Annotated in this window: 414 protein-coding genes, 3 tRNA genes, 1 other RNA gene, 4 pseudogenes and 1 riboswitch (2 of these 423 cut by a window edge); of the genes and pseudogenes, 189 read left to right on the top strand and 233 right to left on the bottom strand. The window is 71.4% G+C overall.

Features of this window, described 5'->3' with window-relative positions; all coding sequences use genetic code 11:
* Together ACNYC2_RS07930 and ACNYC2_RS07925 are read right to left on the bottom strand one after the other, a co-directional pair.
* Positions 1-496, bottom strand: partial view of a YdcF family protein gene (locus ACNYC2_RS07930; protein ID WP_419706502.1) — the 5' portion only. It extends 302 nt beyond the left edge of the window; only the first 496 of its 798 coding nucleotides appear in the window; the start codon lies at positions 494-496; its stop codon lies beyond the left edge, outside the window.
* A 34-nt stretch (positions 497-530) separates the two neighbouring features.
* A complete protein-coding gene (locus tag ACNYC2_RS07925; protein ID WP_419706501.1) occupies positions 531-2,258 on the bottom strand; it encodes a carbohydrate-binding protein in 1,728 nt (575 codons plus the stop codon).
* Between the two features lie 182 nt (positions 2,259-2,440).
* Here ACNYC2_RS07925 and ACNYC2_RS07920 point away from each other — a divergent pair, with 182 nt between their 5' ends.
* Positions 2,441-3,520: a class I SAM-dependent methyltransferase gene (locus tag ACNYC2_RS07920; protein WP_419706500.1), complete on the top strand. Its 1,080-nt coding sequence runs from the start codon at positions 2,441-2,443 to the stop codon at positions 3,518-3,520.
* Positions 3,521-3,638: 118 nt separating this feature from the next.
* On the opposite strand, the gene ACNYC2_RS07915 is transcribed toward ACNYC2_RS07920, so the two are convergent.
* Positions 3,639-4,106: a MarR family winged helix-turn-helix transcriptional regulator gene (locus ACNYC2_RS07915; protein ID WP_419706499.1), complete on the bottom strand. Its 468-nt coding sequence runs from the start codon at positions 4,104-4,106 to the stop codon at positions 3,639-3,641.
* A gap of 54 nt (positions 4,107-4,160) precedes the next feature.
* The gene (locus ACNYC2_RS07910) at positions 4,161-5,108 is read right to left on the bottom strand and encodes an NmrA/HSCARG family protein (RefSeq protein WP_419706498.1); all 948 of its coding nucleotides are present in this window, start codon (positions 5,106-5,108) and stop codon (positions 4,161-4,163) included.
* A gap of 209 nt (positions 5,109-5,317) precedes the next feature.
* Here ACNYC2_RS07910 and ACNYC2_RS07905 point away from each other — a divergent pair, with 209 nt between their 5' ends.
* The 3 genes from ACNYC2_RS07905 (at position 5,318) to ACNYC2_RS07895 (ending at position 7,928) form a co-directional block, all read left to right on the top strand.
* Positions 5,318-5,980: an ANTAR domain-containing protein gene (locus ACNYC2_RS07905; protein WP_419706497.1), complete on the top strand. Its 663-nt coding sequence runs from the start codon at positions 5,318-5,320 to the stop codon at positions 5,978-5,980.
* A 207-nt stretch (positions 5,981-6,187) separates the two neighbouring features.
* Complete coding sequence (locus ACNYC2_RS07900; RefSeq protein ID WP_419706496.1) at positions 6,188-7,213, top strand: SGNH/GDSL hydrolase family protein; 1,026 nt, start codon at positions 6,188-6,190, stop codon at positions 7,211-7,213.
* 70 nt (positions 7,214-7,283) lie between these two features.
* Positions 7,284-7,928 (top strand): hypothetical protein, encoded by a 645-nt coding sequence (locus ACNYC2_RS07895; RefSeq protein WP_419706495.1) that lies wholly within the window; start codon positions 7,284-7,286, stop codon positions 7,926-7,928.
* 93 nt (positions 7,929-8,021) lie between these two features.
* Here ACNYC2_RS07895 and ACNYC2_RS07890 read toward each other — a convergent pair whose 3' ends face one another.
* On the bottom strand, positions 8,022-9,638 hold the full coding sequence (locus ACNYC2_RS07890; protein WP_419706494.1) for a cellulase family glycosylhydrolase: 1,617 nt from the start codon (positions 9,636-9,638) through the stop codon (positions 8,022-8,024).
* 410 nt (positions 9,639-10,048) lie between these two features.
* On the opposite strand from ACNYC2_RS07890, the gene ACNYC2_RS07885 reads away from it, so the two are divergent.
* Positions 10,049-10,786, top strand: coding sequence for a phosphotransferase (locus ACNYC2_RS07885; RefSeq protein WP_419706493.1), 738 nt, complete (start codon positions 10,049-10,051; stop codon positions 10,784-10,786).
* A gap of 168 nt (positions 10,787-10,954) precedes the next feature.
* Positions 10,955-11,737 (top strand): NPP1 family protein, encoded by a 783-nt coding sequence (locus ACNYC2_RS07880; RefSeq protein WP_419706492.1) that lies wholly within the window; start codon positions 10,955-10,957, stop codon positions 11,735-11,737.
* A gap of 112 nt (positions 11,738-11,849) precedes the next feature.
* Here the strand turns inward: ACNYC2_RS07880 and ACNYC2_RS07875 are convergent, their stop codons facing one another.
* Positions 11,850-14,033 (bottom strand): DEAD/DEAH box helicase, encoded by a 2,184-nt coding sequence (locus tag ACNYC2_RS07875; protein ID WP_419706491.1) that lies wholly within the window; start codon positions 14,031-14,033, stop codon positions 11,850-11,852.
* A 358-nt stretch (positions 14,034-14,391) separates the two neighbouring features.
* Between ACNYC2_RS07875 and ACNYC2_RS07870 the strand changes: the two genes are divergently transcribed.
* Positions 14,392-14,625: a hypothetical protein gene (locus tag ACNYC2_RS07870; protein WP_419706490.1), complete on the top strand. Its 234-nt coding sequence runs from the start codon at positions 14,392-14,394 to the stop codon at positions 14,623-14,625.
* A gap of 39 nt (positions 14,626-14,664) precedes the next feature.
* Here ACNYC2_RS07870 and ACNYC2_RS07865 read toward each other — a convergent pair whose 3' ends face one another.
* Positions 14,665-15,450, bottom strand: coding sequence for an HAD family hydrolase (locus ACNYC2_RS07865; protein ID WP_419706489.1), 786 nt, complete (start codon positions 15,448-15,450; stop codon positions 14,665-14,667).
* Between the two features lie 339 nt (positions 15,451-15,789).
* On the opposite strand from ACNYC2_RS07865, the gene ACNYC2_RS07860 reads away from it, so the two are divergent.
* Positions 15,790-16,446, top strand: coding sequence for a helix-turn-helix transcriptional regulator (locus ACNYC2_RS07860; protein ID WP_419706488.1), 657 nt, complete (start codon positions 15,790-15,792; stop codon positions 16,444-16,446).
* A gap of 77 nt (positions 16,447-16,523) precedes the next feature.
* Entirely contained in the window at positions 16,524-16,988 is a 465-nt protein-coding gene (locus ACNYC2_RS07855; protein ID WP_419706487.1) for a hypothetical protein, read from the top strand.
* A gap of 39 nt (positions 16,989-17,027) precedes the next feature.
* Here ACNYC2_RS07855 and ACNYC2_RS07850 read toward each other — a convergent pair whose 3' ends face one another.
* Positions 17,028-17,663, bottom strand: coding sequence for an SIMPL domain-containing protein (locus tag ACNYC2_RS07850; RefSeq protein ID WP_419706486.1), 636 nt, complete (start codon positions 17,661-17,663; stop codon positions 17,028-17,030).
* Between the two features lie 335 nt (positions 17,664-17,998).
* On the opposite strand from ACNYC2_RS07850, the gene ACNYC2_RS07845 reads away from it, so the two are divergent.
* The gene (locus ACNYC2_RS07845; RefSeq protein ID WP_419706485.1) at positions 17,999-19,711 is read left to right on the top strand and encodes a cellulase family glycosylhydrolase; all 1,713 of its coding nucleotides are present in this window, start codon (positions 17,999-18,001) and stop codon (positions 19,709-19,711) included.
* Positions 19,712-19,830: 119 nt separating this feature from the next.
* Here ACNYC2_RS07845 and ACNYC2_RS07840 read toward each other — a convergent pair whose 3' ends face one another.
* From ACNYC2_RS07840 to ACNYC2_RS07815, 6 genes are all read right to left on the bottom strand, one after another.
* Positions 19,831-20,079: a hypothetical protein gene (locus ACNYC2_RS07840; protein ID WP_419706484.1), complete on the bottom strand. Its 249-nt coding sequence runs from the start codon at positions 20,077-20,079 to the stop codon at positions 19,831-19,833.
* 168 nt (positions 20,080-20,247) lie between these two features.
* The gene (gene recD, locus ACNYC2_RS07835) at positions 20,248-22,101 is read right to left on the bottom strand and encodes an exodeoxyribonuclease V subunit alpha (protein ID WP_419706483.1); all 1,854 of its coding nucleotides are present in this window, start codon (positions 22,099-22,101) and stop codon (positions 20,248-20,250) included.
* Positions 22,098-25,451: a UvrD-helicase domain-containing protein gene (locus tag ACNYC2_RS07830; RefSeq protein ID WP_419706482.1), complete on the bottom strand. Its 3,354-nt coding sequence runs from the start codon at positions 25,449-25,451 to the stop codon at positions 22,098-22,100. The genes recD and ACNYC2_RS07830 overlap by 4 nt, the downstream gene beginning before the upstream one ends.
* A complete protein-coding gene (gene recC / locus ACNYC2_RS07825; RefSeq protein WP_419706481.1) occupies positions 25,451-28,855 on the bottom strand; it encodes an exodeoxyribonuclease V subunit gamma in 3,405 nt (1,134 codons plus the stop codon). Before recC ends, ACNYC2_RS07830 begins: the two co-directional genes overlap by 1 nt.
* 82 nt (positions 28,856-28,937) lie before the next feature.
* A complete protein-coding gene (locus ACNYC2_RS07820) occupies positions 28,938-29,519 on the bottom strand; it encodes a MerR family transcriptional regulator (protein ID WP_419706480.1) in 582 nt (193 codons plus the stop codon).
* Between the two features lie 24 nt (positions 29,520-29,543).
* Positions 29,544-30,422, bottom strand: coding sequence for an SDR family NAD(P)-dependent oxidoreductase (locus ACNYC2_RS07815; RefSeq protein ID WP_419706479.1), 879 nt, complete (start codon positions 30,420-30,422; stop codon positions 29,544-29,546).
* Between the two features lie 111 nt (positions 30,423-30,533).
* Here ACNYC2_RS07815 and ACNYC2_RS07810 point away from each other — a divergent pair, with 111 nt between their 5' ends.
* Complete coding sequence (locus ACNYC2_RS07810) at positions 30,534-31,259, top strand: SDR family NAD(P)-dependent oxidoreductase (RefSeq protein WP_419706478.1); 726 nt, start codon at positions 30,534-30,536, stop codon at positions 31,257-31,259.
* A 24-nt stretch (positions 31,260-31,283) separates the two neighbouring features.
* On the opposite strand, the gene ACNYC2_RS07805 is transcribed toward ACNYC2_RS07810, so the two are convergent.
* From ACNYC2_RS07805 to ACNYC2_RS07795, 3 genes are all read right to left on the bottom strand, one after another.
* Entirely contained in the window at positions 31,284-32,141 is an 858-nt protein-coding gene (locus ACNYC2_RS07805; RefSeq protein ID WP_419706477.1) for an alpha/beta fold hydrolase, read from the bottom strand.
* A 67-nt stretch (positions 32,142-32,208) separates the two neighbouring features.
* A complete protein-coding gene (locus tag ACNYC2_RS07800) occupies positions 32,209-33,039 on the bottom strand; it encodes a MerR family transcriptional regulator (protein WP_419706476.1) in 831 nt (276 codons plus the stop codon).
* Between the two features lie 57 nt (positions 33,040-33,096).
* Entirely contained in the window at positions 33,097-34,056 is a 960-nt protein-coding gene (locus ACNYC2_RS07795; RefSeq protein WP_419706475.1) for a helix-turn-helix domain-containing protein, read from the bottom strand.
* 71 nt (positions 34,057-34,127) lie between these two features.
* Here ACNYC2_RS07795 and ACNYC2_RS07790 point away from each other — a divergent pair, with 71 nt between their 5' ends.
* Positions 34,128-35,168: a saccharopine dehydrogenase family protein gene (locus tag ACNYC2_RS07790; RefSeq protein WP_419706474.1), complete on the top strand. Its 1,041-nt coding sequence runs from the start codon at positions 34,128-34,130 to the stop codon at positions 35,166-35,168.
* Positions 35,169-35,171: 3 nt separating this feature from the next.
* Here ACNYC2_RS07790 and ACNYC2_RS07785 read toward each other — a convergent pair whose 3' ends face one another.
* Positions 35,172-36,818: a copper resistance protein CopC gene (locus ACNYC2_RS07785; protein ID WP_419706473.1), complete on the bottom strand. Its 1,647-nt coding sequence runs from the start codon at positions 36,816-36,818 to the stop codon at positions 35,172-35,174.
* Positions 36,815-37,546: a YcnI family protein gene (locus ACNYC2_RS07780; RefSeq protein ID WP_419706472.1), complete on the bottom strand. Its 732-nt coding sequence runs from the start codon at positions 37,544-37,546 to the stop codon at positions 36,815-36,817. The genes ACNYC2_RS07785 and ACNYC2_RS07780 overlap by 4 nt, the downstream gene beginning before the upstream one ends.
* Before the next feature lie 189 nt (positions 37,547-37,735).
* Between ACNYC2_RS07780 and ACNYC2_RS07775 the strand changes: the two genes are divergently transcribed.
* Complete coding sequence (locus ACNYC2_RS07775; RefSeq protein WP_419706471.1) at positions 37,736-37,960, top strand: tautomerase family protein; 225 nt, start codon at positions 37,736-37,738, stop codon at positions 37,958-37,960.
* A gap of 69 nt (positions 37,961-38,029) precedes the next feature.
* Here the strand turns inward: ACNYC2_RS07775 and ACNYC2_RS07770 are convergent, their stop codons facing one another.
* From ACNYC2_RS07770 to kduI, 8 genes are all read right to left on the bottom strand, one after another.
* Positions 38,030-43,789 (bottom strand): LamG-like jellyroll fold domain-containing protein, encoded by a 5,760-nt coding sequence (locus tag ACNYC2_RS07770; protein WP_419706470.1) that lies wholly within the window; start codon positions 43,787-43,789, stop codon positions 38,030-38,032.
* A gap of 94 nt (positions 43,790-43,883) precedes the next feature.
* Positions 43,884-45,374 carry an aldehyde dehydrogenase family protein gene (locus ACNYC2_RS07765; RefSeq protein WP_419706469.1) on the bottom strand — a complete coding sequence of 497 codons (1,491 nt, stop codon included), beginning with the start codon at positions 45,372-45,374 and terminating at the stop codon, positions 43,884-43,886.
* A gap of 96 nt (positions 45,375-45,470) precedes the next feature.
* A complete protein-coding gene (locus tag ACNYC2_RS07760; protein ID WP_419706468.1) occupies positions 45,471-46,463 on the bottom strand; it encodes an ABC transporter permease in 993 nt (330 codons plus the stop codon).
* A gap of 2 nt (positions 46,464-46,465) precedes the next feature.
* On the bottom strand, positions 46,466-48,040 hold the full coding sequence (locus tag ACNYC2_RS07755) for a sugar ABC transporter ATP-binding protein (RefSeq protein WP_419706467.1): 1,575 nt from the start codon (positions 48,038-48,040) through the stop codon (positions 46,466-46,468).
* The gene (locus tag ACNYC2_RS07750) at positions 48,037-49,074 is read right to left on the bottom strand and encodes an ABC transporter permease (protein WP_419707789.1); all 1,038 of its coding nucleotides are present in this window, start codon (positions 49,072-49,074) and stop codon (positions 48,037-48,039) included. Before ACNYC2_RS07750 ends, ACNYC2_RS07755 begins: the two co-directional genes overlap by 4 nt.
* Before the next feature lie 2 nt (positions 49,075-49,076).
* The gene (locus ACNYC2_RS07745; protein WP_419706466.1) at positions 49,077-50,180 is read right to left on the bottom strand and encodes a sugar ABC transporter substrate-binding protein; all 1,104 of its coding nucleotides are present in this window, start codon (positions 50,178-50,180) and stop codon (positions 49,077-49,079) included.
* 87 nt (positions 50,181-50,267) lie between these two features.
* Positions 50,268-51,059, bottom strand: coding sequence for a 2-dehydro-3-deoxy-D-gluconate 5-dehydrogenase KduD (kduD, locus tag ACNYC2_RS07740; protein ID WP_419706465.1), 792 nt, complete (start codon positions 51,057-51,059; stop codon positions 50,268-50,270).
* The gene (gene kduI / locus ACNYC2_RS07735; protein WP_419706464.1) at positions 51,056-51,874 is read right to left on the bottom strand and encodes a 5-dehydro-4-deoxy-D-glucuronate isomerase; all 819 of its coding nucleotides are present in this window, start codon (positions 51,872-51,874) and stop codon (positions 51,056-51,058) included. Before kduI ends, kduD begins: the two co-directional genes overlap by 4 nt.
* A 188-nt stretch (positions 51,875-52,062) precedes the next feature.
* Here kduI and ACNYC2_RS07730 point away from each other — a divergent pair, with 188 nt between their 5' ends.
* Positions 52,063-52,860 carry an IclR family transcriptional regulator gene (locus ACNYC2_RS07730; RefSeq protein ID WP_419706463.1) on the top strand — a complete coding sequence of 266 codons (798 nt, stop codon included), beginning with the start codon at positions 52,063-52,065 and terminating at the stop codon, positions 52,858-52,860.
* Between the two features lie 18 nt (positions 52,861-52,878).
* Here ACNYC2_RS07730 and ACNYC2_RS07725 read toward each other — a convergent pair whose 3' ends face one another.
* Positions 52,879-53,445, bottom strand: a complete 567-nt coding sequence (locus tag ACNYC2_RS07725; RefSeq protein ID WP_419706462.1) for an STM3941 family protein — start codon at positions 53,443-53,445, stop codon at positions 52,879-52,881.
* A gap of 166 nt (positions 53,446-53,611) precedes the next feature.
* Here ACNYC2_RS07725 and ACNYC2_RS07720 point away from each other — a divergent pair, with 166 nt between their 5' ends.
* The 7 genes and pseudogenes from ACNYC2_RS07720 to ACNYC2_RS07690 all read left to right on the top strand — a co-directional run bounded on the left by ACNYC2_RS07720 (position 53,612) and on the right by ACNYC2_RS07690 (position 61,174).
* The gene (locus ACNYC2_RS07720) at positions 53,612-55,480 is read left to right on the top strand and encodes a LamG-like jellyroll fold domain-containing protein (RefSeq protein WP_419706461.1); all 1,869 of its coding nucleotides are present in this window, start codon (positions 53,612-53,614) and stop codon (positions 55,478-55,480) included.
* Positions 55,481-55,665: 185 nt separating this feature from the next.
* Positions 55,666-56,370, top strand: a complete 705-nt coding sequence (locus ACNYC2_RS07715; protein WP_419706460.1) for a GH12 family glycosyl hydrolase domain-containing protein — start codon at positions 55,666-55,668, stop codon at positions 56,368-56,370.
* A gap of 147 nt (positions 56,371-56,517) precedes the next feature.
* The gene (locus tag ACNYC2_RS07710; protein ID WP_419706459.1) at positions 56,518-57,378 is read left to right on the top strand and encodes a hypothetical protein; all 861 of its coding nucleotides are present in this window, start codon (positions 56,518-56,520) and stop codon (positions 57,376-57,378) included.
* 232 nt (positions 57,379-57,610) lie between these two features.
* A pseudogene (locus tag ACNYC2_RS07705) lies at positions 57,611-57,760 on the top strand (response regulator transcription factor); the annotation flags it as partial.
* Between the two features lie 4 nt (positions 57,761-57,764).
* Positions 57,765-58,211, top strand: coding sequence for an alternative ribosome rescue aminoacyl-tRNA hydrolase ArfB (gene arfB / locus ACNYC2_RS07700; RefSeq protein WP_419706458.1), 447 nt, complete (start codon positions 57,765-57,767; stop codon positions 58,209-58,211).
* Between the two features lie 67 nt (positions 58,212-58,278).
* Complete coding sequence (locus tag ACNYC2_RS07695; RefSeq protein WP_419706457.1) at positions 58,279-59,160, top strand: phosphotransferase; 882 nt, start codon at positions 58,279-58,281, stop codon at positions 59,158-59,160.
* A 37-nt stretch (positions 59,161-59,197) separates the two neighbouring features.
* Positions 59,198-61,174 (top strand): thioredoxin domain-containing protein, encoded by a 1,977-nt coding sequence (locus ACNYC2_RS07690; protein ID WP_419706456.1) that lies wholly within the window; start codon positions 59,198-59,200, stop codon positions 61,172-61,174.
* Positions 61,175-61,224: 50 nt separating this feature from the next.
* On the opposite strand, the gene ACNYC2_RS07685 is transcribed toward ACNYC2_RS07690, so the two are convergent.
* Positions 61,225-61,743: a CGNR zinc finger domain-containing protein gene (locus ACNYC2_RS07685; RefSeq protein ID WP_419706455.1), complete on the bottom strand. Its 519-nt coding sequence runs from the start codon at positions 61,741-61,743 to the stop codon at positions 61,225-61,227.
* Between the two features lie 26 nt (positions 61,744-61,769).
* On the opposite strand from ACNYC2_RS07685, the gene ACNYC2_RS07680 reads away from it, so the two are divergent.
* Together ACNYC2_RS07680 and ACNYC2_RS07675 are read left to right on the top strand one after the other, a co-directional pair.
* Positions 61,770-61,982, top strand: coding sequence for a hypothetical protein (locus ACNYC2_RS07680; protein ID WP_419706454.1), 213 nt, complete (start codon positions 61,770-61,772; stop codon positions 61,980-61,982).
* A 56-nt stretch (positions 61,983-62,038) separates the two neighbouring features.
* On the top strand, positions 62,039-62,440 hold the full coding sequence (locus ACNYC2_RS07675) for a RidA family protein (RefSeq protein WP_419706453.1): 402 nt from the start codon (positions 62,039-62,041) through the stop codon (positions 62,438-62,440).
* Here the strand turns inward: ACNYC2_RS07675 and ACNYC2_RS07670 are convergent.
* Entirely contained in the window at positions 62,412-64,547 is a 2,136-nt protein-coding gene (locus tag ACNYC2_RS07670) for an elongation factor G (RefSeq protein WP_419706452.1), read from the bottom strand. The two genes, ACNYC2_RS07675 and ACNYC2_RS07670, sit on opposite strands and share 29 nt — an antisense overlap.
* A gap of 197 nt (positions 64,548-64,744) precedes the next feature.
* Between ACNYC2_RS07670 and ACNYC2_RS07665 the strand changes: the two genes are divergently transcribed.
* A complete protein-coding gene (locus tag ACNYC2_RS07665) occupies positions 64,745-65,269 on the top strand; it encodes a hypothetical protein (RefSeq protein WP_419706451.1) in 525 nt (174 codons plus the stop codon).
* A gap of 66 nt (positions 65,270-65,335) precedes the next feature.
* Here ACNYC2_RS07665 and ACNYC2_RS07660 read toward each other — a convergent pair whose 3' ends face one another.
* The 4 genes and pseudogenes from ACNYC2_RS07660 to ACNYC2_RS07645 form a co-directional block, all read right to left on the bottom strand.
* Positions 65,336-65,740: a pilus assembly protein CpaE gene (locus ACNYC2_RS07660; RefSeq protein WP_377133908.1), complete on the bottom strand. Its 405-nt coding sequence runs from the start codon at positions 65,738-65,740 to the stop codon at positions 65,336-65,338.
* 101 nt (positions 65,741-65,841) lie between these two features.
* Positions 65,842-66,285: a DUF4383 domain-containing protein gene (locus tag ACNYC2_RS07655; RefSeq protein ID WP_419706450.1), complete on the bottom strand. Its 444-nt coding sequence runs from the start codon at positions 66,283-66,285 to the stop codon at positions 65,842-65,844.
* Positions 66,286-66,462: 177 nt separating this feature from the next.
* On the bottom strand, positions 66,463-69,876 hold the full coding sequence (locus ACNYC2_RS07650) for a CARDB domain-containing protein (protein WP_419706449.1): 3,414 nt from the start codon (positions 69,874-69,876) through the stop codon (positions 66,463-66,465).
* 616 nt (positions 69,877-70,492) lie between these two features.
* Positions 70,493-70,754 (bottom strand): annotated as a pseudogene (locus ACNYC2_RS07645) (hypothetical protein); the annotation flags it as partial.
* Between the two features lie 185 nt (positions 70,755-70,939).
* On the opposite strand from ACNYC2_RS07645, the gene ACNYC2_RS07640 reads away from it, so the two are divergent.
* Entirely contained in the window at positions 70,940-72,763 is a 1,824-nt protein-coding gene (locus ACNYC2_RS07640; RefSeq protein ID WP_419706448.1) for a DUF222 domain-containing protein, read from the top strand.
* Positions 72,764-72,963: 200 nt separating this feature from the next.
* Here ACNYC2_RS07640 and ACNYC2_RS07635 read toward each other — a convergent pair whose 3' ends face one another.
* Complete coding sequence (locus ACNYC2_RS07635; RefSeq protein ID WP_419706447.1) at positions 72,964-73,542, bottom strand: dihydrofolate reductase family protein; 579 nt, start codon at positions 73,540-73,542, stop codon at positions 72,964-72,966.
* A 94-nt stretch (positions 73,543-73,636) separates the two neighbouring features.
* Between ACNYC2_RS07635 and ACNYC2_RS07630 the strand changes: the two genes are divergently transcribed.
* Positions 73,637-74,692, top strand: a complete 1,056-nt coding sequence (locus ACNYC2_RS07630) for a hypothetical protein (protein WP_419706446.1) — start codon at positions 73,637-73,639, stop codon at positions 74,690-74,692.
* Between the two features lie 28 nt (positions 74,693-74,720).
* Here the strand turns inward: ACNYC2_RS07630 and ACNYC2_RS07625 are convergent, their stop codons facing one another.
* Entirely contained in the window at positions 74,721-75,368 is a 648-nt protein-coding gene (locus tag ACNYC2_RS07625) for a TetR/AcrR family transcriptional regulator (protein ID WP_419706445.1), read from the bottom strand.
* A gap of 77 nt (positions 75,369-75,445) precedes the next feature.
* Here ACNYC2_RS07625 and ACNYC2_RS07620 point away from each other — a divergent pair, with 77 nt between their 5' ends.
* Both ACNYC2_RS07620 and ACNYC2_RS07615 read left to right on the top strand, forming a co-directional pair.
* Entirely contained in the window at positions 75,446-76,153 is a 708-nt protein-coding gene (locus ACNYC2_RS07620; RefSeq protein WP_419706444.1) for an SDR family NAD(P)-dependent oxidoreductase, read from the top strand.
* A gap of 96 nt (positions 76,154-76,249) precedes the next feature.
* Complete coding sequence (locus ACNYC2_RS07615; RefSeq protein WP_419706443.1) at positions 76,250-76,618, top strand: SgcJ/EcaC family oxidoreductase; 369 nt, start codon at positions 76,250-76,252, stop codon at positions 76,616-76,618.
* A 180-nt stretch (positions 76,619-76,798) separates the two neighbouring features.
* Here the strand turns inward: ACNYC2_RS07615 and ACNYC2_RS07610 are convergent, their stop codons facing one another.
* Together ACNYC2_RS07610 and ACNYC2_RS07605 are read right to left on the bottom strand one after the other, a co-directional pair.
* A complete protein-coding gene (locus tag ACNYC2_RS07610) occupies positions 76,799-77,872 on the bottom strand; it encodes a Gfo/Idh/MocA family protein (protein ID WP_419706442.1) in 1,074 nt (357 codons plus the stop codon).
* Positions 77,873-77,930: 58 nt separating this feature from the next.
* The gene (locus ACNYC2_RS07605; protein WP_419706441.1) at positions 77,931-79,097 is read right to left on the bottom strand and encodes a Gfo/Idh/MocA family protein; all 1,167 of its coding nucleotides are present in this window, start codon (positions 79,095-79,097) and stop codon (positions 77,931-77,933) included.
* A gap of 117 nt (positions 79,098-79,214) precedes the next feature.
* On the opposite strand from ACNYC2_RS07605, the gene ACNYC2_RS07600 reads away from it, so the two are divergent.
* The 9 genes from ACNYC2_RS07600 (at position 79,215) to ACNYC2_RS07560 (ending at position 87,739) form a co-directional block, all read left to right on the top strand.
* Complete coding sequence (locus ACNYC2_RS07600; protein ID WP_419706440.1) at positions 79,215-80,240, top strand: LacI family DNA-binding transcriptional regulator; 1,026 nt, start codon at positions 79,215-79,217, stop codon at positions 80,238-80,240.
* A 123-nt stretch (positions 80,241-80,363) separates the two neighbouring features.
* Positions 80,364-80,993 carry a hypothetical protein gene (locus ACNYC2_RS07595; protein ID WP_419706439.1) on the top strand — a complete coding sequence of 210 codons (630 nt, stop codon included), beginning with the start codon at positions 80,364-80,366 and terminating at the stop codon, positions 80,991-80,993.
* Between the two features lie 109 nt (positions 80,994-81,102).
* Positions 81,103-81,504 carry a hypothetical protein gene (locus tag ACNYC2_RS07590; protein ID WP_419706438.1) on the top strand — a complete coding sequence of 134 codons (402 nt, stop codon included), beginning with the start codon at positions 81,103-81,105 and terminating at the stop codon, positions 81,502-81,504.
* 67 nt (positions 81,505-81,571) lie between these two features.
* The gene (locus ACNYC2_RS07585; protein ID WP_419706437.1) at positions 81,572-82,771 is read left to right on the top strand and encodes an MFS transporter; all 1,200 of its coding nucleotides are present in this window, start codon (positions 81,572-81,574) and stop codon (positions 82,769-82,771) included.
* A 196-nt stretch (positions 82,772-82,967) separates the two neighbouring features.
* Entirely contained in the window at positions 82,968-83,633 is a 666-nt protein-coding gene (locus ACNYC2_RS07580) for a DUF4097 family beta strand repeat-containing protein (protein ID WP_419706436.1), read from the top strand.
* 91 nt (positions 83,634-83,724) lie between these two features.
* On the top strand, positions 83,725-84,561 hold the full coding sequence (locus ACNYC2_RS07575; protein ID WP_419706435.1) for an alpha/beta fold hydrolase: 837 nt from the start codon (positions 83,725-83,727) through the stop codon (positions 84,559-84,561).
* A gap of 119 nt (positions 84,562-84,680) precedes the next feature.
* A complete protein-coding gene (locus tag ACNYC2_RS07570; protein WP_419706434.1) occupies positions 84,681-85,364 on the top strand; it encodes a DUF4232 domain-containing protein in 684 nt (227 codons plus the stop codon).
* Positions 85,365-85,680: 316 nt separating this feature from the next.
* Positions 85,681-87,048 carry an enolase C-terminal domain-like protein gene (locus ACNYC2_RS07565; protein WP_419706433.1) on the top strand — a complete coding sequence of 456 codons (1,368 nt, stop codon included), beginning with the start codon at positions 85,681-85,683 and terminating at the stop codon, positions 87,046-87,048.
* On the top strand, positions 87,035-87,739 hold the full coding sequence (locus tag ACNYC2_RS07560; protein ID WP_419706432.1) for a FadR/GntR family transcriptional regulator: 705 nt from the start codon (positions 87,035-87,037) through the stop codon (positions 87,737-87,739). The genes ACNYC2_RS07565 and ACNYC2_RS07560 overlap by 14 nt, the downstream gene beginning before the upstream one ends.
* A 99-nt stretch (positions 87,740-87,838) precedes the next feature.
* Here ACNYC2_RS07560 and ACNYC2_RS07555 read toward each other — a convergent pair whose 3' ends face one another.
* The 6 genes from ACNYC2_RS07555 to ACNYC2_RS07530 all read right to left on the bottom strand — a co-directional run bounded on the left by ACNYC2_RS07555 (position 87,839) and on the right by ACNYC2_RS07530 (position 94,594).
* Positions 87,839-88,837, bottom strand: coding sequence for an ABC transporter substrate-binding protein (locus ACNYC2_RS07555; protein WP_419706431.1), 999 nt, complete (start codon positions 88,835-88,837; stop codon positions 87,839-87,841).
* Positions 88,838-88,900: 63 nt separating this feature from the next.
* Positions 88,901-89,923, bottom strand: a complete 1,023-nt coding sequence (locus ACNYC2_RS07550; protein WP_419706430.1) for an ABC transporter permease — start codon at positions 89,921-89,923, stop codon at positions 88,901-88,903.
* Positions 89,920-91,467, bottom strand: coding sequence for a sugar ABC transporter ATP-binding protein (locus ACNYC2_RS07545; protein WP_419706429.1), 1,548 nt, complete (start codon positions 91,465-91,467; stop codon positions 89,920-89,922). The genes ACNYC2_RS07550 and ACNYC2_RS07545 overlap by 4 nt, the downstream gene beginning before the upstream one ends.
* 137 nt (positions 91,468-91,604) lie before the next feature.
* Complete coding sequence (locus ACNYC2_RS07540) at positions 91,605-92,594, bottom strand: aldo/keto reductase (protein ID WP_419706428.1); 990 nt, start codon at positions 92,592-92,594, stop codon at positions 91,605-91,607.
* 17 nt (positions 92,595-92,611) lie between these two features.
* Positions 92,612-93,457 (bottom strand): SDR family NAD(P)-dependent oxidoreductase, encoded by an 846-nt coding sequence (locus ACNYC2_RS07535; RefSeq protein ID WP_419706427.1) that lies wholly within the window; start codon positions 93,455-93,457, stop codon positions 92,612-92,614.
* A 102-nt stretch (positions 93,458-93,559) separates the two neighbouring features.
* The gene (locus ACNYC2_RS07530; RefSeq protein WP_419706426.1) at positions 93,560-94,594 is read right to left on the bottom strand and encodes a TerC/Alx family metal homeostasis membrane protein; all 1,035 of its coding nucleotides are present in this window, start codon (positions 94,592-94,594) and stop codon (positions 93,560-93,562) included.
* A 77-nt stretch (positions 94,595-94,671) separates the two neighbouring features.
* On the opposite strand from ACNYC2_RS07530, the gene ilvD reads away from it, so the two are divergent.
* Both ilvD and putP read left to right on the top strand, forming a co-directional pair.
* The gene (gene ilvD, locus ACNYC2_RS07525) at positions 94,672-96,381 is read left to right on the top strand and encodes a dihydroxy-acid dehydratase (RefSeq protein WP_419706425.1); all 1,710 of its coding nucleotides are present in this window, start codon (positions 94,672-94,674) and stop codon (positions 96,379-96,381) included.
* Positions 96,382-96,552: 171 nt separating this feature from the next.
* On the top strand, positions 96,553-98,055 hold the full coding sequence (gene putP, locus ACNYC2_RS07520; RefSeq protein ID WP_419706424.1) for a sodium/proline symporter PutP: 1,503 nt from the start codon (positions 96,553-96,555) through the stop codon (positions 98,053-98,055).
* On the opposite strand, the gene ACNYC2_RS07515 is transcribed toward putP, so the two are convergent.
* Entirely contained in the window at positions 98,045-98,770 is a 726-nt protein-coding gene (locus tag ACNYC2_RS07515) for a glutamine amidotransferase (RefSeq protein ID WP_419706423.1), read from the bottom strand. The two genes, putP and ACNYC2_RS07515, sit on opposite strands and share 11 nt — an antisense overlap.
* Before the next feature lie 69 nt (positions 98,771-98,839).
* A complete protein-coding gene (locus ACNYC2_RS07510; RefSeq protein WP_419706422.1) occupies positions 98,840-99,766 on the bottom strand; it encodes an aminoglycoside phosphotransferase family protein in 927 nt (308 codons plus the stop codon).
* Positions 99,767-100,052: 286 nt separating this feature from the next.
* Between ACNYC2_RS07510 and ACNYC2_RS07505 the strand changes: the two genes are divergently transcribed.
* Both ACNYC2_RS07505 and bglS read left to right on the top strand, forming a co-directional pair.
* Positions 100,053-101,348, top strand: coding sequence for a glycoside hydrolase family 6 protein (locus ACNYC2_RS07505; RefSeq protein ID WP_419706421.1), 1,296 nt, complete (start codon positions 100,053-100,055; stop codon positions 101,346-101,348).
* 50 nt (positions 101,349-101,398) lie between these two features.
* Complete coding sequence (gene bglS / locus ACNYC2_RS07500; RefSeq protein ID WP_419706420.1) at positions 101,399-102,211, top strand: beta-glucanase; 813 nt, start codon at positions 101,399-101,401, stop codon at positions 102,209-102,211.
* Between the two features lie 97 nt (positions 102,212-102,308).
* On the opposite strand, the gene ACNYC2_RS07495 is transcribed toward bglS, so the two are convergent.
* Genes ACNYC2_RS07495 through ACNYC2_RS07485 form a run of 3 tightly spaced genes read right to left on the bottom strand, consistent with a single transcriptional unit; the run spans position 102,309 to position 105,612 of the window.
* Positions 102,309-103,364 carry a LacI family DNA-binding transcriptional regulator gene (locus ACNYC2_RS07495; RefSeq protein WP_419706419.1) on the bottom strand — a complete coding sequence of 352 codons (1,056 nt, stop codon included), beginning with the start codon at positions 103,362-103,364 and terminating at the stop codon, positions 102,309-102,311.
* A 24-nt stretch (positions 103,365-103,388) separates the two neighbouring features.
* Positions 103,389-104,912, bottom strand: coding sequence for a peptide MFS transporter (locus ACNYC2_RS07490; protein WP_419706418.1), 1,524 nt, complete (start codon positions 104,910-104,912; stop codon positions 103,389-103,391).
* A gap of 49 nt (positions 104,913-104,961) precedes the next feature.
* Positions 104,962-105,612, bottom strand: coding sequence for a cytochrome b (locus ACNYC2_RS07485; RefSeq protein ID WP_419706417.1), 651 nt, complete (start codon positions 105,610-105,612; stop codon positions 104,962-104,964).
* A 130-nt stretch (positions 105,613-105,742) separates the two neighbouring features.
* Here ACNYC2_RS07485 and ACNYC2_RS07480 point away from each other — a divergent pair, with 130 nt between their 5' ends.
* Genes ACNYC2_RS07480 through ACNYC2_RS07470 form a run of 3 tightly spaced genes read left to right on the top strand, consistent with a single transcriptional unit; the run spans position 105,743 to position 108,617 of the window.
* Complete coding sequence (locus ACNYC2_RS07480; protein ID WP_419706416.1) at positions 105,743-105,958, top strand: hypothetical protein; 216 nt, start codon at positions 105,743-105,745, stop codon at positions 105,956-105,958.
* Between the two features lie 8 nt (positions 105,959-105,966).
* Positions 105,967-107,661, top strand: coding sequence for an alpha-amylase family protein (locus tag ACNYC2_RS07475; protein ID WP_419706415.1), 1,695 nt, complete (start codon positions 105,967-105,969; stop codon positions 107,659-107,661).
* Positions 107,658-108,617 (top strand): TIGR03885 family FMN-dependent LLM class oxidoreductase, encoded by a 960-nt coding sequence (locus ACNYC2_RS07470; RefSeq protein WP_419706414.1) that lies wholly within the window; start codon positions 107,658-107,660, stop codon positions 108,615-108,617. The genes ACNYC2_RS07475 and ACNYC2_RS07470 overlap by 4 nt, the downstream gene beginning before the upstream one ends.
* Positions 108,618-108,662: 45 nt before the next feature.
* Here the strand turns inward: ACNYC2_RS07470 and ACNYC2_RS07465 are convergent, their stop codons facing one another.
* Positions 108,663-109,028 (bottom strand): cupin domain-containing protein, encoded by a 366-nt coding sequence (locus ACNYC2_RS07465; protein ID WP_419706413.1) that lies wholly within the window; start codon positions 109,026-109,028, stop codon positions 108,663-108,665.
* A 237-nt stretch (positions 109,029-109,265) separates the two neighbouring features.
* Here ACNYC2_RS07465 and ACNYC2_RS07460 point away from each other — a divergent pair, with 237 nt between their 5' ends.
* Entirely contained in the window at positions 109,266-110,786 is a 1,521-nt protein-coding gene (locus ACNYC2_RS07460; RefSeq protein ID WP_419706412.1) for a lipase maturation factor family protein, read from the top strand.
* Between the two features lie 68 nt (positions 110,787-110,854).
* Here the strand turns inward: ACNYC2_RS07460 and ACNYC2_RS07455 are convergent, their stop codons facing one another.
* Positions 110,855-111,241 carry a winged helix-turn-helix transcriptional regulator gene (locus tag ACNYC2_RS07455; RefSeq protein WP_419706411.1) on the bottom strand — a complete coding sequence of 129 codons (387 nt, stop codon included), beginning with the start codon at positions 111,239-111,241 and terminating at the stop codon, positions 110,855-110,857.
* 93 nt (positions 111,242-111,334) lie between these two features.
* Here ACNYC2_RS07455 and ACNYC2_RS07450 point away from each other — a divergent pair, with 93 nt between their 5' ends.
* Entirely contained in the window at positions 111,335-112,078 is a 744-nt protein-coding gene (locus tag ACNYC2_RS07450) for an SDR family NAD(P)-dependent oxidoreductase (protein WP_419706410.1), read from the top strand.
* Between the two features lie 261 nt (positions 112,079-112,339).
* Here ACNYC2_RS07450 and ACNYC2_RS07445 read toward each other — a convergent pair whose 3' ends face one another.
* The 19 genes from ACNYC2_RS07445 to ACNYC2_RS07355 form a co-directional block, all read right to left on the bottom strand.
* Positions 112,340-114,196 (bottom strand): DUF222 domain-containing protein, encoded by a 1,857-nt coding sequence (locus ACNYC2_RS07445; protein WP_419706409.1) that lies wholly within the window; start codon positions 114,194-114,196, stop codon positions 112,340-112,342.
* Between the two features lie 265 nt (positions 114,197-114,461).
* Positions 114,462-115,493 (bottom strand): hypothetical protein, encoded by a 1,032-nt coding sequence (locus ACNYC2_RS07440; RefSeq protein ID WP_419706408.1) that lies wholly within the window; start codon positions 115,491-115,493, stop codon positions 114,462-114,464.
* A 127-nt stretch (positions 115,494-115,620) separates the two neighbouring features.
* Positions 115,621-120,057, bottom strand: coding sequence for an FtsK/SpoIIIE domain-containing protein (locus ACNYC2_RS07435; RefSeq protein WP_419706407.1), 4,437 nt, complete (start codon positions 120,055-120,057; stop codon positions 115,621-115,623).
* 1 nt (position 120,058) lies between these two features.
* Positions 120,059-121,897 carry a discoidin domain-containing protein gene (locus ACNYC2_RS07430; RefSeq protein WP_419706406.1) on the bottom strand — a complete coding sequence of 613 codons (1,839 nt, stop codon included), beginning with the start codon at positions 121,895-121,897 and terminating at the stop codon, positions 120,059-120,061.
* 10 nt (positions 121,898-121,907) lie between these two features.
* Positions 121,908-123,533: a hypothetical protein gene (locus ACNYC2_RS07425; protein WP_419706405.1), complete on the bottom strand. Its 1,626-nt coding sequence runs from the start codon at positions 123,531-123,533 to the stop codon at positions 121,908-121,910.
* Positions 123,534-123,662: 129 nt separating this feature from the next.
* The gene (locus ACNYC2_RS07420; protein ID WP_419706404.1) at positions 123,663-124,367 is read right to left on the bottom strand and encodes a hypothetical protein; all 705 of its coding nucleotides are present in this window, start codon (positions 124,365-124,367) and stop codon (positions 123,663-123,665) included.
* Positions 124,364-125,020 carry a hypothetical protein gene (locus ACNYC2_RS07415; protein WP_419706403.1) on the bottom strand — a complete coding sequence of 219 codons (657 nt, stop codon included), beginning with the start codon at positions 125,018-125,020 and terminating at the stop codon, positions 124,364-124,366. Before ACNYC2_RS07415 ends, ACNYC2_RS07420 begins: the two co-directional genes overlap by 4 nt.
* 17 nt (positions 125,021-125,037) lie before the next feature.
* Positions 125,038-126,312, bottom strand: coding sequence for a hypothetical protein (locus ACNYC2_RS07410; protein WP_419706402.1), 1,275 nt, complete (start codon positions 126,310-126,312; stop codon positions 125,038-125,040).
* Between the two features lie 27 nt (positions 126,313-126,339).
* The gene (locus ACNYC2_RS07405; RefSeq protein ID WP_419706401.1) at positions 126,340-126,621 is read right to left on the bottom strand and encodes a hypothetical protein; all 282 of its coding nucleotides are present in this window, start codon (positions 126,619-126,621) and stop codon (positions 126,340-126,342) included.
* Between the two features lie 4 nt (positions 126,622-126,625).
* Complete coding sequence (locus tag ACNYC2_RS07400) at positions 126,626-126,922, bottom strand: WXG100 family type VII secretion target (RefSeq protein ID WP_116676002.1); 297 nt, start codon at positions 126,920-126,922, stop codon at positions 126,626-126,628.
* A gap of 112 nt (positions 126,923-127,034) precedes the next feature.
* On the bottom strand, positions 127,035-127,616 hold the full coding sequence (locus ACNYC2_RS07395; protein WP_419706400.1) for a hypothetical protein: 582 nt from the start codon (positions 127,614-127,616) through the stop codon (positions 127,035-127,037).
* Positions 127,616-128,299: a hypothetical protein gene (locus ACNYC2_RS07390; protein WP_419706399.1), complete on the bottom strand. Its 684-nt coding sequence runs from the start codon at positions 128,297-128,299 to the stop codon at positions 127,616-127,618. Before ACNYC2_RS07390 ends, ACNYC2_RS07395 begins: the two co-directional genes overlap by 1 nt.
* Positions 128,296-129,729 carry a hypothetical protein gene (locus ACNYC2_RS07385; protein ID WP_419706398.1) on the bottom strand — a complete coding sequence of 478 codons (1,434 nt, stop codon included), beginning with the start codon at positions 129,727-129,729 and terminating at the stop codon, positions 128,296-128,298. Before ACNYC2_RS07385 ends, ACNYC2_RS07390 begins: the two co-directional genes overlap by 4 nt.
* A 10-nt stretch (positions 129,730-129,739) precedes the next feature.
* Positions 129,740-130,021, bottom strand: a complete 282-nt coding sequence (locus ACNYC2_RS07380) for a hypothetical protein (protein WP_419706397.1) — start codon at positions 130,019-130,021, stop codon at positions 129,740-129,742.
* Between the two features lie 4 nt (positions 130,022-130,025).
* Positions 130,026-130,322, bottom strand: a complete 297-nt coding sequence (locus ACNYC2_RS07375; protein ID WP_357507476.1) for a WXG100 family type VII secretion target — start codon at positions 130,320-130,322, stop codon at positions 130,026-130,028.
* Between the two features lie 206 nt (positions 130,323-130,528).
* Positions 130,529-131,800, bottom strand: a complete 1,272-nt coding sequence (locus ACNYC2_RS07370; RefSeq protein ID WP_419706396.1) for a lipase family protein — start codon at positions 131,798-131,800, stop codon at positions 130,529-130,531.
* A gap of 189 nt (positions 131,801-131,989) precedes the next feature.
* Positions 131,990-132,616, bottom strand: a complete 627-nt coding sequence (locus tag ACNYC2_RS07365) for a DUF6580 family putative transport protein (protein WP_419706395.1) — start codon at positions 132,614-132,616, stop codon at positions 131,990-131,992.
* Positions 132,595-133,044, bottom strand: coding sequence for a DUF4430 domain-containing protein (locus ACNYC2_RS07360; RefSeq protein ID WP_419706394.1), 450 nt, complete (start codon positions 133,042-133,044; stop codon positions 132,595-132,597). The genes ACNYC2_RS07365 and ACNYC2_RS07360 overlap by 22 nt, the downstream gene beginning before the upstream one ends.
* A 108-nt stretch (positions 133,045-133,152) precedes the next feature.
* On the bottom strand, positions 133,153-135,276 hold the full coding sequence (locus ACNYC2_RS07355) for a DNA gyrase/topoisomerase IV subunit B (RefSeq protein WP_419706393.1): 2,124 nt from the start codon (positions 135,274-135,276) through the stop codon (positions 133,153-133,155).
* Positions 135,277-135,498: 222 nt separating this feature from the next.
* Here ACNYC2_RS07355 and ACNYC2_RS07350 point away from each other — a divergent pair, with 222 nt between their 5' ends.
* Positions 135,499-135,705, top strand: a complete 207-nt coding sequence (locus ACNYC2_RS07350) for a DUF7455 domain-containing protein (RefSeq protein WP_020014335.1) — start codon at positions 135,499-135,501, stop codon at positions 135,703-135,705.
* Between the two features lie 109 nt (positions 135,706-135,814).
* Here ACNYC2_RS07350 and ACNYC2_RS07345 read toward each other — a convergent pair whose 3' ends face one another.
* The 4 genes from ACNYC2_RS07345 to ACNYC2_RS07330 all read right to left on the bottom strand — a co-directional run bounded on the left by ACNYC2_RS07345 (position 135,815) and on the right by ACNYC2_RS07330 (position 141,292).
* Positions 135,815-137,419: a SpoIID/LytB domain-containing protein gene (locus ACNYC2_RS07345; RefSeq protein ID WP_419706392.1), complete on the bottom strand. Its 1,605-nt coding sequence runs from the start codon at positions 137,417-137,419 to the stop codon at positions 135,815-135,817.
* Between the two features lie 100 nt (positions 137,420-137,519).
* Positions 137,520-139,211: an RNA polymerase sigma factor gene (locus tag ACNYC2_RS07340; RefSeq protein ID WP_419706391.1), complete on the bottom strand. Its 1,692-nt coding sequence runs from the start codon at positions 139,209-139,211 to the stop codon at positions 137,520-137,522.
* Between the two features lie 326 nt (positions 139,212-139,537).
* The gene (locus ACNYC2_RS07335; protein WP_419706390.1) at positions 139,538-139,903 is read right to left on the bottom strand and encodes a universal stress protein; all 366 of its coding nucleotides are present in this window, start codon (positions 139,901-139,903) and stop codon (positions 139,538-139,540) included.
* 39 nt (positions 139,904-139,942) lie between these two features.
* Positions 139,943-141,292, bottom strand: coding sequence for a DUF4192 domain-containing protein (locus ACNYC2_RS07330; RefSeq protein ID WP_419706389.1), 1,350 nt, complete (start codon positions 141,290-141,292; stop codon positions 139,943-139,945).
* A gap of 129 nt (positions 141,293-141,421) precedes the next feature.
* Here ACNYC2_RS07330 and ACNYC2_RS07325 point away from each other — a divergent pair, with 129 nt between their 5' ends.
* Positions 141,422-142,009, top strand: a complete 588-nt coding sequence (locus ACNYC2_RS07325; RefSeq protein WP_419706388.1) for a hypothetical protein — start codon at positions 141,422-141,424, stop codon at positions 142,007-142,009.
* A 9-nt stretch (positions 142,010-142,018) separates the two neighbouring features.
* On the top strand, positions 142,019-143,167 hold the full coding sequence (locus ACNYC2_RS07320) for a polyprenyl synthetase family protein (protein WP_419706387.1): 1,149 nt from the start codon (positions 142,019-142,021) through the stop codon (positions 143,165-143,167).
* Between the two features lie 50 nt (positions 143,168-143,217).
* On the opposite strand, the gene pknB is transcribed toward ACNYC2_RS07320, so the two are convergent.
* The gene (gene pknB / locus ACNYC2_RS07315; RefSeq protein WP_419706386.1) at positions 143,218-145,092 is read right to left on the bottom strand and encodes a Stk1 family PASTA domain-containing Ser/Thr kinase; all 1,875 of its coding nucleotides are present in this window, start codon (positions 145,090-145,092) and stop codon (positions 143,218-143,220) included.
* A gap of 125 nt (positions 145,093-145,217) precedes the next feature.
* Here pknB and ACNYC2_RS07310 point away from each other — a divergent pair, with 125 nt between their 5' ends.
* Positions 145,218-145,583 carry an Rv2175c family DNA-binding protein gene (locus tag ACNYC2_RS07310; protein ID WP_377134093.1) on the top strand — a complete coding sequence of 122 codons (366 nt, stop codon included), beginning with the start codon at positions 145,218-145,220 and terminating at the stop codon, positions 145,581-145,583.
* Between the two features lie 4 nt (positions 145,584-145,587).
* Complete coding sequence (locus ACNYC2_RS07305) at positions 145,588-146,244, top strand: 4'-phosphopantetheinyl transferase family protein (RefSeq protein ID WP_419706385.1); 657 nt, start codon at positions 145,588-145,590, stop codon at positions 146,242-146,244.
* Here the strand turns inward: ACNYC2_RS07305 and ACNYC2_RS07300 are convergent.
* Together ACNYC2_RS07300 and ACNYC2_RS07295 are read right to left on the bottom strand one after the other, a co-directional pair.
* The gene (locus ACNYC2_RS07300; protein ID WP_419706384.1) at positions 146,241-147,590 is read right to left on the bottom strand and encodes a class II 3-deoxy-7-phosphoheptulonate synthase; all 1,350 of its coding nucleotides are present in this window, start codon (positions 147,588-147,590) and stop codon (positions 146,241-146,243) included. The two genes, ACNYC2_RS07305 and ACNYC2_RS07300, sit on opposite strands and share 4 nt — an antisense overlap.
* 5 nt (positions 147,591-147,595) lie before the next feature.
* Entirely contained in the window at positions 147,596-148,822 is a 1,227-nt protein-coding gene (locus ACNYC2_RS07295; protein ID WP_377134105.1) for a pyrophosphate--fructose-6-phosphate 1-phosphotransferase, read from the bottom strand.
* A gap of 215 nt (positions 148,823-149,037) precedes the next feature.
* Here ACNYC2_RS07295 and ACNYC2_RS07290 point away from each other — a divergent pair, with 215 nt between their 5' ends.
* Positions 149,038-149,586 carry a GNAT family N-acetyltransferase gene (locus ACNYC2_RS07290; RefSeq protein WP_419706383.1) on the top strand — a complete coding sequence of 183 codons (549 nt, stop codon included), beginning with the start codon at positions 149,038-149,040 and terminating at the stop codon, positions 149,584-149,586.
* A 99-nt stretch (positions 149,587-149,685) separates the two neighbouring features.
* On the opposite strand, the gene ACNYC2_RS07285 is transcribed toward ACNYC2_RS07290, so the two are convergent.
* Positions 149,686-151,518: an AMP-dependent synthetase/ligase gene (locus ACNYC2_RS07285; protein WP_419706382.1), complete on the bottom strand. Its 1,833-nt coding sequence runs from the start codon at positions 151,516-151,518 to the stop codon at positions 149,686-149,688.
* Between the two features lie 165 nt (positions 151,519-151,683).
* Here ACNYC2_RS07285 and ACNYC2_RS07280 point away from each other — a divergent pair, with 165 nt between their 5' ends.
* Positions 151,684-152,628 carry an ROK family glucokinase gene (locus ACNYC2_RS07280; RefSeq protein ID WP_377134111.1) on the top strand — a complete coding sequence of 315 codons (945 nt, stop codon included), beginning with the start codon at positions 151,684-151,686 and terminating at the stop codon, positions 152,626-152,628.
* A gap of 164 nt (positions 152,629-152,792) precedes the next feature.
* Here ACNYC2_RS07280 and ACNYC2_RS07275 read toward each other — a convergent pair whose 3' ends face one another.
* Positions 152,793-153,383: a hypothetical protein gene (locus tag ACNYC2_RS07275; RefSeq protein WP_419706381.1), complete on the bottom strand. Its 591-nt coding sequence runs from the start codon at positions 153,381-153,383 to the stop codon at positions 152,793-152,795.
* A gap of 56 nt (positions 153,384-153,439) precedes the next feature.
* Here ACNYC2_RS07275 and ACNYC2_RS07270 point away from each other — a divergent pair, with 56 nt between their 5' ends.
* The gene (locus ACNYC2_RS07270) at positions 153,440-154,204 is read left to right on the top strand and encodes a lysophospholipid acyltransferase family protein (protein ID WP_419706380.1); all 765 of its coding nucleotides are present in this window, start codon (positions 153,440-153,442) and stop codon (positions 154,202-154,204) included.
* Positions 154,205-154,222: 18 nt separating this feature from the next.
* On the opposite strand, the gene ACNYC2_RS07265 is transcribed toward ACNYC2_RS07270, so the two are convergent.
* Entirely contained in the window at positions 154,223-155,230 is a 1,008-nt protein-coding gene (locus ACNYC2_RS07265; protein ID WP_419706379.1) for a LacI family DNA-binding transcriptional regulator, read from the bottom strand.
* A 185-nt stretch (positions 155,231-155,415) separates the two neighbouring features.
* On the opposite strand from ACNYC2_RS07265, the gene ACNYC2_RS07260 reads away from it, so the two are divergent.
* From ACNYC2_RS07260 to ACNYC2_RS07220, 9 genes are all read left to right on the top strand, one after another.
* On the top strand, positions 155,416-156,705 hold the full coding sequence (locus tag ACNYC2_RS07260) for a sugar ABC transporter substrate-binding protein (protein WP_419706378.1): 1,290 nt from the start codon (positions 155,416-155,418) through the stop codon (positions 156,703-156,705).
* A 2-nt stretch (positions 156,706-156,707) separates the two neighbouring features.
* The gene (locus ACNYC2_RS07255; protein ID WP_419706377.1) at positions 156,708-157,598 is read left to right on the top strand and encodes a carbohydrate ABC transporter permease; all 891 of its coding nucleotides are present in this window, start codon (positions 156,708-156,710) and stop codon (positions 157,596-157,598) included.
* Positions 157,598-158,443: a carbohydrate ABC transporter permease gene (locus ACNYC2_RS07250; RefSeq protein ID WP_419706376.1), complete on the top strand. Its 846-nt coding sequence runs from the start codon at positions 157,598-157,600 to the stop codon at positions 158,441-158,443. Before ACNYC2_RS07255 ends, ACNYC2_RS07250 begins: the two co-directional genes overlap by 1 nt.
* Before the next feature lie 22 nt (positions 158,444-158,465).
* Positions 158,466-159,653 (top strand): glycoside hydrolase family 1 protein, encoded by a 1,188-nt coding sequence (locus ACNYC2_RS07245; RefSeq protein ID WP_419706375.1) that lies wholly within the window; start codon positions 158,466-158,468, stop codon positions 159,651-159,653.
* A 46-nt stretch (positions 159,654-159,699) separates the two neighbouring features.
* Positions 159,700-161,241: a glucoamylase family protein gene (locus tag ACNYC2_RS07240; RefSeq protein ID WP_419706374.1), complete on the top strand. Its 1,542-nt coding sequence runs from the start codon at positions 159,700-159,702 to the stop codon at positions 161,239-161,241.
* Positions 161,238-162,872, top strand: coding sequence for an alpha-amylase family glycosyl hydrolase (locus ACNYC2_RS07235; protein ID WP_419706373.1), 1,635 nt, complete (start codon positions 161,238-161,240; stop codon positions 162,870-162,872). Before ACNYC2_RS07240 ends, ACNYC2_RS07235 begins: the two co-directional genes overlap by 4 nt.
* Positions 162,873-162,882: 10 nt before the next feature.
* Complete coding sequence (locus tag ACNYC2_RS07230) at positions 162,883-163,713, top strand: phosphoribosylaminoimidazolesuccinocarboxamide synthase (protein ID WP_419706372.1); 831 nt, start codon at positions 162,883-162,885, stop codon at positions 163,711-163,713.
* A gap of 108 nt (positions 163,714-163,821) precedes the next feature.
* Entirely contained in the window at positions 163,822-165,645 is a 1,824-nt protein-coding gene (locus ACNYC2_RS07225; protein ID WP_419706371.1) for a DEDD exonuclease domain-containing protein, read from the top strand.
* Positions 165,639-165,920 (top strand): Lrp/AsnC family transcriptional regulator, encoded by a 282-nt coding sequence (locus ACNYC2_RS07220; RefSeq protein WP_116676031.1) that lies wholly within the window; start codon positions 165,639-165,641, stop codon positions 165,918-165,920. Before ACNYC2_RS07225 ends, ACNYC2_RS07220 begins: the two co-directional genes overlap by 7 nt.
* Before the next feature lie 96 nt (positions 165,921-166,016).
* Here the strand turns inward: ACNYC2_RS07220 and ACNYC2_RS07215 are convergent, their stop codons facing one another.
* The 6 genes from ACNYC2_RS07215 to ACNYC2_RS07190 form a co-directional block, all read right to left on the bottom strand.
* Positions 166,017-167,717 carry a cytochrome b gene (locus ACNYC2_RS07215; RefSeq protein WP_419706370.1) on the bottom strand — a complete coding sequence of 567 codons (1,701 nt, stop codon included), beginning with the start codon at positions 167,715-167,717 and terminating at the stop codon, positions 166,017-166,019.
* Positions 167,718-167,907: 190 nt separating this feature from the next.
* Positions 167,908-168,537, bottom strand: coding sequence for a superoxide dismutase (locus tag ACNYC2_RS07210; RefSeq protein ID WP_419706369.1), 630 nt, complete (start codon positions 168,535-168,537; stop codon positions 167,908-167,910).
* Between the two features lie 165 nt (positions 168,538-168,702).
* On the bottom strand, positions 168,703-170,415 hold the full coding sequence (locus ACNYC2_RS07205; protein WP_419706368.1) for a cytochrome b: 1,713 nt from the start codon (positions 170,413-170,415) through the stop codon (positions 168,703-168,705).
* The gene (locus ACNYC2_RS07200) at positions 170,412-171,482 is read right to left on the bottom strand and encodes a Rieske 2Fe-2S domain-containing protein (protein ID WP_419706367.1); all 1,071 of its coding nucleotides are present in this window, start codon (positions 171,480-171,482) and stop codon (positions 170,412-170,414) included. Before ACNYC2_RS07200 ends, ACNYC2_RS07205 begins: the two co-directional genes overlap by 4 nt.
* A complete protein-coding gene (locus ACNYC2_RS07195) occupies positions 171,479-172,258 on the bottom strand; it encodes a c-type cytochrome (RefSeq protein ID WP_419706366.1) in 780 nt (259 codons plus the stop codon). Before ACNYC2_RS07195 ends, ACNYC2_RS07200 begins: the two co-directional genes overlap by 4 nt.
* 107 nt (positions 172,259-172,365) lie before the next feature.
* Positions 172,366-173,019, bottom strand: coding sequence for a cytochrome c oxidase subunit 3 (locus tag ACNYC2_RS07190; protein ID WP_116676037.1), 654 nt, complete (start codon positions 173,017-173,019; stop codon positions 172,366-172,368).
* A gap of 178 nt (positions 173,020-173,197) precedes the next feature.
* Between ACNYC2_RS07190 and ACNYC2_RS07185 the strand changes: the two genes are divergently transcribed.
* The gene (locus ACNYC2_RS07185; RefSeq protein ID WP_419706365.1) at positions 173,198-173,695 is read left to right on the top strand and encodes a hypothetical protein; all 498 of its coding nucleotides are present in this window, start codon (positions 173,198-173,200) and stop codon (positions 173,693-173,695) included.
* On the top strand, positions 173,692-174,747 hold the full coding sequence (trpD, locus tag ACNYC2_RS07180; protein ID WP_419706364.1) for an anthranilate phosphoribosyltransferase: 1,056 nt from the start codon (positions 173,692-173,694) through the stop codon (positions 174,745-174,747). Before ACNYC2_RS07185 ends, trpD begins: the two co-directional genes overlap by 4 nt.
* A 91-nt stretch (positions 174,748-174,838) precedes the next feature.
* On the opposite strand, the gene ACNYC2_RS07175 is transcribed toward trpD, so the two are convergent.
* The 3 genes from ACNYC2_RS07175 to coxB are packed head-to-tail and all read right to left on the bottom strand — an operon-like array spanning position 174,839 to position 177,965.
* Positions 174,839-175,240, bottom strand: a complete 402-nt coding sequence (locus ACNYC2_RS07175) for a cytochrome c oxidase subunit 4 (RefSeq protein ID WP_116676040.1) — start codon at positions 175,238-175,240, stop codon at positions 174,839-174,841.
* Complete coding sequence (ctaD, locus tag ACNYC2_RS07170; protein WP_377226543.1) at positions 175,237-177,054, bottom strand: cytochrome c oxidase subunit I; 1,818 nt, start codon at positions 177,052-177,054, stop codon at positions 175,237-175,239. The genes ACNYC2_RS07175 and ctaD overlap by 4 nt, the downstream gene beginning before the upstream one ends.
* Positions 177,054-177,965, bottom strand: coding sequence for a cytochrome c oxidase subunit II (gene coxB, locus ACNYC2_RS07165; RefSeq protein WP_419706363.1), 912 nt, complete (start codon positions 177,963-177,965; stop codon positions 177,054-177,056). Before coxB ends, ctaD begins: the two co-directional genes overlap by 1 nt.
* A 270-nt stretch (positions 177,966-178,235) precedes the next feature.
* On the opposite strand from coxB, the gene ACNYC2_RS07160 reads away from it, so the two are divergent.
* Both ACNYC2_RS07160 and ACNYC2_RS07155 read left to right on the top strand, forming a co-directional pair.
* Positions 178,236-179,396 carry a cysteine desulfurase family protein gene (locus tag ACNYC2_RS07160; protein WP_419706362.1) on the top strand — a complete coding sequence of 387 codons (1,161 nt, stop codon included), beginning with the start codon at positions 178,236-178,238 and terminating at the stop codon, positions 179,394-179,396.
* A gap of 34 nt (positions 179,397-179,430) precedes the next feature.
* Positions 179,431-179,679 (top strand): sulfurtransferase TusA family protein, encoded by a 249-nt coding sequence (locus ACNYC2_RS07155; RefSeq protein ID WP_419706361.1) that lies wholly within the window; start codon positions 179,431-179,433, stop codon positions 179,677-179,679.
* Between the two features lie 109 nt (positions 179,680-179,788).
* Here the strand turns inward: ACNYC2_RS07155 and erpA are convergent, their stop codons facing one another.
* Both erpA and ACNYC2_RS07145 read right to left on the bottom strand, forming a co-directional pair.
* On the bottom strand, positions 179,789-180,142 hold the full coding sequence (erpA, locus tag ACNYC2_RS07150; RefSeq protein WP_108495706.1) for an iron-sulfur cluster insertion protein ErpA: 354 nt from the start codon (positions 180,140-180,142) through the stop codon (positions 179,789-179,791).
* A gap of 141 nt (positions 180,143-180,283) precedes the next feature.
* Positions 180,284-180,874, bottom strand: coding sequence for a hypothetical protein (locus ACNYC2_RS07145; protein ID WP_419706360.1), 591 nt, complete (start codon positions 180,872-180,874; stop codon positions 180,284-180,286).
* A gap of 49 nt (positions 180,875-180,923) precedes the next feature.
* Here ACNYC2_RS07145 and nadA point away from each other — a divergent pair, with 49 nt between their 5' ends.
* The 3 genes from nadA (at position 180,924) to ACNYC2_RS07130 (ending at position 183,383) form a co-directional block, all read left to right on the top strand.
* Positions 180,924-182,138 (top strand): quinolinate synthase NadA, encoded by a 1,215-nt coding sequence (nadA, locus tag ACNYC2_RS07140; RefSeq protein ID WP_419707788.1) that lies wholly within the window; start codon positions 180,924-180,926, stop codon positions 182,136-182,138.
* A gap of 14 nt (positions 182,139-182,152) precedes the next feature.
* Complete coding sequence (locus ACNYC2_RS07135) at positions 182,153-182,746, top strand: DJ-1/PfpI family protein (protein WP_419706359.1); 594 nt, start codon at positions 182,153-182,155, stop codon at positions 182,744-182,746.
* Between the two features lie 85 nt (positions 182,747-182,831).
* Complete coding sequence (locus ACNYC2_RS07130) at positions 182,832-183,383, top strand: acyl-CoA thioesterase (protein ID WP_419706358.1); 552 nt, start codon at positions 182,832-182,834, stop codon at positions 183,381-183,383.
* 8 nt (positions 183,384-183,391) lie between these two features.
* Here the strand turns inward: ACNYC2_RS07130 and ACNYC2_RS07125 are convergent, their stop codons facing one another.
* Positions 183,392-184,771 (bottom strand): dipeptidase, encoded by a 1,380-nt coding sequence (locus ACNYC2_RS07125; RefSeq protein ID WP_419706357.1) that lies wholly within the window; start codon positions 184,769-184,771, stop codon positions 183,392-183,394.
* 56 nt (positions 184,772-184,827) lie between these two features.
* Between ACNYC2_RS07125 and ACNYC2_RS07120 the strand changes: the two genes are divergently transcribed.
* Positions 184,828-185,448 carry a DUF3043 domain-containing protein gene (locus ACNYC2_RS07120; protein ID WP_419706356.1) on the top strand — a complete coding sequence of 207 codons (621 nt, stop codon included), beginning with the start codon at positions 184,828-184,830 and terminating at the stop codon, positions 185,446-185,448.
* Positions 185,449-185,564: 116 nt separating this feature from the next.
* Here the strand turns inward: ACNYC2_RS07120 and ACNYC2_RS07115 are convergent, their stop codons facing one another.
* The 4 genes from ACNYC2_RS07115 to ACNYC2_RS07100 form a co-directional block, all read right to left on the bottom strand.
* Positions 185,565-186,578 carry an aldo/keto reductase family protein gene (locus tag ACNYC2_RS07115; protein ID WP_419706355.1) on the bottom strand — a complete coding sequence of 338 codons (1,014 nt, stop codon included), beginning with the start codon at positions 186,576-186,578 and terminating at the stop codon, positions 185,565-185,567.
* A 47-nt stretch (positions 186,579-186,625) separates the two neighbouring features.
* Entirely contained in the window at positions 186,626-188,488 is a 1,863-nt protein-coding gene (locus ACNYC2_RS07110) for a SigE family RNA polymerase sigma factor (protein WP_419706354.1), read from the bottom strand.
* 70 nt (positions 188,489-188,558) lie between these two features.
* Entirely contained in the window at positions 188,559-189,395 is an 837-nt protein-coding gene (locus ACNYC2_RS07105; RefSeq protein ID WP_419706353.1) for a hypothetical protein, read from the bottom strand.
* 53 nt (positions 189,396-189,448) lie between these two features.
* The gene (locus ACNYC2_RS07100) at positions 189,449-190,138 is read right to left on the bottom strand and encodes a YczE/YyaS/YitT family protein (protein WP_419706352.1); all 690 of its coding nucleotides are present in this window, start codon (positions 190,136-190,138) and stop codon (positions 189,449-189,451) included.
* A 60-nt stretch (positions 190,139-190,198) separates the two neighbouring features.
* Between ACNYC2_RS07100 and ACNYC2_RS07095 the strand changes: the two genes are divergently transcribed.
* On the top strand, positions 190,199-191,716 hold the full coding sequence (locus ACNYC2_RS07095; RefSeq protein ID WP_419706351.1) for a PLP-dependent aminotransferase family protein: 1,518 nt from the start codon (positions 190,199-190,201) through the stop codon (positions 191,714-191,716).
* On the opposite strand, the gene ACNYC2_RS07090 is transcribed toward ACNYC2_RS07095, so the two are convergent.
* The 5 genes from ACNYC2_RS07090 to ACNYC2_RS07070 are packed head-to-tail and all read right to left on the bottom strand — an operon-like array spanning position 191,701 to position 194,576.
* Positions 191,701-192,498, bottom strand: coding sequence for a putative hydro-lyase (locus tag ACNYC2_RS07090; RefSeq protein WP_419706350.1), 798 nt, complete (start codon positions 192,496-192,498; stop codon positions 191,701-191,703). The genes ACNYC2_RS07095 and ACNYC2_RS07090 overlap by 16 nt on opposite strands.
* Positions 192,495-192,704, bottom strand: coding sequence for a hypothetical protein (locus tag ACNYC2_RS07085; RefSeq protein WP_419706349.1), 210 nt, complete (start codon positions 192,702-192,704; stop codon positions 192,495-192,497). Before ACNYC2_RS07085 ends, ACNYC2_RS07090 begins: the two co-directional genes overlap by 4 nt.
* Entirely contained in the window at positions 192,701-193,792 is a 1,092-nt protein-coding gene (locus tag ACNYC2_RS07080) for a quinone-dependent dihydroorotate dehydrogenase (RefSeq protein ID WP_419706348.1), read from the bottom strand. Before ACNYC2_RS07080 ends, ACNYC2_RS07085 begins: the two co-directional genes overlap by 4 nt.
* A complete protein-coding gene (locus tag ACNYC2_RS07075) occupies positions 193,789-194,220 on the bottom strand; it encodes a hypothetical protein (RefSeq protein WP_419706347.1) in 432 nt (143 codons plus the stop codon). Before ACNYC2_RS07075 ends, ACNYC2_RS07080 begins: the two co-directional genes overlap by 4 nt.
* Positions 194,217-194,576 carry a hypothetical protein gene (locus tag ACNYC2_RS07070; protein WP_419706346.1) on the bottom strand — a complete coding sequence of 120 codons (360 nt, stop codon included), beginning with the start codon at positions 194,574-194,576 and terminating at the stop codon, positions 194,217-194,219. The genes ACNYC2_RS07075 and ACNYC2_RS07070 overlap by 4 nt, the downstream gene beginning before the upstream one ends.
* Before the next feature lie 167 nt (positions 194,577-194,743).
* On the opposite strand from ACNYC2_RS07070, the gene ACNYC2_RS07065 reads away from it, so the two are divergent.
* A complete protein-coding gene (locus ACNYC2_RS07065) occupies positions 194,744-196,279 on the top strand; it encodes a leucyl aminopeptidase (protein WP_419706345.1) in 1,536 nt (511 codons plus the stop codon).
* Between the two features lie 116 nt (positions 196,280-196,395).
* Here ACNYC2_RS07065 and ACNYC2_RS07060 read toward each other — a convergent pair whose 3' ends face one another.
* Positions 196,396-196,752, bottom strand: a complete 357-nt coding sequence (locus ACNYC2_RS07060; RefSeq protein ID WP_116676058.1) for an oxidoreductase — start codon at positions 196,750-196,752, stop codon at positions 196,396-196,398.
* 255 nt (positions 196,753-197,007) lie between these two features.
* Between ACNYC2_RS07060 and lpdA the strand changes: the two genes are divergently transcribed.
* From lpdA to ACNYC2_RS07045, 3 genes are all read left to right on the top strand, one after another.
* Complete coding sequence (gene lpdA, locus ACNYC2_RS07055) at positions 197,008-198,483, top strand: dihydrolipoyl dehydrogenase (RefSeq protein WP_419706344.1); 1,476 nt, start codon at positions 197,008-197,010, stop codon at positions 198,481-198,483.
* 31 nt (positions 198,484-198,514) lie between these two features.
* The gene (sucB, locus tag ACNYC2_RS07050) at positions 198,515-200,347 is read left to right on the top strand and encodes a 2-oxoglutarate dehydrogenase, E2 component, dihydrolipoamide succinyltransferase (RefSeq protein ID WP_419706343.1); all 1,833 of its coding nucleotides are present in this window, start codon (positions 198,515-198,517) and stop codon (positions 200,345-200,347) included.
* 111 nt (positions 200,348-200,458) lie between these two features.
* Complete coding sequence (locus tag ACNYC2_RS07045) at positions 200,459-201,391, top strand: TIGR01777 family oxidoreductase (RefSeq protein ID WP_419706342.1); 933 nt, start codon at positions 200,459-200,461, stop codon at positions 201,389-201,391.
* On the opposite strand, the gene ACNYC2_RS07040 is transcribed toward ACNYC2_RS07045, so the two are convergent.
* Together ACNYC2_RS07040 and ACNYC2_RS07035 are read right to left on the bottom strand one after the other, a co-directional pair.
* Positions 201,375-202,838 carry a hypothetical protein gene (locus tag ACNYC2_RS07040; protein ID WP_419706341.1) on the bottom strand — a complete coding sequence of 488 codons (1,464 nt, stop codon included), beginning with the start codon at positions 202,836-202,838 and terminating at the stop codon, positions 201,375-201,377. The genes ACNYC2_RS07045 and ACNYC2_RS07040 overlap by 17 nt on opposite strands.
* 119 nt (positions 202,839-202,957) lie before the next feature.
* Entirely contained in the window at positions 202,958-204,046 is a 1,089-nt protein-coding gene (locus ACNYC2_RS07035; RefSeq protein ID WP_419706340.1) for a Gfo/Idh/MocA family oxidoreductase, read from the bottom strand.
* A 165-nt stretch (positions 204,047-204,211) separates the two neighbouring features.
* Here ACNYC2_RS07035 and ACNYC2_RS07030 point away from each other — a divergent pair, with 165 nt between their 5' ends.
* From ACNYC2_RS07030 to glnA (ACNYC2_RS07005), 6 genes are all read left to right on the top strand, one after another.
* Entirely contained in the window at positions 204,212-204,925 is a 714-nt protein-coding gene (locus ACNYC2_RS07030; RefSeq protein WP_419706339.1) for an HNH endonuclease family protein, read from the top strand.
* Positions 204,926-205,176: 251 nt separating this feature from the next.
* A complete protein-coding gene (locus tag ACNYC2_RS07025) occupies positions 205,177-206,184 on the top strand; it encodes a hypothetical protein (protein ID WP_419706338.1) in 1,008 nt (335 codons plus the stop codon).
* A 158-nt stretch (positions 206,185-206,342) separates the two neighbouring features.
* Positions 206,343-207,083, top strand: a complete 741-nt coding sequence (gene lipB / locus ACNYC2_RS07020; RefSeq protein ID WP_419706337.1) for a lipoyl(octanoyl) transferase LipB — start codon at positions 206,343-206,345, stop codon at positions 207,081-207,083.
* A gap of 91 nt (positions 207,084-207,174) precedes the next feature.
* Positions 207,175-208,176: a lipoyl synthase gene (gene lipA, locus ACNYC2_RS07015; RefSeq protein WP_357511376.1), complete on the top strand. Its 1,002-nt coding sequence runs from the start codon at positions 207,175-207,177 to the stop codon at positions 208,174-208,176.
* A 42-nt stretch (positions 208,177-208,218) separates the two neighbouring features.
* Positions 208,219-208,962, top strand: coding sequence for a DUF4191 domain-containing protein (locus ACNYC2_RS07010; RefSeq protein ID WP_419706336.1), 744 nt, complete (start codon positions 208,219-208,221; stop codon positions 208,960-208,962).
* A 270-nt stretch (positions 208,963-209,232) separates the two neighbouring features.
* Positions 209,233-210,657: a type I glutamate--ammonia ligase gene (glnA, locus tag ACNYC2_RS07005; protein ID WP_419706335.1), complete on the top strand. Its 1,425-nt coding sequence runs from the start codon at positions 209,233-209,235 to the stop codon at positions 210,655-210,657.
* A gap of 135 nt (positions 210,658-210,792) precedes the next feature.
* Here glnA (ACNYC2_RS07005) and ACNYC2_RS07000 read toward each other — a convergent pair whose 3' ends face one another.
* A complete protein-coding gene (locus ACNYC2_RS07000) occupies positions 210,793-210,993 on the bottom strand; it encodes a hypothetical protein (protein ID WP_419706334.1) in 201 nt (66 codons plus the stop codon).
* 157 nt (positions 210,994-211,150) lie between these two features.
* Between ACNYC2_RS07000 and ACNYC2_RS06995 the strand changes: the two genes are divergently transcribed.
* A complete protein-coding gene (locus ACNYC2_RS06995; protein ID WP_419706333.1) occupies positions 211,151-211,990 on the top strand; it encodes an endonuclease/exonuclease/phosphatase family protein in 840 nt (279 codons plus the stop codon).
* Positions 211,991-211,999: 9 nt separating this feature from the next.
* Here the strand turns inward: ACNYC2_RS06995 and ACNYC2_RS06990 are convergent, their stop codons facing one another.
* Both ACNYC2_RS06990 and ACNYC2_RS06985 read right to left on the bottom strand, forming a co-directional pair.
* Positions 212,000-213,817 (bottom strand): GTP-binding protein, encoded by a 1,818-nt coding sequence (locus ACNYC2_RS06990; RefSeq protein WP_419706332.1) that lies wholly within the window; start codon positions 213,815-213,817, stop codon positions 212,000-212,002.
* Positions 213,818-214,136: 319 nt separating this feature from the next.
* On the bottom strand, positions 214,137-215,201 hold the full coding sequence (locus tag ACNYC2_RS06985; protein ID WP_419706331.1) for an EamA family transporter: 1,065 nt from the start codon (positions 215,199-215,201) through the stop codon (positions 214,137-214,139).
* Positions 215,202-215,281: 80 nt separating this feature from the next.
* Here ACNYC2_RS06985 and ACNYC2_RS06980 point away from each other — a divergent pair, with 80 nt between their 5' ends.
* Together ACNYC2_RS06980 and ACNYC2_RS06975 are read left to right on the top strand one after the other, a co-directional pair.
* Positions 215,282-216,181, top strand: coding sequence for a LysR family transcriptional regulator (locus tag ACNYC2_RS06980; RefSeq protein ID WP_419706330.1), 900 nt, complete (start codon positions 215,282-215,284; stop codon positions 216,179-216,181).
* A 9-nt stretch (positions 216,182-216,190) separates the two neighbouring features.
* Positions 216,191-216,757 (top strand): AAA family ATPase, encoded by a 567-nt coding sequence (locus ACNYC2_RS06975; RefSeq protein WP_419706329.1) that lies wholly within the window; start codon positions 216,191-216,193, stop codon positions 216,755-216,757.
* Here the strand turns inward: ACNYC2_RS06975 and ACNYC2_RS06970 are convergent, their stop codons facing one another.
* The 7 genes from ACNYC2_RS06970 to glnA (ACNYC2_RS06940) all read right to left on the bottom strand — a co-directional run bounded on the left by ACNYC2_RS06970 (position 216,758) and on the right by glnA (ACNYC2_RS06940) (position 228,020).
* Positions 216,758-217,720 (bottom strand): OmpA family protein, encoded by a 963-nt coding sequence (locus ACNYC2_RS06970; RefSeq protein ID WP_419706328.1) that lies wholly within the window; start codon positions 217,718-217,720, stop codon positions 216,758-216,760.
* Positions 217,717-220,242, bottom strand: a complete 2,526-nt coding sequence (locus ACNYC2_RS06965) for an Hsp70 family protein (RefSeq protein WP_419706327.1) — start codon at positions 220,240-220,242, stop codon at positions 217,717-217,719. Before ACNYC2_RS06965 ends, ACNYC2_RS06970 begins: the two co-directional genes overlap by 4 nt.
* Positions 220,235-220,906, bottom strand: coding sequence for a hypothetical protein (locus ACNYC2_RS06960; RefSeq protein ID WP_419706326.1), 672 nt, complete (start codon positions 220,904-220,906; stop codon positions 220,235-220,237). Before ACNYC2_RS06960 ends, ACNYC2_RS06965 begins: the two co-directional genes overlap by 8 nt.
* Positions 220,907-220,977: 71 nt before the next feature.
* Positions 220,978-222,225 carry a hypothetical protein gene (locus ACNYC2_RS06955; protein ID WP_419706325.1) on the bottom strand — a complete coding sequence of 416 codons (1,248 nt, stop codon included), beginning with the start codon at positions 222,223-222,225 and terminating at the stop codon, positions 220,978-220,980.
* A complete protein-coding gene (locus ACNYC2_RS06950; RefSeq protein WP_419706324.1) occupies positions 222,225-223,109 on the bottom strand; it encodes a serine/threonine-protein kinase in 885 nt (294 codons plus the stop codon). The genes ACNYC2_RS06955 and ACNYC2_RS06950 overlap by 1 nt, the downstream gene beginning before the upstream one ends.
* 142 nt (positions 223,110-223,251) lie before the next feature.
* On the bottom strand, positions 223,252-226,560 hold the full coding sequence (locus ACNYC2_RS06945) for a bifunctional [glutamine synthetase] adenylyltransferase/[glutamine synthetase]-adenylyl-L-tyrosine phosphorylase (RefSeq protein WP_419706323.1): 3,309 nt from the start codon (positions 226,558-226,560) through the stop codon (positions 223,252-223,254).
* 125 nt (positions 226,561-226,685) lie between these two features.
* Positions 226,686-228,020 carry a type I glutamate--ammonia ligase gene (gene glnA / locus ACNYC2_RS06940; protein ID WP_419706322.1) on the bottom strand — a complete coding sequence of 445 codons (1,335 nt, stop codon included), beginning with the start codon at positions 228,018-228,020 and terminating at the stop codon, positions 226,686-226,688.
* A 104-nt stretch (positions 228,021-228,124) separates the two neighbouring features.
* Between glnA (ACNYC2_RS06940) and panB the strand changes: the two genes are divergently transcribed.
* Positions 228,125-228,955: a 3-methyl-2-oxobutanoate hydroxymethyltransferase gene (gene panB, locus ACNYC2_RS06935; RefSeq protein WP_419706321.1), complete on the top strand. Its 831-nt coding sequence runs from the start codon at positions 228,125-228,127 to the stop codon at positions 228,953-228,955.
* An 82-nt stretch (positions 228,956-229,037) separates the two neighbouring features.
* On the opposite strand, the gene ACNYC2_RS06930 is transcribed toward panB, so the two are convergent.
* The gene (locus ACNYC2_RS06930) at positions 229,038-229,223 is read right to left on the bottom strand and encodes an SPOR domain-containing protein (protein ID WP_419706320.1); all 186 of its coding nucleotides are present in this window, start codon (positions 229,221-229,223) and stop codon (positions 229,038-229,040) included.
* 14 nt (positions 229,224-229,237) lie between these two features.
* On the opposite strand from ACNYC2_RS06930, the gene ppgK reads away from it, so the two are divergent.
* Positions 229,238-229,984, top strand: a complete 747-nt coding sequence (gene ppgK / locus ACNYC2_RS06925; protein WP_419706319.1) for a polyphosphate--glucose phosphotransferase — start codon at positions 229,238-229,240, stop codon at positions 229,982-229,984.
* Between the two features lie 6 nt (positions 229,985-229,990).
* Here ppgK and ACNYC2_RS06920 read toward each other — a convergent pair whose 3' ends face one another.
* The gene (locus ACNYC2_RS06920; protein WP_419707787.1) at positions 229,991-230,308 is read right to left on the bottom strand and encodes an STAS domain-containing protein; all 318 of its coding nucleotides are present in this window, start codon (positions 230,306-230,308) and stop codon (positions 229,991-229,993) included.
* A 319-nt stretch (positions 230,309-230,627) separates the two neighbouring features.
* Positions 230,628-230,984 carry a DUF3467 domain-containing protein gene (locus ACNYC2_RS06915; protein WP_116676085.1) on the bottom strand — a complete coding sequence of 119 codons (357 nt, stop codon included), beginning with the start codon at positions 230,982-230,984 and terminating at the stop codon, positions 230,628-230,630.
* 203 nt (positions 230,985-231,187) lie between these two features.
* Here ACNYC2_RS06915 and ACNYC2_RS06910 point away from each other — a divergent pair, with 203 nt between their 5' ends.
* On the top strand, positions 231,188-233,278 hold the full coding sequence (locus tag ACNYC2_RS06910; RefSeq protein ID WP_419706318.1) for a HelD family protein: 2,091 nt from the start codon (positions 231,188-231,190) through the stop codon (positions 233,276-233,278).
* Between the two features lie 150 nt (positions 233,279-233,428).
* Positions 233,429-234,187: a MerR family transcriptional regulator gene (locus tag ACNYC2_RS06905; RefSeq protein WP_419706317.1), complete on the top strand. Its 759-nt coding sequence runs from the start codon at positions 233,429-233,431 to the stop codon at positions 234,185-234,187.
* Between the two features lie 9 nt (positions 234,188-234,196).
* Here the strand turns inward: ACNYC2_RS06905 and ACNYC2_RS06900 are convergent, their stop codons facing one another.
* A complete protein-coding gene (locus ACNYC2_RS06900) occupies positions 234,197-234,859 on the bottom strand; it encodes a histidine phosphatase family protein (protein ID WP_419706316.1) in 663 nt (220 codons plus the stop codon).
* Between the two features lie 233 nt (positions 234,860-235,092).
* Here ACNYC2_RS06900 and ACNYC2_RS06895 point away from each other — a divergent pair, with 233 nt between their 5' ends.
* The 3 genes from ACNYC2_RS06895 (at position 235,093) to ACNYC2_RS06885 (ending at position 237,229) form a co-directional block, all read left to right on the top strand.
* The gene (locus ACNYC2_RS06895) at positions 235,093-235,863 is read left to right on the top strand and encodes a C40 family peptidase (protein ID WP_419706315.1); all 771 of its coding nucleotides are present in this window, start codon (positions 235,093-235,095) and stop codon (positions 235,861-235,863) included.
* A gap of 51 nt (positions 235,864-235,914) precedes the next feature.
* Positions 235,915-236,484, top strand: a complete 570-nt coding sequence (locus ACNYC2_RS06890; protein WP_419706314.1) for a TetR/AcrR family transcriptional regulator — start codon at positions 235,915-235,917, stop codon at positions 236,482-236,484.
* A gap of 304 nt (positions 236,485-236,788) precedes the next feature.
* Positions 236,789-237,229, top strand: coding sequence for a roadblock/LC7 domain-containing protein (locus tag ACNYC2_RS06885; RefSeq protein WP_419706313.1), 441 nt, complete (start codon positions 236,789-236,791; stop codon positions 237,227-237,229).
* Positions 237,230-237,322: 93 nt separating this feature from the next.
* Here ACNYC2_RS06885 and ACNYC2_RS06880 read toward each other — a convergent pair whose 3' ends face one another.
* The 4 genes from ACNYC2_RS06880 to ACNYC2_RS06865 all read right to left on the bottom strand — a co-directional run bounded on the left by ACNYC2_RS06880 (position 237,323) and on the right by ACNYC2_RS06865 (position 238,937).
* Positions 237,323-237,898, bottom strand: a complete 576-nt coding sequence (locus ACNYC2_RS06880; protein ID WP_419706312.1) for a pyridoxamine 5'-phosphate oxidase family protein — start codon at positions 237,896-237,898, stop codon at positions 237,323-237,325.
* 25 nt (positions 237,899-237,923) lie between these two features.
* A complete protein-coding gene (locus ACNYC2_RS06875; protein WP_419706311.1) occupies positions 237,924-238,121 on the bottom strand; it encodes a hypothetical protein in 198 nt (65 codons plus the stop codon).
* 4 nt (positions 238,122-238,125) lie between these two features.
* Positions 238,126-238,458, bottom strand: coding sequence for a hypothetical protein (locus ACNYC2_RS06870; protein WP_419706310.1), 333 nt, complete (start codon positions 238,456-238,458; stop codon positions 238,126-238,128).
* 68 nt (positions 238,459-238,526) lie between these two features.
* Positions 238,527-238,937 (bottom strand): winged helix-turn-helix transcriptional regulator, encoded by a 411-nt coding sequence (locus ACNYC2_RS06865; protein WP_419706309.1) that lies wholly within the window; start codon positions 238,935-238,937, stop codon positions 238,527-238,529.
* Between the two features lie 150 nt (positions 238,938-239,087).
* Between ACNYC2_RS06865 and ACNYC2_RS06860 the strand changes: the two genes are divergently transcribed.
* Positions 239,088-239,753: an SDR family NAD(P)-dependent oxidoreductase gene (locus ACNYC2_RS06860; protein WP_419706308.1), complete on the top strand. Its 666-nt coding sequence runs from the start codon at positions 239,088-239,090 to the stop codon at positions 239,751-239,753.
* A gap of 57 nt (positions 239,754-239,810) precedes the next feature.
* On the opposite strand, the gene ACNYC2_RS06855 is transcribed toward ACNYC2_RS06860, so the two are convergent.
* The 7 genes from ACNYC2_RS06855 to ACNYC2_RS06825 form a co-directional block, all read right to left on the bottom strand.
* Positions 239,811-240,380 carry a dihydrofolate reductase family protein gene (locus tag ACNYC2_RS06855; protein WP_419706307.1) on the bottom strand — a complete coding sequence of 190 codons (570 nt, stop codon included), beginning with the start codon at positions 240,378-240,380 and terminating at the stop codon, positions 239,811-239,813.
* Positions 240,381-240,492: 112 nt separating this feature from the next.
* On the bottom strand, positions 240,493-242,130 hold the full coding sequence (locus tag ACNYC2_RS06850; RefSeq protein WP_419706306.1) for a cytochrome b/b6 domain-containing protein: 1,638 nt from the start codon (positions 242,128-242,130) through the stop codon (positions 240,493-240,495).
* Positions 242,131-242,135: 5 nt separating this feature from the next.
* Positions 242,136-243,098: an electron transfer flavoprotein subunit alpha/FixB family protein gene (locus ACNYC2_RS06845; RefSeq protein ID WP_419706305.1), complete on the bottom strand. Its 963-nt coding sequence runs from the start codon at positions 243,096-243,098 to the stop codon at positions 242,136-242,138.
* A gap of 14 nt (positions 243,099-243,112) precedes the next feature.
* Positions 243,113-243,892 carry an electron transfer flavoprotein subunit beta/FixA family protein gene (locus tag ACNYC2_RS06840; protein ID WP_419706304.1) on the bottom strand — a complete coding sequence of 260 codons (780 nt, stop codon included), beginning with the start codon at positions 243,890-243,892 and terminating at the stop codon, positions 243,113-243,115.
* Between the two features lie 42 nt (positions 243,893-243,934).
* Positions 243,935-245,101 (bottom strand): acyl-CoA dehydrogenase family protein, encoded by a 1,167-nt coding sequence (locus ACNYC2_RS06835; protein WP_419706303.1) that lies wholly within the window; start codon positions 245,099-245,101, stop codon positions 243,935-243,937.
* Between the two features lie 311 nt (positions 245,102-245,412).
* Entirely contained in the window at positions 245,413-246,516 is a 1,104-nt protein-coding gene (locus ACNYC2_RS06830; protein WP_419706302.1) for a Gfo/Idh/MocA family protein, read from the bottom strand.
* Positions 246,513-247,283 carry a ThuA domain-containing protein gene (locus ACNYC2_RS06825; protein ID WP_419706301.1) on the bottom strand — a complete coding sequence of 257 codons (771 nt, stop codon included), beginning with the start codon at positions 247,281-247,283 and terminating at the stop codon, positions 246,513-246,515. The genes ACNYC2_RS06830 and ACNYC2_RS06825 overlap by 4 nt, the downstream gene beginning before the upstream one ends.
* 370 nt (positions 247,284-247,653) lie before the next feature.
* Between ACNYC2_RS06825 and ACNYC2_RS06820 the strand changes: the two genes are divergently transcribed.
* Positions 247,654-248,040 (top strand): hypothetical protein, encoded by a 387-nt coding sequence (locus tag ACNYC2_RS06820; RefSeq protein WP_419706300.1) that lies wholly within the window; start codon positions 247,654-247,656, stop codon positions 248,038-248,040.
* A gap of 28 nt (positions 248,041-248,068) precedes the next feature.
* On the opposite strand, the gene ACNYC2_RS06815 is transcribed toward ACNYC2_RS06820, so the two are convergent.
* Positions 248,069-248,905 carry a helix-turn-helix domain-containing protein gene (locus ACNYC2_RS06815; protein WP_419706299.1) on the bottom strand — a complete coding sequence of 279 codons (837 nt, stop codon included), beginning with the start codon at positions 248,903-248,905 and terminating at the stop codon, positions 248,069-248,071.
* A gap of 101 nt (positions 248,906-249,006) precedes the next feature.
* Between ACNYC2_RS06815 and ACNYC2_RS06810 the strand changes: the two genes are divergently transcribed.
* Positions 249,007-249,747 (top strand): SDR family NAD(P)-dependent oxidoreductase, encoded by a 741-nt coding sequence (locus ACNYC2_RS06810; protein WP_419706298.1) that lies wholly within the window; start codon positions 249,007-249,009, stop codon positions 249,745-249,747.
* 149 nt (positions 249,748-249,896) lie between these two features.
* Here ACNYC2_RS06810 and ACNYC2_RS06805 read toward each other — a convergent pair whose 3' ends face one another.
* Positions 249,897-250,235 carry a hypothetical protein gene (locus ACNYC2_RS06805; protein WP_419706297.1) on the bottom strand — a complete coding sequence of 113 codons (339 nt, stop codon included), beginning with the start codon at positions 250,233-250,235 and terminating at the stop codon, positions 249,897-249,899.
* A 186-nt stretch (positions 250,236-250,421) separates the two neighbouring features.
* Between ACNYC2_RS06805 and ACNYC2_RS06800 the strand changes: the two genes are divergently transcribed.
* On the top strand, positions 250,422-251,366 hold the full coding sequence (locus ACNYC2_RS06800) for a phosphotransferase family protein (protein WP_419706296.1): 945 nt from the start codon (positions 250,422-250,424) through the stop codon (positions 251,364-251,366).
* Positions 251,367-251,627: 261 nt separating this feature from the next.
* On the opposite strand, the gene ACNYC2_RS06795 is transcribed toward ACNYC2_RS06800, so the two are convergent.
* Entirely contained in the window at positions 251,628-252,104 is a 477-nt protein-coding gene (locus ACNYC2_RS06795) for a hypothetical protein (RefSeq protein WP_419706295.1), read from the bottom strand.
* A 256-nt stretch (positions 252,105-252,360) separates the two neighbouring features.
* The gene (locus ACNYC2_RS06790) at positions 252,361-253,674 is read right to left on the bottom strand and encodes an endo-1,4-beta-xylanase (protein ID WP_419706294.1); all 1,314 of its coding nucleotides are present in this window, start codon (positions 253,672-253,674) and stop codon (positions 252,361-252,363) included.
* Between the two features lie 307 nt (positions 253,675-253,981).
* Here ACNYC2_RS06790 and ACNYC2_RS06785 point away from each other — a divergent pair, with 307 nt between their 5' ends.
* The gene (locus tag ACNYC2_RS06785; protein ID WP_419706293.1) at positions 253,982-254,695 is read left to right on the top strand and encodes a hypothetical protein; all 714 of its coding nucleotides are present in this window, start codon (positions 253,982-253,984) and stop codon (positions 254,693-254,695) included.
* 466 nt (positions 254,696-255,161) lie between these two features.
* On the opposite strand, the gene ACNYC2_RS06780 is transcribed toward ACNYC2_RS06785, so the two are convergent.
* Entirely contained in the window at positions 255,162-255,539 is a 378-nt protein-coding gene (locus tag ACNYC2_RS06780) for a squamosa promoter-binding protein 15 (protein WP_419706292.1), read from the bottom strand.
* A 718-nt stretch (positions 255,540-256,257) separates the two neighbouring features.
* On the opposite strand from ACNYC2_RS06780, the gene ACNYC2_RS06775 reads away from it, so the two are divergent.
* The gene (locus ACNYC2_RS06775; protein ID WP_419706291.1) at positions 256,258-257,490 is read left to right on the top strand and encodes a cytochrome P450; all 1,233 of its coding nucleotides are present in this window, start codon (positions 256,258-256,260) and stop codon (positions 257,488-257,490) included.
* A gap of 195 nt (positions 257,491-257,685) precedes the next feature.
* On the opposite strand, the gene ACNYC2_RS06770 is transcribed toward ACNYC2_RS06775, so the two are convergent.
* Positions 257,686-257,856, bottom strand: a complete 171-nt coding sequence (locus tag ACNYC2_RS06770; RefSeq protein WP_419706290.1) for a hypothetical protein — start codon at positions 257,854-257,856, stop codon at positions 257,686-257,688.
* Between the two features lie 215 nt (positions 257,857-258,071).
* Here ACNYC2_RS06770 and ACNYC2_RS06765 point away from each other — a divergent pair, with 215 nt between their 5' ends.
* From ACNYC2_RS06765 to ACNYC2_RS06750, 4 genes and pseudogenes are all read left to right on the top strand, one after another.
* Complete coding sequence (locus tag ACNYC2_RS06765) at positions 258,072-260,213, top strand: cytochrome P450 (protein WP_419706289.1); 2,142 nt, start codon at positions 258,072-258,074, stop codon at positions 260,211-260,213.
* A 334-nt stretch (positions 260,214-260,547) separates the two neighbouring features.
* Positions 260,548-260,763, top strand: a pseudogene (locus tag ACNYC2_RS06760) (tyrosine-type recombinase/integrase); the annotation flags it as partial.
* 349 nt (positions 260,764-261,112) lie between these two features.
* The gene (locus tag ACNYC2_RS06755; protein WP_419706288.1) at positions 261,113-261,877 is read left to right on the top strand and encodes a hypothetical protein; all 765 of its coding nucleotides are present in this window, start codon (positions 261,113-261,115) and stop codon (positions 261,875-261,877) included.
* 159 nt (positions 261,878-262,036) lie between these two features.
* Positions 262,037-262,498, top strand: a complete 462-nt coding sequence (locus tag ACNYC2_RS06750) for a hypothetical protein (protein WP_419706287.1) — start codon at positions 262,037-262,039, stop codon at positions 262,496-262,498.
* 48 nt (positions 262,499-262,546) lie between these two features.
* Here the strand turns inward: ACNYC2_RS06750 and ACNYC2_RS06745 are convergent, their stop codons facing one another.
* The gene (locus ACNYC2_RS06745) at positions 262,547-263,122 is read right to left on the bottom strand and encodes a hypothetical protein (RefSeq protein WP_419706286.1); all 576 of its coding nucleotides are present in this window, start codon (positions 263,120-263,122) and stop codon (positions 262,547-262,549) included.
* A 172-nt stretch (positions 263,123-263,294) separates the two neighbouring features.
* Between ACNYC2_RS06745 and ACNYC2_RS06740 the strand changes: the two genes are divergently transcribed.
* The 3 genes from ACNYC2_RS06740 (at position 263,295) to ACNYC2_RS06730 (ending at position 264,443) form a co-directional block, all read left to right on the top strand.
* On the top strand, positions 263,295-263,642 hold the full coding sequence (locus ACNYC2_RS06740; RefSeq protein ID WP_419706285.1) for a hypothetical protein: 348 nt from the start codon (positions 263,295-263,297) through the stop codon (positions 263,640-263,642).
* A 101-nt stretch (positions 263,643-263,743) separates the two neighbouring features.
* Positions 263,744-264,109 (top strand): hypothetical protein, encoded by a 366-nt coding sequence (locus tag ACNYC2_RS06735; RefSeq protein ID WP_419706284.1) that lies wholly within the window; start codon positions 263,744-263,746, stop codon positions 264,107-264,109.
* On the top strand, positions 264,102-264,443 hold the full coding sequence (locus ACNYC2_RS06730) for a hypothetical protein (RefSeq protein WP_419706283.1): 342 nt from the start codon (positions 264,102-264,104) through the stop codon (positions 264,441-264,443). Before ACNYC2_RS06735 ends, ACNYC2_RS06730 begins: the two co-directional genes overlap by 8 nt.
* Before the next feature lie 116 nt (positions 264,444-264,559).
* On the opposite strand, the gene ACNYC2_RS06725 is transcribed toward ACNYC2_RS06730, so the two are convergent.
* From ACNYC2_RS06725 to ACNYC2_RS06715, 3 genes are all read right to left on the bottom strand, one after another.
* Positions 264,560-265,057: an SAM-dependent methyltransferase gene (locus ACNYC2_RS06725; protein WP_419706282.1), complete on the bottom strand. Its 498-nt coding sequence runs from the start codon at positions 265,055-265,057 to the stop codon at positions 264,560-264,562.
* 114 nt (positions 265,058-265,171) lie between these two features.
* Positions 265,172-266,383 carry a helix-turn-helix domain-containing protein gene (locus ACNYC2_RS06720; RefSeq protein ID WP_419706281.1) on the bottom strand — a complete coding sequence of 404 codons (1,212 nt, stop codon included), beginning with the start codon at positions 266,381-266,383 and terminating at the stop codon, positions 265,172-265,174.
* Complete coding sequence (locus ACNYC2_RS06715) at positions 266,380-266,880, bottom strand: NUDIX domain-containing protein (RefSeq protein WP_419706280.1); 501 nt, start codon at positions 266,878-266,880, stop codon at positions 266,380-266,382. The genes ACNYC2_RS06720 and ACNYC2_RS06715 overlap by 4 nt, the downstream gene beginning before the upstream one ends.
* Positions 266,881-267,042: 162 nt before the next feature.
* Between ACNYC2_RS06715 and ACNYC2_RS06710 the strand changes: the two genes are divergently transcribed.
* From ACNYC2_RS06710 to ACNYC2_RS06700, 3 genes are all read left to right on the top strand, one after another.
* Entirely contained in the window at positions 267,043-267,342 is a 300-nt protein-coding gene (locus ACNYC2_RS06710; protein ID WP_419706279.1) for a hypothetical protein, read from the top strand.
* Positions 267,339-268,460: an HAD family hydrolase gene (locus ACNYC2_RS06705; RefSeq protein WP_419706278.1), complete on the top strand. Its 1,122-nt coding sequence runs from the start codon at positions 267,339-267,341 to the stop codon at positions 268,458-268,460. Before ACNYC2_RS06710 ends, ACNYC2_RS06705 begins: the two co-directional genes overlap by 4 nt.
* A 132-nt stretch (positions 268,461-268,592) precedes the next feature.
* Positions 268,593-269,567, top strand: a complete 975-nt coding sequence (locus ACNYC2_RS06700; RefSeq protein WP_419706277.1) for a radical SAM protein — start codon at positions 268,593-268,595, stop codon at positions 269,565-269,567.
* 5 nt (positions 269,568-269,572) lie between these two features.
* Here the strand turns inward: ACNYC2_RS06700 and ACNYC2_RS06695 are convergent, their stop codons facing one another.
* The gene (locus tag ACNYC2_RS06695; protein WP_419706276.1) at positions 269,573-270,295 is read right to left on the bottom strand and encodes an ATP-binding cassette domain-containing protein; all 723 of its coding nucleotides are present in this window, start codon (positions 270,293-270,295) and stop codon (positions 269,573-269,575) included.
* Between the two features lie 35 nt (positions 270,296-270,330).
* Here ACNYC2_RS06695 and ACNYC2_RS06690 point away from each other — a divergent pair, with 35 nt between their 5' ends.
* Both ACNYC2_RS06690 and ACNYC2_RS06685 read left to right on the top strand, forming a co-directional pair.
* Complete coding sequence (locus ACNYC2_RS06690; RefSeq protein ID WP_419706275.1) at positions 270,331-271,164, top strand: phosphotransferase; 834 nt, start codon at positions 270,331-270,333, stop codon at positions 271,162-271,164.
* 112 nt (positions 271,165-271,276) lie between these two features.
* Positions 271,277-272,908 (top strand): DUF6119 family protein, encoded by a 1,632-nt coding sequence (locus ACNYC2_RS06685; RefSeq protein ID WP_419706274.1) that lies wholly within the window; start codon positions 271,277-271,279, stop codon positions 272,906-272,908.
* 337 nt (positions 272,909-273,245) lie between these two features.
* Here ACNYC2_RS06685 and rnpB read toward each other — a convergent pair.
* Both rnpB and ACNYC2_RS06675 read right to left on the bottom strand, forming a co-directional pair.
* An RNA gene (rnpB, locus tag ACNYC2_RS06680) (RNase P RNA component class A) lies at positions 273,246-273,644 on the bottom strand.
* Positions 273,645-273,682: 38 nt separating this feature from the next.
* Positions 273,683-274,066 (bottom strand): tautomerase family protein, encoded by a 384-nt coding sequence (locus ACNYC2_RS06675; protein WP_419706273.1) that lies wholly within the window; start codon positions 274,064-274,066, stop codon positions 273,683-273,685.
* A 48-nt stretch (positions 274,067-274,114) separates the two neighbouring features.
* On the opposite strand from ACNYC2_RS06675, the gene ACNYC2_RS06670 reads away from it, so the two are divergent.
* Together ACNYC2_RS06670 and ACNYC2_RS06665 are read left to right on the top strand one after the other, a co-directional pair.
* On the top strand, positions 274,115-274,942 hold the full coding sequence (locus tag ACNYC2_RS06670) for a YaaA family protein (RefSeq protein WP_419706272.1): 828 nt from the start codon (positions 274,115-274,117) through the stop codon (positions 274,940-274,942).
* A 132-nt stretch (positions 274,943-275,074) separates the two neighbouring features.
* On the top strand, positions 275,075-276,343 hold the full coding sequence (locus tag ACNYC2_RS06665; protein WP_419706271.1) for an MFS transporter: 1,269 nt from the start codon (positions 275,075-275,077) through the stop codon (positions 276,341-276,343).
* A gap of 6 nt (positions 276,344-276,349) precedes the next feature.
* Here the strand turns inward: ACNYC2_RS06665 and ACNYC2_RS06660 are convergent, their stop codons facing one another.
* The 3 genes from ACNYC2_RS06660 to ACNYC2_RS06650 form a co-directional block, all read right to left on the bottom strand.
* Positions 276,350-277,102: a histidine phosphatase family protein gene (locus ACNYC2_RS06660; protein ID WP_419706270.1), complete on the bottom strand. Its 753-nt coding sequence runs from the start codon at positions 277,100-277,102 to the stop codon at positions 276,350-276,352.
* Positions 277,099-277,857, bottom strand: coding sequence for a zinc ribbon domain-containing protein (locus ACNYC2_RS06655; protein WP_419706269.1), 759 nt, complete (start codon positions 277,855-277,857; stop codon positions 277,099-277,101). Before ACNYC2_RS06655 ends, ACNYC2_RS06660 begins: the two co-directional genes overlap by 4 nt.
* Positions 277,858-277,975: 118 nt before the next feature.
* Entirely contained in the window at positions 277,976-278,911 is a 936-nt protein-coding gene (locus tag ACNYC2_RS06650) for a Nif3-like dinuclear metal center hexameric protein (protein WP_419706268.1), read from the bottom strand.
* 120 nt (positions 278,912-279,031) lie between these two features.
* Here ACNYC2_RS06650 and ACNYC2_RS06645 point away from each other — a divergent pair.
* Together ACNYC2_RS06645 and mtnN are read left to right on the top strand one after the other, a co-directional pair.
* Positions 279,032-279,481: pseudogene (locus ACNYC2_RS06645) on the top strand (S-ribosylhomocysteine lyase); the annotation flags it as partial.
* A gap of 92 nt (positions 279,482-279,573) precedes the next feature.
* Complete coding sequence (gene mtnN, locus ACNYC2_RS06640; protein ID WP_419706267.1) at positions 279,574-280,287, top strand: 5'-methylthioadenosine/S-adenosylhomocysteine nucleosidase; 714 nt, start codon at positions 279,574-279,576, stop codon at positions 280,285-280,287.
* Positions 280,288-280,303: 16 nt separating this feature from the next.
* On the opposite strand, the gene ACNYC2_RS06635 is transcribed toward mtnN, so the two are convergent.
* From ACNYC2_RS06635 to aspS, 7 genes are all read right to left on the bottom strand, one after another.
* Positions 280,304-282,160, bottom strand: coding sequence for a bifunctional 3'-5' exonuclease/DNA polymerase (locus ACNYC2_RS06635; RefSeq protein WP_419706266.1), 1,857 nt, complete (start codon positions 282,158-282,160; stop codon positions 280,304-280,306).
* 56 nt (positions 282,161-282,216) lie between these two features.
* Complete coding sequence (locus tag ACNYC2_RS06630) at positions 282,217-284,100, bottom strand: hypothetical protein (protein ID WP_419706265.1); 1,884 nt, start codon at positions 284,098-284,100, stop codon at positions 282,217-282,219.
* The gene (locus ACNYC2_RS06625; protein WP_419706264.1) at positions 284,097-285,353 is read right to left on the bottom strand and encodes a VWA domain-containing protein; all 1,257 of its coding nucleotides are present in this window, start codon (positions 285,351-285,353) and stop codon (positions 284,097-284,099) included. The genes ACNYC2_RS06630 and ACNYC2_RS06625 overlap by 4 nt, the downstream gene beginning before the upstream one ends.
* A complete protein-coding gene (locus ACNYC2_RS06620) occupies positions 285,350-288,148 on the bottom strand; it encodes a DUF5682 family protein (protein WP_419706263.1) in 2,799 nt (932 codons plus the stop codon). Before ACNYC2_RS06620 ends, ACNYC2_RS06625 begins: the two co-directional genes overlap by 4 nt.
* A complete protein-coding gene (locus tag ACNYC2_RS06615; protein ID WP_419706262.1) occupies positions 288,145-289,260 on the bottom strand; it encodes an ATP-binding protein in 1,116 nt (371 codons plus the stop codon). The genes ACNYC2_RS06620 and ACNYC2_RS06615 overlap by 4 nt, the downstream gene beginning before the upstream one ends.
* Before the next feature lie 101 nt (positions 289,261-289,361).
* Entirely contained in the window at positions 289,362-293,180 is a 3,819-nt protein-coding gene (locus ACNYC2_RS06610; RefSeq protein WP_419706261.1) for a DUF4132 domain-containing protein, read from the bottom strand.
* A gap of 157 nt (positions 293,181-293,337) precedes the next feature.
* Entirely contained in the window at positions 293,338-294,645 is a 1,308-nt protein-coding gene (aspS, locus tag ACNYC2_RS06605; protein ID WP_419706260.1) for an aspartate--tRNA(Asn) ligase, read from the bottom strand.
* A gap of 386 nt (positions 294,646-295,031) precedes the next feature.
* Between aspS and ACNYC2_RS06600 the strand changes: the two genes are divergently transcribed.
* Together ACNYC2_RS06600 and ACNYC2_RS06595 are read left to right on the top strand one after the other, a co-directional pair.
* Positions 295,032-295,682: a heme oxygenase (biliverdin-producing) gene (locus tag ACNYC2_RS06600; RefSeq protein ID WP_419706259.1), complete on the top strand. Its 651-nt coding sequence runs from the start codon at positions 295,032-295,034 to the stop codon at positions 295,680-295,682.
* A gap of 142 nt (positions 295,683-295,824) precedes the next feature.
* Positions 295,825-297,561, top strand: a complete 1,737-nt coding sequence (locus tag ACNYC2_RS06595; RefSeq protein WP_419706258.1) for an L-aspartate oxidase — start codon at positions 295,825-295,827, stop codon at positions 297,559-297,561.
* Between the two features lie 69 nt (positions 297,562-297,630).
* Here the strand turns inward: ACNYC2_RS06595 and ACNYC2_RS06590 are convergent, their stop codons facing one another.
* Positions 297,631-297,807 carry a hypothetical protein gene (locus ACNYC2_RS06590; protein WP_419706257.1) on the bottom strand — a complete coding sequence of 59 codons (177 nt, stop codon included), beginning with the start codon at positions 297,805-297,807 and terminating at the stop codon, positions 297,631-297,633.
* A gap of 67 nt (positions 297,808-297,874) precedes the next feature.
* Positions 297,875-298,885: a LacI family DNA-binding transcriptional regulator gene (locus tag ACNYC2_RS06585; protein ID WP_419706256.1), complete on the bottom strand. Its 1,011-nt coding sequence runs from the start codon at positions 298,883-298,885 to the stop codon at positions 297,875-297,877.
* A 223-nt stretch (positions 298,886-299,108) separates the two neighbouring features.
* Between ACNYC2_RS06585 and ACNYC2_RS06580 the strand changes: the two genes are divergently transcribed.
* Genes ACNYC2_RS06580 through ACNYC2_RS06560 form a run of 5 tightly spaced genes read left to right on the top strand, consistent with a single transcriptional unit; the run spans position 299,109 to position 305,459 of the window.
* On the top strand, positions 299,109-300,371 hold the full coding sequence (locus ACNYC2_RS06580; protein WP_419706255.1) for a sugar ABC transporter substrate-binding protein: 1,263 nt from the start codon (positions 299,109-299,111) through the stop codon (positions 300,369-300,371).
* 6 nt (positions 300,372-300,377) lie between these two features.
* The gene (locus ACNYC2_RS06575; protein WP_419706254.1) at positions 300,378-301,514 is read left to right on the top strand and encodes a carbohydrate ABC transporter permease; all 1,137 of its coding nucleotides are present in this window, start codon (positions 300,378-300,380) and stop codon (positions 301,512-301,514) included.
* The gene (locus ACNYC2_RS06570; protein ID WP_419706253.1) at positions 301,511-302,365 is read left to right on the top strand and encodes a carbohydrate ABC transporter permease; all 855 of its coding nucleotides are present in this window, start codon (positions 301,511-301,513) and stop codon (positions 302,363-302,365) included. The genes ACNYC2_RS06575 and ACNYC2_RS06570 overlap by 4 nt, the downstream gene beginning before the upstream one ends.
* Positions 302,362-304,401, top strand: a complete 2,040-nt coding sequence (locus ACNYC2_RS06565) for a glycogen debranching N-terminal domain-containing protein (RefSeq protein ID WP_419706252.1) — start codon at positions 302,362-302,364, stop codon at positions 304,399-304,401. The genes ACNYC2_RS06570 and ACNYC2_RS06565 overlap by 4 nt, the downstream gene beginning before the upstream one ends.
* Positions 304,402-304,442: 41 nt before the next feature.
* Positions 304,443-305,459 carry a LacI family DNA-binding transcriptional regulator gene (locus ACNYC2_RS06560; protein ID WP_419706251.1) on the top strand — a complete coding sequence of 339 codons (1,017 nt, stop codon included), beginning with the start codon at positions 304,443-304,445 and terminating at the stop codon, positions 305,457-305,459.
* Positions 305,460-305,652: 193 nt separating this feature from the next.
* Here ACNYC2_RS06560 and ACNYC2_RS06555 read toward each other — a convergent pair whose 3' ends face one another.
* The 5 genes from ACNYC2_RS06555 to ACNYC2_RS06535 all read right to left on the bottom strand — a co-directional run bounded on the left by ACNYC2_RS06555 (position 305,653) and on the right by ACNYC2_RS06535 (position 311,730).
* Entirely contained in the window at positions 305,653-308,049 is a 2,397-nt protein-coding gene (locus ACNYC2_RS06555; protein ID WP_419706250.1) for a TIM-barrel domain-containing protein, read from the bottom strand.
* A gap of 58 nt (positions 308,050-308,107) precedes the next feature.
* On the bottom strand, positions 308,108-308,974 hold the full coding sequence (locus ACNYC2_RS06550; RefSeq protein WP_419706249.1) for a carbohydrate ABC transporter permease: 867 nt from the start codon (positions 308,972-308,974) through the stop codon (positions 308,108-308,110).
* Positions 308,971-309,837 carry a carbohydrate ABC transporter permease gene (locus ACNYC2_RS06545; RefSeq protein WP_419706248.1) on the bottom strand — a complete coding sequence of 289 codons (867 nt, stop codon included), beginning with the start codon at positions 309,835-309,837 and terminating at the stop codon, positions 308,971-308,973. Before ACNYC2_RS06545 ends, ACNYC2_RS06550 begins: the two co-directional genes overlap by 4 nt.
* 11 nt (positions 309,838-309,848) lie before the next feature.
* On the bottom strand, positions 309,849-311,141 hold the full coding sequence (locus tag ACNYC2_RS06540) for an ABC transporter substrate-binding protein (RefSeq protein WP_419706247.1): 1,293 nt from the start codon (positions 311,139-311,141) through the stop codon (positions 309,849-309,851).
* A gap of 97 nt (positions 311,142-311,238) precedes the next feature.
* Entirely contained in the window at positions 311,239-311,730 is a 492-nt protein-coding gene (locus ACNYC2_RS06535) for a MarR family winged helix-turn-helix transcriptional regulator (protein WP_419706246.1), read from the bottom strand.
* Between the two features lie 111 nt (positions 311,731-311,841).
* Here ACNYC2_RS06535 and ACNYC2_RS06530 point away from each other — a divergent pair, with 111 nt between their 5' ends.
* Positions 311,842-312,270 carry a DUF6069 family protein gene (locus tag ACNYC2_RS06530; RefSeq protein WP_419706245.1) on the top strand — a complete coding sequence of 143 codons (429 nt, stop codon included), beginning with the start codon at positions 311,842-311,844 and terminating at the stop codon, positions 312,268-312,270.
* A gap of 12 nt (positions 312,271-312,282) precedes the next feature.
* Here the strand turns inward: ACNYC2_RS06530 and ACNYC2_RS06525 are convergent, their stop codons facing one another.
* Entirely contained in the window at positions 312,283-313,251 is a 969-nt protein-coding gene (locus tag ACNYC2_RS06525; RefSeq protein ID WP_419706244.1) for a squalene cyclase, read from the bottom strand.
* 105 nt (positions 313,252-313,356) lie between these two features.
* Between ACNYC2_RS06525 and ACNYC2_RS06520 the strand changes: the two genes are divergently transcribed.
* Positions 313,357-313,971 (top strand): VOC family protein, encoded by a 615-nt coding sequence (locus ACNYC2_RS06520; protein WP_419706243.1) that lies wholly within the window; start codon positions 313,357-313,359, stop codon positions 313,969-313,971.
* 21 nt (positions 313,972-313,992) lie between these two features.
* Here ACNYC2_RS06520 and ACNYC2_RS06515 read toward each other — a convergent pair whose 3' ends face one another.
* The 4 genes from ACNYC2_RS06515 to ACNYC2_RS06500 form a co-directional block, all read right to left on the bottom strand.
* On the bottom strand, positions 313,993-315,150 hold the full coding sequence (locus ACNYC2_RS06515; protein WP_419706242.1) for a D-alanyl-D-alanine carboxypeptidase family protein: 1,158 nt from the start codon (positions 315,148-315,150) through the stop codon (positions 313,993-313,995).
* A 61-nt stretch (positions 315,151-315,211) separates the two neighbouring features.
* Complete coding sequence (locus ACNYC2_RS06510) at positions 315,212-315,802, bottom strand: uracil-DNA glycosylase family protein (protein WP_419706241.1); 591 nt, start codon at positions 315,800-315,802, stop codon at positions 315,212-315,214.
* Between the two features lie 14 nt (positions 315,803-315,816).
* The gene (locus ACNYC2_RS06505) at positions 315,817-316,092 is read right to left on the bottom strand and encodes a hypothetical protein (RefSeq protein WP_419706240.1); all 276 of its coding nucleotides are present in this window, start codon (positions 316,090-316,092) and stop codon (positions 315,817-315,819) included.
* Complete coding sequence (locus ACNYC2_RS06500; RefSeq protein WP_419707786.1) at positions 316,089-317,396, bottom strand: anion permease; 1,308 nt, start codon at positions 317,394-317,396, stop codon at positions 316,089-316,091. Before ACNYC2_RS06500 ends, ACNYC2_RS06505 begins: the two co-directional genes overlap by 4 nt.
* 240 nt (positions 317,397-317,636) lie before the next feature.
* Here ACNYC2_RS06500 and ACNYC2_RS06495 point away from each other — a divergent pair, with 240 nt between their 5' ends.
* From ACNYC2_RS06495 to ACNYC2_RS06485, 3 genes are read left to right on the top strand one after another with little or no spacing between them, the layout of a single operon-like run.
* Positions 317,637-318,470: a CPBP family intramembrane glutamic endopeptidase gene (locus ACNYC2_RS06495; RefSeq protein WP_419706239.1), complete on the top strand. Its 834-nt coding sequence runs from the start codon at positions 317,637-317,639 to the stop codon at positions 318,468-318,470.
* Positions 318,467-319,651, top strand: a complete 1,185-nt coding sequence (locus ACNYC2_RS06490; protein ID WP_419706238.1) for a sensor histidine kinase — start codon at positions 318,467-318,469, stop codon at positions 319,649-319,651. The genes ACNYC2_RS06495 and ACNYC2_RS06490 overlap by 4 nt, the downstream gene beginning before the upstream one ends.
* Positions 319,648-320,307 carry a response regulator gene (locus tag ACNYC2_RS06485; protein ID WP_419706237.1) on the top strand — a complete coding sequence of 220 codons (660 nt, stop codon included), beginning with the start codon at positions 319,648-319,650 and terminating at the stop codon, positions 320,305-320,307. Before ACNYC2_RS06490 ends, ACNYC2_RS06485 begins: the two co-directional genes overlap by 4 nt.
* Before the next feature lie 24 nt (positions 320,308-320,331).
* Here the strand turns inward: ACNYC2_RS06485 and ACNYC2_RS06480 are convergent, their stop codons facing one another.
* Complete coding sequence (locus ACNYC2_RS06480) at positions 320,332-321,069, bottom strand: hypothetical protein (RefSeq protein WP_419706236.1); 738 nt, start codon at positions 321,067-321,069, stop codon at positions 320,332-320,334.
* A 184-nt stretch (positions 321,070-321,253) separates the two neighbouring features.
* Between ACNYC2_RS06480 and ACNYC2_RS06475 the strand changes: the two genes are divergently transcribed.
* Positions 321,254-321,562: a hypothetical protein gene (locus tag ACNYC2_RS06475; protein WP_419706235.1), complete on the top strand. Its 309-nt coding sequence runs from the start codon at positions 321,254-321,256 to the stop codon at positions 321,560-321,562.
* Between the two features lie 85 nt (positions 321,563-321,647).
* Here ACNYC2_RS06475 and ACNYC2_RS06470 read toward each other — a convergent pair whose 3' ends face one another.
* Positions 321,648-323,135 carry an SDR family oxidoreductase gene (locus ACNYC2_RS06470; protein WP_419706234.1) on the bottom strand — a complete coding sequence of 496 codons (1,488 nt, stop codon included), beginning with the start codon at positions 323,133-323,135 and terminating at the stop codon, positions 321,648-321,650.
* Between the two features lie 95 nt (positions 323,136-323,230).
* Between ACNYC2_RS06470 and ACNYC2_RS06465 the strand changes: the two genes are divergently transcribed.
* A complete protein-coding gene (locus tag ACNYC2_RS06465; RefSeq protein WP_419706233.1) occupies positions 323,231-324,022 on the top strand; it encodes a tryptophan-rich sensory protein in 792 nt (263 codons plus the stop codon).
* On the opposite strand, the gene ACNYC2_RS06460 is transcribed toward ACNYC2_RS06465, so the two are convergent.
* Both ACNYC2_RS06460 and ACNYC2_RS06455 read right to left on the bottom strand, forming a co-directional pair.
* On the bottom strand, positions 324,019-324,258 hold the full coding sequence (locus ACNYC2_RS06460) for an Atu4866 domain-containing protein (RefSeq protein WP_419706232.1): 240 nt from the start codon (positions 324,256-324,258) through the stop codon (positions 324,019-324,021). The genes ACNYC2_RS06465 and ACNYC2_RS06460 overlap by 4 nt on opposite strands.
* A gap of 143 nt (positions 324,259-324,401) precedes the next feature.
* A complete protein-coding gene (locus ACNYC2_RS06455; protein WP_419706231.1) occupies positions 324,402-324,647 on the bottom strand; it encodes a hypothetical protein in 246 nt (81 codons plus the stop codon).
* 63 nt (positions 324,648-324,710) lie between these two features.
* On the opposite strand from ACNYC2_RS06455, the gene ACNYC2_RS06450 reads away from it, so the two are divergent.
* The 3 genes from ACNYC2_RS06450 (at position 324,711) to ACNYC2_RS06440 (ending at position 326,877) form a co-directional block, all read left to right on the top strand.
* Positions 324,711-325,541 carry a TIGR02452 family protein gene (locus ACNYC2_RS06450; protein WP_419706230.1) on the top strand — a complete coding sequence of 277 codons (831 nt, stop codon included), beginning with the start codon at positions 324,711-324,713 and terminating at the stop codon, positions 325,539-325,541.
* 83 nt (positions 325,542-325,624) lie between these two features.
* On the top strand, positions 325,625-326,281 hold the full coding sequence (locus ACNYC2_RS06445) for a hypothetical protein (RefSeq protein WP_419706229.1): 657 nt from the start codon (positions 325,625-325,627) through the stop codon (positions 326,279-326,281).
* A gap of 158 nt (positions 326,282-326,439) precedes the next feature.
* The gene (locus ACNYC2_RS06440; protein WP_419706228.1) at positions 326,440-326,877 is read left to right on the top strand and encodes a hypothetical protein; all 438 of its coding nucleotides are present in this window, start codon (positions 326,440-326,442) and stop codon (positions 326,875-326,877) included.
* Positions 326,878-326,993: 116 nt separating this feature from the next.
* Here the strand turns inward: ACNYC2_RS06440 and ACNYC2_RS06435 are convergent.
* From ACNYC2_RS06435 to ACNYC2_RS06425, 3 genes are all read right to left on the bottom strand, one after another.
* Positions 326,994-327,067, bottom strand: a tRNA-Val gene (locus ACNYC2_RS06435).
* A 63-nt stretch (positions 327,068-327,130) separates the two neighbouring features.
* On the bottom strand, positions 327,131-327,619 hold the full coding sequence (locus ACNYC2_RS06430) for a peroxiredoxin (RefSeq protein ID WP_419706227.1): 489 nt from the start codon (positions 327,617-327,619) through the stop codon (positions 327,131-327,133).
* A gap of 21 nt (positions 327,620-327,640) precedes the next feature.
* Positions 327,641-328,048 carry a DUF3052 domain-containing protein gene (locus ACNYC2_RS06425; RefSeq protein ID WP_357504485.1) on the bottom strand — a complete coding sequence of 136 codons (408 nt, stop codon included), beginning with the start codon at positions 328,046-328,048 and terminating at the stop codon, positions 327,641-327,643.
* A 438-nt stretch (positions 328,049-328,486) separates the two neighbouring features.
* Between ACNYC2_RS06425 and aceE the strand changes: the two genes are divergently transcribed.
* Positions 328,487-331,237 carry a pyruvate dehydrogenase (acetyl-transferring), homodimeric type gene (aceE, locus tag ACNYC2_RS06420; protein WP_419706226.1) on the top strand — a complete coding sequence of 917 codons (2,751 nt, stop codon included), beginning with the start codon at positions 328,487-328,489 and terminating at the stop codon, positions 331,235-331,237.
* A 90-nt stretch (positions 331,238-331,327) separates the two neighbouring features.
* Here the strand turns inward: aceE and ACNYC2_RS06415 are convergent, their stop codons facing one another.
* Positions 331,328-332,017 (bottom strand): hypothetical protein, encoded by a 690-nt coding sequence (locus ACNYC2_RS06415; RefSeq protein WP_419706225.1) that lies wholly within the window; start codon positions 332,015-332,017, stop codon positions 331,328-331,330.
* Positions 332,018-332,116: 99 nt separating this feature from the next.
* On the opposite strand from ACNYC2_RS06415, the gene ACNYC2_RS06410 reads away from it, so the two are divergent.
* The 7 genes from ACNYC2_RS06410 to ACNYC2_RS06380 all read left to right on the top strand — a co-directional run bounded on the left by ACNYC2_RS06410 (position 332,117) and on the right by ACNYC2_RS06380 (position 338,662).
* Entirely contained in the window at positions 332,117-333,400 is a 1,284-nt protein-coding gene (locus tag ACNYC2_RS06410) for a PucR family transcriptional regulator (protein WP_419706224.1), read from the top strand.
* Positions 333,401-333,519: 119 nt separating this feature from the next.
* A complete protein-coding gene (locus tag ACNYC2_RS06405; RefSeq protein WP_419706223.1) occupies positions 333,520-334,506 on the top strand; it encodes an ACP S-malonyltransferase in 987 nt (328 codons plus the stop codon).
* A complete protein-coding gene (locus tag ACNYC2_RS06400) occupies positions 334,503-335,504 on the top strand; it encodes a beta-ketoacyl-ACP synthase III (protein WP_377134460.1) in 1,002 nt (333 codons plus the stop codon). Before ACNYC2_RS06405 ends, ACNYC2_RS06400 begins: the two co-directional genes overlap by 4 nt.
* Before the next feature lie 123 nt (positions 335,505-335,627).
* On the top strand, positions 335,628-335,876 hold the full coding sequence (locus ACNYC2_RS06395; protein ID WP_116676165.1) for an acyl carrier protein: 249 nt from the start codon (positions 335,628-335,630) through the stop codon (positions 335,874-335,876).
* A 131-nt stretch (positions 335,877-336,007) separates the two neighbouring features.
* A complete protein-coding gene (gene fabF / locus ACNYC2_RS06390) occupies positions 336,008-337,252 on the top strand; it encodes a beta-ketoacyl-ACP synthase II (RefSeq protein ID WP_419706222.1) in 1,245 nt (414 codons plus the stop codon).
* A 148-nt stretch (positions 337,253-337,400) separates the two neighbouring features.
* Positions 337,401-337,886, top strand: a complete 486-nt coding sequence (gene def, locus ACNYC2_RS06385; protein WP_419706221.1) for a peptide deformylase — start codon at positions 337,401-337,403, stop codon at positions 337,884-337,886.
* Positions 337,887-338,164: 278 nt separating this feature from the next.
* The gene (locus tag ACNYC2_RS06380) at positions 338,165-338,662 is read left to right on the top strand and encodes a DUF3145 domain-containing protein (RefSeq protein ID WP_357449700.1); all 498 of its coding nucleotides are present in this window, start codon (positions 338,165-338,167) and stop codon (positions 338,660-338,662) included.
* A gap of 34 nt (positions 338,663-338,696) precedes the next feature.
* Here ACNYC2_RS06380 and ACNYC2_RS06375 read toward each other — a convergent pair whose 3' ends face one another.
* From ACNYC2_RS06375 to ACNYC2_RS06365, 3 genes are all read right to left on the bottom strand, one after another.
* Positions 338,697-339,668 (bottom strand): HTTM domain-containing protein, encoded by a 972-nt coding sequence (locus ACNYC2_RS06375; protein ID WP_419706220.1) that lies wholly within the window; start codon positions 339,666-339,668, stop codon positions 338,697-338,699.
* Positions 339,665-340,567 carry a DUF5819 family protein gene (locus ACNYC2_RS06370; protein WP_419706219.1) on the bottom strand — a complete coding sequence of 301 codons (903 nt, stop codon included), beginning with the start codon at positions 340,565-340,567 and terminating at the stop codon, positions 339,665-339,667. Before ACNYC2_RS06370 ends, ACNYC2_RS06375 begins: the two co-directional genes overlap by 4 nt.
* 85 nt (positions 340,568-340,652) lie before the next feature.
* The gene (locus ACNYC2_RS06365) at positions 340,653-341,891 is read right to left on the bottom strand and encodes an RtcB family protein (protein ID WP_419706218.1); all 1,239 of its coding nucleotides are present in this window, start codon (positions 341,889-341,891) and stop codon (positions 340,653-340,655) included.
* A 161-nt stretch (positions 341,892-342,052) separates the two neighbouring features.
* Between ACNYC2_RS06365 and ACNYC2_RS06360 the strand changes: the two genes are divergently transcribed.
* Positions 342,053-342,126, top strand: a tRNA-Ile gene (locus tag ACNYC2_RS06360).
* Between the two features lie 83 nt (positions 342,127-342,209).
* Here ACNYC2_RS06360 and ACNYC2_RS06355 read toward each other — a convergent pair.
* Together ACNYC2_RS06355 and ACNYC2_RS06350 are read right to left on the bottom strand one after the other, a co-directional pair.
* The gene (locus ACNYC2_RS06355; protein WP_419706217.1) at positions 342,210-345,284 is read right to left on the bottom strand and encodes a carbohydrate-binding protein; all 3,075 of its coding nucleotides are present in this window, start codon (positions 345,282-345,284) and stop codon (positions 342,210-342,212) included.
* Positions 345,285-345,506: 222 nt separating this feature from the next.
* Positions 345,507-346,631 (bottom strand): M15 family metallopeptidase, encoded by a 1,125-nt coding sequence (locus tag ACNYC2_RS06350; RefSeq protein ID WP_419706216.1) that lies wholly within the window; start codon positions 346,629-346,631, stop codon positions 345,507-345,509.
* 135 nt (positions 346,632-346,766) lie between these two features.
* On the opposite strand from ACNYC2_RS06350, the gene ACNYC2_RS06345 reads away from it, so the two are divergent.
* A complete protein-coding gene (locus tag ACNYC2_RS06345) occupies positions 346,767-347,336 on the top strand; it encodes a hypothetical protein (protein ID WP_419706215.1) in 570 nt (189 codons plus the stop codon).
* Here ACNYC2_RS06345 and ACNYC2_RS06340 read toward each other — a convergent pair.
* Positions 347,325-348,440: an N-acetylglucosamine kinase gene (locus ACNYC2_RS06340; RefSeq protein WP_419706214.1), complete on the bottom strand. Its 1,116-nt coding sequence runs from the start codon at positions 348,438-348,440 to the stop codon at positions 347,325-347,327. The genes ACNYC2_RS06345 and ACNYC2_RS06340 overlap by 12 nt on opposite strands.
* A gap of 249 nt (positions 348,441-348,689) precedes the next feature.
* Between ACNYC2_RS06340 and ACNYC2_RS06335 the strand changes: the two genes are divergently transcribed.
* Positions 348,690-348,765 (top strand) — tRNA-Asn (locus ACNYC2_RS06335).
* Between the two features lie 194 nt (positions 348,766-348,959).
* Entirely contained in the window at positions 348,960-349,709 is a 750-nt protein-coding gene (locus ACNYC2_RS06330) for a hypothetical protein (protein WP_419706213.1), read from the top strand.
* A gap of 57 nt (positions 349,710-349,766) precedes the next feature.
* On the opposite strand, the gene ACNYC2_RS06325 is transcribed toward ACNYC2_RS06330, so the two are convergent.
* A complete protein-coding gene (locus ACNYC2_RS06325) occupies positions 349,767-349,988 on the bottom strand; it encodes a hypothetical protein (RefSeq protein WP_419706212.1) in 222 nt (73 codons plus the stop codon).
* A gap of 86 nt (positions 349,989-350,074) precedes the next feature.
* Entirely contained in the window at positions 350,075-350,296 is a 222-nt protein-coding gene (locus ACNYC2_RS06320; protein ID WP_419706211.1) for a hypothetical protein, read from the bottom strand.
* A gap of 437 nt (positions 350,297-350,733) precedes the next feature.
* Here ACNYC2_RS06320 and ACNYC2_RS06315 point away from each other — a divergent pair, with 437 nt between their 5' ends.
* From ACNYC2_RS06315 to ACNYC2_RS06305, 3 genes are all read left to right on the top strand, one after another.
* Positions 350,734-351,243: a hypothetical protein gene (locus ACNYC2_RS06315; protein WP_419706210.1), complete on the top strand. Its 510-nt coding sequence runs from the start codon at positions 350,734-350,736 to the stop codon at positions 351,241-351,243.
* Between the two features lie 369 nt (positions 351,244-351,612).
* On the top strand, positions 351,613-352,383 hold the full coding sequence (locus tag ACNYC2_RS06310; protein ID WP_419706209.1) for a hypothetical protein: 771 nt from the start codon (positions 351,613-351,615) through the stop codon (positions 352,381-352,383).
* A gap of 1,290 nt (positions 352,384-353,673) precedes the next feature.
* The gene (locus ACNYC2_RS06305; RefSeq protein WP_419706208.1) at positions 353,674-355,470 is read left to right on the top strand and encodes a P-loop NTPase fold protein; all 1,797 of its coding nucleotides are present in this window, start codon (positions 353,674-353,676) and stop codon (positions 355,468-355,470) included.
* Positions 355,471-355,480: 10 nt separating this feature from the next.
* Here the strand turns inward: ACNYC2_RS06305 and ACNYC2_RS06300 are convergent, their stop codons facing one another.
* Positions 355,481-356,440 carry a helix-turn-helix transcriptional regulator gene (locus tag ACNYC2_RS06300; protein WP_419706207.1) on the bottom strand — a complete coding sequence of 320 codons (960 nt, stop codon included), beginning with the start codon at positions 356,438-356,440 and terminating at the stop codon, positions 355,481-355,483.
* 63 nt (positions 356,441-356,503) lie between these two features.
* On the opposite strand from ACNYC2_RS06300, the gene ACNYC2_RS06295 reads away from it, so the two are divergent.
* The 6 genes from ACNYC2_RS06295 (at position 356,504) to ACNYC2_RS06270 (ending at position 360,611) form a co-directional block, all read left to right on the top strand.
* On the top strand, positions 356,504-357,646 hold the full coding sequence (locus tag ACNYC2_RS06295) for an epoxide hydrolase family protein (protein ID WP_419706206.1): 1,143 nt from the start codon (positions 356,504-356,506) through the stop codon (positions 357,644-357,646).
* 141 nt (positions 357,647-357,787) lie between these two features.
* A complete protein-coding gene (locus ACNYC2_RS06290; protein ID WP_419706205.1) occupies positions 357,788-358,027 on the top strand; it encodes a hypothetical protein in 240 nt (79 codons plus the stop codon).
* Positions 357,985-358,560, top strand: a complete 576-nt coding sequence (locus ACNYC2_RS06285; RefSeq protein WP_419706204.1) for a DUF6879 family protein — start codon at positions 357,985-357,987, stop codon at positions 358,558-358,560. Before ACNYC2_RS06290 ends, ACNYC2_RS06285 begins: the two co-directional genes overlap by 43 nt.
* Complete coding sequence (locus ACNYC2_RS06280) at positions 358,532-359,413, top strand: helix-turn-helix domain-containing protein (protein ID WP_419706203.1); 882 nt, start codon at positions 358,532-358,534, stop codon at positions 359,411-359,413. Before ACNYC2_RS06285 ends, ACNYC2_RS06280 begins: the two co-directional genes overlap by 29 nt.
* Positions 359,414-359,458: 45 nt before the next feature.
* Entirely contained in the window at positions 359,459-360,277 is an 819-nt protein-coding gene (locus ACNYC2_RS06275) for an HAD family hydrolase (protein ID WP_419706202.1), read from the top strand.
* 85 nt (positions 360,278-360,362) lie between these two features.
* A complete protein-coding gene (locus ACNYC2_RS06270) occupies positions 360,363-360,611 on the top strand; it encodes a hypothetical protein (RefSeq protein WP_419706201.1) in 249 nt (82 codons plus the stop codon).
* 24 nt (positions 360,612-360,635) lie between these two features.
* On the opposite strand, the gene ACNYC2_RS06265 is transcribed toward ACNYC2_RS06270, so the two are convergent.
* A complete protein-coding gene (locus ACNYC2_RS06265) occupies positions 360,636-361,538 on the bottom strand; it encodes an ATP-grasp domain-containing protein (RefSeq protein ID WP_419706200.1) in 903 nt (300 codons plus the stop codon).
* A 244-nt stretch (positions 361,539-361,782) separates the two neighbouring features.
* On the opposite strand from ACNYC2_RS06265, the gene ACNYC2_RS06260 reads away from it, so the two are divergent.
* The 12 genes from ACNYC2_RS06260 (at position 361,783) to ACNYC2_RS06205 (ending at position 373,100) form a co-directional block, all read left to right on the top strand.
* A complete protein-coding gene (locus ACNYC2_RS06260; RefSeq protein WP_419706199.1) occupies positions 361,783-363,267 on the top strand; it encodes an RICIN domain-containing protein in 1,485 nt (494 codons plus the stop codon).
* A gap of 85 nt (positions 363,268-363,352) precedes the next feature.
* On the top strand, positions 363,353-364,597 hold the full coding sequence (locus tag ACNYC2_RS06255) for an RICIN domain-containing protein (RefSeq protein WP_419706198.1): 1,245 nt from the start codon (positions 363,353-363,355) through the stop codon (positions 364,595-364,597).
* Between the two features lie 80 nt (positions 364,598-364,677).
* Positions 364,678-365,172, top strand: a complete 495-nt coding sequence (locus ACNYC2_RS06250) for an NUDIX domain-containing protein (RefSeq protein WP_419706197.1) — start codon at positions 364,678-364,680, stop codon at positions 365,170-365,172.
* 69 nt (positions 365,173-365,241) lie between these two features.
* A complete protein-coding gene (locus ACNYC2_RS06245; protein ID WP_419706196.1) occupies positions 365,242-366,132 on the top strand; it encodes a VOC family protein in 891 nt (296 codons plus the stop codon).
* A gap of 70 nt (positions 366,133-366,202) precedes the next feature.
* Positions 366,203-366,766 carry an isopentenyl-diphosphate Delta-isomerase gene (gene idi, locus ACNYC2_RS06240; protein ID WP_419706195.1) on the top strand — a complete coding sequence of 188 codons (564 nt, stop codon included), beginning with the start codon at positions 366,203-366,205 and terminating at the stop codon, positions 366,764-366,766.
* Positions 366,763-367,806: a polyprenyl synthetase family protein gene (locus tag ACNYC2_RS06235; protein WP_419706194.1), complete on the top strand. Its 1,044-nt coding sequence runs from the start codon at positions 366,763-366,765 to the stop codon at positions 367,804-367,806. Before idi ends, ACNYC2_RS06235 begins: the two co-directional genes overlap by 4 nt.
* Entirely contained in the window at positions 367,803-368,687 is an 885-nt protein-coding gene (locus ACNYC2_RS06230) for a phytoene/squalene synthase family protein (RefSeq protein ID WP_419706193.1), read from the top strand. Before ACNYC2_RS06235 ends, ACNYC2_RS06230 begins: the two co-directional genes overlap by 4 nt.
* Positions 368,684-370,237 carry a phytoene desaturase family protein gene (gene crtI / locus ACNYC2_RS06225; RefSeq protein WP_419706192.1) on the top strand — a complete coding sequence of 518 codons (1,554 nt, stop codon included), beginning with the start codon at positions 368,684-368,686 and terminating at the stop codon, positions 370,235-370,237. The genes ACNYC2_RS06230 and crtI overlap by 4 nt, the downstream gene beginning before the upstream one ends.
* On the top strand, positions 370,237-370,563 hold the full coding sequence (locus ACNYC2_RS06220; RefSeq protein ID WP_419706191.1) for a lycopene cyclase domain-containing protein: 327 nt from the start codon (positions 370,237-370,239) through the stop codon (positions 370,561-370,563). The genes crtI and ACNYC2_RS06220 overlap by 1 nt, the downstream gene beginning before the upstream one ends.
* Positions 370,560-370,889, top strand: coding sequence for a lycopene cyclase domain-containing protein (locus ACNYC2_RS06215; RefSeq protein WP_419706190.1), 330 nt, complete (start codon positions 370,560-370,562; stop codon positions 370,887-370,889). Before ACNYC2_RS06220 ends, ACNYC2_RS06215 begins: the two co-directional genes overlap by 4 nt.
* Positions 370,879-371,748 (top strand): prenyltransferase, encoded by an 870-nt coding sequence (locus tag ACNYC2_RS06210; protein ID WP_419706189.1) that lies wholly within the window; start codon positions 370,879-370,881, stop codon positions 371,746-371,748. The genes ACNYC2_RS06215 and ACNYC2_RS06210 overlap by 11 nt, the downstream gene beginning before the upstream one ends.
* On the top strand, positions 371,745-373,100 hold the full coding sequence (locus tag ACNYC2_RS06205) for a TIGR01777 family oxidoreductase (RefSeq protein ID WP_419706188.1): 1,356 nt from the start codon (positions 371,745-371,747) through the stop codon (positions 373,098-373,100). Before ACNYC2_RS06210 ends, ACNYC2_RS06205 begins: the two co-directional genes overlap by 4 nt.
* On the opposite strand, the gene ACNYC2_RS06200 is transcribed toward ACNYC2_RS06205, so the two are convergent.
* Genes ACNYC2_RS06200 through ACNYC2_RS06185 form a run of 4 tightly spaced genes read right to left on the bottom strand, consistent with a single transcriptional unit; the run spans position 373,101 to position 376,099 of the window.
* Positions 373,101-374,195, bottom strand: coding sequence for a hypothetical protein (locus ACNYC2_RS06200; protein ID WP_419706187.1), 1,095 nt, complete (start codon positions 374,193-374,195; stop codon positions 373,101-373,103).
* Entirely contained in the window at positions 374,192-374,821 is a 630-nt protein-coding gene (locus ACNYC2_RS06195; protein WP_419706186.1) for a maleylpyruvate isomerase family mycothiol-dependent enzyme, read from the bottom strand. Before ACNYC2_RS06195 ends, ACNYC2_RS06200 begins: the two co-directional genes overlap by 4 nt.
* Positions 374,790-375,728 (bottom strand): alpha/beta fold hydrolase, encoded by a 939-nt coding sequence (locus ACNYC2_RS06190; RefSeq protein WP_419706185.1) that lies wholly within the window; start codon positions 375,726-375,728, stop codon positions 374,790-374,792. Before ACNYC2_RS06190 ends, ACNYC2_RS06195 begins: the two co-directional genes overlap by 32 nt.
* 56 nt (positions 375,729-375,784) lie before the next feature.
* Complete coding sequence (locus ACNYC2_RS06185; protein WP_419706184.1) at positions 375,785-376,099, bottom strand: DMT family transporter; 315 nt, start codon at positions 376,097-376,099, stop codon at positions 375,785-375,787.
* Positions 376,100-376,110: 11 nt separating this feature from the next.
* A riboswitch (guanidine-III (ykkC-III) riboswitch) is annotated at positions 376,111-376,173 on the bottom strand.
* A gap of 78 nt (positions 376,174-376,251) precedes the next feature.
* Between ACNYC2_RS06185 and ACNYC2_RS06180 the strand changes: the two genes are divergently transcribed.
* Positions 376,252-376,902, top strand: a complete 651-nt coding sequence (locus ACNYC2_RS06180; RefSeq protein ID WP_419706183.1) for a DUF1345 domain-containing protein — start codon at positions 376,252-376,254, stop codon at positions 376,900-376,902.
* Here the strand turns inward: ACNYC2_RS06180 and ACNYC2_RS06175 are convergent.
* From ACNYC2_RS06175 to ACNYC2_RS06165, 3 genes are all read right to left on the bottom strand, one after another.
* Positions 376,836-378,011, bottom strand: coding sequence for an NAD(P)-binding domain-containing protein (locus ACNYC2_RS06175; RefSeq protein WP_419706182.1), 1,176 nt, complete (start codon positions 378,009-378,011; stop codon positions 376,836-376,838). The genes ACNYC2_RS06180 and ACNYC2_RS06175 overlap by 67 nt on opposite strands.
* Before the next feature lie 72 nt (positions 378,012-378,083).
* Positions 378,084-378,629 carry a TetR/AcrR family transcriptional regulator gene (locus tag ACNYC2_RS06170; protein WP_377134549.1) on the bottom strand — a complete coding sequence of 182 codons (546 nt, stop codon included), beginning with the start codon at positions 378,627-378,629 and terminating at the stop codon, positions 378,084-378,086.
* 17 nt (positions 378,630-378,646) lie between these two features.
* Positions 378,647-379,228: a sugar O-acetyltransferase gene (locus ACNYC2_RS06165; RefSeq protein ID WP_419706181.1), complete on the bottom strand. Its 582-nt coding sequence runs from the start codon at positions 379,226-379,228 to the stop codon at positions 378,647-378,649.
* 59 nt (positions 379,229-379,287) lie between these two features.
* Between ACNYC2_RS06165 and ACNYC2_RS06160 the strand changes: the two genes are divergently transcribed.
* Complete coding sequence (locus ACNYC2_RS06160) at positions 379,288-380,505, top strand: MFS transporter (RefSeq protein WP_419706180.1); 1,218 nt, start codon at positions 379,288-379,290, stop codon at positions 380,503-380,505.
* On the opposite strand, the gene ACNYC2_RS06155 is transcribed toward ACNYC2_RS06160, so the two are convergent.
* The 5 genes from ACNYC2_RS06155 to ACNYC2_RS06135 are packed head-to-tail and all read right to left on the bottom strand — an operon-like array spanning position 380,461 to position 388,627.
* Entirely contained in the window at positions 380,461-382,668 is a 2,208-nt protein-coding gene (locus tag ACNYC2_RS06155) for an alpha-galactosidase (protein ID WP_419706179.1), read from the bottom strand. The two genes, ACNYC2_RS06160 and ACNYC2_RS06155, sit on opposite strands and share 45 nt — an antisense overlap.
* 52 nt (positions 382,669-382,720) lie before the next feature.
* Positions 382,721-384,055 carry an ABC transporter substrate-binding protein gene (locus ACNYC2_RS06150; RefSeq protein ID WP_419706178.1) on the bottom strand — a complete coding sequence of 445 codons (1,335 nt, stop codon included), beginning with the start codon at positions 384,053-384,055 and terminating at the stop codon, positions 382,721-382,723.
* A 47-nt stretch (positions 384,056-384,102) separates the two neighbouring features.
* A complete protein-coding gene (locus ACNYC2_RS06145) occupies positions 384,103-384,984 on the bottom strand; it encodes a carbohydrate ABC transporter permease (RefSeq protein WP_419706177.1) in 882 nt (293 codons plus the stop codon).
* 11 nt (positions 384,985-384,995) lie between these two features.
* Positions 384,996-385,886, bottom strand: coding sequence for a carbohydrate ABC transporter permease (locus tag ACNYC2_RS06140; protein WP_419706176.1), 891 nt, complete (start codon positions 385,884-385,886; stop codon positions 384,996-384,998).
* On the bottom strand, positions 385,886-388,627 hold the full coding sequence (locus tag ACNYC2_RS06135) for a carbohydrate-binding protein (protein WP_419706175.1): 2,742 nt from the start codon (positions 388,625-388,627) through the stop codon (positions 385,886-385,888). The genes ACNYC2_RS06140 and ACNYC2_RS06135 overlap by 1 nt, the downstream gene beginning before the upstream one ends.
* A 90-nt stretch (positions 388,628-388,717) precedes the next feature.
* On the opposite strand from ACNYC2_RS06135, the gene ACNYC2_RS06130 reads away from it, so the two are divergent.
* A complete protein-coding gene (locus ACNYC2_RS06130) occupies positions 388,718-389,905 on the top strand; it encodes an ROK family protein (RefSeq protein WP_419706174.1) in 1,188 nt (395 codons plus the stop codon).
* A gap of 9 nt (positions 389,906-389,914) precedes the next feature.
* On the opposite strand, the gene ACNYC2_RS06125 is transcribed toward ACNYC2_RS06130, so the two are convergent.
* From ACNYC2_RS06125 to ACNYC2_RS06090, 8 genes are all read right to left on the bottom strand, one after another.
* Positions 389,915-390,331, bottom strand: a complete 417-nt coding sequence (locus ACNYC2_RS06125; RefSeq protein WP_419706173.1) for a DUF6098 family protein — start codon at positions 390,329-390,331, stop codon at positions 389,915-389,917.
* Positions 390,331-391,725: a cytochrome P450 gene (locus ACNYC2_RS06120; RefSeq protein ID WP_419706172.1), complete on the bottom strand. Its 1,395-nt coding sequence runs from the start codon at positions 391,723-391,725 to the stop codon at positions 390,331-390,333. The genes ACNYC2_RS06125 and ACNYC2_RS06120 overlap by 1 nt, the downstream gene beginning before the upstream one ends.
* Positions 391,726-391,732: 7 nt before the next feature.
* Complete coding sequence (locus ACNYC2_RS06115) at positions 391,733-392,149, bottom strand: CBS domain-containing protein (protein ID WP_419706171.1); 417 nt, start codon at positions 392,147-392,149, stop codon at positions 391,733-391,735.
* A gap of 100 nt (positions 392,150-392,249) precedes the next feature.
* The gene (locus ACNYC2_RS06110; protein WP_419706170.1) at positions 392,250-392,855 is read right to left on the bottom strand and encodes a flavodoxin family protein; all 606 of its coding nucleotides are present in this window, start codon (positions 392,853-392,855) and stop codon (positions 392,250-392,252) included.
* Positions 392,856-392,894: 39 nt separating this feature from the next.
* Positions 392,895-394,037: an FUSC family protein gene (locus ACNYC2_RS06105; protein ID WP_419706169.1), complete on the bottom strand. Its 1,143-nt coding sequence runs from the start codon at positions 394,035-394,037 to the stop codon at positions 392,895-392,897.
* A gap of 20 nt (positions 394,038-394,057) precedes the next feature.
* Complete coding sequence (locus ACNYC2_RS06100; RefSeq protein ID WP_419706168.1) at positions 394,058-394,477, bottom strand: CBS domain-containing protein; 420 nt, start codon at positions 394,475-394,477, stop codon at positions 394,058-394,060.
* 80 nt (positions 394,478-394,557) lie between these two features.
* The gene (locus ACNYC2_RS06095) at positions 394,558-395,436 is read right to left on the bottom strand and encodes a bifunctional helix-turn-helix transcriptional regulator/GNAT family N-acetyltransferase (RefSeq protein WP_419706167.1); all 879 of its coding nucleotides are present in this window, start codon (positions 395,434-395,436) and stop codon (positions 394,558-394,560) included.
* Between the two features lie 47 nt (positions 395,437-395,483).
* Positions 395,484-396,473 carry a LamG domain-containing protein gene (locus ACNYC2_RS06090; RefSeq protein ID WP_419706166.1) on the bottom strand — a complete coding sequence of 330 codons (990 nt, stop codon included), beginning with the start codon at positions 396,471-396,473 and terminating at the stop codon, positions 395,484-395,486.
* Between the two features lie 494 nt (positions 396,474-396,967).
* Between ACNYC2_RS06090 and ACNYC2_RS06085 the strand changes: the two genes are divergently transcribed.
* On the top strand, positions 396,968-397,840 hold the full coding sequence (locus tag ACNYC2_RS06085) for a zinc-binding dehydrogenase (RefSeq protein WP_419706165.1): 873 nt from the start codon (positions 396,968-396,970) through the stop codon (positions 397,838-397,840).
* 10 nt (positions 397,841-397,850) lie between these two features.
* Here the strand turns inward: ACNYC2_RS06085 and ACNYC2_RS06080 are convergent, their stop codons facing one another.
* Together ACNYC2_RS06080 and ACNYC2_RS06075 are read right to left on the bottom strand one after the other, a co-directional pair.
* A complete protein-coding gene (locus tag ACNYC2_RS06080) occupies positions 397,851-399,329 on the bottom strand; it encodes an HNH endonuclease (protein ID WP_419707785.1) in 1,479 nt (492 codons plus the stop codon).
* A gap of 223 nt (positions 399,330-399,552) precedes the next feature.
* Positions 399,553-400,137 carry a CGNR zinc finger domain-containing protein gene (locus ACNYC2_RS06075; protein ID WP_419706164.1) on the bottom strand — a complete coding sequence of 195 codons (585 nt, stop codon included), beginning with the start codon at positions 400,135-400,137 and terminating at the stop codon, positions 399,553-399,555.
* Positions 400,138-400,271: 134 nt separating this feature from the next.
* Here ACNYC2_RS06075 and ACNYC2_RS06070 point away from each other — a divergent pair, with 134 nt between their 5' ends.
* From ACNYC2_RS06070 to ACNYC2_RS06055, 4 genes are read left to right on the top strand one after another with little or no spacing between them, the layout of a single operon-like run.
* Positions 400,272-400,700, top strand: coding sequence for a hypothetical protein (locus ACNYC2_RS06070; RefSeq protein ID WP_419706163.1), 429 nt, complete (start codon positions 400,272-400,274; stop codon positions 400,698-400,700).
* Between the two features lie 59 nt (positions 400,701-400,759).
* Positions 400,760-401,203, top strand: coding sequence for a VOC family protein (locus ACNYC2_RS06065; RefSeq protein ID WP_419706162.1), 444 nt, complete (start codon positions 400,760-400,762; stop codon positions 401,201-401,203).
* A 23-nt stretch (positions 401,204-401,226) separates the two neighbouring features.
* The gene (locus tag ACNYC2_RS06060) at positions 401,227-401,451 is read left to right on the top strand and encodes a hypothetical protein (RefSeq protein WP_419706161.1); all 225 of its coding nucleotides are present in this window, start codon (positions 401,227-401,229) and stop codon (positions 401,449-401,451) included.
* The gene (locus tag ACNYC2_RS06055) at positions 401,448-401,891 is read left to right on the top strand and encodes a hypothetical protein (RefSeq protein ID WP_419706160.1); all 444 of its coding nucleotides are present in this window, start codon (positions 401,448-401,450) and stop codon (positions 401,889-401,891) included. The genes ACNYC2_RS06060 and ACNYC2_RS06055 overlap by 4 nt, the downstream gene beginning before the upstream one ends.
* Positions 401,892-401,901: 10 nt before the next feature.
* On the opposite strand, the gene ACNYC2_RS06050 is transcribed toward ACNYC2_RS06055, so the two are convergent.
* Both ACNYC2_RS06050 and ACNYC2_RS06045 read right to left on the bottom strand, forming a co-directional pair.
* Positions 401,902-403,119: an MFS transporter gene (locus ACNYC2_RS06050; RefSeq protein ID WP_419706159.1), complete on the bottom strand. Its 1,218-nt coding sequence runs from the start codon at positions 403,117-403,119 to the stop codon at positions 401,902-401,904.
* Between the two features lie 37 nt (positions 403,120-403,156).
* Positions 403,157-404,203, bottom strand: a complete 1,047-nt coding sequence (locus ACNYC2_RS06045) for a CobW family GTP-binding protein (RefSeq protein ID WP_419706158.1) — start codon at positions 404,201-404,203, stop codon at positions 403,157-403,159.
* A gap of 186 nt (positions 404,204-404,389) precedes the next feature.
* Between ACNYC2_RS06045 and ACNYC2_RS06040 the strand changes: the two genes are divergently transcribed.
* On the top strand, positions 404,390-405,361 hold the full coding sequence (locus ACNYC2_RS06040; RefSeq protein ID WP_419706157.1) for an NAD(P)-dependent alcohol dehydrogenase: 972 nt from the start codon (positions 404,390-404,392) through the stop codon (positions 405,359-405,361).
* Positions 405,362-405,381: 20 nt separating this feature from the next.
* Here ACNYC2_RS06040 and ACNYC2_RS06035 read toward each other — a convergent pair whose 3' ends face one another.
* Positions 405,382-406,143 carry a class I SAM-dependent methyltransferase gene (locus tag ACNYC2_RS06035; RefSeq protein ID WP_419706156.1) on the bottom strand — a complete coding sequence of 254 codons (762 nt, stop codon included), beginning with the start codon at positions 406,141-406,143 and terminating at the stop codon, positions 405,382-405,384.
* A gap of 31 nt (positions 406,144-406,174) precedes the next feature.
* On the bottom strand, positions 406,175-407,074 hold the full coding sequence (locus ACNYC2_RS06030) for a LysR family transcriptional regulator (RefSeq protein ID WP_419706155.1): 900 nt from the start codon (positions 407,072-407,074) through the stop codon (positions 406,175-406,177).
* Positions 407,075-407,162: 88 nt separating this feature from the next.
* Between ACNYC2_RS06030 and ACNYC2_RS06025 the strand changes: the two genes are divergently transcribed.
* Entirely contained in the window at positions 407,163-407,969 is an 807-nt protein-coding gene (locus tag ACNYC2_RS06025; protein ID WP_419706154.1) for an SDR family NAD(P)-dependent oxidoreductase, read from the top strand.
* A gap of 10 nt (positions 407,970-407,979) precedes the next feature.
* Positions 407,980-408,726, top strand: a complete 747-nt coding sequence (locus tag ACNYC2_RS06020) for a glycoside hydrolase family 16 protein (RefSeq protein ID WP_419706153.1) — start codon at positions 407,980-407,982, stop codon at positions 408,724-408,726.
* 54 nt (positions 408,727-408,780) lie between these two features.
* Here the strand turns inward: ACNYC2_RS06020 and ACNYC2_RS06015 are convergent, their stop codons facing one another.
* Complete coding sequence (locus tag ACNYC2_RS06015; protein WP_419707784.1) at positions 408,781-409,470, bottom strand: NADPH-dependent F420 reductase; 690 nt, start codon at positions 409,468-409,470, stop codon at positions 408,781-408,783.
* A 33-nt stretch (positions 409,471-409,503) separates the two neighbouring features.
* On the opposite strand from ACNYC2_RS06015, the gene ACNYC2_RS06010 reads away from it, so the two are divergent.
* Entirely contained in the window at positions 409,504-410,142 is a 639-nt protein-coding gene (locus tag ACNYC2_RS06010; RefSeq protein ID WP_419706152.1) for a TetR/AcrR family transcriptional regulator, read from the top strand.
* Between the two features lie 30 nt (positions 410,143-410,172).
* Here ACNYC2_RS06010 and ACNYC2_RS06005 read toward each other — a convergent pair whose 3' ends face one another.
* Genes ACNYC2_RS06005 through ACNYC2_RS05970 form a run of 8 tightly spaced genes read right to left on the bottom strand, consistent with a single transcriptional unit; the run spans position 410,173 to position 421,744 of the window.
* Complete coding sequence (locus tag ACNYC2_RS06005) at positions 410,173-411,282, bottom strand: Gfo/Idh/MocA family protein (protein WP_419706151.1); 1,110 nt, start codon at positions 411,280-411,282, stop codon at positions 410,173-410,175.
* Positions 411,279-412,028: a sugar phosphate isomerase/epimerase family protein gene (locus ACNYC2_RS06000; protein ID WP_419706150.1), complete on the bottom strand. Its 750-nt coding sequence runs from the start codon at positions 412,026-412,028 to the stop codon at positions 411,279-411,281. The genes ACNYC2_RS06005 and ACNYC2_RS06000 overlap by 4 nt, the downstream gene beginning before the upstream one ends.
* A 50-nt stretch (positions 412,029-412,078) precedes the next feature.
* A complete protein-coding gene (locus ACNYC2_RS05995) occupies positions 412,079-412,930 on the bottom strand; it encodes a hypothetical protein (RefSeq protein WP_419706149.1) in 852 nt (283 codons plus the stop codon).
* Complete coding sequence (locus tag ACNYC2_RS05990) at positions 412,927-415,038, bottom strand: alpha-galactosidase (RefSeq protein ID WP_419706148.1); 2,112 nt, start codon at positions 415,036-415,038, stop codon at positions 412,927-412,929. The genes ACNYC2_RS05995 and ACNYC2_RS05990 overlap by 4 nt, the downstream gene beginning before the upstream one ends.
* On the bottom strand, positions 415,035-415,862 hold the full coding sequence (locus tag ACNYC2_RS05985) for a carbohydrate ABC transporter permease (protein ID WP_419706147.1): 828 nt from the start codon (positions 415,860-415,862) through the stop codon (positions 415,035-415,037). Before ACNYC2_RS05985 ends, ACNYC2_RS05990 begins: the two co-directional genes overlap by 4 nt.
* A 1-nt stretch (position 415,863) precedes the next feature.
* Positions 415,864-416,805 (bottom strand): carbohydrate ABC transporter permease, encoded by a 942-nt coding sequence (locus ACNYC2_RS05980; RefSeq protein ID WP_419706146.1) that lies wholly within the window; start codon positions 416,803-416,805, stop codon positions 415,864-415,866.
* On the bottom strand, positions 416,802-418,103 hold the full coding sequence (locus ACNYC2_RS05975) for an ABC transporter substrate-binding protein (protein ID WP_419706145.1): 1,302 nt from the start codon (positions 418,101-418,103) through the stop codon (positions 416,802-416,804). Before ACNYC2_RS05975 ends, ACNYC2_RS05980 begins: the two co-directional genes overlap by 4 nt.
* 56 nt (positions 418,104-418,159) lie before the next feature.
* Positions 418,160-421,744: a DUF5107 domain-containing protein gene (locus ACNYC2_RS05970; RefSeq protein ID WP_419706144.1), complete on the bottom strand. Its 3,585-nt coding sequence runs from the start codon at positions 421,742-421,744 to the stop codon at positions 418,160-418,162.
* Positions 421,745-421,873: 129 nt separating this feature from the next.
* Here ACNYC2_RS05970 and ACNYC2_RS05965 point away from each other — a divergent pair, with 129 nt between their 5' ends.
* Together ACNYC2_RS05965 and ACNYC2_RS05960 are read left to right on the top strand one after the other, a co-directional pair.
* Positions 421,874-422,761 (top strand): helix-turn-helix domain-containing protein, encoded by an 888-nt coding sequence (locus tag ACNYC2_RS05965; protein WP_419706143.1) that lies wholly within the window; start codon positions 421,874-421,876, stop codon positions 422,759-422,761.
* A gap of 218 nt (positions 422,762-422,979) precedes the next feature.
* A complete protein-coding gene (locus ACNYC2_RS05960; protein ID WP_419706142.1) occupies positions 422,980-425,046 on the top strand; it encodes an NPCBM/NEW2 domain-containing protein in 2,067 nt (688 codons plus the stop codon).
* 70 nt (positions 425,047-425,116) lie between these two features.
* Here ACNYC2_RS05960 and ACNYC2_RS05955 read toward each other — a convergent pair whose 3' ends face one another.
* On the bottom strand, positions 425,117-426,565 hold the full coding sequence (locus ACNYC2_RS05955) for a hypothetical protein (RefSeq protein ID WP_419706141.1): 1,449 nt from the start codon (positions 426,563-426,565) through the stop codon (positions 425,117-425,119).
* Positions 426,562-427,311 (bottom strand): DUF998 domain-containing protein, encoded by a 750-nt coding sequence (locus ACNYC2_RS05950; protein ID WP_419706140.1) that lies wholly within the window; start codon positions 427,309-427,311, stop codon positions 426,562-426,564. Before ACNYC2_RS05950 ends, ACNYC2_RS05955 begins: the two co-directional genes overlap by 4 nt.
* 106 nt (positions 427,312-427,417) lie before the next feature.
* Here ACNYC2_RS05950 and ACNYC2_RS05945 point away from each other — a divergent pair, with 106 nt between their 5' ends.
* Positions 427,418-428,023: a TetR/AcrR family transcriptional regulator gene (locus ACNYC2_RS05945; protein ID WP_419706139.1), complete on the top strand. Its 606-nt coding sequence runs from the start codon at positions 427,418-427,420 to the stop codon at positions 428,021-428,023.
* A 34-nt stretch (positions 428,024-428,057) separates the two neighbouring features.
* Here ACNYC2_RS05945 and ACNYC2_RS05940 read toward each other — a convergent pair whose 3' ends face one another.
* Entirely contained in the window at positions 428,058-428,936 is an 879-nt protein-coding gene (locus ACNYC2_RS05940; RefSeq protein WP_419706138.1) for a LysR family transcriptional regulator, read from the bottom strand.
* A gap of 117 nt (positions 428,937-429,053) precedes the next feature.
* On the opposite strand from ACNYC2_RS05940, the gene ACNYC2_RS05935 reads away from it, so the two are divergent.
* Positions 429,054-429,914 (top strand): aldo/keto reductase, encoded by an 861-nt coding sequence (locus ACNYC2_RS05935; protein ID WP_419706137.1) that lies wholly within the window; start codon positions 429,054-429,056, stop codon positions 429,912-429,914.
* 37 nt (positions 429,915-429,951) lie between these two features.
* Complete coding sequence (locus ACNYC2_RS05930) at positions 429,952-430,884, top strand: aldo/keto reductase (protein ID WP_419706136.1); 933 nt, start codon at positions 429,952-429,954, stop codon at positions 430,882-430,884.
* A gap of 140 nt (positions 430,885-431,024) precedes the next feature.
* Here ACNYC2_RS05930 and ACNYC2_RS05925 read toward each other — a convergent pair whose 3' ends face one another.
* A complete protein-coding gene (locus ACNYC2_RS05925) occupies positions 431,025-431,759 on the bottom strand; it encodes a lytic polysaccharide monooxygenase auxiliary activity family 9 protein (protein ID WP_419706135.1) in 735 nt (244 codons plus the stop codon).
* Between the two features lie 112 nt (positions 431,760-431,871).
* Positions 431,872-433,275 (bottom strand): FAD-binding oxidoreductase, encoded by a 1,404-nt coding sequence (locus ACNYC2_RS05920; protein WP_419706134.1) that lies wholly within the window; start codon positions 433,273-433,275, stop codon positions 431,872-431,874.
* 106 nt (positions 433,276-433,381) lie between these two features.
* Here ACNYC2_RS05920 and ACNYC2_RS05915 point away from each other — a divergent pair, with 106 nt between their 5' ends.
* The 3 genes from ACNYC2_RS05915 (at position 433,382) to ACNYC2_RS05905 (ending at position 436,474) form a co-directional block, all read left to right on the top strand.
* Positions 433,382-433,921 carry a MarR family winged helix-turn-helix transcriptional regulator gene (locus ACNYC2_RS05915; RefSeq protein ID WP_419706133.1) on the top strand — a complete coding sequence of 180 codons (540 nt, stop codon included), beginning with the start codon at positions 433,382-433,384 and terminating at the stop codon, positions 433,919-433,921.
* An 81-nt stretch (positions 433,922-434,002) separates the two neighbouring features.
* Positions 434,003-435,445 carry an MDR family MFS transporter gene (locus tag ACNYC2_RS05910; RefSeq protein WP_419706132.1) on the top strand — a complete coding sequence of 481 codons (1,443 nt, stop codon included), beginning with the start codon at positions 434,003-434,005 and terminating at the stop codon, positions 435,443-435,445.
* 81 nt (positions 435,446-435,526) lie between these two features.
* Positions 435,527-436,474: an NAD(P)/FAD-dependent oxidoreductase gene (locus tag ACNYC2_RS05905; RefSeq protein WP_419706131.1), complete on the top strand. Its 948-nt coding sequence runs from the start codon at positions 435,527-435,529 to the stop codon at positions 436,472-436,474.
* A 69-nt stretch (positions 436,475-436,543) separates the two neighbouring features.
* Here the strand turns inward: ACNYC2_RS05905 and dnaG are convergent, their stop codons facing one another.
* Together dnaG and ACNYC2_RS05895 are read right to left on the bottom strand one after the other, a co-directional pair.
* Entirely contained in the window at positions 436,544-438,541 is a 1,998-nt protein-coding gene (dnaG, locus tag ACNYC2_RS05900; RefSeq protein WP_419706130.1) for a DNA primase, read from the bottom strand.
* Positions 438,542-438,641: 100 nt separating this feature from the next.
* Complete coding sequence (locus ACNYC2_RS05895; RefSeq protein ID WP_419706129.1) at positions 438,642-439,517, bottom strand: helix-turn-helix domain-containing protein; 876 nt, start codon at positions 439,515-439,517, stop codon at positions 438,642-438,644.
* A 43-nt stretch (positions 439,518-439,560) separates the two neighbouring features.
* Here ACNYC2_RS05895 and ACNYC2_RS05890 point away from each other — a divergent pair, with 43 nt between their 5' ends.
* The 3 genes from ACNYC2_RS05890 (at position 439,561) to ACNYC2_RS05880 (ending at position 441,757) form a co-directional block, all read left to right on the top strand.
* Positions 439,561-440,013, top strand: a complete 453-nt coding sequence (locus tag ACNYC2_RS05890; protein ID WP_419706128.1) for a VOC family protein — start codon at positions 439,561-439,563, stop codon at positions 440,011-440,013.
* 130 nt (positions 440,014-440,143) lie between these two features.
* On the top strand, positions 440,144-440,317 hold the full coding sequence (locus tag ACNYC2_RS05885) for a DUF4236 domain-containing protein (protein ID WP_116676262.1): 174 nt from the start codon (positions 440,144-440,146) through the stop codon (positions 440,315-440,317).
* A gap of 153 nt (positions 440,318-440,470) precedes the next feature.
* Complete coding sequence (locus ACNYC2_RS05880; RefSeq protein WP_419706127.1) at positions 440,471-441,757, top strand: deoxyguanosinetriphosphate triphosphohydrolase; 1,287 nt, start codon at positions 440,471-440,473, stop codon at positions 441,755-441,757.
* Here the strand turns inward: ACNYC2_RS05880 and ACNYC2_RS05875 are convergent.
* Genes ACNYC2_RS05875 through ACNYC2_RS05865 form a run of 3 tightly spaced genes read right to left on the bottom strand, consistent with a single transcriptional unit; the run spans position 441,747 to position 445,449 of the window.
* Complete coding sequence (locus ACNYC2_RS05875; protein WP_419706126.1) at positions 441,747-442,661, bottom strand: sugar ABC transporter permease; 915 nt, start codon at positions 442,659-442,661, stop codon at positions 441,747-441,749. The genes ACNYC2_RS05880 and ACNYC2_RS05875 overlap by 11 nt on opposite strands.
* Positions 442,661-444,229: an ABC transporter permease subunit gene (locus tag ACNYC2_RS05870; protein WP_419706125.1), complete on the bottom strand. Its 1,569-nt coding sequence runs from the start codon at positions 444,227-444,229 to the stop codon at positions 442,661-442,663. The genes ACNYC2_RS05875 and ACNYC2_RS05870 overlap by 1 nt, the downstream gene beginning before the upstream one ends.
* Positions 444,229-445,449, bottom strand: coding sequence for a sugar ABC transporter substrate-binding protein (locus ACNYC2_RS05865; RefSeq protein ID WP_419706124.1), 1,221 nt, complete (start codon positions 445,447-445,449; stop codon positions 444,229-444,231). Before ACNYC2_RS05865 ends, ACNYC2_RS05870 begins: the two co-directional genes overlap by 1 nt.
* A 184-nt stretch (positions 445,450-445,633) precedes the next feature.
* Between ACNYC2_RS05865 and ACNYC2_RS05860 the strand changes: the two genes are divergently transcribed.
* On the top strand, positions 445,634-446,677 hold the full coding sequence (locus ACNYC2_RS05860) for a LacI family DNA-binding transcriptional regulator (RefSeq protein WP_419706123.1): 1,044 nt from the start codon (positions 445,634-445,636) through the stop codon (positions 446,675-446,677).
* 95 nt (positions 446,678-446,772) lie between these two features.
* Entirely contained in the window at positions 446,773-448,548 is a 1,776-nt protein-coding gene (locus tag ACNYC2_RS05855; RefSeq protein WP_419706122.1) for a glycoside hydrolase family 13 protein, read from the top strand.
* Between the two features lie 100 nt (positions 448,549-448,648).
* On the opposite strand, the gene ACNYC2_RS05850 is transcribed toward ACNYC2_RS05855, so the two are convergent.
* The 6 genes from ACNYC2_RS05850 to ACNYC2_RS05825 all read right to left on the bottom strand — a co-directional run.
* Positions 448,649-449,062, bottom strand: coding sequence for a hypothetical protein (locus ACNYC2_RS05850; protein ID WP_419706121.1), 414 nt, complete (start codon positions 449,060-449,062; stop codon positions 448,649-448,651).
* 4 nt (positions 449,063-449,066) lie between these two features.
* Complete coding sequence (locus ACNYC2_RS05845) at positions 449,067-449,498, bottom strand: hypothetical protein (protein ID WP_419706120.1); 432 nt, start codon at positions 449,496-449,498, stop codon at positions 449,067-449,069.
* On the bottom strand, positions 449,498-451,165 hold the full coding sequence (locus tag ACNYC2_RS05840; protein ID WP_419706119.1) for a hypothetical protein: 1,668 nt from the start codon (positions 451,163-451,165) through the stop codon (positions 449,498-449,500). Before ACNYC2_RS05840 ends, ACNYC2_RS05845 begins: the two co-directional genes overlap by 1 nt.
* Positions 451,162-451,848 (bottom strand): hypothetical protein, encoded by a 687-nt coding sequence (locus ACNYC2_RS05835; RefSeq protein ID WP_419706118.1) that lies wholly within the window; start codon positions 451,846-451,848, stop codon positions 451,162-451,164. Before ACNYC2_RS05835 ends, ACNYC2_RS05840 begins: the two co-directional genes overlap by 4 nt.
* Before the next feature lie 187 nt (positions 451,849-452,035).
* Positions 452,036-453,328 carry an arginine deiminase gene (locus ACNYC2_RS05830; protein ID WP_419706117.1) on the bottom strand — a complete coding sequence of 431 codons (1,293 nt, stop codon included), beginning with the start codon at positions 453,326-453,328 and terminating at the stop codon, positions 452,036-452,038.
* A gap of 12 nt (positions 453,329-453,340) precedes the next feature.
* Positions 453,341-454,520 carry the 3' portion of a basic amino acid/polyamine antiporter gene (locus tag ACNYC2_RS05825; protein ID WP_419706116.1) on the bottom strand. 257 nt of this gene lie beyond the right edge of the window, so 1,180 of the gene's 1,437 nt are visible here — the last part of the coding sequence; its start codon lies off the right edge, out of view; its stop codon occupies positions 453,341-453,343.

Raw genomic sequence — 454,520 nt, 5'->3', positions numbered from 1 at the left:
CGAGCGCCTCGGTCACGGCTTCTCCGGGCGGCAGACCTCCGGCGACCACGATGACGGCGTCCGGGTTCGCGGTCGCGTAGTCGACGGTCACGTCGAGCCGGGCGCGGAGCGCCGGTGTCACCTCGCCGTCCTTCACCGCAGTCCCGAGGACGACGACGGCGTCCTCCTCCTGCGAGGCCGTGTCCATCCGGCCGAGGACGGCGAGGTAGACGAAGGCGAGGAGCATCAGCGCGGTGAGGCACGGGACGAAGATCCGAAGCCACCGGGGCGGCCCCTGCTGGGCTCCGGGCCGGGTTCTGTGCCGGGAGAGCCCGTAAAACACGTACAGGACGCCGATCACGAACGTCACGACGATGCCGGTGTGCATGCTGCTCGTGAACAGCACGGCCAGGACGTCGAGGATCAGGACCGCACCGACGACCACCCAGAGGACAGCAGCCAGGCGACCACCTCTGGATGGTCGCCGCAGATCGAGGGCAGCGGCGGCGTGCGTCATGGCCGCAGTCTCCCAGCCCGCCGGCCGGCCCCGGTCAGGGGCGGGCGGCGTCCACCAGCTGCCACGGCCCGCGCCGGTCGCCGGGCTCCTGGTTGCGGGTCCACCACTTCGCCGCGTAGGTGCGGCCGTCATGGGAGACCACCGAGCCGGCCTCGAAGATGCGGGAAGCCGTCCACTGCGCGACGCCGTCCCGCTCCACGATCTCCTGCCACGGGCCGTACGGGGCGCCGGGCTCCTTGCCGCTGGTCCACCAGGCCGACCGCCAGGTCGAGCCCGAGTACGAGACCTCGTCGCCCGCCGTGTAGACCGCCGACCTGTCCCAGGCGGGAGCAGCCGGCGCGCAGCCGTCGTCGCAGATGCTGAACGACGCGAGCACGGCCTTGTGGTCCGACGGCCAGACCGCGTCCGGCGTGAGGATCACGTCGGCGCTGTCGTCCTCGACGCGCTCGTTGCGCACGATCGTCGACTGCGGGCCGACGACGGCCGCGCCGTCGATGGAGACGCGCTCGTCCGGCGTGACGAAGACGTAGTCGATGCGGTCCCGCTCGTCGGCCTCCGGCGCCCAGGTGAGGTCCGACGTCGGGAAGAGCGGGTTGTCCGACGGCCACGTGCTGCCGGGGTTGGCGACCGGGTCGGGGTAGACCTCGCGGAAGGCGTCGACCAGTCCCCCGTCGAGCAGCGTCTGCGTCGTCTGCCACGGGACGACGACGCCGTTGTGGTCCTGCAGGTTGGCCGTCGCCTCGGTCCAGTCCTGCACCGACGGCTCGTTGAAGTCACCGCCGACGACCGCGATCCGGCCCGCGGCGCGCTCTGCCGCGACGTCCTCGACCAGTGCCGCGGCGGTCGCCGGGCGGCCCGACTGCCGGTTCGCCTCCAGGATGTCGTCGACGTCCGTGACCGGCGCGGGCAGCTTGTTCCAGGTGTCCCAGCCGTCCGGCCAGTCGCCCCCGATCGCGCCGCCGTACCCGCGCGGCAGGTAGGTCGCGTACCAGCGGTACTCCAGGTGCCCGCCGTAGGCCACGACCTCGGTCCCGTTGACGTCGAGCACCGCCTTGGTCCACCACCGGTCCACGGTGCTGGACTCCAGGATCGGGTAGCGCGACACGATGCCGGTGTCGGTGGCGGTGAGGTGGTCGTAGCCGAGCAGCGCGGCGACCTGCGCCGGGGCGTCACCCACCTCGGGCATGAACGTCACGTCGGCGTCGGTCTGCTTCAGGATGTCGGCGATCTCGCGGGCGCCGTCGTCGATCTGCGTGCCGCCGTGCCACACGTTGAAGCTGAGCACGTCGAGCTCGCTCACGCCGTCGACCTCGGGCTTCGGGTCCGCGGGCGGCACGGTCCCGGCGGCCCTGACGGTGAGGTCGACCGGGCCGGCGAGCACGTCGTAGCCGTCGTCCTCCAGCAGGTAGACGTCGTAGTCACCCGCACCGATCGACGCGGCGTTGTGCGTCCAGCCGTCCCGGTCGTCCGGGCCCCAGGTGACCGTTCCCGTCGCCTCGGGGACGTACCGCCAGTCGAGCGACGCCGGTCCCCCGGGCACCGCCCCGTCGCGGTAGATGCCTATCCAGTTGCGCTCGTGGACAGCGTCGCCGGCGTCGAACGTGACGGTGACGGACCCGGCGGTGCCGATCGTCTCCTGGTCGAGGCTCAGGGCCGGCTCGGCCGCCGAGGCCACGGGCGCGACCGCGAGCCCGGCAAGGACAGCGCCGGTCCCGACGGTCGCGAGGAGACCTCGGCGGATACGTGCTCGTACGGATGACATCTGCGGTGTGCTCCCCGGCTCGGAATGCGGTGCGGCGCGAGGCTACGAGACGTGCGTGACCGGTCCATGGCCGACGGGTGAACAGGCCTGCCACCTACCGGTCGCCGGCGTGAACGATGCCCGCAAAAGATCCCCCGCTCTCGGGGTGGTGCCGGCCGACCCGACAGGTGGACCGTGGAGCGATGGAACCCAGCACGGAATCGACCTCGGGCGACGCGGTCGCCCAACGCCTCTTCGGCGCCGTCCTCGGCACGGTCGACCTGCTGTCGGCGTTCCTGGGAGACCGCCTGGGCTGGTACCGCTCGCTGGCCGAGGACGGCCCCGCGACGCCGCCAGAGCTGGCCGCACGAACCGGCACGGACGCCCGCTACGCCCGCGAGTGGCTGGAGCAGCAAGCCGTCACCGGGCTGCTGCGCCTCGACTCGGACGGCGCTGCGGACGAGCGTGTCTTCAGCATCCCGCCGGGCACCGCGGAGGTGCTGACCGACCCGAACAGCCTCAACTTCCTGGCTCCGATCGCCCGGATGTTCGGCGCGGTCGGGCCCGCCCTGCCCCGGCTGCTCGAGGCCTACCGTACCGGCGGCGGGGTGAGCTGGGACGAGCTCGGCGACGACGCGCGCGAGGGCCAGTCCGACGCGAACCGGCCGTGGTTCGAACGCCAGCTGGCCGGCGCCCTGGCCGGCGTGGCGGACCTGCACGGGCTGCTCACCCGTCCGGGTGTCCGCATCCTCGACGTCGGCAGCGGCGGCGGCTGGTCGAGCATCGCGCTGGGCCGGGCGTACCCCGCCGCCACGGTCCACGGGATCGACATCGACCAGCCGTCGGTGTCGATGGCCGCCGAGAACGCCCGGGCCGCCGGCGTCGCCGACCAGGTCCGGTTCTCCCACGGCGACGCCGCCGACCTACCGGCCGACCACTACGACGTAGCCTTCGCCTTCGAGTGCGTCCACGACATGCCCAGACCGGTCGAGGTCCTCACCGCCGTCCGGAAGTCGCTGACACCCGGAGCTCCGCTGATCGTGATGGACGAGGCGGTGGCCGAGTCGTTCGCGCCCGACGGCGACGAGGTCGAGCGCCTGATGTACGGCTACAGCATCTTCATCTGCCTGCCCGACGGCCGCTCCAGCCGGCCCAGCGCGGCCACCGGGACCGTGCTGCGCCCGGCCCGCCTGCGGGAGTACGCCCAGGCCGCCGGCTTCGGCAGCTTCGAGGTCCTGCCGATCACGGACTTCTCCCTCTTCCGCTTCTACCGCCTCAGCTGAAGAGCGTCGGGGCCCGAGGACCTGGCCGCCGATGACCACCCGGTGATACTCCCGGCCGCCGGAGCGCCGCCCGCCCAGCGCGGCGGCCAGCGGCCGTCGACCGAAGGCAGCAAGCCGGTCAGCCCCGCTCGGCGTCGAGCTGTTCGAGGATGCGGCCCGAGATCCGCCCGAGCTCACCGAGGTCGTCGGGGCCGAGCACGTCGACGACCAGCCTCCGGACCGTGACGACGTGCTTGGGCGCCGCGGCCTCGATGACCTCACGGCCCTGCGCGGTGATCACCACGAACGCGCCGCGGCCGTCCTCGGCACACTCCTCGCGGGCCACGAGTCCGCGCTTGATCATCCTGGCGACCTGGTGCGACAGCCGGCTCCGCTCCCAGTCGATCTCCTGGGCCAGGTCCTGGAAGCGCACGCGACCGTCGGTGACGTCGGTGAGCGCGACCAGGATCTCGAAGTCCGCGCCGGACAGGCCCGACTGCGACTGGAGATTCGCGGTCAGGTGCCGGGAGAGCCTCTGGTGCAGCCGGATGAAGGTCCGCCAGGACCGCTCCTCCTCCGCGCTCAGCCAGGGCACGTCGTCGCTCATGCATCCAGTTTAACCCCTAGGTGATGCATCACCTACTGACGGAGTGCCGGACGGTCAGAGGCCGACGAAGGCGTCCTTGTGCTCGGTGAGCCACTCGGAGAACGTCTTGAGCTGCGGGTTGAGCTCGCGGACCTTGGCCAGGTCGCGGCGGCCGGTGAACTCGTCGGCGAACTCGGCGTAGAACTGGAACATGTTCCCGAGCTCTTCGGCGGCCGGGAACCCCGCCGAACGGAGACCCTCGAACGGGACCGGGTAGTAGTGCACCGGCTCGCCCAGGAGCTCGGCGAACGCCGCGGCGTACTCGGCGCCCGTCAGGTGCTCGCCCGCGATGCTCACGGTCTCGCCGACGAGCCCCTTGCCGCGCTTGAGGATCCCGTAGGCGGTGCGCCCGATGTCCTCGGAGGCGATCCCGGCAAGCTTGCTGTCGGCCATCGCCATGGCGAGGACGAGGCTGCCGTCCTCCTGGCGCTTGGGCGGGAAGAAGCCGAGGAAGCTGTCCCAGTAGAACGTGGTCTGCAGGAACGTCGTCGGCACGCCGGCATCGGCGAACAGGGCGTTGGCGTCGCCCTTGACGTCGAAGTGCGGGACCTTGTACTCGCCCATCAGGGTGGGCATGCGGTCGTCGTCGAGCGGCACGGAGTGGCGGGTGTCCTCCAGCGTCGACCAGACGGCATGCTCGATGCCCGTGGCCTTCGCCGCCTGGGCGAGGTTGCGGGCCTGTGCGAACTCGCGCTCGGGCGAGCCGTGCGCCCAGAAGTCGGTGACGAAGTAGGCCCCGTAGGCGCCTTCGAGGGCCTTGACGACGCTTGCCTCGTCGTCCAGGTCAGCCGCGACCACCTCGGCACCGAGCTCGGCAAGCTCCTGGGCCTTGCCGGAGCCGGGGTTCCGGGTCAGCGCGCGGACCGTGAACTCGGAGTCGGGGTCCGCGAGGATCGCGCGGGCGAGCCCGCCGCCCTGGGAGCCTGTCGCACCGACGACGGCGATGATCTTCTGCTCGGACATGGCCTTCTCCTTCGGTCTGGTCGCATGAGACGAACCAGTTGGTTGATGCATCATCTATCAACACCCAGTGGTGCGTGACGTGTCAACCAACCTAGGCTCGGATAGATGACGTGTCAAGCAGATCTCCGCGCGCGAGTAGAAAAGCGCAACCGTAAAGTCGGAAGATCCGGCGGGTCCACACATGCAACGGCTCAGATGGGAGCCCTGTCATGAGTATCTCCACGTTCCCCTTCGAGCTCGCCCATCGAGCCGCTGCGGTGCTCCGCTCCGACCTCGAGGCCAGCATCACCGTGCGGCAGCACGGGCTGACGGTCCGCGCGGGCAGCAGCACCGGCGCCGCCGCCCGGTGCGACCAGGCCGAGTCCCTCGCCGGGAGCGGACCATGCATCGACGCCATGGACCAGCTGACCGCCGGCGTCGTCCCGGTGATCAGCGACGTGGAGACGTGGGACGCGTGGCGGAAACAGGCGACCCACGAAGGCTTCGCCTCGGCGGCGGCGGTTCCCGCAGTCGTCGACGACAACATCGCCGTCGCGCTCAACCTCTACTCGCGCGCACCGGACCCGTGGACGGGCGAGCTGCTCACCGCCGCCGACGGCTACGCGCAGATCACCGCGGCCATGGTGCGGCTGCACCTGGGTCTGGCCGAGCTCGAGGACGGCGCCGCCGGGTACTACCGGCACATGTCCGACACGATCACGATCGAGCGCGCCATCGGCGCGATCATGCAGACAAACGACTGCGCCGAGCCCGAGGCCAGAATGATCCTCGAGTCGGCATCCCTGCACCGCAACGTGAGCCAGCGGGAGGTCGCGGAGACGCTGCTGCGCGCCCTGGTGGTCAGCGACCCCCACCCGGACAGCCCCAGCTAGGCCCGGCACAGCCGGACGACGAGCGCCGCCGCGTCACCGCCGGATCGGACCCCGGTTCGATCGGCTGTGACCACCTCTTGACGTCTGGCTGACGAAAAACCGGGCTGTTCATTTGTTGGACATTGCTAATTTTGGGTGAAATCTCCTATAAAGGAAGCGATCGGGTCGCGCCTTGAGCGACCCGGCGGATCCTCGGGGGGCAGCTCAATGAAGCAACGCCTGTTCCGCATCGTCGCCGCCATGGCGGCGACGAGCCTTGCCACGGTCGGGCTGGTGACGACGTCGGCCCTGCCGTCGTACGCCGCCGGCGAGTCCTACGTCGCCCTCGGCGACTCCTACTCCTCAGGCACCGGCACCAGGGCCTACATCGACGACGGCACCCAGTGCCTGCGCTCGGTCCACGCCTACGCCAGCCTGACCGCAGCGGCCAAGAGCTACAGCCTCAACTTCCGGGCCTGCTCGGGAGCGGTCGTGGCCGACGTGACGAACGGCCAGCTCAGCGCCCTGGGCTCGAGCACGAGGTACGTCACCATCTCGATCGGCGGCAACGACGCCGGCTTCACCGACGTGCTCACCGAGTGCGCCCTCCCGGCCTGGGCCAGCGACTGCGCCGGGACGGTCGCCGCGGCGCGTAACTTCATCTCCAGCACCCTTCCGGGCCGGCTCAGCACGCTCTACGCCGCCATCAGGACGAGGGCACCCGGCTCGAAGGTGGTCGTCGTCGGCTACCCGAAGATGTTCATGGGCGAGGACTGCAACCTGGCGACCTTCTTCAGCCCGGAGGACCAGACGGCGCTCAACAACGCCGTCGTGCACATCAACTCGGTCAATGCCACGGCCGCCGCCGCCAAGGGGTTCACCTTCGTCAACCCGGTCAGCCGCTTCACGGGTCACGCCGTGTGCGACTCGACCGAGTGGATCAACGGCTACTCGAGCCCGCAGCAGGAGTCCTTCCACCCCAACCGCCTCGGACACGCCAACGGCTACACGCCGCTGGTCAGCGGCGTCCTGACCGGCGCGAGCGTCAACGTGACCAGTGAAGTACTGGCCAAGGCGCAGGACGGCGCCGCAGCGCAGGCGAAGCTGCAGCGGACGTACGCCGACGCCGACCGCAAGATCAAGCCGAAGGTCTTCCGGCCCCCGACCAAGGCCGTTCTGGAGGAACGGGCGAAGGAGAGGGGCATCGACTTCGACGCCTGGTGGGCAGAGACGCAGCGGTCGGGCCGGGCCTGACCTGAGCCGCGGAACGGCGTCGGTCCCGTCCAGGGGCCGACGCCGTTCCGCGGCCAGGTAGATTCCCCCCATGTCGTCTCGAGAGTTCCATCTGGCCCGGCCCGAGCCGGTGCCTCTCGCACGGGCAGTGCTCCTGGCAGCGGGCATCCTGCTGGCCGGCACGCTCCTTCTCGTCTGGATCATCCTCAACCCGGGCGAGTCCGTCGGCGACGACGTTCCCGGATACGTCGCCGGCGGCGCCCTGGCCCTCTTCGGCGCCGCCGCGCTGGTCGGCGTCGTCGTCCAGGCCGGCCGACGACGCCGACAGCCGGCACCCGAGCCCGCACTCCTGCTGGACGACGGCGGTTTCACCGCCTGGGGCGGCCTCCGGGTCCGCTGGACCGACGTCGTCTCCTGGGAGGTCTACCGCCACAACGGCCGGTACGAGCTCACCGAGGACGAACGCGACCCGGACGAACCCGACGACACCCACGCGGAGGTCGACGAGCTCCTCGTGTTCGTCACCGTGCGGCACCCCGAGGCGATCCTCCGGAGACTCGAACCGGACGTGCGGGAGGCCTATCTCGACTCCGAGCTCAACGACGAGCACGGCCGGCCGATCGAACCCAGGTCACCGATTCGCTTCGGCGTCGACGGCCTCGATGTCCCGGCCGACGAGGTGATCGCCGAGGTCGAACGCTTCAGCGGGATGCCGGCGACCTCCCGTCCCGCCTAGCGCAAGAGGGCGAGAGGCCGCGCACGGGCAGAGGGCGGCACCGCGTCGCGGTGCCGCCCCAGCCCACAGGCCGCAGTGTCGATGCCCGTGCGGTCAGGTCGTGCGGAGGGTCCAGCTCTGGTTGGTGGCGCCGCTGCAGGCCCAGAGGATGATCTGGGTGCCGTTGGCAGTGCCGCGGCCGTTGGCGTCGAGGCAGAGCCCGTTGTGGACGTTGGTGATGCTGCCGTTCGCGTTCACGGTCCAGCGCTGGTTCGCGCCGCCCGTGCAGTCCCAGATCGTCGCCCTGGTGCCGTTGGCGGTGCCCCAGCCCGCGGCCTCGAGGCACTTGCCGTTGACCTTCAGCTCACCGGCGGAGGTACGGGTGAACGCCTGGCTGGTGCGCTGGGCGCAGTCCCAGAGCTGCGCCTGCGTCCCGTTCGTCGTCGAGGCGTTCGGGATGTCCACGCAGCGGTTCGACGCCGCGCCGACGATCGCCGTCGAACCGGACTGGCCCGTGCCACCGAGGCCGGCCATGATGGCGTCGATGATGCCCTGCTGGGTCACGGAGCTGGCGGACCGGTTGAACAGCCCGAACCCGTACTGCCCGTTGACCCCGTTGTCCCAGTAGATGGTGCTGGCGCCGTACTTCTTCGCCGTGGCCACCAGCGTGCGCGCGAAGTCCTGGCGGTACCGGTTGTTCGCCGAGTCGTGCGAGGACTTGTCGATCGCACCGTACTCGCCGACGACCACGGGGTACCCGCGCGTGACGAACTTGTCGTAGGTCTTCTTCAGCTGGGAGTCCATGTAGTCCTCCTGCCCCCAGGTGGACTTCTTCGCCGCGTTGGTCGCGCCCGCCCCCCACTGGGTGATGGTGCCGTTCTCCTCTCCGGCGAAGTCCCACGGGGAGTAGTAGTGGACGGAGATCATCAGCCGCTGCTCGTTGCTGGGGATCGACGAGGACCGGTGGTTGTCCGTCGGGATCACGAAGCCGTAGTCACCGGCGGTGTAGTCGATGTTCGTGTTCCAGCCGGGGACGAGCAGCCACCTGAGGTTGTTGTTGCCGCCGGCCTGCCGCACGGTGTCGACGAAGATCTGGTTGTAGCTGTTGATGTTCGAGTAGCAGGGCTGCGTCGGGTTGCCGTACTGCCCGTCGAAGTTCTCGTTCATCGACTCGAGGATCAGGCGCTGGTCGTAGGCCTGGAACCGGGTGGCGATCTGTTGCCACGCCTTCTGGTACTTGGTCTTGATCGTCGTCTGATCGGCCGCGTCGCAGATGAGCCAGGAGCCGGTGACGCTCTTGTAGCCGTCGCCGTGCATGTTGATCACCACGTACATGCCGCGGTTGTAGGCGTAGTCGACGACCTGCTGGATCCGGTTCAGCCACGCGGCGTCGATCGTGTAGTTCGGGGCGGAACCGATGGCGTTCAGGTACGACACCGGGATCCGGATCGTCTTGAACCCTGCCGCGCGCACCCTGTCGATCTGAGCCTGGGTCACGGTCGGGTTGTTCCATGCGGTCTCGCTCGGATACCCGTTGGAATTGGCTTCCAGGCTGTTCCCGAGGTTCCAGCCGGCGCCCATGTCGGCGACGATCTGCGAGGCGTTCAGCGGCGTCACGGTGTCGGCCGAGGCCCGTGTCGCCCAGCCGGTGGCGGACAGGCCGACCGCCAGCATCGCGGCGACCAGGAACGTGGTCAGCAGTCTGAGAGGTGCTCGTCTGACAAGAGGCATCGCTGCTCCTTTCGTCGACGCTCGATCGGGCCGCAGCGGCCTCGAAGGAGCTGCTTTGTGGACTCGCGCAAGGGCGGTGGGGCTCGGCGACGGTGCCGGCCCTGCCGCTGGTGCGACGAGCTTCTTCCAAGGGGGCCAGTTCACGGTGTGCTCTTCGTTGCGCACGGGTGCATCCGCTTCGACGGGGCCATTCCCTCGAAGCGCTTCAACACGATATGGCTTTTGTCTGAAAGTGCGCAACCCCTGGAGTCTGCCGGTCAACCCTCGCCGGACGAGGCCGGGGGCGAGCGATCGTCGAAGGTGTCATCGAAGCGCTTCGGTTTCCAGTTCGGCGCAACACGGCCGGCCGCGCAGCCGCTCACGAACAAAACCGATGACTCCGGCGACGGCTCCACGCAATCATGGTCGGCATGGAAGAGGTGAAAGTCGTCGTCGCCCATCAGGCGTGCGCGACCCTACGCGTCGGCGACACGTTCCTGAAGATCGACGGCGACCAGGCGCGCACCGACGTCGAGGTCCAGGCGATGGCGATGGCGCCGATCCCGACCCCGGAGGTCCTCTGGCGCAAGCCGCCCGTGCTCGCGCTCGCCGTCGTCCCCGGGACCGCGCTCGGCCGCCTCGGGGTGCCGTCGTCCGCGTCGCCGGCGGCGTGGGCCGCCACAGGTGCCGCCGTGCGGAAGCTGCACGACTCTCCCCTGCCGCCCTGGCCCGGCCGGAGCGTGGACGAGCTCGCCTCGGACCTCGACGCCGAGTGCGAGTGGCTCGTCGCCAGCGGCACCCTGCCCGCGGACCTGGTCACGCGTAACCGGCAGGTCGCCGAGGCCGCGCTCCGGCCGTGGACGCCGGTGTTCATCCACGGCGACCTGCAGCTCTCCCACGTCTTCGTCGACGGCGACGAGGTCACCGGCGTGATCGACTGGACCGAGGCGAGCCAGGGCGACGCCCTGTTCGACCTCGCCATCCTGACGCTCGGGAACGAGGACCGCCTCGACGACGTCCTTGCCGGCTACGGCGCCGACGTCGACCTCGACGTGATCCGCGCGTGGTGGTCGCTGCGCAGCCTGGTGGCCGTCCGCTGGCTGGTCGAGCACGGCTTCGACCCGGCCGCGCCGGGCTGCGAGATCGACGTGCTGCGGGCCCGCATGTGACCCGAGGTCGGGGGTGACACGGACTTTCACCCCGTGTACCTTGTCGTGACATTAGGACGTCATGTCCTGGTCAACCGTGGGACAGCATCGGCTGCCAGTGTCGGCACGCCCGGTAAGAAGCCTCGGACGCAGTGCAACTGATTCGGAGAACCCATCATGTTTGCTGCAGTGAGCTCAAGAACGTCATCCCGCCTCGCCAGGACCTTCCTGGCCATGATCGGCTCGGCCCTGCTCGTCCTCAGCATGCCGACCGTCGCCTCCGCGGCCGTGCTGAACCCGCTGCCGGCGAACGCCACGGACTTCCAGCGGACGTTCCAGCCGCTCTTCGACTACGACAGCGACAGCTGCTTCCCCGCGGCGGCCATCGACAGCAGCGGCAGGCTCAACGGCGGCCTCGACGACAGCGGCCCCGTCACCGGCGAGTGCCGCAGCGGCCACCTGGGTAAGGCCAACACCTACTCGCGAGCCACGTGCAACAACGGCTGGTGCGCGATCGTCTACGCCCTGTACTTCGAGAAGGACATGAACTGCGCCGGCTGCACGGTCACGTCGCACCGCCACGACTGGGAGGGCGTCGTGGTCTGGGTGCCGCAGGGCGCGTCCACACCTTCCTACATCTCCGTGTCCCGCCACGGCCAGTACGAGACCAAGTCCTGGAGCAGCATCTCCGAGAAGAGCGGCGTTCGCGTCAAGGCGGTCTACCACAAGGACGGTGGCAGCACGCACATCATGCGGTTCGCCAAGTCCGGTGAGGTGCCGGAGGCCTGGGGCAACGGCACCTGGGACCAGCCCGCGCTGGTCGGCTGGGACCGGCTCGACGCCGGCCTGCGCAACACGCTGAACGGCTCCAGCTGGGGCGACGCGAACTTCCCGCTGCAGGACAGCAGGTACGGGACCGAGCTGAGCCGGGCCAAGCCGTCCGGCATCCCGTTCAACCCGAGCACCTTCTGACCCGATTCCTGGTGTCCTGCGCCCTAGCGGCCCAGGCTTCAGACGGCCGTAACCCCTGGGGTTACGGCCGTCTGAAGCCTTATGACCGCGGGTCAGTTCAGGCGGTGTCGGTTCAGGCAGCGCCTTCGGCGGCCAGCGCGTCGGTGAGGAGCGTGACGAGAGCTTCGAGCTGGACGTCGGTGGACGATGCGACGTCGTCGTCCCCCGCACCGTCCAGTGCCCTGGCGGCCAGCCCCGACTTGCTGTCGATCAGCTCCGCGATGGTGGAGTCGATCGTCTGGGCGGCGATGATCCGCCAGGCGGTGACGGGCTCTGCCTGGCCGATCCGGTGGATCCGGTCGATGGCCTGGGTCTGCTCGGCATAGGTCCAGGACAGCTCGGCGAGCACCAGGTTGGAGGCGACCTGGAGGTTCAGCCCCACTCCGGCGGCCGTCAGGGAGCAGACGGCGATCGAGACGTCGGGGTCGCTCGTGAACGCGGTGATGTTCTTCTCGCGCGTCTTCGGCGTCTGGTCGCCCCGGATCGAGGCGTAGCCGATGCCGCGGTCCGCGAAGGTCTTCTCGGCCTGGTCCATGACGTCGACGTGCTTGGCGAAGAACACCACCTTGCCGACGTTGCGGGCGAGCTGCGCGGCGTAGTCGGCGGCCAGCCCGGCCTTCGCCTGGCCGATCCGGCGGACCATGCTGAACACGTTCTCGCCGTCGGCCCGGGAGCTCGAGTCCTTCAGCTCCGCCGCCGCGACCCGGCGCGCCAGCTCGAGGTCGAACTCGCCCTCGACTCCGTCGCTCGCGACGGAGCTCTCGGCGCGCGCCTGCACGGCGGACCGGTAGCGGCTCACCAGGCGTTCGGCGAGCGCGGCCTCGGCGGCCCGGATCGAACGGCCGGCGGCGCCGTCGAGCTCGACCGGCAGGTCCGCCACCCGGCGGGCGGGGATGTCGGCGACGACGTCGGCCTTGCGGCGGCGCACGATGCCCATGTCGATGACGCTGGTCCTGGCCGCGGCGTAGAACCCGGGGTCGGCCGGCGTGAGCTCGGTGCCCTCGAGGGCGGTGAGCAGCGAGGCGAGCGGCTTCGTGTCGTCGATCCAGCCGAGGAACTGCCAGATCGCCCGGAAGTCCTCGATGTCGTTGATCAGCGGCGTACCGGTGAGCGCCATCATGAGCGGCCGCGCGGTCCGGGCGCGGATCCGCTCCGAGACGGCGAGCACGTGCTGGGAGCGCTGGGAGCCCTTGTTCTTGATGAAGTGCGCCTCGTCGACGACCATGCCGCGGAACCCGAGGTCGCCGAGCCAGCCGACGTGCCGGTCCAGGAGCTCGTAGTTCACGATGACGACGTCCGCGAACCCGTCGATCCGGTCGCCGTCGCCATGGACCACCGTCGCGCGGCGCTGCGGCGTCCACATCCCGACCTCGTGCGCCCAGTTGGTCTTGACCACGTTGGGCGTCACGACCAGCAGCGGGTAGGCGTCGGCGGCCTGGGCGGCGAGCAGGGCCTGGGCGGTCTTGCCGAGCCCGGGCTCGTCGGCGAGCAGGAAGGTGCGGTGCCCGCGTGCGGTGGCCTCGACGACCTGGGCCTGGTGCCGCATCAGCTCCCGGCCGTGGCGGGCGGACAGCGAGCGGGGCTCGGGCAGCGGCATGCAGGCGGGTGCACCGGCGCCGGCGTACTCGAAGGAACGGAACAGCGGCTCGAGCAGCTCCCAGCCGGCCAGCCGGCGGACCTTGGGGGCCACCCGCTCGGCTGCGGCCTCGAAGTCCGGGGCGAGGAACGGGTTCGCGAGCTGGCGCGAGATCACCGAGCGAGGCACCACCCGCTTCTCGGCACCGGGCGCCGGCGCGGCCGGCGGGGCGGGCGGCGGCTCTTCCGGCGGCTCCAGGCCGCCCGCGCGCATCACGGTCGCCTTGTAGGCGCGTGCCGCGTCGGAGACCTTGGCGTCCTCGGCGAGCAGCTCGAGCAGCGAGGTGTCCCGGGCGGCGATCCTGGCCAGCAGCGTCGCGACCTCGTCGAGCCGCTTGAGCTGCTGGTTCCGCTTGGCGTCGGTCAGGGCGGTGTCGGCCTTGGTCCGGGCCCGTTCCTCCCGCATGAGCAGCGCGACGACCTGGAACTTCGTGCGGACCGCCGGGCGCGTCGGCGGTCTCCGCACCGCGCCGTCGACCTCGCGGGCGACCTCCGCGAGCACCGGGATCATCCCCTGCTCGGCGGGCCGCTGGGCGCGGCGGCGCTGGCCGCCGGATCCGGCCCGCTGGCCGCCAGATCCGGTTCGCGTGCGACCGGACCTGCGTTGGCCTGGTGGTGCCACATCTACTCCTTCGCTGCATCCGTACGCGACTGCGGCGCTGCGGGCTACGCCCACACCGAGGACCGGTCGGACGTCGGACAGCCGGCCCGTGGGGCAGTAGCCCGGGCCAGGACGCTCCGATCGGCCGCCGGTTCACCGGCGTAACTTCCCCGCCTGCGGCCGCGTGCTCATGCCGATGGTGACACGCTGCCGGTTGTCTCCGCGAACCATCGCGGGCACGGTCGTCGCCCGGCTTGATTGCCGGAGAACCAGGAGTCTACCGCCGGACACCCGAGGTCGGTTCGGTAGCGGCGGGAACGAGGAGATGCCGGTGCTCTCACGCACGCGATCAACTCTCCAGGCACGCTACGGTCCGGTCATGACTGGACCGCAGCTCTTCGCTCTCGCTTGGTCGATCATGGCCGTGATCATGGGGACCGGATGGTTCGTGCTCTCGACGAAGTTCGCCGATGCCGCCGAACGAGGGCCTAAGTGGCTTTGGATCCAACACAGCCGCCGAACCAACATCGTGGGCGCACGCGTGTTCGGCGTGGTGTTCGTAGTTCTCGGTTTGCTGGTCGGAATTCTTGCGCTGACGGGCATGCTGACGTAGGCGTGCACTGCGGCCCTTGCTTGGCTCAAGGTTTGGGTCTCACGGCATCAAAGTCGCAGAAATGGCACCCAGCGCGGATGCGGCTCCGTGTTCGTCAAGGGTTCCGGTGACCTCGTCAGCCGCCGCCCGCACCACGGCCGAAGCGTGCCCCATAGCTACCCCGCGGGCCGCCCAGCGCAGCATCTCCAGATCGTTCTCCCCGTCGCCGATCGCGAGTGTCCGCAACGGGTCTACGCCCAGGTTGGCCCGCACCTTCTCCAGGGCGGTCGCCTTGCTCAAGCCGGGAGCAGTGACATCCACCCAGCCCGGCTCCGTCAGAAGAGCAGTCAGACCGGTGGCGCGCACAGGCCCGACAAGGCGATCGACGCCGGGACCGCGCAGGACGAGCCGTGTCGTGGACCGCTCCCCCAGCGAGTCGGCCGAGACGATCTGCTGGGCACCGTTGAGCTGTCCAGTCGGGAACAGATGCGTGACGTCGTACCCCCACCCGACCCGTTCAGCGCCGACCCGCACGCCCGGAAGGATGGTTCGCGCGAGCCGCACGACCGGACCCGGGTCGAAGTTCCGCACCTCTTCCAGCTCGTAGCCGCGAGGCACCCGGGAGTCGAGACGCGCGGTGACAGCACCGTTGGACGCGATCACCCACTCGTCGGTCAGGCCGAGCTCCACGGCGATGGGCAGGACCCCGACCAGGGATCGCCCCGAGGCCAGCACCACGCGGTGCCCGTCTGCCCGGAAGCGGGCGACGGCGGTCTTGACCGTCGGCGCGATCTGCGTCGTGCCTGGCTGCGCCAGAGTGCCATCGATGTCGAGCGCCGCCAGCATCGGTCGGTTCTGGAGAGTGTCCTGATGGTTCATGGCCGGCGTCGCTTCCAGATCTGGGTCACGCTGGCTGGAACGCAGTGGGCGGAAGCGAGGTTGCTTACTAGGACAAATCGCTTCCAGTCTTCTAGACGGTCGCTCAATGCCTGCTGACAATGCTGGCGCCCTTCGGTGCTCATCGTCATGGTCGCCTCCAGGTTGGGCACCTCGGCTGCGTCGCGTGCGCCAACCCATCTCATGGCCTCTGATGTCATGCGACCTACCGTCTCCTCCAGTTGCAATGGGAACTAGATACCTCCTGTCGCCCCGCCTGTAGGCCATATGTAGGCCAGACTTGGAAGCATGGGGATCGGGGACCAGATTCGCCGGCGCAGGCTGGAACTTAGCTGGAGCCAGGACAGGTTGGCCGCAGAGGCGTGCCTGGCCGCAGGGGTGGCAACCGGCACTCTCGGGCGCCAGGAAATTTATCGATGGGAGAAAGCGAAGCGGACGCCGCGGGAGTGGCTCCCCTTCATCGCCAAGGCACTAGGCGTAACTCAGGAGGAACTGGCATCGCCGGACGCACCCGTGGCCTACGGAATGGCCCTGGGCGGCGTCTGGCACAGCCGCTACACCTACGAGAGCACGGGGCGCGGTCCCATCTCACGCCACCACTACGTGGTGATCCGTCAAGACGGCGATCGACTGACCGCTCAGAGCCGTCCCGGGTCCAACGACTCTCCCGTATCTCTGTCCTTGACGATGCGCGGGCCGATCGGAACTGGCACCTGGACGGAGCACACGGCCGTCAGGGGCTATTACCAAGGCGCCGTTTACCACGGCGCATTACAGGTCATCGTGGATCTCACCGGACGCAGCATGGCTGGCAAGTGGGTCGGATTCGACAAGGAATTCCGAGTCAACTCCGGGCCCTGGGCGCTCGATCTGATGGACGCTGCGACGGACGACGCGACGCTGAAGCGGTACAACAGGAGCCCGCAGACGTCGGAGACCGACTGAAGATCGAAAGGTCATCGGATCGACGCCGGTCGGAGCCATGGCGAAAGGACCCCGGATTCGCCTGCTAGTTTCCGCCCATGGCTTCCCACATCCTCAACATTCCCGGCGCTACCGGCCGGGTCGAGCTCGTTCCCGACATCTGGTGGGGGCGCAGCTACCTGACCGTCGACGGCAGCAAGGCGCCGAGCGCCGGCAAGCGGGCCTTCACGCTGCAGGGCACAGACGGCAATCCCGTGGTGGCGACGCTCGGGCGCACCGCCCTGTTCGCTTCGGTGCCGCCCGTCGAGGTGAACGGCGAGACGCATCTGGCGGTCGAACCGCCTCCCCTTGTCGTGCGCATCATCGGCATGCTGCCGATCATCCTCGTCGCGTTCGGTGGGCTTCTGGGCGGGCTGGTCGCGGTGCTGGCGATCATCGTGAACTTCAAGGTCGCCGGAAGCAGCCTGTCGACGGGCGCGAAGAGCGGAGTCATGATCGCCGTGGCCGCCGCCGCGTACGTCGTCTGGCTGGTGATCGCGGGCATCGCCGCGGCGAGTCTCTGATCGCCCGGGGACGATCTCTACCCCCTTCTGCTTGGACGCTCAGGACTCGAGGGCGTACCCGACGAGGACGGCGGCGGTGACCTCGACCGCACCCGGCGCGAGGTCGTCGGTCGAGTTCCCGCCGCCACCACCGGGGCCACGGGGTATCTCGCTCACGTCGGGGTTCAGGTCCTGGATGTGGATCGCGCCGCCGAGCTTCACCCCGGCGGCGTCGGCGTACACCTCGGCCTTGCGCCGGGCCGCCGCGACCGCCTCACGGCGGGCCTGGTCACGCATCGTCAGCTTGTCGAGCACGTCGAAGGTGACGCTGTCGACGTGCTCGGCGCCGGCCGCCACGATCGCGGTGACGAGCCGCTGGACGGCCTCGATCTCCTGAGTCTGGATCGCGTACTCGACCCGGCACCGGAACCCGAGGAGCTTCCGGGAATCGCCGTATCCGTCGTACGCCGACTTGATGGAGAGCCGCGATGAGGAGACGGCGCTGTCCGGGATGCCGTGCGCCCGGATCACCTCACGGACGCGGGTGACGGCCGTGCTCGCGCCGGCGAACGCCGCCTCGGCCTCCGCCTCGACCACGTCGACCGCGACGGCGATCCGCGCGATCTCGGGCTCGGCACGGACCACACCTGTCCCGTGGGCGCTCAGGCCCCAGGGCTGATCGATCTTCTGATGCATCCGCACATCCAACCGCACGTCATACCTCGGCTTGTCACCACTGCCGGAGCACGCTGGACGGTGGATGGTACTCAGGCGCCCCGAAGCGCTTCGACGAACTGATATCGGTTTCGACCGTCACATCACCCGCCTTGCATGGATTTACCTTGAAACTGAGGCTTGCGCAGGCTCCGATCGACGCCCTACGTTGTTGAAGCGCTTCGAGGGAATGGTCCCGTCGAAGCAGATGCTGGGCCGGAACCACTCGGCGAGCGATCGCCGCCGATCACTCAGACCGCTCGACGGAGAGCCAACCGCCCTCATCGAGCGACCCATGCGCGAAGAAGGGCATACCCGTGAAGAGACCCCCGTGGAAGAAGCTCGTCGCCCTGGCGGCCGGGCTGGCACTGTCGGCCAGCGCCGCCGCCCCCGCCGGCGCGCAGACGGCCGAGCGGAGCCAGTCCGACGCACCGGCGTCGGCCGCGGAGATCGTCGCCGCCATGCAGCCGGGCTGGAACCTCGGCAACTCCCTCGACGCACAGTGCTGCAGCGAGGGCGCCGACGAGACCGCCTGGGGCAACCCGCGCGTCGACGACACCTTCTTCAGGGACATCAAGGCCGAAGGCTTCAACTCGGTCCGCATCCCCGTGAGCTGGGGCAACCACACCGGTCCCGCGCCCGACTACACGGTCGAGCCCAAGACCATGGCGCGTGTGCAGGAGGTCGTGGACCTCGCCCTGGCGGAGGACCTCTACGTCATGATCAACACGCACCACGACTCATGGCAGTGGCTCACGCACATGCCCACCAAGCACGACGAGGTGCTGGCCCAGTACGACGCCACCTGGACCCAGATCGCGGACACCTTCAAGGACTACCCGCGCGAGCTGCTGTTCGAGTCGGTCAACGAGGTGAGCTTCACCGGCACCTCGGGCAACGAGGAGAGCCACCGCCACATCGCCGAGCTGAACAGCTCGTTCCACGAGATCGTGCGCTCGTCGGGAGGCGTCAACGCCGATCGTCTGCTGGTCCTGCCGACGATCAACACCGGAGCCGACCAGGTCCACATGGACGCCCTCGTCACCGAGATCGAGGCGCTCGACGACCCGATGCTGGCCGCCACCACCCACAACTACGGGTTCTGGCCGTTCAGCGTCAACGTCGCCGGGTACACCACCTACAACGAGGAGGTGCAGGGCCTGCTGGAGGAGAGCTTCCAGAGCCAGGTCGACACCTTCGTCTCGCAGGGCATCCCGGTGATCATCGGCGAGTACGGCCTGCTCGACAACTACGACAACAAGGTCGAGCGCGGCGAGTACCTGAAGTTCTTCGAGCACTTCGGCCACCTGGCCCGCACCTCGGGCATCACGACCATGTGGTGGGACAACGGCACGCACTTCGACCGCTTCATGCGCGAGTGGCGCGACGAGGAGCAGTTCGGCTACATCACCAGGGGCTGGACCGGACGCTCAGGCACCGCCTCGTCCGACCTCGTGTTCGTCGACTCGTCCAGCAAGATCAAGGACCGGTCGGTGACCCTGAACCTCAACGGCCTCAAGTTCAAGAAGCTCAAGTTCGGGAACACCACGCTGCGGTCCGGGAGCGACTACACCCGGTACGGCAACAAGCTCACGCTCAAGGCAAAGCTGCTCAAGAGCGTCCTCGGCGACCGGGAGATCGGGTCGAGCGCGGAGCTGCAGGTCATCTTCTCCGGCGGCATGCCGTGGAAGCTCCACGTGGTCACCTCCGAGGACCCGGCCGTCGAGGACGCCACCGGCACCAACGAGTCGCTGGCGATCCCCACGACGTTCAACGGCAACCAGCTCGCCACGATGGAGTCGGTGTACGACGACGGCACCGCGGCCGGGCACCACAGCTGGACCACGTTCCCGGAGTACTGGGACGACTTCCGGCCCGACTACGAGGCCGGGACCATCACGCTGACCAAGCGATACCTGGACAGCCTCAAGGACGGCGAGCCCGTGTCCCTGACGTTCCACTTCCGGAGCGGTCAGGCCCTGGAGTACACGGTCACCCGTGACGGCAGCGCCGTCACCGGCACCGCCTGACCTCCAAACACCTTCGGGGGCGGCACGTTCGTGCCGCCCCCGGGGCGTGGGGAAGCACCGAGCGACCCGCGCCGCAAGGGTCTGGACGAGGCGCTCACACGTTCCAGCAGCCCGGCCAGTCAGGCATCTCTGCCGGGCGGACGTTCGCCGTCGCCGGGGGCGTCGTCCTCGGCCGCCGGGGTGGCCCGCACCATCGCGAACACCGGGAAGAACGCCACACCGAGCGCGAGGCCGACCGCGAGGTTGTCCAGCGCCAGACCGAGCGCCAGACCGATGCTCAGGCCGAGCGCGACGCCGGCCCCCCAGTTCCGGCCGGCGGGCGGGGCGGTCTTGTTGCCGCTCTGGTCATCCGGTCCGGTGTTTGCCATGAACCCAACGTAGGCAGGTCGTGGTACGCGCGTCCTCCCCCCGGAGACTGATATTCCACAGTTCGTCCCCCCGTGGGCCTACGTCGTCTGGGCCTACGTCGTCTGGGCCTACCTCGTCTGGGCCTACGTCGTCTGGGCCTACGTCGTCTGGGCCTGCTCCGTCCGGGCCTACTTCGTCAGGACGTCATCCCGCAGCCGCTCCGCCAGCCCGCTCGCCCGCCGCGCCCGCCGCAGGACGGCCGCCCGCACCGCCTCCGGCGTCCCGACCACCCGCACCCGTCGCCGCGCACGCGTCACCGCCGTGTAGAACAGCTCGCGCGTGAGCAGCGGGGACGTCTCGTCCGGCAGCAGCACCGTCACCTCCTCGGCCTGGCTCCCCTGGCTCTTGTGCACCGTCATGGCGTGCAGTGTCTCGACGCCGCCCAGGCGGGAGACCGCGAACGACGCACCCCCGCTGATGTGGGCGCGCAGGTGCTCGCCGTCTGCCACCACCACCCCCGTGTCGCCGTTGAACAGGCCGAGGCTGTAGTCGTTGGCGGTGATCAGCACGGGCCTCCCCGCGTACCACTCCGTGCCGACGGCGACGCCGAGGTAGGCGCCGGAGGCCTCGCCGAGCCGGCGCTCGACCAGCCGGTTCCAGTGCGCCACGCCCCAGGGACCTTCCCGGTGGGCACACAGCAAGCGGTGCCGCTCGGCCGTTGCGAGCGCCCCGGCGGCGTCGCCCGCCAGCGCCAGGCCGCGGACGTCGAGGGCGTGCCGCGCCAGCTCGTCCTGGAGGGCGGCGAGCCCGGCCGCGTCGTCGGGGTGGACGAGCTTCACGGCGCCGTCGTCCGCCGTCAGCTCGGCGAGCACCGCGTCCGGGTCGCCGTCCTGGATCGCGGCGGCCAACCGGGTGATCGCTGTGCTCTCCGAGCGGTGGTCGGTGACCAGCGCCGATACGACGCCGTCGGTGCGTGCCCCGAGCCCGGCGACGAGGTCGGCGAGGACCGCGCCGGCCTCGACGGAGGCGAGCTGGTCGGGGTCGCCCACGAGCACGAGCCGCGCGTCGGGGCGCACCGCCTCCAGCAGCCGGGCCATGAGCGTGAGCGAGACCATGGACGTCTCGTCGACCACGACGACGTCGTGCGGCAGGCGGTTGGAGCGGTCGTGCCGGAACCGGGTGCTCGACCCGGGTCGCCAGCCGAGCAGCCGGTGCAGTGTGCCGGCCTGGAGGCCGGCGAGTCGACGGCGGTCGTCGTCGGTGAACTCCGGTCGCCCGGGCTCTTGGGGCGCGCCGAGCGAGTCGGCCACCGCCTCCTGCATCCGGGCGGCCGCCTTGCCGGTGGGGGCGGCGAGGGCGATGCGCAGGCGGCGTCCGCCGGCGTGCTCGGCCTGCTCCGCCAGCAGGGCGAGGAGGCCGGCCACTGTCGTCGTCTTGCCGCGGCCGGGGCCGCCGGTGAGCACGGTGGTGAGGCGTCGCGCGGTCGACAGCGCCGCCACGCGCTGCTCGGCGTACGCGTCGCCGGGGAAGAGCCGCGCGGCGCTGTCCTCGAGCAGGGCGTCGTCGACGGGCGGGGCGGGTGCTGCCAGCCGGCCGACGACGTCGTCGCGCACCTGCCGCTCCTCGCGCCAGTACCGGTCGAGGTAGAGCAGGCCGAGGTCGGCCCGCACGACCGACCGCTCGGCGAGCGGGCTGGCCGCAACCCGGTCGAGCCAGCCGTCGGCGGAGGGCCAGGGCAGGGGCGGCGCCTCGTCCGGGGTCCCGGCCGCGCCCGCTCCTCCGCCGTCCGACCCGCCGTCGCCGAAGCCACCCAGGTCCACGCACACCGACCCCTGCCGCACCGCCCGCACCGCGAGCGCCACGGCGAGGCGCACGGTCTCGTCGTCCTCACCGACGACGTCGGCGGTGCGGCGTGCGACGTGCACGTCGGCGGCGGTGAGGACGCCGGCGTGATTGAAGGTGCGCAGCAGCCCGGTCGCGCCGAGTGCCAGGCGGGCGTCGTGGGGGTCGTCGCTGGTCCAGCGCTCGATCGCGGGCGTCATGCGGCCTGCTCCCCTGCGGCTCCGGCGAGCAGGTCGGAGAGCGCGACCAGGAGCGCCGTCGGCGGCTGCCAGGAGAACACGCCCGCGGGACTGCCGCTCGCGCCAGAGGCGCCGCCCGAGTCGGGGGTGTCCGGCCCCGCCATCCCGCGCACGAAGAGGTAGAGCGCCCCGCCCAGGTGGGTGTCGGGGTCGTAGCCGGGCAGTCGCCAGCGCAGGTAGCGGTGCAGCACCGCGCCGTACAGCAGGGCCTGCAGCGGGTAGTGCGAGTGCAGCATGGCCTCGGCCATGCGGTCGCGCGAGTAGTCGGCGACGGCGGGCCCGAGGAAGTTCGTCTTGTAGTCGACGACGACGAACCGCCCGGACGGCAGCCGCAGGACGACGTCGATCGAGCCGGTGAGGTAGCCGCGCAGCGTCTGGTCCCCGAGGGCGGGGTGGTCGAGCCGGTCGGCGTAGGCGGCGAGCGGGTCGTCGGCGGGCAGGTGGGTGCGCAGCAGCGGGGCGAGGTCGCCCAGCCGGGCCTCGGCGCGGCCTCGGCCACCTCGGACGGCGCCGAGGTCGCCGCCGTTCAGCGGCAGCTCGAACGTCAGCTCGCGGAGCCGGTCCGGCAGGCCGATCTCGCCCAGTGTCAGGCCGCCGGCCAGCGGGCCGAGCGGCGTGCGGTGCAGCGGCAGGAGACCGTCGGCGATCGCCTCGGGATCGGCCTGCACGGGCCACCAGCGCAGCTGCTCGCTGACGTGCTCCAGCAGCTCGGCGCGCAGGTCGGGCGCGAACGGGTCGGCGTCCTCCAGCACGGCGTGCACCAGCGACCCGAAGGCCGCGCCCATGGGCAGGTCCGCCATGGGCGACGTCCCGCCGTCGGGCGTCGCCGGCTCCTCGACGTCGGGGACGCCGGGCTCCAGCGCGGCCGGCTCGTCGTCCTTGCCCGCGGCCTCGGGCTCGCTGCCCACGTGGGGTCCGTCGTCGGCGGCCGCGATGAGGCCGCTGTAGGAGGTGCGCCGCCACTCGGTGTCGACGGCGCGGTCGAAGGCACGCGCCTCGAACGGCGTGTGCCCGTCCGCAGGTGCGGGGGCGGACGCCTCGGCGGGTTCCGCGACCTCGGCCGCCGGGCCGCCCAGCTCCTCCAGCAGCCCGAGGACGCGGGTGGCGTAGTCGTCGTCCTTGATCGGCTGTGTGCCCGGGACCTCGCGCGTGCCGGGGGTGCGGCCGAACAGGAGGCGGTGCAGCCCGCTGGTCGGGGTGCTAGACGTCGGCGCCCACCACGCCACGACCTGCGACTGCGCGCGGGTCAGGGCCACGTAGAGCTTGCGGAGCTCCTCGCCGTCCTCCTCCGCGCGGTGCGCGGCGCAGTGGGCGTCCCAGTGCGCTCCGGAGCCGGAGACGTCGATCGTCCGGGCGCCGCGGTCGTCGTGGTAGAGCGCGATGTCGACCGGGCGCGTGTAGTTGTCGTAGCCGAACGGCAGGTACACCACGGGGTACTGCAGCCCCTTGCTGCCGTGCACCGTGACGATCTGCACGGCCGCGGCGTCGGAGTCCAGGCGGCGCGGCCGCTCGGCCGTGCCCGTCCGGCGCCGCTCGTCGCGGAACCAGGCCAGCAGGGCCGTCAGGCCCAGCGACTCGGTGACGCTCACCTCGTGCAGGAGCTGCCCCAGGTGTCGGACGTCGGTCAGCAGCCGCTCGCCCTCGGCCTGAGCCAGCACCCGGCCGCTGAGCCCGCGCTCCTCGGCGGCCTCCAGGAGGGCGGCGACTCCCCGGTGGCGGAGCAGGATCGCCCAGCCGCGCAGGGTGTCGGCGTCGCGCGCGGTCAGGGCCTCGCCGCCCTCGTCGAGGTCGGCGGCGGTGCGGCCGAGGAACGACGTGAGGGCCGCCGCGCGCACCAGGCCCGAGCGGTGCGGGGACTCCAGCGCCTCCAGCAGGGTCAGCCACTCGTCGGCGGCGGCCGTCTCGAACACGTCGCCGCCGGGCATCACGGCCGCGACGCCGCGCTGCGCGAGCGCGTCCTGGACGAGCCGGCCGTGCACCCGCGCCGAGACGAGGACGGCGACGTCGCCCGGCACCAGCGGGCGTCCGTCCCACGTCGCGCCCGAGGCGAGCAGCCCCGCGACGTCGGCGGCGAGGTCCGCCGCGACGTGCTGCCGCGCGGCGCCGACCTGGATCGCACCGCTGCGGACCCTGGGCAGCCCCTCGCGCAGCACCTGCCGCAGCCGGAACGGCGCCGGGTGCGGCGCTCCGGCCAGCCGGCTGTCCCCGCCCTCGGCCGTCACGGGGTGCACCACGATCTCCGCGTGTCCGAGCGCCGCGTTACCCAGCAGCACCCCCAGGGTCTCGACCAGCGGCGCGTCGGATCGCCAGTTGCTGCCGAGCGTCGCCCGGGTGGCGGCGCCCCGGGCGGCGTCGAGGTACGCGACGACGTCGCCGCCGCGGAAGGCGTAGATGGCCTGCTTGGGGTCGCCGACCAGGACCGTCGCCTGCGCCTGCGCCTCGTGGTGCGCACCGCCGAAGGCGCGGTCCAGCACCTGCCACTGCACGGGGTCCGTGTCCTGGAACTCGTCGACCAGCACGACCTTCCAGCGTTCGCGCATCCGTGCGCCGACCGCGGCACCGCCGTCGGCGGTCGCCGGGTCCAGGGCGTCGGCGAGCCGCCCGAGCAGGTCGTCGTACGACAGGATGCCGAGGCGGCGCTTGCGCCGCTCCATCTCGGCGCGCACCTCGCGGGCGAAGGACACGCGGGCAGAGCCGACGGCGTCGGCCGGGTCGGCGTCGGCGAGCGCGGCGCGCGGGTCCTCCACGGCGGCGGTGGCGACCTTGAGGGCGCAGGCCCGGTCGAAGGGCGGCGGCTCCGGGGCGCTGCCGTAGCGCCGGAGGTAGAGGTCGTCGACGACCTCGACGGTGAGCTCGGTCAGGGACTCGACCAGCTCGGCGCCGGGCTCGGTGTCCCCGGCGACGCCGAGCGAGCGCAGCACGAGCTGGCAGAACTGGTGGATCGTCGCGATGGTGGCGTGGTCGAACGAGGCCAGCGCGTCGGCCAGACGCCGGTGCCGGGCGGCCCGCTCGGCGTCGTCGACGTCGAGCAGCGCTGCCAGGACCTCGTCGACCGGTCCGGTGTCGCCGCCCGCGAGGGCTGCCGCGAACGCACGCTCGGCCCGCAGGAGCGCGCCGCGCACCCGGTCGCGCAGCTCCTGCGTCGCGGCGCGGCCGAAGGTCACGACCAGCATCTGGTCGAGCGGCACGACGCCCTCGGCGACGTACCGGGTCACGAGCGCGCCGATCGCGAAGGTCTTGCCGGTGCCTGCGCTGGCCTCCAGCAGGGCTGTGCCCCGCGGCAGCGGCCCGGTGAGGTCGAAGACGTCCATCAGTCGCTGAACCTCTCGTTCTCCAGCAGCGGGCTCCAGACGCGCATCGCCAGCGCGCCGAAGCGGGTGGCCTCCCCCGGGTGTTCCTCGCCGGGCCGCGGTTCCTCGCCCGTACCGGGCAGCGGCGCCCTGGGGCCGTGGACCCGCAGGTGCTCGGGTTCCGCGCACTCGCCGTCGAGGCGGCCGCCCGGCCCCAGCTGCCCGGTCCAGACCTGCCCGGCCCGGAACTGCGCGTCGGCGGGGTCGGCGCGGCTCCGGCGCTCGTCGGCGTAGACCGCCGACGCCTTGACCGGCAGCGGCAGCGGCTCGGTGAGCCCGCGGTCGCGCAGCGCGACGAGGTCGCGCAGCAGGTCGACGGCGGTATGGTCCAGCGGGCCCTGCTTGGACCCCTGCCAGGTCTTGCGGGACCGCGGGTTGGTCGGCCGGCCGAACGTGAAACCGACCCAGGGCCGGTCGTCGTCGGACGCCGCGAGCGCCAGCAGCCGGATCCACGTCCCCAGGCGCTGCCGGCCGCCGAGCCGGGCGTACGACACCGCGACGAGGCGGTCGCCGTGCACGCCGGGCACCGAGCCGCGCAAGCTGCGTCCGCCGCCCAGGTCGACGTCGATGTCCACGACCCGCGCGGGGCTCGCCCGCACGCCCTGGGCGGCGTCGGCGAGCGGGCCCACCTCCGCGGCGATGCCGACCAGGGGGCGCCAGCCGAGGCGGCCGGGCGGGAGCTGCCCGCGGCGCCACTCCTTCTGGACGGCGTCCGGGACCGCGGCGCCGTCCAGCACGTCCCGCAGCACTCGCTCCCCCGCGGCCCAGCGGCCCCGTCCGTCGAGCTCGACGGGCAGCCCGTCGTCGAGCGGTTCCTCGTCCCAGGACCGGCCGACGTCGAGGCGTTGGACGAGGAACCCGCGCGCGGGCGAGCGGTAGAACTCGAGCAGCTTGTCGAGTGGGACGACGCCGTCATCCGCGCCCGCTCCGGCCGTCGCGACCGGGGCCAGCGGCGCGGCCAGGAACGGACCCACCGGGGTCCGGGCGCCGGTCGCGGCGCGGGCCCCGGCCAGGGCCGCGCGGTCGAACGTGAAGGCCGATCCGGGCACGAGCGCCCCGGGTTCGACGTTGCGCCGGTCGAAGGGCTGCAGCGGGTGCCGGACGGTCACCGCCCGGGACACCGGGCGCCCGTCGGGCGTCCGCGCCGTCTCGTCGAGGGCGTCGAGCAGCTCGCCCAGCGGCACCGCGGGCGGGCGCTCCTGGCCCGAGTACTCGTCGGCGCCGCTGTAGGTCACCACCAGGGTCTCGGTGGCGGCGAGGATCGCGTCGAGGAACAGCTGCCGGTCCTCGCTGCGCGGGTCCCGCTCGCCGGTCCTCGGCTCGCGGGCCAGCACGTCGTCGCCGTCGGTGATGCCGACGCGCGGGAAGACGCCGTCGTCGAGGCCCAGCAGGGCGATGACGCGGTGCGGCACCGACCGCATCGGCACGAGCGTGGCGACGGTCAGGGTTCCGGTGCGGAAGTTCGACCGGGTCGGGCGGCCGGCCACGCGGTCGGCGAGCAGCGCGCGCACGTCCGGCAGCCGCAGGGACACCGCGAGGTCCGTCGCGTCGTCCCGCACGCGGGCGAGCTCGCGCCGCACCTGCGCGAGCTGCCACGCGTCCGACGTCGGCACGATGGTGAGCGCCGCGACACCGTCCTCGAGCGCGGTCAGCCAATGCTCGAGCGGATGCCCGCCCACGAGCGCGTCGGTGACGTTCCGCAGCCGCTCCACCAGCTCGGTCAGGCGGCCGACGAGCTCGACCTGCCCGCTGCCGACGTCGTCCAGCGGCAGGGTGCGCTCCAACCAGGTGCCCGTGTCGTCGGACATCGTGACACCGGCGAGCAGCCGGTCCACGCCCTCCTGCCAGGTGCCGGAGCCGTAGTCGGCCAGGCCGAAGTCGGCGCGGTGCGCGGCGTCGAACCCCCAGCGCACGCCGGTCTCGCGGGCCCACTGCGCGAGCTGCTCCAGGTCGTCGTCGCGGAACCCGAAGCGCCGGCGCACGGGTTCGGCGTGGGCGAGGTCCACGACGTCGCCCACCCCCGCCCGGCCGCCGGCGAGGTCGAGCAGGCGCATCACCACGGCGAGCAGCGGGTTGGTCCGGTCCAGCGCCCGGTCGGCGAGCCGCACCCGCAGGCCGTGCGCGGGGTGGCCCTGGGGGCCTACGACGTCGGCCAGGCCGAAGGCGGCGGTGACCAGGGGCGCGTAGGTCTCGATGTCGGGGCACATGACGAGCACGTCGCGCGGTTCCAGCGTCGGGTCGTCGGCGAGCAGGCCGAGCAGCACGTCGCGCAGCACCTCGACCTGCCGGGCCGGGCCGTGGCAGGCGTGCACCTGGACCGAGCGGTCGGCCGGGTCGAGGAGGCGCGCGCCGACGTCGCCGACCGCGTCGGCGCGCAGGTCGTGCTGCAGCATCCCGAGGAGGGTCGACGGCGGTTCTGCTTCGTCGTCACCGCCTGCTCCGCCCGCGACGGGCTCGTCCCGCAGCTCGATCGCCGACAGGGTGCGCTGCAGCTCGCGCGTGTCCCGGCCGAGCGTGGCCAGCAGCCGATGCCCGACGCGCTCGTGCGAACGGTCCGCGGCCCGGTCGACGGGCCCGCCGAGGTCCTTGAGCGCGGACCACAGCGGCGCCGAGGGATGCGGCAGCCACAGGTGCACGTCGCGGTGCGCGCCGAGCGCGCCGACCAGCTCCACCTCGCTCGCGGCCAGACGGGTGTGGCCGAACAGGGACAGGCGCCCGGGCAGGTCAAAAACGCCAGGCTCGGCACTCAGCCGGTCGACGACGGCGGCATGCCGCACGTGCGGCGGCTCGGCGTCCACCCGCTCGGCCAGGGCCCGCCACAGCGGCGGCTGCCACGCGAGGTCGGCGGGGACCGCGCGTCCGCACCCGTCGGTGTCGCGGCCCGCGGCCCAGTCCGCGACCAGCACCGGACGCTGGGCGGCGTACCCCGCCATCAGCCGCGCCAACCGGCGGGCGACGGAGAGCCGACGGCCGCGCCGCAGGTCCCCCTCCTCGCCCGGTATCCCGTGCCCGAGATGCTGGGCGAGCAGCGCGGCCCACGGCTCGTCGAGGCTCGCGTCGATCGCCGCCAGCAGCGGCCAGGTCAGCGCGTCCGGCGCCCACGGGTCGTCGTCGCGCGTGCCCGTGACCTCGGCGAACAGCGAGTGCGGCGAGCGCAGGTCGACGCCGGCGCAGACGCCGTCCTCCTGCCCGGGACCGGAACCGAGGTGGTGGCTGAGCCGCTGCGCGAGCCAGCGTTCGACGCCGCGGGCGGGCACCACGACGACCTCGGTCGCGAACGGGTCATCCAGGGGCGTGGCGAGCAGGTCCCCCAGGCCCCGCGCGAGCAGGTCCGTGCGCGGAGCACGATGAAGGACGACTGCCATGGCGCCAACGTATCGCGCACGAGCGCCGGCGGGTCGGCCACCGAAGGTGTGGCGGAGACGACGTTGGTGTCCAGGACGTACATCAGAGCTCGGGGGTGCGGGCGGTCAGACCCAGACGCCCGGGCCCGAAGTCGATGTCGTCGCTCTCCGGCGTGGCGAGGTGGTCGACGATGCTCGTCGGTTCAGCGACGATGTCTACGTCAGGCCCAGTCGACCCGCCGTACGTCGCGATCTTGTACTCCGTGGCGGCCAGCGACAGCGTCAGCTCCCGGATCCGCCGCCGGACGGTGTCCCGGTGCTCCAGCAGGATGTCGAGGCGCTCGGGCTCGGTCTGCTCCCCTGCGTCGACCAGCTCGATGTAGTGCTGCAGGTCCCGCATCGGCATACCCGAGAGCCGCATCCGCGTGAGGAACACCAGGCGCCGGATCGCGGCGGCGTCGTACACGCGGTGGCCAGCGGAGTCGCGGCCGACCTCGACCAGCCCGGCCCGCTCGTAGTAGCGCAGCGTGTGCGGCGAGACGTCGAGGTGGGCGGCGGCCTCGGCGATGGTCATCGGCTCGGTCGTCGCGTCCAGGTCGGTCAGAGCGTGGATCACCTCGACCGACGGCGCGCCGTCCTCCCCCAGCGCCGCCAGGGCCCGCGACATCAGCTCGTCCATGGCCATGCCAGCCACCCTAGATCGGCCCCGTCAGAACGCGCGCACGGCCGCGGGCACGCCCGGGAAGTCCGCCGACTCGCTGGCGCTCGCCCACTTCTCGACGTCGTCGAGCGCCTGCGTGTAGACGCGCCTGAGGTTGCGGACCGCCTCGGCGCCGAGCGGCAGCCGCAGCGGCGCGTCGAAGGCGCCGAGCACGTCGCGGATGACGGCGGCGCCGCGCTCCGGGTCGCCCTCCTGGATGCCGTCGGCGTCGGCCATGTTTGCGCGCACCGCCCCGGTCACGGCCTCGTAGGACGGGTCCTGGGCCGCCGTCGCGAGCACCTCCGGCGCGTTGAAGGCCGTGCGGAACCGGCTGGGCTCCACGATCAGCACCCTGATCCCGAACGGGGCGACCTCGCCCGCGAGCGCCTCGGACCAGCCCTCCAGCGCGAACTTCCCGGCCGAGTAGCTGCCGACCGCCGGGAACGACAGGCGCCCGCCCTGGCTGCTCATCTGCACGATCGCGCCCGAACCACGCTCCCGCAGGTGCGGCAGGACGGCGCGCACGTAGGCGGCCGGGCCGAACAGGTGCTGGTCGAGCATGTCCCGCAGCCGGTCGTCGGTGATCTCCTCGGCCGCTCCGACCTGGCCGGCGCCGGCGTTGTTGACGAGCACGTCGACCCGCCCGAACTCGTCGAGCGCCCGCTGCACGACGGCGGCCGCGGCGGCCGTGTCGCGCACGTCGTGCTCCACGGCGAGCAGCCGGTCGCCGTACCGGGCCTGGAGCGCGTCGAACCGGCCGGCGCGCCGGGCGGTCCCGACCACCCGCTCGCCGGCGCGCAGCGCGGCCTCGGCAAGGGCCAGGCCGAGGCCCGAGCTGGCGCCGGTGATGAGCCATGTCTTTTCGCCGGCCTTCTCGCTGTTCGTCATGCCGGGGACGCTAGGCCTTCGAGCGCGCTCGAAGGCAAGCACCCTCCGCCGACGTCGTAGCGTGGGAACCATGAACCAGTGCGCGTACGAGGTACAGCCAGAGGTGCAGCCATGAGCCGGATCCTGGTCACCGGCTCCGCCGACGGACTGGGCCGCGCGGCGGCCGACACCCTCCTCTCGCAAGGGCACGAGGTGGTGGTGCACGCCCGGAACCGGGGCCGCGCCGCGGACCTGAGCGACCTCGTCGACCGGGGTGCGCACGTCGTGGTGGGCGACTTCGCCGACCGGGACGCCGTGCGTGCCGTCGCGTCCGAGCTGTCCGACGCGGCCCCGCTGGACGCCGTCGTCCACAACGCCGGGGTGTGGAGCGGGCGGGCCGTCATGCCGGTCAACGTCGTCGCGCCGTACCTCCTCACGGCCCTGCTGCCCGGGCCTCGCCGCCTGGTGTATCTCAGCAGCGGCTCGCACTTCAGCGGCCGCCCCGTGCTGGACGGCGTCGACTGGTCGGGCCGTACTCCGGGCTCGTACGGCGACAGCAAGCTCTTCGTCACCGCCCTGGCCGCCGCCGTGGCGCGCCTGCGCCCCGGCGTGCCGAGCAACGCCGTCGACCCGGGCTGGGTACCGACGCGGATGGGTGGGCCGGGTGCGCCGGACGATCTCGAGCTGGGCCACCGCACCCAGGAGTGGCTGGTCACCAGCGACGACCCGGAAGCGCTGACCACCGGCGGGTACTGGTACCACCAGGAGCGCCAGGAGCCGCACGCCGCTGTTCACGACACGGCCTTCCAGGACCGGCTCCTGGAGGTGCTCGCGCAGGAGACCGGCACCGCGCTCTGAGGCGTCCCAGCTCGCCGGCGCCGTCTACCCCACGGTTGTGGCGGAGCGCTCACCGATCGCTTCGAGCACCGTCGCGACGACCGCCTCGGGCGCGTCCTCCGGGACGAGGTGCCCGGCGTACGCCACGGTGTGGAGATCGGCGCCCGGGATGCGCCGCGCCAGTTCTTGCCCTCGGTCCAGCGGCACCCACGCGTCCTGCTCGCCCCACAGGATCGTGACGGGGCAGCGCATCTCGTCGTAGCGGTCCTGGATCTCGTCGGTGTACCGGTCCCCCATCTGGGCGATCTGGCGGTAGAACGCCGCCTGGCCGACCTCCCCCGTCCACGGTTCGGTGTAGCGGAGCATCTCCTCGTCCGACAGCGTGCGGTGCACCGCGCCGGCGACGTACGCGCGCAGGAGCGCGTCGTGGATGTACGCCGGGAGCTCGACGAACGCCTGCTCGTGCCGGCGGGCGGTCTGCACGAACGGCGACCCGTGGGGGCTGAGCGCCACGGGATCGATCAGGGTGAGGGTCCGATAGTCGCGCCCGTCCAGCAGATGGGTGCGCAGCGCGGTCGCCCCGCCGAAGTCGTGCGCGACGACGTCGGGGCGCTCCAGCTCCCAGTGCGTGAGCAGCTGGTCGAAGAGCCGGTTCTGCACACCGAGCGAGACGTCCTGGCCGTCCTCCTTGTGCGAGCGCCCGTAACCGAGGAGGTCGTAGTAGTACACCCGGCGCCGCCGCGCGAGGAGCGGGGCGATGCGCCGCCACACGACCGAGGAGAACGGGGTGCCGTGCAGCAGCACCAGCGGTTCGCCGTCGCCGATCGCGTGCCAGCGAACGGGCTGGCCCTCGTACTCGAATACTTGGGGTAGCTCCCAGGAGTCGTCACCGAGCCGGTCCATGTGCTGTTCCTTTCACGTGGGCATCAATTTCACCCTCGCACAGGCCGCTGGCTCGTACAACGAAGAATCAGCCGACCAGGTCGGCGTCCTCGACCTCCCGTACGGCCATCGCCGTCTCCACGCCGTCGTCGTGCAGCACCTGGCGCATCCGGGAGAAGTCGACGTACGCGGCGTCGAGGGGATACGTCGTCAGGCGGGACATCGCGGTGGCGAACTTGGCCATCGAGCTCTTGCCCGGAAGGAAGATCGACAGCTCCTCGCGGGCTTCGAAGGTCTGCACCACCACGTCGTCGGGCAGGGCTGCCAGCGCCTTGGCGTCCGCCTCGACGGGCACGGTCACCAGCCAGGGCGGCCCGTCGGCACCCTGCCGCTGCTCCTCGGTCCCGCGCGTCCAGCCACGCCAGGGCGTTCCGGAGACGACGGCGCCACACGCCTGGACGGTCGCGACCAGGTCGTCGACTGCGGCGCCGAGCGTGGCCTCGGCTGCCGTCCAGTCGTACCGGTCGGGCACGGACTCGACGGTCACCAGCCGCGACACCACCGTGGCCTCCGGGACGTGCCGCAGGCGCGCCTCCGGCCGTGAGCCGACGAGCATGCGCGCGTCGCTGATCGCCTCGTCCTGGAGCTGCCGCTGGGCCGCCACCTCGTCGGCGTGCTCCTGCAGCAGCGTGGGCGCCTCGCCGGGCTCGTCGAGCGCGCGCCGCACGAGCTTGACGCTCATCCCCGTGCCGCGCAGGGCCGTGATCAGCATCGCCTGCTCGACCTGGTCGAACGTGTACGAGCGGTAGCCGGTCTGCGGGTCGACGTCGGCCGGGACCAGCAGGCCCTCGGAATGGTAGTAGCGCAGGGTCTGGGGCGACAGGTAGCACATCTCGCTGAAGTCGCTGATGGTGAGCATGACTCCAGGATCTAGGTTGCAGCAGCCATAAGGTCAAGCGGGACCCCGCTGCCGGTGCTAGGCCGAGCGTGCCGTGCGGAAGGTGCGCCGGTAGGCGTCGGGCGCGACGCCCACCGCTCGCTGGAAGTGGCGGCGCAGCGTGGCCGCCGTCCCCATGCCGGCCGCGGACGCGACCGTGTCGATCCCGTCGTCCGTGGCCTCCAGGAGCTCCCGGGCGCGTCCGATCCGCTGCGTGAGCAGCCACTGCAGCGGCGTCGTGCCGGTGACCGCGTGGAAGTTGCGGGCCAGGTGGCGCGAGCTCATGTTCGCCTGGCGGGCGAGGTCCTCGACCGTGAGCGGCTGGTCGAGCCGCTGCACGATCCAGGGCAGCAGGTCCGCCAGAGCGTGCCCGTCCCGCGCGGGCACCGGCGTGGCGACGTACTGCGCCTGGCCGCCCGGGCGATGCGGGGGTACCACCAGGCGACGGGCGACCACGTTGGCGATCGCCGACCCGTGGTCGCGGCGGACCATGTGCAGCGACAGGTCCATCGCCGCGGCCTTGCCGGCCGACGTCAGGACGGTGCCCTCGTCGACGTAGAGCACGCTGGGATCGACCGTCACCCGGGGATAGCGGGTGGCGAGGTCCTGCGCGTGGGCCCAGTGGGTGGTCGCGCGCCGCCCGTCCAGCAGTCCCGCGGCGGCCAGGACGAAGGCGCCCGTGCACAGGGACGCGACCCGTGCGCCGGCCCGGTGGGCCGCCCGCACGGCCTCGACGAGATCGTCCGGCGGCGCCTGGTCGACGTCGACCACCGCGGGCACGATCACCGTCTCCGCCCGCGCGAGCCGGTCGAGCCCGTGGTCCGGCTCGATCATGAAGTGCCCGGCCCGCACGGTATGGGTCCCGCACACGGCGACGTCGTACCAGGGCCCGGGGACGGCGTCCGGCGCGGAACCGAAGACCTCGAAGGCGATGGCCAGCTCGAAGTGGAGCATCCCGTCGGTGGCGGCGATCGCGACGGAGCGCGGTGCGGGCGTCATGTCCGAAAGTGTACGCATCATGTCGTTCCAGACACTGGGCAGCTGACCGCGCCCGCGACAGGATCGTCCACATGACGACGAACCTGAACGTGGCCGTCTTCGGGGCCTACGGGCACACCGGACGCTTTGTGGTCGCCGAGCTGCTGGAGCGGGGTTACGCCCCGGTCCTGATCGGTCGGGACCCCGCCAAGCTGTCGGCGCTTTCCTCGGTGCTGCCGGGTCTCGAGAGCCGCCAAGCCTCCGCCGACGACCCCACCTCACTCGACCGTGCCCTCGCCGGCGCGGCCGCCGTGATCAACTGCGCGGGGCCGTTCGCGGCGACGACCGCCCCGGTCGTCGAGGCGGCGCTCCGAGCGGGGATCCCCTACGTGGACGTCGCGGCCGAGATCGAGGCCAACGTCGACACGTTCGAGCACTTCGCGGAGGGCGCCCGCGAGGCCGGCACCGTCGTGGTCCCGGCGATGGCCTTCTTCGGCGGGCTGGGCGACCTGCTCGTGACGGCGGCGGCGGGCGACTGGACGGCAGCCGACGAGGTGCACGTCGCCTACGGCCTCAGCAGCTGGCACCCGACGGCGGGCACGCTCGCCGCGGGCACGGTCTCGGACGGCCGGCGCGGCGGCCGCGGGGTCCGCTTCGCCCAGGGGCGGTTGCAGTACCACGACGACGCACGCCCGACCCTCGAGTGGCCGTTCCCGGAACCGCTGGGGCCCCAGCAGGTCATCGGCGAGTTCACCATGGCCGACGTCGTCACCGTCCCGAGCCACCTGGCGGTCCCCGAGGTGACGACGTACATGACCGCGGTCGCCGCCGCGGACCTCGCCGCGCCGGACGCGACCGCCCCGGCGGCCGTGGACGATCGGGGCCGGTCCGCACAGACCTTCGTCGTCGACGTCGTCGTCCGCGCGGGCGGAGCGGAACGCCGGCTGACGGCGTCCGGCCAGGACATCTACGCCATCAGCGCGCCGCTCGCGGTGGAAGCCGTCGACCGCGTCCTCACCGGGCGTGCCCGGGCCACCGGCGTCGTCTCGGCCGGCGCGGCCTTCGACGCCGTCGACTTCCTGCGCGCGCTGGCCCCGCACCTCACGGTGAGACAGCCGCTCGACGCCGCGTAATGGTCAGGGCACCTGGAACGTCACCGTCCGGACCGGGTTGTCGAACTCGGTGGTGCGCAGGGACACCTGCACCTCCCACTCGCCCCCGGTCGGTAGGACCACCTCGCCGGCGTAGACGCCCGGACCCAGCGAGGTGACCGCCACCTCTCCGAGGTCCACGTCGCCCGACTTCAGGCTGAGCCGCGGCGCCTCGTAGCCCTCGGCGGGCTCCCCGAGGGCGTCGGTCATCGTGATGGTGAGGGTCGCCGGCCCGACGGCCGGCGGATCCAGAGAGATCCGCGCCGAGATCTGGCCCAGCACCACGTCCTCCCCGGCGGTCGCCGCCGGCTCCTCGACGGAGGTGGCGGCCGTGTCGGTCTCGGGGCTGCGGTCCACCAGGAAGCCGGTGACCAGCAGTACCACGACCAGCACCGCCGCCTCCGCGAGCGCCGTCCGGACCAGCGGGGTGGAACGTGCCCGGGCACGCGGCAGCAAAGCGAACCTGTTCCACGCGGCGATGGCAATGGCGACCAGCGCGGCGAGGACCTTCACGAGGAGCAGGGCTCCGTAGCCGGAGTCGAGGAGCGCGTCCCAGGACCCGGCGATCCGCCAGGCCAGGACCGTCCCGGCGACCACGAGCACCGCGAGCAGGCCGGCGGCCCAGGTCGAGAACCTGCCGAGCACGACGGCGCCGGAGTCGCCGCGCGCGAGGTCCCCGAGCACGAGGGCGACCGCCACGAGGCCGCCGAGCCACAGGGTTCCCGCGGCCAGGTGCAGCACGTCCACGCCGATCACGAGGGCCTCGGGCGCGGCGGCTCGCGTGTGGCCGGTGAACGCGGGCGCGGTGACCGCGAGGACGCTGCCGGCCAGCACGAGGCCCGCCCTGGTCCGGCCGGGGGCGGCGGACGCCGGGTGCGCCCCGGTGGCCAGCGCGAGTCCCGTGATCACAACCGCGGGGACGGCGTACTCGGCGGGCGCGAGCGCCGACCAGGTCGAGCTGTCGGTGATCGCGGAGGCGGGCACGCCGAGCTGGTACAGCGCGACCAGCGGCACGGCCAGCCCCCAGCCGAGCGCCGCGACGCCGGCCGCCGCCCGGGCGACCCGACGGAGCCGGGCGCGCGAGCGGTCGGCGCCGCCGTCGCGCGGAAGGAACAGGACCGTGAAGGCCGCCACGCCGGCTGCGACGAGAAGGCCCACGTAGCCCAGGCCGCGGACCAGTCCGAGCGCGAAGGGTGCGTCGGTGGCCGCGTCCGCGTCCGCCGACGGTACGTCCACCACGTCGCTGGGGGCGCCGACGGAGAAGCTCAGGGAGCCGCCGATCGGGTGCCCGTCCTCCGACACGAGGCGCCAGACGACGACCAGCGTGCCGTCGCCGACCTCCTCGTCGAGGTCCACGAAGAGCTCCGACCCGCGGACCGAGGCAGTGGAGGCTACCTCCTCCCCCGTCGCGTCGAACACCTTGATCCCCGTCGGGACGCCGAGCACTGACTCGTTGAAGCCGAACGTGATCCGCTCGGGGGCGGTCTCGAGCACCGCGCCGTGCGCGGGGTCGGTGCGCACGAGGGTCGCGTGGGCGGAGGCACTGACCGCCGGGCCGAGCAGCAGCCCGCAGACGACGGCGAGCAGGAGCAGCCAGCCGCCGGTGCGCTGCCCGACGCTCCGGGACGTCATGGGCGTCGCCGACGGCGCAGCAGGACCGCAGCCGCCAGGACGCCCACTGCCAGGACACCGGCCGCACCGTAGGCCATCAGAGGGCTCCGCTCCCCGGCGTCCGCGGCGGCGCCGGCCACCTCGGTCGCGGCGGGCGACTCGGGCGAGGTGGCGTCCGCCGTCTCCATCGGTACCTCGGTACCGGCGCCGGCACTCGCGCTTGCCTCGGCATCGGCATCGGCATCGGCGGTCTCGGTCCCCGGCTCCCCAGGCGTCACGACGAGGACGGGCGCCGGCCTCTCCAGCCCGTCATGGCCCTCCCCGTGCTCGGCGACCTCGGTCCAGGCCGCCTCGCCCTGCTCGCACTGCTGGATGACGGGGAAGATGAGCGTCGCGCCGTCGTCGTCGGGCAGGCGTACGGAGAACTCGACCTCCGCGTGCTCGGCGTCCGGGAGCGGCTCGTCGGTCGTCCAGGTCAGGGCGTCCGCTGCCTGCTCGACCGCCCAGCGGTCGGTATCGGAGGCGCTCACGTCCGAGACCCCCTCGGGCATCCGGATGGAGATCGCGGTAGTCGCCGACCCGACGCAGCCGTGCGGGATCTCGACCCGGAGCTCGGCCGTCGCGCCCGCCGCCGTGGTGGACGGGGTGATGGTCACGTGCGCCAGCGCCGACGTCGTCCCGAGGGCAACGATGCCCGCGGTGGCGAGTCCGGTCAGGGTCGCGCGACGGAGGGCGGTCCTGGGATTCATGGGAACTCCTGGGTGGAGATGGTCCGCACACCAAACCAGCGGGTCGAACCGCTGTCAAGAGTGTGAACTCGATGGGCGAAAACGTAGACGATGCGTTCCGGCACACGTACGGTGGTTCATGTCACCGAACCAAGGTCGCCTCCGTGAACACGCTGCAGTGTGCGGAGCGGCCGCCACCGGAGGGAAGAAATGCCCAACATCACCGTCGAGCTGCTGGCCGGCCGCACCCTCGAGCAGCGTCGCGAGTTCGCGAAGGCCGTCGCCGAGAGTGCCGTCGAGATCCTGGGCGCCCGCCGCCAGGACGTCCGCATGGTCTTCAGCGAGATCACCCCCGACATCGTCGCCAACGGCGGCGTGCTCGCCAGCGAGGACGAGAGCCGCGCGGGCGTGGTCGCCGCCCTCGCCGACGACTGACGTACGAGCAAGGCCCCGTTGGTCGGGCTCGTCGAGGTCTCGACGAGCCCGACCAACGGGGCCTTTTCGCTACCGCACCCTGACGGTCACCTTGGTCTCCGCCGGCAGCACGAGCTCGCTGCCGAGGTAGGTCGCCGTCACCGTCAGGTCACCGTTCCTGGGCCGGGGCACCTCGAACCGGGCCCGGCCGTTCTCGATCGCCGCGGTGAGCGTCTGCCCACCCTGGACGGCCAGCCGCACCTGTCCGGTCACCCGGACGTCGTACGGCGCGGTGAGCGACACGGTGACCACCGCCTTGTTCCCGGCGGCCTTCGCCGCCGTGATCTCCATGGTCGGCATCACCTTCTCCACCACTACCCGGACCCTCGACGACGACGACCGGTGATCGGCGTCGCCCCCGTACCGCAGGGTGAGGTCGTAGACCCCGGGCCGGAGCGAGGTTGCCGGCAGGACGAGGGTTCCCCGTCCGTCCGCGATGGTGGCCTCCGCGAGCTCGGTCTCGCCGTTGAACAGCTCCACCGAACCCGTCGCCGTGTCGGGTGACACCGCCACCGAGACAGTCCCTGCCGTGCCGTACGTGATCGGCAGGGCGACACCGGCCACCGCCGTCACCGCGGGCGACTTCACCGTGATGGTCACCGTGGCCGCCGCGGAGAGGTCCTCCCCGTCGTCGGCCCGGTAGGTGAAGACGTCCTTGCCGGAGAACCCGGCGTCGGAGGTGTAGGTGAAGGAGCCGTCCGCCGCCAGCGTGACCTTGCCGTTCGCCGGCTGGGTCACCCCCGTGGCGGTCAGCACGTTGCCGTCGGCATCCGTGTCGTTGGCCAGCACGCCCGGCGCCGGGAGCGTGAGCGGCTGCCCGCCCACCGCCGCGTACGCGTCGGCACCCGCCACCGGCGCGGTGTTGACCGGCGGCTGCTCACCCTCCTCGACGGTGATGGTCACGGTCGTCGCCGCCGACGTCGCCGCGCCGTCGGACGCCTTGTAGGTGAAGGTGTCCGTCCCGAAGTACCCGGTGTCGGGCGTGTACGTGAAGGACCCGTTGGCCTCCAGCGTGACCTCGCCGTTCGCCGGCTGGGTGAGCCCGGTGGCGGTCAGGTCGTCGCCGTCGACGTCGGTGTCGTTCGCCAGGAGACCCGGCGCCTCCACCGACAGCGGCTCGTCCTCGACGGTGCCGAAGGCGTCGGCCGCCCCGACCGGGGCCACGTTGGCCGCCGGGCCGGCGTGGAGCTGGCCCACCTGCTCGGCGGTCAGCTCGTACCCGAACATCCGGAAGTCGTCGACCAGGCCGTCCCAGCGAGCGTCCGGCCAGCTCGTGCCGCCGATGAGGTTCGTCGTCGTCTGCCCGCCCACGCCGATGTCACCGATGCTGACGGTGAAGTCGTTACGCGTGGCCTGCAGCTCGCCGTCGAAGTAGATCTTCCCGACCGACCCGCTCTGGGTGAACACCACGTGCGTCCACTCGTTCAGCGGGAGGTCGTTGCCCTGGCCCAGCACCAGACGTTCCTGGGCGCTGCCCGGGGTGCCCGGCGCCTTGAACGTCGCGGCGAAGCCGGTGGCCCCGCTGGTCTGGGTGTTGGACTGGAGCAGGAAGAACGTGTCGGTGCTGCTGCCGATCTGCAGCAGCGGCACCCAGGTGGGCAGGGCGTCCGGGCGGGCCCAGATCGACACGCTGAACTGGTCGTCCATACCCGCGTCGATGTTGTCCGGCAGCTCTACCTGGTTGCCCGTGCCCGACGCGCCGCCGGGCAGGTTGACCCCCGTACCGAACCGTCCGTCCGGGGTCCAGCCGGCAGACCCGCCGAGCGTCGCCGCCCCGACCGAGCTGTCCAGGCCGGTGTTGGCCGCCGTCGTGCCCTGACCCTCGTTGAAGGTGTAGTGGATCGGCGTGCCCTCGCCGGGCGGCGGTCGCTCGACCGTGTGCTTGACGGTCTGCGCGGAGTCCCGCCACCCGTCGTCGGCGAGGAAGCGGACCTCCACGTCGTGCTCGCCCGGGGAGAGCGCGACGTCGGTGAACGACACCGCCCCGGCCGCCACGTCGGCCTGCCCACCGAGGCGGGAGCCGTCGACCCACAGCTCGGCGACGCCCGCGGGGGCCCCGCCGCTCGCCGCCGCGAAGGCCCCGGAGACGGTGACCGGCTCGGCGAACGGCGACGGGGAGACCGGCTCGACCGTGACCGTGGTGGTCGTGGCGAGCGCGGTGCCGTCGTCGTACAGGGCCGCGATCTCGGCGTCGCCGAGCGTCGAGGTGTAGACGCGGACGTCGTCCATCAGGCCGTCGTACGCCGGGTCGGGGAACCCGTTGCGGCCCAGCCAGTTGTTGGCCGTCGGCCCGACGTCGGTCATGTCGATCGTCAGGTCATCGCGGGACGCGATGGGGTCGCCGTTGAGGTAGAGCGTGCCGGTCGCACCCTGCCGGGTGAACGCGACGTGGTTCCACTCGCCGGCCACCACATCCCGGGTGGGTGTGGCGTAGACCCGCTCCTGCAGCGCGGCGCCCTTGGCCTTGAACGTCGCCGCGAGCCCCGTGGCGCCGGCGGCATTGGTCTGCATCTGGATCTGGAAGAAGCTGCCCGCGTCCGCGAGCCCGTCCCCGAGGTGGAACAGACCGATCCAGTTCGCCTTGGTGTCCGGCCGCACCCAGAACGAGGTGGTGAAGTTCGCCTCGCCCTGGAGCAGGTTGTCCGGCAGGTCCGCCGCGTTGGCGTTGCTGCCGCCGGTGAGGTCGAGCGCGTCGCCGAAGACGCCGTTCTCGCTCCAGCCGGTCGCGCCCGTGAGCGTTGCCGCGCCGACGCCGGCGTCCGTGCCGGTGTTGGCGGCCCGGGTCCCGGAGCCCTCCTCGAACTCGTAGTGCACGGGTACGTCGGAGGCGCCGGGGTCGGAGCCCACGATCACCAGGTCGTCGATCATGACGCCCGCGCCGGAGTCCCCGGCGGCGATGGTCAGGTCCTGCGACCTGGCCCCCGCGGTGAAGGTGCCGACGTACTTGCCGAACTTGCTCTGCGACGACAGGTCCGGCGCCGCCGACAGGGTCGTCGACAGGTCGCCGATGGTGAGGTCCACCGTGCCGGGTGCGGTGCCGGCGGACCGGCTGTCGCGGGCGTAGCGCAGCGAGAGGCGGTACTCACGGCCCGGGTCGAGGCCCTTGACCGTGCGCGTCAGGCTGCCCTCGGCGCCCACGCCGAGGTGGTAGCCCGTGGCGCCGAGGCCGCCCTGGCTGGAGGCCGCGGCGCGGACGAGCTGGACCTCGCTGTCGACCTCCCACGGGGACATCCGGCCGTTGCCGGGCTCGACGTCCACCACGGCCGGCGGGTTGGCGGAACGCCACTCCGCCGGGATGCGCGGGTACTCGAGCTGGTCGACCAGGTGCGGGGCCCGGGCGTCCATCTCGACCGTCGGGTCGATCTGGACGATGTCGGCGACGGACGGGGTGCCGTCCTCGTCGAAGACGAACAGCATGTACGCGCCCGGCGGGGCGTAGGTGCCGTCGACCGGCGTCTCGATGGTGAGGTTGCCGCCCTCCTGGGCGAACGCCAGGTCCTGGAAGTTCTGGTCGTTGTTGAACCCGTGCGTCACCGAGCCGTTGCGGACCAGCGTGACCCGGGAGACCCCGGCGCCGGCCTGCACGTCGAAGGTGCCGTCGTAGCCCACCTTCTTCGGGACGCCCGTGACCTCCGGGCGCTCCGCCGGCTGGTTGCCGTCGAACAGGTAGGCCGGGGAGTAGAACTCCACGTCGGTGTAGTTGCGCGGGCCCGGCGTACCGCCGCCGCCCACCATCAGGCGGCCGTCGGGCAGGAGCAGAGCCGTCGAGTGGTAGAGGCGCGCGTGCTCGTAGGGCACGTCCACCACGCTCCACTCGCCGGTGTCGGGGTTCCAGATCTCGGCGGTGGTGACGTAGCCGCCGTTGCCGTTGTTGTCCCGCGAGCCGCCGGTGACGATCACGTTGCCGTCGGGCAGCACGGTCGAGGTGGCCCAGTGGCGCTGGTGCCGCATCGGCTCGGTCGCCTCGACCACCGGCGCGTCGGTGCCGCCGGTGATGTCGACGGTGAAGCCTGCGCGAGCACCGGCCGGTCCCCCGCCGTTGGCCCACCAGCCGCCGCCCACCTGCAGGATCTTGCCGGGGCGGTACATGGTCGCCGTCGACGTGGCGCCGACCGGGTTGCCGAGGCCGCCCTGGTTGGCGACGTCCGTGGGCAGGGTGCCCCGGAGCGTGATCTCGCCGTCGCCCGAGGGGTCGAGCTCGTACATCTGCGTGCCGGTGATGTTGAAGACGTTGCCGCTGCCCGGCGCGACGAACGCGCGCGGGTACCACCAGCGGTTCTCGTCGGGCCCGTTGCCGTTCCCGCCGTCGCCGTACGCCGCGGCGCTGGTCGCGCCGTCGAGGAGCTTCCAGGAGCTGCCCTCGTCCGGGGTGTAGATCTCCGGGGTCAGCACGCCGGGGCCGCCGGGGCCGCCCTTGAGGCTGCCGCCCTGCACGACGACGGAGCCGTCGGGCAGCGTGGTCCCCGTGGGGTACCAGCGCGGGAAGTTCATCGGGGCCTCGGTGCGCAGGCCCTGGTTGGTCGTGTAGCTGGTGACGCCCAGCGACCCGTCGTTGGGCGCGTTGCCGCCCAGGCTGTCGTCACCGCCGACCGTCATCGTGGCCCGCCGGTGCGGCATCTGCACCTGCATCGAGCAGAACAGGTCCGTGTAGGTCGAGTTCGTGACGACGTTGTCGCTCACGTTCGCGGTGGTGCGCTCCTGAGCGGGGTCCCAGACGTCGATCTCCATCTGGCCGCCCTGCGTGACGCACGAGTTGCCGCCGAAGTCGTACGGCGTGTTGTCGGTGCAGCCCGACGAGACGCTGCCGAACGACTGGACCTTGCCGTCGGACGTCAGCGCCGCGTTGATCGGGACCAGCGGCCAGGGCGTGACGCCGCTCCAGGCGCCCTGCTCCGACTTGTCCGGGGGCGAGCAGTCGGCCGGGAGCAGGCCCGAGGAGTAGGCCAGGCCGTTCTTCATCTGCGTGCGGATCGGGGCCTCGGCGTAGGCCGTGCCCTCGTGGCCCATGCCGGAGTACCACGACCGGCCCTCGTCGATCTCCTGGCACCAGGTGATCGGGTGGTCCGTGCCGTTGTTGCCCCCGCCGTACGACGACTCGTCGGCGTTGAGCAGGGTGCGCACGTTGGGGGCCGGGTTGACCAGCCAGTCGTACCACTCGTCGCTGCGCGTGAAGTCGGCGGGCAGCCCCTGGGTCAGCGGGTGGGCGGCGTCCGTGACCACCACGCGGCCCGGGCGCACCGCGGGGTTCTCGGGGTGGCCCTCCGACATCGCGCCCACGAGCCGGGCGTAGAACGGGTTCACGTCGTGCTCGCTCTGACCGACCGACCAGCCGGCGTAGTGCATGCCCATGTACCCGCCGCCGCCGCGGATGTAGGCCTCCAGCGCCGCGCGCTGGGCCACGTTGAACAGCACGCCGCCCGTCTGCGCGAAGACCACGGTGTCCTTGGTCGCGAGGTTCTCCGTCGTGAAGGCGGCGGCGTCCTCGGTCTCCTGGATCTCGACCGGCTGGTCGTACTCGGTGCCCAGCTGCGTGGCGAGGTCGCGCACGGCCTGGCGGGCCTGGACGTGGGAGGCGTGGAAGTTGGGCTTGTAGAACAGCAGGACACGCAGCACGCCGTCGTCGACGGAGCCGACGGCGGCCTGCGCGGCCGTGTCGGGGGCGGCCTGCGCGACGCCGCTCCCCAGGGGTACGGCCACCGCGAGGGCGGCCAGCATGGCCGCCAGGCGCCCGGGCGCCCAGCGGGGGCGGCGCGCGGGGCGCCGCAGGTCAGGTCTGCGTAACAGGTTCATCGTTGAATCCCTTTTCGCACGGGGGTGTGGGGGTATGACGGCGACCCGGGCGGCCGGCCCGTACAGGGCCGGCCGCCCGGACCGTGGTGCGTGGTCAGCGCAGCTCTGCGATGACCGTCTTCAGCTCGGTGTAGTCGTCCAGGCCGAACGACCCCAGCTCGCGGCCCCAGCCGGACTGCTTGAAGCCGCCCCGCGGGAGGGTGACGTCGTCCGCGTGCCAGGTGTTGAGCCAGACCGTGCCTGCCCGCAGCCTGCCGCCGACGCGGTGGGCGGTGCTGAGGTCCTTCGACCAGACGCCGGCGGCCAGTCCGTAGACCGTGTTGTTGGCAGCAACGACCACCTCGTCCTCGGAGTCGAACGGGATGGCGGTGATGACGGGGCCGAAGATCTCGTCCGTCTGGACCGCCATCTGCTCGGTGACATCGGTGATCAGGGTCGGCGAGAAGAAGTAGCCGCGGTCGGCGGCGGACTCGGGGCTGCCCGCGGCGAGCGTGGCGCCGTCGGCGACCGCCCCGCGGACGTAGCCCATGACCTTCTCGTGCTGCTCCTGCGAGACCAGCGGCCCCATGGTGGTCGCCGGGTCGAACGCGTCGCCGACCTTGATGGCCCTGGCCGCCGCGGCGACGCCCTCGATCACCTGGTCGAACACCTCGCGCTGGACGTACAGGCGCGAGCCGTTGACGCAGCACTGGCCCTCGTTGAAGTAGCCCGCGAGCGCGGCGCCGGCGATCGCGGCGTCGAGGTCGGCGTCGGCGAAGATGATGTTGGGCGCCTTGCCGCCGAGCTCCAGCGACACCTTCTTGAGGTTCTTCGAGGCGCCGGCGGCGATCTTCTTGCCCACCTCGGTGCTGCCGGTGAAGGCGACCTTGTCGACGCCGGGGTGGTCCACCAGGGCGGCGCCCGCGTCCCCGAACCCGGGCAGGATGTTGACGACGCCGGCCGGGACACCGGCCTCCAGCAGCAGCTCGCCGAGCCGGAGCGCGGTGAGCGGCGTCTGCTCGGCGGGCTTGAGCACCACCGTGTTGCCCGCGGTGATCGACGGGACGATCTTGAACGCCGCCATGGTGAGCGGGAAGTTCCACGGCACGATGCCCGCGACGACGCCGATCGCCTCGCGGCGCGTGTAGGCGTGGAAGTCGCGGCCGGGCACCGACATCGGGATCGTCGTGCCCTCCATCTTGGTGGCCCAGCCCGCGAAGTAGCGGAACAGCTCGGCGGCCACGCCGACGTCGCCCCGGGCGGACGCGAGGCTCTTCCCGTTGTCGAGCGACTCGAGCTGCGCGAACTCCTCGGTGCGCTCGTCGATCATGTCGCCGATGCGCCACAGCAGGTGCGAGCGGTCGCGCGGGGTCATCCGCGACCACGGGGAGCCGTGCTCGAAGGCGTTCCGGGCGGCCGTGACCGCACGGTCCGCGTCGACCGCGGAGGCCTGGGCGACCTGGACGAGGACGTCCTCGGTCGCGGGGTTGACCGTCGCGAAGGTCTGGCCGTCCTTGGCGTCCACCCATTCGCCGTCGATCAGCAGCTGCCTGGGCGAGGAGAGGAACTTCGAGACGGCGGGCAGGAGCTGGGGATTCTCGGACATGAGAGCCTTCCTTGGTCTGGCGGGGTTCTGGCGGTTCTGGCGGGGTTCTGGCGGTTCGGGATTCGGGGTCGTGGGGACTGAGGCAGTGGGTCGCGGCTACTTGATGATCAGGACCTTCGACCGGTCGAGGGTGAGCGCGACGGCCGCGACGATGATCGCGCCGTAGAGGATCTGCTCCCACGCCGACGGGACGCCGACGATCGGCAGCCCGACCCGGAGCAGCGTCACCACGAGCGCGCCGGCGAGGCTGCGCCACAGCGAGCCGTGACCGCCGGTGATGGCCGTGCCGCCCACCACGATGGCCGCGACCGCCGGCAGCAGCAGGTTGTCGGCCATCGACGGGCTGCCGCTGAAGTTCCGGGAGACCAGCATGACGGCGGCCAGGCCGGCGCACGCACCCGAGACGGTGAACGCGGCGACCTTGACCAGGTCGACCGGCGCGCCGCCCAGCCGGGCCGCCGACTCGGAGTACCCCGTGGCGCGGACCCAGGTCTCGAGCGGGGTGAGCCGGAGCACCAGCGAGATGACCGCGACGACCACCAGGGCGACCACGAACGCCATCGGCACCACGCCACCCACGTAGAGCGTGAGCCAGTTGGTGGCGTCCCGGTCGGCCACCCGGATCGGTCCGGCGTCGGAGATCACCAGGGCGACCGCGGCGAAGATGCTCATGCCGCCCAGGGTGACGATGAAGGACGGGATGCGGAGCAGCACGTGGGCGACGCCCTGCAGCGCCCCGATCGCGGCGGTGGCCCCGATGATCGCGAGAGTGGTGAGCCCGCCGAGGTCGGGCAGCCACAGCGCGAAGAAGACCGTGGCGAGCGAGCAGAGCGCGGCGATCGACAGGTCGATGCCACCGCACAGGACCACCAGGGTGGCGCCGGCCGCGAGCACCACGAGCGGCGCCGACGTCCGGACCGCGGCCGTGAGGCTGTTCAGGGTCAGGAAGCTCGGGTCGGCGATCGTCAGCGCCGCGAGCAGCACGACGAGCGCGATGACCGGCATGAACGACGTCAGCCGCTGACCGACGGTGGGACGCGCCAGGACGACGGCGTCGGGGGCCGGCGTCGTGAGGACGGGTGCGGACACGGTCAGACCATCTCCTTGACGAGGTCGAGCGGGGTCGGCTTGCCGCCGGCGGGGGCGGCGACCTCGGTGGTGGCGCGGCCGTCGCTCATGACGACGATCCGGTCGGACATGCCGATCGCCTCCTCGAGGCTGTCGGCGAGCAGCACCGTGGCGACGCCGCTCGCCGCGAGCTCCCGCATCAGGCGGTACACCTCCGAGCGGGCCCCGATGTCGAGGCCGCGGGTCGGGTGGTCGAGCAGCAGCAGCCGGACGTCGCCGGCCACCAGCCAGCGGGCCAGCACCACCTTCTGCTGGTTGCCGCCCGACAGGCGCTGGATCGCGGTGCCCCGGTGCGGGGTACGGATCGAGAGCCGCTCGATCCACCGGTCCACCAGCGTGGCCTGCTTGCGCGGCCGCACCACGGGGCCGGTGCAGCGTGCGTGCTGCTTGGTGAGGGTCATGTTGTCGGCCACCGACATGGGCCCCACCATGCCCTCGGTCTTGCGCTCGGCGGGCACGTAGCCGACGCCGGCGGCGCAGGCCGCGCGGGTGCCGGACAGGTCGAGCCTCTCGCCGTCGAGCACCACCTCGCCTGCGGTGGTGGGCTCGGCGCCGAACAGCGCGCGGCACACGTCCTCGCGGCCCGAGCCGTGGACGCCGACGATGCCGACGATCTCGCCCGCGTGCACGTCGAGGTCGACGTCGCGGAAGGTCTTGCCGGTCAGCCCGCGCACCACGAGACGGGGCCTGCGGGGTTCGTCGGACCGCTCGTCGGAGCCCTCGGCGGCAGCACCGTGGTAGTGGTCGTCGGACCCGGTGGAGCCGATCATCATGCGGTGCAGCTCGGCCGGGGCGGCGTCCGCTGCGGGCAGCTCGCCCACCGACTGGCCGCCGCGCAGCACGGCGACCCGGTCGCAGACGTCGAGCACCTCGTCGAGCCGGTGCGAGACGAAGACGACGGACGCGAACTCGCGCAGCCTGCGCACCTGGGTGAACAGGGTCTCGATCTCCTTGGACTCCAGCACCGAGGTGGGCTCGTCGAGGATGATCACCGGCGGGTGGGACGTGCGCTCCTCGATGCGGAGCACCTTGGCGATCTCGACCATCTGCCGGTCGGCGAAGCTCAGGGTGTCGGTGCGGGCGAGGGGGTCGATGTGCGACCCGATCTTGTCGAGCTGCTCCTGCGCGAGCCTGCGCATCGTGCTCCAGCGGTAGACGCCGCGGCGCACGCCCGGCCCCTCGCTGCCGAGCACGATGTTCTCGGCGGCGGTGAGGTTGGGCACCAGCGACTGCTCCTGGAACACCATGCCGATGCCGTGGTCGGCGGCGTCCATGATGCTCTTCAGCCGCACCTTCTCGCCGCGCACCCAGATCTCGCCGCCGTCCGGCCGCACCAGGCCGACCAGGGCCTTGAGCAGCGTGGACTTGCCCGCGCCGTTCTCGCCGGCCAGGCCGAGCACCTCGTGCTGGCGCACGACCAGGTCGACGCCGTCGAGCGCCTTGACGCCCGGGTAGTGCTTGACCAGGCCGCGCACCTCGAGGGCGGGCACGGGTGCGGGCACCCGGGACTCGGGCTGGGTCTGCAGGTTGGTGGTCATTTGGTCACCTGGTTCCTACGACGCTGTGGGATGACGGCGGCGGCCACGGCCGCGACGACGATGAGGCCCTGGACCCCGCCCTGCCAGTAGGGGCTCACCCCGACCTGGACGAGGCCGTTCGTCAGGACCGTCACCAGCAGCACCCCGACGGTGGAGTGCAGGATGCCGCCGCGGCCGCCGGTGAGCAGCGTGCCACCGACGACGGCGGCGGTGATGGCGGAGAAGTCGTAGCCCCTGCCCGCCTGGACGAGCCCGGCGCCGAGCTGGCTCGTGACCAGCACGCCGGCGAGGCCGTAGAACGCGCCGGCCATCGTGAAGACCGCCACCTTGTAGGGCGCGACCCGCACGCCCGAGAGGGCGAGCACCTCCTCGGCGCCGCCGATCGCGAACGCGTACCGGCCCAGGCGCGTGTAGCGCTGCACGAGCCAGCCCACGAGCACGCAGGCCAGCGCGATCCAGGTCAGGCGCGCGAGACCCAGGAACCGCTCGACCGCCCAGCCCTCCAGCATCGGGTCGGAGACGTTGGGCTGCACCCCCGCGAACATGAGGGTGGCCAGGCCGAGACCCACCGCGGAGATGCCCAGGGTGGTCATGAACGACGGCACCTTCAGCACGACCAGCGCGAGCCCGCTGAGACAGCCGAGCGCGGCCGCGAGGAGGACGGCGACGGCGACCGCGAGCAGCCCCAGGTCGTTGTCGTTGCGGTTGTTGGCAGCCAGGAGGGCGACCGTGATCGCGGCCGCCCCCATGATCCCGGGAGCCGACAGGTCTATCGACCCCATCATCAGCACGAAGCTGATGCCGCAGGTCACGACCGCCAGCACCGCCGCGGCGTCCAGGACGTTCTGCACGTTCGAGACGGTCCGGAAGTCGGGGCTGAGGACTGCGAAGACGCCGAAGATGACGACCAGGGCGATCGGCGGGCCGGCGTCCCGGAGCGACACCCCCCGCCGAGGCCGGGGGCGCTGCACGGGCACGACGTCCGTGCCGGCTTCTGTGCCGGCTCCTGTGCCGGCCTCGGTGGAGGGTGCCATGGTCACGAGATCGCGCCCTGCGACCGGCTGAAGAGGTTGTCGCAGGCGAAGTCGTCCTCGCTGACCTCCGGGGAGACGAAGTCGGCGACGTTGTCCTGCTCGATGAGGAACTGCTCGGCGAACCAGGCGCGGTCCTCGGCTGCGATGTCCTCGGCGGCGAGCTCGCCCGTGGCCACGCAGTAGCCGATGGCGAGGCCGATGCCGCCCTGCCAGGGGCCGTCGCTGGAGACGGTCGCCGTCATGGTGCCGTCCTGGATCGCGGTGAGCGCGTCCGGCACGGCGTCGATGCCGACCACCGCGACGTCGTCGCGGCCCGCCTGCTGCAGCGCCTCGAGCGCGCCGAGCGCCATGTCGTCGTTGGCGGCCCAGATGCCCTTGACGTCGTCGCCGTGCTTGGTGAGCAGCGTCTTGGTCACCTCCAGCGCCTCCGCACGGGAGAAGTTGGCGGTCTGGTCGTCGAGCAGCTCGACGTCCGGGTTGGCCGCCAGCGACTCCTCGAGCCCCGCGAACCGGTCCTTGGCTGCGCCGGTGTCGAGGATGCCCTGGAGGGCGACGATGCCGCCCGAGCCGCCGATGGCCTCGGCCAGCGCGTCGCCGATCTGCTTGCCCGACTCCACGCCGTCGTAGGTGATGTGGGACAGCCACTGGTCGTAGTCGGTGACGTTCAGGTCGGCCGGCTTGTTCCACTGGGTGACGAGGTAGGCGCCCGCCTCCTCGGCCCCCTCCACGATGGGCGGGGTGTCGGAGTCGCCGTTGGGCAGGATGTTCATGACGAGGCACTCGGTGTCGCCCGCGAGCAGCTGGCTGATCTGCTCCTGCTGACGCGTCGAGTCGCCGTCGTAGGTGAGCCGCTCCTGGGTGAGGCCGACCTGCTCGGCGAACGCGTCGCCGCCGTCGAGCCAGGCGGCCTCGTAGGGGTTGGACTCGTTGCGGACCTGGCCGACCAGGGTCACGTCGGCGGGGTCGCAGGCGGCGGCGCCGTCCCCGCCGGCGGCAGCGCCGCCGCCGGCCTGTTCGGTGCAGCCCGTGAGGGTGGCCGCCGCCAGGGCGACGCCGATGACGGCTGCCGTGTGTCGAGCGGTGCTGTGTCGAGAGGTGAACTTCATTGTCGTTCCTCTGTTTCGTTCAGTGCCGGTGACCGGCGGTGGGACTGAGTGGTGGAACTGAGTTGTGGGCTGGGTGGGGAGGGTGGATCAGCGGGCCATCCAGCCGCCGTCGACGGCAAGGACGTGGCCGTTGACGTAGTCGGCGGCCGAGGAGCTGAGGAACACGGCGGCCCCGGCGATGTCCTCGGCGGTGCCCCAGCGTCCTGCCGGGATGCGGTCGAGGATGGAGCGTGAGCGGTCCGCGTCCTCGCGGAGCGCCGTGGTGTTGTCGGTGACCATGTAGCCCGGCGCGATGGCGTTGACCTGGACGCCGTGCGGCCCCCACTCGTTGGCCAGCGCCTTGGTCACCCCGGCCACGCCGTGCTTGCTGGCGGCGTACGACACCACTCGCAGGCCGCCCTGGAAGGACAGCAGGCTCGCGATGCTGACGATCTTGCCGTGGCCCCGTTCGACCATCGGCCGGCCGAGCTGCTGGGTGAGGAAGAACAGCCCGTTGAGGTTGACGTCGAGCACCCGCTGCCAGGACTCGCGGCCGACGGCGACCGAGTCGGCGCGGTCGATGATCCCGGCGTTGTTGATCACGATGTCGACCTGGCGGCTGTCGTTCAGCTCGGCGCTGACCCGCTCGACCGCGTCCAGGTCGCTCACGTCCAGGTCCACGACATCGGCCTCGACGCCGAGGTCGGCGGCCAGGTCGCGAGTCGTGTCCTGGTTGCCCTTGCGGCCGAGCAGGACGACGTCGGCCCCCGCCCGGGCGAGCCCCAGCGCGATCGCCCGGCCGAGACCACGCCCGGCGCCCGTCACCACCGCGCGCCTGCCGTGCAGGTCGAAGGGTGAGCGGGCCTGGGTGGCCGTCCCGGCAGCCGGGTCGGTGGTCACAGGTCCTCCAGCGGCACGGGGCTCAGGTCGGTGTAGGCGTTGTTCTCGCCGGCCATCGCCCAGATGAAGGCGTACGACCCGGTGCCGGCACCGGAGTGGATCGACCACGGCGGGGAGATGACGGCCTCGCGGTTGCGGAGCACGAGGTGGCGGGTCGCGCCGGGCTCCCCCATGAAGTGGAAGACGCGGTCCTGCTCGTCGAGGTCGACGTAGCAGTAGATCTCGGTGCGGCGGCCGTGCAGGTGCGGCGGGAACGTGTTCCAGACCGAGCCGCCGGACACGACCGTGACGCCGAACTGGAGCACCGAGGACTCCACGTCCTGGCCCCAGACGTAGCGGAAGAGGTTGCGCTCGTTGGCCGCCTCGGCCGAGCCGAGCGCGACGGGCTCCACCTCGCTGTGGACGAGCGCCCGGGTCGGGTAGGTCGCGTGAGCCGGGGCGGACACGAAGTAGAAGGCCGCGTCGGCACCGACGAAGGACACCTCGCTCCCCCGTCCGACGAAGAGGCCGTCGAGGTGGTCGAGCTCGAACTTCTCGTCGTCGACGACGACGTGGCCCGCGGCGCCCACGTTGACGACGCCGAGCTCGCGGCGCTCGAGGTGGGCCTCGGTGCCCAGTACGTCGGACCAGGCCGGGAGGCCGACCTGGCCGCTGCCGGGGACGGCCCCGCCGATCACCATCCGGTCGTCGTGGGTGTACGTGCCCCGGACCTCTCCGCTCACGAAGAGGTCTCCGACGAGGAAGTTCTCGCGCAGGTCCGCGGTAGTAGCAGTCTCCGCACTGGACGGAGATGTCGAGTATCGAACCTGGATCACGCAGTCACCCCTCAATTTGTGAACTGTGTTCGTCTATGTGAACTTGCCCGATGATAGACGTGATCGCGCTCACTGGTCAAGGGGTGGAAACCTGTCCATATATGCGAACTCGCGGTAGTGTTGTTTCACCCCGCGGACCCCCCGGTGGTGCGCCACGGTGGTGCGCAGAAGGACAGAGGAGAGCGTTCATGCAGCTTCAGAAGGAACTCCGCAAGGAGATCGCCGGCGACGCCGGACCGGTCAAGTCCGCGGCCCGCGCCCTGGACCTGCTGGACGACATCGCGGCCAACGGCCCCGGAACCCAGCTGCAGCTCTCGACGCGCCTCAACATCCCCAAGAGCAGCCTCCACGCGCTGCTGCGGACCATGGTCGACCGGGGCTGGCTGCAGACCGACCCCACCGGGAGCGTCTACCAGCTCGGCATCCACTCGCTCGTCGTGAGCTCGGCCTACCTCGACGGCGACCCGGTGCTGGCCCGCGCCACGTCAGTCCTCGACGAGGTGGCCTCCGCCACCCAGGAGACCGTGCACCTCGGACGCCTCGACGGCGCCGACGTCATCTACACCGCCAAGCGCGAGTCGGTGCACCCGCTGCGCATGCACTCCGCCGTCGGCCGCCGCCTGCCCGCGTACGCCACCTCGCTGGGGCGGGCCCTGCTCGCCGAAATGCCCGCCGAGTCGCGGGGCGACCTGGTGCCCGAGTCGATCGCCGCGATCACGCCGAACACGACCACCGACAAGGACGCGGTGCTCGAGATCATCGACCGCGCGGCCTACCAGGGCTACGCCACGGAGAGCGAGGAGTCGTGCATGGGCGTGCGCTGCTTCGGCGTCGCGCTCCCCTTCGGCCTTCACGCCGTCGACGCCATGAGCGTCGCGGTGCCCATCAGCCGCCTCGGCGACGGGCGCGAGGACCTCATCATCGAGACCCTGCTCAGCGTGAAGTCGCGCCTGGCGGCCGTGCACAACAACAGCCTGGTGCGCTGAGCGCGCGCCCGCCGGACGTCAGCGGGGGCTGTTCCGGCTCGACCACTGGCGATGGTACTGCTCGAACGCCGCGAGCACGGGCTCAGGGCCGCCACGGAGATTCGTCAGCCCGATGCAGACCGGCGTCCCGACGAGCTTGACGTTGGCGCGAGACAGGAGCCGCTTGACCGGACCCATCCGCGCCAGCACGGAATCCGGGTCCTGCACCGTCACGCACAGGTTGACCTGCCTCTGGACGTGCTGGAGGTGCCACCCGGTGACCTGGTCCCAGGTGGTCCGCCCGGACGCGACGCCGCTGGAGGTATCGGTGAAGCCCTCGGCATCGACGACCAGCCGGGGGCCCGGCTTGCGCAGGAGCGTCAGCCAGCCCACCGTCGCGAAGCCGAAGAACGCCGTCCCGACGCCACCGATCACGACGTACAGCAACCACGTGAGCGCTGAGCCCGGGGCCAACCACTCGACGGCGGCCGGGTTGACCGCGGCGGTCAGGATCAGCACGCTGCCGCCCGTCATCAACGGGCCCAGCACCAGCCCTGTCAGCAGCGCACGGCCACGCGATACCTCGAACACCACTGCGTCGGTCACGGCCGAACGGTAGCCAGGCAGGCTAGGCGCACGCCAGAGGCCGCCATGCACTTCACCCCGCACCTCGCGATCAAGGGCCGGGCGGGTGCTCGGCCTGGCCTGATGGTCAACACCTGTTCGGCTCCGCGTCACCCCGACGACAGCAGCCGCCGCCACGATGCGAGGCGTGGAAAACAAGCTCTCCCGCCGATCCCTGCTCCAGGCAGCCGCGGCCGTCCCGATCCTGTCCGCAGCCTCCGCGACCGTCGGCGCCACGACGGCGTCCGCCACCCCGGCGCCCACCACGTCGAGCGGGAGCCGCCCCGACACGACGGACCCGCGGTTCACGATCGCCGTCCTGCCCGACACCCAGTACCTCCTGGACGACGGTGGCTCCGACGCCGAACCGGTCGCCGCGACGCTGCGCCACCTCGTGCGCGAGCAGGCGCGGGACAACATCGTCTTCATGGCGCACCTCGGCGACGTCACCGAGCACGGCACGGTGACCGAGATGCGGGCGGCGAGCCGCGCGTTCGACGCCGCCGGCCGCCTGTCCTACAGCGTGCTGGCCGGCAACCACGACGTCTCCGGCGACGACCAGCGGGGTGACACGCCGTACCTGCGCGCCTTCGGACCGCAGCGGTTCTCCCGGATGAAGACCTACGGCGGCTCCTCCCCCGACGGCTACAACAGCTACCACGTCGTTCGCGGCGGCGGCCGGGAGTGGCTGGTCCTGGCGCTGGACTGGCGCGCCTCCGACGCCGGGCTCGCCTGGGCGCAGGGCGTGCTGGACGAGCACGCCGCGCTGCCCGCGATCCTGACCACCCACGACCTCGTCTGGGCCGACGACGACGGCAGCGCCCAGCTCTCCGACAACGGGCAGCGCCTCTGGGACCGCCTGATCCGGGGCAATGACCAGATCTTCCTCGCGCTGGGCGGGCACTACTGGCCGTCGGGCCGCACCACCAAGACGAACGACGCCGGCCACCCCGTGCACCTGCACATCACCAACTACCAGGACCGCTACTACGGCGGCGCGGGCATGGTGCGGTACTACTCGTTCGACCTGGACCGCGGCGTGATCGACGTCGAGACGTTCTCCCCCTGGCTGGGGGCGAAGCAGGACCCCACGCCCCTGGAGTCGGAGCACGTGGAGCTCAGCGGCGACGTCGACCGGTTCACCGTCGAGATCGACTTCGACGAGCGCTTCGCCGCGTTCGCGCCGCCGGTGCTGCCGGTGCCGCTCCCGCCGTCGGCGGTCATGCCCCGCGGCACCGTCGCGTACTGGCGATTCGACGAGGCCGGGCTCGCCACCGGGCTCGCCACCGTGGGGTCCGACGGCGCCCCGGTCGCACCGGGCACCGTCGCACGCGACCTCACCGGGAACGGCAACGACCTCACCTCCTCGCTGCTGCACGCCAGCGGCCCGGAGACCCTGACCTGGTCGGCCGAGCACCACGACGCCCAGCCGGCCCACGCGAGCCTGCGGTTCGACGGCGGCAAGGGGCCCGACCGCGGCGCGGTGCTGCGGACCGGCCCCGACGCTCCGGTGAACAGCGCGAAGTTCGAGTCCGGCTACACGATCGAGACGTTCCTCAAGCTGCCCGAGCCGTTCGAGGGCGACCACGCCTGGATGGGCATCCTCAGCTGGGAGGGCCGCGCGGGCGACGCCGGCAAGCACAGCGGCTGGTCCGACGACGAGCCGACGTGCAGCCTGAACCTCTCGGGCGAGCGGTTCCTGCAGTTCGTCGTCTACCCCGTACCGGGCGACGCCGACCCGACCTCCTGGAGCCACGCCGTCCCGGTCGGCCGGTGGATGCACGTCGCGCTCGTCAACGACGGCCGGCACACGGTGATGTACGTCGACGGCTCGAAGATCGTGCGCAACGCCGCCGAGGAGTCGCGCGGTATCTCCACGCTCGGCAAGCCGTTCGCCATCGGCGGCACCCAGTTCGACGAGAAGTACGAGCAGGGCTTCTACGGCTGGATCGGGGACACGAGGATCGTCTCGCGCGCCCTGCGGCCGGACCAGTTCCTCACGGCCAGAAGCCGCTGAGCCGGGAGCAAAATCACCCGGTCCGAACTCATTGCCTATGGCGCGTCGAAGCGGTTACGCTCAGGCGCGCCATAGCAATGCACAGCCATCATCGATCCCGCGCGTCGAAGCGGTTGCACTGCACGCGCACAGCCATCCTTTTACCGAACGCTGACAGTGTTGTCAGCAACAGAAGGGTAGAACCGATGAAGCGTCGATCACTCCTCCTGGCCGCCCTCGCGGCCCCGCTCGCCGTCGCCGGCGCCACGTTCGCTCCCCCGGCCCCGGCCCAGGCCGCCACCTGGACGTCCTCCGACCGGTGGGGCAGCTGGAACAACAGCGGGTACACGCTCTACAACAACGTCTGGGGCGGCGGCTACGGGCCGCAGACGATCTGGGCCAACTCCTACAACAACTGGGGAGTGTGGGCCAACCACCCGAACACCGGCGGCATCAAGTCCTACCCGAACGTGTCCTACAACCTCGGACGAGACGTCTGGGACATGGGCAACGTCAACAGCACCGCCAACGTCACGGTGCCCTCGGGCTCCGGGCTGGCGTACAACACCGCCTATGACGTGTGGGGCAACGGGCACGACCACGAGATCATGATCTGGACGCAGTGGACGTCCAACGTCGGCCCGATCGGCAGCTACGTCTCCACCGTCACCCTCGGCGGGCGCCGCTGGAGGTACTACAAGGGCCACAACGGCGGGAACCACGTCTACAGCTTCCTCGCGGAGTCCCAGAGCACCAACATGTGGGTCGACATCACCGCCCACTCCCAGTGGCTCGTCAGCCAGAACCACATGCCGCGGGTGCGGATCGACCAGATCCAGTTCGGCTGGGAGATCACCTCGTCCTCGGGCGGCCGGGACTTCCGCGTGAACTCCTACTCGCTGAACCGATAGCTCGCTGAACCGATAGGCCATACAGCTCTGAGATGAAGCCGCCTCGGCCCGGCCGGGGCGGCTTCATCTCAGAGATCATCCCAGGATTCAGGGGTGATAAATCCAAACCCCCTGGACAAGTGCTCGGTGCAGGCTGAGCATCAATAGATGAGCAACAGTGATGACGCTGTGGCAGAAGTAATCCCGCCCGCTCCTGGTTCCGGAGCCGGCGTATTGGCTCGCGAGACGTACCGCCATCTGCGGCTCATGCTCGTGACGCTACCGGCGCTGATGTTTCTCGCGATCTTGATCCTCGCCCTCACCGGACAGGTGGAGGGTTCCATCAGCGCGTACTACCTGGGTCCTATCCGCGACATATTTGTTGGCGCGATGGTGGGCACTGCCGTGTGCCTCATCGTCTATCGAGGCTCCCCGGCATTCGAGGACTACACCCTCAACGTCGCCGGCTTCTACGCGATCTTCGTTGCCTTCGTGCCGACCGGCCTTGCGGAGAATCTCGCTTCTCTCAGCGCCGAGGAACGCCAGGAGGCGGTCAACGCACTTCGAATCACTATCGGTGCCGTGATCGCGGTCACCATAGTCTTTGTCGTTCTTGAACGACGGTTCGGCCAGTGGTCGATCCCTGATCTGCTGGAGCGACAGACAACCAGATGGGTGTTCATAGTCACGAACGTGCTGGGTCTAGCTTTTCTCGCCCTCGTTATTTTCCGGGGATTTGCGGGCGACAGCTTCCAGGGCATCCATCTTGCCGCGGCAGTTCTGCTGTTCCTGAGCCTGGCGGGCGCCGTGGCCAGCCACGCCTGGCCGGGCACCTTCGGCGGCACGGGGTCGGGCATCAAGGCGTACCGGACGATCTTCTGTCTGATGCTGGCCGGGATCCTGGTCGCCGGGGTACTCCTGGCCCTGGGATCGGAGTACACGGCGCTTGTCCTCGAGGCGTGGGAGATCGCATGCTTCTGCGCCTTCTGGGTCATGGAGGCCAAGCGCACGTGGCCGGCGACCGCCTGAGCGAGTACTCCGTTCGACAGGCCAGAGGGGACCGTAACCCGGCGGGTTACGGTCCCCTCTGGCCTGTTGAACAGGAGTCAGGACCGCCCTCAGCGCCGGCGCGGGACCAGGAGCGAGCCACCGAGGATCGCGAGCCAGATGACGTTGATCAGACCGATGCTGGCGACGGCGCCCCAGCCGTTCGCCGCGTAGAACTCCGCGGCGTTCATCCCGAAGAAGATCGACGGCAGCAGGGCCAGCCAACGCCACGATCGCCGCCCAGATGTACATGAGCGAGGCGACCGTGAAGACGCACGTGTCCCGGATCCTGACGAAGACGGGCAGCGAGAACCGCGTCCAGGTCGCCCTGCTCGTGTACCAGGCGCAGAGCGCGAGAGGATGAGCACATGCCCTCACCCGTCCGCCCCGGCCTGGCGATCACCTCCGCGCTGACCATCCCCCGGGCAGAGCTCACGGAGCGGTTCTCGCGCGCCTCCGGCCCGGGCGGCCAGGGCGTGAACACCACCGACTCGCGCGTCGAGCTGTCCTGGGACGTCGGCCGGTCCGCCGTCCTGAGCGACGCGCAGCGCGAGCGCATCACGGGCCGGCTCGCGGAGCGGCTGGTCGACGGCGTCCTCACCGTCGTCGCCTCGGAGAACCGGGAGCAGCGGCGCAACCGCGACGCCGCAGCCAAACGTCTCGCGGCTCTCGTGGCCGACGCCCTCGCCCCTCCCCCACGGACCCGACGCCCCACGCGGGCGACGCGGGGTTCGCAGGAGCGGCGGCTGACCGCCAAGAAGCAGCGGTCCACGACCAAGCAGCTGCGCTCGTCCAGGCCCCGGCGTGAGGACTGAGGGCTGTCGTAGAGCCCTTGCGATACCTTGCCGAAATGGCCTTGCCCGTCCGTGCCAGGCTTCGACGGTGAACAGGACCGACGTCGCACGTGCGATCGCAGCGGCAACCTCGATCGCCGCATCTCTCGACCTGCCGGCCGACGACGCCGTCGTCCTGCACAACTCGAACAAGCTGGCGCTGCGGCTGACGCCGTGCGACGTCTTCGCCCGGGTCGCCCCTGAGGGACAGGAGGTCGCACGGTTCGAGGTCGAGCTGGCGCAGCGGCTCGCCGAGGTCGGCAGCCCGGTGGGCCGGCTGGACCCCCGGGCGGACCCGCGGGTGTACCGGCGCGACGGTTTCGCGGTGACGCTGTGGACCTACTACGAGCCCGCGGCACCGCCCACCTCACCGGCCGAGTACGCCGAGGCGCTGGAGCGGCTGCACGCCGGCATGCGCGCGGTCGGCCTGCCGAGCCCGAGGTTCACGGACCGGATCACCGAGGCGGAGGACGTCATCGCCGACCCCGCCCGCTCGCCGGAGCTGGCCGACGCGGACCGGATGCTGCTCGGCGGCAGGCTGGCAAGCCTGCGGGAGGCGATAGTCGGTCGCGGCGCGGCGGAGCAGCTGCTCCACGGCGAGCCGCATCCGGGCAACGTGCTCAGCACGAAGGACGGCCCGTTGTTCATCGACCTCGAGACCTGCTGCCGTGGACCCGTCGAGTTCGACCTCGCCCACGCACCCGTGGCGGTCGGCGAGCACTACCCCGGCGTCGACCAGGGGCTGCTGGACGACTGCCGGCAGCTCGTCATCGCGATGATCGCGACCTGGCGCTGGGAGGTCGGCGACCAGTTCCCGGACGGGAGGCGGTTCGGCGAGGAGTGCCTGCGCCTGCTGCGCGCGGGTCCGCCGTGGCCGGCGCTCGACGCGCTGCCCGGTCTGCCGGAGAGTCCGGAGCCGGACGGCCCGTAGCCGAAGGCCCCTGGCGAAATCGTGTCAGGCTGGAGAGATGGCGAACCGTCTGGCGACCGCGACCAGCCCGTACCTCCTCCAGCACGCGAACAATCCCGTCGACTGGCGGGAGTGGGGCGAGGAGGCGTTCGCGGAGGCCCGGCGCCGCGACGTCCCGGTGCTGCTGTCCGTCGGGTACGCCGCGTGCCACTGGTGCCACGTCATGGCGCACGAGTCGTTCGAGGATGCCGGCGTGGCCGCGGCGCTCAACGACCGTTTCGTCGCGGTGAAGGTGGACCGCGAGGAGCGGCCCGACGTCGACGCCGCCTACATGAGCGCGACCACCGCCCTCACCGGCCAGGGCGGCTGGCCCATGACCTGCTTCCTCACCCCGGACGGCGACCCCTTCTACTGCGGCACCTACTACCCCCGCGACCACTTCCTGGCGCTGCTCGACGGCGTCGCGGAGGCCTGGGCGGAGCGCCGGGACGCCGTCGAGCAGCAGGGCGCGGCGATCACCGAGGCGGTGACCCAGGCGTCGACGCGCCTGACCCCGGACCGGCTGGACGACGACGCCCTCGCCGCCGCGGTGCGCGCCCTGGCCCACGAGGCCGACCCGGTGCACGGCGGGTTCGGCCGGGCGCCCAAGTTCCCGCCGTCCATGACGCTGGAGCACCTGCTGCGCCACCACGCCCGCACCGGCGACCCCGAGGCGCTGCGGATCGTCGAGCGCGCGTGCGAGGCGATGGCCCGCGGCGGCATCTACGACCAGCTCGCGGGTGGGTTCGCGCGCTACTCGGTGGACGCCGCCTGGGTGGTGCCGCACTTCGAGAAGATGCTGTACGACAACGCGCAGCTCCTGCGGGCCTACCTCCACCTCTACCGGGCGACCGGTTCGCCGCTCGCCGCACGTGTCGCCCGCGAGACCGCGGGCTTCCTCCTGACCGACCTGCGCACGCCCGAGGGCGGTTTCGCCTCGGCGCTCGACGCCGACACCGACGGCGTCGAGGGCCTCACCTACGTCTGGACCCCGGCGCAGCTCGTGGAGGTCCTCGGGCCGGACGACGGCGCCCGTGCCGCGGAGCTCCTGTCCGTCACGCCCGAGGGCACCTTCGAGGAGGGCGCCTCGACCCTCCAGCTGCCCGAGGACCCCGACCACGGCTGGTGGGCCGGGGTGCGCGCCCGGCTCGCCGAGGCCAGGTCCGCGCGGCCCCAGCCCGCCCGCGACGACAAGGTGGTCACCGCGTGGAACGGCCTGGCGATCGCCGCCCTCGCGGAGGCCGGGGTGCTGCTCGGCGCACCCGGCCTCATCGCCGCCGCGCGGGAGTGCGCGGAGCTCGTCCTCGGCCGCCACCTCGTCGACGGACGCCTGCGGCGGGCGTCACGCGGCGGCGTCGTCGGCTCCGCGCCCGGCGTCGCCGCCGACCACGGCGACCTCGCCGAAGGGCTGCTCGCCCTGCACCAGGCGACCGGCGAGACGCGCTGGCTCGACGCCGCGGGCGGCCTGCTCGACACCGCGCAGAGCCGGTTCGGCGACGGGGCGGGCGGCTTCTTCGACGTGGCCGACGACGCCGAACGCCTCGTGAGCCGGCCGAAGGACGCCACCGACGCGGCCGAGCCGGCGGGCCAGTCGGCGCTGGCCGGCGCGCTGTGCGCCTACGCCGCCCTGACCGGCTCGCCCCGGCACCGTGCGGCGGCCGAGACCGCCGTGGCTGCGGCCGGCTCACTGGCCAGGCAGGCGCCGCGGTTCGCCGGCTGGACCCTCGCCGTCGCGGAGGCGCTCGCCACCGGCCCGCTGCAGGTCGCCGTCGTCGGGCCCGACGACGACGCGCGCGCCGCGCTCGAACGAGTGGCCAGGGGCGCGACGTCGGCGGGGCTCGTGGTCGCCGTCGGCGAGCCGGACGCCCCGGGCGTGCCCCTGCTCGCCGACCGACCGCTCGTCGACGGGCAGGCGGCGGCCTACGTGTGCAGGGGGTTCGTGTGCGACCGGCCGGTGACGACCGCCGAGGAGCTCACGGCGGCGCTGGGCGCCTGACGGGGCGGGCGGCTCACCGGGGCGCCGGTACGTTCTTCGGCTCGGCCGGGTCAGGCCGCCCGCTCCCGGTGCCGCCGGACGCCCGCACGGTTGGCGCACCGCACCGAGCAGTACCGCTGACGCCCGTTGCGGGTCACGTCGACCACCACGTTGGTGCAGGGTTCGGACGCGCAGCGGCCCAGCCGGTGCATCCCGCGCGTGACCAGGTGGAGCGAGGTCCCCACGCTGATGACGGCGCGCAGGACCGACGACAGCACCTGGTCGTCGTCCCGGTAGTGGAGGTGCCACCCCTCGCCGTCGTGGTCGGTGAGCCGCGGGTAGGCCGCCACCGCCGCCATCTGCGCGTTCAGCAGTGCGGCACGGCCCGCGGGATCGGGTGTGTCCACGATGCGCAGCCAGTCGTCGATGACGAGGCGCGAGCGCGCGTGGTCCTCCGGCGCCTCCCGGAACTCCATGGTCATGCCGAACTCGCGGGTCCGTGCCTCGATCCCGGCACGGTCGTCGGGCCAGTCGTCGGCGAGGGACCCGGCGAGCAGGACCGCGTACTCACCGTAAGGGTTGAGATGCACAAGGCCATTACAGCATCGTGGGAGGCATGACGACGATCGACACCCGTCCCGCCCGGCGGACCAGCACCCAGGAGACCCGGCACGAGCACGCGTGGGCGACCGAGTCACGCCACGCGACCTCCGCGGGATACGTGGTCTACGTGCGGTGCATGGCGTGCGGCAGCCACCGGGTGGACCTGCAGGGACACCGCGAGCTGCCGCCCGCGCCGCTGACCCGGGTGGTCGGCAGCACGTCCTGAGCCCAGGGGTCGACAGCCCCCGGGGCTCGTGTCAGTGGCTCGTGCAAGCATCGAGCATGGACAACATTCAGCTTCTTCGCCCGGACGGGCTGGTCTCCAGCCCCGCCTTCAGCCACGTCGCCGTCGTGCCGCCGGGAGCGACCACGATCTACGTCGGCGGCCAGAACTCCGTCGATGCGGACGGCTCGCTCGTGGGCGGGGACGACATCGCCGCGCAGTCCGTCCGCGCCGTGGAGAACGTCGGGACCGCGCTCGCCGCGGCCGGCGCCACCTTCGCCGACGTCATCCAGTGGACGGTGCTCTTCGTCGACGGCGTCGACCTCGCGGCGGCGTACGGCGCGATCGCACCCCTGCTCGCGTCCGACGAACCGCCCCTGGTGCTCGGGGCTCGCGTCGCGGGTCTGGGCGTGCCGGGGGCGCTCATCGAGGTCAGCGCGATAGCCGCCGTGGTGCGCTGACCCCGTGCGCCCGCTCGTAGCCGGCGGGCCGGATCGTGAGCTCGGCGCGGCCTCCGGTCAGCGACCGCAGGTCGAGGACGTAGCGGCTGAGCTCCGCCTCCGGGACCGTCGCGACCAGGCGCGCCCGGCCGTCGTCGGCCAGCTCGGTCGCCGAGACGTGCCCGCGCCGACCCGACAGGTCGGTGAGCACCGCGCCCTGGTGGTCGGGCGGGACGGTCACGGTCACCGTCGCGACGGGCTCCAGCAGCACCGTCCCGGCCTCGGCCAGCGCGGCCTTGACCCCGGCCGCCGTCGCGACACGGAACGCCATGTCGGACGAGTCCACCGAGTGCGACTTGCCGTCGTACACCTCGACGCGCAGGTCCACGACAGGATGGCCCTGCGGGCCTCCCGCGGCCATCGCGTCGCGGGCACCCTTCTCGACGGCGGAGATGTACTGCCGGGGCACCGCCCCGCCCACCACCGAGTCGACGAACTCGAAGCCGCCCGCCTCGAAGCCGCCGTCCAGCAGCGGCGCCACCCGCAGCTGCACGACGGCGAACTGGCCGTGCCCGCCCGACTGCTTCTTGACCTTGCCCTCGGCCTGCGTCGACCGCGCGATCGTCTCCCGGTACGCCACCGGCACCGGCCCGGTCTCGACGTGGACGCCGAACACGCGCGCGAGCCGCTCGACCGCGACATCGAGGTGCGTGTCACCGAGGCCACGCAGCACCGTCGCGTCCCCGACCCGGTCGACGACGAGCGTCGGGTCCTCGGCGACGAGCCGGGCCAGCGCCGTCGGCATGCGCTCGTCGTCGGACTGCGACGCCGGCACGAGGGCCGCGGCATGGACCGGCTGGCGCGGCGGTGGCAGGAAGGGCCGCGCCTGGCCCGACGGCCGCGACCAGAGCAGCGTGCCCGACGGCGAGCCGCCCAGCTTGGCCGCGGCCCCGACATCGCCCGCGGCGAGCTCCCCGACCGGGATGTGTTCCTTGCCCTGCAACCGGAACAGGCCGTGGACGCGCTCGTCGGCGCCGGTGGTCGCGTTGCGCAGCCGGTCGGACGTGCGCACGACGCCGGAGAGCACCTTGAGCATCGAGACCTGGCCCACGAAGGGGTCGATCACGGTGCGGAAGATGTGCACGAGCGGCTCCCCCGACGGGTCGGCGGCGACCGCGACGGTGCGGCCGGCACCGCCGTCGTCCCCTGCGCCGCGCGTGCCGGCGGGCGCGTCGTCAGGGACGGCCGAGCCCACGACTATGCGGCTGTCGCGCTCCGTCGGCGCGGGCGCCAGCTCGCACAGCAGGTCCGTGAGGCGGTCGACGCCGGTGGCGGTCACGCCGGACGCGACCACGACCGGCACCGCCTCGCCCGTGGCCACCTCGCGTGCGAGGTCACGCTCGAGGTCTGCCGCGGCCGGCTCCCGCCCGGACAGGTACGCGTCGAGCTGCTCGTCGTCGTGCGACACGAGCTCCTCGGTCACGTCGACGTGCATCCGGTGCTCCTCGTCGACGGCCTCGGGCGGCAGGTCCTCCTCGTGGTGCCGGCCCTCGTCGTCGTACACGAGGGCGTGCTCGCCGAGGACGTCGGCGATGGCGCGGAACGACTGCTCCTCGCCGAGCGGCAGCTCGATGGGCCACAGGTGCTCGCCGAACGCCTCGCGCAGCTCGGCGAGCACGCGCCGGAAGTCGGCGCGCGCCCGGTCCTCCTGCGTCACGACGACGACGCGGGGCACACCGAGCGCCTCGGCGGTCGCCCACGCGGTCCGGGTGCCGGGCTCCACACCGTCGACCGCGCTGACGACGACGAGCGCCAGGTCAGCGACCGACAGGGCCGTGTCCATGGCGCCCGCGAAGTCGGGGTGTCCTGGCGCGTCGGCCAGCGTCAGGGTGCGCACGACCCCGTCGGGACACGTCCAGGTGAGCGTTCCGAGCGCGAGGCCGAGCGAGATGCCCCGGGCGATCTCCTCGGGCTCGTGGTCGGTCACCGTGCTGCCGTCCTCCACGCGGCCGGCGCGGGGAATCGCGCCGGCGCGGTGCAGCAGCGCCTCGGTGAGCGTCGTCTTCCCGCAGCCCGACGCGCCCACGACGGCGACGGTCCGGTGCCTGTCGGTTGATGCCGCCTCCATGAGAGGCCTCCCGCCATTGGGTGCTACCGGCCATCATGGCGCTTTTGTCGGCGAGCGTGCACCCCAGGGCGGCGGGTCCGTGGGTGATCAATCGGGATCCTGCTGGACAACGTCTCCGAGCAGGGTGAGCATCAACGAAGGGCCGCAAGCAATGCTGCTTGTGCCGGCACCGTGCTCCACCGGACGGATGTGTTGACATGCCGACTCCTCAGGAAAACTTCCCCGTGCCACCGGAACCGCTCGAGGCCGCCAAGGCCGTCGCCCGGGAGGGCAAGCACGTCGACAAGGGGCTCGACGCGGTGGACTGGTTCGTCACCGTGCTGGGAGTCGCCGGGGCGCCCGTCTCCGCGTGGCTGAACCCCGGCCTGCAGCAAGCCGCCGGCGACGGCTGGATCGCGTTCACCCTGGCGACGTTCACCTGGACGGTCGGCTGCGCGCTCGCGGTGGTGGTCCTCCGGAGATCCGGCCTGAACGGCTTTCCGCTCGTCGCCGGTGTCAGCGCCTGTTACGTCGTGGCGTTGGTGTTCGCCGCGGTGCTCGGCCAGGGCGTACTGGAGATCGCCGCTCCGCAGACCGGTCTCGGCCCGCTGAACCTGATCGCCACCGTCGTCGTCGCGGCGCTGGCGGCCTACGGCCCTCTCGGGTTCCTCCTGGGCGGCGGGATCGGCACGTGGCTCGGGTTCCGTCTGAGTGCTCCCGTGACCAAGGAATTTCTCGCGTGAGCGGGAGCGGGAACGGGAACGGGAACGGGAGCGTGAGCCGGGGCGATGCCCGCTGCCCCGCCTCCGTCAGCGGCTGAGCTCGATCAGCGCGAGCAGCGCCCGCCCGTACGCGTCGACAGCCTCCGGGGCCGCGAACACGCGCGGCCGGCCGAGGAGCTCGACGTCCACCTCGTAGACGCCGTCGGCCCGGCGCAGCGCGCGGAAGCTGGAGCGCAGGAGCGCGCGGAGCTGGTCCTCGCGCGGCAGCCAGAGGGCGTCCTCGATGGCCACCGAGTCGAGCGCCCACTCGGTGGTGCCGTTGAAGCCGAGGATGGTTCCGGTCGGGAACTCGTGCGCCTCGATGGTCATGGTGCTCACGGTGAAGACGTCGCCCGCGAGCTCGGGCGCGGCGATACGGAACTGGTCGCCGTCGACCGGCTTCCAGACCAGGCCGGCGTCACGCAGCTCCGCGGCAAGCTGGGAAGAGATCATGATCCCATTGTGGAACCTGGATGGACTGACGAGAACGGGGCTGTGTCCGTGTCCGAGGCTCCGGCGCGCACAACCCCGTTCTCACCCATCTCGGCGGTCCGTCAGTAGTGCTGGGCGGCGGGAGTCGTCGCCGTCCGGTGCTGGGGCCACAGCGCGATGGCCAGGCCGGCCAGGACGCTCCCGAGGTGCAGCCCGTTGTCGGCCGCGTTGATGTTGAGGAAGTTGATGTCCGGGTTGCTCACCGCGAACAGGCCGAAGACGAACGTCGCGCCGTAGCCGGCCACCAGGAGCCAGCCGAACGTCCGCGCGCGACCCGCGGCGGACCACAGGGCGAGCCCGAGGAGCCCGATCAGGATGTGCACGATGTTGTGCAGGGGGTTGATCGCGAAGCCGAGCAGGGTCTGGCTGTGGTCGTGCTCCGCGAACCCGCTGAACCCGGTCACCAGGAAGCCGGCGGCCCCCACCAGGAGGTAGACCGCACCGATCGCGAGGGCGATCCACTGGTGCGGCGCCCGTGTGCGCGTCGAGGACGTGGACTGAGTCATGGCACTTCTCCGTTCCGTCTTGTCTGGTTCCTTCTTGTGGCATCCGTCGCTGCGGCGACGGCCATGCAAGGGGTTCGGAGCCAGGGCCGGACCGGATGGGACGAACAGGAGAAAAAGATGTCGGTGCCGCCATCCCCCCGGATGACGGCACCGACCCGACCATGGAACGGAGCAGGCCTACTGCCCGGTGAACACGAACGGCGAGCCCGGCTCCTTCTCGATGTCCCCGTCACGGGAGTTGGTGACTGTCACGTTCGACAGGATGGCGTTGCCGCGAGCGCCGGCCATCGCGAGGATGCCGGAGCCGTTGTTGGACCCGTCGATCCGCACGTTCGTGATCCGGACGTCGGGCATGTTGCCGCCGCCGTTCTTGAACTGGATGCCGTCGTACGTGGAGTCGTAGATGTCGGTGTCGCGGATGGTGACGCCCGTGATGTCGTGCGTCTGCGGGAAGATCGTGATCGCCCCGAACTCCTGGTCCTCGTTCCAGAAGGCCCCGCCGGTGCGGTAGAGGCCGTTGTTGGCGATGAGCGTCGTCCCCGAGAACGGCAGGGGGTCGTGGTCGGTCGCCAGCATGATGCCCGGGTAGTTCATGGTGTCGGAGATCAGGTTGTTCTCGATGGAGTTGTCGTAGCCGCCGTAGATGGCGATGCCGTTGGCGCGCCACGGCAGCTGCACCGTGTTGTTGCGGAACGCGTTGTCGTGCCCGATGTCGACGTTGCGGTCCTTGACGTACGGGTTGGCCCAGACCGCGAGCGCGTCGTCGCCGGTGTTGCGGAACGACGAGTTGAACACGAGCGAGTTGCGCGTCCCGTTGCTGAAGTTGATGCCGTCCGCGTAGGTGTTGCGGATGCGGACGCCGGAGAACTCGACGCCGTCGCCGGGTCCCCACAGCTCGGGGATGTTGGTGTAGTCGCGCCCGACCCAGACGCCGACGTTCGCGTGCTCGATCCAGACGTTGGTGATCTTGGTGTTCTGCCCGAACCGGCCGTTGAGGCCGACGCCGCCCTCCTCCTGACCGTTGTTCCCGCGGATGTCGCCCGAGCCGAAGATGGCGATGTCGGAGATCTGGACGTTGTCGTCGATGTCGAACCCGAAGTTGCCCTCGTGCGGGTGGTTGATGACGCCCGGGGCGAGGTGCGGCTTGATCAGGCTGTAGAGCTGGGAGTGCCACATGCCCGCGCCGCGGATCGTGACGTCGCTGATGCCCACCTGGTTGTGCGTGCCGCGGTTGAGGGGGTCGTCGGTGAGGATCTTCTTCTCCTGGCGCCACTGCCCCGCCGGGATCCACACGCAGGCGATGTCGCCGTTCTGGTCGGCGGTCACGGCGGCCTGGATGGCGGCCGTGTCCTCCTGCCCGTCGTTCGGCACCGCGCCGTACTCGGTGATCGAGGTGCACTGGGCGGGCTTCGAGGCGGCCGGCGCGACCTGCTCGAGCTCGATCAGGTCGATGACGTAGAACGCGGCGTCGTCCCCGGCGTCGCGCTGGAGCTTGAACTCCGTGCCGGCGGGGAACGACCGGCCGAGCAGCGCGTGCGACTCGTCGAAGAGGCGGCGGGCGTCACCGCCCGGGGTGTTGACCAGGCCTTCGGGCTGGTCGGTGGTCCCGTACAGCCACGAGTGCTTGGACGACAGCGTCAGCTTCTGCACGAACGTGCCGTTCGCGTACAGGCTGATCGTCTTCTCCTGGCCGCCGCCGCCCGCGGCGTCGGGGATCGAGTTCCGCACGACTATGGAGTTGGTCGGGGCCGTGGACGTGAACTCCACGTTCTGGCCGGTGCTGTTCAGCCGCACGGACTCGCGCCCCGACGACTCGGTGGCGAAGTTGGTGTGCCCGAAGGTACGCAGCGGGTCGGCCTGCAGGAGCGTGCCCGTGTACTCGCCGTCCTCCGCCTCGTAGGTGGTGTACGGCACGGCCGCGCCGCGGCCCACGGTCACGGTGAGCCGCCCCGAGTTGTTCTCCTCGTTCGTCTCGTCGACGACGTCGGTGGCGTCGGCCGTCGCGGTCACCGTCACCCCGCCGTTCGTCGCGGTCCACGACCCGGACGGCGTGACGGTGACGGTCTGGCCGGCGGGGACCGCCGGCGTCGTGCCGTTCAGCGTGCTGGAGCCCGCGACCACCCGGGTCACAGATCCGGCCGCGGCCGGCTGGTTGCCGCGGTTGCGCACCTGGACCGTGAAGGTCACCGCCGCGCCGACGGCGGGGTTGGCCGGGTTGGAGGACACGGAGACGACCTCGAGGTCGGGCCCGGGCGCCTCGCCCACGACGAGCTTCGCCGTCGCCGTGAACGCGTTGTCGGTCTCGTTCTGCTCGGCCACCGCGTTCGCCGGGTCGACGACCGCGCCGACGGTGTACTCCCCCGCCGGCCGGGTGCCCGCCGCGACCGGGACCTGGGCGCTCGCGCCCGGCTGCAGCGCGCCGACGTCGGCCGAACCCACGGTGGTACCGCCGAGCTTCGCGTCGACGGTGGTGCCCGCCGAAGCCCGGTCCCCGGTGTTCTTCACGGTCGCCGTGAGCGTCACGGGTGTGGTCGCGGTGGGCGACGCCGGGGACGCGGTCACCGCCGTGACGGTGAGGTTCGGGTTGGGCGCCGGCGCGCCGTAGACCTCAAGCTCGGCGACCTGGCCGTTGCCCGCGCCGGTGTTGCCCGTGAAGCGCAGGCGGACGTCGGTCACGGTGCCCGCCACCGGCACGTTCACGAGGTTGCCGCTCCCGGGTGCGAACGCATACCCGGCGGACGCCTTGAGCTCCTGCCACGCCGCGGTGCCGGAGCGGCCCCAGACGGAGAACGTCTGCGTGCGTGCGCCCCACGCCCCGTCGGGGTTCAGGCGCACCCGTACGCTGCTGACCTGCGTGGGCGCGGCGAGGGAGACGTCGAGCGTCGACGGGTACTGCCCGCCCGCACCCTCCCAGTACGTGCCGACCTGCCCGTCCACGGCGTTCGCCGCGACGTACGACCACTCGGTGGACGACGCCGCAGCGGGCCGGTCCTTCGCGTAGTTGGTGCCGGTCGGGTCGGTGGGCGGATCGGTCGGCGGGTCGGTCGGGTCGCCGCCACCCGTCGGCGTCCCCCAGACCTGCAGCTCGGCGACCTGGCCGTTGCCCGCGCCGGTGTTGGAGGTGAAGGCGAGGCGCACCTCGTCCACCTCGGAGTCGATCTCCGAGCCGAACGTGAGCTCCACCTTGTTGCCGCTCGCGGGGTCGAAGCGATGGGCCGCCGACGCCTTGAGCGTACGGAACGACGACTCCCCGTCGGACCGCCCGAGCACGCTGAACGTCTGCGTGCGCGGCTCCCACACGGCGGCCGGGGGCACTGAGACGACCACACGCTCGACGTCGGCCGCCGCGCCCAGGTCGACGGTGAGGTGCGCCGGGTACTGGCCGCCCGCGCCCTCCCAGTAGGAGCTCGCGTTCCCGTCGTTGGCGTTGCCCGCGACATAGGTCTGCGTCACCGACGACGCGGCGATCGGCTTGCCGAGCGCGAGGTTGGTGGCCTCCGCCGCGGCATACGCGACGGCGCCGAGGCCGAGCGGCGCGACGAGCGCGAGCGCGACGCCCGCCACGGCTGTGTGCTTCCAGGGGATTCTCATGAACGTCCTCGTTCTCCCGCCGAGGCGGGCTCGTCCAGCCGCGGGGCAGCATTGCCCGGCGAGAGTAGAAAGTTGCAGCGTGCGCACTGCTTTGTGCTCAGCGTCTGTCAATTTCTTGCGGCTTGCTGTACGGACGTTACGAGACCGCGCACTGGGCGTCAAGGGTGTGACAGGGGCAGACGCCGGGCGCGACAAGGGCGGGGCGGCGGGCGGAGCGCTCGTCAGAGCACCCCTCCCACCGCCCCCGCCCGGATCACTCGGTCGGACGCCGGTCGCCGGTCGCCGGTCGCCGGTCGCCGACGACCGGACGCCGGCTATCGGCTCACCGCATCCGGACCCGCGCCTTTCTGCTCGACGTCTCGCCGTGCTGGTTCGTAGCCACGACGGCGATCCGGTGCGGGCCCCGCCCGATACCGGTCACCGCGAGCGTCGCCTCCTGCTTCCTGGGCGTGCGGTCCACGAGCCCCACGGTCCGCACCACCTCGCCGTCGACCAGCAGTGCCATGCGCCGCGCGTTGGCGCCGCAGGCGATCCAGGCCTCGACCTCGATCCGCCCGCCCTCGGCGGCCTCGACCTCCACGGAGACCTTGCCCGGCACGCCGCGCGCCGGACCCGGCAGCTCCTCGCCGTCGAAGTTGAACGCCGCGATCACGGCACACGTGTAGTAGCCGCGGCTGAACACCATCGACGGGTGCTCGCCGTCGAGGTAGGCGGTGGTCGCCAGGAACCGGTCCACGCGATTCCCGTAGGTGTCGCCCCACGAGCCGACGTCGCCGCGCGGTGGCACGTAGTCGACGGTGTCGAGCGCGACGCCGGTGGCGCCGTCGAACACCGTGAGGGAACTCCGGCCCGGACAGCACGTAGCCGGCCGACGTCCGGGGCACACCGAGCGGCGTGCGCTCGCCGGGTCCTCGACTGGGTAGCCCGGCCCGGGTCGGCACCCCAAAGAGTTATCCACAGATTTAGGATCCGGCAAGCACATCGTACGAGTGTTCGAGATAATAGGTACAGCAAGGGAGCCAGAACTAGAGGCAAGTGATCGAGTCGGGCGGGGGTGGGAACGGTGGATCAGACGACGAACAGCGAACCCACCAATGGCCTGCCCGCTGCCGCCTCGATCGAGGATGTGCTGGCCCGGATCGAGAACGAGCTAGACCACCTCACCGCGCTGACGGACCCCGAGACCCTGACCGGATGGGACGCCCCGACGGTCGCTCGCCTGGCTGATGCGCACACCCGGATCCGTCGGCTGACCGGCCGCCTGGACGGGGTCCGCTACACCCTGCTACCCCGCATCGAGAACGAAGGTTCCTGGCGCTCGGGTGGCACTGCACGCACGTTCACGACCTGGCTGCGCCTGCGCGAAGGCATCTCCGCGTCCACGGCGGGTAAGGACATGACGATCGCCCGCCGCCTCGCGACCGCACTACCGGTCACGCGGGAGCGGCTGGTCGCCGGAACCCTGGGTGTCGACCACGCCCGCGTGATGACCGAGGTCGCACCGACGAGCGAGACCCGCACCGACGCACTGGCCTGGCTGATCGACACCCGCACCGGGCACACCACCACCCCCGAACAGTTCGTCCAGTCCGTTGCGGTCGACTTCCCCGACCCGTCCGAGGACCCCGACGGTGCCCGGACCCGTGAGCTGGTCACCCAGGTCCTGGAGACCGCGGTCACCGAGGGAACCCTGGTCACCGGTGAAGGCGTCGTCCTGCGTGAGGCAGGTGTGCTCAATGCGGACCAGTTCCGGAAGGTGGCCCGCCGGTTCGCGACCATCATCGACCCCGACACCGACGACATCGACGACGACAAGGCAGCCCAAGGCGAGTTCCTCGACCTGGCCAAGACGTTCGGCGGGTATCACGTGGCGGGGTTCCTGACCGATGAGCACGGCCTCCAGCTCACGACCGCGATCAACGCGATGATGGGTGCTCCGTCAGCGGAAGACACCCGAACGACGACCCAGCGCCGCGCGCAGGGTCTGGCGGATGTGGCGCGGGTGGTGCTGGACACGAACCAGGCCTCCCCGGGCGCGGCGATCGCACCGCACCTGAACGTCACGGTGTCCTGGAACGAGTTCGTCACCCAGGTCACCAGGACCCGGGACAGCCTGTGCCTGACCTGCGGGCAGACTGCGCCCGGGCGCGGCAACCGCCCGGGCGCGGGTCCAAGCGTCCCGGGCACCAGCACCAACTCCACTGGCACCACCGCCAGCACCAGCACTCGCATTGGCACCCGCTCGGGTGCGGATGTCGGTGCAGGGCCGGTGAGCACCGGCCCAGCGGCCGGAAGCCCGACCGGTAGTCCGGCGGGAAGCCCTGGCGGGAGCCTCACCGCAAGCCCGGGTGGAAATCCGGGTGGTGGCTGGAGCACGCCGGACACGACCGTGTCCGGGTTCTTGTCCTCCGGTGGCCCGATGTTCACCGAGACCGGCGGGCGCGCCCCGCGCGCGCTGGTGCGCCGGTTGGCGTGTCACAGCGCGATCACCCGGATCGTGTTCGGACCCGACGGCGCCGTCCTCGACGTCGGACGCGCCCAACGCACCGTGTCAGGCCAGATGCGCCGCGCCGTCATCGCCCGAGACCAACACTGCGTCTACCCAGGGTGCGACCAACCACCGTCACGGTGCGAGGTCCACCACGCCCTCACCCACTGGGCCGACGGCGGCGACACCTCCGTCACGAACAGTGCGTTGCTGTGCTGGTACCACCATCAGCTCGTCGATACCAAGGGCATCACCATGCACTGGACCGGCAAGGCCACCACCGACACGGCCGGTGCTCTGCTGGAGACCGGGTGGGCCTTCACCGACGCCCGCGGCCACCGCATCCGCCTCCCCGAACCCATCGAAGCCCCACCACCACACGCCACCGGAGCCGCCTGACGAGCCAGCCCCAGCGGGCCAGGCGCCCAGCGCGCCCAGCGCGCCCACCGAACCCACCGAACCCACCGAAAGCCTCTCCGCGCCTGACGGGCTCACCCAACCAGCGGCCATCGTCGACATCTACCGAGGCAGCCTGAACTGATCAGTCAGGCATGCCCAAAGCCTTCCGGTCTGATCCCCGCGCTCGGCCCACCGGTTCGTCACGGATGCAGCGTCGGCCGGTAGACCAGCTCCTGGATGTCACCGTCGAGCGTCAGGTGCTCGATCAGCTCGAGGTCGAAGTCGGCGGCACCCCGGAAGATCGGGTCCAGGCCGGTCCGGCCGGTGATCACCGGGAACAGCGTGACCCGGACCCGGTCAACCAGGCCGGCCGCCATCAGCGCCCGGTTCATCGACAGGCTCCCGTGCGAACACAGCGGCACCTTGGACTCCTCCTTGAGCCGGGCGACGACGTCGACCGCGTCGCCCTGCTCAACCCGCGCGTCCGGCCAGTCGAGGGGCGCCTCCAGCGTGTTCGACACCACCGTCGTCGGCAGGTTCCGCATCCGGGTGACCCACGGGTCGCGCACGTCGGAGTCCGCGGAGCTCTCGGACAGCATCTGCGCGAACGCCCGGTAGGTGTTGGCCCCGAGGACCAACCGCTGCTCCTGCGAGTAGAGGGCGAGCCGGTGTTCCAGGAGTTCCGGGCCCTGCTTGCCCCAGTACCCTGTCCAGTCGCCGCCTGCAGCGCCGAAGCCGTCGAGGCTGGAGAACACGTCGAACGTGTAGGTGGTGGTCATGATGGTCTCCTGGGAATAGTTGTCCGGGTACGTCGATACAGACCGGAGGCCGGGGCGAATGTCATCGCCGTCGGACGGCACGAGAGGACACAGCGTGACGAACGAGCTGACGACCGAATCAGGTGGCCTCGCCGGCCGTGGCCGGCTGCTGCGGCTGGGAGCCCCGCGCGACACGTCGGCGGTGCGGCACCTGGTCACGTTCCTCGTGGCGAGCGTCGTGACCGTGCTCGCCACACGCGCTTACCTGGCCGCGGCGGACTACCCGCAGATCGGCGGCGGCGATCTGCACGTCGCGCACGTGCTGTGGGGCGGGCTGCTCATGGCGCTGGCGATGATGCTGCTGCTGTCCTACGTGGGCCCCGTACCGCGGTCCCTCGGCTCGGCGCTCGGCGGCGTGGGCTTCGGGTTGTTCATCGACGAGGTCGGCAAGTTCGTGACCGCCGACAACGACTACTTCTACGCGCCGACCGCAGCGATCATCTACTTCGTCACCGTGGTGCTCGTCCTCATCGTCGAAGGGCTGCACGGCCGCCGTGCCCACCATCCGGCCGAGTACCTCGCCGTGGCGGCCGACCGGCTCACCGCCGGGCTGGCCGGCGGGTTCACCCCGACGGCCCGCGCCGAGGCACGGGAGCTCGCCGCCAAGGGTGCCGGCGAGCCCGGCGCCCACCTGGTCGCCGAGCTGGTCGACGCGGTGCCCGACGACGACACCGACCTGCCCGACCCCGTCCGCGGCGGCGTCGACCGCGTCGTGCGCTGGCTGGACACGCTCGTGGACCGGGCCTGGGCGGCGTGGCTGCTGATCTGCGTCCTGGTGCTGGTGGGCGCCGCCGAGGCGCTGGTGGGGCTGAGCGTCGTACGCGGCGAGGTGCCGGGGCTGCCGCAGTGGACCGGATTCGCGATCCTCGCCGCCGTCGGCGCGTCAGTGGTGCTGCTGGTCGTCGGCATCGTCGTCGGCCGCGACAACCATCTGCGCGGCGCCGTCTGGATGCGCCGCGCGGTGCTCATCAGCCTGCTGTTCACCCAGCTGCTGGTATTCCGCGCGCTGCGGTGGACGGCGGCGTTCGGGCTGGTCCTGGACGTGCTGGCCTTCATGGCGCTGGAGGTGGCGCTCCGCGAGGAGCGGATGGCCAACGCGCGCAGGTCCTGACCGGCCGGTCAGCCGCCCACCGCCGTCGTCACTGCTTCGCCATGCCCGCGGCGCTCGCCACGCCGGCGGCGTCCGCGGGCTCCAGCCCGAGGAGCCGCAGGCTGTTCTGCCACAGCGCGTCCAGGTGCGCCGGATCGTTGAACAGCTTGGCGAACAGCACGAGCCCCTCGACCTGGGCGACTATCGCCTTCGCCGCGCCGTCGACGTCCTCGGCCGGACGCTGGAGCTCCCCGGACTCGACGGCAGCGGCGAGGGGCGCCCGGATCAGCTCGATCTGCTCGTCGAAGATCTCCTGGAGGCGTTCGCGCACCGGCTCGTTCTGGGAGCTGACCTCGAGCGCCAGGTTCCCGAAGAGGCAGCCGGCGACCCAGCCCGTGCCGGTCCGGGCGTCGATCTGCATCTGCGCGGTGGCGGCGAACAGCGCGCGGAGCCGCTCGAGGATCGTCCCGGGCCCGTTGAGGATCTCGGCCCATACGCCCTGCTGCCACGACCAGTGCCGGTCGATGACGGCGAGTGCCAGGGCCTCCTTGGACGGGAAGAAGTAGTAGAAGGACCCCTTGTTCACTCCGGCGCGCGTGCAGAGCTCCGCGACGCCGATCGAACCGTAGGGGCGTTGGGAGAACAGCTCGACGCCCGCTTCGATCAGGCGCTCTCGTCCATCTGAGGTTCGCGGCATGTTGACAGTATACGACTGGTCAACTATAACTGGAACCTCCAGTAGTTGACCGACCGTCTATAAAAGGATCGAACATCATGAGCACTCGCAAGGTAGCCATCATCACGGGAGCCTCACAGGGCATCGGCGCAGGCCTCGTGGCCGCGTACCGGGAACTCGGGTACGCCGTCGTGGCGAACTCGCGCACCATCGACCAGGCCGAGGCCGACGACCTCGCCACCGTCGCCGGAGACATCTCCGACCCCGCGACCGCGGACCTGATCGTCAAGACCGCCGTGGAGCGTTTCGGCCGCGTCGACACGCTCGTGAACAACGCGGGCGTCTTCATCGCCAAGCCGTTCACCGAGTACACGACCGAGGACTTCAACGCCATGGTCGCGATCAACGTCGGTGGCTTCTTCCACCTGACCCAGCGCGTCATCCCGGAGCTGCAGGCCGCCGGCGGCGGACACGTCGTCAACATCACCACGACACTGGTCGAGAGCGCGCTCTCGGTCTTCCCCTCGGCCCTGGCGTCAGTGACCAAGGGCGGTGTCTCCTCGGCGACCCGCGCGCTGGCCATCGAGTACGCGTCGCAGGGCATCCGCTTCAACGCGGTCTCCCCCGGCGTCATCAAGACCCCCATGCACCCGGAGGAGACGCACGAGGCGCTCGCCGGCCTGCACCCGCTGGGCAGCCTCGGCGAGATCGAGGACGTCGCCCGCGGCGTCATCTACCTGGAGCAGTCGCCCTTCGTGACGGGCGAGTTCCTCCACATCGACGGCGGACAGATCGCCGGGCACTGACCCGTACCGGGGCGGCCCGAGAGGGCCGCCCCGCACGCTGTCACACGAACCACGAACCACGAACCAGAACCGCACGACCGGACCAGGAGACACACCATGACTCGCCCCGACGCTGCCGCCACGATCTCCGCCCTGCTCGACCGCTGGGCCGACGGAATCCGCAGGCGGGACCTCGACCAGATCGCCGCCCAGTTCACCGACGACGCCCTGTTCCAGGGCTTCGACCCCGAGCCCGCGTTCGGCCGGGACGCCGTCATCGCGTACTACGGCAAGCAGCCGCCTGGGCTGACCGCCGACCACACGCTGCTCCACAGCCGGACGCTCGCCCCTGGCGCCGTGCTCGGCTACGCGGCGGTCACCTTCCACCGGCCCGACGCGCCGGTACAGGTCCACCTCACGGTCGTCGCGGTCGAGGTGGACGGGCAGTGGCTGATCAGCCACTACCACGTCTCCCGGGTGCAGTAGCTCTGGTCAGCCGGCCCGGTTCCGGGCGACGACCCAGGAGCGCGAGGAGTTGTACGACGCCGTGGTCAGCCTGCTCAACGCCGCCGCCGCGGAGCGGGGTCTCGACGTCACCGCGGAACGGCAGGCGCTGATCGACGGCGTCGACGCGACCCGGGACTGGTAGCCGGGAGAAGCCGGAACTCACGGGAACAGGACGCGCGCCCCCTGCTGGGCCAGGACGCTGAGCTCCGCGGCCTTGAACGCGTGCTCCTGCGTCATCGCGGTCTCGGTGCGCTCCAGGCAGTCGAGGACGAGCTGGCCGAAGTAGGGGAACCCGACCTTCCCCTCCGCCACGATGTGGTGCTCGCCCTTGCCGTCGACGAGGAACACGTGGCCGGGGCCCTGCTCCGTAGCGACGTTGGCGTACTTGCGCAGCTCGAGGTAGCCCTCGGTGCCGAGCACGAACGTGCGCCCGTCGCCCCAGGTGCTCAGGCCGTCCGGGGTGAACCAGTCCACGCGGACGTAGCCGCTGGCGCCGGTGTCCATGACGATGGACGCCTCACCGAAGTCGTCGAGCCCCGGGTGCTCGGGGTGGTTGTAGTTGGCGATCGCCGAGTAGCCGACCTCGGCGTCCTTGGCGCCGGCGAAGTGCAGCATCTGCTCGAAGTTGTGGCTGCCGATGTCGCACAGGATCCCGCCGTACTTCTCCTTCTCGTAGAACCAGTCCGGGCGGCCGGTGCCCAGGCGGTGCGGCCCGAGGCCCATGACCTGCAGCACCCGGCCGATGGCACCCTGGTCGATGAGCTGGCCGGCCAGGACCGCCGCCTCGACGTGGATCCGCTCGGAGTAGTAGACGGCGTACTTGCGTCCGGTCCGGGCGGTCGCCTCCCGGGCCGCCGCGAGCTGGTCGAGGGTGGTCAGCGGGGCCTTGTCCACGAAGTAGTCCTTGCCCGCCTCCATGACCCGCAGGCCGAGCGCGCAGCGTTCGGAGGTGACCGGTGCGCCGGCGACGAGACGGACCTCGTCGTCGCCGAGGACCTCGTCCTCGGCGCGCGCGATGCGCACATCAGGGAACTTGTCGCGGAACTCCGCCACCTTCGCCGGGTCCGGGTCGTACACCCACTTGAGCGTCGCGCCGGCGCCCATCAGGCCCTCGCACATGCCGTAGATGTGCCCGTGGTCCAGGCCCACCGCGGCGAAGGAGAAGTCTCCGGCACCCACCACGGGTGCGGGGATCGGTTCCGGCGCGTAGGCGGCGCCGCTGGTCGTCGTCATGAGATCTCTGGTCCTGTTCGTTCAGGGCTTCGTTCGGGATTTTCGTTCGTGGAGCAGGTCAGCCGTCGCTGGCTGCGCTGCTGCCGACAGTGATGTCACCGGGCAGGTCGGCCACCGTCGTCGTCTTCTCGAAGAAGTGCGGCGCGCGCTCGACGAGCGTGCCCGTGCGGTAGTACGGGTCGTCCGGCGAGAGCGGCAGGTCGACCGTCCGGCGCTCGATGCCCGCCTGGTAGATCGCGGTCACGAGCTCGATCGCGCGGCGTCCGTCCGCGCCGTCCACCACCGGACGACGGCGTTCGCGCACCGCACCGAGCACGTCGCCGATCTGCCCGGGGTGGCCCTCGTGCTCCAGGGGCCGGTGCGCGGCGGCGAGCGTCTCGATCTCGGCCACCAGGGCGGGGTTTCCGCCGGGGGCGGGGAACCCGTTGGGCTCGGCGACGTCGGCGACCACCTTCCACGGCTGGGACACCCGCGCGTGCCGCCCGTGGACGACCATCGCCTGCTCCTCGCCGTGGTGCACCACCGAGCTCGTCACCTCGGCCAGCGCCCGGTCGTACTGCAGCACGGCCACGGAGAGGTCCTCGACCTCCGAGTTCTCGTGCTGGGCGTTGGTCAGCACCGCGGTGACGGCGCTGGGCGCGCCGAGCATCCAGGAGGTGAGGTCCAGGTGGTGGATCGCGTGGTTGAGGGTGCACCCGCCGCCCTCGCGCTCCCACGTGCCCCGCCACCACAGGTCGTAGTAGGAGGTGCCGCGCCACCAGGACGAGGAGACCTGGGCGTGCGACACGGGGCCGATCAGGCCCGAGTCCAGCACCTCCTTCAGGGTGGCCATGTCGTCGCGGAAGCGGTTCTGCGCGACGACGGACAGGATCCGGTCGGTCTCGGCAGCGGCCGCGATCATCGCGTCGCACTCCTCGAGCGACGGCGCCATCGGCTTCTCGACGAGCACGTCGACGCCGGCGCGCAGGGCGGCGATCGTCAGCTCGGCGTGGGTGGACGGCGGCGTCGCGATGCTCACGAGGTCCAGGTCCTCGGCAGCCAGCAGGTCCTCTGTCCGCTCGTACGCCCGCGCGGAGGTGAGGCCGAGCTCCGCGCCCAGGGCGGCGGCCTTGCCTGGCGCGATGTCGCACAGGGCGACGATCTCGCACTCGGCGCCGAACCGCTGGTAGCCGTCGATGTGGGTGCGGGAGATCCCGCCGGTCCCGATGATCCCGATCTTGAGCACTGTTCCCCCGGGTGCGGCTTATACGTGTCACTGGTGATACGTGTCACTATGGTTGTGGCCGGGTAGGCCGCTGTCAAGAGAGCGGCCGGCAGAGAACCGTCCAGAGAGTGGAGCGTCGTGAGCACTGCAGTCCCCCCGACGAGCCGCGACGTCGCGCGCCTCGCGGGCGTCTCCCAGGCCACGGTGTCCTACGTGCTGACCGGGAAGGGCTCGATCTCCCCGGCCACCCGGGAGCGCGTCCTGCGAGCGGCCGAGTCGATCGGCTACCGCCCGAACCTCGCCGCCCGGTCGATGCGCACCCGGCGCTCCGGCCGGCTCGCGGTGATCACCGGCGTGGCCGCCGTCGGGAACCAGATGCGGATGCTGACCGGCGCGAGCCGTGCGGCCACCGAGGCCGGCTACGCCATCGAGACCAGCAGCGTCGACGGCAGCGTGGCGGACCGGACCGAGCGTGTGCTCGAGATCGCTGCCGGCGGCCAGTACGAGGGCGTCCTGACGTTCGTCCCGGTGCTCCCCGAGGCGCTCTCGGACGGTGGGGACTCGCCTCCGGTCCTGGCCGCGACGGCTTTCGACGAGCAGATGCGCAGCTCGGGCGAGCTCGCCGAGGCCGACCTCATGGAGGTCCTCCTCCAGGCGCTCGTCACGGCCGGGCACCGCCGGTTCCTGCACGTCGCCGGCTCCCAGGAGTTCGCCTCCGCGCGGGCGCGCCGCGACACCTACGTCGCCTGCCTGGAGCGTCTCGGTGCAGAGTCCCACGAGCCGCTCGAGTCGCTGGGGGTGGTCGGGGGCGAGTGGTCCGCGGAGTCCGCGCGGCAGGCGATCCTCGCGCTGCCCGACGACGCGCCCCCGGTCGCCGTGCTCGCCGCCAACGACATGCTGGCGATCGGCGTCCTGCGCGCCGCCGCCGAACGCGGCTGGACGGTACCCAGCGACCTGGTGGTGACCGGGTGGGACAACGCGACGTTCGGCGCCTACACGATGCCGTCGCTCACCACCGTCGACGTCGACTTCCAGGCGGCCGGGCACCACGCCATGCGGCAGCTGGTCGCGACGCTGCGGGGCGAGGAGCCGCCGCCGCGTGAGGCCACCCTCCAGCGCATCGTCTGGCGGGAGTCGACGGGCGCCGCGAACCCGCCAGGCTGACAGGGACCACCGGGCCCACCGAACTCGACGAGCTCCCCTCTTGACCGGGCGCGCCGGTCGGCGGAACGTGAGAAGGGACGGCAGCGCCGTCCGGACGCTGCTGACGAGCACAGGGAGTCCGCCATGTACATCCGCAGTACCGAGATCCAGGGCGAGCCCACGGAGATCGACGCCGGGCTGAGCCTCGTTCGTGAGGAGATCTTCCCGGCGGTCTCCTCGATGGACGGCTGTGTCGGGATGTCGATGCTGGTCGACCGGCGCAGCGGCCGGTGCATCACCACGACGGCGTGGTCGTCCGAGGACGCGATGCAGGAGAGCGCCGCGGCCGTGCGTCCGCTGCGCGACCGCGCCGAGCGGGCGCTGGGCAGCACCTCAGGCCGGTACGTCCACGAGTGGGAGCTCGCCGTCGTCCACCGCGACCACGCCGCACCCGAAGGCGCCTGCGCCCGCCTCACCTGGCTGAGCGGCGGCGACCTGCACATGGTCGACAACGCCGTCGACATGTTCCGGATGGTCATCCTGCCGCAGATCCAGGAGCTGAGGGGGTTCTGCAGCGCGAGCCTGATGGTCGACCGGGAGACCGGCCGCGTCGTCGGCACCGCGGCCTTCGACAGCCGCGAGGCGCTGGAGGACAGCCGCGAGGCCACCACCGGCATCCGCGAGAGGGTCGTCGCGGAGCTGGGCGCCACCGTCGACAACGTCGAGGAGATGGAGATCGCGTTCGCACACCTCCACGTACCCGAGATGGCCTGACGGCGGCGGACGGCGACGTCGGACCGCGCCGCCTGACAACGCTGCCCTACGGCGACACAGCCGGGCAGCCGTTCACCGGACGGCAACCCGGCACCGCTAGCGTGCCCGCGTGCCGAAACCACCCGCAGGACCCGCACCAGAGCTCGCCGCGCTGCTCGCGATGGACCGCGTGGAGCTCGCCGCCGAGGTCTTCGTCCGCGCGTACACGCCGGTCCTCGACGCCACCTACCCGCTGACCAGCGGGCTCGCCTGGACGATCGCCGGGGTGGCGGGCGTGCCGCTGGGAAAGTGGACCTTCGACACGGACCGGCCGACCGACGGGGCCATCGCCCGGCTCGGCACCGAGCTGACACTCCTGTGGGAACGGGCCGGACTCGCCGCCCGTGGCATCTTCCACGACGGCCGAGGCGTGGTGCTGCTCTTCCGCGGCGAGGAGCTGCTGCGGCACGACGACGCCCGCAGCGTGGTCGCCGACGCGATCCGCGCGGCGAACCCGCATCTCGGCGGCTGACGCGGCGGGCCCGACCATCCTGCGGACCAGGTCGTTGCCGCGGCTAACTATCTGACAGGATGCCTGTGTGACGAGCACGGGCGACCCAGGAGACGATCCGGACTTCCGCTTCCGCGACATCGCCGTCGTGGCGTACCTGCCGTCGGTGGTCAGCTCGGTCGGTCACGGCGCCGTCATGCCGGTGCTGGTGATCCACGCGAGCAACCTCGGTGCGACCACCGCGGTGGCCGCGTTCGTTGTCGCCCTGCTGGGGATCGGGCAGCTCGCCAACTCCCTCCCGTCGGGCGCGCTGGTGGCCCGCCTCGGCGAGCGCCGCACCCTCGTGATCGCGGGGCTCGTGGACGCGGCGGCGATGCTCGCGGCCTTCCTCGTGCCCTCGGTCTGGCTGTTGTGCCTGTGCGTCTTCGTCAGCGGCATGAGCTGGACGACGTTCCTCCAGGCCCGGCAGGGATTCCTGATCGACGCCGTGCCGATCAGCCACCGGGCCCGCGCGATGTCGCTGCTGGGCGGGTCGATGCGCCTCGGGGCCCTGATCGGCCCGCTGCTCGGGGCCCTGCTGATCCACGTGTTCGGGGTGCGCTCGGTGTTCGTGCTCGCGGTGTGCGCGGCCCTCGCGTCGGCGCTGATCGTCACCCGCATGCCGGACTTCGGCCGGGTGACGCGCGGCGTCGCCCCGCTGTCCGTGCGCTCGGTGCTGTGGGAGCACCGGCGCACGCTGCTCACCCTCGGCGTGGCGGTCATCATCATCGGCGCCTCGCGTTCGGTACGTACGGGCCTGCTGCCGCTGTGGGCCGATCACATCCACATCTCCGCCGCGGTGGTCTCCCTGCTCTTCGCGGTGGCGGCGACCATCGACATCGCGCTGACCCTGCCCGGCGGCTGGCTGCTCGACACGCGCGGCCGGCAGGTGGTCGCGATCCCGGTGGTGCTCGCCGTCGGCGTCGGCTGCCTGCTGCTGCCGCTCACCGACTCCGCGCTCGGCGTCGGCCTGGTGATGGTGATCATCGCGGCGGGCAACGGGCTCGGCTCGGGGATCGTGATGACCCTCGGCGCCGACGCCGCGCCGCAGGAGGGCCGCGCGCAGTTCCTCGGCGGCTGGCGGCTGTGCGGCGACATCGGCAACACCGGCGGGCCGCTGCTCGTGTCCGCGGTGGCCGCGATCGCACCCCTGGCCGCCGCGCCGGTGGTCATCGGCACGCTGGCGCTGCTGGGCGCGATCTGGGTGGGCCACTGGACGGGCAAAGCCGACCGCAAGCGCCGCGGGTAGCGTTCACTCCTGCCTTATTGCAACGAGCGGATAGTTGCGCATTGCGTTATCTCCTAGACCGTTGCAACATTTTATAGCCCATGACCTGCACTGATGCTCAGTTGGTGCAACGACGTTGTTGCCCGATTCTGGAAAGCAACGTAGCGTTTGCGATATCAGAAACACCGCGAACCACCGAGCACAGGAGCAGAACATCATGCAGAGCTTCGACACCCCCGCCGCGATCTCCGTCGTCCTGGACCTCCCCGCCGGACGCGTCCAGCTCATCGCCGCCGACCGTGCGGACACCACCGTCGAGGTGCTGCCCGCCGACTCCGGCAGGAGCCGCGACGTCCGGCTCGCCGAGCAGATCGCCGTCGCCTACTCCGACGGCGTCCTGCGGATCACCACCCCCGAGCCCAAGAACTCCCTGGTCGGCCACTCGGGATCCGTCGAGGTCACGGTCCAGCTGCCCGCCGGCTCCAAGGTCGAGGCGCGGTCGGCCGGCACGGAGCTCCGCGCCGTCGGCACTCTCGGCGACGTCGTCTTCGAGGGCGCGTACCGCCACATCAAGATCGACGAGGCCGACGCCGTCCGCCTCAGCGCCGTGGACGGCGACGTAGAGGTCGGCCGGCTCAACGGGCCCGCCGAGATCAGCACCGTGCGGGGCGACATCCGGATCGGCGAGGCGGTGCGCGGCACGGTCGTGCTGAGCACGCAGTCCGGCAACATCTCGGTCGCCGCCGCCGCGGGCGTCTCCGCCTCGCTCGACGCGGGCACCAGCCTGGGCCGCGTCAGCAACACCCTCAAGAACGACGGCGCCACCGAGCTCGAGATCCGGGCCACGACCATGCAGGGCGACATCGCCGCCCACAGCCTCTGATCCTGCACCTCCCGAGCCCTTCCGCACGGCAAGACCCCCGCACAGCAAGGCCCCCGCACGACACCACGTTCCACACGATCAGGAGAAGAAGATGAACAACAACAGCACCTCCTCGACCGACGCGACGCAGGCCGGCAAGTGGACCGGCAGATGGTCCGGCATGGTGTCGGTCGAGGACACGGCCCTCGCCGTCACGGACACGGGCGGCACCGGCATCCCGGTGGTCTACCTCAACGGCCAGTTCGCCACCCAGGGGTACTGGCGCCGGACCATCGCCGAGCTCGGCACGGGCTTCCGGCACATCACCTACGACGAGCGCGCCCGCGGCAAGAAGTCGCTGCGCTCGGCGGACTACTCGTTCGAGGCCGCCGTGCGAGACGTCGACGCGATCCTCGCGGCCCGCGGTGTCGAGCGCGCGGTGGTGGTGGGCTGGTCCTACGGGGCGGTCGTCGCCGCCCACTGGGCCGACCGCAACCCCGGCCGCACCCTCGGCCTGGTGCTCGTCGACGGCGCCTTCCCGTACGACTGGATCGACGAGGCGATGAAGCAGCGGATCCGCAAGATGTTCAAGCAGATGAGCTGGTTCATGGTTCCGATGCGCGTCACGGGCATCACCCCGCGGATGAACGCGGCACAGCAGGCCGAGAGCAACATCGAGCTCGGCGAGCTGTCCCGCACGAGCGAGCTCGGCCCGGTGCTGGACCGCCTGGCCGTCCAGACCCGGTACGTCGTCGCCTCGGGCACGTCGCTGGGCAGCAAGGGCGACGAGCAGGAAGTCATCCGCACCAGCCTGGACGGCGTGACCGCCCGCAACCCGAACATCAAGGTCAGCGCGAAGGTCGCCAGCAACCACGGCGCACTGCTGAAGAAGGACGCGCCGGCCATCGCCGAGGCCGTGCGTGACGTCGCGGGACCCTCCGCCGTCTGACAGTCTCGGAAGAGGTAGCTCGGCCGGCATCGGACGAGACTGCTCAGCGACGGTGGTTGCCGGGGCGGACCCGGCAGGGGGAAGGGGAGGCTGACGTGATCAAGCCAAGGACAGGCACCATGTGGAGGACGGTGTGGGGCGCCGCGGGGTTCGCGGCGCTCCTCGCGACGGCGGGCTGCTCGTCCGCCGCGAACGCCGGCTCGGACGGCTCGGGTCCGCCGTCGGCGGCCACGAGCACCTCGTCCGGCCCGACGGCGTCCGGGTCGCCCTCCCCCGACGGTGCGACGTCGGCCCCGGGTACGACGCCGGACGCGAGCGCGCCGGGCTCGAGCACGACGCCGGACCCGCCCGACGGGGCGGCGTCGTCCCCGCGGTGCCTGACCCCGGACCTGGCGGGAAGCCTCGAAGCCGTGGAGGGTGGCGCGTCCGCCGGCCACTACGAGCTGGAGATCGTGCTGGAGAACGAGGGGGCCGGGGCGTGCGTCCTCCAGGGCTGGCCGGGCGTCTCGTTCGTCGGCGACGGGGACGGCACCCAGATCGGCGCGGCGGCCACGCTCGACCGGTCGAGCCCCCACGGCTCGGTGACGCTCGCTCCCGGGGCCTCGGCGCACGCGAACCTCTCCGTGGCGAACGCCCAGAACTTCGACGAGGACTGCGAGCAGACGACCGCCGACGGTCTCCGCGTCTACCCGCCCGGCGAGAAGCGGTCGCTGTTCGTGCGGAACGACGGGCTCACGCTCCTGGCGTGCGCGAACCCGGACGACGAGCTGCTCGACGTCCAGGCCTTCCAGCCGGAGAGCTGACCGGTCCGGCCCGCACTGCGACTTCGGTCAGTTGATGCCGGTCGTGATCGACTTCGGTCGGTTGCCTTGAGATCGGTCGGTTGATTGACCGATCTCAGCGCAACCGACCGAAGTCAGCTCGACGACCGTGCAAGGGACCGAACTCATGGGCCCGCCCGCCCAGCAGCCCGATGGCGCGCCGGGAACCGACTCCCCTAGCTCGCCAGCCCGCATATTGATCAAACCAATCACCCGAGCCACCCGCCACCGCCTTGACCCTTGCGCCCTCCGTCCGTAGATTGCTGGCAGTTCATCTGATGTTTGGGAAAGGGCGGGCATGGCCACGATCACAGGGGTCCGGGTAGAGGACGTGCGGTTCCCGACGTCGGTCACCGCCGACGGTTCCGACGCGATGAACAAGGACGGCGACTACTCGGCCGCCTACGTCGTGCTCGAGACGGACGCACCCGACCCGGGCAACCCGGGCGCCACGCTCGGCGGCTACGGGCTGACGTTCACCATCGGCCGGGGCAACGACATAGTCGCCGAGGCCGCGCGCCAGCAGGCGGCCGCGCTCGTTGGCCGGGACGTCGACGAGCTCGCCGCCGACATGGGCGCCGTCTACCGGGACCTGACGTCCGACAGCCAGATGCGCTGGCTCGGGCCCGAGAAGGGTGTGGTGCACCTGTCGCTGGCCGCGGTGCTCAACGCGGCCTGGGACCTGGTCGCGCGCCGCGCGGGCAAGCCGCTGTGGCGGGTGCTGGTCGACATGACGCCGGAGGAGCTGGTCGACGTCGCCGACCTGCGCTACCTCTCCGACGCGCTGACCCGCGAGGACGCCCTCAAGATCCTCCGGGAGCGCGAGGGCACCAAGCAGGAGCGGATCGCCCACCTGGAGCGGACGGGCTACCCGGTGTACACGACGTCGGCCGGGTGGCTCGGCTACAGCGACGCCAAGCTGCGGCGGCTGTGCCAGGAGGCCGTCGACGCCGGGTACCAGCATGTGAAGCTCAAGGTCGGGGCGAACCTCGACGAGGACGTCCGCCGCCTGGCGATCGCGCGCGAGGTGCTGGGCCCGGACCGCGCGCTGATGATCGACGCCAACCAGGTCTGGGACGTGCCGCAGGCGATCGAGTGGATGCGCGAGCTGGCCCGGTTCGACCCGCTGTGGATCGAGGAGCCGACGTCGCCCGACGACATCCTGGGCCACGCCACGATCCGCCGCGCCGTCGCGCCGATCGGGGTGGCGACGGGCGAGCACTGCCACAACCGCGTGATGTTCAAGCAGCTCTTCCAGGCCGAGGCGATCGACTTCTGCCAGCTCGACACCGGGCGCCTCGCGAGCATCAACGAGATCGTCGCGGTGCTGCTGCTCGCGGCGAAGTTCGGGGTGCCGGTGTGCCCGCACGCGGGCGGCGTCGGCCTGTGCGAGATGGTGCAGCACGTCTCCGTGCTCGACTACGTCGCGATCGGCGGCGACCTCGACGGCCGCGTGACCGAGTACGTGGACCACCTGCACGAGCACTTCACGGACCCGTGCGTCGTCACCGACAAGGGCGCGGGCACCGCCTACGTGCTGCCGTCCTTGCCGGGCTACTCCACGCAGATGTACGAGGACTCCCTCGACCGGTTCAGGTTCCCGCAGGGGACCTACTGGGTGCGCGATGCTGCGGTGCGCGATACTTCCGAGCATGTCCCGCACTGACGAGGTAGTCGACGGCATCCGCAGGATGATCCTCGACGGACAGCTCCGGCCCGGCGACCGGCTGCCCGTCGAGAAGGACCTGGCCGACACGCTCCAGGTCTCCCGCGGCTCGCTCCGGGAGGGCGTCCGCGCGCTGTCGATCCTCGGCGTCGTGCACACCCGCCAGGGCGACGGCACGTACGTCACCAGCCTTGATCCCGCCCGACTGCTCTCCCCCATGGCCATGGTCCTGGACCTGCAGGACGACGGCGCCATGCCCGCCTTCCACAGCGTGCGCCGCGTGCTGGAGACGGAGGCGGCGGGGCTGGCCGCCATCCGGATGACCGACGCCGCGGTGGCCGAGGCGCGCGCGATCCTGGACCGCGTCCCGGAGACCATGCACGGCGCGTCCGTGGACCACGACAGGTTCATCGAGATCGACATCGCGTTCCACCGCGTCATCGCGGCGCACACCGGAAACCCGGTGCTGGAGGCGCTCATCGAGTCGTTCGCGGGCCGCACCGTCCGGGCGCGGCTGTGGCGCGGCCTGCACACCGAGGGCATCGAGGAGCGCACGCACGGCGAGCACGAGGCCATCTGGCGCGCGCTCGCCGCGCGCGACCCGGAGGCGGCCCGGATCCGCATGGCGAGCCACCTCCTGGGCGTGGAGGACTCGCTCCCGAGACCGGAAAACCTCGACGAACCCTCCTGACCTGCCCACCTGTCAGACCAGCGCGCACGTGTCAGACGTACGGGTCATTCGGGTGACCTGTACGTCTGACACGTGCGCGCTGGTCTGACAGGTCAGGGGCTACTCGTAGAGGACCGCCGCTATGTCCTCGTCGTCGATGTTGTTCTTGTCGTACCAGTAGAAGCCCGAGTCGATGACCGGCTCCAGCTCCTCGCCGTTGATCGCGGCGACCGCGGCCTTGACCGTCTCGTAGCCCATCTTGATCGGGTCCTGCGTGATCGCGCCGGCCATCAGCCCGTCGCGGATCGCGTCGGTCTGCGCCTTGCCCGAGTCGAAGCCGATCACCGTGAGCTCGCCCGACTTGCCGGTCTCCTGCACCGCCTTGACGACGCCGACGGCGGAGCCCTCGTTGGTGCCGTAGATGCCCTTGAGGTCGGGGTGGGCCTGCATGATCGCCTTGGCGGCGTCGGCGGACTTGAGCTGGTCGCCGTTCGCGTACTGCGTGTCGACGATCTCGATGTCGGGGGCGTTCTCCTCGATGTACTGCGTGAACCCCTCGACGCGCTGCTGCCCGGTCTGCGACGTCTGGTCGTGCGCGATGATCGCGATCTTGCCGCTCCCGACCAGCTCGGCCATGTGCTTGGCCGCCTCGGCCGACGCCGCCAGGTTGTCGGTCGACACCGTGGTCACCGGCACGTCCGACTCGACGCCGGAGTCGAACGCGATGACGGGGATCCCGCGCGACTCGGCGTCGGTCATCATCGGGATGGACGCCTCGGAGTCGAGGGCCGCGAAGCCCAGCGCGTCCGGGCTCTTGTCGAGGGCCGTCTGGAGCATGGTGAGCTGCTTCTCGACCTCGGTCTCGGTCTCGGGGCCCTCGAACGTGACCTCGACGTCGAGCTCGGCCGCGGCGTCGTCGGCCCCCTGCTTGACCGCCTGCCAGAACTGGTGCTGGAAACCCTTGGAGACCAGGGCGACGTAGGGCTTGTCGCCGGCCCCCGGCTCCCCGCCCCCGCCCGAGGCACAGGCCGTGAGCGTGAGCAGCGCGGCGACGGATACCGCGACCGATGCTGTGGCCGCCGCGGCGAACCGCCTGCGCGTGGTGGTGTGGATGTTCATGCTGATCCAGCTCCTTCGATGGTCAGTTCACGTCAGGTCACGTCAGGTCAGGCAGTGGTCGGTTCAGGCTTCCTTGCCGCGGCGCAGCATGTCGGCGTAGACGGCGAGCACGATGACGATGCCGACGGCGACCTTCTGCCACTCCTGCGGGATCGACATGATCCGCAGGCCGTTGGTGAGCGTCGCCATGATCAGCGCGCCGATCACGGTGCCGAGGATCGTCGCCTTGCCGCCCCGCAGGGAGGTTCCGCCGATGACGACGGCGGCGATCGCCTCGAGCTCGTACCCGAGGCCCAGGCCGGGCTGCGCCGAGTTGAGCCGGGAGGCCATGACGACGCCGGCCAGGCCCGTGAACAGCCCGGCGACCGTGTAGATGACCACCTTCCACCGCCGCACGTCGACGCCGGAGATCGCCGTCGCCTCCTCGTTGGAGCCGATCGACAGCGCGTAGCGGCCGGTGAGCGTCTTGCTCAGCGTGACGCCGGCGATGACGGCGGCGACGAAGAAGATCAGGACGGCGTTGGGCAGCCCCGGGACCAGCTCCCCGGCGGCGAGCTGGTCGAACCCGCCCACCTCGCTGAAGTAGATGGGCTTCGTCCCGGAGATCACCAGCGAGAGCCCCTGCGCGACCATCATCATCGCCAGCGTCGCGATGAACGGCGGCAGCCGCAGGTAGGAGACGTTCAGGCCGTTCAGCAGGCCGATCAGGGCGCCGATCGCGAGGCCGCCCAGCACGCCGACGACGAGCGGCAGGCCGAGGTTCGCCAGGAACACGCCCGTCATCACCGAGCACAGCGTCATGCCCGTGCCGACCGACAGGTCGATGCCGCCGGTCGCGATGACGAAGGTGGCGCCCAGCGCCATGATCCCCGTGACCGCCGTCGCGAGCAGGATGCCCTTCACGTTCGCCCAGTCGAGGAAGTACGGGCTGGCGAACGAGAAGAAGGCGAAGATGGCCACCAGCCCCGCGAAGGCGAGGACCTGCTGGAGCTGCTGGCGGTTGCCCACCCTGTTGATCGGCCGAGTGGCACGCTTCGGGCCCGGGCCGGTGGTCGTGGTGCTCGGAGTCGTGCTGGGCGTCGTCATGCTGGGTCTCCGGTCTTGACGAGCGAGCGGTCGGCACCGAACCGCGTCGCGAGCTCCATGATGTCGTGCTGGGTCGCGTCGGCGTTGGCGAGGGTGCCGGTGACCCGGCCCTCGCACATGACGACTATCCGGTCGGCGAGCCGCAGCACCTCGGGCAGCTCGGACGAGATCACGATGATCGACTTGCCCTGCGCGGCCAGGCTCGTGAGCAGGCCGTAGATCTCGTCCTTCGCGCCGACGTCGATCCCGCGCGTCGGCTCGTCGACGATCAGCACGTCGCAGTCCCGCACGAGCCACTTGGCCAGCACGACCTTCTGCTGGTTGCCGCCCGAGAGGTTCTTCGCCGTCTGGTGGACCGACGGCGTCCTGATGCCGAGCCGGTCCACCATCTCGGTCGCCGCCCGGCGCCCGTCGGCGTCGCGGACGAAGCCCCCGCGCGTCATGCCGGGCAGCGAGGACAGCATCACGTTGCGCACCACGTCCTGGTCCAGGAGCAGGCCGTAGCGCTTGCGGTCCTCGGAGAGGTAGCCGATGCCGTGCCGCACGGCGTCGGCGGGGTTGCGCACCGTGACCGGCCTGCCCCGCACCTCGACGACGCCGGTGGACCGGTCCGCCCCGATGACTGCCCGGGCGACCTCGGTGCGCCCGGCGCCCATGAGGCCCGCGAAGCCGAGGATCTCGCCGCGGTGCAGCTCGAAGGACACGTCCTTGAGCAGCTTCCGGGTGCTCAGCCCTCGCACCGCGAGCACCACCTCGCGCCCGGTCGCGGCGGAGGTGCTGCCCGACGCCGCGGGGTCCGGCCGCACCCCGGTCTCGAGCTGCCGGCCCACCATCGCGGCGATGACCTCGCGGGTCTCGGTGCTCGCGGTCGGCAGCGTGTCCACGTAGCGGCCGTCGCGCAGCACGGTGATGCGGTCGGAGATCTCCTTGATCTCGTCCATGCGGTGCGAGACGTAGATGACGCCGGTGCGCGGCGAGACGAAGTCGCGCACGATCCGGAACAGCGTCGCGACCTCGGTCTCCGTGAGCGCCGCCGTCGGCTCGTCCATGATCAGCACCCGGGCGTCGAACGAGAGCGCCTTGGCGATCTCGACCATCTGCTGGCCGGCCACGCTCAGGTGCGACACCGGCTGCCGCGGGTCGAGCGGGATGCCGAGGCGTTCGAAGAGCGCGGTGGCCCGGCGCACGAGCTCGTCGTCCCTGATGAGGCCTGCCCGCCGGGGTTCCCGGCCGATGAAGATGTTCTGCGCGACCGTCAGGTCGGGCATCAGGTGGAACTCCTGGTGGATCACGCTGATGCCCAGCTCGTTCGCCTGGCGCGGGCCGGCGGGGCTCATCGGCGCGCCGTCGAGCTCCATCGTCCCGGCGTCCGGCCGGTAGATACCGGAGAGCAGCTTGAGGAGCGTCGACTTGCCCGCCCCGTTCTCCCCCACGAGCGCCAGCACCTCGCCGGGCCGCAGGTCGAGGTGGACGTCGTCGAGCGCGAGCACGCCGGGGAAGGACTTGCTGATCCCCGTCGCGCGGAGAAGTGCTGGGTCCGACACGCGATGCTCCTTTGCCTCCGTGTAGTCGCATTCATACCGCAGACATCCGATGCATCTCAAGATCTCCGGTCAGATCTCTACCAAACCGTGCCATGAGATCGCTGGCAGGCCCTGATAGATCAGATGACCGATGACTGTCAGCGAGCGGGAACCGCCGCCTCCGGAAGCAGGCCCGCATCGGCCAGCGCCCGCCACAGCTCCGCCGGCACCCGCACCGCGGCCCGCTCGCCGGCCTGCCGCGCCTGCTCCGGCGTCGCGAGCCCGACGACGGTGCTCACGACCGCCGGGTGCGTGCGCACGTAGGCAAGCGCCGCCTGTGGGAGCGTCACGCCGTGCTCGGCGCAGACGGCGGCGATCCGCCGGGCCCGGTCGAGCAGCTCCGCCGCCGCGGGCGCGTAGTCGTACGTGGCGTCCGACGGCGGGGCGTCGTGCGCGAGGATGCCCGAGTTGTACGCGGCGGCGGCCACCACAGCGACGCCCCGCTCGGCCGCCGCGGGCAGCAGGTCGGCCAGCGCCGCCTGCTCCAGGAGCGTGAACCGCCCGGCGCACATGACGACGTCGACGTCGGTCTCGCGGACGAACCGCGTGAGCATCGCGGACTGGTTCATCCCTGCGCCGACCGCGCCGACCACGCCCTGGTCGCGGAGCTCGACGAGCGCGGGCAGCGCCTCGTGCGCGGCCTGCTCCCAGTGCTCGTCGGGGTCGTGCAGGTAGACGACGTCCACCCGGTCCAGGCCCGTGCGCTCCAGGCTGGCCTCGAGCGACCGCAGCACGCCGTCGCGCGAGAAGTCCCAGACCCGGCGGGTCGCGGCGGGCACCTCGAAGATGTCCGGGTCCTTGCGGTGCGCGGTCTCGGGTGACGGGACGAGCAGCCGCCCGACCTTGGTGGACACCACCAGCTCGTCGCGCGGCCGGGTGCGCAGGAAGGCGCCGAGCCGGCGCTCCGACAGGCCGAGCCCGTAGTGCGGCGCGGTGTCGAAGTACCGGATCCCGGCGGCCCAGGCGGCCTCGAAGGTCGCGTGCGCGTCCTCGTCGGTCATCGCCTGGTACAGGTTGCCCGCCGGCGCGGCGCCGAGCCCGAGGGCGGTGAGCCGGACCCGGGTGCCGCGCACCTTCGTCGTCTCCATGGTGTGGTCTCCTCCGCTCAGCCCTGCTCGGGCGCGCGGGTGCGCAGCGCGTGGGATCCGCCGTCCACGGCGAGCATCGCGCCCGTCGTGGCGCCGGCGAACGGGCTCGCGAGGTAGCAGACGGCGTGCGCCACCTCGTCGGCGGTGACGAGCCGACCCGAGGGCTGGCGGGCCTCCAGCGCCGCCCGCTCGGCGGCCGGGTCGGCGGCGGCGTCGAGCAGCCGGCTCACCCACGGCGTGTCGGCGGTCCCGGGGTTGACGCAGTTGAACCGGATGCCCTCGCGGACGTGGTCCGCGGCCATGGCGAGCGTGAGCGACTGCACCGCCCCCTTGGACGCCGAGTACAGCGCCCGGTTCGGCAGGCCGGTCCACGCGGCGATCGAGCAGGTGTTCACGACGGCGGCGTGCGGCGACTCGCGCAGGTACGGCAGGGCGGCGCGCGTCACGCGGACGATCCCGAGCACGTTCACGTCCAGGACACGCAGCCACTCCGCGTCGTCGTTGTCCGCGACGGTGCCCTGCGCGCCGATCCCGGCGTTGTTCGCGACGACGTCGATGCCGCCCATCGCCTCGGCCGCGGCCACGACGGCGGCACGTACCGCCGCGTCGTCGGTCACGTCGGCGACCTGGGCGCCGGCGCCCGCGGGGACGCCGTCGGCCACCCGGTCGATGGACGTCACCGTCGCGCCGCGCGCGAGCATCGCGCGCACTATCGCGGCCCCGATGCCCGACGCTCCCCCGGTGACGACGGCGCGGACGCCGGCGAGCTCACCCTGCCCAGGGCTGCCCTGCGTGGCGCTGCCCTGCGCGGCGCTGCCCGGCGCGGCCCCCGCTGATGCCCCTGCTGTGGTCTCGTCCGCCATGTGCGACCCTTCCCCGGCTCCGCTCCGGCAACCCGGCGCGGAAACATCAGATGTATTAGCGTCCGATGTATAGCACAGGGGCTGTCGCAGCCGACACCCTGCTCAGCGCGGCGGCTCCTGGTCGCCCCCGGGCCTCGGCCCGGCCTCCAGCCTGGCCTTCGTAGCCGTGAGCGAGCCCGCGTGGGCCTTCTCGTCCGGCAGGCCGCGCGTCCTGATCAGGCTCGCGACGGTCACCACCGCGAGGACGCCGAGGACCACACCGAGGCTCAGCGGCGTCGGGATCTCCGGGATCGACTCGTCGATGTCGACGTGGCCCCAGTGCAGGATCAGCTTGACGCCGATGAACGCCAGGATGATCGCCAGGCCCGCCGAGAGGTAGACGAGCCGGTCGAGCAGTCCCTTGACGAGGAAGAACAGCGCCCGCAGGCCGAGCAGCGCGAAGGCGTTGGCGGTGAAGACGACGTACGCCTCCTCGGTGACGCCGAAGACCGCCGGGATCGAGTCGAGCGCGAACAGCAGGTCGACGCTGCCGATGGCGATCAGCACGATGAACAGCGGGGTGACGACCCGGCGGCCGTCCACCTTGGCGACGAGCCTACCGCCGATGTAGTCGTCGCTGACCGGCAGGAACCGGCGCGCGCCGCGCACCATCAGGTTGCTCTCGATGTCCGGGTCCTCGTTCCGGTGCCGGAACAGCTGCACCGCCGTGTAGATCAGCAGCAGCCCGAACAGCAGGAACGTGAACGAGAACAGGCTGATGAGCGACGCGCCGAGCGCGATGAAGATCGCACGCATGATCAGCGCGAGCACGATGCCGAAGACGAGGACCTTGTGCTGGTGCTTGTCGGGCACAGCGAAGGTGCTCATGATGATGACGAAGACGAAGAGGTTGTCGACCGACAGGCTCTTCTCGATGATGTAGCCCGCGAAGTACTCGGTGCCCGCGGTACTGCCGTACTGCAGGCCGAACCAGACGCCGAACCCGATGGCTACCGCGATGTAGAACACGGACCAGGCGGTAGCCTCCTTGAAGCCGACGTGGTGCGGGCGCGCCGCGGCCAGCACCAGGTCCACCGCCAGCAGCAGGACGATGAAGCCGATGGTCACGCCCCACGTGAGCGGACTGATCTCGAGCAAAGGTCTCTCCGTCTGGTTGCCGGGACTGACAGTGTTGAATATCCACTACTGAATGTCTTTGTGCCCGAGGAGAGTTCATGAGCAATACCGAGAGCCCCATCGACGTCAAGCCCCGTTCCCGGACGGTGACCGACGGCCTGGAGGCCACCGCCTCGCGCGGGATGCTCCGCGCCGTCGGGATGGGCGACGAGGACTGGGTCAAGCCCCAGGTCGGCGTCGCGAGCTCGTGGAACGAGATCACGCCGTGCAACCTCTCGCTCGACCGGCTCGCGAAGGCCACCAAGGAGGGTGTGCACGCCGCCGGCGGGTACCCGCTGGAGTTCGGCACGATCTCGGTCTCCGACGGCATCTCGATGGGCCACGAGGGCATGCACTTCTCGCTCGTGTCCCGCGACGTCATCGCCGACTCGGTGGAGACGGTCATGCAGGCCGAGCGGCTGGACGGCTCGGTGCTGCTGGCCGGCTGCGACAAGTCGCTGCCCGGCATGCTGATGGCCGCGGCGCGTCTCGACCTCTCCAGCGTGTTCCTCTACGCCGGCTCGATCATGCCCGGCTGGGTCAAGCTCGAGGACGGCACCGAGAAGCAGGTGACGATCATCGACGCCTTCGAGGCCGTCGGGGCGTGCTCGCGCGGGCTCATGAGCCAGGGCGACGTCGACCGGATCGAGCGGGCGATCTGCCCCGGCGAGGGCGCGTGCGGCGGCATGTACACCGCCAACACGATGGCGTCGGCGGCCGAGGCGCTCGGCATGTCGCTGCCGGGCTCCGCGGCGCCGCCGTCGGCCGACCGCCGTCGCGACACCTGGGCGCACCGCTCGGGCGAGGCCGTGGTGAACCTGCTGCGCAAGGGCATCACCGCGCGCGACATCATGACGAAGGAGGCGTTCGAGAACGCCATCGCCGTGGTCATGGCGTTCGGCGGGTCCACGAACGCGGTGCTGCACCTGCTCGCCATCGCCTACGAGGCCGAGGTCGACCTGACCCTCGACGACTTCTCCCGCGTCGCCGACCGCGTGCCGCACCTGGGCGACCTCAAGCCCTTCGGGCAGTACGTCATGAACGACGTCGACCGGATCGGCGGCGTGCCCGTCGTGATGAAGGCGCTGCTGGACGCCGGGCTGCTGCACGGCGACGTCATGACGGTCACCGGCCGCACCATGGCCGAGAACCTCGCCGAGATCGCCCCGCCGGACCCGGACGGCAAGATCCTGCGCGCCATGGACGACCCGATCCACAAGACCGGTGGCATCACCATCCTGAACGGCTCGCTCGCGCCGCAGGGCGCCGTCGTGAAGTCCGCGGGCTTCGACTCCGACGTGTTCGAGGGCACCGCGCGCGTGTTCGAGCGCGAGCGCAGCGCGCTGGACGCCCTGGAGGACGGGACGATCCAGGCGGGCGACGTCGTCGTCATCCGCTACGAGGGTCCCAAGGGCGGGCCCGGCATGCGCGAGATGCTCGCCATCACCGGCGCCATCAAGGGCGCGGGCCTGGGCAAGGACGTCCTGCTCATCACGGACGGCCGGTTCTCCGGCGGGACCACCGGCCTGTGCGTCGGCCACATCGCGCCCGAGGCGGTCGACGGCGGGCCCATCGCGTTCGTGCGCGACGGCGACCGCATCCGCCTGGACGTGGCCTCCAAGACGCTCGACATCCTCGTGGACCCGGCCGAGCTCGCGGCGCGCGAGGCCGCCGGCTGGGCGCCGCTCCCCCACAAGTACACGCGGGGCGTGCTCGCCAAGTACACCAAGCTGGTCCAGTCGGCGTCGAAGGGTGCCGTGCTGGCGTAGCCCGGTCCGGCTAGGCCGCGCTTGTTGCAAACGAGACCTACACACTGCATCGCACCGTCGGCGTGTCGCGTGCAGTGTGTAGGTCTCGTCTGTGTGCCAGACTGCCGGGCTGAAGTTTCACCCGCAGTTTCCGCAACAAGTAGTTTCCGCAACAAGTACTGGAGCACCTCCATGACCCCCGAGGCCTGGAAGACGATAGCGATCGTCGCGTACCTGGCGCTGATGCTGGGTATCGGCTACGCCGCGTTCCGCCGCACGGACGACAACCTCGACGACTACATGCTCGGCGGACGGCGGCTCAGCCCGGGCGTCGCCGCACTCAGCGCGGGCGCGTCGGACATGTCCGGCTGGCTCCTGATGGGCCTGCCCGGCGCCATCTACGTGAGCGGGCTCGTCGAGGCCTGGATCGCCATCGGCCTGACGATCGGCGCCTGGCTCAACTGGAAGTTCGTCGCACCCCGCCTGCGGGCCTACACGGAGACGGCGAAGAACTCGATCACCATCCCGAGCTTCTTCGAGAACCGGCTGCACGACACGTCGCGCTTCCTGCGGGTCGCGTCGGGCGCCATCATCCTGGTGTTCTTCACGTTCTACGTCTCCTCCGGCATGGTGGCCGGCGGCACGTTCTTCGAGGGTTCGTTCGGGCTCGACTACACCACGGGCATCTGGGTCGTGGGCGGCGTGACGCTCGCCTACACGCTGTTCGGCGGCTTCCTCGGCGCCACCTGGACCGACGTCGCGCAGGGCATCCTGATGCTGCTCGCCCTGGTCGCGGTGCCCGTCGTGGCCTTCATCGACCTCGGGGGCTGGGGCCCGATCCACGACGGCATCCTCGCCGCCGAGACCAGCGACGCGGCGAACCACCTGTCGCTCCTGGCCGGCGCCACCTTCACCGGCGTGGTCTCGGCCGCCGCCTGGGGCCTGGGCTACTTCGGCCAGCCGCACATCATCGTGCGCTTCATGGCCATGCGCTCCCCGCAGGACGCCGTCGCCGGACGCCGCATCGGCATCACCTGGATGGTGCTCACCGCGCTCGGCGCGATAGTCACCGGCCTGATCGGCGTCGCCTACACGAACATCCACGACGAGACGCTGGAGAACCCGGAGACGGTGTTCCTGTTCCTGTCGCAGGTGCTGTTCCACCCGCTGATCGCGGGCCTCGTGCTCGCCGCGGTCCTGGCGGCGATCATGTCGACCATCTCGTCGCAGCTCATCGTCTCCTCGTCCGCACTGGTCGAGGACCTGGTCAAGATCACCGGCCGCGCGATGACCCCGCGTACCGAGGTCATGCTGGGCCGCGCCGGCGTCCTGCTCGTCGCGGTGATCGCCGGGATCATCGCGTTCGACCGCACCGACACGATCCTGGACCTCGTCGGGTTCGCGTGGGCCGGGTTCGGCGCAGCGTTCGGGCCGACGGTGCTCCTGAGCCTGTACTGGCGCCGCCTCACCAGCTGGGGCGCGCTGTCCGGCATGCTCGTCGGCGCCGTCGTCGCGTTCGCCTGGGGCCGGTCCCCGCTCGCGGACACGCTCTACGAGCTGGTCCCCGGCTTCGTGCTGGGCGGGCTCGTCGCGGTAGTCGTCAGCCTGCTCACGCCCGCGCCGTCCGAGGCGGTCCGGGCGGAGTTCGCCGAGGCGACCCGCCTCGCGTCGGCGAAGCGGACCGTCAAGGCCTGACGGCGCCGAGCGACTCGCCGAGCCACCGGTCGAACGTGCGCCGCGCGGCCTCGGCGAGCGCCGGGCCGTACGCGGCGGCGTCCGACCGGATGCCTGCCGGGTCGATGCCCGCACTCGCGAGCTCGTGCGCGTGGCCCACCAGCCACCGCTCGATCTGCGTGTGGTCGGCCTCGAGGTGGAACTGCAGCCCCAGCACGTGCGAGCCGATCGCGAACGCCTGGTTGGGGAAGCCCGGTGTCTCAGCGAGGCGGACGGCGCCCTCCGGGATCGCGAACTGGTCGCCGTGCCAGTGCAGCACCCGGACGCCGTCCAGCGGCGCCAGCGCTGTGTCACGACCCTCGGCAGTCAGGGTCAGCGGGGCGTAGCCGATCTCCTTGCGACCGGTGGCGACGACGTCCGCCCCGAGCACCGCGGCGACGAGCTGCGCCCCCAGGCAGACGCCGAGGGTCGGGCGCCCGGCCCGGACCCGCGCCGCGATCGCTTCCCGCTCGGCGGCCAGGAACGGGTAGGCGTCCGTCTCGTACACGCCGATCGGGCCGCCGAGCACGACCAGGAGGTCCGGCTCCAGGGCGGCCTCCGGCGTGAGGGGCTCGACCGGCACGTCCAGGTACGACGTCCGGAACCCGCGGGCGCGCAGCAGGGGTTCGAGCAGCCCGAGGTCCTCGAAGGGCACGTGCCGGATCGCGAGCGCCTCGCGCGTCATGGGGTGAGTCATGGGTGCGGCTCCTCGGTCAGGTTCCGGTCTTCGCTGGTAGGGATCTTGGCTGGTACGGAGTCGAGGCGCCTAGCTGGCCGTGGCGTCCGCGATCGCGGTCGCCACGGCCTCGAATCCGCCGTCGTTGATCCGGCGGGCGTAGTCCGCGTCCCGGAGCGCCCGGTAGTGGGCGAACAGGTAGGCCCGCTCGGGATGCGCGCCGGTCGCGGCGATCAGGGACTCGAGGCGGTCCCGGATCCCCGGCAGCAGCTGCGGGCCGGGCGGGAACTCGTCGAAGCGATTCCTGAGGAGCGGCAGGAGGTCCCACTCGCCCGGGCCGTGCGACGGCTTGGGATCGATCGCCTTCCAGGACGTTCCCGACCGGAGCACGTTCTCGTAGTGGAAGTCGCCGTGCAGCAGCACGTGGGGCGCGCTGCGGAAGGCGCGCTCGACGTCGGGCCGGAGCTCGCGGATCGGCTCGCGGTACGTCTCTCCCGGCTCCGGGGCGTGCGACTCCAGCTCCAGCGCGTCGTCGAGGCCCGACCATGCCGAGCCCGACCATTCCGAGCCCGACCACTCCGAGCCCGACCACTCCGGGACGTGCAGGAGGCTCAGGAGCTCGGCCGCGACCTCGATCGCGGCACTCATGGGGGCGGAGGTGAGGCTCGCCCCCGCGTCGAGGCGTTCGAGCAGCAGTGCGCCTGCCGCGCCGGACGACTCGATGAGCCGCGCCGCACCCTGCCCGTCCCAGCGGCGCAGGGCCTCCGCCTCGTTCCTCGTCTCCGCGTCACGCCAGCTCACCTTCAGCATGGCGGCGGTCCCGTCCGCACGGCGGACCTCCCACACCAGGCCGACGTTGCCGGCGACCGGCAGGCCGGCCAGCGTCAGGTTCCATTCGCGCAGGAGCTGCTCGACCAGGTCCGGGAGCCGGTCGAGCCACTCGCGCCCGGCCTGCTGCTCGCGTTCGACGGTCTGGACGGCGAACGGTTCGGGGACGGTGAGGAAGTCCGATGTCACGCCAGCTCCTTGAGCAATGCGGACCTCTTGCCCGCCCGGCAACCCTAAGCCCGGGCAAGCGCCGGATCCGCCGTCGATCCGATGACGGTCCGACGGGCGAACCGACGGCCAACCGACGGCGACGGAACTGCGACGCGCGAGACCTTGACACAGCCGCCGGACGGACCCGACCATGGTGCGACTGGGAGCGCTTCCACAATCTTCCAGTCGCATGTCCACCGCAGCGGAAGCTCACCCGAAGCGAACAGCAACGAGGCGTTCGCAGAGACCCTGGGAGATCCCCCACATGACACGACCGACCTCTCGGCGCCGGCTCCTGGCCGCCCTGACCGTCTGCGCCATCGGCGCGGCCTTGCTCGGCGCCGGCCCCGCCCAGGCGAGCAACGACGTCCTCTCCCCCGGGACGCAGATCTACAACGACCCGCACAGCTCCACCAAGGAAGCGGCCCGCAAGCTGCGGGGGCAGGCCAAGCTCGACGCGCTCCAGCTCAGCCGGGTGCCCAGCTCCACCTGGTTCACGGACGGCACGCCCGCCGAGGTGAAGCGCGAGGTCCGCAAGCTGGTCAAGCACACGGAGCGGAAGGTGCCCGTGCTGGTCGCGTACAACATCCCGTTCCGCGACTGCGCGCTCTACTCGGCGGGTGGCGCCCTCGGCGTCGCCGAGTACAAGGCGTGGATCGACGGCTTCGCGGCCGGGATCGGACGGGAGGAGGTCGCCGTCGTGCTGGAGCCCGACGGGCTCGGCGTCATCCCCTGGTACACCACGCTGGACGGGCAGCTCGAGCGGTGCCAGCCGCCGGAGTACGACCCCGTGACCACCGGCCGGGACGCCTCCGCCGAGCGCTTCGAGATGCTCAACTACGCGGTCGACCGCCTGAAGCAGCAGCCGAACGCCGTCGTGTACCTCGACGGGACGAACACGTCCTGGCTCAACGTGGGCGAGGCCTCCGACCGCCTCGTCAAGGCGGGCGTCCAGCGCGCGGACGGGTTCTTCCTGAACGTGTCCAACTACGAGTTCACCGAGAACAGCACCGCCTACGGCACCTGGATCTCCCAGTGCATCGCCTACGCCACGCAGGTGGTGCCCGGTGACTACGCGAGCTGCGGCAACCAGTACTGGAGCGGCGGCCCCGCGAACGACTGGACCGGCGTGACCCTGTCCAACCAGGGCATCTGGAGCCCGACGGCGGCGGATCCCGCGCTGAACACCGCGGGCATCGACTCGCGCTACGAGGCCGCGCTCGGCGGCGTCGAACCCAGCACGCACTTCGTCATCGACACGTCCCGCAACGGCCGCGGGGCCTGGGCCGCGCCGGCCGGCGTCTACCCCGACGCCGAGACGTGGTGCAACCCGCCGGACCGCGGCCTGGGCCTGCGTCCGACGACCGACACCGGCAACGAGCTCGTCGACGCCCTGCTGTGGATCAAGATCCCCGGCGAGTCCGACGGCCAGTGCTACCGCGGCCTCGGCGGACCCGAGGACCCGGAGCGCGGCATGGTCGACCCGGCCGCCGGCCAGTGGTTCCCCGAGCAGGCACGCGAGCTGATCGAGCTCGCTCAGCCCCCGCTCGGCGGCAGCTGAACACCCACCACCAGCCCACAAGTCACCCACCGGTACCAATGGAGGTACTCATGCGATCAACCATGCGATCAACGATGACGCAGCACCGCTCCACCGCACGCTCACGCCGCCGGCTCCTGGGCCTGGCTCCCGCTCTGGCCCTGGGCCTGCTGTTCGGGCTCACGGCGACGCCGGGACTGACGCCCCCGGCCGCCGCGGTCGGCGGCAGCTTCACCGACAACTTCGACTCGCACAACGGCGGCCGCTGGAACAAGGCCGACGGGTGGAGCAACGGCGGCATGTTCAACGCCGGCTGGCGCGCCGACCACGTCTGGCACAGCGGCGGCGTCCTGGGCCTGAACCTGAACAACACCCCGTGCCCGGGCGGCTGCTCGAACAAGCCGTACGCCTCCGGGGAGTACCGCACCAACGAGCTGTACTCCTACGGGCGCTACGAGGTCCGGATGAAGGCGGCGTCCGGGTCGGGGCTCGTCTCCTCGTTCTTCACCTACACGGGTCCGAGCGACGGTCAGCCGTGGGACGAGATCGACGTCGAGATCCTCGGCAAGAACACCTGGCAGATGCAGACCAACTACTTCACCGGCGGGGCCGGCAACCACGAGGCCGTCATCAACCTCGGCTTCGACGCCGCGGCCGGGTACCACAACTACGCCATCGAGTGGCGGAACGGCAACATCAAGTGGTTCGTCGACGGTCGCCAGGTGCACGAGGAGAACGGCTCACGCGGGGCGCTCCCGACGCGTCCGCAGCGCATCATGATGAACCTGTGGCCGGGGACCGGGGTCGACAGCTGGCTCGGGCCGTTCAACTACACCGGGCAGAAGACCGCCACCTACGACTGGGTCCGGTACACGCAGTACTGAGTTCGAACAGGTACTGATCTCGAACGGGTACTGACCTCGAAAGCGCCCGGCGGGAGGGTGACGTCCCAACCCCTCCCGCCGGTGTCTCCTACCTGACTCAGTCGTGACCGGGTGCCCCACCAGGCGCCGAGCCCCGCACCACCAGGCGGGTGGGCAGGATGACCGGGGTCGGCGACTCGCCGTCGATCAGGCGCACCAGCATCGTCGCCATCTCCTGGCCGAGACCACGGATCGGCTGGCTCACCGTGGTGAGCGCCGGCTCCGTGCGGCGCGCGATCTCCAGGTCGTCGAAGCCCACGACCGCGACGTCCTCGGGGACGCGGCGCCCGGCCTCCTTGAGGGCGCGCAGGGCGCCCGCGGCCATGTTGTCCGACGCCGCGAAGACGCCGTCGATGTCAGGGTGCGCGTCGAGGAGCCGCGCCATCGCCCTGGCGCCGTCCTCGAAGCTGAAGTCGGCGTGCTCCACCCGGTCGGCGGGCTGCCCGCCCACCGCCATGGCGTCCGCGAACCCCTGGTACCGGGCGACCGCCGCCTGCAGGTCGGTGGGGCCCGCGATCGTGGCGATGCGCCGGCATCCGGAGCTCAGCAGGTGCTCGGTGGCGGAGCGGGCGCCGCCCCGGTTGTCGACGTCGACGTACCAGCGGGCCTCGCCGTGCAGCGGCCGGCCGCCGATGACGACCGGCAGCTCGGTCGCCGCCGCGACGCGGTTCAGCGGGTCGTCGCCGCGCAGGGCCATGAGCATCACCCCGTCGGAACGACGGGACCGCAGCAGTCGCTCGAGCCGGGCCTGGCCGCGCTCCGAGGACGCCAGCATGAGCGTGAGATCGAGCTCCGACCGGTCCAGCCCCGCGGCCACACCCACGAGCACCTGCGAGAAGAACGGGTCCCCGAACAGCGCGGGGTCGTCGTTGGAGATCGCGAGCACCACCGACCCGCCGGTGCTCGTCGCCAGGGCGCGCGCCGTCGCGTTCGGGACGTAGCCGAGCTCGCTCGCGGCACGGGCGACCGCCTCGCGCTTCGCCGGGCTCACGTTGCGGGCGTTGTTCATCGCGCGGGACGCCACGGAACGCGAGACCCCTGCCCGCCGGGCGACCTCCTCGAGCGTGGGCACCTTCGGCGCTCGGCCCGGGCCGGTGGTCATGGGGTCTAGCATGCGCGCAAGCCTAGTGCCCGCCGCTCAGTCCCCCGCCGTGCGCACCCCCTCCATGCGGTCGGCCAGGCGCACGTGCCGTGTGACCCACGGGCCGAGCAGCGCGAGCAGGCCGGCGAAGACGAGCGCGACCACGCCGATGCCGCCGAAGTACACGGTGTCGGACGCCCCGGCCGTGGCCTGGACGAGCTGCGCGGTGATCGCCTGCCCGGCGGCGGGCGCCAGGAACCACAGGGCCATCGCCTGCCCCTGGTAGGCGCGGGGCGCGAGCAGCGTCGTCGCGGCCAGGCCCACGGGCGACAGGCACAGCTCGCCGAGCGTCTGGATCACGAACACGGACACGAGCACCCAGCCCGGCGTCAGGCCGTCGCCCGCCATCGCCGAAGCCGCCGCCAGCACGAGGAACGACGTCGCCGCGAGCGCCAGGCCGATGGCGAACTTGTACGGCGTGGGCGGGCGGTCCTTGGTCCGGACCCAGAGCCAGGCGAAGACCGGCGCGAGGATGATGATCGAGGCGGGGTTCACGGACTGGAAGAACTCGGGGCTGACGGTGAGGCCGAGCACCTCGCGCGACGTCCGCTCGGCGGCGAAGGTCGCGAGCGTGGTGGCCGCCTGCTCGAAGATCATGAAGAAGAGCATCGCGGCGACGAACAGCGGGATGTAGGCGAGCAGGCGGGGGCGTTCGGCATCGGTCACGCGGGGTGAGCGGTACATGACGACGAAGAACGCGACGGGCGCGAGGAACGCGACGTAGCTGAGGGTGTCGATGAGGGCGTACACGCCCCACTCCCCCGACACGAGCCGCGCCACGAGGTAGACGAGGCCGACGGCGGCGGCGATGACGACAAACATCCGCGCGACGGCGGGGCGCTCCTCGGGCCGGACGGGGTTGGGTACGACGTCGCCCGCTCCGTGCAGGTTCTTGCGGCCCAGCACGAAGAACACGAGCGCGAACGCCATGCCGAACGCGGCGACGGAGAACCCGGCGTGGTAGCCCCAGACGGCTCGGACGGCGCCGACGACGATCGGCGAGAACAGCGAGCCGATGTTGATGCCCATGTAGAAGATCTGGAACGCGGCCTCGCGCTTGGGGTCGTCCCGGCGGTAGAGCGAGCCGACCATCGAGGAGACGTTCGGCTTGAGCAGGCCGGTGCCGAGCGCGACCAGCACGATGCCGAGGTAGGAGAACCCGGCCGCCGGGATCGCCAGCAGGACGTGCCCCGCGGCGATGACGACGCCACCGTAGAGCGTGGAGCGTCGTGCGCCGATCACGCGGTCGGCGAGCCAGCCACCGACCACCGAGAGCAGGTAGACGCCTGTGCCGTAGATCGAGACGATGGCTTCGCCGAGCGTCTGGTCGAGCCCGAGGCCGCCGTCGGCGATGGTGTCGGTCAGGTAGTAGACCAGGATGGCGCGCATCCCGTAGTAGCTGAACCGTTCCCACAGCTCGGTGGTGAACAGCGTCATCAGGCCGAGCGGGTGCCCGAAGAACCGGCGGTCGCCCGCGAGCGCGGGGGCGGGAGGCTGTTCGGTCGGGGATCCGGTGCTCATCCCCCGATCGTCATGGGGTTACGGGCGGCGCGCACCTCAGGGCAGAACCTCAGAGCATGCGGCCGACGACGCGACGCCGGACGACGACGCCGACGTGCACCGCCAGGGCGGCGTAGAAGCACAGGTGCGCGGCGATGTGGAGCGGCACGAGGTCGCTGCTGCCGACCACCAGCGCGATACCGGTCGCCGGGACCACGAAGAGCATCGCGAGCAGGGTCTGCTCGGCCCGGTGCAGCACCTTGCGGTCGGTCCGGGTCAGCCGCGGGTCCCAGGGCGGCAGCGTCGTCGTGCGGCGCCAGACGACACGCACGATGCCGATCGCGACGATCGCCAGCCCGAGCAGGACGTGCCAGCCGGGCAGGGTCAGGCCGCCGGCTGGGTCCCCGGCCAGGTCACCGGGCAGGTCACCCGACCACAGGTCGGCCCAGGCGGTGCCGACGGCGTCCTCGGCGTCCTCCTCGCGGACGTCCTGCGCCTGCTCGCACCGGTCCTCGAGCTCGTCGAGGCGCTGTTCCTCGGCGTCCGACGTGTCGCCGCCGCTGCGGTCCTCGCCCGGCGGGTCGCAGTCGACGTCGGGCACGTCGGCCTTGTCGTCCATCACGTAGCCGACGGCGAGCTGGGCCAGGAGCAGCGCGACGGTCGACCAGTGCAGGACCTTCGTGACGACCCCGTAGCCGTGCTCACCGTTGCGCCACCTCATGGGCGTTACCTCACCGCAGATCCGCTCAGCCGTCCAGTCACCCCCATAACCACCCAAAGCCACCGCGAGTGCGAGCTACCGGGACCCGTGGCACGGTGCCAGAGGAGTTGCCACCGAACAGGAGACGACCATGAGCGAACAGCTCGGCTACGACCCCACCCAGGACCCCGACGCCGATCCGGACCAGCTCAACCCGCGCGAGGGAGCCGCTGCCGGCAACGACGAGGACGACGCGTCCGGCCAGCACACCGGTCAGGCCGCCGGTCAGGACACCGACACCGACCAGGACGCCGATCCCAGCTCCATGAACCCCCGCACCGGTCCCCGAGCCCACCCCGAGAGCTGAGGTCGACCATGCGGTCCACCTGGTACACGGACGCCGTCATCTATCAGCTCGACCCCCGCCTCTACGCCGACTCCAACGACGACGGCTGGGGCGACCTGCGCGGCATCACCGAACGCCTGCACTACCTGCGCGGGCTCGGGGCCACGTGCGTGTGGCTGCTGCCCTTCTACACGTCGCCCTTCCGTGACGGCGGCTACGACGTCAGCGACCACCTCGCCATCGACCCGAGGCTGGGCGACCTGGCCGACATGGCCCACCTGCTCGAGGCCGCCGAGGACCTCGGCCTGCATGTCCTCGTCGAGCTGATCACGCAGCACACCTCCGACCAGCACCCCTGGTTCCAGGAGGCGCGGCGTGACCGGAGCTCGCCCTACCGCGACTACTACATCTGGGCCGACGAGCCGAACGACGACATCAAGCCGATGTTCCCCGACGTCGAGCCCAAGACGTGGACCTGGGACGACGAGGCGCAGCAGTTCTACCGGCACGCCTTCTACTCCCACGAGCCCGACCTGGCCCTCGACAACCCCCGCGTCCGTGACGAGCTGTACCGCATCGTCACGTTCTGGCTCCGCATGGGCGTCTCGGGGTTCCGCGTGGACGCCGTCCCGATGATGCTCGAACGGGCACGGGCCGCCCGCCCGGACACCGACGGGCAGTGGCTCGTGCGCGACCTGCGGACCGCCGTGTCCGGGCAGCGCACGGGAGCCGTGCTGCTCGGTGAGGTGGACGTGGCGCCCGACGAGTACGCCCACTACTTCGGGTCGGACGGCCAGGGCATGACCATGCTGCTCGACTTCTGGTCCAACAACCATCTCTTCCTCGCGCTGGCGCGCGGCCAGGCCGAACCGATGGAGCGGGCACTGCGCAACCAGCCCGCCCCGCCCGACGGCGCCAGCTACGCGCACTGGTTGCGCAACAACGACGAGCTGGACCTGGAACGGCTCACCGCGGACGAACGGCAAGAGGTGCTCAAGGCCTTCGCCCCGGACGAGTCGATGCAGGTCTACGGCCGCGGCATCCGCCGTCGGCTGGCACCCATGCTCGACGGCGACACCCGCCGCCTCGCCATGGCGCACGCCGTCCTGCTCTCCATGCCCGGGCCTCCGGTACTGCGGTACGGCGACGAGATCGGGATGGGCGACGACCTCGACCGGCCGGAGCGTGAGGCGGTCCGCACCCCCATGCAGTGGTCGAGCACGCCGACGGCGGGCTTCTCGAACGCCCCACCCGACCGGTTCCAGGCTCCCGTGGTCACCGGCCCCTACGGCCCCGAGCACGTGAGCGTGGACGAGCAGAGCGTGCGCGACGGCTCGCTGCTGCAACGAGTGGGCGGTCTGGTGCGCGCCCGGCTGGGGCTGAGCGAGCTCGGCCGCGTCCGCCCGGAACCCTGGGACCTGGGCGTCCCGTCGGTGCTGGCGCTGCGCTACCAGGTCGCGGAGTCCAGCGTCCTCCTGCTCGCGAACCTCGCGGACGAGGACGTCGTCGCCAAGCTGCCCGCCGACGAGGCCTCGGCGCTCGCGGCAGGCCTCGCGCGCTACGTCGACGTGCACGTGGACCAGGACTACCCGCCCGTCGAGACCGACGGGCGCATCCCCGTCGCCGGGTACGGCTACCGGTGGCTGCGGCGCACGGTCGACGGCGGCGCGGTGGACGACCCGGCGGTGGAGCCGGCGGGCGGGAACCCGGAGAAGAAGCGATGACCGTCATCGGCTTCCACGTCTCCCACGAGCAGCTCCACCCGACGGAAGCACTGCGCGTGGCCCGGCTCGCGCAGGACGCCGGCTTCGACGCCGGGATGTGCTCCGACCATGTGGCGCCGTGGAGCGAGCGGCAGGGCGAGTCGGGGCTGTCGTGGTCCTGGCTCGGCGCCGCGCTCGCCGGCACGGAGCTGTCCTTCGGCACCGTGTGCGCGCCCGGCCAGCGCTACCACCCGGTGATCGTCGCGCAGGCCATCGCGACCCTCGGGGCGATGTACCCGGGGCGGCTCTGGGTCGCCCTCGCCTCGGGCGAGAACCTGAACGAGCACGTGACCGGTGACCCGTGGCCGCCCAAGCCCGAGCGGGACGCCCGCCTGGCGGAGTGCGTGCAGGTGATCCGGGCGCTCCTGCGCGGCGAGGAGGTGGACCACACGGGCCGCGTCGTCGTGCGTCAGGCACGGCTCTGGACGCTTCCCGAGACCATGCCGCCGCTGATCCTCCCGGCCCTGACCGTCGCCACCGCGCGCCGGCACGCCACCTGGGCGGACGGCCTGGTCACCGTGAACAAGCCGGTCGCGGAGCTGCGGCAGATGATCGAGACGTACCGGGAGGCCGGGGGCCAGGGCGAGATCGCCGTCCAGGTGCACCTCTCGTGGGCGCCCACCGAGGCGGAGGCCGAGGCGACGGCGCTGGACCAATGGCACACGCTCACCGGCCCGCCCGAGGTCGCCGCGGACACCGCGACGACCGCCGAGTTCGACGCCCTCGCCGCGGACGTCGGCATCGCGGACGTGCGGCGCGCCGTGCTGGTCTCGTCCGACCTCGGCGAGCTGACGGGGCACCTGGCCGCCCTGCGCGACGCCGGAGCCGACCGCCTCTACCTGCACCACGTGGGCAAGCAGCAGGACGCTTTCATCGAGGCGTTCGGCGAGCACGTGCTGCCGGCGCTGCGCGCCTGACGGCGTGGTCCCGAACTCGCGGATCCCAACGCGCGGCTCCAGGACTCAGGACCCGCTCGTGGCATAGGCGGGCGACATCCCGAAGTCGACGACCACGCACGGCTCGTCACCGACCACCCAGGCATCGTGCCCCGGCTCGATGCGCACCACCTGGTTCGGGGCTGCCTCGGCGGTGGTGCCGTCGTCCATCGCGACGTGCATCCGCCCCGACATGACGTACAGGAAGTGCGGCGACTGGCAGCTCTCGGTGCCGGCGATCGGCTTCACGTGCTCGGACCACCGCCAGCCGGGTTCGAAACGACCCTTGCTGACCATGCTGTCGGCGAGCGTGACCATCTGTACCTCGCCCTTGGCGGCGAACGGCCGGACCTCATCCGGTTCGTCGAAGCTCTTCGACTCCAGTGCAGACATGACGGGCCTCCTCGATCATCGTTGACCGCGTGGTCGTCGATGGCCGCGTGGTTCTTCCACGGTACGTCCGCCCGCCCGTAAAGGATCCTGGCCATCGACGATCCGCCGGGTGATCTCACGGCCACGGCGGGCGTCACCGCTGCCGTCATCTCGACCGTCATCTCGACCGTCATCTCGACCGTCACCGTGGCTGTGCGACGGCCGTCATCGCGGCTGAGCAGCGGATAGCGTAGGGACATGGGCACGCTGCCCGACTGGCTCGGCTGGTGGTCGAGCGCGGACTACGACGTGGCGCGCACGCTGCTCCAGCGTGGCTTCGGCGCGCTGTACGCGCTCGCCTTCCTCGGCGCGCTGCGTCAGTTCCGGCCGCTGCTCGGGGAACGCGGCTTCCAGCCCGTGCCGAGGTATGTCGCGCGCACGCACTGGCGCGACGGGCCCTCCCTGTTCCGGCTGCGCGGCCTGCGCTACTCCGACCGGCTGCTCGTGGCGGTCGCCTGGTGCGGCATGCTGCTGGGGGCGAGCGTCGTCGTCGGACTGCCGCAGGCCGGGCCCTGGTGGGTGCCCGCGCTCGTGTTCCTCGCGCTGTGGTGGCTCTACCTGTCGCTCGTGAACGTGGGGCAGACCTTCTACGCCTTCGGCTGGGAGACCCTGCTGTGCGAGGCGGGATTCCTCGCGGCATTCCTCGGGTCCGACGCCGTGGGCACGCCCCTCCTGATGATCTTCGCGGTGCGCTGGCTGCTGTTCCGGCTGGAGCTCGGCGCCGGCCTGATCAAGTGGCGCGGCGACACCGCCTGGCGCGACCTCACCGCCCTCAACTACCACCACGAGACGCAGCCGCTGCCCGGCCCGTTCTCCTGGCACGCCCACCACCTGCCACGCTGGTGGCACCGGTTCGAGGTCGCCGGCAGCCACGTCACCCAGCTGCTCCTGCCGTGGCTCCTGCTGCTCCCGCAGCCGTTCCCGTCGGTCGCCGCCCTGGCGTTCGTCCTCACCCAGGGCTGGCTGGTGCTGACCGGCAACTTCGCCTGGCTCAACTGGGCCACCATCGTCCTGTCGCTCGGCGTGGTCGACGACGGCACGTGGGCCTGGCTGGGCGGCCTGCTCGGCCTGCTCGGGCTGCCCGGCGACGGCGGGGCGGCAGCGTCGTCGTCCGCCGGGGCTGCGACGTCCGCCGGGGCTGCCGCCGCGCCCGCCGCGCCACTCGACTTCCTGGTCGTGGTCAGCGCCGTGGCCCTGCTGCTCCTGGCGCTGTCGGTCCGGCCGGCCCTCAACCTCGCCTCCCGCAACCAGCGGATGAACGCGAGCTTCGAGCCGTTTCGGCTGGTCAATGCCTACGGGGCGTTCGGGTCGATCACCCGGCGGCGCGACGAGATCACCGTGGAGGGCACCCTCGCGGACGACCCCGGCCCCGACGACTGGGTCGAGTACGAGTTCCGCGCCAAGCCCGGACCGGTCGGCCGACGTCCGCCGCAGGTCGCGCCCTATCACCTGCGCCTGGACTGGCTCATGTGGTTCCTGCCGCTCGGCCACTCCGCGCGGTGGTTCACGGTGTTCCTGCGCCGGCTGCTGGAGGCCGACCCCGAGACCCTGCGGCTGCTGCGCCACGACCCGTTCGACGGCCGGCGACCGCGCGCCGTCCGGGCGGTCCTGCACCGCTACCGGTACACGACGCCGGAGGAGCGGCGCCGCACCGGCGACTGGTGGGTCAGGGAGCGGCTCCAGCTCGCGGTGGACCCGGTGCGCCTGCCGGTCGCGTGACGACCGCCGCCGGGTGACGAGCGCCGCTGTCTGACGAGCGCCTCCGTGTACGACCGCCGCCGCCCCGCCTACGCCGCGCTGTCCCGCACCACCCAGTCAGCCAGGGCGGACAGCGGGACCAGCAGCTCACGACCCCGCGCCGTGAGCCCGTACTCGACGCCCGGCGGGACCGTCGGGAACACGGTCCGGACCACGAGCCCGTCGTCCTCCAGCGTCCGGAGGGTGCGCGTCAGCATCCGCTGGCTGATCCCGTCCACCCGCCGGTGGAGCTCGTTGAACCGGTGCGCACGCTCGGCGAGCAGCATGAGGACGAGCAGCGTCCACTTGTCGCCCAGCATCCGGACCGCGTGCGTGACCGGGCACGCCTCGTACTCCTCGACCGGGACCTTTCCTGGCAGCCCGGCGCCGATGGCGGCGGCGACCATGTGGGGCACACCGGTGTTCCCATCTGACATGAAAGTGCCTTCTTCCGAGACGTCCGCGCGACCGTGAGGATCGATCCCGTCACCGTATCCAACGGGCGGCAAGTTGACGACGAGGAGACAAGAGTGAGCACCTCCCCCACCCTGCTGGTCCTGGGCGCCGGTCCCGGGCTCGGCATGTCGGTAGCCCGTCGCTTCGGCGCGGAGGGATACGACGTCGGTCTCGTCTCCCGCAGCGCAGATCGGCACCAGGGCTACCTGGACGACCTGCGCTCGGTCGGCGTCCGCGCGGTCGCGGTCGCCGCGGACGTACGAGCTCCCGGCGAGATACGTCGCGCGATCGACGAGATCCAGAGCGAGCTCGGACAGATCGACGTCGTCTATCACGGGCCGGGCGCGGACAACCCCGCAGCCCCGCCCGTCGGCATCCTCGAGACGGGCCCGGACGAGGTGCGCGCCGCAGCCGCCCAGGTGGTGGAGCCCGCCGTCGAGCTGGCGGGGCTGGTCTTGCCCGGGATGCGCGAACGCGGCCAAGGCGCGATCGTCTACGTCGCGGGGCTCAGCGCGCTGGTCCCGCTGCCGTTCCTCGGACCGTTCGCGCCGGCTTCGGCCGCGCTGCGCACCTATGCCCTGACTCTCGCCGAGGCCGCAGCGCCCGAGGGCATCCACGTCGGATCCCTGGTGGTCGGCGGACTCATCGAACGCGGAGACATCCACCGCATGCTGACCTCCCTGCCCGCGAACGCCGACGGCGCACCCGGCCTCGGCCTTCCCACGACGACCCTCGACCCCGACGACCTGGCCGACGCCGTCTGGCGCCTCGCCGCGGGCTCCGAGCGCGAGATCGTGGCGGACGCCATCACGGTGTAGTCCGGCTCGCCTCTCGGCTTCGGGGCATGTTCGCTGGGACGGTACCGACGAAGACCGGCCCTGCGGCCACCGTTTGGCGATGGTGGCGGGCGGGTCCAGCGTGTGCGGATCTGCCCGTCCGGGGCTTGGCTCTTGTCAGGTGGGTCGGTCGGTCAGATGGGTCCGTCGGTCGGGGGGCTGGGCCGATCGGGTTGGCGGGTCGGACTTGTGGGCGGGATCGGTCAGGCGGCTTCGTTGGGTTCGCGGGGTCCGGCCGGCCGCTCAGGCTACTTCGGTGGTGGGCGGAGGTTGGGCTTCGATGGCTTCAGGTAGACGGATGCGGTGCCCGCGGGCGTCGGTGAAGGCCCACCCGGTCTCCAGGAGGGCACCGGCCGTGGTGTTCGTGGCTGGCTTGCCGGTCCAGTGCATGGTGATGCCCTTGGTATCGACGAGCTGGTGGTGGTACCAGCACAGCAATGCACTGTTGGTCACTGAGGTGTCGCCGCCGTCGGCCCAGTGGGTGATCGCGTGGTGGACCTCGCACCGTGACGGTGGCTGGTCACATCCCGGGTAGACACAGTGCTGGTCGCGGGCGATCACAGCCCGGCGCATCTGTCCCGTCACGGTGCGTTGGGCCCGACCCACGTCGAGGACGGCGCCGTCGGGTCCGAACACGATCCGGGTGACCGCACTGTGACACGCCAGGCGGCGCACCAGCGCGCGTGGGGCACGACCACCGGTCTCGGTGAACACCGGACCACCGGAGGACAAGAACCCGGACACGGTCGTAGCCGCGGTACTCCAGCCACCCGGACCTCCGGTCGGACTTTCGGTGAGGCTCCCGCCAGGGCTTCCACTCGGGCTTCCATTCGGGCTTCCCGCCGGGCTATCGGTCGGGCTTCCGGCCGCTGGGCCGGTGCTCACCGGCCCTGCACCGACATCCGCACCCGAGTTGGTGCCAGTGCTGGTGCTGGTGCCAGTGCCAGTGCCAGTGCCAGTGCCAGCGCTGGTGCCGGTGTCCGGGACGCTCGGACTTGTGCCCGGGCGGTTGCCGCGCTCTGGTGCGGTCTGCCCGCAGGTCAGGCACAGGCCGTCCCGGGTCCGGGTGACCTGGGTGACGAACTCATTCCAGGACACCGTGACGTTCAGGTGCGGCGCGATCGCCGCCCCCGGAGAGGCCTGGTTCGTGTCCAGGACAACCCGCGCCACATCCGCGAGGCCTTGTGCGCGGCGTTGCGTGGTGGTGCGGCTGTCCTCTGCTGACGGGGCGCCCATCATGGCGTTGATTGCGGTCGTGAGCTGCAGGCCGTGCTCATCGGTGAGGAACCCGGCCACGTGGTACCCGCCGAACGTCTTGGCCAGGTCCAGGAACTCGCCCTGGGCGGCCTTGTCGTCGTCGAGGTCGTCGGTGTCGGGGTCGGTGATGGTCGCGAACCGGCGCGCCACCTTCCGGAACTGGTCCGCGTTCAACACATTGGCTTCGCGCAAGACGACGCCCTCACCGGTGACCAGGGTTCCCTCGGTGATCGCGGTCTCCAGGACCTGGGTGACCAGCTCACGGGTGGTGGTGCCGTCGGGGTCGTCTGCCGGGTCGGGGAAGTCGACCGCAACGGACTGGACGAACTGTTCCGGTGTGGTGGTGTGCCCGGTGCGGGTGTCGATCAACCAGGCCAGTGCGTCGGTACGGGTCTCGCTGGTGGGTGCAACCTCGGTCATCACCCGGGCGTGATCCGCGCCGAGGGTTCCGGCGACCAGCCGCTCCCGCGTCACGGGCAGCGCAGTGGCGAGACGGCGGGCGATCGTCATGTCCTTACCCGCGGTGGACGCGGAGATGCCTTCTCGCAGGCGCAGCCAGGTCGTGAACGTGCGGGCCGCGCCACCGGAGCGCCACGAGCCCTCGTTCTCGATGCGGGGCAGCAGGGTGTACCGGACACCGTCCAACCGGCCGGTCAGCCGACGAATACGGGTGTGCGCATCAGCCAGGCGAGTGATCGTCGGGGCGTCCCATCCGGTCAGGGTTTCGGGGTTTGTCAGGGCGGTGAGGTGGTCTATCTCGTTCTCGATCCGGGCCAGTACATCCTCGATCGAGGCCGGAGCAGGCAGGCCGCCGGCGGGTCCGTTGTTCGTCGTCTGCTCCACCGTTCCCACCCCCGCCCGACTCGATCACTTGCCTCTAGTTCTGACTTCCTCGCTGTACCTATTATCTCGAACACTCGTACGATCCGCTCGCCGGATTTCAAATCTGTGGATAACTTCTGACCGCCTCGATGCCGCCTCGGGTGACACCGAAATTTCCGCATGCCAAAGCCGTCCGCGACGCTTCGCACCTCACCGTTCGCCGGCCCGACCACCCATCCAGCGCACCGCCCAGCAGCTCCCCGCTGATCCGGCCAACCCGCTATCCCTACCGTCCGCGGGCCTCCCGGCGCCGGCGGCGGGCTTCGGCGGCGCGTTCCACGGCGTCGTCGAGCTCGTCCTCGAGGGCTTCCAGGTCGGTGCGTGCCTCGTTCGCCGTCTCCCGGGCGTCGTCGAGGGCCTCGCTCGCTGCGTCTCGCTCGGCGGTGAGCCGCTCCAGCTCCCGGTCGAGGCGCTCGACCTCGTCTTCCCCGCGCTCGATCACCTCGTCCGCGGCGCGAAGCCGCTCGCGAATCTCGTCACGGCGCGCCTCCAGCACATCGACCCGCGCGGAGGTCTCCTCCACCGCATGCTCCGCGGCGACCAGGTCCGCCTCCGCGGGATCGGTCTCGTCGGCGGTCGGCGCCTCCTTCGGCTTGGACCGCCCAGTCCTGTTCGACGCCGCCGCTTTCGGCGCCACAGCCGCTTTCGACCGCCCCGTCGCCCTCGGCCGCCCCTCGCCTTCCGGCTCTCCGGCATCCTCCGGCCCTCCGGCCTCCGACGTCGCCGGACGCAGCTCGACGAGCTCGGCCTCCTCGCCCTCCTCGTCCACTATCCCGAACCCGACGTGCTGCAGCGCCCGGGACAGACGTCCTGCACGGACCACCGCCGCGGCGTCCGGATCCATCACGGCGGCGGTCAGCGTCTCGGTCATCCGGTCGAGCACGGCGGACGACACGGACCGTCCGCCCACCTCGCCCGACTCGCGGACGGCGCGGACCAGTGCGTCGGTGCGCTCACGCCGCAGGTGGTCCAGCGCCCGGATGCGGGCGCGGTCCCGGTCCTGCGTAGCGGCACGCAGCTCGTCGCCGAGCGTCGCGAGCGCCCCGATCTCGTCGGGGTGCTCCCGCGCGACCTGGTTGATCACCCACGCGGCGACCGACGGTTTCCGCAGTCGCTTGACCCGCGCGGCACCCAGGCGGTCGCCGTTGTCCGTCGCCTGGCGGACGGCGGCGTCGCGCGCGGCGATGAACTCGTCGAGAGGCCTCGCGTAGAGCGCGTCGACGGCGGTGTCGAGATCGAACTGATCGTCCGCTGGCACGCACCTACGGTGGCACGACGACGGACGACGCGCGCGACCGCCACGCCCGTCCCCGCGCGCACCATCCGTGAACCCCGTCGCCAACCCAACCGCGACCCCCTACAGCGAGAACCCCTACAGCGAACCCCTACAGCGTCGGCACCAGCACCGTCATCAGCTCCCCCGACCCGAGGTGCACCAGCGCCTTGCCCGGCGTGACCTGCGTGGCGACGGCCGACCGCGGCAGGCTCGCGCCCACCAGGTCGCCGTCGAACCGGTCCTGGGGGCTGAGCAGCGCACCGCGCCGGCTCTTCTTGACGTCGACCTGCCAGCCGGAGAACCCGCCCGCCACCTCGGACGCGTCGCCGCCGAGGATCAGGCCGCGCCGGTTGTCGGCGGCCGTGCGCAGGTAGGCCCGGAGCCAGGTCTTCGCGGGGGCATCGGCCACGAGCTCGCCGTCGTCCACCACCAGCACCACCGGCGTACCGTCCGGGTCGAGGTGCGGCGCCAGCTCCTCCTCCGTGACCTCCGCACCGGTCAGCACGGCGCGCACGCCGGCCCGCCCCTCGAAGTCGCGCAGGACGCTCGGCCGCGGCGCGAGGATCACCACCTGGGTGCCGCCGCGCAGCAGCGACTCCGTCATGACCGCGAGCATCGTGGACCGGCCCGACTTGGACGGCCCGCCCACCAGGAACGCTGGCGCGTCCCCGGCGAGGTCCATGCCGAACGCCGTCAGGTCGTCGCCGCCGACGCCGAGCAGCGCCCACATCGGCTGGGCCGCCTCCGGGCCGACGTACTGGTACGCCGCGTCCACGGTGATCGTCGAGGGCAGGTCGTCCACGCGGAACGGGCCCGTCCCGGGCGCCACCTGCGAACGCTCCCGGATCTCGGCCGCCATCCGGCGGGCGGCGCCCGTCTGGGCGCGGCCCGACGGGTCGTCACCGAGGATCGCCACCTGCACCTCGAGCCCGGAACCCGACCGGAAGGCCCGTCCGGGCAGGATCTCCTCGGGCAGCTTCTTGTGGTTGATGCCGACCATCCCGTAGTCGAACCGGTCGGTCAGCCGCAGCACGAGGGAGTCGTCGGTCAGCACGCTCATCCGGCTCGACAGCAGGCTGCGGTCGCCGGCGACCAGGAGGTGGATGCCCGCGCTCGCGCCGTCGCGCAGCAACTCCTGCACGATCTCGACGAGCTTGCCGCTGTCGATCTCGCCGTAGGTGCTCATGAAGCTCTCCCAGCGGTCGATCAGCACGAGCACGCGCGGCAGCCCGGTCCCCGGGTCGGCGAGCTCACGCTGTTCCGTGACGCTGGCGAAGTTGCCCGCTGCGAGCACCTGCTGGCGCCGCCCGAGCTCGGCCTGCAGGCGCGTGAGCAGCCGCTTGGCCCGCTCGGCCTGCCCACGCTGCACGACGGCGCCCGTGTGCGGCAGCTCGTTCAGCACCGTGAGCGCGCCGTTGCCGCAGTCGAGCGCGTACAGGTGCAGGTCGGCCACGGACATGCCGTTCGCCGCGGCGAACGCCACGGTGCGCAGCGTCGTCGAACGCCCGCTGCCCGGGGCGCCGATGACGTACCGGTGCCCGAAGTCGTCGAGGTCGATCAGGGCGGGGCCCTGGCGCTGGTCCGCGGGCGAGTCCTCCAGCGCCCACGCGAACTGCGAGCGGGCGGTCGGCTGCGCCAGTCCGTCGAGGGACAGCAGGTCCGGGAGCGCCGGCAGCCACGGCCGGCGCGGCGCGGGCCAGCCGCCCAGCCGGGCGGTCTCGCGCAGGGTCTCGACGAGCGCGGCGAGGTCGGTCTCGACGTTCTCTTGCCGCTTCACGCGGGGCCGGCTCGGCGGCGGGCCGCCGAGGTCGGCCACCGACACGCGCGCGACGAACGGCGGGTCGACCTGCCCGAGGTCGGTCAGCGACAGCCGCCGTCCGCCCACGCGGGCGGACTGGAACGGGATCAGCGACGTGCTCCCGAGCCGGGCGTAGGCCCGGCCAGGCTGCGACTTGGCGATGTCCGCCGCCTCGTTCGCGTCGATGACGTCCTTCGACTCGCTCTTGTCGGTCATCCGCAGGGCGACCCGCAGGTTGGTGTTGGCCCGGATCTCCGGGGAGATGACGCCGGACGGACGCTGCGTCGCGAGGATCAGGTGGATGCCGAGCGAGCGGCCTCGCTGGGCGATGTTGACCAGCCCGGCGACGAAGTCGGGCAGCTCGCGGGCCATCGAGGCGAACTCGTCGATGACGATCATCAGGCGCGGCAGCGTGGGTCCCACGTACCCGCGCCCCTGGGCGTCGAGGTAGTCCTCCAGGTCCTTGGCCCCGGCGGCGGCGAGGATGTGCTCGCGGAAGGTGAGCTCGGCGCGCAGCGAGTCGAGCGCCCGTTCCACGAGGTGGGAGTCGAGGTCGGTGACCATGCCGACGGTGTGCGGCAGCTGCTCGCACTGGCTGAACGCGGCGCCGCCCTTGTAGTCGACGAGCACGAAGTTCATGGTCTCGGGCGTGTTCACCACCGCGAGCGACGCGACGACGGTCTGCAGGAACTCCGACTTGCCCGATCCGGTGGTGCCACCCACCAGGGCGTGCGGCCCGTCGCGGACCATGTCGAGCGCGAACGGCCCGTCCAGCGAGACACCGATGACGGCGGCCGTGCTGCCCTTGCCGCCGTTCGAGATCATGCGCCACCGGGCCACCATCTGCTCGGCGTCAACCTCCTCGATGCCGAGCACCTCGACGAGCCTTGCGGAGTCGGGGATGAGCCCCTCGCCCTCGGTGGCGGTCACGTCGTGCACCGCGGCGACGGCGCGGGCGACGGGCTCGTACCAGTCGTCCTGCACCTCGTCGACCAGCACGGACCGCAGGTCGTCGGCGTCCTGCCGGCGCAGCGTCATGCCGCCGTCGACCCGGGCGAGCGCCACGACCGTGCACTCCTCGGGCAGCAGCTGCTCGTCGCCGTCCAGGCAGACGACGCTCACGCCGACGCCGGGGCCGTCGCGCAGGATGGAGACGACGCCGGGGAGCGCGCGCAGCCGACGGGCGCCGTCGAGCACCACGACCACCTGCGGGCCGGACAGGACCTTGTTGCTCGACCCCTCCATGGCGGCGCGACGCTGCGTGATCAGCGAGTTCACCTCGGCAACGCGGGCCGACAGGGTCTCCGTGGTGGTCCCGATCAGGGCAACGGCCTCCTGGCCGAACGACGGCCGCACGTGCGGCAGCCACGCCGCCCACGCCCAGGCCTGCACGTGCTCCGAGCTGGTCAGCACGTAGACCTGGACGTCGCGCGGGCTCTGCAGCACACCGAGCTGGCCCACCATCCAGCGTGCCCGACGGCGCGGCCAGTCCCCCGGGCCGGCCAGGCCGACCACCCCGGCCTCCTTGAGCGGCACCGTGACCGGCACGGACCGCACGGTCGCGCGGGTCTTGCGGCGGTGCTCGGGCTCGGCGCTGTCCTCGACCTCGACCCGGCTGGTCGCGTCCGCCAGCCCGAGCCGCACCGTGAGGTGGTCGCCGTCGGTGCTGCGGCGCTCCCAGAGCCGGCGGGTCGGCGTGGTCGCGATGAGCCGCAGCTCGGCGGCCCCCGGGCTGGAGACCCGGCGCCGGTGCTGCTCGCGGCGCACGGCGTCCAGCACCTCCTCCTCCAGCGCGGCCCGTTCCTCGGCGTGCTGCTTGAGGCGCTCCTTGTGCGTGATCACGCCGTTGCGCTTGGACATCCACCAGTTGCCCCAGCCCATCAGCGGCGAGGCCAGCGCGAACATCAGGTAGAACGGCGACCGGAACACGATCGCCATGACGATGCCCAGCACCGCGGGCATGGCCATGCCGAGCCACGGCAGCGGGTTGCGCGCGGGCGCGACCGGCTCGGCGGGCAGGCGGAAGTGCGTCGCGGGCATGGGCGGCAGCAGCCGCGGCGGCCGGTTGTAGTCGAGGTGGCCCGGCTCCTTGGCGGGACGCAGGTCGGCGTCGGGCCGCGTGGCCGGCTGGACCGTCAGCACGCTCGGGTCCATCCGCAGCTGCGTACCGACCGCCCACGGCGCCTCGTCCTCGCCCAGCGGCTCGTCCAGCCGGTCCAGGTGGATCGCGTGACCCGCGGAGCGCGGGTCCGGCAGACGGCGCACCCGTACCCCGCCGTCCAGCGCGACGACGACCACCACAGCGGGCCGCCCGCCCTCGCGCGGCTCGTCCACCCGGATGCGGCCGTCCGGCCCCACCTGCAGCACCGACTCGCCGACGCCGAGCCGGACCACCGAGCCGGCGCCCGTGCCACCCGTGATGCACAGGTCGACCGGACCGCCCAGGACACCGCCCCGCAGGTCCGGCTCGCCGAACGTGACGACTGCGCCGTCGCGGATGCCCGACGCCGCGACGAGCAGGCCGGCAGCTACCCGGCCGCCGTCCGCCCCCGAAGGATCTGACACCGGGCGGTCCTGCACACCGCCGTCCCACACCACCCGGCCGTCGACGTACATCGTGCTGCCCCTGGGCGCACCGACCTCGGCGGCCAGGCGCTCGGCCAGGTCCGCGGTGCTGGTGCGTTCGTCCAGGTCGAGGGACAGGAGCGCCTCGCGCGCGCCGTGCCGCGTGGTGATCAGTGCATGCATGTCATTCGCCTCCCCGCCGCACGGCGGTCTGCTCGTCGAAGCGCACGTCGGGCAGGAACCCGCTACGCAGCCAGCCGTCGTCGCCGGCGGTGAACCGCCACCTCGCCGACGGGGACTGGCCCAGCACGATCACCACCCAGGTGAACTCCGGGCTCGCGAACCGTGCCGCGAGCATGTCCTGCTGCGCGGCGGACGGCGCCTGCGACAGCACCAGCACGCCGCCGTCACCGACCTCCAGCTCCGGCACGACCTGCTCGATCCCGGCCAGGTGCTCCACCTGCTCGGGCTGCGGCAGGCCGTTGCCGACCATCACGACGCGCGGCTCGTTCGACCACGGGTTGCCGGTCAGCTCGCCGAGCCACCGGCGCAGCACCTCGTGCCGCACCCGGGTCGGGCCGTCCAGGCTGATCACGCCCCTGGCGACCGAGAAGTTCACGAGCACCCGGCCCGTCTCCCCCATCCCCAGGTTCACCAGGCGGGCGAACTGGGCGGTCGAGCCCTCCGACGCCGCGCCCGACTGCAGCTTCGCCAGCGGCGCGGACCAGCTCTGCCCGTCCTCGCTCACGGTCCACGGTTCCGGGGCGGGCGACGCCGGGTTGGTCAGCCGGAGCCGCAGCGAGCTGCCCTCGATGAACACGCCGGTCGTGCCGGGCACCTCCAGCCCGTCACGCTCGCACGCCGCCATCAGCACCCGCAGCGCCCGGTCTACGGTCCACGCCGCCGACGTGTCGGTGCGCAGCAGGCTGTCGTCGAACGGTTCGTGCCGCTTCCGCCGCCGCACGAGCCAGGTCACGAGGCCGACCAGCAGGCCGAGCACCAGCAGCGCCGCCCCGGCCCAGCCGATCGTGGGCCACGGGACGGAGCTGCTCGCCGCCTCGGCGTCCGACACGTCGACGGGGCTCGGTGACGCCGCGGGCGTGGCCGACGGCGACGGTGACGCCGGCTCGTAGCCGGGGAGCGGGCCGAACCGCAGCCCCTTGCCCGTGGCGTCCTTGGGCATCTTGAGCACCCAGCCGGGCCTCGGCTTCCTCGGGTCGGTCATGTACTCGCCGTCGGGCTGCCGGTGGCCCTCGGTCAGCTCGGCGATCTCCGGCCACCGGTTGCGGTCACCGAGGAACCTCTCCGAGATGTCGTTGAGCTTCTCGACGGTTCCGTCCGGCTCCGTCCTGATGACGTAGTACAGGACGGAACCCGGCGGCCCGCTGCGGCTCGGCAGGGGTGACGCCTCCGGCGACGGGCTCGGCGACGCCGTCGGCGTGGCGCTCGGCCTCGCGCTCGCCTCGACACTCTGCTCCGGCTTCGGGCTCGCCGGCTGTTCCGGGGCCGCCGCCTTCTTCTCGGGCTCGCCGTAGACGCGCATCTCCCAGATCGAGTTGCCCGCCGTGCCGCTGCGCGCCCCCGAGTACATCCGCACGTACCGGCCGGTGCCCCGGATGTTGTGCACGTCGTTGCCGCCGTCGCCCGTCCCGAACCAGTGCGTCTCCCACGTCTCGCCGTCGACCGACAGCTCGATCCGGTGGTCGGTCGCGTACGAGGCCTCCCAGTCGATCTCGACCCGGTGCACGACGGTGGTCCGTCCCAGGTCGATACGTAGCCACTGCGGATCGCTGAACGCGCTGGACCACCGGGTCTGTGAGTTGCCGTCCACCGCGTTGCGCGCGGGGAACTCCGGCTTCTCCAGGGACGAGGCCACGGCGGGCCTGCCCTGCGAGAGCAGGACCACCTCCTCGGCTGCCTGGGCCGGTGGAACCGGCAGGACGGACGACACCGGCAGCGTCGCCAGGGCCGACGCCGCGAGCGCCGTCAGGACGACGGCGGCCACGGCACGTACCGCTCTCATCGTTCGGCGGTCACTCACCGGCCCGCCTCACAGCCGTCTGCTCGGTGTAGCGGACGTCGGGGAGGAACCCGCTGCGCAGCCACCCGTCGTCGCCGGCCCGGATGCGCCACTTGGCCGAGCTCGACTCGCCGAGCACGATCACCACCCAGGTGAAGCGCGGGTCGGCGAACCGGGCCGCCAGGAGGTCCTGCTGCGTCACGGACGGCGCCTGTGACAGCACGAGCACGCCGCCGTCGCCGACGCCCAGCTCGGGGATCACCTGCTCGATCGCGGACAGGTACTCCACCTGCTCCGCCTGCGGCAGGCCGTTGCCGACCATGACCACGCGGGGGTCGTTCGACCACGGGTTGCCCGTCAGCTCGCCCAGCCAGCGGCGCAGCACCTCGTGCCGCGCCCGCGTGGGGCCGTCCAGGCTGATCACGCCCCTGGCCCGGACGAAGTCGACGAGGACCCGGCCGGTCTCCGCCATACCGAGCGTGACCAGCCGCGCGAACTGCGCCGTCGAGGCCTCGCTGGCGGGCGCCGACTGCAGCTTGGCGAGGGGTGCGGACCAGCTCTGCCCGTCCTCGTTGGCCACCCACGGGTCGGGTGCTGGGGAGGCCGGGCTCGCCAGCCGCAGCCGCATGGCGCCGCCCTCGATGAACACGCCGGTCACGCCGGGCACCTCGATGCCCTCCCGCTCGCACGAGGCGAGCAGCACGCGCAGCGCCCGGTCCACCATCCACGACGCCGACGTGTCGGTGCGCAGCAGGCTGTCGTCGAAGGGCTCCTCGCGGCCGCGCAGCCGCCGGGCCACGAGCACCACGCCGAACCCGACCGCGCCCACCAGGGCCAGGACGCCGAGGCCGATCAGGACGAGCACCATCCACGACGGGCTCGCCGCGGCCTGCTCCCCCGTGTCCGGGCCACCGGCAGTGCTCGACGCCGAGGCGCTCGGCTCGGCGGTCGGGCCCGGGAGCGGGCCGTGCTGCACCGCCTTGCCCTTGGCGTCCTCGGGAAGCTGGAGCACCCAGCCCACCTCGACCTGGTCCCGGTCGGTGAGCACGCCGCCGTCCGGCTGGACGCGCCCCTTGTTCAGCTTGAAGATCTCCCTGGCCCGCTCGCCGTCGCCCAGGAACCGCTCGGCGATCAGGTACAGGTACTCGGTCTCGCCCTTCTTCGTCTTGCCGATCACGTAGTAGGGCACCGACGGCGCGGCCGAGCCGTCCGGGGACGCGTCGCCCGCCGGTGTGCCGGCCGCCGGTCCGGTCGGCAGCACGCCGACCTCGATGCCCTCGCCCTCGGCGTCGTCGGGCAGCTGCATGACCCAGCCCGGCAGCACGGTCTCCTCGTCGGTCAGGGTGCCGCCGTCAGGCTGGACGCGGCCCTTGTTCAGCTCGAAGATCTCCTTGTACCGGTTGCCGTCGCCCAGGTATCGCTCGGCGATCTGGAAGAGGAACTCCGGCTCCCCGTCCGGGCTGGACTTCATGACGTAGTACTTGACCTTCTCGCCCTTGCCCTCGTCCGCGGCGAGAGCGGTGCCGCCGACGACCTGGACGACGGCGGGCGGTGCGGCTGTCGCGGCGGGCACCGCGACGGCGGTCATGAACAGGGCTGCAGCAGCAAGTGCCGCGGCGGCGCGATGGGCGTGGTGCACGGTTGCTCCGTCTTCAGATGTGTCGCGTCAGTCAGGTGGTTCGTGCGGCAGTTCATGCGGCAGGGCTCGTGCGGCAGGGCTCGTGCGGCAGTGGTCGCGCGGAAGGGCCGGCGCTTCGGTCGACCGGGCTCACGCGGAGCCCGGGACGCTCCGCTCCGGGAGGTTCAGGGGGTTCGTGCCGGGACCGGCCCACCGGAAGGTGGACATCACGGCGTCGAAGAAGAACACCATCGCCTCGGCCAGCCGCTCGGTGTTCTCGCTGTTCCAGATCGTGGTGAAGGACAGGACCAGCCACTCGCCGTCGGTCTCGTCGCGCGAGACCGCGTAGAGCACCTGCCGGGTCGACAGCTCCAGGTCGTCGCGCTTCATGCCGTGCTCGGTGTGCACCACGCGGATGCCGGGGCGGCCGTCGATCTCGACCAGCTCGCTCTCCTCGTACCCGTCGCTGAGGATGCTGGTCACGATCCGCGCCGGATCGGTGCCGACGTCGCTGACCACCTCGATCTCCGCGATCGAGCCCGGGACGATCACGCCCTCCATGGGCTCGGTCGGCAGGTAGACCGCGCCCGTACCGGCGTCGCGCGCCTGGCCGAGGGTCTTGTGCAGCTCGTCGCGGAGCATGTGCCGGAACGGCTCGACCTTGTCGCGCGGCATGGTGTCCGGCAGCGCCCGCGCGACCACCTGCTCGATCGCCTCGTCCAGCTCACGCTGGCGGCCCTCGCCCGTCGGGAACCGGGCCCAGCCCGGCGGCAGGAGCATGACCCAGGCGTCGGTCGGCTTGCCGGTCTGCTCGGCCGGTTCTGCCGGGCGCTCGCTCGTCGGGTGGTCGCTCACACTGTGCTCCGGATGATCTTGACGGCGGGAAGCAGGTCGACGATCGCGTCGAGGATCGTGGGGACGAGGACGAGGTCCTGGCTGCGCCAGACCAGCGCCGTGTCCACGACGCCGTCCGGGAACTCCGTGCGCCGGCCGGCGGCCACGCTCACCCAGGCACCGCCCGTCGCCTCGTCGATGTCCACCCGGCTGACCTTGATGCCGTCGCCGTCGGGCAGGTCGGGATACTCGATGCTCGGCGGGCTCACCGGGTTGCCGCCCTTCGCCCCCAGCACCGTCATGAACACGTCGTCCGACTCGTCCGGGTCACCCATGCCGACGGTGACGAGCACGGGCACGGGGCCGCGGTCCAGCAGGCCGACGCCCGCCATGGCCCGTGCGCCCTCGGTCGCCGCCTCGTCGGCGAACGTCACCAGGCTCCCGACGGTCTGCGTGAGCGAGCCGCGCACCGTCGCGACGTGGTCGGCATCGGGGTCGGGCGCGTCCGGACCCGTCGCGCCTTCGGGAAGGAACGACTCCAGCAGGGCCTCGACGACCTCGCTCTCCCACGCCCGCACCGCGTCGGCCGGCTCGGTCGCGGTGGAGGGCACCACGAGCCAGCCGTCCGGCGGCTCGATGGTCCAGGTCCAGCTCGGTCTCGTCGTCGCGCTCAAAAGGATCGGCTCCCGGCTCAGGTCGTGAGGTGGTTGTACTCGTAGTCCGTCGGCGCGGTCCAGTCGCCTCGGCGGTCCTCGCCGGGGAAGCTCGTCGGCGCCACACCACCCCAGAGGCCGCTGATCAGGCCCGACAGCATGGCGCCCGGGCCGGCGACGTAGATCCAGGGCTTGATGGTGAAGTTGGCGCCCCAGAGCCCGAGGAGGCTGAGCTCCCTGAGCCCGCCGAGACCGAAGGCTCCGCTGATCGACCAGGTCTTGATCGGCGCGACGATCGACGCCCAGCCCGGGAGCTTGGACGTGATCATGATCGAGATCTTCTGGATCGCCAGGGGCTTGATGATGATGCCGCCCGCGGTGGCGATGAACGAGCCCGCGCCGCCCTTGCCGGCGAGGACCGCGCCCTGCGCCGCCTTGATGGACGCCCCGATCGACTTCGCCACGACCAGCCCGACCCCGGCGGCCGCGACACCGATGACGCCGAGGATGACGCCCATCCAGCTCGCCTCGCCCTGGGCGGCGAGCACTATCGAGGCGACCAGGCTCACGACCCCGACGATCAGGCCGGCCAGCGCGAGCGCTCCCACCCCCGGCAGGAGGATGGCCAGCACCGCCAGGGCCATGCCGATGTAGCCCAGGATCTCGACCAGTCCCTTGAGGAACTTGTTGAACCCGTGCACGAACGCGTCCCAGCCGCTGTGCTTGAGCCCGTCGTCGCCCCAGTTCTCCTTGATCTTGGTCGCCGCCCGCTCGGCGGCGGCGTCGAGCGCCGACATCGCCGCGACCGCGATGGCCTTGGCGGCCGCGAGCTCGCCCTTCGCGCCCTCGATCTTGCCCGACCGGTTCTGGGACGCCTGCTTCTCGTCCTCGGTCAGCGGCGGCGCGTCGTCCGGCCGGTCCGCGTTCACCGGGTCCGGCATACCCTCCGCGCCCTTCTGGGCGGCAGCCGCGTCCTCGGCCTTGGCCAGCGCCTTGCCCGTCTCCGAGCGCGCGGTCTCCAGCTCGGGCCGGTAGGCCTCGAGCGCGACCCGCACGTCGTCGTACCGGCCCGCGGCGGCGGCGAGGTGCTCGTGGCTCTCCTCGGCCCGCCCGCGCATCGCATCGGCCGACTCGCCCTTGAGCAGGGTCTCGTCGCCGTCACCGATCTTCTTGAGGAGCGCCGCCTGCGTGGTCATCATCTCGGCGATCTCTTTGTAGTGCTTGATCACCGCGTCCAGACCGGACGCCTCGGCCGGCACAGGGTCGTCGTCGTAGTCCAGCAGATGCCATTCACCCACGCGGGCGGCGCTCATCGAGTCTTCCTTCTGTTCACTGAGGCTCTACTCGCTCTCGAGCGACTTCGCCAGCTCGATCTCGGTGTCGTTCCAGGTCTCCGCGGCCTTCTCCATCTTGCCCTGGAGGTCCTTGAGGTTTTCCTGGAGCTTCTCCCGCTTGACCCACCAGCTGTCGACGAAGTCGCCCATGGCGTTCTTCACCGTGCGGTGGCCCCAGATGTCGCCGCCGTCCCACAGCTCCTTCATGTTCTCGAGCTCGTCGAGGACGGACTTGAGCTGCGCGGCCGCGTCGTCTACCGCGATCGAGGTGACTACCAGGTCAGGCACGGGACTACTTGTTCAGCGCGTTGGCGAGCTCTTCGTCCGTCTTGCGGAGCGCCTCGGCGGCCTGCTTCAGGTACTCGCCGATGCCCGTGAGGCCCTCCATGACCTGCTTGCCACCCTTGTCGAGCTCCTTGTAGGACTCGTCGAACCGCTTGGAGGACTTGTCGGTGACGTAGCCGTCCTGCACCAGGTTGTCCACGAGCGACCGCAGCTGGTCGAGCTTGTGCTGCATGTCGTCCGACTCCTGCTTGATGCGCTGCGCCGCATCTTCCATCTGCTGGAAGGTCACATTGATGTTGGCCATGATCGGTCCTCTCGATTGCCTCGTGGGAAAACAGCGCGATAGTACACGAACCGGACATACTAGAACGTAAATACTGACAACCTGGTCAGTGAACCGGTCCGACGTCGCTCGCTCACACCGAGCCCGGGATCGTCCGCTCCGGCAGATCGACCGGGCCGGCGCCGGGGCCGGTCCACCGGAAGGTCGTCATCACCGCGTCGAAGAAGTCGACGAGGGTCTCGGCGAGCTGCTCCGCGAGCCCGCTGCCCGGGCCGGTGCCGAACGTGGTGCTGAAGGACAGCACCAGCCAGTCGCCCTCGGCCTCGTCCCGCGAGACGACGTAGGCCACCTGACGTGTGGTGACCGCGGGACGGTCGCTTCCCTCCGGCGCCTCCCCCGGCGTCCCGCGCACCCCGCGCAGCGTGCGCGCCACGCGTACGCCCGGTCGTCCGTCGAGCTCTCTCGGTGCGGCCTCCTCGCACCCGTCGCCCAGGGCGCCGGCCACCACTTCGATCGGGCTGCGTCCGGCCTCGCCGAAGATCTCGACCTCGGTGATGGCCGCCGGCACCGACATCCCCGCGACGGGCACGGTCGGCACGTACACCACACCGGCCTCCGTCCGTCGGCGGGCCCAGCCGGCAGGCAGCGCGAAGGCCCACGCGTCGGTCGGCCCGCCCACGGCAGGGTCGCGGACGTCGCGCTCGGTCTGCCGCATCACGCCGCACCCCGGGTGACCCGGACGGCGGGCAGGAGCTCGTCGAGCAGGTCCACCATCGCCGCGCCGAGCAGGACGTCCTGCGTGCGCCACACCAGCACCGTGTCCACCACGGCGTCGGAGTGGTCGGTGCGCCGCCCGAGCCCCACGCTCAGCCAGGCGCCGCCGGTCTCCTCGCCGACGTCGAGGCGGACCACCCGCACGCCGTCACCGTCCGGCAGCTCCGGATACTCGACGGTCGGCGGGGCGGCGGGGTAGCCACCCGTCGCGCCGAGGGCCGCCATGAGGCCGTCGTCGGGCTCCGCCGGGTCGCTCACTCGGACGGCGACGAGCACCGGCACCGGTCCGCGCCCCAGCACCCCCAGACGCGCCACGACCCGGTGCCCCTCCGGCGCCATCCCGTCGGCGAACGCCCGGAGGTTGACTACCGACTCCTCGGCCATCCGGTCGAGCGCGGCGCCCACGGCGTCGTCCATGGCGTCGTGCACGGCCACCGGCTCGCCGTCGGCGTCGGGCTGCTGCTCCAGCGATACGCGCACGGCGCCGGCCGCGCCGCGCTCCCACACCGCGATGTCGGCATGGTCCTCGGTAAGGGTGGACGGGACCACCAGCCAGCCGGCCGGCGGGTCCACCCGCCACGACCAGCCGGCCGTCGTGGCTTCCCCGCTGTTCGTGGTCGTCATAGGACCGGGTTCTCCCCGTACAGGCCGCTGTAGTCGGCGTCCCGCCAGCCGTCGAGGCTCCAGCGCGGGTCCGCCGGATTGAAGTTCGAGGGATTGATCAGGCTGAACGGCCGCATGGCCCATCCGAAGGTGTAGGAGACGGGGCCGATGTACATCCACGGCTTGATCGCCGCACCCGTGATGCCGAGCTGGCCGAGGGCGGCGGTGATCTTCTGCACGTCCTTGATGTCGCTGATCCCGATGAGCCGGTCCCAGCGCCACGTGCCGCCGCCGATCCGGTCCATGAACCGGCTGAAGTCGGTGGCGAGGTACTTCGGGTGGGTGATCTGCCACCACCCGGGTGACACGCTGGTCTTGCCGGCGAACTCCTGCCAGCTACGCAGGTTCCTCGCGAACGGCGCCATCGTGATCGTCAGGTCGTTGATCCGGCGCGCCAGGTCGGGGTTCCGGCCGATGTTCATCATGCTCCGCAGCCATTCCCGGTCCCGGAACAAGAACTGGAGCTGCCGGTTCTGGCTGCTGAAGGCCCCGGCCCCGCGCCCCAGCTGCGCACCCTGGACACCCTTGAGCCCGCCGGCCATCTTCGCCGCCACCCCGATCAGGCCCAGGCTGAGCACACCGATGATCACGCTCAGCCAGCTGCCCTCACCCTGGACGGCCAGGATGAAGCTCGCGGCCACCGAGACCGCGGTGACGATCACGCCGAGGAGGGTGATCATGCCCAGGCCCGGGATGAGGATGCTCAGCACCGCCAGCGCCATCCCGATGTACATCAGGATCTCGACGAGCTTCTTGAGGAACTTGTTCAGCTTGTGCAGGAACGCCTCCCAGCCGCTGTGGTGCAGCCCGTCGTCGCCCCAGTTCTCGCGGATCTTGTTCGCGGCGGCGGTGGCCGCGGCGTCGAGCCGGGTCATCGCCGTGCGCGCCTTGACCTTCGCCGCCTCCAGGTCGCCCTTCGCCGCGTCGATCTTGCCGGTGCGGCTCTCGGACTCCCGCTTCTCCTTGTCGGTGAGCGGCGGCGCGTCGTCCGGCCGGTCGGCGTTCACCGGGTCGGGCAGTCCTTCGGCGCCCTTCTGGGCGGCCGCCGCGTCCTGCGCCGCCGTCAGGGCGAGGCCTGTCTCCGAGCGCGCGTACTCCAGCTCCGGCCGGTAGGTGCGCAGCGCGTCCCGGATGTCGTCGTACCGGCCGGACGCCTTGTTCAGTGCCTCGGCGCTCTCCCTGGACCGCTTGCGCATCGCGTCCGCGGCCTTGCCCTTGAGGAGGGTCTCGTCGCCGTCGCCGATCTTCTTGAGCAGCTTGGCCTGTGTGGACATCGCCAGGGCGATGTCCTCGTAGTGCTTGATCACCGGGTCCAGACCGGCCACGTCAGCCGGGACGGGATCGGAGTCGTAGTCGAGCAGTTGCCATTCCCCGGGCCGGGTAGCGCCCATCGTCGTCCTCCTACTGCTCGTCGAACGACGCAGCGAGCTCGATCTCGAGGTTGTTCCACTGCTCGGCCGCCTGCTCCATCTTCTTCTGCAGGTCGGAGAGGTTCGTGGTCAGCTTTTCCCGCTTGACCCACCAGTCGTCGACGAAGTCGTCCATCGCCTTCCTGACGGTGTCGTGGCCCCAGACGGTGCCGTCGTCCCACAGCTTTCCCATGTTCTTGAACTCGTCGACGATCGCCGCGAGCTGCTTGGCGGCGTCGTCGACGGCGACCGAGGTGACTACCAGGTCGGCCATGGGTCTACTTGTTCAGGGCGTTGGCGAGCTCTTCATCGGTCTTGCGGAGCGCCTCGGCAGCCTGCTTCAGGTACTCGCCGATCCCGGTCAGTCCCTCCATGACCTGCTTGCCACCCTTGTCGAGCTCCTTGTAGGACTCGTCGAACCGCTTGGAGGACTTGTCCGTCACATAGCCGTCCTGCACCAGGTTGTCGACCAGCGACCGGAGCTGGTCGAGCTTGGCCTGCATGTCGTCCGACTCCTGCTTGATGCGCTGCGCGGCGTCTTCCATCTGCTGGAAGGTCACGTTGATGTTGGCCATGACAGAACCTCTCGCTCACGGGTTGCGGACGGTCTCGTACGCGCGTCTCAATCGTCATCAATCGGACTAACCGGACGGCGACGCGTATGTGAACGGACGACGAACGCCGCGCGACACGACGACGACGGGCCCGGAACAGCCTCCGGACCCGTCGTCACATCGCGCAAAAAGTGCCTCTCACCAGGGATTTCACCCTGGCTCGGCCCTCAGCAGTGGCCGAGGAAGGGGCGGTCCCGGAACCGCCCGTCGAGGAACGCGATCACGCCGGGAGCGCCGGTCACGAACGTGGAGACGTGCTCCCCGAGGTGCCACTCCCACCGCACGTCCGCGCCGGCCGCGCAGTACTCGTTCCGGAGCGTCCGCGCCTGCCCCGGGGCGACGATCTCGTCGACCGTCCCGTGGAACAGGTGGATCGGCACGTCCGGCGGGTTGGCCCCCAGCCGGTTCTCGTCGAGACGCGCCTGCCACTGAGGGGAGCGCAGCGGGTTCGTCGCCGTGAACATCCCGATGTTCTGGAACGCGTGCGTGAGCGTGGCGTCCACGCAGTCGTCCTGCTCCCGCTCGTAGGTCTCCCGGCCGCGCTCGTTGAGGTACGTCTCGAGGTCGAGCTCGGGGTAGGCGGCGTCCATCCCGTAGGCGGCCAGCAGCAGGAAGCCGAACCCGACCTGCCCGTCGAGCCCCTCGGCCACCTCGGTGAGGTCCGCGGGCACGCCGCCTGCCGCGATGCCCACCAGGTCGAGCTCGGGCGCGTACTCCGGCTGCAGCTCACCCGCCCACATCGCTCCCCCGCCGCCCTGCGAGTAGCCCGAGAACGCGACCTTGCCGCCGGCCTCCAGGCCGGTGGCGGGCAGGTTCGTGGCGGCGCGCACCATGTCGATGACGGCCCGCCCCTCCGACTGCCCGACGACGTAGGTGTGCATGCCCGGCGTGCCCAGGCCCTCGTAGTCGGTGACCACCACCGCCCAGCCCGCCAGCAGCATCGGCTCGATGAGGGGCCGCTCGTAGTCGAGCCAGCGCGACGGCGCGCACGTGTCGCCGACGCCGCGCGTACCGCTCGCCACCGAGACGATCGGCCGTGGTCCCTCGCCCCGCCACGTCGTGCTCGGCACGAGGACCCGGCCGGTCACCGGCATGTCCTGTCCGGTCGCGTTCGTCGAGTGGTACATGAGCAGGTAGCTGCGGGCGCTGAGCTGCCGCGGCTCCTCCCGCCAGCGGACGACCTCGCCGTCGGCGCCGTCGGGGAGCGGGGCCGGCGGGGTGTAGAAGTCGTCGTCGGCGCGCGCCCGCAGGGGCACGTCGGGGAGGTCCGGCAGGTCCGGTTCGTCGGATGCGACGGGGGCGGTCGCACTGGTCGACGGCGCCGTGGCGGCGGGGACGGCTTCTGCGGGTAGGGCTGCTACGGGTAGGGCCGCTGCGGGTAGCGCCAGCGCGACCAGGGTCGCGACGATGAGGGCACGCGGGCGGGTGACGTTCGGCATCGGATCTCCTCGTTGAGGTCCTCGGGCGCTCGGCACTGAGCGTCCGGGCCCACGAGCGGGCCGCTACTGACTCTAACCGCAATAGTGTCCGGGTGAAAGTGCCGGGGCGAAAGAGGCCGCCCGACGGCGGTGCGCGCCGGCGAGCACACGCACCGCCGTCGGGCGGCGAACTACTGCGGGGGCCCCGGCTCAGCCGCGCACCGCGCGCAGGCTGCCCGCGGCCTCTGCCCGGGCTTCTGCCCGCTCCACCATCGACGCGATCACGGCGGCGAGCGGGACCAGGACGAGATTGCCCAGCAGCATGGTGCGCAGGAACGGCAGGCCCGCGACGTAGCTCGCGAGGAGCCCGTCCAGGGTCGCCGGATACATCCCGTCCATCAGCCAGACGCCGAAGTTGGTCCACGCGAAGAACCACAGCGAACCGCCCACGCCCACGCCGAGCGCGGCCGCGTACCGGCCCGGGCCGCGCAGGTGCCGCGCGAGGATCGCGCCGAGCCCGATCACCGCCCACGCCGACCAGGTGAACCACATGATCTGCGTGTTGCCGAGCACCGCGTCGCTGACGGCCACCACGGCGAAGGGCACGACCGCCGCCCAGCGGTTGCGCAGCAGCAGCACCGCGAGGAACGTCGCCGCCGTGGCGATCTCCAGGTTCGGCGGCGCGCCCAGCCCGGGCGCGACCAGGCGCCACGCGACGGCGGCGGCCAGCACGAGCACCACCGTCGCGGGACGCCACCAGCGGTGCGCCAGCTCCGCGACCGTCAGGTCGCGTCCCCGGCCGTCGGCCTGGGGTGTCAGTACGTCTCGATCGTCCACGTGATCTCCTGACCGTCCTCGGTCTCCAGTGTGCCTGCCCCGACCTGCGCGGGCTCGCCGTCCACGGACAGCGACCAGAACTCCTTCTTCGAGTCGTCCGCCGCGCGGCCGCCGATGGCGGTCACGAACGCGTTCTCGCCCTCACCGGTGACCTCGGCGGACGGGTCCGCCTCGAGCAGCAGCTCGAGCGCGGTGGCTCCGGTGCGGCCCGCGTAGCTGAAGGTCTCCGCGCCGGCCGACTTCGAGGCGTCGTCCGACGGCGCGCTGGCCGACGGCGAGGCGGCGTCCGACTGCGCGTTGAGCGTCGCCGGGACCACCGGGTCGGGCCCGGCCGCGTCGCCGCCGCAGGCCGCCAGCAGGCCGGTCAGGAGAAGTGCGGCGGCCGCCGCACCGAGCGCCCGGAGCGGGCGGACAGAAGTCGTGTTCACGCCGCCGAGTCTAGGTCGGCGCGCTCAGCCGGGCGCAGCCGTCCCAACCCTCGGCGCACCGCCGGGCGCACCCAGGTCAGATCGCGCAGCCGGACCAGATGCCGACGGTCAGATGTCGATGCGGGAGCGGTCCAGCTCGGCGGCGCCCGCGATGAGGAACTCCTTGCGGGGCGCCACGTCGGTGCCCATCAGGAGCTCGAACGCCCGCTCGGCCGCCTCGGCGTGCTCGGCCGTGACACGGCGCAGCGTGCGGTGGCGCGGGTCCATGGTGGTCTCCGCGAGCTGGTCGGCATCCATCTCGCCCAGACCCTTGTAGCGCTGGATGTCGGGCTTGTAGCGGCGTCCGGCCCGGTCGAGCTTCTTGAGCGTGGCGCCCAGCTCGGCCTCCGAGTACGTGTAGACGTACTCGTTCTTGCGCCGGCCGTTGCCGATCACCTCGACCCGGTGCAGCGGCGGCACCGCCGCGAACACGCGGCCGGCCTCCACCATCGGCTTCATGTACCGGTAGAAGAGCGTCAGCAGGAGCGTGCGGATGTGGGCGCCGTCGACGTCGGCGTCGGTCATCATGATGATCTTGCCGTAGCGCGCCGCCTCCAGGTCGAACGACCGGCCGGAGCCCGCGCCGAGCACCTGGATGATCGCCGCGCACTCCGCGTTGCGGAGCATGTCGCTGATCGACGCCTTCTGGACGTTCAGGATCTTGCCGCGGATGGGCAGCAGCGCCTGGAAGTCGCTGGAGCGCGCGAGCTTCGCGGTACCGAGCGCGCTGTCGCCCTCGACGATGAACAGCTCGGAGCGGTCCACGTCGTTCGAGCGGCAGTCCGCCAGCTTGGCGGGCAGCGAGGAGGTCTCCAGCGCGTTCTTGCGGCGCGAGATCTCCTTCTGCTTGCGGGCCGTGATGCGCGCGCGCATCTCGGCGACGATCTTGTCGAGCAGCAGGGAGGCCTGCGTCTTCTCGTCGCGCTTGGTCGAGTTCAGGCGGGCGTGGATCTCCTGCTCGACCACGCGGGAGACGATCTGGCGCACCGGGCCGGTGCCCAGCACCTCCTTGGTCTGCCCCTCGAACTGCGGCTCCGAGAGGCGCACGGTGACCACGGCGGTGAGGCCCGCGAGCACGTCGTCCTTCTCGATACGCTCCGCGCCGTCCTTGGCCGAGACCTTGAGCTTGCGCGCGTTGGTCTCCACACCCTTGCGGAGCACCTTGAGCAGGCCCTGCTCGAAGCCCGTGAGGTGCGTACCGCCCTTGGGCGTCGAGATGATGTTGACGAAGGAGCGCACCTCGGTGTCGTAGCCGGTGCCCCAGCGCAGCGCGATGTCGACCTCGCAGTCGCGCAGCACCTCGCGCGGCGTCATGTGGCCGCGCTCGTCCAGCACCGGGACGGTCTCCTTGAAGGTGCCGGCGCCCTGGAGCACCCAGGTCGCGGTGACCGGCGAGTCGGGGGCCAGGAACTCGACGAAGTCGGCGGCACCTCCGTCGTGCTTGAAGACCTCCTCGTGCGGCCCGTCCTCACCCGGCGTGCCGGGCAGCCCGCGCTCGTCGCGCACCCGGATCTCCAGGCCCGGCACGAGGAACGTGGTCTGCCGCACGCGGGTGACCAGCTCGTCGTAGCTGAACACCGCGGACTTCGGGAAGATCTGCCGGTCGGCCCAGTAGCGCACGCGGCAGCCGGTACGGCCCCGCGGCACCTTGCCCGACACGACGAGCTCGGAGTGGTCGACGAACGGCTGGAACGCCGCGTCCGGGTCAGGCCCGGAGGCCGGGTCGGAGAACAGCCCGGGCTCGCCGCGCTGGAAGGTCATGCGGTGCGTCTTGCCGCCGCGGTCCACCTCGACGTCGAGGCGCGCGGACAGCGCGTTGACCACGGAGGCGCCCACGCCGTGCAGACCGCCGGACGCCTGGTAGGAACCGCCGCCGAACTTGCCGCCGGCGTGCAGCTTGGTGAAGACCACCTCGACGCCGCTCAGGCCGGTCTTGGGCTCGATGTCGACCGGGATGCCACGACCGTCGTCGGACACGGTCACCGACGTGTCGGCGTGCAGCACGATGCCGATCTTCGTGGCGTACCCGCCCAGGGCCTCGTCGACTGAGTTGTCGATGATCTCCCAGAGGCAGTGCATCAGGCCCCGGGAGTCGGTGGTCCCGATGTACATACCGGGACGCTTGCGAACCGCCTCGAGACCTTCGAGGACGGACAGGTGGCGAGCGGTGTACGACTCGGACGTTGCGGTCACGGCGACAGCGTAGACGAGGTCACCGACAACGCCGGTGATCAGAGCCGGTGAGGCGCCTCACGGCGGGTCGCCCGCGAACAAATTCACCCCATGACGGAAATTACCCTTTCAGCGCAATTGGGGGCGGATGGGGCCCAAGACTGTGAGGCACGCCGCTATGCTCGCAGCGAACCGGCCACCCGGGCTGGCATGAACCGCGCGAGCGAATGGTTGGATGGAGATGTGACGACCTTGACGACCGAACCGCTCACCGCCCTCGACCGCTGCGACCGCTGCGGCGCGCAGGCTTATGTGCGCGTCGTTCTGCCCGTGGGCGAGCTGCTCTTCTGCGGCCACCACGCCCGCGCACACGCGTCCGCCTATGCGGACGTCGCCACCCATGTCCAGGACGAGACCGACCGGCTCCACGCGGAGCACGGTCAGGCCTGAGATCCAGGCCGGACACCCACCGGACCTCTAGATCCAAGACGGCGGTGAGCCACCCAGCGAGGTGACTCACCGCCGTCGCCATGCCCGTTGCCTGGTGGTGCCAGGGCCGCTATCTCGTCGCGGTCACCGTGTCCACCCAGGCGCCCTGGAAGCCGAGAGCGGTCCGCCAGCCCTCTGCCGTGTCGGTCAGCGTGCGGGTGGCACCGTTGGGCGCGACCGCCCGCATGGTCCTGACCTGACCGCTCGAGTAGCGCTCGGTAACTTCTACCGACCTGACCCAGCCGAGCCCGAAGATGCTCTTCGCGCCCGCCTGCGTGAGCGTGCCCGTCCACGACGTGTTCGGGTTGCCCGGCGCCTGCGCCGAGTACGGGTCCGCCACGTGCGCGAGGTGGGACTGCGGGGCCGTGCCGAACGCGTCCTGGTTGCTCGCGGTACCGGAGAAGGCGCCGCCGCGGCCTGACGACGCGAAGTACGGCGTCTCCGCGATCCCGGCCGACTCGTTGCGCACCACCGAGACCGTCGAGGCGCTGTCCTGGCGGGTCGCGTCGACCGCCGCGCGCCACGCCTCGCCCGCCTCGCCGCCCTCCCTCGTCCAGCCCGTGTAATTCTGGCTGCTGGTGTCGTCGTAGAGATGGCAGTCGCACTCGGCCTTCAGGCCCTCGACCTTGTCCAGGATCGCGTAGTTGCGGGCGACGATCGCCTGCGCCTCGAGCGCGGCAGCGCCGCCGTAGGCGCTCGTCCCCCACAGCGCCGGCATCTCCTCGATCCCGTAGAGGTACTCGTCGTTGATGACCACCTGGTTGACCACGTTGGGCCGGGCGTTGAGGTCGGTGACACGCAGTCTGCCGTGGCGGTAGCTCCCCTGGGCGCCGGACACCGTCACCGTGCCGGCGGTCCCGGCCCAGTAGTCGGTGCCGGTCCACTCCAGGTAGAGGGTCGGGCGGGCGCCGATCGTCTGGCGCACCGTGCCGTTCTCGGTGATCTTGGCGGTGAGGCCCGCCGTCGTGCGGGCAATCGAGATCTTGCGTGCCGACGTGCCCGTCGCGAGCTGGGCCTCGGCGCCGTCGAGCAGGCGCCACGATCCGGCGGACAGGCCGAGGGTGGTGGTGGCCGGGTCGCCGGTTCGGCCGAGCACCTGGACGTCGATGGACGTCCACGGGTTGTTCGCGGTGCTCACCGTCGCGCCCGGGTAGTAGTAGCGCAGGATGTCCGACGCCGTGCTGCCGGTGCGCGCCATCTCGTAGGCGCCGTACTGCGACATGCCGACGCCGTGGCCCGCGCCGGAGCCCGCGAGGCTCCACGAGCCGGGCACCACGGTCACGGTCAGGGTCGCGCTCGTCGCCTGGGTCGTCCTGAACCGGTACTTCGTGGTCGCTCCCGGCTTGACCGACGCCGTCGCCTTGCCGGCCGACGTGCCGGTCGAACCCGTGGTCACGGTCCTGTCCCTGACCCACGAGCCGTTGCTGTACCTCTGCAGCGACACGGCGGCGTTCGCCACGGGAGCGCCATCCCGCTGGTAGAGCACCGTGAGCGTCTTCGCCACGCCCGCCGTGGTGGTCGACGTGCCGGACGCGGTGAGCGTGTAGCCCGCCGCCGCGGAGGCGGGCGGCACGGAGGCGGGCGGCGCGACCAGGCCCGTCGCGACGAGCAGAGCGAGGACCAGCGCGAGGAGCGGAGCGAGCCCGGAGGCTGCGCGGGACGTGGCGCTGAACATTAGGGACACATCGGGCACAGTTCCATACGACGACGCCGGGCGGGAATCCTTCCGAAGAAGGTTCACCCGCCCGGCGTAGAGGTTCTACCTGGTCGACTGTCTAGTCGAGGTAGTCGCGCAGCACCTGGGACCGCGAGGGGTGGCGCAGCTTCGACATCGTCTTGGACTCGATCTGGCGGATGCGCTCACGCGTCACGCCGTAGACCTTGCCGATCTCGTCGAGCGTCTTGGGCTGGCCGTCCTGCAGGCCGAACCGCATGGAGACCACACCTGCCTCGCGCTCGGAGAGCGTGTCGAGCACCTGGTGCAGCTGCTCCTGCAGGAGCGTGAACGACACCGCGTCCGCGGGCACCACTGCCTCGGAGTCCTCGATGAGGTCACCGAACTCGCTGTCGCCGTCCTCGCCGAGCGGGGTGCTCAGCGAGATGGGCTCGCGACCGTACTTCTGGACCTCGACCACCTTCTCGGGCGTCATGTCGAGTTCCTTGGCCAGCTCCTCCGGCGTGGGCTCGCGACCCAGGTCCTGGAGCATCTGACGCTGCACACGGGCCAGCTTGTTGATGACCTCGACCATGTGCACCGGGATACGGATGGTGCGGGCCTGGTCGGCCATGGCACGCGTGATCGCCTGCCGGATCCACCAGGTGGCATACGTCGAGAACTTGTAGCCCTTGGTGTAGTCGAACTTCTCGACCGCACGGATCAGACCGAGGTTGCCCTCCTGGATCAGGTCCAGGAACAGCATGCCGCGGCCGGTGTAGCGCTTGGCCAGCGAGACCACGAGTCGGAGGTTGGCCTCCAGCAGGTGGTTCTTGGCGCGCTTGCCGTCGTGCGCGATCCACTTGAGGTCGCGCTCGAACCGGCGCTGGTCCTTGTCGTCCCGGTTGAACTCGGTGGTGGCGAGGCGCTCCTCCGCGAACAGGCCGGCCTCGATGCGCTTCGCGAGCTCGACCTCCTGCTCAGCGTTCAGCAGCGCGACCTTACCGATCTGCTTCAGGTAGTCCTTGACCGGGTCGGCCGTGGCGCCGGCGGTGACGACCTGCTGCGCGGGCTGGTCGTCGTCGTCCTTGTCGGAGACGACGAAGCCTGCGCTCTCGTCACCCTCCTTCGCCGCCTTGCCGCCGCGACCACGGGTCGCCTTGGTGACGATCTCGGGACCGGCGTCGGACTCTTCCGCGTCGTCCTCGACGGCGACACCGTCGGGCTCGATGTTGTCGTACTTCGACTTGCCCCGAGCGGCAGGCTTCTTGGCGGCGGTCTTCGCCGCCGGCTTCTTGCGCGTGCTCGTGGCGGCCTCGTCGTCCAGGTCGACGTCGTCGACATCGATCAGGTCGATGTCTTCGACCTCGTCGACCTCGTCGGCGTCGTCCTTCGGCTTCGCGGTGGAGCGCGCCGGAGCCTTCTTGGCGGGGGCCTTGGCGGCCGTCGCACGGGTACGTCGAGCGGGCTTCGCCTCGGCGTCACCGTCGGCGGGCGCCTTGGCGGCGACCGCGGTGGAGCGGGTGGCCGCAGCGGCCGCGACCTTGGTCACGGTAGGCAGTCCAACCTGCACGCCGGCGTTGGCCAGTGCGCGCAGCACCGCCTTGAGCCGCCTGGCGTCACCGACCTCCGCGGTCTCGCAAGCGCGCCGGAAGCTCTCGGCGTCGACCGAGCCGTCGGCGGCACCTCGAGCAAGGAGCTCCTGCAGGGCAGGATGCTCGAACTCTCGGGGCAGGTTGTCGCGTGCAGGGACAGGAGCGGTATCCTGGGGGGCTTTCAGCGGAGTGGGCGCCACAAACCGACCTTTCGGCATTCGAGGGGGCGGTGTACCGCCGGCGGGGCCTTCACTGGACCTTCTTCTTCCGCCGGCGAACATATATATTGTACCGTCGGCCTCCATGTACGCCGCGACGAACGCGGTGATATGGGCAAAGTCAGTGCGAAGTCACGTCTGGCGGGGCAGCCCCGCGGGTGATTCTCATTTCGCGTGCCAAGAGTCAACGAACCAGACGGCCCGACCATTCCCGCTCCCGACGAACCGCTCGGGGCCACGCCTGTGACCAGGGCGGGGACCGACCAGGACCCCGAACCGGGCCTCGAACAGGGACCTCACCAGCGACCGGTCAGGTCAGGACCAGGTCAGACCTTCACGGCCAGGACCGGGCACGGCGCCTCGACGAGAATCCGCTGGGCACCCGCGCCCAGGATGAGCTTGCCGACAGGGCTCCGCTTGCGCAGACCGATCACTATGAGATCGGCGCCGGTGCTCGTGGCGGTGCGGATCAGATCCTCGGCGAGGTCGCCGGTGCCGTGCTCCACCCGCACGTCGACGTCGCCGGCGAGGCTGTTGACGAGCTCGTCGGCCTCGGCCCTGCACTCGTCCTCCGGGCGCTTGCCGTTGGTGACGACGACCAGCGGGAGGTTGCGCTCCCTGGCCTCGGTGACAGCGGAGCTGAGAGCCTCTTGGCCCTCTGGCGTGGCGAGGTGGCCGACGACGATCGTCATGCTCCCGACGCTACCGCACGCCGCGACCCTCGCAGTGCCTCACCCGCTGTGCGGCACCTGCCGTGATACCTGTTCGCGCCGCACCCAGCCCGGCGGCACCCCACCGGCGATCGCCCCGCGGAGCAGCAGCGCGAGCCGGTAGCCCGGGTCGACGCCGAGCGCGTCGGAGACCCGCTCGGCAGCCAGGCCGCCGTCACCGCGCCACCATGCGACGAGCGCCAGCAGCAGGTAGGCGGGAGCTCGTCGGCTCCGTGGGACGTGGGTGACCACCGCCTCCAGCACGTGGCGCGCCGCACGAGTGATCGCCTCGTCGGGCGGGACGCCCTGCTCCGGGTCGACGATCCGCGCCATCACCGCCCCTGTCGCCGCGTCCGTGTCACCGTCCACCTGCCGGCGCGCGGTCCGTAGCGCCGCCTCCTCCGTGCCCGGTGCCAGGCTCAGCAGCACCGCGTCCCGCACGGGAACGTCCGCGAGCGCCGCGCCGATCTTCCCGAGGTCGACCGGAGACAGCGTCAGCGGTTGTCCGGGCCGCGCGTCGCCCGCGACGCGCATCGCGGAGCGCCACAGGCCGAGGTTCTCGGCACCCCAGTCGCCCAGCTCCCGCTCAGCGCGCAGGGCCTGCGCCTCGACCGCCCGCGGGCCGAAGGCGGCCCCCTGCCGTTGCTCGGCGCCACGGACCGGTGTCGCACGGTCGATCGGTCCACCGCCGTCCGGGGACCTGGTCGCGTTCAGGAGCCGCCGGTAGGTGTCGGTCCAGCGGGCCGCCGCGCGCCGGGCCTGGGTCCTTGCCTGCTCGGGTGCGGCGCGCAGGGCGTACCGCTCCTCGCGGGTGCCGGACACGGTGCGGCCCTCGAGCACCATGTGGGCGGCGACGCGGCTGCCCTTCAGCGCGGACAGCGGTCGGCCCTGGGCCGGGCAGCACATCGGGTCGGCGCAGTCGAGCGCCCGGAAGCCCGTCGGCGCGACGAGCCAGGCCTCGGTGCCGGGGAGCCTGCGTTCGAGCCGTGCTCGCAGCAGTTCGACGGCCCGGCGCGCGGCCCCCGAGGGCGTGGTCGGGTCGGTGGCGGTGTACAGCACCACCACCGCGCGGTCCGCGCCGTCGGCCACCACGTGGTCGGTGAGCCAGCGGGCGGTGGCCGCGCCGTCGGGCCCGTCCGGGTCGTCGGGCTGCCGCAGGCGGAGGTCGGCGAGGTCGACCCTGGCGACGAGCCCTACCCGCTGGCGCGGCCCGGTGAGGCTCACCGCGACCACCGACTCAGCGGGCTCGAAGCCGAGCCGGTACGGGATGTAGGCGAGCAGGTCCTCGGGCCCGGCGACGCGGACCACCGTGGCGTTCGGCGCCGCCGATCGCCGGCCGAGGTTCTTCGAGGTGATGTCCTTGGGGTTCATGCCTCGATCCCAGCCGTCCGCCGGGGCCGCGGCGCGCCCAGGAGGGCCGTGTGGACAACGGATCCCCTGTGGTCGAGCTCGGAGCCGCACGCTGTCCTCGCGCGGGTCTCTCCCGCTACCGTGTGCAACGTGCCCCACCTCGCCACCGCCCGCCGCACGGCAGCGCTCGCCGCCGCCCTCGGGCTGGCGCTCGCGACCGCGGGGTGCGGCACCGGGAGCGCCGGGACGGAGCCGCGGGGGTCGAGTGCCACCGCGGAGAGCACGCCGGAGGCCCGCGCGGCGGCGTCCGGCGGACCTGCCGAGCTGCCGACCTTCGACCCCTCGTCGGCGGTCGCCACCTACGCCGAGGGTTTCCCGGAGGACCTGTTCCCGATGCCGGAGGGCGCGACCCTGCTCGCCTCCTCGGCGAGTCCCGCACCTGCTCCGGAGAACACGAAGGACTCGAAGGCCGAGCCGGTCCCGATGACGCAGGTGACGCTCAACCTGGCGTCGGGCCTGTCGACCGAGAAGGTGGTCGCCCAGGCGAGGCACATCCTGGTCGGGCAGGGTTTCAAGCAGATCGCGGCCCCGGAGTCGAGCGGCCTGACCGCGCAGACCGCCTTCCGGCGGGTCTCCAGGACGAAGGCGGGCGAGATCCAGGAGTCGCTGGTCGTGGGCGTGCTCGACGACGGGAAGCGGCGCCTCGCCTCGATCAGCGGCACGGTCCGCACCCCATAGGCTGGTGCCGTGTCCGTATCACCCGCCCGTACCGGTGCCCTGAACCCCGCAGCCCTGCTCGACACCGAGAACCTCCGTGCCGACGTAGACGCCGCCGTGACCGCTCACCTCGGCCGGCTGGCCGCCGAGGTCGCCGCGATCAGCCCGAGCGCCGAGGCGATCGTCGAGGAGGCGGCAGGCCTGCTGATGGGTGGCAAGCGGCTGCGGGCGGCGTTCTGCTACTGGTCGTTCCGTGCCCACGGCGGCTCCGCCGATCCCGCCGACCTGGCCAGGGTCGCCACGGTCCGGGTGGGCGCCGCGCTCGAGCTCTTCCAGGCCGCGGCCCTGCTGCACGACGACGTGATGGACAACTCCGACACCCGCCGCGGCCGCCCCACCACGCACCGCGCGTTCGCCGCCAGGCATGCCTCCGCCGGCTGGGCCGGCGAGCCGGTGCGGTTCGGCGACGCGACGGCGATCCTGCTCGGGGACCTCGTGCTCCTCGCCGCCCAGCGTGAGCTCTCCGCGGCGCTCGCGCCGCTTCCGGCCGGCGTCGCCGAGGCGGCCCGTGCCCGGTTCGACACCATGCAGAGCGAGGTGGTCGTGGGCCAGTACCTCGACGTGCTGGTCCAGGCCGAGCCCTGGGGCGACGACCCCGCCTCGGACGAGGAGCGCGCCCGGACGGTGCTGCGCGCCAAGTCCGCCAGCTACTCGGTGGCCGCGCCGCTCGCGCTGGGTGCGCTGCTGGCCGGCCGGGGAGCGCAGGCGGCAGCCGAGGTCGAGGCCGCCGGTCTGCCCCTGGGCGAGGCCTTCCAGCTCCGCGACGACGTGCTCGGGGTCTTCGGCGACCCCGCGGTCACGGGCAAGCCCGCCGGTGACGACCTGCGCGAGGGCAAGCGCACGGTGGTCGTGGCACGGACCCTCGCCCTGCTGCCCGACCCGGACGGGTCCGACGCCGCGACGCTGACCGCGGCGCTCGGCGACCCCGACCTCTCCGAGGAGGACGTCACCCGGGTCCGCGCGGTGATCGTCGGCTCGGGCGCGCTGGACGCCGTCGAGCACCTCATCGACGACCTCGCCGTGCGGGCGCACGCCCTGCTCGACCTCGCGGACCTGAGCGAGCCCGGCCGGAGCGTGCTGACCGACCTGGCCCACGCCGCCGTCGACCGGGCCGCGTGAACCTGACTGGGTGAACCTGACTGAGTGAACCGAGCTGCGCCCGGGTCAGGTCACAGGGTCCAGATCGTGACCACGCCGCCCTGCTCCAGCTGCTCCCCCGCGGCCGGATCGGACTCCAGGACGCCGCCGAACAGCTCGCCGAAGCCGCGCACCTCCACCTCGTAGCCGGCCTTCTCGAGCAGTCCCTCGGCTTCCTCGACGGTCATGCCGACGACGTCGGGGACGGTGCCCTCCGGGCCCATGCTGACCACCAGCGTGACGGTGCCGCCCTGCTCGGCGCCCTTGCCCTCACCGGGATCGGTCCGGATCACCGTGCCGGCAGGCGCCGTCTCGTCGAAGGCGTCCTCGCGCGCCACCTCGAACCCCTCGGCGCTCAGCGTGTCGGTGGCGTCGTCGACGTCCAGCCCCGCGACGTCGGGCACGACGACCGGCGGCGGGCCGTCCGAGACGGTGAGCCGGACGTGCTCGTCCGTCGGCACCGTGTCGCCGTCGCGGACCGAGGCCCAGATGACCTCGTTCCGCGGGCCGTCGTTCGTGTACTCGCGCGAGACCTCGACGTCGGTGAGGCCCACGTCCTTCAGCGCCGCCCGCGCGTCCTCCTCCAGCATGCCGACGAGGCCCTCCGGCACCTCGGCCAGCTCCTGCCCCAGCGAGACCACCAGGCGTACCGGCTGGTCGCGGTGCCAGCGCTGCCCCTCGTCGGGCACGACCGAGATGACCTCGCCCTCCGGTACGTCGGAGTCGTGCTGCTCGACGCTCGACGACGTCAGCCCGGCCTCGGTCAGCGCCTCCTCGGCAGCCTGCGCGGTGGCGCCCACCACCCCGTCGGGGACCACCGAGTAGGCGCCGGGGCCGCTCTCCGTGTACCACCAGGCGCCGGCGAGGACGGCTACCAGCGCGAGGGCCAGCAGGATCTTGCCGCCCCGCCGGGGCTTCTCCACGGACGGCGGAGGCGGGGGCGACTGCTGGGCGACCCAGCGCCCGGCCGCCGGCCGCTCCACCACCGCGGTACGCGCCGCCTTCACGGCAGCGGACGACGGCGGCGGCGCCGCGTTGGCGGGTATGTCCAGCACCTCGTTCGGGATCTGCTGGAACGTGTTCCGGAGCGCGTCCAGCGCGACGGCGGCGTCGCGCGGGCGGCGGTCCGGGTCGCGGGCGGTGAGCGCACGGACGAGCAGGTCCAGCGGGCGGCCCAGATGGCCCGCGAACGCGCTCACGGGCGGCACGTCGTTGTTGACGTGCGCGTACGCGACCTGGATCGGCCCCTCCCCCGCGTGCGGCAGCCGGCCGGTGAACATCTCGAAGGCGAGGATGCCCACGGCGTACACGTCGGCCCGCATGTCGACGTGTCCCGTCGAGATCGTCTCGGGAGCGAGGTAGGCGACGGTGCCCAGCACGGTGCCCGTCGTGGTGTTGGACACCTCGGAGATGGCGCGGGCCAGGCCGAAGTCCGCGACCTTCGGCCGACCGGTGCCCGCCTCCAGCAGCACGTTCTCGGGCTTGATGTCCCGGTGCACTATCCCCTTGGCGTGCGCAGCGGCCAGCGCAGAGAGCACCACGTCGAGGACCGCGAACGACCGGCGCAGCGTGAGCTCGCCGGTACTGATCAGGTGGCGCAGGTTGGTGCCCGGCACGTACTCCATGGTCAGGTACCGCATGTCGCCGTCGGTGCCCTGGTCGTAGACCGCCACCACGCCGTGGTGCTGCAGGCCCGCCGCCGAGCGGGCCTCACGCTCGAAGCGCTCCCGGAAGCTCGCGGCCTGCTCGCCGTCCGCCAGGTGGGGGTGCATGACCTTGAGGGCGATCTCACGGTTCAGGCGGCTGTCGTGCGCGCGGTACACCGTGGCCATACCGCCGCGCGCCACGCGCGCGACTATCTGGTACCGCCCGTCGACCAGGCGGCCGATGAGAGGGTCTGCCGTCACCTGAGCCACGGTGGGAGTGTACGGGTGACCACCCACGCCCGGACCGGAACTCTCATTGTGGACACCAGGCCGTTGCCGGATCGTTGCGGCGCCCTGGCCCGTGCGCCGTCGCATACCCTTCTACCGTGACAGATCTCGACGCCCTCGTTGGCGAATGGCTGAACCTGCCCGACCTCTCCGAGATCCTCGGCATCGAGGTCGGCAAGGCCCGCGGCCTGGTCCGTGACCGGCACGTCGTCGGTATCAAGCGCGGCGAGCGCACCATCTTCCAGGTGCCCGCCAAGTTCGTGCTGCCGGAGGTCGACGGCCGCCCCGGCGTCATCCCGACGCTGCGCGGCACCGTGATCGTGCTGGCCGACGCCGGGTTCACCGACGAGGAGATCCTCGAGTGGCTGTTCACGCCGAACGACGAGCTCGGTGAGCCGCCGGTCGACGCCCTGATCAGCGGCAAGCGCGCGGCGGTGCGCCGGGTGGCGCAGACGCTGCTCTAAGCCCTTGGGGCTGGTCCGCCGGGTCGTCGGTCCCGGGCCCGCGGTACACGCGCTCTGGGGCGCCGCGACGCCGTCGTCGCCGCTGACTCCCGCGGAGGCCCGGGTGATCGCCTCGGCGGTGCCCGCGCGCCGCAGGGAGTTCACGGCGGGCCGCACGTGCGCACGCGCGGCGCTCGAAGAGCTCGGGTACCACGACTGGTCCCTGCTGCCCGGGCCGCGCAGGGAGCCGCTGTGGCCCGACGGCGTGGTGGGGAGCATCAGCCACTGCCCGGGACTCGCGGTCGCGGTGGCGGCCCGTTCGGCCGACACGCTCGCGATCGGGATCGACGTCGAGACCGACGCCCCCTTGCCGGCGAACGTGGTGCGTTCCGTCATGGACACCGACGAGGCCCAGGCGACCGAGCGGCTGGCGGCGCAGGACCCGGTAACGCCGTGGGGACGGCTCCTGTTCAGCGCCAAGGAGACCGTCTACAAGGCGTGGTACCCGCTGCGGCACGAATGGCTCGGCTTCGAGGAGGCCGGCGTCGAGCTGAACACCGACGGCACGTTCCTGGCCCACATCCGCCGCGCGGACACCGCTCCGCTCCCCCGGGTGGTCAGCGGCCGCTGGGCCCGGGGGAACGGCGTCGTGATCACCGCGCTGGTGCTGCCCGCGGGTTAGGCGCGCAGCATCTCCGCCACCTGGAACGCCAGCTCCAGGGACTGCTGGTGGTTCAGGCGCGGGTCCACGAGGGTCTCGTAGCGCAGCGCCAGGCCCGCGTCCGAGATCTCCTCGGCTCCGCCCAGCACCTCGGTGACGTCGTCGCCCGTGAGCTCCATGTGCAGCCCGCCCGGCACGGTGCCCAGCGTCTTGTGCACCTCGAAGAACCCGGCGACCTCGTCGAGCACGTCCGTCAGACGGCGGGTCTTGTACCCGCTGTCCGAGGTGATGGTGTTGCCGTGCATCGGGTCCGTCACCCACGTGACGTTCGCTCCGGACCAGGTCACGGCCTCGACGATGGTCGGGAGCACGTCGCGGACCCGTCCGGCGCCCATGCGCGTGATGAACGTGAGCCGCCCCGGCACGTTGTCCGGGTTCAGCCGCTCGGTGAGCGCCAGGGCGTCGTGGGGCGTCGTCCCCGGGCCGAGCTTCACGCCGATCGGGTTGGCGATGCGGGACATGAAGTCGACGTGGGCGCCGTCGAGCTGGCGGGTGCGCTCCCCGATCCAGAGGAAGTGCGCGCTGGTGTCGTAGGCCTTCCCGGTGCGCTGGTCCGTGCGGGTCAGCGCGCGCTCGTAGTCGAGCACGAGGGCCTCGTGGCTCAGGAAGAACTCGACGGAGCGCAGGGCGTCGAAGTCGGCGCCGCACGCGTGCATGAACCGGATGGCGCGGTCGATCTCGTCAGCGGTCTTCTCGTACCGCGCGTAGGCGGGGTTGCGCATGAAGCCGCGGTTCCACTCGTGCACCTGACGCAGGTCGGCGAAGCCACCCTGCGTGAAGGCGCGCACCACGTTCGCCGTGGCGGCCGAGATCCGGTAGGCCTGCTCGAGCCGTTCCGGGTCGGGGATGCGGGCCTCCGGTGTGAACGGGAACCCGTTGATCATGTCGCCGCGGTAGGCGGGCAGGGTCACGCCGTCGCGCGTCTCGGTGTCGCTGGAGCGCGGCTTGGCGTACTGGCCCGCCATGCGGCCCATCTTCACGACGGGCGTGCTCGCACCGTGGGTCAGCACCACGGCCATCTGCAGGATCGTGCGGATCTTGTTGCGGATGCGGTCGGCGTTCGCCTCGGCGAACGTCTCCGCGCAGTCCCCGCCCTGGAGCAGGAACGCCTCACCCCGACCGGCGGCGGCGAGCCGCTCGGTCAGGATGTCGGCCTGTGCGGGCACCACTATGGGCGCGGCATGCGCCAGGCGGCCGGTGGCTGCCGCGAGCGCCGCCGGGTCCGGCCACGTGGGCTGCTGGAGCGCCGTGAGCGTGCGGTAGTGGTCCAGGCCTGCCGGATCGTCCGCTACCAGTGATGCCCGCACGGTGCTCAGTGCTCCGCCGGGGCGGCCGGCACGAGCGGCTGGCCGATGTCCGCGAGGAGCTCGCCGAACCACTCCTGCGAGACGTCGAACGCCTTGCCGCCGGCGATCCGCGGGAACGCGATCGCCTTGAGGCGGTCGCCGTCCTCCTCGTCGTGGCCGATGACGCCGGACTCGCCGCGCAGCGCACACTCCACCGCGTAGTCGGTCATCGACTTGATGAGGCGCAGGTCGTCGCTGTTCGCGGCCGCGGCGCGCGAGTAGTAGCCCGACTTCTGCACCATGGTCTTCTCGGCGCCCAGCTTCTCCGCGAACTGCTTCGCGAACCACTGGCCCGGGTTGATCGTGTCGAGCTTGACGTGCCCGAAGGGGTCGCGCTCCACGGTCTCGCCCGCCGCCTCGAGCTGGGCCACGATCTCGTGCATGCCCGCACCTTCCGACAGGAAGATGTTGACGTTGCCGATCTCGTCCATGACGCCGCGCAGGCGCTTGGCCTCGCCCTCGAGGTCGATCTCCAGCTCGGGCAGGAACACGGCGTGCACGTCCCAGCGCTCGCGCGACAGGCCGAGGGCGGGCGCCCACTCCTGCTCGTCGAGCCACTCGCGGTACTTGCCGGCCGTCGCGGCCGTGAGCCAGCCGCAGTGGCGGCCCATGACCTCGTGCACGATCAGCATGCGCGGGCCCACGCGGTTCTCACCGATGATGTTGGCCGCGAACTTCGCGCCCTCCTCGGCGGCGGTCCACGCGCCCAGCGACTGCTTGATCGGCACGACGTCGTTGTCGATCGTCTTCGGCAGGCCCACGACGGTGAGCTCGTAGCCGTTGTCGTGCAGGTAGGCGGCGAGGTCGGCGGCCGTCGTGTTGGTGTCGTCGCCACCGATGGTGTGCAGCACGTCCACGCCGTCGGCCTTGAGCTGCTCCGCGGCGACGTGCAGCGGGTCCTGCCCCTCCTTGACGAGGCCGCGCTTGACCGCGTCCTTGACGTTGGTGAGCTTGACGCGCGAGTTGCCGATCGGCGAGCCGCCGAAGCGGTGCAGGACATGGGCCTGTGCGCGGGCCTCCTCGCCGATCTCGATCTTGTTGCCGGTCAGCAGGCCGTGGTAGCCGTGCAGGTAGGCGATGATCTCGATCTCAGGGTCGAGCTCGGTGTAACGCTCGATCAGGCCACCGACCGAGGACGACAGGCAGGGCGCGAAGCCGCCGGCGGTCAGCAGAGCCACACGACGAACAGCCATCTTCAGGAGCACCTCTCATCGGGAAAAGTTCACGGGCGCCGCTGCCGGCGATCGCCCGCGCGGCACCCTTCGTCGTCATCCTACTGACGGCCGGGGACAGTGCCCGGCACGTCCGGTGAATGAGCACGCGGCTCGCGTCTCGACTCGGGGCCGCAGCGCGTGAGAGAATTGTCATGAGCCTCCCGGTTGCCTAATGGCCCGGGAGGCTTTCTGTTATGACGAACTCTCCTGCCTCCGGGCCCGCACGGCTGACGATCCGGCCCACGACTCCCGCCGACCTTCCCGTCCTGGAACGGCTCTGGCTCCTGTTCCGGCACGACATGTCCGAGATCACCGGGGCGCTCCCGGACCCGCACGGCCAGTTCCGGCGCGAACGGCTCGACGCGACCTTCACCGACCCGGACAGGTGCGGGTTCCTCGCCCACCTGGAGCCCGACAGCCTGGAGCCCGACGGCGCCGGGCCGTCACCCGTCGGCTTCGCCCTGGTCCGGGCGCTCGACGGCCCGGCCCGCGTGCTCACCTCGTTCTTCGTGGTCCGCGCGGCACGCCGGAGCGGCGTCGGGCGGGAGCTCGCGGCGCACGTCCTGGCGAGCTTCCCAGGCCGCTGGGAGATCGCGTTCCAGGACGCCAACCCGCCGGCGGTGCGGTTCTGGCGGGCCGTGGCCACCGACGCCGTCGGCCAGTCATGGACCGAGGAGCACCGGCCGGTCCCCGGCCGCCCGGACCTACCCCCGGACACCTGGATCTCGTTCACGACGAGCTAGCGAGACGCCGCCGAAGTAGAGCGGGTGTCCGGGTCCGCGCGTGGTCATCCCGCGTGGACCCGGACACCCGCTCTACTTCGGCGTATCCGGTCGGTCGGCTCAGCCGATGAGGTGCAGGCTCTCCTTGTTCTTGTCCGCGTACAGGCGCTCGACGTCCGCTTCGAAGTCCTTCAGGAACACCGACCGCTTCACGCTCTGCTTCGGCGTGAGGTACCCGTTCTCGATGGTCAGGTCCTCGGCCAGCACCGTGTACTTGCGGATCGACTCGGCCTTCGAGACGGCCTTGTTGGCGCGCTGCACGGCCTCGTCCAGCGCGGCCAGGACGTCGGGGTCCTTGCGGGCCTCGTCCACGGACAGCGCGGGCTTGCCGTGCATCTTCAGCCAGCCCGGCAGGCCCTCGGCGTCGAGGGTCACGAGCGCGCCGATGTACGGCTTGTTGTCGCCGACCACGACGCACTGGCTGACCAGGGCGTGCGACCGGATCCGGTCCTCGAGGTTCGAGGGCGCGACGTTCTTGCCCCCCGCGGTGACGATGATCTCCTTCTTGCGACCGGTGATCGTGAGGAACCCGTCGGCGTCCAGCACGCCCAGGTCGCCGGTGAGGAACCAGCCGTCCTCGGTGAACGACTCCGCGGTGGCGGCCTCGTTGTTGTGGTACGCCCGGAAGATGTTCGAGCCCTTGAGGAGGATCTCGCCGTCCGCCGCGATCTTGACGGAGCAGCCCGGCAGCGGCGGGCCGACCGTGCCGATCTTCGTCGCCGTCGGACGGGTCACGGTCGCAGGGGCCGTGGACTCGGTGAGGCCGTAGCCCTCGAGCACGGTGAGGCCGAGACCGCGGTAGAAGTGGCCGAGGCGCTCGCCCAGCGGGCCGCCGCCCGAGACCGCGAACTCCGCCTGGCCGCCCAGCTTGGCCCGCAGCTTCGAGAACACCAGCGCGCTGGCGAGCGAGTGCTGCAGCTTCAGGCCGAGGCTCGGGCCCGACGGCGTGTCGAGGGCCCGCGACCACGCGATACCCGTCACCGTCGCCCAGTGGAAGATCTTCGACTTGCCGCCGGCCGCCGCCGTCTGCTCGGCCGTGTTGTAGACCTTCTCGAACACCCGCGGCACCGCGAGGATGAACGTGGGCCTGAACTCGCCCAGGCCGTCGACCAGCGTCGTCGTGTCACCCCAGTGCCCGGTGACCACACCGCCCGCGACGGCGAGCACGTGGACGTAGCGCGCGAACACGTGCGCCATCGGGATGAACAGGAGGGTGCGTCCGCCCTCCTTGGCGAACACCTCCGGCACGGCCTCGACGGCGTTCACGGCGAGCGACGCGAAGTTGCGGTGCGTCAGCTCGGCACCCTTGGGGCGGCCCGTGGTGCCCGACGTGTAGATGATCGTGGCGAGGTCGTCGATGTCCGCGAGGCCGCGACGGCGGGTGATCTCGTCGTCCGGCACGTCCACGCCGTCGGCCTCGAGTGCGTCCAGCGCGCCGTCGTCGATGACGAGCACGTCGGTCACGTGAGGGCAGGAGGCGCGCACCTCTTCGACGGTGGCCGCGTTGGCCGCGGACTCCGTGAGGACGAGCTTCACGTCGGCGTCGGACAGGATCCACTCGACCTGCTCGGCCGAAGAGGTCTCGTACACGGGCACCGGCACCGCGCCGGCGGCCCAGGCCGCGAAGTCCAGCACAGCCCACTCGTACCGGGTGCGGGACATGATCCCGACCTTGTCGCCGGGCTCGATACCGCGGGCCACGAGGCCCTTCGCCACAGCAACCACCTGGGCGTCGAACTGGCCGGCCGTGACGACCCGCCAGGGCTCGCCCTTGCCGACCGGGACCTCCATCATCGGCTTGTCGGCACCGGCGCCGACACGCTCCGCGAGTACATCGTTGAGATTGGAGGTGGGGGGCAGCTCGATGAGGATCGCGCTGTTGATCTCGTCCATTCTGACTCCAGTGGCAGTACTGACCGTGCCTGCAAAGATACCGGGAAACGGACGCCGCGTGTTGCACTCCGGGCGGTCGCTACCCTGGTTGTGTGCACCTTTCGGTGCAGTCCCCTTCTCGACGGCCCGGGTGGCCGTCGTGCAAACGAGAGAACGTGAGGACGAATGCACGCCATCGGGGTCGACATCGGCGGCACGAAGATCGCTGTGGGAGTCGTCGACGAGGAGGGCAAGATCCTCGCCCAGGTACGCCGGGAGACCGACGCCGACGACGTCGCGCACATCGACAAGGCGATCGCCGACGCCTGCAACGAGCTGGTCCGCGAGCACGAGGTCGGTGCGATCGGGCTCGCCGCGGCGGGCTTCGTCAGCCCGGACCGGACGTCCGTGAACTTCGCCCCCAACATCGCCTGGCGGGAGTACCCGCTGGCCGCGAAGGTGGCCGAGCTGGTCGACGCCGACCTGCCCATCGTCGTGGAGAACGACGCGAACGCCGCGGGCTGGGCCGAGTTCCGGTTCGGCGCGGGCCGCGACGCCACCGACATGCTCATGCTCACGGTCGGCACCGGACTCGGCGGCGCCGTGGTCTCCGAGCGGGAGCTCGTGCGCGGAAAATGGGGCATGGCCGCCGAGGTGGGCCACATGCGCGTGGTGCCCGAGGGGCACTACTGCGGCTGCGGCCACGAGGGCTGCTGGGAGCAGTACGCGTCGGGCAGCGCGCTGGAGCGCGACGCCCAGCACGCCGCGGTCGCGCGCGACGGACAGGCGAAGCGGCTGCTGGAGCTCGCGGGCGGCGACCCTGCCGGGATCCGCGGCAAGATGGTGACGCAGGCCGCCCAGGAGGGTGACGAGCTCGCGATCGAGCTGCTCGCCACGCTCGGGCGCTGGATCGGTGAGGGCTCGGCGTCGGTGGCGGCCCTGCTCGACCCGGAGCTCATCGTCATCGGCGGCGGCGTGGGCGCGGCCGGCGAGCTGCTGCTCGGCCCGGTCCGGCGGGGCTTCGAGGCCCAGCTGTCCGCGATGGGCCACCGGCCCGTGGCGAAGATCGAGCTGGCCGAGCACGGCAACGAGGCCGGCATCGTCGGCGCGGCGGACCTCGCCCGCCGCTGAACCCGCCCGACATGTCAGAAGCTCAGTTCACCCGGGTGAACTGAGCTTCTGACATGTTCTACGGGCGTGTTGCTCAGACGACACTGTCGGTCGTCTGAGCCTGCGGTTCCGCTCCGGGCGAGATGCCTCGTTCCTCGGCCCTCACCCTGCACTGCACCTCCGGCTCAGACGACGGCGCCCGGGCCGTCGTCGTCCGGGTCACGCTGGTGGGGCATGCGCCAGATCAGCACGCCGAGGCCGGCCACGAACAGGCCGAGGCCGATCTGCCCGGCCAGCGGCGGGATCGACACCGCCGACGCCGCCGACACGACCATCCCGACCAGGGCCAGCGTGGGAACACCCACGACGAAGCTCCAGGCCATCGTGAGCAGCGGGTCGCGCGACATCAGCGGCGGCGGCTCCGGCGGCGTGAAGTGCGACTCCGCCTCCTCGAGCGCCTCGATCTCCGGCGTCAGGGGCCAGTCGCGCGGGCCGGCGGGCAGGATCACGCGGGACCCGGTCGCCGGCTCGTCGGAGCGGTCACCACGATCGTCGGTACGGTCGACGACGCCGTCGTCGGCGGTGCTCTCGTCATCCGGCCGCGAAGTCTGAGAGGATTCGGCGGGCTTCTCCGGGTCGTCGGCCCGCGAGGCACCCAGGTCGCCGAGGGTTGCGACGATGTCGGCCCAGCGCGAGGCCACGTCGTCGTCGCCCAGCTCGCGTGGGGTGTCGCCGGGCACGTCGTCGTCGCGGTCGTCGGTGTTCGATGCGGCCATGCGCACACTCTATTGTCGTCTGGGGGCCCGCGGGGCCGGGTCTGGAGGAGGAAATCTTGTTCTACTGGGTGATGCGGAACCTGCTGGTCGGCCCGTGGCTACGCCTCGCGTACAAGCCGTGGGTCGTCGGCGCCAAGAACGTGCCGCGAACAGGCCCGGCGATCATGGCGAGCAACCACCTCGCGGTGATCGACTCGTTCATCCTGCCGCTCGTGGTCCCGCGCCGGGTGACGTTCCTGGCCAAGTCCGACTACTTCACGGGCAAGGGCGTCAAGGGCAAGATCGTGGCCTGGTTCATGACGGGCATCGGCATGATCCCCGTGGACCGCTCCGGCGGCGCCGCGAGCGAGGCCGCGCTGCGCACGGGGCTGCGCGTCCTGCGCGAGGGCAACCTGTTCGGCATCTACCCCGAGGGCACCCGTAGCCCCGACGGCCGCCTCTACAAGGCGAAGACCGGCGTCGCCCGGATGGCGCTGGAGTCGGGCGCCCCGGTCATCCCGGTCGCCATGGTCGACACCGACGTCGCCCAGCCGCCCGGCCGGGGCCTGCCCACGTTCATGCCGCTCGGCGCGGTGATCGGCGAGCCGCTCGACTTCAGCCGGTACAAGGGCATGGAGACCGACAAGTTCGTGCTGCGCGCGGTTGCCGACGAGATCGAGTACGCGATCCTGGCGCTGTCCGGCCAGGAGTACGTCGACGCGTACGCGGCCAGCGCCAAGGAGCGCGCGGCCCGCGGCGAACCCCTGCCGTCCGCGTCCGAGGAAGGCCCCGGCGGCCTGCCCCTGCCGGAGGTGGAGAAGCCGCAGCGCCCCACCCGCTGACCGCCGGTCGGGAGCGGTTCAGCGGGGTGGCGGGGCCGTCGACGAGCGCTCCACCAGGGTGGTCGCCAGCTCCGTGCGGAGCGTGTGGCCGCTGGCCGTGCGCGCCCGGTGCACCAGGTCGACGGCGGTGGCGCCCATCTCAGCGAGCGGCTGGCGCACCGTGGTGAGCGCCGGGTCGATCCACGGCGCGATCGGCAGGTCGTCGAAGCCGACGAGCGAGACGTCGCGCGGCACCGAGAGCCCGGCCTCGCGCAGCGCACGCAGCGCGCCGAGGGCCGTGTCGTCGCTGCTGGCGAAGATCGCGGTGGGCGGCTCGTCCAGGGCCATGAGCCGCTGGGCGCCCTCGTACCCCGACGTCACGCCGTAGGCGCCGACGTACACGAGCTCGTCGTCCGTGGGGACGCCGGCCCGGATCATCGCGGCGCGGTAGCCCGCGAGCCGCGCGATGGCGTTGTCCTGCTCGAGCGCGCCGGTGATCGTGGCGATGCGGCGGTGGCCGAGCCCCAGCAGGTGCGCCGTCGCCTCGAGCCCGCCCTGGAAATTCGTGGCCCCGACGCTGAGCATGCCCTCGGGCGGCCGCTGCCGCGGGTCGACGACGACGAGCGGCGTGCCCGTGTCCTCCAGCGCGCGCCGGGCGTCGGCGTCGGGCACCGCGACGATGCTGACCAGACCGTCGGTGCCGCGCTCCAGCGCGTGCCGCACCCAGGCGCTGCAGTCGTCGGGGTCCGGCTCGACCGCGAGGACGACGTCGAGCCCGAACCGCCGGGCGCCCGCGACCGCGCCACGGACCACCGCCTCGGACCACGTGCCCTCGAAGTCGACGATGCGCACGTCGATCATGCCCGTGGGCTTCGCCGACGGCGGGCGGACGACGTACCCGTGGCGCTCCAGCACCTCCGTGACCCGCGCGCGGGTGGCGCCCGCGACGTCGGGCCGCGTGTTGAGGACCTTCGAGACCGTCGGGACCGAGACGCCCGCCTCGGCCGCGACGACCGCGAGCGGGATGCGGGACTGGTCCTGTGCCATGGATCCTCCGTCGGCCTGGGCGAGAGCACGTTTCCGAAATCAGGATCGTAGCCGATGCCGCGACGGGCGCTGATATCCCGGCACGTGCCGCCATTGACAGCGCCGCGGCCCGCGTCTAATCTCCCGTGGTCTTTCCGAGATTCGTCTTCGAAATTTCGGGACAGCGGATCAACAAAGGAGTGATCGTGAACAGGACACCTCGCCTCGTCGCAGCGGCGACGGCGTCGACCCTCACGCTGGCCCTCGCCCTCACCGGGTGCGGCCGCAGCGACGAGGCCGGCACTACGACAGAACGCTCCAACGGCAACACGGAGAGCATCGGGGACGGTCCCGCCACCGGCACCGTCGAGGTCTGGGCGATGGGCACGGAGGGCGAGCTGCTGCCCGAGCTCGCCGAGCAGTTCGAGGCCGACAACCCCGACGTCACGGTGAACGTGACGCCCGTGCCGTGGGAGTCGTCCACGGAGAAGATCAACACGGCCATCGCGACCGGCGAGGTGCCCGACGTCATGCAGGTCGGTACCACCCTCGTGAGCGGCTTCGTGGAGCTCGGCGGGCTCGCGCCCACGCCCGAGGACATCGACTCCGAGGCCTTCTTCCCGGGCGCGTGGGACACCACGGTCGTCGACGGGACGTCCTACGGCGTGCCCTGGTACGTCGAGTCGCGCGTCCTGTACTACCGCAAGGACCTCGCGGAGCAGGAGGGTCTGGAGGCGCCGAAGACCTGGGCGGACCTCACCGACTTCGCCGCCGGGCTGCAGGACGCCGGCGCCGAGCACGGCATCGCGCTGCAGACGCGCGGCAACTCCACGGCGCTGATGTACCTCCCGTTCTACTGGCAGGCGGGCGGCGAGATCCTGGACGACGCCGGCGAGTTCACGCTCGACAACGACGCCCAGGTCAAGGCCCTGGAGTACTACTCCTCCTTCATGCGCGACGGGCTCGCCCCGCCGGTGCTCGTCGAGGAGGAGAAGGTGCAGAACTTCATCGACGGCGACCTCGGCTCGTTCGTCTCCGGCCCCTGGGAGCGCGCCAACCTGCTGACGACGGCGGGCGACGACTTCGCCGACTCGTTCGGCGTGGTGCCGCTGCCCGCGGACGAGGCGACCGGTTCGTTCATCGGCGGCTCCAACCTCGGCGTCCTGGCCGACGCCGCCAACCCCGACGCGGCCTGGAAGTTCGTCCAGTTCGCCACCGACCCCGCCACCCAGGTCGACTGGTTCGAGATCTCGAACGACCTGCCCGCCGTGCAGGCCTCCTGGGACGACCCGGCGCTGGCCGACGACGAGGCGGTCGCCGTCTACCAGGACGTGCTGGAGACCGCTCGCTCGACCCCCGCGATCCCGACCTGGGCCGAGATCGAGCACGAGCTGGACCTGATCATCGAGCAGGTCATCGCCGGCGACATCAGCCCGGAGGACGCGGCGAAGCAGATGCAGGACGCCGCGACCTCGATCGGGACGGGTCTGGACTGACCGTGGCCGTCTCCGCACGCCGCCGCCGCACGGGCCTCGCCGCCTGGGGCTTCGCGCTGCCCTTCACCGTGCTGTTCGCGGTGTTCATGCTGGTCCCGGTCGCGTCGTCCCTGTACATGGCGTTCACCGACATGCAGGGCGCCGACCTCCGGACGCCGTGGGCCGTGAACTTCGTGGGGTTCGACAACTTCGTCGAGGCCCTCACGGACCCGAAGTTCCAGCAGGCCGCCGGCAACACGCTCTACTTCGTGGGCGTGGCCATGCCGCTGACCCTCGGGATCGCGCTGCTGCTGGCGGTCCTGCTCAACTCGGGCCTGGTGTGGTTCCGGTCGGTGTTCCGCGTCGGCTTCTACGCCCCCGTGGTGACCTCGATCGTCGCGGTGGCGGTCGTGTGGCGGTTCCTGCTGCAGCCCGACTTCGGGCTCGTGAACTCCGCGCTCGGCGTCGTCGGCATCGAAGGGCCGCGCTGGCTCACGGACGAGACCTGGGCCATGCCGTCCCTCATCGTGATGGCCACCTGGCGCAACGTCGGGTACTCGATGGTGATCCTGCTCGCGGGGCTGCAAGGCATCCCGCGCGACATGTACGAGGCGTCCGCCATCGACGGCGCCGGCGCGGTGCGGCAGTTCCGGTCCATCACGGTCCCGCTGCTGCGGCCCACGCTGCTGTTCTGCGCGGTCATCACCGGCATCGGTTACCTGCAGTTCTTCGAGGAGCCGTTCGTCATGACGCAGGGCGGGCCGCTGGGTGCCACCAACTCGGTGGCCTACGAGGTCTTCAACCAGTTCGGGTTCGGCAACTACGGCCTGTCGGCCGCGATGAGCTACGTGCTGTTCGTGGCCATCGTCATCCTGTCGTACCTCCAGTTCCGCCTGCTCAGGACGGAGAAGTGATGGCACTCGACGCCGCACCCCGACGCCGCCTCAAACCCCGCGGCCTGGTCCTCAACGTCGCGCTCCTGATCGGTCTGGCCGCCTCCATCGGGCCGCTGGTCTGGATGGTCGTGTCGTCGCTCAAGCCGGAGGGCGAGATCCGGCAGTTCCCGCCCACCCTGATCCCCGACCAGGTCACGTGGTCCAACTACACCGAGCTGTTCTCGTCGCTGAACTTCCCGCGGTACTTCCTCAACTCGGTGGTCGTCGCGCTGGTCGTGACGGTCGGTTCGGTCCTGTTCAGCGCGATGGTGGGCTACGCGCTCGCGAAGCTCGACTTCCCCGGCAAGCGGACCCTGTTCGCGCTGGTGATGGGCACGCTGATGGTGCCGGGCATGGTCACGTTCGTGCCGCTGTTCGTCCTCGTGGCCAACCTGGACCTGATCAACACGTACGCGGCGCTGATCCTGCCGTTCCTGGCGGCGCCGTTCGGCGTCTTCCTGATGCGGCAGTTCATGCTCGACGTCCCGGACGAGCTGCTCGACGCCGCGCGCGTCGACGGCGCGGGCGAGTTCCGCACGTTCTTCCGGATCGTGCTGCCGCAGGCCCGCCCGGCGCTGGCGACGCTCGGCATCCTCACGTTCCTCGGGTCCTGGAACAACTTCCTGTGGCCCCTGGTCGCCGTCCAGTCGGCCGACCGGTACACGCTGCCCGTCGCGCTGGCCCTCTACTCGACCGGCCAGAACACCGTGCAGTACGGCCTGCTGGTCGCGGGAGCGACCGTCATCGTGCTGCCCATCCTCATCGTCTTCCTGGTCCTGCAGCGGCACATCGTGCAGGGCATCTCCACCACCGGCCTCAAGTAGTCGTACCAGCAAGGAGTACTCCGTGACCGAAGAGATCACGCTGCCCACCGCACCCGGCTTCCTCTGGGGTGCGTCGACCGCCGCGCACCAGATCGAGGGCGGCAACGTCAACAGCGACTGGTGGGCGAAGGAGCACGTCGAAGGGACCCTGTGCGCGGAGAGCTCCGGCGACGCCGTCGACAGCTACCACCGCTACCCCGAGGACATCGCCCTGCTGGCCGACGCGGGCCTGAACGCGTACCGATTCTCGATCGAGTGGGCGCGCATCGAGCCCGCCGAGGGCGAGATCTCGCGGGCGCAGCTCGCGCACTACCGGCGCATGATCGACACGTGCCTGGAGGCGGACGTGACGCCGGTCGTGACGCTGCTGCACTTCACGCTGCCGCGCTGGTTCGCCGAGCGGGGCGGATGGTTCGCGCCCGACGCCGTCGACGCGTTCAGCCGCTACGTCGAGACGGCCACCTCGATCCTGGCCGACGTCCGCCACGTGGTCACGATCAACGAGCCCAACATCACCTCGATGATGCTCGGCGCGAGCCGCCGCACCAACCTCGACGCCGCGGGCCTGGCCGCCCCCGACGAGGCCGCCTCCGAGATCCAGGCGACGGCCCACCGGCGGGCCGTCGAGATCCTGCACGGCCTGGGGCACGTACAAGCGGGCTGGACCATCGCCAACCAGGTGTTCCAGGCGGCGCCCGGCGCCGACGCCGCACGCGACGCCTACGCCTACCCGCGCGAGGACTTCTTCCTGGAGGTCTCCCGCGGCGATGACTTCGTGGGCGTGCAGAGCTACCTGCGCACCATCATCGGGGCCGACGGCGAGCCGGTGCCGTTCGGCGACGACGTCGAGAAGACGCTGACCGGCTGGGAGTACTACCCGCAGGCCCTCGGCGAGGCGCTCGAGTACACCCACAAGATCACCGGGGGCGTGCCGATGATCGTCACCGAGAACGGCATGGCCACCGCCGACGACGCGCGCCGCATCGACTACACCCGCGGCGCGCTGGAGGGCATGGCCCGCGCCATGGCCGGCGGCTGCACTGTCCAGGGCTACCTGCACTGGTCGCTGCTCGACAACTACGAGTGGATGAGCGGTTTCGCCCCGACGTTCGGCCTGATCGCCGTGGACCGCACGACGTTCGAGCGCACGCCCAAGCCGAGCCTCGCGTGGCTCGGCGAGGTCGCGCGCACGGGCAAGCTGCCCGCCTGACCTGTCCTGACCTGTCCTGACTACGACGACGTAGAGGAGACGCACCATGAAGAGATATCCCCGGAGACACAGCACCGCGGTCGCGACGGTCGCCGTCGCCGCACTGGCGTTCACCGCGCTCCCGGCGAGCGCCACCGGCGTGGCGCCGGACCAGGGCTCGGACCGGCGCACGCTCCGCACCTGGGCCGCCGACACCTGGCGGTCGTTCGACGCGCTGGTGGTCGAGGAGACCGGCCTGCCCGACGACAACATCGACGGCGACCTGGATCCCGCCAGCCGCGGCGGGTACACCTCGCCGACGAACATCGGCGCCTACCTGTGGAGCACCGTGGTGGCCCGGGACCTCGGGTTCATCAGCCGCGGCGAGGCGCGCGAGCGTCTGGCGACCACCGTGGAGACCGTCGCCGGGCTGGAGAAGCACGAGCCCAGCGGCATGTTCTACAACTGGTACGACCCGGCCACGGGCGCCAAGCTCACGACGTTCCCCACGAGCGGCGATCCCGTCAAGCCGTTCCTGTCCAGCGTCGACAACGGCTGGCTGGCCACCGGCCTGCTCCTGGCGAGCCGCGCGGAGCCGTCGCTGGCGCACCAGGCGGACGCCGTCCGCGAGCGCATGGACTTCGGCTGCTACTACGACCCGGCGCAGAACCAGATCCGCGGCGGGTTCTGGGACGCCGACCCGCAGGAGACCGCGCCGGTCCCGGGCGACTACTGCGGTATGGGGGCCGACGTCTGGTACACGGGCCATCACTACGGCGCGTTCAACACCGAGCCGCGCATCGCGTCGTACCTCGGCATCGCCGAGGGGCAGATCCCCGCGAAGCACTACTTCGGCACGTACCGCACGTTCCCCGACAGCTGCGACTGGGACTGGACGGAGACGCGGCCGGTCGGCGAGTGGGCCGAGTACCTGGGAGTCCCCGTCTTCGAGGGCGCTCTCCCCTACCGCGGCATGCGGGTGGTCCCGACCTGGGGCGGCAGCATGTTCGAGGCGCTGATGGTGCCGCTGTTCGTGCCCGAGGAGACGTGGGGGCCGCGCTCGTGGGGCCGCAACCACCCGCTGTACGTGCGCGGGCAGATCGAGCACGGCCTGCGGGAGGCGGACTACGGGTACTGGGGCTTCTCGCCGTCGAACGACCCGGCCGGCGGGTACCGGGAGTACGGCGTCGACCAGCTGGGCCTCGACGGGCCCGGCTACACCTCCGACCAGGAGCGCACGACCGTCGACCAGCCGTACGAGGGGTGCCGCGAGGGCTCGCCCGCGCCTACGGAGTACGGCGACGGCGTCGTGACGCCGCACGCGTCGTTCCTCGCGCTGCGGTACGCGCCCCGGGAGGCGATGGCCAACCTGCGGGGCATCGCGCGGGACTTCGACGCCTACGGCCCGGGCGGCTTCTACGACGCCGTCGCCGTCCGCAGCGGCCAGGTCTCCCAGCGCTACCTGGCGCTGGACCAGGGCATGATCATGGCGGCGCTCGGCAACGAGCTGGCCGACGACGCGATGCGCCGCTACGTCGCGCCCGGCGAGCTGGAGCAGAAGGTCCGCCCGCTGATGCGGATGGAGCAGTTCAACGTGGGCCGCCCGTGACCGCCGCCGACCTCGCCGCACGCCTGGGGCGCACCGTTCTGTACCAGATCTACCCGCAGTCCTTCGCGGACGCGAACGGTGACGGGATCGGCGACCTCGCCGGGATCACCGAGCGCCTGGACTACCTCGCCTGGCTGGGGGTGGACGCGCTCTGGCTCAGCCCGTGCTTCGTCTCCCCCTTCGCCGACGCCGGGTACGACGTCGCCGACTTCTTCCAGGTGGCGCCGCGCTACGGCACCAACGAGGACATGGCCCGGCTGACCGAGGAGGCGGGCCGCCGCGGCATCTCCGTGCTGCTCGACCTCGTGGCGGGGCACACCTCCGACCAGCACCCGTGGTTCCGCGCGTCCGCCGACGACCCGGACGACCACCGCTTCGTGTGGAGCGACGTGCCGGTGGAGGGCTTCCAGCCCGGGCTGGGTGCGCGCGGCGGGTACTACCGGCCGAACTTCTTCCCCGTCCAGCCCGCGCTGAACTACGGCTACGCGCGCCAGGACCCGGCGGAGCCGTGGCGCCAGCCCGTCGACGCCCCGGGCCCGCTGGCCAACCGCGCCGCGCTGCGGCAGATCATGGCGCACTGGTTCGACCTCGGGGTCGCCGGGTTCCGCGTCGACATGGCGTCGTCGCTGGTCAAGGACGATCCCGGGCACGTGGAGACGGGCCGCCTGTGGCGGGAGACGCGCGCCTGGCTCGACGACGCCTACCCCGGCCGCGTCCTGATCAGCGAGTGGGGCGACCCGCGGGTCGCCGTCCCGGCAGGCTTCCACGTGGACTTCTTCCTCCAGTTCGGGGGTGACGACGACGGGCTGCCGTTCCGCTCGCTATGGAACAACGGCGCCGGCACGGTGAACCCGTCCTGGGGCGAGCTGCCCGCCTGGGCCGGCGCCGAGGGCACGGGCGACGCCCGCACGTTCGTCGACGCCTGGCGGGCCGCGGCCGACGCCATCGCGGCGACCGGCCGCGGCGGGGTGGTGGGCCTGCCGACGTCGAACCACGACTTCACGCGGCTGGTGGCGGGGGCGCGCGACGCCGAGCAGGCCCGCGTGGCCCACGTGCTGACGATGACGTGGCCCGCCCTGCCGTCCGTCTACTACGGCGACGAGATCGGCATGCGGTACGTGCCGGGCACCCCGACCCTGGAGGGCTCGCGCCTGAGCCCCACGTACGACCGTGCGGGGTCGCGCACCCCCATGCAGTGGGGCGACCTGCCGGCGGACACGTTCGGCCCGGGCAGCCCTGCGGACTCGACGTACCTGCCGCAGGACCCGGACCCGGCCCGCCCCACGGTCGCCGGCCAGGTGGACGACCCCGGCTCCCTGCTGCACCTGGTCCGGGACCTGATCGCCCTGCGGCACGACGACGACCGCCTCGACGCCGCCTCGTCCGTCGAGGTGCTCGCCACCGCCTATCCCCTGGCCTACCTCCGGGGCGGCACGCTCGCGGTGGTGCTCAACCCGGGCCGGGCTCCGGTGAGCCTGCCGCTCGACGGCGCAGCGGGCGCGCGCCCGCTCGTCGCCAGGGGGCTCCGTCTCGAGGCGGGCGACGACGGGTACGGCGTCGCGCACCTGGACGGGCACGGGTACGCCGTGCTCGACCTGGACACGGCTGAGCGGTCCCGGCTCGCGGGTTAACCTTGGCCGCGTGGAACTGATCCGTAAGGGCAAGGTTCGCGAGGTCTACGCGGACGGCGACGACGTAATCCTGGTGGCTTCCGACCGCGTGTCGGTGTACGACGTCGTCCTGCCGACGCCCGTACCCGACAAGGGCGCGATCCTCACGCAGATCTCGCTGTGGTGGTTCCGGCAGTTCGCCGACCTCGTGCCCAACCACGTGATCAACGAGGACGTCCCGGAGGAGTGGAAGGGCCGCGCGGTCCGCTGCAAGCGCCTGGAGATCGTCCCCGTCGAGTGCATCGTGCGCGGCTACCTCGCGGGCGGCGGGCTGGAGAGCTACCGCGAGTCGGGCAGCGTGTCCGGTGTCGCGTTCCCGCCCGGGCTGGTCGAGGCCGACCGCCTGCCGCAGCCCGTCTTCACGCCGTCGACCAAGGCCGACGAGGGCCACGACGAGTACATCTCCGTCGAGGAGATCGCCAAGGACCTGGGCGAGGAGACGACGAACCGCCTGCGGGACCTGTCGCTGACGATCTACGAGCGCGGCGCCGAGATCGCGCGCGAGCGCGGCGTGCTGATCGCGGACACCAAGTTCGAGTTCGGCACCGACTCCGACGGCGTCCTGACGCTCGCCGACGAGGTGCTCACGCCGGACTCCTCGCGCTTCTGGAAGGCGAGCGAGTACGAGCCCGGCCGCGGGCAGTGGTCCTACGACAAGCAGTTCGTGCGCGACTGGTCCTCGACGCTCACGGACTGGGACCGCACGTACCCCGGCCCGGAGATCCCCGCCGACGTCGTCGCGGAGACCCGCGCCCGCTACATCGAGATCTACGAGCAGCTCACGGGCGACCGCTGGACCTGATCGTTGAGTGCTGGCTATCTGTTGGCCTGTGACCGATTTCTCGACAGATAGCCGGCACTCAACGATGCGGGTGGGGCAGTGTCAGTGGTGGCCGCTAGCGTGCTCGGCGTGAGCACCACGTCTGCGTACCAAGCCACGTTCGAGGAGCTCGGCACGCCGCTGCGGGACGTCACCTTCGTGGTGGTGGACCTCGAGACCACCGGAACGAACGCCAAAGAGGGCGGCATCACCGAGATCGGCGCCGTGAAGGTACGCGGCGGCGAGGTGCTCGGCGAGTTCCAGTCGCTGGTGAACCCCGGCCAGCCGGTCCCCGCGTTCGTCGCGCGGCTGACGGGGATCACGAACGCCATGGTCGCCACCGCGCCGGACATCGCGCTGGTGCTGCCGAGCTTCCTGGAGTGGGCGCGCGACACGGTTCTCGTGGCGCACAACGCGCCGTTCGACGTCGGCTTCCTCAAGGCCATGTGCGCGCGGCTCGACTACGAGTGGCCCGGGTTCACCGTCGTGGACACCGTGCCGCTGGCCCGGCGCCTGGTCACGCGGGACGAGGCGCCCAACCACAAGCTGTCCACGCTCGCCAACCTGTTCCACGCCAGCGTCTCCCCCGATCACCGCGCGCTGGCCGACGCGCGCGCGACCGTCGACGTCCTGCACGCGCTCTTCGACCGCCTCGCACCCATGGGCATCACGCACCTGGAAGACCTGGCGACGGCCTCCGACCCGGTGCCGCCCGAGGTGCGCCGGAAGCGCCACCTCGCCGACGACCTGCCGGCGTCGCCCGGCGTGTACCTGTTCCGCGGGCCGGGCGACGAGGTCCTGTACGTCGGCACGTCCGTCAACATCCGCAAGCGGGTGCGCTCGTACTTCACCGCCGCCGAGAAGCGGAAGCGGATCACCGAGATGGTCCGCATCGCCGAGCGGGTCACCCCGGTGGCGTGCGCGACGCCGCTGGAGGCACAGGTGCGCGAGCTGCGGCTGATCACCGAGCACGCACCTCGCTACAACCGGCGGTCGAAGTTCCCGGAGCGGCACTCCTGGGTACGGCTCACCGACGAGGCCTACCCGCGGCTCTCCGTGGTGGGCGGCGTGGTGGCCGGCGCCGTGCACATCGGCCCGTTCGCGTCCCGGCGGACCGCACAGGAAGCGGTCCACGCCCTGCACGACGCCCTGAACCTGCGCCAGTGCACCGCGCGCATCCCACTGGTCTCCCGCAAGCCCGGCAGCCCGTGCGCCCTGGCGGGCATGGGTCGCTGCTCCGCCCCGTGCATCGCGACGGAGGGCCCCGACACGTCCTACGCGCAGGTGGCCGACGCCGCCCGCCGCGCCCTCACCGGTGACCCCGCACCGGTGGTGCGCGCGCTCTCGGACCGGATCGCCGCGCTCGCCCACCAGGAGCGGTACGAGGAGGCGGGCGAGGTCACCCGACGCCTGCGCGCGTTCGTCTCCGGCGCGCACCGGGCGCAGAAGCTGGCGCCCCTCTCGGCCTGCGCCGAGCTGGTCGCCGCGCGCCCGTCCGGCATCGGCGACGCACCGGGCCGGCCAGGTGGCTGGGAGATCGTGGTGATCAAGCACGGCCGGCTCGCGGCCACCGACGTCTCGGAGCCCGGGGTCAGCCCCCTTCCGCTGGTCTCGGCGCTGCGCACCACCGCGGAGCACGTCGAACCCCCGGTCCCGCCGGCGCCCGCGGCACACCCCGAGGAGACCGACCTCCTGATCGCGTGGCTCGACTCCCCCGGCGTGCGTCTCGTCCATCTCAGCGACACCTGGGCCTGTCCGGTGCGGGCGGCCGGTGCGCACGCCGAGCTGACGTGGGCGTCGGACCGGGTGCGCACCGAGATCAGCACGGAGCTCGGCAGCACAGAGATCAGCACGGACGACGGCGTTCCGGAATCCGCGAATCCGCTGCACGTGGATACGATGACGGCATGCTGACCGCGATCGTCCTCATCGACGCCGAGACGTCCCGCATCCCCGAGGTCGCGCAGGAGGTCGCGAACATCGACGGAGTGAGCGAAGTCTTCTCCGTGACCGGCAAGACCGACCTGGTGGCCATCGTGCGCGTCCCCGAGCACGAGCAGCTCGCCGGAGTCGTGTCCGACGCCGTCAACAAGGTGCCCGGGGTGCAGAACACCGAGACCCTCATCGCCTTCCGCGCCTTCTCGAAGGCGGACCTGGAGCAGGCGTTCGCGCTGGGGCTCGACGACTGAGCCGGAGGTGCAGCGCAGGGTGTGGGCCGAGGAACGAGGCACGCGCCCGGAGCGGAACCGCAGGCTCAGTCGTCAGACAAGCAGAGTCTGGGCCGCCTACCCGCGGTCCTGCTGCCCGACGGTGGTGCCGGCGCCGGTCGGCTCCTTCGCCTCGATCTCGTCGTGCTTCTCGATCTCGGCGTGCTTGCCGTGCGAGTGCGCGGCCGCCACCTCGGCGGGCGTGACAGGCGAGACGCGGTCCTCGTAGAAGAACTGGGACAGCCTCTGCCAACGGCGCTCGGACCTGTAGCCCTTGCGCTGCACGCCGTGCGCGTCAGTAAGCGGTGCGATCTCCAGGGGTGCGGGCGACTGGTAGTTGACGCGCAGCCACCGCTCCTCCTCCTCGAGCGGGGTGTGCACCTCGACGTACTCGCCGTTGGCGAACCGCACGATGCGGCCCGACTCGTGCCCGTGCAGCACGAGCTCGCGGTCCTTGCGCTGCAGCCCGAGGCACACGCGTTTGGTCACCCAGAACGCGAACACCGGGCCCACGAACAGCAGCACGCGCAGCGCCCACGTGATCGCGAAGATGTCGAGCGAGAAGTGCGTGGCGATGAGGTCGTTCGTCGCAGCCAGGGAACAGACCATGAACGCGACGAACAGCGCGACACCGACACCCGTGCGTACCGGCCGGTTGCGCGGCCGGTCCAGCACGTGGTGCTCACGGTGGTCCCCGGTGACACGGGCCTCGATGAACGGCCAGGCACCGAGCAGCGTGAAGAGGATGCCCGGCACGATCAGAGCCGGGATCAGCAGGTTCATGCTCAGCGTGTAGCCGCCGATCACCCACTCCCAGCCCGGGCCCGGCATGAGCCGCAGGGCGCCGTCGACGAACAGGATGTACCAGTCCGGCTGTGTGCCCGCGGAGACGGGCGACGGGTCGTAGGGGCCGTAGTTCCACACGTTGTTGATCGCCATCGTGGCGCCCATCAGGGTCAGCACGCCGGCGATGATGAAGAGGTTGCCGGTCATCTTGGCGACGTACACCGGCGCCGCCGGGTAGCCCACCACGTTCTTGTCCGTGCGTCCGGCACCGGGGTACTGGGTGTGCTTCTGCAGCACCATGAGGAACAGGTGCAGGGCGATCAGAGCGATCAGCAGACCCGGGATCACGAAGATATGGAGAGTGAACAGCCGCGGGATGATGTGCTCACCCGGGAACTCACCGCCGAAGACCAGGAACGACATGAACGAGCCGATCAGCGGGATCGACTTCACCACGCCGTCGATGATGCGCAGGCCGTTGCCGGACAGGACGTCGTCAGGCAGCGAGTAGCCGGTGAAGCCGGCCGCCAGCGCCAGGATCAGCATGGTGAGACCGATCAGCCAGTTGATCTCACGCGGCTTGCGGAACGCGCCGGTGAAGAAGACCCGGAACATGTGCAGCACGATCGAGCCCACGAAGATCAGGGCCGACCAGTGGTGGATCTGCCGCATGAGCAGACCGCCCCGCACCTCGAACGACATCTCCACGGTCGAGTGGAACGCCGCGGACATGAGCTGGCCGTGCAGGTTCGCCGGGTGCTCACCCTCGTAGCGCACGAGCGCCATCGACGGATCGAAGAACATCGTGAGGAAGAAGCCCGAGGCGATCAGCACGACGAACGAGAACAGGGCGATCTCGCCCAGCATGAAGGACCAGTGGTCCGGGAAGACCTTGCGCGCGAGCTCTTTCACCAGCACACCGATCGTGGTGCGCTGGTCCAGATAGTCGGCGGTCTTGCCGATCGCGGTGGTCGGACGTTGCGGCTTTGCCACGTCATCACCCCTGAGGTAGGAGATACGCGCCTATCGGTCCCTGCCTCACCAGTAGACACCGATTCGGGCGCAGCTTGCCACCTTGACGACGAAATAGCCGGGCGATCCGTGACATGACAGATCCGGCGCACCCGCGGGAGTCTCCCCCGGGGCGCGCCGGATCTGGTCGGGCGATCGGACGATCAGACCGTCAGGCCGACGCGACGACGAGACCGGAGGTCTGCGTCTTGGCCCGGGCCAGGCGCTCGGAGACGTTGCTCCAGGACACCAGGTTCCACCAGGCCTTGATGTAGTCCGGGCGCACGTTCAGGTAGTCGATGTAGTAGGCGTGCTCCCAGCAGTCCAGCATGAGGACCGGGGTGAGCGCGAAGGGGATGTTGCCCTGCTGGTCGAACAGCTGGACGACGACCAGCTTCTGGCCGACGGAGTCCCAGGCCAGCACCGCCCAGCCGGAACCCTGCACACCGGCGGCGACAGCGGTGAAGTGCGCCTTGAACTTCTCGAACGAGCCGAAGTGCTCGTCGATCGCGCTCGCGATGTCGCCGGTGGGCTCGCCGCCGGCCTCGGGCGCCATGTTCGTCCAGAAGATCGAGTGGTTGATGTGACCACCGAGGTTGAACGCCAGGTCCTTCTCGAACTTGTTGACGTTCGCCAGGTTGCCCGTCTCGCGGGCCTCCTCGAGCTGCTCCAGGGCAGTGTTGGCGCCCTTGACGTACGTCGCGTGGTGCTTGGAGTGGTGCAGCTCCATGATCTTGCCCGAGATGTGCGGCTCGAGCGCGGCGTAGTCGTAGGTGAGGTCAGGGAGCGTGTAGACAGCCATTGCTGAGGTACCTCCAGGATCGGTCCGCACACCGGACGGTGCGCAGGGGAAGACGCCGTCCTGGTCGTGCGCCTGTGTGGTGCCCGCCGGGACGGCAATGGCCTGTGTCCCCGGCCGCATTCGCGGACCGGGAGACACAGGCCATCGCTTGGTGTCGCAGGTCGCTCAGTGCTCCCGCGAGGTGGTTCCTGCGCCGGCCTCGACGGCCTGGCGCTCGGATCCGTCGAGCTGGTCGTGCTCGCCGTGCGAGTGCGCGGCCTCGACCTCGGCCGGGCTGACAGGTGCGACGCGGTCCTCGTAGAAGAACCGGGACAGACCCTGCCAGCGCTTGTCGGCGCCGTAGCCCTTGCGCTTCACACCGCGTGCGTCGGTCTTCGGGGCGATCTCCAGCGGAGCCGGCGCCTCGTAGTTGACCCGCAGCCAGCGCTCCTGCTCGTCGAGCGGGGTGTGGACCTCGATGTACTCACCGTTCGCGAAGCGGACGATGCGGCCCGACTCGTGGCCGTGCAGCACGAGCTCGCGGTCCTTTCGCTGCAGCCCCAGGCAGATGCGCTTGGTGATGTAGTACGCGAACACCGGGCCGAGGAAGAGCAGGAAGCGGAAGACCCACGTGATCGCGTTGATCGACAGCCCGAAGTGCGTGGCGATGAGGTCGTTCGACCCGGCCAGGGCCAGGATGATGAACGCCGCGAGGAACGCGACCCCGAGCGCCGTCCGCACCGGCTTGTTGCGCGGGCGGTCGAGCACGTGGTGCTCCTTGTCGTCACCGGTCGCCCGGGCCTCGAGGAACGGGTAGACGATCAGGAACGTGAACAGGATGCCCGGGATGACCACCGCGGGGACCAGGACGTTGAGCGGGAGCGTGTATCCGAAGATGACCCACTCCGTGCCCTGCCCCGGCATCAGCCGCAGCGAGCCCTCGAGGAACAGCATGTACCAGTCCGGCTGCGCGCCGGCGGACACCGGCGACGGGTCGAACGGACCGTAGTTCCAGACGTTGTTGATCGACATCGTGGCGCCCATGAGCACCAGCACGCCGGCGACGATGAAGAAGTTGCCGGTCATCTTGGCGACGTACACCGGCGCCGCCGGGTAGCCCACCACGTTCTTGTCCGTGCGGCCGCCACCCGGGTACTGGGTGTGCTTCTGCAGCACCATCAGGAACAGGTGCAGCGCGATGAGGGCCAGCAGGATGCCGGGGACCACGAAGATGTGGAGCGTGAACAGGCGGGGCACGATGTGGTGGCCCGGGAACTCGCCGCCGAAGACGAAGTACGACAGGGGCGAGCCGATCAGCGGGATCGACTTGATCACGCCGTCGGTGATGCGCAGACCGTTGCCGGACAGGACGTCGTCGGGCAGCGAGTAGCCGGTGAAGCCGGCCGCCAGGCCCAGGATCATCAGGACGATGCCGACGATCCAGTTGATCTCACGCGGCTTGCGGAACGCGCCGGTGAAGAACACGCGCATCATGTGGACCACGATCGAGGCCATGAAGATCAGGGCCGACCAGTGGTGGATCTGCCGCATGAGCAGACCGCCGCGCACCTCGAACGACATGTCGAGCGTCGAGGCGAACGCGACGGACATGAGCTGCCCGTGCATGTTGGCCGGGTGCTCGCCCTCGTAGGTCTCGAGCGCCATCGACGGCTCGAAGAACATCGTCAGGAAGAAGCCCGAGGCGATCAGGACGACGAACGAGAACAGGGCGATCTCGCCCAGCATGAAGGACCAGTGGTCCGGGAAGACCTTGCGCGCGAACTCCTTGACCATCACACCGATCGTGGTGCGCTGGTCGAGGTAGTCGGCCGCCTTGCCGACTGTCGTCGTCGGCTTGGCCGGTGCCTCGCGCTTGGTGTCGTGGGTCGCGGTGCTCACTTCAGACGCTCCCAGAAGCTCGGGCCGATGGGCTCGGCGAAGTCGTCCTGCGCGATGAGGTAGCCCTCGTCGTCGACGGTGATGGGCAGCTGCGGCAGCCGGCGGTTGGCCGGGCCGAAGACGACCTTGGCGCTGTCCGCGATGTCGAACGTCGACTGGTGGCACGGGCACAGGAGGTGGTGGGTCTGCTGCTCGTAGAGCGCCACCGGGCAGCCCACGTGCGTGCAGATCTTCGAGTAGGCGACGATGCCCTCGTGGGACCAGGTCGCGCCCTCGGGCGACTGGTCGGTCCGGAGGTCCTCCGGGTTGAGGCGCACCATCAGGACGACGGCCTTGGACTTCTCCGTGATCCACTCGTGCGTCTCGCGGAACTCCTCGGTGGTCTCCGGGACGACGTGGAACACGGAGCCCACGGTGACGTCGGAGGCCTTGATGGGACGACCCGACGGGTCGATCGCGAGGCGCGTGCCCTGCTTCCACATCGTGTGCTTGAACTTCGAGATGTTCCAGTCGCCACCCACGGAGCCGATCAGCGGCACGGCGATGGCCAGCGGGAAGAGCGCCAGGGCACCGAAGAACGCACCCTTGAGCACGCCGCGGCGTCCGACGACGCCCGAGTCCTCGAGGCCGTCGTTGAGGTCCTTGATCGCGTCCGCGCGGGTCTCGTCGGACGACGCGAGCGGGTGCCGCTCCTGGACCATCTCGCGGTCACCCATGAGCGCCTTGGCCCAGTGGATGCCCGCGATGCCGATGCCGAGCAGCGACACCGCGAGGCCGAGGCCGATCAGCAGCGTCGACAGCCGGACGCCCGACGTCGTGCCGTCCGGCGGGACCATCACGTAGGCGACGATCGAGCCGATGGTGCCGAGGATCGACAGCACGAACAGGAAGGTGACCGTCCGCTCCGCACGCTTCGCGGCGCGCGGGTCGGTGTCGGTGAGGCGGTGCTTGTGCTCCGGGATGCCCGGGTCGGCGAACCGGTCGGCGGGGCCGACCGCGGTGCCTGCCTGAGGGGCGACCGTCACGTCCTTGGACGCGTCGGCTGGGGGGTTCTGGTTGTCGCTCACGAGGACTTGGCTCCGATCCACACAGCGGCGCCGATGAGCAGGCCGAGGCCGATCGCGAAGGCCCAGAGGCCTTCGGACACCGGCCCGAGGGCGCCGAGCGCGTTACCGCCCGCCGAACCCTCTCGCTGCTCGACGAGGAACGAGACGATGTCGCGCTTCTCGTCCGGCGTGATGTTCGCGTCGTTGAACACCGGCATCGACTGCGGGCCGGTGAGCATGGCCTGATAGATGTTCCGCTCCGACGTCTCCCACAGCGCGGGGGCGTACTTGCCCTCCGAGAGTGCGCCGCCGGCGCCCACGGCGTTGTGGCACATGGCGCAGTTGGTGCGGAACAGGGCCATGCCGTTGGAGGGGTCACCCTCTGCGGCGTCGACCTGCTCGTCGGTGGGGATGGCGGGGCCGGCACCCATCGAGGCGACGTACGCGGCGAGGGCCGCGGTCTGCTCCTCGTCGAACTGGGCCGGCTTGGCCCGCGCCTGGGGGCCGTTCATCTGCATCGGCATACGACCGGTCGACACCTGGAAGTCGACGGCGGCGGCGCCGACGCCCACCAGGGACGGCACGCCGTCCCTGCCCTCAGCGTTCGCACCGTGGCACGTCGCGCAGTTGGCCTGGAACAGCTTCTTACCGGTCTCGATGTCCGCGGTGCTGACGGTCTCGGCGTTAGCCGTGCTCGGAGCCAGGGCGGCGTAGATGCCACCCGTGGTCAGCAGCGCCAGCAGCAGGAGCACGACCGGCGCCAACCGGTGGTGCCTGCGGGCGGCGAGTGCCTTCACGAAAATGTCCTCGTCTCGCTTTGAGTGTTTGAGCTTCTCTGTCTTGAACCTATGCCACCGCACGTGGCCACGTCGCACCCGCGCCCCGTGGCGCAGGCACCACGAGGTCACTGCAGCAGGTAGATCACCGCGAACAGCGCGATCCACACCACGTCGACGAAGTGCCAGTAGTAGGACGTGACAATCGTGGTGGTGGCCTCGTGGTGACCGAAGCGCTTGGCGGCGAAGGAGCGGCCGAGCACGAAGAGGAAGGCGATCAGACCGCCGGTCACGTGCAAGCCGTGGAAGCCGGTGGTCATGTAGAAGACCGACCCGTAGGCGCTGGACGAGATCGTCAGGCCCTGGTGCACCAGCTCGGTGTACTCGAAGATCTGACCGCCGATGAAGAAGGCGCCCATCACGTAGGTCATCGTGAGCCACTCGTGCATGCCCCACGTCCAGAACTGGTACAGCTTGCCGGAGCGCGAGGGCTTGAACTGCTCAGCCTTGAAGACCGCCCACTGGCAGGTGAAGGAGGACAGCACCAGGACGATCGTGTTGATCGTCGAGAAGGTGATGTTCAGCTTGTCCGCCTGCAGCGCCCACTCCTCGGCCGGCATGGTCTGCCGGACCGTGAAGTACATCGCGAAGAGCGCTGCGAAGAACATGAGCTCGCTCGCGAGCCAGACGATCGTTCCGACCGAGACCGGGTTCGGACGATTGACTGTCACGTGCTGGTGTGTGGGGGTGGCTGCAGCCGTTGCGGTCGACACGACAGCCATTATGGCCGACGTTCGACCGTCTCGAACGCCGAAGCACCAGCGACGCTCGCGTCGAATCTCACAAAGTCCTTCCAACGCCCTGTCTGCGGCGTCTCTTGCTGACGCGATTCCCCAGAGTGCCATGAAAAGAGCACGGACAAATCTGCCGCGAGAGCGGGGACTGTGCCACGATCGACGCATGACCGGCATGACGACGGATGTGACCAGCGCAGGTACGAGCGGTATTGAGTCCGGCACCGAGTCCGGTATCGAGTCCGGCACCGAATCAGGTGCGGCGACGTCCAGCCCGCGAGTCCTCCTGTACAGCGACGACCGCACCGTGCGTGAGCAGGTCCGGCTCGCCGTCGGACCGCGCCTGCACGCGGGCTCGCCCGACATCGAGTGGCTGGAGATCGCCACCCCCGCCGCGGTGGTGGACAAGGCTGACAACGAGACGTGGGACCTGCTCGTCCTCGACGGCGAGGCCGACCAGACCGGTGGTATGGGGCTGTGCCGCCAGCTCAAGAACGAGATCTACGAGTGCCCTCCGGTGCTCGTCCTCACGGGCCGGCCTGCGGACACCTGGCTGGCCTCGTGGTCCCTGGCCGACGGCGTGGTGTCCCGCCCGCTCGACGCCATCAAGGTCCAGGAGGCAGTGGCGAAGCTCCTTGCCGCCCCCGTGGCGGGTACCGCGTGAACCTCGAGGCACCCACCTGGTCCGGCCTGCTGTCCGGGCTCATCACGGGCACCGACCTGAGCCAGGCCGAAGCCGCGTGGGCGATGGACCAGGTGATGACCGGCGAGGTCTCGCCCGTCCAGCTCGGCGGCCTCCTGGTGGCGCTGCGCGCCAAGGGCGAGACCGTCGAGGAGCTCGCCGGACTGACCGAGTCCATGGTCCGGCACGCGACCCGGATCGACGTGCCCGGCCCCTCGGTGGACATCGTCGGCACGGGTGGCGACCGCGCGCACACCGTGAACATCTCCACGATGGCGTCGGTGGTCATCGCGGGCACCGGCCTCCGCGTGGTCAAGCACGGCAACCGGGCGGCCTCGTCGTCGTCGGGCAGCGCGGACGTGCTGGAGGAGCTCGGCATCCGGCTGGACCACACCCCCGAGCGCGTGGCGCAGATCGCGCGCGAGGCGGGCATCACCTTCTGCTTCGCGATGGTGTTCCACCCGTCGATGCGCCATGCGGGCGTCACCCGCAGGGAGCTCGGCGTGCCGACGGCCTTCAACTTCCTGGGCCCGCTCACCAACCCGGCTCAGCCGCGTGCGGCCGCCGTCGGCTGTGCCGACGCACGGATGGCCCCGCTGATGGCCGGCGTGTTCGCGGAGCGTGGCAAGTCCGCGCTGGTGTTCCGCGGTGACGAAGGCCTGGACGAGCTCGCGGCCACCGCCGGCTCCACCGTGTGGGAGGTGGCCGACGGCGCGGTCACGGAGCACCGGCTGGACCCCGCCGCCGACCTGGGGCTCACCCGCATCAAGGTCGAGGACCTGCGCGGCCAGGACGCCGCCTACAACGCGGCGGTCGCGCGCGCGGTCTTCGCCGGCGAGGACGGGCCGGTCCGTGAGACCGTGCTGCTCAACGCGGCGTCCGGCCTCGTCGCCGACGGCTCCCTGCCGGGCACCGGAGCAGGCTCCGGGACGCTCGTCGAGCGGCTCACCGCCGGGATCGACCTCGCGGCCGAGGCCGTGGACTCGGGCGCTGCGCAGGCCACGCTGGAGCGCTGGATAGCCGCCAGCCGCTGAAACGCGGTCCGCGAAGTAGAGCGCCTGTCCGGCTCTCCCAATGTTGACGGGGAGAGCCGGACAGGCGCTCTACTTCGCGGACCACGTTTGGTCAGTGGGAGTGGATGCCTCGGGAGTACTCGAAGACCCAGCCCACGAGCGCGATGATCGCCAGGCAGAAGCCGATGTAGAGCACCCACCAGCCCACGGCGAGGCCGAGGAAGCAGATCGCGGCGGACCCGGCGATCGCCAGCGGCCACCAGCTCCAGGGCGCGTAGATGCCCTGGTCGCCCGCGGCGTCCTCGATGTTGCCGTTCGGGTCGTCCTCGGGGCGAGCGTCGATGCGCCGGGCCGTCAGGGCCAGGTACGCGCCGATCATCGCCACGAGGCCGCCGACCAGCGGCATGCCGAGGTAGCCGACGGGCTCGCTCCAGTCCGTCATGAAGCCGTAGACGATGCCGGCTCCGACGAACAGAGGCGTACCCCAGAGGAACAGCCTGCTCTCGATCTTCACTTGCTGGTCCCCTCGTCCGGCTGCTCGTCAACGATCGTGGTGCTGCTCTGGCCCGACTCGCCGCCGTCGCCGGCTGCGCGCTGCTGGGCCTGGGTGTCCTGACCGCGCCGGTCGGCCTCGCCGTAGACGTTGTCGAGCACGCCACGGTTGTACTCCGGGTGCTCCATGGCGACGACCTCGGGGTGGTGCAGGTCGAACGCCGGCGACTCCGAGCGGATGCGCGGGAGCGAGGCGAAGTTGTGCCGGGGCGGCGGGCAGGACGTGGCCCACTCCAGGGAGCGGCCGTAGCCCCACGGGTCGTCGACCGTGACCTTGGGCGCCTTGCGCCAGGTGACGTACACGTTCCAGAGGAACGGCAGGGTCGATGCCGCGAGGATGAACGCGCCGATCGTGGACACCTGGTTCTCCCAGGTGAAGCCCTCCTGGGGCATGTAGTCCGCGTACCGGCGCGGCATGCCCTCGACACCCAGCCAGTGCTGGATGAGGAACGTGGTGTGGAAGCCGACGAACAGCAGCCAGAAGTGCAGCTTGCCCAGGCGCTCCGACAGCATGCGGCCGGTCATCTTCGGCCACCAGAAGTAGAAGCCGGCGAACATCGCGAACACCACGGTGCCGAACACCACGTAGTGGAAGTGCGCCACCACGAAGTACGAGTCGGACAGCTGGAAGTCCAGGGCCGGGCTCGACAGGATGATGCCCGTCAGGCCACCGAAGAGGAACGTCACGAGGAAGCCGATGGACCAGAGCATCGGCGTCTCGAAGGTGAGCTTCCCTCGCCACATCGTGCCGATCCAGTTGAAGAACTTCACACCGGTGGGCACCGCGATGAGCATCGTCATGAAGGCGAAGAACGGCAGCATGACCGCGCCGGTCACGTACATGTGGTGCGCCCACACCGTCACCGACAGCGCGGCGATGGCGATGGTCGCGTACACGAGGCCGTTGTAGCCGAAGATCGGCTTCCGGCTGAACACCGGCAGGATCTCGGACACGATGCCGAAGAACGGCAGCGCGATGATGTACACCTCGGGGTGCCCGAAGAACCAGAACAGGTGCTGCCAGAGGATGGCGCCGCCGTTCTCCGGGTTGAAGATCTGCGCGCCGAGGCGACGGTCCGCGCCGAGCGCGAACAGGGCGGCCGCCAGGGGCGGGAAGGCCATCAGCACGAGGAGGCTGGTGATCAGCGTGTTCCACGTGAAGATCGGCATCCGGAACATGGTCATGCCCGGCGCGCGCATCGTGATGATCGTGGTGATGAAGTTGACCGCACCGAGGATCGTGCCGAAACCGGCCAGCGCGAGGCCGAAGACCCAGAGGTCACCACCCAGCCCCGGACTGTAGGTGGTGGTCGACAACGGCGCGTACGCGAACCAGCCGAACGACGCGGCGCCCTGCGGGGTCAGGAACCCGGCCACCGTGATGAGGCCGCCGAACAGGTACAGCCAGTAGGCGAACATGTTCAGGCGGGGGAACGCGACGTCGGGCGCACCGATCTGGAGCGGCATGATCACGTTCGCGAAGCCCGCGAAGAGCGGGGTGGCGAACAGCAGCAGCATCACGGTGCCGTGCATCGTGAAGAGCTGGTTGTACTGCTCCTTGCTCTGCACGAGCTGGATACCCGGCTCGAAGAGCTCCGCGCGGATCAGCAGGGCCATCAGGCCGCCGATGCAGAAGAACAGGAACGACGAGATCAGGTAGAGGTACCCGATCGTCTTGTGGTCAGTGGAGGTGATCCACTTGATGACGGTCCGGCCGAGCGTCTGTCGCCCGGGCGCCAGGCCCGGGATGAGCTCGGTCGTGGTTGCTGCGGCCATCAGTGCTCAGCCTCCGCTTCCTCGGTGTTGACGGGACCCTGCGTACGGGCGAGGTCCATGCCCAGTGCGCCGGTCTGGCCCTTGGCCGCGAGCTCCGCCATGTGGGCGTCGTACTCCTCCGCCGAGACGACCTTCACGTTGAAGAGCATGCCGGAGTGGAACTCGCCGCAGAGCTCCGCGCACTTGCCGGCGTAGGTGCCCTCACGGGTCGGCGTGACCTGGAACGTGTTGGTCCGCTGCGGGATCATGTCCTGCTTGTACAGGAACGCGGGGATCCAGAACGAGTGGATGACGTCGCGCGAGTCGAGCGTGAACTCCACCGTCTCGTTGACCGGCAGGTAGAGCGTCGGGAACGACGTCGAGGTGCCGATGGCGCCGTCGAGCTCGTCCTCCGCGGTGACGCTGCCGGGGTCCGCCTCGTGCTCGCCGTAGTCGTAGACGTCGGCGTCGAGGTAGTTGAAGTCCCAGCTCCACTGCTTGCCGATGACCTGGATGTGCTCGGTCGCGGTGCCGTCGACCCTGTTGATCTCGGTCACGTCCCGGTCGGTGTACCAGAACAGCACGAGCACCATGATCAGCGGCACGGCCGTGTACATGAGCTCGAGCGGCAGGTGGTAGCGCGTCTGTATCGGGAGCTGGTGGTCTTCCTTGCGCTTCCGGTACGCCGCGATGCACCAAAGGATCAGGCCCCACGTCACGATGCCCACGAGCATGGCAGCGATCCACGAGCCCACCCAAAGATCGGTGATGCGCGCAGTCTGGTTAGTCACCTCCCCGTCGCTGTAGCCGGGCAGGTATCCGCGCTGGACGGATTCGCTTGCGCAGCCGGTAGCCACAACTGCGACAGCGACGGCTAGAGCCGACGTACGCAGGATGGCCCGACGGGTGCGGGTAGGTGCCTTCGAGTGCAAGGGAGGCCTTTCACGTCTCGTCCGGCGCGTCGCACCGGTTTCCTCCCGAGCTCCACGCAGAACCTTCGTCCTCGATGGGATGCAGCCTAGCGCGCTCCGGGGCCTGATGATGCCCGGAGGAGGGCCCGGGGGACGTGACGCACTCCGCACCCGGGGCGCCCATCCAGGCTGTTCAGGACACGCGCGCAGGTCGTGTCAGAACAATGGTGGCGGCGGGCCGGTCCGCGCGGGTGCGAGGATCAGGTGGACGACTCAGGAGCAGGAGGACGTGTGAGCCACGCCACCCCCGGTACGCCCGACCGGGTGCATCTCGACAACGGCGGTCGTGCCCCGTGGCACCCGCTCGCCCGGCAGGCGTTCGAGCAGGCGCTCGGCGACGGCTGGGCCGATCCGCGCCGGCTGCACGCCGAGGGCCGCCGCGCCGCCCGTCTGCTCGACGCCGCCCGCGAGGCGATCGCAGCGGTGCTGGGCGCACGGACCCAGGAGGTCCACCTCACGCCGAGCCACACGGCCTCGCTGCACACGGCCGTCGCCTCCGCTGCCGCCGGCCGACGGCGTGCGGGCACCGCGATCGTGACCAGCGCCGTCGAACGGTCGGCGCTGCTGCAGGCGGCCGCGCACGCGGCGGGCGGCGCGCAGGCGGCCTCCCCGGTCCCGGTCGACCGGCTCGGGCGGGTGGACGCCGACGCGATGATCGCCGCCGTCCGGGCCCCCGGTGTCGCACTGGCCGCGCTGCAGCACGCGAACGGTGAGGTCGGCACGCTGCAGCCGGTCGAGGCGGTGCACGACGCCGCCCGCGCGGCCGGCGTCCCGCTCCTGGTCGACGCGGGAGCGAGCGTCGGACACGTCGCGGTGCCCGCGACCTGGGACCTCCTGGCCGCCGACCCCGCCGACTGGGGCGGGCCCGCCGGGATCGGGGTGCTCGCCGTCCGGCAGCGGGTCCGCACCACGCCCGTGGGTCCGGAGGACGAGGATCCCTGGGCACCGGGCGGCGTCAGCGTGCCGCTCGCGTTCGCCGCGGCGGTGGCGCTGCAGGCGGTCGAGGCGGACCGGGCAGAGCAGGAGGTGCGGCGCCGGCAGCTCGTCGAGCGGCTGCGGGCAGAGGTGTCCCGCATCCCCGACGTCGAGGTGGTGGGCGATCCGGACGGCCGGCTCCCCCACGTCGCGACCTTCTCGTTCCTCTACGTGGACGGCGAGGCGCTCGTGACGGAGCTGGACCGGCACGGGTTCGCCGTCGGCTCCGGCTCGGCGTGCACCTCGAGCACGCTGGAGCCCTCGCACGTGCTGGCCGCGATGGGCGTGCTCACGCACGGGAACGTGCGGATCGCCCTGGACCGGACCACTACCGCCGACGAGGTGGACCGCTTCTGCGCGGTGCTGCCGGACGCGGTAGCCCGGGTGCGGGAGATGCTCGGCGTGGGCGGCCTCTGAGGTGTCAGAACCACAGGTCACTAGAGTGACTCACGTGTCTGACACGTTGGTGGACGCCCGCGGGCTGCGGTGCCCCCTGCCCGTGATCCGGCTGGCGGCCGCCGCGAAGGGCCTGCCGGCGGGCACCGAGCTGACCGTCCTGTCGACCGATCCCGCCGCGAAGCTGGACGTGCCCGCGTGGTGCCGCATGCGCGGGCACGAGCACGTGGCGACCCACGAGCACGTGGCGGACTCCGACGGGAGCGACTGGACCGGCTGGTCCGTCACGGTCCGGCTGGCCTGACCAGGAACCCGGCCGCCCGGCCCAGCGGCCCGGAACGAGAAGCGGGCCGGTCACCGCGAAGGTGACCGGCCCGCTTCTCGTTCGACGTGTTGCCGACGCAGAGCTCGGATCAGGAGAACGACCCGCCACAGGCGCACGCGCTGCCTGCGTTCGGGTTGTCGATCGTGAAGCCCTGCTGCTCGATGGTGTCCTTGAAGTCGATGGTGGCGCCCTCGAGGTACGGCACGCTCATCTTGTCCACGACGACCTCGACGCCGTCGTAGTCACGCAGCGCGTCCCCGTCGAGCACACGCTCGTCGAAGTAGAGCTGATAGATCAGCCCGGAACAGCCGCCAGGCTGCACCGCCACACGGAGGCGCAGGTCGTCGCGGCCCTCCTGCTCGAGCAGGCTACGGACCTTGCCCGCGGCGACGTCGGTGACGTTGACGCCGTGGGTCCCGATGTCCGTGGTCGTGTCGGTCATGTCATCTCCCGATCGTGTTCGACATACCGGTAGTCGATGTCTCAGCGGTGCCAACCCATCGGGCCGTCCGTCTGTTCCCGTCGCCGGTCTGTTCTCAGATCGTACGCCCACGGACCGGCCGCGCCCATCACCGTCCGGGGTTCAGCGCGCCCACCCCGGCGTCCAGGTCCTGGCGACGCGGGTGACGTCTCCGTCGGCCGCCTCGTGCACCCCGCTGAGGCCCGCCGTCGACCATTCGCGCCTGCTCACCTCGCTGCGGTCCGTGATCACGACGACGGGTACGGCGTGCGGGGCGGCCGCCGCCGCGGCCTCGACGACCACGCCGCGGTGCAGTCCCTCGCCGTCGAGCCGCGTGACGTACGCCACGACCACGTCGGCCCGCGCGGCCGCCTCCGCGAGCACGGCGCCGTCGCCGCGGGGCAGGGCGGACGGCGCGGGGCCGGGTGCGCTGGGGCCCGGACGGTCCGGCCCGACGGCGAGCGGCCCGACGGCGTCCGGCCGCCCCACGGGGATCGCCGCGCCGGCCAGCAGGACCCCGCCGCCGGCGCCCGTGCCGTGACCAGCCCCGGCGGCCTGCGGGCCGCTCGGCCCCGGTCCTGCGGCGGACGAGCCGGCAGCGCCCGGCACCCGCACCTCGCGGGCCGCGGCGGTCGTGTGGGGCGCGGCGGCGCACCACGCGGAGGCGAGTCGCTCGGCGTCGGGCAGGTTCTCGGCAAGCAGCAGCACGTGCACCGACGCATCGTGACACCGTCCTGTCTGGCTGTCACCACCGCGTGTCATGATGGTGACCGTGAGCACCCTGCTGGCTGAACACCCCGGTTTCTCCGAGCCCGCCCCGTCCCCGCTGCTGCTGCTCGGCCAGGGCCGTGACCTGGCCTCCGAGCGTGGCGTGGAGTGCGTGGGCGAGCTCCCCGCACCGAGCGACCCGAACCTCGTCGAGCGGGCCCGTGCGGCGCGCGCCGCCCTGGGCAGCCGGGCGTTCGTGCTCGGGCACCACTACCAGCGCGACGAGGTGATCGACTTCGCCGACGTCACCGGCGACTCCTTCAAGCTCGCGCGCGAGGCCGCCGCCCGCCCCGAGGCGGAGTTCATCCTGTTCTGCGGGGTGCACTTCATGGCCGAGAGCGCGGACATCCTCACCTCGGACCAGCAGCAAGTGGTGCTGCCCGACCTCGCGGCCGGCTGCTCCATGGCGGACATGGCCGCGATCGGCCAGGTCGAGGAGGCCTGGGCGGTGCTGCAGGACGTCGGCATCGCGGACTCGACGATCCCCGTCACCTACATGAACTCGTCGGCCGCCATCAAGGCGTTCACCGGCCGCCACGACGGCACCGTGTGCACGTCGTCCAACGCCGAGGTCGCGCTGCGCTGGGCGTTCGACCAGGTGGGCGGGATCGACGGCACCGGGAAGGTGCTGTTCCTCCCCGACCAGCACCTGGGCCGCAACACCGCGGTCCTCGCGCTCGGGATGTCGCTGGACGACTGCGTGATCTTCGACCCGCGCAAGCCGAACGGCGGGCTGACCGACCAGGAGCTGCGCGACGCCCGGATGATCCTGTGGCGCGGGCACTGCTCGGTGCACGGCCGCTTCTCCGAGAAGAACGTCAGCGACATCCGCGCGGCGGTGCCCGGCGTCAACGTGATGGTGCACCCGGAGTGCAAGAACGAGGTCGTCACGGCCGCCGACTACGTGGGCTCCACCGAGTACATCATCAAGAAGCTCGAGGCCGCGGAGCCCGGCTCCTCGTGGGCCATCGGCACCGAGCTGAACCTGGTGCGCCGGGTCGCCAAGGCGCACCCGGACAAGAACGTGCACTACCTCGACTCGACGGTCTGCTTCTGCTCCACCATGAACCGGATCGATCTGCCCCACCTCGTGTGGGCGATGGAGTCGCTCGTGGAGGGACGCATGGTGAACCGGATCGTCGTGGACGCCGACGACGCCCACTGGGCCCGCGTGGCGCTCGACCAGATGCTGGCCCTCCCCGGAATCTGACACGGAGCGAGCACATGACCGGTAACGGCGGGCTGCGCATCGGGATCTTCGTCTTCGACGGGGCGGAGGAGCTCGACGTCGTCGGGCCCTTCGAGGTGTTCGCGGAGTGGGGCTCCCACTCGCAGGAGCTACGGCCGACGGTGAGCACGTTCTCCTGGGACGGCTCCGGCGTGCGGCTCGCGAAGGGTCTGCGGATCCTGCCGGCGCACGGCGCGGACGACGTCGGGCCGCTGCACGTGCTGATCTACCCGGGCGGCATGGGTACGCGACCGCTGATCGCCCAGGCAGGGCACCTCGAGTGGTTGCGCCAGATCCGCAAGCAGACCCCGGTCATGGCCAGCGTCTGCACGGGCGCGCTCTCGTTCGCCGCCGCGGGGCTGCTGGCGGGGCGGCCTGCCACCACCCACCGCGACTACTACGACGAGCTCGCCGAGCTCGACCCGAGCATCCTCGTGGACACCGAGGCGCGGTTCGTGGACGACGGCGACGTCGTCACCTCCGCGGGCGTCGCGGCGGGGATCGACATGGCCCTGCACCTGGTCGAACGGCTGGAGTCGGCGGACGTCGCCTGGGCGGTGCGGCGCGAGATCCAGTACCAGGCCGACTGACCGCACGGCTGCACGGCGGGACGCGACGAAGCCTCTGGCACCAGAGGTATCTGATACTGCCGGTTCTCGGTATAACCTTCGTCGCATGGCTCGCATGTTCCAGCTCACCTGGACCGGACTCTTCCCGCGCAAGGCCCGCCCGGGGCAGACCCTGCTCGACCCGTCGGTCACCCGGATGCGCGTCGGGCTGCTCGACCTCGACTCGAACCTCCACGTCAACAACGGCACGTACCTGCAGATGATGGACGTGGCCCGGAACAACCAGATCGCCGACCTCGGCATGTTCCCGGTCGCCCGCCAGAAGGGCTGGGCGCCGGTGGTCGCGGCGTCGACCATGAAGTACCGCCGGTCCCTGCGGCCGTTCGAGCGGTTCGAGATCACCACGCGGATCATCGGCTGGGACGAGCGCATGTTCTACCTGGAGCAGGTGTTCACGCGGGAGGGCAAGCTGTACGCCCGCGGGATCGTGGCCAGCCGGTTCCTGGACCGCAAGGGCAACCGGATCTCCGCGCTCGACGTCGTGCGGGACGCCATGGGCGAGAACCTCGCCTCCCCCGAGCTCCCCGAGGACGTCGCGGCCTGGGCCCGCGCGATGGATGTCGCACCGCGCGAGCCCTCGACCACGATCAAGGGCTAGAGCAAGAGCTAGAGCCCCTCGCCGACCTTCGTCAGCAGCAGGGCCTCCGCCAGGACCACCTTCTGCAGCTCGCCGAGGTGCACCGACTCGTTCGCGCCGTGCGCCCGCGAGTCCGGGTCCTCGACACCGGTCACGAGGATCGCGGCCTCCGGGAAGACCTCCAGCAGGTCCGCGATGAACGGGATCGACCCGCCCACGCCGACGTCGACCGGCGGCGTGCCCCACGCCTCGGCGAACGCGGCGCGCGCCGCGCGCATCGCCGCCGTGTCGCCGGCCGCGAGGAACGGCTTGCCCTGCTCGCCGGTCCGCCATGTGACCTGCGCGCCGAACGGCGCGTGCTTCGCCACGTGCTGGGCGAGCGCCGCGTCGGCCGCCACGGGGTCCTGCCCCGGGGCGAGGCGCAGCGAGATCTTCGCCGTGCAGCTCGGGGCGATCGTGTTCGACGCCTCCGCCACCGACGTCACGTCCATCCCGATCACGGAGAGCGCGGGCTTGGCCCACAGCCGCCCGGAGACCGTGCCGGTGCCGGCGAGCGAGACGCCGTCGAGCAGCGACGAGTCCGCGCGGAACGCGGCCTCGGAGTAGTCGACCTCCGGCTCGGAGGCGGCCACCAGGCCGTCGATCGCCACGTCGCCCGCCTCGTCGTGGAACGTCGCCACCAGGCGGGACATCAGGGTGACGGCGTCCAGCACAGCACCACCGAACATGCCGGAGTGCACGGCGTGCTCGAGGACCTTCAGCTCGACCACGCCGTCGACCAGACCGCGCAGCGACGTCGTGAGGGCGGGGACGCCGATGCTCCAGTTCGTGGAGTCGGCGACGACGATGACGTCCGCCGCCAGCAGGTCGCGGTGCGTCTCCAGGAACGCACGGAACGACGGCGACCCCGACTCCTCCTCGCCCTCGAGGAAGACCGTGACGCCGACCGGCAGGTCCGCGCCGTCGGGCAGGCCGAGCGCACGCAGCGCGCCCAGGTGGGCGATGATGCCCGCCTTGTCGTCGGCCGCACCACGGCCGTAGAGCCGCTCGCCCACCTGGGTGGGCTCGAACGGCGCGGTGTCCCAGGTCGCGGGATCGCCCGGCGGCTGCACGTCGTGGTGCGCGTACAGGAGCACGGTCGGCGCCCCCTCGGGCGCCGGCCTGCGCGCGACGACGGCGGGTGCGCCCGGCGTGCCGTCAGGCCGCGGCGCGGACAGGATCTGGACGTCGGGCAGGCCCGCGTCCCGCAGGAGCTGCTCGGTCGCTGCCGCGCTCGCGGCGACGTGCGCCTGGTCGAACGCGGCGGCCGAGACGCTCGGGATGCGCACCAGCGCCTCGAGATCGGCCTGCAGGGCGGGGAACAGCTCGGCGACGCGGGCGCGGAGGGCCGCGGTTGTATCGGAAGTCACCGCCCCACGTTAACGGCTCGCAGCGGGGCACCGCCGCGACCGATTAGGCTGGGGAGGTGTTCTCCCGCAGCAAGACTCCGACACCCGACGGCGTGACCCCCGTGGGCGACTCCCCCGACGACGTGACGCCCGCGTCCGCGACGACGTCGGACAGCGCCCTGAAGAAGGGGCGTCCGACGCCCAAGCGCAACGTCGCGCAGGCCGCGAACAAGCGTCCCCTCGTCCCGAACGACCGCAAGGCCGCACGCAAGACGCAGCGCGAGAAGTCGCGCATCGACCGCGAGCGCGCCTACCAGGCGATGCAGACCGGCGACGAGAAGTACATGCCGGCCAAGGACAAGGGTCCTGTGCGCCGGTACGTGCGCGACTTCGTGGACGCACGCTGGAACCTCGGCGAGTTCTTCCTGCCGGTCGCGTTCATCTTCCTGTTCGCGACGTTCTTCACCTCGCAGTACCCGCAGCTCAGCATCATCGTGATGCTCGGCCTCTACGGGTTCCTGTTCCTGACGATCATCGACGCGTGGCTGCTGTGGAGGTCGCTGAAGAAGCGCCTGACCGCGAAGTTCGGCGACGTGCAGCGCGGTCTCCTGATGTACACGATCACGCGCGCCTACCAGCTGCGCCGTTCGCGGCTGCCGAAGCCGATGAGCAAGAAGCGCGGCAACTACCCGGAGTAACCCCGCTTGCCGGACGGTGGTTGTCAGACGGCGCCGCACGTGTCAGACACACGGGTCACCAGGGTGACCTGTACGTCTGACACGTGCGGCGCCGTCTGACAACTCAGCGCACTGGGTCAGGCCGGGCGCTTCTTCGGCATGCCCTCGAGGGTCTTCGCCGGGTCGCGCTCGATCACGCCGTCGAGCGCGTCGTCGATCTGCTTCATCAGCTCGGCGGGGATCGTCACACCCGACGCCTTGACGTTCTCGGCAACCTGCTCCGGACGCGACGCACCCACGAGCGCGGCGGCCACGTTGTCGTTCTGCAGCACCCACGCGACGGCGAGCTGGGCCATCGACAGGTCCAGCTCGGCGGCCACCGGCTTGAGGTTCTGCACGGCGGTCAGCGTCTCGTCGGTCATGAAGCGGCTGATCGTCTGCGCGCCGCCCTTCTCGTCGGTCGCGCGCGAGCCGGCGGGCGCCGGCTGGCCCGGCAGGTACTTGCCCGAGAGCACGCCCTGCGCCATCGGCGACCAGACGATCTGCGAGACGCCGGTCTCCTTCGAGGCGGGCACCACCTCGTCCTCGATGACCCGCCACAGCATGGAGTACTGCGGCTGCGAGGAGATCAGCTGGAAGCCGAGCTCCTTGGCGAGCGCGGCACCCGCGCGGATCTGGTCGGCGGACCACTCCGAGACACCGATGTAGAGGGCCTTGCCCTGGCGGACGATGTCAGCGAACGCCTGCATCGTCTCCTCGAGCGGGGTCTCGACGTCGTACCGGTGCGCCTGGTACAGATCGACGTAGTCGGTGCCGAGGCGGGTCAGGGAGCCGTTGATCGACTCCATGATGTGCTTGCGGGACAGGCCCACGTCGTTGGGGCCCTTGGGGCCGGTGGGCCAGTAGACCTTCGTGAAGATCTCCAGCGACTCGCGACGCTCGCCCTTCAGCGCGTCGCCGAGCACCTGCTCCGCGGCCGTGTTGGCGTACGCGTCGGCGGTGTCGAAGGTGGTGATACCCGCGTCGAGGGCGGCGCGGACGCACGCCGTGGCGACGTCGTTCTCCACCTGCGAGGCGTGGGTGAGCCAGTTGCCGTAGGTGATCTCCGAGATCTTGAGACCACTGTTGCCGAGGTACCGGTAGTTGACCATGTCGTCACCCTATGACAACCGTCGAATCGAATCGACCCCCTCTTCCATCACTCGATCCTGGCGCGGTGCAGGAGCGCCGTGCCGGCGTCCACGTCCTCCACCCGCCAGGCGACGAGGTCCCCGGCGATCGCCACCGACGCCGTACCGGAGCCCCGGTCCAGGAGGTGTGGCCGCCCCTCGCCGAGCGCGTCCTCGACCAGGTACACGGTGCTCCCGTCGTCGCCCACCGTGCTCCACACGACGTCGTCCGCGGCCACGTCGATCGACGTCACGATGTCTCCGGCCGCTCCCGGTTCGAAGGTCCGCTCCCGCCCGGTCCTGCGATCCAGCACATGGACCGCGGCGCCGTCGTTCCAGGCCACGAGCCTGTCGGACGCCGCGAGCTCCGTGCCCCAGCTGTCGATGTCCTCGGGTTCGGCGGCCGTGGCGAGCCGGACGATCTCCGTGCCTCCGTCGTCCCGGTACGAGGTGACGACGTAGCGCGTCACACCGTCGCTGCCGCGTGTCGCAGCCGTGGTGAGCACCTCGTCGTCGTGGGTCGCGAACGTCCGCACCGCCGTCGCGACGACCTGCTCGGCACCCTCGCCGTCCGCATCCTTCGCCCAGACCTTGCTCAGGTGCTCGCCGTCCGGCCCCGTGCCGTTGGTCATCCAGACGGCTCGTCGGGCGGTGAGCCCGACCCACGGGTCGCGGAGGGTCTCGCCGTCCGCCGCGAGGTCCGGCTCAAGGTGCTCCGCCACCGTGACCGGAGCCGACCCGGCTGCTCCGCCGTACGCGCGGATCGCCCAGACCTCCGGGTCGCCGCCGTCGACCACCGGTGTCTCGACCCAGGCCAGCCGGTCGCCCTGGCGCACCACGTCGAAGATCGGAGCGCTCAGGCCGTCGACCGTTCCCGACCCCACGTAGTCACCGCGGTGCGGGATCCCGTCCTCCTGGATCTCCACGGACTCGACGACGGACGAACCGGCGCCATGAGGCACTTCGGGCGTCCCGGAATCCGGGAAGGACGTCACCATGAAGTACGAGCCGTCCTCGGCCAGCGTCGCCGTAGCGGTGTCGTCGCCCAGGACGGCGAACGTCTCGCGCAACGGCTCCACCTCCGCGGCGGGAACGGTCGGGGCGGCGGTGAGGCCAGGCCCCGGCTCCGGGTTCACGAGCAGCCGATCGATGCCCGTGACCTCCCGGAACCACTCGCTGCCCGGCAGGGCGACCTCTCCCAGGCCCGGCACGCGCACCGGTCCCAGCAGGAACCACACCAGCAGCAGCGCGGCGACGCCCGACGTCGCACCCTGCGCCACCCGACGGCGACGCAGCGCCGCCCGGCTGCCGCGCAGCACGGCGGCGGCGTCCACGACCGGCGCGTCGACCATCTCCAGGTCGGCTCCCGCGACCATGCCGCGCAGACGTTCCAGCGCGCGGGCGTTGGTCGCCTTGACCGTGCCGACGCTCCGGCCGAGCTCCGCCGCGACGTCCGCCTCCGAGAGATCCAGCAGGTGCCGGAGCACGACGACGCGCCGCTGCTGGGGTGCGAGCCGTGCGAGGGCCCGCACGAGCGCGTCCCGCAACGCCACCTCGCCCGACCCGTCCTGGGCCGCCCCTACCGGGATGTGGTCGTCGCCCGGTATCAGCTCGCGCCGGACGTGCCGCCACGTGTCGATGCGCTGGTTCACCAGGATGCGCCGGGCGTACGCACGCGGCTCGCGGTCCCGGACCCGGTCCCAGACGCGGTAGGTACGCTCGAACGCGGTCTGCACCAGGTCCTCGGCGCGGTGGCTGTCGCCGGCCAGGAGGTACGCGGTGCGGTAGAGGTAGGGCCCGGCTGTCTCGACGAACGCGACGAAGTCGTCGTCGCGCGATCGAGCCACGCGCACGCTGGCGCGCTCGGTCTCATCTTCGGTGTCGATGCTCATACCCCCCACCACGTACGGCGAGGCTCGCAGGTTTATCGGCCGGCCGCGACGGAGGCCGGCCTCCGTGCCGTCACAGGGTCTGGCCCGCGCCTGCCGACGAGTCCCCGAGCCCGCGCAGCACGCCCACGGCCAGCAGGGCCTGCCCCACGACGTAGGCCAAGGCCACCGCCCGGAGGCTGAGGGTGGTGCCGACCCCACCCGTCATGGTCCCGATCAGCAGCAGTGCCGCCGCCCCGACGTGGAGCAGTGCGCCGACGCCGGCGAGGCGGTCGACCCGCCAGGCCACCACCGTCAGCAGGGACACCGCGGCAACCCAGGCCGCACCCGCCACGACCGCGCCGACGACGTAGTCGCCGAGGTCCACGTGCGCGACCCCGGCGACCAGGACCGCGACCGCGGCCACGCCCGCGACCAAGCAGGTGACGTCGGTGGCCGCGCGCAGCGGTCCCGCATCCAGCCACCCGCGGAACGCGACGACCTGCACGACCAGGGCCAGCGCGAGAACCGCGCCGCTCACCATCGCCATGTAGACGAGCCCCTCGAGCTCCATGCCGTTCATCAGCGTGTCCCACAAGCCGGGGAAGAGCGCGGTCGTGACGAACACGTCGCCCAGGTAGCCCAGCGCCAGGGCGACGAGCATGAGGACCACGGGACGCGGCCGCCCCACCCCACCGGACGACGGCGCCGCCGTCCACAACGTCAGCGCCAGGAGCGGGAGCAGCAGCAGGTGCGCCACGAGAACCACCGTGAGCCCGCCCTCGTCCCATGCGCCCACGTCGCCCGTCATGCGGATCACGACCGCGACGATCAGCAGGCCGAACGCGATCCGGGACACCAGCCCGGGCAGGAGTGCGCGGATACCGACACGCGGGGTCTCGACGTCGGTGCTGGTCATGTCGCTGGTCATGTCGCAATGGTGGGTGCCTGCCCGCCCGGGCGCCACCAAAGCAGAGGTTTTCGTCAGTGGCGCCCCGTAAGACCTGATGGCGCGAGCCACCGCGCGGAGACCTGCACCACGGGGCCGACGCCGAAGGCGAAGACGACAGTCGCCCAGCCGAACGTCCCGCCCAGCAGCACGCCGAGCAGCACGACGCCGACCTCGATACCGGTCTTGACCAGCCAGACGGGCCAGCCGGTCTGCTGCACCAGACCGGTCATCAGCCCGTCGCGCGGGCCGGGGCCGAACCGGGCCCCGACGTAGGCCGCGGTGCTCACCCCGAGCAGCACGATCCCGCCCAGGGCCAGAGCGATCCCGGCGGGGAGCCCCGGGGCGGGCAGCAGCCGCTCCAGCACCCACAGGGCCGGGTCGATCACCAGGCTGATCACGATGATGTTGGCGACCGTGCCGACGCCCGGCCGCTGGCGCAGCGGGATCCAGGCGAGCATCACGAGCAGCCCGATCCCGAGCACCACCCACCCGTAGGCGAGGTCCGTGCGGTCCACGATGCCCTGGTCCAGCACCGCCCACGGCATCGCTCCCTGGCCCGAGTGCAGCATCATCGCCGTGGCGACGCCGAAGCCGACGAGGCCCAGCAGCAGCTGGGCGACCCGGCGCGCGGGGTGCATCACGACGGCTGCGGGGCTCCCTTCCTCCGGTGCGGTAACGGGGAGGACTCCGGGGTCGGCCGGGCGGCCGGTGGTCGTGGTCATATGCCCATGGTGCGCGCCATTGGCCTTGTCTTCCATGGCCAATCGGAGAAGAGTGGCCCCATGCCCGTCGCGAGTCCCACCGTCCTGCGTCAGCTCTCCCCCGCCACCACCGCCCGGCTGCTCGGCGCATGGCATGCCGGCGGACCCGCCTACCTGGCCCTCGCCGACGCACTGCGGGCGGCGGTCCTGTCCGGGACGCTGGCCCCGCACACCCGCCTGCCCAGCGAACGTGAGCTCGCGGCGGTCCTCGGCGTCTCACGCACCACGACGTCCGGCGCGTACGCGCGGCTGCGCGAGCTCGGGTTCGCGACGAGCCGTGTCGGTTCGGGCACCGTCACCACGCTGCCGCAGCGCGCCACCGGGCCGGTTCCGGGCCGGCCGGCCGGCGGCGACGCCCCGGTGGCGGGCGAGACGCTGCGGGGCGCCGTGCGAGCGGTCGGCCTGTCCGGAACGGGACACCTGGACCTCTGGCAGGCGACGCCGCCCGCCCCGCCCGAGCTGCACGAGGCCTTCACCCGAGCGCTGGAAGGACTGCCCGCCTACCTGGACTCGGGCGGCTACGAGCCGTACGGCCTCGCACCGCTGCGCGAGGCCGTCGCCGCGCGCTACCGCGAACGCGGTGTGCCGACCACCGCCGACGAGATCCTGGTCACCACCGGCGCGCAGCAGGCGATCGCCCTGCTCGCGCACACCCACCTGCGCCCCGGCGACCGCGCGGTGGTCGAGTCCCCCACCTACTTCCACGCCATGGAGGCCATGCGCGACGCCGGAGGCCGGGTGGTGGGTGTGCCCGCCGGACCGCTGGACGTCGACCTGCTCGCCTCGACGGTGCGTCGCGCCAAGCCGCGGCTCGTGTACCTCGTTCCGGACTACCAGAACCCGACCGGTTCCGTGCTCTCCGCCGACGAGCGTGCGGCCGTCCGGGAGATCGCCGACCGGCACGGCGTCACGGTCGTGGGCGACGAGACGCTCGTCGAGCTCGGGCTGTCGGACGACAGGACGCCGCCTCCGTTCGCCGGGGACGGCACCTCGCCGCACGTGGTGTCGGTGGGGTCCGCCTCGAAGGCGTTCTGGGGCGGGCTCCGCGTCGGCTGGGTCCGGGCGCATCCGCAGGTGATCGCCCAGCTCGCCCGCGCGCGGCAGTCCGCGGACATCGCGACGGCGGTGCTGGAGCAGCTGGCCGTGACGGAGCTGCTCGGGCGCCGTGCCGAGGTGATGGTCGGCAGGCGGCACATGCTGCGCGAGCGTCGTGACCTGCTCGTCGGCCACCTCCGGGAGTCGTTCCCGTGGGACGTGCCCACGCCGCCGGGCGGGCTGTTCTGCTGGGTGGACCTCGGCCTGCCCGTCGCCCAGGCCTTCGCGGCGGCGGCCGCGGCCGAGGGCGCGCTCGTCGCCGCCGGCCCGCTGTTCACCCCGGACAACGCGGGGGCCGCCTCGCACGTGCGGCTCACCTACACGCGATCACCCGCAGAGCTGACCGAGGCCGTGCCGCGCCTGGTCCGGGCCTGGGGACGGGTGGCGGGCCGCCGGCGCCCCGCTCACGCCACCCCCAACGGCACCACTCACGGCACCAGGTAGCTCGAGTTCCGGGCGTCGGTGATCGCCATGTGCCCGGGCGCATGGCCGATGGCGAACGACGGGCGCGACCGCATCACGGCGGCCTGCGGCGTCACCCCGCACGCCCAGAACACGGGGACCTCGCCGTCGCGGACCTCCACCGCGTCCCCGAAGTCCGGGGCCGCGAGGTCGGCGATGCCCAGCGCCGCCGGGTCGCCCACGTGCACCGGCGCACCGTGCACGGCGGGGTACCGGGAGGTGATCCGGACGGCGTCCGCCACCTGGCTCGCCGGGACCGGCCGCATCGACACGACGAGCGGGCCCGACAGGGCGCCCGCCGGGCGGCACTCCCGGTTGGTGCGGTACATGGGCACGTTGGACCCGGCCTCGATGTGGCGCACGGGCACACCGCCGTCCAGCAGCGCGCTCTCGAAGGTGAAGCTGCAGCCCACGAGGAAGGTGACCAGGTCGTCGCGCCACAGGTGCGTGACGTCGGTCAGCTCCTCGGCGAGCTCGCCGTCGCGGTACACGCGGTAGGCGGGCAGGTCGGTGCGGAGGTCACCGGCGAAGATCGACGCCGACGTCTCGCCCGGCTCGGTCACGTCCAGCACCGGGCACGGCTTCGGGTTGCGCTGGGCGAACAGCAGGAAGTCGTACGCCTCGGCCCGGGGCAGGGCGATCAGGTTGGCCTGCGTCCACCCCGCGGCCCAGCCCGACGTCGGCACCCGCAGCCCGGCACGGAACCGCGCCCGCGCCTGGTCCGGGGTGAGCAGATCAGGCGTGAGCTGGTCCGGGGCGGTCATGGGACCCGCAGCTCCACGCCCGGTGCCGCCTGGGTGCCGTCGTGCAGCAGCCGCGCCTGCACCGCGCCGGCCTCGGCCAGCGCACGCCAGTGCTCGCCGAGCCACTGCTCGGCGTCGTACTGCGCCGTGAACACGGGGGTGACGGGTTCGACCAGGCGACGCCCCTCGGCGTCGTCCAGGGCCCACTCCCACTGCGGACGGATCACTCCAGCCTCCCACTTGCTGTCGAGCCTGCCGAACGGGTCAGCGCGCGGTTGATCCGCGACGCCCACAGCGGCCCCTCGTAGACGAATGACGTGTAGCCCTGAGTCAGGTCGGCTCCGGCGCGCAGGTAGGCGCGGACGTCGTCGGCCCTGGTGATACCGCCGACACCGATGATGACCGGGCCCGTGCCGAGCCGCTTGCGCAGCCGGGCGACGACCTCGATCCCCCGGCCCAGCAGCGGCGGGCCGGACAGGCCGCCGGGGCCGCGGTCGTGGCCGATCGTCGTGTTGACGGCGACCACGCCGTCCAGCCCCAGCTCGAGCACGAGGTCGGCGACGGCGTCGATGTCGTCGTCCGCGAGGTCTGGGGCGATCTTCACCAGCAGCGGGATGCGTCGGCCGGCCCCGGCGGAGCCCGTGGCGTTGGCCTCGTCGGCCGCGGCGCGCACAGCCTGCAGGATGGGTCGCAGCGACTCCGTCGCCTGCAGGTCGCGCAGGCCCGGGGTGTTCGGTGAGGAGACGTTGACCACCAGGTAGTCCGCCCAGGGGGCGAGCAGCCGGGCCGACGTCGCGTAGTCCGCTGCGGCGTCCTCCGGCGGCGTCACCTTGGTCTTGCCGATGTTGGCGCCGACCACTATCGCGCGGCCCGCGGCGGTGCTCCGCAGCTCCCGCAGCCGGGCCGCCGCGACCGCGGCGCCCTCGTTGTTGAAGCCCATCCGGTTGCGCACCCCGCGCACGTCGAGCTCGCGCCACATGCGCGGCTTCTCGTTGCCCGGCTGAGGCTGTGCGGTGACCGTGCCGATCTCGATGAACCCGAAGCCGAGCATCGTCAGGCCCCGGACCGCTCTCGCGTTCTTGTCGAAACCCCCCGCCAGGCCGAAGGGCGCGGGCACCACGCGGCCGAAGAGGCGCACGCTGCCCGGACCGCCGGCGCGCTGGCCGAGGAAGGGCGCGATGGCGCCCTGCACGAGGTCACGCAGCACCGGCGTACTGCCCGCACGCTCGATCAGCGAGAACGCGAGCTCGTGCGCGCGTTCCGGATCCATGCGGCGGAAGGCGACGTTGAACAACAACGAGTACGGCCAGCTCATGCAGTCCTCTCCTCGGATGCGCCGGGCGACGTCCGCCACAGCCACCACAACCCCACGAAAGGCAGGACAAGGGGCACGTAACCGTAGCCCTGGCCGAACCCGGACCAGACCGTCGACTCGCCGAACACGTGCTCGTCGGCGAGGGACAGCGCGCCGACGGTCAGGATGCCGACGGCCTCGATACCCACTGTGATCCACGCGATCGTGCGCCAGACGGGCGTCCCGATCGCGAGGGCGAACGTCGCCACGACGTAGACGACGGCGGCGAGGGTCGACAGCGAGTACGCCACCGGTGCCTCACCGAACTTCACGACCAGCTCGTAGGACGAGCGGCCGAGCGCCGCGAACGCCAGGATCCCGTAGACGGTCACCAGGACCCGGCCGAAGCCCTGCCCGGTCCGCCGTCCGGCCGCCGCTCGCGCCATCATGCCCCCATCCAGATCTGCCACATGCGCCACTCCAGGAAGGCCACGGTCAGGGACGCGACCAGCAGGACCACCGAGCTCCACCTGGTGCGCTCGGCGAAGGCCCAGGCCGCGGCGACCGGGAGGATCACCAGGGTGGTGGCGTAGTAGCCCCAGAACAGCAACGGGTCGTCCGCGCCGGCGCCGGTGGCGCCCTGCACGATCGCCACGACGCCCTGGATCAGGACGACGCCCTCGACGACGGCACCGCCCCAGAGCTGGTTCAGGATGACCGCGCGGTCGCGTGCCACGAACCAGCCGGCCCACCCGGCCAGGACCACGCACAGCGCGACCACGAGGAGCAGGAGGGCAAGGATCACGTCCCGCAGACTACCGGGCGGCACCTACGGGGCGGCAATCGGATCGTGCGTGACCTGCGCCTCTATCCATGCACGGTGCCCCGCCCCGAACCGGACGAACACCCCGGAAAGGCGCAGCGGACCGGGAGCCGGACAGGGAGTCAGAGGCGCGGGATACGATCGGGCTCGTGACCGACGTGACCCTCTCCAGCAAGAATCCCACCGCCGTGAAGGCCGAAGCGCTAGTAGTGGCGACCGCCCAGACGTCGGACGGCGTAGCCGTCGTGTCCGACCAGCTCCCCACGGATCTGCTGACCGAGCTCGAGTCGCTCGCGCCACAGCTCGGCGTGACCGGTGCGCGCGACGAGGTCCGCAAGATCCCGGCCGGCCCGAAGCTCGCGGCCGACGTCCTGGTCCTGACGGGGCTGGGTGAGCGCGCCGAGGACGGCACCTTCGCGACCGAGACCCTCCGGCGCGCCGCGGGCGCCGCGACCCGCGAGCTGGCCGGCCTCAGGTCGGCGGCCATCGCGCTGCCCGCGTCCGACGACGACGAGATCACCGCCGTGACCGAGGGCGCACTGCTGGGCGCCTACGCCTTCAACCGCTACCGCACCTCCGGCAAGGACGCCGGGAAGGACAGCACCGGCAAGGACGGCGCGAAGGCGGCCAAGAACGGCAAGGACCCGGTCGCGAGCATCGAGATCCTGACGCCGCTGCACAAGAACGCGAAGGCCAAGGTCGCCGCCGAGCGCGCCGAGATCGTCGCCGCGGCGGTCCACGCCGCCCGCGACCTCGTCAACGCGGCGCCCAACGAGCTGTACCCGGCCACGTTCGCCGACGCGGCGAAGGCCGCCGCCAAGGACGTCCGCCACGTCAAGGTGACCGTCCTGGACGACAAGCAGCTGGCGTCCGGCGGCTACGGCGGGCTCACCGCCGTCGGCCAGGGTTCGTCGCGCGGCCCGCGTCTCGTCAAGGTCGCCTACACGCCGGCCAAGCCGAACGGCAAGGTGGCGCTGGTCGGCAAGGGCATCACGTTCGACTCCGGCGGCATCTCGATCAAGCCGGCCGCGGGCATGGAGGCGATGAAGTCCGACATGGCGGGCGCCGCCGCCGTCCTCTCCACGGTGGTCGCCGCCGCGAAGCTGAACCTGCCGGTCGCGGTGACCGGCTACCTCTGCCTCGCCGAGAACATGCCGGGCGGCAACGCCCAGCGCCCCGCCGACGTCATCACCATCTACGGCGGCAAGACCGTCGAGGTGCTGAACACCGACGCCGAGGGCCGCATCGTCATGGCCGACGGCCTCGTGTCCGCGATCGAGGACGGCCACGACGTCGTGCTCGACATCGCCACCCTCACGGGCGCCCAGATGGTCGCGCTCGGCAACCGCACCTCCGCCGTCATGGGCACCGACGAGGTCCGTGACGAGGTCAAGGCCGCCGCCGACACCTCGGGCGAGCTGTTCTGGCCGATGCCGCTGCCGGAGGAGCTCAAGTCGAACATCAAGTCCAAGGTGGCCGACGTCGCCAACTCGGGCCCGCGCTGGGGCGGCATGCTCAACGCCGGCCTGTTCCTGCAGACGTTCGTGGGCGACCACCCGTGGGCCCACCTCGACATCGCGGGCCCGGCGTTCAACGAGGGCGGAGCGCACGGGTACACGCCCGGCGGTGGCACCGGCGTCGGCGTCCGCACCCTCCTGAGCTTCCTCGAGGGCCGCGCGAAGTAGCGGTTCGCGAAGTAGAACTGCAGCGAAGTGGAACTGCAGCGAGATAGAACCGCAGCACCGCCTCGGTTCTATCTCGCTGCAGTTCTATCTCGCCAGGGTTCTACTTGGCCAGGGTTCTACTTCGGCTTGCGCTGGGCGCTGTTCCAGTCGCGCATCCGCTGCGGGTAGCCGGTGAACCGCACGTTGTACACCGGTACCCCGAGCTGGTTCGCGATCTCGAACGCGGCGCGCTCGTCCGGTACCCGGCGGCGCGTCCACTCCCCCGTGGTCGCCACGAGCAGGATCGTGCTGGGGATGTCGGTGGTCGGGGGCTCCACATAGGCCTCGACGCCCACCCGCGACCCGATGAACTCACCGAGGTGCGCCAGGGTCTGGCGGCGTGCGTCGTTGCCGCTCGGGCGTGATCCGCTACCGGAGGACGATGAGCGTCGCTGGAAGAAACGCGCGAGCGAGCTACGGGACTGGCGGGGCATGAACCGAGACTACTCGCGAGACCCGCGCTGTCCTAGGCATCTCCACGCCATTCCAGGAAACCCACAGGTCCTGTTCACAGGGCCGCCGTCAGGCCCCGTACCTGGCCTCACGCCCCAGATCAGGCCGGACATCCTCTTTTCACAGCCCGGGTTGCCCGTCAATGTCGCCACGGTCACACCCGCCGAGCCGGGTTCACGATTGGGGCCACGCCCGCTGAAGTGTCAAGATGGCATGCGGTGCTCACTATCCACCCGATGTGGGCGCCCACAGCGCCACCAGCGAAGTCAACGAGGAGCCAGCACGTGCCTACGCATGACAATCCGGCCACGTTCGATGTCGTCGTGCTCGGCGGGGGCAGCGGCGGCTACGCCACCGCGCTCCGGGCGGCACAGCTGGGTCTGAGCGTCGCCCTCGTCGAAGAGGGCAAGGTCGGCGGTACCTGCCTCCACGTGGGCTGCGTGCCCACCAAGGCGCTGCTGCACGCCGCCGAGGTGGCCGACGCCGCCGCGCACGGCGCGCAGTTCGGCGTCCGCACCACGCTGGACGGCATCGACATGCCGGCCGTGCTCGCCTACAAGGACTCCGTGGTCGCCGGCCTGTACAAGGGCCTGCAGGGGCTCATCACCTCCAGGAAGATCACCGTCGTCGAGGGGCACGGCACGCTCGCGGGCCCCGGCGTCGTCGAGGTCACCTCCGCGGACGGCGCCAGGAGCAGCTACACCGGCACCCACGTGGTGCTCGCGACGGGCTCCTACGCCCGCAGCCTGCCAGGTCTCGAGCTCGGCGGCCGGGTCATCACCTCCGACGACGCGCTGAAGCTGGACACCGTGCCGAAGTCGGTGGTCGTGCTCGGCGGCGGCGTGATCGGCGTCGAGTTCGCCTCCGTCTGGAAGTCCTTCGGCGCCGACGTCCAGATCGTCGAGGCGCTGCCGCACCTCGTCCCGAACGAGGACGTCGCGCTCTCCAAGGCGCTGGAGCGGGCGTTCCGCAAGCGCGGTATCAAGTTCTCCCTGGGCGAGCGCTTCGCCCAGGTCAAGCAGTCGGAGGACGGCGTACAGGTCGAGCTCGAGTCGGGCACCACGTTCGACGCCGAGCTGCTGCTCGTCGCCGTCGGACGCGGTCCGCGCACCGCCGACCTCGGTTACGAGTCGGCCGGCGTCCGCCTCGACCGCGGCTTCGTCCTGACCGACGAGCTGCTCCGCACGGGGGTTCGTACCGGGGCGGGCGACAGCGCAGGACATGTCTGGGCGGTCGGCGACATCGTGCCCGGCCTGCAGCTCGCCCACCGCGGGTTCGCCCAGGGCATCTTCGTGGCCGAGCAGATCGCGGGCCTGGCGCCCGCGACCATCGACGAGACAGCGATCCCGCGCGTCACCTACTGCGAGCCCGAGGTGGCGTCCGTCGGAGTCACCGAGGCGCGGGCCGCCGAGCTGTACGGGCCGGACCAGGTGGAGACCATCGAGTACAACCTCGCGGGCAACGGCAAGAGCAAGATCCTGGGTACCCAGGGCTTCGCGAAGCTCGTGCGCCGCAAGGACGGACCAGTGGTCGGCATGCACCTGATCGGCTCGCGCGTGGGCGAGCTGATCGGCGAGGGCCAGCTCATCGTCGGCTGGGAGGCGTTCCCTGAGGACGTCGCCTCGCTCGTCCACGCACACCCCACCCAGAACGAGGCACTCGGAGAGGCACACATGGCGCTGGCCGGCAAGCCTCTGCACGCCCACAACTGACCCCTTAACGACAAAGGAGACCTCACAGGTCATGTCTGAGAACGTGCAGCTGCCGGCCCTCGGCGAATCCGTTACCGAGGGCACTGTCACCCGCTGGCTCAAGGCTGTCGGCGACGAGGTCGCCGTCGACGAGCCGCTGCTCGAGGTGTCGACCGACAAGGTCGACACCGAGATCCCGTCGCCCGTCGCGGGCGTCCTCGAGCAGATCCTCGTCCAGGAGGACGACACGGTCGAGGTCGGCACGACTCTCGCCGTCATCGGCGACGGCTCCGGTTCCGGCGCCGCACCGGCCGCCCCCGCGGCCGAGCCGGCCGCCGCCGAGGCCTCCGAGCCGACGCCGCAGGCAGCTCCCGCCGAGGCACCTGCTGCCGAAGCGCCCGCCGAGGAGCCCGCCGCCGAGACCGCGCCCGCCGCACCCGCCGAGGCTCCTGCCCCGGCGGCGGCACCCGCCGGTGAGGGCACCGAGGTCCCGCTGCCCGCACTGGGCGAGTCGGTCACCGAGGGCACCGTGACCCGCTGGCTCAAGGCGGTCGGCGACGACGTAGCGGTCGACGAGCCGCTGCTCGAGGTATCGACCGACAAGGTCGACACCGAGATCCCGTCGCCCGTGGCCGGAACCCTCCAGAAGATCCTGGTCCAGGAGGACGAGACCGTCGAGGTCGGCGCCGTCCTGGCGCTCGTCGGTTCGGGTGCCGCCGCACCCGCCGCCGAGGCCCCGACTCCCGTCCCGGACCCGGCCGCCGACTCCCCGGAGCCGGCCAAGGCCGCCGCCCCCGCACCCGAGGCGCCGGCGCCCGCACCGGCTCCGGCCGCCGAGGCACCCGCTGCCCCGGCCCCCGCTCCGGCACCTGCGCCCGCACCGGCAGCTCCGGCTCCCGCCGCACCGGCACCGTCGGCGCCCGCAGCACCCGCCCCGGCGTCGGGCGGTCGCACCATCGGCTCGTACCTGACGCCGCTCGTGCGCAAGCTCGCAGCGGAGAAGGGCGTCGACGTCAACGAGGTGAAGGGCACCGGCGTCGGTGGCCGCATCCGCAAGGAGGACGTGCTCGCCGCCGCGGAGGCGAAGGCCGCCCCGGCTCCGGCAGCAGCGTCCGCGCCGGCCAAGGCGCCGTCCGCCCCGGCCAAGCTCGAGGTCTCCCCGCTGCGGGGCACCACCGAGAAGATGTCGCGTCTGCGCAAGATCGTCGCCGAGCGGATGCTCGAGGCGGTGCAGTCGCAGGCCCAGCTGACCACGGTCATGGAGGTCGACGTCACGCGCGTCGCGCAGCTCCGTGCCAAGGCCAAGGAGTCGTTCGCCGCGCGCGAGGGCGCCAAGCTGACGTTCCTGCCGTTCTTCACGCAGGCCGCCATCGAGGCGCTCAAGGCCTACCCGAAGATCAACGCCACCATCGACACCGAGAAGGGCGAGATCACCTACCACGGCTCGGAGAACGTCGGCATCGCCGTCGACACCGAGCGTGGCCTCGTGGTCCCGGTCATCAAGAACGCCGGTGACCTGAACCTCGCCGGCATCGCGCGGCAGATCCAGGACCTGGGTGCCCGCACCCGGGCGAACAAGGTGACGCCGGACGAGCTGTCGGGCGGCACGTTCAACATCACCAACACGGGTTCGGGCGGGTCGCTCATCGACACCCCGATCGTGCCGCTGGGCCACGCCGCGATCCTGGGCACCGGCACCATCACGAAGCGCCCCGTCGTCGTGACGGACCCGGACGGCAACGAGAGCATCGCGGTGCGCTCGATGGCGTACATCTTCCTCTCCTACGACCACCGCCTGGTCGACGGCGCGGACGCGGCCCGCTTCCTCACGGCCATCAAGAACCGGATCGAGGAGGGCGCGTTCGAGTCGGAGGTCGGTCTCTGACCGGTCTCTGACGCGGAAGCATCCGGCGCGCGGTCAGCGCGCCGAGCAGGTGGCTGTGGCCGGTCCCGGGTCCGGGACCGGCCACAGCCGTCTGACCGGTAGATTCGCCGCATGGATGTGGCGATCGCCGGCTCGCACGGCCTCATCGGATCCGCGCTGGTCGCGGACCTCCTCGCGCGCGGGGACACCGTGCGGCGGCTGGTCCGCCGCGGCGCCGCGCCGTCCGACGGCACCGGGACACCCGGCGTCCGCGACGTGCTGTGGGACCCGCGGACCGGCGAGCTCGACCCGGCCACGCTGGAGGGGGTCGACGCCGTCGTGAACCTCGCCGGTGCCGGGATCGGCGACCACCGCTGGACCGCCGCCTACAAGCAGACGCTGCTCGGTTCACGCACCACGACGACGAGCCTGCTCGCGCGCACGGTCGCCCGCCTGGACGACCCGCCGGTGCTGGTCAACAGCTCGGCGGTCGGGGCGTACGGCAGCCGCAAGGACGAGGTCCTCACCGAGGCGTCGACGCGCGGGGACGACTTCCTCGCCGGCCTCGTCAAGGCATGGGAGAACGCCACCACCCCCGCGTCGGACGCCGGGGCGCGCGTCGTATGGCTGCGGAGCGGCCTGGTGCTGGCCCCCGAGGACGGCGCGCTCGGCAAGCTGCTGCCCCTCCTGCGCCTCGGCCTCGGCGGACCGCTGGGCAGCGGCCGCCAGTGGTGGAGCTGGATCACCCTCACCGACGAGGTGGCGGCGATCCGCCACGTCATCGGCGCGGACGTCGACGGTCCGGTCAACGCCGTCGCGCCCGAGCCGACGACCAACCGGGAGCTGACCCGTGCGCTCGCGCAGGCCCTGCACCGCCCCGCGGTGCTCGCCGTACCCCGGTTCGCGCTACGGATCGCCGTCGGCCAGTTCGCCGACGACCTCGTCGCCTCCCAGCGGGTCGTGCCCGGCGTGCTGTCCAGGACCGGCTTCTCCTGGACGCACGCGAGTCCTCAGGACGCGGCCCGCTGGGTGGTGGAGGCGAACGAGGTCAGCGCACCTCGCTGACGCGCCAGCCCTGCGGGGTCCACACGAGGGTCAGGTCGGCCGACTCGTTCGACGCCGGGACCGCCGTCTCTCCGCTGTCCGACACCTGCATGTGCGCGGTGATCGCGTACGTGATCCGGACGACTGCCTCGATGGGCGCGTCCTTGCTCGCCGCCTGCTCACCCACGGCCGCGCCGTCCGTCTCGGACGTCTTGCGCGATGCGGTGGTCGCGTTGTGCAGGGCGGACGCGGCGCCCGGGCCCATCGTCACGACCTCCATCGACTGCACGTCGGCGGACGCACCGACCACCTGCGCCCCGGTCCGCCTGAGCTCGTCGAGGATCTTCTTGTCGGCCAGGTAGGCCGGCGAACCCTCCACGTTGACCGTCTTGATGTCGGACACGGCGCCCGCCAGCAGGGCCAGACGGCGCGACGTCAGCTCGGCGGCGGCACCCGCCGGGTCCTTGGCGTTGGCCACGGGGCTGATGCCGCCCAGCTTCGTCGCGGAGGTGTCGGGCGACGGCGCCGCTGCCGCGGACCGCTCACCGCCGAAGACCTGGGGCATGGCGGTGACTCCCGCCGTGATGCCCGCGACGACGCCCGCCGCGATCATCATGGTGGCGAACACGGAGACGGTGGTGGTCCGCGGCTCGGCGTCCTCGGCGACCAGCTCCGTACGGGACGGTCCGTTGACCGGCATCGTCGCCCGGCGCCGCGCCTGGGCCACCCAGGCGCGGCCGTCCACCACGGCGATGGAACCGGTGAGCGTCTTGGCCGCGGTGCGCCAGGCCGACGGCGTGTGCGCGCCGAGCGGCACGTGGCCCGCGAGCGGCACGGGACCGCTGATGGCGGCCGAGATCAGCGCCGACCCCGCGGGGAGGCGGACCGGCTCCGGCTTCACGGCGTCGTGCGCGAGCGCCGCGAGGGTGCCCGGCTCGGGCCGGTCGCGCGGGTCCTCGGCGCGGGCGCTGGCCAGGACGGCACGCAGGGCCTCGTCGGCCTCGGAGTTCAGGCTCGGGCCGGGGAAGCCCAGCACCGACTCGACGAGCGTTGCCAGGGACGTGACGTCGACCGGGTCGTCGCTGTGCTCCGGGAGCGTCACGCGGGGCCGCAGCATCGCGCTCCCGTCGGAGCGCAGCAGCACGTCCGTCGGCCGGACCCCGCCGTGGACGAGGCCCACGCTGTGCAGGGCCGCGAGCGCCTGGGCGATCGCTACGGTGACACCCGCGCCTTCCGCGGCGGTCAGGGGACCCCGCGATCCGACGGCTGTGGGCAGATCGACAGCTCCCGTCCGCGACAGCCGGACGTCCAGGTTGTCCGGACCGTTCGGGGAGATGGCGATGAGCGGCACCAGATTGGGGTGGTCCAGTGTCGCGAGAGTGTCCAGCCGGCGCACCAGGAGGGCGCGCGCCGCGGCCTCCGTGGGGACGGCCACGCGGACCAGTTCCGCAGATTCGATGTAGTGCACGCATTCATGAGAACCCTGCGCTCCGAAGCGCGCTCTTTATCCACAGGATTTGCTGAATCCGGTGCCCTGTGGGTGGAACGCTCGAAGGCGGACCTTCCCGGCACGGGGGCCCGGGCGGCTCATACGTCGATGACCCGGCCCTCCTTGGCGGACCGCCGGGCGGCGTCCAGCACCTCCGCGGTCCGGACGGCGTCCGCCGGGTCGACCGGGACGTCGGCCTCGCCGGCGAGCCATTCGGCGACCGCCGTGTAGAAGTCTCCGTGCCCGCCGCGCGGCTGGGGTACCGCCGTCCGCTCCCTGCCGCGTACCAGCCAGCCGTGCGTCCCCTCGGGCTGTTCGCCGTCGAGCACGTCGAACGGTGAGGCGTCGCCCTCGAACGAGTTCACGAGGTAGGCGCCGCCGTCGCCGAGCACACGCGTGCGCGGCCCGGGCGCGCCGACGAGGGAGCCTGCCCACAGGCGGGAGACCACGCCCTTGGCGGGCGGTTCGGCCCCGAAGAGGACGTCGGCGCCGGCGGCCCGTCCCGGGACGACGCCGGGCTCGGTACCGGGCGCGGCGTGGTGCAGCACGAGGAACACGTCGTCCTCGGTGGGCGTGGAGAGCGCGCGGGTCTCCGCGTACACCGCGACGACGGGGCCGAACAGCTGGGTGGCCGAGTCGACAAGGTGCGGGCCGAGGTCGAGCAGGAGCCCGCCGCCCACCGCGTCGTTCTCCTTCCAGCGCTGCTGCGGCTTGGGGCGCCAGCGCTCCCAGTGCCGCTCGAAGGTGTGCACCTTGCCGAGGTCGCCGCGCTTCAGCAGGGCCGCGAGGGTCAGCTGCTCCGGGTCCCAGCGGCGGTTGTGGAACACGGTGAACGGCGTACCGGACGACGACGCGGCGCTCAGCACCCGCCGGGCCTCCGCCGCCGTGGTCGCTATGGGCTTGTCCAGCACGAAGGGTTTGCCGGCGAGGGAGACGGCATGCGCGTGCTCGGCGTGCAGCGACGAGGGGCTCGCGACGACCACGAGGTCGTAGAGCCCGGGCTCGGAGAGCATCGACGGGAGGTCGTTGAACAGGCGCGCGCCGGGCCAGTCGCCGGCCGCCTGCACGCGCCGTCCCGAGTCGCGCGCGACGACGGCTGTTACCGACATTCCCGCAGCTCGCGCCAGGCGAGCGTGGATTTGCCTGCCCGCACCTCCGTAGCCGACAATCCCGATCCGAAGAGCCATGGCCCCATGGTGCCCCGCGGGACGCGGCAACGCGAGATCACTGGTCAGCGGGTTAACTGCCGTAACACAACTCTGGCAGACTGGGGCAAGAGGTACGTTTCGCACGTTCTTAGCGTGTCCGGCCAAGTGTGTCCGGACCACACCTGCCGAAAGAATGAGGGGCTCGTGTCCGCCACAGCCAAGAAGTCCAGCCAGGCCCGCAAGACCCTGCAGCTCGTACTCATCGCGGTGGCGGCACTCGTGCTGGCCGGGAACTTCATCATCAAGTCCCTTGGTGACGACGTGGCCCCCGCCGAGGGCGCGGAGGGTTCGGCCCTCGCGGCGCTGGACTCGCTCACGGTGCAGGAAGCCGCCACGAAGGACGGCTACGACCGCGAGGCCGACTTCGGCAGCGCGTGGCAGGACGTCGACGACAACGGCTGCGACACCCGCAACGACATGCTCCAGCGCGACCTCGAGGACATCAAGTTCTCGGCCGGCGACGCGTGCGAGGTCGCGTCCGGGACGCTCGACGACCCGTACACGGGCGAGACCATCGCCTTCGAACGCGGCGAGAACTCGGGCGACGTGCAGATCGACCACGTGGTGGCCCTGATGAACGCCTGGACGACCGGCGCGGCGGACTGGGACAAGGAGAAGCGCGTCGCGATCGCGAACGACCCGCTCAACCTCGTGGCCTCCGACGGCCCCGCGAACATGGGCAAGGGTGCGAAGGACGCGTCCGAGTGGCTGCCCGACAACCAGGCCTACCGCTGCGAGTACATCGCCCGGCAGATCGCGGTCAAGGCCGAGTACGACCTGTGGGTCACGCCCGCAGAGCACGACGCCATGGAGGACGTCCTGACGAGCTGCCCGGCGGAGCCGCTCCCGGCCCGCTGACCAGGCCTGCGTGGACCGTAACGCCAAGGGGAGCCGTAACCGGGCCGGTTACGGCTCCCGCTGACCTCTTGAACCTGGGTCAGCGGCTGCTGCTAGCGGGAACGGCACAAGGCTGGTGGACGGCGGCCGTGGTACCGGTTCCCTGGAGTACGGCACCGCGAGCTCGACCACAGGCCTGCCCTCCGGGCAGTTGTGCACAACCGGCTCCAGCGTGCCGGCGACGACGTGGTGAGCGGTGATCTGATCCCGTCATGCGTCCACTCGCCTCGATCCCCCCGCAGCTGGGCAAGCTGGCTGCCCGGCAGGAGGGCCTGCTCTCCGTGCGGCAGTGCTGCGCGGCAGGTGTCGACCGCCGCCGGATCCGTCGCCTCGTCCAGCACGGCGTCTGGCGGTGGGAAGGCGGTCGCGTCGTCGACACCGACCCCACCCCGCTGTCGGCGAGGAAGCGGGTCGACTACTTCGACCATGTCCGCCGACGCTCCGCGGTCAAGGGCCTGCTCGTCTGGCCCGGGACTGCTGCGGTCGGCGCTGCAGCGCTCGCCCTGCACGGCGTGGCAGGGCTGCCCCGGAACATCGAACCGGAGATCTCGTTCCCGCGGGGCGCGCACCACAGACCGCGAGACGGCGTGATCGTGCGCCAGTACGCGAACTTCAGGTCCCAGCCCTACGGGAGCTGGCGTATCGCGAAGATCGAGCACGCCCTCGCCCAGGCGCTTCCCTACCTCTCCCGGGACGACGCCGTCGCCGTGGTCAGCAGCGCGCTGAACAAGAAGCTCATCAGCCACGACGGCCTCGCCACGGTGGCGAGGCTGCTGCGCGGACGCCTTCACGCGGAGCGGGCGCTCCAGGAGCTGCACCTCGCTGTGTGCGACGACGAGTCCCCCGCCGAGAGCCGGGCCCGGCTCTCCTGCATAGACCACGGCGTTCCCCCGGACCGCAGCCAGGTCGTCTTTCACCACGACGGGCAGTTCCTCGCCCGGTGCGACTTCGCCTGGGCGCTCAGCGACGGGCGATGGCTCGTCGTCGAGATCGACGGGGTCGGTCCGCACTCGACTCCACAAGCGCTCGTCCAGGACGCGCCCCGGCAGAACCGGCTTCTCGCGACCGGGAAGATCGTGCTGCTGCGCTTCAAGCCCACCGACAACGACCAGCCAGGAGGGATCGGGGCTGTGGTCGCGGCTCATCTCGAAGAGCTGGGCGGGCGGGTGACGTCGGCGGCGCTGCCCCCCGCCGCCGCCGTCGGCCCGGTCCACCTCTGACCACTGCCGATCCGCTCGCTGCAGGGCCAGGCCAGGGCGGACCGTAACGCCAGGGTGAGCCGTAACCGAGCGAGTTACGGCTCCCCCTCGCCTCCTGAATCTTGCTCAGTGGACCAGGGGGCCCATCGTCGTCCGGGTCCGGACGTAGGGTGGCGGGCATGGACATGCGTCACCTCACCGGGCACGTCGAGTACCACGAGGGCTGGGACCTGCAGCGCAGCACCCACGAGGCCGTGCGCGCCGAGGAGCAGGCCGACACGGTCTTCCTCCTCGAGCATGCTTCCGTCTACACGGCGGGCGCCCGGACGAACCGTGCCGAGTACCCGACCGACGGCACCGAGGTCATCAAGGTGGACCGCGGCGGCAAGATCACATGGCACGGGCCGGGCCAGATCGTGGCCTACCCGATCATCAAGCTGGCCAAGCCGTTCGACGTCGTCGAGTACGTCCGCACCCTCGAGCAGGCGGTGATGGACGTCTGCGCCGCGTTCGGCCTCGAGACCATCCGGGTCGAGGGCCGGTCGGGCGTGTGGGTCGCCGCGGACTCCCCCGACGTCGAGACGCCGCGGCTGGAGCGGAAGGTCTGCGCCATCGGCGCGCGCGTGGCCAAGGGCGTCACCATGCACGGCCTCGCCCTGAACTGCGACGCCGACCTCACCGCGTTCGACCACATCGTGCCGTGCGGCATCCCCGCGGAGGACGCCGACGTCACCTCGCTGACCGCCGAGCTCGGCCGGCGCGTCACCGTCGACGACGTCCGGCCACTGCTGGAGGCGGCCCTGATCGAACGCCTCGCGCCGCTGCTGGCCCGCCAGGAGACGCCGTCCGCTGTGCCGTCTCCGATGCCGGCTGCGGTGCCGGTTCCGGTGCCGGCCGCGGCCGCCGTCGCCACCGCGTGACGAACGCCACTGCCGGGCCCCGGGACGACCGCGCGAGCGCGGGCGGCCGAGGCTTAGGCTGGGCGGACCCGCTGACCTGGGAGGGACCTGCGTGACCATCGCACCTGAAGGCCGACGCATGTTGCGCATCGAAGCGCGCAACTCGGCTACGCCCATCGAGAAGAAGCCCGAGTGGATCAAGACCCGGGCGGTGATGGGTCCCGAGTACCGCGACATGAAATCGCTCGTCAAGGGCGAGGGCCTGCACACGGTCTGCGAAGAGGCAGGCTGTCCCAACATCTTCGAGTGCTGGGAGGACCGCGAGGCCACCTTCCTCATCGGCGGTGACCAGTGCACGCGCCGCTGCGACTTCTGCCAGATCGACACCGGCAAGCCCGCCGACTTCGACAAGGACGAGCCGCGCCGCGTCGCCGAGTCCGTGCGGACCATGGGCCTGAAGTACTCGACCGTCACCGGCGTCGCCCGCGACGACCTGGCCGACGGCGGCGCCTGGCTCTACGCGGAGACCGTCCGCCAGATCCACGCACTGAACCCCGGCACCGGCGTCGAGCTGCTGATCCCGGACTTCAACGCCATCCCCGAGCTGCTGGACGCCGTCAACGAGTCCCGCCCCGAGGTGCTCGCGCACAACGTCGAGACCGTGCCGCGCATCTTCAAGCAGATCCGGCCCGCCTTCACCTACGAGCGATCGCTCTCGGTGATCACCCGGGCGCGCGACGCGGGCCTCGTCACCAAGTCGAACCTGATCCTCGGCATGGGCGAGACCATCGAAGAGGTCAAGCAGGCGCTCCAGGACCTGCGCGACGCCGGTTGCGACATCATCACGATCACGCAGTACCTCCGGCCCTCGCTGCGCCACCACCCGGTGGACCGCTGGGTGCGGCCCGAGGAGTTCGTGGAGCTGTCCGAGACGGCCGAGAAGATCGGCTTCCTCGGTGTCATGGCAGGGCCGCTGGTGCGTTCGTCGTACCGCGCGGGCCGGCTCTGGGGCCAGGCGATGACCAAGCACGGCCGCGCGATCCCCGAGGCGCTCGCGCACCTCGCACAGCCGACCACCTCCCGGCAGGAGGCGGCGAGCCTGCTGGCCCGCTGACCCGGCGACCCGACCACCCGCAGCGCACTAAGATTGACGACCATGGCCCGAAACTCGTCCGGGGGCGACGCGCGCGACGACGTAGCAGCGTCTGCCTCCAAGCAGAAGAAGCCCAAGAAGCGCCGCTGGTATCACCAGCTGTGGGACGTCTACAAGATGACCCGCAAGCAGAACCCGCTGGTCACCTGGTGGATGCTCGCCGCGTTCGTCGGGGTCGTAGCGGTAGCGCTGCTCATCGGCGTCCTCACGGGCCCGTGGGTCTACGCACTGGTCATCGGTGTGCCGTTCGGCGTGCTCGCCGCGATGTTCGTGCTGTCGCGCAGCGCCGAGAAGGCCGCGTACACGCAGATCGCCGGCCAGCCCGGCGCCGCGCGTGCGGCGCTCGGCACCGTCCGCGGCGGCTGGACCTTCGAGGACGAGCCCGTCGCGGTCGACGCACGCAACCAGGACTTCGTGTTCCGGGGTGTCGGCAAGGCCGGCATCGTGCTCGTCTCCGAGGGTCCGCCGCACCGCGTGGGTCGGCTGCTCGAGCAGGAGCGCAAGCGGGTCAGCCGCATCCTCTCGAACGTCCCGGTCACGCTGATCCAGTGCGGCGACGGCGAGGGACAGGTGCCGCTCACCAAGCTCGCGCGCGCCGTCACCAAGCTCAAGTCGACCCTGACCAGGGCCGAGGTCGCCGAGATCAGCAAGCGCCTCAAGGCGATCGGCGGCATGAAGCTGCCGATCCCGAAGGGCATCGACCCGACCCGTGCCCGCCCCGACCGCAAGGGCATGCGCGGCCGCTGACCGGCGCTCTCCGGCTGTCCGATGGACGGACGCCGCCCAGCCCGGTCATGTGACTTCTGGCACGCTGAGGACCGCTGCCGGACCCTCGACCAGCACATCTTCCCGGGGTCACACGGCCGAGAGGCCCGAGAAACATCCCGGCAACAATCATTAACCCGAGAGAAACCACCTGCCCATAGGTTCATGGCGATCCGCGTGCGACCCTGCCCTGCTCGTCCGGCAAGGTCCGACGGACTCCCCCTGAACTTATCGAGCGAGCAAGGAGCGCAGATGTTCAAGAACGCCGAGGAGGCGATCGCCTTCACCCGCAACGAGGGGGTGGAGTTCGTCGACGTCCGGTTTATCGACCTGCCGGGCATCACGCAGCACTTCAACATCCCGGTCGAGCAGTTCGACGAGGACGCCTTCAGCGAGGGCCTCATGTTCGACGGCTCTTCCATCCGCGGATTCCAGGCGATCCACGAGTCCGACATGAAGCTCGTGCCGGACATCACGACGGCGTTCATCGACCCGTTCCGCAAGGCCAAGACCCTGATCGTGAACTTCTCGATCGTGGACCCGTTCACGGGTGACGCCTACGCTCGCGACCCGCGCAACATCGCGGCCAAGGCCGAGGCCTACCTCAAGTCGACCGGCATCGCCGACACCGTCTTCTTCGGTGCCGAGGCCGAGTTCTACGTGTTCGACGACGTGCGCTTCAAGACGTCCGCGAACGAGAGCTTCTACTCCATCGACTCCGTCGAGGCCGCGTGGAACACCGGCCGCGAGGAGGAGGGTGGCAACCTCGGGTACAAGACCCGCTTCAAGGGCGGCTACTTCCCCACCTCGCCGAGCGACCGTTTCGCCGACCTGCGCGACGACATGGTCAAGGTTCTCAGCCAGGTCGGTCTCTCCGTCGAGCGCGCGCACCACGAGGTGGGCACCGCCGGCCAGCAGGAGATCAACTACAAGTTCAACTCGCTGCTGCACGCCGCCGACGACCTGATGAAGTTCAAGTACGTCATCAAGAACGTCGCGTTCGAGGCCGGCAAGTCGGCCACGTTCATGCCGAAGCCGGTCTTCGGCGACAACGGCTCGGGCATGCACTCGCACCAGTCGCTCTGGAAGAACGGCGAGCCGCTGTTCTACGACGAGAAGGGCTACGGCGGCCTGTCCGACCTGGCTCGCTGGTACATCGGTGGCCTGCTCAAGCACGCGCCGTCGCTGCTCGCCTTCACGAACCCGTCGGTGAACTCGTACCACCGCCTGGTCCCGGGCTTCGAGGCTCCCGTGAACCTCGTCTACTCGGCTCGTAACCGTTCCGCCTCGATCCGTATCCCGATCACGGGTACCTCCCCGAAGGCGAAGCGCATCGAGTTCCGCGCGCCGGACCCGTCGTCGAACCCGTACCTGGCGTTCTCGGCGATGCTGATGGCCGGCCTGGACGGCATCAAGAACCGGATCGAGCCGCCGGCACCGGTCGACAAGGACCTGTACGAGCTGCCCCCGGAGGAGCACGCTCAGATCGCTCAGGTCCCGACCTCGCTCAACGGCGTGCTCGACGCGCTCGAGGCCGACCACGAGTACCTGACCGCCGGTGACGTGTTCACCGAGGACCTGATCGAGACCTGGATCGCGTACAAGCGCGAGAACGAGATCGACCCGATCCGCCTGCGGCCGCACCCGCACGAGTTCGAGCTCTACTACGACATCTGATCGCTGGTCCCTTGTGACCTGCTGAGATGCCCCGAAACGGCGGCTGACCTGCACTTACGTCTTGCGACGTTGTGCAGTGTCGGTCGCCGTTTCTCGTGCCTGTGCAGGACGTGTCTCCTCGCCGAGCTTCGTCAACTAGTCGGCCTGATCCCGCGCCGTCTCCTCCGCACGCGCCGCATCGTGTTTCTCGCGAAGACGGTCCTTCCGCGCGCGCAGCGACTCCCGGATGGCGATGTACAGAGCAATCAGGAAGATCAGAACTGCTCCGATGGCGCCCAGGACCTCGGCCCACTGAGCCGCCCAGCCGATCAACTCGGCCGGTCCCTCGAACTGCATGAGCTGATCCCCCATCTCGGTACGCCGGCCAGGACCGGACAGCCGGCTCCTGCCGGGCCGACCTCGCCCACACGCTACTGGAGACACCGGCGCGCCTGAAGGCCCGTCGCGGCGATCTCTGCTGGCCAAGGCCACACGATCGCTGCACGATGAGGTGATGGCACGATCCACCGCACGGTCCACGACACCCACCGTCCGAGCGCTCACCATGAACGTGTTCGGCCCGGGCAACCCCGGCTGGGACCGGCGACATCCGCTCATCGGCGAGACGATCCGCGCCCTCGACCCCGACGTCGTCGCGCTCCAGGAGGTGCCGGTCGACGCACCGGAGGTCCTGGAGCGCCTGGTCGGGCCGGGCTATCACCTCACCCACTTCTCTCGCCCGTCGGACGACGGCGTCGCGGGCACCCTCGCCACCCGCTGGCCCCACCGGCTCGTCACCGAGATCGACCTGCGCATCAGCAATCGCAGCCGCCGCACCCTGCCCTGGTGTGCCGCCGTCCTCGTCGAGCTCGACACACCCCTCGGCTCGATGCTCGTGGCGCACCACAAGCCGAGCTGGCCCCTCCCGTTCGAGCTGGAACGGGAGGAGCAGGCGGTGCTCGTCGCGCGGGCGATCGAGGAACACATCGGCAGCCGCGATGTCCATGCCCTGGTGCTCGGCGACTTCGACGCCGCTCCCGACTCGGCCAGCATGCGGTTCTGGCGGGGCCTGCAGCCGGCGCAGCATCTGAGCGTCTGCTATCAGGACGCCTGGGAGTACGCACACCCGGACGATCCGGGGCATACGTTCGAGCTGGCCAACCCCCTGGTCCGTGACGGGGATTTCGGTACAGCGGTGTCGCGAAAGATAGACCACGTCCTGTTCCGCAGCGGGCTGCGCGGTCCGACGCTGCTGGTCGACGACTGCCAGCGGGTGCTGGACCGCCCCGTGGACGGGGTGTGGGCGAGCGACCACTACGGCGTCGTCGTCGATCTGGTGGCGCCGCCGAGATGACCCCAGCGATCACGTCCCCACCACCTCCCGCACCGGCTCGAACCTGTCGTGCACCGTCTGACACACCCCCTCGCCGTGGGTCAGCCCGGGTAGCTCCCGCTGCAGCGCAGAGACGCTGCCTGCCGGGATCTCGCCCCGCACGACGGCGATCCCTACTCCGGCCGCGCCCGACTCCGTCGGCACGCCGCCCAGCCGTCCTACCAGGGACGTGACCGCCCCGACGACGTCGTCCGGCATCTCGATGACGAACCGGTGCACCGGCTCGCACACCACCGTCCCGGCCCGCCGGACCGCGGCGGCGAGCACGCGCGGCGTCAGCCCACGGAAGTCGGCCCCCGTGCTGGACATCGCCTTGTTGAACTTCTGGTGCATGTGGCTCTGCCGGGGCGCGTAGCCCGAGTGGGTCATGACCACCCGGGCATCCGGGATCGGCCACCGCAGCGACCCGCGGGCCAGCTCCCGGCGCACCGTGTCCTCGACGGCGTCGAAGAAGGCCGGCGGCATCGAACCGCGTTCGCACTCCAGCTCGAACGTGACGCCCGACCCGGGCGGCACGGGCTCCACCCGCAGCCCGATCGTGGCCAGGAACTCGTTGCCGTCCTGCTTCTTCACCTCGAGCGCGTGCCCGGTGCCGACAATCCGTTCCTGGCGTGCCGTGCGCACCTCCCCGAACCGCGCGTCCACCGCGTACTCCCGCTGCAGGACGGCGGCCAGCACCTCCCGCTGGACCTCGCCGTACAGCGAGACGGTGATCTCCTCGCCGCGCCGCCGCACCCGGATCAGCGGGTCCTGCTCGGCCAGCTCGGTGAGCGCGGCATAGAGCCGGCCGCGCTCACCCGGCACGACGCCGACCACCGTCTCGTACGACGGCGGCGGGAACTGGCTCGCGCGCTCGTCCCCGGGCAGCGCGCGCCCGACGACGTCGCCGACCCGCGCCGTCGAGAGCCCGTGCACGACGGCGATCTGGCCGGCCGCGGCCGTGTCCCGCGGTTCGAGCGACCCACGGTGCGCGACGCTCAGGCCCGTGACCCGCTCCGCGCGACCGTGTCCCAGGTCGATCTTGTCCCGGACCCGCAGCGCGCCGGACCGCATCCTGACGAACGCACGCTTCCGCCCGCCCTCGCGGTCGATGGCGAAGACGACTCCCGAACGCGCGTCGGCGTTCTCGCCGGGGTCGGCCGCCGGCAGGTAGCTCCCCAGGGCTGCAGCCAGCTCGGGCACACCGGCGCCCGTCACCGCCGACCCGAACAGGACGGGGTGGGCGGCGCCCCGCCGTGACTCGCCGGCGAGCCAGGCGCGCAGGCCATCGTCCGGCAGCGGAACCACACGGGCGGACGGCGTTCCCGCGGCCTCGACCCGCTGCACCGGCAGCACGTCGGGGCTGAGGCGGCGCGCTACGGCGTCGGTCACCGCCTCCGGACGGGCGCCGCGCCGGTCGATCTTGTTGACGAACACGATCACCGGCAGCCGGAGCCGCTGCAGGGCGCGCATCAGCACGAGGGTCTGGGCCTGCACGCCCTCGACGGCGGACAGCACGAGCACCACGCCGTCGAGCACGGCGAGGCTGCGGTCCACCTCGGCGATGAAGTCCGGGTGGCCGGGCGTGTCCAGCACGTTGACGGTGACGTCCCCGGCGGGGAACGACGCCACCGAGGCGCGGATGGTGATGCCACGCTCCCGCTCCAGCGCGAGCGAGTCGGTGGTGGTGTCGCCGCGGTCCACACTTCCGGGGCGGTCGATCACGCCCGCGTGGTGCAGCAGGCGTTCGGTCAGGCTGGTCTTACCGGCGTCGACATGGGCGACGATCCCGAGGTTGAGGTACGACAAAAGCTGTCACGTCCGTTGTGCGGAGGGTCAGGGCACGGGGCGTGACAGCTGTCATCGGAATTCCTTTTCGCTCGGGAGGGCACCACGATGCTCCGGGCCGCGCGATCAGGGCAACGGTTTTTCTGGTGACCGCGGGCCTTGCCGGGCATCGGGTGACATCAGGGCCGTGAGATCGGTCGGTTGCACGGCGTTGCTCGCGACTTCGGTCGGTTGCTCTGAGATCGGTCGGTTGATTGACCGATCTCAGAGCAACCGACCGAAGTCGCGTAGTGCGCCCAGCAACCGACCGAAGTCAGAGGCTCGCCGAGGACGACGATCCTCATCGTGCGACCTGCAGCTCCCGGATCCTGGCGGACGCCGGTGCCGGTGCCGCCGCGGGTGCCGGTGCCGTTGCCGAGACCCCTGCGGACGCCGACACCGCCCGACCCGCCCGCCGTCCGCGCGGCGGCAGCTGCCCCGCCAGCACCGCCGCGAGCGCCAGCGCGAAGCCGGCGACCTGGATCCCCGACAGGCTCTCGCCGAGCACCCCGATGCCGATCGCCGCAGCGACCATGGGTGAGAGCGGGGCGAGGAACGCGACGGAGGTGACCGGCAGCCGTCCGATGCCGCGGAACCAGAGCACGTAGGCGATGAGGCCGCCCACCAGGCCGAGCCAGAGGTAGCCGAGCGCCGCCCGGCCGTCGATGGCCGGCGGCAGGCCCTCGGCGATGAGGGTGACGGGGACGAGGAACAGTCCGCCCGCGGTGAGCTGCCAGCCCGCGGCCGAGACCGGGCCGACGCCCTCGGGGCGGCCCCACCGCTTGGTCAGGGTGACGCCGAGCGCCATCGAGACGGCGCCGGCCAGTCCGGCGAGGACGCCTGCCGTGTCGAGGCGGGCACCCGGGCCGAGCACGACGAGGCCGACGCCGGCGACGCCCGCGACGCCCCACGCGACCCGGCGCAGGGACAGACGTTCGCGGAGCACCGGCACGGCGAGGAGCGCGACGAACAGGGGTCCGACGGCGCCGAGCGTGGCCGCGACGCCGCCGGGCAGCCGCTCGGCGGAGATGAACAGCATCGGGAAGAAGAGCCCGATGTTGAGCGTGCCGAGCACTGCGCTCTTCCACCACCAGGCGCCGCGGGGCAGTGCCCGGACCACCGAGCCGTTCCGGGCGGCGCTCGCGCGGCTGAGCGCCGCGCCGATCGCGACGGCGACGAGTCCCGCGGGCAGCGCACGCGCCAGCCCGGCGAAGAGCGGGTGCCCGGCCGGGAGCATCTCGGTGGTGACGAAGTACGTGGTGCCCCAGACCGTCGGAGCGAGCGCCGTGACGGCGGTGAGGGCGGCGACGGCGGTGAGTGCCGCCGTCCGGCCCTGGCGGCCTTGCGGGAGTCTCGTGGTGTCCATGACTCCAGTCTTCGCCCGCGACTACTGATGAGTCCAACACATCCTTTTCATGTGATCGATCGTGATGCACGATTGATCGCATGGAGCTCCAGCAGATGCGCTACGTCGTCGCGGTCGCCGAGACGTCGAACTTCACGCGGGCCGCGGAACGCTGCCACGTCGTGCAGTCGGCGCTGAGCCATCAGATCAAGCGGCTCGAGCACGAGCTGGGTGCCGCGCTCTTCGCGCGCACCAGCCGCCAGGTGCGCCTGACGGCGGCGGGTGAGGCGTTCCTGCCCGCCGCCCGGCAGGCGCTCGAGGCCGCCGAGCGCGCCGCGGCCGACGCGGCTGCCACGGTCGGTGAGGTGCGCGGGCGGCTCAGCGTGGGCGCCATCCCGACGGTCGCCGCCGTCGACGTGCCCGCCGCCCTGCGTGACCTGCGCCGTCGGCACCCGCAGGTGCGCGTGTCCCTGCGCACCGGCCCGAGCGAGCTGCTGACGACCGACGTCGCGGCCGGGCGGCTCGACGTGGCGTTCCTGGGGCTGCCCAGCTCCGCCCGGCCGAGCGGCGTGCACCGCCACGAGCTGGCGCGCGACCGCCTGGTCGCCGTCCTCGCCCCGGACCATCCCCTGGCGGGCGCGGAGGGCCTGGCCCTCGCCGACCTCGCCGCCGAACCGTTCGTCGACTTCCCGTACGGGTCGGCCGGCCGGGCCCAGACCGATCAGGCCTTCGCCCGGGCAGGCCTCGGCCGCGACGTCGCCTTCGAGGTCACCGACGCGCCCCTCATGGCGCAGATCATCCGGCACGGGCTGGCGATCGGCTTCCTGCCCGGTACCTATCTCCGGCGAGCGCCCGAGCTCGGCGGGCTGGCCACGGCCACCGTCACCGATGCGCCGAGCCGCATCGAGTACGTCGTCTGGGGCAAGCCCGGGCCCACCCCGGCGACGCGCGCGTTCCTGACGGCGATCGGGCTCCCGACGGAGCAGGGCGGCGGGCGCTAACCTGCCCCCATGATCGTGTGGCTCAACGGACCGTTCGGCGGCGGCAAGACCACCACGGCGGCGGAGCTCGACGCCCTCCTGCCCGAGGTGGTCGTGTTCGACCCGGAGCAGATCGGCGGAGTGATAGCCCCCACCCTGGGCGCCGTCGAACCAGTGCCGGACTTCCAGGACTGGCGCCCGTGGCGCGAGCTGGTCGTGGCGGCCCTGGTATCGCTGGACCGCTACACGGACCGCACGGTCGTCGCCCCGCAGACGGTCGTCGTCGAGCAGTACTGGAACGAGATCATGTCAGGTCTGGCGGCCGCCGATGTCGAGGTGCGCGCCTTCACGCTGGACTCCACCCCTGAGGAGCACGAGCGGCGGATCGCCGGCGACACCGTCACCTCCGCCACGCTCGAGGAGATCAAGATCCACGACGGTTCGGTCGGCTGGCGGCGGCACCGAGCCGCCGACTACCGCGCGGCCCTCCCCTGGCTCGCCGAGCGCACCGAGGTCATCGACACGACCCTGCTGCGCCCGGCCGAGGTCGCCAAGGAGATCACGGGCCGCATCGGCCTTTCGGCGACGCCGTCGTGACTACGGAACCACCTCGATCGCCACGGTCACCGTCTGGTTCCTGGCCCGGTTCGTCTCGTCCGTGTTGGGGTACGGCGGGTCGACGTCGCCCGCGCTGGCCACGTCCACGGCGCTCAGCGGGATCCCGCTAGCCGACGAGATCACCTGCGCCGCCGCGAGCGCGCGGGCCAGGCCCACCTCGGCGTTGTCGAGGTAGCGGCTCCCCGGCACGGGCGCCGTGTCGCTCGTGTGGCCCACCACGGTCACCTCGACGTCGGCGAGGTCACGGAGCCGGCCGGCCAGGCCGGTCAGCGTGTCGGCCCCGCTCCGGGACGTCTCGGCGCCGCCGGCCTCGAACACCGGGTCGTGGAACGTCACGAGGACGGATCGCGCGTCGAGCGTCGTGGTCCATCGTGGGTCCCCCAGCGCGTCCCGCACCTCCCGTAGAGCTGCCTCGCGCGACGTCGTCCCTTCCGCGGTCTCCCCGTCCGACGGCGGCGGGGTCGCCGTACGGATCTGGTTCAGGTCGTGCCTCAGCTGTGCGAGCTCCTGGGCCACGGCCGGATCCGCCTGCTGGTCGGCGGGACGCGACGCGAGCGCCCACCCGGTCGCCACCCCTCCACCCGCGAGCAGCAGGCAGGCCGCGGCGGCGCCCAGCACGAGGCCGCCGCCGGTGCGTTTCCCGGACCAGATCGCGCGGATCCGGCGGCGCCCGTCGAGGGCTCCGGCGTGCTCGGGGTCCAGGTGCTCGACGCGCGCCCAGCAGGCGTCGGCCTGGGGCAGGTCGCCGCGCTGAGCGTGCACGCGGGCCAGCAGGTCGAGGACCTCTACGTCGTCGCTGTCCTGACCGCCGACCGTGTCGAGCAGGCGTCGTGCGGCGTCGTACCGGCCGGCCCGCGCGTGCGGCGCGGCGTCGGTCACCACGGTCCCGACCGCGGCAAGATCGGGCCCGGCAGAACCAGCGCTCTCGACCACGGCGCTCACTGCCCGCCCCCGTTACCCAGGAGCCCGTCCCCGAGGATCGACGGCGTGCTGCCGCCCCCGCCGCTCCGGTCCACGAACCGGTCGAGCCTCGCGTTGACACCGGTGAGCCGGTTCAGGTCGCCGGCGGCGACCGCCGAGCGACCGTCGCCGAGGAGGCGCTGCACCTCCCGGCGCGGGTCGCCGTCCAGCTCGCTCTCCAGGGCCGCGAACCGGATCAGCGGAAGCTGCCCGCTGTCCTCGAACACCCGGATCGCGATGGACCGGACCTCGTTGGTCCGCCGCTCGATCACCGTCCGGTTGCCGTCGGCGATGGCGTCCTCGAGCTCGGCCTCGGCCCGCCTGAGCTCGTCCGTGTAGCGGCCGTCGCCGGCCTCCGCGACGACCTCGTTGGCGATCCCCTGCGCCTCGCGCCCCTCCTCGACGACCTTGGGCAGCTCCAGGAGCTCGTCGACCTCGTCGAGGGCGGAGTCGGCGTCGAGCAGCCGTGCCTGGCAGGTCGCCGTCGCGTCCGGGTCGGCCTCGGACTGCCGCAGCAGCCGGTCGATCTCCTCCATGACCCCGTCGGCGTCCAGCCGGTCCAGCCGGGCCAGCGCCTCGGTGGCCCGGATCTGGTCACCCTGGCTGCGCAGCTCGTGGTACCTGGCGTCGAGTGCCGCGCGGGCGGCCCGCAGGTCCGCGAGATCGGGCAGCACCGTCCGGACGAGGTCGACGTCGATCGCGAACTCGGCGTCGAGGAACGGGATGTACGCCTCGGCCTGGATACCGAAGCTGCTGTCGACGCGCACGACCACCTCGACCTCCGTGCCCAGGGGCAGGTCGCGTTCGATGTCGTCCGAGCGGACGACGAGCTGGCCCACCACGGTGTTGCGGTCGGCGCGTGCGTGCTCCCCCGACAGGATCGGGATGCGCAGCAGGCCGGCGCCGGACCGCCGGTCGACCGCCTGCGTGGTCCGCAGGCCGTTGAGGCGGCCCGTGCTCGGCAGCTCGGTGTTGCGCCGGACCAGCGGCGCCACGGTGTTGTCGATGAGGCCGACGCCGAGCGAGTGGCTCATGGTCGGCGCGCCGCCCATCCCGCCGCTCTTGCGCTGGAAGGTCAGGCTCGCCTGGTCCGTGGCCAGCTCCGTGCCCGCGGGGTCGTGCACGGTGACCGTGAACGAGTGCGTCGCGATCTCCGGGGCCCTCAGACGTACGGAGAACGACCCGTCCTGACGTAGCGCCACGGCCCCCGTGGTCCACGGGGGCATGGTCGTCGTGTTGCGGACCTCGACGGTCCCGCCGGTCCAGTCGGCGACGCCGTCCGCCTGGACCCGGCCGCCGAGCAGCGGGTCGGGGTCCAGCCCGGCTGCCGAGTACTCGAGGTTCAGCCGCGCGCGGCCCGGGGCGGCCGGTGCCGCCGCCCGCACCTCCCGGGGGATGCGCTGCGTCGCGGCGTAGATCGCCGCGCCGCGCGCGACCACCGTCATCGGGTCCAGGCTGAAGTCGAGCGGGATGCCGAGGCCGTCGGCGGGGTCGGCCAGCATCTCGCGCACCAGCGCGAGCTGGGACGACCCGCCGACCAGCAGCAGCCGCTCGAACGCCGAGGTCGGGATCCCGCTCTCGGACAGCGACTGGCGGCACAGCCGGATCGAGCTCGCCACCAGCGGCCGCGCGATGTCCGCCAGGTCGTCGCGCGTCAGCTCGCAGTAGAACTCGACGTCGCGGCCGGCGTCGACCCTGATCTCTGCCTCGATCTCGGCTCTCTCCTGCTGCGACAGCTCGACCTTCGCCGCCTCGGCCAGGCGCTTGAGCTGTGCGAGCACACCCCGGTAACGGGGGTCGTCCACCGTGACGTCGGTCAGGCCGTGGTCCTGCTGCAGCCGGGGCAGCAGGTAGTCCTCGACGATCGCCCAGTCGATCCGCTTGCCACCCAGCGAGTTGTCGCCCGCGTGGTTGACCACCATGAACTCGCCGTCCTCGATCTTCACGACGGCGGCGTCGAACGTGCCACCACCGAAGTCGTAGACCAGCCAGAACCCCTTGTCCGGCGCCTCGACGTCCGCCGTGTACGCCCAGACGGCGGCGGTGGGCTCCTGCAGCAGGGGCGCGGCCCTCAGGCCGGCGAGCTCGGCGGCCCTGCTGGTGGCAGCCGTCTGGTCCGCGGTGAACGCGGCAGGCACGGTGATCACCGCGGTCTCGATCGGCTCGCCCGTGCGCCGTTGCACGTCGAGGCGCAAGGACTTGAGCACCTCCGCCGACATCTCCTCGGGCGACAAGGTGCGGCCCGACGCCTCGAACACCTTGTCCTGGTCGCGGCGGCCCATGCGGAGCTTGAACTCGGCACACGCGTTGTCGGGGTCGGACACGACGCGCGCGCCGGCCTTCTGCCCGACGAGCACGCTGCCCGTGCGGCTCACGTACACCGCCGACTGCGTGAACTCCAGGTTCTGGGCGTTGCGGACCACCTCGGCGCTCGCGCCCTTCGCCTCGGCGACGGCGCTGTTGGTGGTGCCGAGGTCGATCCCGATGTCGATCGTGTCACGCATCGTCCTGTCCTCTCGTCTCAGCGTGTGCCGGCTCCGCGTCCGACCTCTCCGGTACAGCCACGATCACTTCCCCCTCCTGGATGATGCGTCCCGCACGGCGGACCGAAGGGCGGACCGTCTCGACCACCGTCTCCTCGGTGACGTCCGGGTCGTCCTGGTAGGCCAGCACGCGCAGGTCCATGCCGACGTCGAACCGCAGCCCGTCGTGTCCCTCGACCTCGATCCCGGCCCGGACCAGGCGGTCGTCCGCGGCGGCCAGGTACCGGTTCGCCCAGCGCACGGCGCGCGGCGGGTCCTGCTCGGCCCCCGGGCCGTCGACCTTGTTGCGGGCCCGCCAGAGCTCCGTCACCAGGCCCGCCACCACGTCGTCAGGCAGGTCCCCGGGCAGGTCTCCCGGCGGAGTGCCGGGCTGCGGCTCGGGCAGCGCGTCCGGCGGCTCCGGCGCCGTCGGCCGGGAAGCAGCGGCCGACGCCGGATCGGCCACTGAGTCGGCCGACGCCGGGCCAGCCGCCTGGCCGGCCGGCATAGGGTCGGCCACCGGGTTCGAGGCCGGACCCGAAGGCAGGGCGGGCGGCAGGATCCGGAACTCGGCCGGGAACCGGTGCTGCCGGGACCAGGCCGACAGGCTGCGGGCGCCGGGCCGGCGTCGTGGTGCGGCGTTCACCCATCCACTCCTTGCGTCGGTTGTGACGTGCGTCGGTCGTGACAGAGGTTGTGACAGCGGTCGTGACAGCCTCATCGGGTCCGGGAACCGGAGACGCCCTGGAAGGACTCGACGACCTGCGCGACCAGGCCCACCGCCATGAACGCGCCGAAGATCGCGATCACGACGGACCAGACCGGCCCGAGCCCGATCACGTCGCGCACGAAGAACCAGGACGCCACGCCGCCGATCACGAAGAAGAAGAGCAGCGGCGCACAGCCCAGATTCGGTCCCGAGGCGGCCGCACGCCGCGCCTCGAACCCCTCGATGTCCGCGATGTTGTTGTCCAGGAGCATGGTGACCGACGGCGACGACGCCAGGGCCCGGGCGTCGCGGAGCAGGTCCAGGACGGGCTTGGTCGACAGGGCCGCCGGTGCCGTCTCCACGTAGAAGTTGACGAACCCGAGCACGCAGTTGTTGACGGTGCGCGCCACCTCGTCCCGGCAGGCGTCGACCACGTCGTCGTCGTTCCCGAGGACCGCCGCGCAGGTCGCCAGCGCCGACGCCGTCTCGTCGAGCAGCGCCGACGCCGCCGAGAGCCCGTCGGACGGGGCGGCCCCCCACGCGCTCTCGCAGGCGCTCCGCACCCGGGTCGTGGCGGGCTCGACCGCGGCGCGGGCGACGTCACGCACCAGTCTCGGCTCGAACCCCCCGCCCTCGAGCGCGGCCATGTGCCCCAAGGCCTCCTCCGGGACCGCACCGGCGGCCCGCACGGCCAGCGTGACGGACACGCCGATCACGTGCTCCGGCAGCCGCTCGCGCAGCGCGCGGAGCACCGCGACGGACAGCCGTGGGTCGTCGATCTCCGCCGCGCGCAGCCGGACCCACTCCCACGTCTCCTCGGCAGCGAACGCCTGCGCCAGGAGGCGCAGGCCCACCTTCCAGTCGCCCCAGGCGTCCTCGTGCGCCACCTTCCCGTCGGGGGTGGTCGCCTCCAGCGCCCGGGAGTGCGCGAACACCGCGTGCTCGTGCCAGCTCGGCTGGTCCGGCCGGACCCAGAACAGCTCGTGCACGAGCCGCGCCAGGGGATCACGCAGCACCTCGAAGGCGGCGCGCAACGCGTCCGGGTCGTCCGACGGCGGGAGCGGCACGTCGCCGTCGGGCACCGGCGTCACGTAGTACGGGTTCTGGGTCTCCTCCCGGTGCCTGCGCACCTGCCGGTTCGACACGTCGGTGGGCAGCCCCGTGACCCGGAACGCGTTGTTCCGGTACAGGCCGTGCCCCTCGAGCGGGCGCAGCACGCGGTCGATGTCGCGCGCGACGTCGGAGGTGATGCTCATCAGATCTCCTCTTCCTCGGACGTACCCCGGTGAGCGTCCCGCCACGCCGTCAGCGCGCTGCCCAGCTCGGCCGCGTCGGAGGGCCGGCGCGTCAGGTCGGGCTCGAGCGCGCCGAGCACGATCCCGGCCAGGCCGGGGTGCACGTCGCGGTTGAGGTCGTGCGGCGAGATCGGCGGCGGCCGGTGCCGGGCACCGAAGATCGTGGCCGGCACGTCCTCGTACGGCAGCAGGTTCGTGAGCAGGAGATACGCGACCGTCCCGACGGCGTACACGTCCCCGGCCGGGGACGCGCCCTGGCCGTACCGCAGCGCCTCCGGCGCCATGAACGCGAGCGTGCCCTCGGAGCTGGTCAGCCCGGACCTGGCCTCGACCCGCCGGGCGAGCCCGAAGTCGCCGACCCGCACCCGCAGCCGGTCCTGGTCCTGGTCGTACCCGACCAGGACGTTCCACGGCGTGATGTCGCGGTGCACTATGGGCGGGTCCGACCGGTGCGCCACGGCGAGCCCGGCGCAGAGCTGCACGAGGATCTCGACCGCGTCGTCGACCGGGACGGACCCTGCCGGCCGCGAGCGCCGGTAGTCGTCGAGGTTGCCCGCCGCCACGTACTCCATGGTGAAGAAGCCGCGGTCCCCGGCAGGCGTCGGCACCGTCCCGGCGTCGAAGAGCCGCACGATGTTGGGATGGCCGAGCTTGGAGAGCAGCGTGGCCTCGCCGAGCATCCGGCGCGTCTCGGCCAGCGTGCCGACCCGCTTGAGCACCTTCATGGCCTGCCGTCCCAGGAAGCGGTGCCGCACCCGGTAGACCTCGGAGTAGGCGCCCTGGCCGAGGTAGCGCTCGATCTCGTACGTGTCGCCGATCTGGCTGCCCTCGGTGAGCAGGCGCATCCGGTCTCCCTCCGACGACGTCTCGCTCGCACGGGTCTGATCGACCGAACCGTCGCAAGCGCGGCCCGGGACCCCTCCCGAGGTGGGCTAACGACGAAGCCGTCGATACCCTATCGCCGCAATAGCGTGGATATCCGGCATTTCACTCCGCGCCGTAGAAGACCCGCTCCATCACCCCGCGCGCCCGCCGGGCGAGTCGCAGGTACAGCTCCTCGAGCTCCGGTCCCGTGCCGACGTCACCGAGCAGGCGCGCCAGCCCGGTCAGGGCGTGGCTGTCGTGCGGCAGCATGTCGACGCCGGAGCCCGTGGTCCGCCCGGACCAGAGCACGATCGCCGACCGCAGCCGCGACGCGAGCCGCCAGGCCTCCAGCAGCACCTCGGCGTCGTCGTCCGTCAGCAGGTCCGCGTCCCGCGCCGCCTTCAGCGCGGCGACGGTGCCGGTGGTTCGCAGGCCGGGCACCTCGAACGCGTGCTGGAGCTGCAGCAGCTGGACCGTCCACTCGACGTCGGAGACCCCGCCGCGGCCCAGCTTCAGGTGCCGCGCCGGGTCCGCGCCGCGGGGCAGCCGCTCCGACTCCACGCGCGCCTTGATGCGTCGCACCTCGCGCAGCACCGCGGCGTCCGGGCCTCCCTCCGGGTAGCGCAGCGGGTCGATGAGCGCGGTGAACCGCGCGCCCAGCGAAACGCCGCCCTCGGCGCCGGGGCCCAGGTCGAGGTCGCCGGGGCCGGCCGCTCCGCCGTCCGACAGCAGGGCAGCGACCGCGCCTTCCTCCGGGCCGCCCGCCGCGACCACGCTCAGCGTGCCGGACAGGGCTCGCGCCCGCAGGAGCGCCTGCGCCTCCCAGGGCGACGACCAGCGGCCGTAGTACTCCACGTAGGACTTGAAGGACCGCACCAGGGGCCCGTTGCGGCCCTCCGGCCGCAGGTCCGCGTCCACGGGCAGGCCGGGCTCGGGCCCGACGGCGGAGAGGATGCGCCGCAGGTTCTTCGCCACGGTCAGGGCGTAGTCGTTGGCCTCCTTGTCGGGCGCGCCGCCGACCGCCTCGTACACGAACATGACGTCGGCGTCCGAGCCGTAGCCGAGCTCCTGGCCGCCGAGCCGGCCCATCGCGACGATGAGCAGCCGGGCGGGCTCGTCCCCGCGGGCGACCCCGCGCTCGGCCCGTGCGTCGTGCTCGGCGATGCGCAGCCCGCCCGCGAGGACGACGTCGGCGGCGTCCGAGATGGCCCTGGCCGCCGAGACCGGGCCCAGCGCGCCCAGCACCTCGGCGACGCCGGTGCGCGCCAGCTCCCGCCGCCGCAGCGCGCGGAGCGCGACGGTCGCGGCGTCCACCTCCTGCGCGCGGCCGAGCAGCGCGTCCGCCTCAGCCGCCAGCCTGCGCACCCCGCGGGGCGCCAGCGAGTCGGACTCCGCGAGCCAGCGCACCGACTCCGGCGACCGCCCGATCGCGTCGGCGAGATACCGCGAGGAGGAGAGCACCTGCGCGAGCCGCGACGCCGCCTCGGCGGAGTCGCGCAGCAGCCGCAGGTACCAGTGCGTCGAGCCGAGGGTGTCGGACAGCTTGCGGAACGCCAGCAGCCCCTCGTCCGGGTCCGCACCCTCGGCGAACCAGCCCAGCAGCACCGGCAGGAGCTGGCGCTGGATCGACGCCCGGCGCGAGACGCCGTCGGTCAGGGCCTGGACGTGCCGCATGGCACCGGCCGGGTCGCGGTAGCCGATCGCGGCGAACCGGGCCATCGCGGCCCGCGGCGCGAGCGACGCCTCGCCGGTCGACAGCAGCGCCGTCGCGGGCAGGAGCGGCCGGTAGTAGACGGCCTCGTGCAGGTCGCGGACCTCGCGCCGCACCGAGCGCCACGTCTTGACGAGGTCGTCGGCGCCGCCCTGGCCCAGCCCGCGCGCGATGCGGCGCAGCTCGGCCTCGGAGGTCGGCATGAGGTGGGTGCGGCGCAGCCGGAAGAGCTGGATCCGGTGCTCCAGGGCCCGCAGGAACCGGTAGCACTCCCCCATCCGGCGGGCGTGCTCGCGTCCGACGTAGCCGCCGCGCGACAGCGCCGCGAGGGCGTCGAGCGTGGTCCGCGACCGGATGTCCTCGTCCGCGCGCCCGTGCACGAGCTGCAGCAGCTGGACGGTGAACTCGACGTCGCGCAGGCCGCCCTTGCCGAGCTTGACCTGCCGGTCCGCCTCGGCCACCGGCACGTTGTCCTCGACGCGCTTGCGCATCGCGCGGGCGTCCTCGACGAAGTTGGGCCGCTCCACCGCCTGCCACACCAGCGGCCCGACGGCGGCCACGTACTCCTCCCCCAGTGCCAGGTCCCCCGCGACCGGGCGCGCCTTGAGCAGCGCCTGGAACTCCCACGTCACCGCCCACCGCTCGTAGTACGCGACGTGGCTGGCCAGCGTGCGGACGAGCGGCCCCTGCTTGCCCTCGGGCCGCAGCGCCGCGTCGACCTGCCACAGCGCGGGCTCGGCGGACGGGCCGGAGCACACCTGCGCGAGCCGCCCCGCGAGCCGGGCGGCGACCCGCAGGGCGTGGTCCTCGTCGCACGCCGGTGCGCCGTCGGGCAGCAGTCCCGGCTCGGCGACGTAGATCACGTCGACGTCCGAGATGTAGTTCAGCTCCCGGCCACCGGTCTTGCCCATGCCCAGCACCGCCAGGCGCACGCCGACGGCGTGGTCCTCCTCGTCGGCGCGCGCGATCGCGAGCGCACCCTCCAGCGCAGCCGCCGCCAGGTCGGCGAGCGCTGCGGCCACCGCGGGCAGCACCACCATGGGGTCCGGCGCGGTGACGTCGGTGGCCGCGATCCGCAGCAGCCGCGCCCGGTAGGCCCGGCGCAGCCGGTCGGTGTACGACGGCGGTCCGCCGTCCGCGGGTGCCGGACCGTCGGCCGGCACGCTGGTCCCCGCGACGGGCTCGGCCGACTCGGGGTCCGCGTCGATCGCCCGCAGCAGCTCGGCGCGCACCGCATCGGCCGGCACGCCGGTGCCCGGGGTGCGGTCGCCGATCAGGTCCAGCAGCGCGGGGTGCCGCACCAGCTCGTCGCCGAGCGCCGAGGAGGAGCCCAGCACGCGCAGCAGCCGGGCGCGCGCGGACGGCTGGGGCGCCTCGCCGTCGTCCGCGTCGCGGGACTCCGCCGGCTCACCGTCGGGGACGGCGAGGACCGGGCGCAGCCGGTCCGGGGCGGCGGCAGCGAGCCGGACGAGCTGCAGCAGCGCGAGGTCGGGGTCGGCGACGACCGCGAGCGCCCGCAGCAGCGCGGCGTCCGCCGGCGCGAGCTCGACGGCGCCGCGGTCCGGTCCGGCCGCGTGGTCCGCTCCCCTGGCACCCTTCGGTCTGCTGTCCAGGACCGACACCAGGTCGGGATCCCGCCACAGCGAGGCCGAGCGGGTGAGGTCGGCGAACCCGGCCCGGATCAGGTGGGTCGTCAGGGTCTCGGGTCGGCGGCTCTGCACCCCCTGACCCTACGACGCGAGCGCCCTCTGCCGAAGTAGAACTCTGGCGAAGTAGAACTCTGGCGAAGTAGAACCCGGGCGAGGCTGCGGTTCTATCTCGCCAGGGTTCTACTTCGGCGCGGCGGTCAGAGCTGGAGGAAGCGCTTGATCTCGAACGGCGTGACCTGGGCGCTGTACGCCTCCCACTCCTCGCGCTTGTTGCGCAGGAAGTAGTCGAAGACGTGCTCGCCGAGCGTCTCCGCGACGAGCTCGGACTTCTCCATGAACTGGATCGCCTCGTCCAGGTCGCGCGGCAGCGGCGCGATGCCCAGGGCGCGCCGCTCGGCGGCCGTGAGCTCCCAGACGTCGTCCTCCGTGTGGTCGAGGAGGTCGTAGCCCTCCTCGATGCCCTTGAGGCCGGCGGCCAGGAGCACCGCGAAGGCCAGGTAGGGGTTCGCGGCCGAGTCCAGCGCGCGGTACTCGATGCGTGCCGAGTTGCCCTTGCCCGGCTTGTACATCGGCACACGGACCAGCGCGGACCGGTTGTTGTGGCCCCAGCTCACGTAGCTCGGGGCCTCCTGCCCGCCCCAGAGCCGCTTGTAGCTGTTGACGTACTGGTTGGTGACCGCGGTGATCTCGCCCGCGTGCACCATGAGGCCGGCGATGAACTGGCGTGCCGTCTTGGACAGCTCGAACTGGGCGCCCGGCTCGTGGAACGCGTTGCGGTCGTCCTCGAACAGCGACACGTGGGTGTGCATGCCGGAGCCCGGCTGGTCGGCCAGCGGCTTGGGCATGAACGACGCGAACACGCCCTGCTCCAGCGCCACCTCCTTGACGACCGTGCGGAACGTCATGAGGTTGTCGGCGGTGGTCAGCGCGTCGGCGTAGCGCAGGTCGATCTCGTTCTGACCCGGGCCTGCCTCGTGGTGCGAGAACTCGACCGAGATGCCCATGGACTCGAGCATCGTGATCGCCGCACGGCGGAAGTCGTGCGTCGACCCCCGCGCCAGGTGGTCGAAGTACCCGCCCTGGTCCACCGGCTCGAGCGTCGGGTCGCCCTTGGTCATCTGGTTGAAGAGGTAGAACTCCACCTCGGGGTGCGTGTAGAACGTGAACCCGCGGTCGCTCGCCTTGGCGAGTGTGCGCTTGAGCACATTGCGGGAGTCCGCCAGCGACGGTTCGCCGTCCGGCGTCAGGATGTCGCAGAACATGCGCCCCGTGCCGTGCCGTTCACCCCGCCAGGGAAGTACCTGGAAGGTGGTCGGGTCGGGCTTGGCGACCATGTCCGCCTCGAAGACCCGGGTGAGCCCCTCGATGGCGCTGCCGTCGAAGCCGATGCCCTCGCTGAACGCCGACTCCAGCTCTGCGGGCGCCACCGCGACAGACTTGAGCACACCGAGCACGTCGGTGAACCAGAGCCGGATGAAGCGGATGTCGCGCTCCTCGACCGTGCGGAGCACGAACTCCTGCTGCCTGTCCATGGGCCCATCTTGCACTAAACCTGTTACAGGCGCGTGTACCGGGCATGGACGACCGGCCGTAGGCTTTCCTGCGGCACCGAGGCCGCCCGAACCACAGGAGGACCATGTCCGCCCACACCTCACCCACTCAGGGTCCCAAGAGGGTCCGTGTGCACCACCTGGCGGAGGCCAAGGCCCGAGGCGAGAAGCTCGCGATGCTCACCGCGTACGACGCGGTGACCGCCGCCATCTTCGACGCCGCCGGCATGGACATCCTGCTCGTGGGTGACTCCATCGGGAACGTCATGCACGGCCACGCCACCACCATCCCGGTGACCGTCGACGACATGATCCCGGCCGCGCGGGCAGTGGCCCGGGCCACCAAGCGCGCCTTCGTGGTGATCGACCTGCCGTTCGGCTCGTACGAGGCCGGACCGCAGCAGGCGCTGGAGACGGCGGTACGGGTCTTCAAGGAGACGGGCGCAGACGCGGTCAAGCTCGAGGGCGGCATCCGCTCGGCGGCACAGATCCGCGCGCTGACCGACGCCGGGATCCCCGTCGTCGCGCACCTCGGCTACACGCCGCAGTCGGAGAACCTGCTCGGCGGGCCCCGCGTCCAGGGCCGCGGCGACGACGCCGTGGAGGCGCTGGCCGCGGACGCGCAGGCCATCGAGGAGGCCGGCGCCGTCGCCGTCGTCCTGGAGATGGTGCCCTCGGGCGTCGCCGCGCGCATCACCGAGATCGTGCGCATCCCGACCATCGGCATCGGCGCCGGACCGCACTGCGACGGCCAGGTCCTGGTGTGGACGGACATGGCGGGCATGACCAGCTGGTCGCCGCGCTTCGCCCGGCGGTACGCCGAGCTGGGCGCAGCCCTGCAGCAGGCCGCGGAGGACTACGTCTCCGAGGTCAAGGACTCCTCGTTCCCGGACGCGGAGCACTCCTTCGAGAAGTAGTTGTCAGACGCACCCGCACGTGTCAGACCTACGGATCACCCGGGTGACCTGTACGTCTGACAGGTGCCCGCGCGTCTGACAGCTACTTCTTGCGCCAGTCCTCGTCGTCCTTCTCCCAGGACTCGTTGCGCGACTTCGCGCTCTCCAGGGCCCGCTGCGCCTCGGCGCGGGTGCCGTACGGCCCCATGAGATGGGTCCAGGAGGAACGGTGCCCCTCCTCGACCTCGCCCGTATCAGTGTTGTACCAGTACTGCTCCCCAGTGCTCATGAGACGATCCTGACATGACTGACCTGGCGTTCGGCATCGACATCGGAGGTTCGGGGATCAAGGGTGCGCCCGTCGATCTCGTGGCCGGCGAGTACGCGGACAAGCGGACCCGCATCCCGACCCCCCAACCGTCCACCCCGCAGGCCGTGGCGGACGTGCTCGCCCAGCTCGTCGACAGCTACCACCTGGCCGACGACGTGCCGATCGGCGTCGCGTTCCCCGCGCCCATGCAGCACGGCGTGGTGCGGTTCATGGCGAACCTCGACCAGTCCTGGACCGGCGTCGACCTGCCCGCGCTCGTGCAGCGCACGACCGGCCGGAGCGTGACCGCGGTGAACGACGCCGACGCGGCGGGCATCGGCGAGGTCCGGTACGGAGCGGCTCGCAACACCGAGGGTGTGGTGCTCGTGGTGACCCTGGGCACGGGCATCGGTTCGGCACTGGTGGTCGACGGCGTCCTGGTCCCGAACACCGAGCTGGGGCACCTCGAGATCGACGGGTACGACGCCGAGTCCCGCGCGGCCGACTCCGCGCGCGAGCGGGAGGACCTGTCCTGGGAGGCATGGACCGAGCGCCTGCAGCGCTACTTCGGCGTCGTCGAGGACCTGCTGTCGCCCGACCTCATCGTCGTGGGCGGCGGAGTGAGCAAGCATCACGAGAAGTACCTGCCGCACCTGCACCTGCGGGCGCCGATCGTTCCCGCACAGCTGCGGAACGCGGCGGGCATCGTGGGCGCCGCGGCGCTGGCCGCGGGGCGCTGACCCGGGTCAGGCCTCCCGCGCCACTGCGGGCTGAGCCGGCTGGGCGAACAGCACGTCGACCCCGAGCATCTCGATGACGCTCCGGACCACCGGCGGCGGGTCCGGGAGGCTGACGGTCAGCCCGTCCTGCGTTCCGTAGGTGTACATCTGCATGAGAAATGCGACGCCCGTCGAGTCCATGAAAGTCACCCTCGAGGTGTCGATCACTACCGACTTCGCCCTCTCCAGGGCATTAGCTATCGCAGCACTGGACTCTCCGCGCAGGGAGACATCGATCTCTCCCCACATACTCACGACACTCGTGCGGGACTGTTCTTCGAACATGATCCCGCCCGTGCGCCCCCTGTTATCGAATTCCGAGTTGCTCACTTGCATCGCCCCTGTTCATTGCTCCCCGACATGGCCGCCGGAACGGGTCGCCCGACCCCCCGGGCAACTCTGGGAGATTGCAACGCCTTCGTCGCGATCACGGGAAGCCTACATCCGTGAAGATCGCAAGTGGAACAGCCGCGGAGGCTTACATTTCCCCCTCAGGACTGGTATAACCCACCATTTCTCCGGCCAAACTGGAACATTCCCCCCGGTCAGACCGGACATATGGACGCTCAGTTGGACAATCGTCCAAGAAAAAGATTCACAAGATTCATTTCTCTGACGATCGATTCGGACCATCCGGCCCCTCTGCCACCCCCGGATTGCGAACGGTCGGTGCGCTTTCCTTCTCCCATGCGTCGAGCTGCATAGTGAGCGCCTTGGCAAGCTCGAAGACCTGCTGCGGAGGAATGCGCACTCGCGACACCACGCGGCCCGGCACCGTTATCGAAGTGACTTCTCCCGACTCGGGGTCGGAGACCGGGCTCGGGGGCTGCTTCACGGCGATGAAGTCCAGGATGAACGACGTCGGCGTGTGCCATACCGAGGCGAAGTCGGCCGGTACGCCGGTCTCCATCTCGTCTGGCACGTCGATCTGGAACTCCTGGGGCAGCTCGTCGGACGACACTAGGGCTCCTCGATTGGCCGGGCGGTTCCCCGACCGTACCGTGGGGCCCGTTGGTGCGACAGTGGAAACGGACTCCGAGGACATATGCATCGCGAGCCGCGTGCACATCACCGAAAAGATGCCGCCTCGATCGCGTCCCCGGCACTAGACTCTCGCGTTCGCTCCCGCGAACACATCCCACACCGACTCCTGGAGGGTCACCCATGCCTGCCGACGCGCCCGAGCTCGCCAAGGAACGAGAATTTCTCGCCGAGGCACGGACCCAGCTCGGCCGGATGCGCGATCGGGTGGCCGCGCTCGACGGCCGCTATGCCGGCGACCCGATCAGCGCGGACGCGCTGGAGGCCGCGCTCGCGCGACGGATGGAACAGCTCACCGACGACCCCGAGATCCCGCTCTTCTTCGGCCGCATCGCCCTCGGGCACAGCATCGAGATCTTCCACATCGGACGGCGCCACGTCTCGGACGCCGACGGCGAGCCGATGGTCGTGGACTGGCGCGCGCCGGTGAGCACCCCGTTCTACCGGGCCACGCCGAAGGAGCCGATGGGCATCACGGCCCGGCGTCGCTACGGCTTCGCCCGCGGCCACCTGACCGGGTTCGAGGACGAGTCGCTGGCCCGGCCGGAGCTGGGCGCCGACGACGGCAGCGCCGCGCACTCGGACATCCTCGAGGCCGAGATCGAACGCCCGCGCACCGGCCCGATGCGCGACATCGTCGCGACCATCCAGCCCGAGCAGGACGTCATCGTCCGCATGCCGCTCGAGCGCACGCTCGTCGTGCAGGGTGCGCCAGGCACGGGAAAGACGGCCGTCGGGCTGCACCGTGCGGCCTACCTCTTGTACGCGCACCGCGACCAGCTCACGCGCCGCGGTGTGCTCGTCGTCGGGCCGAACAAGAGCTTCCTGCGGTACATCCGCGACGTGCTGCCCGCGCTCGGCGAGATCCACGCCAGGCAGGCCACCATCGAGGAGATGGTCGGTACGCACGCGCCGGTCCGCGCCACCGAGGCCGCCGACGTCGCGACGCTCAAGGGCGACGGCCGGATGGCGGAGGTGCTGCGGAACGCCGTCTGGTCGCACATCGGCACCCCGCAGGACACGCTGGTCCTGCCGCGCGGCTCGTTCCGCTGGCGCGTCCCCGCGTACGAGGCACGCGAGGCGATCGAGCAGGTCAGGTCCAGGGACGTGCGGTACGCCCTCGGCGCCGCCCAGCTCCGCCACGCCCTCGCCCACCGGGTCCTCGTCCAGATCGAGGAGACCGGTGACGCGCTCGACGACAAGGCGTGGGACGTGCTGGCCCGCACGAAGCCCGTCCGGGACTACGCGGCGGCGGTCTGGCCCGCGGTCGAGCCGCGCCGGCTGCTCTTCCGGCTGCTCTCCGACCCCGAGTTCCTCGCCGAGTGCGCGGAGGGGATCCTCTCCGGGGCCGAACAGCTCCTCCTGACGTGGACCCGCCCGCCACGGACGCCCGGCTCCGCGCGCTGGACGACCGCTGACCTCGTGCTCCTCGACGAGATCGTCGACCTGCTGGACCGGACGGAGTCGGTGGCGCACATCGTCGTCGACGAGGCGCAGGACCTGTCGGCGATGATGCTGCGCGCCCTCGGGCGCCGCGCCGCGACGGGCTCGCTCACCGTGCTCGGCGACCTCGCCCAGGCCACCACGCCCTGGGCGTCGCGCGACTGGTCGGACGTCCTCGGCCACCTCGCGAAGCCCGACGGGCACGTGGAGCAGCTGACCGCGGGGTTCCGCGTGCCCGGCGACGTGATCGAGCTCGCCGCCCGGCTCCTGCCGAGCATCGCGCCCGGCCTCGAACCGCCGACGGCGGTCCGGCGCGCCCGCGGCCGCCTCACGATCACCGACGCGCCGCTCGACGACGTCCTCACCGGCGTCGCCGGCCTCGAGGGCTCGGTAGGCCTGATCGTGCCCGACGACGCCGTGGCGCACCTCCGCACGACGCTCGCCGCGGCGGGGATCGCCTTCGCCGTCGTCGGCGAGCAGGACGACGAACCACCGGCCCCGGACGAGACCGTCGTCGACCCCGACGACGCCTCCGAGTTCGACGCACACCTGGACCTGGTGCCCGCCTCGCTGGCGAAGGGCCTCGAGTTCGACCACGTCGTGCTGCACGACCCCGCCGCGATCGTGGCAGCCGAGCCGAACCACGCCACCGGCCTGCGGCGGCTCTACGTCTGCCTCACCCGGGCGGTCACGTCCCTCGTCGTCCGGCACGACGGCGACCTGCCGCCGGAGCTGGGTGTCGAGCTCCTGGACGAGCACCTGGTCGGCTGATCGAGCGGCCGCCGCACCGACGCCACGACACCGGCCGAGGGCTCACGACCGAGCGCTTGACCCTGTTCCAGGGACATAGTTTCCACTGGGGCATGTCGGCGGCGGCGTACCGGCCGACGTGCGGAGCGGACCTGAGGAGCGGAGCGAATCGTGGCGTGGAGCACCCGGCAGATCGCGGACCTCGCGGGCACGACGGTCAACACCGTGCGGCACTACCACGAGGCCGGCCTGCTCGAGCAGCCCGAGCGCAGGTCGAACGGCTACAAGCAGTACGGCGTTCCCCACCTGGTGCGGCTCCTGCAGATCCGACGGCTCCGGGAGCTCGGCGTGCCCCTCGCGCAGATCGAGTCGATGGGCCGTGCGGACGAGAACCCCGTCGAGGCCTTCCGGGTGCTCGACGCCGAGCTCGCGGCGACCATCGAGCGGATGCAGCGAGCGCGGGCCGAGCTCGCCCTGATCATGCGGCACCACGCACCCGTCGACCTGCCGCCAGGCTTCACCTCGGTGGCGAGGACCCTCTCGGAGAGGGACCGGTCGCTGGTCATGATCTATTCGCAGATCTACGACGAGTCGGCGATGGACGACATCCGGCGGCTCGTGGAGGAGCACCCACGCGCGGAGGCGGACGAGGAGTTCGACAACCTTCCGCCGGACGCGGACACAGCCACGCGCATCCGGCTGGCGGAGTACTTCGCCCCGGTCATCAAGCAGAAGCAGGCCGACTATCCGTGGCTCAACGACCCGGCCACCCGTTCCTCGAAGGACGCGGCCACGCTGGAGCACACCATGGTGGAGTCGCTGCGAGAGCTCTACAACCCTGCCCAGCTCGACGTGCTCGCCCGCGCGAACGAGATCATCCACGGCAGGACTCACGAACGGCCCGACGACGAACGGACAGACCAGGAGTGAACCGACGGCTCAGTCCTCGACCGGTTCCCCGGTCGGGTCGTCGGCCGCCGGAGCGTCGAGCCCACGGCCACCGACGGGGTCCGCGCTCCAGCTGATCAGCCGCCAGCCGCCGACGGGGTCGCCCTCGATCTCCACCAGGCCGGTGTTGGCCAGCGCCGACCGCTCGGCGTGGTCGACGTCCACTCCGGTCACCCGCGCCGACACCCACACCCGGATCGCCGCACCGTGCGAGACCAGCACCGCGCTGTCGCCACCTCGCGCGGCGACCTGCGCGACCGCCGCGTCGTAGCGGGCCAGGAACGCCGCGCCGTCCGCGCCACCCGGCATGACGCGGCCGAGATCGCCACGTGCCCAGGCGAAGGCGGTGCCGAGGTAGCGCTGGTGCGCCTGGTGGGTACCGGCCATCTCCAGCTCGCCCGCCTCGATCTCCTGGAGGCCGTCCACGACGAGCGGCTCCAGCTCCCGCGCGCGGGCCAGCGGGGCGGCGGTGAGCGACGTCCGCACCAGCGGCGAGACGGCGATCGCGTCGATCCGACGGTCGCGCAGCGCGTGGGGCACCGCGGCGGCCTGACGCTCGCCGAGCGCCGTCAGCCCAGGGCCGGGGTGTGCGGTGTCGAGGAGCCCGTGCACGTTCGAGGGCGTCTGTCCGTGCCGCAGGAGCAGAAGTCTCATGGGGAGCATTCTCGCCGAGACATCGGGCGGCCGGAGACGCCGTCCCGAACGCGGTGCGGAACAAGGAGACAACGGCAGGGAAAGTTGGGGGGTGTCAACCTCGTATCCGTTCCGTTACTCTTGGGCTCGCTATGAGCCTGACATGTCGCCTTCGTCCCCTGCTTGCCGGTTCCCGGCGCGGTCTCACGCGGGTCGCGCACGGGTCCCCTTCCATCTGAAAGGCCCCCGCTTTCATGGATCCCCAGTCCAGCACGGCCACGTCCCAGGTCCGTCGTGGTCGTCACCGCGCCGCACACCGCCCCCTCCTGACCGCCGTGGCCCAGGCCGCCACCGGCCAGGCCGGTGTGATCACCGGTCGTGGAGCAGTGATCGCCGCGGCAGGTTCCGGCGTCCTGCTGTCCCTGATCGCGCCGCCCGCCCAGGCCGCGCCGTCCACCGAGATCAGCACGTCGCTGACCGGTACGGCGATGAAGGGCAAGCTCAACACGACCGACATCAACGCTCTCGCCTCCCAGGCGCGCCAGACCGTGGCTGCCGCGAACGTCGTCGCGGTCAACCCCACCGCTGAGCTGAAGGTCGAGAAGTCGGCGGTCACCGTCATCTCGGCCGCCGAGAACGAGGCATACCAGGCCGAGCGCGCCGCCGAGATCGCCGCGCAGGAGGCCGAGCAGCGCCGCGCGTCGATCGTGTCCATCGCGATGCGCTACATCGGTGTCCCGTATGTATGGGGCGGTACCACCCCGTCAGGCTTCGACTGCTCCGGGTTCACGTCCTACGTCTTCGCCCAGGTCGGGATCGACCTGCCGCGCACGTCGGCCGCGCAGCGTTACGCCGGGACCGCCGTCTCCTACAGCGAGGCGCTGCCGGGCGACCTGATCTGGTCCCCCGGGCACATCGCGATCTACGCGGGCGACGGAATGCAGATCGAGGCCCCGGTACCCGGCAAGAACGTCCGGTACACGAGCATCTGGCAGTCCGGGCCCGTCTTCATCCGCGTGGGCTGACCCGGTAGACCGATCAGTTTCCGGCTCGTCCTTGCTGGCTAGACTCCCGGCATGACGACAGAGGCGAGGCCCAGCCCTCGGGAGCGGCTGCTGGAGACAGCGGCCGGCCTCTCGTACCAGCAGGGCGTCGGCATCGGCATCGAGGCGCTGTGCAGGACGGCGGGCGTGTCGAAGCGCTCCATGTACCAGCTCTTCGACAGCAAGGACGAGCTGCTCGCAGCGAGCCTGGAACGGGGTGCCACCGCCTATGCGGCGTCGCTCCTGCCCGCGGCCGACGACGCCCGTGGGCACCGTGAGCGGATCCTGCACGTCTTCGAGCAGATGGAGGTCCAGGCGGGGGCGCCTGAGTTCCGTGGCTGCCGATATCTCGCCGTCCAGATCGAGCTCAAGAACCCGGGCCACCCGGCCAGCCGGGTCGCCCGCCAGGTCAAGGAGAGGCTCGCGGAGTTCTTCCACGCCGAGGCCGCCGGGGGCGGGGCCCCGGACCCGGACCTGCTGGCGCGGCAGCTCATGCTCGTCTTCGACGGCGCGAGCGCACGTGCGGGGATCGGAGCCGATCATCTGACAGGGCTCATGCTGCCCACTGTCCGCACCCTGCTGGACGCGGCGGGGATGCGCTGACCGGCATGGTCCTGCGCCTCGCCGCGCCGGGCCCGACAGGCACATTTGCGACATTCATGTTTGCGCAAGGAAACCGATCGGTTTACCGTGTGCCCGGACGGCACTCGGTGAACATCGCAAGACCTTGTACCGGCTAGTCGGCGGCGAGGGGTACCGTGGCGTCACAGACTTGCTGGAAACCCTGCCGGAGCGCCCGTTGAAGGCTCCGCAACTCCAAGACCAACGTGGCAGGGTTCGGACGCCGACCATCGAGCGCCCGACCCAGCAGCGAGAGCGCACGACAGACGCAGTAGGAGAGACAAGAGTGACCCTCAGTACCGAAGCAACGAATTTCGGGTGGCTGCTCGACAACTTCGTGCGCACCGTCCCTGGCAGCCGGCACACGCTCGTCGTGTCGGCGGACGGCCTGCTCATGGCGATGTCGGACCAGCTCGACCGCACCAGCGGTGACCAGCTCGCAGCGATCGTCTCGGGCATGTCGAGCCTGACGCGCGGGGCTTCCCGTCAGCTCAACGGCGGCAACGTCCGGCAGACGATCATCGAGATGGACAAGGGATTCCTGTTCCTGATGAGCGTCTCGAACGGGTCGGTGCTCGGCGTGGTGGCAGAGTCCACGTGCGACATCGGCCTCGTCGGCTACGAGATGGCCCTTCTGGTGTCCCGCACCGAGGCGACCCTGACGCCGCAGCTGATCTCGGAGATGCGGGGCAGCCTCCCGACGGACCGCCAGGCCCGCGGTATCTGACCGTCTCGTGCTGACCGGTCGCTGCTGACCGGTCTGACGGCGCACCCCCTGGCCGACGGCGTCCAGGGGGTCGCCGAGGTCCACCTCGTCGCGTTACGCGACCGGCTCGGGCTCGACGGCAGGGTCGGCGTCATAGGCCGGCAGGCCGTCGATGCTCGTGAGGTTCTTGCGCCGCCGGTACTCCTGCTGCCCGGCCTCCCCCTTGCGCTCGAAGTAGGGCCCCATCAGGTCCCGCTCGCCCTCGTACGCCATGAGGGGCACGCCCCAGCCACAGCTGTCGGAGACCCGCTCGACGTCGACCACGATGACCGCACGGGCACCGGGGATGTCGGTGAACCCGCCGGCGAGGGCGGGGTACTCGTCGTCGTACCGGGTCACCACGCGACCGGTCCCGTGGAACCGGACGATGTTCGGCGCGCCGTCGAACGCGCAGAACATCACCGTGATCCGGCCGTTCTCGCGAAGGTGCGCCACCGTCTCGCTGCCGCTCCCGGTGGCGTCGAGCCACGCGAACGTGTGCTCGTCGAGCACGGCGAAGGTGCCGGGCACGCCGCGCGGCGAGACGTTGACGTGCCCGTCCGCGGCGAGCGGCGCCGTCGCGACGAAGAACATGGGCTGCCGCTCGACGAACTCACGCAGCCGGCCGTCGATACGCTCGTGGAGTTTCATGCCCGCATGCTGCCAGACCGACCGGCTAGGCGGCGGGGCTGACCGCGTTCCGTGCTGCCCGGTTCCGCAGATCGCCGACCAGGAGCCCTATCAGCAGCGCGGCGCCGACGAGCCTCAGATCGACGGGGGCACCCGGCCCCGCCATCGTGTAGATCAGGTACGCCACCGCGGTGACGACGACCGCCACCGGGGCCAGGACGAGGAACCGCCGCACGGTCTGCACGGGCTCATGGTGACTGCTGCCCGCCGGGATGACCAGGAATGGCCCTCTGCCCGTCGACCAGTATCTTCGTCGCCCTGTCGATGTTGTCGGCGCACAGGTAGACCCCGACGATGAACTGGATGACGCCGGCGACGATCGCCATGCCGCCGAAGATCCACGCCAGAGCCACGACCGACCCGTTCCATCCGACGAACAGACCCCCCAGGAGCACGACAGCCACTCCCCCGAAGGCCAGGCCGAGCCCCAGCGCGAGAGCACTGGCCGAGCTGTGGACCTCCCGCTCGTCGGAAGCGGCGTTCGTGGTGCCGGTCATGTTGTCGCTGGTCTCGTAGCTCACGAGGTGAAGCGTGCCATCGAACCGTCCGGGAATCGACGGAAGTAGGGCGTGAACAGCGGATCAGCCGGTCAGTCGGCGTGGGCGGCGTCGTAGGCGGTCTGGTTCTGGTGAATGTCCTGGTGGTGGGTGCCTGCCCAGTCGATGAGGGACAGCACGATGTCGAGCAGCGTGGTCCCGAGCGCCGTGAGGGCGTACTCGACGCGGGGCGGGACCTCGGCGTAGGCGGTCCGGGTGATGAGGCCGTCGCGCTGGAGCTGGCGCAGCGTCAGCGTCAGCATGCGCTGCGAGATGCCGGGGATGGCGCGTTGCAGATCGGTGTACCTCAGCGGACCGTCCTGCAGGGTCGCGACCACGAGGGTGCTCCACTTGTCGCCTGCCCTGGCCATGATCTGGCGGATGGTGTCGATGCTCTCGACGGGCCAGCGGGAGCAGGGGCCCGGGAGCGCGGTGTCGTCGTCCTGGGCTGCGACGGAATCCATGAGCACCGTGCCTTTCTCTCCGGTTACGCACACGCATGTGCCTTTTGTAGGCCTCCCGATCCTCACTCATGATGGGGCTACGCACAAATAGTGCGTACTGGATTCACCGTGAGGTGGTCCGACCTTCCCCCAAGCTGAGGAGAACCACCCGTGCCTGTCATCGCCATCATCGGAGCCGGACCCGGCCTGGGCATCGAGATCGCCCGCGCCTTCGGCGCCAAGGGCTTCACCGTCGCCCTGATCGCCCGCAACGCCGCCAAGCTCGACACGCTCGCAAGCCAGCTGCGGGACGAGGGCATCGAAGCCGCAGCCTTCCCCGCCGACATCGCTCAGCCCGACACGATCACCCGCGCCTTCGCCGAGATCAAGGAGCGCCTCGGACGCGTCGACGTCCTGGAGTTCTCCCCCGCCGACCGCGGCCTCGGCATGACGAGCGTCCTGGACGTCGACCGCGCCACTCTCGCGCCCCAGCTCGACTTCTACCTGCACGGCGGGATCCACGCGATCAAGCAGGTCATCCCGGACATGATCGAAGCCGGGAGCGGCACGATCCTGGTGACCAACGGGGCCGGCGCCATCAACCCCGTGCCCTTCCTGGCCGACATCAACATCGCCGCCGCGGGCCTGCGCAACTGGACCCTGAACCTGCACAACGAGCTGAGCCGGCACGGCATCTACGTGGCCCACGTCGGCATCAGCGCCTGGATCGGAGGCGGCAACCCCGACGCCGAGGCCAGCGCGATCGCAGCCGTCTACCCCAAGCTCTACGAGACCCGCACCGAGCCCGAGCTGCACTACATCGCCCTCGACGAGTAGTCACGGTGCGGAGCGGTGCCTCGCGGGGAGAAAGCCGCGCCCAGGGCGCGGGTCACGTCAAGCCGTGGCTCGCGCCGGCCGGTATCGCATGGCGACCGCCCCCGACCGGAACTCCTGGCGGTCCACGAGCTCGAGCTGGATACGCTCACGCAGGCCGGCGAGCAATGTCGGCCCGTGTCCGGCGATCACCGGCTGTACGACGAACTCGTACTCGTCGATCAGCCCCAGGTCCGCCAACGCCAGAGGCAGCGTCACGCCACCCACCCACAGACCCTCGCCCGGCTGCTCCTTGAGCCGTTGAACGGCTGGCCCCAGGTCGCCTCGCACCAGCTCCGCGTTCCAGTCGGCCTCGCTCAGCGTGCTCGACACGACGTGCTTCTTCGCCTGGTCGATGGCCTCGGCGAACGGGATCTCCTGCTCACCCATCCAGTCAGGCCACGTGCCCGTGGCCGGCCGCCGCCACGCCGACTCCATCATCTCGTACGTCACGCGGCCGAAGAGCAGGGCGTCGGCCCGCTCCATCTCAGCGGTCCAGTAGCTCATCGACTCCTCGTCCGGAGGGAGTCCTGCCTCGTGATGGCAGCAGCCGTCGAGCGTGACGTTGATCGAGTATCGGAGTGGTCTCATCTTTGCTGTTCTCCCTTGAGGCGCGTCCGCGTTCGCGGAACGTACTCAGCTCAGACGACTACCGGTGCCCCTACTCATCGGTGCCCCGGTCCACCTCGGCAGCGCCGACCGCTCAGCGGCTGCTGACCTTGCCGACGAGGGAAGCGATCGGCGCGATCACCAACGGTCTCGCCGCGACGACCGCCGCGACCGCGAGGACGAGCCCTCCTGCGAACCAGGCGAAGCCCACCCAGCTGACCGTGTCCTGGGCCGCGAACATGTGGTTCAGGTTGCGCAGCGCTCCCGTGGCGAACACCAGGGTGACGTGCACGATCACGAACAGCACGAAGAAGAGCATCGTCGGGAAGTGGATCGCCCGGGCCACCGGCGCCGGGTAGATCCTGTTCAGGCGTTCCGCGTTCTTGGGCCACCACTCGCTCATCCGCAGCCCGGTGATCGCGGCCAGCGGGGCGGCGACGAACACCACCGTGAAGTACATGAGCTGCTGCAGGCTGTTGTAGTTCACCCAGCCGTGCTCGGTGGGCCACTCCAGCGTGAGGTACTGCAGCATCGCCGACGCAGCGTTCGGGAAGACCTCCCACGAGGTCGGCACGATCCGTATCCAGTGGCCGGTCACGAACAGGAGCACCACGAACGCGGCCCCGTTGGCCAGCCACAGCAGGTCGATGCCGGTGTGCAGCCACAGGTTGATGCTGATCTTCTTGCCGCCCTTGGCGGGCGTCCAGTACGCGGGCGGGGTCTTCTGGTACCGCACCTGCAGACCCGTGCGGACGATCAGCACCATGAAGAAGAAGTTGAGGTAGTGCATCCAGTTCGCCCAGACGGGGAAGCCGACCGGGGCGGACTCGGGCAGGTCGTACGACCCGGGGTAGCGCTCCAGGAACTCGGGCACGCCCGGCAGCGTGGTCACGCCGCGCGCGGCCAGCACGATGATCCCCGCAGCGGCGACGACGCCGGCCAGCCCCCACCCGAGGATCCGCGCCCACTCGCCCAGGGTGCGCGAGCCGATCCGGCGCGGCTCCCGCGCGGGCTCGGCGGGTCGCGCGGGGGCGGTCGGGCGTACGGGCGGGGTCGGGCGGGCCGGCTCGGTCGCGCTCACAGGCGCGGCCGGTGCCTCAGGAGCAGGTTCGACGGCGGCAGGCGGCTCGACGTCAGCCGGCTCGGCAGGGGAAGGCTCGACCGTCGCCGGCGCGGTAGTGACTACGGGAGCAACGGGGACTCGCCGCTGGACCGTGACCGTCTCCGCCGCAGGCCAGGGCTCGCCGCCGGCGACACGCGGCAGGCCGCGACGCAGCGCCACCTGCTCCGTGACGGTTTCGGCAGCCGGTCCAACCGGACCGACGGCGACGGGAACCTCCGCAGCGGCGGGCGGCTCCGCGGTCGCGGTAACCGTCTCCTCATCCACGACGGCGGTCTCGCCCGCCGCTGCAGGCACGTCAGCGGACGGGGTCACCGCCAGGGCCGGAGAACGCTCCACCCGGACGACGGCAGCCGGCGGCCAGGGCTCGCCACCGGCGACACGCGGCAGGCCACGACGCACGGTGACCTCAACGGCGTCGGCCGGAGCCGAAGCGTGCTCGGCACCAGCCGCGGGCCCGGCAGCCGCCACAGCGAGCGCGGGCTCAGCCGCCTCCGGCGCTGCGGTGCCCTCAGCCACTGCCGGAGCCGGCGCCGCGCCGGCCGGCGGCCAGCCCGGTCCGCCCGGATGACGCGGCAGCCCCTGACGAAGACCCTGGGTGAACGTCGCCACGGTGGTTACGCCTTCGCCTTCTCGATCTCGGCGATGAGCTGCGGCACGACGGTGAACACGTCGCCCACGATCCCGAAGTCGGCGATCTCGAAGATCGGGGCGTCCTCGTCCTTGTTGATCGCGACGATGGTCTTGGCGGTCTGCATGCCGGCGAGGTGCTGGATCGCGCCGGAGATCGCCAGGGCGATGTAGAGCTGCGGCGCGACCTGCACGCCCGTCTGGCCCACCTGGGCCGACGACGGCACGAAACCGGCGTCGACCGCGGCGCGCGACGCACCGACCGCGGCGCCGAGCGCGTCGGCGAGCTGCTCGACGAGGGCGAAGTCCTCCTTCGAGCCCAGGCCCCAGCCGCCCGAGACGACCTTCGCAGCTCCGCGCAGGTCGGGGCGCCCGGCAGTCTTCTCGGCGACCTCTACCGAACCGATCGTCGCGGCGGCGACACCGCTCGCGGCCACCTCCAGCATGATCTCGGCCAGCGGCCGCGCCTCGGCGCGCGCTTCGACGGCACCCTGACGGACCGTGATGACCGGCGCTCCGTGCGTCACCGTAGAGGTCACCGTGTAGGACCCGCCGTAGGCGGAGCTGCGGGCGATGACGCCCTGGTCGTCACGGGCCACCTCGATCGCGTCCATGACCAGGCCCGAGCGGGCGCGCACGGCGAAGCGGGCGGCGGCCTCCCGGCCGTCGACCGAGTGGGACGCCAGGACGGCGTCGGGCCGGGCCAGGGCCGCGGCGGCGACCAGGGCGTCGACCACGCCCACCTGGCCGTCGGCCGGCGCAGGGGCGCGCAGCACGGTGGCGGCGCCCAGCTCGGCCGCGGCCTTGGCGGCCGCGTCGTCGCCGAGGACGAGCGCGACCGGCGTCCCGACGGTCGAGGCCGCACCCAGCAGCGCGGCCGAGGACTTCGCGAGCGCGCCGTCGGGCGTCGTGTCGAGCAGAACCAGGATCGAGTCAGCAGCGATAGTCATCGTCGTCCCCCTTCTCAGATCAGGTGGTTCTCGGCCAGGAAGGCCGACAGTCGGACGGCGGCGTCGCCGTCGTCGTCGGTGATCTTCACGCCCCCGCCTCGCGGAGGACGGGCGTCGATCGCGAGCATGATCGAGCGCGCCGTGCTCAGGTCGTCCGCGTCGATGCCGAGGTCGGCGAGCGAGAGCACCTCGACCGGCTTCTTCTTCGCCGCCATGATCCCCTTGAAGCCCGGGAACCGGGGGTCGGGGAGCGCCTCGGTCACCGACACGACGGCCGGCAGCGGTGCGCTCAGACCCACCGCCGCATCCTCCGACACACGCGTGCCGCTGACCTCGGCGTCCCCGATCGTCACCGCTGTGAGGTTCGTCAGGCTCGGCAGCCCCAGGTGCTCGGCCACCATCGCCGGCAGCACCCCGCCCATGCCGTCCGTGGACTGGTTGCCGGCGAGCACCAGGTCGTACCCGACCCGGCCGAGCGCCGCGGCGATGACCTCGGCCGTCAGCCCGAGGTCCGCGCCGACGAGCCCGCCGTCGACGACGTGCGTCGCGCTCGCCGCACCCATCGCGAGGCACTTGCGGATCGACGTCGTCGACTCCTCGGGACCGACGGCCAGGACGTGCACGTCCGTGCCCTCGTGCGCCTCGGCGTAGGTGAGCGCGACCTCCAGGGCGCGCTCACCGATCTCGTCGGCGACGAGAGCTGCCGTGGCACGGTCGGCGAGACCCGTCTCCAGGCTGAGCGTGCGCTCAGCGTTGGTGTCGGGCACGACTTTCACCAGGACGACGATCCTCATGGGCGAACTCTGCTCTTTCCTCGAACGGCTGACGTGGAGAGACTACTTGCGGCCGGTGATGCTGCGAGCGACGATCTCGCGCATGACCTCGTTCGTGCCGCCGTAGATGCGGTGGACACGGGCGTCGAGGAAGGCCCGCGCGATCGGGTACTCCAGGATGTAGCCGTACCCGCCGTGCAGCTGGACGCCCTGGTCGAGGATCTCCCACTCGCGCTCGGTGCACCAGAACTTGACCTTCGCGGCCTCGTCGGCGCTGAGCTTGCCCTGCCGGTATAGGTTCATCGCGCGGTCGACGTAGGCCCACATGACGTCCACCGTGGTGGCCATCTCGGCCAGCCGGAACCGGGTGTTCTGGAAGTCGATGACCGGCTTGCCGAACGCCTCGCGGCTCGTCGTGTAGTCGATCGTCCACTTCACGCCGGCCTCGGCCACCGCGGCGGCGACGGCACCGATCGAGAGGCGCTCCAGCGGCAGGTTCATCATGAGGTGCACGAACCCGCGGCCCTCGACGCCACCGATGAGGTTCTCGTCGGGCACGAAGACGTCGCTGAAGCTCAGCTCGGCCGTGTCGTGGCCGGGGAAGCCCATCTTGTGCAGCTTCTTGCCGTGCTCGAACCCGGCCATGCCGTCCTCGAGGATGATCAGGCTGAAGGCGTCCGGGCGGTTGCCCTCACCGGTCTTGACGAACGTGACCACGATGTCCGCCGTCTTGCCGCTGGAGATGAACGTCTTGGCACCGTTGACGAGGTAGCCGCCGTCGACCTTCTTCGCGGTGGTCCGCGCGGCCCGCAGGTCGCTGCCCGCACCCGGCTCTGTCATCGCGAGCGCGCCGAGGATCTCGGCCGTTGCCATCTTCGGGAGCCACTTCGCCTTCTGGGCGTCGGTGCCGAAGTGGGCGATGTACGGCACCGCGAGGTCGTCGTGGATGCCCACGGCCCCGGCGAGCGCCGAGCCGTGGCCGCAGCCGATGAGCTCCTCGTTGACCACGCTGCGGAAGCGGTAGTCCATCAGCATCCCGGCGCCGCCGAACTCCTCCGGCACGGAGAGCCCGACGATGCCGTGCTCCGCCGCCGCCTTCATGGTCGCGCGGTCGACCTCACCGTCGGCGTCCCACTGCTGCGCCTTCTCCTGGGTGACGTAGCGCTTGACGAACTCCTTCACGACCTCGCGGAACGCCTCGTGGTCCTCGTCATAGATGTCACGCTGCATGGCTTCGCCTTTCGTTGGGCCGGGCGGCTGTGGTGCCCGGCGCATGGAGGGGAAATACCGTGTTCCGGCCGGTCGGCCTCGACGTTACCCAGGGGCGCGCAGTGAGGACAGTCGTCGTGTCGTCAGCTCGCACAGCGGATCCCGTCCTGCTCGTCGTCGAGGGGCATGATGCGTCGGCGTCGCGCCGCCACCGGGGCACTGGCGAGTATGCCTGAGACCCAGTATCAGATCAAGCGCCAGCGGCCGACGGCGGTGTCCGGGCGGAGGTCCGAGCCAAGGCAACAGGCTGAAACGGCGTCTCCTGACCAGCCCTACCGGCTCAAGGCGTCCCGTACCGACGGCCAGGACTTCAGGACCCCGAGAACCTCGGCGTTCCGCTCGGCCGCGAGCGCCGACTCGTAGGACCGTTCGAGCACGTCGTCGATCGCGACCCTGCGTCCCTGGGCCGCGCTCTGGATCGCCGCCTCGACCATGGCGAGACTCATGACGTTGGCGTGCACGCGACCCATCGGCTCGGTGCCGAGGCGGAGGGCGGCGACGAACTCGCGCAGGGATCCCGCGATCTCGTGCCCTGGGTCCTCGGCGTCCGTGACGGACGTCTCCGGGGCACTGACGGGTTCGCCGTCGCCGTCCCAGAGCACGGTGCCGCGCTCGGCGGAGATCCGCCAAGCGCCGTTCCAGGAGGTCTCGAAGCCGGGGCTGCACCACGAGCCGTTGAAGGTGAAGCGGGCGCCGCCCTCCATGGCGAAGACCGCGGTGGCGGCCGCGTCGCCGGCGTACCAGCTCCACGGCGGGTTGTACTCCTCGCAGGAGACCGAGACGGGGTCGGCGTCGAGCAGGAACCGCGCCATGTCGAACTGGTGGATCGCCATGTCCAGCAGCAGAGGACTCGCCATCTCCTCGCGGAAGCCGCCGAAGTGCGGGGCCTTGAAGAACTCGACCGCGACCAGGCCGACGGCGCCGAGCGCCGCCACCTGCCGCTTCACGGTGAAGAGCGACCGGTGATAGCGGCGGGACTGGCTGACCATGAACAGCTGCCCGGTGTACTCGGCCGCGGCCGCGAGCGAAAGCCCTTCGGCCACGCTCGCGGCGACCGGCTTCTCCCCCAGGACCGGAATCCCGGCCAGCAGGGCGGCGGTCGTGACCGGGTGGTGCGCTTCGGGGACGGTGGCATTGAGGATCGCGTCCGCTCCGGTACGGCGAGCGAGCTCGACGGCGTCAGCCCCGACCGCGAGACCCTGGATGCCGGTCTCCGCAGCGGCCGATTCGGCCGCTGCCGGGAACAGATCGGCGATGCCCACGAGCTCGGTATCGGCGTCCGCCTGGATCGCCCGGGTCCAGGCCCGGCCCATGCCGCCCGCGCCGACCACGACGAGGCGCAGGGGACCTTCGGTCTCGATGGTCCGGAAGGTCATCGCTCGAACGCCCCTCGGTAGCCCTGGCCGTTGAAGAAGTCGTCGGTCTCGTAGCGCAGGAGCGTCGGCGTCTCGCGCTCGCGGTCGGGCCGGGCCCATTCGATGCCGTTGGCGATCACGTGGTTCACGTCCCGGTGGTGGTAGACGGGAAAATCCTGGTCGCCGGGGCTGAAGTAGAAGATGCGGCCGAAGCCGCGGCGGTAGGTCAGGCCGCTGCGGAAGACCTCGCCGCCACTGAAGCCGCTGATGAAGACCAGCTCGTCGGGGGTCGGCACGTCGAAGTACTCGCCGTACATCTCCTGCTCGGGAATGATGATCGGGTTGGGGATACCGCGGGCGATGGGGTGCTGCGGGTTCACGGTCCACACCAGCTCGCGGTCGCGCTCGCTGCGCCAGCGCAGCGAGCAGGTGGTGCCCATGAGCTTTACGAAGATCTTGGACCAGTGTCCGGAGTGGAGCACGACGAGGCCCATGCCGGCCAGGACATGGCGGTGGACCCGCTCGACCACCTCGTCGGCGACGTCGCCATGGGCAGCGTGTCCCCACCAGACGAGCACGTCGGTCTGATCCAGCACATCGGAGGTCAGCCCGTGCTCGGGCTCGTCGAGGGTGGTCGTGGCGATGCGGGCCTTGTCCCCGAGCCACTCGCCGACGCCCTTGGCGATCGCGCCGTGCATGCCGTCCGGGTAACGCTCGGCGACGGACGGCTCGACCTGCTCGTGCCGGTTCTCGCCCCACACGAGGACCCGGATCGGTGCGTTCGGCATGTCTGCTCCTCCAGTTTCTGGACCCGGCCCACGGCACCACGTAGGGCGCGCCTGGGCTGCCCGCCAGACGTGGCGGCGGTGCATGCCCATCGAAGCAGTACCGACAGGCCAAGACCAGCGGTATTGCCGGTCACGGCCCTGCGGAGCGCGGAGTCGAGTCGACGCTGTGCCCGTAGGGTGTCTCGCGGTCCTCGCCCAAGGCGTGCTGGCTCCGGATGACCGCGTCCGATTGGAGAGGGTGGCAGCCCGTTCGAGCCGGGCCGAGTCCCGGGGGTGCCCCGTCATCGCGCGGGGCGCCCCAAGCCGCGGGCAGCCTTGAAGAGCACTCGCCGGACGATCAAGACGGGCGTGAGGTCGCTACGGTGCGCCCGTGAGCTACGACATTCTCGCGTTCGACCCGGCAGCCGTCTCCGACGCTGACTTCCCTGCGTGGTGGGACGTGCAGTCCGAGTGGTCCGAGGACCATTCATACGACGACCCAGAAGTGACGACGGCGAATCTCCGGTCCTTCTACAACGAGCTAGTCCAGACCTTCCCGCCCATGAACGGTCCGGGTGCGCCGACGGACGAGGCCTGGCATCACGACGCCGAGCTCTTGAGCCGGATGTCGGACTATTGCATCGGCACCTCGCTGGTCTACGTGGCGTTCTCCTGGAGCCAGGTACGGGTGGCGCGAGCCGCCTTCGCAGCGCTGGCTGCAAAGCACGGAGTGGCGGTCGCGATGGTCAGCGATGACGGATCGATCCTGCGGCCGTAACTCGTCTTCAGATCCGGAGGCTGAGTGGTCAGACGGCGCGCAGCGCTCGGGGACGCCGGCCGGCCAGCCCGTCGAGCGCGTCCGACGTCGCCTCGTCCGCCGGCAGGAGCACGATCAGGCGCTGACCGTCGGCGTCGGGCAGCGCCAGGGTCTCGCTGTCCAGCCGGAGATCGCCGGCCACCGGGTGCCGCATCCGTTCCGTGCCGGTGCGGTAGCGCGGGACCAGCGGCGCGGCATACCGGTCGGTGAACTCCGCTCCCGCCAGCACGGCCATGGCCTCGGCGAGCTCGGCGACGTGCGGGTCACCGGGCAGCGACTCCATCCGGAGCGCCGCGACCTGCCGGTCGGCTTCGTTCGCCCAGTCCGGGAACGCCTCGCGAGCGAGGGGCTCGGTGAGGACGAACCGGAGCAGGTTCGGGTGACCGTCGTCGAACAGGCCGAACGGTTCGAGCAGACGGCGGTACGTGCTCGTCGCGGCCAGGACGTCGCCCACGCGGTTGAGCAGCACTGCCGGTGACGGCTCCAACCGGTCAAGGAGCGCGCGGACGGGCGGCCGGACCGAGTCGGCCGGCGGGTCGGTGGTGCAGGCGCCGTTGGTTCCCTTGCTGGCGCGGAGCAAAAGGAACCGGTCCTGCGCGGGCAGGCGGAGCGCGTCAGCCAGAGCGCCGAGGATCTCCGGGGACGGATGCTTGTCCCGGCCCTGCTCCAGGCGCGTCAGGTACTCGACGCTCACCCCGGCCAGAGTGGCCAGCTCGGAGCGGCGCAAGCCCGGTGTCCGACGTCGGATGCCGCGCGGCAGGCCCACGTCCTCCGGCGCGAGGGCCTCGCGATGTGCGCGCAGGAGCGCTCCGAGCTCACTGGTCATGTACGTGAGCCTAGACGGGTGAGATGCGCGGAGGGTGGCCCGCTCAGGGCCAGTCTCCGGCCGGTCTGGTTGACCGACGGCGGTACGCGCACGGTTGAGCCATGGACATCGGACTTCAGGATCGGACAGTCATCGTGACCGGCGCGTCGGGCGGCGTCGGGCGACGGATCGCCACCGCCTTCGCGGCGGAGGGCGCGAACGTGGTGGTCACCTACCGCAACGCCCGCGACGAAGCGCAGAAGGTCGCGGACGAGATCGGCGACCGCGCCGTCGTCGTGCAGTACGACCAGGCGGACCAGGGCGCGGCCGAGGCCCTCGTCGCCGCCGCGGTCGAGGCCACCGGACGGGTAGACGTGCTCGTCAACAACGCGGTGGCCTGGGGAGACATGGTGCCGTTCGACACCGTGCCCGACGAGGAGTGGACGGCGCTGGTCCGCAGCAACGTCGAGGGCGCGATCCGGCTGACACGTGCCGTGACGCCGCTGATGCGGGCTGCGGGCTGGGGGCGGCTCGTGCACCTCTCGTCGTCGCTCGTGACCGACGGCGTGGCCGGCGCCGAGTACTACAGCGCGGCCAAGGCGGCGCTGCACGGCTTCAGCCGGTCGGTCGCGTTCTCGCTCGGGCAGGACGGCGACCTGCTGTCCAACGTGGCGATGCTGGGGCTCACCCGGACGGCCACGAACACCCACATCGTCGACCAGGTGGGGCAGATGTACGCGGAGCGGTCTCCGCTCGGCCGGCTGCTGGACGCTTCGGAGGTGGCGACCGCCGTGGTCTGGCTGGGCTCCGCTGCGAATACCGCGGTCAACGGTCAGGTGGTTGGGTTGACTGGCGGGGCGTAGCCGTACGACACAATGCAGACAGCGGCCGGGCGCGTTGGACTCCAACGCTCCCGGCCGTTGCCATGTAGAAGTCGAATGGGCTCGTGCGGGCTTTTTGCGAACCACCTGCGGGCTGCGTGTTGCGTGTGGTTCCGATGGTCGCGCTCTGGTCAGCGACGTCTGGCACAGTCTCGGTATGCGCGGACGGCAGCGGCGATGCTGCCGGCTTCGACCTCCCAGCGCCCCTCCATCAGCTCCACACGACTCAAGAGCCGCAACGCCGAGCTCACCTGCCCGAACATGCCACCCCGTAGCCGGCCTGCAAGCTCGACGCCCGCGGGCGTCAGCGTGAGTCGATCGGACGCGGCAGGTTCCATCAGGCCGGAGGCGACCAGCCGCCCAACGCCGATGGCAAGTTCCTCGTCGGTAAAGATGGCGTGGTTGCAGGCGTCGCCGTATGCGATGACGTCACTCAGCGTGGGCTCCGCTGCGCCGGCGACGGCGGTCATGACCCATGCGTCCGCGTGCGTCCATGCCACTGGCACCGATGAATCTGGGTGTGGCTTCGGTTCCTTCACCGTCGCATACTCCCAGCCCAGCCAGCACTCCTGTGTCATCTCAGCCCGCGCCAAGGCTGCGTTCGACCCTAGGGTGTTGAACATGTGCTGCGCTCCCGCCGTTGCGGCCACAAGCCGATGAACCAGAGCACCCATCCCGAAGAGATACCGGCCGAGGTCTTGAGCGACGTGGCCAGTGCGATCGGGGCAGAGGTCACTCTTCTCAGTCGCCTCATCGGAGGCGTCAATGGGGGTGCCGTGCGCGTCCAACTGGCCGGAAGCGCAGATGCAGTTCTCAAAGCAGAACCCCTCGCACATCCCGACCACCTGGACGAGACGTTGCGCGCCCAGAGAGTGGTCGAGCACATGCGCAGGCGTGGCTATCCCACGCCCGCCTGGCTCGCAGTAGGTGCCACCGCCACGCATGTATGGCACCTGATGGACTTCGTCGATGCGGCTCCCGCGTCAGAGCTGATCCCGTCCCTCATCGAGCAGCTGATGGAGATCATCGAGCTCCAGGCCGGCCAGGCCTCCGAGCCCTACGACCACTGGTCGTACGTCTGGCGGGTCGCCGCAGGCCGGGATTCGGCTGTCGCCGGGCAGGTTCTCGACGAGGCGCCCGAGCATTCGCAGCTCCGCCAGTCCATGTCCAGGCTCTCGGAGCACTCCTCCGAGGTGTCGGCCCTGGTCGAGCGCCTGCGCCTCGCGTGTGCCGGCGTCCCGCCGCCACGAGACGCACCTGACATGGTCCATGCCGATCTCGCGACCCCTGGCAACATCCTGGTCCGTGACGGAGCGGTGGTGGCGGTCGTGGATATCGGGAACGCAGGTAGCGGCACGCGCGCGATCGATCTCACTACCCTCTTGTGGTACTCCTTCACGGACCCGCTGCTGGACGATGTCCGCCGGCGGCTATGGACGAGAATCCTCGACCTGGTCGGCTGGGACGGGGCGGCGGTGCTCACCGCGGCGCACATCCTCCACATGCTCGAGATCCCCGTCCGTCATGGGCGCCACGACGTCGTTCCAGGGGTGGTCGAGCGCGGCCATCGTGCCCTCGACGAGCTGGACGCGCTGCGCTAGTCGCGTGGCGAATCCGCCGCCAACCTCACCAGTAGGCTCGTCCTGATCCTCGCCCAAGGCGCGCTGGCTACCGGATGACCGCGTCCGATCGGAGAGGGTGGCAGCCCGTTCGAGCCGGGCCGAGTCCGGGGGCGCTTCGTCATCGCACGGGGCGCCCCAAGCCTCGGGTAGGCCCGGCAATTACGCGCCAGCGGCGGATGGCGATCAGTGCGCCGATCACACCAAGTCTTGCTGGTGCACGCCAGTCCGAGCCCGGCAGGCTCAGGTGTCGTAGCGGCCGTCCCAGGGCTCATGGAAGCCGAGCTGATTCGGATAGAGCTCGACCCAGTCAGGATCTGTGCCCTCGCCGTGACACTCCAGGACCAGACCGAACAAGACCCCGTCGTGCGTGGTCTGAAACGGACGGATCGCGATGTTGCCGAACTCGCGCCCCGGAAGCGCGTCGAGCCGATCCGCAAGCCATTCCTCCAGGCCCGGTGCGACGGTGACACCGTCCTGCTCCTCGCGGACAGTACGACCGGTAAGAATTTCGGAATCGACGTAGCACCCGTCGTCGTCGAACCGGTGCAGCACAGCGAATGCGAGCTTGTGATCCTGCCAATCGCCCCACGTAGCGTTGTACCCGTCGCGGAATGCGTAGGTGAGCGACGCGAAGAACAGCCCGCCGTCGTACCGGCCGATGGTGGGAGTCCGGTAGCCGGGCTCGTGGGAAATGGGGATCAGATCGGGAACCGGCATGGCCGGCATCTTGCCAGCCCTCACTGACACGCCGAGCACGCCTGGACAGGCGGGAGGTCCCACCGACTGCCTGGGAGGATCCCGGTACACAGTCATGTGTACTCACATGCACCAGGCACTTCTGGCCGCTGCTCTAGCGGAGGTCAGAGCGTTAAAGGCGGACGAGCCGGTCTGTATGCCGGGTAAGTGCCGCTGGGGAAGCGCGACGGCGTGGTTGTGCCCGTCCAACCAGCCCCCGCGACTCAGCGACTGCCGGTCAGACCCGACTCCACCGCTGGTTCGCGTTGGAGTGGCACGACCACAGGATCACGGCCGTGCCGTTCGCCGTGGCCGCGCCGTTCACGTCGAGGCACAGCGACGGGAACCGAACGCTGCTGATCGAGCTGCCGCTGGACGTCCACTGCTGGTTGTTGGCCCCGTTGCAGTCCCACAGCCGGACCCGGGTGCCGTTCGCGGCGTCGGCAGGGACGTCCAGGCACTTGCCCAGCAGCCGCAGCGTCTGGCCGTTCTGGGTGATCTGCTGGTTGGAGCCGTTGTAGCAGTCCCAGATCTGCAAGCCCGTGCCGTTGGTGGTGGTGCCGTTCGGCACGTCGAGACACCGGCCCGCGGACTCGCTCCGCAGCCGGAACGTGCTGCCCGAGGAGACGCCGTTGAGCGTGTCGAGGACGGCATAGTAGGCGGGCTTCTTGTTTCCCGAGCGGTCGAACAGCAGCGGGTTGTCCGTGCGCCAGGAGGTGTCGTCGCGCACACCCCACACCGTGATGCCGTTGCACCGTGAGACCGCCAGGCACGCCCGGGTCACCGCCGCGTAGATGTTGGCCTGGTTGTTGCCCTGCTCTACGTCCAGCTCGGTGATCTGCACGTCGACACCCAGGTCCGCGAACCGCTGCAGGTTGGCCTGGTAGTCGCTGGAGAGCGAGGTCCCCAGGTGCGACTGGAAACCGACGCAATCGATCGGCACCCCACGGGCCTTGAAGTCCCTGACCATGTTGTAGATGCCGGTCGACTTCGCGTTGATCCCGTCGGTGTTGTAGTCGTTGTAGCAGAGCTTGGCGCCCGGGTCGGCCGCCCGCGCGGCCCTGAACGCCGCCTCGATCCAGTCGTTCCCCGTGCGCTGGAGGTTCGAGTCCCGCCGGCCACCCGAACCGCCGTCGGCGAACGCCTCGTTGACGACGTCCCACGAGTGGATCTTGCCGCGGTAGTGGGTGGCGACCTGCGTGATGTGGTTGAGCAGCGCGTTGCGCAGCGCACTGCCCTCCATGCCCTGCATCCAGCCCGGCTGCTGGGCGTGCCACGCGAGAGTGTGGCCGCGCACCTGCTTGCCGTTCTGGATCGCCCAGTTCGCGATCTGGTCGCCGCGTGAGAAGTTGAACTGGTTCTGCGACGGCTCGGTCGCGTCCATCTTCATCTCGTTCTCGGCCGTGATCATGTTGAACTCACGGTTCAAGATCGTGGTGTACGCCGACTCGCTCAACCGCCCAGCCGGCACCGCCGCACCGAAGTACCGCCCGCTCTGCGCAGCCGCGGCGCCCAACGTGCTCTCCGCGGCCTGCGCCGGCGCGGCAGCCATCAAACCGGCGAACACCGATGCGACGCACAAGGCCGCGCCCAGCAAGGCGCGACGGCCAGGTCTTGATGTAGTCCTCATCGCAACTCCTCTTCTACGGCACCTGGCGTCTTCGACAGGTGGGGTACCGAACAGAGACTCCGGTCGTGTGACATCACATAACTTCGCGAGCCGGCCCCCGAGCAAGGAGTTAAACGATTAGTAGGCCCACAGGATGATCTGAGCCGGAGCGCCGCGTTCCGACGTTCTTGGGTCAGTCCGCTCTCGCTCGGTACAAGCGGTGTTCCGGTGGTGCCAGTAGCATCCCGGCATGACAGCCGCTCAAAGCCCTCCTCCACGGGTTTCAGGCGGCTGGACGAGAATCGTCCTGGTGCCGGTTGGCGTCGTACTCCTGCTCATCGGGGCATCCCAGGTCTCCGCCTGGACGGCGTACAAGCTCGGGGCCTTGCCGATGGGACTGTGGCAGGTTCTGGAACACGGCGGGTTCAACGGTGTCCTCGGTGAGAACCTCGGCGCCGCGATCGGGCGAGGTCTCGCATGGACCGTCGGCTTCGTCATCGTCTCGGCGGTCATACTCGGCATCGTGAGACGCCGGGCGGCGCACAGGCTCCCGGTGGGCGTCGTCGTGCTCGGTGCGGTGTTCGTAACGTCATGGGCGGTCCCGGGAAGCGCCGGTCTGACGCATGGCGGCGCGCGGCATGACTTTGACACGCTGCGCCCCGCGCTCGACCACGTCGTCGAACGCGCAGTGCAGGGCGATCTCGACGGGTCATATGCCGAGCTTCCCCGGACCCTGGACTTCGTCTCCGTGACCGGCTCCGTCGACGTGTACCGCGAGTCCGAAGGCCCTGGTGCGGTAACCATCTTCGTTCCGCAGTGGGCACGGCTGGTCGACGATGCGGGCGGCTACATCTACTCACCCCACCGCAGACCCGACGTAAACATGCATGGCATGGCCTGCACCGCCCCGACCCGGCTGGACGACGGCTGGTGGTCTTGCGGGATGAGTGCAGGCTCCGGCTGAGGCCGCTGGCCGGGAATGCTGGGAACTCCAGACGTCACTGGTGGGTGGAACGCCCGAGCGTCGAATGGACCCGGTTGTACCGGCGAGACCATTTCGGGCCGTTGATGGTTATCCGGCTCGCTGCGCGAGGCTCCCCTCCGGACGGCCTCGCACAATGTGACTGCTCGGGCTTCTCCGGCCACCGCTCCGACGCAGGTCAAAGCGTTAAAAGCGGACGAGCCGGCCTGTACGCCGGGTTCTCCCGGAGGGTGTGGCGGTATGTCTCGCGGTGTCCGACAAGTTGGTTGGGCACCGCGAGATCGTTGGAACTTCGCTGTTCTGCCGGGTCCGGGGCGCGTTGGTGGAGGTGGCGTCGCATGGGCTCAGACAGCGCTCATGTGTACCCGATGTGTACCGAGCGGCTCTTCAATCGGACCGCGTGCAGGCTCGCCGCCGTCCGGGTGTGAACCGCCTTGCGCTTGGCTCTTCACTCCCGATAGAAGACCTCGTCGTCCTCGCTCGGTACGAGCGGCGCGAACTGCCGAAGCTCGGCGCCGCGGATCATCCACAGCCGGAAGCCCTCTTCCTGGTCCATCACGAACAGTTGCGCCGCGTTCGGCTCGCGCCACGGCATCTCGAAGAAGCGCTGCCGGACAGCATCAAGGTCAGCATGGTTCAGCGCACCCGCCCACACCTCGCACTCGGGCGCCTTCCACCCGCCCCATCGGCTGTCCTCCGCGCTTGTGAGCAAGCTCAGGTAGCCCACTCCGCCACGCTCAGGACGCGACCGGAGGGGAGCTTCCGTCCGCAGCCACTCGCTCAGCGCCTCCGCGTTCTCGTTGTCGTCCATGTCGACCGAGATCATGACGTTCGCCACCCAACTCATAGCGAGCGTTCTACCGGAGCGGACAGCAGGTCACCAATGAGCGGTGCTCAGCGCCTACACGACGGTACCTATCGCGTCTTCGTCAACTCAGCGAGACCTACGGCACCTCCTGGCTACGCAGCGACTGGCAGTCCTACCCCCAGGTTGAAGCGATCGACCCAGGCTGCACCCTAGGCTCGGTGCTCGCATCGTCGATGTGGCGCCCGGGTGCCGGCCAGTGTCGCACGGCGCACACGATGGTGAGCCTTTCCCCCTACCAGGGTCTGCTACCAGACGCGTGCAGCGGGGCCAATTAGCGTGGGCGGCGATCACCGCCGCACGGGTTGCAGTAGAGCTCGAAGTCGTGCCTGGGGAAAGGCCAGCATCGGCCTCGTTGGAAACGTTGGAGTCTAGCGGTTTCCGCGTTGGCCGGTGCTGGCTGAATGGGGTGACTGCCGGGTCAGTACAGGGGAGTCACGGTGGCAAGGATGGGGTCGAGCCGGCCCTGAGCCGTCATGAGCAGAGCGCGGGTCTCGCGAGAGGCGTTCCGGGTGCTGGCGTTCGCGACGGCGATGAGCCCGGACCTGGCCGCCGTGGGGAAGAACGCCGCGTGTTTCGTGTTCTCTGCTGCCCGTGATAGAAACCCACGATCGGGCGTCTACGCAGGTCGCCCCATACTTCGATGGATGATTCGATGAATATCGATGGGTGGAGGGGCATGTCTGACCTGGAGCCGCAGCGGAGCGGGGGCCGGGTCGCGCTGGTGGACCTGACCGGTGCAGAGGACATGACTGCGGCACTGCGCAAGCTGCAGGACCAGTGGGGGCCGGTGGCCCCCGTGGACCTGGAGCCAGGCGTGCCGGGCTGGCTCGTGCTGGGGCACGCCGAGGTCATGGAGGTGATGCGCACGGAGAGCGTCTTCGCCCGGAACCCACGGCACTGGAGAGAGCAGCTACCACCGCAGTCGACCCTGCACGCCATCCTGTCCCCGACCGGACGGCGGAACCTGTACTTCTCGGACGGCGCGGAGCACCGGCGGCTGCGGCTCCCGGTGGACGAGGCGTTCGCCGACATGGACGAGGTCCGGACGGCAGCGCTCGTGCGCGTCGTCTGCGCCCGACTCATCGACTCGTTCGCCGCCAAGGGCAGTGCGGACCTGATGGGCGAGTATGCGGCGGCGGTGTCGTTCCTGGCGGTGTCGGGCATGTTCGGGTTCGACGAGCGGCAGGGGGTCGACCTGTTGCACTGCGCGAGCGAGATCTTCGGGCACGGCGGCGATCCCGTGTCAGCCCTGGTCCGGATGGACCAGATCGTGATGGACCACGTCATCGCGACCCGGGCGGAGCCAGGCCCGAACCTGACCACAAGCTTCATCAAGCACCCGAGTTTCGAGGACGACACCGAGATCGTGCACTCCATGGTGATCTCGATCTGCGCGGCCAACGAGATGCTCATCACCTGGATCGCGGCCACGCTGCGCCGCATGCTCACCGACCCCCGGTACACCGGCCGCGTCACCGGCGTGCGCCGCGGCCTCGACGACGCGATGGACGAGACGCTGTGGAGCGAGCCGCCCGTCGCGAACCTGCCCGCCCGGTACGCCGTGACCGACTGCACCCTCGGCACGGCGCGGATCCGCGCCGGCGACGCGATAGTGATGGGCGTGGCCGCCGCGAACAACGACCCGCGGGTACGCACCGCGGACGACCTCTTCGAGGCGAACAACCGGTCGCACCTGTCCTTCGGCGTCGGGCCGCACGCGTGCCCCGCCAAGCGCCCCGGGCGGCTCGTGGTCAAGATCGCGGTGGAGAGCCTGATGGAGCGGCTCGACCTGAGGCTCACAGACCCGGTGGTGAAGTGGGCGCCATCGCCGTGGTCGCGCTACCCGTCCACGCTGCCGGTGACGTTCACTCCCGAGCACCAGGCCGCCCGCACGCCTGCCCGCGTCTGACCTGCCCCTGGAGCGTCAGACGGCACTGACGTGCGCCTTGCCGTTCACGCAAGTCTTCGTGCGCCATGCCCGCGCGAGGTTCGCCGTCGGGGACCTGCATCTTGATGCATGAACTCGAGGTTCCAGCGTGCCTCGTCGAGAATGTTGGCGCCTCGATCTACCGATGCTCGGGACGAGCACCAGCGGCTGGGGGACTCAGGCCGTGATGGCGAGGGTCTCCGGGTGCACCGGCGTACGGAACGTCCCGGTGCGCACCCAGGACTCGACCTCGTCCACGGCAGCCTCCCCGAGGCGTCGCACCTCTCCGCCGACCGACCCGGCAATGACGGCGTCGTTCGTGACGAACCGACAGGGGGTCTTCGACACCGGGGTCGGCGTGGCAGGCGGTTGCCGAGGCTGCCAGGTTGCGCCAACGGCGCACAAGACTACCCGCACCGTCACATGGCTGGCTCGTAGTCACTTCTTTACGCAATGGTTACATTGCGACCCGCAAGGGCTGGATGTTCTGCCCGGTATGCACGTTATGTTGAACGTTGTCCGTCGGCAGACGAGATGGTGTCTTGGCTGAAGAAGGAGCCCCAGTGCCTGACCACACCGGTAGATCCCGGAAGACGACAGACGCCGTCGCAGCCAGTTCGGACCGCGAGTCCCGCCGCCGCGTGACCAAGCTGATCCGGCACCTGAGCACGCCCGAAGGGCGCGCCGACCCCCACGCCGTCTACGACGAGCTGCGGGCCATGGGCCCGGCGGTACGCATGCCGTGGGGAGCCTGGATGGTCACCTCGCACGGCGCGAGCCACGAGGTGCTCAGCGGATCCGGCTGGCGCACCGTGGACGCCGCCTGGCGCACCGCGCGCCAGCCGACGTGGGTGCGGCACCCGGGCCTGAAGTTCCTGCACGACTCCGCGCTCGGCACCAACCCGCCCGGGCACGCCGGGCTGCGCCGCAGCCTTGGCTCGTTCGTCTCGCCGCAGTCGGTCGCTGACCTCACACCGCAGATCGTCCAGACCGTCCACGAGTACCTCGACCGGTTCGATGCGGTGCTGCGCGCCGACGGCGAGGCGGACTTCGGGGCCCTGGTCGGCGACCGGCTGCCCATGGCGGTGCTCTGCATCGTTCTCGGGCTGCCGCGCGAGGACATCCCGCTGCTGTGCGAGATGAGCCGCATGCTCTCGAACGTGCACGACCTCGCGCCGAGCAAGGCGCGGATGGCGCAGGCCGACCGCGCGGGCAAGCTGTGGAACGCGTACTGGGAACAGCTCGTAGCCCAGCCCAGACCCCGGCTCACGGAGGACTCCCCGCTGGGAGAGTGGCTCGACACAGAGACCGACCCCGCGGTGCGCGCGGTGGCCGGCTCCCAGCTCAACGTCATGATCGAGGCGGGCCTCGAGACGACGACGTCCCTGCTGTCCGACGGCATGGTGCAGCTCCTGCGCCGGCCCGACCAGGCCACGTGGATGCTCGAGCACCCGGAAGCCGTACACGGCGCCGTCGAGGAGCTGGTCCGCTTCGTATCGCCCGTACAGCTCATGACCCGGTACGCAGCGCAGGACACGGAGCTGCCGGGCGGCATCCCGGTGACAGCCGGGCAGATCGTGCACGCCGTGGTCGCCGCGGCCAACCACGACCCCGACGCCTACGACTCGCCGCACGACCTGAACCTCTCGCGCCCGCCCCGCCGCAACCTCGCCTTCGGCGTGGGCATGCACTACTGCCTAGGCGCGCCGCTGGCCCGTCTGGAAGCGACCACACTGTTCCCCGAGGTGCTGCAGCGGTTCGATCTCGAGTTCGCCGGGCCAGTGGGCTACGACGAGACCCTCGCCTTCCGCGGAACGCGTTCGGTGCCGGTACGGCGGCGACCCCGTCCAGCCGCGACCGCGGGTGCTGGTGCGGCGGTGGGTGCTGGTGCGGCGGTGGGTGCTGGTGCGGCGGTGGGTGCTGGTGCGGCGGTGGCCGCTGGTGAGAGCGCGTCCGCCGCCGGACCCGTCGTGGTCAACCGCGAGGACGCCGTGCTGGTGGTGACCCTCACGCGGCCCGACGGCGACAACCGGCTCGACCGAGCGACGCTGACCGCCCTGGGCGACGTGCTCACGACGCTGCCCGACGACATCGCCGCCATCGTGCTGCGCGCCGAAGGGCGCCACTTCTGCATAGGCGGCGACCTGGACGAGCTCGGCCAGCTCGCCACCAACGACCCCGACGGCTACCGGAACCTCGTCGAGCTCGGCGACGAGGTGCTGCGCGCCTGGCGCACCTGCCCGGCGGTGACAGTCGCGGCGCTGCACGGCAACGTCGCCGGAACAGGGCTCGGGCTGGCGGTCGCGAGCGACCTGCGCGTGGCCGCCGAGGACGCACGGTTCCGCGCGCCCGAGACGGTCGTCAGCATCCCGGTGGGTCCGAGCGAGGTGCTGGACCGCCTGGTCGCCGAGATCGGTTCCGGCTGGACCCGCGCGATGCTGCTGCTCGGCGATGCCATCAACGCCCAGGAGGCGCTGGAGGGTGGGCTCGTGCAATCCGTCGTCCCGACCGAGAACGTGTGGGCCGAGGCCAAGCGCCTGGCCCGGCGCATCGCCCGGCGCGACCGAGAAGCCATCCGCGTCACCAAGCAGACGATGGCCCGGCTTCCGAACGACGGTCCCGATCCGACGGAGGGCACCGACGTGTGGGAAGCACCACTAGCCCAGGCTCTGCGGCGCCGGATCACCCTTGGCAACGCGAGGTAGCGACTCCTCGTCGACGAAAGGCCGGCGGGGCCAGCGACAATGCTGGCCCCGGGAAGCGCGCCCGAGACGATCGTCAGCATTCCGGTCGGCCCGAGCGAGGTGCTGGACCGGAACTCGCGGCGACCGTCGTCCTGGCGGTCCGGAGACGGCGACCCGTCGACCCGGACGCCGGCAAGATCACGTTCAAGGAGCACGCCGAGCACTGGCGAACGCTCCAGGTCCATCGCGGCAACACAGAGGACCAGGTCGACGTGGTTCTTGAGATCCGAACCTACCCACGGTTGGGACACCTGCCGCTAGCCCCGATCGACTCCGAGGACATCCAGTCGACTTCCACGATCTGCGTCACTACTACGCGAGCCCGCGCATCCGCCACGGCGCGTCCGTCAAGGCGGTTCAGGTACGACTGGGCCACAAGGACGCGAGTGAGACCCTGGACACCTACTGGTATCACCACGGCCTTCAGGCCAGGCGACCATGGCGCAACTGCGAACGTGATCTCGCGCCTGGAAGCCTCCGACTGGTGCTCCGATGCAGGTCAGGGCCTTAAAAGCGGACGAGTCGGTCTGTACGCCGGGTTTCCCCGGCAGGCTTTACGGCCTGTCGGGGTACCCGGTGGGACCGGCCAAGAACGTTGGAATTCTGCGGCTCACTAGCGTTGGCGGCTTTGGGGTCCGACGGCGCTTTGGTGGGGCTCTTGCGGACTATCTGCGGACTGGCTGCGGACTGGCGTGGTAACCGGTGCGGAGAAGCAGCGGGTTGGACACCCGGCCCACCGAGGCACGTGCAGTCACTAGCACAGGACGCCTACACCAGACCTCACGGTGACTGCTGACCGGCGACACCTCGGGCAGCTCAACCACACAGACGGCGCGCGCGGTGTCTGCTTCAATGCCACCGTGGAAGACGCGGAAGAGGTGCTGTGGATAGTCCCATGCTGGCGAGATTGGGAAGACTGTGGCTTCGGATCGAGTCAAGTAGACCCGGCGCTGGCCGGCCGTGCCTACCAGCACTGGCACTTGGCGGACGAGCTGTCCCGCAGCAAGAACCAGAACGAGATCACGCGAGGCACCGTGGTGCAGAAACTATGGAACGCGGTTGACGCACGGGTGCGGCTCCTGAACGACGAGTACCGCCTACGCCAGCTCTCGCGTGCAGCCGCCTGGCCTGGGCGACCTGACACGCTCGCGATCCTTACTCAGCTCGGGCTCGTACGCCCATCGGCACTTCGTCAGCTCAAGGACATCCGAAACTCCGTCGAGCACCAGGACCGTGGAGCACCAGCGATCGAGACATGTAGAAGCTTCGTCGATACCGTCTGGTACTTCCTCCGCTCAACTGACATTTTCGTCGGAAGCCGGATCACCGACTTCGAACTTGAGGACCCCTGGGCATCAGACGAGGGCGAGCCAAACCACTTCGTTAGTTTCGCCCTCGACTTTCAGTCCTGGCTCCCCCATATCGATGGTTGGTTACCTGCTGCCGCAGTCAGCCCGACGAAACTCGAAGCGGCCCTTTCCATCAAGCTCGACGAGCCTGCGCAGTCGCAAGGCGGCGCAGTGTGGGTAAGGGGAACCGTTCGCGACGGCGGAACCGCGCTGGAGGCCGTCACACACAAGTATTTCCTCGTCAACCTGCCCGACGGGACACGGCAGATTGAGTGAGCACCAGCGGCCCGGTCCACGCTCATCGGCCAGCATTTTGTTGTACAGCGGCGTGCCGGTAGCGGCAGGATGCTCGGCGCGCTTACCGTCATCGCCACCACCACGGCCGCCACTGCTGACGAACAGCCTGCGCACTGGTAGGAGAGCCAACTCGTCGGCGTGAGCGCCAGTGCTCCGGCTGCGGGCTTGGTTTCCTGGCTCCTGGCAGCGCGCGTCACCCGCGCGGCCAATCGCGAGGCGCCGAGCGCCGAGCGTTTGGCCGGGTCGAGTTGCGCCATGAGTCGCGCAAAGCGCGCCTGCCAGACCTTCCTTGCTGCGACGCGGAGAGGATACGACTTCTCGAAGAACCACGAGGAGAAGTGCAGCGGCATGCGGTACGGCGACATCTATCCCGAGGACCGGGCGCGTGACAAGCTGGTCGAAGACGCCCTCGCCGACCTGGGGCTGGAAGTGCCGGATGACGTGTACGCGGTCGACGTGCAATTACGGGACGTGCTGCACACCCACGTCTGGAAATGGGACTCGACGACGAAGGAAGCCGCCCACGCCACAGACGAGGGCGTTGAGGCAGCCGAGGTAAGTCTCCGACGGGCGGTGCGAGACCGGCTGTCCAACGGCTGACCAGTGATGCGACCAGAGGAAGCGGGCGACCCGTCTTTACGCCACGACTCACGAGGGCGGCACGGCACCGCTCTCCAGCTCATGACGGATCGCCACACCCATCAGCTCCATGGCCCCGTCCATCACATCTCCCAGACTGTTCATGTCGCCGGCCCACGCTGCTTCGAGTTCGGAGCCTGGTCCCATCTGGCGGTATCGCATTACGGCCACGCCGAGTTTGGCGAGCCGGTCCTTGGCCCCCTCCACAGCCCGGCGAACGTCGTGGTCGAGGACTCTCGTGCAGAGTCGGTTCACCTCGATGCCTCTCGTCTGCAACTCGTCGGATAGATCATCCGGGATCAGGGTGTACTGACCTTCGCGCGCCTGACGAAGGTCGAACTGAAGCACCATGCTCGTGAGGCGGCCCAGACGTTGCACCCCGTCTTGCAGCTCCAGCAGCGTCCTGAGTTGGAAGTCCCTTCGGCGCGCTTCTCTCTCGCGCGAATCATCCTGCTGCCGGGCGTCTCGCTCCCGCTGAGCGCTGAGTGCGTCCCTTCGGCGCTCGTGGGCGCCGGTCAGGAACGTACCGCCCACGGCCGCGAGGGCACCAACAGCGGTACTCAGGAGTGGTATCAGATTGTCCATGCCGTCGGGTCTACAGGGCCCATCGACAGGGGGTCCTGTAGACACTCAGGGCTGGGTTGCCAGATCACCCTCGGATGTCTCTCACAAGGGGCCAAGCGGCCCGGCAGGGTTCACCCAGTACATCACCCAGTCGGATAACCGCGGTCGAGACGTGACCGCTACGCTCCACTACATGTCGTCCGAATCACATCAGACCGAATCGATCGGCCTCCAGATCCGGATGCAATGGCCGAAGCAGGCGTCCGTAGGCGCGCAATACGCCAACATGTTCGCTGTCACGCCCGGTTTTCCGACACCTGGTGGTCAGGAGGAGGTCATCTACGTGATCGCTGGCCTCGCGCCTCCGCCAATCATCACCGACGAAGCGACCGCAAGGGCACTCACGGCGACTGGTCTGCAGGTTGACATCGAACCTGTGGCGACGCTGGTAGTTCCGCTGTCACGTGCTCGGGAACTAAGGGACCTGCTGAACGGGCAGCTCCAGGGCATGGATGAAGCCACACGGGGTACCGAGCCGTGAACCTAGGAGCGGGCACCGCCATTGTGGTCGGTGCAGTGTTCGCAGCGGCCACGTCCCCTCAGGTCGCTGAACTGGCACCAGCGGATACGTCCACAGGCCACATGCTGCATCTTGGCCAACTCCCCGAGTACGCCGAGCTCTCCATGGGCCAGAACGTCACGGTGAGCCGCGTGCCAAACCGGCTTTTCTTCACACTCACCATGGCGCAGGGGGTACCGTCCATGCCTGATGCTGTGGGAGAGTCGGACACTCAGGCGAAGGTGCCGAACCGACCGGAGGTCTCGCTCATGGCCGACGTGCCTCGTTCCGAGACGCCGGGACGCTGGGCGGCATTTCTCAGCGGGCTGTCGGGTACATTCGGTCTCTTCCCGCGAATGCCAGAGAAGCCGATGACGTCTGATCTTGAGCGCGCCATGGAGCGTGTAGCGGCAACGATCCACCGAGCTGCACGGACAAGCCATGGCTGAGGGCGCCACAGCCCCACCTGTTACTGCGTTCGCCCAGGCGGTCGAACTCTATGATTCCGTGGGCGACGCAACGCGCAAATTCATCGACGACGAGATCAAAGACGAGCGCTGGCGGCGGAAGCAGGACACCCTGATGAAGTGGTGCGGCCACCTCACCGGTTCGGTTATCGCCATCGGAGCGATGGTTATCACCATCTACCTCCTGGCAAACGGGCACACATGGGAAGGCAGCGTCCTCATGGGCGCCGACGCAGTAAGTGGCGCTCTCGTGTTCCGCAAGGCTCGCGCTACGGGAGCCGACGCTACAACCGTGCAGCCCGCGACAGTCCCGTAGCCACTATCCCCGTCTTGGGTGCAGCACGCTTGTCGCGACGGCGCCGCGCGTACGATCCGCCAGCGATAGGGCTGCGTGTCATGTCAGCATCGTGACCTACCGACCACCGTCCAGAGTCAGGGGTGAAGCTGTTCGCCCCGCGCCGGGGCGAAGTAGCCGCTGAGCATCTCGGTAGCCCACGGCGGCTGGTGAGCCTCGCCGCGCGGTCCCATCTCCGCGAACCATGGCTTGATGTCGAGCACGGGCGTCCCGTCGACCGCGTCGAGGTCTTCGACATGCAGGTCCAGGCCGTCGACGGAAGTGAGTCGGCAGCGCGAGACGCCGATCCAGTTCTTCCGGCGCATGTTGCGGTGTCCGAAGATCCCGACCTCCGGCCAGTCCGGGTTGTTGCGCGGGCGACGCGCTCCGGGATCGAGGTCGGACTGGTCGGTCAGGTGGAAGAAGAACGCGACCTCGAGGTGTGAGAACTCGTCGAGCCCGGCAACCGACGCCTCGGTGTAAGCGTCCGGGTCGATCCGGATGATCGAGCGAGTGCCGCCCCAGTAGTCGTCGGTCGGCTCGGTGCGCCCGCCGACGACGTGTGCGACTGGGGTCATCACGATGGGGTCGGTCAAGGTTCCTCCATAGGTCGGTTCGTGGCAGCGAGAGAGGCACCGGCGCACTGGTCGAGGACAGCCGCGTCCGAACTGCTCGCCTTGTAGGCCGCGAGTGCGGAAGAACTCCTCGCTCTACGGCGCGCAGTAGGCGTTGGCGAGTGCGGCGAAGTGGGGTCCGCGTCGTCTGGTGGCTCGGTCGAGCAGGGCGCGCATGGTCGCAGCGCCGAGTGGTTGACTCGTTGCCCAGTCCGGGGCGAGACGATAGGCCTGATCGAGGTGGTGGAGTGCTTCGTCGTACCGCCTGGTCTTGATCGAAACGGAAGCGATGTGCAGCGCGTGGCCGGCTTCCCAGAAGGCGGGCAACTGACCAGGCAGAGCCGGCAAGGTCGCGGCGCGGTGTAGCGCGGTCTCGGGGTCGTCGCTCCGTGACAGGTTCTCGACCTCCTGAAACGCTACTGCTCGCGGACTGAAGATCGCCGCTTCGGTCACGACGCTGGTCAGCGTCCTCGCAGCCGCTGACCGCGCTTCGGCCAGCAGGTCGGCCGCTCGCTGCACCGCACCGATCTTGACGGCTGCGGTGGCGGCGTTGAACAGCAAGTTTCCGAACACGGCGATCCGGACGGGGTCCGCGTCGAGCATCGTCGGCTGAATGGACTCGGCGGCGGTAGTTGCGACTCGCTCGGCTTCGATCTCGCGACCTTGTCGGACCAGTGTCCAGGCGAGATAGCGCAGGGCGACAGCCTGCTGAAGCTCAGGGTCGTCGGAACCGCGGGCGACCTCAAGTGCGCGCTCGGCTGCGGTCCATGCCAGGTCGTCCTGGCCCAGGCGGCCGGCGATTCCGGCTGCGATCCGGTAGGTGGTGGCCAGCAACCGCCGTCCGGCAGCGGCATCGTCGTCGTTGCTTGTCTCGACCAGCCGCCGGGCGTCAGCGAGCACAGCGGGAAGCAATGTCAGCAGCTCGGTGTGACGCCCGCCGACATAGAGTCGCCACACCGCGGTCGTCTGGCGCTCGGCCTCGATCAATGACACGGTCTCGGCGTTCTCCGCGAAGTCGGAGAGCCCGGGAACCGGGCCGCCGCTCGTCACTGCCTGTCGCAGCCAGACCATCTGTCCGCGTGTCGCCAGCGCGGGAGGTTCGCGACTGTCGCCGGCCAGGAGCGTCTGGACGGGGACCGCGAGGGCCGTGGCCAGGCGGTGGAGTGTGGCCGGTCGACAGGTCGTCCGGGTCCCGCGTTCGATGCGGGCCACCGTGTCGATGCCGACTCCGGCACGTTCGGCGAGTGCCTCTTGTGACAGGTCGTTGGCCTTGCGTAGCCGCGCGAGGTTCTCCGCCAGATCCGTCATGGCGCCCCGTAGGTGGGTATCCCGTCGTCGCACAGCACCGGCCCGGAATAGTCCCGCACGGCGACCAGCGCGGCGGCAAGACGGCGGGCAAGCGGGCCGGTCGTCTTGCCGCTGACCTCGTCCAGCCGGTACAGGCCGACGGAGACGATCTCCGGGTCGTCGAGAGGAAGCGCGGCCAGTTCCTGTTCGCTGATCGGGCCGCCGTCGAAGATCCAGGCAATGCCCTCGGGCATCCCGTCGTCCGCAACGGCCTCGTGATCGATGACCAGGGGACGCATTCGCTCGCGGACCAAGCCGAGCTCCTCTGCCAGCTCGCGCGCGGCAGCCTGCCACGGCGATTCACCGTCGTCGACGACGCCGCCGGGGACATCCCATTCCGCCTTGTACGACGGCTCGACGAGCACGACCCGCCCCGCGTCGTCGTACAGCAGGACGCCGGCTGACATGCGCTTGCGCGGGAGCGACGCGATGTACTCGTTGAAGGGCAGCAGTTTCACTGTTCGACCATATCCGCCGCGCCCATGCCTGAACCATGCCTGCGAGGCAGGGTTCACCTGTCTCGACCGACCCGATCCTGCCCGGGTGGCCGTGGTTTTGGTCCTGGTGCGGGCGGAGGCTCGGACTGCGGGTTCACGAGGAATCCGCAGGAGGGGCCGACCATGCGAACCACACCCCGAAGCACCAAACATGATGACGATCTGCTCCGCGCCCTCGAGCACGCGAGGATCGCCGTCAGCGAGGTCGGTCCGCATCGGATCGAGGTGGTGACCATGACCCGAGACCGCATGTGCCTGCAACCGAGCCATCTGGCCGACGGCGAGGCGATCGCCCGATCGCTGGGGTTGGACCAGCCTCTGGATCACCGAATGTTCGTACCGGGCCACACGCTGTGGTGCGGCGAACGTGATGATCTGGAGGTCCAGGTTCGATCGGTGCTGCGTCAGGTGGCAGCCCGATGAACGCCGCAACCACGACGGCCACACGAACCCTCGTCGCGCTCGATATCGACGGGACGCTCGTGGACGGCGAGAACAAAATTCCGTCCGGAACGGTCGAAACCCTGGACCTGGCTCGGGCTGCTGGGCACGAGATCGTGCTTGCCACCGGGCGATCACTGGTCGGGTTGCTACCGATCGCGGTCCGACTGGGACTCATCAATGGATGGGGCGTGTGTTCGAACGGCGCCCTGACCGTACGCCTGGACCCCTCCGCGCCCTCCGGGTATGACGTCGTTGACGCCCGGATGTTCGACCCACGACCGGTGATCCGCCGGGCCCTGGAGACCGTTCCGGTGGCGCGGATCGCCGTCGAAGAAGTTGGCTGGGGCTGGCGCACGAATCATCCGTTCCAGCCGGGAGAGCTCAACGGGCAGCAGAAGCTCGTCACGGTCGACGACCTGGTGACCCAACCCGCCACCCGGATCGTCCTCGTCGCGCCAGAGATCCGCCGGCTCACCGATGCGCTACACGCCACCGGCGTCACCGTCACACCGATGAGTCCGGACTGGCTCGACGTCGCAGCACAGGACGTGAACAAGGCGGTCGCACTCGACGGCGTGCGCAAGCACCTGAACATCCCCTCTGAGCGCACCGTTGCGGTCGGGGACGGTGTCAACGATCTGGCGATGCTTGCGTGGGCCGGGCGCTCGGTCGCGATGGGGCACGCGCCCGCGATCGTGCGCAGCGCCGCCGACGAGACCACCGGCACCATCGACCAGGCCGGGGCCCTGGCAGTACTGCGGTCTCTGGTCCCGGACGTCGATCGTTCACTCTCACCGTTGGCCGCACAGATCGCCACCGCCGAAGCAAGCGCGACCGACCCCGTCGTTCTGCGCGTGTGGCACGGCATCGGACCGGACCTGTCCCGCTGCGAAGCATGGACACTTCGGACCGGCCACTGGGTCAGGCACGCACCGATCCCGTCCGGCGTCGGCACCACGATGCGCGCCATCGAGGCCGCCGCGTCGGAGGCTGGCCTCCCGTACCCGCGCGGGGACGAGGGCCGCCGCCGCGCGCAATGGCGCAGCGTGACCGGTCCCGGCCCGGCTGGATTCGAGCTTCCCCTCACCAGCTTCTAACCAGTCGGCCTCCTGGCCACCCCATCTTGCGGCCGGGCGCGGGCCCAGATCCCCGCAAACGACGCCCGGCCGCAAGCCCCCCGCTCCCGGCGGGCACCCCCAGGCACCACCGATCCGAACCTGGAGGAACACATGACCGCAACAACTGAGACCCCGTCCGACACCATTCGAGAAGCGAACCTGACGTTCGTATGGCTGGAGATCACCGGCAAGTGCCAGCTGGAGTGCATTCACTGTTACGCCGAGTCGGGCCCGAGCGGGACTCACGGCGTAATGGGAACTGTCGACTGGCAGCGCGTGATCGACCAGTGTGCCGACCTCGGCGTGCAGATGGTGCAGTTCATCGGCGGCGAACCCACGCTCCATCCTGACCTGGCACTGCTGGTCGAGTACACCTTGGACAAAGGACTCGAGGTGGAAGTCTTCTCCAACCTCGTCCACGTCTCGGCGCGCATGTGGGACGCGTTCTCTCGCCCTGGTGTCCGGCTGGCGTGCTCCTGGTACTCGAACGACCCGACTCAGCATCTTCTGATCACGAAGCGGAACACGCACGCTCGCACGAAGGCGAACATCACCAAGGCCCTCGCCCATGGCGTCCCGCTACGGGCGGGGATCATCGGGATGATCGACGACCAGAACGTGCAGACGGCGACCGCCGAGCTCGAGGCCCTCGGCGTGACCGACGTCGGCGTCGATCACCTGCGTCAGGTCGGGCGAGGTATCCGCGATCGGGACGCCTCGGTCGCAGAGTTGTGCGGAGGCTGCGGCGATGGTGTCGTCGCAGTCGGCCCCGATGGCGCCGTGTGGCCCTGCGTGTTCACGCGGTGGATGCCCGTCGGGAACGTCCAGGACGCGACCCTGGCAGACATCTTGGGCGGCCCTGCGCACTCCAGCGCGACACAGGAACTCCGTGCGGAGTTCGAGCGCCGTACCGCACCTCACGCGTGGGGGTGCGGCCCGGACTGCCAGCCGAACTCGAAGTGCAACCCGATGTTCCCCTCCTGCAACCCGCAGGCCTGCAACCCGCACGACAAGACCTGTTCCCCGAACTACAAGAAGCCCGGCGAACCCTGCAACCCCTGGCGGTGCGGGCCAACCAAGAGCTAGCGGAACTAGCCCTCGTAGAACGACCCCGGCGTACGGAGGAATCTGCGCCACAGGTTCACCGACGCAAGGTCTTCCCACTCACGCTCGCCGATCCCCTCGTCGGTCAGCTCGATGAGTTGCGCACCGGGGATCGAGGCGACCAACGGTGAGTGCGTGGCGTAGATGACCTGCGCGCGGTGCTCGGTCACGAGGTCCTGAATCCGGTATAGCAACTGCAAGGTGGACTCGAACGACAGCGGCCCCTCGGCCTCGTCCAGGAGGTAGAGGCCGGGGCCGCTGAACTGACCCGCGATCGCCTGGAGGTAGGACTCACCATGGCTCACCTGCCACGACGCATTCCCGTATCCCTGCACGCCGTAGCCGGTCATCCGCTCCAGCATCTCGTGCGCCGTCTCAGCACGCAGGAAGAAGCCCGTCGCGTTGCTCTTGGTCATGAACCGGCCGGACAGCGTGCGGTCCAGCGTGATGACCCTGCCCAGCGGGCTGAGTTCCTGGTTGATCGGGTAGTCGCGTCCTCCGTGCCCGCCGCGAACGTCGATCCCGTACTGCTCGGCGAGCGCTTCCAACAGCGTGGACTTGCCGGCCCCGTTGCCCCCCACCAGGATCACGATGTCACTGGTGAACTCCAGCCCCTTGTCCAGGAGCTGCCCGATCGCCGGAACCGTCCACGGCCACACACCCCGGTCCGACACCAGCTCAGGGTGCACACGAACCCGCTCGATCAGCATTCCAGCAGGCTACCGACGCCAGCACGGAGAGACACATGACAGAGCACCGCGACCGCCTCGCCACCTACCTCACCGAGGCGGCCGACCGGCTCGGCGTGACGATCGAGGGTGACACCATCCACGGGCTCTACAACCGAACGATCGCAACTCGCACCACTGGCCCCGGCTGGCTCCGGCTCACCTCAGAGCAGCCGCAGTGGGCCATCGAAGACACCATGTGGGACGGCATCGCCGCAGCGACCGGCGAGCCCTTCGACGACATCCCTATGCCACGACACCTACGGTCAGTTGTCTGGACCGACGACGATCGGGTTGTCCGCGCCGACCTACTCACGTACGTCACACAGCGGGCCGCCGGTGCCGGCCTCGTCCTGGACCGCCACGTCGATCTGCCCGACTCCTGGTGGACAGCGCTCCAGGCCGGATTGGAACCTCTCCAACGCATCTCGACGACCGAGCGCGTGGCGGCCGATCCTCGCGAGGAGTCCTTCCGCAACCACTTCCTCGCTCTCTTCGGCGTCGAGATCGACCCTGAACGTGTCGAGATAGCCATGTCTCACGGCGACCTGCACTTCGGCAATCTCACCGCACCAGAGCTGGTCATCCTGGACTGGGAGAACTGGGGATGGGCACCGGTGGGGTACGACGCCGCACACCTGGTCTGTTCAGCGATCCTGCAGCCGGACATCGCTGCGAGAGCGCGCGCAGAGTTCACCGGTGTGCTCGGCACCTACTCCGGTGCGGTCGCCCTGCTCACGGCCGCGTCCAAATACCTTCACCACGTCGAGAGCGGCGAGTTCCCCGAAGTCGCCATCCCCATCCGCCGCCACGTCGAGACGGTCATCCGCGACCAGCGCTCGTTCTACTAGGGAGTCGGATCCCATGTCAGAGGGGCCAAGGTGTCGTACGCCCTTGCCCCGGCTCTCATTCCCGCATGCTGACTCTTGACCGCAGCCAGAACTGGCTGTGCTAATTGGAACCATGGAGCAGGCCGCCGCAACGAAGCGCACCACGCTCTACCGGATGCAGGACGGGAGCACGCTGCACACAGCGCTGTCCGAACAGCACCGCGAGTCGGACGACAACTTCACCGTCACGGACGTGACCGTGGATCGCCGCCCGGCACGCCTCGTCTCGGGCTCTATCGCAACCAACGCCAAGTGGGCGAACGACGTCAAGCTCCTCACCGGCCACCCCCTATCCCTGTCGAACGTATCTCCTGGAGCTGTTCTCCTGATTCAAGGCCAAGACGACGTGATCTGGGCTCTCACTTGGGGCATCGGATTCCATTTTCTGGACTCAGAACAGATCGACTTCGGATTTGGTTCCGGAATCGTCGCACGCTCTGCTCTACCCTCGGAGATTAAATCGCTCACCAAAACGATACTCGATCACCGGGCACGCGTAGATCGAAGCTCGATGCCCAACGGGAGCACCATCCGAGACCTAGGTGTTGACGGCTACGGCGAGGTTGTCAGCCGAATTGAATCAAAAGCCACGATCGGAGAACTCACAGTAGGCGACAGGATCATTCAACTTCGCGCGGCAGACTCCTTGAACCTCCCACTCGCAAAGGAGCCAGCGAACCTCATCGAAGACCTGTCGGTTCTCAACGCCCTGGCCCGCCGACCAGTCCTAGCAGGCCTGGAGAGTCTCGAACAACTTATCGCACTCAAACCCCGCGACAGCAAAGTCCCTGCACTCGATGAAAAGCTGGTCGACGCGCTACTCAATGTCGAAGAATCCAAACTTGGCATATCGTGGCCACATGAAAGGCTTGACGCCTTCGGTCCAGTGATGAGCGTCAAAGTCACCGGACTTGGCGATCGTAAGCTCCGGGTCTTCGATCAGACGCCTGATGTAAGCGATGTCGCGGAGTGGCTCTCCGATATTCCGCGCGAGAACGTCCTCGACCGCATCAAGTCAATCAAGCTCGAGCTCCACAGCGAGACTGAGCCAGAGCGGAACACACTGGTCTCCGTACCGGTACCGTTGCGCCGCTGGCTCGCCTTCGAAGTAGAAGAAGGCAGCCAACGGTTCTGCTTACACGATGGCAACTGGTATCGGATGGACGATCAGTACCTCGCGCGGATCGACGGACGGGTCAGTGAGATCCTCGCAGGATCGCCCTCCTTGGAGCTCCCACCGTGGGGCGATATCCACGAGGATAAGTACAACGCACGTGCCGCGAAAATTCTGTCCGGCATCTGCCTGGATAGGAAGCTCATCAAGACTGCGCTACACCTAAGAGGAGGCATCGAGCCATGCGACATCTATGTCCCACCCGGCGTGCTGATTCACGTCAAACGCGGTCGAAAGTCAGCGGACCTTAGCCACTTGCTGGCTCAGGGGCTGGTCTCCACCGACTCTCTTGCAAGAGACGAAAATGCCCGCGCAGCTTGGAAGGATCGAATATACGAAGAAAGCAGAGGATCGGTAGATGACGCTCAGATAAACGAGGTTATACTTGCCATCGGATCAGGACACCCGGTGACCACAGATTCTCTCTTTGCTTTTACGAAGGTCAACCTGGTGAAACAGTTCGACGCGTTACGATATCTGGACGTGCAAGTTCATGTAGCGACCATCCTGCCGCCCGCACTTCCGGCTTGATCCGGCGCACTTCCTCAGTGCCCATTCCCGTCCACGCCAAGAGACTCGACCTATAGGGCCACCATCGGAATACTGCCGACACCAGGTCCCGGAATCCGCCCAGTCCAAAATGAACGGACCTGCACAAGCCGTTAAAGGACTTTGGTCGGCAGGATCATGGAACTGACGTCCGAGGCCACCTCACCCCGGCTTGTGAGGAACTTCGCGCGAATCTGGCCGGGCAGAACATCCGCCAACAGCAAACCATCGGCCGCCTGAGCCGGTACGCAGCCATGCGTACCCAATGCGTACCGGGCGCCTCTGGCCGGTGCTCCGTTGCAGGTCAGAGCGTTAAAAGCGGACGAGTCGGTCTGTACGCCGGGTTCTGTTCCCGCGCCGGGTTACCCCTGCGCAGGCGACGGCCATCCATCTAGGCCCTGCGTTGCCGCAGGGCTCGAGCGGTCTACCCAACTGTGCTTCTCCGAGGAGAATCGGGCGGGCAGCCCTCAAACACAGTCTGTCTGACCTTGCTCCAGGTGGGGTTTACCTAGCCGCTGCCGTCACCGGCAGCGCTGGTGGTCTCTTACACCACCGTTTCACCCTTACCCCCGGTCCTGAGACCGAGGGCGGTCTGTTTTCTGTGGCACTGTCCCGCGGGTCACCCCGGGTGGCTGTTAACCACCACCTTGCCCTGTGGAGCCCGGACGTTCCTCGGCGGGCGCCCGAAGGCACCCAACGCGACCGTCCGACCGACTCGTCCGCAGGTAGAAGAGTACCTGCCCGGAGCACATCCGCTCAGACGTCGACCCGGTAGCTCAGCGACAGCTCGTCGCCCGCCATCCCCCGGATTCCCCAGTTCTCCTTCGGGCTCTCCAGGATCACGACTTCCAGGTCGTTGACGTCCAGCCCGAGGCGCGGCGCGACGTCGTCGTACAGCGCCGCGATCAGCGCGCGCTTGGCCTCCCGGCTGCGGCCCGCGAAGCAGACAACCTCCACGACCAGGTAGGAATCCGAGCGCGGGGCGACCAGGTCGCCGTCGTCCAGGAGGAGGAAGCGGTGGAACCGCTTGTCTGCCGGGAGCTGCCAGGTGCGCACCAGCGCCTCGTGCAGCGCGTCGGAGATCTCCGCACGCCGTTCGCCCCATACCGACCGGTTTCCGTACACCTTGACCTGGGCCATGCGCGCCAACCTACCGAGCCATCCCGCCCGGCAAATTAGGCTGGGCGGGTGATGTTGCTCCTCCCGCCCTCCGAGGGCAAGACGCCGGCGCCCGACGGCGCGGCCCCGCTCGACCTGGGCGCCCTGGTCCACCCGGAGCTCACCGAGCGGCGCGAGCAGGTTCTCGCGGATCTCGCCCGGGTCAGCGCCGGGCCCGACGCGACCACCGCCCTCGGGGTCAGCGACGGGCTCGCCGACGAGGTGGCGCGCAACACGGCGCTCCACGACGCGCCGTCGGGCCGCGCGGCGGAGGTGTACACCGGGGTCCTGTACGCGGCAGCCGGCCTGGCCACGCTGCCGGACGGCGCCGCGCAGCGCGCCCAGGCGAGCGTGCTGACCTTCTCGGGGCTGTGGGGAGTCGTCGCGCCGGGCGACCGCATCCCCGCCTACCGGCTCAGCATGGGCGTCGGCCTGCCCGACGTCGGACGGCTCGCCACGTTCTGGAAGCCCGCCCTCGCCGAGGTGCTCGACGCGCGGGCCGCCGGCGACGTCGTCGTCGACTGCCGGTCCGCGACCTATGTCGCCGCCTGGAAGCCCCGGACGACCGGGGACGGGGCCGCCGAGTGGGTGGAGGTGCGGGTGCTCCGCGAGACCGACGGCAAGCGGACCGTCGTCTCGCACAACGCGAAGCACACGCGCGGCGTGCTGGCCGGGCACCTGCTGCGCCGCGAGCACGAGGCCCGGACCAGCGAGGACGTGCTCAAGGCCGCGCAGGAGCTCGTCGGCTCCGTGATGCTCACCGAGATCGGCTCGGGCAAGGACCAGACGCTCATCGAGGCGAACCTCCTGGAGGGCAAGCCGCGCGGCCCACGGACGCTGGAGCTCGTGCTCGCGTAACCGGCCGCATCCTTCGAGGCCTGAGTTTCTTCGCTCTCCGGGGCCTGAGAGCGAAGAAAGTTTGGCCTCGAAGGATGAAGAGGCGGCCGAAACCCTGGCGCAGGAGCCCACCGACCGGTTGGATGACCGGTCATGGGGACAAGCAGCCTGACGGGCGCCCGAATCGCAGTGGCCGCGGCGTTCTTCGCCCAGGGCTTCGTCTTCATCAGCCTCACCACCCGGTTGCCCCGGTTCCTGGAGCGCTGGGGGCTCGACGAGGTGACCCTCTCCCTGCTGCTGCTCATGATGGTGCTGCTCGCCGGTGTCGGGTCGCTGGTCGCCGAGCACGTGGCACGCCGTTTCGGCAGCGCGGCCACGCTTCGGCTCGGCCTCGCGCTGATGGTCCTCGCCGTCCCGGCGCTCACGCTGGCCCCCGTCATCGGCTTCTTCGTGGGCGGAGTGGCGGTCTACGGCATCGCGCTCGGCCTGGTCGACGCCACGAGCAACATGCAGGCGGTCGACCTGGAGCACCGGTACGGGCGGCCCATCCTGCCGTCGTCGCACGGCTACTGGACCACCGGCGGCATCATCGCCACGGTGCTCGTGCTCACGACCGGCCACCTCTCCCCCACCATCGGCGCGTTCGTGGCGCTGGTCCCGCTGGTGATCCTGTTCGCGCCGTTCGTGCCACACGTCGCGGCTACGCCGCTCCTCGCCCCGGGCGTGCCGGCCGGCGGCATCACCGTCGGGCCGACGACGGCGTCACCCTCCGACGCGGCCACACAGTCGGGAGCGCCGATCCCGTGGCGGCCGATCTGGCTGGTGGGCGCCGGGCTCGTCGTGTTCTACATGGTCGACACCACCGCCGCGACCTGGGGTCCCGTCTACCTGGCGCGCTCGTTCGACGCTCCGGGGAACCTGGTCGCGCTCGCGACGTTCCCCTACCTCGTCACCTCGATAGTCGTCCGCCTGGCCGGCGGTCATCTCGTCACCCGCTTCGGCGTGGCGACGGTGCTCCGGGTCGGCGCGGTGGTGGCCTGCGGGGCGCTGGCGCTGGTCACGCTGGCCCCGACGTGGCAGGTGGCGGTGGCCGGCTTCACGGTCCTCGGCGCGGCGGTCGCCCTGGTGGCGCCGCTCAGCTTCTCGGCGGCGGGCCGGATCGCCGCGGGTACGGCGGGGACCGCGAGCGATCCTGTCGCCGGGGCATCGGCAGCACCAGCTGAGCCCGATCGAGCCCGCACCGACGCGGTCATCGCCCGCTTCAACCAGTTCAACTACGTGGGCGCGCTGCTCGGCGCCGTGCTCACGGGGCTGGTGGGGGCGGACAACCTGCGGCTCGGCTTCGCCCTGCCCGCCGTCCTGGTGCTCGCGCTGGTTCCGCTCGCGCCGGCCTTCGCGCGCGGGGCACTCAGGCACCGGTAGGGACGTTCAGCCGTCGGTCGGAACGCCGACGGCGGTCACCTCGGTGGTGCCGTCCTCCCACAGGCGCACGACCGAGAGCGAGGCGGGCGGGACGCGCAGCCGCGCCCAGTGCGACGCGGGTGCCCCCAGCGCCTGCCCGACGGCGGTGCGGATCTGCGCCGCGTGGCCCACCGTCACCACCGTGCGGTCCACGCCGCCGGCCAGCAGCTCGGTGAGCCCGTCCCAGACGCGGGCGCCGAGCTGCGCGTAGGACTCCCCGCCGGGCGGCACGAACGTGCCCGTCGAGTGCCACTGGGCCAGCTCGCCGGGCCAGCCCTGCTCGATCTGCGGCGCGGTGAGCCCGTCCCACTCCCCGAACCGGCACTCGGCGAAGCGCTCGTCGGTGGAGACGTGCAGCCCGAGCCGCCGTCCGACGGCGGCAGCCGTCTCCTGGGTCCGCGCCGTCGGCGACGCGACGAGCGCCGTCGGGCGGGGCAGGTCGGGCCAGAGGCCACCACTGCGCATCCCGCCCGTGGAACCCGCCCCGGTGCGGGCCGCGCGCCCGACCCGGAAGACGGCGTCGGCGGCCTGCGCCGCCTGCAGCCGCCCGCGTGCCGTCAGGGACGGGCCCGGGCCGTCCGACCCGGAGTACCCGCCGGCTTCCGTCAGGGCGGTCACCCCGTGCCGGACGAGCACCACGGTGAGCGGGAGGGCGCCGTCGAACCGGGTTGCCGCGGCCGGCGGACGCCGGTGCGTGTCGAACCCGGGCGCCTCGCTCATCCGGCGGCAGCGCCGGTCGTCGCGCCGGCGCCGCGCACCAGGATCCGGCCGCACTCCTCGCAGCGCACCACGGCGTCGGGGGCCGCGCTCCTGATGGTCGCCAGGTCCGCCGGCGGGAGGTCCATGCGGCAGCCGTCGCAGCGGTTGCCGTTGAGCAGCGCGGCGCCGGTGCCGCCCTGCTGCACCCGGATCTTCTCGTACAGCGTGACGAGGGCCGCGTCGAGCCCGTCGACCGCCTTGGCCCGCTCGCCCGCGATCGCCTGGATCTGCGCGTCGATCTCGGCCCAGCCGGCGTCGCGCTCGGCCTCGACCTTCGCCTTCTCGGCGACGAGCTCGCCGTTGGCGGCCTCGACCGTGGCCAGCGCCTCCTGATGCGCCTCGAGCCGCTCCATGACGTCGAGCTCGACCTCCTCCAGCGCGGCCTGGCGCGCGGCGAGCGAACGGAGCTCGTCGGTCAGCGCGACGGCATCCTTGGCGCCAACACCGCCCGAGTCGAGCCGCTTCTGGTCGCGGTCGGCGCGGTTGCGGACCTGCTCGACGTCGGACTCCGCCTTGGTCAGCTCTCGCTTCAGGTCGGCCACCCGGGTGCGCGACTCGACGAGCGAGGCACGCAGGTCCGCGATCCGGCCGTCGAGCTCCGTCAGCGTCGCGAGCGCGGGAAGGTTCTTGCGCTGGTGGGCGAGCTGCTGGACACGGGTGTCGAGCGCCTGGACGTCCAGCAGCCTGCGCTGGTCTTCGAGTGGTGCAGTAGCCACGAGGGCGTCCTCTCGGTCGGGTTCTGGGGGCTGTCCAACGCTACCTCGCGCATGCCCGCGCGGAAGCCACTCCGGTGGCCGCTCAGCGGGTGGTCTCGGAGCGCGCCCCGCAGATGGCTCAGCGGGACGGGACCTGGCCCGTCCAGGGGTCGGTCACGAGCTCGCTGACGCGCGCCTCGATCGCGAGCCCGTCCGCCGCGAGCGCCGCGGCAAGGTCCTCGACGGCGTAGCGCAGCCAGGGCCACTCGCTCGCGTAGTGGGCGGTGTCGACGAGGAACGGGGTGCCGGCAGGTCCGTCGGTCCCGGCGGCGCGGGCCTCGAACTCGGCCCGTTCGCGCAGCTCGGAGGCGGGGTGGTGGCGCAGGTCGGAGGTGACGTAGACGTCGGCGTCGGCCGCGCGGACGGCGTCGAAGTAGCCGTCGCCGGAGCCGCCGAGGACGGCGGCGGTGGTCACTGTCGCGTCCGGGTCGCCGGAGAAGCGGATGCCCTGCGCGGTGGCGGGCAGCGCTGCCGCGACGCGGCGGGCGAAGTCGGCGAGGGTGGTGGGCTCGGCGAGGCGTCCGACGCGGCCGATGCCGCGGCCGACCTCGTCGACGCCCGGCGCGGCGGCGCTCACCTCGAGGGGGCGACGGTCGGTGATGCCGACGAGGTCGGCGAGGGCGTCCGCGACGCCGCGCGGGGCGGCGTCGGCGTTGGTGTGCGCGACGTGCAGGGCGCACCCGCCGGTCAGCAGCCGGTGCACCACGGAGCCCTTGAAGGTGGTGGCGGCCACGGAGCTCACGCCGCGCAGGAACAGCGGGTGGTGCGTGACGAGCAGGTCGGCACCCCAGTCCAGGGCCTGGTCGACGACGGCGGTGACCGGGTCGACCGCGAACAGCACCTTGCGCACGGGGACGGCCGGGTCGCCGGCGACCAGGCCGACGGCGTCCCAGCCCTCCGCCGTCGACGGCGGGTAGAGGCCGTCGAGGGCGCGCACGACCTGGGCCAGCGTGGGGGCTGTGGTGCCGGACGGTTCGGGTGACGGGTCTGGCGCGGGAGTGTCGCTGCTGCTCACGCATCGCAGCGTAGTACGGGGCCCTCCGCCGGGCCGTGCACCGGGTGAGGGGTTCGTGGTGGCGTCGTTCCGCGGGCGCGGACGGCTTAGGCTCGTACCGTGACCGAGCCAGCACCCCGCATGAACGTCGAGTCGTTCAACCTTGACCACCGCGCCGTGGCCGCCCCGTACGTGCGCCTCGCCGACCGCAAGGAGCTTGCGGCCGGGGGCGTGCTCGTCAAGTACGACGTGCGGTTCACGCAGCCCAACGTCGCGCACCTCGAGATGCCTACCGTGCACTCGCTGGAGCACCTCTTCGCGGAGCACTCGCGCAACCACTCCGACGCCGTCCTGGACTTCTCCCCCATGGGCTGCCAGACCGGCTTCTACCTGATGCTGCAGGGCGAGCCCCCCTACGAGGAGGTGCTGCGCCTCATCGAGGCGACGATGCGCGACATCGTCTCCGCGACCGAGGTGCCCGCCGCCAACGAGGTGCAGTGCGGCTGGGGCGCGAACCACACCCTGGCCGGCGCGCAGGAGGCCGCTTCCGTGTTCCTGTCGGCGCGCGGCGTCTGGTCGCAGGTGTTCGCCGCCGACGCCACGGGCGAGGCCTCGGCCGCCGACGCCGCGGCCCGGGACGCAGCCGCCCGCGCGGCGGCCGCACACGACGCGGCCACCGAGCAGTGAGCGCAGGAACCCCCGTCGCCGTCGTGCTCGTCGCGATGGACGACGAGGCCGCGCCCTTCCTCGACCTCGCGTCCGAGGTGGGCGAGCCGGAGCGTGTCGGTCGGGCCGAGTTCCGGGAGGTCACGCTCGCCGGTCAGCCGGTCGTGCTGGTGCGCAGCGGTATGGGCTTCGTCAACACGACGGCCGCGGGCACGAGCGCGATCCTCCGCCACGGCGCGGACACGCCGCTGATCAGCGCCGGCAGCGCCGGCGGGCTCGGCAAGGACGTCGCGGTCGGCGACGTGGTGCTGGGCTCGCGCCTCGTCAACGCGGACGCCGACGTACGCGCCTTCGGGTACGTGCTCGGTCAGGTGCCCGGCATGCCCGAGGCGTACGACGCCGCGCCGCGCCTCGCCGACGCCGTCCGGCAGGCCGCCGCGACCGTCGCCGGCCAGGTGCTGCGCGAGGGCACCATCGGCTCGGGCGAGAAGTTCGCCACCGCCGACCTGGCGCTGCGGCTCCGCGCGGACTTCCCCGACATGCTCGCCGTCGACATGGAGTCGGCGGCGCTCGCGCAGCTGTGCCACAACTTCGGCACCGACTTCGTCTCGGTGCGAGCCGTCTCGGACCTCTGTGCGCCCGACGGCACCGAGTTCCTCACGCACGTGGACGACGCGGCGCTGCGCTCGGCGCAGGTGGTCGCGACGGCGGTCGGCCTGCTCGCGGGCTGAGCGCGCGCGACCGGGCTCAGCCCTTGCCGTCCGCGTAGCTCTCCGTGACCGCGACGCTGAGCGGAAAGTCCACCGGGAAGTCGCCGAAGAGCAGGCGCCCTGCCTCCTCCGCGGCGGCGCGCACCTCGCGCGTCACCTCCTCGGCGAGTGCTGCCGGTGCGTGCACCACTACCTCGTCGTGCAGGAAGAACACCAGGTGCGGACGCCTGTCGAACGGCACCGGCGCCAGCCCTGGCGTGGCCCCGGCGGAGGCCTCCCCCATCGCCCAGAGCCGGCGCCGGATGGACGCGATCCAGCACAGCGCCCACTCGGCGGCGGTGCCCTGGACCACGAAGTTCCGGGTGAACCGTCCCCAGGACCGGGTCTGGCTGCGGGCGCGTGACTGGGCGTCGGCACCGGCGTCCTCGTCGAACGCGGAACCCTGGACGGCGGCCCACGAGTCGCCGGGCAGCGGGGAGCTGCGGCCGAGCCGCGTCGTCACCCGCTCACCCCGCTCACCTGCCCGCGCCGCCCGCTCGACCAGGTCGATGGCCTGCGGGAACGCGCGGGCCAGCCGCGGCAGCACCTGTGCGCTGACGCCCGTGGTGCCCCCGTACATGGCGCCGAGCATGCCGACCTTGGCGTGCTCGCGGGACTCGACGGCGCCCGTCGCGACGATGCCCGCGTACATGTCGGTGTTCGCGCCGTCCTTGCTGCGCCCCGCGGCGGCCATGCGCTCGTCGCGGGCCAGCGCCGCCAGCACCCGGGGCTCGAGCTGAGCGGCGTCGGCGACGACGAACGTCCAGCCCGGATCGGCGGTCACCGCCCGCCGGACGTTGTGGGGCAGCGACAGCGCACCGCCTCCCGTGCTGGCCCAGCGGCCCGTGACCACCCCGCCGACCACGTACTCCATCCGGAACCGGCCGTCCGGCGCCCAGGTGTCCAGCCAGTTCCAGCCGTTGGCGGTGTAGAGACGGTAGAGGCCCTTGTACTCGAGGAGCGGGGCGATCACCGGGTGATCGAGCTTCTCCAGCTCCCACTTGCGCAGGCTCCGGGCGCCCACGCCCGCGTACTCCATGGCGCGCAACAGGTCCGGGTGGGAGTCGGGGTTGAGCGTCGGCGGAGCGTCGATGGCCTCGCGGATCCGGTGGGCGAGCGCCTCGAGCTTCGCCGGACGCAGGCCCGGCCGGGGCCGCGGGCCGAGCGCCTCCGTGAGGATCTCGTCGTGGATGTCACCGCGCCACGGCAGTCCGGCATGGTGCATCTCGGCGGCCGCGAGCGCCCCGGCCGACTCGGCCGCGAGCAGGAGCCTCAGGCGGCCGGGTTCGGTGCTGTCCTTGAGCGCCGCGAGCTGGGCGGCCAGCTCGGCGGCGGGGTCGAGGGTCTCGCCGTTCCCCTGCCTGCCGCTTGGCGCGTCCGGGCCGCTCGGCCGCTCGTCGCCCTCTCGCCGGCTGTTCCGGTCGGTCCCGGACCGGGTCGTGGGCGCGGCGATCTCGCCGAGGTCGAAGAGCGGTTCGGCGCCGGGGTGCCGGTCGGGCCGGAGCAGCGCGGCCGCCGTCGGCCCGCCCGGCGGCGGGACGGGCACGAGGCGGTCCCACGCACCGGGGCCCGCCTCGGCGAGCGCGGTGCGAGCCGAGAGCACCGACGTGCGGAGGACCGCGTGCGCGAGGCGCAGGTCGTGCGCCCGGTCGACGCGGACGCCCTCGGCGAGCAGGGCCGGGTACCAGTTGTTGGTGTCGTCCCAGGTCCAGCGGACCTGGGACGACTCGTCCGTGCTGACCTCGTCGGCCAGGCCGGCGGGGTCGATGACGCGCGGCTCCCCCGCGGGCGCACCGGAGTCGGAGACCGGCCGTAGGCCGGTGCCCGAGGGTTCCCGCGAGATCACCGTGTGCATGGGCTCAGTCTGCACCGGCCCTCTGACACTCGACCTGACACCCGGCGGCGGGCCGGTCAGCCCGCGACGTCCGCGACCGCCCGGGCCCTGCCCACCACGAAGGCGGCGTGCAGCACCGTCGACGGGGTCAGCTCACCGCCGAGCAGCCCGCCGGCCGTCCGCTCCAGCGTCGCGAGCCCGAGATCCCTGGCCAGGGCGCGCGCCTGCTCGACGTCGGACCGCTGCCGTGCCGTGAGCACCGGACGTCCCGTCGCCGCCGCCGCGACGAGGACGTCGCCGAGCAGCAGCGTCACCCGGCGCACCGGGGTCGGGGGCGCGGCCACCGACCGGACGGTCCTGGCCGACGCCGCCTGTGCCCTCAGCTTGCGGATGCGCCGGCGCCAGAAGTCCCAGTGGCTGCTCTCGAACGTCCAGGCCGGTGTGATGGTGGGGCTGACCAGCCGGATCGCACCCTTGTCGCGCACGAACAGGCCTACCGGCTCGTCCCGGTCCTCGCGACGCTCGATGGTGACCGCGACCAGCATCGACCTGACGGAGAGCAACGTCTGTACCGCCTGCTCGCTCGTCACGGGCAGGCGCAGCGCGCGCTCCTCGCCGTCCGACGTGACGATCGTGAGCGTCAGCTCCTGCCGCACCTCGTCGATCCCGATCTCGCCGACGTCGCGGACCAGCACGAGCCGCACGTTCGCCGGGCGGCGGCCGAACCCGACGACGTCGCGCGGTGCCACCCCGGCGCCCGTCCGTTCCGCGATCTGCTGGAGCTCGGCCAGGTCGAACCCGTCGCCGTCCAGCCGATGGACGACCGGGGTCCCGCCCGCGCCCAGGGTGCCGTCGGGCTTGGCCCGCACCGCGGTCAGCGTGAAGGCGCCCTCGCACAGCGTGCTCAGGGACCGGCCCCACAGCAGCGGGCTGGTCCAGCTGCGCTGAAAGCCCGGGTCGGTGCCCGACGCACGGCCTGTCACGACCTGCCGCACCTGACCGGCCTCCGTCCCGGAGGTCGCGACCGCCTGGCTGTCCCAGCCCAGGTAGGCGAGCCCTCGCGAACCGCTCGGCGAGTTCCACCACCGGGCTCCGAGCGGCACCCACCGCGCGACGTCCACCTCTTCGGCGTCGGTGCTCCTCCCGGCTCCCGTGGGCTTCGCGTCGTCCTCCCCGCCGGCGAGGTTGTTGCCGCTACCCGTGTCCAGGGCGCGCTGCAGCACCTCGCCCATCGCCCAGACCTCGGCGAACGAATCGAGCAGGTCGGCCTCGGTGACGGCGTCGTCCCGCCCGGCCAAGCCGCTGACGAAGCCTGCCGTCACCCGCAGCAGGCCGACGAACCGTACGCCGCCGACCTGGGTGGGCTCTACCTGCTCGAACCCGGCCAGGCGTACCCGGCCGGCCAGCGCGAGCAGGGACTCGGCGTCGTCCGGACCGAGGTGGGACAGGCCGCCCGACATGAGCCGTCCTACGACGTCGCGCACCTCCGCGAGCGCCTCCCGGCGACGCCGCAGCACCGCCTCGGACGGCCCGCGTGCGGCCGCCGTCCGCCGGGTCTCGGACGCCGTCGCGGCCCCGGCCGCGCTCTCCGGCCCGGGGCCGGAGGTCCTGGGCAGCGACTGCGGGACGACGGGGTCCGCACCCTGCGCCGGCGCATCGGGCGCGACCTCGGCGGCCCACAGGCAGGCGGTCAGGACGTGCTGGCACACCCCGGCGGTCGGGCAGTCGCAGGAGACCGCGGCCGGTCCGCGGCCGTCCACCCGGACCGACGCCCCGGACACGCCGAGCACCGCGCCCTTGGGATCGTGGGACAGCTCGGTCACGCCGTCCTTGGCCGCGAAGTCCTTGCGGGCGCGGCGCAGCAGCCCGGCGTTGCCGAGCGCCTTGAGCGCGTCGTCGTCCAGGCCCGCGTACGGGGCGGCCCAGGCGAAAGTTCTCTGCACACTCGTGGGCTCGCTCATGAGAGCACCTCTCCCAGCCACTCGGCGAACCGTTCAGGGGTGAGCGCGGCGACCTCCATGCCGCACTCGGCGAGGTGCCTGGCGGTGCCCTGGTCGTAGACCGGCTCCGCCGCCTCGTCCAGGGCGGCGAGCCCCAGCATCGTCACGCCCGACGACGCCATCCGGCGCACCGTCGACAGGAGACTGGACACGGAGCCACCCTCGTAGAAGTCGCTGACCAGCGCGACCACCGTGCGCGACGGGTTGCGCACCTGCTGCTCGGCATGGCGCACCGCCCGTGCGATGTCGGTGCCGCCGCCGAGCTGTGCGGTCATCAGCACGGTGACCGGGTCGTCGGCCACGTGCGACATGTCCACGACGGACGTGTCGAACAGGTAGAGCTGCACGTTGATGCCGGGCAGGCCCGAGAGGATCCCGGCGCAGACGGCGGAGTACAGCAGCGACGGCGCCATCGAGCCGGACTGGTCGACGAGCAGGATGACGTCCCAGGTCAGCGTGCGCCGGGCCCGGGACGAGAAGCGGACGTCCTGCACCGTCATGCGGCCGTCGGCGTCGACACGGCCGAGGTTGGCGCGCAGCGTGCGCTTCCAGTCGAAGTTCCGCGCCACCCGGTGCATCGACCGGCGTGACCGGTCGATCCGGCCGTTGACCGCCGTGGTGAACCGGGTACGCAGCCGCTTCACGATGTCCTCGACGACGCGCTGGATCACGCGGCGCAGGCCTGCCGCGGCCTGGTCGTTCAGTGCGCCGCGCACCTGCAGCATCGCGACGGCGAGCTCGCGCGAGGGTTCCAGCGTCTCGAGGGCGGTGTCGTCCTGCAGCAGCTCGGTGAGGCCGTACCGGCTCACCGCGTCGACCTGCATGCGCTCGAAGGTCTCGCGCGGGAACAGGCTGCCCGCCTCGTTGAGCCAGCCGAGCGCGGTCACGTCGACGCCGTGCGGCTGGGACCCGCCGAGGCCGGCGCCCCTGCCCGGCCGCCCCGAGCCGTCCCCGCCCTGGCCGACGCGGTGGCCGCGCGACGTGTACTCGCGGTCGTACAGGTACCGGAGGGACCTCTCCAGGCCGTCGTCCTGCTGCCCCACCGAGAGCTGGTCGGCCGCGTACCGGCCGAGCACGAGCCGCCAGCGACGGGCTGCCTCGTCGTCGGAGATCGACGTCGCGGGTTCGGTGGTGGCGGGTTCGGTGGTGGCGGGTTCGGTGGTGGCGGGTTCGGTAGTGGCGGGTCCAGGCGTCCCGGAGCCGGTGGTGCTCATGCTTCTCCTCGTGTCGTATCGGCTCCGGGGCCGCCGCCCCAGTGGGCCAGCCCGTCCCGCTCCAGCACCGCCGCCAGCTCGTGGTCGAGGGCCAGGCCGGCCGCCAGGTCCGCCTCGGACAGCGCGACCCGCACGTCCACCTGGTCCACCCGAGCGCCGGTGCGCTCGGCCACCCGCTTCGCCAACCGGTGCGTCTCGGTGGGGCGCAGCCAGGTGAAGGCCCGCCGCAGGTCCGGCAGGACGGCCAGGAACGCGTCGCCCTGAAGCGCGCGCAGGGCGTCGTCGACGGCGTCGAACATCTCCGGCGTGTGCAGGATCAGGTCCGGGGCCGCGCGCATCACGCCGCCCAGGAACCGCACCGCGGTGCCCGGGTCCGCGCCGGCGGTCAGGGCGCCGCGCACCCGGGTGACCAGGACGTCGTCCGGCACCTCGCCGTCGGTGAAACCCAGGGCGAGCAGGGCGCCCGCCACGGCCGGCGCGGTGCTCCGGTCGTCCCGCAGGCGGGCGAGCTCGCGCACGACGGCGGTGCGGTTCTCCGCGCCGGTCCCCCCTTGGTCGCCGTCACCCGCTGCCGCCGCGTCCCGGAGCAGGGAGCGGAGGTCGATCAGCGTGCCGATGGCGGCGTCCTCGTCCTCGGCGCGCGTCCTGCCCAGGTCGCTGACCAGGTAGGCGGCCGTGGCGAGCGCCTGGCTCACCAGGTCGAGCAGCTCGTGAGCGTGCTCCTCGGCGCCGAGCTCGACCCGGGCGTGCCACAGGCCGAGCAGACGCCGGGCACCCGACACCACGGAGCTCAGGTCGCGGTCGGTGTCCAGGGTGGTGCGCAGCAGCGAGACGATCCGGGGCAGATGTGCGCCCATCCCGATGACGAGCGTCTGCGCGACGAGCTGGGCGAGGGCGTCGACGGTCGCGGCGCCGGCTCCGGTTCCGGCGCCCGCTCCGGCCCCGGTTCCTGTGCCCGCGAGCCGGGCCTCCGCCTCGTACAGCCGCGCGACCGCTACCGCGTCCAGCGTCGCGCCGAGGTGCACCATCTCCACCAGACGCGCCTCGACGAGGGGCGTCCAGCAGTACTGCCACTCCTCGGTGATCAGGCCGAGCCCGCGGCCCGCCACGTGGTCCGGGCCGGAGACGAGCTGCCCGAAGCCGGCCCCCACGAAGTCGAGCAGCGCCAGCACCTGGCGCTTCGCCCGGTGGGACGCCGTCCGGCGCGCGTCGAGACGGGTCGTCCGCGGTACCGAGTCGTCGATGACGAGCCGCACGGCCCGCACCCGGTCCCGGACGTCCCGCACGAGGGGCGGCGACGCGCTGCCCGGCGGCACGTCGCCGAGCGACCGGCCGCCGAACACCTCGGCGATGGCGAGCCCCAACGGCCGTTCGGGCTCGCCCGGCCCGCCGACGCCGCCGTCGTCCTGGACGTAGCAGGACCGGACCGCGTCCAGCAGGTCCGTGCGGCACGGGAAGCTGCGTTCGCGCAGCTCCGCGAGCCGGACGGCGGACTCGGCCGCCGCGCCGACCTGCGGCAGGCTCACCCCGTGACCGCGGCCGGCCGCGCTGCGTGCGACGTCGACCAGGACCTCCGTGGCCAGGGCGCGGGCACCGACCGGACCGGCCGGCGCCGGATGCGGCACGGACTCCGGCGCCAGGCGCAGCTCCCGGAGGTGCGCCGCGTACAGCCGCTCGTAGTAGCCGGGCGACGGCATGCCCGCGCCGTAGCCGCGCAGCCCGTCGAGCCGCTCGTGGTCGTAACGGACCAGCCACGCCTCACCCTGCGCCGGCGGGCCGAAGCCGCCCTCGGGCTGCCGGTCGCGGACCGGCGCGCCCTCTGGCGCGCCGGACAGCGCCTCGACCAGCGCGAGCGTGTGGAACGCGCCGGTCACCACGAGCACCGGGCCGGCTGCACCGTCGGTCGGGTGATCAGCGGAGAGCCGATCGACGGTCTCGGCGACCCTCGCCGCCATCCGCGCCTCGCGGTCCAACGAGCCCTCGCCGGCGAGCACGCCCTCCTCGTAGTCGAGACGCGCGAGCGCCGACCACGCGAACACGTCGTCGAACACGGTCCGCCAGTCCGCCAGCTCAGCGCTCGCCCGGGCCTCGAAGAGCTGGTCCCAGACCTCGTCGTGATCACGGCAGCCGAGGCGACGCGCGAGCGCGGCGATGGCCTCCGAGTGCGCCAGGTACCGCTCGGACATGAGGGTCCGTGCGAAGGGGTCGGGCCGCGCGGTGCCGCTCCCGGCGCCGTTCTCGATCTCGCCTACGCCGTCCTGGCCCGGCGCGGCAGAACCGGAGAGCGCCCGCTCGGCGGCGGACCGCTCGCCGAACGAGCGGTCGACGAACGCGAGCTCCGCACCGACGGCGTGGCCGGCGCGCAACGCGACCCACTCCGGGGAGAAGGACGCGAGCGGGTAGAAGCCGGCGCCCTCCGGCTCGTCCTCGGCGGCGCGGGCCTTCGCGCCGCCGACCGTACCGGAACCGGCGCCCGACCCCCCGAGGCTCAGCACCGCGATCGGCGGCCGCGTCTCCTCGTGCAGCAGGTCGGGGATGAGCCGCGTGAACTCCTCCGGCCCCTCGATGAGGACGGCCGCCGGGCGCAGCTCCTCGATCGCCGCGCGCACCGCCACCGCGCACGCGGGGCTGTGGTGCCGCACGGGCGCGAAGTGGATACCGCGCTCGTCACGCAGCCTGCCGACGGCGGCAGCGGCCGCGCGCACGCGCTCGGGCGCCAGCTCCCAGACGGCGTCCGTGCGCCGGCCCGCGCCGACGCCCGACGCGACGCCACCGCTCAGCGCCGTACCGTTCACCGCCACAGCGGCTCTGCCGCCGTGAAGAACGCCTTCCAGCGCTTGTCGTTCCGGGCGCGCTCGCGCACCACGTTGTCGACGTAGTGCCGCAGCCGGCGCGCGTCCTCCTCCTCGCCCTTGAGCGCCACCCCTGAGATCTGGCGCGCGACCTCCGCCGCGGTCACCGTGCCGTCGCCGAGGTACCGCGCCTCCAGGGACGCGGCGACGGCGACGTTGACGGCCTCCGCCGTCGACATGACCGTCTCGGGCCGCTTCACGGGCGCGCCCTCGCGCGTGCTGCCGGTCCGCAGGTCCTGGAACACGGTGACGAGCACCTCCAGGACGTCCAGCGGCACGGCGGGCCTGCCGCTGTCCGGCCCGAGCTCCGCCTCGAGCTGGTGCTGCACCAGCTCGATCTCGAACGCACGGTCGCGCACCGGGGCCACGGTCTCGAAGCTGAACCGGCGCTTGAGCGCCGCCGACATCTCGTGCACACCACGGTCCTTGAGGTTCGCCGTGGCGATCACGGTGAAGCCGGGCCGGGCGGCCACGCGGGCGTCGGGCCCGAGCTCGGGGACCATGAGCTGCTTCTCCGACAGGATCGACACGAGCGTGTCCTGGATCTCCGGGGCACAGCGCGTGATCTCCTCGAAGCGCACGACCCGGCCCTCCCGCATGCCGGTGCAGACCGGCGAGGGGACGAGCGACCGCTCGCTCGGCCCCTCGGACACCAGGAGCGCGTAGTTCCACGAGTAGCGCACGTGGTCCTCGGTGGTCCCGGCGGTGCCCTGGACCGTCAGGGTCGACGTGCCCGACACGGCCGCGGACAGCAGCTCCGACAGCATCGACTTCGCCGTGCCCGGCTCGCCCACCAGCATCAGGCCCTGCCGCCCCATCAGCGACACGACCGCGCGATCCACCAGCGGGTCGTCGCCGTAGAACTTGCGCCGCACCCCCAGCTCCTCGGAGCCGATGATGAACGCCCGCACGGCCCGCGGGCTCAGCCGCCAGCCAGGCGGCCGCTCGTGGCCGCGCTCGGTGTCCCAGGCGTCGAGCGCCGCGAGCTCGCCGGCGTAGCGGACCTCGGCAGGCGGGCGGATATCGGCCGGGGTGGCGGTCTCAGTGATGGTCATGACTTCCTTCGGTACTCGCATCTTGCGGTGCTGGGTGGATGGCTGGGTGGATGGCTGGGACGGCACGGCTCGGGCAGCGACGGTTCGGGTGACGCGCCGGGTCAGTACTCGCTCTTCTTCTCCCAGTCCGGGTCGAAGACACCGCCGTCGGCGACCGTCAGGTAGTCCCGGTAGGACACCGCGAGCAGAGCCTTCGGTACGTCCTTAATCGCGAGGCGCCCCCGCTCGCCCCACGTGCCGTGACGCCGGAACACGAGCTGCCGGACGGCGGCGGTGATGTTCTCCTCGGGCACGAACGCGCCGGTGAACTCGATCTCGACGGAGAGGCCGAGCGTCGCGTACTCCTTGCGGTAGGCGTCGAACCAGCCCGCGTCCTCCGCCTGCGACCGCACGTACCCGAGCTTCGTGGCCCGGCCGCGGATCGTGAACGAGTCGCTGAGCCAGCCCTTGCGGGTCTCGATCGCCGAGGCGGTACCCGGCACGTCAGGCAGCAGGTCGGAGGTCGCGGCGTCGGCGCCGAGCCCCTGGTCGAACAACGGCGTGACCTCGTAGTCGGCGAGGTGGGAGCGCCAGGCCGGCGCGCCCGACTCCTCGTCGTCCCCGAGGGTCGCCGCGTGCACCAGCGAGACCCGTGCGTCGTCGGGGAGCGTGACGTCCTCGTCGTCGACGCCGATCAGCGCGCCGCCGTCGCCCGGCCGGAACGTGACCACCTCCGAGACGCCCGGCAGCTCGGCGGCCCACACCAGCCGCGCGGCGAGGCGGGACATGAGCGGGTGCCCCAGGACGAACTCGCGCCAGTCGGCGAAGGTCCAGGTGCGGCCGGTGACCATGGCCTCGGCGAAACGCTGGGTCTGCAGCGCCACGACGGCCTTCAGCTCGGCGCGGGACTCCTTGAGCTGCTTCTTCGCGTCGGCGTAGGCCTCGTCGTCGTCGGACGCGCGCTGGGCCGGCAGGGCCTTGACGACCTTGCCCGCCGGGTTGCGCAGCTCCAGCGTGAAGGCCTCGGTGATGCGCCCGGTGACCACGCGCTCGCCGTCGGGCGAACCGAGGTCCAGGCGCAGGATCCCGTCGTCGTCGAAGCCTGCGGTCTGGACCGTGCGGTCGGCGAGCTGGTCGGCGTCCCAGCCGTTGCGGTCGGCGATGTCCTGGGCGAGCGCGGACGCCGTCTCCTGGACGCTGCGCTGCTTGAACCGGCGGGACACCGCGAGGAGCTGCTGCACCGCTGCCCGGTCGCCGTTCGCGGCGAGCGCCCGCACCAGGTACTCGGCCTGCGCGCGGCGGCCCTTGTGGGCGGCGAAGTAGTGCTGCGCGGTGGTGGCCAGCTCCGCTCCGGGCATCCCGACGGTGAGCGCGAGCAGCCCCTTCTCCTGCGTGGCCGACCCGAGGTAGGTGGCCTGGTTCTGCCGGTAGAGGCTCTTCCAGAGGTCCTCGACCGTCTGTGCCGCCTGGCTGGCGTAGTACTCCGGGTACCGCTTGATCGAGGCCTGAAGGTTGGTCCAGTTCGTCTGCGCGTGCCGGTCCGCGAAGGCACGGGAGTCCTCGACCGACGGGCCGCGCGTGTCCTGGGCCACCCAGGCCCGCAGCGCGAACGAGCCGAGCGCGGCCTGGGAAGCGGCGTCGAGGAGGCCGACGTACCGGGCGATCAGGCCCTCCCCGCTCGGCGACTTCAGCTTGGTGGCCAGCACCACCCACCAGCGGACGACGTCGCGCGGCACGACGGCGCCCCGCTCGCCCGCAGACTCACCAGCAGAGCCGGCCCACCGCACCTCGGGTAGCTGCTCGAACGGGAACCAGTCGAGGCTCGCGGGCAGCTTGCTCTTCAGTCCCTTGGTGGCCTCCGCCTCCAGGACCTCCGGCGCGAGGTCGGCGGTGATGTCGTCACCGAGGGTCTCCAGCGTGGAGAGCAGCGTGGCGCGGGCGGCCTCCCGGCGTTCCTTCTTCAGCGCGGCGCGCAGGGCCGGCACCGCCGCCGGGTCACCGATCCGGGCGAGCCAGGCGGCCGCCGAGGCGCGCACCTCGGCCTTGGGGTCGGCGAGCGCCTGCTCGGCCAGGTTGCGTGCCCCGGCGTGCGCCTCCAGCACCTCCTGTGCGGCGCGGCGGTGGGTCTTGCCCGTCCCGAGCGCGAGCACCGTGAGCCGGGGCAGCAGGCTCGGCGGGACGGCGGGGAACTCCCGCAGGAGCCGCAGCGCGGTGCCCGTGCCGTTGCCGTACGGCTCCTCGGTGCCGAGGTAACGGTCCAGGACGTCCGTGCGCTCGGCGAAGTAGGACCAGACCGCGGACGGCGCGAGTGCCTCGCCGCCCCACCAGGTCTGGAACACCATGTCGCGGACCTGTTCGTCGACGTTCCGCACCCCGGCGCGGGCCAGTCCGTCGTGGACCTGGCGCAGGTCGGCGGCCTGGTCGAGGTAGGGCCGCAGGGCCCACACGAAGTTCGGCTGCGCCTCCCCGTCCCGGAGCGCGAGCACGCGGATCGCCAGCATGAGCCCGGGCTCGGCGAACAGGTTCCGGAGCTCGTCGGCGAGCCACTGGAAGAGCACGACGTTCTGGCGGCGCGTCTTGTTCGTGGTGGCCACGGCACCGGTCACGCGGTCGGGGACCGCCGCGAGGTCGGCGTCGGTGATCGACTGGAGCTCCTTGAGGGTGCGCTGCGCGCGTTCGGCCCAGTACTTGTTCGCGTTGCCGCCGCTCTTGGCGAGGTCGAGCTGCACGCGCGCCTTGGCGATCTGCTCGTCGAGCACCTTGCGGGCCCCGACCGCCCAGCCGGGTTCCACCACCGGGTCGGGGAGGGGCTCGTACCCGGGCACCTCGATCGTGAAGTCCTTGCCCGCCTCCGTGCTCCCGTCCGTGCCGGGGTCGTCCAGGGCGCGGGACCGCTCCACGGTCTGCTCCAGGAGCCGCACGCGTGCGCTCTGGCCCGCCGCGACCTTGCCGTTCTCGTCGCGGAGCGTGGCCAGCGCCTCGTCGAGCGCACCGATACCGCCGTCCAGGCCGACCAGCCGTGTCACCACCTCGCCGAGCTGCCCGGTCGGGACCTTGGCGAGGTGGGGCCGCAGCAGTGCGACCTGCGCGGCGTCGTCGTGCACGGCGAGGTGGCTCAGAGCCTTCGTCCGCACGCCCTTCGCCTTGTCCACGGCGAGCGCCGCCACGATCTCGACGAGCCCGGCCTCGGCCGTGCGCTTCCCGATGCGGGTCAGCACCTCCTGCTTGCCGTGTGCGCCGAGCTGGGTGGTGACGTCGGCGAGCGTGGCGACGTGCTCGGTCACGTACTGGTCGAACTCCTGGCGCGCGGCCATGGCCTGGCGCGGGTCCTGGTACCAGGAACGCTCGTTGGTTCCCCGGTGCAGGATCGCCGTGAGGACCGTGCGCGCGGCCTCGGCGCCCGAAACCCCGCCCTCCACGGCGACCTGCTCCAGGAACGCGGGCGTCAACCGGTCGGCGACCCCCGCGACCGCCTTGCCGCTGCGGTACCTGTCGTTGGTCCCCCGCCGCGCCCCGTCGTACACCAGGACGTAGAACCACTCGGGCAGCGTGGCGGGCGCCTCGTCGGTGTGGCACACCTGCGCGAGCAGGCGTCCCAGGCGGGCCAGCACCGGGACGTCGGCCGACGCGTAGAGGCGTCCGCGCGCCGTGATGCCGGAACCTTCGTTCCAGCCCTTGTGCACCGCCGCGACCTGCTTGACGACGTCGGGCGACACCCAGCTCGACCAGACCTTGAGGGGTGCGCCGAACAGGCCGTCCAGGTCGGTGTTGCCCGACTGCTGCACGGTCACGAGCACCTCGGGTGTCGCGCCCTCGAGCACGTACCCGACGGCGTCGTCGTACACCCCGGTGCCGAGCAACTTCAGCGGGGCCAGTGCGTCACGCACCGCCTTCACCGTCGTGTCGCCGCCCTTGACCCGGTCCACCAGTTCCTGGAGCATCTCGCGTTCCTCACCCAGCCGTCGGGCACAGGGCACACCTCGCCCCTGTGACGCACCGCAAAAGCAGTGCGCGCCAAAAGGTAGCGGTGACCACTGACACGCGATGCCGCTGACCAGCACGGGCGCCGTGACCCAGGCGCCCGTGCCGGTCGACTCGCTACGGCACCAGCCGGTGCAGGTCCCTCGGGAACGGCGTCACCTCGCGGACGTTGGCCGCCCCGACCACGCGCGCCACCCAGCGCTCCAGGCCGATCGCGAACCCGCCGTGCGGCGGCATCCCGTGCCGGAACGCGGCCAGGTACGACGCGTAGGAGGCCGGGTCCTCGCCGCGCGCCTCCAGCGCCGCGACGTAGTCGGCGTACCGGTGCAGCCGCTGCCCGCCCGTGACGAGCTCCAGGCCACGGAACAGCAGGTCGAAGCTGTTGCTCCACCGCTCGCCGCCCGGCCCCGAGCCCTGCCCCGAACCCGGCTCCGGATGCGTGTAGAACGGCCGCTTGGCCATGGGGTAGCCCTCGACCGCGACGAGGTCGGACCCGTGCTCGGCCAGGGCCCACTCCCCCAGCGCCCGCTCGTGCTCGGGCGCCAGGTCCGGCTCGTCGGACGGCGCGCCGACCAGCGCGAGCGCGTCCGCGAAGTGGAGCACCGGGATCTCCGCAGGGATCTGAGGCACCTCGATGCCCAGCCGTTCGGCGGCGCCCGAGCCGCGTACGGCGTCGGCCATCCCGGCGAGCACGTCCCGCAGCACCGCCAGCACGTCGCGGTGGTCGCGCACGAACCCGAGCTCGACGTCGAGCGAGCGGTACTCCGCGAGGTGCCGCACCGTGTCGTGCGGCTCGGCGCGGAAGACCGGGCCCACCTCGTAGACCCGCTCGAAGACGCCGACCATCTGCTGCTTGTAGAACTGCGGCGACTGGGCCAGGTACGCGGGCCGCCCGAAGTAGTCCACGGGGAACACGTTCGCGCCCGACTCGGTGGCCGTCCCCACGAGCTTCGGCGTGCAGATCTCGGTGAACCCTGCCGCGTCGAGCGTCGCCCGGAAGCCGCGCAGGCTCGCCGCCGTGACCTCCCACCGTGCCTTCTGCGCGGGGTGCCGCCAGGTGACGGCCGCGTGGTCGAGCATCGTCGGCAGCGCGGCGGTGAGCGCCGGCCGCCAGAGCTCGACGGGCGGGGTCTCGGCGTCGTCGGTGAGGGCCGTGATCACGGGCTCCGTGACCTCCACCCCGCCCGGGGCCTGCGGGTTGGCGGTGACCGTGCCGGTCACCTCCACGGTGGTCTCCTCCGGCGGCACCTCCACCGCCTGCCCGACGCCGGTGCGCACCACCACCTGGCCGAGGCCGGTGCGGTCCCGCAGCACGAGGAACGTCACGGTCGCCAGCTGACGACGGCGGTGGACCCAGCCCTGCAGCCGCACCGTCGAACCCGGCGGGGCGTCGGCCAGGTCGCGGGCGAGCGTGCGAGCCGGCATGTCCATGGATGTGGCTACGGCAGACGGGGCTGCGGACGTAGCCGGGGCTTGCGAAGGTGGTCTCATCAGTCCTCCAGAGAGCGAAGGCCCTGGAGGAGCGGGCGGGGGCTAGGTCGCTGTGCCACCACTCCTTCGCCGGGATGCCCCGGCCTCTCGTCGGTACGCCGCACGCGCGGGCGGTGCGTCCGCCCGGACAACCGGGCCGAGGTTCGTCACGCCTCACGCTCGCCACCCAGAGGTTATGCCCGACGGCGCCCGCATCGCCACACGTTTCGGACCGCCGTCCCACGATGCGACGAAAAGTTAGGTTCGCCTAACCGGAGTTGCTATGCTCGCAATGTGATGACAGCTTGTCAGCACGTTTCCGTCGTGCCGGAGGAGACCCTGTGAGCTTGCCCGTCGAGGAAGAAGTTCCCCTGTCCGCCCTGCTGCGCCAGAGCACGCGCGACGAGCACGACGCCGCGAACTCGGAGCGGTTCATCGAGGAGCTCATGTCCGGGGCGCTGACCCGGGCCGCCCACGCCGACCTCTCGGCCCAGCTCCTCGTGGTCTACGAGGCGCTGGAAGAGGCGAGCGTGGCCGTGCGCGACGACGAGCGGGGCGCCGGTCTCGTCTTCAACGAGCTGACGCGCGTCCCGGCCATCGAGCGCGACCTGGCCTACCTGTACGGGCCGGCGTGGCGCGAGGAGATCCGCATCCTGCCGGCGACGCGCCTGTACGCGGACCGTGTTCGCGAGATCGGCGGCAGCCTGCCGCACTACGCGGCGCACTCGTACACGCGCTACCTGGGTGACCTTTCGGGCGGCCAGATCGTGAAGCGCATGATGAAGCAGCACTACGGCCTGGACGAGGAAGGGCTGGCGTTCTACACGTTCCCCGACATCCCGAAGGTCAAGGTGTTCAAGGACGCGTACCGCAACGAGCTGGACCAGCTCGACCTGGACCAGGACGAGGTGGCCGCCACCGTCGCGGAGACGCACCACGCGTTCCACCTCAACCGTGCGGTGTTCACGGAGCTCGCCGAGATCCACTGCTGACCGACTCGCCGACGAAGCTGTCAGATGCCCAGGTCACCCCGGTGACCTGGGCATCTGACACGTTCTGATGACTCATGTCACCTGAGGAAATGCTCACACCAGGACCTGTCACGAATCGGCCGGCCAGGTGGTCGGATGAAGTATGAACACCACCGAACGTCGGATCTCAACGACAGTGCTGGTCATCGGAACGGGCGGGTCCGGCCTACGCGCCGCGATCGAGCTCGCAGAACAGGGTGTCGACGTGCTGGCCCTCGGCAAGCGCCCGCGCATGGACACCCACACGTCGCTCGCGGCAGGCGGGATCAACGCCGCGCTCGGCACCATGGACGCGGAGGACAGCTGGCAGCAGCACGCCGCGGACACCATCAAGGAGAGCTACTTCCTGGCCAACCCGCACACGGCCGAGATCGTCGCGAAGGGCGCCGCACAGGGCATCGCCGACCTCGAGCGGTACGGCATGGCCTTCGCGCGGGAGGACGACGGGCGCATCTCCCAGCGGTTCTTCGGCGCGCACACGTACCGCCGCACGGCGTTCGCCGGCGACTACACCGGCCTGGAGATCCAGCGGTCCCTGGTCAACCGGGCCACGCAGCTCGACATCCCGATCCTCGACTCGGTCTACGTCACCCGGATCCTCACCCGCGACGGCGCGGTGTTCGGCGCCTACGGGTTCGACCTGACCGACGGCACGCCGTACCTGATCCATGCGGACGCCGTGATCCTCGCCGCGGGCGGTCACAACCGCATCTGGCGGCGCACGTCCTCCCGCCGTGACGAGAACACCGGCGACTCGTTCCGGCTCGCGGTCGAGGCGGGCGCCCGCCTGCGCGACCCGGAGCTGGTCCAGTTCCACCCGTCGGGCATCCTCGAGCCGGAGAACGCGGCAGGGACGCTGATCTCCGAGGCCGCGCGCGGCGAGGGCGGCATCCTGCGCAACGCCCTGGGCGAGCGGTTCATGCAGAACTACGACCCCGAGCGGATGGAGCTCTCCACCCGCGACCGCGTGGCCCTGGCGGCGTACACGGAGATCAAGGAAGGGCGCGGCACCGAGAAGGGCGGCGTCTGGCTCGACGTCTCGCACCTGCCGCGCGAGACGATCATGACGCGCCTGCCGCGCGTCTACCAGACGATGCTCGAGCTGCAGATGCTCGACATCACCGCCGAGCCCATCGAGATCGCCCCCACCGCGCACTACTCCATGGGCGGGGTGTGGGTGCGGCCCGAGGACCACAGCACCGAGGTCGACGGCCTGTACGCGATCGGCGAGGCGTCCAGCGGCCTGCACGGCGCGAACCGCCTCGGCGGAAACTCCCTGATCGAGCTGCTCGTGTTCGGCCGGATCGTCGGCCGGGCCGCCGCTGCCTACTCCGCAGGCCTGGAGGCGCAGAACCGTTCGCACGACGCCGAGGCCGAGGCCCGCGCCGAGGTCGCCGACCTGCTGGCCGCCGACGGGCACGAGAACGTGCGTGCCCTGCAGCGGGCGGTGCGCAACACGATGACCGAGCACGCCGGCGTCGTCCGGGACGAGCAGGGGCTGACCGCCGGCCTGCGCGAGCTGGACGAGATCGAGGTGCGCACCAAGAACGTGGGCATCCACCCGGACATCGCCGGGTTCCAGGACCTGGCGCACGCGTTCGACCTGAAGGCGTCGCTCATCGCCGCCCGGGCGACGCTGGAGGCCGCCCGCGAGCGCCGTGAGACGCGCGGGTGCCACAACCGGTCGGACTACCCGGACCTCGACCCGGCCCTCCAGGTGAACCTGGTGTGGTCCCCGCGCACGGGCGTGGTCCGGGAGGAGATCCCGGCCGTCCCGGACGAGATCGCGACCCTGATCCAGACCCAGGAGGTCTCGACGGAAGGCAAGCTGGTCGAGTAGCGCCCACATGATCGTTGAGTGCTGGATATTTGCCCTGTTGTCGACTCAAGAAGGGCGAAGATCCAGCACTCAACGATCGGGGTGGGTCATGACCGTGGTCATCGCGCTTCCCGCGGTGCCGATGTTGTAGCCGCCTCCGCCGCCACCTCCGCCGCCTCCGCAGCTCGTGGCGAGGAGCAGGACGGTCAGTCCCACTCCGGCGGCGACCTTCGCTCCTCGGGAGATGGGTCCTCGCAGTCTGGACATGGTTCCTCCTCGTACCGGTCCGTACCGTCCTTCATACTCCCTTGCGCGGCGAGGCGACAGGTCGGCGTCAGCGGACGACGAGGCGCGGCTCGACCAGGACGTACGCCGTCTCGACGTCCAGACCCTGGCGCACGACGACGTTGCCCGTGGCCCCCATCAGGAGATCCAGCACGCCCGCGGCGACCTGCTCGGGCAGCTGCTCGACGCTGCTGATGCCCAGCGCTTCCGCGGCAGGCGTGTTGTCGAACCCGACGACCGGCAGCTCCGGTCGGCCGAGGGCGGTGGCGGCGAGGTGCGCGCCGATCGCGAGCGCGTCGCTCACGCAGACGATCCCGTCCACCGCCGGGTCGGCGGCGAGCTCCGCACCTGCCACGTCCCGGGCCAGGCCCAGGCTCTCCTCCACCGCCCAGCGCGGGCCCGACGCCCCGGCGTGCAACATCGCCTCGGCCCAGCCGCTGGCCCGGTCGCCTCCGGTCCCCGACCCCTCGGGCCAGCCGAGGAAGGCGATCCGCGAACCCGCCCGGTCCAGCAGGTGCTGCGTCGCGGCACGGGTCCCGGCCGCCCCGTCGACGTCGACCCAGGGATGCGCGGGCTCACCGGTGTCGTCGTCGCGCCAGGGGCGGCCGAACGACACGAAGGGCACGTCACGTTCCTGCAGCCAGCTCGTGCGGGTGTCCTCGCGGGACGTGCCGGTGAGCACTATCGCGTCGATCTCGCCGCCGTCGACGAGGTCCCCCATGCGCTCGATCTCCTCGGCAGGGCTGTGCGCCGCGTAGAGCAGGATCCGCATGCCGCGTTCGCTGGCCCGCTCCGTGAGCGCGTGGACGAACCGGTCGAGCACGACTCCCGAGATCCCGCCGAGGTACGGGTCGAGGCGCACCCCGATCGTGGAGCTGCGGCGGGTGCGCAGCCGGCGCGCGGCCGCGTGCGGCCGGTAGCCGAGCTCGGCGATGGCGAGCTCGACGCGCTCGCGGGTGGCGGGGCGCACGATGCCCGGCGAGTTCAGCACGTTCGAGACCGTCTGGCGGGAGACGTTGGCGGCGCGCGCGACGTCCTCCACTGTCGGAGCCTTCGCCACGGTGCGTCCTCCCTGCCTCTGCCTCGCCGTCCTCTTGAACGATCGAACCGTCATCCTAGGGGGTTGGCCGCCGCGCCTTGACATCGCCCCCGCCGTCTCCCTAATCTCCTGGCTAGCATAATTTGATCGTTCAAACTTTGTCGGCAAGGCTTGCTGGCAAGGACGCCGGCAAGGCCCCGACCGGTCATCACCACGTGCTGCCTCATCAAAGGAGAAGAGACACATGACACGGCACATCTCACGGCGCCTCGCCGGCGCGGGGGCCCTCCTCGTCACCGGCGCGCTCACGCTCACCGCCTGCGGCGGCTCGGGCTTCGAGGAGCCCGCCGACGACGCCGGCACCGGCGCCACCACCGAGCTCACCAGCTCCGACGACGCGCTCTCCGTCCTCATCGCCTCGTCCGGCGACGCCGAGACCGACGCGGTCACGGAGGCCGTCGCCGCCTGGTCGGAGGACTCCGGCGTCGCCGCCGAGGTCCAGGTCGCCAGCGACCTGCCCCAGCAGCTCTCGCAGGGCTTCGCGGCCGGCTCGCCGCCGGACCTGTTCTACCTCTCGCCCGACGCCATCGCCGGCTACGCGGCCAACGGGTCGCTCCAGCCGTACGGCGACCTCGTCGCGAACGCCGACGACTTCTACCCCTCGCTCGTGGAGAACTTCACGATCGACGACACGTTCTACTGCGCGCCCAAGGACTTCTCGACGCTCGCGCTCGTGATCAACACCGAGCTGTGGGAGAACGCCGGCCTCACCGACGCCGACCTCCCGACCACGTGGGACGAGCTGGCGGAGGTCGCGAAGACGCTGACGACCGGCGACCAGGTGGGCCTCGCGCTGAGCAACGAGTACCAGCGGCTCGGCGTGTTCATGGCCGAGGCCGGCGGCGGCCTCGTGGTCGACGGCGAGCCCGTAGCCGACAGCGCGGGCAGCGTCGAGGGCCTCGAGTACGTGCAGACCCACCTCGAGGACGGGACGTTCGCGTACGCGGCCGACCTGGGCTCCGGCTGGGGCGGCGAGGCCTTCGGCAAGGAGCAGGCCGCCATGGTCGTCGAGGGCAACTGGATCACCGGCGCGCTGAGCACCGACTTCCCCGACGTCGACTACCAGGTCGCCGAGCTGCCCGCCGGGCCAGCGGGCAAGGGCACGCTGCAGTTCACGAACTGCTGGGGCATGGCGGCGGACAGCCCCAACCAGGAGGCCGCGCTGAGCCTCGTCGAGCACCTGACGAGCACCGAGCAGCAGCTCGCCTTCTCGGAGGCGTTCGGCCCGATGCCCTCCATCCAGTCCGCGGCGAGCGCCTGGACCGACGCCAACCCGGACCTCGCCGCGTTCCTCGACGGGGCCGAGTACGCGCAGTTCCCGCCGACCTGGGCCGGCGCCACCGACGTCGTCACCGATCTCAACTCCCAGCTGGAGTCGCTGGAGACCGGCGACCCGCAGCAGATCCTCGACGACGCCCAGTCCAACCTCGAAGCGATAGCGGAGTAGCGAGCGATGTCCGCACCGTCCGCTCCCCCGGCGGCCTCGGCACCCACGCCGGCCCCGGCACGAGCGCCACGCCGCGCCGGGTCCCCGCGTGGGCTCCGGCGCGGGGAGGCGCTCGCCGGCTGGGCCTTCACGGCGCCGGTGCTGCTGATCCTCGGCGTCTTCCTGCTGGTGCCGGTCCTGATGGCCCTGTGGGTCAGCTTCTCGGACTGGTCGGGGCGCGGCAGCCCGTTGTCGTCGGACGTCGGCTTCGTCGGCCTGGACAACTACGCCGCGGTGACGACCGGCGGCGGGCTCGCGGAGCGCGACTTCGGCGTCGCGCTCCGCAACAACGCCTGGTACGTGCTGCTGGTGGTCCCGCTGCAGACCGCCCTGGCCCTGTTCCTCGCGGTGCTGGTGAACCGGTCGGTGCTGAAGGGCCGCGGCGTGTTCCGCACGGCGTTCTACTTCCCGTCGGTCACCAGCTCCGTGGCGATCACGGTGCTGTGGCTGTTCCTCTTCTCGACGTCGGGCGTGGTCAACACGGTCCTGGCACGGATCGGCATCGCCGGGCCGAACTGGTTCAACGAGCCGAGCGGCGTGCTGCACAACCTGCTGGGCGCCCTCGGCGTCCGGTCGGGGCCGCAGGCACTGACCGAGCACGGCTTCCTCGGCCTGTCCTGGTGGGACTGGCTGGCGGGCCCCTCGGTGGCGATGTCGGCGTTCGTGCTCATGGCGATCTTCACGACGAGCGGCACCTTCATGCTGCTGTTCCTCGCCGGCCTCCAGAACCTGGGTCCTGACGTCGAGGAGGCCGCGATGGTGGACGGCGCGAACGCCTGGCAGCGGTTCTGGCGCATCACGCTCCCCCAGCTGCGGCCCACGCTGTTCACGGTCCTCACGCTCGGGCTGATCGGCTGCTGGCAGGTCTTCGACCAGATCTACACCGGTACGCAGGGCGGCCCCGGCAAGACGACCCTGACGCCCGCCTACCTCAGCTACCAGTCGGCGTTCCTGTCCCAGGAGTGGGGCCAGGGCGCGGCGATCGCGTTCATCCTGTTCGTCATCATCGTGCTCCTCACGATCCTGCAGCGCTGGGTCCTGCGTGAGCGCCCCGTCGCCCGACGCCGGGCACCGCGCACCCGCGCGAAGGAGGACGCCCGATGAGCCGCACCGCACGCCGGCTGCCGCCGAAGACCGTCGCCTGGCAGGTCGCGCTCTACGTGGTCCTGATCGTCCTGGCGCTCGTCTACGTCTACCCGTTCCTCGTGCAGGTGGCGACGTCGGTCAAGACCGAGGCGGACGCCGCCGCCGACCCCGTCTCCCTGGTCCCCGACCCGCTGACGTGGGGCGCGTACGGCCGCCTGTTCCTGCGGTCGGACTTCCCGGTGTGGTTCGCGAACTCCGCGGTGGTGACGATCCTCGTGACCGCGGGGCGCGTGTTCTTCGACTCGCTGGCCGGTTACGCGCTGGCCCGCCTGCGCTTCCGCGGGCGGGGCGTGGTCTACGCGGCGCTCGTCGCGGTGATGGCAGTGCCGACCGTCGTGCTCCTGATCCCCAAGTTCCTCGTCATCAACCAGCTCGGCATCTACGACTCGTACGCGGGCATGGTCCTGCCGCTGCTCGTCGACGCGGCGGGCGTCTTCATCATGAAGAACTTCTTCGAGTCGATCCCCGCCTCCGTCGAGGAGCAGGCCCGCATCGACGGAGCGGGCACGTTCCGGATCTTCTGGTCGGTGGTGCTGCCGATGGCCCGGCCCGCGCTGGTCACCATCGTCATCCTCTCGTTCCAGGGGTCGTGGAACGAGCTGAGCCACTTCATCGTCTCCGCCCAGTCCCCCTCGCTGACCACCCTCACCAAGGGGGTCGCGTCGCTCGCGAGCGGCCAGCTCAGCCAGGGCAGCCAGTACCCGATCAAGCTCGCGGCAGCGGCGCTCATGACCGTGCCCGTAGCGGTCGTGTTCTTCGTCTTCCAGCGACGCATCATGAACTCCAGTGAAGGAGCCGTCAAAGAATGAGCACCACCCCCGAGCCCGCGGCGCGACAGCAGCAGGACCGGCAGCGAGAACGGCCGATGCAGCCCCTGCTGAGCGACGCCGTCATCGCCCTGCGCGCCCCGACCCAGGTGTGGTCCGGCCGCGACGGCGACCTCGGTGGCACGCCCGTCGACGGCGTCTACCACGGCGACGTCCGGCACGTCAGCGGACTCACGCTGGACTGTGCCGAGTCGGCGGTCGAGTACATCTCCGTCGCCCCGGAGGGCGCCTCGCGCATCGTGTTCGGCGGCCTCCTGCGCGCCGTCGACGACGACCAGCCCGACCCCAAGGTCCGCCTGGTGCGGGACCGCAGGGTCGCCGACGGCGCGCTCGCCGAGACCTGGACGGTGGCCTCGCACCTGACCGAGCCGGTCCGGGTGACCCTGCGCCTGCGGCTCCGGCCGGACTTCGTGACGCTGCACGACGTCAAGGCAGGCATCGCTCCCCCGGCCGACGCCGCCGCCGTCGACCCGGAGGTGGCCGTCACCGTCGCCCCCGGGACGGCGCGTGCGAGCGCCGGCGCGCAGTCGTTCACGCTGACGGCCGACGGCGCATCGGTGACCACGACGTCCGACGGCGAGATCGAGGCCTCCTGGCCGCTCGACGTCCCCGCGCGGGGCGAGGCGCAGGCGGCGTGGTCGCTCGCGCTGCACGACGACTCCCTCGTCGTCCGCGGTGCGGGCGGGACCTGGCCCGGCACGCGTCCCGGATCCGGCCCGCCAGCCGCCCCTGCCGACGCCGACCCCCGCCTCGGCCGCTGGCTCGAGAGGGCGCTCGAGGACCTCGACGCGCTGCGGCTCACCCTGCCCGGCCACCCCACGGACGACTTCTTCGCCGCGGGCGCGCCGTGGTTCTTCACGCTGTTCGGCCGCGACGCCCTGTGGGCGGCCCGGCTCGCGCTGCCCGTCGACACGCGGGCCGCGGCCTCCACCCTCCAGGTACTCGCGCGGCTGCAGGGCACCACCCACGACATCGAGACGGCGCAGGAGCCCGGCAAGATCCTGCACGAGCTGCGCGCGACGCCGTTCGAGATGCCGCAGCACGACGTCGTCCTGCCGCCGCTGTACTACGGCAGCGTCGACTCGACGCCGCTGTGGATCTGCCTGCTCGCCGACGCGTGGCGCGCCGGTATGCCGGACTCCGAGGTGGCCGATCTCCTGCCCGCCCTGCGCAACGCGCTGACCTGGCTGGTGGAGCACGGCGACAGCGACGGCGACGGCTTCCTCGACTACATCGACCGCACCGGCCGCGGCCTGGCGAACCAGGGCTGGAAGGACTCCGGCGACTCCATCCAGTGGCGTGACGGGACGCTCGCCGAGGGCCCCATCGCGCTCTGCGAGGTCCAGGGCTACGCCTACGAGGCCGCCCTCGCGGGTGCGGACCTGCTCGAGGCGTTCGGCTCCCAGGAGACCGAGCCGGCCGCGGCCACGCCGAGCCCGGCGGCGCTGAGCCCGGCAGCGCTCCGCGCCTGGGCGGCCGACCTGCGCGCCCGGTTCGCCCGGTCGTACTGGGTGGAGACACCGGAGGGCCGGTATCCCGCGGTGGCCCTGGACCGGGACAAGCAAGCGGTCGACACGCTGACGAGCAACATCGGGCACCTCATCGGTACCGGCATCCTCGACGCCGCTCAGGAGGAGCACGTCGCCGAGCTGCTGCTCGGCCCCACGATGTCCAGCGGGTTCGGCATCCGCACCATGTCCACCGGCGCGGCGGGCTACTGGCCGCTGTCGTACCACGGCGGCAGCGTCTGGACCCATGACACGGCGATCGTCGTGCACGGCATGCACCGGGCCGGCCTCACCGTGCAGGCAGAGCGTGCGGTGGGCGGCCTGCTCGCGGCGGCGGAGGGCTTCGACTACCGCGTCCCGGAGCTGCACTCCGGCGATCCGGCGACCCGCGCCGGCGTCCCAGCGCCCTACCCGGCGGCCTGCCGGCCGCAGGCCTGGTCCGCGGCCGCGGCGATCACCTGCCTGGCCGTGGCCGGCCGGCGCGCCCCCGCCGACGCCGCCGTCGGCTAGCGGCACGGGGGTCTGCGGGGCGCCGACGGTAATCTGCCGACATGAACCGGGTGACCCTGCAGGACGTCGCGGACCGTGCGGGGGTCTCGATGAAGACGGTGTCCAACGTCGTCCGCGGATACCGGCACGTCAGCCCGGGGATGCGCGAGCGGGTGCAGGCCGCCGTCGACGAGCTCGGGTACCGCCCGAACCGCACCGGCCGCAGCCTCGCGACCGGCCGGTCGAGCATGCTCGGGCTCGCCTTCCCCGACCTCCGGCGGCCGTACTTCGCCGAGCTCGCGCACGTGTTCGCGCGGGTCGCCGAGGCACGCGGCTACCGGCTCCTGCTCGCGGAGACCGGCGCGACGGCGGACGGCGAGCGCTCGGTCCTGCACGACCGCGAGGCCGGGATCATGGACGGCATGGTGCTGCAGCCACAGGCTCTCGCCGCCCGGGACCTGGACGGCCTGCCGCACGGCATGCCCATCGTGTTCCTCGGCGAGGACCCGCAGCCCGCGGGCGCCGACCAGGTGGCCATCGACAACGTCGCCGCCGCCCGCGACGCCGTCGGGCACCTGGTCCGGATGGGGCGGCGGCGGATCGGGTTCCTCGGCCACGAGGCCGACCGCATCTCGTGGACGTCCACGCTGCGGCTCGAGGGCTACCGCGCGGCGCTCGACGACGCGGGTCTGCCCGCCGACCCGTCCCTGCTCGTCGCACGGCGGCAGGACGGCGACGCCCGCGACGCCGAGGAAGCCCTCGGCGCCGCGCTCGACGCCGGGCTGGAGATCGACGGCCTGCTGTGCCGCGACGACCTCGCCGCCATCGGCGCACTGCGCGCGCTGCGCCGGCACGGCCTGGACGTCCCCGCCGACGTTGCGGTCATCGGCTGGGACGCCATAGAGCTCGGCGCGAGCACCGCACCGAGCCTGACGTCCGTCGCGCCGGACACCCGGGCGCTCGCCGAACGAGCCCTCGACCTGCTGCTCGACCGCCTGGACGGCCTCGACGAGCCGGGCCGCCACGTCACCGTGGGACACACGATCCTGTTCCGCGAGAGCGCCCCCGAGCTGGGCTGAGCCGGTAGCGGCGCGCGGGACAGGTAACCCGAGCGGCAGGTGCCGGGTGGACTGAACTCCGTTCAGCCTGGCCCTGCTTAATTTGGCCAGGCTGAACTGTTCGGCTCAGACCGCAAACACGAGCCTGAGCCGAACACAGTTCAGCCCACCTGGCACCTGCCACAACAGCACACCGTGCCCTGACGACGGCGATCTACGAGGCCGCGCTCGGACCCGCCGCCAGCTGTTCGACCAGGGCCGCCCGCACCGGCTCCGGCAGCTCGACCGCAGCGAGCTCCGCCAGCCTCTCGGTGGCGCTCCGCTCGCTGCGGACGACATCCCACGCCTCCAGCTTCTCCGCGTTCCCGATCTGCGCGGACTCCAGGATCACGCGTGCCGCCTCGCGCCGGTCGGAACCGACCTGCAGCGGCCCGCCCCCGACCTGCACCACGATCTCGGCGGCGGTCGGCCCGGCAGCACTCACGCTCCACCGTCCGTCGACGCCGCTCACCTCGGCGGGAGCACCGTCGACCGTGACCGGCCCCTCGGGCAGCGCGGCCAGGAAGGTCACCGTCCACTCCCGGTGCTCGGGCAGCACACGGGTATCACCCGACGCGGCGCCGATGCGGAACTCGCCGCGCTCCCGGTCCCAGGTCAGCGTGGTCCGCGCCGCCGGCCCGTCGCCGGAACCCACCGAGTCGTCCTCGGGGTCCTCGGCCAGGACCAGCTCACCAGAGGCGGCCGGCGCGACGAGCACCTCGAACGCCGTCGGGTTGCGCGTCGCGTCGAGGTCCGCCCCGGCGTCGAGCGGGAGGATGCCGCCCGCACGCAGCAGCACCGGCACCGAGCCCAGGCCGCGGTGCATCTCCACGGTGCGCCCGCCCTGGTAGACGGTGTCGGTGAAGATGTCGGTCCACAGCCCCGCGGGCAGCCACACCCGCACGCTTCCCCGCAGCGACGCGGCGTCCCGGGGCGACGTGACCGGCGCGACCAGCAGCTCGCTGCCGAACTCGTACTGGTTGGGCACGGTGTACGCCTCGCGGCTCCGCGGCTCGAGGTGGTACATCGGCCGCACGAGCGGCACGCCGGCGGCGGCGCGGTGGTTCATGGTGTGCAGGTAGGGCACCATGCGGTGGCGGAACCGCAGCGCGTCGTCCATCGCGGCGCGGTGCTCGGGCGGGAACACCCACGGCTCCTTGCGGATGAACGGGTTGTTCGCCGAGTGCAGCCGCATGATCGGGGAGAAGACGCCGAGCTGCACCCAGCGTGTGGCCAGCTCGTCGTCGCGCACCCCGCGGGTGTGCCCGCCGATGTCGTGGCTCCACCACGAGTACCCGATGTTGGACGCGGTGGCGGTGAACTCGGGCTGGAACGCCAGCGACGCCCAGGAGACCACGGTGTCGCCGGAGAACCCGACCGCGTACCGGTGGCTGCCGGGGCCGGCGTACCGGGAGAACGTCATGCCCGGCCCGCCGTCGCGCGCGGCGTCGATGTGGTGGAAGTGGTTCAGCACCCACAGCGGGTCCACGCCGGGCAGGCCAGAGGTGCGGCCCTGCTGCCAGTCGATCCACCAGAAGTCCACGCCCTGTGCCTCCAGCGGGTGGTGCAGCTCGGAGAAGTAGGCCTGGAGGAAGACGGGGTCGGTCGGGTCGAACGCGACGGGCTGCCCGCTGTCCGGGTCCACGCCCACGGCGCGGGCCATGGCGGGGTACGCGTCCTCGAAGGCGCGGACGCCGTCGGCCGGGTGCAGGTTGAGGGTGGTGCGCAGCCCGCGCTCGTGCAGCGTGCGCAGGAACCGCTCCGGATCGGGGAACAGCGTGGGCTCCCACGAGTAGCCGGTCCAGCTGCTGCCGAACTCCGGCGGCACCGACCCGACCCGGTGCCAGTCCATGTCGATCACCGCGACGGAGAACGGCACGCCCTCGTCGTCGAACCGGTCCAGGAGCTCCAGGTACGACTCCTCGCTGTAGGGGTGGTACCGGCTCCACCAGTTGCCGAGCGCCCAGCGCGGCAGCCGCATCGGATGCCCGGAGACGCGGTACAGGTCCTGGACGGCGTCCGGGTAGTCGCGGCCGTGGGCGAACACGTACAGGTCCTGCCGGCCGGGCACCCGGGAGCCCACCCAGCCGTCGTCCTCGAACAGGAAGGAGACCGAGTCGTCGACGACGGCGATCCCGTCGGGGGCCACGACGCCCGGCTCCAGGTCGATGCGGCCGTCGACGTCGTCGAGCGTGCGGGCGGTGCCGCCCAGGTCCCGCGTCGGCTCGCCGTAGCGCCAGCGGCCCGAGTCGCGGCCCAGCACCTCGACGACGAGCCCGCTCGCGGAGAACTCACCGCCGTCGTACCGAAGCCGCGCGCGCCGCGTGGTGAGCACCACGCCCTCGCCGAACCGTTCGACGGCGAAGTCGACCGGCGGCAGGTCGCGGCGGATCGCGAAGGTGGAGGCGCGGTCCTCGAAACCGCCGTCCGCCGACCGCTCGACGCGGAAGACGCCGTCGGTCAGGACGGTGATCCGCCAGCCGGTGCCGTGCACCTGCTGCTCGGTCCGCGCGTGCGGCGCCGCCTCCGGCAGGGGCCGGATGACGGGCAGGCTGCCGACGATCTCTGACATGTCTCTCCTCGTGCTCGGTTCGGTGCTTGTCGCGGCCCCGCCGAGGCGCGGCCGATGCTCAGTGCTTGACGGCGCCCTGCGTCACGCCGCTGATCACCCAGCGCTGCGCGAACAGGTAGGCGATGATCGTCGGCGCCATCGCCATCAGGTAGGACGCGAAGGCGACGTTGTAGTTGGTGCCGAACTGGCTCTGGAAGATGTTCTGCACGACGGGCAGGGTCTGCAACGTCGGGTCGGACATGATGAGCGACGGCATCATGAAGTCGTTCCAGGACGCAAGGAAGGCGAAGATGCCGACCGTGGCGTTCATCGGCCCGAGCAGCGGCAGGATGATCCGCCAGAAGATCTGCCACGTGCTCGCGCCGTCGATGCGGGCGCTCTCCTCGAGCTCGATCGGGATCGAGCGCAGGTACGCGGTGTACAGCAGCACGCTGAAGGAGAGCTGGAACATCGCGTGCAGGATCCCGACACCCACGGGGTTGTCGAGGCTGGTGAGCGCCGTCAGCTGGATCTGCGGCAGCGCGACGACCGGGAACGGCAGGAACAGCGCCACCATCAGGTAGATCATCGACCAGCGGAAGAACCGGTGGGACCAGTTCCGCGCGATGGCGTAGGCGGCCAGCGAGCTGAGCAGCAGCGTCAGCAGGACGGCGAGCGCCGCTACCGACAGCGAGATGGCGAACGACACCGGGAAGCGCGTGAGCTCCCACGCCTCGGCGAAGCTGCCCGGGTTGAACGGGGCGGGCAGGGAGAACGCGTTGCCGTCCGCGGACTGAGCGCTCGACTTGAAGGCCATCGACAGCGTGACGTACAGCGGCACGAAGACCGTGAGCGTCGCGAGGCCCAGCAGGATCGTCAGGGGCCAGTTCGTGCGGTTGACCCGGCCGGCACGGCTGACGCGGCCGGCAGTGTTCACGGTGGTCACAGCTGGACCGCCCTTCCTCGGGTGGCGACGATCTGGGCGACGGAGATCAGGGCGGTGACGATCAGGAAGATGGTGGCGTTCGCCATCTGGTAGGCGTAGTCGCCGCCGGTGAACCCGCCGAAGATGGTCATCGCGACGCTGCTCGTGGCGGTGCCGGGCCCGCCGCCCGTCAGGCCGACGATGACGTCGTACACGCCGAGGTAGCCCTTCACGCCGAGGATCGTGTTGATCAGGATGAAGCCCGCGATGAGCGGGACGGTGATGGACCGGAACTGCCGCCACGGCGAGGCGCCGTCGAGCGAGCTCGCCTCGTACAGCTCGTTCGGGATCGACGTCAGCCCGGCCGTGTAGACCAGCAGCGCACCGGGGATGGTCTGCCAGGCGGACACGATCACGATGGAGAGCCAGGCGAGGTCCGGGTTGCCGAGGATGCTCTCCTCCAGCGGCCCGAAGCCGACGGCGGTGGCGATGGCGGGGAGCGAGTTCGAGAACAGGAAGTTGAACACGTAGGCGACGACGATCCCCGAGACGACCATGGGGATCACGAACACCGTGCGCAGCGTCGTCGCGAAGCGGATGCGCCGGGACAGCGCCACGGCGAGCGCTAGGGCGATCACCTGCGCGACGACGACGGTGACCAGCGCGAAGCCGAGCGTGAAGCCGTACGACTCGAGCATCCGCGGGTCGGTGAAGAGTGCCGCGTAGTTCCGCAGGCCCAGGAACGACCAGTCCCCGAAGCCGACGTAGTCGGTGAAGCTGTAGAAGATGCCGATCAGGGCAGGAATGACGACGAACGCCGTGAACACCAGCAGCGTCGGTACGAGGAAGAGGTAGTACACCGGCTCGACACCGCGGCGGTGCATCGTTGTACCTTTCATACCGTGGCCTCCCGTCCCGCGAGACGGCGCCAGTCGGCGTCGAGCTGGCGGAGCATGCCCTCGAAGTTGCCGCTGCGGATCGCGGCCTGCAGATAGTTCCCGAGCGGGATCGACGTCGGCACGAAGGTCCCGGCCCCCTGGTAGAAGGCCGCGCGGTCCACGTAGTCCTGGAGCCCGGCCAGGCGCTCGTCCTGCTGCGGCGGGGCGTCGGTGAGCGTGGAGTACGCGAGGTTGTCGCTGTTGTAGGCGTTGATGATCTCGGGCCGCATCAGGAACTTGACCAGCTCGCGCGCCTCGTCCTGATGCCTGGACGCCGTGGGGATCCAGAGGCCGAGGTCGATGTTGACCCGGGCCTGCCGCTCGTCGGGGTTCTCTGAGACCGGCAGCGGGAAGGTGCCGATCTCCAGGTCGGGGTCGACCAGCGCGATCTGGCTGAGCGCCCACGGGCCCTGCAGGTACATGGCGGCCTCGCCCTTGCCGAACGCGAGGTTGCCGTCCGCGTAGGCACGCACCGCATGGTCCTTGTTGAAGTAGGACGACACGGTCTTCGCGCGCTCCATCGGCACGGCGAAGTCCTTCTCGAACGAGACCTCGGAGTCCGGCCCGACGTCGGTGCCGAGCGCCTTCATGCGCCGGAAGAACTCCCCTGGCGCGACGAGGCTGCCGACGGAGTAGTCGAACAGGCCCTGCCAGAGCGTCCAGGTGTCCCGGTCGGTCGCGTAGATCGGCGTGATGCCGGCCCGGGTGAGCTCGTCGCACACATCGACGAACTGCGACCACGTCTCCGGGACGGGCAGCTGGTGGTCGGCGAAGATCTTCTTGTTGTAGATGACGCCGGCGGCGGCGAGCGAGTACGGCAGGACGCTCGTGCGGCCGGGGTAGGTGGCGTACTGGTCGGTCAGCTCGCCGATGTCGGTCCGGACGGTCTGCGCCGACGGCAGGTCCGACAGGTCGCCGAGCACGCCGCGCTTGATGTAGCGGGCGAGCTCGAGGTTGTCGTTGAAGCAGCCGACGTCCGCCGGCTCGTTGCGCACGAACTGCGGCGCGATGGCCACCGTCGAGTCGTGCACCACGGTGATGCCGGGGCGGTCCTCCTCGAAGCGGCGCAGCAGCTCGTCGAAGTACGCGATCACCTCCTGCTTCTGCTCGTAGAAGCGCAGGGTGACGCCTCCCCCGGCGGCTCGCGAGGCCGGCGCGCACCCGGCAGCACCGAGCGCGACGAGGGCCGCTGAGCCGGCGAGGAACGAACGACGACTCAGCGGTACGGGACGACTGGAACCTGGACTCACGCTGCATCTCCCTTGATCACTGCGACCGTGGGAATTTACAGCGCTGTAAATCGGCAGTCAAACGTGTACCGACAGCCGGGCGGGAACGCCGCACCCGTCAGTGAGCGGCCCTGCCCCAGGACTTCTGTGCGCGCGGCTCGCCGCAGTGGTGATCCGTCACGCCGTCCGCGGCACCCGCCAGCAGGCCGGCCAGGATGTCGCGGAGCTGGACCCGAACCTCACCAGGGACGTCGAAGAACTTCTCGGCGTGGGCGTACCCCCGCGCACGGAGCAGGTCGCGCGTGCGCTTCCCGTCGACCGTGAGGACCACCTGCTTGACGCGGCGGTCCGCCGGATCGGCCTGGCGGACGACGAGGCCCCGGCGTTCGAGCCCGTCCACGATGCCCGTCACGTTCGACGGCTCGCACGAGAGCGAGTCGGCGATGGCCCGCATCGGCATCGGCTCCACCAGGTTCACCAGCAGCAGAGCCTGGGCGTGCGGCAGGCCGTGCTCCGCGCCGGCCGCGTTGAAGTCGGCGCTGAGGTGCCCGGCCGCGCCGAAGACGAGGCCGATCAGTTCCTCGAGGATCGGGTCGACTTGCGCGCTCATGAGGCCCATCCTACTCCTTGTTTCAGGAACTGAACTGTTCAGGTACTGAAGCATCTGCTAGGTTCACCATGCTTCAGCACCTGAACCATTCACTACCTGAAGGAGTTCGCCATGACGGACCTGCAGCAGAAGACCCGCACCCCGAACCGCGTCGGTGCCCGTGCTCTGGCGGTGGCCGCAACAGTGGCCGCCGCCGCCCTCGTCTGGCTGGTGGGCGAACCGCTGCTCGGCAACGACCTGGTGGTCGAGCAGCCCGGTCAGGCTCCCCTGGACCTGAACCTGGCCTCGTTCGTGATCATCACGCTCGGCGCGTCCCTCGCGGGCTGGGCGGCGCTCGCGCTGCTGGAGAAGATCACGCGGTACGGCAGGCGGATCTGGACGGGTCTCGCGGTCGCCGTCGTGCTCGTGTCGTTCCTGCCGTTCCTGTCGGCCCAGATGACCACCGGTTCGGCCGTGGTGCTCGCCCTCGCCCACCTCGTCGTCGGCGCCGTCCTGGTCCCGCTGCTGCTCCGGGTGCCACGCGGGAGCGACGAGGCCTGAGCGGCCCGAGCGTTATGCGCGGCGCGCGCCGTCCCACCAGTCGAGCACGCGCGTGCCGTAGAAGGTGAGCCATTTCGACCGTTCCCCCGGCGGGACGTCGATCTCGAACCAGACCCGCCCCGGATGGCGCCCCTCCTGCAGCCAGGTGCCGTCCGGGCGGCGGGCGGCGCGGACCACGCCGACGGCGTCGGCAAGCCTGGGATCAGGCGCGACGCCGTCGTGCAGCGCCGCCGCGCGGAAGTAGTCGAGGGCGTTCAGGGCGCTGAAGCCCCAGCGGAACGGGTATCCGAACCGGGTGGCCCACGGGCCGACGGGCTCGCCGGTCGAGAGCCGGTGGAGGAGCCGGCGCTCCAGGAGGTACTCCTCGCCGGCCCGGCGGGCGGCGCGCACGTCGGCGCCGGCGCCGGTCCGCGCCTCGGTCTCGTAGTACAGGAGACCCTTGAGGGAGTTGAGCGTGGAGTGGAACGACGAGCGCGTCGAGCCCTCCACCCACTCGCAGTTCCAGCCGCCGTCGGGAAGCCGGTGATCCACGAACCACTGGGCGATGCCGGAGACGTCGACGCCCAGCCACACCCCGTTGGCGAGCGTCCAGCTGTTGATGCAGCAGTCGACCTCGCCGTCCCAGTAGGGCAGGTCGTCGTACTCCCACCGGCTGTTCGCGGCGAGCTTTTCCGCGGTCCCGGCCAGCGCTGCGGCGTCGAGACCCCAGTCGCGGAGGCTGCTGAGCGACCAGGTCGTGGCGGTCCAGGGCTGGCCCTCCTCGTCGCCCTGGTAGCCGGCCGGGAAGAAGGCGCCGCCCGCCCACTGCCCGTCCGGGTCCTGCCGCGCGAGGAGACGGGCCCCGAACCCCTCGGTGGCGACCCGTGCCCGGGTTGCCCGCCAGACGTCCTCGGGCGCGCCGGCGAGGTCGCGTTCGACCTGCCAGCGCAGTGCTGGGTCGGCGTCGAGCAACCAGGTGAGCAGCTCCGGCGCGAGAGGCACACCAGGAGGCTACCGCGAGCAGTTCCGAGCGGTCAGGAAGGTGGTTAGGAGGTCGGTCAGGAATCGAGAAGCACCCGGCGGCACGCCGAACCTAACGTGGTGGGCATGGCAAACATCGACTCCGTCACCCTCGAGGTGACCGACCTCAGCTCCGCACGTTCCTTCTACGACGCCCTCGACCTGGGCGACCGGCTCCAGCTCCGCGAGTCCGACACACCCACCAGCGGGTTCCGCGGGTTCCACCTGTCCCTCGTCTGCTCCCAGCCGGGTGACGTCAACGCCCTGTTCGACGCCGCAGTCGCCGCGGGCGCCACCGTGCTCAAGCCCGTGGCCAAGTCCATGTGGGGCCACGGCGGTGCGGTCCAGGCGCCCGACGGCACCATCTGGAAGATCGCGACGTCCGCCAAGAAGGACACCGCCCCTGTCTCACGGAAGGTCGACACAGTAGTGCTCCTCATCGGGGCGGACGACGTGTCGGCGAGCAAGAAGTTCTACGCCGCACGCGGGCTGACCGTGGGCAAGAGCTTCGGCTCCTACGTCGACTTCAAGATGGGCTCCAGCCCCATCGGGTTCGGCCTGTACAAGCGGGCCGCGCTGGCCAAGGACGGCGGGGTGGCCCCCGAGGGGTCCGGCTCGCACCGGATCGCGGTGAACAGCGACCTCGGCGCGTTCACCGACCCGGACGGGTTCGCGTGGGAGCCGGTGCGGGTGAGCCGGTAGCGCCGAGCGCCGGACAGCCCGTCAGTAGCTGTTCGGCGCCTGCACCGACTGCCAGTGCCAGGGCTCCGGGTTGCGCCCGGACGGTTCGGCGAACGGCGGGTGCACCCAGCCGTACGCCTCGGCGTTGGCCTTGAGCCAGTCGTACCGGGCCGAGCCGAACGCCTCGACGCCCCCGCCGATGTCGATCGCCAGGCCCGTGCCGTGGTTCGAGCAGCCGGGCGGCGCGGCAGTCCTGGACGACGGGTCGAACAGCGACTCCTGCTCCGCGTACGTGCGGTAGGACGAGTTGATGGTCAGGTTCACGCCGAACTCGGCCGCGAATGCCTCGTTCAGCTCGGCCAGCCCGCCGACGACGTCCGCCCGCACGGAGTGCCCGGAGGCGAACGGGATCTGCGCCAGCTCCGACGACGACAGGTGGCCGTTCTCCGCGGACCACACCTGGTCCGGCTCGGGACAGGTACCGGCGGGGGTGGTCGTGCCGGTCCCGTCGTCGGCCCCCTCGACGGCGGCGTCCCCGTCCCTGTCCCCGCCCGTGTCCCCAGCGGCCGGGCCGGTGCCGTCCACCTCCGCGTCGTCACCCTCGATCTGGGCGCGGACGGCGGCGGGGGCGTCCTCGGTCCGGGCCTCCGCGGCCCGGTCCTGCCGAACCTGTCGGCCCGAGGCGACCACGGCGGCGGTGGCGTCGCGCAGGGCGGCGGTGACCGCGGGCGCGTCCTGGTGGAGCGCGCTGGTCCGCTCGAGCACTGTTCTGACCTCGGTCGCAGTGCCCGACGGCGACGACGCCACCGCCTCCAGGGACGTCACCAGGTCCCCCGCGTCCTCGATCGCGGCGTCGAGCTTCTGGCGTTCGGGCTTCGCCGCGGCCTTGCCGTCCGGGCTCTTCTGAACGGCTCGCGCAGCCTTGATCCCGCCGACCAGGTCGGCGCGGAGCGCGGCGCTCCCGGCCACCGCCGCCCGGGCGTCCGCCGCGACGGGCTGCGGGTCGGCGGCCTGCGTGTCCGGACCGAAGGGACCGAACGGGCCGAGCGCGTACGCGCCGCCCGCCGCGATCATCAGGCTCACGCCGACGGCGACGATGCCGACCGCCCGCCGTCGGCGCGAGGCGCGCGCACCCCGCCGGGCACCCGGCGCCCGCGGGGGCGCCTGCAGCGCCGGCCAGAGGGGCGGCTCGCTCAGCACCGACGCAACGTACAGCACCGGCCGCACCGGCGGCATGCGTAACGGCCTGCGGCTGCCGTCGTCACGTTCCCGCGAGCGCCCCGGCCACCAGCGTGCGCAGCGCCGGGACCACCTCCTCCTCGAACCAGGGGTTCTTGGACTGCCAGCGGAAGTTGAGCGGCGACGGGTGCACCAGCGGGATGGTCGACGGCAGGTACTCGGCGTAGGCGCGCACGGTCTCGGTGAGGGTCGGCTTCGCCCGGGCGCCCAGGTAGTGCTTCTGGGCGTAGCCGCCGACGAGGACGGTGAGCCGGAGGTCCGGCAGCTCGGTGAGGATCCGCCCGTGCCACAGCGCGGCGAAGTCCTTGCGTGGCGGCAGGTCGCCGGAGGCGCCCTTGCCCGGGTAGTAGAAGTCCATCGGGACGAGGGCGAACCGGTCGGGGTCGTAGAACTGGGTGTCGTCGACGCCGAGCCAGGTGCGCAGCCTGACGCCGCTGGCGTCGTTCCACGGCACGCCGCTCTCCTGCGCCTTGCGTCCGGGCGCCTGGCCGATGAGGGCAATCCGGGCGCCGGGGGCCGCGGAGTAGAGCGGCTCGTAGCCGAGGTCCCGCGCCCAGGCGTTGGACTCGTGGGCGGCGATCTCCGCCCGGATCCGGTCGAGATTGCTCGTCAAGGCGCGAACCTCGGTCAGTGCCCGCCGGAGACCAGGAACGCCAGCCCGGTGGCGATGGCCGCGACGCACAGGGCCAGGCACAGGTAGCCGCCCAGCCGTCGGCCGAGGCCAGGGGCTGCGCCGACCGTTGCGGCGCCGTCGTGCGTGTCGTCGGCCTCGGCGGCTGCGGCCCGGACCGGCAGCGTGAGGAGCCGGAGCCCCAGTGCGAACAGTGCGGGGACGCCCGCCCCGACCAGCAGGCCGACGAGGACGACCTGCCCCAGCGCGCCCCACTCGATGATGCCGCTCATTCCGCTGCTCCCTTCCCGGAGGCGTTCGGTGTCCCACCGGCCGATGAGGATCCGGCCGCTCCCGCACCCACCGGGACGACGTCGAGGGCGTCGATCGCGGCGGCAGCCGCCGACGTCGTCGCGCCCGCCTCGACCGGTGCGACGTGCAGCGGACCGGCTTCCCCGGTGGTCGCGGCGACCGGTTCGAGCCCGGCCCCACGCTCCTCGTCCCAGGCCTCGTTGACGTTGGTGTGGTCGACCGGCTTGCGGCGCGAGGCGATCCAGATGGCCGCGGCCGACGCGAGCAGGATGCCGAGCACCAGCACGCTGCCGAGCACACCGCCGACCCCGTGCTGCACCCAGAAGCAGAGCGCACCGATCAGGCCGGCCGCGGGCAGCGTGAGCATCCAGGCGCCGAGCATGCGGCCCGCGAGCCCCCAGCGCACCGTCGCGCCCGGCATACCGACGCCGGAGCCCAGGATCGAGCCGGTGGCGACGTGGGTCGTGGACAGCGAGAAGCCGAAGTAGCTGGACAGCATGATGACGGCCGCCGACGACGTCTCCGCCGCCATCCCCTGCCGGGTGTCGATCTCGACGAGGCCCTTGCCGAGGGCGCGGATGATCCGCCAGCCGCCGGTGTAGGTGCCGAGCGCCATGGCCAGGGCGCAGGACAGGATGACCCAGAACGGGACGCCCGAGTCCGCCGGTACGGCGCCGGCCGTGATGAGGGCGAGCAGGATGATGCCCATCGACTTCTGCGCGTCGTTGGTGCCGTGCGCCAGGGAGACCAGGGAGGCGGAGCCGACCTGGCCCCAGCGGAACCCGCGCGAGGTGACGTCCTGCGGCAGCCCTCGGGTCAGCCGCGCGACGAGCCAGGTACCGGTCGCGGCTACCGCGATGGCGACCATCGGGGCGATCAAGGCCGGGACCAGGACCTTCGCGAGGACGCCCTCCCACAGCACGCCGGAGGTGCCCGCGGCCGCCAGCACCGCGCCCACGACACCGCCGACCAGCGCGTGCGACGAGCTGGACGGCAGGCCGACCAGCCAGGTGAGCAGGTTCCAGACGATGCCGCCCACCAGCCCGGCGAACACGACCTCCAGGGTGATGACGTCGGCGTCGACGAGTCCCTTGGCGATGGTCGCGGCCACCGACAGCGACAGGAACGCACCGACCAGGTTCAGGGCCGCGGACAGCAGGACCGCCCGGCGGGGTGTCAGTGCTCGGGTGGCGATAGAGGTCGCCATGGCATTGCCCGTGTCGTGGAAGCCGTTCGTGAAGTCGAAGGCGAGTGCGGTGAGCACGACCACGACGAGAAGAATCATCTCGGTCACCACACCATGGTGACGTGTGCACAGATCACACTTGACCAGTGGGTGACGTTCAGGTGAACAGTTCGATCTTTGTTCACATGGTGTTCATCTTCCGGGGCCGGCAGAGCTCGCCTGTCCCCCGTGCGAGCTACCCGCGAATGTCCACCCTGCGGTGACTACCGCGCGCCGCCCGATCCATAGCGTTCTGGGTAGTCCGCGGCGCTCCGGCCGCGGCTTCTCGAAGGAGTCATCGTGCGTCTGGTGTGGCAGCTCGTAGCCGTTCTGGCGGTCTCGTTCCTCGGCAGCCAAGGTCTGGCGCTGGTCGGGGACAACCCCTGGCTGGCGCTCGTGGTGGGGCTCGCGACGGCAGTGCTCGCCGTCCTCGTCTATGCCTGGGTGGTGCGGCGCACCGAACGCCGCGACGTGGTGGAGGTGTCCCGGGAGGGCGCGGTGTCCGGGCTCGGGTGGGGCACGCTGCTCGGTGTCGCACTGTTCGCCCTGGTCATCGTCAACCTCGCCTTCCTGGGCAGCTACACGGTGCACGGCCTGGGCACGGTGACGGGAGCGGTGGGGCTCGTCGGCTTCATGGCCGCGGTCGCGGTGGGCGAGGAACTGATGTTCCGCGGCGTCCTGTTCCGGATCATCGAGGGGTGGACCGGCACGTGGATCGCCCTGACGGCGACCAGCCTGCTGTTCGGCCTGGCCCACCTGATCAACCCGAACGCCAGCCTGTGGGGCGCGCTCGCCATCGCCGTCGAGGCGGGCGGCATGCTCACCGCCGCGTACGTCGCCACCCGCAAGCTGTGGGTGCCGATCGGTCTGCACCTCGGCTGGAACATCGCCGGGAGCGCGGTCTTCAGCACCGAGGTCTCCGGCAACAACACCCCGCAGGGCCTGCTGGACGCCTCGACGTCGGGCCCGATGCTGATCACGGGCGGCGAGTTCGGCCCGGAGGGCAGCGTCTACTCGATCGTGTTCTGCGTGGCGGCCGCCGCGGTGTTCATCCGGATGGCGTACCGGCGCGGGCACATGGTCCCGCTGCGCCGCTCCGCCCGGTCGGACGCGGCAGCTACGCTCCCCCGGTGATCGAACTCCGGCGGGTCCCGAACCGGTGGCGCGACCGGTGGCACCGGCTCGACGTCACGGTCCGGGACCTGCCGTTCGCCCTCGCGCTCGCCGGTGCGGGGTTCGTGCCGGTGCTGCGGGAGTACGGGACGCAGGTCGGCGAGGTGCCCGCTCGCCCGTTCGACGCCGTCGCGGTGCTGGTCATCGCGCTCCAGTGCCTCCCGCTCGCGGTGCGCCAGCGGTGGCCGGCGGTATGCGTCGCGCTGGTCTCGCTCGGCTTCGTGCTCGGCCAGGTCCAGGGCTACCACTCGTTCGCGGCCAACGCGCTGGGCATCGCGCTGGTGAGCACGGGGGCACACCTGGCGCACCGCCGTCGGCTCGTGGTCGCCGCGCTCTCCGTGGCATACGTGGGGTTGGCGGTCGCGCTCGACCGGCTGACCGGGGCCGAGCGGGTGGACGAGTACCTGACGTTCTACCTGGTCATGGCCCTCGCGTGGGGTGTCGGCGCCTGGGTGCGCTCGACCAGGGCGGCCGAGGCCGAGCGACGGCTCCGGGTCGCCGAGGAGACCCGCACCGCCGAACGCACCCGCATCGCCCGCGAGCTGCACGACGTCGTGACGCACCACGTCACGGCGATGGTCGTCCAGACCGAGGCGGCGCGGTACCTGACCACCTCGCCCGACCGTCTCGACGAGACGCTGACCGCCGTCGGCGACACAGGCCGGCTCGCGATCAGCGACCTGCGGAACCTGCTCGACCTGCTGGACCCCGGCCACGAGGGCCCCGCCCGGACGCAGCCGGACGGCGACCTGGGCGCGCTCGTCGAGCAGACCCGGCGGGCCGGACAGCCGGTGGAGCTCACCGAGCACGGCACGCCGGCGACGTCGTCGGGCAGCGCCGAACGCGCCGCGCACCGCGTGGTGCAGGAGTCGCTGACGAACGCCCTCAAGCATGCCCACGGCCGCCCGACGGCGGTGACCGTGCACTACGACGACAGGGAGATCACGGTGGAGGTCAGCACCGACGGGCCGGGCCCACGAGCCGGTGGACGGGCCCGCAGCGTCTCGCCGGGCGGCAGCGGGCGCGGCCTGGTCGGGCTGCGTGAGCGGGTAGCCGCCCTGGGCGGCGAGCTCAGCGCCCAGCTGTCGGACGACGGCGGCTTCGTCGTGCTGGCCCGCATCCCGACCGGGGGCCGGTCGTGACCGCGCCGACCCGCGTGCTGGTCTGTGACGACCAGGTGCTGATCCGCACCGGTTTCGCGACGATCATCGACGCCCAGCCCGACCTCGAGGTGGTGGGCGACTGCGGCGACGGGCGAGCCGCCGTCGACCTCGCCCGCCGGCTGCGCCCCGACGTCGTCGTGATGGACGTCCGGATGCCGGTCCTCGACGGTATCGAGGCGACCCGCCTGCTCGCCGGCGCCGGGGTGGAGCATCCGGTCAAGGTGCTCGTCGTGACGACGTTCAACCTCGACGAGTACGTCTACGAGGCGCTGCGCGCCGGGGCCAGCGGGTTCCTGCTCAAGGACGCCCCGGCCGCGCAGCTGCTGAACGGCATCCGCACCGTCGCGTCGGGGGCCGCGCTGCTGGCACCCGAGGTGACCCGGCAGCTCGTGGGCAGGTACGCGGCGCGGATCCGGCCCGTCGAGAACGTCCCGGGCGACACCGCGCTGACCCCGCGCGAGCTGGAGGTCCTGCGCCTCATCGCCAACGGCCTGTCGAACGGCGAGATCGCCGCGACGCTCGTGATCAGCCAGGAGACGGTCAAGACGTACGTCTCCCGCCTCCTGGCCAAGCTCGGCCTGCGCGACCGCGTGCAGGCGGTGGTCTACGCCTACCGCAGCGGGTTGGTGACGTGACCGCGCACCGGTGGAGCGGCGCGGTCAGAGCCGCAGCAGGTCCCGGGCGAGTCCCTCGCGCAGGCCGGCGGGCGGGTCCACGTACCCCTCGGCGCGCAGCTCCCCGGGGAAACCGCCCGCCGCGAACGCGTCGTTGAGGTCGTCGACGAACCACGTCGTCGGACCGACCAGGCCGTCGACGCCCGATCCCGACAGGAGGATCCCGTACGGCCCGTCGCCGCTGATGTTGGCCTTGTGCAGGGCGTCAGGCGCGTAGTCGAGCTGGAACGGGTAGGCGTCCCTCTCATCGTCCTCGGTCCACAGCTTCCACTCCCCCTCGTAGTACCCGCGAGCGCCACCGCCGTGGACGGTGTGCTCGAACTCGACCACGAGCGGGTCGGCCAGGACGCTCTCGGGCCACCTCGGGTGCTCGCCCACGAGCCACACGTCCCCGACCTGGCGGATCCATGCGGCGACGGTCATCGGGAACGGCGCGAACGTCTCTTCCATCCAGTCGGCGAGCGCGGGCGCGCCGTCGGCGGGCGGGAAGTGGGGCGGGCGCGGGGTCGCGTCGTCGTCGTTCCTGGTGGCGGTGAAACCGTCCGCCTGCAGCCGCTCGACGAGCGTCTCCACGTTCTGTCGCGCCCGGCTCGCCATCTCGCGCGCGACCGCCTGCGCGTCCTCCCTGTGGCGCACACCGAACGCGTCCATGCCCAGGGCTCGCAGGTCCCGCCAGACGCCGTCGTGGTCCCCAGCTTGATACCGGGCAATATGACTGGTCACGGCGTCATCCTGGCAGAGCTTCGGAGGGCGCCTGGAGCGTCATCGACCTCGGGTCAGCCGACGGCACGGGTGATCTCTGCGCCCCGGGCTGTGCCGGCGGGGGCCCGGACGTACGTTGGCCAGGGGGGCGGACCGGGTTCGCCCAACCTACCCGGACGCTCCTCGCCACAAGGAGGTGGTGAGCATGAAGCGCGTCTTCCTGACGTGCGTCGTCGCCGCAGGGCTGGCCGTGGGTGGCTCCATGTCAGCGCACGCCGGTGAGACCAACGGAAAAGGGGAGCCGATCCCGGGAGCGTCCAACGCCAGCTCGGCGTGCGCGTTCTCGGGTCAGGACCTGCCCGACGACCAGGAGGTCCAGCCGCCGGAGTTCGACGACGACTTCGTCACGGGCGGGCACGTCCAGAGCTACGGCAAGTACGTCAGCCACGACCTCAAGGGTGCCGTCCCGAGCCCCGGCGTGGCCTGCCGTGGCAACGTCCCGTTCGAGGAGTAGCGAACGCACGCCCCGACGCCTGGAGGCGCCGAGCCGCCTCCGGGCGCCGGGACCCGAGATCAACCCTCTTGGGCAGCCGGCGGGCTCAGCGCTCCGGGTCCGCGCCGACCTCTTCCGCGGCCCGGGCGATATTGCGCAGCATTCCACCGAACACGATGCCGTGGAACGGGCTGATGGCCCACCAGTACAGCTGCCCCGGGAGCCCCTGCGGTGAGAAGACCGCGCGCTGGCGGAACGTCGGCCGCTCGCCGGGCTCGCCCTCGACGGACAGATCGAGCCAGGCCAGACCCGGCAGGCGCATCTCGGCCCGCAGCCGCAGGAGCTCGCCCCGGACCACCTTCTCGACGCGCCACCAGTCGAGCGCGTCTCCGGGGGCGAGGTACTGCGGGTGGCGGCGTCCGCGGCGCAGCCCTGGACCGCCGAAGAGCCGGTCCAGCAGGCCACGGGCCACCCAGCCCAGGTGCCACGAGTACCAGCCGTGCGCCCCACCGATGCCCTCGATCACCGTCCAGAGCGCCTCGCGGGTCGCGTTCACCTCTATCGACCGGTCGTCCACGAGCAGGCTTCCGCCCGCCCAGTCGGGGTCGTCGGGCAGCGGGTCGGACGGCGCTCCCGGGGTGGACGCCGACACCCAGCTCGTCCGCACGTCCAGGTCCCGGATACGCGCCAGCGCGAGCTCGACCGCCCGGTCGAATCCGATGAGGCCCTCGGGCGGATCGGGCACGTACTCCGCGATGTCGTGCTCGCGCGCCACGACCTCGTGCACCAGGGATCCGACGAGCGGGCGGGCGATCGCCGGCGGCACGGGCGTCACCAGGCCCACCCACAGGCTGGCCAGGCGCGGGGTCAGGACCGGGACGGCACGGATGATCCGGGGACGGAGCCCCGCGGCCGCCGCGTAGCCCTGCATCATCTCGCGGTAGGTCAGGACGTCCGGACCGCCGACGTCGAACCCCCGGCTCACCTCGGGCGGGATGCTCGCCGCGCCCACGAGGTAGTGCAGCACGTCGCGCACGGCGATGGGCTGGATGCGGTTGTTGATCCAGTGCGGCGCGACCATCGCCGGCAGCCGTTCGGTGAGGTACCGCATCATCTCGAAGGACGCGCTGCCCGACCCGAGGATCACCGCCGCTCGCAGCACGATCGTCGGCACACCGCTGTCGAGGAGGATCTGCTCGACCTCGCGCCGGGACTCCAGGTGCGGCGAGAGCCGTTCGACGTCGGGGTACAGACCGCCGAGATAGACGACGCGCCGGACACCGGCCTCCCGGGCGGCTGCTGCGAAGTCGCGGGCCGTGCCGCGGTCACGCTCGGCGAACCCCGGCCCGGAGCCCAGCGCATGGATCAGGTAGTAGGCCACGTCGACGCCCTCCAGCGCCCGGCGCAGGTCGGGCCGTTCCGTGGCGTCGCCGGCGAGCACCTCCACGTCGTCGGCCCAGTCGCGGGACGAGATGCGCTCGGGATGCCGGGCCAGCACACGTACGCGATACCCGGCGGCGAGCAGCTCGGGCACCAGTCGTCCGCCGATGTAGCCGGTCGCACCCGTGACCAGGACCTGAGCGCCGTCGTCCATGGCGCTACCGCCTTTCGCTCGACAACGTGAATCCTGGCAGATTACTAGATAGGCTAGCGATATTCAGGACGACCGACTCGAGGAGCGAGGACCGCATGCATCTCACCGATCGGATCCAGCAGATCGTCGTCACCCTCAGCTACCTGGCCTGCCTCGTCGGCTCCATGATCGGCGTCGGCGTCTTCGGGGGAACGCCCATCGCGTCAGCGGCAGGCGGCGCGCTCGCCTCCGACGCCACCCTGCTCGCGCCCGCGTCCGCGGCCTTCTCGATCTGGACCGTCGTCTATGCCGGGCTCGCGGGGTACACGGTGCTGCAGTGGTTCCCCACCCCGGCGTCCGCGGACCGTCAGCGCAGCCTCCGACTGCCGGTCGCAGGGACGATGCTGTTGAACGCGGCCTGGATCCTGGTGGTCCAGGCGGGTTGGCTCTGGGTGAGCGTCGCCGTCATCGCGGTCCTGCTCGCGCTGCTCAGCCGAGTTCTCGTGATCCTGATGCGGACCCGTGCGAGCGGGATGCTGGACCGCCTGTTCCTCGACGGCGCACTCGGCGTCTACCTCGGCTGGGTCTGCGTGGCCACTGCCGCCAACGTCGCGGCAGCCCTCACCAGCTCGGGATTCGACGGCGCGGGGATCGATCCGAACTGGTGGGCGGTCGCGGCCCTGGTGGCGGTCGGCGGTGTCGGGATCGCCCTCGCCGTGCGCAGCAAGGGCCGCGTCGCCGTGGCCGCGGCCATCGCGTGGGGCCTGGCCTGGATCGCCGTCGCGAGGTGGGACGGCGCGCCGCACTCCGTGCCGACGGCCGTCGCGGCGGGCGCGGCCGCCGTCGTCGTCCTCGGCGTCGCGCTGAGCCTGCGCGTGCGCGCGGCGACCAGCGCGGCCCGAGCCTAGTCCCGCCGGTACATCACCATGCCGCCGTGGTACAGCACCCCGTCACGGAAGTCGCCGTCCGCGCTGAACCCCGTGTCGTCCTTGTACCGGATGTGGTCGCCCTCGATCCAGTACCGCCCCGTATAGGCGCTCTCCCGGTCGCCGCGCGCCTCGTCGTACCGGCCGTCGGGCAGCAGCCGCTGCCGCACGTGCCCGTCCGCTGTCACCCATAGCCCGAGGTAGCCGTCCGTCGTCATGTCCGTCTCCCGTTCTGCCCTGTGGCGATCCGATGTCCGGCGGTCTCGCCGGACCATCACCAGGTTGCCCGGGGCGCTCGCGCGCAACCAGGCTGCGGTGTGCCGGGGTGTACGGCACCCAGGCTGACGACTGCGCTGTCCGGTCAACTGTCGGTGAGGTGGACGAGCCCGGCGGACGTCGGCCGGAAACCGCAGGACTCCAGGTAGAACGACTCGAGGTGCGGCTCGAAGTCGACGAACAGCCACTCGGAGACCCACCCGAGCGAGTGACCTCGGATCCGGTCCCACCAGCCGGGCTCCGGGTTGCCTCCGTGGGACTCGGTGAGATCGGCGACCTCGGCGTCGGACACCGGTCCGCGCCAGTCCAGGACCACTCCGTCAGTCGGCATCGCTCCAGCGTGACATGAGAATACGGTGGACCGATCCCGTCGCCTGAGCCCAGCATTGCGGCCATGACATCCCCGACCACGAGCCGGGACCGGTTCCGGGCCCTCGCCGCCGAGACCATGGACGTCGTCCGAACAGGCAGCTACCGCGCGGGCGGGCGGCGGATCGACATCGCGGAGCACGTCGACGCCGCGATCGCCGGAACCCGGCTGATCCTGCCGGACGCGCGGCTCCCGAGGGGCGCCACCCGGTCCGACGCGACCACCGTCGAGGTGTGCGACGAGTCAAGCCTGGAAGCAGCGCGACGCCTCGGACCGGGCACCGCCTGCCTGGTCTTCGCGTCGGCGCGCAACCCAGGCGGCGGGTTCCTCAACGGAGCCCAGGCCCAGGAGGAGGCGATAGCGCGCAGCTCGGCGCTGTACGCGACCCAGACCGCCACACCGGAGTTCTACGAGCATCACCGGCGAGAGTCGTCCCTGCTCTACAGCGACAGAATCATCGTCTCGCCGGGTGTTCCGGTGTTCCGGGACGACGACGGTGCCCTGCTCGCCGAGCCCCACCTGGTCACGTTCCTGACGGCGGCAGCGCCGAACCGCTCCGCGATCGAGCGCGGCCAGCCTGCCGCCACGCGCGACGTGAACGCCACGCTGGACCGTCGGGCGGCCCGGGTACTCGACGTGGCGGCCGCCCACGGCTTCCAACGCCTCGTCCTCGGCGCGTGGGGCTGCGGAGTGTTCGGCAACGATCCGACCGAGGTCGCAACCGCGTTCGCCGAGGCCCTCTCCGGCCGACCGAGATTCGAGCACGTCACGTTCGCGATTCTCGACCCGCGCCCCGGCCGCCCGGTGCTCGGCGCCTTCGAGAGATGCTTGCACTCGCTCACGACGGGGGCCTAGCGACTCAACGGCACAGGTCGTCGACCCAGGTACGAACGGTTTCTCGTTGACCGCGGCTACCTGCCGCTGGCACGGTTGCCCGCATGACAGCCCTGCGTGCCGAGCCGGTGATCGAGGTCCTTGGCGACGACGCGTTCGACCTGTGGCCCGTCGTCGGGCGCGAGGGCTTCTGGTACCAGGCCTTGCACGGCGACATGTCCGACGTCGAGGTCGGGACAGCGGTGCACCAGGTCTTGCGCTGGTTCCACGCTGACGAGAAGGGCGACGAGGCAGCGAGCCTCGCCGTCTACCTCGGACGGGCTCTGGGCCCGCATGATCCGGGCGACGCCCAACCGATCGCGATGGGCGGTCTGCGGTTCATCGAGACGAGCACCGGAATCTCGATCACGCCCGGCTGTTGCTACTCGATCGACGAACGCTCCGAGATCCTCGACGTGCTCGAGGGCAGCCTTCCGGGGTGCTGGCTCGGACACAGCCCCGACGCCGGGATCACTCTGCGCGAGGGACTCGTCGAGATCGTGCAGGACGCCGAGGACCCGGACCGGCCGGTCTTCCGGGTCGCCCCTGACGAGGTCCGTGCCGCCCTCGCACAGGCCGAGGCAGACCTCGACGGGTTTTGTAGCAAGCTCGCACCCTGGGCAGCTACTCATGCCCCGATGCACGCCGAGCTGCTGCCCGACGCCGTCGCACGCGCGCTCGAAGCCGGCCCCTACCGGCTCGCGCGCTCCGAATCGCACTGATGCGCCCATCGCAACGGCCCTGGCTCGGGACAGTTGAGATTCGCACCTACCTGCACACCTCTCGTCGAACAGACTTCTCACCGATCGAGAATGTCGCCCGATCACGACACGCAATAAAACTGACTGGTGGGGTGCGTCTCGTCGTGAACGGACGAGTGATGATCGACCTGGACCAGTGGACCGACACAGACTGGTTATGGGCATCGTTCGCGCAGATGGTCCAGACATTCAACCGTGGCGGGTCGTACGCGGCGACCTGGTTTCCCGACGCGCCCGTCCGCTTCGTGATCGGCGCGCAGCGGTCGAGCATGGTCTGCCTCGCTTATCAGGGGCACAGACGCCGCAGAGCTGTTGCCGACAAGGACGTGTTCTTCGAGGCGTTCTGTCGGGCCGGGATCGACTATGCCGACAACGCCGAACGCCTCGGGCACTCCGTACCCGACGTCCGAGAACCGCTGGTCGAGGCGCTCGACGGGCTCTATAACGCCGAGCCATGGCCGAAGGTGAGCCCTAGCTGCCTCGGCCGGCATCCCGACGCGATCGCTGCCGAGGCCGAGGCCCGAGCAGTCCTCGGCGTCTCCCACCTCGGCTGGTAGGCACCCTCAGAGCAGGCCCAACTGCATGGTCGAAGCGGACTGATCAAGACCGCAACGGCGCCGCAACGAACGATGACGCGAGACATCGATCAACGATGTCCCGCGTCATCTCAAGGTGGGCCCAGAGGGACTCGAACCCCCGACATCCACGGTGTAAACGTGGCGCTCTAACCAACTGAGCTATGAGCCCTGGCAGCGGACCACAATACCTGGCCCCAGCCCCGAACCAGGTCAATTTTACGAACTGACCGGATCAGATCTCCACTACGGCCCGCCGGTAGTCCTCCAGGTCGCGTGCCTGACCGCGCGGGTTGACCACGCACCAGCGGACGATCCCGTCGGCGTCGATCAGGAACGTGCCCCGCAGTGCGATCCCCGAGCTCTCGTCGAACACCCCGTAGTCACGCGCCACCTCGCCGTGCGGCCAGAAGTCGGAGAGCAGGTCGAACTGGTAGCCCTCTGCCGCCTGCCACGCCTTGAGCGTGAAGACGGCGTCCGTCGAGATGACGAGCAGCCGCACGCCCGCGGTCTCGAAGTCCTCGATGTTGTCGCGCAGCTCGCACAGCTCGCTGGTGCACGTCCCGGAGAACGCGAACGGCACGAAGACGACGAGCACCGGCGTCCCACGCAGGTCCGACAGCGTGGTCGGGGTCCCGTGCGTGTCAGGGAGCGTGAAGTCGGGTGCGGGGTCACCCGGCTTCAGCGACTCCGTGGGAGCGGCCGGCGCGGCGGACTCGGTCACGGCCTCAGACCTGTCGGGCCATCACTTGCCGCGGCCCCGGTACGCGAGCCGGGTCGCCGACCAGTCCTCCGCGATGGCAAAGGTGCTGGTGGTCTGCAGACCGGCGGTCGTGGCGGCCTCCTGGATGTCGCTGTGGCCCACCTCGCCGTCCCGGCCGGGCTTGGGCGTGAAGATCCAGATGATGCCGCCGTCGTCGAGCACGGTCAGCACATCCACGAGTGCGTCGGTGAGGTCTCCGTCGTCCTCCCGCCACCAGAGGATGACGCCGTCGGTCACGTCGCCGAAGTCCTCGTCCTCCAGCTCGCTGCCGATGATCTTTTCGATGTCCGCCCGGAGGGCGTCGTCGACGTCGTCGCCCCAGCCGAACTCCTGCACCACCTGGCCGGCCTCGAAACCGAGGCGCCCGGCGCCCTGGGTGTCCGTGCTCACTTGGTTGATCGTCCCTCTCTCTGTCCGGCACTCGCAGCCGGGTCGTATGCGTGTTCTGTCCGGCCCTACGCGGGCCCTCCGTCGCCAAAGGTAGTGCACGCACCCCGGCCATGCCTCGCAACCAGGTCGCGTGGTGCCTTTTTGATGAATCGATGAGACCTCGGCAACGCACAAGTCATGCACTCAGTCTCATCATTGCGATACCCCGTATCAATATATGCGCGAACCGGTACAGACGTAACGCAGATCACGCACTCTTGACCGCCCTATGGTGTGAGCGCACGCTGTGAGGGGACAGAATGGCTAGGACCACCTGTGCGTGGGCGTGCACAGTCGCAACCCCAGCTGTGGCGACGCTACGCCGACGCGACGGGTCCTGACGAGGCGGCGAGGAGCGCGAACCGCGACCCCGCCGCGCGACACCGAGAGAGGTTGCTGGTGGCTTCGTTTGACGAGACCGGACCGCTGATCAACGGTCTGCTCAGCGCCGTACCTGACATCGACCCGGCCGAGACCGAGGAATGGGTCGAGTCCTTCGACGGGCTGATCGACGACAAGGGCGGACCCCGCGCCCGGTACGTCATGCTCAACCTGCTCCGGCGGGCGCGCGAGCGGAATGTGAGCATTCCCGCGTCGATGGCGACGCCCTACGTGAACACCATCGGTGTCCACGAGGAGCCGTACTTCCCGGGCGACGAGGCCATGGAGCGGCGCTACCGCTCCTGGATCCGTTGGAACGCGGCAGTCATGGTTACCCGCGCACAGCGCGAGGGCCTCAGCGTCGGTGGGCACATCTCCTCGTACGCGTCCGTGGCGACGCTGTACGAGGTGGGCCTGAACCACTTCTTCCGGGGCAAGGACCACCCGGGCGGCGGTGACCAGATCTACTTCCAGGGCCACGCCTCCCCCGGCGTCTACGCCCGGGCGTACCTCGAGGGTCGCCTGTCCGCGGACCAGCTCGACGGGTTCCGCCAGGAGAAGTCGCACCCGGGTGGCGGCCTGCCGTCCTACCCGCACCCGCGCCTCATGCAGGACTTCTGGGAGTTCCCGACCGTCAGCATGGGCCTCGGCCCGGCGTCGGCCATCTACCAGGCCTGGACCAACAAGTACCTGCACAACCGCGGGATCAAGGACACCAGCCAGCAGGACGTCTGGGCCTTCCTCGGCGACGGCGAGATGGACGAGCCCGAGAGCCGCGGCATGATCCAGCACGCCGCCCAGCAGCAGCTGGACAACCTGACGTTCGTCGTGAACTGCAACCTGCAGCGGCTCGACGGCCCGGTGCGCGGCAACGGCAAGATCGTCCAGGAGCTGGAGGCCCAGTTCAAGGGCGCCGGCTGGAACGTCATCAAGGTCGTCTGGGGCCGCGAGTGGGACACCCTGCTCAACGCCGACAAGGACCGCGCGCTGGTCAACCTGATGAACGTCACGCCCGACGGTGACTACCAGACCTACCGTGCGGAGTCCGGCGCGTTCATCCGCGAGCACTTCTTCGGGCGCGACCCGCGCACGAAGGCCCTCGTCGAGAACATGACCGACGACGACATCTGGAACATGAAGCGCGGCGGGCACGACTACCGCAAGCTCTACGCGGCCTACTCCGCGGCGCGCGCGCACACCGGTCAGCCGACGATCATCCTGGCGCACACCGTCAAGGGCTACGGCCTGGGCTCCGGCTTCGCCGGCCGCAACTCGACGCACCAGATGAAGAAGCTCAAGGGCGACGACCTCAAGACGCTGCGCGACTCGCTGCGTATCCCGATCTCGGACGCCGAGCTCGAGGCCGACCCGTACCTGCCGCCGTACTACCACCCGGGCCCCGACTCGCCGGAGATCCAGTACATGCTGGAGCGCCGCCGTCAGCTCGGTGGCTTCGTACCGGAACGCCGGACCGTCGCGAGGACGACCCTGAAGCTGCCCGAGGACAAGACCTACGAGCTGCTGAAGAAGGGTTCCGGCACGCAGCAGATCGCCACCACCATGGCGTTCGTGCGGCTGCTCAAGGATCTCTTCAAGGCCAAGGACTTCGGCGACCGCATCGTGCCGATCATCCCGGACGAGGCCCGCACCTTCGGCCTCGACTCGATCTTCCCGAGCGCCAAGATCTTCAACACGCTCGGCCAGAACTACCTCGCCGTGGACCGCGAGCTCATGCTGAGCTACAAGGAGTCCGAGTCCGGCAAGATCATGCACACCGGCATCAACGAGGCCGGTTCCGCCGCCGCGTTCCAGTCGGTGGGCACGTCGTACGCCACGCACGGCGAGCCGATGATCCCGGTCTACATCTTCTACTCGATGTTCGGCTTCCAGCGCACGGGCGACCAGTTCTGGGCGGCCGGCGACCAGATGACGCGCGGCTTCATCATCGGGGCGACCGCGGGCCGCACCACCCTCACGGGTGAGGGCCTGCAGCACGCCGACGGGCACAGCCCGCTCATCGCCGGCACGAACACCTCGATCGTGCAGTACGACCCTGCCTACGGGTACGAGATCCGGCACATCATGCGCGACGGCATCGAGCGCATGTACGGCGACGGCTCCGACGGCCGGGACCAGGACGTCATGTACTACCTCACGGTGTACAACGAGCCCATGGTCCAGCCGGTCGAGCCGGAGGACGTCGACGTCGAGGGCATCAAGCGCGGCATCCACCGCATCTCGGTGTCGGACGCAGAAGGCCCCAAGGCCCAGCTCCTCTCCTCCGGCGTCGGCGTGCCGTGGGCGCTCGAGGCGCAGCAGCTCCTCAAGGAGGACTGGGGCGTCTCGGCCGACGTGTGGTCGGTGACCAGCTGGAACGAGCTGCGTCGCGACGCCCTGGCGGCCGAGCACGAGTCCCTGATCAACCCGACGGCGCCCCTGCGGACGCCGTACGTCACGGAGAAGCTCTCCGGCGCCCAGGGGCCGTTCATCGCCACCAGCGACTACGACCACCTGGTCCCCGACCAGATCCGCGCCTGGGTCCCCGGTGACTACGCGGTGCTCGGCGCCGACGGGTTCGGCTTCTCCGACACCCGTGCCGCCGCGCGGCGGTTCTTCCTGATCGACGGCCCGTCGATGGTGGTCCGGACGCTGCAGGTCCTCGCCCGTCGTGGCGAGGTGCCGGCCGACGTCGTCGCGAAGGCCGTCGAGAAGTACCGCCTGCTCGACGTCACCGCCGGCACGTCCGGCACCGCGGGCGGCGACAGCTGACCTCCGGGTCCGCGAAGTAGAGCGCTTGTCCGGCTCTCCCCGGGTCACCCCAGGGAGAGCCGGACAAGCGCTCTACTTCGCGGAGGGCGTCTACCTCGGCGGGGTCTGTTCCGCTGCGGTGATCGCCTTCTCCAGCTCGTCCCGCAGCGGCCTGACCGCCTTCGTGTCCGGGTGCATCTCCAGCGACCGCAGGTGCTGCCGGGCCTCGAGCACCCGGTCTGCCTCGAGCGCGGCGAGCACCAGGTGCTTGCCGACCACCGGCGGGTGCTCCCGTACGCGCCAGTGCCCCACGCCCAGCCCCAGGGCCTCCACGGGCATGCCCGCGTCCCGCAGGATCGCCATGCCCTCCACCAGCGCCCGGCCGTCAGGATCGCGTTCGGCGGCCGTGGTGAACCGCCGGACGGCGCCCTCCGGGTCGTCGGCCAGCGACAGCCGGCCCAGCTCGATCAGCGGGTACCAGCCGCGCGGGTGCCCCGCCAGCTCCTCGGCCAGCGCCCAGACCGCGAGGTCCGCCTCGCGCTGCTTGGACTCGGGGATCTCGTCGGAGTCCCGCAACGGGTCCTCCAGCGTCGGGTCCTCGGCGGCACGGCGGCGCACGATCTCTGCCAGAGCGCCGAAAGCCTCTTCGTTGTTCGGATCGTCGGTCAGCTGGGCGCGCAGCGCGTCCTCGTGTCCCGCGTCCCCTCGTCGGGGCGCCGACGGCGACGGGCGGCGAGCACCGACCGTGGACGCAGACAGGGGCCGACGGATGAGGCGGCGGAGCCGATGCATCAGGGCCATACCTCGACCCTACAGTTTTCCTCCCCTCCGCACTGGTATCACCCTGCCTTGAAAGTCCGTTTGTGGACTCCCCACAACTCGGGCTCGTATGCTGCCGGGGTGCCAGCAACTCGACGGGGCGCGCGAACCAGCGCTCAGAAGACCGACCGGGAGGCCGGGCCGGCAGCCGACCGCGGCGCCGGCCAGGACGCCCCGGCGCCCGTGCCGGAGTCCGCCCCGGAAGGGGCGACCGACCCCGCGGGGTTCCCGATGAACCTCCAGCGGGTCCGCGAGGCCAGCGGTCTGCTGACCGCCGCCGCGATGCAGCGCCTGGACCAGGACCTCAACTGGTACCGCGAGCTCCCCGCCGAGGACCGCTCGTACGTCGGCCTCGTCGCGCAGGCCGGCATCAACGCGTTCACCTCCTGGTTCACCGACCCCGACCGGCCGCCGCACGGCGTCAGCGAGATCTTCGCCGCGGCGCCCACCGAGCTGACCCGCTCCATCTCGCTGCAGCACACGCTCCAGCTCGTGCGCGTGGTGGTCGACGTCGTCGAGACGCACTCCGACCGGATCGCCGCGCCCGGCGGCGAGCGCGACCTGCGCGAGGCGGTCCTGCGCTACTCCCGCGAGGTCGCGTTCTCCGCGGCTGAGGTCTACGCCCGCGCCGCCGAGTGGCGCGGTGCCTGGGACGCCCGCCTCGAGGCCCTCGTGGTCGACGCGCTCGTGCGCGGCGACGGCGACGACTCCCTCCGCTCGCGCATCTCGGCCCTCGGGTGGAGCGGCCGCGGCAACGCCCTCGTCGTCGTGGGCCTCGCCACCGAGCAGCTCGACGAGATCCGCACCGCCGAGATCCGGCGCGTCGCCCGGCGCGCCGCGGGCGACGCCCTCGTCGGCATCCACGGCGACCGGCTCGTGCTCGTCCTCGGCGGCGAGGGCGACCTCGTGGCCGCCGCCACGTCGCTCCTGAGCCGCTTCGGCATGGGCCCGGTGGTGATCGGCACCCAGGTGCCCAGCCTGACCGACGCCGCCCGGTCGGCCCGGTCCGCGCTCGCGGGCCTCACAGCCGCCCCGGCATGGCCGCAGGCGCCCCGCCCGGTCATGGCCGACGACCTCCTGCCCGAACGCGTGCTGACCGGCGACTACACCGCCCGCGCCACGCTGATCGCCCAGGCTTTCACCCCGCTGCAGGACGCCGGCGGCGCCGTGCTGGAGACCCTGTCGGCCTACCTCGGCACCGGCCGGTCGCTGGAGGCCGCGGCGCGCCATCTGTACGTTCACCCCAACACGGTGCGCTACCGGCTCCGCAAGGTGTCGGAGATCACAGGGTGGGACCCGCTCGACGCCCGCGAGTCGTTCGTGCTGCAGGTGGCCCTGGCGCTGGGCCAGCTCGGCCGCGGCTGACCGTCTTGTCCTAACTTCTCCCAGAGGCCAGCGCCTTGTAGGTTCTCCACAAGGGGCCTCTACCAGGTTGGTACGGGTCGCGACGTCCTGCGGGCTCTCCGGGTTGGCAGAGTGGACGCGTGCTCGCCGTCGTCTGCCCTGGACAGGGCTCTCAGACCCCCGGGATGCTCAGCGACTGGCTCGAGCTGCCCGGAACCGAACAACGCCTCGCCGCAGCATCCGAGGCCTCGAACCTGGACCTGGTGGCGCACGGAACGACGTCGGACGCCGACACGATCCGCGACACCGCGGTGGCCCAGCCCCTGATCGTCACCACGTCGCTGCTCGCGCTGCGCGCCCTGCTGGACGGCCGCGCCGCCGCAGAGGTCGTCGATATCACCGCCGGTCACTCCGTCGGCGAGCTGTCGGCCGCCGCGGTGGCAGGCGCCCTGTCGGACGACGGCGCGGCCGGCCTGGTCGCACGCCGCGCCCGGGCGATGGCCACGGCGGCAGCCGCTGCGCCGTCGGGCATGAGCGCCGTGGTGGGCGGTGACCCGGACGAGGTGCTGGCCGCGATCGAGGCCGCGGGCCTGTGGCCCGCCAACGTCAACGGCGCCGGCCAGACCGTCGCGGCCGGCGCGCTGGAGAACCTCGCCAAGCTGGCCGAGAACCCGCCGACCCGCGCCCGGGTGATCCCGCTGCAGGTCGCCGGCGCCTTCCACACCCCGTTCATGGACGCGGCACGCGCCGAGTTCGAGCCGGTGGCCCTCGGCTGGGACGCCGCCGACCCGACGCTGCCGTTCCTCGCGGACCTGGACGGCACCGCCTACACGGGCGGCGCCAACGGCCACGGCACCGGCGCTGACGTGCTGCGCAACATCGCGGGCCAGGTCACGGCGCCGGTCCGGTGGGACCTGATCATGACGAGCCTCGCCGAGCGCGGCGTGACCGGCCTGCTCGAGCTCGCCCCCGGCGGCGTCCTGACGGGTCTCGCCAAGCGCGGCCTCAAGGGCGTGGAGACCGTAGCGGTGAAGTCGCCCGCCGACCTCGATGCGGCGCGTGCGCTCATCGCGGCACACAGCACTGTCCTTTCCAGCGGCACGAGCGCGACCGGAGCAGACCAGTGACCATCCTGCAGCAGGCCCAGCCCACGCAGTTCTCGCGGATCCTGGCGATCGGTGGGGAGCGCGGCGAGCTCGTCGTGACCAACGACGACATCGCCGGTCCCATCGACTCCTCGGACGAGTGGATCCGCCAGCGCACCGGCATCGTCACGCGCCGCCGGGCCGGCGCGGACAAGGACGTGCTCGACCTGTCCGAGGCCGCCGCGAACAAGGCGCTGGAGGCCGCGGGCCTGACCGGCGCCGACATCGACGCCGTCATCCTGTCGACGATCACGCACATGCACATGACGCCGTCGGGCGCCGCGATCCTCGCCGAGCGCATCGGCGCGACGCCGGCCGCCGCCTACGACGTGTCGGCCGCGTGCGCCGGCTACGCCTACGGCATCGGCCAGGCGGACGCCCTGGTCCGCTCGGGCCTGGCCCGGCACGTGCTGGTGATCGGCGCCGAGAAGCTCAGCGAGATCATCGACCCCACCGACCGCTCCATCTCGTTCCTGCTGGGCGACGGCGCGGGCGCCGCGATCGTCGGCCCGTCGGACACCCCCGGCATCGGCCCGACCGTGTGGGGTTCGGACGGCGCCAAGGCCACCGCGATCCGTCAGACGCACTCCTGGACCGAGCTGCGCGAGGACCCCTCGCTCGGCTGGCCCACGCTGCGCCAGGACGGGCCTACCGTGTTCAAGTGGGCGAGCTTCCAGATGGCGCCCGTCGCGGAGAAGGCGATGGCCGAGGCAGGCGTGACCGCCGAGGACATCCAGGTCTTCATCCCGCACCAGGCCAACATGCGGATCATCGACCAGATGAAGAAGCAGCTGGGTCTGCCGGATACCGTGGTCATAGCGCGCGACATCGCCGAGACCGGCAACACGTCGGCGGCGTCGATCCCGTTGGCCGCAGAGCGCCTCCTCGCGGAGGGGCAGGCCAAGTCGGGCGACCTCGCCCTCCAGATCGGGTTCGGCGCGGGCCTCGTGTACGCCGCGCAGGTCGTGGTGCTGCCGTAGCCGGGAGGGCGGGCCTGGAAATGGCCCGCCGTGCATTCCGGTCGCGCGATGCGCCAAGATCTGACCAGCAAGACTCCGGTGCCCGACGGCGCCGGTGACCGTTACGAAAGATAAGGAAGTCCCATGGCCAACACGGACCAGGAGATCCTCGAGGGCCTCGCCGAGATCGTTGCCGAGGAGACGGGCCTCGACAAGGCCGACGTCCTGCTGGAGAAGTCCTTCCAGGACGACCTCGACATCGACTCCCTGTCGATGATGACCATCGTCACGCACGCCGAGGACAAGTTCGAGGTTCGCATCCCGGACGAAGAGGTCAAGAACCTCTCGACCGTCGGCGACGCAGTGAGCTTCATCAAGGGCGCTCAGGCCTGAGCCGCCCCCCGACGGCGGCAGTGGGGCCCCAGTTCCACCGGGCCCGTGCCGCCGTCGGGCACTCGCTGCCCACGAGGTAGCACCTTTTTCGCACCTGCCCCCTTCGTCCCACCACTCCCGGGAGCATCATCATGTCCTCCGCACGCGAAGTCGTCGTCACCGGCCTCGGCGCCACCACACCCCTCGGCGGGGACGTGGCATCCACGTGGGAGGCCGCACTCGCCGGTGTATCAGGGGCGCGCACCCTGGAGAACGACTGGGCAGAGAAGTACGGGATCCCCGTGACCTTCGCAGCCACCATCAAGGTGGACCCGGCGGAGGTGCTCTCCCGCCCCGAGACCAAGCGCATGGACCCGTCCGCGCAGTACGCGATCGTCGCGACGCGCGAGGCGTGGGCCGACGCGGGCAGCCCCGAGATCGACGGCGACCGGCTCGGCGCCGTGGTGTCGTCCGGCATCGGCGGCATCCAGACCATCCTCGACGGCTGGGACACGCTCCGTGAGCGCGGCGCCCGGCGCATGCTGCCGATGACCGTCCCCATGCTCATGCCGAACTCCCCCTCGGCCTACGTGTCGCTCGAGCTCGGTGCCCGCGCGGGCACCCACGCCCTGGTGTCCGCGTGCGCCTCGGGCGCAGAGGCCGTGGGCTACGCCGTCGAGATGATCCGCTCCGGGCGCGCCGACGTCGTCGTGGCCGGCGGCACCGAGGCGGCCATCCACCCGATGCCGCTCGGCGCCTTCGCGGCGTCCCGCACGCTCTCGCTCCGAAACGACGACCCGCAGCGGGCCTCGCGCCCGTACGACGTCGACCGCGACGGGTTCGTGCTCGGTGAGGGTGCGGCCGTCCTGGTGCTGGAGAGCGCCGAGCACGCCGCCGCCCGTGGCGCCCGCGTCTACGCCAAGGTCAGCGGCGTGGGCCTGTCGTCCGACGCGTACCACATCACCTCCCCCGACCCCGAGGGCAAGGGTCAGGTCGCGGCCATGCGCTTCGCGATGCAGGACGCCGGGGTGACCGCCGCCGACATCGTGCACGTCAACGCCCACGCCACCTCGACCAAGGTGGGCGACCTCACCGAGACGTCCTCCATCCGGACGCTGCTGGGTTCCGAGGCCGACCACGTGCTGCTCTCGGCGACGAAGTCCATGACGGGCCACCTGCTGGGTGGTGCGGGCGCCATCGAGTCGCTGTTCGCGGTCAAGGCGATCTCCGAGCGGCTCGCCCCGCCGACGATCAACGTGGACAACCCCGACCCGGAGCTCCAGGTGCCGCTCGTGCGCGACGAGCCGGCGAAGCTGCCCGGCGGCGACATCGCCGCCATCAACAACTCCTTCGGCTTCGGCGGGCACAACGTAGCGCTGGTCATCCAGAACGCCTGACCCACGGGCCCTGCCCGAGACGGCGAAGTAGAGCGCCTGTCCGCCTCCGCGAGGTTCGACCTCGTGCGGAGGCGGACAGGCGCTCTACTTCGCCGTCCCCAGCCTGTCGTATCCGTGTTCCTCCGTTATGACATGGGAGAATGTCCGCATGGCAATGCGTGAGATCCGTGTGGTTCCCGACCCAGTACTGCGCACCCCGTGCGACACCGTGACGACTATCGACGACCGCGTCCGCAGCTTGGTCGCGGACCTCGTCGACACGGTGGACGACGAGGGGCGTGCCGGACTGGCCGCCAACCAGATAGGCGTCTCGCTGCGGGCCTTCTCGTGGAACATCGAGGGCGAGATCGGCTACGTGATCAACCCGCGCATCGTCGAGCTGGGCGAGGAGCAGCAGGACGGCGGCGAGGGCTGCCTGTCCGTCCCGGGCCTCTGGTACCCCACTGTGCGCGCCAACTACGCCAAGGTCGAGGGCATCAACCTGGACGGCGAGCCGATCACCGTGGAGGGCACCGGGATCATGGCCCGCTGCCTCCAGCACGAGTGCGACCACCTGGACGGGATGGTCTATCTCGACCGCCTCCAGAAGGAGACGCGCCGCGCGGCGATGCGGGAGCTTCGCGCGCGCCTGTGAGGGTCTGACCACCCTGTTTGATACGTGCCACGCCCTGTGGGATCAATCTCAAGAAAGTCCTAAGGGGCACTAGTGGTGGTGCGGCTTTTTAGGCAAGAATGTGCCGCACGAACTCGTCGTACGTGGTGATTAACTCGACGCCTGCGCGCCGTTTCGCCTCGCATCTCGTCGGCGGATCGGGCAGTATGTGGTCCGAAGCACCGCTGTGCAGCCGACCACAGCGTCACCGCCCTGGTGAGGACGTAGGGGAAGACGTACCTCGACCCAGGGAGGAAGACATGGCCGGTGTCATCACGCGGGGTGTGCTTTTTGTGCACTCGGCGCCTCGTGCCCTGTGCCCCCACATCGAGTGGGCCGCGGGGAACGTACTTGGCGTGCGCGTATCCATGGACTGGACCGCGCAGCCCGCGGGACGCGGTCTGTACCGTGCCGAATACTCGTGGCAGGGCCTGCAGGGCACGGGCGCCAAGCTCGCGTCCGCCCTGCGCGGTTGGTCCCACCTCAGGTACGAGGTCACCGAGGACGCGAGCAACGGGGCCGACGGCGCCCGCTGGTCGCACACCCCCGACCTCGGCATCTTCCACGCCATGACGGATGTGCACGGCAACGTGGTGGTCCAGGAGGACCGCGTCCGTGCGGCCCTGGAGCTCGCCGACCCGCGCGCCATGCGGGACGCCCTGGACCTCGCCCTCGGCGCGGCGTGGGACGACGAGCTGGAGCCGTTCCGCTACGCGGGCCTCGGCGCCCCGGTCCGCTGGCTCCACCAGGTCGGCTGACCGGCTTCGCCGAAGCGCCTGTCCGACACACCCCTTATCTCGCGGGCCTTTGGCTGCCGAAGTAGAGCGTGTGTCGGACAGGCGCTCTACTTCGGCGAGTGATGGTTGCGTCCCTCAGGAAGACGCAGTCGCCTGCGATCATGAAGAGGGAGAAGAAAGGTAGGCCCATGACTACGGCTATGGCCGCGTGCATCAGGAGCGCACCGGTCACGGCCGCCGTCCGCAGGTGCCGGTGCAGCAGGAGGAGCGGGAACGTGAGCTGAAGGGCGAGCGTCCCCCAGGTCGCCGCCGCCACGAGCCAGCCGCTCCCGGCGATCAGGTCGGCCACCGCCGGCCACGGCCGGAACTGCGGCAGGAGCAGCGGGTAGTACACGGCCGAACCGTCGCGCCACTCCGCGCCCTGCAGCTTGAACAGCCCCGACAGCACGTACGCCAGGCAGATCTGTGCGCCCGTGGCCAGCACCGCCGCGTTGTGGGCGAGGTTGCGGGCGGTGCGGGCAGGGTCGTTGCGGGCTTGGTCATCGCCGGCAAGCCCGGGGGCGTTCCCCCGCCGTCGGGCATCGAGGGACCAGCGGGTCGACGAGTCCGCGAAGCAGAGGTAGACCAGCAGGATGCGCGAGATGTTGTGCCCCTGGTCGGCGATCAGCGGGTTGATCGTGGTCAGCGCGGTCCAGCCGACCAGCAGCAGCGGCACGGTCCAGCGGGCCCGCCAGCCCACCGTGACCAGCACCGCCACCAGGAGCAGCGCCAGGCACGCCTGCGTGAGCAGCAGGTCGCCGGGGAGCGCCTGCCCGCCGAGCGGCGTCGTCCAGCGGGCGCCCGCACCCCACAGCGCGTCCCGAGCCGGGAAGTTCACCGCCACGTACCCGCCGACGCCCAGGCCGAAGACGATGCGCATCAGGGCGACGCCGTAGGTCGCGTGGGCGGAGTCGGTCATCCAGCGGACGCCGTCGTCGAGCAGCGCGGTCAGGGAGCGGGCGGACGGCGGGGCGAGCACACGAGTCACGGGGCGCCCTCGTCGTCCGCCGGGGACTCGTACCGCAGCGCGTCCCACGCGCTGCGGAACGCGGCGTCGTCCTGGCCCGCGACGGCGTACGGCGGGCGGGCCCCGACGGTGAGCCCGTCCGGCCCGGGCCGCTCCTGCGCTCCGTACCGCGTGATGCCGTGGCGCACCACCTCCGCCTGGACGTACACCAGGGGCAGTCCGGGCCTGCCTGCGCCCATCGCCGGGCGGCCCGAGGCGCCGTCGGCCCGCAACACCTGGGTCGCGTAGGCGGCGAGGGCGCGGTCCTGAGCGAGATATTCGTCGACGACGCCGGGTGCGGCGCCGTCGTCGAGCAACGCGGCCCGTAGGGCGGGCCAGGGCTCGGGCGGCGCCTGCCCCGGGGCTGGACCGGCCGCGGGCGGCCGCAGGACGACGAGCCGCGCCTTCTCGGGCAGCTCGAGATACGCGGCGCGAGCGTCGGAGGCCAGCCGGCGGGCCGGCCGCTCGGTCGCCGCGGGGAGCAGGTGCCCGGTCAGCGCACGCGCCTCGACCGCTGTGGTGTCGATCCACGGCCCGGGCACCAGGCCGCCGTCGATGCCCCGCTCGTACATGCCCCGGACCCGCAGCGTGTACTCGACGTGCAGGGGCGACGGCGCGAAGATCGACCAGCTCTGCGCGAAGACCGGCGTCATGTACGCGGCCAGGGCGCCGGTCCGCGCAGGTCCGGCCGTCCCGTCGTCGGGCCGGCCGGTCAGGAAGCCGGGCGCCGTCCAGAGGAACGTGGCGACGAAGTGTGCGAGCAGGAGCGCCCAGACCCCGATCACCAGGAAGCGCACGCGCCGGGAGACGGCAGGGGCGACGGGTGTCGACGGCTCTGCCGAGCGGGAGCCGGCGCTCCCGGCATCCTGTGCGGTGCTCACCGCGCACAGGTTGCCAGAGGCACCGGCTCCCGTTCCAGCCCGTCAGATCCCGCTCCGCCGTCAGGACCGCGAGCCCTGAGGCCGCTCAGCCCTTGACGCAGAGCACCGTCCGCAGCCGGGCCACGACCTCCACGAGGTCGGACTGCGCCGCGATCACCGCGTCGAGGTCCTTGTAGGCGCCGGGGATCTCGTCGAGCACACCCCGGTCCTTGCGGCACTCGACGCCCTCGGTCTGGGCGGCGAGGTCGTCGAGCGTGAACTCCTGCTTGGCCCGGGTCCTGGACATCCGCCGGCCCGCGCCGTGCGACGCCGACCAGTACGACTCCGGGTTGCCCAGGCCGCGCACCACGTACGAGCCGGTGCCCATCGACCCGGGGATCAGGCCGAGGTCGCCCTTGCCCGCCCGGATCGCGCCCTTGCGGGTGACGATCAGCTCCTCGCCGTCGACCTGCTCGCGCGCCACGTAGTTGTGGTGCACGTTCACGCCCTCGTCGAAGGTGAGCTCACGGCCGCCGTCGGACATCGCAGCGAACTCGTCGCGGACCGCCTGGACCGTCAGGGCCATCATGACCGCGCGCGACCTGGCCGCATACTCCTGTGCCCACCAGAGGTCGTTGAGGTATGCGTCCATCTCGGGCGTGCCGCCGAGGAACACGGCCAGCTCGCGATCGACCAGACCCACGTTGTGCTCGAGGCGCTTCGCGATGCCGACGTGGTGCTCCGCGAGCTCCTTGCCGATGTTGCGGGAGCCGGAGTGGAGCTGGAGCCAAACCTGGTCGTCCGAATCCAGACATACCTCCACAAAGTGGTTGCCCCCACCCAGCGACCCGAGCTGCTTGCGCGCTCGCGTCTCCAGCTGGCGGACCTTCGGGTTCAGCGTCTCGAACCTGTCCCAGAACGCCTGCTCGCCCCGCAGCCGCTCCTGTCCGCCCGAACCCTTCACGGGCCGCAGGCGGCGCAGGTCGACCTGCTCGCCGTGCGCGTGGAACCCGACGGGGATCGCGGCCTCGATGCGCGCCCGGAGGCGCGAGAGGTCGTCCGGCAGGTCGGCGGCGGTCAGCGAGGTGCGGACGCCGATCATGCCGCAGCCGATGTCGACGCCGACGGCGTTCGGGGACACGGCGTCGCGCATGGCGATGACGGAGCCGACGGTCGCACCCTTGCCGAGGTGGACGTCGGGCATCACGCGTACGCCGGCCACCCACGGCAGGGCCGAGATGTTGCGCAGCTGGTTCAGTGCGGCGTGGTCGACGTCGTGCTCGTGCGCCCACATGAGGGTCTGCGCCCGGGCGCCCGACAGAGCGACCGGGAAGTTCGAGGACATGGGATTGCTCCAGTTCTTTGGGGTTGGCTCGCAGAACCTAAGGGCGGACGCCGAGGGGGCGCCAGATCATTTCGACGCGCCGGTGTCCACGGCCGTGTGGGCGGGCCTGCATTCCCTGCCCGAGGCAGTAAGATCCTCCCGCGGCTTCGTACTGCGGACCGGCCCTGTTAGCTCAGTTGGTCAGAGCAGGAGACTCATAATCTCTCGGTCACAGGTTCAAGTCCTGTACAGGGCACCGATCGTTCGTCGCGGAACGCAGCAGCGGCCCGGATCCACCTGGATCCGGGCCGCTGTCGTTGCATTGGTACCGCCGTCAGGTCACAGGTTGACGGCGGTGCCCCCGATCGTCACCGCGAGGCGCCCGTCGGACGCGAAGGACCAGGCCAGGGAACCGGAGTACTGCGCGCACCGGGACCCGTTCGAGCCGGCGTACCACTGGTTGCCGCCCGCGTCGTTGCCGATGATCCGGTCGTTCGACCCGCTGTTGCAGGAGGTGTTGTTGCGGAACGTCGACGAGCCGCCGTCGAAGTTGAAGTTGCGCTCCGCGCTACCGATGCTCAGGTTGTTCTCGACCGTCAGCGAGCCGAGGTTCCGGTTGTAGCCGAACCCGTGCTTGCCGTTGTCGAAGGCGATGCTGCGCCGCACGATGTGGTTCACCGCGATGTCCTCGCCGCCGAGCTTGTAGCCGTTGCGGTCGCCGTTGCCGGCCTGGCCGCCGTTGGACAGGGTCCCGTTCTCGTAGGAGAGCGAGTCCTCGATGGTGACCGCGCCGATCGCACCGGTGTCGGACTTGGTGTACAGGTCCCAGCCGTCGTCGATGTTGTTGTGGGACACCGTGTACCGGAAGACGTTGCCGGTGCCCACGGTGAGCTTCGGCGCGAACCCGTCGGCGTCCTCACCGTCGGAGTCGACGTTGTCGTGCGACTCCGACGACACGATGAGGTTGTTCGCGGGCCAGTCGGCCCGGGGCGCGCCCGCGGCGTAGCGGGAGAGCTGGAGCCCCGAGTCACGGTTGTGCCGCGTGACCACCCGCTCGATGATGTTGCTGTCGCCACCGAGGAGGATGCCGTTGTCGCCCGCACGCTCGACGACGATGCCGCGCAGGTGCCACCAGTCGCCGCCGATGGCGATGCCGCGGTTGGCCGGGTCCTCGCTCTGCGCCGAGAAGTTCAGCACGGGCCGCTCACCGGCGTACGCGAAGATCTCGGTGCGGTTGCCCGACAGGCCGTTCTTGCCCGGCGGGATCGCGATCGTCTGCGAGTAGTTGTAGGTGCCGCCACGCAGGTAGATCGTGCCGCCGGCGGCGATCCGGTTGATCGCCGACGACAGCGTCGTCGGGTTCGCCAGGGTCCCGGCGGCGCTGTCCGTACCACCGGGCGCCACGTACAGCGCGTCCCCGACGGGCGGCTCGGTGGTACCCCCGGTCGGAGCCTCGATGTAGTCGATGTTCGCCAGACCACCCGAGTTGGTCGCGACGAGCCGGATCGTGTTGGCGCCCGCGACCAGCGTGGCCGGCAGGGACTTGGTGGTCCAGGTGTTCCACGCGCCCGTCGGCTCGAACGAGACCGCCTGGACCCTGGTGCCGTTCACGACGAGGTCCGCGGTGCGGGCGGTGGTGCCGCCGTTGGCGAACCTGACCGCGAGGGTCGTGGCCCCTGCGGCCCCGTTGCTGACGTTGACCTGCAGCGCCGCGCCGGACGCGTTGGTGGTGTTGCAGAACCCGCTGCCGGAGTAGCCGGAGTGGTTCGTGTCGATCGTGCCGCCGCAGGTCGCCGCGGACGACTCGGCCTCGAACCGCTCCACGGCGGCCACCGCGGCGACCGCCGAGGCCCCCATCTTCGTGGCGGCCGCGGCCGACGATCCCGCGTACGTCTCGAACTCGGCGACCCGGGGCGTGCCGCTCGAGCTCGTGATCTCGAAGTTGATCTTGGTCAGCGACGTCGCGGCGAAGTTGACGGCCTTCGCACCGCTGCCGGTGGCGAGGACCGCGCCGTTGTCGTTGTTGACGATGCGCCACGCGCCGATGTTGCCGACCGCGCCGGAGGCCTCACGGATGTTGACGCTGGACACCGTCTTCGCGGAGGCCCACTTGATCGAGACGCGTCCGGTCGAGCCCGAGGGTGACCAGTAGGTGGCGGTGTTCCCGTCGAGCACGTTGCCGAAGCTGGTGCCGCTGGCCTTGCTGGAGCCGTCGGCGCCCGCGCCCAGGCTCAGGTTCGTGCCGGTGGGCGGGTCGGTCGGGTCCGTGGGGTCGGTCGGAGTCGGGTCCGGGTCGGGGTTGGTCGGCGTGCAGCTGCCGTCCGAGACCCGGTTGCCCTTGTTCGCGCCCGCCGTCTGGCTCACGACGGACGGCACGCAGTTCGCGGCGTCCATCGGGTACGAGTACGGGATGCTGACCGAGGTGTTCGACGTCGGGTTCGGGCCCGCCGGGTTGTGGTCGCCGCTGCGCGGGGACCAGGTCACGTTGTCGAAGATGTTCCCCGCGACCTGCCAGTAGCCGGCCTGGTCGGTGTAGAACGTGCCGAGCACGTCCTTGGAGTCCTCGAAGTAGTTGTTGTCGACCTTCGCCTTGCCCCCGGCCCGCGAGTTGATGCCCGACTCCACGATGCCCGTGTAGTGGTTGTTGTAGATGTGGGCGGTGCCGCCGCGCAGCAGCGGCACCCGGGAGTTCAGGTTCTGGTACAGGTTGTGGTGGTAGGTGATGAAGCTGTTGGAGACGTCGGTCTCGCTCGAGCCGACCAGCCCGCCACGCTCGGAGTTGCGCATGATGCTGTAGGAGAGCGTCACGTACTTGGTGTCGTTCTTCATGTCGAAGAGACCGTCGTAGCCCTCCGACTCACCGCCCGAGGCGATCAGGTTGACGTGGTCGACCCAGACGTTCCGGACGCCGCTCTCCATGCCGATGGCGTCGCCGCCGTTGGACGTGGGTGAGCCGGACTTCTTGACGTTCTGCACCGTCACGTTCTGGATGATGATGTTGCTGGACTCGCGGATGTGGATGCCGATCTGGTCGAAGACCGCGCCGCTCCCCACACCGATGATCGAGACGTTGCTGATCTGCTTGAGCTCGATCACGCCGGATGCGGTGCTGCACCCCGGGCCCGAGACCTGGCTCGTGTTTCCGTGGTTGATGGTGCCCGAGACCTCGATGACGATCGGGGTGCTCTTGGTGGCGCGGTTGCACAGCGCCGTATGGATCGCGGTCCCGGTGCTCGCCCGTACCGTCTGCCCGCCGGCACCGCCGGTGGTGCCGCCGTTCTGGGTGGCGAAGCCCGTTGCGCTACCTGTGGCGGCGGCCGCGTCCGGGACCGACTGCGCGGTCAGCCCGATCGTGACCGCGAGGGTCATGGCTGCCACCGCCGAGAGGAGCTGCACTGCTCTGGGTCTTCTCATCGTCGTTGCCTCACGTTCGTCGTTGAAAGCGGGACGTTGCTGTGGTTCTTCGTGCGACGTGGGGTCTGCCGGGACGCGCCCGCCCCGGCTCTGGAGCGATGCGCCGGGTGATACTGACCCCACACGGGTAACCGGTTTCCCGGAGCCTAGTAACCGGTTTCTCAGATGGCAACCCCCTAGGGCATGCGATCTGAGAATCGCCTGGAACTCAGTGGTGGGGCGTCACGACCCCGGGCGCAGGAGCACGGACTCCCAGTGCCACGGCTCGGGCATCCGCCCGCGGGGCTCGGCCCAGTCCGGGTGGGTCCAGCCGTAGGTCTCGGCGTGCTGCTTGAGCCAGTTGTACTGCTCGGTGCCGAACGTCTGGACCCCGCCGCCGATGTCCACCGCGAGCCCCAGGCCGTGGGTGGAGCAGCCGGGCGGCGCGGCGGTCGGCGCCGCCGGGTCGTACAGGGATTCCTGCGACTCGTACGTGCGGTAGGACGAGTTGATCGTCAGGTGCTCGCCGAACGCCTCGCTGTAGGCGGCGTCGAGGTCGACGAGGTCCTGCAGCACGTCGGCACGCACGAGGTGCTCGGGCGCCCACGGGATCGCCGCGAGCTCGGAGCTCGGCACCTTGCCGCTGTCCGGGTCCCACACCTGGTCCGGCCAGGGACAGCTGATCGCGTCCTGCGCGTCGGTCAGCGACTGCGTGGCGAGGGTGAGGACCGAGCGGTTCGTGCTCAGGTCCGTGGCAGCCTTCTCGAGCTTCGTCAGGTCCGCACCGGCAAGGGCGTCGTCCGCTGCGACATCGACGGCGGCGAGCGTGTCGAGGGCGGCCTGCAGCTGCCCCCGGACGACGTCGTCGACGCCCAGGCCCTCCGTCGCCGCGTGGACCTTCTCCGCGCGGGCCTGAGCGCTCGTGATGCCCTGGCGGGCGGCCTCGACCTGGCCGCGGGCGAACTCGACCATGGACGCCTCGACCGCGTCCGACGCGGCCCCGAGGGAGTCCCGGGTGTCACCGGTCCCGGTGAGGAGCCGGGTGAGGACCGGTTCGGCCAGCACTGTCTCGGCCTCGGCGACCTGCGCGGAGAGTTCGTCGCGCGTCGTCTCCTCGGCGACCTTGCCGTCGGAGGCTGTCAGCAGCTGCTTCGCCGTGGAGTTCTGCGTGGCGAGGTCAGCTGTCTCCTCCGCGGCGTACCAGGCGAGGCCGCCGCCGCCCATCGCGAGGACGACCACGAGCGTCACGATGATGACCGTCCGCAGGCTCCGGCGACGGCGGACCTTCGCCTCGCGCCGCTCTCTCGCGGTCCCGCCGGGCTTCACGTCAGGGGGATCGACATGAGGCATGGCGTTCGTCGAGGTCACGAGGCCAGAACTTACGTCACTGAACGCCTCGGGGCTGACCGACCAGGGGGTGAACTATGGGTCGGACCGGACGGAGCCGGGCGCCGCGGGATCAGCCTCGTTCGTGCGCCCGGTTCGCGGCACTACGGTGGGGGCATGGGGTTCCGATCATGGTTCGGGCAGGGCCCGCAGAAGGCCGTACGCCGTACCGTCCGCTCGCACCGCACCGCACCGGTGCTGGCGCAGGCGGCGCTGGTCACGTCCGCCAGCGAGGCATGGGCGTTCGCGACGCGCGCCGAGCTGCTGATCATCTCCGCGCCCGAGGTGGCGACCGGCCAGGACGACGACGAATCGCGGGGCGCGCCGTCCGTCGTCGTGCAGCGTGAGTGGTCCGACGTCGACCGGGCGACCTATGACACGGAGTCCAACGTCATCCAGGTGTACTGGGTCGACAGCGACGAGCCGACGCCGCTCCCCCTCGACGGCCGGCGCTCCGTGCTGCCGCAGGTGCTGCGTGAGCGGGTGCAGTGGTCGGTGGTCCTGGCGGAGCCGGTCAAGCTCCCGGGCGGGCGTTCGGCCCGCGTGGCGGTCCGACGTCGGGCGGACGGCGCGCTGTTCTCCCAGGTGATCGGCGGAGCCGACGTCGACCTGGCCGATCCGGGCACGGCCGGCGCGATCGACGCGGCCGAGGCCCGGGTGCGCAGCGCGGCGGGACTACCTGCCTGAGCCCGCGCGCAGGGTGACCGGGTCGCCGTCGGCCAGCTTCTTGCGCCGCCGAGGAGCCTTGGGAACGGTCGCGCTCTCGAGCGGCACAGGACCGGGCGTCCCCATCCGGACCGACAGGAACGGCCGGTTCGACGGCACGCCCTCCGGGGTCTCGAGGAGCCTCCGGGCCAGCACGAGAGCACCGTCCAGCGGCTCCCCCGCGGCGTCGACCACCTCGACGTCGGGGCGGACGTCGGTCAGGTGCGACATGACGAGGGCCCGCAGCTCGGGGACCTTGGTGATCAGCTTGCCCGTCGTCGCGACCCTGGGCTCGACGCCGGGGTGGCTGAGCGCCGCGCGCAGGGTGTCTGCCAGCCCTCTCGCGGCCGCCGCGCGGATGGCGACGCTCGTGGGGTCGCCGGCTCGTGCCGCGGCCAGCACGCTTCGTGCGAACCCGGCCAGCAGGCTGAGCGCGTCCGGGGTGCTGTCGAGGGTGATCCCGTGCCGCTGGCGGCCGAAGTGCCGCTCGGAGGCCCGCAGCAGGACCTGCGATGCGCCGTCCTCGCGTCCGTCGCGAGCCTTGTTCGCGGCCGCGAGGCCCTCACGGCCGATCCATCCGCCGCTGCCCTGGTCCCCGACCAGGTATCCGAGCCCGTCTGCGAGGTACCAGCGGGCATACTCGTCGACGGCGACGCCGACCGCACCAGTGCCCACCACGAGCACGGCGCCGCCACGCCCGCCGAGGGCGCCCAGGTGCGCCGTCACGGCGTCGGTCGACACGGCGGTTCGTTCGGTGCCCAGGCTCTCGGCGAGAACGTCGTGGAGGGCGTAAGGATCGAGGCGACCCGCCCGGTCCATGGCCATCATCCCGCGGAGGCCGACGGCGGCCGCCGCGATCCGGGGCGTCCCGGCGCCGGCGTGTGCGGCGTCGAGCTCGAGCATCAGGTCCTGGCAGAGCCCGCGGACGACGTCGGGGGCGTCGGAGCGCCCGTCCACGACATGGAGCGGCGGGCCTTCGACGCGGATGTGCGGTCGGCCGGGCCCAGGGCTCGCGACGGCGCGCGAACCCGTTCCGCCGAGGTCCAGGCCGACTACCCAGGTGTCCTCGGGCGGAGGATCGGTCACCCTCTGGGTGTCTGCTGCCCGCACCCGAAGATGGTGGCACAACACGGCGTCGAACGACATGGCAGAGCCTCGATCTCGCCCCGGATCGGCGTGTTGTCCGGCATGTCGATGGGGTGGGTCCGGACGTCGTCGCCGACGGGCCGCCGACCTGTGACCGAGCCCTCCGAAAACACGACAGGACTACCCGCCAGAACCTGTTAGAGTTTTCACCGGTCGCCCTCCCGGTGCACGGGACTGGGGCGGACGCATTCCCGCGTAGCTCAGCTGGCAGAGCATCCGACTGTTAATCGGACGGTCGTTGGTTCAAGTCCAACCGCGGGAGCCATGAGGCCCGGAATCTCAACGATTCCGGGCCTCGCTGTTTCCGTTACATGGTGCCGACCCAGCGGAAACCCAGCGCTGTCAGCCAGCAGACGCCCTCCTGGTCGTCGGCTGCCCTGTCTGAGGGAGCCCGGCTCACCCAAGGGCGGCTAGGCAGACAAACAGACAGGCGACGCCAAGGCACGTACGCTCTTCGTCGTGCGAATCGCGCGGACCCAGGATGACCTGAACGAGAACCTTCAGGAGCAGTTGGACTTCATCCGAGAGGACGGGGAGCGCTTCGATGCGGGCAACCCCCAGTACGCCAAGCGCATCGCGACCTCAATTCGGATCTTGGTTCACGAGACTGGCGCGAGTCACGCATTGCTCGGGCAGCTTGGCAAGCTCAACACCCTTCGCTACCTGGACACCGCCGGACAGTTCATCGAGACGAACATGCTCGCAACCATCAACCTCGCCTTCATGCGTGGAACCGTGGTGGCTCCGGGCGTCCTGGAACCTTCGTACGTTCCTTTTCTCGATGACTATCAGTTCCGCACCCGCCTCAACCGACCTACGACGTCGCTTGGCACATTCACCGAGCCCGCGGCAGGTCGCTACCTCCAGTTCGAGGACTGGTGGAACATGACAGTCGTGTGCGACAGCTCGCAGACGACCTTCAGTCGAAAGGATCTCGTGACCGCCCTGGCGAACCAGGATGGCGGTGCCCATGTCGATCCCGCACTCAAGCACACGTTTCATCGCCTGTCGCGGAGCAACAGTCTCGGTATGTCCGTTGGTAGTGCCACCGAGGACGGTGAGACGCCTCTCGGGTTTGGCGTGGCAGGTGGGTCTCCGAACCCCGGCGAGATCGCGTTCGGCAACCCCGTGCTCGCATGCGTACGGCAGATTGGTCACGAACTACTTCGTTCTGTCCCTCGACCCGGCGGGCACTACCGGGGAAGCTGAGATTCGCCTGGCCGTGGTCGCCCGCTAAATCACGAACTATCGTGATGGCCTCGGCGGCTACCTCAGGTCCGCGGTTCCATCAGACGTGATTCGGACATAGGTTCCGTCGTCTCCTACGACAAGCTCGAAGCCCACGCTGTGCACGAGCTCGACGAGGTCAGGAGCGGGGCGGACCGGCAGCACGACCGCGCAATGGGCCACGCCGTCCGCAAAGCGTCGGTAGTCGGAGAGCTGCACGATCGCGAACCGAACCATGTTGCGGGTGCTGTTGGCCTTCACCTCGTAGAGCACACGCCCGAACGACATAGAGAGGGCCCCACCAACACGGTGGGGCCCTCTCCGTTGCCACAGCAAGCTAGGTGTTGTTAGAAGGGACTGCGGACGATCATTTCGGCGAGTTGCACGGCCAGGGCGGCCGCACCGATGGCCACTTCCGCACTGTCGGTCAGCCCCCAGGCGATCACGAGCACCGCACCTGCAAACAGGACCAGCCAGACTCTGGGCGGCACACCCTGCTCACTTCCAGGGGCATCGTTTACACTCACAGGTGTTCCTTTCTTTTGGATGCGATCGAAAAGCGAGGACACTCGGCCTCACCTGTGTCCGCAGGTGAGGCCGACCTCGTTGCCACTCATTCTTACATCCAGGTGAGCCAACTAGATCGGATTGGATCTAGTTGTGGACAGTTCTCTACAATCGCGCTGGGCGATCCTTAATGGGTGTGGAGAAATCTCTACAACTGTGACGGCCCGCGGTCGAGGCGGCTCAGTCTTGAGACGGCTGCCAGGCCTGCCCGGGTGAACAATTGTGAGCTGTCTCGTGACCACTGCGGCGACAACCCGAGCCCGCTAACCTCCCAGTCATGAGATCAGTGCGACGGGTCATCGGTTCGGTGGCAGGGCGTGTGGCGGCATGGTCAGACGACGGCGGTCCATGGCGAGCCAAGGACGACCCGCGCCCAGGCACCATAGCCAGGCAGCGCCGGTCTCCGGTCAGATTTGAGGACATCGATAAGTTCTTGGCAATGCTCGCCGTGATCGAGAGGCAAGTAGGGCCTCTTCACGATTTCAGTGACTCCAACAAGATCGGCGAAAAGTATGGGTTCAATCCCAATGAGATGCCGGAGTTCAAGCGCGAACGGATCGAATCATGGATCGAGGAGGTTGCTCGCGGGTCGAGTAAGGGTCAGAACCTTCTGCTATCGGGCGTCGGACGCGGGCATGGTTCTGACTTTCGCTGGCTTATCGATTTGAGTAGCGACCTAACGGCAGTGAGCATCGCAGGAATGAGCCACCCTGCCGCGGCGGCGGAGAGCCTCACCCTGCTGGAAGAAGCTGTTGAATCGCATACCACTGCAATGCGTCGCAGCAGAAGGGTTGTCATCGAACCCGTCCGCGCGGCCGGTGCCGCTCAGCGGAAGCACGATGAGGATCTTGCCGCCCGGATCAACCGCGCGGGTATGCTCTGGGGCGGCCTGGCGGGTGTCCTCGGTGGTGGCGCCATACAGGCCGCCTTCAACCTCCTTGGGTGGTGAAGCTCCACCCGCGGGCCCCCGGTGCAAACAGCCGGCCCGGGTGGTCGCCCCGTGGTCAGGCACCCAGCGGTAACCCGACAGAATGGCCGGCAGACGGCGAGCACCTACGTATATCTACAGCACCTGAGTTAGCCGCTTGGCTGCACCAGTCGGCATACAACGAGACCCAGCGGTTATCGGACGGGAACTCGCGTTGACGAATCGGACGTTCGTTGGTTCAAGTCCAACCGCGGGAGCATCTCAGAGGCCTCGAAGCCCCAGTTGAACTGGGGATTCGGGGCCTCCTTGCTTGTGCCGTCGACCTTGACCGGAACGTCGCCCTACACCAGCATCTTGGTCAGGCCTCGAGACGACGGATCGGCGGAACCCATGGACAGACTCGCTCGGGGTGGTCTAGCCGTCCTCGTGCTCGGAGCTGCTACCAACCTCGCCCTGACGTTTGCCCCGGATGTTGTCCCGCGGCCTGCGGCTGCGCTCATCGCGTACTGCATGGTCGGTGTCGTCATCGTCGTCACACCGGTCTGGATCTATCGAGAGCTTGTCGTAGCGCGACGACGACTGCGCGGCATTGATTACGTCGGCGACGGCCGCAGCCGACATGCGGAGTACACCACTGTGTGGCGTGGAGCCAGGCACCATCTCCTCGCGGTCGGCGTCGGCATCACCACTCTGTCCCGGGACGAGCGCCTGCTTCGAGAGACCGTCCGCCGAGGAGTTCGCGTCGATGTCGTGATGATCGATCCTGAGTGGCTCCATGACAACCCACAGATCGCCTTGATGCTAAACGAGGCATACGAGCACGAGGGTTTCTCAACACGGACAAGGGCGTCACTACAACGCATGCGAAACCTCGCCGCGCGGCTCAACGAGGAGACCGGCCAAGAGCTCATCCGTATCCACACCTACCAGTCATGGCCCGCGTTCAGCATCACGATCGCTGATTGTCGATCCGACCGGCCCGTCGGGTTCATGGAGTTTCACCTCTACCGGCACCTCAACCGCGTCGGCCTAGGAATCGCGGACTACCGTTCCGACGGTGTCGGCCACTCATTCCTAGCCGACGTACTCGATTCGGTTGACGCCCTCGTTGGGGAACGGTTAGGCCTCCCCCAGCCCCGAGGCGGAGTCAGCGCACATTGACCATCGAGCGGGTCCTCCCTCGCACGGGGTGCCAGTCTGATGCGGTTCGTTGTGTGAGGTCAGATAGGGAGCGGACTGCTACGGCTGCGCCTCCCGGTCGATCCTTCCAGTGACGTGATCGGCAGCAGCGATCACGGGAACAGAAGCGTGTGCTCCGCGGGGAAGCACGCGGTGGCCCGCATCAGCATCTCCACCCATGAGAGTCTCCTGCTCGACGTTTATTCCACGAGGCTATCGGCGACCCGATGGGCGCGGCCGGTGCCCCGCTGGCACGTTTGATGTAGCTGGATCACCCTCGTGTCACGAGCACACGCAGCAATGGGCTCGGAGCAGGTCCAGTTGTCAGCCAATGAGCAGAAGGAGCAGATCGTGAACGACAACATGCCCCAGAAGCCCAACGACATCAAGCACGGATTCTCCAAAGACGATGCACACCTCTGTCGTTGGGCAGAGCCCCACAAGAGCGATCACGCATGTGTGGAGTGCGGCACGCAGTGGAGTGACGATTCAGACGAGGTGCGTGTATGGACAGTGGGCACAGACGGACTCGGCGGACATGACGTGATCTTGTACCGCACGGATGACGGCGTCATGCGCTGCGATCTCCTAACGAACTCGCGCGTCGATGAGCCGGGTCGGCTCCGGGCACTAGCTACGGCCTTGAGGTCCGCGGCCGACGTGTGGGAAGCCTCGAAATGACCAAGTCGGCCACGCCCCAGATCGCTGTGCGCTCCTGCCCAATCACGTCGTGTGCTGCCCGGGACTACTGCCGGTACTCGGTGGCATACGAAGGCGTTCCAGTGCCGCCAGGCGGGGCGGGGCGCCTGCAGCACTGCCCCTACCTGTCACGGTCGCGGATCAAGATCCGGCAGATCAAGCGGGGCGGCGCATCCCGCGCAGAGTGCGGTGTTCAATGAGGCGGCCTTGCGAGGGATCAGTCGAGCCGCTGAACGCCAGACGCGGAAGCTTTAGGGCGGCGTTCGTCACGACGTGCTACGTCACGACCGGACATAACGGCATGGTCCGCCTGATCTGAGGCGCCATCTGCCTCAGGTCAGACTACACAAACCGTCACATTGGATCTCAACCCGTTGACGGCGCATCCCGGACGATCATTGGTTGAAGCCCAAACCGCGGGAGCCGAAACGAGGCCCTGAACCCCTTCTTGATCTGGGGATTCAGGGCCTCGTCGTTTTCGCTGTCAGTCCTGATCGGAGTTACTGCCCCGGCCCCCGGCAGGGCGCCCGGCCCATGCGCTAGCGTGCGTCCCTAATGTCCAGCTCAGGAAGATTGACCTCGACCGCCGTGCGCGACGACCTCGGGTTGCGGCCCCACGTCGAGGCCCTGGCGCACCTCCTCACGTCGCGCACCGCACCGCCGTCGTACGCCGTTGCCGTGCTGGGCGAGTGGGGCGGCGGCAAGTCCGCGTTCCTGCGGCGCCTGCAGACGCAGATCGAGGCGCGGGCCACCTCGGGTGACCCGGAGGCCGTGGCGTCGGTGCGGGTCGTCCGGTGGAACGCCTGGGCGCACGGCGAGAGCTCCGTTCTGGTCGGGATCGTCGCGAAGGTCGTCGCCGCGCTGCCCGGCGAGGACGTGAGAGGACGCCGTCGCGGGCCGCTCGACGCCCGCCGGCGGGCCCGGCAGCGCACCGTGACGACGAACCGGGCCGAGCGCATGCGCGCACGGGCCGTCCGGCTCGGCCGCGAGATCGGGACCGCCAAGGACGCGAGCTCTCTCGTCGCCGCCCTGCACCGGGCCCGGGTGCTCCTCCTGCTGCCGTGGGCGCTGCTGCGCAGCGGGTGGCGCCAGGCGCTGCCGCTCGTCGTCGTGCTCGTGCTCGCTGGACTGGTCGCCGCCGGGCTGGCGCTGCTGCCCGTGGTCGCGCCCGACGTCGCTGCGTGGCTCGCCGAGTCGGGCACCTGGGTCAGTGGGCTGCTCGCCTCGTCGGGCGTCGTGGCGGCGCTGACGGCGCTCGTCGCCGGCTACCGCAGCCGCGTGGCCGAGCTGGACCCGGCGCGCACCGGTGTGGTCGGCACGTTGTCGCAGCTCGTCCTCATGACCTTCGACCAGGAGCGGGCCAAGGCGGAGACGCGCCTCGCCAAGCTCGATGCCGACGACGCCATCGACGGCCTGTCCACCCTCCTGCACGGCGACGACCACCAAGGCCGCCTGGAGCGCGCCCACGGGTTCGTCGGGAACCTGCGGGACGACCTCGGGACCTTCGCCGACCAGCTCGCCCAGGCCGAGGAGTACCTGCGGCGCCCTGGCGACACCGACGCCGACGGCCGGGTCGAGCGGATCGTGCTCCACATCGACGACCTCGACCGATGCCCGCCCGACCGGGTCGTCGACGTGCTGCAGGCCGTCACGCTGCTGCTGTCGACGAGCCTGTTCGTCATCGTGGTGGCCGCCGATCCGCGGACGCTGCGGCACGCCCTCGAGCAGGACGCCGCGGCGGCCACCCACCTGGAGGGCCGCGCGGCCGGGGCGCTCGACCACCTCGACACCCTCTTCCAGGTGCCCTACGCGCTCCCCCGCCTCGTGCCTCCGGTCAGCGGCCGCTACCTCCTGCGGACGGCCGCCGACCAGGGCCTCCTACCGGTTGACCTCGCCCTCGACCCGGGCGAAGACGGTGCCGTGGCCGGACGTCCGGCGTCGGGCACCCTGAGCGCCCAGGAGGCGGGACTCCTTGCGCTGGTCTGCGAGGCCGTGACCACGCCGCGCGCGGCGAAGAAGCTGCTCACGCTGTACCAGCTGGTCCGCTATGCGACGGGGCCCGACGACGACCTGCGGCCCGCCGCCCTCCTGCTGGCTCTGCTCGTGGGCGCACCGGAGCAGACCTCGCAGCTTCTCCGCGAGCTCGACGACCACGCCGACGCGGTGCACCTCGCCGCCGTGATCGAGACCCTGAGCGGCAGGCACGCGGCCGCGGACCACGAGCGGTGCGCCGCATGCGCGGCCTGGCGGCGGATGCGCGACGTCACGGAGCGAGCGGTCGCCGCAGGAGTGCCCGCCGAGGTGGGCAGCCACCGGGTGTGGGCGCGGGAGGTGGCGCGGTTCAGCTTCCACCTGACGGAGCGGCACTGACGCCGTAGCTTCACGCCCCGGATTCGCCACCCGCGCGACGGAACCTCGTCGCGAGGCGATCGAACGCAGCCGCGAGCTCGTCTCCCTCGATGACCTCGATGTCGACGTCGAGCTGTGCGATCCACAGCGCGAGCTGGTCTGCGTCGTCGGCGCCCAGCACGACACGGCACGTGGACTCCTCGACCACCTCGATGTCGACCGGGATCTGTATCTTCGCGGCGACCTCGGCGGCGGGGGCGTGCACGAGAATCCGGGCACGGTATTTCCAAGACCCCTTGCTGACACGTCCGACGACGTACTCGACGACCTTGTCCTCCGGGATCACGCGCGGCGCGAACCGCGCACCCGTCGGTGCGTGGAGAGCCATGCGGTCGACGCGGAAGACCCGCCAGTCGTCGCGGTCGAGATCCCAGGCGAGCAGGTACCAGAGCGGCCCCCAGCTCACCAGCCGCTGCGGTTCGGTGTGGCGCGCCGCTTCGCTGCTCCCGGGCTTCGTGTACCCGAACCGGAGCCGTTCATGGCCGCGAATCGCGGCGGCGACCCCGCCGAGCACCGGGAGGTCGAGCGGCGGTTCGGCTCCTGGAACAGCGCTCGTCGCCTCACGTACCGCCTCGACGCGCCGGCGCAGACGCGAGGGCAGCACCTGCTGCAGCTTCGCGAGCGCGGTGAGCGAGGTCTCCTCGACGCCGATCCCCCGGGTCGCGACCGCACCGAGCCCGACCGCGACGGCGACCGCCTCGTCGTCGTCGAGCAGGAGCGGGGGCATCGCCGTCCCGGCGACCAGCCGGTACCCGCCCGCGACGCCGGGGCGCGCGTCCACGGGATAGCCGAGCGACCGCAGCTTGCGGACGTCGGCGCGCACGGTGCGTGCGCTCACGTCGAGCCGGCCGGCGAGCTCGGAGCTCGTCCAGTCGCGCTTGAGCTGGAGCAACGACAAGAGCTCGAGCAGGCGGGCCGAGGTCTCCAACATGTTCTCGATGATTCCAGCAATTGCGGAAGCTAACCCGCCGCATTGCCTTGGATCGTCAGAGCCATGAACGAGAACAACGCACTGACACCGTTTCGCATCGACATCCCGCAGGACGACGTCGACGACCTGCGCAGACGTCTGGCACGGACCCGCTGGCCGCTGCCTGTGCCGGGCCGCGACGACCGCACGGACTTCAGCCGCGGCATCCCCCAGACCTACCTGAACGAGCTCGCCGAGTACTGGCGCGACGGGTTCGACTGGCGCGCGCAGGAGGCCAAGCTCAACGAGCACGAGCAGTTCACCACCGTCGTGGACGGCCAGACGTTCCACGTCGTGCACGTGCGTTCAGCCAATCCCGAGGCGACCCCGCTGATCCTGAGCCACGGGTGGCCCGGCTCGTTCGTCGAGTACCAGCGCCTGATCCCGCTGCTCACGGACGAGTTCCACGTGGTGATCCCGTCGCTGCCGGGCTTCGGCTTCTCGACGCCGCTGTCCGGGACCGGCTGGGAGCTGGCGCGAACGACCGAGGCGTACGCCGAGATCATGACGCGGCTCGGCTACGAGCGGTTCGCGGCCCATGGCACCGACATCGGCTCAGGCATCACCGGCCGGCTCGCTGCCGTCTACCCGGAACGTGTCATCGGCACGCATGTCGGCGCGGACGGCCGGTTGCTCGGGTTCGTCGGCGACAAGTTCCCATACCCCGAGGGCCTGTCCGACGACGAGATCGCCCAGGTCGAGGCAGCGCGCACCGAGATTGCGGCCGACCGCGGGTACCTCGAGATGCAGAACCATCGCCCCGACACGATTGGCGCGGCGCTCACCGACTCGCCCGCGGGACAGCTCGCGTGGATCGCCGAGAAGTTCAGGACCAGGACCAGCGGCGGGTACCGGACGCCGGAGGAGTCGGTCGACCGCGACCAGCTCCTCACGAACGTCAGCCTCTACTGGTTCACACGTGCCGGAGCGTCGAGCGCGCAGTTCTACTACGAGGGCGAGCACGCGGGGCTCGGCTGGGCCATGGCCGCGGACGTGCCATCCGGGTGGGCCGTATTCGACACCCACCCCCTCGTGCGCCGCGCGATCGACCCGTGGAACGCGATGAGCCACTGGAGCGACTTCGCCGAGGGCGGCCACTTCCCCGCGATGGAGGAGCCGAAGCTGCTCGCTGACGACATCCGAGCGTTCTTCCGCGGGATCTCCTGACCGTGTCAGGGCTGGTCGGGCCTCGAAGACGAACTCAAGGCTCGCAAGGTTTCAAGCCTGCTTCACACCCGCCTCTTGACGAAGGAGGGCACGGCACGGACGATGGCCGAGTTCAGAGTTTTCGAGCAAAGGGAGACCGACATGCGTGCACGCTTCCTCGGCAAGGACCCGGAGTCGGACAACGACGGGTCGCCCACCCTGTTCGCGACCGATCGAACGGACCGCAAGACCTATATCGCTCAGGGCTGGCGAGTGACCGACGAGCAGACCCTCGCCGACGTCGGCGAGATCCCCGATCACGAGACGATCATCGAGATCCCCGAGGACGTCATCAAGATGTGGGTCCTGCGCTACCAGGAGGAGCAGGGGGACCAGTCCTGAGCGAACCGCTTCCGATCGGGCCCGAGTGGCGCGAGCTGTTCGCCACGTTCGAGCACACGGCATATCGGCTGGAACTTCGGGACCGCTACAACTCCCCCGACAACCAGAAGCCGGTGCGCGACTACACCACGACGGGCAGGGCAGACCTCGGCTGGCTCGATCCCTGGCTCGACAAGATCCGCGCCGCCTCAGCCGCAGGTCGGTCATACCGGCGGGTTCGTGTGGTGTCGGCTCCGCTGACCGAGTACGCCCGATACAGCCTGTGGGTCTCACAATTCAACGTCGAAGCCGGGGAAGACATCCGATACCTGACCCGGAGCGACATCCCCGATAACCTGATCAACTTCGACTACTGGCTGTTCGACTCCCGGATAGCTGCTCGGATGCACTTCGACCCCGATGATGTCCTGCTGGGCTTCGACCTCGTCACCGATCCGCGAACGATCGTCGAGCTCAACTACTGGCGCGACGCCGCTTGGCACCACGCCATCACGAGAGACGAATTTGCCACGCAACACCTCGATCAACGCTGACATCCGCGACGCCCGCAACGAGCTGGGCGCCCGGCTGCGGGAACTGCGGCGAGCTGCTGGCCTCAACGGCCAGCAGCTCGCTGACGCTCTGTCCTGGCCAGGGTCCAAGGTCTCCAAGATCGAGCACGGCAATCAGACACCAACCGATGACGACGTGCGGGCATGGTGTCGCACCGCCGGCGCCGAGCAGGAGATCGAGTCCCTGCTCGCAGACCTGCACACGCTGGAGACACGGCACGCGGAGTGGCAACGGCAGGTGCGCGGTGGCCTCGCACGCGTCCAGGAGTCGGTCGCCAAGCGCGAGTCGGCGACGCGGATCCTGCGTACCTTCCAGTCCACGTTCGTCCCAGGGCTGCTCCAGACACCCGGCTACGCTCGGGCGCGCCTTGAGCAGAGCGCGAATGTCTGGGGCAGGCGGGCTGACGTCGACGAGGCAGTCGCGGCCCGAATGTCCCGGCAGGCGGTCCTGTACGAGCCGGGGCGAGGATTCCACTTCGTCATCGCCGAGTCGGTCCTGCTGTTCGCGCTCTGCCCGCCGGAGGCGATGCTGGCGCAGATCGATCGCCTCATGTCGCTGGCGATGCTCTCGAACGTGCGCCTGGGAATCATCCCGTTCGATACGAGCTACGTCATCGCACCGACGCACGGGTTCTCGCTGCTGGACGACCGTCTCGTCACGGTCGAGACGTTCACGGCGGAGCTCAACCTGGCACAGCCGCAGGAGATCAAGATGTACCGGAAGGTGTTCGACTCCATGGCCCTCGCGGCGGACTACGACCGCAAGGCGCGTACTCATCTCCACCGAGCCGCCGAACAGGTCGGGCAACGGAACAACGAGCGCGAGAAAACTTGAGCAAAGATCTCGCCCCGGCCGGTCGACGTCAATAATCTCCAACCCATGACCTCGACAGCACCCCACCGGACTGCCCGGCCGATGGACGGCTTCGGCCCCCTCCTCATCGCCTGCGACATCGATGGGACCTTGCTTCGCACGGGGCGTCCGGTCAGTGCCGAGGTACACGACGCCGCCGCGGCAGTCACCGCCGCAGGCCACCACCTGGTACTAGCGACAGGCTGGTCCCTCACCGGCGCCCTACCCGTTGCCGAACAGCTCGGCCTGGCAGACACCTGGATCGTGAGCTCAAACGGCGCCGTGACTGCCCGCGTCACGAACGGCACCGTCGAGATCGTCGAACGGCACGACCTCGACGCCGAGCCCGCCGTCCGCCTCGCCGTCGCAGCGGCGCCCGGTGTCCGGATCTCCGCCGAGATCGTCGGCGTCGGCTACCGCATCAACATCCCGTTCCCCGACGGGGAGCTGAACGGCACCCAGCACGACGTGCTGGATCTCGACGGACTCTGGGCCACCCCGACACCCCGCCTGGCTCTCCACCAACCGGGGATCTACCGCATCGCCCCCGCGCTGCGCGCCCTCGGCCTCACCGCGATATCGACCCGATCCGACTGGATAGACGTCACCGCCCGGGGCATCTCCAAGGCCACCGCGTTGGAGAAGGTGCGTACCGAGCTCGGCATCGAAGCCCACGCCACCGTCGCGATCGGCGACGGCGAGAACGACATCGAGATGCTGGACTGGGCCACGGCAGGGTTCGCCATGGCCCACGCACTCGTGCCCGTGCTGGCCGCCGCCGACCACATCACCGGCACCATCGACGACGACGGTGCTGCCACTGTGCTCCGCTCACTGCTCGCCTGACACCGCACGAGCGGCCTTCCGGGGCCCACGTTTCACCCCCCAGGGCTTCTGGTCAGGACACACGCAGGCCACGACGATGTCAGGCATGACTGAAGCGACCGAGAGCATGCAGAAGCGGACGACGGCCAACAAGTCCGCTGGCCCGATCACCGCAGGCCTGGGAGGACTGATCCTGGGAGCCGGGCTCTTCTCGATCGACACCGCCGCGCCGGTGGTAGCCATCATCGGCGTCACCGCTTTCCTGGTCGGCCTCGTCGCTCTGCTGGACGGCGTGTACAAGCTCGTCGGGAACATCGACAGCGCAACCCAGGCGCTCCTGGAACGACGTCCCTGACAGGCTCAGGAGACCGCCGCGCCGTCAGCGACCCGCGGCAAGCGCCCGCATGAGCCGCCCCGGGTCCTCGGCGGCGGGGAGGTCGCTCACCTGTCCGTCGCCGACCTCGATCGCGCGCCACACCCCGTCGGACCGCAGCGCGAGGTCCGTGGTGACGAACGGGGCGCCCAGCGCACGTACGCTCGCGCCGACGGCATCGCACACCGCCGTCGGGACATCGACAGCGGTGCCGGCGGGCGCGTCAGGGTGCGGACCGATCAGCACCGCCGATCCCCTGACCCACCAGATCCGCGCTTCCAGGGTGCGCCCGTCGGCGTCCTGCGTGAACTGCTCGAAGGCGCGCGCGACGATCCCGCCGGCCAGGTCGTCTCCCTGCAGCTCGACCATCCGTCGGATCACACGGGTGGCGGCCGAGACGTCGGCAAGGTCAGGCACGAAGCACGCCTCGTGCCATTCGTGCTTGCGGGACTTCACGTGGTCCTTCACGACGCCCGGACCGCCGCCCAGAGCTCCGGTCAGCGCGCCGACGTCCGCGCTCGTCGGCATCCGGCCGGTTTCCCACGGTGACCAGACACTCGCGGGAGTCAGGTCCGCGAACGTGGCGTACCAGCCGGGCAGCTCGTGCGCGGACCGGTACGCGGCGGAGTCGGTGACCAGCCGGACTCCGCGGCCACCTAGCTCGGTGTCGAGTCGTGAGTATGCGGCGGAGGGCATCATCCAACCCCGGTACCAGGCGGCCCGTCCGCCGTCGGACGCCGGGATCCGGCGTACTGCCGCCCGGACATCTCCGGCGAGGATCGCGTCGTGGTCCACCACCGCGACCTCCATACCCGCGTGCCGCGCGGCGTCGGCCTCACGCATGAAGTGCTCGTCGGGCACCCGCGGGGCGAGGGGGTCGGACGGGACGAGAAGCAGGGGCGTGGCCATGCGTGGACGGTACCGACCCCCGCAGCGCTCGCACCGCATCAATGTCCGCATGCAAATCGATTAGTTTTCGCCAGTCTCTTGACCTGGAGTCAGCGCGCGCTATCTTAAACCGGACATTGTATCGATTCAGATTGATTCGATCTCCCATGGTCAGCAACGAGGCGACCAACTTTTCCGCAGGGCTCGAAGCCGGGGGGCGACGCCGCTCCGATCCGGCGAGCCGTCCCAACCGAAGGAGCACGCCTTGCCCTCTTCTTCCTCCCGGCGCAGGATCCCTCTGCGATGGATCGCCGCCGCTCTCGGCGCGGTCCTCGTCGTGACGGTCCTGCCCGGTCTAGCGCCCACGGCCACCGCGGCCGTCATCCCAGGCAACTGGTACACGATCTCCAACCAGTTCTCCGGTCTCGCGGTCGGCATCGCCGGTAGCTCGACGACGAACGGGGCCCAGGCGCAGCTGCTGACCCGCACCGACGCGACCAACCAGCAGTTCCGGTTCATCGACGTCGGGAGCGGGTACTACCGCATCGAGGCCCGGCACAGCGGCCAGGTGCTCGACGTCAGCGCGAAGAGCACCGCGAACGGCGCCGACATCGTCCAGTGGCCGAGCAACGGCGGCACCAACCAGCAGTGGCAGGTCCTCGAGCAGTCCGACGGCTCCTACGAGATCGTCAACCGCAACTCCGGCAAGGCCCTCGACAACTGGGAGGGGGCCACCGCCTCCGGCAGCCGCATCTCGCAGTACACCCGTAGCGGCAGCGCCGTGCAGCGCTGGCGGCTGAACCCGATCGGTGCCGCTCAGGCGGGCAACGGCTCGGTCACCGACGCGAACCTCCAGTACTACGGCCGCTGGAGGACCGACGGCGCCTGGCGCACCATGGGCTGGGCCGGCGGCTACGTCGAGGCGGCCTTCACCGGCTCCTCGATCGGCGTCCGGCTGCGCAACACCATCGACGTGTACTACTCGGTGGACGGCGCACCCGAGCAGTGGCACCGCAACGTGACGGGCAACCTGACCATCGCAACTGGTCTCAGCGCCGGCACGCACACCGTCCGCATCGGATTCCGCGAGCGCGCCGGGTCGTACACGGGTGACCCGACGTTCGGCGGCTTCATCCTCGCCTCGGGCGGCGCGACGACGTCGATCGCGCGCCCGGCGAACTTCATCGAGTTCGTCGGCGACTCGATCACCGTCGGCCAGCCCAACGGGAACCGGCCTTTCACCGCGTACCCCTATCTGGTCGGCGAGGACCTCAACGCCGGCCACAGCCAGATCGCCAACGGCGGCGTCTGCCTGGTCGCCGCAGCGGACGGCTGCTACGGGATGGTGAACGGGTTCCGCCGCTCACACATCGGGGCGACCAGCGACGACTGGAACTTCTCGACCTACCGGGCCACCGCCGTCGTCATCAACCTGGGCACCAACGACGGCGGGCACAGCGTCTCCACCGTCGAGTTCAACCAGAACTACGTGGTGCTGCTGGAGCGCGTCCGGCTGGCCTACCCGAACGCCCACATCTTCGCGATGGGCGTCTTCAGGGGCCGGTACGTGACCGAGACGCGGAACGCGGTCCAGACGCGCGTCGACGCCGGGGACACCCGGGTCCACTTCGTCGACACGACCGGTTGGGTCGACCCGGCGACCGACACGAGCGACAACGTCCACCCGACCGATGCCGGGCACCGGAAGATCGCCAACCGGCTGATCCCGATCATCGACCAGTACATCTGACACGCCCCCCTGCGCAGAGCGCGATTCCGCCTGGTGGGCCTCCGCGACGACGCCGAGGCCCACCACCCACTCACCTGGAGCACAGATGCGCAATCCCGAATCCGCCGGCCTGCTCGGGGCTGGACTCACCCGCCGGTCGCTGTTCGGTCTCGCGGCCGGAGCCGCCGCGGCCGCCGGCGGCCTCCTCACCGCCACCCCGGCGTATGCCGCGTTCACGCCCGGCGCCTGGTACGTCCTGCAGTCCCGCCACTCCGGCCTGGTCTTCCAGATCGAGGGCGCGTCGACGGCGAACGGCGCGAAGCTCGTGCAGGGCACCCGGACCAACGCGACCAACCAGCAGTTCCGCTTCGTCGACGCCGGTGGCGGCTACTACAAGATCCAGGCCCGCCATTCGAGCCTGCTGATCGACGTCTACGCCAAGAGCACCGCGAACGGCGCCGACATCGTCCAGTGGAGCGACAGCGGCACCTCGAACCAGCACTGGCAGATCATCGACGACGGCACCTACCTGCGCTTCGTCAACCGCAACTCCGGCAAGGCCCTCGATCTGTGGGAACGGTCCACCACCCCCGGGACCCGCATCTCGCAGTACGACAACAACGGCGGCACCAACCAGCAGTGGCGCCCCCTCCCCGTGGCCGCGACGGGGGACGGGACGCCGACGATCTACATCGCCTCGGACTCGACGGCCCAGACCTACAGCACCTCGCTGCGGCCGCAGATGGGCTGGGGCCAGAAGCTCGCGAGCTACTTCGACACGAACACGACGGTGGCCAACCACGCCATCGGCGGGCGCTCGTCGCGCTCGTTCATCGAGCAGGGGCGCCTGGACACGATCCTGGCCGCCATCCAGCCGGGCGACTACCTGTTCGTCCAGTTCGGGCACAACGACGCCAGCTCCGGAAACCCCGAGCGGTACACGTCGCCCACCGACTACAAGCGGTACCTGCGCGACAACTACATGGCCGGCGCTACCGCCCGTGGCGCCACACCGGTCCTGCTCACCCCGGTCTCCCGGCGCGACTACGACGCGAACGGCCAGTTCCGCGTCTCGTTCCCCGACTACGTCAACAAGGTGCACGAGCTGGTCAGCGAGACCGGCGTCGCGATGATCGACCTGTCGGTACGCTCGCGAGCGTACCTCAACTCGATCGGGCCCGAGGCCGCCAAGGGCGTGTTCCTGCACACGAGCCCGGGCCAGTACCCGGCCTTCCCCGACGGGGTCGCCGACAACACGCACTTCCAGGAGAACGGTGCCGACCAGATGGCGCGCATCGTCTCCGAGGGTGCGGCAGCGCTGCCCCTGCCGATCGCGGGCCACGTGCGATAGCGGTCGGGCACAGAGGCCCTGGATCCCTTCCACCCGGGGGATCCAGGGCCTCGTCGTCGTATGTCGGCAAGACTGGACCCATGCCGACGACGAGCGCGGGCCTCCTGCCCTACCGACGACTGCCCGGCGGCGGGCTCGAGGTCCTGCTCGGCCACATGGGCGGACCGTTCTGGGCACGCAAGGACGCGGGCGCCTGGACCCTGCTCAAGGGCGAGCTCGATCCCGACGAGGAACCCCACGCCGCGGCGCTGCGCGAGGCGAGCGAGGAGCTGGGGACAGCCCTGCCGCCGCCGTCGGCCCCCGATCTCGAGCTCGGGGAGGTCCGGCAGCGCTCGGGCAAGAAGGTCCTCGCCTGGGCGCGCGAGTGGCCCGCGGACGGGCCCGACCTCGCGCGGATCGCCAGCAACACCGTGGAGATCGAGTGGCCGCCGCGGTCGGGGCGGCGCATCGAGGTCCCCGAGATCGACCGCGTCGCCTGGCTCTCGCCCGACGACGCGCGCCGCCTCGCGGTCAGCGCGCAGGCCGCGTTCGTCGACCGGCTGGAGGAGGCGCTCGCATCCCCTGGGGATAACTGACCGTTTCTGCGGGGCGAGTGTCGGTGGTCCGAGGCAGCATCGGTACAGGCAACCGATCTGGAGGACGTCATGGCCGACGCGCACACCGCCCACACCTATCCGCACGGGGTGCCCTGCTGGATCGACCTGGAGGTGGCGGACGTCGACGCGGCGCTCGCCTTCTACGGTCGCCTGTTCGGCTGGCGCTTCGAGGAGAAGCTGCCGCCCGGCGCTCCGGGGCGCTACGTCGTCGCGTCCCGGGACGGCAGCGATGCGACGGCGATCGCCGCGATAGCCACACCGGACAAGAGGTTCGTCGGCGAGCCCGCCTGGCACACCTATCTGGCCGTGGACGACGTCGCCGTCGCCGCGGCCTCCGTCGCCGAGCTGGGCGGCGGCGTGAGCTCTGCGCCAGAGGCCGTGGGACCGCCTGACCAACCGGCGGGGTGGATGGCCCGGATCATCGACGCGCAGGGCGCGTCCAGCCGCCTGTGGCAGGCGGGTACCCGGCTCGGCGCCCAGGTGGTCAACGCGCCGGGCACGTGGAACTTCAGCAACCTGCTCACCCCGGACGTCGACCGCGCGCTCGAGTTCTACGGCCCGCTGCTCGGGTGGGTACGGAGCGACGACCTCGCCGTCGGCATGGCGCGCGTCCCCGGATACGGCGACCACCTGGCCCGCACCGTCGACCCCGGCATCCACGAACGCCAGGAGCACGTGCCGCCCGGCTTCGCGGACGTCGTCGCCGGGGTGGTGCCTGCCGACGAGCCCGCACGGTGGTCCGTCGCGTTCGCCGTCGCCGACCGGGACGAGTCGACCGCAGAGGCGGAACGGTCGGGTGCGACGGTGCTGGAGACGGAGGAGTCCGAGTGGTCGAGGTCGGCGACCATCCAGGACCCGTTCGGCTCCGAACTCGTCCTGGCCCAGTTCGACCCGCCGCAGGAGTTTCTCGATGCGGAGGCACAGGCCGGGAAGGGCTGACCCGGCCCCTAAGATTATTGCTTCCTGTGCTTGAATATAGCCTGGCTAGTTAAATCACCGAGGAGGGCACGTGCCGCCAGAGAGAGTCGTCCTGCTGGACGAGGACCGCGTGCCGGTCGGGACCCAGCTCAAGCACCTCGTGCACACCACGGACACCCCGCTGCACCTGGCGTTCTCGTGCCACGTGCTGAACGCCCAGGGCCAGGTGCTGGTCACCCGGCGCTCCCTCGGCAAGCGCGCCTGGCCAGGGGTGTGGACCAACTCCGTCTGCGGGCACCCGCAGCCGGACGAGCTGATGGAGGACGCCGTCGTCCGCCGCGCCCAGGACGAGCTCGGGCTGGCCGTGCGCGATCTCCGGCCCGTGCTGCCCGACTTCCGCTACCGGGCCACCGATGCCTCGGGAGTCGTGGAGAACGAGGTGTGCCCTGTCTACGTCGCGTTCACCGACGAGGAGCCGGAGCCGAACCCGGACGAGGTGATGGACCTGCGCTGGGTGGACCCCGGCCTGCTGGGCAGCGCCCTCCGGGCGACGCCCTGGGCGTTCTCCCCGTGGTTCGTGGGCCAGGCACAGGACATGGAGCTCTACGCGCCGTCGGACACCGCGACGGCCCTTGACGAAGGAGCGCCGCGATGACCGAGACCCTCCCCCGTGAGGCGGTCGACACCGTCCTGGCCGAGTTCTTCGAGGACCGGATCAGGCGCGCCACCCCGCTCGCGGAGCACTACGCGCTCCTGTGGCGGCGGCTGGCGCGCTCCAGCGAGGGTGGCAAGCGTCTGCGTCCCCGGCTGCTGCTCGACACGCACCGGGCTCTCGGCGGCACGCACCTGGAGGACGCGACGGTCGCCGCCGCCGCGTTCGAGCTGCTCCACACGGCCCTGCTGCTGCACGACGACGTGATCGACGGCGACCTCAGGCGGCGCGGCCGCCCCACCGTCACCGCCGAGTTCGCCGACGACGCGCTGACCAGCGGACTGCCGGAGCGATCAGCGGCGGCCTGGGGACAGGCGTCGGGGATCCTCGGCGGCGACCTGCTGCTCAGCGCCACGTACGCGCTCGTCGCACGGATCCGCGGGTCCGCACGCGAGGAGCTGACCGAGATCGTCGAGGACTGCCTGTTCCGCGCCGCCGCGGGCGAGCACGACGACGTCGCGTTCGGCCTGGGCACCGCCTCCGGCTCCCCCGAGCAGCTCCTGCGGATGATGGAGAACAAGACCGGCGGCTACTCGTTCGCCGCACCGCTGCGTGCCGGTGCCGCGCTGGCCGGGGCGGACGACCGCACCAAGGCCGAGCTCGAACGGGTCGGGACGGCGCTCGGCGTGCTCTACCAGCTCCGGGACGACATGCTCGGGGTCTTCGGAGACGCCCGCCGCACGGGCAAGAGCACCACCGGCGACCTGCGCGAACGCAAGCGGACCCTGCTCGTCGCGTTCGCCGAGGAGCACCCCGCCTGGAACGCGGTGCGCTACCTGTGGGGCGACCCGAACCTGGACGAGCCCGGCGCGGACCTGCTCCGGGACGCCCTGATCGCGAGCGGCGCCCGCACGGGGATGTCGGACCTCATCGAGGCCAGGCGACAAGAGGTCGTCGCCACCATCGGCCGGACGGCGCTGCCCGCCGGCCTCCAGCACGACCTCACCGGCCTCGCCGACCAGCTCGCGGGGCGTACGGCATGAACCCGTCGTCCTCCCTCGCGCTCTACACCGACACCGCCCACACCGCGGCGGCCCGCGTGCTCGGCGCCTACTCGACGTCGTTCAGCCTGGCCACCCGGCTGCTGCCGCCCGCCACCCGCGCGATGATCGAGGACATCTACGCGCTGGTGCGGGTGGCCGACGAGGTGGTGGACGGCCCGGCGCACGAGGCGGGCCTCGCACCCGCCGAGTGCCGCAGCGCCCTCGACGGGCTCGAGAACGAGACGTACGCGGCCCTGCGCAGCGGGTTCAGCGCGAACATAGTGGTCCACGCCTTCGCCAGCACCGCGCGGATCGTCGGCATCGACGACTCGCTCGTGCGCCCCTTCTTCGCCTCCATGCGCCGCGACCTGGACCCGATGGCCGCGCTCAGCGTCGGCGAGTTCCGCACCTACGTGCACGGCTCCGCCGAGGTCGTCGGGCTCATGTGCCTGTGCGCCTTCCTGCACGGCTACCCCGTCCTGCCCGCGACGCGCGGCAAGCTGGAGGAGGGCGCCCGCCGGCTCGGCGCCGCGTTCCAGAAGATCAACTTCCTGCGCGACCTCGGCGACGACGAGGACCGCCTGGGCCGCTCCTACTTCCCGGGCACCGGCCCGGACCACCTCGACGACGAGCACAAGGCAGTGATCATCAAGGACATCGACGCCGACCTGGTCGCCGCGCGCGCCGTCATACCGCTGCTGCCCGCGGGGCCGCGCCGGGCGACGGCGCTCGCCGCCGGCCTCTTCGCCGAGCTCAACGACCGGCTCCGGAACGTCCCCGCCGCCCAGCTGCGCGGGCACCGGGTGTCCGTGCCGAAGGCCGTCAAGCTGCGCATCGTCGCCACCGTCCTCACGACCACGCATGCGGGAGGACGGGCATGACCGGCGACCTCCGGGACCGGCGGGTCGTCGTCGTGGGCGGCGGTATCTCGGGCCTGGCGACCGCGGCCCTGCTCGCCCGGGACGGCGCGGAGGTCACGCTGCTGGAGGCGCGGTCGGAGCTCGGCGGCCGCGCCGGACGGTGGCAGCGCGACGGGTTCCGGTTCGACACCGGACCCTCCTGGTACCTGATGCCGGAGGTCTTCGACCACTTCTTCCGGCTGCTCGGCACCAGCGCCCGCGAGGAGCTGGACCTGGTGCGGCTCGACCCCTCCTACCGGGTCTTCTTCGAGGGCGACCCCGAACCGTTCGACCTGCCCGCCGACGGCGCCCGCGAGGCGCTGCTCGCGCTCGACCCGCCGTCCGCACCGAAGCTGGGCGCCTACCTGGACTCGGCGGCCGAGACCTACCGGATCGCCACCGAACGGTTCCTGTACGCGACGTTCGCCTCGCTCGGGCCGCTGGTCGACCCGGACCTCGTGCGCCGGGCGCCACGCCTGGCGCGCCTGCTCGGGGAACCGCTGGACCACTTCATCGCGCGCCACACGACCGACGACCGGGTACGCCGCATCCTGGGCTATCCGGCGGTGTTCCTCGGCACGTCACCGAGCGCCGCGCCCAGCATGTACCACCTCATGAGCCACCTCGACGTGACCCAGGGCGTGCTGTACCCGCGCGGCGGCTTCGGCGCGGTGATCGACGCCGTCGCCCGGGTCGCCCAGCGCGCGGGCGCCAAGCTGCTCACCGGGCAGCGCGTGCAGCGGATCACGGTGGCGGACGGCGCGGTCAGCGGCGTCGAGGTCGACGACGGCACCGGCCGCACCCACCACCTGGAGGCCGACGTCGTGGTGTCGACCGCCGACCTGCGCGTCACCGAGCACGAGCTGCTCGGCCCCGAGCACCGCAGCCACAGCGACCGCTGGTGGCGACGGCGCGACCCCGGCCCGGGCGCCGTGCTGGCGCTCCTCGGGGTACGCGGCGAGCTCCCGGCCCTGGCCCACCACTCGCTGCTGTTCGCCCAGGACTGGCAGCAGGGGTTCGACGCGATCTTCGGTGACCACCGGTCCGTCCCGTCGCCGGCGTCGCTCTACGTCTGCCGCCCGAGCGCCACCGACGACGTCGCCCCTCCCGGGCACGAGAACCTGTTCGTCCTGGTCCCGGTGCCCGCCGACACCACGATGGGCGCCGGCGGCATCGACGGCGCCGGGGACCCGGGCGTGGAGCGCGTGGCCGACCAGGCCATCGCCCAGATCGCGCGGTGGACCGGCACGCCCGACCTCGCCGAACGCGTGGTGGTGCGGCGCACCATCGGGCCCGCCGACTTCGAACGCGACTTCGGCGCCTGGCGCGGCGGCGCCCTCGGCCCCGGCCACACGCTGCGGCAGAGCGCCATGCTCCGCGGCAAGAACGTGTCCTCCCGCGTCGGCAACCTCCTGTACGCCGGCGCGACCACCATCCCCGGGATAGGCCTGCCCATGTGCCTCATCAGCGCGGAGCTGGTGCTCAAACGGCTCCGGGGCGACACCAGCGCCGGCCCGCTGCGGGAGGACTGATGAGCCTCGCCTACCTCGCCGTGCTGCTGTTCTCGGCGGCCGGGGTGCTGCTCCTCGACGCCCGCTACCGGCTCTTCTGCTGGCGGTCGCCCCGGCGCGCGGCCGCCGTCCTCGCGGTCGGCACCGCGTTCTTCCTCGCGTGGGACCTCACGGGCATCGGGCTCGGCGTGTTCTTCCACGGCACCGGCCAGTACATGACGGGGCTCATGCTCGCGCCCGAGCTACCGCTGGAGGAGCTGGTGTTCCTGCTGTTCCTGTGCGAGCTCACGATGGTGCTCGTCCTGGGCGCGCAGCGCGTCCTGGACCGCGCGGAGGCCCGGCGATGACCTACCTCCTGCTCGCGCTCGCCTTCCTCGCGCTCGCCACGGTCGCCGCCCTCGTCGCACGGCGGACGGCGCGACGGTCCGGCAAGCCCGTCGCCGGATGGCGCGCCCTCGCGCTCGCCGCCGGCGCCCTCATGCTCCTGACCGCCGTGTTCGACAACGTCATGATCGCGAGCGGGCTCTTCACCTACGCCGACGCCCAGATCTCCGGGGCCCGGATCGGCCTGGCGCCCGTCGAGGACTTCTCCTACCCCCTGGCCGCCGTCATCCTCCTGCCGGCGTTGTGGTCCGTGTTCGGGGACAGGTTCGGGGGCCGCGATGATCGCTGACCTCGCACGCGCCTCACGGCCGCTGAGCTGGATCAACACCGCCTACCCGTTCGCGGCGGCCTACCTGCTGACCACGGGAGACATCGACGCCGCGTTCGTCATTGGGACCCTGTTCTTCCTCGTGCCGTACAACCTCGCGCTCTACGGCATCAACGACGTGTTCGACTACGCGTCCGACCTGACCAACCCGCGTAAGGGCGGCATGGAGGGCGCCCTGCTCCCGCCCGCGCGCCACCGCGCCATCCTCGTCGCGTCCGTGGTCAGCTGCGTCCCGTTCGTCGTCGCGCTGGTCGTGCTCGGCCCGCCGCTGTCGTGGGCGGCGCTCGCGGTCAGCCTGTTCGCGCTCGTCGCCTACTCCGCGCCGCCCTTCCGCTTCAAGGAGGTGCCGGTGCTCGACTCGCTGACCTCCAGCGTCCACTTCGTCAGCCCGGCGGTCTACGGGCTCGCGCTGGCCCAGGCCTCCCCTACGGCCGGGACGTACGCGGTGCTCGGCGCCTTCCTCCTGTGGGGCATGGCGAGCCACGCCTTCGGCGCGGTGCAGGACATCGTGCCCGACCGCGAGGGGCGCATCTCCTCGGTCGCCACCGCCCTCGGCGCCGCCCGCACGGTGCGCCTCGCCCTGGGGGCCTGGACCGCCGCCGGCCTCCTGGTCGCCACGACGGGCTGGCCCGGCGCGCTCGCCGGCCTCCTCGCGCTCCCCTACCTCGCCCTGGCGCTGCCCTACGCGCGGCTGCGCGACGAGGACTCCGCCCGCGCGAACGGCGGATGGCGGCACTTCCTCTGGGTCAACTACGCGGTGGGCACCGCCGTGACCATGATCCTCATCCTGTACGTCCTACGGAACGGAGGGCTGCCATGACCCCGGTCAAGCCACTGACCTGGTCGAGCGTGGTCGCCTACCCGCGCTCCGAGGTCTTCGCCTGGCACGAGCGACCGGGTGCAGTCCTGCGGCTCACGCCGCCGTGGGTACCCATGCAGGTGGTCCGGGAGGCCACGTCCCTGGCCGACGGCGAGGCGGTGCTGGGTCTCCCCCTCGGGCTGCGCTGGGTCGCCCGGCACTCGGGCTACGAGCCGCCCGAGCGGTTCGTCGACGAGCTGGTCTCCGCGCCCCTGCGCTGGGGCGTGCGGTGGCGCCACGTGCACGAGCTCCGCGACGAGGGCCTGCGCACCCGCATCACCGACACCGTGCACACCAACGTGCCTCCCGGGCTGCTGCGCGCCATGTTCGCCTACCGGCACCGCCAGCTCCGCATGGACCTGGCGGCCCAGGCCACCGCGCGGAACAGCGGCGACCGGCCGATGGTCGTCGCGGTGACCGGCAGCAGCGGGTTCGTCGGCAGCGCCCTGGTGCCGTTCCTGACCACCGCCGGCCACCGCGTGGTCCGGCTGGTCCGCGGACGGCCGCACGGCCCCGACGAACGCCACTGGGACCCGGCCGCCCCGGCCGGGGGCCTGCTCGACGGCGTCGACGCCGTGATCCACCTCGCGGGCGCCTCCATCGCCGGCCGGTTCACGCCGGCGCACCGCGCCGCCGTGCGCGACTCCCGGATCGGGCCCACCAGGGCGCTGGCCGAGCTGGCCGGACGCACCCCGGACGGACCGAAGGTCTTCGTCTCGGCCTCCGCGATCGGGTACTACGGCCCGGACCGCGGGGACGAGATGCTCGACGAGTCCGCCGCGCGAGGCGACGGCTTCCTCGCCGACCTCGTCGCCGACTGGGAGCAGGCGACCGCCGGCGCCGCCGAGGCCGGGCTGCGGGTGGTCAACGTCCGCACCGGTCTGGTGCAGTCACCGCGTGGCGGGACGCTTCGCCTGTTCTACCCGCTGTTCGCGGCGGGGCTGGGCGGCAGGCTCGGCGACGGCCGGATGTGGCAGTCCTGGATAGGCATCGACGACCTGGTGGACATCTACCACCGCGCGCTCTACGACACCGGGCTGTCGGGCCCGGTCAACGCCGTCGCACCCGAGCCGGTGCGCAACGCCGCCTACGCGAAGACCTTGGCGAGGGTGCTGCGCCGGCCGGCGCTCCTGCCGGTGCCCGGTTTCGGGCCGCGGCTGCTGCTCGGCGCGGAGGGCGCGACCGAGCTCGCCGAGGCCAGCCAGCGGCTGTACCCGGCAGCCTTGCTCGGGCGGGGCCACCGGTTCCGGCACCCGACCCTCGAACCGGCGCTGCGCCACCTTCTCGGCCGGAGCAGCCGCACCTCGGCCTGATCAGGACCCGGGCACCCAGTCCTGGTCGTCGCACACCCACACCGCGCCGTCCTCCTCCGGCCGGGCGTCGTCGGTGAGCCAGTAGGTCTCGTCGGGGTTCCATCCGGCGATGACGCTCGCGACGCCGTCGTCGACCGGGACGACGGTCCCGGCCGCGGTGAGGTACGCAGCGGCCGTGAGGTGGACGGCGTCGTGGTCGACGGCGACCGCCGCCCAGTCAGGCACGACCCAGCGTCCGTGGCGCCCGGTGGTGTCGTACCAGTCGTGCCGCTTCTGCTCGGTCACCTCCAGCGGGTACGCGCGGCAGAGCGCGGCCCACGCTTCGGGGCCGTCGATCTCGTGGACGCGCGCGCCGGCCGGCGTCGCTACCCGGTGCGTGACGGCGCGCTCCCAGCTCATTGCGTCCTCCACCAGCCAGACGCCGACGGGCCCCGCCCAGCCGAGGCTCCTGGTGGTGCGGACGAGGTCCGTCGGCGGGGTCGACCACCACTCCGCGCTCCAGGTCGCTTCCGGGCGCGCGAGCCGTTTCGCCCGGGCCTGGGCCTCCTGGACCGCGAGGTCGGAGCGCCACCGGGCCAGCCGGTCCGCCGCACGCGGCGCCTGCTCCCCGGGGCCGTCCTCCCAGGTGACGGCGTGCTGGTCGGCCGGGTCGAGGGGCGCGCTCCACCAGCCGATGCCGGTCGCGGAACCGGCGACGTGCCGGGCGACGCGGCCGAGGGCGGCACGCACGACGGGCGTGGCGGCGAGGACGTCGCTGCCGTCGGGCTCCTGCCAGTAGCGGGCGTTGGCCACCGCGTCGGCGAACACGCGCAGTGCCATGCCCTGGTCGACGTCGCCGAGGCGGGACGTCTCCAGCAGGGACGCCACGGACTCGGCGGTCGCGGCCGGCGGCATCTCGTGCGGGCCGGGGCCGGAGACCGCCACGACCATCTGTCCCTGGCCGGGGTCGAGGGCGTGGGCCGCCGACATCACCGCCAGCGCGAGCGGCGTATCGGTCACGTACCGGTCCGCGGGGTACGCCTCGGCGGCCAGCGCGAGCTCCAGCAGGAACCGGCGCCCGCGCCATCCGTCCAGCAGCGCCTCCGGCGTGATCACCGGACGCCGGCCGTTCTCCGGGACAGCACCGGCACGCCGTCCCCGTTCAGGTCGTCGAGCACCGCGGGGCGGCCGGCCATCGCCATGACGAGGGAGAGCAGCGGCCCGCCGACCTCGGGGCCGGAACCCGACCGGAAGTCGGCGTCGGTCGCTATCAGGCGCAGGCCCTTGACCAGCGACCGGCTGTTGACCGCGAAGTCCTTGGCGGCGAAGAACCGGGCGACGGCGAGCAGCCCTTCGGCGTCCGGTTCGTGCCGGAGCCCCAGCGGCCGGCGGATGTCCTCGGCGTGCACGACCAGCTCGCCCAGTCCCGCCGGGCTCTCCTTGCTGGGCAGCCCGATCGGCCCGGTCTCCGCGAAGCGCTCGAGTGTCGCCACCGGCGTCGCGCCACGGAACTCCTCGAGGCGCCGCCGGTTGTGCACGTCGGAGTCGAACCGCGCGCCGACGATGCTGCGGATCCAGCCCCACGTCGAGAGCAGCGACGCGGCTCCGAGGTGCGCGACGACGTCCTCCACGTCCCACGTGTCACACAGGGTCGGCGAGCGCCACTGCTCGGACGTCAACGTGCGCAGGTCGTCGACGAGTGCCGAACGCTCACGGTCCTGGATCTCTGACAGGCTGGTCACGGTGTGACCTTACCGACGTCGCGACGAGTTGCCGGGTCTGTTGCACGATCGTTGGCCAGGCCACCGGCGGCAGGTCGTGCCCGATGCCGTCGAGGACCACCAGCTTCGCGCCGCGGATCTCGCGTGCCACGGTGCGGGCCGCCGACATCCGGATGAGCGGGTCGTCGGCGCCCTGCAGCACGAGGGTGGGCGCCTTGATCTCGCGCAGCCGCGCGCCCTGCCATCGCGCGTGCAGCTGGCGGCCGATCCCGGCCATGTCCCTCGGCCCGGTCTCCAGCCCGCGCTCTATCCGGTCGAGGGCCGCGGCCTCGTCGCACGGGTTGGCCGGGGATGCCATCCCCCTGGCGATGGCCAGGGACGCGGCGACGTCGCCCGCGTGGCCCGCGGGATGGCGCTTCGTCACGTTGCGCGCGACCAGCCCGAACCGCAGGTAGCGCAGGGCGCGGTAGCCGATCGCGTCGCTCGGCGGGGCGTCGCACGAGACCAGCGCGAGCACCCGGTCCGGGTGGCGCAGCGCCACCCGTTGCGCGACGATCCCGCCCAGCGAGTGCCCGAACACCACCGCACGGTCCCAGCCGACGGCGTCGAGCACCGCGACGGCGTCGTCCGCCAGGTCCTCGGCCGTGTAGGCGCCTGCCCCGGGGCGCAGCATGCGCCAGTGCCCGTGCCGCACGGTCTCGCTGAACCTGGTGGACGCACCGGTGTCGCGCTGGTCGTAGCGGACGACGTCGAACCCCTCGTCCGCGAGCGCCCGGCAGAAGCCGTCCGGCCACCAGAAGCGGGAGATCGCGAGGCCCATCATGAGCATGAGCGGGACGCCTCCGCGCTCCCCGAAGCGGTCGTAGGCGAGCTCGACGTCGCCGTTGCGCACGTACGTGGTCGGCGACCAGGTGTCTGTATCGGTCACCCGAAACATTGTCGTGCGGGAACTGCTCACTCGCCCGAGTTCGGCGCGCCGGCGCGTCAGTGCGTCAGCTTGAGCCCGATGACGCAGCCGATCAGTCCGAGGATCAGCAGGACACGGACGACGGAGACGGGTTCGGCGCCGGTGGCCATGGCCCAGACGACGGTGGTCGCGGCCCCGATGCCCACCCAGACGGCGTAGGCCGTGCCGACGGGCAGGTCGCGCAGGGCGAACGCGAGGCCGCCCATGCTGGCGACGAGGGCCACCCCGAAGACGATGCTCGGCCCGACGTTGTGGAACCCGTCGGAACGGCTGAGGGCGGTGGCCCAGACGGCCTCGAGAAGGCCGGAGACGACAAGGACGATCCACGACATGGTGTGCTCCTCAGTTGCCGTCTTTTCGCACACCGGGTACGGCAACCCTCGTCCGGGGACCCTTGGGGTCCTGCTCCGATCCTCGCACACCCCGGCTCGCCGCGGCAGGCCGTCGCACGGTGGTGTGGGCCACCCGCTGGTTGACTGTGCGCATGACGCGGATGCGGCGGGTGAGCCGGGTGCTGGACGGCCCGAACTGGGTGCGGTTCGGCACGGCCCTGCTGGTCGCAGCGCTGGTGGGCTGGCTGCTCTTCCCGGACTCCGTGGCGGCCGCGCTGCTGGGCGGTTGGGCCGCGGCCGGAGTGGTGTTCGTGACCTGGACCGTGCTGGTGATCGTCCCGATGGACCCGGAGGCGACCAGCGAGCACGCGGTGCGCGAGGAGCCCGCGCGGACCGTCGCGCACCTGATTGTGCTGCTCGCGGCGGTGGCCAGCCTGGCGGGCGTCGCGGTGACGCTCGTGGGCGGCGTGCTGGGCAGCGGCGACATCACGATGGCCACGGTGCTCGCCTCGGTGGTGGTCTCCTGGGCCTGCGTGCACACGGTGTTCGCGCTCCGCTACGCCCGCGCCTACTACACCGCCCCGGCGGGTGGGATCGACTTCCACCAGTCGGAGCCGCCCCGGTACACCGACTTCACCTATCTGGCGATCACCGTGGGCATGAGCTTCGCCGTCTCGGACACGGACCTCGCCTCCTCGGCGATGCGCCGGGTCGCCCAGGTCCACGCCCTGCTGGCCTACCTGTTCGGCACGGTGGTCGTCGCGCTGCTCATCAACCTGGTCGCGGGGCTGGCCGGCACCTGAGCCCGGAGCAGCCGCACCACTGCCGCTGCCGCCTCGCGGCCCGCGCGGTTGGCCCCGACCGTCGACTGCGACGGGCCGAAGCCGATGAGGTGCAGCCGCGGCTCGGCGACCACCTGGGTGCCGGTCAGCGCGATGCCGCCCAGCTCGTTGCGCAGGCGCAGCGGGTCGAGGTGGGTCAGGTCGGCCTTGAACCCGGTGGCCCACAGGATGGTGTCGACCGGGGTGAAGGTGTTGTCCGCCTCGCGCACGCCCATGGGCTCGATCGCCTTGAACATCGGGCGGCGCTCCAGGACGCCGCGGTCCTTCGCCGCGAGCGCGTAGGACGTCCAGCCCAGCCCCGTGTACGAGACGACGCTCCCCGTGGGCCGGCCCGCGGCGACGTCGGCCATGACCTTGGCGATGGTCTCGCGGCCCACGGTCTCGGGCTGGAACTCGCGGTCGAGGAAGACGGGCTCCCGGCGGGTGTACCAGCGGGTGGTCGCGACGCGGGAGATCTCCTCCAGGAGCTGGATCGCGGAGATGCCGCCGCCGACGACCGCCACGCGCTGTCCGGCGAATTCCTCGGCCCGGACGTAGTCGCGGGTGTGGAGCTGGTGGCCCACGAACGTCTCCTGCCCCGGGTAGTGCGGCAGCACGGGGTTGGTCCAGGTCCCTGTCGCGTTGATGACGGCCCGAGTGGTCCAGGAGCCCCTGTCGCTCGTCACGACGAGGTCGCCGTCCGGGTCGTCGTCGGCCCGGCGCACCGCGACCACGTGGACGGGGCGCAGGATCGGGAGCGCGAACGTCTGCTCGTAGCCGGCGAAGTACCGCGGGACGGCGGCGCGGCTCGCCTCCGTCGAGTCGACGGCGGGCTGGGTCAGGCCGGGCAGGTCGAAGATGCCGTTGACGGTGGCCATCCGCAGGGACTCCCAGCGGTGCTGCCAGGCGCCGCCCGGCGCGGGGTTCGCGTCGAGGACCACGTAGGTGCGTTCGGCGTCCGGCTGCTCGACGGCGCTCACGAAACCCCGGTGCCGCAGGTGGTACGCCGCCGAGAGACCGGCCTGCCCGCCGCCGATCACCACCACGGTCGCCCGGCGCAGCTCGTCCGCCCCGCGCAGTTCGTCGCTCACACCGGGGACAACATCGCTGGTGCACGGATGTTCCCGCACCGGCCTGTGGCGCTGCCCACGGGTGCGGCGGGCTCAGGCGGGGGTGGTGATCCGCCGCACCGCCTCGGTCACCGTCTCCAGCCGCGGCGCCTCCGTGTCCAGGGCGCGGTGGATGGTCAGCCCCTCGATGAGCGCGTCGAGCATCCGGGCCGTGACCGGGTCGAAGTGCCGCTCGAGCGCCGCCCGGGACTGCGCCATCCACGCGTTGGTCAGCTCGCGGTACGCGGGCTCGTGGGCCGCGAGCGTGTAGAGCTCGTGGGTCAGCACGAGGTCCCGCTGGGTGCCGAACACGTCCCGCGTGATGATCTCGACGACGGCGGCCCGCGCGCTCGCCAGGTCGGTGGCCTGGCTCATCCGCTGCTCGAAGCCGTCGCTGACGCTCCGTGAGAACCGGCCGAACGCCTCGCGCAGCAGCTCGTCCATCCCGGCGAAGTGGTAGGTCATCGACCCGAGCGGCACGTCGGCCGCCGCCGCCACCTTGCGGTGCGAGACCCCCGAGAGCCCCACCTCCGCGATCAGGTCGAGGCAGACGTCGATGATCCGGCTCCTGCGGTCGGGATCGTGGCGGCGCACGGTCATCTCGGCGTCCCGTCCCGTCAGATCTCGCGGACCACGCGGGCGGGGTTCCCGACGGCGACGACGTTCGCCGGCAGATCCTTGGTGACCACCGCGCCGGCCCCCACCACCGTGTTGTCCCCGATCGTCACGCCCGGGCACACGACGACACCGCCGCCCAGCCAGACGTTGTCGCCCAGCACGATCGGCAGCGCCGCCTCCAGCTTGTCCCGGCGCGGCCCCGGCTCGACGGGGTGCGTCGGGGTCAGGAGCTGGACCCCCGGCCCGATCTGGCAGTCCGCGCCGATCGTGATGGTCGCGACGTCCAGCGCCGTCAGGTTGTAGTTGACGAACGTGCGCGGGCCGATGTGCACGTTCTCGCCGTAGTCGACGAACAGGGGCGGCTTGACGTACGCGTCCTCCCCCAGCGTCCCGAGCAGCTCCGCCAGCAGCGACCGGGCACCGGCGTCCTCCGCGACCGAGGCGCGGTGGTAGGCGTCGGCGAGCCGTAGGGCGCGCTGCGCGAGCCGGGCGTTCTCCGGGTCGTCGGCGACGTAGAGGTCGCCGGCGAGCATGCGTTCGCGGTTCGTCCGGGGGTCGTCGGCGAAGTAGTCCTGGGCCATAGGGCACACCATAGCGCGCGATGTGTACGTTCGTACGCTGGATGGGTACGCTCGTACACATGGCACTCACCCCGGGCTCCATCCCGCAACCCGCCGACCGGCGCGCCCGCGCCGCCGTCGCCGCTCTGTTCCTGACCAACGGCGCCCTGTTCGCCAACCTGGTCCCGCGCTACCCCGAGATCAAGGCCGCCCTCGAGCTCGACAACGCCGTCTACGGCCTCGCCGTCGCGGCGTTCCCGGCCGGGGCGATCATCGCGGGGCTGGGCGCCGGCTTCCTGGTCCGCAAGCTCGGGTCCGCGCAGGCGGCCGTCGCGGGGACCATCCTCACGGGCCTCGGCGTGCTGGCCGCCGGTCTCGCGCCGTCGTTCGGGCTGCTGGTGGCCGCGCTCCTGCTCGGCGGCGCCATGGACGCCATCACCGACGTCGCGCAGAACGCCCACGGCCTGCGGGTGCAGCGGCGCTACGGGCGCTCGATCATCAACGGCTTCCACGCGGTGTGGTCCATCGGCGCCGTGCTGGGCGGTTCCATGGGCGCCGCCGCCATCGCGCTCGGCCTGCCGCTGGGCGTGCACCTCGGCATCTCCACCGCCGTCTTCGCCACCGTCGCGCTCGTCGCGCTGCGGTTCCGGCTCCCCGGGCGCGACGGCGAGGACGACGCCGCCGTCGCCACCGAGACGCCCACCGCCGCCGTGGGGCGCCCCTGCCTGAGCCCGCGCACGCTGTTCCTCGTCACCGCCCTGGTCCTGATCGCCGTCGGCGGCGCCCTCGTGGAGGACGCCGGCAGTTCGTGGGCCACGCTCTACCTCTCGGGCTCGCTCGGCGCCCCCGCCGCCCTGGCCGCCACGGGCTTCGTCGCGCTGGTCGGCGCCCAGTTCGTCGGGCGCATGCTCGGCGACCGTATGGTCGACCGGTTCGGCCAGCGCACGGTCGCCCGGGCCGGCGGCGTGATCATCGCGCTCGGCATGGGGCTGGCGCTCGCGTTCCCGACCGTACCCGGCACGATCCTCGGCTTCGCGGCGGCGGGGCTGGGCAGCGCGACCCTGGTCCCCGCCGCCATGCACGAGGCCGACGAGCTGCCCGGCCTGCGCGCCGGCACCGGCCTGACCGTCGTGTCCTGGCTGATGCGGCTCGGCTTCCTCGCCTCCCCGCCGCTGGTCGGGCTGGTCGCCGACGCCGTCGGCCTGCGCTACGGCCTGCTCGTCGTGCCGGTCGCCGGGCTGCTGGTGGTGCTGCTATCGGGCGTCCTGCAGAACCGGCGCGCCACCCCCGCCCGCTGAGCGCCGGACCGCCGTCACGCGCAGCAGCACCAGCGTGTCGACCGCCAGCCTGGGGCAGACCAGGCCGACCTCCGCCAGGACCCGGCCGCCGAGCTCGATGCCCTTGACCCAGGCGGGCGCGTCGGCCGGGCTCACGGCGCCGTCGGACGGCGCGACCAGCTCCACCCGGTAGGTACGGTCGGGGTCCAGGCCGGGCAGCGCGATCCGGCCCGGCGGGTCCGTGAGCGGGTGCTCGACCATGGCGACCCGGTAGGCGGCGTCGGACCGGTCGGCGGCGACCACGCCCTCGATCCAGACGGCCGGGTCGGTCGGGTCGGCGCGCACGACGTCGCCCGTGTGCAGCAGGTCGCGCAGCGACTTGTGCACCGCCACCCACTCGCCGAGCTCGTCCAGGTCGGCGTCGCTCACCGCGGACAGGTCCCACTCGATGCCCAGGTGCCCCCACACCGCGGTGCCGGCCCGGAAGTCCAGGTCGAGGGAGCGCCCGGTGGTGTGGTCCCGGGCGGAGCCGACGTGCGTGCCGAGCAGCTCCGGCGGCAGGAGCAGCGAGGTCCAGCGCTGCATGCGCTGGCGCTCGTGGGCGTCGATGTTGTCGGAGACCCAGACCCGGTCGCAGCGCTCCATCACGCCGAGGTCGAGCCGTCCGCCGCCGCCGCAGCACGACTCGATCTCCAGGCCGGAGAACCGGCTCTTGAGCGCGTCCATCAGCCGGTAGGTGGCGAGCGTCTGCACGTGCACGCCCGGCACCCCGGTCGGCTGGTGCCCGGCGTCCACCAGTGGCCGGTTGTGGTCCCACTTGATGAAGTCGATGCCGTACCGCGCCACCAGCTCCGACATCCGCTCCAGGACGTGGTCGAACGCCTCGGGGTGCCCCAGGTCGAGCACGTGCTGCTGCCGCGAGGGCACGCCGGGCCCGCGCCCGGTGCCGAACAGCCACTCCGGGTGCTCGCGCGCGAGGTCGGAGTCGAGGCTGACCATCTCGGGCTCGAACCACAGCCCGAACTGCATGCCCAGCTCGTGCACCCGGTCGGTCAGCGGAGCCAGGCCGTCGGGCCAGACGCCGTCGTCCACGTACCAGTCGCCCAGGCCCGCCGTGTCGTCCCGGCGCCCGCGGAACCACCCGTCGTCGAGCACGTAGCGCTCCACGCCGACGGCGGCCGCCCGCTCCGCCAGGTCGAGCAGGTGCGGCAGGTCGTGGTCGAAGTAGACGGCCTCCCACACGTTGAGCAGCACCGGACGGGTGGAGCGCGGGTGCTGAGGGCGGGCCCGTAGGAACCGGTGCACCCGGGACGAGAGCTCGTCCAGACCCTCGCCCCACGACGCGACCAGCCAGGGCGACCAGTACTCCTCGCCGCGCGCGAGCACCCGCTCGCCCGGCAGCAGGAGCTCGCCGCCGCGCAGCAGCCGCCAGCCCGACGGCGAGCGCTCCGCCGTGAGCACCTGGTTGCCCGACCACGCGAGGTGCACGCCCCAGACGCGGCCGCGCCGGAACCCGAACCCGGCCTCGCCCGCGCACAGCACCGTGGCGCTGTCGTGCCCCGGCCGACCGCCCCACGCCTCCCGCACCCAGGAACCCTGGTCGAACGGCCTGCGCTGCGGTGTGCGCTCGCGGCTGTGCCGCCCGGTCATGTCGAGCAGCTCGTTCGCCTGCTCGCCCACCGGCAGCGCGGGCAGCAGGGACACCACCTCGTACCCGTCGGGCCCGGTGTTCCGGACCCCGGCGCGCAGGCGCAGCAGCCCCGAGGCGTGCAGCTCCAGCTCGGTGGTGACCACCAGCCCGTTCACGGCGTCGGTCCCGGTGCTGCGCACGCGGACGGCGCCCGGGGCGCCGTCGGGCCACCGGGGTGTGCCCGCCTCGGCGACCTCGTGCGTGACGGCGTCGAACGACATCGACCAGGACCGGCCGGCCCGCGAGCCGACCAGTCCGGGCCGGCCGAGCCAGCCGGAGGAGTGTCGCGGCAGCAGAGCCACCACCGGGTTGGCGTAGACCACGCTGTCGCCGACCGGCCGTGCGGTCGCCTCCAGGATCGGTGCGGTCTCCGCGTCCCCCAGGTCGGTGCCCCAGTACAGGAGGCACGGCAGTTCCGTGTCCTCCAGCCGCAGCACCACACTCGTGCCCCCGCGGCGCAGGTGTTCCGCGATGGCCCCCGTGCTCAGCTCCATGCCGCCTCTTTCCCCTCGTCGTCCAGCGTGCTGTCGTACTGCTCGAGCCGTACTACTCGAACAGGGCGTTGACCTGCTCGTTCGCCTCGGTCAGCGAGCTGACGTCGGCCTTGCCGCCCAGCACGTCGTCCATCGCGGCGGTCATGATCGCGTGGATGTCGGACGCGTGCTCCGTCACCGGGAAGAGGAACGTCGTGCCGTCCTCGACATGCGTGGTGAACGGCGTGACGTCGATCCCCTTCTCGGCGAAGGCCTCGGTGGCGAGCTCGGCCGAGCTCGTGATGGCCGGGAAGACGACGCCCGCCGCGCCGACGAGGTCCTGGCACTCGGCCGAGCCGAGGAACGCCACCCACTTCGCGGCGCCCTCGGGGTTGTCGGTGCCCGCCCAGACGGAGTCGGCCAGGCCGTTGAACATACTGGCGCGCTGCCCGTTCGGCCCGGTAGGCGTGGGCGCCAGGCCGACGTCGACGCCGTCGTACCCGAAGTAGGTGGAGAGCATCCAGTCGCCGTTGATGTTGATGGCCGACTTGCCGGCGCCGAAGTTGTCGTTCACCGAGGCGCCGATGGTCGTCTCCAGCGGCGGCATGTACCCCTTCTCCACGAGGGAGTACCACCAGGCGATGGTGTCCTGGAAGCGCGGGTCGTCGTAGTTGTAGTGCGTGCCCCACGGGTTCTTGTCGGTGAGGGTCCAGCCGGTCGTGGCCGCGTACATGCTCCACTCGGTCTGGCCGTTCTCGTAGCCCGCGCCGGGGATGCCGAGCCCGTAGACCGCGACGTTCTCCTTGTCGAAGCCCGGCTCGTCGCCCCGCACGCCGTTCGCGTCCACGGTGAGGCGCGCGATGGCGGCCTCGTAGCTGCCGCCGTCGTCCGGGTTCCAGTCGAGCTGCTGCATGTCCTTCTCGCTCAGCCCGGCGTCGTCGACCATCTGCTGGTTGTAGAAGATCGCGACGGTGTCCCAGTCCTTCGGCAGGCCGTAGCGCTTGCCGTCCTGCGCCACCCACAGGTCGGCGAGGCCCTCGGAGTACTGGTCGAGGTCGACGTCCTGCACGTGCTCGTCCAGCGGCATGAGCTGCCCGTTGGCGACGAATTCGGGGTACTTGGACACGTGGTCGGTGAACACGTCGGGGCCGGTGTCCGAGGAGAAGGCGGTGGTCAGCGCGGACCAGTAGTCGTCCCAGCCGCGCTGCGTGATCTTCACCGTGAGGTCGGGGTTGGCCTCATGGAAGGCGTCGGCGCACTGCTGGTACGCGGGCTGCTGGTTGGCGTCCCACAGCCAGTAGTCGATCTGGCCGGCGGCCTCGGCGGCGTCGGCGCCGCCCGAGCAGGCGGCCAGGGAGAGCGACGCGAGGGCAGCGGCACTGACACCCGCAAGCGTCCTTCTGTTCATGTCGTACGTTCCTTTCACAGGTGGTGCAGGGGCTTGGCGGGACGGGGCTACTTGATCCCCGAGAACCCGATGGAGTTGATGACCCGGCGGCCGAAGACCGCGAAGAGGATCACGATGGGCAGGGCCGCCACGAGCGACGCGGCCATGAGCCCGGCCCAGTCGGGCGCGCCCTGCGGCGTCTGGGACCGGAAGACGCCCAGCGCGACGGTGAGCACCTTGGACTCCTCCGTCTGGCCCACCAGGAGCGGCCAGAAGTAGTCGTTCCAGGAGTTGATGAAGGTGAGGATGCCGAGCGTCGTGACCGGCGCCGCCGAGATGGGCAGGATGATCCGGAAGAAGATGCGCCACGGCCTGGCGCCGTCGATCATCGCCGCCTCGTCGATCTCCCGGGGGATGCCGAGGAAGAACTGGCGCATGAAGAAGATCGCGAACGGCGTCATGAACAGGCTGGGCAGCATTACCCCGGGCAGGGTGTTGAGCAGGCCCAGCGACTTGACCGTCAGGAAGTTGGGCAGCGACGTGAAGATCGGCGGCACCAGGAGGGCGCCGAGGAACACGGCGAACCACGCGTCTCGTCCGCGCCACCGCAGGCGGGAGAAGGCGTAGGCGGCCATCGCGGAGAACAGGACCTGGAAGACCGTGATGCCCGTGGCGACCACGAGCGAGTTGCGCAGGTAGAGCCAGAAGTTCAGCGACCCGCCCGAACCGCCCTCCGCGAGCGCCTCCTCGGGGGTGGCGAGGCCGAACACGCGCTCGAACGGCCCCAGCGTGAGGTCGGCGGGCAGTAGCGAGAAGGACTGGGCGGCCAGCGCGTGGTTGTCGGACAGTGCGGTCCGCAGCATCCAGTAGAAGGGCAGCACGGTGGCCAGGACGAAGAACCACAGGACGATCCAGGCCAGCGCCCGTCCCCAGGTGATCCGTGTACGCATGTGCGCTCCGATCAGGAAAGGTCGGACTCGCCGGCGCGCAGCAGACGCATCTGCGCGAACGCCGCTCCGGCGAGGATGAGGAAGAGGACGACGGACATGGCCGAGGCGTAGCCGAAGTGGCCGCGCTCGAACGCCTGCTCGTAGATGTAGAGCTGGAGCACGCGCGAGGCGTTGCCGGGCCCGCCGGACGTGGTCACGGCCACGGTGTCGAAGACCTGGAAGGCGCCCGTGACGGTGATGACGAGCACGAGCACCAGCACGGGGCGCAGCAGCGGCAGGGTGATGCGCCAGAAGGTGCGCCACTCCCCCGCGCCGTCGACGGACGCCGCCTCGTACACGCTGCGCGGGATCATCTGCAGGCCCGCGAACACGAGCAGCGCCGTGTAGCCAAGGTGCCGCCACGTGTTGACCGCGGCGATGGTGGGGATGGTCCAGGCCTCGTCCCCGAAGAACGCCACCTTGGGCAGCCCGACGGCGTCGATCACCGCGTTGACGATGCCGATGTTGTAGTCGAGCATCCAGTACCACAGCAGCGCGACGACGACGTTGGCGATGAGGTACGGCAGCAGCAGGCTGCCGCGGATCAGCACCGACGTGGTGAGCCGGTGCATGAGCACCGCGAGGCCGACGGCGAGGACGGTCTGGAACCCGATGTTGAGCACGACGTACAGGAGCGTGACGCGGACGGCGTTCCAGAACACGTCGTCCTGCGCCATGTCGACGTAGTTCTGCAGGCCGACGAACACCGGGCTGCCGAGCACGTTGTACTCGGTGAGCGACAGGTAGGCGCCGCGCAGGGTCGGGTACAGGTAGAAGACGGCGAACCCGACGGCAGCCGGGGCGATCATCCCGAGCGCGGCCCAGAGCTCGGTCCGCGGACGGCGGCGGAGAGCCTCTGCCATCAGTGCCGGCCCTTCGTGATGGCCCAGACGCGCACGTCCTCGCCGGGGACGGCGGCCCGGAGCCGGCCGGTGGCGTGGCTCCGCTGGCCGGTCCACAGCTCGGTGACCTCGTACCGGCCCGCGCCCAGGCCGAGGTCGCGCAGGGCGACGTCGGTGGTGCGGGCCGAGGCGCCGTAGTTGAACGCCGCGACGTAGGTGGTCGCGCCGTCGCGCAGCGTGAACGTGTCGGCGGCGGTGAACCGGTCGGGGCCCGCCTGCACCGGGGCGAAGGAGCGGCCGAGCTCGGCGATCCGGTTGATCCGCGGGTTCTGCAGCAGGTCGCGCGCCCGCTGCTTGATCACGGGGTGGCCGGTCGCGGTGACGTCCTCGCTGACCTGGTAGATGCCCGTGATGACGGCGGAGGTGACGCGCGCCCGGTTCTGCCCCTCGGGCCAGATGCTCGGGTACGGGTCCTGGAGCAGGTAGGCGTTCGCGTCGCCGTCGTACTCGTAGTTGCCGAACTGGACGTGGTCGCCGTCGTTGAAGGCGTAGACCTCGTCGAGCCACCAGCCGTACGTCAGGGAGTTGAGCAGGTACTCCGTGCTCTTCTGGTACCGGTCGGGCTGGGTCGGGTGCCAGTTGTTCAGGGCGCCGTGGACGTCGCACGAGATGCGCCGGGCGTGCGCGAACTCCGAGGCGAACAGTGGCGAGATCGCCAGGTCGATGAACATGTCGTCGCCCACGTGGTCCACGACCTGCGCCATGCCCTGGCGGAACGCCTGCTGGCCGGTGTGCACCGACCCGTCGGACCAGCTGTCGGCCTCGACGTAGCCGTGGGTCAGGAAGTCGAGCTTGACGTAGCGCACGCCCAGCTCGCGGAACTTGCTCAGGGCGATCCGCGCACGGTTCTGCACGCCGGGGTTGGTCGGGTCGAGCGCCCACGCGCCGTCGATGCTCACCGGCACGCCGTTCACCTTGAGCGCCATCTCGCGGTACGTCTGGTTCTCGCACGTGTCGCACAGCTTGGTGCCGCCGATGCGCTCGTCGAGCCCCTCCTTCCAGAAGTTGGCGAACGGCTGGAAGTAGAGGGCCGGCTCCTGGCCGCGCGCCTTGACGTCCGCGACGTACTGCTCGAGCTCCGCCCAGGAGGTGTCCGGGTCCTCGAACGAGTACTCGGGCGCCAGCATCTTGTCCCAGTACGAGTCCACGCCCACGTACGGGCCGTTGGCGGACCGCGTGTTCCGGAAGGCCGGCGTCTCCTCGGCGAGGAACTCCGAGACCTCGTCCATGACGGCGGCGTCGCCACCGCGGGCGCCGAGGCCGCCCCAGCTGTTGAACCCGAACGGCGTGCCGTCCGACCACGTGCGCGACTGCGCCACCTGGGCCGCCGCGCGGCCGAACGTCTCCATGCCCTCGCGCCAGTCGGCGTAGTAGCCCACGAACATGCGCGGCGAGCTCACCGTCGCGCCGCTGACGTCGCCGTGCGGCTTGAGCTCGCGGTTGAACTGGTACCTGTTCAGGCCGTCGCCGTAGTCGTAGCTCCAGTCGGTCAGGCCCGCGGCCGCCTGCAGCCGGTCCAGCCCGCCATCGGCGTTCCCGTCGGCCACGACGCCGGACTTCCACGTGTCCCGGTCCAGCGAGCCGACCACGAGGCCGCGGCGCGAGGCGTCGTCGATGAACGAGGTGACCTCGAAGCTGCGCTGCGCGGGGGTGACGTCCTGGATGGCGGGTGTCTCGTAACGGACCCAGTGGTCGTTGTCGAAGGGGACCAGCACCATCCGGTTGTCGCCGTCGTGCCCGAGGTCCACCGAGCCGGGCCGGTCGGTCATGACCGGGACCATCATGGAGGTGGTGACCGGGCCGTCCGTGCCGGTGACGTCCAGCCGCACCGAGAACGAGCGGTCGCCGTCGAACACGAAGACCTGCCGCAGCGTGGGCAGCCCGGGCCTGGCGCAGGTGACCGTGCGCGTGCCGGTGAGCCGGCAGGCGCCGTCGTACTGCTTGGTGGTGACGAAGCCGTCGCCCAGGCGCACGCCGCTGTAGAACCCGGTCACCGCCTGGTGCCGGCCCCACCGCGCGTCGGCGGTGCCGCTGGAGAGGGAGTAGTCGACGGTGACGTCGCCACCGCGCAGCGTGACGTGCCTGCGGCCGGGGGCGGCGGGCGTCGGGTCGACCGGCACCGGGTCGGCCGCCGCCGGGTCGGTGAGCGCGTAGTCCTTCGCGGTCGCGCCCTCGACCACGACACGGTCCAGGTCGGGGCCGAGCGAACCGGCCGGCGCGGTCAGGGTGAGCCGGTTCTCGCCGGCGTGCAGGGGCAGGGTCACCGAGACGGTGCCGACCCGGTCCCAGCCGCCCGTTGACGCGACGGGCACGGCGACGGTCTCGCCGCCGTCGGGCGTCACGGTCAGGGCGCGGGTGTCGTCGCCGCTGAGGTAGTGCAGCGTGACGTCGTACGAGCCCGCCTCGGGTGCGAGGACGCCCGGCACCGACACGGTGGACGACGGGTCGATGCTGCCGACCTTGCCCCCGCCCGAGCAGGACGAGCACCCGGACCGGCTCGCGCCGTCCAGGACCACCTGCGTGGCCTCGGCCTCGATGGTTGCGGACTGCTTGGCCGCAGACGGCGGGGTGTCGGACGCGGACAGGGGCGCGGCCGTCACGGGCGCCACACCGACGGTGCCGACGACGGCGAGGGCCAGGCCCACGGCGAGCCACGAACGGGCGGCTCTGCGGGTCCGGACGGGTTCGGACTTGACTGACATGGAGGCTCCTCCGGCGACGTTGCTGGGTGCCGCACACTCAACAGTCTTTTTTTGTTGCTGTCAATTAAGTCGCCCGGCTAGAGTCGGCGCATGCCCGCCAGACCCCAGGTGCCGACGCTGAGCCCGGCCGGGACACGTGTCCTCCAGCAGCTCGTGATGACCGGCGACGCGTCGCGCACCGCCCTGGCCACTGACACGGGGCTGACGCCGGGTGCCATCACGCGTGCCGTGCGCCCGCTGCTGGAGGCGGGGCTGCTGGACGAGACCGGCGGCCGCGCGTCCACCGAGGGCGCGCTCGGCAGGCCGGCCACCGTGGTGACCGTGCGGACGGAGGCGCACCTGGCGATCGGCATCAAGGTCACGGCCGACCAGCTGTTCGGCGTGCTGTGCGACCTGCGGTGCCGCGTGCTGGACGAGCTCACCGTGCCCGTCGGCGACCACGAGCCCGAGGCCCTGGTCGCGCAGGTCGCCGACGTGGTGGAGCGGCTCCGGGCCGGCCGGCCCGAGGTCGGCAGCGTCGGCCTGGCCGTGTCCGGCGACGTCGACGCCGCCTCGGGGCACGTGGCCTACTCACCGTTCCTGGGCTGGCACGACGTGCCGCTCGGCCAGGAGGTGGCACGCCGCACCGGCCTGGCGGCCACCGTCGAGAACGACGTCCGCGCGCTCCTCACGGGTGAGCGCTGGTACGGCGTGGGGCGGGGCCTGTCCTCGCTGGCGCTGGTGACCGTCGGCACCGGCATCGGCTGCGCGCTGCTCGTCAACGGCCAGGTGGTGCACGGCAGCTTCGGCGTGGCCGGCGAGGTGGGGCACGTGCTCGTGGACCCCGAGGGCCCGCTGTGCCACTGCGGCAACCGGGGCTGCGTCGAGGCCATCGCGGGATCGGCCTCGATCCTGGAGCGCATGGCCCAGGCCGGTTTCCCCGGGCTGGGCATCGGCGACGTCGCCGAGCTCGCCCGCTCCGGCCAGCCCGACGCCGTCCGGGTGCTCGCCGACGCGGGCAGCGCCGTCGGCACCGGGATCGCGACCATCGCCAACCTGCTCGGCGCCCAGCACATCGTCATCACGGGCGAGGCCATCGGCAGCACCCCGGAGCCAGCCGACGACGAGCGAGACTACGACGTCATGGACCCGCACGTGCGCGCCGCGTTCGAGCAGCGGGCCTTCGGGTCGGCGGCCCGCTCCGCCATCGAGCTGCGCCCCCTGCGGTTCGTCGACTGGGCACGGGGCGCGGCAGCCTGCGCCGTCGAGGACTTCGTCACGCACTACGGCAGGTCGTGACGGGCGCCGTCACCGCCCGTCCGCGCCGGCGCGGAACTCCCGCTCGTACGTCTCCGCGGCCTCGTCGACCACCGACTGGTCGATGGTCGCGACGGCGGTCGTGCCGACCAGGAGCGGCTCGCAGTCCGGCCCGCGGCCCGCGATCTCGCCGGTCAGCGCCCACGGGTACCGGTCGGGCGCCAGCAGGTGGGCGTACTGGCACAGCTGCCGCGCCAGCCAGTGCTCGAGCTTCCGGTCCCACCACGGCTCGGGCGTCAGCGGGTTGACGCTGAGCCCGGGCAGCAGGCAGCCGCTCTCGTGGTCCCGGCTCACCGTGGCGGCGTCGGCCACCGGTCCCCCGCTGAACCGCACGTAGAGCGGCGACACCGCCTCGACGAGCTCCGCCACCTCGGCGAGCGAGCGCAGGTGCGGCACACCGGGCAGCATCAGGCGCTCCCCGCCGTCCGGAAGCGCAGGCCCAGATGATCCACGGTGGCGGGCAGCGGGTCCCGGCCCAGGTACCGCCCGCGGGCCACGCGCAGGTCCCGCGTCGCCAGCCGCGCCAGCAGGTGGCTCGCGACCAGGAGCACCACGTTCCGGCCGGGGCACGCGGCCGGCCCGCCGCTGAACGGGACGAGCCCCCAGTCGCCGTCGTTGCGGCCGTCCAGCCACGCCTCCGGGACGAACGCGTCGGCGTGCGGCCGCGCGGCCGGGTCGCGGTGGAAGAACGAGCTGACGACGACGAACCCCGTGTGTGCGGGCAGGGTCCGCCGGCCCCAGATCGTCGGGCCGGTGGACTCGCGCAGCACCACGAACGTCGTCGGCCACAGGCGTACCGACTCCAGCACGCAGGCCCGCGCGTAGGGCAGGAGCGCCGGGCCCTGCCCGGCCTGCCACGACGCAGCCGAACCGCCCTGGCCCGCCTCCGCGAGCACGCGCTCGCGGACCTCGGGCCGGGCGGCGACGATCGCCAGCGCCCGCAGGGTCGCCGCCCCGGCGGCGTCGAACGCGAAGAGCCAGTGCGGCACCTGACCCACCGCCGTCGCGGGGCCGCTCCGGTGGGCCGCTTCGGCGAGCGAGCCGGGCTCGGGCGCACGCAGGTAGGACGCGATCCGGCGGTCCAGCTCCTCGCGGAGCCGCGTGCGCCTGGGGTGCAGCCACGACCAGTTCGCGTCACGCCGCAGGGTGTTGAGGATCGCCACGAGCTCACGGTCCCCGCGGGCCTTCGTGCCGAGCACGACCTCCAGCACGATGCCCCACCACGCCTCGTGGAAGGCGTACGCGTCGAACCGCCCCGTCGCGTCGAGCTGCCCGGTCAGCTCCACCACGCCGCGGCGCACGGCGTCCACGAAGGCGGCGCCGTCGCCGTGCACCGGCTGGTCCATCTGCAGCGCGTGCTCGTTGAACGGCCGCCGGTGCCAGCGCTCGGTGGTGGACGAGATGAGCACGCCCTCGGGCTGGAAGTGCGCGAGCGCGCCCCGCTTCTCCTTGGTGGCCGGAGAGAAGGGCTCCGGCGAGTCCTCGAGCAGGCGGCGTACGTCCTCCCGCTCGGTGACCACGACGAACCGCCGCGGCCCGACGCCGAAGGCGAGCGGGGCGCGGTCGTGCCGTTCCCGCAGCCCGCCCAGGACGGCGCGTGCGGTGCGGTCCGCCTGGTGCCGTTCCGCCCACGCGGTCGCACGCGGCCGGCGGATGATCGCGCCCTGGGCGACCAGCGGCGCGAGCACCCGGCCGACGACGCGTGCGGCCTCTCCCGGGCTCAGGTCCACGGGCGTGCGGTGGGCGGGCGTAGGCATGCGCGTGCGGTGGGCGGGCGTGCGGGCCGCGGACGTCGAGGTCATGACCGACTCAGCGGTTCGGCGGTTCCTCGGAGATGTCCGCGAGCGCCGACGACGGGTCGCGCTCGACGGCGAGGTCACCGATCGAGACGATGCCGACTGCCGTGTCGCCGTCCATCACCGGTACGCGCCGCACCGCGGCGTCGCGCATCACCTCGACGGCGGTGGCGACGGGGTCGCCGGGGCCGACTGTCACGAGCTGGTCGCTCGCGATCTCGCCGACCGTCGCGTCGAGGCCGCGTCCTTCGGCGAGGCCGCGGACCACGATGTCCCGGTCGGTGATGATGCCCACGATCCTGGACTCGGACTCGACGATCAGCGCACCGACGTCTCCCGAGGCCATCGCGCGGGCGGCTGCCTCGATCGTGTCCGTCGTGTCGACGCTGGTCGGCGCTGGGGTCATGACATCTGCGACTCTCTGAACCATGTCGCACTCCTCCCTCGGTAGGGCCGACGGCGGGCTGCTTCACCGACATGTCCACCATGCCCCGGTGGCATTTCGCTCGCATGCCGGCTGTGAGGGCTGGCTAGCTGGGCGGCGGCGGGACCGGCTGGGCCGCGAGCGCCGTCGCGACCGCGTGCAGGTTGTGCGCCATGAGGCGCCCGGTGCTGTGCGACCACTCGTGGCCGTGCTCGGTCTGGGGGTACTCGTCGCCGGGGCCGGGGCCCTGGTTCCAGTAGGTCCAGGCCTGGCCGGGGATCGTGTACCCGATGTCGGCCAGCGCCCCGTTGATCTCGGAGATGACGTGGTGCGCGCCGTCCTCGTTGCCCGTGACGACGACTCCGGCCACCCGGTTGTAGGCGACGGGGGTGCCGTCGTCGGCGGTCTCGGAGATCATCGCGTCCATGCGTTCGAGCATGCGCTGGGCCATGGACGAGGGGTGTCCCACCCAGGTGGGGGTGACGACGACGAGGATCTGGGATTCGAGGAGCCGGTCGTGCACGCGGGGCCAGTCGTCGCCCTCCCCCAGGTCGGTCTGTACCCCGGGCAGGACGTCGAGGTCGGCGAGCCGGACGTGCTCGACGGTGACGCCGCGCTCCCGGAGGGCGTCGGCGACGACCGCGGCGAGCGACTCCGTGTTGGACGGTGCCGGGGACTTCTTGAGCGTGCAGCTGATGAACAGGGCTTTCATGGGATCTCCTGGTCGGGTCGGATGGATATGGACGGGTGGTCAGAGGCGCAGCGCGTCGGCGCCGCGGGCGAGGTTGACGATGAGGGCTCCGGCGACGAAGTAGTCCTGCTCGGAGGAGCGCTGGGCCGTGCGGACGACCTCGCGGAGCTCTTCCACGGAGCGGTCGAGCCCGGCGACGGCGTCGGCCGCCTCGTCCCGGGCCGCTCCGGCCGCCGGCCGGTCCGCGACGTCCCGGGTGACGGCGGCGCGCAGGGCGGTCGCGAACGCCCGCAGGGTGGCGGCGAACTCGGGCCTGAGCCGCTGCCCGAGCGCCACCTCGTCGCGCCCGTCCCGCTCCCACTCGACGAGCAGGCGCACTATCTCGTCGACCACCTCGGCCGACGTGCCGAGCGCGCCGGCGCGGCGGGTCTGGGACGCCACCCAGTACTCGTTGCGCTTGTATCGCACGCGCAGGTTGGCCCGCGACGCCTCCCGCGTCTGGGCGATGGCGGCGCGTGCGCCCTCGACGGTCGGGAAGAGCTGCTGGCGGCGGCGCTCCCACTCGTCGGGATCCAGCGTCCCCCTGTCCTCGAGCCAGTTCGCCAGCAGCTCCACCTGGTCGGCCATCCCGTCGCGCAGCCGGCCGAGCGCCAGCTCCGAAGGGGTGAGCGGCAGCGGCGGGAGAAGCAGGTTGACGGCGATCCCTATCGACGCGCCGACGAGGATCAGCCCGACGTACGAGCCGATGAACTCCATGCCGTCGCCGTCGCCGCCGTTCCCGAGGATGAGCACGAAGATCGACGACATGACGGTCCAGCTGCCCATGTCGCCGAAGATCCGCCAGCCCACGCACAGCAGGGCCAGGCCCACCACCATCGCCAGCTCCACCAGCCCGGGCAGCGGCAGCAGGTGCACGGTCCGGGCGATGAGCGCGCCGACCAGTACCGCGGCGACCGACTGGAGGGAGTCGCGCACCGAGCGCACCACCGTGCTGGTGGTGGCGAGCACGGCGCCGAGCGGCGCGTAGTACGGGTACTGGGCGAACGGTTCGGGCGCGAGGAGCCCGACGAACCAGGCGAGGCTGGCCGCGAGCGCACCCTTGGCGGCCAGCGACCAGCGCGGGTGGCTCAGCCAGGCGCGGTGCACGGCCGAGAGCGCGCCGGCCGGGCGGACCACCGCCAGCGGGAGCCGTGAGTCGACCATCTCCCGGGCCTGCGCGGCGCTCAGTCGTTCGGCGCCGCGTCGGAGATCTCGGCCAGCGCCGAGAACGGGTCGCGTTCGATCGCGAGGTCGCCGATCGAGATGATGCCCACCGTGTCGTCGCCGTCCATCACGGGAATGCGCCGGACGGCGGCGACCCGCATGAGCTCGACCGCTGTCTCCACGGGGACGCCGGGGCCTATCGAGAGCAGCTCCTCGCTCGCCACCTCCCCGACCATCGCCTCGAGGCCGAGCCCCTCGGCCAGGCCGCGGACCACGAGGTCCCGGTCGGTGACGATGCCGACGGTGGTGTTCCCCGCCTGCACGACCAGCGCGCCCACGTCCTGGGCCGCCATCGTCCGGGCGGCTGTCTCAAGCGTCTCGGACATGCCGATCGTGGTCGGTGCCGGGGTCATGACGTCCGCGACTGTCTGCTGAGCCATGTCTCGCTCCTTCCCTCGGTTCTGCTTGCCGGGCGTTCTTCACCGTGTCGTGCCGGTGCCCAGCTCGCATCCCGGGGCGGTCAGCCCAGCGGCTTCTCGAAGTACAGCTCCGCATACGGGTTGTCCTGGCTGTACGGCGCGATCTCGCGGTAACCGGCCCGGCCGTACATCGTGATCGCCTCGGTCAGCGCCCCGTTGGTGTCCAGCACGATGCGGGAGCAGCCCAGGCTCAGCGCCTCGCTCTCCAGCCGCCGGAGCAGCCGCGTGCCGAGGCCCGCGCCGCGCCAGCTCGACGCGACCCACATCCGCTTGATCTCGCCCGTCTCCGCGTCGAGCCTCCGCACCCCGCCGCAGGCCACGGGGACGCCGTCGCTGGTCGCGACCACGAAGGCGCCGCCAGGCGCCCGCAGCGCGTCGGCGCCCTGCTGGTGCGGGTCGGGCACGAACCCGCCCGAGAAGCGACGGTCGAGCTCGGCGTAGTACTCCCCCAGCGCAGCGGTAGCCGCTTCGCTCACCGGGTCCACGACGCGCAGGTGCACGGTCGCCGCGCGGATCAGCAGGTCGGCGGTGCCGAGCGCCTCGTCCAGCCGGGCGCGCTGCCGCTCGGTGAGCGGTTCGAGCAGCGTGCGCGCCTTCTGCTCGGAGCGCTCGTCCAGCTCGCGGTACGCCGTCCGCCCGACGGCGGTGAGCCGCACGGTCCGCCGACGCCGGTCGGCCGGGTCGGGGCGCACCTCGACGAGCCCGTCGTCGCTCAGCCGGGACAGGAGCCGGGTCAGGTAGCCCGAGTCCAGGTCGAGGCGCTCGCGCAGCTCCCGGACCGCCGCGCCGTCGGGCCCCACCTCGAAGAGGAGGCGTGACGCGCCGAGCGGCCGGCCCGTGCCGAGGAACGACTCCTCCAGGGCGCCGATGCGCTGGGTGTAGCTGCGGTTGAAGCGACGGACGGTTTCGACGAGGGTCACATCTCTGACTTTAGTCAGAGATTGTGGCGACCGGAACCGGCTGCCCGTTACACCAGGCTGCCGGTGCAGATGCGCATGATCCGCCCACTGCTCACCGGCTCGCCGTAGACACGGACCTCGTCGATCGCTCCGTTCCAGTGATCGGACGGCGACCCGTCGACCTGAGAGCGACCCACCTGCACCGAGCCGCTCGCCACCCACGGCGAACCCGTGTACGCGGCAGTCCCGGACTCCGGGTCGACGACCGGGATGCCGGCGCCCTCCGGGTCGCGCCCGTCGGGGTCAACGGGTACGGGACACACCGACAGACGCAGCTCGTTCGTCGACGTGGTGAACACCCCGGTGAGGTGTACCCACTCGCCGGCGGCCACCGGTCGATCGGACGTGGCCAGCACCGAGCCGCCGCCGTCACCGGTGTACATCCGGAAGCCCCAGCAGGTCTGCAGCCCGTCGGGGCAGCCGTCCCCGGCCGAGAGCCGCTCCAGCCGGAACCCCGAACCGACCTCGCCGTCCTGGCTGACCACGGTCTGCGAGCCCGATGTGAGGTCGTCGGCCCGCACGAACGCCGAGGCGCTGAACCCCGAGCCGTCGAACATCCTCACCAGCGGTCCGGCCGTGGACGCCGCATCCGCAGGGGTTCCGTCGAACGTCAGCGCCTGGTCGTCCGGGCGCACCTGGTTCAGCGCGAACGGCCCCGGTGCGCGGCCCACGCCCTCCGACAGCCGCAAGGCGTTTCCTGACGCAGTCGCGTCAGGTGTGTAGACGTCGGTAGATCCTGGGATCGGTTCGAACTGGTCCATGTGCCAGCTCGCCGGTGACGCGGGGAAGTCCACCGTCGCCACCGGGCTGAACTCGGCGGCGCCGCCGTGGGCCTGCGCGGTGCCGGCCATCGCGGGCGCAGCCACGGTCGCCGCCAGGGAGCCTGCCAGGAGCAGAGCGAGTGCCGCACCGGCCGCCCGCCGCGACCGCAGGACCGTTCCGGGAACACGCGATGCGCCACCCGACAGGACGCTTCTGGCTACAGCTCGGACACTCATCACAGGGCCTCCCGACCGACGCGCGACAGTTCGCCAGCAAACGGCGGGGACCGCACCGCTGCGGGCCATGCCGTCGAGCTGTTTGCCCCGTGAGCCTTGTCCACGGCAATGCGCTGGTCAACGTGGACAAATGTCCAGGTCAGATGAGTCGAACCGGCATGGCGGCCGTCGGTGATGCGCGAGCAAGGCGATTGACCATGTTTTGTGCGGGCGAATCTTGACCCCTGGGTAGAGATTCACCCGGATCGCAACTTCACCCCCGGTCAGCACGGAGCCTCGCTGACCGGGCGCAGCCCTCAAGTGGGGCAATGAGCGGCGGCCCTCTCTCAGTTCGGCTAAGTGGACGCCCCCGTCCGTTAGCGTCGCCGGCGCAGGGACCACGAACAGAACAACGGAGACGAACGATGCGAGCAGTGACTATCGAGCGATTCGGCGACCCGAGCGGCATGACGGTGACGGACATCCCAGTCCCGGTTCCCGGGTCAGGGCAGCTCGTGATCGAGACCCAGGCGATCGGGGTGGGCGGGGTCGACGCCGTCATCCGGCGCGGCACCATCACCGGCTACGGCTTCACCGAAGGCCTGATCCCGGGCGGCGAGGTCGCGGGCACGGTGACCGCCGTCGGGGCGGACGTCGACGGGTCGTGGCTGGGTCGCCGGGTATGGGCGTTCACTGGTGGCACCGGCGGCTACGTCGAGCACGCGGTCGTCAGGGTGGGCGACGTCGTCGCGCTTCCCGAGGAGCTGTCGTCGATCGACGCGGTGGCCTTCGGCAGCTCGGCGCCCGTGGCGCACTTTGCGCTCGCCCACGCGCACTTCGTGTCCGGGGAGTCCGTGCTCGTGCGCGGCGCGGCGGGGAGCATAGGCATCGCGGCCGTGGAGCTCGCGGCACGGGGCGGCGCGAGCGCGGTGGCGGTGACGACGTCGTCGGCCGAGCGCGGCAGCCGCCTGCGCGATCTCGGGGCGACACACGTGCTCGACCGCTCCGGCAGCGGGGACCCGGACGCCCCCGCGTCGTTCGACGTGGTCATCAACATCGTCGGCGGACCGGACACTCCCGAGTTCCTGGACCGGCTCGCGCCGAACGGGCGGCTGGTCCTGGTCGGAGCGGTCGCCGGGTTCCCGTCGCCCGACTTCGGCGCTCGGCTCCTGAGCACGTTCCAGCAGTCCCGCTCGGTCGCGACGTTCAGCCTCGACACGGTGCCGGCGACGGCGCTGGACGCCGCCCGGACCGAGCTGTTCGCCGCCGCCGTGCGTGGCGAGCTGCATGCCGTCGTGCACGACGTGCTGCCCCTGACCCAGGCGGCCGAGGCGCACCGACAGATGGATGCGGGCACGGTGTTCGGGCGGATCGTGCTGGTGCCCTGACGCCGAGCAGCTATCGCGCGGATCCTGGATGTACCCAGGAGAGATCTGCGGGTCTGGCGCGCCGAGATGGCCGACGGCCTGGGCCCGTCTTCGTGGCTGGCCGGTAGGTGATCGCGCCTCGATCTGGACCGGCATGACAGCCGATCGAGTAGCGGCTCCGCGGGACACGCCCGGGTGGGCCCATGCCGACGGCAGGGGTCCATCCGGGTGCGCCGTCCGCGCCCTGGACCCTCACGGGACGTGGCGGCTCCGGCGCGACAGCGACATAGGTGTGCCCCGTCGGCGTAACCGTCTCGACCGCGTGCCGGCCGTCGACCTCGGTGGCCTTCTGTCTCCACCCCGGCGCCTGCTTCGCGTGATTGCAGCGCGCACACAGGCCCTGGCCGTTGCCCAGGCTGGTCCGACCGCCCTCGGCGAACGGCGTCACGTGGTCGATGTGCCGCACCGGGGCGTCGCACCAGGACGTGGCGCAGATGCCCTGCTCACGAGCGCGAAGCAGCGCGGAAAGGCCCGGCGGGTGGAACCGGGACACCGACGTGGTCGCCAGCAGGCGACCCCGGGGATCGACATAGATCGAGCGGAGCCAGGCCGCGTCGGCGTCGATCCCGTGCGCGGCGAGCTCGCGAGCGACCGGCGCCGGGACCGCGCCCACCCCCGAGGGAGCCCCCTCTACGACGACTGCCGGTTCCTCGCCACCGGCGAGCAGCGTCTGGTCGGAGACCAGCAGGTTGATCGTGACGGGCACCTCGTCGGCCTTGCCCGGCTCACGGCCGGCCACCCGCTCGATCAGGGTGTCCGCCATGATCTGGCCGGCACCCCGCTCGTCGCCGGCCGCCTTCGCCGCGTCGGCATGGGCCTTGAGCTGCGCGTACGCCTGCACGCCCTGCTGCATCGGCACCAGCGCGGTCAGGTAGACCATCAGATCGGGCGCCGGGCGCACGGAGACACGTCGCTCCGACACTGCCTTCGCGTTCCGCTTCACGCAGGCGTGCACGTCGAGCTCTCCCGCCAGCTCCTTGATCTGCGCGACCAGCCGCCGGGTGCCCGTCCGAGCAAGCGCGGCCAGGTTCGCGGGCCCGCAGATCTGCTCGTCGATCTGCGCCCGGTGCTCCGCCAACAGGTGCGCGGTCTCGCGCACCATGAGCGTCGCGCGCCACTGCGAGAGCACGCCGGTACGCAGCGCGTCGAAGGTGTGCGGCATATCGGTGATCCACGCCCGAGCCGTACCCAGGAACGCCCCTCCCGCATGCGGGCTGAGCCGCATCGCCGGACCCACCTGGTTCGGCACGCCGCGACCCCGCCGCTCGGCCCGGACGCCCTGCCTCGCCTCGTCCGCCTTCGTGGCCTCCTCCAGTGCCACCGCCAGCCGGCCTTGGGTGGCCGTCACCGTGTTCTTCACGGCCTCCAGCTCACCGAGCAGGTCCACCCACTCCGCCTGCGCCCCCTTCGAGACGGACGACGCCGTGTCGGTACCGCCTGGCAGGATCATGCCGGCCAGCACCTCGCGCAGCGCCCGGACATCGGCCGCGCGTAGCACCGCACCGCCAGAGGGCAGCACCGGCCCGCGAGGCTGGTCGCCCGCTCCAGGTACACCTCCGGCTGATTGTCATGCCATCAACATATGGCACACACGTTCGCATCGCGCGCCGAACGATGCCCCGTACGCCACCAGCAGAAACCGAACGCCACCACCACCCGTCCAGCCACCGCGATCACACGTGACCGGCAGCCGCCGTCGCGCCCGGCGCGTCCCCGGTGCGGTGGCGGGAGCGGTAGGCCGAGACCTTGACCCGGTTGCCGCACGTCCGCATGGCGCACCACTCGCGCCGGTGACCGCGGGACCGGTCGAGGTAGACCTGCGTGCACTCGGGCCGGCCGCACTCGCGCAGCAGTGCCGCGTCCGGGCCGCCCAGGATCTCGACGGCCTCGCGGGCCACCGTGGCCAGCCCCTGCGCGGCGGTGCCCGAGCGCCGCGTGCCGCCCGGGCCGAGCCGCAGCACCACGGGCGCCTGCGCGGCATGCCGGTTCAGGACGGCGACGTCGCCGCCGTCGACGTCGAGGGGGCGCCCCGCGATCCGCGCCTCGACGAGCGAGTACACCGACTCGCGCAGCTCGAGCGCCGCGGCAAGGTCCGCTTCGTCGGCGCCGGGCGCGCCGTCGAACATCCCTGACTCCACGAACCAGTCGTCGAGCAGCTCGGGCGTGCCGAGCTTCTCGGCCGGGAGCGGGTTGCGGCGGGCGCGCAGCGTGCCCAGGAAGTCGAGGGCGAGCGTCCCGCAGGGGAAGGCGTGGTTCACGTAACCATTCTGACCGGTGACCGGTGTGACACACAAGTCCCTGTAACCAGTTTGACGGGTTACACGTCCTGTGCCACAGTTCCTGTCATCGCAGTAACCGTTCAGAGTGGTTACTCAGACCAAGGAGCCCGACCATGACCGCCGTCCGCTTTCACCTCGACTCCTCGCTCGCCCCCGCAGCCGCCATGCGGGTGCTGACCGACTTCAACCCGGTTCGTGCCGAGGCCTGGCCGAGCATCGATGCCGAGCACTTCACGGTCCACGCCCAGGGAGACACCTGGGCCGAGGTGACCGAGGGCACGGCGTCCGCCTGGGAGCGCGCCCGCTACGAGTGGGACGACGAGCGCGGCCGGGTCGACATCACGACACTCGACTCGAAGGTGTTCGGACCCGGCGGCGGCTGGGTCTTCCAGGTCTCCCCCGCAGGGGACGGCAGCCGGATCGACGTCGAGCTGACCCGCCGACCCCAGACCCTCCAGCGCAAGCTGCTCGCAGCCCTGCTGCCCCTCGTCGGCCCCGCCTCGCTCAGCAGGTCCTTCGCGGCCCCGCTGCGCGCTCGGTGACCCGCCCGGCACGACCATCCCGCACCGCCCCTACCAGCACCAGAACCGGAGAGAACACCATGGAGCTCAAGCTCGAGGTAGTCGTCCTGCCCGTCTCGGACGTGGACCGCGCCAAGGCCTTCTACGAGGGGCTCGGCTGGCGGCACGACGCCGACTTCTCGACCGAGCGCGGCCTGCGCGTCGTCCAGCTCACCCCGCCGGGATCGCCGGCGTCGATCATCTTCGGCGAGCACCTGACGGACGCCGCCCCCGGCTCCGTGCGGGGCCTGCACCTGATCGTCACGGACCTCGCCACGGCACGCGCCGAGCTCAAGGAACGCGGCGCCGACGTCAGCGAGATCTGGCACGACGAGGACGGCGTCTTCCACTGGGCCGGCACCGCGCACCGCGTCCCGGGTCCGCACCCGGAGCACGACAGCTACGCGTCCTTCGCCTCGTTCGCCGACCCGGACGGCAACGAGTGGGTGCTCCAGCAGGTCGTCGACCGCCTCCCCGGCCGCTGACGACCCGGACGACGGAGACCGCCATGCAGAAGAACCCCGCAGCGGACGAGATCCTGGTCGGCCTGCTCAAGCAGGCCGCCGCCGCGCACGGCGTCCACGAGCAGGAGGAGCTGGGCGGCGTCTACGACGAGGCCTGGCCCGAGTGGTACGCCGTGCACATGGCTCGCGCCCTGGCGGAGCAGGGCTACCGCCTGGTCCCGGCCACCGACGCACCCACCCCCGACGCACAAGAAAGGAGACGGTCATGAGCCCCTCTGATCGCCGGACCCGGGCGGCCGCCGCCGACTCCCACGCGCTCGACCGCTACGAGAAGATGCTCGGATCGGCCCCGCCGGCCGTGGTCGAGGGGGTGCATGCCCGGGCCTTCGAGCGGCTGAGCCCCGAGCAGCGCGCCGCTGTCTTCGACCGGCTCAGCGCGGCCGCGAGCGCCGACGAGCGCCCCGCCGACGCCTCTCCGGCCGCGCTGGCCCGGTCGGCGTCGCACGCGGAGGCCCGCGAGCGGGGCGCGGTGTCCCGGATGCTCGGGACGGACGCACCCGGCGCTGCGCTCAGCAGCGCCGTCGGTGCGGCGATCCTCGGCGCCGTCGCGGCCTACGCCGCGTCGTCGGTGGTCTGGGAGGCCTGGGCCGCGGACGGCGACGAGGAGAGTACGTTCGGTGGTGGCGGGATCGGGGGCTTCGACTTCTGAGCCGGCGCGGTCAGGCTGACGCGCTCCGTCGGCCCGCATCCCTGCCGCCCATCAGGGCGAGCACGGCGATCACCCCGCACAGCGCCGCGGTGGTCAGCAGGCCGGCGGAGAAGCTCGTCCCTGCGGCGATGAACCCGACCACCAGCGAGCCGAGCCCGGTCCCGGCGTCGAACCCGATGTTCCAGACGGCGGAGGCGACGCTGCGGTCGCGGTCGGGCACGGCGGCGAAGGCGGCGACCAGGGTCAGGTTCTGCAGGCTGCCGTAGGCGATGCCGACGATGGTCATGCCCGCCACCAGGACGCCGGCCCCCGGGCCGCCGCCGGACAGGGACCAGGCGCACAGGGCCAGGCCGCCCGCACAGAGGACGAGCAGCGGCGGGACGAACCTGCGCGGCCCGAACCGGTCCGCCGGCCCGCCGACCAGCCAGCGGGACAGGGCCGCCGCGGCCGTGAAGCCCAGCAGGCCGAGCACGGCGACCGCCGCCCCGTGCCGGAACTGCGGGGCGAACGTGAGCAGCGCCCCGCCAGGAGTGGTGACGGCGAGCAGGACGAGCGAGGGCAGGACGAGCGCCAGCAGCACCCTCCCCCGCGCCTGCCGCGGTTCGGCGTCCGCCGCGTCCCGGGCGGCGTCCTGCCGTGCGACGGCGTCGAGCCGGCGGCCCAGGGCCGCCGCAAAGGGCACGGCGAGCGCGGGCAGCGCGCCGAACCCGAACACCACCCGGAAGTCGACCGACTCGGCGATCCAGGCGGCGCTCGGCACGAGCAGCAGCTGGGGGACGGCGACGGCGAGCCCGTAGACGCCGATCGCCCGCCCGCGCCGGGAGGCGTCGACCAGCTCGGCGATGGCGCTCGCGCCGCAGACCGTCACGATGGCGAACCCCGCACCCCGGACGGCGGACACCGCCAGGATCCCGGCGAGCTGGTCCGTGAGCAGCAGCCCGAACGAGGGCAGGCCGAGCAGCAGCACCCCGGCGACGAGCGTGGTGCGCCAGCCCCACCGGCGCAGCGCCCACGGCACCGTCGTCTGGAAGGCGACGGTCGCGAGCATCAGGACGGCGTTGACCAGCCCGGCACCGCCCTCGTCGGCGCCGCCACGAATGGCCCACAGGGGCGCCGTCGGCAGCAGGAGGGCGTAGCCGGCGAAGCCGAGCAGCGATACCCCGAGCAGTGCCGGCATCCCGGGGGTCCGCAGGATGGGCTGTTGCTGCTCGGTCGGGGCGTGGCTCACGTGAACTCACCCTACGAGGTCGGCCGGGCTCCCACTCTCAGTCGCTCAGCCGACGGTAGCGCTGCAGGCGGGCGAAGCCCTTGGCATCCGACCGGGCGGACGGCGCCACCGCCCGCTCCAGGCGTTCCCGCACGTATTCGACGTCGAGGTGCATGCCGATAGCGACGAGCTCGCCCGTGCCGGCCATGGCGTCACCCGCCGCACCGCCGACCCGGCGGCTGGCCACGTGCACCGACCGGCCCACGACGTTGACGACGTACCCACGCAGGCTCCGGCCGGTGTCGACGACCACCCGGCCCTTGATCCGGTACGCGCCGGGCGGCGGGTCCTCGAGCAGGTCGACCAGCAGCCCGGGGCTGACCGGCCCGGACGCGGTGACCGTCACGGCGTCCGCGTGCTGGTGGTCGTGCTCGCGGCCGTCGCGCAGGAGCGCCGCGAGCGGGAGCTGGTCGGGCGGGTCCTCGGCGGATGCGGCGTCGTAGACCAGGGCGGGGTCGACGCGCCCGTGCGAGGTGCGCACGACCTGGGCCGCCGGGTTGCGCTCGCGCACGCGGGCCTCGATGCGCGCGAGCGTCCGCTCGCTGTCCTCCGCGGACAGGCGGTCCGTCTTGTTCACGACGACGAGCGACGTGACCGAGTACCGCGCGGGCGCGTCGCCGCCACGGTCGACGGTGCCGAAGTGCTCGACGGCGTCGACCACGTCGACCACTCCCCCGGGCCGCACCCGATCGACGCCGCTGAACCGGATCATGCGGGACAGCGTCACGGGGTCCGCGATGCCGCTGGCCTCCACGATGACGACGTCCAGCCCGAGCCGCGGATGGGTGAGCTTCTCGAGCGCGTCGTCGAGCCCGCCGGCGTCCTCCAGGCAGCACAGGCAGCCCCCGGCGATCGACTCCGGCTCGTCGATCTGGCCCGTGACCAGGCCGGCGTCGACGTTGACGGCGCCGAAGTCGTTGACCACCACACCGACCCGTGCACCGGGCTGCTGCAGGAGGTGGTTGAGCAGCGTCGTCTTGCCCGCGCCGAGGTGCCCGGTCAGTACCACCACGGGCACGCGCTGGGACACAACAGTCCTGCTCATCGCGCCTCTCTCCCCGATTCGACGGCGGTCCGACAGCGGTCCGACGGCGCCCGCACGCCGCCCGGCTGATGATAACCGTTCTCAGCATCGGGTTCGCCCCACGAAGCCCTTGTCGCCCATGGCCGGACCGTGTAGACCGGGACCACATCGGTCCGACACGTCGGACCCACCGGAGCGGGGAGCGGGATGCGGGCAGTCGTGTACGACGAGTACGGGCCGCCGGACGTACTGCGCGTCGAGGAGATCCCGAAGCCGGTTCCGGGACCGGACCAGGTGCTCGTCGAGGTCGCGGCGACCTCGATCAACCTCTCCGACTGGGAAGCGTTGCACGGGACGCCGGCCTACGCGCGGTTCGGCGGGCTGCGCAGGCCGGGTCGGCGGGTCCTGGGCTCGGACATCGCCGGCCGGGTCGAGTCCGTCGGCTCCGCGGTCACGCGGTTCCGGACCGGCGACCTGGTGTACGGCGACAACCTCGCGCTCATGGGCGGCTTCGCCGACTACGCGGTGGCGCCCGAGTCGGCCCTCGCCCACAAGCCGGCGGGCCTGACGTTCGCCGAGGCGTCGACGCTGCCGCAGGCCGGCCCGATCGCGATCCAGGGCACCGCGGCAGCCGGCCCGAGCCGGCGGGTGCTGATCAACGGCGCCGGCGGCGGCTCGGGATCGTTCGCGATCCAGCTCGCCAAGGAGGCCGGCGCCCACGTGACCGCCGTCGACAATGCCGGCAAGCTCGACTTCATGCGGTCCCTCGGCGCCGACCGCGTCATCGACCACCGCAGCGAGGACTACACCCGGACCGGACCGTACGACCTCATCCTCGACCTCGTCGCTCACCGGTCCGTGTTCGCCTACCGCCGCGCTCTGGCGCGCGGTGGCCGGTACCTGTGCGTCGGCGGACCCGTGCGGACGCTGCTGAGGATCCTCACGGTCGGCACAGCCGCCGGTCTGCTGACCGGCCGCCGGATCCAGGTCATGGCCGTGCGCCTGGGCCCCAAGTACTTCGAGCCGCTGGCCGACCTGTGCCTCGCCGGGCAGATCGACATCCACATCGACCGCACCTTCCCGCTCGACGAGGTGCCCCGGGCGCTGGCCTTCCACGGCGAAGGGCACGCCCTCGGCAAGGTGGTCATCGACATCGCGGGCCACGCGCGGGAGGCGTGAGCGGTCGCGGTCCGGGCGGATCAGCCCTCCGGACGCCGCGCGACGGCCCAGCGGAAGGCGTTCATGAGCCGGTAGCCGCCGTCCGGCTGGCGGAACGGTGCGGCGGCACCGACCACGACGGGCGCGAGGTCCGCGATCGTCGACTCCCCCTCGCCGAAGAGGATCCCGCGCACCAGGTCCGTGTCGCCGCGCGCTGTCCACGCGACCGGTACGACGCCGCCGTCGAGCACGTCCCAGCCCGCGCCGCCCAGCACGCCGGCGAGCCCGCCCTCGACGCGCAGCGGGCCGTCCTGGGGCGGTTCCTCGTCGTCGGCCGCGGCGAGCGCGGCGTTGATCGCGTCCAGGTCGTTCCGCGCGCGTTCGGCCCACCCCGCCAGGCCGACGACGCCGCCCGGCACCAGCACGCGGGCGGCCTCCGCCAGTGCGGCGTCCGGGTCCTCGGCGAGCTGGAACGCGTTCACGGCGAGCACCGCGTCGAAGACGCCGTCGTCGAACGGCAGCTCCTCGAAGTCGCCGAGCCGGACGTCGGCACCGACCGCCCGCGCCCGGGCGAGCTCGGCCATCCGCGGCGCCGGGTCGACGCCGCTGGGCACCGCGCCCCGGTCCTGGAGGTGTTCCAGCAGCTCGCCGCTGCCGCAGCCGACGTCGAGCACTCGCGTGCCGCGCCCGATCCCGGCGGTGCGCAGCAGCGGCTCCCACGCGGGCCGCGCGAACGTGCCCCAGTACCGGCCCCAGTCGTCGGCGACGGCGGACCAGGGATCATCCGGGCGGGTCGACTGCATGCCCGGAGATTATCCGACCGCGGTAGACACGTCAGCGCAGCTCCCGCGCCACCTCGCGCAGCACCGCCACCACGGCCTCGACGCCCGCGGGGCGCTCCGGCCGCGTGACGGCGACCGCGGCCCGGCCGAGCCAGGCCGGGTCGTCCACCTGGACCGTCACGACGTCAGCGGGGATCGCGGGGGCGGCGATCTCGGGCAGGGTGGTGATGCCCAGCCCCGCGGCGACCAGGCCGAGCCGCGCGTGCCACTCGCGGGCCGTGTACGCCACCCTCGGTTCGAGCAGGGTGGGCCAGGCCCCGAACTGCGGTTCGCCGCGCAGCCCACTGCCGACTATCCACTCCTCCTCGGCCAGCTCCGTCACCGAGACCCGTCCGCGGTCGGCGAACCGGTGCCCCGTCGGCACCGCCACCAGGGAGCGTCCGTCGACGAGGTGGTCGCGCCTCAGCCCGTCCAGGTCGTACGCGGGCAGGTCGGCGCCGACGCCGATCACGGCGACGTCGATGCGCCCCGCCCGGAGCTGGCGCAGCTGGGCCGGGGTGGACGCCTCCTGGAGGTCGACCGTCAGACCCGGGTGCTGCCGCCGCACGACCGCCACGGCCCGCGGCGCGAGCACCCACGTCGCCGTCGGGAACGCGCCGACCACCACCCGGCCCGCGAGCCGGTCCGCGAGCCCCGCGAGGTCCTTGCCGACGGCGTCCAGCTCGGCGAGCACGGTCGCGGCCCGGCGGGCGACCAGCGCCCCGGCCGGCGTCGGCACGACGCCGCGCGCCCCGCGCACGAACAGCGGCGCGCCCGCGGCGGCCTCCGCCGCCGCGACCTGACGGGACACGGCCGACTGGGTGTAGCCCAGCAGGTCGGCCGTCGCGGTGAACGATCCGGTGCCGACGACGGCGTGCACGACCCGCAGGGCGGTGACGGTGAGCTCAGCCATGGGGCCATCATTAGCCATGCGGCGAGCGCATGTCTCGTGTGCGAAAGAGTCGCTGGTGGAATGGGTTGCCGAGTCGCACGATGGAGACATGGAGAACAAGACATGGTTCATCACCGGAACGTCCACGGGCCTCGGCCGCGAGTGGGCCGAGGCCGCACTCGAACGCGGTGACCGCGTCGCCGCCACCGCCCGCGACACCAGCACGCTGGAGCCGCTGAGCAGCAAGTACGGCGACGCCGTCCTGCCCATCGCCCTCGACGTCACCGACCGCACCGCGGTGCTCGACGCCGTCACCCGCGCCGCCGAGCACCTCGGCCGGCTCGACGTGGTCGTCAACAACGCCGGGTACGGGCACATCGGCCTGGTCGAGGAGGTCACCGAGCCCGAGCTCCGCGCCCAGCTCGAGACCAACTTCTTCGGCACGGTCTGGGTCACCCAGGCGGTCCTGCCGATCCTGCGCGCACAGCGGTCCGGGAGGATCCTCCAGGTCACGAGCGAGGGCGGCGTCCGCGCCTACCCCGGCTTCGGCGCGTACCACGCGTCCAAGTGGGCGGTAGAGGGCCTGTCCGAGGCGCTGGCCCAGGAGGTGGCGGCGTTCGGCATCCACGTCACCAACGTCGAGCCCGGACCCTACGCCACGGGGTTCGCCACCGCGGCGCACGTCAGCGCCCCGAACCCCGACTACGACGAGGTCCGCGAGGCGACCGCCCCCGACTTCCAGGTCGGCGACCCGCACGCGACCCGGGCCGCGCTGCTCCGGATCGCCGACGCCGAGCAGCCCCCGCTGCACGTCCTGCTCGGCAGGACCTTCGCCGAGGTCGAGCAGATCTACGCCGAGCGCCTGCGCACGTGGCGCGAGTGGGAGCCGGTGGCGCTGGCGGCGTTCGGGGCCTGAGACTTGCGGCATGCACGACACGTTCGCGGGACCAGCGCTCGACGCCGGGCTGTGGGTGCCCCACTACCTGCCGCACTGGACGACGCCGGAGCGGTCGGCCGCCAGGTACGACCTCGTGCCCGGCGGCCTCCGGCTGCGGATCGACCACGACCAGCCGGCCTGGCGGCCCGAGGACGGCGAGATGCGGGTCTCCAACCTCCAGACCGGCAGCTGGGCCGGCCCGGTGGGCGGCACGCGGGGCCAGCACCGGCACCGGCCGGACGGCCTGGTCGTGCGGACTGCCACGCCGACACGGCGGCTGTGGACGCCGTCGTCCGGCGAGGTCGAGGTGGTCGTGAGCGCCTCACCGGACCCCACCTGCATGGTGGGCGTCTGGCTCGTCGGGTTCGAGGAGAGCTCGCCCGACGACTCCGGGGAGATCTGCCTCGCCGAGCTGTTCGGCGACCAGGTCGGCCCGGGCGGTTCGACGGTGCGGCTCGGGATCAAGGCGCACCACGACCCACGCCTGCGGACCGACCTGGCCGACGTCCGACTCCCTCTGGACGCCACCACCCCGCACACCTACGCCGCGCACTGGGACGCCACGGGTGTGCGCCTGCTCGTCGACGGCGACACCGTCTGGACGTCGGACCAGGTCCTGGCCTATCCCCTGCAGCTCATGATCGACCTGTTCGAGTTCCCCGCCGGGCCACGGGACCCCGGCCACTACCCGAGGACCGCCGTGGTCCGGTCGGTGACCGGGACCGACGCCCCGTGAGCCGTCGCGTCCCGGACGGAGCCGACCGGCCCGGTCCGGGACAGCCGGTCCGGGTCAGATCGTGCGCGGCGCCTTGGCCAGGTTCGCCTTGAGCTCCTCGGCGTTCTGGCGGGCCACGTAGGCGGGCCGGTCACGCTCGGCGCGCCACGACTCGCTGAGCGGTCCCGCGTTCACGGTGTCGAAGCCCGCCTCGTCGTAGAACCGGGTGACGAGCTCGACGGCCTCCGGGTAGTCGCTCGCCGTCACGAGGGCCCGGCGGTTCTCGGTCCCCTCGGGGGTGCCGTCGGTCGTGATGTCCGCGGCCATGATCTGGTTGAACGCCTTGACGACCTTCGAGGTGGGCAGGTGCTCCTGCAGCAGGCCGGAGACCGTCGCCTCGCCGCGGTCCAGCGCCTCGACGCGGCCGTCGCGCTCCCAGTAGTAGTTGTTCGTGTCGAGCACGACCTTGCCCGCCAGGGGCTCGACCGGGATGTCGCGGTAGGACTTGAACGGCACCGACACGACGGCGACGTCGGCTGCCTCGGCTGCTTCCTTCACCGTGGCCGCGCGGGCCTTCGGGCCCAGCTCCTCGACCAGGTCCGCGAGGGTCTCGGGACCGCGTGAGTTGGCGATCACCACCTCGTTGCCCTGCGCGATGGCGACGCGCGCCACCTGGCTGCCGATGTTTCCCGCTCCGATGATGCCGAAAGTAGTCATACGGGCGGCAACCTCAGGGATTCGCGCGGCATTCCGTCCACGTGAGATCCATGTGTCACATGCGTTCGTACCATGGCGTCCATGGCGAACGGCGATGCGGGATCCCACGGGCGGTCGTACCGGAAGGGTCCCGAGCGGCGCGCGCAGATCCTCCTCAGCGCGATGGGGCTGTTCGCCGAACGCGGGGTGGGCGCCTCGCTGCGCGCCATCGGCGAGGCCATCGGCGTCTCGCACGCCGCGCTGCGGTACTACTTCGCCAACCGCGACGAGCTGCTCGTGGAGGTCTACCGGGCGCACGAGTCCCAGGTCCACGAGGCCGAGGCGCACGAACCGTCGGCGCCCGAGGAGGTCTCGGCGGTCGCCATGATGGAGAAGAGCGCCGAGCGGAACCGCTCCATCCCCGGGCTGGTCGAGCTCTACGCGACACTGACCACCGACGCCCTGCAGGGCGAGCAGCACCCGGCGACGCGCGAGTTCGTCCAGGCGCGGTACCAGCGCGTCCGGACCGATCTCGCGGAGCGGGTCCGGGCCGGTCAGCGGTCGGGCGCGATCGCCGCCGACGTCGACCCGGACGACGCCGCCGCGCTGGTCGTCGCGGCGTCGGACGGCCTGCAGCTGCAGTGGCTGCTGGCCCCCGACGACGTCGACGTCCGCCGGTCGCTGGAGCTGCTGGAACGGCTCCTGCCGGGACCTGGGGCGGGTGAGGCGGCCGAGGCCTGAGCGCTCGGCCGCCCGCCGGGCACCCGTGACCTACACCGGTGACACGACCGTGGGGTCCCAGCCCTCCGGCAGCGGCGCCACCGGGCCGACGACGGAGTCGATCTCCACGGGCTTCCCGGTGTCCGCCGCGTCGCGGACCGCGAGCAGGATGTCCAGCACGTGCGCGGCAACCGCCCCCGAAGCGCGTTCGGTGCCGCCGTCGCGGATCGAGCGCACCAGGTCGACCACCCCGGCGCCGCGTCCGAGCGCGGGACCGACCGCCGGGAGCACCGTCGGCTCGTCCGACCCGTAGCGCCACAGGGACGAGTCCCCGTCGAACGTGTTCGGGTCGGGCAAAACGATGGTGCCCTCGGTGCCGTTGATCTCCACGAGCCCGGCTCGGTCCAGGGCGTGCTGGAACGAGAAGGTCGACTGTGCCGAACGACCGGGGCCGAACTCGATGAGCGCGGCGTGGTGCGTCGGCACGAGCACGTCGAACACCTCGCCGGCCCGGGCGCCGCTGCCGATGGTGCGGGTCGGGCGGGACGTGGAGGCGACCGCCTGGACCCGCGTCGCGGAACCGAACACGTGCACGAGCGTGGTCACGTAGTACGGCCCCATGTCGAACAGCGGGCCGGCGCCGACCGCGAACAGGAAGTCGGGGTTCGGGTGCCACGCCTCCGGGCCCGGCACGTGGAACATGGTCGTCGCGGTCAGCGGCTCCCCGATGTCACCGCGCGCGATCGCCCGCAGCGCTGTCTGGATGCCGGCGCCCAGCACGGTGTCGGGGGCGCACGCGACGCGCAGGCCGCGCGCCTCGGCGTCCGCCAGCAGGGCGGACGCCGCGTCGCGGTCGAGGGCCAGCGGCTTCTCGCTCCAGACGTGCTTGCCCGCGGCGAGGATGCGGTGCCCGACGTCGGCGTGCACCGCCGGGACGGTGAGGTTCACGACCACGTCGATGTCCTCGCGGGCCAGCAGCTCGTCCACGGTTCCGGAGGCCCGGACCCCGTGGGCCTCGGCCTGCGCGGCCGCGCGCGCCTGATCGAGGTCGGCGACGAACCGGACCTCGACGTCGGGGAACCGGGTCAGGTTCTCCAGGTACTGGGTCGAGATGTTGCCGGCGCCGATGATGCCGACGCCGGCCGCCCCGGGCCCGGTCAACGGTCGTTCTCCGCGAGCCACGCGAACGACAGCGCGATGCCCGCGAACACGTCGCCGGCGTACGCGTCGAACTCGATCACGCGGGTCGCCCGGGGTGCGGCGGCCAGGATCGCCGGCACGTCCACCGCGCCGAAGCCCGCGGGCTGCTGCGCCTGGACGTCGCCGTCGAGCGTGCCGTCCTTGACGTGGATGAGGCGCACGCGGTCGCCGAGCGCGGTGAGCAGCGCCGGGGTGTCAGCCCCGCCGACGCTCGCCCAGTAGGTGTCGACCTCGAGCACCACCGCCGGGTCCAGGTGCTCGACGAACAGCTCGAGGGCGTGCCTGCCCTCGATGCGGGTGCTCAGCTCCCAGGCGTGGTTGTGGTACCCGAACTCGAGGCCGCGTTCGGCGGCCAGCACGGAGAGCCCGTTGACCCGCTCGGCGAGCTCGGCCACCTGCTCCGCCGTCTGCCAGTGCTCGGCCGGGACGAACGGGTCGATCACCGTGGCCATGCCCAGCGTGGCCGCGGCGTCGAAGATCGCCTCGGGGACGTCCGAGCCGAGCACCGGCGCGTGGCCCGACGGCGCGGCGATCCCCGCCGCCGCGAAGGCGCGGCCGTACTCCGCGGTGCGCTCGTGGAAGGCGTAGGGCTCGACGTGCTCGAGCCCGATCTCGGCGAGGCGCGCCACGGCGCCGGCCAGGTCCTCGGCGACCGCGTCTCGGACCGTGTAGAGCTGTACTGAGGTGGTCGGCTTCGTCGTCGGCATGGAACTCCTTCGTTCGGCATGGTCAGCACGACGATCGTACCTACAAATTCTTACAGTGGAAGATTTTTCTGGGCGCGAGCCTCCAGCCACCAGCCGATCCGGCCGGTGTCGTCCAGGTGGGCGAGCTGATGCGGCGCCGCCCGGTCCAGGTTGGACTCCGCGCCGAGCAGCGGTTCGACGCCGATCGAGCGGTACGGCGCGTCCTTGGGCCAGCCGCCGAGGTTGCGCCACACCACGAACGACACCGGGGCCGAGAAGCCCGTGTCGACGCCCCAGGTGAGCGAGAGCCGGTCGGCGCCGTCCACGATGTCTACCCGGTCGGTCGCGACGACGGCGCAGCGGGCGGTCCCGTCGTCGGGGCCCAGGACGTCGAAGGACACTCCATCGCCGTCCGGCCAGACGGACGGCACCGTCCGTCCCCGCTCCGGCCACTCGACCACCAGCACGTCCGGTCGCCCGGGCACCTCCAGCCGCGCGCCGGGACCGACGTCGAGCAGCATGTGCACCGCGTGCAGGACGGCGGCGCCGGGCGGGCCGTCGATCGCGTACCTCGCCCGCACGACGCCGTCGTCCGCGCTCAGCCGACGCCGCAGGGTGAGACCGCCGGCCGAGACCGGCGCGACGACTACACCCGGTTCGGCGTCGTCGGCGGCCCACGGCCGCGACCAGACCTCTCCGTGGTCGCTCGGGCCGTTGAGCGTGGGGAAGCACTCCTCGCCGCCGCCCGCGTCGACGAACGCGTCGCCCGGGGCGACGGCGGCCCGCTCGGCGTCGGGGACCCGTGGGTTGCGCCAGAGCCATTCGCGCTCGGGCGTGGCGAGCGACGTCCAGCGCCCGCCGAGCGCCAGGTCGGTCCGTACGGTCAGGGGGCGTCCGGCGCCGGCCGGTCCCGCCACGGTCACACGCGGTCCAGGATCATCACCGCACAGTCCTCCCAGGTCCAGCCGATCGCAATCCCGTCTGTGATCAGCTCCTTGCCCGTGAATGTGCTGGTCCACGCGTCGTCGTCGCCGCGCAACCGGTACCGCGCGTCCGGGTCCAGGTCGCGGAGGCGGACGGTGAGACCGGCGGCACCGGGCCGCCGCCACGCGAGCACGACGACGGCGTCCGCCCCCGTGTACTGCACCGCGCACGCCTCGTCCGACGGCGCCCCGTGCCGCCGCACCCGGCCGGTGTGCACCACGGTCCGGATCGACCGGTACAGGTCCACCAGGGACGAAGCCCGCTCCCGCGTCGCGGCGTCCCACGCCAGGAGGTCGGCGCCCATGCCGAGCACCCCCGCCATCCCGACGACGAACCGGAACTCCAGGCTCGCCGGTGCGCCGTCCCGGTCGCGGTCCAGCAGGTCCGGCAGATCCGTGACCCAGGAGCTCATCGTCCAGGCGGGCAACACGCCGAGGAACCCGTGCTGGATCGCCAGCCGGTCGCGCGGCCCGGTCTCGTCGCTGGGCCAGACGACGTCGGTCCGCGCGAGCACCGCGTGGTCGATCCGCCCGCCGCCGCCCGCACACGCCTCGACGGTGACCTGCGGGAACCCGGCGCGCAGGGCGTCGAGGATCCGGTAGTAGGCCTGGGTGTGCCGCCAGGACCAGTCGTCTCCGCCGAGCACGCTCTGCCCGCCGTCGGCGATCGAACGGTTCATGTCCCACTTGAGGTAGGTGACGTCGCCGTCGCCCAGTAACCGGCGCAGCGTATCCAAGACCCACTCCTCGACCTCGGGCCGGCCGAGGTTGAGCACGTACTGGTTGCGCAGCGTCTCCAGGGGGCGGCCGGCCACCTGATGCGCCCACTCGGGGTGCGCGCGATACAGGTCGCTGTCGGGGCTCACGGCCTCCGGCTCCACCCAGAGACCGAACCGCATGCCGAGCGCGCGGACACCTTCGGCGAGCGGGCCCAGGCCGTCCGGGTTCCGGCGCAGGTCCACCTCCCAGTCGCCGAGCGCCGCGCGGTCGCTCGTGCGCCCGCGGAACCAGCCGTCGTCGACCACGAAGACCTCGGCACCCACCTCCGCGGCCGCTGCCGCGAGCTCGAGCTGGTGCGCCACGCGGACGTCGAACGTGGTGGCGAACCACGAGTTGTAGACGACCGGCCGGTGCTCGGGGCCGCGTGTGCGGGCCAGCGTCGCCTGGTACTCGTGCCAGGCGTGCGCCAGGTCGTCGGCGTCGCCCTCGACGCGCACCCCGGCGAGGACCGGGGTGGTCAGCCGCTCCCCCGGCGCGAGGGCCAGGATGCCCGACTCGTCGTCGGGGCCGGCGGCGACCCGGACGTGGTCGGCGAACGGGACGGCGTCGAGCGTCATCCGCCACGAGCCGCTGTATCCGAGCGCGACGCCGTACCGGACGCCGGCGTCCGCTCCGGCAGAACGGACCACCCCGTCCGTTCCGGCGGGCACGACCGTAACCACCGGCGCATACGTGTGCGACGTGATGCCCTGCCGGCTGCCGATGCTCAGCGTCCCCGCGCCGAGCCCCACGTCGAACGGCGTGAACTCGCGCGACCAGGCGCCGCCGAGCAGGTTCACCGAGGCCCCGGCACCGGCCCCCGCCTCGGCCGGGATCGCGAACGCCCCGCCCCACGCCCGGAGCAGCTCGATCGGCTGCTCCGAGGTGTTGTGCAGCTCCGCCCACTTCTCCACGACGTCGTGGGCGGGGTGGGTCCGCAGGTGCAGGCGCACGCCGAGGCCGAGCACGTCGTCGGCCAGCGGGCACACGAGGTGGGTCGCGCCGTCGTCGTCCCGCCCGAGCTCTACCTCGCCCGAGAGCGCGAGGCGCGCGCCCCGCAGGGCGTCCGCCCGCCGGACCACGAGCTCGGCGCCGTGCACGTTGCGCGTGCCGAGCGCCGTCGCCTCCAGCGGGAGCAGGTCCAGGTCCGCCTCGAAGGAGGACGTCGCCGCCGCGGGCGGCCGCGCCTCACCGCCGTCGGGCCCCCAGTCGACCGCGACCAACCCGGCCCCGCGCGGGGCGGGACCCACGACGTACCGGCCCGAGCGGGTCGGGAGCGTCCACGTCATTTGTTGGCCCCCACGAGTAGTCCGGACACGAACTGCTTCTGGAACATGAAGAACACGATCGCCGTCGGGACGGCCGCCAGCAACGAACCTGCCGCCACCACGTTCCACGCGCTCGCGTAGCCGCCCTGCAGGTTGAGCAGGGCCGCGGTGATCGGGAACTTCGACTCGGTGCGCAGCACCGTCATCGCCCAGATCAGGTCGTTGAAGATCCAGGTCGTCGCCAGGGCCGCGAGCGCCGCCAGCGCCGGCCTGGACAGCGGCAGCACGATGCGCCAGAAGATGCCGCCGGGTCCGGCGCCGTCGAGGCGGGCGGCCTCGAAGACCTCGGTGGGCAGGCTGCGCATGAAGCCGTGCAGCACGAACGTGTAGAAGCCGATGCCGAACCCGACCTGCACGACGACGAGCGCGGTGCGGGTGTCGGCGATGCCGATGGCCTCGGTGATGGCCGCGACCGGGACGAGCAGGATCTGCGGCGGCAGGAGGTTCCCGGCGAGCATGGTGAGCAGGATGGTGCGGCGGCCGGGGATGTCGAACCGGCTGAGCGCGTAGGCGGCGACGGACGACAGCGCGAGGGAGGCGAAGACCGCCCACGCGGTGACGGCGACGCTGTTGCCGAGCGCCTGGAGGACGCCGCCGTCGGTGAGCGCGGTGGCGAAGCCCTCGGTGCTGAACGACGCGGGGAGGGCGCCGAGGCCGCGGCTCGCGATGTCGTCGAAGGAGCGGACGGCGACGAACAGGACGAACACGATGGGGCTGAGCCACAGGAGCGTCACCGGGATCATCGCGACGTGCAGCCACGGGGAGCGGGCACTGCGTGCGGTCATGTCAGTCCTCCGTCCGGGCCTGGCGGGCGAGGTAGGTGATGATGAAGCCGATCGCCAGGGCGAAGATGACGACGGCGATGGCCGAGGCGTAGCCGAGGTTCCCCGTGGTGAACGCCTGCTGGAACATGTACGTGCTCAGGAGCTGGGTCTCGTTGTAGGGGCCGCCGCGTGTCATGGCCCAGACGATGTCGAAGGTGCGCAGCGAGTCGATGACGGTCACTGCGAAGACGACGGTGTTCACGCCGCGCAGCTGCGGCATGACGATGCGCCAGAACCGCTGCCACGCGTTGGCGCCGTCGACAGCGGCCGCCTCCTCGAGCGTCGGGTCGGTGCCCTTGAGGCCGGCCAGGTACAGCACCATGATGTAGCCGACCTGGCGCCAGACGGCGGCGATCAGCACGGCCCACAGGGCGACGGCGGGGTCGGCGAGCCACTGGCGTTCCAGGTGCTCCAGCCCGAGCAGGCCGAGCGTGCCGTTGATGGGCCCCTCGGGCGCGTACATGACGCGCCAGAACAGGCCGCTCACGGCGAGCGAGACGACCATCGGCAGGTAGATGGCGCTGCGGTAGAGCCCCACCAGGGGGCCGGGCTTGTTCAGGGTGACGGCCAGGACGAGCCCGCCGATCACCGACAGGCCGCCGAAGCCGAGGACCCAGATCACGTTGTTCCGCAGGGCGGTCAGGAAGATCGGGTCGTCCGCCAGGTCGCGGAAGTTCTGCAGGCCGACGGGTTCGGCCAGGCCGATGCCGTCCCACCGGGTCAGGGCGAGCGAGAACGAGTTCGCGGCGGGCCAGAAGACCCAGAACAGCTCGAGCACGAACGGGACCAGCAGGAACACCCAGACCAGCAGCGGGACGCGCGCGAGCCGGGAGCGACGGCGGGGCCTGCCGCTCCCGGCTCCGTCGCCCTGCCGCGTCGCGGCGACAGAGGTCTGGGTGCTCACGACGCGAAGACCCCCTCGGCCGCCGTCTGCCACTCGTCCAGGATGCTCTTCATCGAGTCGGGCTCGGCGAGGAACTTGGTCAGGGCGGTGTCTGCGGTGGCCTGGAGGGCGTCGGACGAGTCACGGTTGAAGAACTGCGTGATCTCCTCCGTGTTGCTCAGCAGCTCGATGCCCTTCTGGACGAGGGGGCTGAAGGCGGACGTGTCGACGTCGGGCGACGTCGGCAGGTTGGCGGAGCCGGACTGCTCGATGAACTGCTGCTGCGACTCCGCGGAGGCGAGGTAGCTCAGCAGGTCGAGCGCGCCCTGGTGGTTGTCGCTCTTGGCGGCCGCGAAGAACCCGTCGGTCGGCGCCTCCTCGGCGGTGGGCACCGAGTCGTTGATGACCGGGACCGAGAAGAAGTCGAGGTCGTCCTGCTGGTCCTCGGGGAAGTAGGAGGTGACGAACGCCCCGACGAGGTACATCGCCGACTTGTCCTGGGCCATCGGCGTGGCGGCCTCCTGGGCCGAGTACGACACCATGTTCTTGTCGAAGTACGGGATGAGCCGCTTGTACTCCTCCATGACGGCGACGACCTCGGGGTCGTTGAACGCGTGCTCGCCGGCCAGCAGCTCCCGGTGGTACTGGGCGCCGTTGACCCGCAGGTTCAGGTAGTCGAACCAGCCCGAGGCCATCCACGGCGTGGACGCCAGGCCGTTCGTCAGCGGGTTGATCCCCTGGCCCCGGAGGTTCTCGCACAGGGCGTGGAACTCGTCCCACGACGTCGGCGGCTCGACGCCCCACTTCTCGAACGACGACTTCTTGTAGAACACGCTCCACCAGTAGTAGTTGGTGGGCACGAAGATCTGCTTGCCGTCGGCACCCGACGAGAGGCCGCGCAGCGCGTCGGAGTACCCGGCGCACGCGCCGTCCCCCTCCCACAGCGGGGAGACGTCGAGGAGCAGCCCCTCTTCGGCGTAGGACCGGGCCACGGAACCGGCGTACCAGCTCAGCACCTCGGGGGCGTCGCCGGAGCGCAGGTAGTTGGTCAGCTGCGCCCGGAACTGCTCGGTCGCCACCGAGTTCATGGTGACGTCGCCGCCCGGGTAGGCCTTGACGAGCGCCTCCAGCGCGGCCTTCGGGTCGGCGTCCTGGATCGAGTTCTGCAGGGTCACGACGCCGGTGCTCGCGCCGCCGCCGCCTCCCCCGCCCGACGTCGTACCCACGCACGCGGCCAGCAGGCTCGCGGCGCCCAGCGTCATGCCGCCCGCGAGCAGCTGGCGGCGGGTCAGTTCGAACATCCTGGTTCGCTCGGACATCTTGTTCCTCCTTCGTGCGCCCTCGTTGGCGCACTGGTGAATTCGGTGCAGTGCATTCAGTGCACGGAAACGGGTAGGTCCGCATCCGTAGTCGGTCCGGCCGGGGTGGGGCCGTGCAGCAGCTCGGTGCCCCGGCGGGCCACGCCGTGCCGCAGATCGGCCGCGTGCCGGGACGCCGCCAGCTCCGGCCGCCGGAGCAGGGCCTCGCCCGCCGCGGCGTCGTCGGCCAGGAGGGCGAGCTGCGCGTCCAGGAACAGCACGCGCCGGTCACGCACCCGCAGCGGGTCCTCCTCGAACAGCAGGAGGTCGGGCAGCGAGGTGGCGAAGTAGTCGACGCGGGGCACCTCGACGGCGTACCGGTCGCGGTAGGCGCGCAGCGACGCCGTCAGCTCGTCCGCCGCGTCGTGCTGCCCGGTGCGGCGCAGGGCGAGCACCGTCCAGAACGTCTGCTCGCCGTGCTCCTGCGTGCTCATGTCGACGAAGTCGCCGCGCTGCGCCGCGGCGGTGCGCCAGGCGTCTTCGGCGCCGGGGTCTTTGGCGGCGGCCAGAGCGTCCCCGAGCAGCAGGTGCAGGTAGGCGGTGCTGGCCAGCGGATGACGGGCCTCGCCCAGGTTGCGCGGCGGCGCGAGGGCCGCCCGCACGTGCTCGACGGCGTCGCCCGCCCGGGCGTCGGCGAGCGCGTCCAGCGCGAGGCGGGTGTGCGCGCGGTCCCAGGCGAGCAGCGCCTGGCCCTCGCCGCCCTCCCAGGGGTGGAGCCGGCGTCGGCCGAGGATCGTCACGGCCTGGTCGGCCCGCCCTTCGGTGATCATCAGGTGCAGCGTCTCGACCGCGAGGTCGTCGCGGTCGAGGGCGGCGGGACGGCCGTCGCCGTCGTCCTCGGATGACCATGCACCTGCTGCCAGATCCGACCCCTGGCTGGCAGCAGACGCATGGTCATCTGACGCCATCAGCGCGTCGAGCCGGGCCACGGGGCTCGCGCCGAGCAGCGCGGCGAGCTGGTCGCTCTCGTACAGCAGGCGCGCGTCCCCCGGCGCTGCGGCACGGGCCCGGACGTACGCGTCGCGGGCCGCGGCCAGGTCCCGCTCGTGGTTGACGGCGCCCAGGCCGATGTTCCGCCAGGCGACCGCGTCGGCCGGGTCCAGCGCGACGGCCTGGCGCCACAAGGCCAGGGCGTCGGCCCGGCGTCCGGCGGCGTAGGTCCAGTGTCCCAGCAGCGACCGGGCGACGGCGTCGCCGGGTTCGGCGTCGGCCGCCTCCTGGAGTACCGCCGCGTCGGCGAGCCGGCCGGGAAAGCACCAGGTCACGTCCAGGGTGCGGGCCCTAGCCCGCTCCTCGGCGGCTTCGGCGGCGCGGCCCGCGAGCCGCAGCACGTGCGCGCGGTGGTAGGCGAGCAGCGGCCGGACGGCGGTCTGGCCCGCCGGCCGGTGGTCCTCGCGCCGTTCGGCGTCGGCCAGGCAGGCCAGCGCCGCGTCGTGCTCCCCTACCCCGGCGAGCTCGATCGCGACGTCCAGGAGGGTCTGCGCGTCGCCGCTCGCGGGCAGGCCGTCCAGGTGCCGAAGCCAGGCGTCGAGCGGGTCGAGCGCGCGGGCCGCGGCCAGCGCGGCGGAGGCCGCCTCCTGCTGCCCCGCCCGGCGGTGGCACACCACCGCGAGCGCGAGCGCCTGCAGGTGGTCCGGCTCGGTGCGACGCACGTCGGCGAGCCGGGCCAGGGCTTGCGCGTAGCGGCCCGCACGCGCGTCGAGCCGGGCCATCCGGTAGCCGGCAGGGGCCCGCCAGGCCCGCGCCCAGGCGGCCTGCGCGTAGGCCTCGTAGGCGCCGGAGTCGTCGCCGAGCGCCTCGCGCACCAGGCCCAGCAGGTAGATCGCGGTGGTGTCGCGGGGGCTGCGGTGCAGCCTGGTCAGCCGCCCGACGGCGCGTTCGAGGTGCTCGGCGGCCTCCCCGAAGCTGCCCGCGACGTAGGCGCGCCGCGCGAGACCGATCAGGCTGTCCGTCTGCCCGGGGTCCCGGCGCAGCGCCTCGTGCCAGTACGGCTCGGGGGCGCGGGTGGCGTGCCGGTACAGCTCGAGGTGCGCCGCGATCAGCGCGAGCTCCTCGACGCTGCCGACCTCCTCGGGGGCGGGCGGCTCCTCGGCGGGGGCGGGCTCAGGGGGCTCGGCCGCGCCGCTGGTTGAGCTTGTCGAAACCCTGGTCTCGACAGGCTCGGCCAGCGCCGTGGCCGGCTCCTCCCAGGCGACCAGCACCCGGCCCTCGTGGGTCACCGTGACCGTGAGCGGCCCCGTCCCCGGGAGCAGGTCGTGCGTCAGCTGCGCCGGGTGCGCCGGGTCGGCGTCCACGACGTCGGTCGCGATCACCCGGCCCTCCAGGGACAGCGTCACCTCGATCCCCGCCAGTGGACGCGGCACGACGACGCCGGTCCGCGCCGTCGTACCCGACCGGGTCGCCAGCCGCTCCAGGCGGACCGCGGCGTCGAGGGTGGCCCGGTCCACCGGCCCGACCTCGCGGAACGGGTACCAGAACTGGGAGAACACCTTGGTCTCGCCGGGGGCGAGGTGTGCGAAGTCGGGCTGGTTGTCCGTGAACACGCCGGCCATCAGCTCGACGTAGTGGGAGCCGTCGTCGGCCAGGTTGGCGTCCCAGGCGTGGCCGAACGGGGCGTTGCCCCAGGTCCACTGCTTTTTGCCGGGCGAGAGCGCGCGGTCCGCGACGTGCACGAAGCCGAGGCGCGCGGCATGGTCGTACCCGCCGAAGAACTCCTCGTCGCTGGCCAGGCACATGTACGACGTCGGCACCGGGATGTTGCGGTACCAGTCGAGCTGGTCGCCGCTGAGCTCGGCGGCGTCGGCCGCCGTGCCGACGTCCCCGGCCCGGGCGGGGTAGTCGACCCCGTAGTAGGGCCGATCGGCGTGCGGGAACGCGGTGATCGCGCGCCGCGCATGGTCGGCCACGTACGTGACGTCGTGCGGGAAGAACGACTGGTAGTCGTCGTCCACCCTGGCCGCGACGTTGGCCCACCACAGGAACGACTGCGGCAGCTCCGTGCGGTTGTAGAGCCGCACCGTCAGCTCCAGCACGGCGCTGTCGGGGCGCAGCCGCACGCCGTGCATGCCCTTCATCCGCGTGAACGGGTCGTGGTCGGAGCACCAGACGACGACGGCGCCGTCGGGCTCCTCCTCGATCTCGACGTCCACCGGGAGGTAGGTCGCCGGGCGGTGGTGCTGGGGCCAGTTGAGCTCGACGCCGCCCGCCACCCACGGGCCCGCCAGGCCGACCAGCGCGGGCTTGATCACGGGGTTCGTCCAGAAGAAGTCCTGGCTGGTGCGGCGTTCCCGGGCCACGTGGATGCGCCCGCCGAGCTCCGGCAGCACCACCACGCGCAGCCACTCGTTCTCGAGGTGCACCGCGCGCCAGGCCCGCTGGTGGGGCTCGTCGGCGATCTGGTGGTGGAACGGGAGCGGGTACACCCGCCCCGACGACCCCTGGTAGACCCGCCGGTCCAGGTACGCGGGGAACCGGTCGGGCGGCAGGGGTTCGTAGGTGGTGAGGGTGAGCGGCGCCTCCCAGGCGGCCGCGGCCCGGCCGGCCAGGTCGTCGGGCCGGGCGGGAAGGTCGGGCAGGTCGAGCGCTGACTCCACATCGAGCATGTGACCGACGGTACGAACCACCGGCCGACGCCGGAAGCGACGTATCGACTTAACTGCCTGGATGATCCGACGATCCGCGCCGGAATTCCCGTGCTGCCGGCGTAGGGCCGGTGGGGCTACGCTCCAGGAGTGCGAATCCGCGACGGCTTCCCCGGACAGCGCCTACGGGTGCTGCCGGCCGCCGTGGTCCGCGCGGCCGCGAAGGCCGGCCCCACGTCGCGGCTGCTGGTCACGGACGCGGGCTACTTTCCGCATGCGGCCAACCACGGCCGGGTCCGCAAGCACGGCGCGATCGGGACCATCGTCATCGTCTCCTCCGCCGGGCGCGGCTGGTGCCGCACCCCCGGCGGCCTGCACCGGATCTCGGCGGCGGAGGCCCTGGTCATCCCCGCCGCGGTACCCCACGAGTACTGGGCCGACGACGACGATCCATGGACGATCTGGTGGATGCATGCCCGCGGCCCGGACGCGGACGAGTTCGAGCGCGACCTCGCCGGGCGCGCCGGGCCGGACGACGTGGCGGTGGTCGAGGTGCACGACCTGGTCCGCGTCGTCGCCGACCTGGAACGCGTCGTCCAGGCGCTGGAGACGGACGAGACCTACCCCAGCCTGCTGCGCTGCGCGGGCGCCGCCTGGTCGGTGCTCGCCCAGATCACGGCCGACGCCGCCGCGGGCAGCCCGGTCCGGGGCGAACCCGTCCGCGCCGCGCAGGAGTACCTGCGCACGCACCTGGACACCGTCGTCGACGTGGCCGCGCTCGCCCGCCGGTTCGGCCTGAGCACGTCGCACTTCTCGGCCCGCTTCCGGGCGGCGACCGGCGGTGGCGTGGTCGAGTACGCCAAACGGCTGCGGATGGCCCGCGCGTGTGAGCTGCTCATCACCACGGAGCTGCCGGTCGCCGACATCGCCCGCTCGGTCGGCTACCCGGACCCGTTCTACTTCTCGCGCCAGTTCCGCAGCGTCCACTCCTGCAGCCCGACGGACTTCCGCCGCAACCTCCACGACCGCGAGCGCTGAGCGCGGCCCGGCCTGGATGGTCGGCAATCTGTCAGGTGATCGGCATTCCGAGGTGCCGATCACCTGACATTCTGCCGACCATCCGACGAGCCGCCGCGTCGGATCGTCCAGGCAGGTGCGTCGGGTTCTGCATTCCGCCCCGGCCCCGGTGCGCGGTTTGCTGAGCGGGTTCCTCCTTCGGCGCACCGCCGAACCGACGACGACGTCAGGAGACCTGAATGTTCACCGTACGTACCTGGGCGGCGAGAGCGAGTGCCGCCCTGCTCACGACAGCGCTGGCCGCGACCGGGCTGGCGGCGGGCCCCGCAGCCGCCGTCGGCCAGCCGCCGTCGAGCCCCAGCCCCACGCCCTACCAGGGCTGGAACACCTACTACGGCCTGGGCGGCGACTTCGGTGCCGACGAGGTGCTGGACGTGGCCGACTTCCTGGTCTCGTCCGGCCTGGCCGAGGCGGGCTACGACATCGTGTGGCTCGACGGCGGCTGGCAGGCCGACATCCCCCGCGGCGCGGACGGCCGCCTCCAGGGCGACCTCGAGCGGTTCCCCGACGGCATGGCGGCGCTGGCCGACGCCATCCACGACCGCGGCCTGCGCGCCGGCATCTACACCGACGCCGGCCCGTACATCCCCGGGACGTGCGGCCTCGGCAGCGGCGGGCACTACCAGACCGACGCCGACACCTTCGCCGAGTGGGGGTACGACGCCGTCAAGGTCGACTTCCTGTGCGGCATCACCGCGGACCTCGACCCGCGGGAGGCGTTCACGGCGTTCGCCGAGGCGCTGCGGAACAACAGCTCCGGCCGGCCCATGATCTTCAACCTCTGCAACCCGGTCACCTCCCCGGACTGGGGCGACTACCCCGAGGAGCAGCAGTCGACCTGGTCCTGGACGTACGCGCCCGAGATCGCGGAGTCCTGGCGCACCTACACGGACGTCGGGTTCGTGGGGCAGATCCAGTTCAAGGACGTGCTGCGCAACTTCGACGCCAACGCGCGGCACCCCGAGGTCGCGGGCCCCGGGCACTTCAGCGACCCCGACTACCTGGGCCCGGAGCTCGGCATGACCACCGAGGAGTTCCGTACCCAGATGTCGCTGTGGACCATCGCGGCCGCGCCGCTGATCATCTCCAGCGACCCGCGCACGCTCAGCGAGGAGTCCATGGACATCCTGCTCGACGACGACGTGCTGGCCATCGACCAGGACCCGCTGGGCATCCAGGGCACCCGCGTCGGCGCGGCCGGCACCAGCGAGACGTGGGCCAAGCCGCTGGCGGACGGCTCGGTCGCCGTCGCGCTGCTGAACCGCGGCGACCGGCCTGCCGAGGTCTCCACGACCGCCCGCGACCTGGGCCTGCGCGGCCGGTCGTTCGCCGTCCTGGACACCTGGACGGACGGCCGCACGCAGTCGGCGGGCACGATCCGCGCCGCCGTCCCGGCGCACGGCGCCGCCCTGCTGCGGGTCACGCCCATCCGGGCCGACGGCGTCCCGCGCCTGGTCGCCGCGTCGCCGGCCTTCACGGCGGTCGGGTCCGACGTCGTCGCGCCGACCACCGACCTGCTGGCCGCGGCCCGCGACCGGCTCACGACCGAGGTGACGCTGCACAACGACGGCAGCACGGCCGTGCGCCGTCCGGCCGTCTCGCTCGCGGCGCCCGACGGCTGGACGGTCAGCCCCGCCGGCCCGGCACCACGCCTGGTGCGCCCCGGTGACTCGGCAACCGTCGCCTTCACCGTGGACGTGCCGCCGGGCACCGCCACTGGGAGCTACGACGTCGCGGCGTCCGTCTCGTACGCGGGCGCGCCGACCGGCACGACGCCGCCGTCGCGCGTGACGGTCGCGCCCGCCGCGCCCAGCGGGAGCGGCGTCGTGCTGTCGCGCCACCCGTGGGTGAGTGCGAGCAGCGGGTGGATGGAGCCGGCGGTGGACCAGAGCGTGGGCGGCGGCTCGCCGCTCACGGTGGCGGGCACGGTGCACCCGACGGGGATCGGCGTCGCCAGCCCGTCGCAGATCCGGTACTACCTGGGTGGGGCGTGCACCCGGCTCACGGGCGGCGTCGGCATCGATGACGCCGTGAACAACGTCGGCCCGGAGGGCGGCACGGCGACCTTCGAGGTGGTCGGCGACGGCGAGACCCTCTGGTCGAGCGGCACCGTGACCCGCGGCACGGAGATCCCGTTCGACGTAGACGTCACGGACGTCCGCGACCTGTCTCTCCGCATAGGCGACGCGGCCGACGGCGGCTACAACGACCGCACGGACTGGCTGTCGCTGACCACCACCTGCTGACCCATCGTTGAGTGCTGGGTATTTGTCCTCTCGGAACGTTCCGAGAGGACAAATACCCAGCACTCAAAGGTCAGTAGGTCGCGCGGGGGGCGCGGGGCGGGGTGTAGCGGGTGAACGTCGCGGCCGTGGGCACGAAGATCGTCTCGAAGGTCTCGGTCCACGTCGCCACGACCTGGGTCTCCGCCGGCAGGGCGGCGGCGGACCTGCCCGTGGCGCGAGGGTCGAGCGGCGGCCAGACGCCGGTCCGCACGCGGTGCTCGAGGGCCTGGATCGCGACGATCTCCTCCGCCGCGGTCACCGTCGGGTGCCCGCCGCGCGCGACCCAGAGGTTGCGGATGTCCCCGCACTCGGCGCGGACGGCGTCGGTGTAGGAGCGGACGTCGGCCGCCGGGGCACCGCCGTCGCCGGTGGCGTGCACCGTGAGGACCGGGACGTCGAGATCGCCCGGGGAGGTGTGCTCGGCCATCCGAGCCCGTGCGGCGGGGTCGGCGTCGTACCGCGTCCCCGCGGCCAGGGCGTCCAGGTCCGCGCGGAGCTGATCCTTGCCGAGGCCCGCGGCCTCGTACGCCGCTTCCACGGTCCGGCGTTCCGCGGACCGGCGGAACAGCTCGTGGTAGTCGACGTCGGCGTTGGTCGACGGGTTCCCGCCGAACGTCTCGGCGATGTGCGCCCGGTCCACGGGGCCGTGCCCGTTGAGGTAGGCGTTCACGACCCATTGGCTCAGCGCGTGGGCGGCGTCCAGCGGGTCCTCCGGGCGCGGCGTCGCGAAGTCGAACCAGGCGGGGACCTGGACCAGCGACCCCGCGAGGGCCAGGCGGGCATTCGCCTCGGGGTCGAACGCCTCGGGCTTGCCCAGCGCCTCGTACGCGGCACCGGTCAGGGCGTCCTGCGAAGCCTCGGGGTCGGTCGGGTCAACGATCTCGACCGGGTTGCCGTTCGCGTCCACCAGGCCGTCGAACAGGAGGGTCATCGCCGCGTACTGCACGTCGAGGGCGGCGTCCCAGCCACCGAGCGGGTCGAATCCCGCGGACGTCCCGAGCACGCCGTCGACGCGCGGGTCCTGCTCCGCGTGCAGGGCCACGATCGCACCACCGAACGACTGACCGTTCGCGAGCGTCGTGTCCGGCTCGCCGATCTCGTCGGCGAACCAGTCCAGGACCGCCTCCTGCTGGTCGACGGCGTCGGGCAGCGTGTAGCCGAACCCGTCGTCGCCGAACATCGAACCGGCGAGCGCGTAGCCCTGGCTGGTCAGCCACTCCTCCGCGCGGACGTTGTTGGCGAGCTGGTCGGGGATCTCGAACCCCTGCCCCGCGAACTGCGTGGGGAAGTAGCCGTGCGCGAACAGCACGAGGGTGCCGTTCCAGTCCTCGGGGACGACGGCCCGGTAGTCCGCGCCGTCGATCGTTCCGGTGTACTCGACGACCTCGCCGGGCACCGCCTCCACGGCGGCGGCCGGCAGGGCCGATGCGGTCACGATCAGGGCCAGTGCCGACGCCAGGGCCGGTCGTACATGCTTCATTGTGTCGCTCCTCGGTGAGCGGCACGCTCGCTGCGCGCCTCCTGCACAGTCCGACGACGGACCGCCGGCGTACTCATCGTTGAGAGGCCCGCGAGGGCCAGGGCGATCAGGAGCGGGTAGACGGCGCAGCGCTCGACGAGGCCGATCAGGTTGGCGTCGGAGCCGGCGACGGCGAAGAAGACGACCAGCGAGACCAGGCCGAACACGCCGAGCAGGACCATGGCCCTCGCCGACTTCCGGGGGACGCCGATGAGCCGGTACACCCGGCCGAGCACGATGGCGAGCACGTTGCCGCCGACGATGGCCGCCATGGCGCCGAGCCCGTGATAGGCGTCGGTGCCGTCCCGCATCGCCTCGGCGGAGCCGGGGAAGAACGCCAGCAGGACGCCGCCGGCGGCCAGCGCGGCAGCCGGTACGAGCGCTGCCCCACGGCGCCATCCGCGCAGGCCCCGGAGCATCACGACGCCGGCCAGCGCCATGGTCCCGAAGAGGAAGAAGCCGGTGTTCATGACCCAGGCGAGCGGCGAGTTCATGGCCTGCCCAAGTGCTTCCGACGGACCGCGCACCCCGAGGTTGCTGATGTAGTGGTACGTGTAGCTGTAGGGCGGATCCGTCCACGCCGCGGCGGCGATGAGCTCGGCGAGGAAGAAGATCGCCGCCGCTGCGACGAGCACCGCGCCGGCGGCACGGCGTTGCACGGTCGGGTACGTCTCAGAGGCGAGGGCCCGGGACTCTGGGGTATTCATCGGCTTCTTCTCCTGGCTCGCGTTTCGCTGGTCTGACATCGGAACTGTATCGATACCAGTTTTGGTGTCAAGCCAGTTGTGCGCCCGATACAGTAATGTCGGCCGCATGGCCAACGCAGAACCACCGGGACGCCGGGAGCGCAAGAAGGCAGCCACGCGCAGGACGATCGTCGACGCGGCGACCGAGCTGTTCCTGGCGCGCGGCTTCGACGACGTGAGCGTGCGGGAGATCGCCGACCAGGCCGACGTGTCCCCGACGACCGTGTTCGCGCACTTCCCGCAGAAGGAAGCGCTGCTCTTCGACGACGAGGCCGCGCAGCACGAACGGCTGGTTTCCGCGATCCGCGACAGGCCCGTCGGCACGTCCATCTCGACGGCGCTCCAGGACCACTACCGTTCCGAGCTCGCCGAGATGGCGTCGCGACCGAACGGGGCTCGCATCCTCAAGCTGATGGAGTCGACCCCGTCGATCGTGAACTACGCGTCCCAGATGTGGCTCCGTCACGAGGACGCGCTCGCGGCGGCCGTCGCCGAGGAGTTCGGGCAGGCGGAGCCGAGCGACGAGGTGCGCATCTACGTGCGGTTCGCGCTCCAGATCCAGCTGCTCGCCTCGGACAGCGCGGACCCGGAAGCGATGATCGGCACGGGGTTCGGCGTCCTCGACCGGGGTTGGGACTCCTACGCGGCGCAGGCCGCTCCCCCATCACGCTGACCGCAAGAAGCCCGGTCCGCACGCTCGAACCGGCTCAGGCGGCCGGCACCGGGGCGTCGTCGAGCAGCTCCAGCAGGTGCGGGGCCGGTGAGTCCTGGCGCTCCCCCGAGTTGGTGACGACCGAGACGACCCAGTCCGCCCCGCCGTCCGGCAGCAGCGGGACCACGGCCAGCCGCGCGGCCTGCGGCTTGGCCGCGACGTGCCGCGGTACGAGCGCGACGCCGAGCCCGCGGTCGACCAGGTCGAGCAGCGTGTGCACGTCGTTGACGGTGCACCGCACCAGGCGGTGCACGCCGCGCGCGGCAAGGGACTCGTCGTTCATCCGGCGGATCGCCCACGAGGGGTGGAAGTCGATGAAGGTCTCGCCGCCCAGCTCGGCCCGGTCCACCGCCGTGCGGGACGCGTACGGATGCTCCGGCGGGCACAGGAGCACCACGGGCTCCCTTCCCAGGACGGCGCGCGGCAGCACGCCCACATGGTCCGACGTCGCGACGAACGCGGCGTCGAGGTCGCCGTCGCGCACCCCGGCCAGCAGCTCGTGCGAGCCCGCCTGGGTGAACGCGATCTCCACCCGCGGGTAGCGGCGGTGGAACCGTTCGAGCAGGGAGCCGACGTCGACGAAGCCGAGGCACTGCTCCGCCCCGACCCGCAGCGTTCCCGCGAGCTCGCGGGAGACCTGCACCACCGCGTCGCGAGCCTCCGTCGCGGAGGAGAGCATGGAACGGGCGAAGGGCAGCAGCGCGAGGCCCGCCTCGGTCGGCTCGACCTTGCGCGTGGTCCGCGTGAACAGCCTGGTGCCCAGCTCTACCTCGAGGTTGCGGATCGCGGCGGACAGCCCGGACTGGGAGACGCCGGTGACCTCGGCGGCGCGGGTGAACTGCCGCTCGTCCGCGAGGGCGACCAGGTATTCCATCTGACGCAGTTCCATTAAGCAGTACCAGTTCTAGGAATGATGATGAGGAGTTGTTGGACTTCTAGGTTATCGCTTCCTAGTCTCAGGTTCGAACCCGTTGCGACACGAGGAGTAACCATGCAGCAGCGCACCATCGGCGGCCGTGCCGTCTCCGCGATCGGCCTCGGCGGCATGCCGATGTCCATCGAGGGGCGTCCCGACCGCGACCGCTCGATCGCCACGATCCACGCCGCCCTCGACGCGGGCGTCACCCTCATCGACACCGCCGACGCCTACCACCTGCACGCCGACGAGGTGGGCCACAACGAGGAGCTCATCGCCGAGGGCCTGCGCACCTACGGCGGCGACACCTCCGGCGTCCTGGTCGCCACCAAGGGCGGGCATCTGCGTCCCGGCGACGGTTCCTGGACCAAGGACGGCCGGCCCGAGTACCTCAAGGAGGCCGTGAAGGCGTCCGCCAAGCGGCTCGGGGTCGAGGCCATCGGCCTGTACCAGTTCCACCGGCCCGACCCGAACGTGCCCTACGGCGACTCGGTGGGCGCGATCCGCGACCTGCTCGACGACGGCGTCATCGAGATGGCCGGCATCTCCAACGCGGACCCGGACCAGATCCGGCAGGCGCAGGACATCCTCGGCGGCCGCCTCGTCTCGGTCCAGAACCAGTTCTCGCCGCGGTTCCGCTCGTCGGAGCCCGAGCTGGAGCTGTGCGCCGAGCTGGGCATCGCGTTCCTGCCGTGGAGCCCGCTGGGCGGCATCTCCAACGCCGGGGAGCTCGCCACCCGCCACGCCGCCTTGGCCGAGGTCGCCGCCGACCACGGCGTCAGCCCGTACCAGGTGGTCCTGGCCTGGGAGCTCGCGCTGTCGCCCGTCGTCGTACCGATCCCCGGGGCCTCGCGGCCTGCCAGCATCACCGACTCCGCGGCGGCGGCAGAGCTCGAGCTCACCGCCGACGAGGTGGCGCGGCTCTCGGCCGCCTGAGCCTCCCCCGACTTCCCACCCACAGGAGAAAATCCCCGTGAAGACCTTCACCCTGCCCGGGACCGACCTCACGGTCCCGAACGTCGTCCTCGGCCTCATGCGCATCCAGGAGAAGACGGACGACGAGGTGCGCGAGCTGGTCAAGACCGCCCGCGACGCCGGTATCTCGTTCTTCGACCACGCCGACGTCTACGGCTCCAGCCTGCACGGCTGCGAGAAGCGGTTCGCCGAGGCGATGCAGCTCACGTCGTCCGAGCGCGAGCAGATAGTGCTCCAGACCAAGGCCGGCATCGTGGGCGAGGGGCCGTACTTCGACTTCTCGTACGAGCACATCACCGAGTCCGTGAACGGTTCGCTGGCCGCGCTCGGCACGGACTACATCGACATCCTGCTGCTGCACCGTCCGGACGCCCTCGTGGAGCCCGACGAGGTGGCGCGCGCGTTCGACGAGCTGGCGGCGTCGGGCAAGGTGCGTTCGTTCGGCGTCTCCAACCACACGCCCGGCCAGATCGAGCTGCTGCGCAGGTCCGTGTCGCAGCCGATCGTCGCGAACCAGCTCCAGCTCTCGGTGACGCACGCGCCGCTCGTGGCGCAGGGCGTGGCCGCGAACATGCTGGCGGAGGACCAGTCGATCAGCCGCGACTCCGGCACGCTCGACTACTGCCGCCTGAACGACATCACTGTGCAGGCCTGGTCGCCGTTCCAGGCCGGGTTCTTCACCGGCGTCTTCCTCGGCTCGCCCGAGTACCCGGAGCTGAACGCCGTGATCGACAGGCTCGCCGCGAAGTACGACGTGCCGGCCATCGCCATCGCGACCGCATGGATCACGCGCCACCCCGCGCAGATGCAGGTAGTGCTCGGGACGACCAGCCCCGAGCGCGTGGCGGGCGCCGCCCTCGGGTCGGACCTGCCGCTGACGCGTGCCGAGTGGTACGAGATGTTCCGGACGGCCGGCTACATCGTGCCGTGATGCCGGGAGCCGCGGTGTTGGTACGGGCGCCAAGGTAAGTACAGGACTGCGGGGTGTGTTGCGCAGGGTAGACACCGTCTACTCAGGGCAACACACCCCGCAGTCGTGGTCGCTCCACGGGCCCGCACCCGCGCCCAGTTCTACATCGGCGTGATGGGCCACGGCGTGGTGGGCGTCGGCAAGCGGAAGTCCACGTCGGCGCAGTTGTAGAACGCCTCCGGGCTGTCCGACCGCGTCCAGATCGAGTAGATGATGTGGCGACCCGACTTGTTCGGCAGCGTGGCGTCCCAGTAGTACTCGTCGCCCTGCGGCCCACCCGAGCGCAGCGGCGGGTTCGTCACCTCGTTGAAGGGCACCGGCTCGAGGTCGTCCCAGGCCAAGGGCTGGTTCGGGTCCCAGGAGTCCTTGGTGATGTACTGCGCCCACGTGCCAGGGTGCTTGGCCCAGGCGTTGTACGAGAACGTGATGGTCCGGCCGGGTTCGAGCGTCGTCGTCGGCCACTCGGTGCCCGGCTCGCGGAACGCGGAGAACCGGTCCTGCGGACCGCACAGATGCCCGTCCGGGACGACCTCCCGGTGGTTCCCGCCCGCGTTGCTGAGCAGGTTGCCGAACCAGTTGTAGAACGGGTAGTTCCCGTTCACGGCCAGCGCGTTCTCGCACATGGGGTTCTGCGGGTCCAGGTCACCGCCCGGGTTGCCGCTGAGCGCGTCCACGTAGCACGCGTAGGTGCGGGTGGCCGGGTAGGTGAGGCCGCCGTGCGCATAGGCGGCGGGCGGGCTGGGCTGCACGACGACGATCGCCGCCGCCGCGAGCAGGACCAGCACGGCGGCCAGCGCCGTCGCCCGGACCCGGCCGAGTGTGTCGTAGAGCGTCATGTCCGGCTCCTTCGTCGGTGCTCCGAGTGATCAGGTCGTTCGATCCTCGGAGCCCGACGAAGTTCCGACAATGCTCCGTATCGTTTAAGCGCTACGGGTCAGGGACGGTGCCTCAGGGCCGCACGTTGTGGTTCGACGCGAAGAGGTTGTTCGGGTCGTAGGCCCGCTTCACCTCGCGCAGCCGCTCCAGCGTGGCCTCGGGGTAGGCGTTGCGCACGTCCTGCTCCGTGGCGGTCCCCATGAAGTTGACGTAGCCGCGCTCGCTGACCCCGAGCTCCTGGGCAGCCGACGCCACCCACTCGCTCGCCTCGGGGAGCGCCTCCGCGCTCGGCGCGCCCTTGTAGACGGTGACCATGAAGGCCGGGTCCCGGTGCGCGAAGGCCGTCGCCGCCGGGTCGACCCGCCCGATCGCGCCGCCCATGGCGCGGATGTTCAGCGCGGCGGGACCGCCCGCGGTGGACACGGCATCGATGGCAGCCGCGGCCCAGGCCTCGTCCGGCGACCACGCGCCCGTACCGAGGAACCCGCTCCGGGCATCGCCCACCGCGCCGGACGGCGGGCCGCCCGGACCGGCGAACATCGCCGGGTACGGCATCTCCTGGACGCCGTCGAGCACCGGCCCGAGCGCGCGCAGCGGCGCGAGCGCCTCCTCCGCCTCGGTGGCGGTGCCCGAGTGCACCAGCAGCGCCATGATGACGGGCTTGCCGTGCAGCTCCGCCGGGACCATGGGGGCGGGCGGGGCGATCATCACGTTCACCATGCCCGCGAACTCGTCCGGACCCTCGGCGAACGCCCGGAGGACGGCGGTGAGCGCGGCAGGCGTGGGCGTCCACATCATCGCCCCGCCGGTGATCGTGCCGATCTCCCGAAGGCGCAGGTCCAGGCGGGTCACGACGCCGAAGTTGCCGCCCCCGCCGCGCAGCGCCCAGTAGAGGTCAGGGTTCTCGTCGGCGTTCGCCTCCACCACGCGGCCGTCCGCGAGCACGACCTCGGCACCCAGCAGGTTGTCGACGGTGAGGCCGTCATGCCGGCTGAGGAAGCCGATGCCGCCGCCGAGCGTGATGCCGCCGACGCCGACGGTGCCCGTGTCGCCGAACCCGGTGGCCAGGCCGTGGGCGCCGGCCGCCGCGGTGTAGGCACCGGCGAGCACGCCGCCCTGGGCGTGCCCGACGCGCGCCTCCGTGTCGATCTCCACGCCGTCCATGAGGCGCAGGTCGAGCACGAGGCCGCCGTCGACCAGGCCGTGCCGTGCCTGGTGGTGGCCGCCGCCGCGCACCGCGAGCGGCAGGCCGGTCTCGCGCGCGACGGCGAGCGCCGTCACGACCTCCTCGGTCGTCCGGACGCGCGCGATCGCGGCCGGGATCCGCTCCGCGCCGCCCACGAAGAGCTCCGCCGTCTCGGCGAACGCGGCGGACGACGGGGTGAGCAGGCGGTCGCCGAGCGCGTCCGCGAGGGGTGCCAGCGCGCTGTCGAGCGCGTCGGCACCGAGCTGTGTGGTGGGTTCTTGCGTGGCCATCGTCGATCCTCCGGGTGGGGTGCTGGGGTACTTCCCGTCGTAAACGTTAGACATCTAAGCATTAGCCGTCAATGCATTTTCCGGTCAGCCGAACTACCCTTCGACCATGCGACCACGCGGGCTGCCCGAGGGCGAACCAGGCGGCACGGACAACGGGAACGGGCCGAGCCGGCCCGGGCTGCCCCCCGTCGTGCCCACCATGTGGCAGTCCGTGCAGCGGGTGATGCGGGCGTTCGACGCACTGCTCGCCGAGCACGGTGGGAGCTGGCAGGTCTGGCACATCCTGCTCGCCCTGCACCAGGGCACGCCGGCCACCCAGCGCGAGCTCGCCCACGCCGTCGGCATCCGGGAGGCGACGCTGACGCACCACCTGCGCGGCATGGAGGACCGCGGGCTCGTCGTCCGCACCCGCGAGGAGTCGAACCGCCGGGTGCAGCGCATCGAGGTCACCGACGCGGGTGAGACCCTCTACCAGGGGCTCAAGTCGGCGGCGATCACGTTCGACAGGACCCTGCGACGCGCGATCGGCGCGGACGAGGCCGACGTCAGCTCGTTCCTGGACACGATCGGCCGCGTCGCCGAGTCGGTGCCCGACCGCGGGAACGGGCCTGTCCCGGAGGGCTGGCCGGGCAACCGCCCGAAGTAGGCGCCGGGGCCGCGCCCAGGGAATAGACGCTGCCTCAGGCAACTTTATATGTGTCGTGCTGCACACCCGGGAGCCCCAGACATGAGCGCGCCATCCACCGGAACCGCCGAGGTGCGGCTCGGCCTGCGCGGCGATCGCGGCCCGATCCTCGGGGCGCTGATGCTCTCCACGGCGCTGGTGGCCCTGGACGTCACGATCCTGGCGACGGCGTCGACGACGGTCGCGCGCGAGCTCGGCGCGTTCGAGCAGGTCCCCTGGCTGTTCTCGGCGTACACGCTGGCGCAGGCCGTGACCGTGCCCCTGTACGGACGCCTGGCCGACGTGTTCGGGCGCAAGAGCGTGATGATGGTCGGGATCGGCCTGTTCCTGCTCGGCTCGGTGCTGTGCGCCGTCGCCTGGAGCATGCCCGCGCTCATCTGGTTCCGCGTGCTGCAGGGCCTGGGCGCCGGCGCGATCATGCCGATGTCCATGACGATCGCGGGCGACATCTACACCCTCGCCGAACGCGCCAAGATCCAGGGCTACCTGGCGAGCGTGTGGGCCGCGTCGTCGGTGCTCGGCCCGACCCTCGGCGGTGTGTTCAGCCAGTTCGTGAGCTGGCGCTGGATCTTCTGGGTCAACGTGCCGATCGCCGCTGTGGCGGCCGTGGTGCTCTGGCGCCGGTTCCACGAGAAGGAGCGCGAGGGCGAGCGCGAACCCATCGACTACCTGGGCGCCGCGCTGCTGACCGGCGGCAGCACGGCGCTGGTGCTGGGCCTGCTCGAGGGCGGGCACGCCTGGGCCTGGGCCTCGCTGCCGTCGGTGGGGATGTTCGTCGCCTCGGCGGTGCTGCTCGCGGCGTTCGCCGTCGTCTCGCACCGGAGCGCGCACCCGATCTTCGACCTGGGGCTGCTGCGCCGCCGGGTGGTCAGCGCGTCGACGGCGGCCGGGCTCACCATCGGCGTCATCACGCTGGGCCTGTCGACGTACGTGCCGATCTACGCGCAGGGCGTGCTCGGCGTCGGGCCGCTCGTGGCCGGGTTCGCGCTGGCCGCGCTGCTGGTCGGCTGGCCCCTTGCGGCGACCCTGTCGGGCCGGATCTACCTGTCCATCGGGTTCCGCTGGACGGCGGTCATCGGCGCGGGGATCGTCCTGACGGGGTCCCTGCTCACGCTCGGTCTCGGCACCGGGTCCGAGGTGTGGCACATCTCGGCGGCGGTGTTCGTGATCGGGCTGGGGATGGGCTTCGTGGCCGTGCCCACGCTCCTGGCCGCGCAGCACAGCGTGGGCTGGAACGAGCGCGGCGCGGTGACCGCGACCAACATGTTCGCCCGGTCGATCGGGCAGGCGGTCGGCGTGGCCGCGCTGGGCGCCGTCGTGAACGCGGTGACCACCGTCGGGGCGGACGGCACCCCCGAGGGCCCCGGCCTGGCGCACGCGATGCACCTGGTGTTCTGGTGCGTCGTCGGCTGTGCGGCGGTGATGGCGGTGACCGTGCTGCTGCTTCCCCGCGACAACCCGAAGGACGCCCAGCCGGCGGCGTGACGGCGGGCCTTGACTTCATGTCGACATGAAGTCAGACCCTGGGGCAGTACCGCACGACACCCCAGGAGACGGAGCCCACCCATGACCGCACCAGTGCTGTCGAACCTCTATGACGCCGTCGTGGTCGGCGGCGGCCCCGCCGGGCTGCAGGCCGCGCTCACGCTCGGCCGCATGCACCGGCGGACCCTGCTGCTCGACTCGGGCGAGTACCGCAACGCGCCCGCTGAGCACATGCACAACTTCGTGACGCACGACGGCACCCCGCCCGCCGAGTTCCGGGCCGCGGCCCGCACCGAGCTCGCCGCCTACGCGACGGTGACGGTCCGGGAGACCGCGGCGTCCGCCGTCGTGCCGGACGGCGCAGGCTTCCGGGTCGAGCTCGCCGCGGAGGCCGGCGGTGCGGCGTCGTTCACCGCCCACGCCGTCGTGCTCGCGACCGGGATGCGCGACACACTCCCGGCGATCCCCGGCCTGGAGCCGCTGTTCGGCACCGTGGCCGCCGTCTGCCCGTACTGCCACGGGCACGAGCTGAGCGGCAAGCACGTCGCGGTGCTCGGCAGCGGGCCGCACGTGACCCGGGTCGCGTTCCTGCTGGAGCGCATCGCGAGCCGCCTGACCGTCCTGACCGACGGCGCCGACCTCGACCCGGTCATCCGTGCGCAGCTCGACGGCGCGGGGGTCGCCGTCCGCCCCGAGCCCGTCAAGGAGCTGAGCCGCAGCGCCGCCGGTGCCACCGTGTCGTTCGCCGAAGGTCCCGCCGAGGAGGTGGGCGGAATCTTCGTGGCGGCGGAGTTCGCCCAGCGCGCCCCGTTCGCGGAGCAGCTCGGCCTGCGGATGCTGGCGTCGGGCGCCGTCGAGATCGACGCGATGGGCCGCACGAGCGTGCCCGGCGTGTTCGCCGCGGGCGACATGGCGCACACCGCGGCCCTGCCGATGCCCATGGCGTCGGTCCTCACGGCGGCATCCTCGGGCCTGGTAGCCGCGGCAGCGGCCGATGGCGACCTGCTGACACGCGACCACCCCGCCTGACCCCTCGTTGAGTGCTGGATATTTGCCCTTTTGAGGCCGCCCTAGGGGCGAATATCCAGCACTCAACGGTCAGGCGGTCGTGGACTCGCGGAGGGTGCGGCGTTCGGCCTCGATCGCGAGGAGCTCGGCGAACGCCGCCTGATAGGTCTCCGCGTCCGACGGGTCCAGGCGCTGCAGGCGGCTCCGGGCGTCGGCGACGCGCCGCATCAGCCCCATGTCGAGCACCCGGTTCACGACGCCGCCGACGAACGCCGCGATGGCCGCCTCCCGGTCCTCCGGCAGCGACGCCACGGACAGCTGCGTGACGACGCCGGCCACCGTCTCCGAGGCCTGCTCCAGCACCGCCCCGACCCACTGCGCCGCGGACACGTCACGCCCCGCCGCCGCTCCCCCGGCTGCCCGGATCGCCGCATGCACGGCCCGCCAGGCGGGCACGGCGAACGCGTCCTCGCCCAGCGCGTCGAAGGACGCCGGCACGTGCTGCGGGTACTGCAGGACGGCGACCAGGGCGAGCCGTTCGTCGCGGGCCACGGGGTCGCGCGGGTCGGGGGCGGGCAGCTGCTGCACGCCGCCCGTCGCCGGACGCTCGTCGGGGCCGGCCGGCCCGCCGGGCCGCGTACCGCCGGCCCGTGCCCCGTCGGCTCCCGGCGCGCCGGAGGCCCTGCGGTCGCCGTCCTGCCCGCCGGGTGCCCGGCGCAGCGACGGGGTGGACGCGACGCGGGCGACCTCGCGCCGCACCTCGTCGATCTCCGTACCGATCCAGCCCGCGACCTCGCGCGTGTAGCCGTCCTGCTGGCTGCGGTCGCGGATCCCCGCGATCTCCGGCGCCGCCGCACGCACCGCGGAGACGCGGCCCTCGACGGTGTTCAGGTCGAACTGCTTGATCTTGGCCTGGATCACGAAGGCGAACAGGGGCTTGCGGCCGTCCACCAGCGCCCGCACCGCCTCCGGGCCGTTGGCCATGCGCAGGTCGCACGGGTCCATGCCGCCGTCGGCGACAGCGACGTACGTCTGCGCGAAGAACCGCTGGTCCTCGCCGTAGGCACGCTCGGCGGCCTTCTGGCCTGCCGCGTCGCCGTCGAACGTGAAGATGATCTCGCCGCCCACGGTCCCGCCGGAAGTGAGCTGCATGCCGCCTCCGGCGGTCGTGTCACCGAGCAGACGCCGCACGACCTTGGCGTGGTCGCCACCGAACGCGGTGCCGCACGTGGCCACCGCCGTCGTCACGCCGGACAGGTGCGCGGCCATGACGTCCGTGTACCCCTCGACCACCACGACGCGCTTGCCCTTGGCGATCTCCCGCTTGGCGAGGTCGATCCCGTACAGCACGTGCGACTTCTTGTAGAGGCTGGTCTCGGGGGTGTTCAGGTACTTGGGCCCCTGGTCGTCCTCGAACAGACGGCGCGCGCCGAAGCCGATCACCGCGCCCGTCACGTCCCGGATGGGCCACATGACGCGGCCCCGGAACCGGTCGTAGATACCGCGCTGACCCTGCGACATCAGTCCGCTCGCGACCAGCTCGGCCTGCGTGAAGCCGCGGCCCTGGAGGTGGCGCTGCAGCGCGTCCCACCCCTTGGGCGCGAACCCGACGCCGAAGAGCTCGGCGTCCGACCGGTCGAAGCTGCGCTCGGCGAGGAAGGTGCGCGCCGCGGCGGCGTCCGGCCCCATGAGCTGCTCGGCGTAGAACTCGGCGGCGACCTTGTTGGCCTCCAGCAGGCGCTGCCGCTTGCCGGGCTCCTCGCGCGGACGGGCGGAGCCGCCCTCCTCGTAGCGCAGCTGGACGCCGGTCTTGCCCGCGAGGTACTCGACGGCCTCGGTGAAGCTCAGGGCGTCCATCTTCATGACGAACTCGATGACGTCGCCGCCCTCGCCACAGCCGAAGCAGTGGTAGCGCCCAACGCTGGGCCGCACGTTGAAGCTGGGGCTGCGCTCGTCGTGGAAGGGGCACAGACCCACCAGCGCGCCCACCCCGGCGGGCTTGAGGGTCACGTGCGCCGAGACGATCTCGTCGATCCGCGCGCGTTCGCGGACCTGGTCCACATCCTCGCGTCTGATCAGGCCGGCCACGCTCCGAAGTCTATGCGCGCCCACCGACACCGGCCCACACCCGCGAGTTGTCAGACCCACAGGTCAGTCGGGTGACCTGTGGGTCTGACAGGTCGCGGGCTCAGCGGGCGCGCGCCGCCGCGCACGTCCGTGCGTACTCGCCCGGGGCCACGCCGACCGCCCGCACGAAGTCGCCAGTGAAGTGCGCCTGGTCGTAGTAGCCGACGGCGGACGCGAGCCCCGCCAAGTCCAGCGCCGGATCGCGGCCCAGCATCTCGGCCGCGAGGTGCACCCGGTGCCGCTGCAGCACCCACTTGGGGCTCACCCCTACCCAGTCGGCGAACAGGCGCTGCAGCGAGCGCGGGGTCGTGCCGAGCCGTGCCGCGAGCGTGGCGACGGTCGTTCCGGGCACCGCGTCGGCGATGACGGCGAAGGCCTCGCGGAGGGCCGCGAGCGCGGCGGTGGACCGCGGCGTCCGGGTCCGCTCGGCGACGGCCTGGAGCAGCGGGGTGACGGTCCGGACGGCGTCGTCGGGACGGCCGTCCCTGGCCTGGCCGATGGCCTCGGCGCCGGCCCGGTCCGCCGTCGGGCCCAGGAAGTCCGCCGGCCCGACGGCGCCCCGCTCGCCCGGGTGCGTGAGCCCGAGCAGCGCGCGGTAGCCGCCCGGGCGCAGCTTGGTGCCGACCACGCCGCCCGAGCCGGACAGGGTGCGCCGGTCGACGGCGGCCGAGGGCATCGCATAGACGAGGAACCCGGTGTCCTCGGCGACGATGTGGCCCACCGGGTGGGGCACCACGGCCTGCGTGAAGGTGGCGCCGGGCGGCAGGTCCCAGGTGATCACCCAGTGCCAGTCGACGAGGTCGCTCAGGTCCTCGGCCGGCGCGACGCGCGCGAGCATGAACCGGTCGCGGGCGCGCGCCGGGTTCACGATGCCGAGCGTCGGCCCGGCCTCGAGCGCCTGCGTGACGGCGGGGCCGTCGTCGAACAGCTGTCGCATTTTTCCAAGACTGGCACAGGCGGGCCGCGGAAGCATCGGTCTCATGAAGAACTCAGCCCTGCACCCCAACATCTCCGTGAGCGACGCGCGCGCGGCCATCGACTTCTACGAGGCCGCGCTCGGCGCCGAGACCCTCGACGTGATCACGGCGGGCGACGCCGTGATCCACTCCGACCTGGTCCTGCGGTCCGCCGCGGGCGAGTCGACGTTCACCGTCGCCGCCGCGTTCCCGCCGGACTCCGTGGCCCCCGAGGTCGGCGCGCCCACGCACGCGAGCTTCACCATCCCGGTGGAGGACACCGACGCCGCCTACGCGCGGGCGATCGGGGCGGGCGCGAGCAGCCTGACCGAGCCGGCCGACTGGTTCGAGGGGTTCCGGCAGGCGGCGGTCCGCTGCCCGTTCGGCCACCGCTGGTACTTCGTCACGGTCGCCGACTCGGTGACCCCGGAGGACGTCCAGCGCGCGAGCGACGCCTGGGCTTCGGAGCGCGGATGACCATGCAGTTGCTGCCAGACGGGGCCCTCGGCTGGCAGCAGATGCATGGTCAGTTCTCGGGCGAGTTCGGTTTGCCGGGGTAGCGAGGTTCGGTACGCTTTGCCCCGACCCGAGGAGGTAAGTCAGGATCATGGGAATCCGGTATCGCAAGCGGCTGGCGCTCGGCCCGCTCAAGTTCAACATCACCCAGAGGGGCTTGTCGTCCATGAGCTTCAAGATCGGTCCGTGGACCTGGAACTCGAAGACGAAGAAGCACTCCTTGAACCTCCCCGGTGGCCTGAGCTGGTACAGCAACAACAAGTAGCCGGCAGGTAGCACCGCCGCGGCGGAGGCAGGGCCCAGCGCCCGCCTCCGCGGCAGCCGGCAGAACGGCCGGCACAGCCGCCGGCCCCCGTCCGCACAGCCGCAGGCAGGTCCGGATTCCGGGGATGTCAGCCCGCGTGACTAGAGTGCAAGCGTGGAGCAAGCCCTCGGGAAGAGCATCCCGCCGTCGTACAGCGCGCAGGACGTCGAGCGCTGGGTGACCGAACCGCCCAAGTCGCAGGCCCGGACCCCGTTCGAACGTGACCGCGGGCGCGTGGTCCACTCCTCCGCGCTGCGCCGCCTGGGCGCGAAGACCCAGGTGCTCGGCGCGGGGCACGACGACTTCGTGCGCACCCGGCTGACCCACTCCCTCGAGGTCGCGCAGGTGGGCCGTGGCATGGGCCGCTCCCTGGGCTGCGACCCCGACGTCGTCGACACCGCCTGCCTCACCCACGACCTCGGGCACCCGCCGTTCGGGCACAACGGCGAGACGGCGCTCGCCGAGATCGCCCAGCCGGTCGGCGGTTTCGAGGGCAACGCACAGACCCTGCGCCTCCTGACCCGGCTCGAGCCCAAGGTGCTGGCCGACGACGGCTCCCCCGCCGGCCTCAACCTGACCCGCGCGAGCCTCGACGCGAGCGTCAAGTACCCGTGGGCGTACGGGGCGGGGCCGGCCCGGCCCGACGGCACGGCGAGCCGGAAGTTCGGCGTCTACACCGACGACCTGCCGGTCTTCGAATGGCTCCGCAAGGACGCGCCGGACGGCGTGAAGTGCCTCGAGGCGCAGGTCATGGACCTCGCCGACGACATCAGCTACTCGGTGCACGACGTCGAGGACGGCGTGGTCGCCGGCCGCATCGACCTCGACCTCATGGCGCACGCCGAGGAGCGGGCGCGCGTGGCCGGGTACGTGCGCGACTGGTACGGCGAGTGGTACACGGAGGACGCGATCGACGCGGCGATCGGGCGGCTGCAGGACTACCTGCGCGGCGAGGGCCACCTGGTGCGCGCCTACGACGGGTCGCGCCGCTCGCTGGCCTCCCTCAAGGACATGACGAGCCAGCTCATCGGCCGGTTCATCGGCGCGGCGATCACCGCCACGCGGGCCGTCTACGGCGAGGGACCGCTCACGCGGTACGCCGCGCGGCTCGTGGTGCCCGCCGAGACCGAGCACGAGATCCTCGCGCTCAAGGGGATCGCGGTCACCTATGTCATGGCGCCGCGCGGCCAGGAGCCCCGCTACCTGCGGGAACGGGAGATCCTGGCGGACCTGGTCAGCGTGCTCGCCGACCGCGCCCCCGACGAGCTGGAGCCGCCGTTCGCCGCGGACTGGCGGGCGGCGTCCGACGACGCCGCCCGCCTGCGCGTGGTGGTCGACCAGGTCTCGTGCCTCACGGACCTGTCCGCCATCGCGCTGCACCGCCGCCTGGTCAGCCCTTGACCGACCCCGCCGTCAGGCCGCCCACTATGTACTTCTGCAGGAACAGGAACAGCGCGAGCACCGGCACCGCCGAGACGACGGCGCCCGCCGTGAACAGGCCCCAGTTGGCGTCCTGCAGCGACGACACCCAGCCGTAGAGGCCGACGGCGAGCGTCCAGTTCTCCTCCGACTGGAGCAGCACGCGCGCGATGATGAACTCGCCGAACGTGCTGATGAAGCTGAGCAGTCCCACCACGGCCAGGATCGGCGCGGTCAGGCGCAGCACGATGGTCCAGTAGATCTGGGCGTGCGAGGCGCCGTCGATCTTCGCGGCCTCGTCGATCTCGCGCGGCACGGTGTTGAAGAACCCGTACATGAGGAACGTGTTCACGCCCAGCGCGCCGCCGAGGTACACGCAGATGAGCGACAGCTTGGAGTCCAGGCCCAGCACCGGCACGACGTTGCCCAGCGAGATGAGCAGCAGGAAGATCGCCACGAACGCGAGCATCTGCGGGAACATCTGGATCACCAGCAGCGCCGTGAGCCCCACCCTGCGTCCGCTGAACCGGAACCGGGAGAAGGCGTAGGCCGCCGCGGCGCCCATGAGCACCGTCCCGACGCCGGTGGCGACCGCCACCACGAGGGTGTTGACCATCCAGGTCCAGAACTTCGTGCCGCCGAGCGCCACGTAGTTGGCGCCCGACACCGAAGCGAACAGGTCGTTCGAGCCGGTGAGCGTGCCGCCGTCGGCCAGGGAGGCCGAGACCACGTAGACCAGCGGGAAGCCCGCGTAGACGACGGCGAGGACGCCGACCAGGTGGCGCCAGCCGAGGTCGGAGAACCACCGGGCCGGGGTGGTGCGGCGCTCCAGCGCGACCCGCCGGGGCGGGGCGGCAGGGCGGGCCGGGGGAATCGTCGTGCTCATCAGGCGATCTCCTCGAGCGAGCGGGTGCGCCGGAACGCGAGGGCGGAGATGGTGGCGACCACCACGAAGATGACGATCGACAGCGCGCTGGCCAGGCCGTAGTCCTTCGCCGCGGTCCCGTCGAGCCCGGAGACCGAGTAGACCATCGAGATCAGGATGTCGGTGTGCCCGAGCGGCACCGAGGCGTCGTCGAACCGCGGACCGCCCCCGGTGAGCATGTAGATCAGCGTGAAGTTGTTGAAGTTGAAGGCGAAGCTGGAGATGAGCAGCGGCGCCGTCGCGACCAGGAGCAGCGGCAGCGTGATGGACCGCCAGGTGCGCCACCGACCCGCGCCGTCGATCTTCGCGGCCTCCAGCACGTCCCCCGGCAGCGACTGGAGCGCGCCCGTGCAGATGAGGAACATGTACGGGAAGCCGAGCCACAGGTTCACGCCGAGCACCGCCAGCTTGGCGAGCACCGGGTCGGTGAGCCACGGGATCGACGCCCCGCCGAGCAGCACCTCGTTGACGAACCCGTACGACCGGTTCAGCAGGCCCGACCACAGCAGCGCCGCGAGGAACCCGGGGATCGCGTACGGGAGGATCACGAGCGTGCGGTAGATCCGCCGTCCGCGCAGGCGCGCGTCGTTGAACGCGATCGCCAGGAACAGGCCGAGCAGGAACGTGGACGCCACCGAGATCACCGCGAACGCGAACGTCCACAGCAGGATCTTGCCGAACGGCCCCGCGTACCGGTCGTCGCCGAACGCGGTGACGAAGTTGTCCAGCCCCACGAGCACGCGCCAGCCCACCGGCAGGGTGGTCCCGTCGGCGGCCTCGAACTGGCCGTCGTCGTTGGGCGTGTAGGTCACGCCGGTCTCGGTGTCCGTCATGGTGTCGGACGCCGCGTCGTACGTCAGCGTGGACGTGAAGACGTAGCCGGTGCGCGCGTCCTGCGTGCGGACCGAGCCGTCGTTCGGGTCGTCGGAGACGGGCACTCGCAGGTCGGTGACCTCCTGCTGCCGTTCCAGCACCGCCGCGTACTCCAGCACCTCGTACCCGGGCAGCGCCGTCACCTGGCCGCCCGACACGGCGGCGCCGTCCACCACCGCGAGCGGCTCGTCGGCGGTGCCCGCCTCGACCACACCCTCGGGCGAGACGACGGCGAAACCCAGCTCATCACCCTGGGTGACCACCGTCAGGGGCGACGACGGGGAACCCTCAACCCGCCGCTCGTTCTGCACCAGGAGGGCCTCGATCGCCTGCTCCTTGGTGCTGTTGTGCCCGTCGCCGTAGTTCGTGAACGCGACGTAGCCCGTATACGCCACGACGTACACCTGGTAGACGAGCAGGAAGGCGAGGCCCGGCAGGATGTACTTCAGGGGCAGCGCCCGCTTGGAGAAGTAAGCCCAGTTCGCCACGAGCAGCAGCGCCACCATCGCGGCGAGCAGACCCCACGAGCCGGCGCTCCACGCGGCCAGCACCGCGTAGACGCCGAGGGCGTCGACCAGCGCGATCAGGGCGAGCTTGACGAGAAACCCGGGGCTCCAGCCGGTCCGGCCGGAGCCCCGGATCGCAGGCGACGACATCAGCCGATCTCACCCTGGATGTCGGCGACCATCTTGTCCCAGCCCTCGGCCGGGTCGGACTTGCCGGAGATGATCGCGGCCTCGGTGACGCCCCAGTACGCCCACACGGCGCCCATCTCGGGGAGCGACGGCATCGGGACGGCGTCGGCGCCGACCTCACGGAAGCCCGCGGTGATCGGGTCCTCGGACGCGGTGTCAGCGGCCTCGATCAGGGCCGGCGGGCGGTCGCCCGCCTCGTAGAGCGCGAGCTGCGCCTCGGGCGTGGCCATGTGGTTGACCAGGAAGTCGTTGGCGAGCAGCGCGTTCTCGCTCTGCGCGCTCACGTAGAAGCCGGCCACGCCCACGAACGGCTGGGCGGGCTCGCCGCCGGCGCTCGGGATGGGGTCGATCGCCAGGTCGAGGTCGCCGAACGACTCCAGCATCCACGGGCCGCCGACGATGTACGGCGACTCGCCCTTGGCGAAGGCGGCCAGCGCGATGTCGTAGGTGACGTCGGTGCTCAGCACGCCGGCCTCGCCCTGCTCGGCCAGCCACTCCGCGAACTTCGTGCCGCCGTCGCCGCCGAGCGCGAGCTCGGGCTTGTACGAGCCGTCCTCGTTCTGCTCGAAGACCGGGGCGCCGAACGACGTCTGCAGCGGGTAGAACGTGTAGGGGTCGCCCTCGGTCGAGGTCTGGATGAGCAGCGGGTACTTCGTGCCGGCGTCCTTGCCGGCAGCGATCGCGTCGTCCCAGGTGGCGGGCGCCTCGGGGGCGAGCTCCGTGTTGCGGATGAGCGCGATGTTCTCCACGGCGTAGGGCAGGCCGTAGACCTGGCCGTCCTGCGTGAAGGCCGAGACGGAGACCGGCTCGAACGCGTCGGCCGTGTCGCCGAGCTCGATGGGAGCCACCACGCCGTTGGTCGTGAGCTCACCCAGCCAGTCGTGCGCGCCGACGGTGATGTCCGGGCCCTTGCCCGTGGGCACCTGGGCCAGGAAGTCGGGGCGGATGTCCTCGAAGTTCTTCAGGACCACCTCCACCTCGGCGCCGGTCGACTCCTCGAAGCCCGCGGCCGCGTCCTCGACGGCGGCCTGGCGGGTCTCGTCGACCCAGACGGTGAGGGTGGCACCCTCGCCGTTCGGTGCGGCCGACTCCTCGGCCGCTGGTTCCTCCGCGCCGCCCGAGCAGGCGGCCAGCGCCAGCGTCGCGGTCAGCGCAGCGGCGGTCAGGATGCTCCGTCGCATCGTCACTCCCGGTGGTTCGCGGCCCGACGTCGGGCCTGGTTTGGATGCCACGAACCGTAAGGCCGGACTGGACAATCTTGCAAGGCGTTGCGATAAAGTTTCAGCAACGCTTGCAACGGCTGGCAGGCGACGCCGCGGAAACGCGGCGCCGACACCCGCGAACGCCCGGGGACGAGGAGGTCGTATGTCACTTAGGCTGCCAGGCGTGCGCACCCGACTGACCGACCTCGCCGAGCAAGCAGGGGTCTCCACCGCGACCGTGTCGCGCGTGCTCAACGGCAAGCCCGGCGTGGCCGGCGAGACGCGTCAGGCGGTGCTCGCCGCCCTGGACGTGCTCGGCTACGAGCGCCCGTCCGCGCTGCGCGCCCGGCCCGCCGGCCTCATCGGCCTCGTGGTCCCCGAGCTGTCCAACCCGGTGTTCCCCGCGTTCGCGCAGGCCATCGAGTCACAGCTCGCGTCGCGCGGCTACACGCCGCTGCTCTGCACGCAGTCGCCGGGCGGCACCACCGAGGACGAGTACGTCGAGACGCTGATCGACCATGCCGTGGACGGCATCGTCTTCGTGTCCGGCAAGCACGCCGACACCCGGGCGTCCACCGAGCGCTACCAGCGGCTGCGCGGGCGCGGCCTGCCGATCGTGCTGATCAACGGGTACGCCGCGGGCATCGACGCCCCGTTCGTCTCCCCCGACGACGCCGCCAGCGTCGAGCTCTCCGTCCGCCACCTGGTCGCGCTGGGCCACCGCAGCATCGGCATGGCGATCGGCCCCGACCGGTTCGTGCCGGCCAAGCGCAAGATCGAGGCCTTCGCCGCACAGCTCGTCCGGCACGGGCTCGCGGCCACCGAGCTGGAGGCGCGCGAGCACGTGGCACTGACCCTCTACACGCTGGAGGGCGGCCAGGCGGCGGCCGGCGACCTGTTCGACAGCGGCCACACCGCCGTCGTCTGCGGATCCGACCTGATGGCGCTCGGCGCCATCCGCGCCGCCCACTCGCGCGGCCTGTCCGTGCCCGACGACGTGAGCGTCGTGGGGTACGACGACTCGCCCCTCGTCGCGTTCACCGACCCGCCGCTGACGACGGTGCGCCAGCCGGTCACCGACATGGCGCACGCGGCGGTCAGCGCCCTGCTCACGGAGATCCACGGGGAACGCGCCCCCCGCTCGGAACTCCTCTTCACGCCGGAGCTGGTGGTCCGGGGGTCGACGGGCGCGGCCCCGCGCCCCTGAGGTTCGCTGTGGGCGTGGTCGGACGGGGTTGATTCTCCCGTACGCTTTCTGCAAGCGTTACATCCGACATACCCCCGAATTCGAGGACGCGACACGTGACCCGCACCCCCCTGCTGACCATCGACGACCTCACCGCCGGGACCCTCGTCCACACACCCGCCGCAAGCGGCGAGTGGTGGCGCGACGCGGTGATCTACCAGGTGTACCCGCGCTCGTTCGCGGACGGCGACGGCGACGGGATCGGCGACCTGCCGGGCGTCACCGCCAAGCTGGACCACCTGAAGCAGCTGGGGGTCGACGCCGTCTGGCTGAGCCCCTTCTACCGCTCCCCCCAGAAGGACGCGGGCTACGACGTCGCCGACTACCGCGACATCGACCCGCTCTTCGGCACGCTCGCGGACTTCGACGAGATGCTCGCCGGAGCCCACGACCGCGGCCTCAAGATCATCGTGGACCTGGTGCCCAACCACTCCTCCGACCAGCACGTCTGGTTCCAGGAGGCGCTGGCCGCGGCGCCCGGCTCGGCCGCGCGCGACCGGTACATGTTCCGCGACGGCCGCGGCCCGGCCGGGGACGAGCCGCCGAACAACTGGCAGTCGATCTTCGGCGGCCCGGCCTGGACCCGCCTTGCCCCGCGGCACGGCGACGGTCCCCTGGGCCCGCAGTGGTACCTGCACCTGTTCGACACGTCGCAGCCGGACCTGAACTGGGAGAACTCCGAGGTCCGCGCCGAGCTCGAGGACGTGCTGCGGTTCTGGCTCGACCGGGGCGTGGACGGGTTCCGCGTCGACGTCGCGCACGGCATGATCAAGGCGCCCGGTCTGCCCGACTGGGACGGCCGGGCCGCCATGGTCGAGGGCACCGTCGACGGACCGGCGGCGAGTGCCGCAGAGCCGGACGACGGCTCGACCGGGGCCGGCAACCAGGGCCCGATGTTCGACCAGGACGGCGTGCACGAGATCTACCGCTCCTGGCACCGCGTCCTCGCCGAGTACCCGGGCGACCGCTGCCTCGTGGCGGAGGCCTGGGTGGAGCCGCTGAGCCGCCTGGCCCGCTACGTGCGGCCCGACGAGATGCACCAGGCGTTCAACTTCTCGTTCCTCACCGCCCCGTGGGACGCGGCGAAGATGCGCACGGTCGTCGACGTGTCGCTCGGCACCATGGACGCCGTCGGCGCCCCGACCACGTGGGTGCTGTCCAACCACGACGTCGTGCGGCACGCCTCCCGCTTCGGCCTCGCCGAGATCGGCGGCCGTCAGCTCAACGGCATCGCCGCGACCGACCCGCAGCCCGACGCCGAGCTCGGCCTGCGCCGGGCCCGGGCCGCGACGCTGCTGATGCTCGGCCTGCCGGGCTCCGCCTACCTGTACCAGGGCGAGGAGCTGGGCCTGCCGGACCACACCGCGCTGCCCGCCGAGGTACGCCAGGACCCGTCCTTCTTCCGGACCGGCGGCGCCGAGCCCGGCCGTGACGGCTGCCGCGTGCCGCTGCCGTGGGTCGGCGGCGCGCCGGGCAACGGGTTCGGCCCCACCGGCAGGACCTGGCTGCCGCAGCCCGACGTCTACGCCGACCTCGCCGCCGACCGGCAGTACGGCGTCGCGGGCTCGACCTACGAGATGTACCGGACGGCGCTCGAGCTGCGCCGGGCCGAGAAGATCGGCACGGCAGGACTCGCGTGGGTCGACGCGCTGGCCGGGTCCCCGGACGTCGTCGCCTTCCAGGTGTCCGGCGTCGTGGTGGTCAGCAACCTGGGCGAGGCCGCGCTCACGCTGCCTGCCGAGGCGGAGGTGCTGGTGGCGTCGGGCGACCTGACGACGTCGGACGGCGTGCGGGCCGTGCCGTCGGACACGACCGTGTGGCTGCGCGCCTGAGCGGAGCTCGCCATCGTCCGGTGGTCGAGCTCGTCGAGACCTGGGTCTCGACAAGCTCGACCAGCGGGTAGAGCTCGACCAGCGATGGTCCCCGCCCGGATCAGCCGGGCGTGATGCCGTAGTGCTCGCGGACCTCGCCGACGTTCGGGACCGCGTGGAAACCCGCATCACCCGCGCTGGCGACGACGGACCCGTCCTCGGACACATACTCCTGCGGCGTCGCCCACGCGTCGTCGAGCTCGGGCGACGCGGCGTATGCCCGAAGCACTGCATCCACCACCTGGGCAGCCTCGTCCTGGGTGGTCGCCTCGATCACCACGTCGCCACGCTGCCAGCCACCGCCGAACTGGTCGCTGCAGTCCCACTCGGCCGAGACCACGCCTGGCACCGACAGGGACGCCGCGGTGAACGCCTCCTCGCAGTCGGCGGCGCCGGACGAGCACGCCGAGACGGTGAGCACCAAGGCGGCCGCCGCGACGGCTGACGTCAGTCTCGTTCGCTGGCTCCGGATCACTCGGTCAGTCCTTTCCATAGTGTTCACGCACCTCACCGATGTTCGGTACTGCCCGGAACCCGGCGTCGCCGGCGCTGAGGACGAGCGAACCGTCCTCGTTCCGGTACTGCTGCGGGGTGGCCCAGCGGTCCTCGAGAAGCGGCTCCGCGGCGAAGGCTCGCAACAGTGCGTCCACGATCCGGGCGCCTTCGTCGCGGGACGAAGCCCGGAGCACCACCGTGCCTCGCTGCCAGCCTCCGCCGAACTGCTCGCTGCACTCCCACTCGGCCGACACCACGCCGTCGACGGCAAGCGCCGTCCGTGCGAACGTCTCCTCGCAGTCCGAGTTCCTTGCCTTGCCGAGGCTGAGCAGCGCGGCGACCCCGCCGCCGACCGGCCCGGCCTCGGAGAGCCGGTTCACCAGCCGACGCCTGCGGCGCTCCCACCCTTTGCCCATCAGTTCTTCCGACCGACCTGGATGTCCTGTGCGCTGACCGGTCGCGAGGGAGTGCCTGTGTCGTCCACGTTCACGAGGAAGCCGCTGTTGCGGAGCGACTCCTGGTAGGCGAGGTATCCAGGATCGTTGCTGTTGGCCATGGAGTTCGGATAGGCCTCCGAGTGGTCGTGGTTCGCCTTCGCGTTGAACGCGGACCCCGGGTCGTCGAACGTGACGGTCGTGTGGTTGCCGCTCTCGTTGTGCCCGCCGGGCAGGGCCGGGTTGGGCGAGAACGGGTTGTACCGCGCGTCCCCCAGGTCCAGCCGCGGGACGACGTCGTGCTGGTGCTGCATCTCCAGCACGTTCACCGACGGATCGATGTGGGCGCTGTCGATCGGCGAGCCGTAGGTCATCGCGTGGGTGACGTTGTACTTGTCCACGAACGCCGAGTCGGACGTCAGGTCGGCGACGGTCATGCCGCCCTGCGAGTGGCCGACCATCATGACCTCGGCACCGGGCGGGATGTTCGCGTTCTCCATGGCGAGCACGACGGCATCGCTCATCGTGGACCGCGAGCCACCCGCGGTGACGAGGTTGCCGGTGAGGTCCATCGGGTTGTCACCGGCCGACGGGTTCCAGGCCTCGGTGCCCGGGACGCTCACGATGACCCGGGGGCCGTCCGGCCCCTGCACCGTGGTGACCCGGACAGTGCCGTCCGTCGCGTAGGCGTCGGTGACGCTCCGGGCGATGTCCGCGACGCTCTCCGGCGGGCGCGGCAGCGCAACGTCCCGCGGATCACCCGCGTACGGGTCGCCGTCGTCGAAGACCTTGGGGTCGAGCATGCCCAGCGATGCGCCGGTGATGCCCGCACCGAGCAAGGCGCCCCCGAGCCGGATCTGGGACGCGATCACCTCGGTGGTGCGCGGCCACTCGCCGTCCAGGATCGCTCCGCCGGTCGCGTCCCAGAGCTGCAGACCGGAGTCGGCCACGTTCTCCCACGCGCCACCGATCGCGCTCGCGCGGTCCCCGATCCAGTCCAGCGCGTCCGAGCCCCGGTCGCCGAGCCAGTCGACCGCGTTCGTGCCGGCGTCCCACAGCTTTCCGGCGAGGTTGGTTCCGGCGTCCCAGATGTTGCCGGCCAGGTTGGTGCCGGCGTCCCAGACGTTCCCGGCCAGGTTCGTGCCGGCATCCCAGACCTTGCCGACCAGGTTGGTGCCGGCATCCCAGGCGTTCCCGACCGCGTCCGTGCCGGCGTCCCAGAGGTCACCGACCTTGTCACCCGTCCAGTCGAGCGCGTCCCCGCCCGCGTCCCAGAGGTCCCCGGCCTTGTCTCCCAGCCAGTCCAGCGGGCCGCCGCCGTCGTCGTCGGACGAGCCGTGTCCCTGGGTCGAGACACCGGCGAACGGGTTGCCGTCGTAGGAGTTGGACGTGTCCTCCTGGGCATCGGCGTTCCGGGTCGCCTTGTCACCCGCCTCCCGCAAGGCCTCCGCGATGTCGCTCAGCGTGGGCGCCAGGCGATCGGACCACTCGCCCCGCATCTGGTCCACGTTCGGACCGTAGCCGTCGAACCCGAACACCGCGGCGGTCACCTGCTGCCGAGCGGACTCCAGCTCGTCGGCCGACGACTCGAAGAGCCCGGCCAGTGCCCGGACCTGCTCGATGTCCTGGCCCTGCATCTCCTGGGTCATGCGCCTGCGCCCGCACCGGAGCCGCTGGCACCGCTCGGCCCGCCGGTCTCACCCGTCGCCGCGTCCGTCGCACCCACGAGAGCCCACTGCAGCTCGGCCGCGACCGACCCGGCCGGCCGCTCGACGGGTGCCGGCGCGCCGTCGTCCGTGCGCACGTCCAGCAGCTTTCCGTCCACCACCGACCACAGGCGCGGCCACACCTTCACGGGCGCCTCGCCCTCACGCCATGCCTCGACCGTGACCTGCAGGTTCGCCTGCTCGTCATCGAGCAGGCGCACCAGTTCCGCCCGGTCTGCCGCCGGGTTCGACGACGTCGGCGCGCCCTGAGCACCCGGCACAGCGGATGCCGGGGCCCGCAGCGCCTCGAAGGGCGGCAGGGCAGGAGCGAGCGCGGCCCACAGCTCGTCGGCCGTGACGAACCGGAGCTCGGCCCCCGCCGCGAGGCGGGTCTCCCCGCCCTGCTCGGCGATGACCTGCATGACCAGCAGCACCCGGTCCCCAACCATGGTCAGCCGGGTCACCGTGCCGGTCGAGCCGGACGTCGAGACCAGCGTCGCGCGCACGGGCGCGCCGAGGTGCTCCGCGAGCGCCGTACCGACGGCGGTCACCCCGCCGCCCTTCAGCGCCTCCGCCCGCACCGCGGACCACTGTTTCGCGTCGAGCTCAAGAATCCGGCCGGTCATGCGCACTCCCTAGTCAAAATTTGTCCGAACAATGTGCAACACACCGCAGCCGAACCGTATCCCGGTGGGTGAAGTCCGTCCACGATTGAACTCCCCATGGCCAAAGGCCAGGTCAGGCCGTATCTTGCCCCGTCATCGTGCGGATGGGCGAACGCAGCGCGCCGGGCACGCGGCCGGCCGGCGACCGTCAGGTGACGGGATCGCGGATGATCGGGCAGGTCATGCAGTGCCCGCCGCCGCGTCCGCGGCCCAGCTCCGCGCCGGCGATCTCGATCACCTCGACGCCTGCCTTGCGCAGGAGGTTGTTCGTGGTGGTGTTCCGGTCGTACGTGTAGACCACGCCCGGCTCGACCGCCACCGCGTTGTTGCCGCTGTCCCACTGCTGCCGCTCGGACTCGTAGACGTCGCCGCCGGTCTCGATGACCTGCAGCGAGCCCAGCCCGGTCTCGCGGGCGACGACCTCCAGGAACGTCGTGCTGCCCTCGTCGGTCACCGACACGTCGCCGGCCGCGCCCGGGCGCAGCACGAACGGGTGGATGGAGCCGACGATGCGCGGGTAGACGGTGACCGTGTCGACGTCGGCGAACGTCATGACGGTGTCGAGGTGCATCGCCGCGCGCAGCTTGGGCATGCCCGCCACGATCACCCGCTCGGCCGCGCCGCCCTCGAACAGGGCCCCGGCGAGCTGGGTGATCGCCTGCCGTGACGTGCGCTCGCTCATGCCCACCAGCACCGTGCCGTTGCCCACCGGCATGACGTCGCCGCCCTCCAGCGTCGCCCGCTGGTGGTCGGTCTCGGGGTCGCCCCACCAGACCGTCGACCCGACGAAGTCCGGGTGGAACTCGTAGACGGCCTTCATCAGCAGCGTCTCGTCGTGCCGCGCGGGCCAGTACAGCGGGTTGAGGGTGACCCCGCCGTAGAGCCAGCACGTGGTGTCGCGTGTGAACAGCGTGTTGGGCACGGGGGCCATCAGGTACTCGCGCGAGTCGGCCGTGTACTCGGCCAGCGAGCGGTACGACGCCGGCAGGTCGGGCACGTCGTGCGTCGCCAGCCCACCGATCAGGTACTCGGCGAGCTGCTCCGCGACGAGGTCCTCGAGGAAGTCGCGGGTCGCGTCGATCAGTCCCGGCCCGACGATGCCGGGGACGATCTTGCGGTCCAGCAGCCAGTCCCGCGCCCCGGGTACCCGCACGGTCTCGGCGAGGACGTCGTGCAGCTCGACGACGTCGACGCCACGGGACCGCAGGTCGGCGACGAACCCCGCGTGGTGCTCGATCGCCCGGTCCACCCAGAGCACGTCGTCGAAGAGCAGGTCGTCCGAGGTGGTCGGGGTGAGCCGCCGGTGGGCGAGGCCCGGCCGGCAGACGAGCACCTTGCGGAGCCGGCCCACCTCGGAGTGCACCCCGTAGGACTCGGAGGGCCGTGCCGCCTTGGGCAGTGACGCCCAGGGCTGTGGTGTGTCGTCGCTGTGGATGGTCATCGTGTGCCTTCCCTAGATGGAGATCGTGCCCGTCGCGAGCGCGACGACGCCGGCCACCCCGCCGACCACGGAGACGACGAAGATCACGAGCTCGCCCCTGCTGAACACCCGTCGGCCCTGCTCGCGGCGCGTCATCGCGAAGAGGATCGTCGCCGGGGCGTAGATCACGAACGACAGCAGCACGAACGTCAGCCCGGCCGCGAAGAGCAGGAACGCCGTGTACAGGACGGCGAGCGCCGCGACGACGAGGTCGCGCGTCGTGGGACTCCCGGCCGCCGGGCCGCCCCGGCCCAGGGCCAGCTTGAGCGCGTAGCCCGCGGCGAGCAGGAACGGGATCAGGGAGAGCGCGCTGGTGAGGTCCAGCGCGAAGGTGAACGCGTCGTCGGACAGCAGGGTGACGACCAGGACCACCTGGATGAGCGCCGTGGTCAGCAGGAGCGCCGCCCGGGGCACGTCGTTCGCGTCCGACCGGGCGAGGAACCGCGGCATGTCCCGGTCCTTCGCCGCGACGTACAGCACCTCCGACGACATGAGGGTCCAGGCCAGGTAGGCGCCCAGCACCGAGACGATCAGGCCGATGCTGACGAAGACGGCGCCCCAGCCGCCGACGGCCGCCTCGAGCACGCCCGCCATCGACGGCTGGCGCAGCTGGGCGAGCTCCTCCATCGGCAGGATGCCGTAGGACACGATGGTCACCGAGGCGAAGATCGCGAGCACCATGAGGAAGCCGAGGACGGTCGCCCGGCCGACGTCCTCCCGGCGCCGCGCGTGCCGCGAGTAGACGCTGGCACCCTCCACCCCGAGGAAGACGAAGACCGTGGCGAGCATGGTGCCGCGCACCTGGTCGAACAGCGGGCCGGTGATGCCGTAGCCCTCGAAGTTGTCCATGAGCACCTGCGGGTCCAGCAGGAAGACCGCGATGAGCACGAACGTGATGATCGGCAGCACCTTGGCGACGGTGACTATGCGGTTGATCGCCGCCGCCTCCTTCACGCCGCGGCGGACCAGCAGGTAGAACCCCCACACGCACGCCGAGGACACGAGGAACGCGACGGGGGTGTCCCCCTCGCCGAGCACGGGCAGGATCGCGCCCACCGTCGACATGATGAGGATCCAGTAGGTGACGTTGCCGACACACGCGCTGGCCCAGTACCCGAACGCCGAGAAGAAGCCGAGGTACTCGCCGAAACCG

The sequence above is a fragment of the Promicromonospora sp. NFX87 genome, from assembly GCF_048564965.1.
In the GTDB taxonomy this organism is placed as follows: domain Bacteria; phylum Actinomycetota; class Actinomycetes; order Actinomycetales; family Cellulomonadaceae; genus Promicromonospora.
The sequence above is the reverse complement of the archived record's forward strand: the minus strand, read 5'-3'. Positions and strand labels throughout refer to the sequence as shown.

Bases quoted from the DNA above. Each gene is read 5' to 3' on its own strand.
- ACNYC2_RS06145 (WP_419706177.1), bottom strand. From the start codon at position 384,984: ATGCGTACACGGATCACCTGGGGACGGGCGCTGGCCTGGATCGTCCTG.
- ACNYC2_RS06705 (WP_419706278.1), top strand. From the start codon at position 267,339: ATGAACGCCGCAACCACGACGGCCACACGAACCCTCGTCGCGCTCGAT.
- ACNYC2_RS06120 (WP_419706172.1), bottom strand. From the start codon at position 391,725: ATGACCTCGACGTCCGCGGCCCGCACGCCCGCCCACCGCACGCGCATG.
- ACNYC2_RS06160 (WP_419706180.1), top strand. From the start codon at position 379,288: ATGGCACTCACCCCGGGCTCCATCCCGCAACCCGCCGACCGGCGCGCC.
- ACNYC2_RS06445 (WP_419706229.1), top strand. From the start codon at position 325,625: ATGACAGCCCTGCGTGCCGAGCCGGTGATCGAGGTCCTTGGCGACGAC.
- ACNYC2_RS06965 (WP_419706327.1), bottom strand. From the start codon at position 220,242: ATGCGTGACACGATCGACATCGGGATCGACCTCGGCACCACCAACAGC.
- ACNYC2_RS07330 (WP_419706389.1), bottom strand. From the start codon at position 141,292: ATGAACCCCAAGGACATCACCTCGAAGAACCTCGGCCGGCGATCGGCG.
- erpA (WP_108495706.1), bottom strand. From the start codon at position 180,142: ATGACCGACACGACCACGGACATCGGGACCCACGGCGTCAACGTCACC.
- ACNYC2_RS06135 (WP_419706175.1), bottom strand. From the start codon at position 388,627: ATGTCAGTCAAGTCCGAACCCGTCCGGACCCGCAGAGCCGCCCGTTCG.
- ACNYC2_RS06220 (WP_419706191.1), top strand. From the start codon at position 370,237: ATGAGCCTCGCCTACCTCGCCGTGCTGCTGTTCTCGGCGGCCGGGGTG.
- ACNYC2_RS06985 (WP_419706331.1), bottom strand. From the start codon at position 215,201: ATGGACACCACGAGACTCCCGCAAGGCCGCCAGGGCCGGACGGCGGCA.
- lipB (WP_419706337.1), top strand. From the start codon at position 206,343: ATGGACATGCGTCACCTCACCGGGCACGTCGAGTACCACGAGGGCTGG.
- ACNYC2_RS05960 (WP_419706142.1), top strand. From the start codon at position 422,980: ATGTTCACCGTACGTACCTGGGCGGCGAGAGCGAGTGCCGCCCTGCTC.
- ACNYC2_RS07870 (WP_419706490.1), top strand. From the start codon at position 14,392: ATGACTGGACCGCAGCTCTTCGCTCTCGCTTGGTCGATCATGGCCGTG.
- ACNYC2_RS06805 (WP_419706297.1), bottom strand. From the start codon at position 250,235: ATGACCGCCGTCGCCGGCGCAGCGGAGCCCACGCTGAGTGACGTCATC.
- ACNYC2_RS07750 (WP_419707789.1), bottom strand. From the start codon at position 49,074: ATGGCACCCTCCACCGAGGCCGGCACAGGAGCCGGCACAGAAGCCGGC.
- ACNYC2_RS07395 (WP_419706400.1), bottom strand. From the start codon at position 127,616: ATGCGGCAGACCGAGCGCGACGTCCGCGACCCTGCCGTGGGCGGGCCG.
- ACNYC2_RS06720 (WP_419706281.1), bottom strand. From the start codon at position 266,383: ATGACGGATCTGGCGGAGAACCTCGCGCGGCTACGCAAGGCCAACGAC.
- ACNYC2_RS07770 (WP_419706470.1), bottom strand. From the start codon at position 43,789: ATGAACCTGTTACGCAGACCTGACCTGCGGCGCCCCGCGCGCCGCCCC.
- ACNYC2_RS07615 (WP_419706443.1), top strand. From the start codon at position 76,250: ATGACTCGCCCCGACGCTGCCGCCACGATCTCCGCCCTGCTCGACCGC.
- ACNYC2_RS05875 (WP_419706126.1), bottom strand. From the start codon at position 442,661: ATGAGCACGACGATTCCCCCGGCCCGCCCTGCCGCCCCGCCCCGGCGG.
- ACNYC2_RS07370 (WP_419706396.1), bottom strand. From the start codon at position 131,800: ATGCCGAACGTCACCCGCCCGCGTGCCCTCATCGTCGCGACCCTGGTC.
- ACNYC2_RS05955 (WP_419706141.1), bottom strand. From the start codon at position 426,565: ATGAAGCATGTACGACCGGCCCTGGCGTCGGCACTGGCCCTGATCGTG.
- ACNYC2_RS07275 (WP_419706381.1), bottom strand. From the start codon at position 153,383: ATGGCCGCATCGAACACCGACGACCGCGACGACGACGTGCCCGGCGAC.
- ACNYC2_RS07795 (WP_419706475.1), bottom strand. From the start codon at position 34,056: ATGACGCCCGCACCGCGCTCCGTCGCGATCGCCGCCACCGACGGGATG.
- ACNYC2_RS06545 (WP_419706248.1), bottom strand. From the start codon at position 309,837: ATGCACCGCCGCGGTGTCGAGCCGGTGTACTACCTCTTCCTCGTACCG.
- ACNYC2_RS06045 (WP_419706158.1), bottom strand. From the start codon at position 404,203: ATGAGCAGGACTGTTGTGTCCCAGCGCGTGCCCGTGGTGGTACTGACC.
- ACNYC2_RS06080 (WP_419707785.1), bottom strand. From the start codon at position 399,329: ATGATCCTGCCAGGCGGTACCGACACGGCGTCGTCCGTCTCGAAGGGG.
- ACNYC2_RS05835 (WP_419706118.1), bottom strand. From the start codon at position 451,848: ATGACCGGCCGGATTCTTGAGCTCGACGCGAAACAGTGGTCCGCGGTG.
- ACNYC2_RS07675 (WP_419706453.1), top strand. From the start codon at position 62,039: ATGGACAACATTCAGCTTCTTCGCCCGGACGGGCTGGTCTCCAGCCCC.
- ACNYC2_RS07660 (WP_377133908.1), bottom strand. From the start codon at position 65,740: ATGATCTCTTCCCAGCTTGCCGCGGAGCTGCGTGACGCCGGCCTGGTC.
- ACNYC2_RS06700 (WP_419706277.1), top strand. From the start codon at position 268,593: ATGACCGCAACAACTGAGACCCCGTCCGACACCATTCGAGAAGCGAAC.
- ACNYC2_RS06740 (WP_419706285.1), top strand. From the start codon at position 263,295: ATGTCGTCCGAATCACATCAGACCGAATCGATCGGCCTCCAGATCCGG.
- ACNYC2_RS06775 (WP_419706291.1), top strand. From the start codon at position 256,258: ATGTCTGACCTGGAGCCGCAGCGGAGCGGGGGCCGGGTCGCGCTGGTG.
- ACNYC2_RS05865 (WP_419706124.1), bottom strand. From the start codon at position 445,449: ATGCGACGGAGCATCCTGACCGCCGCTGCGCTGACCGCGACGCTGGCG.
- ACNYC2_RS05920 (WP_419706134.1), bottom strand. From the start codon at position 433,275: ATGGCCACGCAAGAACCCACCACACAGCTCGGTGCCGACGCGCTCGAC.
- ACNYC2_RS07860 (WP_419706488.1), top strand. From the start codon at position 15,790: ATGGGGATCGGGGACCAGATTCGCCGGCGCAGGCTGGAACTTAGCTGG.
- ACNYC2_RS07495 (WP_419706419.1), bottom strand. From the start codon at position 103,364: ATGCTAGACCCCATGACCACCGGCCCGGGCCGAGCGCCGAAGGTGCCC.
- ACNYC2_RS07850 (WP_419706486.1), bottom strand. From the start codon at position 17,663: ATGCATCAGAAGATCGATCAGCCCTGGGGCCTGAGCGCCCACGGGACA.
- ACNYC2_RS06615 (WP_419706262.1), bottom strand. From the start codon at position 289,260: ATGACCATCACTGAGACCGCCACCCCGGCCGATATCCGCCCGCCTGCC.
- ACNYC2_RS06090 (WP_419706166.1), bottom strand. From the start codon at position 396,473: ATGAGTGTCCGAGCTGTAGCCAGAAGCGTCCTGTCGGGTGGCGCATCG.
- ACNYC2_RS07755 (WP_419706467.1), bottom strand. From the start codon at position 48,040: ATGACCACCAACCTGCAGACCCAGCCCGAGTCCCGGGTGCCCGCACCC.
- ACNYC2_RS06610 (WP_419706261.1), bottom strand. From the start codon at position 293,180: ATGCTCCAGGAACTGGTGGACCGGGTCAAGGGCGGCGACACGACGGTG.
- ACNYC2_RS07455 (WP_419706411.1), bottom strand. From the start codon at position 111,241: ATGTCAGATGGGAACACCGGTGTGCCCCACATGGTCGCCGCCGCCATC.
- ACNYC2_RS06665 (WP_419706271.1), top strand. From the start codon at position 275,075: ATGGGGACAAGCAGCCTGACGGGCGCCCGAATCGCAGTGGCCGCGGCG.
- ACNYC2_RS05870 (WP_419706125.1), bottom strand. From the start codon at position 444,229: ATGTCGTCGCCTGCGATCCGGGGCTCCGGCCGGACCGGCTGGAGCCCC.
- ACNYC2_RS05940 (WP_419706138.1), bottom strand. From the start codon at position 428,936: ATGGAATACCTGGTCGCCCTCGCGGACGAGCGGCAGTTCACCCGCGCC.
- ACNYC2_RS07570 (WP_419706434.1), top strand. From the start codon at position 84,681: ATGTGGAGGACGGTGTGGGGCGCCGCGGGGTTCGCGGCGCTCCTCGCG.
- ACNYC2_RS06830 (WP_419706302.1), bottom strand. From the start codon at position 246,516: ATGACCTTCCGGACCATCGAGACCGAAGGTCCCCTGCGCCTCGTCGTG.
- ACNYC2_RS06060 (WP_419706161.1), top strand. From the start codon at position 401,227: ATGCAGAAGAACCCCGCAGCGGACGAGATCCTGGTCGGCCTGCTCAAG.
- ACNYC2_RS07925 (WP_419706501.1), bottom strand. From the start codon at position 2,258: ATGTCATCCGTACGAGCACGTATCCGCCGAGGTCTCCTCGCGACCGTC.
- ACNYC2_RS06900 (WP_419706316.1), bottom strand. From the start codon at position 234,859: ATGAGACTTCTGCTCCTGCGGCACGGACAGACGCCCTCGAACGTGCAC.
- ACNYC2_RS07025 (WP_419706338.1), top strand. From the start codon at position 205,177: ATGCGTCCACTCGCCTCGATCCCCCCGCAGCTGGGCAAGCTGGCTGCC.
- ACNYC2_RS07670 (WP_419706452.1), bottom strand. From the start codon at position 64,547: ATGGAGGCGGCATCAACCGACAGGCACCGGACCGTCGCCGTCGTGGGC.
- ACNYC2_RS05990 (WP_419706148.1), bottom strand. From the start codon at position 415,038: ATGACGTGGACGCTCCCGACCCGCTCGGGCCGGTACGTCGTGGGTCCC.
- ACNYC2_RS06110 (WP_419706170.1), bottom strand. From the start codon at position 392,855: ATGAAAGCCCTGTTCATCAGCTGCACGCTCAAGAAGTCCCCGGCACCG.
- ACNYC2_RS07220 (WP_116676031.1), top strand. From the start codon at position 165,639: ATGCTGACCGCGATCGTCCTCATCGACGCCGAGACGTCCCGCATCCCC.
- ACNYC2_RS06025 (WP_419706154.1), top strand. From the start codon at position 407,163: ATGGAGAACAAGACATGGTTCATCACCGGAACGTCCACGGGCCTCGGC.
- ACNYC2_RS06635 (WP_419706266.1), bottom strand. From the start codon at position 282,160: ATGCACACGGTGATCTCGCGGGAACCCTCGGGCACCGGCCTACGGCCG.
- ACNYC2_RS07785 (WP_419706473.1), bottom strand. From the start codon at position 36,818: ATGACGTCCCGGAGCGTCGGGCAGCGCACCGGCGGCTGGCTGCTCCTG.
- ACNYC2_RS06345 (WP_419706215.1), top strand. From the start codon at position 346,767: ATGGGGTTCCGATCATGGTTCGGGCAGGGCCCGCAGAAGGCCGTACGC.
- panB (WP_419706321.1), top strand. From the start codon at position 228,125: ATGTCCGCCCACACCTCACCCACTCAGGGTCCCAAGAGGGTCCGTGTG.
- ACNYC2_RS05840 (WP_419706119.1), bottom strand. From the start codon at position 451,165: ATGACCCAGGAGATGCAGGGCCAGGACATCGAGCAGGTCCGGGCACTG.
- ACNYC2_RS07910 (WP_419706498.1), bottom strand. From the start codon at position 5,108: ATGTCCGAGCAGAAGATCATCGCCGTCGTCGGTGCGACAGGCTCCCAG.
- ACNYC2_RS06055 (WP_419706160.1), top strand. From the start codon at position 401,448: ATGAGCCCCTCTGATCGCCGGACCCGGGCGGCCGCCGCCGACTCCCAC.
- ACNYC2_RS07485 (WP_419706417.1), bottom strand. From the start codon at position 105,612: ATGAGGTGGCGCAACGGTGAGCACGGCTACGGGGTCGTCACGAAGGTC.
- ACNYC2_RS06675 (WP_419706273.1), bottom strand. From the start codon at position 274,066: ATGGCCCAGGTCAAGGTGTACGGAAACCGGTCGGTATGGGGCGAACGG.
- ACNYC2_RS07560 (WP_419706432.1), top strand. From the start codon at position 87,035: ATGTCCCGCACTGACGAGGTAGTCGACGGCATCCGCAGGATGATCCTC.
- ACNYC2_RS07400 (WP_116676002.1), bottom strand. From the start codon at position 126,922: ATGGCCAACATCAATGTGACCTTCCAGCAGATGGAAGATGCGGCGCAG.
- ACNYC2_RS06150 (WP_419706178.1), bottom strand. From the start codon at position 384,055: ATGAACAGAAGGACGCTTGCGGGTGTCAGTGCCGCTGCCCTCGCGTCG.
- ACNYC2_RS06265 (WP_419706200.1), bottom strand. From the start codon at position 361,538: ATGGCCACGCCCCTGCTTCTCGTCCCGTCCGACCCCCTCGCCCCGCGG.
- ACNYC2_RS06880 (WP_419706312.1), bottom strand. From the start codon at position 237,898: ATGAAACTCCACGAGCGTATCGACGGCCGGCTGCGTGAGTTCGTCGAG.
- ACNYC2_RS07580 (WP_419706436.1), top strand. From the start codon at position 82,968: ATGCAGAGCTTCGACACCCCCGCCGCGATCTCCGTCGTCCTGGACCTC.
- ACNYC2_RS06115 (WP_419706171.1), bottom strand. From the start codon at position 392,149: ATGGTTCAGAGAGTCGCAGATGTCATGACCCCAGCGCCGACCAGCGTC.
- ACNYC2_RS06380 (WP_357449700.1), top strand. From the start codon at position 338,165: ATGGCCGGTGTCATCACGCGGGGTGTGCTTTTTGTGCACTCGGCGCCT.
- ACNYC2_RS07460 (WP_419706412.1), top strand. From the start codon at position 109,266: ATGGGCACGCTGCCCGACTGGCTCGGCTGGTGGTCGAGCGCGGACTAC.
- ACNYC2_RS06275 (WP_419706202.1), top strand. From the start codon at position 359,459: ATGACCTCGACAGCACCCCACCGGACTGCCCGGCCGATGGACGGCTTC.
- ACNYC2_RS06780 (WP_419706292.1), bottom strand. From the start codon at position 255,539: ATGATCTCGGTCGACATGGACGACAACGAGAACGCGGAGGCGCTGAGC.
- ACNYC2_RS06745 (WP_419706286.1), bottom strand. From the start codon at position 263,122: ATGGACAATCTGATACCACTCCTGAGTACCGCTGTTGGTGCCCTCGCG.
- ACNYC2_RS07680 (WP_419706454.1), top strand. From the start codon at position 61,770: ATGACGACGATCGACACCCGTCCCGCCCGGCGGACCAGCACCCAGGAG.
- ACNYC2_RS07380 (WP_419706397.1), bottom strand. From the start codon at position 130,021: ATGGCCGACCTGGTAGTCACCTCGGTCGCCGTCGACGACGCCGCCAAG.
- ACNYC2_RS07060 (WP_116676058.1), bottom strand. From the start codon at position 196,752: ATGCCCCGCCAGTCCCGTAGCTCGCTCGCGCGTTTCTTCCAGCGACGC.
- ACNYC2_RS07295 (WP_377134105.1), bottom strand. From the start codon at position 148,822: ATGGCTGTTCGTCGTGTGGCTCTGCTGACCGCCGGCGGCTTCGCGCCC.
- putP (WP_419706424.1), top strand. From the start codon at position 96,553: ATGACCCCCGAGGCCTGGAAGACGATAGCGATCGTCGCGTACCTGGCG.
- ACNYC2_RS06660 (WP_419706270.1), bottom strand. From the start codon at position 277,102: ATGAGCGAGGCGCCCGGGTTCGACACGCACCGGCGTCCGCCGGCCGCG.
- ACNYC2_RS06235 (WP_419706194.1), top strand. From the start codon at position 366,763: ATGACCGAGACCCTCCCCCGTGAGGCGGTCGACACCGTCCTGGCCGAG.
- ACNYC2_RS06910 (WP_419706318.1), top strand. From the start codon at position 231,188: ATGCCTGCCGACGCGCCCGAGCTCGCCAAGGAACGAGAATTTCTCGCC.
- ACNYC2_RS06010 (WP_419706152.1), top strand. From the start codon at position 409,504: ATGGCGAACGGCGATGCGGGATCCCACGGGCGGTCGTACCGGAAGGGT.
- ACNYC2_RS06920 (WP_419707787.1), bottom strand. From the start codon at position 230,308: ATGTTCGAAGAACAGTCCCGCACGAGTGTCGTGAGTATGTGGGGAGAG.
- ACNYC2_RS06975 (WP_419706329.1), top strand. From the start codon at position 216,191: ATGATCGTGTGGCTCAACGGACCGTTCGGCGGCGGCAAGACCACCACG.
- ACNYC2_RS07475 (WP_419706415.1), top strand. From the start codon at position 105,967: ATGCGGTCCACCTGGTACACGGACGCCGTCATCTATCAGCTCGACCCC.
- ACNYC2_RS07470 (WP_419706414.1), top strand. From the start codon at position 107,658: ATGACCGTCATCGGCTTCCACGTCTCCCACGAGCAGCTCCACCCGACG.
- ACNYC2_RS05830 (WP_419706117.1), bottom strand. From the start codon at position 453,328: ATGACCATCCACAGCGACGACACACCACAGCCCTGGGCGTCACTGCCC.
- ACNYC2_RS06020 (WP_419706153.1), top strand. From the start codon at position 407,980: ATGCACGACACGTTCGCGGGACCAGCGCTCGACGCCGGGCTGTGGGTG.
- ACNYC2_RS06155 (WP_419706179.1), bottom strand. From the start codon at position 382,668: ATGGAGCTGAGCACGGGGGCCATCGCGGAACACCTGCGCCGCGGGGGC.
- ACNYC2_RS06395 (WP_116676165.1), top strand. From the start codon at position 335,628: ATGGCCAACACGGACCAGGAGATCCTCGAGGGCCTCGCCGAGATCGTT.
- ACNYC2_RS07210 (WP_419706369.1), bottom strand. From the start codon at position 168,537: ATGGCTGTCTACACGCTCCCTGACCTCACCTACGACTACGCCGCGCTC.
- ACNYC2_RS07335 (WP_419706390.1), bottom strand. From the start codon at position 139,903: ATGACGATCGTCGTCGGCCACCTCGCCACGCCAGAGGGCCAAGAGGCT.
- ACNYC2_RS07090 (WP_419706350.1), bottom strand. From the start codon at position 192,498: ATGACCGCCCCGGACCAGCTCACGCCTGATCTGCTCACCCCGGACCAG.
- ACNYC2_RS07290 (WP_419706383.1), top strand. From the start codon at position 149,038: ATGACGAACTCTCCTGCCTCCGGGCCCGCACGGCTGACGATCCGGCCC.
- ACNYC2_RS05950 (WP_419706140.1), bottom strand. From the start codon at position 427,311: ATGAATACCCCAGAGTCCCGGGCCCTCGCCTCTGAGACGTACCCGACC.
- ACNYC2_RS07095 (WP_419706351.1), top strand. From the start codon at position 190,199: ATGCCCGTCGCGAGTCCCACCGTCCTGCGTCAGCTCTCCCCCGCCACC.
- ACNYC2_RS07635 (WP_419706447.1), bottom strand. From the start codon at position 73,542: ATGACCACCACCTACACGTTCGACGTGTTCTCCAGCCTCGACGGCTTC.
- ACNYC2_RS05925 (WP_419706135.1), bottom strand. From the start codon at position 431,759: ATGACGCTCTACGACACACTCGGCCGGGTCCGGGCGACGGCGCTGGCC.
- ACNYC2_RS06205 (WP_419706188.1), top strand. From the start codon at position 371,745: ATGACCCCGGTCAAGCCACTGACCTGGTCGAGCGTGGTCGCCTACCCG.
- ACNYC2_RS07905 (WP_419706497.1), top strand. From the start codon at position 5,318: ATGAGTATCTCCACGTTCCCCTTCGAGCTCGCCCATCGAGCCGCTGCG.
- ACNYC2_RS06355 (WP_419706217.1), bottom strand. From the start codon at position 345,284: ATGAGAAGACCCAGAGCAGTGCAGCTCCTCTCGGCGGTGGCAGCCATG.
- ACNYC2_RS05860 (WP_419706123.1), top strand. From the start codon at position 445,634: ATGTCACTTAGGCTGCCAGGCGTGCGCACCCGACTGACCGACCTCGCC.
- ACNYC2_RS06100 (WP_419706168.1), bottom strand. From the start codon at position 394,477: ATGGCTCAGCAGACAGTCGCGGACGTCATGACCCCGGCACCGACCACG.
- ACNYC2_RS07805 (WP_419706477.1), bottom strand. From the start codon at position 32,141: ATGGACCGGCTCGGTGACGACTCCTGGGAGCTACCCCAAGTATTCGAG.
- ACNYC2_RS06365 (WP_419706218.1), bottom strand. From the start codon at position 341,891: ATGTCCTCGAACTTCCCGGTCGCTCTGTCGGGCGCCCGGGCGCAGACC.
- ACNYC2_RS06465 (WP_419706233.1), top strand. From the start codon at position 323,231: ATGCATCTCACCGATCGGATCCAGCAGATCGTCGTCACCCTCAGCTAC.
- ACNYC2_RS05910 (WP_419706132.1), top strand. From the start codon at position 434,003: ATGAGCGCGCCATCCACCGGAACCGCCGAGGTGCGGCTCGGCCTGCGC.
- ACNYC2_RS06065 (WP_419706162.1), top strand. From the start codon at position 400,760: ATGGAGCTCAAGCTCGAGGTAGTCGTCCTGCCCGTCTCGGACGTGGAC.
- ACNYC2_RS07595 (WP_419706439.1), top strand. From the start codon at position 80,364: ATGTACATCCGCAGTACCGAGATCCAGGGCGAGCCCACGGAGATCGAC.
- ACNYC2_RS06735 (WP_419706284.1), top strand. From the start codon at position 263,744: ATGCTGCATCTTGGCCAACTCCCCGAGTACGCCGAGCTCTCCATGGGC.
- ACNYC2_RS07820 (WP_419706480.1), bottom strand. From the start codon at position 29,519: ATGGCCATGGACGAGCTGATGTCGCGGGCCCTGGCGGCGCTGGGGGAG.
- ACNYC2_RS07410 (WP_419706402.1), bottom strand. From the start codon at position 126,312: ATGAGCGCCGCCCGCGTGGGTGAATGGCATCTGCTGGACTACGACGAC.
- ACNYC2_RS06995 (WP_419706333.1), top strand. From the start codon at position 211,151: ATGGCACGATCCACCGCACGGTCCACGACACCCACCGTCCGAGCGCTC.
- ACNYC2_RS06815 (WP_419706299.1), bottom strand. From the start codon at position 248,905: ATGACCAGTGAGCTCGGAGCGCTCCTGCGCGCACATCGCGAGGCCCTC.
- ACNYC2_RS06475 (WP_419706235.1), top strand. From the start codon at position 321,254: ATGAAGCGCGTCTTCCTGACGTGCGTCGTCGCCGCAGGGCTGGCCGTG.
- arfB (WP_419706458.1), top strand. From the start codon at position 57,765: ATGCCCTCACCCGTCCGCCCCGGCCTGGCGATCACCTCCGCGCTGACC.
- ACNYC2_RS07280 (WP_377134111.1), top strand. From the start codon at position 151,684: ATGCACGCCATCGGGGTCGACATCGGCGGCACGAAGATCGCTGTGGGA.
- ACNYC2_RS06690 (WP_419706275.1), top strand. From the start codon at position 270,331: ATGACAGAGCACCGCGACCGCCTCGCCACCTACCTCACCGAGGCGGCC.
- ACNYC2_RS06415 (WP_419706225.1), bottom strand. From the start codon at position 332,017: ATGGCCCTGATGCATCGGCTCCGCCGCCTCATCCGTCGGCCCCTGTCT.
- ACNYC2_RS06535 (WP_419706246.1), bottom strand. From the start codon at position 311,730: ATGAGCGCGCAAGTCGACCCGATCCTCGAGGAACTGATCGGCCTCGTC.
- ACNYC2_RS06595 (WP_419706258.1), top strand. From the start codon at position 295,825: ATGAACACCACCGAACGTCGGATCTCAACGACAGTGCTGGTCATCGGA.
- ACNYC2_RS07890 (WP_419706494.1), bottom strand. From the start codon at position 9,638: ATGCCTCTTGTCAGACGAGCACCTCTCAGACTGCTGACCACGTTCCTG.
- ACNYC2_RS07480 (WP_419706416.1), top strand. From the start codon at position 105,743: ATGAGCGAACAGCTCGGCTACGACCCCACCCAGGACCCCGACGCCGAT.
- ACNYC2_RS06245 (WP_419706196.1), top strand. From the start codon at position 365,242: ATGGCCGACGCGCACACCGCCCACACCTATCCGCACGGGGTGCCCTGC.
- ACNYC2_RS06470 (WP_419706234.1), bottom strand. From the start codon at position 323,135: ATGGACGACGGCGCTCAGGTCCTGGTCACGGGTGCGACCGGCTACATC.
- ACNYC2_RS06520 (WP_419706243.1), top strand. From the start codon at position 313,357: ATGGCAAACATCGACTCCGTCACCCTCGAGGTGACCGACCTCAGCTCC.
- ACNYC2_RS06000 (WP_419706150.1), bottom strand. From the start codon at position 412,028: ATGCCGACGACGAAGCCGACCACCTCAGTACAGCTCTACACGGTCCGA.
- ACNYC2_RS05905 (WP_419706131.1), top strand. From the start codon at position 435,527: ATGACCGCACCAGTGCTGTCGAACCTCTATGACGCCGTCGTGGTCGGC.
- lpdA (WP_419706344.1), top strand. From the start codon at position 197,008: ATGTGGGCGCCCACAGCGCCACCAGCGAAGTCAACGAGGAGCCAGCAC.
- ACNYC2_RS06070 (WP_419706163.1), top strand. From the start codon at position 400,272: ATGACCGCCGTCCGCTTTCACCTCGACTCCTCGCTCGCCCCCGCAGCC.
- ACNYC2_RS07185 (WP_419706365.1), top strand. From the start codon at position 173,198: ATGACCGGCATGACGACGGATGTGACCAGCGCAGGTACGAGCGGTATT.
- ACNYC2_RS07435 (WP_419706407.1), bottom strand. From the start codon at position 120,057: ATGCATGCACTGATCACCACGCGGCACGGCGCGCGCGAGGCGCTCCTG.
- ACNYC2_RS07690 (WP_419706456.1), top strand. From the start codon at position 59,198: ATGGCGAACCGTCTGGCGACCGCGACCAGCCCGTACCTCCTCCAGCAC.
- ACNYC2_RS06455 (WP_419706231.1), bottom strand. From the start codon at position 324,647: ATGCCGACTGACGGAGTGGTCCTGGACTGGCGCGGACCGGTGTCCGAC.
- ACNYC2_RS07810 (WP_419706478.1), top strand. From the start codon at position 30,534: ATGAGCCGGATCCTGGTCACCGGCTCCGCCGACGGACTGGGCCGCGCG.
- ACNYC2_RS07490 (WP_419706418.1), bottom strand. From the start codon at position 104,912: ATGAGCACCGGATCCCCGACCGAACAGCCTCCCGCCCCCGCGCTCGCG.
- ACNYC2_RS06580 (WP_419706255.1), top strand. From the start codon at position 299,109: ATGACACGGCACATCTCACGGCGCCTCGCCGGCGCGGGGGCCCTCCTC.
- ACNYC2_RS07265 (WP_419706379.1), bottom strand. From the start codon at position 155,230: ATGGCACAGGACCAGTCCCGCATCCCGCTCGCGGTCGTCGCGGCCGAG.
- ACNYC2_RS06505 (WP_419706240.1), bottom strand. From the start codon at position 316,092: ATGAGCGGCATCATCGAGTGGGGCGCGCTGGGGCAGGTCGTCCTCGTC.
- ACNYC2_RS05975 (WP_419706145.1), bottom strand. From the start codon at position 418,103: ATGTCCGAGCGAACCAGGATGTTCGAACTGACCCGCCGCCAGCTGCTC.
- ACNYC2_RS07190 (WP_116676037.1), bottom strand. From the start codon at position 173,019: ATGGCTGTCGTGTCGACCGCAACGGCTGCAGCCACCCCCACACACCAG.
- ACNYC2_RS06185 (WP_419706184.1), bottom strand. From the start codon at position 376,099: ATGTCGTGGATCGTCCTTGTCGTCTCCGGCCTTCTCGAGGCCGTCTGG.
- ACNYC2_RS06450 (WP_419706230.1), top strand. From the start codon at position 324,711: ATGACATCCCCGACCACGAGCCGGGACCGGTTCCGGGCCCTCGCCGCC.
- ppgK (WP_419706319.1), top strand. From the start codon at position 229,238: ATGACTGACCTGGCGTTCGGCATCGACATCGGAGGTTCGGGGATCAAG.
- ACNYC2_RS06555 (WP_419706250.1), bottom strand. From the start codon at position 308,049: ATGTCAGAGATCGTCGGCAGCCTGCCCGTCATCCGGCCCCTGCCGGAG.
- ACNYC2_RS06845 (WP_419706305.1), bottom strand. From the start codon at position 243,098: ATGACTATCGCTGCTGACTCGATCCTGGTTCTGCTCGACACGACGCCC.
- ACNYC2_RS06570 (WP_419706253.1), top strand. From the start codon at position 301,511: ATGAGCCGCACCGCACGCCGGCTGCCGCCGAAGACCGTCGCCTGGCAG.
- ACNYC2_RS07765 (WP_419706469.1), bottom strand. From the start codon at position 45,374: ATGTCCGAGAATCCCCAGCTCCTGCCCGCCGTCTCGAAGTTCCTCTCC.
- ACNYC2_RS06785 (WP_419706293.1), top strand. From the start codon at position 253,982: ATGACAGCCGCTCAAAGCCCTCCTCCACGGGTTTCAGGCGGCTGGACG.
- ACNYC2_RS06105 (WP_419706169.1), bottom strand. From the start codon at position 394,037: ATGGTCGACTCACGGCTCCCGCTGGCGGTGGTCCGCCCGGCCGGCGCG.
- ACNYC2_RS07430 (WP_419706406.1), bottom strand. From the start codon at position 121,897: ATGAGAGCGGTACGTGCCGTGGCCGCCGTCGTCCTGACGGCGCTCGCG.
- ACNYC2_RS06590 (WP_419706257.1), bottom strand. From the start codon at position 297,807: ATGTCCAGACTGCGAGGACCCATCTCCCGAGGAGCGAAGGTCGCCGCC.
- ACNYC2_RS07035 (WP_419706340.1), bottom strand. From the start codon at position 204,046: ATGGCTCTTCGGATCGGGATTGTCGGCTACGGAGGTGCGGGCAGGCAA.
- ACNYC2_RS06560 (WP_419706251.1), top strand. From the start codon at position 304,443: ATGAACCGGGTGACCCTGCAGGACGTCGCGGACCGTGCGGGGGTCTCG.
- ACNYC2_RS07555 (WP_419706431.1), bottom strand. From the start codon at position 88,837: ATGAACATCCACACCACCACGCGCAGGCGGTTCGCCGCGGCGGCCACA.
- nadA (WP_419707788.1), top strand. From the start codon at position 180,924: ATGGTGACCGTGAGCACCCTGCTGGCTGAACACCCCGGTTTCTCCGAG.
- ACNYC2_RS07655 (WP_419706450.1), bottom strand. From the start codon at position 66,285: ATGACTCAGTCCACGTCCTCGACGCGCACACGGGCGCCGCACCAGTGG.
- ACNYC2_RS06810 (WP_419706298.1), top strand. From the start codon at position 249,007: ATGGACATCGGACTTCAGGATCGGACAGTCATCGTGACCGGCGCGTCG.
- ACNYC2_RS06035 (WP_419706156.1), bottom strand. From the start codon at position 406,143: ATGCAGTCGACCCGCCCGGATGATCCCTGGTCCGCCGTCGCCGACGAC.
- ACNYC2_RS06625 (WP_419706264.1), bottom strand. From the start codon at position 285,353: ATGAGCACCACCGGCTCCGGGACGCCTGGACCCGCCACTACCGAACCC.
- ACNYC2_RS07650 (WP_419706449.1), bottom strand. From the start codon at position 69,876: ATGAGAATCCCCTGGAAGCACACAGCCGTGGCGGGCGTCGCGCTCGCG.
- def (WP_419706221.1), top strand. From the start codon at position 337,401: ATGGCAATGCGTGAGATCCGTGTGGTTCCCGACCCAGTACTGCGCACC.
- ACNYC2_RS07710 (WP_419706459.1), top strand. From the start codon at position 56,518: ATGAGCAACAGTGATGACGCTGTGGCAGAAGTAATCCCGCCCGCTCCT.
- ACNYC2_RS07390 (WP_419706399.1), bottom strand. From the start codon at position 128,299: ATGACGACCACGAACAGCGGGGAAGCCACGACGGCCGGCTGGTCGTGG.
- ACNYC2_RS07515 (WP_419706423.1), bottom strand. From the start codon at position 98,770: ATGACTCACCCCATGACGCGCGAGGCGCTCGCGATCCGGCACGTGCCC.
- ACNYC2_RS07715 (WP_419706460.1), top strand. From the start codon at position 55,666: ATGAAGCGTCGATCACTCCTCCTGGCCGCCCTCGCGGCCCCGCTCGCC.
- ACNYC2_RS07900 (WP_419706496.1), top strand. From the start codon at position 6,188: ATGAAGCAACGCCTGTTCCGCATCGTCGCCGCCATGGCGGCGACGAGC.
- ACNYC2_RS06795 (WP_419706295.1), bottom strand. From the start codon at position 252,104: ATGCCGGTTCCCGATCTGATCCCCATTTCCCACGAGCCCGGCTACCGG.
- ACNYC2_RS06980 (WP_419706330.1), top strand. From the start codon at position 215,282: ATGGAGCTCCAGCAGATGCGCTACGTCGTCGCGGTCGCCGAGACGTCG.
- ACNYC2_RS06630 (WP_419706265.1), bottom strand. From the start codon at position 284,100: ATGAGCGAGCCCACGAGTGTGCAGAGAACTTTCGCCTGGGCCGCCCCG.
- ACNYC2_RS07575 (WP_419706435.1), top strand. From the start codon at position 83,725: ATGAACAACAACAGCACCTCCTCGACCGACGCGACGCAGGCCGGCAAG.
- ACNYC2_RS06030 (WP_419706155.1), bottom strand. From the start codon at position 407,074: ATGGCTGAGCTCACCGTCACCGCCCTGCGGGTCGTGCACGCCGTCGTC.
- ctaD (WP_377226543.1), bottom strand. From the start codon at position 177,054: ATGGCCGCAGCAACCACGACCGAGCTCATCCCGGGCCTGGCGCCCGGG.
- ACNYC2_RS06170 (WP_377134549.1), bottom strand. From the start codon at position 378,629: ATGACCGTGCGCCGCCACGATCCCGACCGCAGGAGCCGGATCATCGAC.
- ACNYC2_RS06685 (WP_419706274.1), top strand. From the start codon at position 271,277: ATGGAGCAGGCCGCCGCAACGAAGCGCACCACGCTCTACCGGATGCAG.
- ACNYC2_RS07855 (WP_419706487.1), top strand. From the start codon at position 16,524: ATGGCTTCCCACATCCTCAACATTCCCGGCGCTACCGGCCGGGTCGAG.
- ACNYC2_RS06255 (WP_419706198.1), top strand. From the start codon at position 363,353: ATGCGCAATCCCGAATCCGCCGGCCTGCTCGGGGCTGGACTCACCCGC.
- ACNYC2_RS07535 (WP_419706427.1), bottom strand. From the start codon at position 93,457: ATGGCGGACGAGACCACAGCAGGGGCATCAGCGGGGGCCGCGCCGGGC.
- ACNYC2_RS07610 (WP_419706442.1), bottom strand. From the start codon at position 77,872: ATGACGACGACCAGCGGCGCCGCCTACGCGCCGGAACCGATCCCCGCA.
- ACNYC2_RS07505 (WP_419706421.1), top strand. From the start codon at position 100,053: ATGACACGACCGACCTCTCGGCGCCGGCTCCTGGCCGCCCTGACCGTC.
- ACNYC2_RS06270 (WP_419706201.1), top strand. From the start codon at position 360,363: ATGACTGAAGCGACCGAGAGCATGCAGAAGCGGACGACGGCCAACAAG.
- ACNYC2_RS06310 (WP_419706209.1), top strand. From the start codon at position 351,613: ATGGACAGACTCGCTCGGGGTGGTCTAGCCGTCCTCGTGCTCGGAGCT.
- ACNYC2_RS07730 (WP_419706463.1), top strand. From the start codon at position 52,063: ATGCAGCTTCAGAAGGAACTCCGCAAGGAGATCGCCGGCGACGCCGGA.
- glnA (WP_419706335.1), top strand. From the start codon at position 209,233: ATGTTCAAGAACGCCGAGGAGGCGATCGCCTTCACCCGCAACGAGGGG.
- ACNYC2_RS06955 (WP_419706325.1), bottom strand. From the start codon at position 222,225: ATGAGCATCACCTCCGACGTCGCGCGCGACATCGACCGCGTGCTGCGC.
- ACNYC2_RS07385 (WP_419706398.1), bottom strand. From the start codon at position 129,729: ATGGGCGCTACCCGGCCCGGGGAATGGCAACTGCTCGACTACGACTCC.
- ACNYC2_RS06790 (WP_419706294.1), bottom strand. From the start codon at position 253,674: ATGGCTGCCGCGCCGGCGCAGGCCGCGGAGAGCACGTTGGGCGCCGCG.
- fabF (WP_419706222.1), top strand. From the start codon at position 336,008: ATGTCCTCCGCACGCGAAGTCGTCGTCACCGGCCTCGGCGCCACCACA.
- ACNYC2_RS07240 (WP_419706374.1), top strand. From the start codon at position 159,700: ATGAAGAGATATCCCCGGAGACACAGCACCGCGGTCGCGACGGTCGCC.
- ACNYC2_RS07045 (WP_419706342.1), top strand. From the start codon at position 200,459: ATGGATGTGGCGATCGCCGGCTCGCACGGCCTCATCGGATCCGCGCTG.
- ACNYC2_RS07800 (WP_419706476.1), bottom strand. From the start codon at position 33,039: ATGCTCACCATCAGCGACTTCAGCGAGATGTGCTACCTGTCGCCCCAG.
- recD (WP_419706483.1), bottom strand. From the start codon at position 22,101: ATGACGCCCGCGATCGAGCGCTGGACCAGCGACGACCCCCACGACGCC.
- ACNYC2_RS06315 (WP_419706210.1), top strand. From the start codon at position 350,734: ATGCTCGCCGTGATCGAGAGGCAAGTAGGGCCTCTTCACGATTTCAGT.
- ACNYC2_RS05885 (WP_116676262.1), top strand. From the start codon at position 440,144: ATGGGAATCCGGTATCGCAAGCGGCTGGCGCTCGGCCCGCTCAAGTTC.
- aspS (WP_419706260.1), bottom strand. From the start codon at position 294,645: ATGCCGGCTCGCACGCTCGCCCGCGACCTGGCCGACGCCCCGCCGGGT.
- ACNYC2_RS06855 (WP_419706307.1), bottom strand. From the start codon at position 240,380: ATGAGACCACTCCGATACTCGATCAACGTCACGCTCGACGGCTGCTGC.
- ACNYC2_RS07285 (WP_419706382.1), bottom strand. From the start codon at position 151,518: ATGGACGAGATCAACAGCGCGATCCTCATCGAGCTGCCCCCCACCTCC.
- ACNYC2_RS06290 (WP_419706205.1), top strand. From the start codon at position 357,788: ATGCGTGCACGCTTCCTCGGCAAGGACCCGGAGTCGGACAACGACGGG.
- ACNYC2_RS07075 (WP_419706347.1), bottom strand. From the start codon at position 194,220: ATGATGGCGCGAGCGGCGGCCGGACGGCGGACCGGGCAGGGCTTCGGC.
- ACNYC2_RS06565 (WP_419706252.1), top strand. From the start codon at position 302,362: ATGAGCACCACCCCCGAGCCCGCGGCGCGACAGCAGCAGGACCGGCAG.
- ACNYC2_RS06180 (WP_419706183.1), top strand. From the start codon at position 376,252: ATGACGCGGATGCGGCGGGTGAGCCGGGTGCTGGACGGCCCGAACTGG.
- sucB (WP_419706343.1), top strand. From the start codon at position 198,515: ATGTCTGAGAACGTGCAGCTGCCGGCCCTCGGCGAATCCGTTACCGAG.
- ACNYC2_RS06865 (WP_419706309.1), bottom strand. From the start codon at position 238,937: ATGGATTCCGTCGCAGCCCAGGACGACGACACCGCGCTCCCGGGCCCC.
- ACNYC2_RS07080 (WP_419706348.1), bottom strand. From the start codon at position 193,792: ATGAGCTGGCCGTACTCGTTGTTGTTCAACGTCGCCTTCCGCCGCATG.
- ACNYC2_RS06825 (WP_419706301.1), bottom strand. From the start codon at position 247,283: ATGCCGAACGCACCGATCCGGGTCCTCGTGTGGGGCGAGAACCGGCAC.
- ACNYC2_RS06165 (WP_419706181.1), bottom strand. From the start codon at position 379,228: ATGGCCCAGGACTACTTCGCCGACGACCCCCGGACGAACCGCGAACGC.
- ACNYC2_RS07895 (WP_419706495.1), top strand. From the start codon at position 7,284: ATGTCGTCTCGAGAGTTCCATCTGGCCCGGCCCGAGCCGGTGCCTCTC.
- ACNYC2_RS05935 (WP_419706137.1), top strand. From the start codon at position 429,054: ATGCAGCAGCGCACCATCGGCGGCCGTGCCGTCTCCGCGATCGGCCTC.
- ACNYC2_RS06500 (WP_419707786.1), bottom strand. From the start codon at position 317,396: ATGATTCTTCTCGTCGTGGTCGTGCTCACCGCACTCGCCTTCGACTTC.
- ACNYC2_RS06215 (WP_419706190.1), top strand. From the start codon at position 370,560: ATGACCTACCTCCTGCTCGCGCTCGCCTTCCTCGCGCTCGCCACGGTC.
- ACNYC2_RS05890 (WP_419706128.1), top strand. From the start codon at position 439,561: ATGAAGAACTCAGCCCTGCACCCCAACATCTCCGTGAGCGACGCGCGC.
- ACNYC2_RS06895 (WP_419706315.1), top strand. From the start codon at position 235,093: ATGGATCCCCAGTCCAGCACGGCCACGTCCCAGGTCCGTCGTGGTCGT.
- ACNYC2_RS05945 (WP_419706139.1), top strand. From the start codon at position 427,418: ATGGCCAACGCAGAACCACCGGGACGCCGGGAGCGCAAGAAGGCAGCC.
- ACNYC2_RS06295 (WP_419706206.1), top strand. From the start codon at position 356,504: ATGAACGAGAACAACGCACTGACACCGTTTCGCATCGACATCCCGCAG.
- ACNYC2_RS06840 (WP_419706304.1), bottom strand. From the start codon at position 243,892: ATGAGGATCGTCGTCCTGGTGAAAGTCGTGCCCGACACCAACGCTGAG.
- ACNYC2_RS07540 (WP_419706428.1), bottom strand. From the start codon at position 92,594: ATGGAGACGACGAAGGTGCGCGGCACCCGGGTCCGGCTCACCGCCCTC.
- ACNYC2_RS07745 (WP_419706466.1), bottom strand. From the start codon at position 50,180: ATGAAGTTCACCTCTCGACACAGCACCGCTCGACACACGGCAGCCGTC.
- ACNYC2_RS07920 (WP_419706500.1), top strand. From the start codon at position 2,441: ATGGAACCCAGCACGGAATCGACCTCGGGCGACGCGGTCGCCCAACGC.
- ACNYC2_RS06530 (WP_419706245.1), top strand. From the start codon at position 311,842: ATGACGGACCTGCAGCAGAAGACCCGCACCCCGAACCGCGTCGGTGCC.
- ACNYC2_RS06460 (WP_419706232.1), bottom strand. From the start codon at position 324,258: ATGACGACGGACGGCTACCTCGGGCTATGGGTGACAGCGGACGGGCAC.
- ACNYC2_RS07340 (WP_419706391.1), bottom strand. From the start codon at position 139,211: ATGCCGAAAGGTCGGTTTGTGGCGCCCACTCCGCTGAAAGCCCCCCAG.
- bglS (WP_419706420.1), top strand. From the start codon at position 101,399: ATGCGATCAACCATGCGATCAACGATGACGCAGCACCGCTCCACCGCA.
- ACNYC2_RS06230 (WP_419706193.1), top strand. From the start codon at position 367,803: ATGAACCCGTCGTCCTCCCTCGCGCTCTACACCGACACCGCCCACACC.
- ACNYC2_RS07885 (WP_419706493.1), top strand. From the start codon at position 10,049: ATGGAAGAGGTGAAAGTCGTCGTCGCCCATCAGGCGTGCGCGACCCTA.
- crtI (WP_419706192.1), top strand. From the start codon at position 368,684: ATGACCGGCGACCTCCGGGACCGGCGGGTCGTCGTCGTGGGCGGCGGT.
- ACNYC2_RS06800 (WP_419706296.1), top strand. From the start codon at position 250,422: ATGAACCAGAGCACCCATCCCGAAGAGATACCGGCCGAGGTCTTGAGC.
- ACNYC2_RS05895 (WP_419706129.1), bottom strand. From the start codon at position 439,517: ATGCGACAGCTGTTCGACGACGGCCCCGCCGTCACGCAGGCGCTCGAG.
- ilvD (WP_419706425.1), top strand. From the start codon at position 94,672: ATGAGCAATACCGAGAGCCCCATCGACGTCAAGCCCCGTTCCCGGACG.
- ACNYC2_RS07830 (WP_419706482.1), bottom strand. From the start codon at position 25,451: ATGGACGTCTTCGACCTCACCGGGCCGCTGCCGCGGGGCACAGCCCTG.
- ACNYC2_RS07665 (WP_419706451.1), top strand. From the start codon at position 64,745: ATGCCGACTCCTCAGGAAAACTTCCCCGTGCCACCGGAACCGCTCGAG.
- ACNYC2_RS06140 (WP_419706176.1), bottom strand. From the start codon at position 385,886: ATGGCAGAGGCTCTCCGCCGCCGTCCGCGGACCGAGCTCTGGGCCGCG.
- ACNYC2_RS06695 (WP_419706276.1), bottom strand. From the start codon at position 270,295: ATGCTGATCGAGCGGGTTCGTGTGCACCCTGAGCTGGTGTCGGACCGG.
- ACNYC2_RS07135 (WP_419706359.1), top strand. From the start codon at position 182,153: ATGACCGGTAACGGCGGGCTGCGCATCGGGATCTTCGTCTTCGACGGG.
- ACNYC2_RS05970 (WP_419706144.1), bottom strand. From the start codon at position 421,744: ATGCTCGATGTGGAGTCAGCGCTCGACCTGCCCGACCTTCCCGCCCGG.
- ACNYC2_RS05915 (WP_419706133.1), top strand. From the start codon at position 433,382: ATGCGACCACGCGGGCTGCCCGAGGGCGAACCAGGCGGCACGGACAAC.
- ACNYC2_RS07345 (WP_419706392.1), bottom strand. From the start codon at position 137,419: ATGTTCAGCGCCACGTCCCGCGCAGCCTCCGGGCTCGCTCCGCTCCTC.
- ACNYC2_RS07625 (WP_419706445.1), bottom strand. From the start codon at position 75,368: ATGCCGCGAACCTCAGATGGACGAGAGCGCCTGATCGAAGCGGGCGTC.
- ACNYC2_RS07915 (WP_419706499.1), bottom strand. From the start codon at position 4,106: ATGAGCGACGACGTGCCCTGGCTGAGCGCGGAGGAGGAGCGGTCCTGG.
- glnA (WP_419706322.1), bottom strand. From the start codon at position 228,020: ATGGACAGGCAGCAGGAGTTCGTGCTCCGCACGGTCGAGGAGCGCGAC.
- ACNYC2_RS05845 (WP_419706120.1), bottom strand. From the start codon at position 449,498: ATGGGCAAAGGGTGGGAGCGCCGCAGGCGTCGGCTGGTGAACCGGCTC.
- ACNYC2_RS07130 (WP_419706358.1), top strand. From the start codon at position 182,832: ATGGCTCGCATGTTCCAGCTCACCTGGACCGGACTCTTCCCGCGCAAG.
- ACNYC2_RS06730 (WP_419706283.1), top strand. From the start codon at position 264,102: ATGGCTGAGGGCGCCACAGCCCCACCTGTTACTGCGTTCGCCCAGGCG.
- ACNYC2_RS07790 (WP_419706474.1), top strand. From the start codon at position 34,128: ATGACGACGAACCTGAACGTGGCCGTCTTCGGGGCCTACGGGCACACC.
- ACNYC2_RS07010 (WP_419706336.1), top strand. From the start codon at position 208,219: ATGGCCCGAAACTCGTCCGGGGGCGACGCGCGCGACGACGTAGCAGCG.
- ACNYC2_RS07865 (WP_419706489.1), bottom strand. From the start codon at position 15,450: ATGCTGGCGGCGCTCGACATCGATGGCACTCTGGCGCAGCCAGGCACG.
- ACNYC2_RS07780 (WP_419706472.1), bottom strand. From the start codon at position 37,546: ATGAATCCCAGGACCGCCCTCCGTCGCGCGACCCTGACCGGACTCGCC.
- ACNYC2_RS07000 (WP_419706334.1), bottom strand. From the start codon at position 210,993: ATGCAGTTCGAGGGACCGGCCGAGTTGATCGGCTGGGCGGCTCAGTGG.
- ACNYC2_RS06890 (WP_419706314.1), top strand. From the start codon at position 235,915: ATGACGACAGAGGCGAGGCCCAGCCCTCGGGAGCGGCTGCTGGAGACA.
- ACNYC2_RS06125 (WP_419706173.1), bottom strand. From the start codon at position 390,331: ATGCTGCCCGGTGTGCCGCACCTGCGCTCGCTCGCCGAGGTGGCGGAG.
- ACNYC2_RS07565 (WP_419706433.1), top strand. From the start codon at position 85,681: ATGGCCACGATCACAGGGGTCCGGGTAGAGGACGTGCGGTTCCCGACG.
- ACNYC2_RS06835 (WP_419706303.1), bottom strand. From the start codon at position 245,101: ATGCAGCGTGACATCTATGACGAGGACCACGAGGCGTTCCGCGAGGTC.
- ACNYC2_RS07115 (WP_419706355.1), bottom strand. From the start codon at position 186,578: ATGGTCAACTACCGGTACCTCGGCAACAGTGGTCTCAAGATCTCGGAG.
- ACNYC2_RS06575 (WP_419706254.1), top strand. From the start codon at position 300,378: ATGTCCGCACCGTCCGCTCCCCCGGCGGCCTCGGCACCCACGCCGGCC.
- ACNYC2_RS07100 (WP_419706352.1), bottom strand. From the start codon at position 190,138: ATGACCACGACCACCGGCCGCCCGGCCGACCCCGGAGTCCTCCCCGTT.
- ACNYC2_RS06130 (WP_419706174.1), top strand. From the start codon at position 388,718: ATGCCCGCCAGACCCCAGGTGCCGACGCTGAGCCCGGCCGGGACACGT.
- ACNYC2_RS06950 (WP_419706324.1), bottom strand. From the start codon at position 223,109: ATGCGCCTGCTCACCGAGGGCAGCCAGATCGGCGACACGTACGAGATC.
- ACNYC2_RS06440 (WP_419706228.1), top strand. From the start codon at position 326,440: ATGATCGACCTGGACCAGTGGACCGACACAGACTGGTTATGGGCATCG.
- ACNYC2_RS05985 (WP_419706147.1), bottom strand. From the start codon at position 415,862: ATGACCGCACGCAGTGCCCGCTCCCCGTGGCTGCACGTCGCGATGATC.
- ACNYC2_RS06250 (WP_419706197.1), top strand. From the start codon at position 364,678: ATGCCGACGACGAGCGCGGGCCTCCTGCCCTACCGACGACTGCCCGGC.
- ACNYC2_RS07620 (WP_419706444.1), top strand. From the start codon at position 75,446: ATGAGCACTCGCAAGGTAGCCATCATCACGGGAGCCTCACAGGGCATC.
- ACNYC2_RS06710 (WP_419706279.1), top strand. From the start codon at position 267,043: ATGCGAACCACACCCCGAAGCACCAAACATGATGACGATCTGCTCCGC.
- ACNYC2_RS07775 (WP_419706471.1), top strand. From the start codon at position 37,736: ATGCCCAACATCACCGTCGAGCTGCTGGCCGGCCGCACCCTCGAGCAG.
- ACNYC2_RS07110 (WP_419706354.1), bottom strand. From the start codon at position 188,488: ATGAGCATCGACACCGAAGATGAGACCGAGCGCGCCAGCGTGCGCGTG.
- ACNYC2_RS07375 (WP_357507476.1), bottom strand. From the start codon at position 130,322: ATGGCCAACATCAACGTGACCTTCCAGCAGATGGAAGACGCCGCGCAG.
- ACNYC2_RS07465 (WP_419706413.1), bottom strand. From the start codon at position 109,028: ATGTCTGCACTGGAGTCGAAGAGCTTCGACGAACCGGATGAGGTCCGG.
- ACNYC2_RS06930 (WP_419706320.1), bottom strand. From the start codon at position 229,223: ATGAGCACTGGGGAGCAGTACTGGTACAACACTGATACGGGCGAGGTC.
- ACNYC2_RS06300 (WP_419706207.1), bottom strand. From the start codon at position 356,440: ATGTTGGAGACCTCGGCCCGCCTGCTCGAGCTCTTGTCGTTGCTCCAG.
- ACNYC2_RS07550 (WP_419706430.1), bottom strand. From the start codon at position 89,923: ATGACGACGCCCAGCACGACTCCGAGCACCACGACCACCGGCCCGGGC.
- ACNYC2_RS07815 (WP_419706479.1), bottom strand. From the start codon at position 30,422: ATGACGAACAGCGAGAAGGCCGGCGAAAAGACATGGCTCATCACCGGC.
- ACNYC2_RS06210 (WP_419706189.1), top strand. From the start codon at position 370,879: ATGATCGCTGACCTCGCACGCGCCTCACGGCCGCTGAGCTGGATCAAC.
- ACNYC2_RS07105 (WP_419706353.1), bottom strand. From the start codon at position 189,395: ATGACCAGCGACATGACCAGCACCGACGTCGAGACCCCGCGTGTCGGT.
- ACNYC2_RS06040 (WP_419706157.1), top strand. From the start codon at position 404,390: ATGCGGGCAGTCGTGTACGACGAGTACGGGCCGCCGGACGTACTGCGC.
- ACNYC2_RS07250 (WP_419706376.1), top strand. From the start codon at position 157,598: ATGGCACTCGACGCCGCACCCCGACGCCGCCTCAAACCCCGCGGCCTG.
- recC (WP_419706481.1), bottom strand. From the start codon at position 28,855: ATGGCAGTCGTCCTTCATCGTGCTCCGCGCACGGACCTGCTCGCGCGG.
- ACNYC2_RS07840 (WP_419706484.1), bottom strand. From the start codon at position 20,079: ATGGCAAACACCGGACCGGATGACCAGAGCGGCAACAAGACCGCCCCG.